General features: G+C 44.4%; 395 protein-coding genes, 4 tRNA genes, 1 rRNA gene and 4 pseudogenes. 154 read left to right on the forward strand and 250 right to left on the reverse strand.

What is annotated here, in order from left to right; all coding sequences use genetic code 11:
- The 3 genes from BN8899_RS01315 to trpS form a co-directional block, all read right to left on the reverse strand.
- Positions 1 to 72, reverse strand: a 16S ribosomal RNA gene (locus tag BN8899_RS01315); the annotation flags it as partial.
- A gap of 734 nt (positions 73 to 806) precedes the next feature.
- Positions 807 to 1388, reverse strand: coding sequence for a Holliday junction branch migration protein RuvA (ruvA, locus tag BN8899_RS01325; protein WP_026207687.1), 582 nt, complete (start codon positions 1386 to 1388; stop codon positions 807 to 809).
- 69 nt (positions 1389 to 1457) lie between these two features.
- Positions 1458 to 2441: a tryptophan--tRNA ligase gene (gene trpS / locus BN8899_RS01330; protein WP_018338592.1), complete on the reverse strand. Its 984-nt coding sequence runs from the start codon at positions 2439 to 2441 to the stop codon at positions 1458 to 1460.
- Between the two features lie 296 nt (positions 2442 to 2737).
- Here trpS and BN8899_RS01335 point away from each other — a divergent pair, with 296 nt between their 5' ends.
- On the forward strand, positions 2738 to 3091 hold the full coding sequence (locus tag BN8899_RS01335) for a DUF3276 family protein (RefSeq protein ID WP_065218009.1): 354 nt from the start codon (positions 2738 to 2740) through the stop codon (positions 3089 to 3091).
- 34 nt (positions 3092 to 3125) lie between these two features.
- On the opposite strand, the gene BN8899_RS01340 is transcribed toward BN8899_RS01335, so the two are convergent.
- The 15 genes from BN8899_RS01340 to BN8899_RS01415 all read right to left on the reverse strand — a co-directional run bounded on the left by BN8899_RS01340 (position 3126) and on the right by BN8899_RS01415 (position 20373).
- A complete protein-coding gene (locus BN8899_RS01340; RefSeq protein WP_065218010.1) occupies positions 3126 to 3605 on the reverse strand; it encodes a hypothetical protein in 480 nt (159 codons plus the stop codon).
- A gap of 6 nt (positions 3606 to 3611) precedes the next feature.
- Positions 3612 to 4241, reverse strand: coding sequence for an orotate phosphoribosyltransferase (pyrE, locus tag BN8899_RS01345; protein ID WP_018338589.1), 630 nt, complete (start codon positions 4239 to 4241; stop codon positions 3612 to 3614).
- A 20-nt stretch (positions 4242 to 4261) separates the two neighbouring features.
- On the reverse strand, positions 4262 to 5278 hold the full coding sequence (locus BN8899_RS01350; protein WP_065218011.1) for an aminoglycoside phosphotransferase family protein: 1017 nt from the start codon (positions 5276 to 5278) through the stop codon (positions 4262 to 4264).
- Between the two features lie 228 nt (positions 5279 to 5506).
- Positions 5507 to 6010: a hypothetical protein gene (locus tag BN8899_RS01360; protein ID WP_065218304.1), complete on the reverse strand. Its 504-nt coding sequence runs from the start codon at positions 6008 to 6010 to the stop codon at positions 5507 to 5509.
- 5 nt (positions 6011 to 6015) lie between these two features.
- Positions 6016 to 7212: an ImmA/IrrE family metallo-endopeptidase gene (locus tag BN8899_RS01365; protein ID WP_065218305.1), complete on the reverse strand. Its 1197-nt coding sequence runs from the start codon at positions 7210 to 7212 to the stop codon at positions 6016 to 6018.
- A gap of 201 nt (positions 7213 to 7413) precedes the next feature.
- Positions 7414 to 7962, reverse strand: a complete 549-nt coding sequence (locus BN8899_RS01370; RefSeq protein ID WP_065218013.1) for a hypothetical protein — start codon at positions 7960 to 7962, stop codon at positions 7414 to 7416.
- A gap of 129 nt (positions 7963 to 8091) precedes the next feature.
- Complete coding sequence (locus BN8899_RS01375) at positions 8092 to 8454, reverse strand: D-Ala-D-Ala carboxypeptidase family metallohydrolase (protein WP_065218014.1); 363 nt, start codon at positions 8452 to 8454, stop codon at positions 8092 to 8094.
- A complete protein-coding gene (locus BN8899_RS01380) occupies positions 8441 to 8893 on the reverse strand; it encodes a hypothetical protein (RefSeq protein WP_065218015.1) in 453 nt (150 codons plus the stop codon). The genes BN8899_RS01375 and BN8899_RS01380 overlap by 14 nt, the downstream gene beginning before the upstream one ends.
- Positions 8894 to 9019: 126 nt before the next feature.
- The gene (locus tag BN8899_RS01385; RefSeq protein WP_065218016.1) at positions 9020 to 9316 is read right to left on the reverse strand and encodes a hypothetical protein; all 297 of its coding nucleotides are present in this window, start codon (positions 9314 to 9316) and stop codon (positions 9020 to 9022) included.
- Positions 9317 to 9333: 17 nt separating this feature from the next.
- Positions 9334 to 9681: a hypothetical protein gene (locus tag BN8899_RS01390; RefSeq protein WP_065218017.1), complete on the reverse strand. Its 348-nt coding sequence runs from the start codon at positions 9679 to 9681 to the stop codon at positions 9334 to 9336.
- A gap of 28 nt (positions 9682 to 9709) precedes the next feature.
- Positions 9710 to 17635, reverse strand: a complete 7926-nt coding sequence (locus BN8899_RS01395; RefSeq protein ID WP_065218018.1) for a hypothetical protein — start codon at positions 17633 to 17635, stop codon at positions 9710 to 9712.
- Complete coding sequence (locus tag BN8899_RS01400; protein WP_148375219.1) at positions 17635 to 19266, reverse strand: phage tail family protein; 1632 nt, start codon at positions 19264 to 19266, stop codon at positions 17635 to 17637. Before BN8899_RS01400 ends, BN8899_RS01395 begins: the two co-directional genes overlap by 1 nt.
- A 101-nt stretch (positions 19267 to 19367) precedes the next feature.
- Entirely contained in the window at positions 19368 to 19670 is a 303-nt protein-coding gene (locus tag BN8899_RS01405; RefSeq protein WP_065218020.1) for a hypothetical protein, read from the reverse strand.
- Between the two features lie 11 nt (positions 19671 to 19681).
- A complete protein-coding gene (locus tag BN8899_RS01410; RefSeq protein WP_065218021.1) occupies positions 19682 to 20047 on the reverse strand; it encodes a hypothetical protein in 366 nt (121 codons plus the stop codon).
- Positions 20044 to 20373 (reverse strand): phage tail tube protein, encoded by a 330-nt coding sequence (locus BN8899_RS01415; protein WP_065218022.1) that lies wholly within the window; start codon positions 20371 to 20373, stop codon positions 20044 to 20046. The genes BN8899_RS01410 and BN8899_RS01415 overlap by 4 nt, the downstream gene beginning before the upstream one ends.
- A 180-nt stretch (positions 20374 to 20553) precedes the next feature.
- On the opposite strand from BN8899_RS01415, the gene istA reads away from it, so the two are divergent.
- From istA to BN8899_RS20590, 5 genes are all read left to right on the forward strand, one after another.
- Positions 20554 to 22092, forward strand: a complete 1539-nt coding sequence (gene istA / locus BN8899_RS01420; RefSeq protein ID WP_065218306.1) for an IS21 family transposase — start codon at positions 20554 to 20556, stop codon at positions 22090 to 22092.
- 14 nt (positions 22093 to 22106) lie between these two features.
- The gene (gene istB, locus BN8899_RS01425) at positions 22107 to 22844 is read left to right on the forward strand and encodes an IS21-like element helper ATPase IstB (RefSeq protein ID WP_065218023.1); all 738 of its coding nucleotides are present in this window, start codon (positions 22107 to 22109) and stop codon (positions 22842 to 22844) included.
- Positions 22845 to 23140: 296 nt separating this feature from the next.
- On the forward strand, positions 23141 to 24166 hold the full coding sequence (locus BN8899_RS01430) for a helix-turn-helix domain-containing protein (protein WP_148375221.1): 1026 nt from the start codon (positions 23141 to 23143) through the stop codon (positions 24164 to 24166).
- Between the two features lie 15 nt (positions 24167 to 24181).
- Positions 24182 to 24664 (forward strand): hypothetical protein, encoded by a 483-nt coding sequence (locus BN8899_RS01435; RefSeq protein ID WP_065218025.1) that lies wholly within the window; start codon positions 24182 to 24184, stop codon positions 24662 to 24664.
- Between the two features lie 70 nt (positions 24665 to 24734).
- Positions 24735 to 25112, forward strand: a complete 378-nt coding sequence (locus BN8899_RS20590; protein WP_065218026.1) for a hypothetical protein — start codon at positions 24735 to 24737, stop codon at positions 25110 to 25112.
- 63 nt (positions 25113 to 25175) lie between these two features.
- Here the strand turns inward: BN8899_RS20590 and BN8899_RS21045 are convergent, their stop codons facing one another.
- From BN8899_RS21045 to BN8899_RS01455, 4 genes are all read right to left on the reverse strand, one after another.
- Positions 25176 to 25373 carry a hypothetical protein gene (locus BN8899_RS21045; RefSeq protein ID WP_148375222.1) on the reverse strand — a complete coding sequence of 66 codons (198 nt, stop codon included), beginning with the start codon at positions 25371 to 25373 and terminating at the stop codon, positions 25176 to 25178.
- Between the two features lie 163 nt (positions 25374 to 25536).
- Positions 25537 to 26019 carry a hypothetical protein gene (locus BN8899_RS01445; RefSeq protein WP_065218027.1) on the reverse strand — a complete coding sequence of 161 codons (483 nt, stop codon included), beginning with the start codon at positions 26017 to 26019 and terminating at the stop codon, positions 25537 to 25539.
- 42 nt (positions 26020 to 26061) lie between these two features.
- Positions 26062 to 26397, reverse strand: coding sequence for a hypothetical protein (locus tag BN8899_RS01450; protein ID WP_065218028.1), 336 nt, complete (start codon positions 26395 to 26397; stop codon positions 26062 to 26064).
- A gap of 118 nt (positions 26398 to 26515) precedes the next feature.
- Positions 26516 to 27856, reverse strand: a complete 1341-nt coding sequence (locus BN8899_RS01455) for a tyrosine-type recombinase/integrase (protein ID WP_065218029.1) — start codon at positions 27854 to 27856, stop codon at positions 26516 to 26518.
- A gap of 282 nt (positions 27857 to 28138) precedes the next feature.
- Here BN8899_RS01455 and BN8899_RS01460 point away from each other — a divergent pair, with 282 nt between their 5' ends.
- Positions 28139 to 29446, forward strand: coding sequence for a tyrosine-type recombinase/integrase (locus BN8899_RS01460; RefSeq protein WP_065217809.1), 1308 nt, complete (start codon positions 28139 to 28141; stop codon positions 29444 to 29446).
- A gap of 96 nt (positions 29447 to 29542) precedes the next feature.
- On the opposite strand, the gene BN8899_RS01465 is transcribed toward BN8899_RS01460, so the two are convergent.
- Together BN8899_RS01465 and BN8899_RS01470 are read right to left on the reverse strand one after the other, a co-directional pair.
- Positions 29543 to 30211, reverse strand: a complete 669-nt coding sequence (locus BN8899_RS01465; RefSeq protein WP_065217808.1) for a helix-turn-helix domain-containing protein — start codon at positions 30209 to 30211, stop codon at positions 29543 to 29545.
- Positions 30208 to 30903, reverse strand: a complete 696-nt coding sequence (locus BN8899_RS01470) for a S24 family peptidase (protein WP_065217807.1) — start codon at positions 30901 to 30903, stop codon at positions 30208 to 30210. Before BN8899_RS01470 ends, BN8899_RS01465 begins: the two co-directional genes overlap by 4 nt.
- Before the next feature lie 361 nt (positions 30904 to 31264).
- Between BN8899_RS01470 and BN8899_RS01480 the strand changes: the two genes are divergently transcribed.
- From BN8899_RS01480 to BN8899_RS01650, 35 genes are all read left to right on the forward strand, one after another.
- Complete coding sequence (locus tag BN8899_RS01480) at positions 31265 to 31624, forward strand: response regulator transcription factor (protein WP_065217805.1); 360 nt, start codon at positions 31265 to 31267, stop codon at positions 31622 to 31624.
- 12 nt (positions 31625 to 31636) lie between these two features.
- Positions 31637 to 31879 carry a hypothetical protein gene (locus BN8899_RS01485; protein WP_065217804.1) on the forward strand — a complete coding sequence of 81 codons (243 nt, stop codon included), beginning with the start codon at positions 31637 to 31639 and terminating at the stop codon, positions 31877 to 31879.
- 207 nt (positions 31880 to 32086) lie between these two features.
- On the forward strand, positions 32087 to 32398 hold the full coding sequence (locus tag BN8899_RS01495; protein ID WP_065218030.1) for a hypothetical protein: 312 nt from the start codon (positions 32087 to 32089) through the stop codon (positions 32396 to 32398).
- A 1-nt stretch (position 32399) separates the two neighbouring features.
- Positions 32400 to 32558 (forward strand): hypothetical protein, encoded by a 159-nt coding sequence (locus BN8899_RS20600; RefSeq protein ID WP_157237420.1) that lies wholly within the window; start codon positions 32400 to 32402, stop codon positions 32556 to 32558.
- A gap of 12 nt (positions 32559 to 32570) precedes the next feature.
- The gene (locus BN8899_RS20910) at positions 32571 to 33800 is read left to right on the forward strand and encodes a hypothetical protein (protein WP_197496237.1); all 1230 of its coding nucleotides are present in this window, start codon (positions 32571 to 32573) and stop codon (positions 33798 to 33800) included.
- A gap of 353 nt (positions 33801 to 34153) precedes the next feature.
- Positions 34154 to 35104: a recombinase RecT gene (locus BN8899_RS01510; RefSeq protein ID WP_065218032.1), complete on the forward strand. Its 951-nt coding sequence runs from the start codon at positions 34154 to 34156 to the stop codon at positions 35102 to 35104.
- Positions 35105 to 35106: 2 nt separating this feature from the next.
- Entirely contained in the window at positions 35107 to 36288 is a 1182-nt protein-coding gene (locus tag BN8899_RS01515; RefSeq protein ID WP_065218033.1) for a hypothetical protein, read from the forward strand.
- Positions 36285 to 36935 carry a PD-(D/E)XK nuclease-like domain-containing protein gene (locus tag BN8899_RS01520; RefSeq protein ID WP_065218034.1) on the forward strand — a complete coding sequence of 217 codons (651 nt, stop codon included), beginning with the start codon at positions 36285 to 36287 and terminating at the stop codon, positions 36933 to 36935. Before BN8899_RS01515 ends, BN8899_RS01520 begins: the two co-directional genes overlap by 4 nt.
- Entirely contained in the window at positions 36932 to 37327 is a 396-nt protein-coding gene (locus BN8899_RS01525) for a hypothetical protein (RefSeq protein ID WP_065218035.1), read from the forward strand. Before BN8899_RS01520 ends, BN8899_RS01525 begins: the two co-directional genes overlap by 4 nt.
- A 141-nt stretch (positions 37328 to 37468) precedes the next feature.
- Entirely contained in the window at positions 37469 to 37672 is a 204-nt protein-coding gene (locus tag BN8899_RS01530) for a hypothetical protein (protein ID WP_065218036.1), read from the forward strand.
- Between the two features lie 4 nt (positions 37673 to 37676).
- Entirely contained in the window at positions 37677 to 38120 is a 444-nt protein-coding gene (locus BN8899_RS01535; protein WP_065218037.1) for a DUF4494 domain-containing protein, read from the forward strand.
- Positions 38121 to 38261: 141 nt separating this feature from the next.
- A complete protein-coding gene (locus tag BN8899_RS01540) occupies positions 38262 to 38702 on the forward strand; it encodes a recombination protein NinG (RefSeq protein ID WP_065218038.1) in 441 nt (146 codons plus the stop codon).
- Positions 38693 to 40357, forward strand: coding sequence for a DEAD/DEAH box helicase (locus tag BN8899_RS01545; protein ID WP_065218039.1), 1665 nt, complete (start codon positions 38693 to 38695; stop codon positions 40355 to 40357). The genes BN8899_RS01540 and BN8899_RS01545 overlap by 10 nt, the downstream gene beginning before the upstream one ends.
- A 38-nt stretch (positions 40358 to 40395) precedes the next feature.
- Positions 40396 to 40941, forward strand: a complete 546-nt coding sequence (locus BN8899_RS01550) for a hypothetical protein (protein WP_065218040.1) — start codon at positions 40396 to 40398, stop codon at positions 40939 to 40941.
- 2 nt (positions 40942 to 40943) lie between these two features.
- Entirely contained in the window at positions 40944 to 41144 is a 201-nt protein-coding gene (locus BN8899_RS01555; RefSeq protein ID WP_065218041.1) for a hypothetical protein, read from the forward strand.
- 3 nt (positions 41145 to 41147) lie between these two features.
- Positions 41148 to 41366, forward strand: coding sequence for a hypothetical protein (locus BN8899_RS01560; RefSeq protein WP_231932236.1), 219 nt, complete (start codon positions 41148 to 41150; stop codon positions 41364 to 41366).
- A gap of 6 nt (positions 41367 to 41372) precedes the next feature.
- A complete protein-coding gene (locus tag BN8899_RS20605) occupies positions 41373 to 41534 on the forward strand; it encodes a hypothetical protein (protein WP_157237421.1) in 162 nt (53 codons plus the stop codon).
- A 2-nt stretch (positions 41535 to 41536) separates the two neighbouring features.
- Positions 41537 to 41719, forward strand: a complete 183-nt coding sequence (locus BN8899_RS01565; RefSeq protein ID WP_065218042.1) for a hypothetical protein — start codon at positions 41537 to 41539, stop codon at positions 41717 to 41719.
- Between the two features lies 1 nt (position 41720).
- Entirely contained in the window at positions 41721 to 42743 is a 1023-nt protein-coding gene (locus BN8899_RS01570; protein ID WP_065218043.1) for a hypothetical protein, read from the forward strand.
- Positions 42655 to 43191: a hypothetical protein gene (locus BN8899_RS01575; RefSeq protein ID WP_148375223.1), complete on the forward strand. Its 537-nt coding sequence runs from the start codon at positions 42655 to 42657 to the stop codon at positions 43189 to 43191. The genes BN8899_RS01570 and BN8899_RS01575 overlap by 89 nt, the downstream gene beginning before the upstream one ends.
- 3 nt (positions 43192 to 43194) lie before the next feature.
- On the forward strand, positions 43195 to 43422 hold the full coding sequence (locus BN8899_RS01580; protein WP_065218045.1) for a hypothetical protein: 228 nt from the start codon (positions 43195 to 43197) through the stop codon (positions 43420 to 43422).
- Positions 43423 to 43437: 15 nt separating this feature from the next.
- Positions 43438 to 45636, forward strand: a complete 2199-nt coding sequence (locus BN8899_RS01585; protein ID WP_065218046.1) for a DNA cytosine methyltransferase — start codon at positions 43438 to 43440, stop codon at positions 45634 to 45636.
- Between the two features lie 4 nt (positions 45637 to 45640).
- On the forward strand, positions 45641 to 46447 hold the full coding sequence (locus BN8899_RS01590; RefSeq protein WP_065218047.1) for a phosphoadenosine phosphosulfate reductase family protein: 807 nt from the start codon (positions 45641 to 45643) through the stop codon (positions 46445 to 46447).
- A 102-nt stretch (positions 46448 to 46549) separates the two neighbouring features.
- Positions 46550 to 47113 carry an ASCH domain-containing protein gene (locus BN8899_RS01595; protein ID WP_065218048.1) on the forward strand — a complete coding sequence of 188 codons (564 nt, stop codon included), beginning with the start codon at positions 46550 to 46552 and terminating at the stop codon, positions 47111 to 47113.
- A 93-nt stretch (positions 47114 to 47206) separates the two neighbouring features.
- Complete coding sequence (locus BN8899_RS01600; RefSeq protein WP_065218049.1) at positions 47207 to 47446, forward strand: hypothetical protein; 240 nt, start codon at positions 47207 to 47209, stop codon at positions 47444 to 47446.
- 78 nt (positions 47447 to 47524) lie between these two features.
- A complete protein-coding gene (locus BN8899_RS01605) occupies positions 47525 to 48331 on the forward strand; it encodes a hypothetical protein (protein WP_065218050.1) in 807 nt (268 codons plus the stop codon).
- A gap of 261 nt (positions 48332 to 48592) precedes the next feature.
- Positions 48593 to 49258, forward strand: coding sequence for a Rha family transcriptional regulator (locus tag BN8899_RS01610; protein WP_065218051.1), 666 nt, complete (start codon positions 48593 to 48595; stop codon positions 49256 to 49258).
- A 13-nt stretch (positions 49259 to 49271) separates the two neighbouring features.
- Positions 49272 to 50054 (forward strand): phage antirepressor KilAC domain-containing protein, encoded by a 783-nt coding sequence (locus tag BN8899_RS20915; protein WP_065218052.1) that lies wholly within the window; start codon positions 49272 to 49274, stop codon positions 50052 to 50054.
- Positions 50055 to 50103: 49 nt separating this feature from the next.
- Positions 50104 to 50460 carry a hypothetical protein gene (locus tag BN8899_RS01620; RefSeq protein WP_065218053.1) on the forward strand — a complete coding sequence of 119 codons (357 nt, stop codon included), beginning with the start codon at positions 50104 to 50106 and terminating at the stop codon, positions 50458 to 50460.
- A 2-nt stretch (positions 50461 to 50462) separates the two neighbouring features.
- On the forward strand, positions 50463 to 50735 hold the full coding sequence (locus tag BN8899_RS01625; protein ID WP_065218054.1) for a hypothetical protein: 273 nt from the start codon (positions 50463 to 50465) through the stop codon (positions 50733 to 50735).
- Between the two features lie 2 nt (positions 50736 to 50737).
- Positions 50738 to 51010: a hypothetical protein gene (locus BN8899_RS01630; RefSeq protein ID WP_065218055.1), complete on the forward strand. Its 273-nt coding sequence runs from the start codon at positions 50738 to 50740 to the stop codon at positions 51008 to 51010.
- A 1-nt stretch (position 51011) separates the two neighbouring features.
- Positions 51012 to 51221, forward strand: coding sequence for a hypothetical protein (locus BN8899_RS01635; RefSeq protein ID WP_065218056.1), 210 nt, complete (start codon positions 51012 to 51014; stop codon positions 51219 to 51221).
- A 25-nt stretch (positions 51222 to 51246) separates the two neighbouring features.
- The gene (locus BN8899_RS01640) at positions 51247 to 51447 is read left to right on the forward strand and encodes a hypothetical protein (RefSeq protein WP_148375225.1); all 201 of its coding nucleotides are present in this window, start codon (positions 51247 to 51249) and stop codon (positions 51445 to 51447) included.
- 94 nt (positions 51448 to 51541) lie between these two features.
- Positions 51542 to 51784: a hypothetical protein gene (locus BN8899_RS20610; RefSeq protein WP_148375227.1), complete on the forward strand. Its 243-nt coding sequence runs from the start codon at positions 51542 to 51544 to the stop codon at positions 51782 to 51784.
- Positions 51785 to 52229: 445 nt separating this feature from the next.
- Positions 52230 to 53033, forward strand: coding sequence for an NYN domain-containing protein (locus BN8899_RS01650; RefSeq protein WP_082986864.1), 804 nt, complete (start codon positions 52230 to 52232; stop codon positions 53031 to 53033).
- Positions 53034 to 53378: 345 nt separating this feature from the next.
- Here BN8899_RS01650 and BN8899_RS01655 read toward each other — a convergent pair whose 3' ends face one another.
- The 22 genes from BN8899_RS01655 to BN8899_RS01760 form a co-directional block, all read right to left on the reverse strand.
- The gene (locus tag BN8899_RS01655; RefSeq protein ID WP_065218060.1) at positions 53379 to 53882 is read right to left on the reverse strand and encodes a DUF7841 family protein; all 504 of its coding nucleotides are present in this window, start codon (positions 53880 to 53882) and stop codon (positions 53379 to 53381) included.
- A gap of 3 nt (positions 53883 to 53885) precedes the next feature.
- Positions 53886 to 54356 (reverse strand): hypothetical protein, encoded by a 471-nt coding sequence (locus tag BN8899_RS01660; RefSeq protein WP_065218061.1) that lies wholly within the window; start codon positions 54354 to 54356, stop codon positions 53886 to 53888.
- A gap of 99 nt (positions 54357 to 54455) precedes the next feature.
- Positions 54456 to 54920 carry a hypothetical protein gene (locus tag BN8899_RS01665; protein WP_065218062.1) on the reverse strand — a complete coding sequence of 155 codons (465 nt, stop codon included), beginning with the start codon at positions 54918 to 54920 and terminating at the stop codon, positions 54456 to 54458.
- A gap of 73 nt (positions 54921 to 54993) precedes the next feature.
- The gene (locus tag BN8899_RS01670; RefSeq protein ID WP_065218063.1) at positions 54994 to 55683 is read right to left on the reverse strand and encodes a hypothetical protein; all 690 of its coding nucleotides are present in this window, start codon (positions 55681 to 55683) and stop codon (positions 54994 to 54996) included.
- Positions 55684 to 55741: 58 nt separating this feature from the next.
- The gene (locus BN8899_RS01675) at positions 55742 to 56044 is read right to left on the reverse strand and encodes a hypothetical protein (protein ID WP_065218064.1); all 303 of its coding nucleotides are present in this window, start codon (positions 56042 to 56044) and stop codon (positions 55742 to 55744) included.
- Between the two features lie 116 nt (positions 56045 to 56160).
- Positions 56161 to 56697 carry a hypothetical protein gene (locus tag BN8899_RS01680; protein WP_065218065.1) on the reverse strand — a complete coding sequence of 179 codons (537 nt, stop codon included), beginning with the start codon at positions 56695 to 56697 and terminating at the stop codon, positions 56161 to 56163.
- On the reverse strand, positions 56694 to 57149 hold the full coding sequence (locus BN8899_RS01685) for a hypothetical protein (RefSeq protein ID WP_065218066.1): 456 nt from the start codon (positions 57147 to 57149) through the stop codon (positions 56694 to 56696). Before BN8899_RS01685 ends, BN8899_RS01680 begins: the two co-directional genes overlap by 4 nt.
- A complete protein-coding gene (locus tag BN8899_RS01690; protein ID WP_065218067.1) occupies positions 57130 to 57525 on the reverse strand; it encodes a hypothetical protein in 396 nt (131 codons plus the stop codon). Before BN8899_RS01690 ends, BN8899_RS01685 begins: the two co-directional genes overlap by 20 nt.
- 137 nt (positions 57526 to 57662) lie before the next feature.
- Entirely contained in the window at positions 57663 to 57944 is a 282-nt protein-coding gene (locus tag BN8899_RS01695; protein WP_065218068.1) for a hypothetical protein, read from the reverse strand.
- Positions 57945 to 57961: 17 nt separating this feature from the next.
- Entirely contained in the window at positions 57962 to 58309 is a 348-nt protein-coding gene (locus BN8899_RS01700; RefSeq protein ID WP_065218069.1) for a hypothetical protein, read from the reverse strand.
- A 14-nt stretch (positions 58310 to 58323) separates the two neighbouring features.
- A complete protein-coding gene (locus BN8899_RS01705) occupies positions 58324 to 64968 on the reverse strand; it encodes a hypothetical protein (RefSeq protein ID WP_065218070.1) in 6645 nt (2214 codons plus the stop codon).
- 1 nt (position 64969) lies between these two features.
- Positions 64970 to 65866 carry a hypothetical protein gene (locus BN8899_RS01710; protein ID WP_065218071.1) on the reverse strand — a complete coding sequence of 299 codons (897 nt, stop codon included), beginning with the start codon at positions 65864 to 65866 and terminating at the stop codon, positions 64970 to 64972.
- 122 nt (positions 65867 to 65988) lie between these two features.
- Positions 65989 to 68001 carry a hypothetical protein gene (locus tag BN8899_RS01715; RefSeq protein WP_065218072.1) on the reverse strand — a complete coding sequence of 671 codons (2013 nt, stop codon included), beginning with the start codon at positions 67999 to 68001 and terminating at the stop codon, positions 65989 to 65991.
- A 554-nt stretch (positions 68002 to 68555) separates the two neighbouring features.
- Complete coding sequence (locus BN8899_RS01725) at positions 68556 to 68825, reverse strand: HU family DNA-binding protein (protein WP_065218074.1); 270 nt, start codon at positions 68823 to 68825, stop codon at positions 68556 to 68558.
- 2 nt (positions 68826 to 68827) lie between these two features.
- Positions 68828 to 69403: a helix-turn-helix domain-containing protein gene (locus BN8899_RS01730; RefSeq protein ID WP_065218075.1), complete on the reverse strand. Its 576-nt coding sequence runs from the start codon at positions 69401 to 69403 to the stop codon at positions 68828 to 68830.
- The gene (locus BN8899_RS01735) at positions 69400 to 69690 is read right to left on the reverse strand and encodes a hypothetical protein (RefSeq protein WP_065218076.1); all 291 of its coding nucleotides are present in this window, start codon (positions 69688 to 69690) and stop codon (positions 69400 to 69402) included. Before BN8899_RS01735 ends, BN8899_RS01730 begins: the two co-directional genes overlap by 4 nt.
- Before the next feature lies 1 nt (position 69691).
- The gene (locus BN8899_RS01740; RefSeq protein ID WP_065218077.1) at positions 69692 to 70315 is read right to left on the reverse strand and encodes a hypothetical protein; all 624 of its coding nucleotides are present in this window, start codon (positions 70313 to 70315) and stop codon (positions 69692 to 69694) included.
- A gap of 187 nt (positions 70316 to 70502) precedes the next feature.
- The gene (locus tag BN8899_RS01745) at positions 70503 to 70949 is read right to left on the reverse strand and encodes a DUF5053 domain-containing protein (protein ID WP_065218078.1); all 447 of its coding nucleotides are present in this window, start codon (positions 70947 to 70949) and stop codon (positions 70503 to 70505) included.
- A 42-nt stretch (positions 70950 to 70991) separates the two neighbouring features.
- On the reverse strand, positions 70992 to 71159 hold the full coding sequence (locus BN8899_RS20920; RefSeq protein WP_187376722.1) for a hypothetical protein: 168 nt from the start codon (positions 71157 to 71159) through the stop codon (positions 70992 to 70994).
- A gap of 167 nt (positions 71160 to 71326) precedes the next feature.
- Positions 71327 to 72106, reverse strand: a complete 780-nt coding sequence (locus BN8899_RS01750) for a hypothetical protein (protein ID WP_065218079.1) — start codon at positions 72104 to 72106, stop codon at positions 71327 to 71329.
- 2 nt (positions 72107 to 72108) lie between these two features.
- Entirely contained in the window at positions 72109 to 72294 is a 186-nt protein-coding gene (locus BN8899_RS01755) for a hypothetical protein (RefSeq protein WP_065218080.1), read from the reverse strand.
- A 12-nt stretch (positions 72295 to 72306) separates the two neighbouring features.
- The gene (locus BN8899_RS01760) at positions 72307 to 72603 is read right to left on the reverse strand and encodes a hypothetical protein (protein WP_148375229.1); all 297 of its coding nucleotides are present in this window, start codon (positions 72601 to 72603) and stop codon (positions 72307 to 72309) included.
- Positions 72604 to 72773: 170 nt separating this feature from the next.
- Between BN8899_RS01760 and BN8899_RS01765 the strand changes: the two genes are divergently transcribed.
- The 4 genes from BN8899_RS01765 to BN8899_RS01780 all read left to right on the forward strand — a co-directional run bounded on the left by BN8899_RS01765 (position 72774) and on the right by BN8899_RS01780 (position 74302).
- Positions 72774 to 73280 (forward strand): helix-turn-helix domain-containing protein, encoded by a 507-nt coding sequence (locus BN8899_RS01765; protein ID WP_065218082.1) that lies wholly within the window; start codon positions 72774 to 72776, stop codon positions 73278 to 73280.
- Positions 73277 to 73459, forward strand: a complete 183-nt coding sequence (locus BN8899_RS01770) for a hypothetical protein (protein ID WP_065218083.1) — start codon at positions 73277 to 73279, stop codon at positions 73457 to 73459. Before BN8899_RS01765 ends, BN8899_RS01770 begins: the two co-directional genes overlap by 4 nt.
- 215 nt (positions 73460 to 73674) lie before the next feature.
- Complete coding sequence (locus BN8899_RS01775) at positions 73675 to 73869, forward strand: type II toxin-antitoxin system HicA family toxin (protein ID WP_065218309.1); 195 nt, start codon at positions 73675 to 73677, stop codon at positions 73867 to 73869.
- 25 nt (positions 73870 to 73894) lie between these two features.
- The gene (locus BN8899_RS01780; protein ID WP_065218084.1) at positions 73895 to 74302 is read left to right on the forward strand and encodes a type II toxin-antitoxin system HicB family antitoxin; all 408 of its coding nucleotides are present in this window, start codon (positions 73895 to 73897) and stop codon (positions 74300 to 74302) included.
- A gap of 38 nt (positions 74303 to 74340) precedes the next feature.
- On the opposite strand, the gene BN8899_RS01785 is transcribed toward BN8899_RS01780, so the two are convergent.
- The 18 genes from BN8899_RS01785 to murB all read right to left on the reverse strand — a co-directional run bounded on the left by BN8899_RS01785 (position 74341) and on the right by murB (position 91261).
- On the reverse strand, positions 74341 to 75420 hold the full coding sequence (locus BN8899_RS01785; protein ID WP_065218085.1) for a type I restriction endonuclease: 1080 nt from the start codon (positions 75418 to 75420) through the stop codon (positions 74341 to 74343).
- A gap of 264 nt (positions 75421 to 75684) precedes the next feature.
- On the reverse strand, positions 75685 to 76107 hold the full coding sequence (locus BN8899_RS01790) for a hypothetical protein (protein ID WP_065218086.1): 423 nt from the start codon (positions 76105 to 76107) through the stop codon (positions 75685 to 75687).
- A 37-nt stretch (positions 76108 to 76144) separates the two neighbouring features.
- Positions 76145 to 79222 (reverse strand): hypothetical protein, encoded by a 3078-nt coding sequence (locus BN8899_RS01795; protein ID WP_065218087.1) that lies wholly within the window; start codon positions 79220 to 79222, stop codon positions 76145 to 76147.
- The gene (locus tag BN8899_RS01800) at positions 79204 to 79734 is read right to left on the reverse strand and encodes a hypothetical protein (RefSeq protein WP_148375231.1); all 531 of its coding nucleotides are present in this window, start codon (positions 79732 to 79734) and stop codon (positions 79204 to 79206) included. Before BN8899_RS01800 ends, BN8899_RS01795 begins: the two co-directional genes overlap by 19 nt.
- Before the next feature lie 43 nt (positions 79735 to 79777).
- The gene (locus tag BN8899_RS01805; RefSeq protein ID WP_065218089.1) at positions 79778 to 79969 is read right to left on the reverse strand and encodes a hypothetical protein; all 192 of its coding nucleotides are present in this window, start codon (positions 79967 to 79969) and stop codon (positions 79778 to 79780) included.
- Positions 79966 to 80394, reverse strand: a complete 429-nt coding sequence (locus tag BN8899_RS01810) for a hypothetical protein (protein WP_148375233.1) — start codon at positions 80392 to 80394, stop codon at positions 79966 to 79968. The genes BN8899_RS01805 and BN8899_RS01810 overlap by 4 nt, the downstream gene beginning before the upstream one ends.
- 180 nt (positions 80395 to 80574) lie before the next feature.
- Positions 80575 to 81477: a hypothetical protein gene (locus tag BN8899_RS01820; protein WP_065218092.1), complete on the reverse strand. Its 903-nt coding sequence runs from the start codon at positions 81475 to 81477 to the stop codon at positions 80575 to 80577.
- A gap of 1 nt (position 81478) precedes the next feature.
- Entirely contained in the window at positions 81479 to 81982 is a 504-nt protein-coding gene (locus tag BN8899_RS01825) for a hypothetical protein (RefSeq protein ID WP_065218093.1), read from the reverse strand.
- Positions 81979 to 82491, reverse strand: a complete 513-nt coding sequence (locus BN8899_RS01830; RefSeq protein ID WP_065218094.1) for a hypothetical protein — start codon at positions 82489 to 82491, stop codon at positions 81979 to 81981. Before BN8899_RS01830 ends, BN8899_RS01825 begins: the two co-directional genes overlap by 4 nt.
- Before the next feature lie 6 nt (positions 82492 to 82497).
- Positions 82498 to 82704 (reverse strand): hypothetical protein, encoded by a 207-nt coding sequence (locus BN8899_RS01835; RefSeq protein WP_065218095.1) that lies wholly within the window; start codon positions 82702 to 82704, stop codon positions 82498 to 82500.
- A gap of 42 nt (positions 82705 to 82746) precedes the next feature.
- A complete protein-coding gene (locus BN8899_RS01840) occupies positions 82747 to 84480 on the reverse strand; it encodes a phage major capsid family protein (protein ID WP_082986865.1) in 1734 nt (577 codons plus the stop codon).
- 29 nt (positions 84481 to 84509) lie between these two features.
- Positions 84510 to 85427, reverse strand: coding sequence for an HK97 family phage prohead protease (locus BN8899_RS01845; protein ID WP_065218096.1), 918 nt, complete (start codon positions 85425 to 85427; stop codon positions 84510 to 84512).
- 115 nt (positions 85428 to 85542) lie between these two features.
- Positions 85543 to 86877, reverse strand: a complete 1335-nt coding sequence (locus BN8899_RS01850) for a phage portal protein (RefSeq protein ID WP_065218097.1) — start codon at positions 86875 to 86877, stop codon at positions 85543 to 85545.
- Between the two features lie 195 nt (positions 86878 to 87072).
- Positions 87073 to 88494: a hypothetical protein gene (locus tag BN8899_RS01855; RefSeq protein WP_148375235.1), complete on the reverse strand. Its 1422-nt coding sequence runs from the start codon at positions 88492 to 88494 to the stop codon at positions 87073 to 87075.
- A 20-nt stretch (positions 88495 to 88514) separates the two neighbouring features.
- Entirely contained in the window at positions 88515 to 89075 is a 561-nt protein-coding gene (locus BN8899_RS01860) for a terminase small subunit (RefSeq protein WP_065218099.1), read from the reverse strand.
- Between the two features lie 212 nt (positions 89076 to 89287).
- Positions 89288 to 89371, reverse strand: a tRNA-Leu gene (locus BN8899_RS01865).
- 65 nt (positions 89372 to 89436) lie between these two features.
- Positions 89437 to 90198 (reverse strand): acyl-[acyl-carrier-protein] thioesterase, encoded by a 762-nt coding sequence (locus BN8899_RS01870; RefSeq protein WP_018338587.1) that lies wholly within the window; start codon positions 90196 to 90198, stop codon positions 89437 to 89439.
- A 52-nt stretch (positions 90199 to 90250) separates the two neighbouring features.
- The gene (gene murB / locus BN8899_RS01875) at positions 90251 to 91261 is read right to left on the reverse strand and encodes a UDP-N-acetylmuramate dehydrogenase (RefSeq protein ID WP_065218100.1); all 1011 of its coding nucleotides are present in this window, start codon (positions 91259 to 91261) and stop codon (positions 90251 to 90253) included.
- Positions 91262 to 91414: 153 nt separating this feature from the next.
- On the opposite strand from murB, the gene BN8899_RS01880 reads away from it, so the two are divergent.
- Positions 91415 to 92767, forward strand: a complete 1353-nt coding sequence (locus BN8899_RS01880) for a methyltransferase RsmF C-terminal domain-like protein (RefSeq protein WP_231932237.1) — start codon at positions 91415 to 91417, stop codon at positions 92765 to 92767.
- Here the strand turns inward: BN8899_RS01880 and BN8899_RS01885 are convergent, their stop codons facing one another.
- The 3 genes from BN8899_RS01885 to BN8899_RS01895 all read right to left on the reverse strand — a co-directional run bounded on the left by BN8899_RS01885 (position 92768) and on the right by BN8899_RS01895 (position 97094).
- Positions 92768 to 94732, reverse strand: a complete 1965-nt coding sequence (locus BN8899_RS01885) for a tetratricopeptide repeat protein (protein WP_065218101.1) — start codon at positions 94730 to 94732, stop codon at positions 92768 to 92770.
- Positions 94733 to 95040: 308 nt separating this feature from the next.
- On the reverse strand, positions 95041 to 95751 hold the full coding sequence (locus tag BN8899_RS01890) for a response regulator transcription factor (RefSeq protein ID WP_065218102.1): 711 nt from the start codon (positions 95749 to 95751) through the stop codon (positions 95041 to 95043).
- A complete protein-coding gene (locus BN8899_RS01895; protein WP_082986867.1) occupies positions 95736 to 97094 on the reverse strand; it encodes a sensor histidine kinase in 1359 nt (452 codons plus the stop codon). Before BN8899_RS01895 ends, BN8899_RS01890 begins: the two co-directional genes overlap by 16 nt.
- A 329-nt stretch (positions 97095 to 97423) precedes the next feature.
- Here BN8899_RS01895 and BN8899_RS01900 point away from each other — a divergent pair, with 329 nt between their 5' ends.
- Both BN8899_RS01900 and BN8899_RS01905 read left to right on the forward strand, forming a co-directional pair.
- Positions 97424 to 98152, forward strand: coding sequence for a hypothetical protein (locus BN8899_RS01900; RefSeq protein WP_065218104.1), 729 nt, complete (start codon positions 97424 to 97426; stop codon positions 98150 to 98152).
- Between the two features lie 246 nt (positions 98153 to 98398).
- The gene (locus BN8899_RS01905; RefSeq protein ID WP_065218105.1) at positions 98399 to 99139 is read left to right on the forward strand and encodes a hypothetical protein; all 741 of its coding nucleotides are present in this window, start codon (positions 98399 to 98401) and stop codon (positions 99137 to 99139) included.
- A gap of 109 nt (positions 99140 to 99248) precedes the next feature.
- Here the strand turns inward: BN8899_RS01905 and BN8899_RS21330 are convergent.
- Together BN8899_RS21330 and BN8899_RS01910 are read right to left on the reverse strand one after the other, a co-directional pair.
- Positions 99249 to 99702: pseudogene (locus BN8899_RS21330) on the reverse strand (transposase).
- Complete coding sequence (locus tag BN8899_RS01910; protein ID WP_231932239.1) at positions 99608 to 100366, reverse strand: transposase; 759 nt, start codon at positions 100364 to 100366, stop codon at positions 99608 to 99610. Before BN8899_RS01910 ends, BN8899_RS21330 begins: the two are co-directional and overlap by 95 nt.
- 76 nt (positions 100367 to 100442) lie before the next feature.
- Between BN8899_RS01910 and BN8899_RS20310 the strand changes: the two are divergent.
- Positions 100443 to 100655, forward strand: a pseudogene (locus BN8899_RS20310) (transposase); the annotation flags it as partial.
- 117 nt (positions 100656 to 100772) lie between these two features.
- On the opposite strand, the gene BN8899_RS01915 reads toward BN8899_RS20310, so the two are convergent.
- Positions 100773 to 101894 (reverse strand): Kelch repeat-containing protein, encoded by a 1122-nt coding sequence (locus BN8899_RS01915; RefSeq protein ID WP_018338583.1) that lies wholly within the window; start codon positions 101892 to 101894, stop codon positions 100773 to 100775.
- A 234-nt stretch (positions 101895 to 102128) separates the two neighbouring features.
- On the opposite strand from BN8899_RS01915, the gene BN8899_RS01920 reads away from it, so the two are divergent.
- From BN8899_RS01920 to BN8899_RS01955, 8 genes are all read left to right on the forward strand, one after another.
- Positions 102129 to 103505 carry a DUF4270 family protein gene (locus BN8899_RS01920; protein WP_018338582.1) on the forward strand — a complete coding sequence of 459 codons (1377 nt, stop codon included), beginning with the start codon at positions 102129 to 102131 and terminating at the stop codon, positions 103503 to 103505.
- Positions 103506 to 103535: 30 nt separating this feature from the next.
- A complete protein-coding gene (locus tag BN8899_RS01925) occupies positions 103536 to 104795 on the forward strand; it encodes a hypothetical protein (protein WP_051082732.1) in 1260 nt (419 codons plus the stop codon).
- Positions 104796 to 104832: 37 nt separating this feature from the next.
- On the forward strand, positions 104833 to 105918 hold the full coding sequence (locus tag BN8899_RS01930) for a TlpA disulfide reductase family protein (RefSeq protein ID WP_065218106.1): 1086 nt from the start codon (positions 104833 to 104835) through the stop codon (positions 105916 to 105918).
- A gap of 90 nt (positions 105919 to 106008) precedes the next feature.
- Complete coding sequence (locus BN8899_RS01935) at positions 106009 to 108984, forward strand: glycoside hydrolase family 3 N-terminal domain-containing protein (RefSeq protein WP_065218107.1); 2976 nt, start codon at positions 106009 to 106011, stop codon at positions 108982 to 108984.
- A 287-nt stretch (positions 108985 to 109271) separates the two neighbouring features.
- Positions 109272 to 109964, forward strand: a complete 693-nt coding sequence (locus BN8899_RS01940; protein WP_018338578.1) for a succinate dehydrogenase cytochrome b subunit — start codon at positions 109272 to 109274, stop codon at positions 109962 to 109964.
- An 81-nt stretch (positions 109965 to 110045) separates the two neighbouring features.
- Positions 110046 to 111986, forward strand: coding sequence for a fumarate reductase/succinate dehydrogenase flavoprotein subunit (locus BN8899_RS01945; protein WP_065218108.1), 1941 nt, complete (start codon positions 110046 to 110048; stop codon positions 111984 to 111986).
- Positions 111987 to 112005: 19 nt separating this feature from the next.
- Positions 112006 to 112767, forward strand: coding sequence for a succinate dehydrogenase/fumarate reductase iron-sulfur subunit (locus BN8899_RS01950; RefSeq protein ID WP_065218109.1), 762 nt, complete (start codon positions 112006 to 112008; stop codon positions 112765 to 112767).
- 102 nt (positions 112768 to 112869) lie between these two features.
- Complete coding sequence (locus BN8899_RS01955; RefSeq protein ID WP_065218110.1) at positions 112870 to 113649, forward strand: alpha/beta fold hydrolase; 780 nt, start codon at positions 112870 to 112872, stop codon at positions 113647 to 113649.
- Positions 113650 to 113826: 177 nt separating this feature from the next.
- On the opposite strand, the gene BN8899_RS01960 is transcribed toward BN8899_RS01955, so the two are convergent.
- On the reverse strand, positions 113827 to 114879 hold the full coding sequence (locus BN8899_RS01960) for a hypothetical protein (protein WP_065218111.1): 1053 nt from the start codon (positions 114877 to 114879) through the stop codon (positions 113827 to 113829).
- A gap of 127 nt (positions 114880 to 115006) precedes the next feature.
- Between BN8899_RS01960 and BN8899_RS01965 the strand changes: the two genes are divergently transcribed.
- Both BN8899_RS01965 and tpx read left to right on the forward strand, forming a co-directional pair.
- The gene (locus BN8899_RS01965; RefSeq protein ID WP_018338571.1) at positions 115007 to 115978 is read left to right on the forward strand and encodes a type I phosphomannose isomerase catalytic subunit; all 972 of its coding nucleotides are present in this window, start codon (positions 115007 to 115009) and stop codon (positions 115976 to 115978) included.
- Between the two features lie 33 nt (positions 115979 to 116011).
- The gene (gene tpx, locus BN8899_RS01970; protein WP_018338570.1) at positions 116012 to 116548 is read left to right on the forward strand and encodes a thiol peroxidase; all 537 of its coding nucleotides are present in this window, start codon (positions 116012 to 116014) and stop codon (positions 116546 to 116548) included.
- 33 nt (positions 116549 to 116581) lie between these two features.
- On the opposite strand, the gene kdsA is transcribed toward tpx, so the two are convergent.
- From kdsA to BN8899_RS01985, 3 genes are all read right to left on the reverse strand, one after another.
- The gene (gene kdsA / locus BN8899_RS01975) at positions 116582 to 117376 is read right to left on the reverse strand and encodes a 3-deoxy-8-phosphooctulonate synthase (protein ID WP_065218312.1); all 795 of its coding nucleotides are present in this window, start codon (positions 117374 to 117376) and stop codon (positions 116582 to 116584) included.
- 17 nt (positions 117377 to 117393) lie between these two features.
- On the reverse strand, positions 117394 to 118671 hold the full coding sequence (locus BN8899_RS01980) for a replication-associated recombination protein A (protein ID WP_018338568.1): 1278 nt from the start codon (positions 118669 to 118671) through the stop codon (positions 117394 to 117396).
- Between the two features lie 113 nt (positions 118672 to 118784).
- A complete protein-coding gene (locus BN8899_RS01985) occupies positions 118785 to 119084 on the reverse strand; it encodes a DUF3276 family protein (RefSeq protein WP_018338567.1) in 300 nt (99 codons plus the stop codon).
- Positions 119085 to 119321: 237 nt separating this feature from the next.
- On the opposite strand from BN8899_RS01985, the gene BN8899_RS01990 reads away from it, so the two are divergent.
- Entirely contained in the window at positions 119322 to 119540 is a 219-nt protein-coding gene (locus BN8899_RS01990) for a hypothetical protein (RefSeq protein ID WP_018338566.1), read from the forward strand.
- Positions 119541 to 119641: 101 nt separating this feature from the next.
- Here the strand turns inward: BN8899_RS01990 and BN8899_RS01995 are convergent, their stop codons facing one another.
- The 7 genes from BN8899_RS01995 to BN8899_RS02025 form a co-directional block, all read right to left on the reverse strand.
- On the reverse strand, positions 119642 to 120838 hold the full coding sequence (locus BN8899_RS01995; RefSeq protein ID WP_018338565.1) for an OmpA family protein: 1197 nt from the start codon (positions 120836 to 120838) through the stop codon (positions 119642 to 119644).
- Positions 120839 to 120871: 33 nt separating this feature from the next.
- Positions 120872 to 121615, reverse strand: a complete 744-nt coding sequence (locus tag BN8899_RS02000; RefSeq protein ID WP_065218313.1) for a YjbH domain-containing protein — start codon at positions 121613 to 121615, stop codon at positions 120872 to 120874.
- 59 nt (positions 121616 to 121674) lie between these two features.
- Entirely contained in the window at positions 121675 to 122991 is a 1317-nt protein-coding gene (locus tag BN8899_RS02005; RefSeq protein WP_169503666.1) for a peptidase associated/transthyretin-like domain-containing protein, read from the reverse strand.
- 121 nt (positions 122992 to 123112) lie between these two features.
- Positions 123113 to 124249 carry a YjbH domain-containing protein gene (locus BN8899_RS02010; RefSeq protein ID WP_082986868.1) on the reverse strand — a complete coding sequence of 379 codons (1137 nt, stop codon included), beginning with the start codon at positions 124247 to 124249 and terminating at the stop codon, positions 123113 to 123115.
- A 340-nt stretch (positions 124250 to 124589) separates the two neighbouring features.
- Positions 124590 to 126296, reverse strand: a complete 1707-nt coding sequence (locus tag BN8899_RS02015; RefSeq protein WP_065218113.1) for an acyl-CoA dehydrogenase family protein — start codon at positions 126294 to 126296, stop codon at positions 124590 to 124592.
- Between the two features lie 100 nt (positions 126297 to 126396).
- Positions 126397 to 127416 carry an electron transfer flavoprotein subunit alpha/FixB family protein gene (locus tag BN8899_RS02020; RefSeq protein WP_065218114.1) on the reverse strand — a complete coding sequence of 340 codons (1020 nt, stop codon included), beginning with the start codon at positions 127414 to 127416 and terminating at the stop codon, positions 126397 to 126399.
- A 96-nt stretch (positions 127417 to 127512) separates the two neighbouring features.
- Positions 127513 to 128385 (reverse strand): electron transfer flavoprotein subunit beta/FixA family protein, encoded by an 873-nt coding sequence (locus tag BN8899_RS02025; RefSeq protein ID WP_065218115.1) that lies wholly within the window; start codon positions 128383 to 128385, stop codon positions 127513 to 127515.
- Positions 128386 to 128865: 480 nt separating this feature from the next.
- On the opposite strand from BN8899_RS02025, the gene lpdA reads away from it, so the two are divergent.
- Together lpdA and BN8899_RS02035 are read left to right on the forward strand one after the other, a co-directional pair.
- Positions 128866 to 130257: a dihydrolipoyl dehydrogenase gene (gene lpdA, locus BN8899_RS02030; protein ID WP_018338558.1), complete on the forward strand. Its 1392-nt coding sequence runs from the start codon at positions 128866 to 128868 to the stop codon at positions 130255 to 130257.
- A gap of 88 nt (positions 130258 to 130345) precedes the next feature.
- Positions 130346 to 131725 carry a C1 family peptidase gene (locus tag BN8899_RS02035; protein ID WP_065218116.1) on the forward strand — a complete coding sequence of 460 codons (1380 nt, stop codon included), beginning with the start codon at positions 130346 to 130348 and terminating at the stop codon, positions 131723 to 131725.
- A 36-nt stretch (positions 131726 to 131761) separates the two neighbouring features.
- Here the strand turns inward: BN8899_RS02035 and ispF are convergent, their stop codons facing one another.
- Together ispF and BN8899_RS02045 are read right to left on the reverse strand one after the other, a co-directional pair.
- Positions 131762 to 132241 carry a 2-C-methyl-D-erythritol 2,4-cyclodiphosphate synthase gene (ispF, locus tag BN8899_RS02040; RefSeq protein ID WP_065218314.1) on the reverse strand — a complete coding sequence of 160 codons (480 nt, stop codon included), beginning with the start codon at positions 132239 to 132241 and terminating at the stop codon, positions 131762 to 131764.
- A gap of 222 nt (positions 132242 to 132463) precedes the next feature.
- Entirely contained in the window at positions 132464 to 133489 is a 1026-nt protein-coding gene (locus BN8899_RS02045; protein WP_065218117.1) for a helix-turn-helix transcriptional regulator, read from the reverse strand.
- Between the two features lie 110 nt (positions 133490 to 133599).
- Here BN8899_RS02045 and BN8899_RS02050 point away from each other — a divergent pair, with 110 nt between their 5' ends.
- Positions 133600 to 135183: a TROVE domain-containing protein gene (locus BN8899_RS02050; protein WP_222860551.1), complete on the forward strand. Its 1584-nt coding sequence runs from the start codon at positions 133600 to 133602 to the stop codon at positions 135181 to 135183.
- Between the two features lie 617 nt (positions 135184 to 135800).
- Entirely contained in the window at positions 135801 to 137114 is a 1314-nt protein-coding gene (locus BN8899_RS02055) for an RtcB family protein (protein ID WP_065218118.1), read from the forward strand.
- A gap of 184 nt (positions 137115 to 137298) precedes the next feature.
- On the opposite strand, the gene BN8899_RS02060 is transcribed toward BN8899_RS02055, so the two are convergent.
- From BN8899_RS02060 to BN8899_RS02080, 5 genes are all read right to left on the reverse strand, one after another.
- A tRNA-Lys gene (locus BN8899_RS02060) sits at positions 137299 to 137371 on the reverse strand.
- A gap of 353 nt (positions 137372 to 137724) precedes the next feature.
- Positions 137725 to 138324, reverse strand: a complete 600-nt coding sequence (locus BN8899_RS02065) for an IMPACT family protein (RefSeq protein ID WP_018338550.1) — start codon at positions 138322 to 138324, stop codon at positions 137725 to 137727.
- A gap of 4 nt (positions 138325 to 138328) precedes the next feature.
- Positions 138329 to 139756, reverse strand: a complete 1428-nt coding sequence (gene dnaA / locus BN8899_RS02070) for a chromosomal replication initiator protein DnaA (RefSeq protein WP_065218119.1) — start codon at positions 139754 to 139756, stop codon at positions 138329 to 138331.
- A 372-nt stretch (positions 139757 to 140128) separates the two neighbouring features.
- Entirely contained in the window at positions 140129 to 141316 is a 1188-nt protein-coding gene (locus BN8899_RS02075) for an MlaD family protein (protein ID WP_065218120.1), read from the reverse strand.
- Positions 141317 to 141333: 17 nt separating this feature from the next.
- A complete protein-coding gene (locus BN8899_RS02080) occupies positions 141334 to 142527 on the reverse strand; it encodes an N-acetylmuramoyl-L-alanine amidase family protein (protein ID WP_065218121.1) in 1194 nt (397 codons plus the stop codon).
- A 116-nt stretch (positions 142528 to 142643) separates the two neighbouring features.
- On the opposite strand from BN8899_RS02080, the gene BN8899_RS02085 reads away from it, so the two are divergent.
- Positions 142644 to 145346, forward strand: coding sequence for a putative LPS assembly protein LptD (locus BN8899_RS02085; RefSeq protein WP_231932240.1), 2703 nt, complete (start codon positions 142644 to 142646; stop codon positions 145344 to 145346).
- An 8-nt stretch (positions 145347 to 145354) separates the two neighbouring features.
- Here the strand turns inward: BN8899_RS02085 and rlmB are convergent, their stop codons facing one another.
- Both rlmB and BN8899_RS02095 read right to left on the reverse strand, forming a co-directional pair.
- Entirely contained in the window at positions 145355 to 146095 is a 741-nt protein-coding gene (rlmB, locus tag BN8899_RS02090; protein ID WP_018338545.1) for a 23S rRNA (guanosine(2251)-2'-O)-methyltransferase RlmB, read from the reverse strand.
- A 9-nt stretch (positions 146096 to 146104) separates the two neighbouring features.
- Positions 146105 to 148045: an ABC-F family ATP-binding cassette domain-containing protein gene (locus BN8899_RS02095; RefSeq protein ID WP_026207674.1), complete on the reverse strand. Its 1941-nt coding sequence runs from the start codon at positions 148043 to 148045 to the stop codon at positions 146105 to 146107.
- A gap of 188 nt (positions 148046 to 148233) precedes the next feature.
- Here BN8899_RS02095 and pruA point away from each other — a divergent pair, with 188 nt between their 5' ends.
- Positions 148234 to 149865, forward strand: coding sequence for an L-glutamate gamma-semialdehyde dehydrogenase (pruA, locus tag BN8899_RS02100; RefSeq protein ID WP_065218122.1), 1632 nt, complete (start codon positions 148234 to 148236; stop codon positions 149863 to 149865).
- Positions 149866 to 149924: 59 nt separating this feature from the next.
- Here the strand turns inward: pruA and BN8899_RS02105 are convergent, their stop codons facing one another.
- The gene (locus BN8899_RS02105; protein ID WP_231932241.1) at positions 149925 to 150521 is read right to left on the reverse strand and encodes a master DNA invertase Mpi family serine-type recombinase; all 597 of its coding nucleotides are present in this window, start codon (positions 150519 to 150521) and stop codon (positions 149925 to 149927) included.
- A 341-nt stretch (positions 150522 to 150862) separates the two neighbouring features.
- Between BN8899_RS02105 and BN8899_RS02110 the strand changes: the two genes are divergently transcribed.
- Complete coding sequence (locus tag BN8899_RS02110; protein ID WP_018338541.1) at positions 150863 to 151156, forward strand: HU family DNA-binding protein; 294 nt, start codon at positions 150863 to 150865, stop codon at positions 151154 to 151156.
- Positions 151157 to 151215: 59 nt separating this feature from the next.
- On the opposite strand, the gene pyrI is transcribed toward BN8899_RS02110, so the two are convergent.
- The 5 genes from pyrI to BN8899_RS02135 all read right to left on the reverse strand — a co-directional run bounded on the left by pyrI (position 151216) and on the right by BN8899_RS02135 (position 155316).
- Positions 151216 to 151674 (reverse strand): aspartate carbamoyltransferase regulatory subunit, encoded by a 459-nt coding sequence (gene pyrI / locus BN8899_RS02115; RefSeq protein WP_026207673.1) that lies wholly within the window; start codon positions 151672 to 151674, stop codon positions 151216 to 151218.
- A gap of 17 nt (positions 151675 to 151691) precedes the next feature.
- Positions 151692 to 152603, reverse strand: coding sequence for an aspartate carbamoyltransferase (pyrB, locus tag BN8899_RS02120; protein ID WP_026207672.1), 912 nt, complete (start codon positions 152601 to 152603; stop codon positions 151692 to 151694).
- 249 nt (positions 152604 to 152852) lie between these two features.
- Positions 152853 to 154055: a bifunctional phosphopantothenoylcysteine decarboxylase/phosphopantothenate--cysteine ligase CoaBC gene (gene coaBC, locus BN8899_RS02125; protein WP_065218124.1), complete on the reverse strand. Its 1203-nt coding sequence runs from the start codon at positions 154053 to 154055 to the stop codon at positions 152853 to 152855.
- Positions 154056 to 154122: 67 nt separating this feature from the next.
- Positions 154123 to 154473, reverse strand: coding sequence for a DNA-directed RNA polymerase subunit omega (locus BN8899_RS02130; RefSeq protein WP_018338537.1), 351 nt, complete (start codon positions 154471 to 154473; stop codon positions 154123 to 154125).
- Positions 154474 to 154503: 30 nt separating this feature from the next.
- Entirely contained in the window at positions 154504 to 155316 is an 813-nt protein-coding gene (locus BN8899_RS02135) for an outer membrane protein assembly factor BamD (protein ID WP_018338536.1), read from the reverse strand.
- 296 nt (positions 155317 to 155612) lie between these two features.
- On the opposite strand from BN8899_RS02135, the gene BN8899_RS02140 reads away from it, so the two are divergent.
- Both BN8899_RS02140 and BN8899_RS02145 read left to right on the forward strand, forming a co-directional pair.
- Entirely contained in the window at positions 155613 to 156863 is a 1251-nt protein-coding gene (locus tag BN8899_RS02140; RefSeq protein WP_065218125.1) for an aminotransferase class I/II-fold pyridoxal phosphate-dependent enzyme, read from the forward strand.
- A 275-nt stretch (positions 156864 to 157138) separates the two neighbouring features.
- Positions 157139 to 158047 (forward strand): Rpn family recombination-promoting nuclease/putative transposase, encoded by a 909-nt coding sequence (locus BN8899_RS02145; protein WP_065218126.1) that lies wholly within the window; start codon positions 157139 to 157141, stop codon positions 158045 to 158047.
- 62 nt (positions 158048 to 158109) lie between these two features.
- On the opposite strand, the gene BN8899_RS02150 is transcribed toward BN8899_RS02145, so the two are convergent.
- The 18 genes from BN8899_RS02150 to BN8899_RS02235 form a co-directional block, all read right to left on the reverse strand.
- Complete coding sequence (locus BN8899_RS02150) at positions 158110 to 158553, reverse strand: LytR/AlgR family response regulator transcription factor (RefSeq protein ID WP_065218127.1); 444 nt, start codon at positions 158551 to 158553, stop codon at positions 158110 to 158112.
- Positions 158554 to 158682: 129 nt separating this feature from the next.
- On the reverse strand, positions 158683 to 161499 hold the full coding sequence (locus tag BN8899_RS02155) for a M16 family metallopeptidase (RefSeq protein ID WP_065218128.1): 2817 nt from the start codon (positions 161497 to 161499) through the stop codon (positions 158683 to 158685).
- 14 nt (positions 161500 to 161513) lie between these two features.
- On the reverse strand, positions 161514 to 162986 hold the full coding sequence (locus tag BN8899_RS02160; protein ID WP_231932242.1) for a hypothetical protein: 1473 nt from the start codon (positions 162984 to 162986) through the stop codon (positions 161514 to 161516).
- 133 nt (positions 162987 to 163119) lie between these two features.
- Positions 163120 to 164289 carry a TlpA disulfide reductase family protein gene (locus BN8899_RS02165; RefSeq protein ID WP_065218129.1) on the reverse strand — a complete coding sequence of 390 codons (1170 nt, stop codon included), beginning with the start codon at positions 164287 to 164289 and terminating at the stop codon, positions 163120 to 163122.
- 1 nt (position 164290) lies between these two features.
- Positions 164291 to 165439 carry a TlpA disulfide reductase family protein gene (locus BN8899_RS02170; protein ID WP_065218130.1) on the reverse strand — a complete coding sequence of 383 codons (1149 nt, stop codon included), beginning with the start codon at positions 165437 to 165439 and terminating at the stop codon, positions 164291 to 164293.
- A gap of 17 nt (positions 165440 to 165456) precedes the next feature.
- Positions 165457 to 166530 carry a redoxin domain-containing protein gene (locus BN8899_RS02175; RefSeq protein WP_065218131.1) on the reverse strand — a complete coding sequence of 358 codons (1074 nt, stop codon included), beginning with the start codon at positions 166528 to 166530 and terminating at the stop codon, positions 165457 to 165459.
- A gap of 103 nt (positions 166531 to 166633) precedes the next feature.
- A complete protein-coding gene (locus BN8899_RS02180; protein ID WP_065218132.1) occupies positions 166634 to 167644 on the reverse strand; it encodes a hypothetical protein in 1011 nt (336 codons plus the stop codon).
- Positions 167645 to 167677: 33 nt separating this feature from the next.
- A complete protein-coding gene (locus BN8899_RS02185) occupies positions 167678 to 169273 on the reverse strand; it encodes a RagB/SusD family nutrient uptake outer membrane protein (RefSeq protein WP_065218133.1) in 1596 nt (531 codons plus the stop codon).
- 10 nt (positions 169274 to 169283) lie between these two features.
- Positions 169284 to 172976 carry a SusC/RagA family TonB-linked outer membrane protein gene (locus BN8899_RS02190; protein WP_187376727.1) on the reverse strand — a complete coding sequence of 1231 codons (3693 nt, stop codon included), beginning with the start codon at positions 172974 to 172976 and terminating at the stop codon, positions 169284 to 169286.
- A gap of 167 nt (positions 172977 to 173143) precedes the next feature.
- Positions 173144 to 174280 (reverse strand): FecR family protein, encoded by a 1137-nt coding sequence (locus BN8899_RS02195; protein WP_065218135.1) that lies wholly within the window; start codon positions 174278 to 174280, stop codon positions 173144 to 173146.
- 59 nt (positions 174281 to 174339) lie between these two features.
- Positions 174340 to 174915 carry an RNA polymerase sigma factor gene (locus BN8899_RS02200; protein WP_065218136.1) on the reverse strand — a complete coding sequence of 192 codons (576 nt, stop codon included), beginning with the start codon at positions 174913 to 174915 and terminating at the stop codon, positions 174340 to 174342.
- Between the two features lie 218 nt (positions 174916 to 175133).
- On the reverse strand, positions 175134 to 176621 hold the full coding sequence (locus BN8899_RS02205) for a DUF4998 domain-containing protein (protein ID WP_065218137.1): 1488 nt from the start codon (positions 176619 to 176621) through the stop codon (positions 175134 to 175136).
- A gap of 9 nt (positions 176622 to 176630) precedes the next feature.
- Positions 176631 to 177977: a DUF4959 domain-containing protein gene (locus tag BN8899_RS02210; protein ID WP_018338521.1), complete on the reverse strand. Its 1347-nt coding sequence runs from the start codon at positions 177975 to 177977 to the stop codon at positions 176631 to 176633.
- A 20-nt stretch (positions 177978 to 177997) separates the two neighbouring features.
- Entirely contained in the window at positions 177998 to 179950 is a 1953-nt protein-coding gene (locus BN8899_RS02215) for a RagB/SusD family nutrient uptake outer membrane protein (RefSeq protein WP_065218318.1), read from the reverse strand.
- Positions 179951 to 179969: 19 nt separating this feature from the next.
- Positions 179970 to 183383 (reverse strand): TonB-dependent receptor, encoded by a 3414-nt coding sequence (locus BN8899_RS02220; protein WP_231932243.1) that lies wholly within the window; start codon positions 183381 to 183383, stop codon positions 179970 to 179972.
- 136 nt (positions 183384 to 183519) lie between these two features.
- Positions 183520 to 184686 (reverse strand): FecR family protein, encoded by a 1167-nt coding sequence (locus BN8899_RS02225; RefSeq protein WP_065218138.1) that lies wholly within the window; start codon positions 184684 to 184686, stop codon positions 183520 to 183522.
- 65 nt (positions 184687 to 184751) lie between these two features.
- The gene (locus tag BN8899_RS02230; protein WP_187376729.1) at positions 184752 to 185285 is read right to left on the reverse strand and encodes an RNA polymerase sigma factor; all 534 of its coding nucleotides are present in this window, start codon (positions 185283 to 185285) and stop codon (positions 184752 to 184754) included.
- 43 nt (positions 185286 to 185328) lie between these two features.
- Complete coding sequence (locus BN8899_RS02235) at positions 185329 to 188031, reverse strand: hypothetical protein (RefSeq protein ID WP_065218140.1); 2703 nt, start codon at positions 188029 to 188031, stop codon at positions 185329 to 185331.
- Between the two features lie 98 nt (positions 188032 to 188129).
- Here BN8899_RS02235 and hydE point away from each other — a divergent pair, with 98 nt between their 5' ends.
- Complete coding sequence (gene hydE / locus BN8899_RS02240; protein WP_065218141.1) at positions 188130 to 189221, forward strand: [FeFe] hydrogenase H-cluster radical SAM maturase HydE; 1092 nt, start codon at positions 188130 to 188132, stop codon at positions 189219 to 189221.
- Positions 189222 to 189383: 162 nt separating this feature from the next.
- On the opposite strand, the gene BN8899_RS02245 is transcribed toward hydE, so the two are convergent.
- From BN8899_RS02245 to BN8899_RS02260, 4 genes are all read right to left on the reverse strand, one after another.
- Complete coding sequence (locus BN8899_RS02245; protein ID WP_065218142.1) at positions 189384 to 190043, reverse strand: LysE family translocator; 660 nt, start codon at positions 190041 to 190043, stop codon at positions 189384 to 189386.
- Positions 190044 to 190057: 14 nt separating this feature from the next.
- Positions 190058 to 191851 (reverse strand): lysophospholipid acyltransferase family protein, encoded by a 1794-nt coding sequence (locus BN8899_RS02250; RefSeq protein WP_018338513.1) that lies wholly within the window; start codon positions 191849 to 191851, stop codon positions 190058 to 190060.
- A gap of 25 nt (positions 191852 to 191876) precedes the next feature.
- Entirely contained in the window at positions 191877 to 192167 is a 291-nt protein-coding gene (locus tag BN8899_RS02255; RefSeq protein ID WP_231932244.1) for a DciA family protein, read from the reverse strand.
- Between the two features lie 63 nt (positions 192168 to 192230).
- Entirely contained in the window at positions 192231 to 193337 is a 1107-nt protein-coding gene (locus BN8899_RS02260; RefSeq protein WP_065218144.1) for a DNA replication/repair protein RecF, read from the reverse strand.
- Positions 193338 to 193549: 212 nt separating this feature from the next.
- On the opposite strand from BN8899_RS02260, the gene BN8899_RS02265 reads away from it, so the two are divergent.
- A complete protein-coding gene (locus BN8899_RS02265; protein ID WP_018338510.1) occupies positions 193550 to 194236 on the forward strand; it encodes a tetratricopeptide repeat protein in 687 nt (228 codons plus the stop codon).
- Between the two features lie 285 nt (positions 194237 to 194521).
- On the opposite strand, the gene tig is transcribed toward BN8899_RS02265, so the two are convergent.
- The 5 genes from tig to BN8899_RS02290 all read right to left on the reverse strand — a co-directional run bounded on the left by tig (position 194522) and on the right by BN8899_RS02290 (position 200463).
- Entirely contained in the window at positions 194522 to 195877 is a 1356-nt protein-coding gene (tig, locus tag BN8899_RS02270; RefSeq protein ID WP_065218145.1) for a trigger factor, read from the reverse strand.
- Positions 195878 to 195959: 82 nt separating this feature from the next.
- Positions 195960 to 196041 (reverse strand) — tRNA-Leu (locus BN8899_RS02275).
- Between the two features lie 64 nt (positions 196042 to 196105).
- Complete coding sequence (gene lptB, locus BN8899_RS02280) at positions 196106 to 196837, reverse strand: LPS export ABC transporter ATP-binding protein (RefSeq protein ID WP_018338507.1); 732 nt, start codon at positions 196835 to 196837, stop codon at positions 196106 to 196108.
- Between the two features lie 69 nt (positions 196838 to 196906).
- Positions 196907 to 199399: a DUF5686 and carboxypeptidase-like regulatory domain-containing protein gene (locus BN8899_RS02285; protein WP_018338506.1), complete on the reverse strand. Its 2493-nt coding sequence runs from the start codon at positions 199397 to 199399 to the stop codon at positions 196907 to 196909.
- A gap of 98 nt (positions 199400 to 199497) precedes the next feature.
- A complete protein-coding gene (locus tag BN8899_RS02290) occupies positions 199498 to 200463 on the reverse strand; it encodes a KpsF/GutQ family sugar-phosphate isomerase (RefSeq protein ID WP_065218146.1) in 966 nt (321 codons plus the stop codon).
- A gap of 236 nt (positions 200464 to 200699) precedes the next feature.
- Between BN8899_RS02290 and recQ the strand changes: the two genes are divergently transcribed.
- Positions 200700 to 202874 (forward strand): DNA helicase RecQ, encoded by a 2175-nt coding sequence (recQ, locus tag BN8899_RS02295; RefSeq protein ID WP_018338504.1) that lies wholly within the window; start codon positions 200700 to 200702, stop codon positions 202872 to 202874.
- 30 nt (positions 202875 to 202904) lie between these two features.
- Here the strand turns inward: recQ and BN8899_RS02300 are convergent, their stop codons facing one another.
- Positions 202905 to 203567 (reverse strand): MgtC/SapB family protein, encoded by a 663-nt coding sequence (locus tag BN8899_RS02300; protein ID WP_026207666.1) that lies wholly within the window; start codon positions 203565 to 203567, stop codon positions 202905 to 202907.
- A 69-nt stretch (positions 203568 to 203636) separates the two neighbouring features.
- Between BN8899_RS02300 and nhaD the strand changes: the two genes are divergently transcribed.
- Positions 203637 to 204971, forward strand: a complete 1335-nt coding sequence (gene nhaD / locus BN8899_RS02305; protein ID WP_231932245.1) for a sodium:proton antiporter NhaD — start codon at positions 203637 to 203639, stop codon at positions 204969 to 204971.
- A 30-nt stretch (positions 204972 to 205001) separates the two neighbouring features.
- Here the strand turns inward: nhaD and BN8899_RS02310 are convergent, their stop codons facing one another.
- The 9 genes from BN8899_RS02310 to BN8899_RS02350 form a co-directional block, all read right to left on the reverse strand.
- Positions 205002 to 206273: an adenylosuccinate synthase gene (locus BN8899_RS02310; protein WP_018338502.1), complete on the reverse strand. Its 1272-nt coding sequence runs from the start codon at positions 206271 to 206273 to the stop codon at positions 205002 to 205004.
- A 91-nt stretch (positions 206274 to 206364) separates the two neighbouring features.
- The gene (locus BN8899_RS02315) at positions 206365 to 206817 is read right to left on the reverse strand and encodes a Fur family transcriptional regulator (RefSeq protein WP_018338501.1); all 453 of its coding nucleotides are present in this window, start codon (positions 206815 to 206817) and stop codon (positions 206365 to 206367) included.
- 83 nt (positions 206818 to 206900) lie between these two features.
- On the reverse strand, positions 206901 to 209096 hold the full coding sequence (locus BN8899_RS02320) for a RelA/SpoT family protein (protein WP_065218147.1): 2196 nt from the start codon (positions 209094 to 209096) through the stop codon (positions 206901 to 206903).
- Between the two features lie 83 nt (positions 209097 to 209179).
- Positions 209180 to 210004, reverse strand: coding sequence for a glutamate racemase (murI, locus tag BN8899_RS02325; protein ID WP_065218148.1), 825 nt, complete (start codon positions 210002 to 210004; stop codon positions 209180 to 209182).
- Positions 210005 to 210110: 106 nt separating this feature from the next.
- Positions 210111 to 210629: an OmpH/Skp family outer membrane protein gene (locus BN8899_RS02330; RefSeq protein ID WP_018338498.1), complete on the reverse strand. Its 519-nt coding sequence runs from the start codon at positions 210627 to 210629 to the stop codon at positions 210111 to 210113.
- A gap of 171 nt (positions 210630 to 210800) precedes the next feature.
- Positions 210801 to 213344 (reverse strand): BamA/OMP85 family outer membrane protein, encoded by a 2544-nt coding sequence (locus tag BN8899_RS02335; protein WP_065218149.1) that lies wholly within the window; start codon positions 213342 to 213344, stop codon positions 210801 to 210803.
- A gap of 5 nt (positions 213345 to 213349) precedes the next feature.
- Positions 213350 to 214078, reverse strand: a complete 729-nt coding sequence (locus BN8899_RS02340) for an isoprenyl transferase (protein ID WP_026207665.1) — start codon at positions 214076 to 214078, stop codon at positions 213350 to 213352.
- Between the two features lie 148 nt (positions 214079 to 214226).
- On the reverse strand, positions 214227 to 215123 hold the full coding sequence (locus BN8899_RS02345; RefSeq protein ID WP_065218150.1) for an NAD kinase: 897 nt from the start codon (positions 215121 to 215123) through the stop codon (positions 214227 to 214229).
- Between the two features lie 48 nt (positions 215124 to 215171).
- The gene (locus tag BN8899_RS02350; protein WP_018338494.1) at positions 215172 to 215837 is read right to left on the reverse strand and encodes a CBS domain-containing protein; all 666 of its coding nucleotides are present in this window, start codon (positions 215835 to 215837) and stop codon (positions 215172 to 215174) included.
- A 181-nt stretch (positions 215838 to 216018) separates the two neighbouring features.
- Between BN8899_RS02350 and BN8899_RS02355 the strand changes: the two genes are divergently transcribed.
- The 4 genes from BN8899_RS02355 to BN8899_RS02370 all read left to right on the forward strand — a co-directional run bounded on the left by BN8899_RS02355 (position 216019) and on the right by BN8899_RS02370 (position 219923).
- Complete coding sequence (locus BN8899_RS02355; protein WP_018338493.1) at positions 216019 to 216273, forward strand: hypothetical protein; 255 nt, start codon at positions 216019 to 216021, stop codon at positions 216271 to 216273.
- Between the two features lie 189 nt (positions 216274 to 216462).
- Entirely contained in the window at positions 216463 to 218028 is a 1566-nt protein-coding gene (locus BN8899_RS02360; protein ID WP_065218151.1) for a DUF4301 family protein, read from the forward strand.
- A gap of 120 nt (positions 218029 to 218148) precedes the next feature.
- Complete coding sequence (locus tag BN8899_RS02365) at positions 218149 to 219078, forward strand: DUF368 domain-containing protein (protein WP_065218152.1); 930 nt, start codon at positions 218149 to 218151, stop codon at positions 219076 to 219078.
- Positions 219079 to 219185: 107 nt separating this feature from the next.
- The gene (locus BN8899_RS02370) at positions 219186 to 219923 is read left to right on the forward strand and encodes a shikimate dehydrogenase family protein (protein ID WP_065218153.1); all 738 of its coding nucleotides are present in this window, start codon (positions 219186 to 219188) and stop codon (positions 219921 to 219923) included.
- A 208-nt stretch (positions 219924 to 220131) separates the two neighbouring features.
- Here the strand turns inward: BN8899_RS02370 and BN8899_RS02375 are convergent, their stop codons facing one another.
- Positions 220132 to 221973: a SpoIIE family protein phosphatase gene (locus BN8899_RS02375; RefSeq protein WP_169503656.1), complete on the reverse strand. Its 1842-nt coding sequence runs from the start codon at positions 221971 to 221973 to the stop codon at positions 220132 to 220134.
- Positions 221974 to 222442: 469 nt separating this feature from the next.
- On the opposite strand from BN8899_RS02375, the gene BN8899_RS02380 reads away from it, so the two are divergent.
- The 4 genes from BN8899_RS02380 (at position 222443) to BN8899_RS02395 (ending at position 225545) form a co-directional block, all read left to right on the forward strand.
- Positions 222443 to 224035, forward strand: a complete 1593-nt coding sequence (locus BN8899_RS02380) for a thiamine pyrophosphate-dependent enzyme (protein ID WP_065218154.1) — start codon at positions 222443 to 222445, stop codon at positions 224033 to 224035.
- A 118-nt stretch (positions 224036 to 224153) separates the two neighbouring features.
- Positions 224154 to 224741, forward strand: coding sequence for an indolepyruvate oxidoreductase subunit beta (locus tag BN8899_RS02385; protein WP_065218321.1), 588 nt, complete (start codon positions 224154 to 224156; stop codon positions 224739 to 224741).
- A 274-nt stretch (positions 224742 to 225015) separates the two neighbouring features.
- A complete protein-coding gene (locus BN8899_RS02390; RefSeq protein ID WP_018338486.1) occupies positions 225016 to 225318 on the forward strand; it encodes a GNAT family N-acetyltransferase in 303 nt (100 codons plus the stop codon).
- A gap of 11 nt (positions 225319 to 225329) precedes the next feature.
- Entirely contained in the window at positions 225330 to 225545 is a 216-nt protein-coding gene (locus tag BN8899_RS02395; protein ID WP_018338485.1) for a (4Fe-4S)-binding protein, read from the forward strand.
- Between the two features lie 72 nt (positions 225546 to 225617).
- Here the strand turns inward: BN8899_RS02395 and BN8899_RS02400 are convergent, their stop codons facing one another.
- The 9 genes from BN8899_RS02400 to BN8899_RS02440 all read right to left on the reverse strand — a co-directional run bounded on the left by BN8899_RS02400 (position 225618) and on the right by BN8899_RS02440 (position 233906).
- A complete protein-coding gene (locus BN8899_RS02400) occupies positions 225618 to 226418 on the reverse strand; it encodes a metal ABC transporter permease (RefSeq protein ID WP_065218155.1) in 801 nt (266 codons plus the stop codon).
- Positions 226419 to 226478: 60 nt separating this feature from the next.
- A complete protein-coding gene (locus BN8899_RS02405) occupies positions 226479 to 227234 on the reverse strand; it encodes a metal ABC transporter ATP-binding protein (protein WP_065218156.1) in 756 nt (251 codons plus the stop codon).
- 3 nt (positions 227235 to 227237) lie between these two features.
- Positions 227238 to 228116, reverse strand: coding sequence for a metal ABC transporter solute-binding protein, Zn/Mn family (locus tag BN8899_RS02410; protein ID WP_065218157.1), 879 nt, complete (start codon positions 228114 to 228116; stop codon positions 227238 to 227240).
- Positions 228113 to 228595: an S-ribosylhomocysteine lyase gene (locus tag BN8899_RS02415; RefSeq protein ID WP_065218158.1), complete on the reverse strand. Its 483-nt coding sequence runs from the start codon at positions 228593 to 228595 to the stop codon at positions 228113 to 228115. The genes BN8899_RS02410 and BN8899_RS02415 overlap by 4 nt, the downstream gene beginning before the upstream one ends.
- A gap of 3 nt (positions 228596 to 228598) precedes the next feature.
- Positions 228599 to 229294, reverse strand: a complete 696-nt coding sequence (locus BN8899_RS02420; RefSeq protein ID WP_065218159.1) for a 5'-methylthioadenosine/adenosylhomocysteine nucleosidase — start codon at positions 229292 to 229294, stop codon at positions 228599 to 228601.
- 6 nt (positions 229295 to 229300) lie between these two features.
- Entirely contained in the window at positions 229301 to 229939 is a 639-nt protein-coding gene (locus BN8899_RS02425; RefSeq protein WP_018338479.1) for an MBL fold metallo-hydrolase, read from the reverse strand.
- A 100-nt stretch (positions 229940 to 230039) separates the two neighbouring features.
- Positions 230040 to 231113 carry an MBL fold metallo-hydrolase gene (locus BN8899_RS02430; protein WP_304456959.1) on the reverse strand — a complete coding sequence of 358 codons (1074 nt, stop codon included), beginning with the start codon at positions 231111 to 231113 and terminating at the stop codon, positions 230040 to 230042.
- 188 nt (positions 231114 to 231301) lie between these two features.
- On the reverse strand, positions 231302 to 232198 hold the full coding sequence (locus tag BN8899_RS02435) for a YitT family protein (RefSeq protein ID WP_018338477.1): 897 nt from the start codon (positions 232196 to 232198) through the stop codon (positions 231302 to 231304).
- 4 nt (positions 232199 to 232202) lie between these two features.
- Complete coding sequence (locus BN8899_RS02440; RefSeq protein ID WP_065218160.1) at positions 232203 to 233906, reverse strand: glutamine--tRNA ligase/YqeY domain fusion protein; 1704 nt, start codon at positions 233904 to 233906, stop codon at positions 232203 to 232205.
- Between the two features lie 80 nt (positions 233907 to 233986).
- Here BN8899_RS02440 and BN8899_RS02445 point away from each other — a divergent pair, with 80 nt between their 5' ends.
- Positions 233987 to 235969, forward strand: coding sequence for a putative porin (locus tag BN8899_RS02445; protein ID WP_065218323.1), 1983 nt, complete (start codon positions 233987 to 233989; stop codon positions 235967 to 235969).
- A gap of 191 nt (positions 235970 to 236160) precedes the next feature.
- On the opposite strand, the gene BN8899_RS02450 is transcribed toward BN8899_RS02445, so the two are convergent.
- The 7 genes from BN8899_RS02450 to BN8899_RS02480 form a co-directional block, all read right to left on the reverse strand.
- The gene (locus BN8899_RS02450; RefSeq protein ID WP_065218161.1) at positions 236161 to 239211 is read right to left on the reverse strand and encodes a BACON domain-containing protein; all 3051 of its coding nucleotides are present in this window, start codon (positions 239209 to 239211) and stop codon (positions 236161 to 236163) included.
- A 6-nt stretch (positions 239212 to 239217) separates the two neighbouring features.
- Positions 239218 to 241530 (reverse strand): fimbrial tip adhesin FimD, encoded by a 2313-nt coding sequence (locus BN8899_RS02455; protein ID WP_065218162.1) that lies wholly within the window; start codon positions 241528 to 241530, stop codon positions 239218 to 239220.
- A 38-nt stretch (positions 241531 to 241568) separates the two neighbouring features.
- On the reverse strand, positions 241569 to 243035 hold the full coding sequence (locus BN8899_RS02460; RefSeq protein ID WP_065218163.1) for a hypothetical protein: 1467 nt from the start codon (positions 243033 to 243035) through the stop codon (positions 241569 to 241571).
- Positions 243036 to 243046: 11 nt separating this feature from the next.
- Positions 243047 to 243916: a FimB/Mfa2 family fimbrial subunit gene (locus BN8899_RS02465; RefSeq protein WP_065218164.1), complete on the reverse strand. Its 870-nt coding sequence runs from the start codon at positions 243914 to 243916 to the stop codon at positions 243047 to 243049.
- A 99-nt stretch (positions 243917 to 244015) separates the two neighbouring features.
- Entirely contained in the window at positions 244016 to 245104 is a 1089-nt protein-coding gene (locus tag BN8899_RS02470; RefSeq protein ID WP_065218165.1) for a hypothetical protein, read from the reverse strand.
- A 57-nt stretch (positions 245105 to 245161) separates the two neighbouring features.
- The gene (locus tag BN8899_RS02475) at positions 245162 to 246433 is read right to left on the reverse strand and encodes an OmpA family protein (RefSeq protein ID WP_065218166.1); all 1272 of its coding nucleotides are present in this window, start codon (positions 246431 to 246433) and stop codon (positions 245162 to 245164) included.
- A gap of 10 nt (positions 246434 to 246443) precedes the next feature.
- Positions 246444 to 246986 carry a DUF3575 domain-containing protein gene (locus BN8899_RS02480; protein ID WP_082986871.1) on the reverse strand — a complete coding sequence of 181 codons (543 nt, stop codon included), beginning with the start codon at positions 246984 to 246986 and terminating at the stop codon, positions 246444 to 246446.
- A gap of 841 nt (positions 246987 to 247827) precedes the next feature.
- Here BN8899_RS02480 and BN8899_RS02485 point away from each other — a divergent pair.
- Positions 247828 to 249219, forward strand: a complete 1392-nt coding sequence (locus BN8899_RS02485; protein ID WP_026207659.1) for an MltF family protein — start codon at positions 247828 to 247830, stop codon at positions 249217 to 249219.
- A 101-nt stretch (positions 249220 to 249320) separates the two neighbouring features.
- Positions 249321 to 250073 (forward strand): hypothetical protein, encoded by a 753-nt coding sequence (locus tag BN8899_RS02490; RefSeq protein ID WP_018338458.1) that lies wholly within the window; start codon positions 249321 to 249323, stop codon positions 250071 to 250073.
- Between the two features lie 22 nt (positions 250074 to 250095).
- On the opposite strand, the gene hydG is transcribed toward BN8899_RS02490, so the two are convergent.
- Positions 250096 to 251601: a [FeFe] hydrogenase H-cluster radical SAM maturase HydG gene (gene hydG / locus BN8899_RS02495; RefSeq protein WP_065218168.1), complete on the reverse strand. Its 1506-nt coding sequence runs from the start codon at positions 251599 to 251601 to the stop codon at positions 250096 to 250098.
- A 165-nt stretch (positions 251602 to 251766) separates the two neighbouring features.
- Positions 251767 to 252216, reverse strand: coding sequence for a GatB/YqeY domain-containing protein (locus BN8899_RS02500; protein ID WP_018338456.1), 450 nt, complete (start codon positions 252214 to 252216; stop codon positions 251767 to 251769).
- A gap of 96 nt (positions 252217 to 252312) precedes the next feature.
- Between BN8899_RS02500 and BN8899_RS02505 the strand changes: the two genes are divergently transcribed.
- From BN8899_RS02505 to BN8899_RS02525, 5 genes are all read left to right on the forward strand, one after another.
- Positions 252313 to 253644: an MATE family efflux transporter gene (locus tag BN8899_RS02505; protein WP_065218169.1), complete on the forward strand. Its 1332-nt coding sequence runs from the start codon at positions 252313 to 252315 to the stop codon at positions 253642 to 253644.
- An 82-nt stretch (positions 253645 to 253726) separates the two neighbouring features.
- A complete protein-coding gene (locus BN8899_RS02510) occupies positions 253727 to 254653 on the forward strand; it encodes a lytic transglycosylase domain-containing protein (RefSeq protein WP_065218170.1) in 927 nt (308 codons plus the stop codon).
- A 59-nt stretch (positions 254654 to 254712) separates the two neighbouring features.
- The gene (locus BN8899_RS02515) at positions 254713 to 256383 is read left to right on the forward strand and encodes a nucleoside kinase (RefSeq protein WP_065218171.1); all 1671 of its coding nucleotides are present in this window, start codon (positions 254713 to 254715) and stop codon (positions 256381 to 256383) included.
- Positions 256384 to 256555: 172 nt separating this feature from the next.
- Positions 256556 to 257398, forward strand: coding sequence for a helix-turn-helix domain-containing protein (locus tag BN8899_RS02520; protein ID WP_065218172.1), 843 nt, complete (start codon positions 256556 to 256558; stop codon positions 257396 to 257398).
- A gap of 66 nt (positions 257399 to 257464) precedes the next feature.
- On the forward strand, positions 257465 to 257926 hold the full coding sequence (locus BN8899_RS02525; protein ID WP_065218173.1) for a DUF4405 domain-containing protein: 462 nt from the start codon (positions 257465 to 257467) through the stop codon (positions 257924 to 257926).
- Positions 257927 to 257992: 66 nt separating this feature from the next.
- Here BN8899_RS02525 and BN8899_RS02530 read toward each other — a convergent pair whose 3' ends face one another.
- The 8 genes from BN8899_RS02530 to BN8899_RS02565 form a co-directional block, all read right to left on the reverse strand.
- A complete protein-coding gene (locus tag BN8899_RS02530; RefSeq protein ID WP_065218174.1) occupies positions 257993 to 259411 on the reverse strand; it encodes an alkaline phosphatase in 1419 nt (472 codons plus the stop codon).
- A gap of 326 nt (positions 259412 to 259737) precedes the next feature.
- Positions 259738 to 262398, reverse strand: coding sequence for a zinc-dependent metalloprotease (locus tag BN8899_RS02535; RefSeq protein WP_065218324.1), 2661 nt, complete (start codon positions 262396 to 262398; stop codon positions 259738 to 259740).
- Positions 262399 to 262420: 22 nt separating this feature from the next.
- Complete coding sequence (locus BN8899_RS02540) at positions 262421 to 265039, reverse strand: zinc-dependent metalloprotease (RefSeq protein WP_065218175.1); 2619 nt, start codon at positions 265037 to 265039, stop codon at positions 262421 to 262423.
- A 10-nt stretch (positions 265040 to 265049) separates the two neighbouring features.
- Positions 265050 to 267629, reverse strand: a complete 2580-nt coding sequence (locus BN8899_RS02545; RefSeq protein ID WP_065218176.1) for a zinc-dependent metalloprotease — start codon at positions 267627 to 267629, stop codon at positions 265050 to 265052.
- Positions 267630 to 267757: 128 nt separating this feature from the next.
- Complete coding sequence (locus BN8899_RS02550; RefSeq protein WP_065218177.1) at positions 267758 to 268696, reverse strand: hypothetical protein; 939 nt, start codon at positions 268694 to 268696, stop codon at positions 267758 to 267760.
- 28 nt (positions 268697 to 268724) lie between these two features.
- Positions 268725 to 270206: a RagB/SusD family nutrient uptake outer membrane protein gene (locus tag BN8899_RS02555; RefSeq protein ID WP_065218178.1), complete on the reverse strand. Its 1482-nt coding sequence runs from the start codon at positions 270204 to 270206 to the stop codon at positions 268725 to 268727.
- Positions 270207 to 270217: 11 nt separating this feature from the next.
- Positions 270218 to 273880, reverse strand: coding sequence for a SusC/RagA family TonB-linked outer membrane protein (locus BN8899_RS02560; RefSeq protein WP_231932246.1), 3663 nt, complete (start codon positions 273878 to 273880; stop codon positions 270218 to 270220).
- Between the two features lie 182 nt (positions 273881 to 274062).
- Positions 274063 to 275271 carry a FecR family protein gene (locus BN8899_RS02565; RefSeq protein WP_065218180.1) on the reverse strand — a complete coding sequence of 403 codons (1209 nt, stop codon included), beginning with the start codon at positions 275269 to 275271 and terminating at the stop codon, positions 274063 to 274065.
- Between the two features lie 153 nt (positions 275272 to 275424).
- Here BN8899_RS02565 and BN8899_RS02570 point away from each other — a divergent pair, with 153 nt between their 5' ends.
- Entirely contained in the window at positions 275425 to 275937 is a 513-nt protein-coding gene (locus BN8899_RS02570) for an RNA polymerase sigma factor (RefSeq protein ID WP_065218181.1), read from the forward strand.
- A gap of 83 nt (positions 275938 to 276020) precedes the next feature.
- Here BN8899_RS02570 and BN8899_RS21280 read toward each other — a convergent pair whose 3' ends face one another.
- On the reverse strand, positions 276021 to 276155 hold the full coding sequence (locus BN8899_RS21280; RefSeq protein WP_255366247.1) for a hypothetical protein: 135 nt from the start codon (positions 276153 to 276155) through the stop codon (positions 276021 to 276023).
- Positions 276156 to 276361: 206 nt separating this feature from the next.
- Here BN8899_RS21280 and BN8899_RS02575 point away from each other — a divergent pair, with 206 nt between their 5' ends.
- Entirely contained in the window at positions 276362 to 277234 is an 873-nt protein-coding gene (locus tag BN8899_RS02575) for an Rpn family recombination-promoting nuclease/putative transposase (RefSeq protein WP_065218182.1), read from the forward strand.
- Between the two features lie 64 nt (positions 277235 to 277298).
- Here BN8899_RS02575 and BN8899_RS02580 read toward each other — a convergent pair whose 3' ends face one another.
- The 13 genes from BN8899_RS02580 to BN8899_RS02640 all read right to left on the reverse strand — a co-directional run bounded on the left by BN8899_RS02580 (position 277299) and on the right by BN8899_RS02640 (position 296168).
- The gene (locus BN8899_RS02580) at positions 277299 to 277742 is read right to left on the reverse strand and encodes a LytR/AlgR family response regulator transcription factor (protein WP_065218183.1); all 444 of its coding nucleotides are present in this window, start codon (positions 277740 to 277742) and stop codon (positions 277299 to 277301) included.
- A gap of 93 nt (positions 277743 to 277835) precedes the next feature.
- Positions 277836 to 280643 (reverse strand): M16 family metallopeptidase, encoded by a 2808-nt coding sequence (locus BN8899_RS02585; protein ID WP_065218184.1) that lies wholly within the window; start codon positions 280641 to 280643, stop codon positions 277836 to 277838.
- Between the two features lie 211 nt (positions 280644 to 280854).
- Positions 280855 to 282444 (reverse strand): ATP-binding protein, encoded by a 1590-nt coding sequence (locus tag BN8899_RS02590; RefSeq protein ID WP_065218185.1) that lies wholly within the window; start codon positions 282442 to 282444, stop codon positions 280855 to 280857.
- Positions 282445 to 282623: 179 nt separating this feature from the next.
- Entirely contained in the window at positions 282624 to 283211 is a 588-nt protein-coding gene (locus BN8899_RS02595) for a hypothetical protein (RefSeq protein ID WP_148375239.1), read from the reverse strand.
- A gap of 179 nt (positions 283212 to 283390) precedes the next feature.
- Entirely contained in the window at positions 283391 to 284470 is a 1080-nt protein-coding gene (locus tag BN8899_RS02600; protein WP_082986873.1) for a TlpA disulfide reductase family protein, read from the reverse strand.
- 22 nt (positions 284471 to 284492) lie between these two features.
- Entirely contained in the window at positions 284493 to 285122 is a 630-nt protein-coding gene (locus BN8899_RS02605) for a hypothetical protein (protein ID WP_065218188.1), read from the reverse strand.
- Positions 285123 to 285203: 81 nt separating this feature from the next.
- On the reverse strand, positions 285204 to 286730 hold the full coding sequence (locus tag BN8899_RS02610; protein ID WP_065218189.1) for a DUF4998 domain-containing protein: 1527 nt from the start codon (positions 286728 to 286730) through the stop codon (positions 285204 to 285206).
- A 3-nt stretch (positions 286731 to 286733) separates the two neighbouring features.
- Positions 286734 to 288032, reverse strand: a complete 1299-nt coding sequence (locus BN8899_RS02615) for a DUF4959 domain-containing protein (RefSeq protein WP_065218190.1) — start codon at positions 288030 to 288032, stop codon at positions 286734 to 286736.
- A gap of 33 nt (positions 288033 to 288065) precedes the next feature.
- Entirely contained in the window at positions 288066 to 290042 is a 1977-nt protein-coding gene (locus BN8899_RS02620; RefSeq protein ID WP_117775560.1) for a RagB/SusD family nutrient uptake outer membrane protein, read from the reverse strand.
- 31 nt (positions 290043 to 290073) lie between these two features.
- On the reverse strand, positions 290074 to 293541 hold the full coding sequence (locus tag BN8899_RS02625; protein WP_065218326.1) for a SusC/RagA family TonB-linked outer membrane protein: 3468 nt from the start codon (positions 293539 to 293541) through the stop codon (positions 290074 to 290076).
- A gap of 99 nt (positions 293542 to 293640) precedes the next feature.
- The gene (locus BN8899_RS02630; protein WP_082986875.1) at positions 293641 to 294813 is read right to left on the reverse strand and encodes a FecR family protein; all 1173 of its coding nucleotides are present in this window, start codon (positions 294811 to 294813) and stop codon (positions 293641 to 293643) included.
- Positions 294814 to 294899: 86 nt separating this feature from the next.
- Positions 294900 to 295475 (reverse strand): RNA polymerase sigma-70 factor, encoded by a 576-nt coding sequence (locus tag BN8899_RS02635; RefSeq protein WP_065218191.1) that lies wholly within the window; start codon positions 295473 to 295475, stop codon positions 294900 to 294902.
- Positions 295476 to 295511: 36 nt separating this feature from the next.
- A complete protein-coding gene (locus tag BN8899_RS02640; protein WP_065218192.1) occupies positions 295512 to 296168 on the reverse strand; it encodes an HAD family hydrolase in 657 nt (218 codons plus the stop codon).
- A gap of 84 nt (positions 296169 to 296252) precedes the next feature.
- On the opposite strand from BN8899_RS02640, the gene BN8899_RS02645 reads away from it, so the two are divergent.
- Positions 296253 to 296795: a hypothetical protein gene (locus BN8899_RS02645; protein WP_065218193.1), complete on the forward strand. Its 543-nt coding sequence runs from the start codon at positions 296253 to 296255 to the stop codon at positions 296793 to 296795.
- Positions 296796 to 296900: 105 nt separating this feature from the next.
- Here BN8899_RS02645 and BN8899_RS02650 read toward each other — a convergent pair.
- Positions 296901 to 296973, reverse strand: a tRNA-Trp gene (locus BN8899_RS02650).
- A gap of 89 nt (positions 296974 to 297062) precedes the next feature.
- Between BN8899_RS02650 and mnmA (BN8899_RS02655) the strand changes: the two genes are divergently transcribed.
- A complete protein-coding gene (mnmA, locus tag BN8899_RS02655) occupies positions 297063 to 298115 on the forward strand; it encodes a tRNA 2-thiouridine(34) synthase MnmA (RefSeq protein ID WP_065218194.1) in 1053 nt (350 codons plus the stop codon).
- Here mnmA (BN8899_RS02655) and BN8899_RS02660 read toward each other — a convergent pair.
- From BN8899_RS02660 to lysS, 5 genes are read right to left on the reverse strand one after another with little or no spacing between them, the layout of a single operon-like run.
- Positions 298101 to 299762 carry a putative transporter gene (locus BN8899_RS02660; RefSeq protein WP_065218195.1) on the reverse strand — a complete coding sequence of 554 codons (1662 nt, stop codon included), beginning with the start codon at positions 299760 to 299762 and terminating at the stop codon, positions 298101 to 298103. The genes mnmA (BN8899_RS02655) and BN8899_RS02660 overlap by 15 nt on opposite strands.
- A 23-nt stretch (positions 299763 to 299785) precedes the next feature.
- Positions 299786 to 300970 carry a hypothetical protein gene (locus tag BN8899_RS02665; protein WP_065218196.1) on the reverse strand — a complete coding sequence of 395 codons (1185 nt, stop codon included), beginning with the start codon at positions 300968 to 300970 and terminating at the stop codon, positions 299786 to 299788.
- Positions 300971 to 300974: 4 nt separating this feature from the next.
- On the reverse strand, positions 300975 to 301916 hold the full coding sequence (locus BN8899_RS02670) for a nucleoside recognition domain-containing protein (protein WP_065218197.1): 942 nt from the start codon (positions 301914 to 301916) through the stop codon (positions 300975 to 300977).
- Positions 301917 to 301928: 12 nt separating this feature from the next.
- Positions 301929 to 302933 (reverse strand): NAD(P)H-dependent glycerol-3-phosphate dehydrogenase, encoded by a 1005-nt coding sequence (locus BN8899_RS02675; protein ID WP_065218198.1) that lies wholly within the window; start codon positions 302931 to 302933, stop codon positions 301929 to 301931.
- Positions 302923 to 304656 carry a lysine--tRNA ligase gene (lysS, locus tag BN8899_RS02680; protein WP_065218199.1) on the reverse strand — a complete coding sequence of 578 codons (1734 nt, stop codon included), beginning with the start codon at positions 304654 to 304656 and terminating at the stop codon, positions 302923 to 302925. The genes BN8899_RS02675 and lysS overlap by 11 nt, the downstream gene beginning before the upstream one ends.
- Positions 304657 to 304914: 258 nt before the next feature.
- Here lysS and recJ point away from each other — a divergent pair, with 258 nt between their 5' ends.
- Both recJ and recR read left to right on the forward strand, forming a co-directional pair.
- A complete protein-coding gene (gene recJ, locus BN8899_RS02685; protein ID WP_065218200.1) occupies positions 304915 to 306636 on the forward strand; it encodes a single-stranded-DNA-specific exonuclease RecJ in 1722 nt (573 codons plus the stop codon).
- 2 nt (positions 306637 to 306638) lie between these two features.
- A complete protein-coding gene (recR, locus tag BN8899_RS02690; RefSeq protein WP_018338419.1) occupies positions 306639 to 307256 on the forward strand; it encodes a recombination mediator RecR in 618 nt (205 codons plus the stop codon).
- 9 nt (positions 307257 to 307265) lie between these two features.
- On the opposite strand, the gene BN8899_RS02695 is transcribed toward recR, so the two are convergent.
- From BN8899_RS02695 to cdd, 10 genes are all read right to left on the reverse strand, one after another.
- Positions 307266 to 308438, reverse strand: coding sequence for an ATP-binding protein (locus BN8899_RS02695; protein WP_231932248.1), 1173 nt, complete (start codon positions 308436 to 308438; stop codon positions 307266 to 307268).
- Between the two features lie 328 nt (positions 308439 to 308766).
- Positions 308767 to 309897, reverse strand: coding sequence for a FimB/Mfa2 family fimbrial subunit (locus tag BN8899_RS02700; protein WP_065218201.1), 1131 nt, complete (start codon positions 309895 to 309897; stop codon positions 308767 to 308769).
- Between the two features lie 36 nt (positions 309898 to 309933).
- Positions 309934 to 312864 carry a FimB/Mfa2 family fimbrial subunit gene (locus tag BN8899_RS02705; protein WP_065218202.1) on the reverse strand — a complete coding sequence of 977 codons (2931 nt, stop codon included), beginning with the start codon at positions 312862 to 312864 and terminating at the stop codon, positions 309934 to 309936.
- 17 nt (positions 312865 to 312881) lie between these two features.
- A complete protein-coding gene (locus tag BN8899_RS02710; RefSeq protein WP_065218203.1) occupies positions 312882 to 313691 on the reverse strand; it encodes a hypothetical protein in 810 nt (269 codons plus the stop codon).
- Positions 313692 to 314086: 395 nt separating this feature from the next.
- Positions 314087 to 315463 carry a TlpA family protein disulfide reductase gene (locus BN8899_RS02715; protein ID WP_065218204.1) on the reverse strand — a complete coding sequence of 459 codons (1377 nt, stop codon included), beginning with the start codon at positions 315461 to 315463 and terminating at the stop codon, positions 314087 to 314089.
- Positions 315460 to 316896, reverse strand: coding sequence for a RagB/SusD family nutrient uptake outer membrane protein (locus BN8899_RS02720; RefSeq protein WP_065218205.1), 1437 nt, complete (start codon positions 316894 to 316896; stop codon positions 315460 to 315462). Before BN8899_RS02720 ends, BN8899_RS02715 begins: the two co-directional genes overlap by 4 nt.
- Before the next feature lie 12 nt (positions 316897 to 316908).
- A complete protein-coding gene (locus BN8899_RS02725) occupies positions 316909 to 320430 on the reverse strand; it encodes a SusC/RagA family TonB-linked outer membrane protein (RefSeq protein WP_082986878.1) in 3522 nt (1173 codons plus the stop codon).
- A gap of 53 nt (positions 320431 to 320483) precedes the next feature.
- Positions 320484 to 321653 (reverse strand): FecR family protein, encoded by a 1170-nt coding sequence (locus BN8899_RS02730; RefSeq protein WP_065218206.1) that lies wholly within the window; start codon positions 321651 to 321653, stop codon positions 320484 to 320486.
- Between the two features lie 64 nt (positions 321654 to 321717).
- Positions 321718 to 322248: an RNA polymerase sigma-70 factor gene (locus BN8899_RS02735; protein ID WP_187376731.1), complete on the reverse strand. Its 531-nt coding sequence runs from the start codon at positions 322246 to 322248 to the stop codon at positions 321718 to 321720.
- 272 nt (positions 322249 to 322520) lie between these two features.
- Positions 322521 to 322991, reverse strand: coding sequence for a cytidine deaminase (cdd, locus tag BN8899_RS02740; protein WP_065218330.1), 471 nt, complete (start codon positions 322989 to 322991; stop codon positions 322521 to 322523).
- Between the two features lie 50 nt (positions 322992 to 323041).
- On the opposite strand from cdd, the gene BN8899_RS02745 reads away from it, so the two are divergent.
- The 7 genes from BN8899_RS02745 (at position 323042) to BN8899_RS02775 (ending at position 330798) form a co-directional block, all read left to right on the forward strand.
- A complete protein-coding gene (locus BN8899_RS02745) occupies positions 323042 to 323959 on the forward strand; it encodes a glucosaminidase domain-containing protein (RefSeq protein ID WP_082986880.1) in 918 nt (305 codons plus the stop codon).
- 15 nt (positions 323960 to 323974) lie between these two features.
- On the forward strand, positions 323975 to 324514 hold the full coding sequence (locus BN8899_RS02750; RefSeq protein WP_065218209.1) for a DUF4199 domain-containing protein: 540 nt from the start codon (positions 323975 to 323977) through the stop codon (positions 324512 to 324514).
- Positions 324515 to 324516: 2 nt separating this feature from the next.
- On the forward strand, positions 324517 to 325464 hold the full coding sequence (locus BN8899_RS02755) for a glycosyltransferase family 2 protein (protein WP_065218210.1): 948 nt from the start codon (positions 324517 to 324519) through the stop codon (positions 325462 to 325464).
- A 68-nt stretch (positions 325465 to 325532) separates the two neighbouring features.
- Complete coding sequence (locus tag BN8899_RS02760; RefSeq protein WP_018338406.1) at positions 325533 to 327191, forward strand: MFS transporter; 1659 nt, start codon at positions 325533 to 325535, stop codon at positions 327189 to 327191.
- A gap of 133 nt (positions 327192 to 327324) precedes the next feature.
- Positions 327325 to 328272: an NAD(P)H-dependent flavin oxidoreductase gene (locus BN8899_RS02765; protein ID WP_065218211.1), complete on the forward strand. Its 948-nt coding sequence runs from the start codon at positions 327325 to 327327 to the stop codon at positions 328270 to 328272.
- 2 nt (positions 328273 to 328274) lie between these two features.
- On the forward strand, positions 328275 to 329513 hold the full coding sequence (locus tag BN8899_RS02770) for a M16 family metallopeptidase (protein ID WP_065218212.1): 1239 nt from the start codon (positions 328275 to 328277) through the stop codon (positions 329511 to 329513).
- Positions 329514 to 329529: 16 nt separating this feature from the next.
- On the forward strand, positions 329530 to 330798 hold the full coding sequence (locus BN8899_RS02775; RefSeq protein ID WP_065218213.1) for a M16 family metallopeptidase: 1269 nt from the start codon (positions 329530 to 329532) through the stop codon (positions 330796 to 330798).
- A 56-nt stretch (positions 330799 to 330854) separates the two neighbouring features.
- Here BN8899_RS02775 and BN8899_RS02780 read toward each other — a convergent pair whose 3' ends face one another.
- The 5 genes and pseudogenes from BN8899_RS02780 to BN8899_RS02795 all read right to left on the reverse strand — a co-directional run bounded on the left by BN8899_RS02780 (position 330855) and on the right by BN8899_RS02795 (position 336774).
- On the reverse strand, positions 330855 to 332348 hold the full coding sequence (locus BN8899_RS02780) for a M56 family metallopeptidase (RefSeq protein ID WP_065218214.1): 1494 nt from the start codon (positions 332346 to 332348) through the stop codon (positions 330855 to 330857).
- A 13-nt stretch (positions 332349 to 332361) separates the two neighbouring features.
- Positions 332362 to 332718 carry a BlaI/MecI/CopY family transcriptional regulator gene (locus BN8899_RS02785; RefSeq protein ID WP_018338401.1) on the reverse strand — a complete coding sequence of 119 codons (357 nt, stop codon included), beginning with the start codon at positions 332716 to 332718 and terminating at the stop codon, positions 332362 to 332364.
- A gap of 160 nt (positions 332719 to 332878) precedes the next feature.
- A pseudogene (locus BN8899_RS20315) lies at positions 332879 to 333100 on the reverse strand (energy transducer TonB); the annotation flags it as partial.
- A gap of 33 nt (positions 333101 to 333133) precedes the next feature.
- Positions 333134 to 336469, reverse strand: a complete 3336-nt coding sequence (locus BN8899_RS02790) for an ABC transporter permease (protein WP_065218215.1) — start codon at positions 336467 to 336469, stop codon at positions 333134 to 333136.
- Positions 336470 to 336543: 74 nt separating this feature from the next.
- Positions 336544 to 336774 (reverse strand): hypothetical protein, encoded by a 231-nt coding sequence (locus BN8899_RS02795; RefSeq protein WP_065218216.1) that lies wholly within the window; start codon positions 336772 to 336774, stop codon positions 336544 to 336546.
- A gap of 168 nt (positions 336775 to 336942) precedes the next feature.
- Between BN8899_RS02795 and BN8899_RS02800 the strand changes: the two genes are divergently transcribed.
- On the forward strand, positions 336943 to 337497 hold the full coding sequence (locus BN8899_RS02800; protein WP_018338399.1) for a DUF4251 domain-containing protein: 555 nt from the start codon (positions 336943 to 336945) through the stop codon (positions 337495 to 337497).
- Here the strand turns inward: BN8899_RS02800 and BN8899_RS02805 are convergent.
- The 6 genes from BN8899_RS02805 to BN8899_RS02830 all read right to left on the reverse strand — a co-directional run bounded on the left by BN8899_RS02805 (position 337457) and on the right by BN8899_RS02830 (position 343458).
- A complete protein-coding gene (locus BN8899_RS02805) occupies positions 337457 to 338689 on the reverse strand; it encodes a nucleoside recognition domain-containing protein (RefSeq protein ID WP_065218217.1) in 1233 nt (410 codons plus the stop codon). The genes BN8899_RS02800 and BN8899_RS02805 overlap by 41 nt on opposite strands.
- 75 nt (positions 338690 to 338764) lie before the next feature.
- Positions 338765 to 339640 carry a bifunctional methylenetetrahydrofolate dehydrogenase/methenyltetrahydrofolate cyclohydrolase FolD gene (folD, locus tag BN8899_RS02810; RefSeq protein WP_018338397.1) on the reverse strand — a complete coding sequence of 292 codons (876 nt, stop codon included), beginning with the start codon at positions 339638 to 339640 and terminating at the stop codon, positions 338765 to 338767.
- A 106-nt stretch (positions 339641 to 339746) separates the two neighbouring features.
- Complete coding sequence (ffh, locus tag BN8899_RS02815; protein ID WP_018338396.1) at positions 339747 to 341072, reverse strand: signal recognition particle protein; 1326 nt, start codon at positions 341070 to 341072, stop codon at positions 339747 to 339749.
- A gap of 162 nt (positions 341073 to 341234) precedes the next feature.
- Positions 341235 to 341894, reverse strand: coding sequence for a hypothetical protein (locus BN8899_RS02820; protein WP_018338395.1), 660 nt, complete (start codon positions 341892 to 341894; stop codon positions 341235 to 341237).
- A gap of 55 nt (positions 341895 to 341949) precedes the next feature.
- Positions 341950 to 342447 (reverse strand): prolyl-tRNA synthetase associated domain-containing protein, encoded by a 498-nt coding sequence (locus BN8899_RS02825; protein ID WP_065218218.1) that lies wholly within the window; start codon positions 342445 to 342447, stop codon positions 341950 to 341952.
- Between the two features lie 78 nt (positions 342448 to 342525).
- Entirely contained in the window at positions 342526 to 343458 is a 933-nt protein-coding gene (locus tag BN8899_RS02830) for a tRNA modification radical SAM protein MnmL/YtqA (protein ID WP_065218219.1), read from the reverse strand.
- Positions 343459 to 343727: 269 nt separating this feature from the next.
- Here BN8899_RS02830 and ppdK point away from each other — a divergent pair, with 269 nt between their 5' ends.
- Together ppdK and meaB are read left to right on the forward strand one after the other, a co-directional pair.
- Positions 343728 to 346460 carry a pyruvate, phosphate dikinase gene (gene ppdK, locus BN8899_RS02835; protein WP_065218220.1) on the forward strand — a complete coding sequence of 911 codons (2733 nt, stop codon included), beginning with the start codon at positions 343728 to 343730 and terminating at the stop codon, positions 346458 to 346460.
- A 176-nt stretch (positions 346461 to 346636) separates the two neighbouring features.
- Complete coding sequence (gene meaB / locus BN8899_RS02840; RefSeq protein ID WP_026207642.1) at positions 346637 to 347743, forward strand: methylmalonyl Co-A mutase-associated GTPase MeaB; 1107 nt, start codon at positions 346637 to 346639, stop codon at positions 347741 to 347743.
- Positions 347744 to 348791: 1048 nt separating this feature from the next.
- Here the strand turns inward: meaB and BN8899_RS02845 are convergent.
- A complete protein-coding gene (locus tag BN8899_RS02845; RefSeq protein WP_018338390.1) occupies positions 348792 to 349235 on the reverse strand; it encodes a type I restriction enzyme HsdR N-terminal domain-containing protein in 444 nt (147 codons plus the stop codon).
- Positions 349232 to 350452, reverse strand: coding sequence for an S-adenosylmethionine:tRNA ribosyltransferase-isomerase (locus tag BN8899_RS02850; RefSeq protein ID WP_026207641.1), 1221 nt, complete (start codon positions 350450 to 350452; stop codon positions 349232 to 349234). The genes BN8899_RS02845 and BN8899_RS02850 overlap by 4 nt, the downstream gene beginning before the upstream one ends.
- A gap of 118 nt (positions 350453 to 350570) precedes the next feature.
- On the opposite strand from BN8899_RS02850, the gene BN8899_RS02855 reads away from it, so the two are divergent.
- From BN8899_RS02855 to BN8899_RS02885, 7 genes are all read left to right on the forward strand, one after another.
- A complete protein-coding gene (locus BN8899_RS02855; protein ID WP_018338388.1) occupies positions 350571 to 351341 on the forward strand; it encodes an AMP nucleosidase in 771 nt (256 codons plus the stop codon).
- Between the two features lie 36 nt (positions 351342 to 351377).
- On the forward strand, positions 351378 to 351824 hold the full coding sequence (locus BN8899_RS02860) for a DUF1573 domain-containing protein (RefSeq protein WP_065218331.1): 447 nt from the start codon (positions 351378 to 351380) through the stop codon (positions 351822 to 351824).
- Positions 351825 to 351835: 11 nt separating this feature from the next.
- Complete coding sequence (gene yajC, locus BN8899_RS02865) at positions 351836 to 352159, forward strand: preprotein translocase subunit YajC (protein ID WP_018338386.1); 324 nt, start codon at positions 351836 to 351838, stop codon at positions 352157 to 352159.
- Between the two features lie 79 nt (positions 352160 to 352238).
- Positions 352239 to 353228: a CdaR family protein gene (locus BN8899_RS02870; RefSeq protein ID WP_018338385.1), complete on the forward strand. Its 990-nt coding sequence runs from the start codon at positions 352239 to 352241 to the stop codon at positions 353226 to 353228.
- 4 nt (positions 353229 to 353232) lie between these two features.
- Complete coding sequence (gene coaE / locus BN8899_RS02875) at positions 353233 to 353829, forward strand: dephospho-CoA kinase (RefSeq protein ID WP_065218221.1); 597 nt, start codon at positions 353233 to 353235, stop codon at positions 353827 to 353829.
- A 6-nt stretch (positions 353830 to 353835) separates the two neighbouring features.
- A complete protein-coding gene (locus BN8899_RS02880) occupies positions 353836 to 354573 on the forward strand; it encodes a TerB family tellurite resistance protein (protein WP_065218222.1) in 738 nt (245 codons plus the stop codon).
- 19 nt (positions 354574 to 354592) lie between these two features.
- Positions 354593 to 355180 (forward strand): DNA-3-methyladenine glycosylase I, encoded by a 588-nt coding sequence (locus BN8899_RS02885; RefSeq protein WP_018338382.1) that lies wholly within the window; start codon positions 354593 to 354595, stop codon positions 355178 to 355180.
- A 59-nt stretch (positions 355181 to 355239) separates the two neighbouring features.
- Here BN8899_RS02885 and BN8899_RS02890 read toward each other — a convergent pair whose 3' ends face one another.
- The 4 genes from BN8899_RS02890 to BN8899_RS02905 are packed head-to-tail and all read right to left on the reverse strand — an operon-like array spanning position 355240 to position 358514.
- On the reverse strand, positions 355240 to 356319 hold the full coding sequence (locus BN8899_RS02890) for a TIGR04133 family radical SAM/SPASM protein (protein ID WP_065218223.1): 1080 nt from the start codon (positions 356317 to 356319) through the stop codon (positions 355240 to 355242).
- Positions 356312 to 356836 carry a radical SAM-associated putative lipoprotein gene (locus BN8899_RS02895; RefSeq protein ID WP_065218224.1) on the reverse strand — a complete coding sequence of 175 codons (525 nt, stop codon included), beginning with the start codon at positions 356834 to 356836 and terminating at the stop codon, positions 356312 to 356314. Before BN8899_RS02895 ends, BN8899_RS02890 begins: the two co-directional genes overlap by 8 nt.
- A 17-nt stretch (positions 356837 to 356853) precedes the next feature.
- Entirely contained in the window at positions 356854 to 357990 is a 1137-nt protein-coding gene (locus tag BN8899_RS02900; RefSeq protein WP_065218225.1) for a porin family protein, read from the reverse strand.
- Positions 357991 to 357992: 2 nt separating this feature from the next.
- Positions 357993 to 358514 (reverse strand): RNA polymerase sigma factor, encoded by a 522-nt coding sequence (locus tag BN8899_RS02905; RefSeq protein ID WP_018338378.1) that lies wholly within the window; start codon positions 358512 to 358514, stop codon positions 357993 to 357995.
- Between the two features lie 150 nt (positions 358515 to 358664).
- On the opposite strand from BN8899_RS02905, the gene BN8899_RS02910 reads away from it, so the two are divergent.
- From BN8899_RS02910 to BN8899_RS02935, 6 genes are all read left to right on the forward strand, one after another.
- Positions 358665 to 359081 (forward strand): DUF5606 family protein, encoded by a 417-nt coding sequence (locus tag BN8899_RS02910; RefSeq protein ID WP_018338377.1) that lies wholly within the window; start codon positions 358665 to 358667, stop codon positions 359079 to 359081.
- Positions 359082 to 359173: 92 nt separating this feature from the next.
- Positions 359174 to 359881 carry a tRNA1(Val) (adenine(37)-N6)-methyltransferase gene (locus BN8899_RS02915; RefSeq protein ID WP_065218226.1) on the forward strand — a complete coding sequence of 236 codons (708 nt, stop codon included), beginning with the start codon at positions 359174 to 359176 and terminating at the stop codon, positions 359879 to 359881.
- Positions 359882 to 360154: 273 nt separating this feature from the next.
- The gene (locus BN8899_RS02920; protein ID WP_018338375.1) at positions 360155 to 361108 is read left to right on the forward strand and encodes an ROK family protein; all 954 of its coding nucleotides are present in this window, start codon (positions 360155 to 360157) and stop codon (positions 361106 to 361108) included.
- A gap of 11 nt (positions 361109 to 361119) precedes the next feature.
- Positions 361120 to 363333, forward strand: a complete 2214-nt coding sequence (locus BN8899_RS02925; protein WP_065218227.1) for a GH92 family glycosyl hydrolase — start codon at positions 361120 to 361122, stop codon at positions 363331 to 363333.
- A 42-nt stretch (positions 363334 to 363375) separates the two neighbouring features.
- Positions 363376 to 364068: a 2-C-methyl-D-erythritol 4-phosphate cytidylyltransferase gene (ispD, locus tag BN8899_RS02930; RefSeq protein WP_065218228.1), complete on the forward strand. Its 693-nt coding sequence runs from the start codon at positions 363376 to 363378 to the stop codon at positions 364066 to 364068.
- Positions 364069 to 364120: 52 nt separating this feature from the next.
- Complete coding sequence (locus BN8899_RS02935) at positions 364121 to 365548, forward strand: capsule assembly Wzi family protein (RefSeq protein WP_231932249.1); 1428 nt, start codon at positions 364121 to 364123, stop codon at positions 365546 to 365548.
- Here the strand turns inward: BN8899_RS02935 and BN8899_RS02940 are convergent.
- Positions 365541 to 366842, reverse strand: coding sequence for an O-antigen ligase family protein (locus BN8899_RS02940; RefSeq protein WP_231932250.1), 1302 nt, complete (start codon positions 366840 to 366842; stop codon positions 365541 to 365543). The two genes, BN8899_RS02935 and BN8899_RS02940, sit on opposite strands and share 8 nt — an antisense overlap.
- A 193-nt stretch (positions 366843 to 367035) precedes the next feature.
- Between BN8899_RS02940 and BN8899_RS20320 the strand changes: the two are divergent.
- A pseudogene (locus BN8899_RS20320) lies at positions 367036 to 367234 on the forward strand (KilA-N domain-containing protein); the annotation flags it as partial.
- Between the two features lie 58 nt (positions 367235 to 367292).
- Here BN8899_RS20320 and BN8899_RS02945 read toward each other — a convergent pair.
- From BN8899_RS02945 to BN8899_RS02955, 3 genes are all read right to left on the reverse strand, one after another.
- Entirely contained in the window at positions 367293 to 368603 is a 1311-nt protein-coding gene (locus BN8899_RS02945) for an O-antigen ligase family protein (RefSeq protein ID WP_065218231.1), read from the reverse strand.
- 103 nt (positions 368604 to 368706) lie between these two features.
- The gene (locus tag BN8899_RS02950; protein WP_187376733.1) at positions 368707 to 369576 is read right to left on the reverse strand and encodes an SP_1767 family glycosyltransferase; all 870 of its coding nucleotides are present in this window, start codon (positions 369574 to 369576) and stop codon (positions 368707 to 368709) included.
- A gap of 41 nt (positions 369577 to 369617) precedes the next feature.
- Positions 369618 to 370430 carry a glycosyltransferase family 2 protein gene (locus BN8899_RS02955; RefSeq protein WP_065218233.1) on the reverse strand — a complete coding sequence of 271 codons (813 nt, stop codon included), beginning with the start codon at positions 370428 to 370430 and terminating at the stop codon, positions 369618 to 369620.
- A gap of 249 nt (positions 370431 to 370679) precedes the next feature.
- Here BN8899_RS02955 and BN8899_RS02960 point away from each other — a divergent pair, with 249 nt between their 5' ends.
- On the forward strand, positions 370680 to 371756 hold the full coding sequence (locus tag BN8899_RS02960; RefSeq protein WP_065218234.1) for a CDP-glycerol glycerophosphotransferase family protein: 1077 nt from the start codon (positions 370680 to 370682) through the stop codon (positions 371754 to 371756).
- Here the strand turns inward: BN8899_RS02960 and BN8899_RS02965 are convergent.
- Genes BN8899_RS02965 through BN8899_RS02980 form a run of 4 tightly spaced genes read right to left on the reverse strand, consistent with a single transcriptional unit; the run spans position 371746 to position 374881 of the window.
- Positions 371746 to 372738 carry an iron-containing alcohol dehydrogenase gene (locus BN8899_RS02965; RefSeq protein ID WP_065218235.1) on the reverse strand — a complete coding sequence of 331 codons (993 nt, stop codon included), beginning with the start codon at positions 372736 to 372738 and terminating at the stop codon, positions 371746 to 371748. The genes BN8899_RS02960 and BN8899_RS02965 overlap by 11 nt on opposite strands.
- Positions 372738 to 373157 (reverse strand): FAD synthase family protein, encoded by a 420-nt coding sequence (locus BN8899_RS02970; protein ID WP_065218236.1) that lies wholly within the window; start codon positions 373155 to 373157, stop codon positions 372738 to 372740. The genes BN8899_RS02965 and BN8899_RS02970 overlap by 1 nt, the downstream gene beginning before the upstream one ends.
- 57 nt (positions 373158 to 373214) lie before the next feature.
- A complete protein-coding gene (locus tag BN8899_RS02975) occupies positions 373215 to 374270 on the reverse strand; it encodes a glycosyltransferase family 9 protein (protein ID WP_065218237.1) in 1056 nt (351 codons plus the stop codon).
- Positions 374261 to 374881 (reverse strand): DUF4254 domain-containing protein, encoded by a 621-nt coding sequence (locus BN8899_RS02980; RefSeq protein ID WP_026207638.1) that lies wholly within the window; start codon positions 374879 to 374881, stop codon positions 374261 to 374263. The genes BN8899_RS02975 and BN8899_RS02980 overlap by 10 nt, the downstream gene beginning before the upstream one ends.
- Positions 374882 to 375285: 404 nt before the next feature.
- On the opposite strand from BN8899_RS02980, the gene BN8899_RS02985 reads away from it, so the two are divergent.
- The 3 genes from BN8899_RS02985 to BN8899_RS02995 all read left to right on the forward strand — a co-directional run bounded on the left by BN8899_RS02985 (position 375286) and on the right by BN8899_RS02995 (position 378199).
- Positions 375286 to 376341, forward strand: coding sequence for a pyridoxal phosphate-dependent aminotransferase (locus tag BN8899_RS02985; RefSeq protein ID WP_065218238.1), 1056 nt, complete (start codon positions 375286 to 375288; stop codon positions 376339 to 376341).
- 71 nt (positions 376342 to 376412) lie between these two features.
- The gene (locus tag BN8899_RS02990; protein WP_065218239.1) at positions 376413 to 377147 is read left to right on the forward strand and encodes a phosphocholine cytidylyltransferase family protein; all 735 of its coding nucleotides are present in this window, start codon (positions 376413 to 376415) and stop codon (positions 377145 to 377147) included.
- Positions 377147 to 378199 (forward strand): CDP-glycerol glycerophosphotransferase family protein, encoded by a 1053-nt coding sequence (locus tag BN8899_RS02995; protein WP_065218240.1) that lies wholly within the window; start codon positions 377147 to 377149, stop codon positions 378197 to 378199. The genes BN8899_RS02990 and BN8899_RS02995 overlap by 1 nt, the downstream gene beginning before the upstream one ends.
- Before the next feature lie 3 nt (positions 378200 to 378202).
- Here the strand turns inward: BN8899_RS02995 and BN8899_RS03000 are convergent, their stop codons facing one another.
- The 10 genes from BN8899_RS03000 to BN8899_RS03045 all read right to left on the reverse strand — a co-directional run bounded on the left by BN8899_RS03000 (position 378203) and on the right by BN8899_RS03045 (position 385674).
- The gene (locus BN8899_RS03000) at positions 378203 to 378967 is read right to left on the reverse strand and encodes a hypothetical protein (protein WP_065218241.1); all 765 of its coding nucleotides are present in this window, start codon (positions 378965 to 378967) and stop codon (positions 378203 to 378205) included.
- A complete protein-coding gene (locus BN8899_RS03005) occupies positions 378964 to 379452 on the reverse strand; it encodes a dihydrofolate reductase (protein WP_018338358.1) in 489 nt (162 codons plus the stop codon). The genes BN8899_RS03000 and BN8899_RS03005 overlap by 4 nt, the downstream gene beginning before the upstream one ends.
- 91 nt (positions 379453 to 379543) lie before the next feature.
- The gene (locus BN8899_RS03010) at positions 379544 to 380338 is read right to left on the reverse strand and encodes a thymidylate synthase (protein ID WP_026207637.1); all 795 of its coding nucleotides are present in this window, start codon (positions 380336 to 380338) and stop codon (positions 379544 to 379546) included.
- Between the two features lie 170 nt (positions 380339 to 380508).
- The gene (locus BN8899_RS03015; RefSeq protein ID WP_018338356.1) at positions 380509 to 381156 is read right to left on the reverse strand and encodes an O-methyltransferase; all 648 of its coding nucleotides are present in this window, start codon (positions 381154 to 381156) and stop codon (positions 380509 to 380511) included.
- Positions 381157 to 381164: 8 nt separating this feature from the next.
- Complete coding sequence (locus tag BN8899_RS03020) at positions 381165 to 382382, reverse strand: M16 family metallopeptidase (RefSeq protein WP_018338355.1); 1218 nt, start codon at positions 382380 to 382382, stop codon at positions 381165 to 381167.
- Position 382383: 1 nt separating this feature from the next.
- Positions 382384 to 383424 carry a DUF4097 family beta strand repeat-containing protein gene (locus BN8899_RS03025; RefSeq protein ID WP_065218242.1) on the reverse strand — a complete coding sequence of 347 codons (1041 nt, stop codon included), beginning with the start codon at positions 383422 to 383424 and terminating at the stop codon, positions 382384 to 382386.
- A gap of 13 nt (positions 383425 to 383437) precedes the next feature.
- Complete coding sequence (locus BN8899_RS03030; RefSeq protein ID WP_018338353.1) at positions 383438 to 383989, reverse strand: DUF4924 family protein; 552 nt, start codon at positions 383987 to 383989, stop codon at positions 383438 to 383440.
- Positions 383990 to 384081: 92 nt separating this feature from the next.
- Positions 384082 to 384453 carry an RNA-binding S4 domain-containing protein gene (locus BN8899_RS03035; protein ID WP_018338352.1) on the reverse strand — a complete coding sequence of 124 codons (372 nt, stop codon included), beginning with the start codon at positions 384451 to 384453 and terminating at the stop codon, positions 384082 to 384084.
- A gap of 62 nt (positions 384454 to 384515) precedes the next feature.
- A complete protein-coding gene (gene pth, locus BN8899_RS03040; RefSeq protein WP_018338351.1) occupies positions 384516 to 385085 on the reverse strand; it encodes an aminoacyl-tRNA hydrolase in 570 nt (189 codons plus the stop codon).
- Positions 385086 to 385104: 19 nt separating this feature from the next.
- Positions 385105 to 385674, reverse strand: a complete 570-nt coding sequence (locus tag BN8899_RS03045; protein ID WP_018338350.1) for a 50S ribosomal protein L25/general stress protein Ctc — start codon at positions 385672 to 385674, stop codon at positions 385105 to 385107.
- A gap of 379 nt (positions 385675 to 386053) precedes the next feature.
- Between BN8899_RS03045 and BN8899_RS20325 the strand changes: the two genes are divergently transcribed.
- Positions 386054 to 386224, forward strand: coding sequence for a DUF362 domain-containing protein (locus BN8899_RS20325; protein ID WP_071595998.1), 171 nt, complete (start codon positions 386054 to 386056; stop codon positions 386222 to 386224).
- A 49-nt stretch (positions 386225 to 386273) separates the two neighbouring features.
- On the opposite strand, the gene BN8899_RS03055 is transcribed toward BN8899_RS20325, so the two are convergent.
- On the reverse strand, positions 386274 to 386807 hold the full coding sequence (locus BN8899_RS03055; RefSeq protein ID WP_018338348.1) for a 5-formyltetrahydrofolate cyclo-ligase: 534 nt from the start codon (positions 386805 to 386807) through the stop codon (positions 386274 to 386276).
- Positions 386808 to 386948: 141 nt separating this feature from the next.
- Here BN8899_RS03055 and BN8899_RS03060 point away from each other — a divergent pair, with 141 nt between their 5' ends.
- Positions 386949 to 388529: an NAD+ synthase gene (locus tag BN8899_RS03060; protein WP_065218244.1), complete on the forward strand. Its 1581-nt coding sequence runs from the start codon at positions 386949 to 386951 to the stop codon at positions 388527 to 388529.
- Positions 388530 to 388550: 21 nt separating this feature from the next.
- Positions 388551 to 389270, forward strand: a complete 720-nt coding sequence (locus tag BN8899_RS03065) for a Crp/Fnr family transcriptional regulator (RefSeq protein ID WP_018338346.1) — start codon at positions 388551 to 388553, stop codon at positions 389268 to 389270.
- 3 nt (positions 389271 to 389273) lie between these two features.
- On the opposite strand, the gene BN8899_RS03070 is transcribed toward BN8899_RS03065, so the two are convergent.
- On the reverse strand, positions 389274 to 389729 hold the full coding sequence (locus BN8899_RS03070) for a regulatory protein RecX (protein ID WP_018338345.1): 456 nt from the start codon (positions 389727 to 389729) through the stop codon (positions 389274 to 389276).
- Positions 389730 to 389759: 30 nt separating this feature from the next.
- Entirely contained in the window at positions 389760 to 390614 is an 855-nt protein-coding gene (prmC, locus tag BN8899_RS03075) for a peptide chain release factor N(5)-glutamine methyltransferase (RefSeq protein ID WP_065218245.1), read from the reverse strand.
- A gap of 41 nt (positions 390615 to 390655) precedes the next feature.
- On the opposite strand from prmC, the gene cls reads away from it, so the two are divergent.
- The 3 genes from cls (at position 390656) to BN8899_RS03095 (ending at position 396215) form a co-directional block, all read left to right on the forward strand.
- The gene (cls, locus tag BN8899_RS03080; RefSeq protein ID WP_018338343.1) at positions 390656 to 392125 is read left to right on the forward strand and encodes a cardiolipin synthase; all 1470 of its coding nucleotides are present in this window, start codon (positions 390656 to 390658) and stop codon (positions 392123 to 392125) included.
- Positions 392126 to 392453: 328 nt separating this feature from the next.
- A complete protein-coding gene (locus BN8899_RS03090; RefSeq protein ID WP_018338341.1) occupies positions 392454 to 394886 on the forward strand; it encodes a bifunctional UDP-N-acetylmuramoyl-tripeptide:D-alanyl-D-alanine ligase/alanine racemase in 2433 nt (810 codons plus the stop codon).
- Positions 394887 to 394934: 48 nt separating this feature from the next.
- Positions 394935 to 396215 (forward strand): M64 family metallopeptidase, encoded by a 1281-nt coding sequence (locus BN8899_RS03095; protein WP_026207632.1) that lies wholly within the window; start codon positions 394935 to 394937, stop codon positions 396213 to 396215.
- A 223-nt stretch (positions 396216 to 396438) separates the two neighbouring features.
- Here the strand turns inward: BN8899_RS03095 and BN8899_RS03100 are convergent, their stop codons facing one another.
- Complete coding sequence (locus BN8899_RS03100; RefSeq protein WP_065218246.1) at positions 396439 to 398742, reverse strand: sensor histidine kinase; 2304 nt, start codon at positions 398740 to 398742, stop codon at positions 396439 to 396441.
- Positions 398743 to 398853: 111 nt separating this feature from the next.
- On the opposite strand from BN8899_RS03100, the gene BN8899_RS03105 reads away from it, so the two are divergent.
- From BN8899_RS03105 to BN8899_RS03120, 4 genes are all read left to right on the forward strand, one after another.
- Positions 398854 to 400287 carry a glycosyltransferase family 2 protein gene (locus tag BN8899_RS03105; RefSeq protein ID WP_065218247.1) on the forward strand — a complete coding sequence of 478 codons (1434 nt, stop codon included), beginning with the start codon at positions 398854 to 398856 and terminating at the stop codon, positions 400285 to 400287.
- Positions 400288 to 400373: 86 nt separating this feature from the next.
- Complete coding sequence (locus BN8899_RS03110) at positions 400374 to 401333, forward strand: DUF4922 domain-containing protein (RefSeq protein ID WP_065218248.1); 960 nt, start codon at positions 400374 to 400376, stop codon at positions 401331 to 401333.
- Between the two features lie 3 nt (positions 401334 to 401336).
- Positions 401337 to 402665, forward strand: coding sequence for a SpoIID/LytB domain-containing protein (locus tag BN8899_RS03115; RefSeq protein WP_065218249.1), 1329 nt, complete (start codon positions 401337 to 401339; stop codon positions 402663 to 402665).
- Between the two features lie 2 nt (positions 402666 to 402667).
- Positions 402668 to 403972: an MFS transporter gene (locus tag BN8899_RS03120; protein ID WP_065218250.1), complete on the forward strand. Its 1305-nt coding sequence runs from the start codon at positions 402668 to 402670 to the stop codon at positions 403970 to 403972.
- Between the two features lie 223 nt (positions 403973 to 404195).
- Here BN8899_RS03120 and BN8899_RS03125 read toward each other — a convergent pair whose 3' ends face one another.
- From BN8899_RS03125 to BN8899_RS03170, 10 genes are all read right to left on the reverse strand, one after another.
- Positions 404196 to 405551 (reverse strand): TIGR00341 family protein, encoded by a 1356-nt coding sequence (locus BN8899_RS03125; protein ID WP_065218251.1) that lies wholly within the window; start codon positions 405549 to 405551, stop codon positions 404196 to 404198.
- Between the two features lie 115 nt (positions 405552 to 405666).
- Positions 405667 to 408348 carry a TonB-dependent receptor gene (locus BN8899_RS03130; protein ID WP_065218252.1) on the reverse strand — a complete coding sequence of 894 codons (2682 nt, stop codon included), beginning with the start codon at positions 408346 to 408348 and terminating at the stop codon, positions 405667 to 405669.
- Between the two features lie 199 nt (positions 408349 to 408547).
- Positions 408548 to 410425 (reverse strand): peroxiredoxin family protein, encoded by a 1878-nt coding sequence (locus BN8899_RS21310; protein WP_065218253.1) that lies wholly within the window; start codon positions 410423 to 410425, stop codon positions 408548 to 408550.
- A 63-nt stretch (positions 410426 to 410488) separates the two neighbouring features.
- Positions 410489 to 411859, reverse strand: a complete 1371-nt coding sequence (locus tag BN8899_RS03140; RefSeq protein ID WP_065218254.1) for a RagB/SusD family nutrient uptake outer membrane protein — start codon at positions 411857 to 411859, stop codon at positions 410489 to 410491.
- Positions 411860 to 411878: 19 nt separating this feature from the next.
- Positions 411879 to 415370, reverse strand: a complete 3492-nt coding sequence (locus BN8899_RS03145; RefSeq protein WP_065218255.1) for a SusC/RagA family TonB-linked outer membrane protein — start codon at positions 415368 to 415370, stop codon at positions 411879 to 411881.
- A gap of 78 nt (positions 415371 to 415448) precedes the next feature.
- Complete coding sequence (locus BN8899_RS03150; RefSeq protein ID WP_065218256.1) at positions 415449 to 416615, reverse strand: FecR family protein; 1167 nt, start codon at positions 416613 to 416615, stop codon at positions 415449 to 415451.
- Between the two features lie 88 nt (positions 416616 to 416703).
- On the reverse strand, positions 416704 to 417285 hold the full coding sequence (locus tag BN8899_RS03155) for an RNA polymerase sigma-70 factor (protein ID WP_018338328.1): 582 nt from the start codon (positions 417283 to 417285) through the stop codon (positions 416704 to 416706).
- Positions 417286 to 417416: 131 nt separating this feature from the next.
- Positions 417417 to 417641 (reverse strand): hypothetical protein, encoded by a 225-nt coding sequence (locus tag BN8899_RS03160; RefSeq protein ID WP_065218257.1) that lies wholly within the window; start codon positions 417639 to 417641, stop codon positions 417417 to 417419.
- Between the two features lie 483 nt (positions 417642 to 418124).
- Positions 418125 to 420155 (reverse strand): methionine--tRNA ligase, encoded by a 2031-nt coding sequence (gene metG / locus BN8899_RS03165; RefSeq protein ID WP_065218258.1) that lies wholly within the window; start codon positions 420153 to 420155, stop codon positions 418125 to 418127.
- Between the two features lie 149 nt (positions 420156 to 420304).
- Positions 420305 to 421360 (reverse strand): DUF3089 domain-containing protein, encoded by a 1056-nt coding sequence (locus BN8899_RS03170; protein WP_148375243.1) that lies wholly within the window; start codon positions 421358 to 421360, stop codon positions 420305 to 420307.
- Between the two features lie 331 nt (positions 421361 to 421691).
- Here BN8899_RS03170 and BN8899_RS03175 point away from each other — a divergent pair, with 331 nt between their 5' ends.
- The 7 genes from BN8899_RS03175 (at position 421692) to BN8899_RS03205 (ending at position 430825) form a co-directional block, all read left to right on the forward strand.
- Positions 421692 to 422582: a S66 peptidase family protein gene (locus BN8899_RS03175; protein ID WP_065218259.1), complete on the forward strand. Its 891-nt coding sequence runs from the start codon at positions 421692 to 421694 to the stop codon at positions 422580 to 422582.
- A gap of 86 nt (positions 422583 to 422668) precedes the next feature.
- Positions 422669 to 424441 (forward strand): gamma-glutamyl-gamma-aminobutyrate hydrolase family protein, encoded by a 1773-nt coding sequence (locus tag BN8899_RS03180; RefSeq protein WP_065218260.1) that lies wholly within the window; start codon positions 422669 to 422671, stop codon positions 424439 to 424441.
- 4 nt (positions 424442 to 424445) lie between these two features.
- Complete coding sequence (locus BN8899_RS03185) at positions 424446 to 425066, forward strand: NUDIX hydrolase (protein WP_065218261.1); 621 nt, start codon at positions 424446 to 424448, stop codon at positions 425064 to 425066.
- A gap of 15 nt (positions 425067 to 425081) precedes the next feature.
- Positions 425082 to 425561 carry a gliding motility lipoprotein GldH gene (locus BN8899_RS03190; RefSeq protein WP_065218262.1) on the forward strand — a complete coding sequence of 160 codons (480 nt, stop codon included), beginning with the start codon at positions 425082 to 425084 and terminating at the stop codon, positions 425559 to 425561.
- Positions 425548 to 426288 carry a tRNA (guanosine(46)-N7)-methyltransferase TrmB gene (gene trmB, locus BN8899_RS03195; protein WP_065218263.1) on the forward strand — a complete coding sequence of 247 codons (741 nt, stop codon included), beginning with the start codon at positions 425548 to 425550 and terminating at the stop codon, positions 426286 to 426288. The genes BN8899_RS03190 and trmB overlap by 14 nt, the downstream gene beginning before the upstream one ends.
- A gap of 16 nt (positions 426289 to 426304) precedes the next feature.
- Positions 426305 to 427378, forward strand: coding sequence for a tRNA 2-thiouridine(34) synthase MnmA (gene mnmA, locus BN8899_RS03200; protein WP_065218264.1), 1074 nt, complete (start codon positions 426305 to 426307; stop codon positions 427376 to 427378).
- A 252-nt stretch (positions 427379 to 427630) separates the two neighbouring features.
- Positions 427631 to 430825, forward strand: a complete 3195-nt coding sequence (locus tag BN8899_RS03205) for an ABC transporter permease (protein ID WP_148375245.1) — start codon at positions 427631 to 427633, stop codon at positions 430823 to 430825.
- Between the two features lie 135 nt (positions 430826 to 430960).
- On the opposite strand, the gene BN8899_RS03210 is transcribed toward BN8899_RS03205, so the two are convergent.
- Positions 430961 to 431419, reverse strand: coding sequence for an ML domain-containing protein (locus BN8899_RS03210; RefSeq protein ID WP_065218266.1), 459 nt, complete (start codon positions 431417 to 431419; stop codon positions 430961 to 430963).
- 196 nt (positions 431420 to 431615) lie between these two features.
- The gene (locus BN8899_RS03215; protein ID WP_065218267.1) at positions 431616 to 432584 is read right to left on the reverse strand and encodes a D-alanine--D-alanine ligase; all 969 of its coding nucleotides are present in this window, start codon (positions 432582 to 432584) and stop codon (positions 431616 to 431618) included.
- Between the two features lie 115 nt (positions 432585 to 432699).
- On the opposite strand from BN8899_RS03215, the gene BN8899_RS03220 reads away from it, so the two are divergent.
- Both BN8899_RS03220 and mdh read left to right on the forward strand, forming a co-directional pair.
- Complete coding sequence (locus tag BN8899_RS03220; protein WP_065218268.1) at positions 432700 to 434115, forward strand: MATE family efflux transporter; 1416 nt, start codon at positions 432700 to 432702, stop codon at positions 434113 to 434115.
- A 193-nt stretch (positions 434116 to 434308) separates the two neighbouring features.
- Positions 434309 to 435247, forward strand: coding sequence for a malate dehydrogenase (gene mdh, locus BN8899_RS03225; RefSeq protein WP_018338314.1), 939 nt, complete (start codon positions 434309 to 434311; stop codon positions 435245 to 435247).
- 16 nt (positions 435248 to 435263) lie between these two features.
- Here mdh and BN8899_RS03230 read toward each other — a convergent pair whose 3' ends face one another.
- The gene (locus BN8899_RS03230) at positions 435264 to 435863 is read right to left on the reverse strand and encodes a dual specificity protein phosphatase family protein (RefSeq protein WP_065218269.1); all 600 of its coding nucleotides are present in this window, start codon (positions 435861 to 435863) and stop codon (positions 435264 to 435266) included.
- Between the two features lie 109 nt (positions 435864 to 435972).
- On the opposite strand from BN8899_RS03230, the gene BN8899_RS03235 reads away from it, so the two are divergent.
- From BN8899_RS03235 to BN8899_RS03285, 11 genes are all read left to right on the forward strand, one after another.
- Positions 435973 to 436599 (forward strand): hypothetical protein, encoded by a 627-nt coding sequence (locus tag BN8899_RS03235; protein ID WP_065218270.1) that lies wholly within the window; start codon positions 435973 to 435975, stop codon positions 436597 to 436599.
- Positions 436596 to 436898, forward strand: a complete 303-nt coding sequence (locus tag BN8899_RS03240) for a winged helix-turn-helix domain-containing protein (RefSeq protein WP_018338311.1) — start codon at positions 436596 to 436598, stop codon at positions 436896 to 436898. Before BN8899_RS03235 ends, BN8899_RS03240 begins: the two co-directional genes overlap by 4 nt.
- 64 nt (positions 436899 to 436962) lie before the next feature.
- Positions 436963 to 438333 (forward strand): cell envelope integrity protein CreD, encoded by a 1371-nt coding sequence (creD, locus tag BN8899_RS03245; protein WP_065218271.1) that lies wholly within the window; start codon positions 436963 to 436965, stop codon positions 438331 to 438333.
- A 296-nt stretch (positions 438334 to 438629) separates the two neighbouring features.
- Entirely contained in the window at positions 438630 to 439055 is a 426-nt protein-coding gene (locus BN8899_RS03250; RefSeq protein ID WP_018338309.1) for a retropepsin-like aspartic protease, read from the forward strand.
- 101 nt (positions 439056 to 439156) lie between these two features.
- Positions 439157 to 442159 carry a protein translocase subunit SecDF gene (secDF, locus tag BN8899_RS03255; protein WP_065218272.1) on the forward strand — a complete coding sequence of 1001 codons (3003 nt, stop codon included), beginning with the start codon at positions 439157 to 439159 and terminating at the stop codon, positions 442157 to 442159.
- 141 nt (positions 442160 to 442300) lie between these two features.
- Entirely contained in the window at positions 442301 to 442726 is a 426-nt protein-coding gene (locus tag BN8899_RS03260) for a hypothetical protein (protein WP_065218273.1), read from the forward strand.
- Positions 442727 to 442836: 110 nt separating this feature from the next.
- On the forward strand, positions 442837 to 443085 hold the full coding sequence (locus BN8899_RS03265) for a (2Fe-2S) ferredoxin domain-containing protein (RefSeq protein WP_018338306.1): 249 nt from the start codon (positions 442837 to 442839) through the stop codon (positions 443083 to 443085).
- Entirely contained in the window at positions 443076 to 444791 is a 1716-nt protein-coding gene (locus BN8899_RS03270) for a [Fe-Fe] hydrogenase large subunit C-terminal domain-containing protein (protein ID WP_065218274.1), read from the forward strand. The genes BN8899_RS03265 and BN8899_RS03270 overlap by 10 nt, the downstream gene beginning before the upstream one ends.
- Before the next feature lie 11 nt (positions 444792 to 444802).
- The gene (locus BN8899_RS03275; RefSeq protein ID WP_018338304.1) at positions 444803 to 445987 is read left to right on the forward strand and encodes a SpoIIE family protein phosphatase; all 1185 of its coding nucleotides are present in this window, start codon (positions 444803 to 444805) and stop codon (positions 445985 to 445987) included.
- A 30-nt stretch (positions 445988 to 446017) separates the two neighbouring features.
- Positions 446018 to 446272 (forward strand): NADH-quinone oxidoreductase subunit NuoE family protein, encoded by a 255-nt coding sequence (locus BN8899_RS03280; RefSeq protein ID WP_018338303.1) that lies wholly within the window; start codon positions 446018 to 446020, stop codon positions 446270 to 446272.
- Positions 446262 to 447683 (forward strand): monomeric [FeFe] hydrogenase, encoded by a 1422-nt coding sequence (locus BN8899_RS03285; protein ID WP_018338302.1) that lies wholly within the window; start codon positions 446262 to 446264, stop codon positions 447681 to 447683. Before BN8899_RS03280 ends, BN8899_RS03285 begins: the two co-directional genes overlap by 11 nt.
- A 67-nt stretch (positions 447684 to 447750) precedes the next feature.
- Here BN8899_RS03285 and BN8899_RS03290 read toward each other — a convergent pair whose 3' ends face one another.
- The 8 genes from BN8899_RS03290 to BN8899_RS03325 form a co-directional block, all read right to left on the reverse strand.
- Positions 447751 to 450432 carry a zinc-dependent metalloprotease gene (locus BN8899_RS03290; RefSeq protein ID WP_065218275.1) on the reverse strand — a complete coding sequence of 894 codons (2682 nt, stop codon included), beginning with the start codon at positions 450430 to 450432 and terminating at the stop codon, positions 447751 to 447753.
- Between the two features lie 94 nt (positions 450433 to 450526).
- On the reverse strand, positions 450527 to 451459 hold the full coding sequence (locus BN8899_RS03295; RefSeq protein WP_065218276.1) for a hypothetical protein: 933 nt from the start codon (positions 451457 to 451459) through the stop codon (positions 450527 to 450529).
- A gap of 18 nt (positions 451460 to 451477) precedes the next feature.
- On the reverse strand, positions 451478 to 452983 hold the full coding sequence (locus BN8899_RS03300; RefSeq protein WP_018338299.1) for a RagB/SusD family nutrient uptake outer membrane protein: 1506 nt from the start codon (positions 452981 to 452983) through the stop codon (positions 451478 to 451480).
- A 14-nt stretch (positions 452984 to 452997) separates the two neighbouring features.
- Entirely contained in the window at positions 452998 to 456606 is a 3609-nt protein-coding gene (locus BN8899_RS03305; protein ID WP_082986882.1) for a SusC/RagA family TonB-linked outer membrane protein, read from the reverse strand.
- Positions 456607 to 456661: 55 nt separating this feature from the next.
- Complete coding sequence (locus tag BN8899_RS03310; protein WP_065218278.1) at positions 456662 to 457843, reverse strand: FecR domain-containing protein; 1182 nt, start codon at positions 457841 to 457843, stop codon at positions 456662 to 456664.
- An 80-nt stretch (positions 457844 to 457923) separates the two neighbouring features.
- Positions 457924 to 459114 carry a TlpA disulfide reductase family protein gene (locus tag BN8899_RS03315; RefSeq protein WP_065218279.1) on the reverse strand — a complete coding sequence of 397 codons (1191 nt, stop codon included), beginning with the start codon at positions 459112 to 459114 and terminating at the stop codon, positions 457924 to 457926.
- 81 nt (positions 459115 to 459195) lie between these two features.
- Positions 459196 to 459753 carry an RNA polymerase sigma factor gene (locus tag BN8899_RS03320; protein WP_018338294.1) on the reverse strand — a complete coding sequence of 186 codons (558 nt, stop codon included), beginning with the start codon at positions 459751 to 459753 and terminating at the stop codon, positions 459196 to 459198.
- Positions 459754 to 459878: 125 nt separating this feature from the next.
- A complete protein-coding gene (locus BN8899_RS03325) occupies positions 459879 to 461294 on the reverse strand; it encodes a Gfo/Idh/MocA family protein (RefSeq protein ID WP_065218280.1) in 1416 nt (471 codons plus the stop codon).
- Positions 461295 to 461373 lie beyond the last annotated feature (79 nt).

Raw genomic sequence — 461373 nt, forward strand, 5'->3', positions numbered from 1 at the left:
CTGCCCCTCGACTTGCATGTGTTAAGCCTGTCGCTAGCGTTCATCCTGAGCCAGGATCAAACTCTTCATTGTAATAGTTATTTTCAGAAATTATTCTGGCAGGGTCATGTGTATGAATCACGGCATCGCGCCGTTTATCGATTCTCGCTCGCTACGTTGTTCATTTCAATATCTTAAAGAACTCTTCTTCATCTTTCTTCTCCCCTCTATTCAGCCCCTCGTGCCCTCGTCGTTGAAAGCGGGTGCAAAGGTAAAGCTTATTTTTCAACCTCCAAATTTTTATCAAGTTTTTTTTTGAAACTTTTTTTTTCGAGGTTTCCCGAAACCTATCTGTCCAGTATCTCGTTTTAGCTTCTCTCGTCGCTTGCCCTCTCTCTCGAAAGCGGGTGCAAAGATAAGGCAATTGATTTCCATTTTCCAAATATTTCAAGAACTTTTTTTGATTTTTTTTACAATACCATAGATATCAAAGCGTTGAAAAATCACTAGAGCGGGTTCCAAACGGCCCTACACCACGCGACAAGCGCGATTTTACCGTGCAGGCTACGCTTTTTCCAGGCAATCACGGTAAATAATCATACCGTGTTACCAACGAGTAACCGGTTTCTCTCCTTTCTCTTTCCTTGCAAACTCTTTTCAAAAACTTTCCCGAAGGTCTTTGAAACGACTTTAAAACGAGTTTGAAAGAATTTGTTCCCTAACTACACCGGGACTACTCCCCGTCTTCAACGGGACCTTACCGATAAAACAAATAGGACGAGAAAATCTTCCCGCCCTATTCTATATATAACCAACATCTTAACCTTCTACAAATGCTTGAGTGCCAATTTTATTAACTCTTCCACGGAATCAATCCGATTGCTCGCCAATATCTTATCCAAAGTTTTAACAACTTGAACCCGAGCAAAGCCTAACATCACCAATGCAGCCTGCGCTTCCTCCCTCACCGCTCCCGAAGGCAAATTAATACTCTCGATAGCTACCCCTTCCTTTCCTATCTTATCTTTCAATTCTATAATCACGCGTTGGGCTGTTTTAACTCCGATCCCTTTGACACTCTTTATCGCGTTCACGTTTTCCGTGAGAATTGCCCCGGTTATTTCCTCGACTGTCATGGAACTCAGCATCACGTTTGCCGTATTCGCACCAATACCGGACACGGAGATCAATGCCCGAAACAGAGTCCTCTCTTCTTTCGAAAAGAAACCGTACAATAAATGAGCGTCTTCACGTACAATCTGGTGGATATAAAGCATCACTTCCGTTTGTGTGGCTATCTTGGAATACGTGTTCACCGAGATATGAATGGAATACCCGATTCCCCCGCAATCCACGATGGCACAAGCCGGTGTTGCTTCAACCAAAGTTCCTTTTATATATTCATACATACAATTGAAAATTGAAAATTGAAAATTGAAAATGACCCGGCACTTCAATTTCCAATTTTGTTTATACTATTAACGGAAACCGATAAGTTTACGTACTTCCTTCATGGTTGCGGAAGCACTGGCGCGGGCTTTCTCTGCTCCAGCGGCGGCAACTTTATCTAGATAATCCACGTTGGCAGCGTATTCTAGTATCCGTTCCCGGATAGGAGCACAGAAATTCGTGATATCTTCTGCCAATTGTTTCTTCAAATCCCCGTAACGGATTTCGCAATTATTATATTTCTCGTCGTAATAGTCATATACCTCTTTTGTGGACACAACATCCAACAAGGTGAACAAATTACGGATCACCTCAGGTTTCTCACTATTCGGTTCTGTCGGTCCGCTATCAGTAACAGCCTTCATGACTTTTTTCCGAATCGTGGCTGCATCATCGATGAGATAAATAGCGTTTCCCTCTGATTTTCCCATCTTACCCGAACCGTCCAGTCCCGGAATTTTTACTCCTTCGCCCGTGTACGAGAACGAAGCCGGTTCTGGGAATAACTCGTAACCGTATATCGTATTAAATCTGCGGGCAAATTTCCTTGCCATCTCCATATTCTGCTCCTGATCTTTCCCTACCGGCACTTTGTGCGCTTTGTGTATAATAATATCCGCCGCCATCAATGTGGGGTAAGTTAACAACCCGGCATTCACGTTATCCGGCTGTTTGCGTGCTTTTTCCTTGAAAGTTGTAGTACGTTCCAACTCCCCGAGATAAGCATTCATATTTAAAAAAAGGTATAACTCCAGAATTTCTTTTATATCACTTTGCACGTAAATAGTCGCCTTCTCCGGATCCAACCCACAAGCCAAGTACTCCGCCAATATCTTTCGCACGTTATCCACCACGTTGCCCGGGTGTGGATGTGTCGTCAGCGAGTGCCAATCTGCAATAAAAAAGAAACATTTATACTCGTCCTGCATTTTCAGAAAATTCTTCACTGCTCCAAAATAGTTCCCCAGATGCAAATTACCCGTGGGTCTGATTCCACTTACTACTGTTTCCATTGTTTATTTGATGTTTACAAATTATACAATACAAAGATACGCTTTTATTCTTTCCGTACAATAATTTTCATCTTCATCCCCATGTTGCCGAAGCGATATCATTGCCGTGCAAAGGCATTATACACACTAGCAATCAACACGTTACAAAACGGAAGGGTCATAATTGTTCATTTCAAACGTTTTCAATCAAGTAAGATATTGATAGACAGAGGCAAAAAAAAGTTACAAAAAACGATGTTGTTAGTTTATTTTTTCTACTTTTGAAACGCAAAGTCTAATTAAAATTTTAATTTAACATGGAAGGTTACGAAAAGAATGAAGGTATGGAAATGAATGATCGGGACGAGATCTATTCAAAACCGGTGAGAGCAGGAAAAAGGACTTATTTTTTTGACGTGAAAGCTACCCGTAATAATGACTACTATCTGACGATTACCGAAAGCAAGAAAAAATTTGACAAAGACGGTTCGCAAAATTACGAAAAGCACAAAATCTTTTTATACAAGGAAGACTTTGATAAATTCGCAGAAGGGTTGGATGAAGCCGTCGCCTATATTAAAGCGGCACTGAACGAAGAAACAATGGCTGTTCAGGAAGAAGTTGGAGTGAATGAATTAGATGATATCGATTTCGACGATTTAGCCAAATAAATAAAAAAACTCTTCGGTAACCGAAGAGTTTTTTTTATCTCATATACCCGTAAGGGATTTTTGCTAATCCTTCTGCCAGTTGATTGATACCTTTCTCCAACTTTCCTTTCAAAAGCATTTTGAACATCATGTTCAAGTCTGCCTCCAGGGTAATTCTCAAGCGTGTATCGTAAGGACCATTCTCTAACAACTGGATCCATACTTCAAAGTCAAACGGGACACGTCCGTTCCCTTCCAACTTAATCAATTTCGGTTCCTCTTTCTCCGCAATTTTCACCCCCATCTCCCCGAGCCCTTTCACCGTGAACGAGCAAGTATCCTCCGTCGTCCGCACATCCTCGATTTTATCCGCAATGTCCGGCATCGAGTGTCCCCCGATTTGTCCCCCTTGGACCCCCATCTGGCGAGCCATCTCGATCATCCTCCCGATCTTGGTGAAATCAGAAAGAAAAGCATACACGTCCCCGATCGCACTGTCAATTTTTTGAATTCCGCTAACCACTCGTGTTGACATATACTTTTATTTATACGATTCCGGGCTAACCCGCCATTCTTTTAGCTTAGCCACTTCCTCCGCCTTCACGTAACCTGTTTTTTGGGCAAGATCAATCATGGAGTCATAATTGCTTAACGTATCCAACACGCAGTGAGCGTTCGTGAAATTATCGATAGCTTTCTGAAAACCATACGTGAAGATTGCAACCATTCCCAATACCTCACAACCGGCGTTTCTCAAAGCTTCCACGGCTTGCAAGCTAGATCCCCCGGTGGAGATCAAATCCTCGATAACAACCACCTTTTGTCCGGCTTTATACTCCCCTTCAATCAGGTTTTCCAACCCATGGTTCTTGGCGGCAGAACGCACGTACACGAACGGCAATTCCATTTCCTGAGCTACCAAAGCGCCCTGCGCGATCGCTCCCGTCGCTACACCGGCAATCAATTCAACCTGGGGATATTTCGCCCGAACCAATTCCACAAACTTATCCCGGATATAAGTCCGTACTTCCGGGTAAGACAACGTCTTCCGGTTATCACAATAAATCGGGGATTTCCAACCGGACGCCCAAGTGAATGGATGGTTAGGTTCTAGTTTTATCGCTTTGATTTGTAGCAAATGTGACGCTACTTGTTCAGCAACAGTATTCATATCTGTTCTATTATTTAAAGTTATTCATTTATTTCAGTACGCGAAGGTACAAAGTATTTTTTAAAAGCCATCCGGATAGTCCGTTGAATCTCGGGATAATCCTCTCCCAATTTCCCGCTCTCGAACAAATGAATAATTCCTTGTAATCCCGGGACAATAGAATCGACAAAATGCGCTTTTCCCTCGTGCAACCCCCGGAGCCCGAAAGCACCCATGGCTTGCAACAAACGAATCAGCACGAAAGGATAATACAATCCGCGGAAACCGGCAGCCTCATTCGGGGCATAACGGGCAAGTACATCAATATAATAATCCAAAAGTTCTTCCTTTTGGATATCCGGCATTTTCACGATCGCGTCATAAAGCAGCGATGCCACGTCGTAATGCAAAGCCCCGCGCCGACCTCCCTGGTAATCGATAAAGTACACCTCATCGCGGAGTACCATGATATTCCTCGATTGAAAATCCCGGAACATAAAATAGTTCGTGTCTGCTTTCCGCAACACATTCACCAAGCGATCAAAATCATTCTCCAGTTTGTCTTCATCGACGTCTACTCCCGCCAAACGCAAGAAACAATACTTGAAATAATTTAAATCCCAACGTACACAGCGTTCGTCGAAAACCGGACGAGGCAAACAATCCGAGTAATCCAACCCCTCGTGCCCGATCACCTGGAAACGCGACAACTCTTTCAAAGCTTTCTTGTACAATTCCATCGTGCGAACATTCAATCCATCTCTTTCCACGACATCCAACAGCATCTCCCGTCCCAAATCCTCTTGCAGATAACTCGTCCCATCCTCCGACACCACGTAAATTTCCGGGACGTGAAGCCCCTTGCCCCTGAAATGGTTCGTGAAATCAACAAACAACCTATTTTCTCTCAGATTCTCGTGATACACCCCCACGTAACTTTTCTCCCCATCCTGAATCCGATAATACTTTCTACTGGACCCAGAAAGCGGGAGTGGTTCTATTCGATAATCAGACGCGTTCCGGTAAGACTCGAACAATTTTACTATTTGCTCTTCCATATAACATATATTGAAAACAACAAAACCGCTGCATTTGCAACGGTTTCATTTGATTGGTGCCCAAGACAAGGGTCAACATATTTTTGCATACCACTATTTGTCAATACCTTATACCATATGTTGGTACAAGTGTTGGAACGAATGTGTTCCTTCCATATTTTACTCATGTTCAACATTACCAATATCAAATATATAATTAATACTCCCATTCGCCCCTAATTGAATTATTCATCGTGATTTTTTACCATATCCTTTAGATATATTTAAATCTCGAAGTTTTGTATAAAGTTCAAAAGGAGTCCCTTTAGCTGAAATCCACTCCATTATAATTTTTATCAATTCATTTATATCCGTGATATAGGACATTCTACCATCTGCTCCGCGAATACCTTTATTTTTTCTATGTCCTCTAGTCAAAAATATATTCTTCTCTTCATAAATAATATCTCTAGCTTCCTTATACTTTTCTCCACGAGGCAAATATCGACGCAATAATTTATTTACGACCTTATAATATAACTCATACTTTTCCTCCGGGTTATCAATAGCATCGATATCTATATTTTCAAGTTCCTTTTTTACTAGTAATTCTCCTGAAATATCAAATGTAAATGTTTCCTCTTTAACATCATTGGCTTTCATTAATATTGCACGCCGTTCACGTTCTTGAGCTTTCTCTTTTTCAATTTTAATCTGCTCTTCCGAAACATCTTTCCTATTCATCTTTTCCATAGCCATTAAATATTATATACAAGTTCTTTAATTTCTTTTACACTTTCGAGCAAGCTTTCTTTATCAAAAGGATGCGTGTTTAGAGCTTCCAAAGCAATATCCATCTTGGGTATATATCTTGAAAATTTCGCCCATTCATTTGTTTTATAACAATATATTGCATATATAATTGAAGGATGAATAGTCCATTCTTTTGCTAATCTTTCTATTGTTAATTTTGAATTTATATATCCAATAGCATATTTAAATTTTGGCTCTGGCAAAAGATATTCTAAAGCAAAGTCATCCGCTCTCTCTTCATTCATTAAAAAAATATCCCCCTCCCCACTCAAATGAAACATTCTTTTTTGTATATCTTGAAAATCATACAAAACGTGATGTAGCTCATGCAACAAAACAAACCAAAGTGTAGGATAATTTTTATTAAGATCAGACAATACTATACAAGGCTTATTATTACATGAAAATGTCGCACCTTTTATTTGCAATGTTGAAATTGCTGGTTGAAATATAATTGTAACACCTACCTTGTATAAAGCTTTAACTACTAACAAAAGTCCATCTTCTATATTTCTTGTAAATGGCTTTATCTTTGGCATTAAATCAACTAAAGCATCTCTGTCGTATGGATAAGGATTACTTATAAGTTCAAATTGGGTGTATGCAGAATGTATCCAAAATCTCCTTATTAATTCATTCGAATCTTTTTTTGAACGACTAAATACAGAAAAAATAACATTATCGGAATAGCTATATAGACTTTCTAAAGAGAAAAATGTTTTTATCCTCTCGGACATATTCTTTGTACTCGCCTTAGATTTGAAAAAACCTATTTTGGTTAAAGTAGATACATCAAAATTAGATACTATATAGCCAGCTTCTCTAGCTCTTTGAATTTCACTAATTTGTTCTATAGACATTTCTGGAACATAGATTTTCAACAAATCATTCACGGATACCCCAAGAAAGTGAGCTAGCTTTATAATACTAATAATATCAATATGTTTTACAGTACCATTTAGAATTGGATTAAGAATGTTCTTATCCATCCCTAACAATGTTTGAATTTTATAATCAGAAAGATTTAATTCATTTTTCTTCTGTTTGTATAATTCTTTCAACGAATTAATTGCGGTAAGGTCAATAGATGAATGTGCGGCAGCATCTATCATTTTTCGCAACTCTTTATCAATATCACTCATAGACATTTCAATTAGGAAAACTTTCCACAAAAATAGAAATAAAATACAGCATTTCAACACCATATTAGGAAAATTTTCCCGATATTATCGCAAAATTCTACAAATTCAGATAATACAAATAAACACAAATAACATCGGATATAAAATTAAATATCAATTCTCAAATAGTTTTTTTGTAAAAAATCTAAATAATAGACATGACTAAAATTTATACATCACCCCAAAATTCAGCCCATTAGACGAACATTCTGCCCGAAAACCTAAGTTATAATAAAAAAATCCCCCTCCGGCGGAAAAAGAGTTATTAGAGTAAAAAGATGCAGAAATAAATGGAACGAACACCATTTGCTTTATTATAGTAGCTTCCTCGTGTACTGGAGTAAATGAATAAGAAAGCCGTTGTAATTCGTTATATTGAACTGAAAGATCAACAGACAATTTACCGTTATTATTATCGAATAAAATTCTCTTGTAATCCCGGATCAAATTCCAATCTCCTACCGTAGCCTTGACAGTTTCGTCCCTATCCACCACTGGGACATCCCTGTAAACCGTATCCCTCTTGTACACGTATTTGTAACGTAATTCTCCGGCTAGATAAACCGTATCCGGAACAAATCGTGTAATCGTGTCCCGGATTGTTTTCCCCTCCACGTAACGAATAATTTCTTTCACTTCTGTAGACCAACGCCCGAGAAAGAACCCAAGTGCCAAACAAACGACACAGCATATAATTAGTTTTTTTTTCATTTCAACTTTTCTACTAATTGAGTAAATTTGTAGCCTCATAAACCAAGTTATTTGGTTCAACAAACGCCGATCCTCGCACGGGAGAATCCTACCACATACACACTTCTAAATTTCTCCCGTGCTTTTTAATTAATATAGCCACAAAACTCCTTGATCGTGAAATTCGGAATCATCTGCGTGAACGAAGGTCTTCGCTATCCCGACTCGCTTGAACCCAGCTTTCAACAAAGCATTTACGACCAAGAACCGATTCCTCGACGTGTTACACCTTATATCGACCGCCTGACCAAGAGTATGTGCCCCGGTTCCGCTTCTCCCCTTGCTTCTGTCGTGTCCTGGAGAACGATGAGCAGAAGTAAGAACGAAAGGGATACCCGCTATCTCTCTCGCCGTATCCAACTTACTCATGGTCGCTTGCTTCATGTCCTGCAAGCTACAAGACGGGGAACAACGATTAAATTCTTCTTCTTCAAAATATTTACTTGTTATCATCCGTAACCTCCTTTAGTTTTTCTAATAATTGTTCTGCCGTCTTGGCATCAGCACATTGGATTATCGCCCGGATAGCATCCGGTAATTTCGCCACTTGGCTTTTCTTCGCTTTCTCGTTCTCCCACACGCTACGTCCCTCGATTAGCACGATGGCTGCGGTTACAAGCATAGAAGCGAAGGGTAACGTGTACCAGTCGATGCAACTTCCAATTAAATCGAATATCAATGCCATTACTTGTATCCGCCAATAATCTCCCAACTTAGCGAAGGTACGACGGAGTCCCCCGGAATAAATCTTCTCTCCCCGGGCTTTAGCGCTATCCGTACCTGCCCACAAGTCGATACAAACAGCGAGAACCATTATAGCCCACATCGCCAGTATAATGTACACTTGCGATTGAATAACGTTAAAATCACCTGTTACAAAAAATTCTATCATTACTCGCCTCCTTTTATTCCATTATTTTTCAATATTGCATTATTTATTACTATTTTCGCGTATTGAAAACTCTAATTATGGAGGGAACAAGTACCGTGATGGAAAAAGTTCCCCCCCTTTTTTTTATCACCTTTCCTTGATCGTGTTGTAGAACTCCATAATTGGCTGCTCCAGCAACGCCAAGAAAACGGGCGACACCGGACCTCCGCCGATAGATGGAAACGACCGATTCACGCAATCGTAAGCCCCGTTGAAATTCAAGTAATCAGCACGTTGTGAATTCTCTTCCACGAAATGTCCATCGCAGCTGAAAGTCACGACGCCGGGGGCGTTGTTCTCGTATTCCGCCGATAAATGCACGTTTACCCCTTTTAAAACAACTGGGGTTGTGGTTGTTGCTACTGTTTTGTAATTAATTTCCATTTCCTATAATTTTTAAATTAAACGTTTTCTTTCTCCACGATAAGGTCATCTATCTTGTAGAATAGACTTTTGTTGCGCCCTGTTATACATTTAGATTCCTCGGCAAAGTCTAGGATAACCCGTTTTAAAGTTTCCGCCTCGATACCAATCACTTCGATTTCTTTCTCGAAATCTTTCCCCGGGTTAAAAGTATTTTCGCCTTCCTTATGTATCTCGCCACGTTCTATTTCCTCGTTGGAAAATTCTACTTTTGGAACGAAATTATCCAAAACCTTCCTTTCCCGAAATGAACTCCCGGCAGCCTTAATTGCGCTTAACAAGTTAAGACGCTCTACAATGTTTAGTTTTAATGTTTGTGTTTCCATATAAGTTCAAGATTTTTTATTTTTAGTTTTACCAGCTAAAACGCTCCGGATACCACTTACCATAACCCGACAAATATCGAAATGTTCCACAACATCCCTCTAGTATCCAGTGGTTTCCTTTTGCTGTATCTTTTATATTAAGTCTGTGGCTTGTATTAGTGTTAATAATCGTAATCACTTGACCGTCATTCGCTCCCGAAGTACTTAGATAGCAAGGATTATCGGAACCGTTATTATTATATACATACACGAGCCTTTTCCCTGACGTTGGAATCGTGCCGTTATTCGTGTACGCCCATGCTACAGGTACCGCCTTCTCGTAAGATCCATCACTAAAAACTACACTCGCTCCATTTCTAATGTTTAATACCCCTCTCATTTCTATGTCAAGGGTATAAAATCTCCCAAGACGTCCCCCATCTTCTCTTACAGATCCTTGATGCCAAATGTCACCACCTTGTATGGCTAACATGGTATGTGCCCCATATCCTGTCATGTTTGCAGCGGTTCCTATGTATGCCTCTTTTGCATATATAGAACCTATTGCTTTCTTGAAATGAACACCACTGTCTTTTAGTATAAGCTCTTGATTGTAACTTGGACTCTCTGATATTACGCTTTTGGCTGTTAATTCAGAAACATTAAAGGCAAATGGACCTATTTTGTTTGTGCTTCCCAGCTGGAATACTGGATTCCCATCAACCCCCTTTAATCCCCAATCGCTTGCGCTTCGGTAGAACATCTCCACGTAATGCGAAGCATCCTTGTAAGCCTTAAAAGATTTCTCCGCGTCTGTCGAGGTTATCTTCACCCCCGGACCGACACCAAAATCTTTACCACCAATTATCTTGTAATCCTGAATGGCAAATCCTCCAACGGCGAGCATATTAGACTTTATACTACCAATAAAAGCATCATTGGCAAGTAACTTTTCCGCAAAAACAATATTACCCGCCAGTGTGTTAACGTCTATAACATCCGCATTAATAAGCCCCGCTTTTATTAGCGGACCTTTAGTTAAAGCGTTCGCCTTTAACGCCTCGAAGTTTGTAAACCCAAGTTGTACGGCTAAAGAATCTTTCGTCGTGATCTCCACGTCCGCGTAACCGTCCGCCGTTTGGTCGTACACGGTAGCAAAATCCACGAACCACTCTAATGGATCACCCGATGGCTTCACCGGACCAGAAAGGCAAAGGAAATTAATCGTACTAAAAGTACCAGTTGGACCGCAAGTTTCTTTAAAAATATACCTTTCAAACTTTTCGGTTCCTGTCATTGGCGTTAATGCCTCTTGTTTATATCCATCGCCATGAGCGTTATGAATATTTCTAAGCGTGTATCCGACCGGAATTTTAGCACTAACCTCCACGACAAATACCGCGTTAGCTCTCGAATTGTGCCCGAAATAAAATCCCCCCAAATGACTTGTTGTCGTACCACCGTAAGCCTTTATATATAAACACCATTCAGAATCAGCATAAGGCGATCCGACTAATTCGTTCTTTATATGCAAAGCGGTATCCGAATCAAACGAGTTTGAAGCAGTTTGCCCTGTAGATTTACGAACCCTGTGAATCTCCACTACACCGCCGTTATTTTGCGCATTGTATGTTCTGGTTCCATTCAACCCCAGCTTAAACTCCGGGTCCTTGTATAGCATCTTTCCGTTAATAGATCCCCCGGGTTTCCCTTGGGCTCCCGTCGCACCGGTTGCCCCCTTAAACGCTATCGAGTACGAGAACACCTTGGTAAACACCTTACCATCCACTGTAACTGGGATTTTAACCGTCCCGCTTGCAGTTTTCATGCTCGTTGTTACGGTAAAGGTAATAACGGGTGCCGTGGTGCCGTTGCTTGCCACACTTGCCGTCATACCCGCTGGTAACCCAGTTATCGTGCCGATAGTAGCAACTACTTGCGTCGCCCCCTTGTATGCAGTAACACCACATGTAGTAGAGCCAGCCAATGCCGCTGCCGTGGAACCAGCAAAGGCGTGCGATTCATTGCCAAGCAACACCGTGTAGGCGTCTTTCCCTGCAGCTCCCGTCGCTCCGGTAGCACCATCCGCCAACTTCGCTATCGTAAAACTATCGGACAACTTCTCGTCCCCGTTACAGATACACCGGAATGTCCTAACATTCGTACCGGAAGGGAAAAATGTAGTGTTACCCGGGGCAACCGAGTAAGTCGAACCTGTCGCACCGCTTATGTTCGTCCACGTGCTGCCGTTTAGGTATTGCCACTGGTACGACGTTGGAGTAAAATTTCTCGGGCTTGCCGTTAACAAGATGCTTGCGGGAGTTGGCGTACCAGCATAACCCGGTCCGTATTTAAACACCTGCGAAGGAGCGGAAACATCTACTGTTTTGGCGATAGCGTCCTGAATCGCTTGGTCTACATCCTCGGGTGCGGGACTCCAATCCGTAGCCTTGTTGCCAATTTCTATCTTTATGTGCCGGACATCCCCAACACCCCACAAGTTAATACCACCTATATTTGTATTATTCCCTGAATTTAGCTTTCTAACAATTCGTTTCCACTCGTTAGTGGTATTTTCAAATTTTACTAATCCCATACCCGGAATAGTAGGGGTGCTACTCGTTGCCGTTACCTCGAAACCGAATCCGTTGGTATTCCTTATATCCATGGATATAATAAAATTAGTATTAGCCGGAACAAGTGGTATCGGAATAGAAACTGGAAGTATCGCCCATGCCGATGGTGTGTTACATTTAAATACAATTTCAGGACCAGAACCTTCCTTGCTCGAACTGGTTCTGTATGACACGGGATTAAGTTTAGAAATAGGGAATAAATTTGTCCCTCCGACTTGAATATTACTCACTTCATCCTGAGTAAATTGCTTGGCGGCATCAGTTACCGCTTTTAACAGGTTTATTTTAGCATCATAATACGCCTTAAACTTGGACCTGAATGTTGTCCCAACGATATCGGATGTTACCGTTAAATTTGCAAGCAACGGGGTAATATACGTGTTCAGGGCGTTATAAGCGTTCGTGTATGCCGCTGATGACACGCTGTACGTGGCAGCTTGTGCCACGATTGTGGCTTTCTCGGAAACGATTATATCCCATTCTTTTTTAGTTTCCTGTTTCTCTGATGGCGTTAGCTTGTTGTCATTAGCAATATCAGCAAGCATGGCATTAGCGGCATCAATATCGTCTTGAACGCCTTGTATCGCTTGCTCCATGTCTTCCGGGGCTTGCACCCAGTCCATCGGTGGCTTTATATGCCCCTCGTAAAGACAAGCCCATTTTATCGTTGCCGGGTTAGCTATCGCACCTGAACTAGGGTAGTTATAAAAACCTATTTTTCTCTTGTAACTTTCGTTTATGGTTGGTAGAGTAACGTGCGCGAACACAACCTCGTCATTCATGTTTGCCTTTAACAAGACGATCTTACCATTACCACTATTAGCCCACACTCCTAATTGTTGTCCTCCTGTCGTTGTCCCTCTTAATACTAACGTGTATTTCCCGCCAGTAACGAGGTCTATAGAGGTGTAATAGTTTTTTATGTTATAGACATTGTTTGTGACCTCTTTTCCAGAGTCCAAAAACAAGTTCCTAACCCCTATCTGTATCCCGTCCACCTTGTTCGTGGCGTCCTGTTCCGCCAACTCTTTAATTCGGTCTTGAATTGCCTTATTTGCTTCCTCGACTCTCTTTTTGTATGTTCCAAGAGCCAAGTTGTAATCCCTAAACTTATTGTCAACACTCGCTTTCTCTGCCGTCGTTGCTTTCCCGTCAGCAATAGCCTTATTAATTTCAGAAATCAACGCTGCATGTGCCGTGTTGTACGTTGTTTTGGCATTGAATAAATTATTTGCCGCCGTAGTGCCGGATAACAAATAAGGACTATTATACAACGGCGTGTAAGCATTATCTATATCCGCTTTCTCGGCATTAAGAATGTTTATATTCGACGCTATCGCCTTTGCCTCCGCCTCGTTAATAGCGTTTTGCTCTGCTTCCGTCACTATCCCGTCTGCGTAAGCGTTAGCCTTCGTTTCCGCTAACTCCGCCTCCGCTTTGGCTATCGCTTGTGCCAGCACCTCGTTATCCGATTGCGAGTAGGAGAAATCCGTCGCCTTGTTACCTTTCTCTATTTTTACGTCTTTTACCTCTATCCATGCTGTTTTGCCGACACCAAAATCCAATGTAATGTATATGTAAAATATATTGCTAGGCGTGATTTGTTTTAGCGGTTTGAACGTGTTCTTTACCTCGATAAAATTTTCGGATAACTCTGGCGTGTTGACTTGCGGCATTACTCTATTGCTGCTATTACCATCGGATATACTATAACCGACTTTAGCTTTTTTATTAGATCTAATCTTGAAAGACACCGTGTATTCGGATTCCAGATCCAGTACAATTTTTCGCACGCTCTTGTTGCACACTCTAGGGTAATGCGCGTCCGCTATTCCAACGTATTCCCCGCGGATTATCCCGTTGTTTACACTAACTTTTGCCGTGCTATCCGATGGAAACCATGCGATTGTGCCATCTGCATTAAATTGGTCTATAAGGTTTGTTCCCCCGATTTGCAGACCATCTACCGCCTCTTGTCCTCCTATTAATCCCTGCTCTTTAGCGATCGACTCCTGATCTTCCTGCGAGTATTTCCATGCGGTCGCCTTGTTACCTTCCTCTATTTGTAGGTTAGCGAAATCTATTGTATCTCCACTATTATCTCTTTTTAAGATATACATTAGTTGAGATACATTGTTTCCTGTGTACGTGAATGTTATGCTACGTCGTTCCCAATCGCTTGTAATGCCATTAATGTACACGTTTTGTACATCGCTAAAAGAAAATCGTGCATCGACTCCAGCTACACTCGCTCTAAACAACCCGGAAATTGTATATTCCTTACCATTCTTTAAACCTTCAACTATCTGTTTAAACCCCCAATTGTAACCATATCGAACGAATTTAATCCCGTTCTCTTCCTGCACGGTTGGCAACGCATCCCAAGATTCCTTGTTTATAGTATAATCTGTTCCGTTTAGCAAGTTTGTTCCCCCGATTTGGAGATTATCTATCTTATCCGTGGCATCCTGAACCTTCCCCTCTAACCCCTCTATAACATCACTCATCTCCCCGTTCTTGGTAAACACCCCAATCCGGTTATCCCCGTCCGGGTCTTTCCCCACTCGTATCGCCCATTTCTTGGATAGTGTATAACCATTCACCCCGGCGTACATCGTCATCCCGGCATCCTCCATTATCGAGGAAATAACAAGAATCCAAGAGAGATTCGGGTCTGTCCTGTGCCCGAACTGCGCCAGTTCATCACCTACCTCGGGAATATCAACCCCATCTCGGTCTGTCTTCGACAAGTCGATGTAATCCTCTCCGACGCCCGTAACAAGGTTCCAGTAATATTTCTTTTTGTTGTCCCCGTAATTGTCACACCGCATTTGCGCCCCTATCGTGCAAGTGTTAACCTGTCCCTCGGATGTATCCATGTAGCAACGCCAGTAATCGGGGTATTCCTCGACCTTATTTACCTTCATCCCAGAAGGAGAATGCACGTCCCGTCCCCCACGCCAAAACACTTGTGCCACGGCAAGTGCCATTACTTCCATGTAATTCCGAACAGTTAATTTCCCAGTCGTGAAGTCTTCCGTCCCGACCATGCCCGTGCCAGAACCAAGAACTCCGGGAATAAAATCAGCCGTCTTAAAACCCTCCCGTAAAATTAACTTCCGGAACTCCGCATCTCCCAACGCATCGATTATCCAGCCCTTTATCTTGCTCTCGAATTCAGTGGAGGTTAAACTATTAAAACGTACATCCGAATCCGTCTTAACGGCTTGATTCAAATAGTCAGCAAAATGATTGCCTTCCCACAAATCCGAATCCCCCGCCTTGATCTTCTCGCCAAGGTACAAAATATAACCCTCGACAACCCGTAACTCTTCTTTCGTCCACACGTCCCCGGTCGTTAAGAGAAATTCCAATAGTTTCTGCAAAGTTGCTTTACCGGACTTGGGAACGTTGTTGCGATCGACCTCTATAACGCTATCCGGTTGCAGTTCGGTTGGTGAAAGGTCTTTAATTCGCATCGGTACACCCGATCCGCTCTGGTAAACACGTACCTCGTTTTCTCCACTACTACGGTATTCGCTACTGTTTCCTGTCGTTCTAGCAGATTCTGTCGTTTCCCCGGATAATTCGCTGTAAGGCATAAATTGTTCCAAGGTACAATCCATCTCGTCGGTTAACAAGTTTAACGAGGATTCCTTAACGTGGAATAACAGATTGCTGTATTTATCCCTCGTTAAAAGAAACGTTTGCAAATTCTCTCCTTGAATCGTGCCGGAAAGTTGTTGCCGGGGAAAACCTATCCGGCTACACAAGCACTTTAATATAGTGTACAAGAAAGAATCTGTTTTATTCCCGTTTGTCCATGCTTGAGTAAAACCATTATTACTCCAAAGAATACCACTAAACAATTTCTTGGCATTAGCGACGACAGGCGTATCCCCGAAAGCGATCTCCACGGTATCGTAAGAAGTCGAAGCGTTAGAATTCAAGTTCACGTCAACATCTATCCCTGTCGGCAAATCATTCGTGACTATCACTTTATTTATATAAAGCCTGAAATCCGTTGTCACAACCGGGTTTTCAATTTGAATCGTCAAGTTTCCGGTTTCCGGAAACCCGTTTGACAATATCTTGAATTCCGTGTAACTGTCCACCCGGGTCATGTCTGTTTCATCCATTATATGTTGTCCCTGGTATTGTGATGACACGACAATACTGTCCTCCGTGGTTCTCCAACCCGATTTCGTAAGGTAATAAGTCTTTGTACTCCCGACAAGTTTTATTTTAACATTAAATTCTCCGTTACCCTCCGGGAAACCCATTCCCATCGCGTGAGAGATTATAAACGTTAGCGATTTATCCGTTTTCTCCACGTTCACTACCTGTCGTATATAACTCGGTTCTTCAGCGGTGCCACCATTCGCGGACCGTCCTAGAATCCGAACGAATCCCCCGCCATCGTAATAAGCGTGCCGAACCCGCGTAGGATGCTGTGTCGGGGTGTATTCCCAGTTGCTTAATTCGCTAGAGAAATCGAAGTTAGCAAGGAAAGAAGGTTTTTTCCCGTAATCGTGTGATAGTTTAGTACTTTTATAAGCCGGCAATATCTCTTTTTCCAGGTTCCCGATCGGGTAAAAATTATTCCCGGTTGTTCCTAAAATTCCGACATCTAGCAGCCGCTCGCTCTTCTTTACCCCGGCATTGGTATAAATCAAGCTTTTTTTATCCAAATCCGTGTATTTCGCCACGAGCCACCTGTTTTCGCTTTGCGTGATAAACGAATCCAAACTTGTCATGCAAGATTCAAGTACCTCGTAACAAGTTTTACCCGAGAAAATAGAAGCGTCAAGTTTAGCTTGCACGTGCATCACGTTACTACTGTTCATGCCCGTTTCCAACAGGGAGGACACGAATTCAAAATCAAGGGGAAGAGATGTCTGGTCGCAACAATACTTTATAATATCGAACAAGGTCTTCTCGCCAGTCAACCCGAAATCAATATCTTTCAAAATGCCCAACCCGTCAGAAGCTGTAACGCTAACATCGTAGGGGATCGCTATATACGGTTCTGAATACTTCTCGGGAAGGACGTATCCACACCAGGTCAACGCCTCATTTCTGTATAACTCCACCAAAAATCTCTTGTTATCTACCGTGTACAGAGATGTCAACTCCCCATCCACGTCCGCTTGGATTACCAATTCCAAAGATGTTCCCGAGATTCCCGAATCCGAATCATCACGCCGAAGTACAGGTGCACTACCGAGAGCCTTGCTTTCAGCTTCCCCGGTATAGTCTTTCTCTTTTACAAGGATTTTGTAATCATAATTATACTTCTCGGAATTAAACCGTAATATGTATCTAGTATTGTATGTCATTATGTAGTTAAATTTTTACGTCTGTTTTCCTTGTTTATTGCAGCCACGAGAATGTTCCCCTGCAATTTAAATTCACCGGACACGTTCAAATTAACTTCTCTTGAACTTCTTTCCTCATTCCGATTTGTCCGCACATCTAAAGAATTTGAGTAACTAGAAGAACTACCCGAAGTTCCCCCACCAGATGCAACTTTACTAAGAGAAGCTTTTACAGCAGAACCAAGAGCAACTAAAGCAATACCCGCAGCAATAGCAGCAAAAGGATTTCCAAAACTCAAACTAGACTCTATCGCAATCATCGCTAAACCTAATTGTATAGCAATTTTCCCTACCTGTATTGCCATATCTGCAAATACTCCCGCAATCATTGAAGTAAAACTTTTCAAACTCCCCGTACCCGCAATCAATGCGCCAATACTTTCTCCAAATCCAACCGCAATACTTTGAAAAGAATTTTTTATCGATTCTGAAATATCGATAATCTCTTTATCAAATGCGGTATAATCAGTTACAATATCCTTAAGTTCTCCTGTATCAACGTGGGCTAATTCTATCTTGTAGGTAAGTGGAATAATCTTTTGTTTTCCATCTTTCTTCGCCTGCTGTTGGTTTTTCTCCAAATTCTTCACAATAGCGTAATCAAGAGTCTTAGCCTGCGTGATTAACTCCTTATTTTTGGCAACCATTTCTTTCTTTTGCGACAGAATTTGCGTTTGCGTTTCCACCATCGCTTTGTAAAGATTGTTTTCTTCCTCGTAGTCTTTGTTCATATTTTCCGCAAGGGCATTTTGCTCGACCATTATATTATACTCTTCTTTTGCTAAAGCATTTCTTTTCTGTCCGAGGACATCAAGTACTGCCATAGCCTTTTGGTTGAACAGGTAACGCTGCATTGCCGAATATTTTTCCTTATCCTCTGTTTTTAATCGTAGATCAGCCAATCTATTTTGTAAATCAGCCTCCTCCTTTATAAAAGCGATTCTTTGTTTTTCGAGTATCTGCCGACGTTTTTCGAGCGCTTGAGCTTGTTCCAAAGTAATACCAAGCTTCTCCATATATCCTTTGACTGAATTTGAAATGCTATTTTGTTGGTCTCTATCAAATCCGGTCAACACTTGCGTAAATGCTGTTGCCAACGCCTTTGTATCTTCTATAAACCCTTTTTTATCAAACGTTATGGCAGTATAAACAGATTTTGCAAAATATTTAACCACATCAACCGTTCCCATTAGACGATTCAGGAATTGCGATTTGATAAACTCCCACAAATCCTTTATCGCCTGTTTCGGGTTAGAAAAAGCGTCAAATATCTTTCCCCCCAAAGCTGCCACGGTATCCCCTAAAACCTGCAATACTGTTTTCAAGGATTGAAGGTATTGACGAAGTTTATCTGCTCCAGCTTGCGTCTTCGTGAAATAAGCAATCAACGACCCCAATGCCACAACAATAGCCCCGATTCCTGTCGAAATCAATGCGACTTTTAATAATTTTAAAGATTGGGCAAATCTCCCCGCCCCCTCGGTAGAACCTTTCATTCCTTTTTCCATCAACAACAAACCACCCTTGAAAGTCTTCATGCCCTCGCCAATTTGTCCCATTGAAGTACCAAACAAAGAAGTAAATTCATCCAACACCCCGGAAGCTTTTCCCTCGAAATTGGAAATAGCTTCTTGCGCCTCCTTTGCCCCTTTCTTCACGCCTTTAGTGTCTGCCGTGAAAAGCGCCTTTAAATTCAATCCTCCTTTTGCCATACTTTATACAAATCTTTTAAATCTTGCTTCACACTCTCGTTTTGCAAATCAGGAATTTCTATTCCGATTTCCTCCTCTGTTTCCCAGGGGAAACGCCATAATTCAAGAGGATTTTTTATCCGGTGTTTGGGTTCTATTTGCACGTTCAACAACTCCATTGTCTGCAAACGCACCAAATTAGAAGCAAGGATCGCCTTTTCCTCTTTAGCTTTCATGAAGTAGTGAAGTTTTAGAAAGAAATCACCTAATCGCATTTCCTCGAACTCCACCACCTTCATGTTCATCTGCCCGATCGCTATCCCTTTGAAATAAGTCGCCGGAATACACTCTTTTTTTTTACCTCTCCACCTTCTCCATTACCAGCTCCCTCTCCTACCCCGCACTGTTCTTTATATATCTCCATGAACCGGGAAATATCCGCCGGGCGAAGACGCTCTGACAATTGCTCTTTCGTGAAATCAAAACTATTCCCGTCCATTCGCTCTCCTTCTTTTATCGCCGCATGCATGATTGCCAGCAAATCTCGGGTTGTCAACCTCCCGGCATCCCCTATTTTAGAAAGATCATCTATACCTTTCTCGTCACAGAAAGACATCATGGCATTCCAGTTCATTTCAACACGAACCTTTTTACCTCCCACTAACAAATAATTGTTTTTCATACAGCTGGTTCTACCGGGGTTAATTTTGAAACACCTTGCAACGTCAACGAGATCGTGGCTTCATTCTCGGAATCGGACTTCTCGGAAAAAGCCGAAATAATCGCTTTACCCTTGTAAGATTTACCGCCTTTAATGGAATACACGAAGTCGATCGGCTCTCCCAACAGTGTCATTTCAACCGCTTCATCACGCCCGATACGGGAAGCTTGTTCCCCTTCTTCTGTCAACTCAACCACGGCATCAACACTAAAACTATATTCATACCCGGATACCGTCTTGTTTTTGGTTCCTAGATCATCTTTCGTCTGTGACTGGAAAATCCGCACTAATTTGCCCCATCTTTTCCAATATAAATAGATCCCTTAAATCCACGGGAAATTGACCCGGTTAATCCCAGGGAAAATGATCCCAGAAAATGATCAAATATTTGTTTTACACGCGCGAGAATACTACCTTATCTGTTAAATAAATAAAAAAACAGATATATGCCCAATAAAGCAATAAGCATGAACAAAATTCGTCAAGTATTACGATGTTATGCCTCTGGTAGCGGAACAAGGAGTATCAGTAGCATGTTAAACATGTCCCGCAACACGGTCAAGAAGTATTTACAGGTTTATCAAAAGAGCGGCTTGTCACTTGAAGCAATTCTTTCCATGGATGATTCTTCTCTTTGTAGCCTGTTCCAGGAGAAAGACAAGTCGTCGGAAGAACCGCCCGCCCGTTACAAGGAATTGCAAACGCTCCTCCCTGGCTATGCTAAACGCCTAAAAAAGAAAGGAGTAACTCGCCAGCAACTATTCCAGGAATACCGCTCCAGTCATCCTGACGGTTACGCCCGGAGTCGTTTTTGTAATTATTTTCAAGCTTACCTGGCATTATCTCACCCGGTTGCCCACCTGGAACACAAGGCGGGAGACAAGATGTTCATTGATTACGCCGGGGACAAGCTCGCGCTAGTGGATCGCGACACTGGTCAAACGATACCCGTGGAAGTGTTCGTGTCCATCCTCCCGTGTAGCCAGCTAACTTACGTGGAGGCGGTGATGAGCCAGCGCAAGGAAGATTTGATTCACGCTTGCGAGTCCGCCTTGCTTTTTTACGGGGGAACCCCGGCGGTCATCGTTCCGGACAATTTGAAATCAGCCGTGAACAAGCCGAGTCGTTACGAGGCAGAATTGAACGAGGATTTCGCGGCTTTTGCCGAGCATTACGGGTGTGTTGTCATTCCCGCCAGGGTGCGTAAGCCAAGGGACAAGGCACTCGTGGAGGGAGCGGTCAAGCTCGTTTACCGGGGTATTTACACTCGTCTTGAAGGCCGCGTGTTTCATGACCTGGAATCTCTCAATGCCGCGATCCGCGTGGCACTCGAGTTACACAACAATAGCCTGTTAACCGGGCGAAGTTATAGCCGTCGTGAACAATACGAGGAAATAGAGCGAGATTGCATGGGATCGCTAAACCCGATCCGTTTTGAACTCAAGCGACGTCACGTGGCAACCGTGCAAAGGAACGGTTACGTGCGACTGGAAAGTCATTATTATAGCGTGCCGTACCGCCATATCGGGAAAAAGGTGAACATCCTGTATAATAGCGAGAAAGTGGAGATCTATCTAAAATACGAGAAAGTCGCGGTTCATCAAAGGGGATACAAGCCGTATGGCTACACCCATGACGTGGATCACCTGGCCCCCAGCCAACGGGTCCCGGTGGACTGGAACCCGGGAAAGTACCTCTCGGAAGCCGCCTCCATGCACCCGGACGTGGAAGATTACATTCGTCACGTGATCGAGGTGAAAGTTCACCCGGAACAAGCTTGCAAGTCCTGTCGCGGGATTCTGAATTTCGCTTCACGAGTGGGCGAGAAGAGACTGGTTAACGCTTGCCGGTGGGCTTCCAGCCATGGATTGTACAATTACCCGGCCATAGAAGAAATACTGAAAAACAGGCAAGATGAATTACCCCTGGAAGAAAACGAGGATGATAACAAGCGATCGGACATGCCCTCGCACGAGAACATAAGGGGAAAAGAATATTATAACTAAATATCACGAGAAAAATGGAAATGAATCAAGAAACGCTGGACAAGATGCGCCAGATGCGCCTCCTAGGCATGTATAACGCTTTTAAAACAAGCATGGAGAGTTTCAAAACGGAATCGATGACAACCGACCAATTCGTGGCGTGGCTGGTTTCCAACGAGTGGGACGACCGTTGTAACCGGATGATAGAAAGATTGATCAAGCAAGCTTCTTTTCGTTACAAGGCATCCCTGGAAGAAGTGGATTATTCCCTGGAACGAGGGCTCGAGCGCAACCTGCTAGAAAGGCTCGCGGAATTATCTTTCGTCAAGGAATCCAGGGACTTGTTCATCACGGGCAGCTCGGGAACGGGAAAAAGCTACATAGCCACGGCGCTAGGATATAGAGCTTGCCAGAAAGGGATGAAAGTACTTTACGCTAACACGGCCAGGTTAATGGGCCTGTTGAAAATGGCTAAAGCGAAAGGTACAATTTTACAAGAACTAAAAAAAATAGAACGGGCGGACTTACTGGTGTTGGATGATTTCGGGATACAACCTTTTGATGCCGGGGGAAGAATGAATTTAATGGATATCGTGGAAGACCGGCACGGGAAAAAATCAACGCTTATCACTTCACAAGTCCCCGTGAAAGACTGGTACGATATTATCGGGGAAAAAACTATTGCAGATGCCGTCCTGGATAGGATTGTTCACCAGGCTATTCGAATTGAATTACACGGGGACTCTATTAGAAAATTGCAAGCTAAAAGATAAAATTACTATATTTGTGAATAAAATTTAATAATAATAATGGCATACCGGTAGAATTTTATGCGCGCGTACAACGAGATAATTTAGCCGTTTCTGGGAAAAATTTACAGGGGGGCAATTTAAGTTGGATTCTAGGGGTCAATTACATTGGAATTTCCACTTAACTTTTATTTGTATGTTTGCTACTGCAAACGATACGTTTGATTTTGTTTTGATTGTTTTTACAAAGATATTGACTAAAATAATCATTTTCCAAATTTGAATTGATTAATTTAGTCATTATAGATATTTGTTATAGCATGGATATTTCTGATAGACTAAAATTATTGCGCAAAACACTAAATCTTACACAAGCCCAATTAGCTTCTGTAATCGGAATTAGTCGGAGCGGATATGCTTCAATAGAAATGAGATTAACAGGATTAACTCCTCGCAATCAGAACGCCATATGCGAAACATTTTCTGTAAATCCTGCATGGCTCGAAACAGGAATAGGCGAAATGTTTCTTGAACCAACAAAAGGGAACGATATTCTTACAGAAGCACTCTCTAAAGACATGGGAGTTTCAAAAGACTGGATAGAATCCGGTGCGGGAAAAATGTTCAACAAAGAGATATACCAAAAAGCCGATGTCACGGATCGTTTCATTATTGCTTTAGAACATCTAAAATTACAAGGTATACCCTATTCTGAAATTGCGACAAAAATCGGCGCATCCGTTTCCCTCGTGTCTGAAATAAGACGAGGAAAAACAAAACTAGCACCACATTTCGCCAAGAAATTCATCGAGGCGTTTGAAATAAATGAAAAATGGCTCCTTTTCGGGGAAGGGGACAGTATTTTCAAAAACATTACATCAACCGAGGATGTCACCAACGTCCACCCGGTAATAATGAATGATGAATGGATCGACGTTCCATTTGTGCCATTACACGCCCGGGCAACTTTCGCAGAAAGCTTTTTAGACACCAACGTAAAAGAAATTGAAATTGTCAGGATACAGAAACGTCCCGGCATAAATTACAACAAAGCAAGAATATTCGAGGTGGACGGGGATAGCATGGAACCGACCCTTGTATCCGGAGAACAAGTCCTATGCGAAGTAATCGACCCAAGCAATTGGCGTTTCACGACAGGCGTTGTCGTGGTTGCTTTCGGCAACATGGTTGTCATCAAACGAATAAAAGACAACGATTTAATTAATGGGAAATTAGTATTATGGTCTGACAACGAGCAAGGCGGAAAAATTACCCTCTCGAAAGACACAGACGAAATACGCAGAATGTACAAAGTTAAATATACCGTTTATAAACCAATTCGTTAAATTAAAAAGGGGATCATGAAAACATTATTGATTTTATGCATTGTGACGCTAGTTACATGCTCAGGATTTTGCCAAAACAAGAAAAACAAAAAATCAGAAATACCTAAAAAAACAAACACAATAGAACTCATCACAAGCTACAAAACTCCTAAAGAAGCATTAAATGAAATCGTAAAAGTATTATTACAAGAAGGAATAGAACCTGAAAAAATTGACAGTTCTGCGTATTTTATTACAACAGGCACACATGGAATTGAATCTACTGACAATAAGTTAATGTTTGTCATTTCTGAAAAATCTGATACAATTACGATTAGAATTACTGGGAAATTCATTATGAATATAGAAATTACGATTGGCGGCGTAACGGGAAAATCATCATGGAATAAAATATCTTACCAAGGCATGAAAGGAAGTCCACGTCAACTTTCTTGGAATTTCATGCATAAATTTACGACCCTAATTCCAAACAAAAAGATCAACTATATAACGCAATAATCACGTTAAAATTCATCTAATAAATTATTACATCATAAAAGGAAAAAATCACTAATTTATTTGGGGGATCATGAAAATACTATTTACATTATTCATTTGCACATTCATTTGTTGCAATTCTTTCTCGCAAACCAAAAAAGAATTACAAGTAGAAAACACGAAATTAAAACATCAAGTTGATTCTTTAACTAAAGTCATAACTTCTCAAACCAAAATTATTAATGATTTCAAGATTGAAGTAACAAATCTCAAAGCACTATTTGAAAAAATTGACAAAATCTTAGGAGTTACAGTAACGAGTACAACAAATACTCCAGCAACCATGCCACAAACGACCTCTCCCTCTTACAAATCTGACAACTCAAGCAGAGTTATCCACACGGGACCGCGAGGCGGCAAATACTACATTAACAAAAATGGGAAAAAGACCTACGTGAAGAAAAAATAAACACCTAAAATTAGAGTCGGATTTCTCCGGCTCTTTCTTCTCATACCAAATTATACAACACCATCATCCCCGGTTACAAAATTCTTCAAATTCGGCTACCAATCCCTTGTTGACGATAAAATCGTATGCGTCATTTTTCGCATCAATTTCACCCAACAAAACACCAACAAGCTGTAACACAGTCATTTTTAGAAATTTTTCTATTACTTTATGCCGCTGCATATTGCGCAACCTCCGTAACAGAACTAACTTCGCATCCATAATTTAGGTATAAAAATGACAGGGATTCCTCTCTATCTGCCAAGATATGCAATTTCCACGCACGAGAAAACCTCCCTGTCGTATTTTTTCTATACACATGGCAATCGCATTACTATCTTGGCAAAGGCAAAGATAAACCCCTACATTATAAACTGGAAGGAAATTAACATTTATTTCCCTCGAAATTGGCAACCTCGTAATATTTAAAGAAATAATACAAAGCAATCTTGTGCCACTTCGTTAGCGGCTTTTCCTCGCTAAGAATCTGCGATAACGTAGACTTATCTATCCCCGTGTGCGTGCAAATATGCTTTGCCTTGAGCATTAATCTATTCATCCGGCTCTTGATCCAGTCCGCATTTATTCCCTCTATATCCTTTCGATCAAAGTCCACGGCAGAAACGGTCAACTTCCAATCCGTTGGTATTTCCCCTTCAAACATTTTCCGGACACGATCCACCAATTCTTTCTTGGTAAGCATTTTCCCGTTCACTAATTCTTTCTGCTCGACACGCACGATCAACCGCCCCTCGTTAAAAGAAACGACCTCGACGATCACCCTCGCGTAACGTTTATACTGTGTAGCGAACTCGTTTAATCTCTTTTTCGCCTCCTCCGAGATTGGTAATAATTCAATGTTTTTCATAGTCAATTTTTTTTAAAGTGGAGAGGCTTACGCCTCTCCGGTTCACAACTTGATTAGTTCAAGATTGCCGATGTCGAAAATTGCGATCTGCTTGTTCTCTCTCCCGGCTCGAATCGCTTCTTCCCGGTCGAAGTAGATTTTCACAGAATCGTAGTAGAAGTACCCGTCATCCTCGTTCAACCACCCTCCTACTGTTTTTTCGTGCTTTTCAGCATGTTCAAGAACTCTTTTCAGTCCTTCATCTCCAAAACTGTCTTGAGTTTCAAGATAGGCAACTGAAATACCTCGCGTGACCTTTTTTAAGGTTGTAAGGTCAACCGTGAACCCTCCCGGGTTCTGCTCTGCTATCACTTGGATAGCTTCTAACAAGCTTGTCATAGAACTTAATTTTAAGCGGCGTCACCCGCGATATTGACATTACAAATATACAAAATAGTTTGTAACTAACAAACTATTTTGTATAAATATTTTCTTCATAGATAAAAAAAGAGAGCGTTTAAACGTTCTCTTGAGAATTTTCCTTTTCAATCTGAATCAACATCCATTCCATTGACGTATCGGCGTCTTTCTTAAAATAATCTCCATCCATCAAAGCCTTAGCATTTTCCTCCGCTGATAATTTCACATACGCATCAAATTGCTTCTCGGACTTGTGTCCTGTCAACAACATAATCGAACGCTTGGGGAACCCTTGCTTGTAAAAATTCGTGGCTCCGGAACGTCGTGCGGTATGCGTCGAAACGAGTTCCCATCTCTGCTTTATAAACTCCTTCAACACACCTCCCTCCGTGCGGTAAACGATTGTATCACCCACAATTCCAGCTAGCCGACACAACACCTTTATCTGCTTATTCAAATACTGCTCACTAATCTTGCAACTTAAATCGAACCCCGATGCAAAAATTTCCTGAATTACAGGATGCATTGGTATTTTCACGAGCTCCGGTTTTCGAATAGAAGAGCCTTTTTTAGGCAATATCGTTATAATTCCATCTTGTATATTATAATTCTGAATTCGATTAAAATCCGATACTCGCATGGCGGTAAATGCTCCGATTAAAAACTTCTTTCGCACATTATCCCAAGCCTGCATCCTGGCACGAATATTATGCAATCGTCCATCATTACTAGCCCGCTTCACCAAATCTTCATCTATCACCAGCCTATGAAGTTGTAATAATTCCATTTCACTAAGCGCAATCGTATCAGCGACCTCGGATTCAACCTTAAACTCCTCGTAATCGGCATTATTATGTAACTTATCCGTCTTACGAGCGTGTTTCATAAACGTTTTTAAATTTTTGAACAACGTGCCTATATAATTTCGAGAATGTTCGTCACTCAACAACCACGATCTAAATCCTTCGGCAAATTTCAATGTAATATCATCAAATGTTAGTGTTTTATTCTTAATACTCTCGTATTGTCGAAGTTTATTCAAACACGTTTTATAACTTTTCTTTGTTTCATCCGATTTATCACATTCTTCAATGTATCCCTCAATGTAAGGCAACAACTCCTGACTCTTACGTTTTATTTCAATAGCGTTATTTCCTTGTAAAAATTGTTCAACTTTTTTCCGGAAATCCTTCTCTTCGGGAATCTTAAAATCTTGCTTATAAAATAAAATTGCGTTCTTCATTGCAATTTCTATCGCTACCAACTTGTTATTGACAGCCCCTGCCTCTGCACAATTTTTACACTTCCCTTTCTGGAAACAAACGACCCGGACACTTTCACCCGAAGGATAAGAATACCGTTTTCCCGCATAACGGATAAAACCTCGAATCGTAGAAACTTCCCGTTTCGGATTATCAAGAGAAAAACTAACTTCCATAAATTATATCCTAAAATAGTGTTGGAACAAATGTTGGACTTTTTTATGAAATAAACAAGAGAAAACCGTTACATTAAAACATTGAAACCGCTGCATTTGCAACGGTTTCAATGTTTCTATTTCATTAACTGTGCCCAAGACAAGACTATACTAATTGACCAGTATTGGTCAACATTATTATTTACTGACCAAAATAAAAATATTTGTTTCAAAAACTTTGATATTTGACCACATTTGGTCAACTTTGCGTTCCTAAAAACGTTCCTTTTAATATTTATCTTCATGGGTGTTTCATTTTCTTTGTCAAACAAAAATAAGAAAATTTCTTCGATCGACACAATAGTTCGATTTAAAGGTAAAAGATTTAAACGAAGCTCTGGTGAATCCGTAGATCCAGCATATTGGCTTGGCGGCGGGAAAAATTGCAGCGAGAAACGAGAATACCCGCACGGGAAAGCTGTAAACACGAGATTAAAGGATATTAAAAAATTTTGCGAGGCAGCTTGTGACAACTTCACAATAGGCAAAAATATTCCTGCCGAGGAAGATTTTTGGAAAGAAGTAGACTTCCTGGAAAACAAAAGCAAGGGAATAGAAGTTGAAGAAGACCAAGAAGTATATTTCGTGGATTTCATTCAAACTTTTATAGATAGATATTCCGGGGAATATTCAGTCGATACTATAAAACAATACAACACCGCAAAAAAAAAGCTAATCACGTACGAGGATAAGCATAAAGTAAAATTAAAATTCAGCGACATAGACATTGAATTTTACAATACGTTAAAAAAAGACATGAACGAAAAAGGATATTCAAAAAATTATTTCGCTTCTGTCGTGAAATGCGTGAAGTCTGTATTTAACGAGGCAAAAGACATCGACAACTTGCACGATTTTGACACGATAAACAACAAAAAGTTTGTCGTCGCGTGGGAAACAGCAGACTCTATATATCTAAATGATGACGAGCTATGGAAAATTCACAAGTTGAAAATAACAGAAGAATTACTGAAAAAATATTTCCCTGACATCGACAAAAACAAGGGGAATTTGCAAAACAAACTCGAATCGTGCATTATTGTAAAGAATAAATTTTTAACAGGATGCTGCACCGCTTTAAGAGTCGGAGATTTTAACAAATTAAACAAGGTAAACATAGGAAAGAATTTTATAAATATCGCTACACGAAAAACAGAGGCTCCCGTAATTATTCCTATTTCAGCCATGCTTAGGGAGATTTTGGATTCTGGATTTGATATTACAACAAAGATTAGTGACCAAAAAATAAACGAACACATAAAAGACATCTGCATGATGGCGGGCATAGATGATCTTGTCGAGATAACCAAAAGCAAAGGCGGCAAGAAAGAGCGAATGACGTTTAAAAAATACGAGATCGTGACAACACATACAGCGAGAAGGTCGGGTGCGACGAACTTATACAAAGCAGGCATCCCCGCTATCTCGATAATGAAAATCACGGGACACAAAACAGAACAAGCGTTCATGAAATATATAAAAATTACAGAGGAAGAGAATGCCGAAATGCTGGCAAATCACCCGTACTTCAAAAATCAAGATTATAACTAAAATAACGACAAAAACTTACAATTTGTAAGCAATTCCCTTTATACAATCTATAAGCAAAAACACACGTTTTGATTACAAATTGTAAGTTTTATATGTTCAAGAAATAGGTCTGCCAACAGACATCACGACCTTATACATATTTAATATATCTACCTTGCGAACGGAAATAGTTTCCCCTCCACTATCAGACTCTAAAACAACAACATCATTTCCCACTCCATTAGACCTGATTCGTCTTATTAATACGATGTTATCCAACACGACAAGCACAACCCCCGTGACGTAATTTATATTACCCGCCGGCATACAAAGTAATTTTTCCCCCGGTAGTGTTGTTGGTTCCATTTTCTCGTTTCCAGCTTCAACCACTATTGCCCCCTTGTAATCCACGTCATCCTCCCTCACGATTATCGCCTTTTCCTTGATTCTATCTCCCCTTGTAAAAGCCTGCCGGAAACTAAACTGCAAAAAAGGCAATACCACGTTAGGAGATACCCGAACATCCACAACCGATACTTCCGAATTTTCCCGGAACTTTTTAAACTGCAAGTAAGCCTCTTGATCTATAGGCTCCCCCTCCCCCGTGGCAATCCAGTTCGTGTTCACTCCAATTTTTTGGAGCATGGGATAATATTTCGATGGGATATCCCTGCTTTTCTCGTACGGAGAATACGCGCCTTGTGTAACTCCTATATGGAAAGCCATCTCGGATTGTGTTAATTCCATTAACCTTCGGACTTGTTGTAGGCGATCTTGCTGTGTCATATCTGCATTCCCCTTTGCAATTTTACCACGTTAAATATTTGCCGCACATCAGCGAGGTCTATAACTCGATCCGAATACAGGGGATTAAGAGAATGAAGTGTCAACCTGTGATTCTCCACGTCATGTCCAATAACCCTTTTTATAAGTATGCCTTCCTTGTGCACGATAACAAAATCCCATTTCCTCATGTGCAGTTTTGTCTGGCACCATAAATCTTGGGGCACTTCTCTACACAATAATATATCTCCCTCTATATATCTCCCGGTATCATCCGTCATGGAATCCCCGCGCATCTCGAAAGCAACATATCTACCACGAGCTTCATGGTCCACCACGAAAGGAATGCGAGGCAATTGGGCAACGTAGGTTTCATCTTGGTACCCGCACAAATAACCACCGTAAGCGTATTGACCAACAAGAGGAACATTCATCACGATAAAATCACCGTAGGATACTTCGTTTTCTTGTTTAGGGGTATACATATCCCCCTCCCCTGTCAATAACCAGTGCTTATTAACCCCAAAAGCTAACACAATTTTATTAATCACGCCTTCTCCACATGGGTAATTACCATTAGTTATTTTCGAAAAATTAGATCGAGCGATTCCCGCCTTGTCCGCAAACTTTCCTTTAGACAAACCGCTATCATCAACTAATTTATTAATATTCAATATGATTAAATCTTCAGACATTGTGATTTTATTTAGAATGCATCTATATTAGTAAATACTAATAATTTTGTTGGTATTTTTATTTTTAATATTGGTAAATACTCATATATTTGCATTGTAATAATTAGTAATAACGATATGCAAATGTACAAAGAAAATAACGAAACGACAATAGCAAAAAGAGACTACTCTTTTTCAATGGCTTACACTAGACTTTCGCCGAAAGAACGTAGAGAGGTTAGAGAAAAAGTTACCAAATCTCTTGGTATAACACAACAGAGTTTCAGATTAAAGAGGCTCGGTGTTGTAAGATCTACCATAGAGCAGGTAGACATCATTCGTGACATTTTCAAGCAGTATAACGTGGAAAAGGTATTTAACTATGAATACGCTAACTAACAGAGAAATCGAGATCGCCGATTATATCGCGTGGGGCGCATCCGTGGACGAGGCTGCCGATAGGCTAAACATTAGCCCGTTTACCGTGAAAAACACTTTGCGCAACATATACGCCAAACTCCATTTTAATAAATCCACGGAATTAGCAGCATATATGTTCGTGAAACACCCGGAACGCATGACTATCGACAATGACAAGATCGGTAACGTGAAAAGAGCGGTGAGCGCGATGACGATGATAGCGTTAATTTTTATGCAATTACTGATACAACCTGCCGACATGATGCGAGCTAGAAGGGCAAGGACGAGAACGGCAAGAAGGACGGAATATGTTGAAGAATAAAAAGATAAAGCCATGCAAGTAACCGTTGATGATAATGTATTAAAAAAAGAGGGATACGTGTACGCTAAAAGGTTCACCAATATACCCGTTAGTTTTAGGTTTGTATCCAAGCTATGGGGGGTATCACACAACACGGTAAGGGCTTACGCGCAAGAGGGACTTATAAAAAAAGATGCCGACGGCATGATTAGCCTTGCAGACGCTTTAACGATCGATTTTAACGAATTACGACTTAAATACCTAAGAGAAAGATGAAACAGAACCTAATAAACACCCTTTTAAAGCTCTACGCCGGTCTTAGCTTTTCTTTATTCGCTTGTACACCGGAAGATAACATACACGCTTTAATGGTTTTTCTTCCATTAGCTATTTTGAATTTCGCTCTTGCCTCTTGGACGTGCAAGAAGTGGTTAAAGGTAGACTGGAAGAAGCTGGATTCAATGGATTTTAAAATTAGGTAATATGAGTTATAACGCCCCTTTCGGCTCTGAAGACTATCCATATTGCCCTTGGCATGGTAACTCGGGAGCAAGCGATCTCCCCTTGCAAGACAAGTGTGTATTCTGCGAGGAGCTGGTGGATGATGAAGATTGTAAGGTTATTCACGGTTTGGTTTTCTGCAACGAATGCTTGAAGGCTATAGAAGAGCACGGGGACGGGATAGAGGAAGAGATTAAACATTTCCTGACAAGCAATGATTTATGTAAGGTTAGCCCGGACAAAGTAGCGATACTCGAAAGGGCGAAAATTTGGAAACACTTAAAAATTAAATGATATGGAAGAATCAGATTTAGGGAGCAAACGCCACGCATCTACGGAGGATTTCAAGAAGTGGTACATGGAAGAATGTGATAAAAACTTGAAACTCGAAGAAGAGATCAAGAGGCTTAAAGAAGTTATCAAGGTGCAAGCGACATACATAGCTAATATTTAATATAAAAACGATATGAATAAGAAAGAATTTTGCAAAAAAATAGGAATTACAGAAGGTCAGTTTAATGGTAGTGAAGAAATTGGCGGTTCCCTCTACTTGAGAAGCCTCACTTCCATCCCGGAAGGCTTCAACCCAACGGTGGGCGGTTCCCTCTACTTGAGCAGCCTCACTTCCATCCCGGAAGGCTTCAACCCAACGGTGGGCGGTTCCCTCGACTTGATCAGCCTCACTTCCATCCCGGAAGGCTTCAACCCAACGGTGGGCGGTTCCCTCGACTTGAGCAGCCTCACTTCCATCCCGGAAGGCTTCAACCCAACGGTGGGCGGTTCCCTCTACTTGAGAAGCCTCACTTCCATCCCGGAAGGCTTCAACCCAACGGTGGGCGGTTCCCTCTACTTGAGAAGCCTCACTTCCATCCCGGAAGGCTTCAACCCAACGGTGGGCGGTTCCCTCGACTTGATCAGCCTCACTTCCATCCCGGAAGGCTTCAACCCAACGGTGGGCGGTTCCCTCGACTTGAGCAGCCTCACTTCCATCCCGGAAGGCTTCAACCCAACGGTGGGCGGTTCCCTCTACTTGAGCAGCCTCACTTCCATCCCGGAAGGCTTCAACCCAACGGTGGGCGGTTCCCTCGACTTGAGAAGCCTCACTTCCATCCCGGAAGGCTTCAACCCAACGGTGGGCGGTTCCCTCTACTTGATCAGCCTCACTTCCATCCCGGAAGGCTTCAACCCAACGGTGGGCGGTTCCCTCGACTTGAGAAATAGAACTAAACACATCGGCGCAAATGTAAATATTCCCAATATACCAGCACCTGACTTGCATTGGGACAATGGAAAGTACATCTGTAAGGATGGAATTCTAACAGAAGTTGTTAGCAACAGACACAACGTGTACAAAGTTAGAAAAATAGCAAGAAAAGAAATCGAATACCTGATAACTGACGGTAATGGCAATTGGGCGCATGGAGATACTCTTGAAGAAGCTAAAGAGGATTTGATGTACAAGATTTCAGATCGCAGGAAGAGTGATTACGAAAACTTGACACTTGATGATACGCTTCCTGTTGATGAAGCTATTAAATGTTACAGGGTAATAACTGGTGCTTGTTCATCCGGGACACGTGATTTTATGAAAAACAGGCTTAAAGAAAAGAAAGACAGTTACAAAATTTCAGAAATGATAGAGTTGACAAGAGGAGAGTACGGGAATAAAAGTTTCAAAGAGTTTTTTGAGAAATAGATTTTATAAAACAGCCGGGTGTAAGTCCCGGCACACGGCGGGTAACAGCTTGGAGAAGCATCTTTCCATAATTCACACACGCATTACAAGGGGTTCGACTCCCCTTCTCGCCACTAAAAAAAGAAACCGCCTCCTTGAAAGCAGCGGTTGGGTTCTTTGAAATAATTAGGGGTCTCTTTAACTATCGGGATGATGGTAATAGAGAATCGTAAAAAATATACAGTTAACGACGGGTTGTGATGGTGACATCAATTACCCCGTTTAGTAATTAACCAGTTTAATCCCCCGGTCGATTCAGTCGTGCGCTTCGATGCGAGCCGGGGACAAATATTAATTAATTCAAACACAAATGTATGGAAAATAATTCAAACGAACAAAAGTTGACTATAGACCAGTTAAAACCTATGAAACCGCTTGAGGTTCTTGAAAACAAGATTGTCAGGGAACGTTTTATATCCCTTTACAACAGAATTCATGATTCTGAAAACGGGGAGTTATTTTTCGAGCAAGAAAAATATAACTTGCAAAGAATAATTCAAGCCACCCCGGCATTATCCAGTTGTAACGGTTTCTCTATTTATGGGATAATGCTTGATATTGCTAACATGGGACTCACGCTAGAGAATAATTCAAGACCTCTCTTGTACGTTATCCCGAATAGTGTAAACGTTGGAACCAAAGACAAACAGGTTTGGGAAAAAAGAGCAACGATAGAGATTAGTCCTTACGGGGAGCTTGACCTGCGAATACAAGCCGGACAATTATTGTATGCAGATCGTCCGGTTGTCGTTTTCGAGGGTGACGAGTTTCAACCTAGAGTGACCGAAACGGGACAAAAAGTTGTCGTGTACTCGGCTTCTATCCCGAGGAAAAGCAAAACAATTATTGGGGCTTTCATAAAGCTTACCCGACCGGACGGTTCTTTCGATTTCTTTTGGATGTTACCAGAAGATATAGACCGTTTAAAAGGGTATTCATTGAAAAAAAATCAAAAACGAGATAAGGATGGTAATGTATATGGCGATTCAAATGCCTTGTATAAAAGCAACAACGGGCAAATCGACACGGGCTTCCTTGAAGCGAAGGTTATAAAGCATGCCTTCAAAACTTTCCCGAAATTAAAACTAGGGCAATTTTCGAAGCTACAAGAAGAAGCACAAGCGATCGATTACGGTCTTGACGAACCAGTTTACAATCAAGTTCCTGTTGAAGAAGAAGAGGACAAAGAGCGAGCAACTGCCGAAGAAATAGCAAACCAAGAAGGCGGAGTGACAATAGTAGATAACCCAGATGAACCGTTTTAATCATGGAAACAACATTAACAACAACCAACAACGATCTTCAGCTGATCGTTAATTCCGCTTCCAGTGTAGTGGAACAAAACAAAGAATCCATGGAGAAAGCGACCGCTGTAGCGGATAAACTTATTGACGAGATAAATAAAATCGAGATCAAGGACACTCCAAACGTGAGGGCACTTGATGAAGAGTGTAAAAATTACATCCAAAAGGCAAGCAAAACGTCTTCTGTAATGATGGAACGGCGCAAGCCTATCACGCAAGCATTTGACCAAATAAGAAAATATTTTACGGAGATGGAAGGTCAGCTTGGAAAAACGGGAGAGAAAATTATTAAAATCGTGAAATTCAGGAACGATTTCGCTAAATTTCTTGCCGACGAGGAAGCGAAAGTAGCCGCAGAGAGAGCAAAACAAGCAGCTATAGAACAAGAGAAGATTGATACAAGGGCATTTTTCAAACAAGCGTTTTCCACCAGCCTAACTAGAGAATTAGAAACTGTTTACAACAAGTTAGATGAAATTTTCAATTCCATGAACTTGACGAACGTTTCATCAACAAAAGAGGCAATAAAGGATTTCGATACATCATTTTCCGGAGGAATAAAAGTTTATCCGCCAGTTAAATTCCTAACTAAAGAGGATATTAATGGTATTTACGATTCTGTTGCCCCCGGCGAGATAGCCAACAACGAGCAAATCTTCAAGCAATCCGTTTCGGAAAAGATTCAATACTATCTAGATAGAGTTGAATCCAAGAAACAAGAATTAATCAAAATAGCGGAGGCTAACGCTGCCGAAAAAGAGAGGTTGAAAAAAGAAGCCGAAGAAAGGGCAGTGAAAGAAGCTGAAAAAAGAAAGCAAGAACTTTTAAAATTTTCAGAAAAGTCCACCGCTAACATAGAGGCAGAGAAAACAGGTGCGACACTTCAAACTTTGTTCGATCAAGATTACCAAGTTCCAATGGCGAACGTCAAGAAAGAGTTAAAAATTGAAGTCCTCAACCCCGCTGGTTACGGTCAAATATTCATGTTTTGGTTCGAAAGAGAAGGTAAGAATTTACCCAACGAGAAAATCGAGAAAAAGACCATCGCCCAGATGAAGAAATTCTGCGAGGATGCCGCGAACAAGAACGCCGAGATTATTGACTCTAACACTTTAAAATATGTAGAAGTAATTTCAGCAAAATGAAAGACGAGTATTATGACAGGCTAGAGGTATCCAACTCTGACCTGTCCAAATTAAAGCAAGACCTTTACGGTACCTTTGAACGAGACCCAACAGAATCATTCAAGTTTGGAAACCTGATAGACCACATGATCACCGAACCACAGAAAGTGAATTACTTTAATTACACTTGCGGGGATGACGCCTTGACAGAGGATGATTTTCTTAAAGCAGAGGAAATGAAGAAATCGTTTTTCAGGGATAAAATGGCAAAAGGGATCTTATCTCTTTCTGAACCACAAAAGATAATGATTAACCATAGACAGTTATTTGACTATGATATTGGATTCTTCCTCCCCGTGAGGTGTAAATGGGACTTGTGGATGCCATCACTCGGCTGGGGCGGTGATATAAAAAGTACCTCCGCGACTACACAAAAGCAATTCGAGGATGCCGTTACTTTCTTCGATTACGACAGGCAAAGATTTTTTTACATGAACATATCCGGATCTACTCAAGACGTGTTGATTGGAATTTCCAAGACAAATTTTAAAGTATTTACCGTTAAAATTAAACGGGGAGATAAACTATGGAAATCCGGTCAAGCTAAATGTTTCGATCTTGCTTTCAAGTACTGGGAAATGTTCGGGGATTTAAAACAAACAGCATGAATATTACACCTATAGAAGATTTAGAGAGAGAGGTTGAAGATATCGACGCTTATCTCACGGAGATTCCCCCTGACAACCCGGATCTGGTTATCGAGAGAGGGAATGAACTATCCGTGTTTATCGCTCGAACTGGCAAGATGCTTGCGGATGCCAAGTATCATCAGGATACCGCTATATCTGAAAGCATCGTTTATAACCTAGGGAAACACACCGGTTGTCCTGCCTCAATGTTAAAACAACTAGTTGAAGCCACGTGCAAGAGAGAGAATTTTCTTGTAAATTCTATCGAGAGATTGAACAAAGCCGCCACACATCAACTTGACTGGCTTAGGACGGTGGTTAGCAAGGCAAAAGAAGAAATGAGATTCTCAAACGGTATCAATCAACGATGAAACAACTTTCAAATACACTACATTCTAGTCTTATCAAATTTCTTGAGTCGATACCACCTATCGTGGACGGGAATTCGGTTCGGGAACTTGAATTAAAGAGAAAGGCAACGTTATTAAAAAGGAAACTTGAACGATGCAAAAATGAAAGTCCAGTTAATCAACCTCGGGAGGAACAACATTAATAAGATTGTTTACCCGGCAGACAAGCAAGCGTTGCAGCGAGAGATTAACCGGCACGTGTTAACTACCTGCTGGACGCTTGAAGAATCCCCTAAAGGAGAAAATGAATACTATGTCCTTCGTGGCATGGACGTGATTGGAACGGTTAAAATATTAAAACAATAAAATTATGACAGCGAATTGGTTTGAAGTAAAAGTAAAATACACGAAAGTGGGTGAAAACGGCAGAGAGAAAAAAGTATCTGAATTATATCTATTGGATGCAATGAGTTTTACAGAAGCGGAGAGTAGAATAACAGAGAGTTTGAGAGAAATGATTCAAGGCGATTTCTGTATCGAAGCGATAAAGAAGTCGAATATCACCGAGCTGGTAGAGTCAAATGACGGCAACGATGATAAATGGTTTAAGGCGAAAGTCGCTATTATTGACGCTGACAGCATTTCCGGCATGGAAAAGAGATCGAACTTGTATTTCCTTGTTGCCGGGGAGAATGTTGATAAGGCGTTAGAGAACCTGCAAAAATCCCTATCCACTTACGTTGTCCCGTTCGAGATTGTGCAAGTTGGTGATTCGAATATAATGGATGTATTCCCTTATTTCGAGAATCAATAGGACGGTAAATGGTTACGGCGGGTTCGAATCCCGCCCCGTTCTCAAACCTTTGATAGATGGGAACATGAAAGTACTTGGTTGCAAACAAGTATTCCCGAGAAGTACAATCGGGTAGTGTTCCCTTGGATTAAAAATACAATCATGCCATACTACATAAAGAAAAAAACAACTAAAAATACTAGTAAAAGTCGAGTTAAAACACTCGAAAAAAAACTAGACAAGATTTTCAGCCTCTATATAAGATTAAGGGATAGTAAAGATTTTAAACACAAGTATTTCAGGTGCATAAGTTGTGGCGAAGTAAAACCTTTTGAAAAGGCTGATTGCGGTCATTATTTCAGTAGAAAAAATCAATCTACCAGATATAGCGAGGTAAATTGTCATGCGGAATGTTCTGGATGTAATCGATTTAAAGCAGATCATCTTCATGGTTATCACGATAACCTTTTAAAGGAAATAGGTCAAGAGAGGTTCGACTTGCTCCAATGGGAATCAAATCAAACAAAGAAATATACCGAGTTTGAACTAGAAACATTAATAGAGTATTACACGAAAAAAGTCAAGGAATTACAATGCGCATAAAGGAATTTAACGAGGGGTTTGAAATCACCTTCGAGTTTAATAAAAGAATTACTTGGGCAATAAAAAAATTAATGGAAATTTGTCCGGGAGCCGAGAAGGACAAAAGGCGAAAGTCTTACATTTTTCCAAAATGTTACGCCCCGCAAGTAATCATGTTTGGGCAAAAATACGGTTTCGCTTTCACTAGAGAACACGAGAAACGAGATTACGAGTTACCCCCGATGCCAGAATTAAAAACCGAAATACCGTTAAAAATGACCCTTTACCCTTATCAAAGAGAAGGGGTGGCGTACAATATAGTCCACAAGAGAACGATTATAGGTGATAAAATGGGACTTGGAAAGACCTGTCAAGGTATCGCCTCGGTAGTGGCACTAGACGCTTTCCCTTGCCTTGTTATTTGCCCGTCTGTATTAAAGATAAACTGGCAAAGAGAATGGCACCAATGGACAGATAAAAAAGCTTGTATATTGAATAATCAAAATCAATTCACGTGGCATTTGTTTGCCCAAGGGAAAAGCATTTTCGGTGATTCTATTAAAAACGATGTTTTTATAGTTAATTACGAGAGCTTGAAAAAGTATTTTGTTACGAAGATATGCAATAATTCAGGTTCCCCCGTGAAGCTAAAAGATGTTGTTTTCTCCGAGAATATAAAACTATTCAAATCGGTAATTATCGACGAGTGTCACAGGGTAAAGGAGCCTTCCTCTCTTCAAGCAAAATTAACCAAGGGAATAACAACTGGAAAAGAAGTTATATTCGCCATTACAGGTACTTCCGTGGTTAATAAAGCCAAGGATCTAGCTTCTCAACTGGCTATTATTAATCAGATAGACAAGTTTGGTGGGTATTCTAAATTCGTGGCTGAATACGGGTATAACGACAACATGGAAGAATTAAATTACCTGCTAAACAAGAACTGCTTCTATTCAAGAAACAAGAAGGAAGTTTTAAAAGACCTCCCACCAAAAGTAAGAACCGTTGTCCCTTGTGATATATCCAATAGAGATGAATACAATGTAGCTCTATCTGATTTAGAATCTTACTTGAAAGAATATAAATCAGCAACAGACGAGCAAGTGGCAAGATCAATGAGGGGAGAAATTATGGTAAGAATAGGTGTATTAAAGAATATTTCGGCAAGAGGGAAGTTAAATGCCGTGAAGGATTACATCTCGGATGTTTTAGAATCCGGTGAAAAAATAGTGGTTTTCATCCACCAGAAAGAAGTATGCGGTATGCTGACGCAAGCGTTCTCTGGCTCAGTAACTATAACGGGAGATGATAGCATGTCAGACAGACAAAGAAATATCGATTCTTTCCAAAACAATCCTGAAGTTAAAATGATTATTTGTTCGATAAAAGCCGCTGGGGTCGGGTTGACATTAACGGCATCTTCAATAGTTGCGTTCGTCGAACTCCCCTGGCATGCAGCGGATACTGACCAATGCGAGGATAGATGTCACAGGATCGGGCAAAATGATTCCGTGCAATGTGTTTACTTTCTTGGAAAGAATACCATTGATGAAGACATATATCAAATCATTCAAGACAAAAGAGAGATTTCAGATAGAATCACGGGTGGAAAGAACGAGGCGATAGAGAATTCGACAGACTTGGATACATTAATAAAAAAGATCAAACTAATTTGATAATTAGTATAACATTAAACCATAAAAAATAAACAACTATGGAACTACAAGACCGAGTAACCGTGGTATTAACTCAATACGGTGCAAACGTGCTAAACAAGCAAAACAAGGAGTATAACGATAAATTTCACAAGGCGGAAATCCTCAAAACTAATTATGTTGCCGGGGATTTTTTAAGTGATCATTTATTCTGTATCATCGACACTTTCAAGGATCACTTCCACATAGTAACGAAGGCTTGTTTTACGAATATAATTCCCGAGATAAAAGGTATAGATGTGGACATGTTACGTTTCTGGGAACACATAAATAGCGATAATGTCAAGGAAGAGGAAGATGGACGTTCGGAGTTATTCGCTAAAAAAGGAGAGTTTAGATTTAATGGCTTTTTATTCGCTCTCGATAATTTCAGTTGCCCTATAATATCTACAGATCACATGATTGTCAAGCTGGATAAGCGTGAAGAATTCGTTAGTATCGAGTCTTATGATGTATTATCTAGGGCATACGATTCCGCCATGGACGAGATAACGAAACTAAGGGCCAAGCTGGCGGGAATACAGGAATTGATTAAAGACAAGTAGCGATGAGCAAGAGTTATAAAACAGTCATCGACCGGATCATGGTTGATAACAGGTGGAAGCATCCGAGATTCATCAGGTCGGGAGACTGGACGATAATAGGTATCAGGGAGAGATATTTCTCTCCCACCGAGTACGAGATCATTTTCTGTTTCTTCGGATACGATATTAGAGTGTGGCTAAAGAAAGAATTTTTAAACAGGTAATACATGAAAGAATCTATCGAAAGACGCATCTACCGGGAGAAGTGCAAACACTTCCTTCCCATGTCCGAGATGTGTTGCATGAAGAGCCACGGGGCAAACGGGTGGCATATATCTATCGGGTGTGATGGGAAATGTCCCCGGATGAATCGTTATGATAGAAAACAAGAGAAAAGTAAAATAGCGGGAAGCGTTATTTTAGAAAATGGCAAAAAAGTAAAATAAGAAGACATGAAAGTAAAGATAACAAGAGTCGTTCTCGTGATGGAGGACGGCAGTAAAACAACGATCAAGCCAAATAAAATCGTTGAAGACGTGGAAGCTTATAGAGCTTTACAAAAGGAGGCTAACAATGCCTCTAAGGTTTTGTTTGTGATAGAAGAAATCGAATAGCTATGGCAAACACATATTTGAAAATAGAAGGCGAAACTTCGGCTTTAGAAGTTGGAGTTGATGAAGGATATTTAAAAATATCTATGAAGGACAACGATAATCAAACTATTACCTCTATACTTCTCGACTATAAAGAAATTGAAGACCTACTGGAATTTATCGAGAAGAAGAAAAAAGAATTGTGATATGCGTGACCAAGGATTTATAAAATTAAGCAGAAAGTTTTTTGAAAACGCCCTCTGGAAAGAACCCCGTCAGTATTCCCGTTCCGAAGCCTGGATAGATTTAATTCAAATGGCAGGATTTGAAGACTCGAAATATATACTGAACAACCGGGCGATAGAAGTCCAAAGAGGAGAGATAGTTGCTAGTCGTAGATTCTTGGAAAATAGGTGGTTATGGGGAAGTACAAAGGTTACTAACTTTTTAGATTTCTTAAAGAAAGAAGGCATGATAAACCAGCGACAAACCAACGGACAAACCATAATAACGCTTTGTAATTACGACACTTACAATACAAGGCAAACCAGTGATGATGTGGAAAACAAACCACCGACAAACCACCGACAAACCAGAGACAAACCACCGACAAACCAAAATAAAGAATATAAAGAAAGTAAAGAAGGAAAAGAAAGTAAAGAAAAAAGTAATTATTTATCTCCTAACGGAGATATTCCCCAGGGGGAACTTGAATTTCCTATCGATGAAAATTTTGAATCTCCCATAAAACATGAAGGAGAAAAAGAAAAAAGTTCCGCGAAAAAAGAAAAAGAATCCGAAAGAGAGCTAGTGAGCAAAGTCGTGAATTACTATCACGAGAAATGTCCCGCCCTTGCCCCGGTGAAGACGATAACGGATAAACGCGTATCTACCGTAATGGCAAGAATTCGGCAGTATGGCAAAGAAAAAGTTGCCGAGATGATAGAGAAAGCCGGATTATCTAATTTTCTCTCGGGGGACAACCAAAGGGGATGGATAGCAGATTTTGACTGGATTTTTAAACCGACAAATTTCGTGAAAGTGTATGAAGGAAAATATGACAACAGAAATCGAACTAGCAAGGAATTACCTGCAAGCGGTCGAGAAGGAGTCGTCGGAAACGGGAATAATCCCCGCCGGAATGATGCCGAAAACAAGAGAGCAGAGCGTGATGCTCTTGGCGAGATTGCCCGACAGGTACTTCACCGCACTATGCCCGAGGGATTTTGACGATACATTGGCAAGCGTAACTCCAACTTTAGCGAGTTTCAAGAAATTTACCGACGAAGCCGCTTTAAAATCCATGTTCTATCTAATCGTGAAAGATGTACTTGATTTCTTCTCGGTTGGCAAGACAATTGGGGCGATGCAATTGCTAGGGACAATCCAACTAATTATCGACGATTTTTATTACTTGAACATTGACGACTTTAAACTTTGCTTCAATAACGCCAAACGAGGCGTTTACGGCAAGATTTACGACAGGGTGGATGGGAATATCATTTACGGGTGGATCTCTCAATACGCACAAGATAAACATTGTTATTGCGAGTCTATTGACGACCGCCTAAAAATGACAGACACGAGCGAACGAATTTCCTCTAGAAGCAAAAATGAAGACCGGATGTATCGAATTTCAGAGATTCAACACAAGTATGGAAAAAATGTAACAAAGTAATTTATGCATTTAATCGACAATTATGACTTTGCCAGCCCCAAAAACAAGGCTGACATGGACAAGAACACCCTTAAACAAAAGGGTATAACCTCTCCCAAACTCGGGAAATACAGGGTAAAGAAAGGGAATGCTATATTCTTCTTTAAAACCAGAGAAAGAATGGAGAATAGCGTTATACACACGGATAAGTTTAAAAACAGGGGAATGGATAAATGCTTCCCGGGAGAATAATTTAAAACAAACAACATGATACACGCTTCTTTATGCACCGGGATCGGTGCCTGCGAACTCGCTGCCACTTGGATGGGGTGGGAGAATGCCTTCTCTTGCGAAATAGACGAGTTCTGCAACAAAGTATTAAGTTATCATTACCCTAACACTACACATTATGGAAACATATTCGAGCAAGATTTTAGAGAATGGAGAGGAAAAATCGACGTCCTCACGGCAGGGTTTCCGTGTTTCGTGGCGGGAACACCAGTACTGACTAGAAAAGGATTCTTGCCTATTGAAGACGTTCAAGTTGGCGATGAAGTACTCACGACAGATAGAACATATCATCCAGTAGAATGTACTATGAAACATGATGCAGATGAAATAATTTATCTACGTGCCCAAGGAATGTTCAAAGAACTAAAATGTACACCAAATCATCCATTTTATGTTCGAACAAGAAAAGGAAGAAAATTCATGCTTCCTGAATATATACATGCTTCTGATTTAAAAAAGGGAGATAAAATAGGATATCCAATACATGAAGGTGATGATACTTCCTTCACTCCAGCTTTTTGGGAATTAGTAGGCACGTGGATAGCCGATGGGTGGTGTGATAACAATAAACGTTCTGGTAGAAAAAATAGTTATAATCACAAAACCATAATATGTTGTGGGAAACATAATATCACAAGACTTCATCATGTTATTCAAAGATCAGGGTATAAATATACCTTAACAGAAGATAAGTCTATTTACAAGGCTATAATCTGTGATGAATGGCTTTGTGATTTCTTAAATGATTTCGGGAAATACGCTCACGGGAAACACCTATCTCCACAATGTTTTATTCTTGATAATGCGAGAAAGAAGTCATTGCTTAAAGGATGGTTTGCGGATGGTTATGTTTGTCAAAATGGTAGTATAAAAATAACGACTGTAAGCGAGAAATTATCCTTAGATATGGCTCAAATAGCAAGAGATGTTTACCATTGTCCAGTAAGTATAAGTAAAAAAACATCAAAACGTACTTGCATAATAGATGGAAGGGTTGTTAATGAACGTCCTCAATTTTGCATTACAATATCTCGTAGTGATAGATATGGTTTCTATGAGAATGGATTTGTTTGGTGTAATGTAAAGAGCATCAGAAAAGAAAAAGAAAGTAATGCCGTTTATAATTTAGCAGTAAATGAAGAACACTCATACAATGTTTACGGAATCGCAGTCCATAACTGCCAGCCATTTAGCTACGCAGGAAAGCGAAATGGAGCGGAAGATGACCGCTACCTCTGGAACGAGGTGTTTCGTGTCATCGAAGAGGTTAGACCCACTTGGTTTATTGGTGAAAACGTTGCTGGAATCCTCTCGATGGTTCTCTCCGGCGAGGAGACTAAAGTGGGAAGTTACACGGACGTTTGCGGAGAGAATTACACGTTTTACGAGAAACGACAACGATACGTCATCGATCAAATCAGAATCGACCTCGCGTCAATCGGATATTCAGTCCAGCCAGTTGTTATACCGGCTTGTGCCGTCGGAGCGCCCCACAGGAGAGACCGGGTGTGGTTTCTGGCAAGAAGGGATGATGTTACCGACACCGGTGGCGCAGGATTACAGGAGACGGGGACCCAACAGCGAGCAACAGGGGTTGCCGGAGATGGCATACAAGGAATTACTACCAACCCCTCAGAATCGGGATTTCAAGAACGGGTCAACGATGGAAAGCGAGAGGTGGCAGAGGAAACGAGAACAAGGGTGGACGATGGACTTGAACGACTTGGCGGAAAGCAAATTACTACCTACTCCCAACGCGTCGGAAGCGACAAAATACACGAACACTTACAACCCGAACAGCCAAATGGGGCAATCGTTGACGGCATTAGCGGTGAACGGGATGCTACCGACACCGACATCAAGAGATTACCAGCCATCAGTTTCCCCAACGGCATTGAAAAGGAAGAACGGCGCAATGAGGACGGATGCCCTATGCAATATACCTGTGATGATAGGGAAACACGCGAAACAAACAGGTGGCAAAACTTCCCAACTCAATCCCCTGTTTGTGACAGAGATGATGGGATTTTCCTTGGATTATCTGGTATCACCTTTTCAAGATGGCGACAAGAAAGCATAAAGGCTCTCGGGAATTCCATGGTTCCGCAAGTAGTTTACGAGATATTTTTAGCAATAGAACAAGTAGAAGAAACATTAACGAAGAAAACAATATAAAGCAATGGAAGGACACGTGAAGCGTAGTATAGATCTGATTTGTAGTCTTGAAACAGACAAAATATATAACTTGGGTTTCTCTGGGGGGAAGGATAGTGTTGTTCTTCTTGATATAGCGAAGAAATCCGGGGTAAAATTTGAGGCTGTTTACTCTAACACAACGATAGATCCTCCCGGAACAATCCCGTTTATCCGGGAGAATTACCCGGAAGTCAAGATCGTGAACCCGAAAGAGTCGTTTTTACAACTTGTGGCGAGAAAAGGTTTTCCATCCCGGCAACGAAGATTCTGTTGCGAGGTCTTGAAAGAGAGTTACGGCATAGGGAAAAGGAACCTGGAAGGGATGCGCAGGGATGAATCTAACAATAGGTCAGATTACGAACCGGAGCAATGTGATAGCAGGAAAAGCATGAAGGGTGCTTGTCACGTGCTGCCCCTTGTATTTTGGACGGAAAGGCAAATTTGGGAATACATTCACAAGCATAACCTTCCTTATATGAAGTATTACGATCCGCCTTACAACTTCACCCGTCATGGCTGTGTCGGATGTCCTCTCGCGACGAAACAACAAATGAGAATCGAGTTTAAAACGTTCCCCCGGTACGCGATAAACCTCATGAAAGCTATAAAAAAGTTCATGGAAACGCACCCTGAAACATTTTGGGGGAAGAATTTTGATAATGAACAAGAGGCGTTTTATTACTACATCAACGACTTGTCTTTACAGGATTTCAAGTTCATGAAAACGGCATCCATGTTCAAGAATGATTTCAGGAGGATGGTAAACAATTATCTAGGAATTAATGAATAAAAGCTGAAAAATGGATACAAAACTAACAATAGATGAAATAGAACTCGCCATCGTGAATAGCGGTCTATTTAAGTATATAGAACAATTGAATAAATATGAATCATGAAAAAGATACTTTTTAACGACAAATTTGGTCTTACAAAGGCTGTATTAGAAGGTCGAAAAACAATGACAAGAAGGATTATCCCTCGTCGTTTACTTGCTTCATATCAATTTAAATCTAATGTTACTCCGGGATATGAGAAGGATTTTTTTCTTAAACATTCCCCGTACAAGATAGGCGAAATTATCGCTATCGCCCAATCTTATAATTCGTTTTATGACGAAACATACAATCCAACATTATTCCCTCCCGGTAAAGGATGGGATAATAAAATGTTTGTGAAAGCTAGTCTGATGCCGCATGCTATCGAGATTACGGACGTGAGAGTGGAGAGGTTACAAGACATTACGAGCGAAGATTGCTTAAGAGAAGGAATCGAAAAATTTGATGTTTTTGGAACGCCATCGTCATATATATTCTCTGATGCCAAAAACAATATATATCCAAAAGGTTGGTGCACTGAACCAAAAGAAGCTTTCGCATTGCTTATAGACAAGGTTTCCGGGAAAGGCACGTGGGATTCTAACCCGTGGGTGTTCGCGTACACGTTTGAATTAAAATAATTGACGTTATAACCTGCTCCCGACATTCGTGTCGGTAGCAAAGTAAAAGTGGTTGATCACAAGGATTATTTGTTTAAAAAATGCTGTAAAAATATGGAAATTAAAGATGTAATATTAAAAAGATACATCCCATCTGATGGGATGGCGTTAAAGATAACACGAGATTGTTTCGGGTGTAATGGAATTTGTAAAGATGTATCGTATTCTAGTAGACCTGTTATCGCGTACGAGGATGATCCATCGTTTTCCGTCGAAGAGGTTCCGGTACAGGAATACGAGAAGTGGGTAAAAGAAAAAGGTTGTCGCGTGAGTGTTGGATCTTTGATTCAGTAGATACGAAAAAATAATGTGGTGAAATTTGAAATTACGGATAATAGTTGTATGTTTGGAATATTGTTAAAACGTCGGATCATGGAACAATATAATGATAACTCACAACTTGCATTGAGAATTCATATCAAGAATTCAGAACCTATTCAAGTGTCTGACTTCACGTCATCCATGAATGCCATCGGATCATACTTTTCTAGTTTTGCCCAAAAGAACGGTATGTCTAAGGAGTTATCTAACGCTAAGTTGTGCGTTAGCAAGATAACCGAAGGATCTATTGATATTCATCTCGTTGAACTAGTTTCACTCTCCATGATCCCGTTCGTGGAAAATTTCAATTTGATCATGGAGTTCGCTAAAAACTTGAAAAGCGTGTATGATTATTTCACTTCATCTTCGGGAGAAAAACCCGATTTAGCGACTAAAGAATTGCAGGATTTGCACGACATACTATCTATTCCAGCGAAAGATAGAGAGGGGAATATGGAAATTCAAGTGATAAAAGGTGATGTTAGTAATGTCGTGTACAAGGGATGCACGTTTAATTACATAAGTAGCAACGGAACACAGAATTTGATCGATAAAGAAATCGAAGCTGTAAAAACAGTGTCCGAACAAGACGAGATCCACACGAATCAACTCATGACGATGTATCAAATACGTGGCATCAATAGTAATTCAGGAAATAAAGGGATAATAGAATCGTTAAACAAAAAGGCGTTAAACCTCTTGTTTGAATCTGATGGCATCAAGGATCAAATAATAAATTCAAAAAATAATCCACTAAAGAAAGTGTTTGCTGTTGATGTCGTTGTACAGAACATGAATAACAAACCATTTGCCTATAAAATTGTGAAGTTGTTGGATGTTTTTGATATAGAAGACTAACCATTCCATATTTATAACTTTAGAATCAAGGCGAGTAAACTCTACTCGCTTTTTTCGTGGAATTTGTTTTATCCGGTTTTATTCGTACTTTTGCGATGCTACAATCACATATGGCGTCGCAAGAGTACGATCGCTTTAGAGACGAGAGAAAATATAACAACTCCCGTAATCAGTTCATATGTCTCTATGATGTATGTGGTTGTAGCAAACTTTGATTACGTGGAGTTGTTTTTTGTTTAATTCATCTAATGCTACAACCAGATGAAACAATTAGAATTATTCCCCGTTTCCGCTAACGGGCTTGTAACGGTCAGTAATGACCAAGTCGTAACAACCTCTTTGAAAATAGCGGAAGTTTTCGAGAAAAGACACTGCGAAGTTTTAAGGGCTATTCGGAATAACGAATGTAGTGACGTTTTTCAAGAACGCAATTTTGCGTTTTCGTTCTATCACAGGCAATTACTAAATGGAGGTTATAAAAAAGAACCGATGTACTACTTAACCCGTGACGGTTTCACTTTCCTTGCGATGGGTTTCACAGGGAAAGTGGCTGCAAAGTTCAAGGAAGCCTACATTAACGCATTTAATGAAATGGAGGAAAGATTAAGAGGTGCGACGATTAAAGAGGAAGATATTGCCACGTATCTCCGTTCGCTCTGCGAGGACATGGATTCGAGAATGAAAGGACACGAGAAACAACTCCAGAAGCAATACGGCAGCACACCGAACCCCGGGATGCTATCACCGGCGTTGTTCTGCACGGGTTCGTTGAAAAGCCAGCTGGATTACATATTCAAGGCTCTGAACAACGATATTCTTGCCGGTCAATTCGCCTGGGCGAAGCTTGAAAAGGTAGAGAGGGAGAACAAGGAGATGAAACGAGAGCTTGCGAAAGTGGCGAGCAAATTATTGAATTATTATTACTAACGATAAATTAATCATGGAAAATAAAATCTACAATTACAACGGGACGGATATAACATTCCTTTCCGGTAACGGTGACGTTATGGTCAACGCCACCGAAATGGCAAAAACGTTTGGCAAACAACCAAGCGATTGGACTAAAACAAAATCATCACAAGAATTTATCGATTCATTATCAGCCGTTCGGAATATTCTCCGAACGGATTTGATGAGAGTTATTCAAGGTGGAAGTATGCAAGGCACATGGATGCACGAGGATGTCGCCATGGAATTTGCCAGATGGCTAAGTCCAACTTTTGCGATATGGTGCAATGACCGGATAAAAGAACTTCTTAAATACGGCATGACCGCCACCCAACCCACCTTGGAAGCAATGGTTAATAACCCGGATCTCGTGATAGGATTGGCGCAAAAACTAAAAGAGGAACGTGAACATAAAGCCAAGTTGCAAGCGGAGAATGACAAGTTAAGGCCGAAAGCAGAGCTGATGGACAAGGTGATGGACTCGGATCAGAAAATCGACGTCGGGCAAGCCGCTAAAATCCTTCAATTACCGTTCGGGAGAAACACTCTCTTTCAAAAATTGCGAGAGAAAGGTGTTTTTTTCTCCAATAGAAACGAACCGAAGCAAGAATACATTAAACGTGGCTATTTCGAGCTAAAAGAGAAATGGATTGATCGGGATAATCATGACGGCTTTATGGTTGTAAAAGTATTGGTAACACAAAAAGGACTTGATTTTATCGCGAAGTTGTTCGAGATCGTTAAACATACCAAGCAGCTAGCAAAAATAATGTAATAATCTGGTCACCTTATTTGTAAGGTGACCAAAATAAAATAGAAGAATTATGACAAGAGAAGAATTGAAACAAGAAGTACAGAAATGGGTTAATGGCGCAGATAGGTATCAGATGAACCTTCAATCGCACTTAGATTACGCTACAAACGAAATCATGAAACTCGTTGAAAAATACATCGAAGATCATCACACCAATAATACACGTTCGATGTATGAAGTTACATTCGAGTACAAGCAAGATAGTCCAAGTGGAGGTAATTTCCCACACACGGGATGGAAAAAAGAGATTAAATTATTCGATGCTGCTACTGCACAAGAATTACAAGGACAAATAGATTTATTCTTGCGAGATAACCATTGCGGCTATAGAAAGCACAACAAAGTTATTAATATTAAAAAATTATAATCATGAAAGCAAGAATAATTAGCACGGGAGAGATCGTTGAAGTAGGATATATCGCTGGGTGGAGGGATGATCGTTCGGTTTATAACGCAAGTTCAAGTGATATAGAGATTATTGATGATAATGTTGATAAAGCAATTGACTGGGAGCAACGTAGGTACGAGATAGCGAAAGACGTTCTTACCGCCTGTGTTGATCCATTTCATTATATTGACAAAGATGTAAGTCGAGCGATTCAATGCGCTGACGAACTAATCAAACAACTTAAATCTAAATAATTATGGGAGTAGAGAAAAATATAAGCATGGATAAATTCCCCAAACAACATCTACCCGAAGATTCTGTTATGGGTGGTATAGGTAGAATCGTGAATGTTTGTTTTAACTACGATTCGGCAAAGAGAATACGTGGTGTAATAATTAGAGATGACAAAGAATATCCAGGTGTTACTATTATTAGACTAGTTGACGGAAGAATTGTTTTGTCTAGTGAATGCCACACAGATGAAGTAAATGAAAAGGTAACTCGTAGTTTTACATTTAAAAACAAATAATATGGAAGAGTATAAAGTAGGCGAAGTGTTCCAGTTTGGAAGGATTAAACTGAGATGCGTGGAAGTTTCAGGCAATAGTTGCACTGGATGTTTTTTACGTGATTTAATTGATTGTGAATCGTGTGTTGGAGAATGTTTTTGTGCGAAAAGATCAGACCACAAGAACGTGGTATTTGTTGAAGTAACAGAAGAAGACAATGGCAAAATTTAAATAATAAATAATACAAAAAAACGATATGAGTACAGCTTGCGTGCAGGATATATACAAGTGCGCCACATGTAAATCGGCAGCGGACGAACACGGGAGAGGATGCAAGTATGGATTATTATTCCCCTTGCTTCTAGTTATAACGGAACAGTCTAATTGCAAGAATTATGAATTTGACATGGAAAAGGCAAGGCTGCAACTGAAAAAACTAGAAGAATTTAAAACATAAATAAAAGTAATATTAAAAATGAAAGATACGCAATTTATAGTAAAAGCGTTGTTTTTTTGTCGTTAATTGCTTCGCTATTGCCTTCATCTGCACCGTGGTTACAAGGTGGATACAACGGATCGAGGAGTTAATTAGCGTCGCCAATAAGTCAATCGACGCCTCGGCGAAAAGATTGGACAGCGTCTATGTGAACCAGTTGTTATTATTGCAGCAAATGTACGCCGCGAATGAACAATACGAGGAAGCGGCAAAGGTCAAGAGATTAGTGGAAATAGAACTTAAACTACAAAAAGAACGTTTAAATGAAAAGAGTGTACAAGATCGGAACCAAGGGTAGCGTGATAACCCTATACCGGAGGAGATTTAAACTCTTCTGGCTCCCCGTCGAATCCAAGAACTTTTACTATTCAGAACACAGGATAAAAATAATATGGGATTGGGTAGTAAAATACGGGAAGGATAATTTTATCTCGGACAAGTGTTATTAAAATGGAAAGTAAAAAAATAGGGAATTCCGATTTTCTCAATAAACTGAAATTAGATGTCGAGTGTTGCAAGGATAACTCTCGAACGGTAGGGGCATTCCTTCTCGGGAGTGCCCTTTTTTATATAGAATTGAAACAAATAAAACGAAAATATCGTAAAATAAAGAAGAATTCTTGCAAGATTTAATCCTGGAATTTATATTTGCGACATAATTACGCTCTTGGCTTCGCATATCTCAAATCAATTTGATTCTAATAACGAGGATGCCGACCCAAGAGCCTCGTTTTTTATAGCTTATGGAAAAGAAAAACTCGAACAAAACAGACAATTCAACAAATTTTAATATTCCAGTTAAAATAGCCGTATTGATAGATGGGGGATTTTTCATTAAAAGATACAATTCTCTTTACAATAAAGAAAAATCAAAAACCGCAGAGGAAGTTGCTGACGATATATACACGTTAGCTCATTCTCATGTCGGAAAAGAAAATTATTTATACCGTATTTTTTTCTATGATTGCCTCCCGTTTGAAAAAAGAGTTCACAACCCGATATCCAAAAAATGTATTGTTTTCGAGAAAACGCCAGAAGCGATTTTCAGGAATCAAATATTTGAATTTTTAAAACAGAAAAGGAAAGTAGCCCTTAGATTAGGATACCTGAAAGATTCAGGTAATTGGCTAATCAGACCAAGTAAAGTAAAGGAACTCCTATCTAAAAATATTGTAATTGACGATTTGTCCGAGGATGATGTTTATTATGATTTAAGACAAAAAAGCATAGACATGAAAATAGGTGTCGATATAGCTTCGTTGTCTTTAAAACATTTTGTAGACAGGATTGTGCTTATTTCTGGTGATGCTGATTTTGTTCCAGCTGCAAAACTCGCAAGAAGAGAGGGGATAGATTTTATTTTAGACCCGATGATGGCGCATGTGGATAATTCCTTGTTCGAGCATATAGACGGAATGAAGTCGCCTAAATTTTGTAGAAAAGCGGATTCTAGCACAGGAAGTATAACAGATGGAAAGACAGATAGCCCTAAACCCTCGGGTAAAATCAAGCGGAAAACAATAAAAAAAGTGCCTAGAAATAAATAACTAGCATTTTATTTATTACTTTTGCATATAATAATGTAACTATTATACACCTAAGGAGAGAAGCCTTAGTCTAATTCCCCAATTAGATAATAGTCTAAAAGAAAGTGAATCAGGATTGCCGTCTTTAATTCACTTTCTTTTTTATATGCCAAAAATAAAGGGGCATCCCGCCCCTCTAACACATCGCCAACTGTGCTACACTTTAAAACAACTATCTAACCGCTCTTAAACGAGATTGAGCATTTCCGCTACAATTATCGCCGCAACTCCAGCGATACACTCGTTATCCAGCAAATCCATTAATAAAACAAAATTAGCCTCGTTTTTCATGGCGATAATGTTTTTTTATTCGTCCATGGCCATCATGTAGTGCCATACTTTCCCCTCGGGAGCGTCTTGATCCTTGAAGTAAAAGTTTATAGCATCCTCGATAACCTTTTCCTCGTGATTCTCCGGGAACCACTTTTTAAACAAGTCGACCTTATCGTGCCAGTTCCCAGTTATGGCGACAGCCACGTCCCAGCAGGTTGTCCCGGCGGGTAACATCGGCTTGTGCTTCTCGAACACGGCTTTTATGTCGTCCTCCGACCAGTGCATTCCCTTGCACTCCTTGCCGTCCTCTCCCTTGTGGTGCATCTGTTCAATTTGCCACTTCCCGAATTTCTCGTTAAAGTGCGGTCCACAGAATATCTCGTGCTGGTCACGCATGAAATCCCAGAATAAATCCGGGTTCTTCTCTTCCACTTCTTCAAGCAACTCGTCCAAACACTCGACAGCTTCCCACATTTTAGCCTCGCTAAACATACCTTTTTCCTTGTAGTATTTCAGCGTCTTGTAATAGTTCCCCATAGTCTATTCTTCTAAAAACAAGTTTTTCAATTCAAGCAAATCACCTTCCGTGATCTTTATCGCCCCGGTGTCCCCGAATAGCATGGATGTAAACATGTTGTTCGGTATCTTTACCTTTATCATTCCCTTTCCAACGACGGCATCGAGTGGTCCGAGGTTTATATTCGTTTCATCCATCTCCTTGAACATCGCCATAACATCGTCGAATACCTGCCCCATGTCATAATTCCCGTTCTCGTCCCCGATAAACATCATCACGTTGTCTACTGCACCCTGTATCTTGTTGTCGTAACGAACAATACCGTTGTTTAGACCTCTTTTCAGGTACACGGATAACGGTTTTAACTTCGGTTTATCGGCGACGAACGTGTCGATAAGGTTATTGCCCCATTCCCCGAGAGCGTTAGTTATCTTGCTTTTCAGCTCCAGTGCCTTCTCCGGCAGGTTTAGACTTGCGGTTTCTCGTGTTGCCATTGTCATTCAATTTGGTTACTAACTCTTTTAATCTCTCTATATCTTTTTCCGCGTTATCAACCCTCCTTGATAATTCGGCTATTAGCCTTTCTTCTCTTGTCATTTCTTTTTTCCTCCTTTCTTCATAGCCATGTAGTCTTTAAAACTCATGTCGCTGTATTTCTCCATGTACTCGTCGAGCATCGAATATTTTTTATTCACCTCGTCGGCGGCAGATTTTTTTAGCCGTTTTACTAGCGTTAGATGCTTTTCTAGGGCATCTTTCCCATCTTTGGTATTCTCTACCCTCGGGCGCATTATCTTTAAATACTCACGGTTTAAAATAGCCGTTATAACGGAAGAGCTTTCCTGAAATTCTTGGTTGTTGTTTATAAACTCGAATTCCCGGTCAGATAGTCCGGACAACAAGCCGTCGATCTCGTCCCATACAGGAGTTGCCGATTCATTCACCACGCCTCTTTTTTGCAATTCCTGTATTCTTTGCAAGTAGGCTTGTTGTTCCTTTTCGAGTTCCGGCAGGCGCTGGTCGTAATTTATTCCCCCGGTTAACAATGGATCTATCATATATTTTTTGATTAGTGATTAAAGGAAAATAGTGACGGCATCCCCGTGAGGACACCTGTCACTAATCAATAAATTATTCAGCTTGAGGCTGACGAGATCTGCAACAAGTTGCGCCTTCCAAAACCGTAACGGTAGGAGTGCTCGGCAACCCAACGATGCCCTTGATATTCCGGCAGTCAAGACGATCCGCGTAATTGATTGCGGCAGTGAATGCCTTGTCAATCTCGCACTGGATCAGGCGGTCTTGGTACGGTCTGGTTGCTTCCAAAACGGCAACTTTCTTGTCAAGTTCGTTGAACTTGTTCCCGTAACGCTCGTTAAGAACGTCGTACAGGTCACGGGAAGTTTTGTACAGACCGAAATCTGCATCCACTTGCGATTTCCACAAGCTAAACTTCTCGGCGATATCCGTTTGCCGGTGATCGTAATCAGCTTGCATGCTCGACACCTTCAACCCCCACATGGCGTTAGTAAGGGCAATAGCATCGTCGCAACCTTTTTCCCAAGCTTGGAATGCAGTTGGAGCACCACTTGTACGCCCGGCAATAGCCTCGCTAACAGTGTTAATATTAACGTTCTCCGGCATCCCGGCTCCGCCACCGAACAGACCTCCACGGTTACGGGACAACGCCCACAATCCGAGTGCTGTACCTGCTATACCAAGACCTAAACCGGTTCCTGCAACACCTTTGCTGGCGTAATCTTTCTCCTCGTTGTCGTGCACGATCTCTTTTTCTTTCACGACTTTCATCTCAGTTTCCATTGTGTTTAAAACTTATAAGTTGCCCGGCACCATTGCCGGGTACAACAAATGTCCCAAACTACGGGTTGCTATTTAAATTATTGGTTGCTACATCGTTGCTACATTGTTGATAACAAGTTGACAGGATGAAACTATGTCGCTTCCTATCTTCTATCGTGTTTCTCAACTTGTTCACGCCTTGACGTGTCACCCCGAGATATCTAGCCGTCAAGGTATCGGGGAATCCTAACCCGTGAAGCAAGTTTATCAATATCGAACGAGCGTCAACGCACTCCTGTTTCTTGCTGTATATTAAATCTTCACGTCCCACTCCCGTTCTCTCGGATACTATTTCCACCACTTTATCGAAAATTTTTTCCATTTTTCTTGTTTTTTTGTAACAAATAAAAATCCTGCCCGTAATACTTACCCGAGAGAGAGAAAGTCTTACGAACAGGATTGGGTGGTTCTAGTCTTTAAGAGAGATGACTCTCTCTTTTATATTTTTATAAGCCTAAGTTTCCGGAGTATTTTAATAATGGAAGGCACGCTTAACCCGGCTAACAAGATAACTAGCAACCACAAGGATTTCGGTACCCTGAATCTTTCTTTAACCACTTCAACCGGGTATGGCTCCCTGATAGTATCTCGTTGGCTTACATAGATGGTATCCCGGCTATATCTGTCCCTGTACACGGTTTTAGTCCTGTCCCTGTACACGGTGTTGCCATTTACAGTCACGAACACGCTATCCTTCTCGTGGATGCTGTCCACTCTAAACCTATCCACGTATTCCGTTTTGGTTTCTGTTGTTTTAACTGGGATGTACTTAATACTATTACAAGAAACAATAAAAAGAGCCATGAAAAATAACAATAACAGCCTTCCTTTCAGTGATCTTGATCGATATAGGGCTAGAACATCATTCCCATCCGCTCCAAGTTCCCCGATAGGATCGGGATGTCCGTTCATGCTTGTATCGAAATAGGGAATATTCACTACACGAGGTTTAAAATTTGTTTCTAACTTTCTCATTGCACGTACTTTTTGTAATTAGCGATAAACTCTTCTTCCGTTCCTTTGCCTAAAGGCGTGTTATAGTAGCGTTTCCAGTAAGTAGCCCATCCTTCCAGGTCGCCAGGTATTGCCTTCTTTACACGTAAATAATGCACCCGTGCCATGCAAATCGCTAGCAAGTCGTTGTTCTCTATATCCTCCGCTTTAAAACGGGACACACGAGCGGCACGTTCAATTTTTGCAGCCAGTTCCGGTTTATACCGGAGATAATTATTCACGATGTCGTTGAAAGTTGCCGGCTCCATCTGGAATATCCCCAATGCCGGACCTCCTCCTATTTGTTTCCTGTACTTGCCTAGACGGCTCTCTTGCGCTGCCGTGCCCATTAACAAGTTCACGGCATTGTCCGAGTAAAGTCCTATTTCCTTCAAAACGGACGTTATCAAGTTTCTAATCGTCACCTTGTTCATTCACGAAGTTATTAGGTGGGACTCTTTTAAAACATCTCAAAGCTATATTGCACTTCAAGAACTCAAGCTCTTGTTTTTCCAGTTTCAAACGTGTTATCTCTTCCATGCTTTCACGTATTCGCAAGCGATCATTGTTTTTTTCCGAGTAAAGCTTGTCTATCTTCCCTTTAAGTTCTATAGCCTCGGCGTCCTTCTTGTCGTACAACTCCTTCCATTCATCGGCGTACTGGCTCGTGTATTCCGCTTCTGCCTTTACAGCCGCTGCCGTTTCTTTCCGTTTTTTCGAATTGTAAAACAAGAATATCCCGAGCAACGGGACAATTATTATTGTCACGACCTTGCTAATCAGATCTACGATTTCTTTTATCTCCTCCATTTCATTATTTTAAAATTTAGTTATACATTCGCGAAAAGGTTCTTCTGAACCTTGGTGCCTAGAGCGAAGTACCGGGATGGGAAACGCTCTTTTTTTTTATACCCTAGCGAAGATATTTCCCCGCTAGAGCCAATAGGTTAATTCCCGAGCTGGTTGTAGAACTCTATTATTTTTACCTCCAGTTGCGGCAGAAAGTTAGATGGAAGGTTCGCCCCGTTAATGCTAGATACCATCTCGTTCACGCAGTCGTAGGTACCATTAATGTTCACGTACGGGTTTCCTTCTTCTTGCAAAGTCCCCTCGCAATAGAATGTAACATTCGTTGGTTTCGCACTTTGATCGTACTCTGCCGATAAATGCACGTTTACTCCTTTAATAACATCGCTAGCTGATGCTTGTGTTTTGTAATTAATTTCCATGATTATAAATTTTTAAATTAAACGTTTTCTTTCTCCACAACAAGGGCATCTATCTTGTAGAATAGACTCTTGTTGCGCCCTGTTATACATTTCGATTCATCGGCAAAGTCAAGGACAACTCTCTTTAAAGTTTCTGCCTCAATGCCAATTAACTCTATTTCTTTCTCGAAATCTTTCCCCGGGTTAAAAGTATTCTCCCCTTCCTTGTGTATCTCTCCCTGTTCTATTTCCTCGTTGGAAAATTCTACTTTTGGAACGAGATTGTCAAGTACCTTTCTTTCCCGAAAAGTACTACCGGCTACTTTTATCACGCCGAGTAGGTTTAATCTCTCTACAATGTTTAGTTTTAACGTTTGTGTTTCCATGTTTATTTATAGTGTTAATTACTTCCATAACTTATTCCATCTTGATTCAATACACCAGCCACCCAATTCCTATAACCACCAAATATTCCTATATAAGTGCATTCTATAATAGCAGTCCTACCACCACTAACAGAATTAACATAAACCCAATCATACAGACTATTCTTGTATCGTATTTTCGCACCGTAATTTCCAGAATCAGCTATGATGCCATGAGAGTAACTCGATTGAAGCGGGATAAATTTCACGGTATGCCCCGGTTTTAAGTTTCTCGCGTCGGGAAGAAAAACATTAAAATGTTGTGAGTTATTTACCAATACCACGTTTTGATCTGCTTCCAAGTAGCAATTCGTTGAACCCGTCTGTCGGATACTTGTCGGAACATGACCGCACCCCCCAACGATGTACGAGTAATTCTGCATGGAAAGATTATTCCATGGTGCCTTCATGTAAATTCCCCCACTGTAAATATTAAAATCACCAGAGGTAATTTCGAGAGCTGTTGGATACTTGCTGGGCGAAGAATAATCGTTCACCGCTGACAACTTCAGCGCCACGATATCCTTTAAGTAACCGTTCCCACGAGCTACAATTTCTAATCCAACAAGCATGGAATTATCACCCTCTACTTTTATCAAACCCGCTTGCATGACACCACTAGAAAGAGGTAAAATACCCGTTCCGGATGGCATTAACATGATTCCTCCATCCGGGAATAACTTTGAGCCTTTCCCTCCAGATATAGCGGATCCACTCCATGTTGGTTGAACAAAATCACTGCTTTGGAATCCCGTTGTTGACATTTCCCATCCTGAAATCATACTTTTAGTTCCAAGCTTTAATAGTTCACTTCCTCCCACAACCCCTTTCAATCCCCAATCGCTCGCGCTTCTGTAGAACATCTCCACGTAATGCGAGGCATCCTTGTAAGCTTTAAACGACCTCTCCGTGTCCGTCGATGTTATCTTTATGCCACCCGCTCCTGCACCAAAATCAGAGCCTCCAATTATCTCGTTTTCTTTAAACGTGAAGCCTGGTATGGAAATCATTCCCGCCTTGATAACGTTGGTTGTAAGAATTTTTGCCGAAAGCGAATTTATAAAAGCTGTATCCGTAATAAGGGCATTCGTGTTTATTAATGCCGTGTCAAAATAACCTGATTTGTTTTTTAACGCCTCGAAATCGGTAAACCCGAGCTGCTTTGCTATATCATCCTTGGATAATGTTTCCGCCTTGTCAACCGCCTCGTTTAAAGGGTCTAAAATAGGATTGCTCGTTGTTGTGCTATCATCCGTGTACGTGGTAATAAGCCTTGTCCACAAGTATTTTCCTGTCGTCCATGCTGGCATTGTTGACGACCAACTGCCTCCGGTCTGCGTGGTGGAAGACGTGGATAGATAATATTGTTCCGTCACACTTTTCACGCCTTTCCCCGCTGTACCCGTGTCACCCTTATCTCCCTTGTCACCCTTCGAGCCGGTCGCTCCGGTTGCCCCCTTAAACGCTATCGAGTACGAGAACACCTTGGTAAACACCTTACCATCCACTGTAACTGGGATTTTAACCGTCCCGCTTGCAGTTTTCATGCTCGTTGTTACGGTAAAGGTAATAACGGGTGCCGTGGTGCCGTTGCTTGCCACACTTGCCGTCATACCCGCTGGTAACCCAGTTATCGTGCCGATAGTAGCAACTACTTGCGTCGCCCCCTTGTATGCAGTAACACCACATGTAGTAGAGCCAGCCAATGCCGCTGCCGTGGAACCAGCAAAGGCGTGCGATTCATTGCCAAGCAACACCGTGTAGGCGTCTTTCCCTGCAGCTCCCGTCGCTCCGGTAGCACCATCCGCCAACTTCGCTATCGTAAAACTATCGGACAACTTCTCGTCCCCGTTACAGATACACCGGAATGTCCTAACATTCGTACCGGAAGGGAAAAATGTAGTGTTACCCGGGGCAACCGAGTAAGTCGAACCTGTCGCACCGCTTATGTTCGTCCACGTGCTGCCGTTTAGGTATTGCCACTGGTACGACGTTGGAGTAAAATTTCTCGGGCTTGCCGTTAACAAGATGCTTGCGGGAGTTGGCGTACCAGCATAACCCGGTCCGTATTTAAACACCTGCGAAGGAGCGGAAACATCTACTGTTTTGGCGATAGCGTCCTGAATCGCTTGGTCTACATCCTCGGGTGCGGGACTCCAATCCGTAGCCTTGTTGCCAATTTCTATCTTTATGTGCCGGACATCCCCAACACCCCACAAGTTAATACCACCTATATTTGTATTATTCCCTGAATTTAGCTTTCTAACAATTCGTTTCCACTCGTTAGTGGTATTTTCAAATTTTACTAATCCCATACCCGGAATAGTAGGGGTGCTACTCGTTGCCGTTACCTCGAAACCGAATCCGTTGGTATTCCTTATATCCATGGATATAATAAAATTAGTATTAGCCGGAACAAGTGGTATCGGAATAGAAACTGGAAGTATCGCCCATGCCGATGGTGTGTTACATTTAAATACAATTTCAGGACCAGAACCTTCCTTGCTCGAACTGGTTCTGTATGACACGGGATTAAGTTTAGAAATAGGGAATAAATTTGTCCCTCCGACTTGAATATTACTCACTTCATCCTGAGTAAATTGCTTGGCGGCATCAGTTACCGCTTTTAACAGGTTTATTTTAGCATCATAATACGCCTTAAACTTGGACCTGAATGTTGTCCCAACGATATCGGATGTTACCGTTAAATTTGCAAGCAACGGGGTAATATACGTGTTCAGGGCGTTATAAGCGTTCGTGTATGCCGCTGATGACACGCTGTACGTGGCAGCTTGTGCCACGATTGTGGCTTTCTCGGAAACGATTATATCCCATTCTTTTTTAGTTTCCTGTTTCTCTGATGGCGTTAGCTTGTTGTCATTAGCAATATCAGCAAGCATGGCATTAGCGGCATCAATATCGTCTTGAACGCCTTGTATCGCTTGCTCCATGTCTTCCGGGGCTTGCACCCAGTCCATCGGTGGCTTTATATGCCCCTCGTAAAGACAAGCCCATTTTATCGTTGCAGGGTTGGCTGAAGAACCGGAAGAAGGAAAATTGTAAATATTTATTTTTCTCTTGTAAATTTCTTGTACAGTTGGTGCGGTAATGTGGATAAAAGCGACTTCACCACTCATGTCGACTGGGAGATATCCAGCCATGCCATTTCCATCATTAAACCAAGCTCCAAATTTTTGTCCTCCTGTCGTTGTCCCTCTTAACACTAACGTGTATTTCCCGCCAGTAATGAGGTCTATAGATGTGTAATAGTTTTTTATGTTATAGGAATTGTTTGTTACCTCTTTTCCAGAGTCCAAAAACAAGTTCCTAACTCCTATCTGTATCCCGTCCACCTTGTTCGTGGCGTCCTGTTCCGCCAACTCCTTAATCCGATCTTGAATTGCTTTGTCCGCCTCTCCAACTCTTGTTTTATAAGCGGATAAAGCGTTATTGTAAGCGGTAAATTTAGCGTTAACGTCCGCTTTCTCCGCTGCCGTTGCCTTCCCGTCGGCGATAGCGGTATTGATAGAGGATATTAAGTTGGCGTGTGCCGTGTTATAAGCCGTTTTGGCACTAGCGAGATTTGTTTTAGCTGTTCCGGTTAGATAGGCGTTAGCGTATAACTTGGTATAGTAAGCGTCTATATCCGCTTTCTCGGCGTTAAGGATGTTTATATTGGACGCTATCGCCTTTGCCTCCGCCTCGTCGATTATTCCGTCTTTAAAAGCCCCGGTAATCGTGGTATTAAGGTTTGTAACCGCTTCGCTTACATCCTTAATATCTTTCGCCACGTCCCCGGGAGAGGGAGAGTAAGAAGAAGGAGCGGTGAATCCCTCGACGAGCATTACTTCCGAGAACTTCACGGAATTGCCGGCTGTGGAGCCGTATTTCCCAGCGAATAGACATAATCTACCCTCTCCATCGGTAAAATTATTAGTAGTTATAAGAATGCCACCGGAAACACTTAGTAAACCTGCATATTCAACGTTAACATTAGCATTCCTTATTTCAGCTTTATATTCTGTTGGAGTTCCAACCAAATTCTCTGCCTTGAACGACAAGTGATAAACCGTGTTAGGCTTTAATTTAGGTATTACTAATGCTTTAAAGTAAGTATTGTTTGTACCTGCATTCACCGTCACCTCTTTCCCCCCGTCCACCAAATTTACATTGCTCTGCCCGGTTAGGTCTTCAGTGGCAACGGATATTTCGGGTAATGGCTTGTTGCCCTCGAATAAGCCGAGGGAGTAGATAATACAGTTTATTGCATAGCCATAAGTAGAAGAAATCTTTTGTATTGTTTTGCCTTTGGCGGTTACATAGTCAGTTCGTGTTTCGCTCGTCTGTTGATTGCTTGCTATTAAAATATAATCTTTAGTTCCATCCGTGTAACTAGCACGTAAATACAATCCATTTTTATCTGTCGCTTCCGTGGTAGCCGTTTTCCACTCTATCGAAAAAACATATTGCGTGTTCGGTTTGTAATTGCCTTCCCCTAGAAAAATATCTTTATACTCTTCACCTACAGCAATTTGTGCTCTCAATCTCACGGGATTAACGCTCAAATACACCCCATTTGCATCCCGTCCCCACACCGCAATATCCTTGTCCTTCTCGTTCCAAGCGAGCATCATTTTGCGGGAGATAAGATTCACTGATCCGATTTGGAGATTATCTACCGACTCCTCTGCCACCTTCTGCGCTATAACATTCGCGAATGCCGTTCTCTCCGAGTAATAATTAGCGAAATCTTGGTTGTATTCTGTCTTCTGTGCCACGGTCAAGGACGTGTCTATATTCTGCGACAACTTAACCGTGTTCGTTAAAAAAGTACTAAGAGTGTTGTAAGCATTCTGTAAGGCGGTAATAGAAACGCCGTACGTTGTTGCCTGCGCCTGGTAAGATGTAAATTCCTTCTGTATTTGGTTCCACGTGTCCCGTAATGTTGCTTTCTCCTCCTTCGATATAACCCCATCGTCAGACATTTTAGCAAGACGAAGCATTGTATCGTTAAACAACTCCCAATCGGCGGCATCACCCTGCATGCCGTCCATCTTCTTCGCCCGGCAAATGTACATGGACCCGTCTTCTTTAATCCACAAGTCGTCGACATAGTAGGCAGGTTTGGGTACGTTATTGGAATAGGTAATAGAGTTTTTCTTCCCGACCGTACCTGTCAGTTCTCGTAACTTAACCTCCAGTTCCGCCGACACGCTGTCCGCTATCTTTTCCCACTTGTAAACGCCATCAACAAAACGGAAATTGTACCTGCTGGATACCGTGTTCCCCTCGCTGTCCGTGGTGTAATAGATGTAAGTATCTCCCACGTGCTTGGCTCTCTCGTCCCTTCCTGTTTCTTCATCAAACCACTCGTTAGCCGGGTAATTGTTTAGAGTCGGCTCCACCTCCCCGTCCCAGCTCTGTATAGCCCCGTCAAGCTGGTTTTGCATATCGGGGATGATAATTCCTGTTAAGTTATCCACGACGGATTGGATGGCGTCAGTGGCATCCTTGGCGTCTTGAATGGCTTGCTGGTTATCCTTTATGCCTTTGTTTATCCCGTTGATCACGTCGCTAAACTCCCCGTGCCTCGTGAAGAGCCCTATTCTGGTTTGGTCTTTCGGGTCAACGCCGATTCTCAATACCATTTTATCGGACAAATCGTAACTGTTCACCCCGGCGTATATCGTTCTACCGGCATCGTCCGGGAATGAAGAGTCCATCACTACCCATTGCAAGTAAGGGTCTGTCCTGTGCCCGAACTGCACCACGTCATCTCCCACGGCGGGAACTCCCGAACCGGTGTCGCAATCCGTTTTCGAGAGGTCGGCATAGTTTTCTCCTATCCCCGTTACTAGACGCCAGTAGTATTTCTGTGTCCCGTTGCCGTAATTATTGCACCTCGCTTGCGCTCCAACCGTGAAATCGTTCGTCTGACCGTCTTCCGTTTCCATGTAAAGACGCCAGTAATCGGCATATTCCTCGACCTTGCTTACTTTCATCCCGGCAGGGGATAAGCATTGCCTACCACCACGCCAGTACATTTTAGAAACAACAAGCGCCAACACCTCTATGTACTTTCGAAACACCCCTCTATCCGTGTGTACTTCCGACTTGTTAACGATACCAGTGCCGGCTCCAGTCATCCCGGCGATAAAATCATCCGTCATCAGCCCGCCCGTGATCGTTATCACTCGACCGAGAATATCCCGGAACTCCGCGTTCCCGAGAGCATCTATTATCCACCCTTTTACCTTGCTCTCGAACTCGGTGGATTGAAGGCTCTTGAATTTTACATCGTCGAAGGTGCGGAGGGGCTGATCGAAATAATCACTCCAATTATGCCCGTCAAATAATTCAGAATCGCCAGCATCGTCTGCATACAAGGCTTTAATCTTATCACCTAAAACGTATAAATATTGGTCTAATGTATTTAACTCATCTTTATTCCAGTATCTTGCATCAGGTTTGCCACCTTCTCCCCCGCCTCCTCCATAAGACAAGATAAAATTAATAATATCAAGCAACAATCCTCCAACCGCCTCGTTTGTTACAGATTCGGGAAGAAAAGCTCCTCTTATCTCTTTTGCCCTATCTCGTAAATTATCTTCTGTTGCCATACTAATTAAATGTTTTCTCGAATGTTTCTATATGTATTCTTCCTGTTTGTGGTGCGGAAATAGAATAAGAAGGCGATCCATCTACCATTTCAACGGTCATTCCAGATTGCATTAACTCAGATTCATCGTAATAAAGTCCCTCGGAAAACCCCTCTTTTTGCCTTAATAATTCTATATTCAATCCCACGTATGGATAAGCGTCTGTACCAATTGTTTCCAGTTTAGCCCCATCATTTTTAACTACTTTCACCCCGTTAATAAGGATATTATCGCAGGCAAGCGCACGATTTATCCTGTCTGCCATCCACGAGGCTAAGCCGTAAGAATCACCAAACGTGTACTTGCGGACGACATAAGGAATCGAGTCAAGCAGGTACACCGTGCGGTCTTGGGAACTATAAAAAACATCGTCCGAGTTGTAGCTAATATCGTTGGATTTTATCCCTCCATCAACCCGCAAAACAAAAAAATACGCGTACTCGGAATCCCTAAACACACAATCGAATTTATTCGCCTTGCAAGTATAAGTAAGCAATAAAGATTCTGGGAATGTCCCTATTTGCATGAAATTAGAATAAAAAGAAAATTTACCGTTTATATCCGACAATTTTACCCGATATATACCGTCGTCCAAATTACAGCTAACCCTAAATATAGACTGAAATTCATTGCCGATTTCAATTACTGTACTATCGAAATTCCTTACTTCTTCGTTTTTATCATTCACGATACTAGCTACAACATCATTTTCCCCAATGCTTCCCCCGTAATGCGCCTGGAATACCATATAGTCGCTTTTATCCCATTTCTGCATGAAACAAGTGTTATGCTTTTCGGTAGCGAGTATATCATCTTCTTTGAACACGATCGGGTTCAGCCGTGGAAACGTCAATGCCATAACAATATATTTAAATAAAAAAGCGAGCCGAGTGTACCTTGATGGTGTACCCGGCTCGCTCGGAGCGCTTTTTCCAATTCAAATTCAATACAAAAATAATAATATTTTCATTACTTTCAATATCACAAGCTTGTTAATTTCCATTTTTGTGACTTATTTCTGCCTGGATTTTCAGAAACAGACTCGATAAATCCTCTTATTATTTCGTCACCATTAATTGCCTTTATATACCCCCTGTATCCTTCTTGTATTAATTCAGGCAAGTTCCATGGAACCATTGTTTCAAACTCGTAATTAACTGGCTTGAATAAATAGCTGTATTCGTTCAAATTCACGTCCGCGTGTTCCACGATACCTCCTGTAGATTCGACGTTAAAATCTTTAGGGGAAGAGGCAAATTCAAGTAAACTACCAGAAAACATAAATAAGCTCTTTATATATTCTATTTGCCTAAGCAAACAACGCTTAGGCGACAGATACACGTTAAACGCCGAATTTCCGGCATAATTACCCGTGTTTAGTATCTTGTAATCTCGGTTAATACTATACACATGTGGGTTAAGAATACTTACCCTTTTACTGGCATGAATCACAAACACATCATTATCACTTTCGGCGTCTGTCGTTTCCTTCTGCTCGTAGTCAATTAATGTAAATTCTATACCATACATATCCGCCCGATAGGGGCTTATTAGATTTAATTCCTTGCCCTCGTGATCTGTTTCAATTGCAAATTCTAGAGTGGTGTTAAATTCTTTTTTTCCATTCACCTCGTCATACGTCTGATCTTCGTATCCTATTTTCAGCTTGTTATAAATAGAATTATCCTTTATTTTCTCGGATAGATCATTTATATCATCCACTTCGGTTATCATTGTGTTTCTGTCATAGAAATAGTTCACATGCTCCACTTCCAGTGTTTCAACTCCATCTATTATTCTAAACGTGTATGAAAGTCCGAACATGGATTTCATTGCCTGGAAAAAATCTTTTAACGACGTTTTTATCTTTGCGTCAGCAACGCCACGAATTAGATCCCCGGAGGTTACAAGCATTTTATTTATCTCACCTGTTGACAGGGCGTTAGATTTAACAGCATTGTACTTACCTCCCGTCGCTTTGTTTAATAGTTCCGAGAGTAATATACTAGGGCGCATTCCAAAAATATCTTTACTTTGCCCAGCCCTATCGTAATAATCAATGTTTACTTTAGTGTCAGTGTTGCTTTTTACAGAATCGACTCTATAGCCACCTTTATCGGCTCGGATCATAAAGTATATTTTTTCGTTTGTATTAACGTAATAATCTTGCAGTCTAAAACTTCCTTTTAGATAAGCATATTCCTGATTTTTGCTTATTGAAACACTCCCCAATTCTGTTGACTCCACATATTTAACCTCCTTCCCTTTTAGCATTGTAAATAGCAAATATCCGCTTTGATCACGAGGCAGAAGTTTGATTGTAAAATCAAAAGTAACGGATATATTTAGGTAAACAGGTTTATTTGCAGACAATACCCACAAATCATTTTGTGTATTATCCAAGTCATTTTGAGCTGTATCGAACACGCTTTGTATAGTAACACCCCCGCCTACCATGTCATCAGCAACTATATATAAAGGCGTCATAGCACTAGCAAGAGAAGATACATCTGTTAAATCCATATCTCCAGAAAAAGAAATTGTATTTTTTAATTGTAATCTATCATATCTTACGGAAATAGAGGAAGCAGGAGGCGTGATCTCGTATGTCGTGTCCATATTTGCCATTACAGACGCCCTGTACCCTATATCTGTTGTTACAATGCTTACCTTGTGTTTGCTGCGCTCGTAAGAATAGAAATCTATATCGCCGGAGTAATAAGGCTTATATGTAAATTCGTTATAATCGTATTGCTCCACGATAAATTTTACTTTAGCAAATACCTCGTCTGCATCGTAGCATCCCCGAAGATAGTCAGCATCTTCCTTGACAAATGAAAAACTTGTCGTGTATTTTATAAGAGTTTCTGTATTATCAAGGCTTCTCGTCCAGTTTAAGACGTTATTATTCCACTCGTCCGGTGAGTATTTACACTCGTATTTTTCTCCGTTTTTCTCGAAGAAGAACTTGAATTTTGAAGGGAAAATATTCATATTTAAATTCTTTTAATTAATAAAAAAGGGTCAAGCATACTGGTAAAGTATACCTGACCCGCTAGAGGTGCTATTACAAAGATAATGCTTTATTTATTATCTCGAAAACATTCTAATAATTTGGCATAATCTTCTGTTTTAACGAATTCTGAAATAATCATGCCATTAGATGCAGTAATCCAGATCTTGCCACCCTCGATTCTTAGACACAACAATTCCCCCTTAAATATTATCTCCAAAAAATTACTTCCTGATAGCATTAAACGATCGTTTAATAATAGTGGGATTGGTTTAGCGAGATATTTTTTATTGGCGGTCTTAAATATCACTAAATCAACATGAGTACAAATTTCAAGCAGAGCGCTACAGAAGACCAAGAAGAGCTATTATTAAACGATCATTTTTTAATATAAAATTACGAATCTAATACGAGCTGTTTGCGCAAATGTTTGCATAAATTGGGAAAAAATTAAAAACAAACGGGATTTATACGGGATATAAATAACAAAAAAAAATCCCGTCGTGATGGCGGGATGTAAAAAGCGTCCTGCTTTTTATTTAGATAGATTTATTAATTTCGATGGAGTGAATTTTACAACTTTCCTCTCGGGAATAACTACAGATTTCTTTTCCCATAGATCGTACCCTTTGCGCTCTTTTCGGACTTGCACCGAGAATGTCCCGAATCCCATAATTTTAACAGGCTCTTCCTTTTTTATAGTACTTAAAACTGTTCCTAGAACAACGTTTATAACCCTCTGTACATCTGTTTGCGATATCCCAGTTTCAACAGAGGTTATTTTAATTAATTCTCTTTTGTCCATAACTATACATATCTCATAAATGCCGATATAAATTTAACTTCATCAACATCATCTGAATCTAAATCTTTGTATTCTAAGAACAGAAAAGGCAATAATTCTTTCACGCGATCGTCGAAATAGTCCACGTATTTTACATATCTTTCTTCTATTGTCTTGCTGAAAGACATATTCCCATTCTTGTTTCTAACGGTTATTTTATCTAGAATAGAATAACCAGGTCCCTTAACAGGGTAATTAGTGTAAATAGACGCCGCAAATATACCCATAATATAAGACGCTAACTTGATCTTACTCACGACCCTATTATCTATCAAGCATCCCGCCTTGGGGACTTCTTGTATCATTCGTTCGTAAATATTTGTTGTACTCCCTTGTGTAAAGTTCATTACCAATTCTTCCAGCGGAGGCAAATTTATGCCTAAGCACTTAATTAGTTTATCTATATTGTCGGAACGCAGATTCTTTTTGCCACTAAAAAATTCTGTAACACTGGCAGGACGAATACCCGCTTTTTCTGCCAACGCTGTGGCAGACAAGCCTTGTTTAATCATCTCTTGTTGTATAAATTCTCGTATCATATTTCTTGTTTCTTTATATATTCATTTATGTAGTTTTCAATATCTTCGGCAAAACGAACTCTAACAACACTTGCAATGCAAGTATATCCAGCATTTAATCCACAACAAAGCTCCCCTCTGCTTTCATCCATTAATAAAACTTCTGTACCATCGAATACAATATCCACGTCGTAAAAAGTATCACCAATCCAATCTTCCGAGTAGTAATTTATCCCGGTGTAGTTCGTTAGAACATTGCCAAAATCTTGGCTGTCTAAACATTGTTTTATCAAATCAATTGTTTTCATGTCATTTAGATGTAAACTTCACGCAATCAGCATAAAGTTGGTTAATACTTGCACCCAAGGAATTTTTTTTAAAATCAACCTCTCCGTTTATTGTCCCCTTGTAATCAATCGGATTATTATTGTACATTAAGAATGTTATATCGTATCTGGATCCTCGGGCATTACAGAAAGAGAAGGATTCTTCCTTTAACACGCTGGCTATCTTATTTTTCTTCTCGTTGGAAAGTTCCGTGAATGGGATGCGCTCCACGCCTGCCTCTTTACAAATGTCTTCTATAAAAGACAATTTATCCCAGCTCGTGTAATTATCAAGCAGGCTGGGTTCTTGCTTTGTTTGCTCTTCCGGTTTTCCCACTTTGCTGTATTTCTGCAAGTCCTCTTCGGTAGCCTCGGTAATTTCGATCTCTTCGCCAATATACTTGCAATTTTTAGAGCTAACACACGATTTACCCTCTACCATGTCCACGTAACCGCAATCACTCGGACGGCAAGTACTGTACGTAACTTTAACGTACAAACGAACTTTATTATCTTTCACCCAAGGAGTAACCACGATAGGATGCCCCTCGTACTCGTCGTTAATCGTAACTTTCTGTTTACCGTCTTCTGTAATATAAGTTTTCATGCCTGCTTGTTTTATTTGTTATTATTACAATGCAAATATACTATTAATAGTATTATACTCCAAATAAAACAAACAAATAATACTAGTAATAGTATTATTTGTATACAATATAAATAATAGAAATGTACAAAATGAATAATCCCCAGTTATCAAAAAGATGACTGGGGATCTTGTCAAAGTAACATAGCTAACCTAGAGATAGCGATGTTTTCTTTAGTATGTCGCTAATATCATTAATAGCGGCAATAAATTTCTTTCGTTCTTCTTCCGTGAATCGTGCAGGCTTCCCGTTTACCAAATAACCGTTTATTCGCTGGTAAAGCCAATTCCTGCTTTTCCCGAAGTATTTTTTCGCTATATAACTCAGCGAAATTACTTCTGGAATCTCGCCTAATTTATCTCTTAATAAAGCGTCGTCAGCTTTTTCTATAAAATTCTTAGCCTCGTTTATTGTAGCTTTTAGAGCCGATTCCGAGATATTTAAATATGCCTCTCTTTCTTCTTCCATCATGGCATCAAGTTTCGCTTGGCGCTCCTCCTGAAACTTCCTTTTCTCGTCATCTGTTTGCAATTGCTTGAAACGTTCAAATTCCGCTTGCAATTCTGGCGTGGGTAAAAATTTACTCGTGTCCATATTCCCCTTGTTTTAACCCTCCCCGGGGGGGAGGGTGATTTGTTACTTGTCTAATTCCTTCTTTATTCTCAACATCTCATCGAGTATCTGATCAACGATTTGTTGCATTTCCTTTGGGTCTTTGGGAACTCCAAACTTCGAGTGAAACTCTAAAAGTAGCTTGAGGTTCTCGTATTCCCTTTTTAGTTCTTCTTTTTCTTCATCTGTCATCTCCTTTTGTTTTGGTTATTACTATGATTACTTTGACAATACAAATATAATAATCATTTGCTTATTCACAAAGAAAATGATGACTTTTTTTTTGGAAAATATATCTCAAAAAAAATATCCCCGGCTCGTTGACACGAAAACCGGGGATCTGCTTACAAACAGGGTGGTTATACTATTTGCCTATTAAACGTTACCATGTCAAATAATTTCTCGAACATCCCTGCATAGTAAAGCGGCTGCGTTTCTTTCGGGTTACTCGGGTTCACTTGATTCTCCCCGTACTTCATCCCCTCTTTCGTGAGGGATTTGAAATGCTTCGTCTTGCCGGAGCTGGATGGTCTTTCTTTTACCTCGATTAATCCCGCCTCGATCATGCGTTGGTTGAACTCTCGTGTGGTTATGGGGCTACCCATGCGCTTTAATAGTTCGGTGGGAGAGAGGAGCTGATCCACCGATTCAGTGTAATTCGGCAACGGCAGACCGAGGGGATCGCCGATGGACTTAACGAGTAATAGTTTTGAATTATCGTTCATGTTTAGCGTGTTCATGGCGAATTTGGCTACCATGATCTTCGCCTTCACGATGGATGGGTCTGCCGGGTTTAACTGGAGCGTTGTGGTCTTATGGAAGACTTTACGATAGACCTCGAAGACGGGACGGACTTTGCGGGCGATGAAAAATTCAAGGCAGGGGATGGAGAGGTAATACATATCCACGTATTTCGCACCGGATACCTGCTCAACCTTTCGGTTTATCAGCTTAAAATCTACATTTTCAATAAAATCCCTTTTTAACGCTTCAACGGCTTTATTTTTCGCCGCATACACCAACATCCACACTTCATCCAAATTTACCGGAAATTGCTCGCTGGACTTCGCCAATTTCAAGACAGCGGTAAAATATCTCTTTATCTCGCTGTCGCTACTTTGTTTTGTTAGCTGATTCATAATTATATATTTAAAGTTGCTTTTATCATTCCGTACTGGTCGCTGAATTGAAACAAGAAAACATCATCTACACTCCCATCCATCACTACGCTCCCGGCTTTCTTGTTTTGGTGTATGAAAATCGACCTTCCTTTGGCAAATTCCACGTGGTAGATTCTCAATTCGTCTGTTTCTATTACAAGTTTCATGGTATTATATATTTATCTGTATAACATATCGTATTTTGCATCAAACACTTGATTCATAAAAGTATAAGTAACCGCCGTTTGTGTCGGTTGAGACATTGCTATCTTTTTAAAGTCCACATTATTCAAAATAGCTTTGCGCTTGTTCTTTATCACGATACTTAAATAGTAAGTAAAGTTGGAACTATTTGATTTAAACCAACGCCAAGAATCTTTTAGGGCTTCGCTCATGGTTAGTTTGAATTGTTTGGCGATAAAATGTGCCACTAACATGATTTCTCTCTTATCGTATGTTTTATTTAGTGTTTCCATTTTTGCGTATCGTTTATAGTAATTATTACGATACAAATGTATCGAATTGCGATACACAAACCAAATGTTTCGCGAAGAAATTTATCACAAACGATACGATTTAACTAAAATTAATATCGTATTGCAGTACGAATGTATATCTTTGCCGTATCGTATAAAATACATATGCTATGAGTACAAGAATTAAAGAGATTTTACAAGAAAAGAAAATGACCGTTTCGGTATTAGCCGATACCATAGGGATCACAAGGGCTAACATGAGTAATATTGTAAACGGGAAAACTAATCCCAAGATGGAAACTTTAGAAAAAATCGCAAAAGCATTAAATGTTAGCATTATTGAACTCTTTGCCCAAGTAGAGAAGACCGATATATTAGGTATAATCCGAGTAAAAGACATTTTTCACGAGGTGAAGTCCGTCGAGGGCATTGTGGCATTAATAAGGAATTATATAAAAAGAGAAAAATGGACTCCCAAAATAGGAGAAAAATTCTGGTATGTTACTATTCCAGATAGTTGGGACTTTGAAGACGCCAAGCCCAAAGAATGCCTATGTGAAGATTATAACTCCGATATTTATAAGGGGAATAATATCTTCAAAACAGAGGAAGAAGCCATCGAAATGACTAATATTGTAAGAACACTGTTTGGATACGATAAATACGAAAAGCCATGAAAGACATCGAAGAAATAAAGAAGCTAAAGCAAGAAACAGAGAGCAAGATTGCAGCCCTGTTGAACGACTTTATGAAAGAAACCCAACTATCAGTACAATCTATTAATATTACGACTTTTCAGCTAAATCCGGGAGTGGAAAACAAGGTTATTAACGTGGAAATGGAGGTGAAATTATAACACAAGGCACTTGTTGATCGTATAAGTATTGCTATTAATATTATACAAGATGATAATATTAATATACATATATTGAAATTTTAGATATTTCCATGGAAGGAGGGGCGCAATCCAACAAATGTAAGTGTTTTTATTTGATTGATAGTAAAAAAATGAACGTTTTGCTTGTTTACGTTCGTTTTTTTACTATCTTTGTATTGTTAAAAGAATGGCAAATGAAAAAGAAGGTAAAGGAAATGATTAAAATTATCGAATCTGACGGATGGTATTTAAAAAGTCACAAGAGTACAAGCCACAGGCAATACACCCATCCAACGAAAAAAGGTAAAGTTACCATAAATGGTAAGCCAAGCGATGATTTAGATGATTTTTTAGTAAACAGTATTTTAAAACAAGCGGGATTGAAATAAATCCCGCACAACAAACTATATATATATGGAAAAAGTAATAGTAGAGATCGTGTATTCCGGGAATAATTTTGGAGCACATGTGCCAATCCTTCCCGGTTGTGTTGCTACTGGTTCCACCCTTGGCGAGGTAAAGAAAAACATCAAGGATGCTATCGAATTTCACGTCGAGGGTAGCTTAGAGGATAATGACCCTATACCAGCCGTGTTTAATGGCGAATATACACTTATGTACAAGCTATCGACAGAAGCCTTGCTTAACGCGTATAGCAATATATTTACTAAGGCTGCATTGAGCCGAATAACGGGAATAAACGAACGCCAGTTGTGGCACTATGCCGCAGGGGTTCGCAAACCAAGAATAACACAAATAAAGAAAATAGAAGCTGGCATAAGGGCATTAACTCAAGAATTATCCTCTATAAGTTTGCTATAAAATAAATCCCCCGACCATTAGCCGGGGGATTGTTGTTATTATTCTTTCTTGTTCCCATCGTATCTATTTATAACTTCAACCAAAGCTTCTTCATAATTATAAATATCATTCATGGATTCAAGTAAATTTTTTACCTCCTTCTTATTTTCATCTAAAATAGCAATATACTTTTTACTCGTGTTAAAATACATTCGACAAATTGTCTTTCTATTGTTATCGTCAAGCAATATTCCGAAATACGTTTGAGTATCCCTATATACAATTCTATTAACATCTACATACTTACGCAGTATCGCACGAACGATATGGAATGCTTCAAGTTCTTCTTCCGTAGTAACTATTTTACTATCACCATCATCTTGCTCTGACAATTGTTGCGCCTCCTCTTGCTTTTTATCAATTTCCTTTTCTTTGTTCAAGACGGTCTTAAATCTATCGGTTATAATATCACTTATTACCTGCGAAAATGAACGTTTGGTTAAATCTGTAAATTGCTCTAAGATCTTGGCTGTCATTAATCCAGAGTACACCTGCTTTCCAAATAATCTTACCAATGGTTCACTTGGGAATTCTATTTCCTGCTTTATAATATCCTTCAAGCCTTTCATGTATTTCAACTCACTGGCAGCATTAACAATGCTCTCGACATCAAAATACGACTTATGGAATTGCTTAACCTCTTCAATTTGCGAATCTCTCAAATCAAGCATATTCAGCACGAGAAACGGTTTTTCATCCATTTTATTCGGCTCGTCAAGATCCGTGTAAAACCTATACTCGATACCATTTGTCAGAATACCGAACTTTGCACAAGAAACATGATAATAGCGTAATAATTGATTATCATGAGAGTTTAATTCCTCTTCAATATGCTTACATTCAATAAGCATTATCGGTTCGTTATCCCTCATTATGGCATAATCTATCTTCTCCCCTTTCTTTGTACCAATATCACACACAAATTCAGGAACAACCTCAAAAGGATTAAACACGTCATATCCCAATGCTTGAATAAATGGCATAACTAAAGCATTTTTAGTTGCTTCCTCCGTTTTAATGTTGTCTTTTAACTTATCAACACGCTCGGCGATCTGTTTAATTGAGTCCTTGAAATCCATATTAAAAATAGTAAATACTTGCTTATCGGGCGCCCACCAGATCTTATAACTGGAATCTACACACTAGATTACACGACAACCAAGAATTTATTTACGTTCAACATAATTAGGCTTTGCAATTTTATAAAAATATATTGATAATACAAATAATTAAAATAAAATTAATGTCTAACTATTTCATAAATGGATTATCGAAGTATAGATTGTAAGTAAAATCCCCGCTTTTACCATAAAGCAGGGATTTATATTGAAAGTTAGTAGTAATTATTTCCTTACCTTAACCGCAATTCCTTCTGCATCCATACGTCCGGTTTTTGTACCATATTTAGTATTTATCTCTTCCGTTACAGTAAATCCTATCAAAGCATCCGCACCAAACTTCTTGGCTTCTTTTATACACTGGTTTAATATTCTCCTAGAAGTTGGATAACATTTTGTTTTCCCATGCACATTTTTCTTTTGTACTAAATCTTTAGCATCCATATTTTTATAAGCATTCCCTACATGAAATACAATATGAATTTTAGCTAAAGCTTCATGATCAAATCCTGTTGTAGTAGGAGATATGATGAAATCTTTGTCTTCATGGTCAGTGTAATCAAACACATACGTTGATTCAGAATATCTCATTGAACCACACGAGCAAAACAATATTGCCATAAATGCAAATAAAACAAACTTTTTCATAACGCCAATATTTTTAAATTTTTCGCAAACCTACAAATTATCTTTCAATATGCAAAGTTTTACTCAAGTAAGTATCCATTCCTTTCTGTTTGTCATACGCCTTCCATACGCCATTTTGGTCGAGGATCACGCTAAATTGGGAGCGATTTTTCTCGATTGCGGTAATGACAGATTTCATTGTCCCCTCTAGGCTTTCTATGCGTTTCTCTATTCTTGCTGTCGGATTCGGCACATTCGGGTCAAGCCGTTGCGCTTTTGCGATCGACAACATAACATCGTTAGCGTCCGGCAAAACCTCTGTTCCTTTCGGCAAATCCACGATCGTGGGGACTTTGGGGGTAACGTAATACTTGCCATCGGGAAATATCGCGACCTCTTCCTTCCCGGCATCCCCGACGATTGCCAAGCCTCCGGGGTGATCCTCTGTACCCTTCGCGTACTTTGGGATCGGCTGGGCGGCAATAACGGCGGCTTGCAAGGCTCCAGTTGCAGCCACAAAGGCTGACCAAGGCATACCAAATGTAAGAGGGGATTCTGCGACAGCTTTTGCCACACCTTTAGCTGTATCTACCGCCACTTCCATTAAAGCTGCCGCTTTTTGCGTTATTGCCTGTTGTTTTTGCGCCTTTTTCTTTTGCTTTTCTAGTTTATCTGTTTGTTTTGCCGCCCTTGCCTCTATCGCCATTTTCCTCGCCTCCATCTCCTCATTAGATAGTCCCATTTGAGTCACAGCCTCAATGTCTGCATTCTTCTGTTCTTCAATTTTCTCTATCTCTATGTCAATACTTTGAACCCTTCGCTCAAAAGAAGAATTTATTAATGAAACTATTGTAGAAAAAGCCTCTCTCGCCAATTTCTCCCTAGCATCCTTCAATGCCTTCTCTTGTTCTTTTATTTTATCATTCTTCTCCTTATTAACTCTAACTTCTTCATCCGCTATTTTCTTCTCAAACTCAAGTCGTTTCAATTCTATTTCCTGAAACGCTTTCGCCCGCTCTTCTTCCGGCAGATTATTAGCTATTTCAACAAGGCTTGCCATCTGGGCGTCAAATATTTCCTTCTCGTATTTTTTGGTTATATTCAAACGCTCTTTTTCGTATTCTTCCGTGGTTATATTCCCGGCTGAATATTTTTTAGATAGGGCGATAAGTTCTTTTTCTTGATCTATTTTAATCTGATTTTCTCGCAAAGACTGTTGTTTTTGCAAAGTTTTAATAATACTTTCAGACCTTTTCTTGGTTTCGTCGGTTTCCAATTTGGTTAAATCGGTTTGACGCTTTTTCTCCAAATTCTGCTGAGCGATTCGAGCCTGTTCAATGAGTAATTTTTTCTCTGCCTCGTTTTTCTTGCTATTGGTTAAATCGTATTCTAACCCATTACGTATAATCTCGGCTTGTTTATCGTAATAAATCTCCAACGCTTTTACACGATCCTCGTAGGTAGCTATGTCATTATCAACTATTTCTTTTTGAGCATCAACAGTTTCTTGGAGCAACAGATTAGTTAGTGTTTTAGTTGCCTCTCTCGTTCTGTTTACCTGATCGGTGATTAATTGATTGGTCTTATTTTGCAATTCCGTCCTCCGCTCATAACTTTGCTCTTCTGCTCCCTTTAATTTCTGGTACTCTTCCGCGAACTCTCGCAAATCAACAATTGTGCTTTCAGACAATCCTAGATTTTTTATCATTTTGTCTGCCGTGATTGCACCACTCGCCAATTTATCCATTAATCTCTCAGCTTCTTTTGTTATTGAAGTCAAACCGAGCATATTCGCGAGTCTTTGCTTTTGCAGTACAATCTGTTCCTTTAACTGATCTTGCTCTATTTCTGTGGCTTTTTGAGCAGAAGCGATTCTTTCCTTAATTGATTTTGTAGTATCGTCACTGGCTAATTTTAATTTTTTTACTTCCGCTCTATTGGCAGCAACTTTCATGGTCAACATAACTTCTCTTTTCTCGATGTCGATCATCGCATCCTTTAGTTCTCCAGCCAACTTAATCTCTCTGCTCATCTCGTCGCCAATCCCGGTAAAAGCATCTTTAGTGTCTTTCCATGCCCCCTTGAAGTCGCCAGAGAATAATTTTACCAACGAGCCACCCAATTTGGCGACACGATCAATAACAACATCCACAACGGCACCAATTTTAGCCATTATCCGGGATAATTTCTCGCTTCCTTCTTGTGTTTTGGTGAGATAAGCGACAAGCGATCCAAGGGCGACTATCAACGCACCAATACCAGTAGACACAAGAGCGACCTTTAATATTCTCAATCCTCCTGCTAATATATTAGAGGTCACCGCAGCGGCTTTTTGTGATCCACTTAAAGATTGTGCTGACTCTGCACCTTTCTTATATTCATCAACTATGCCCGAAATTTGACCCCGTAATCCCTTGAAACCGGATGAAACAGATTTGGTGAGGAAAGATAGCTTAGAAGAAACCTCGTTAAATATCCCTGTTTGCCCTATTGCTTCTTTTATGCTTTCAGTGTATCCACCAATATTCATTTTATTTTGAATATTGGTGTCTGAATTAGCTTTAATAATAGCAGTATTCTCGTCGATTATCGCGTTTAGTTGCTTAATTTGATCGCCTTGTGTTTTGTAATCCAAATTTCTTACCAGCTCACGCAATTTCTTGTTTTCCGCATTCAACTCCCTAATAGAATTACCATGCTTCTTGTACTCGTTAATGAGTTCTGTTGTAGATTTTTTGCTTAATTCCTGCGCTGCGGCATTCTCTTTCTCGGCTTTAACTTTATCTCGAATAGACTTAGTTTGCTCACTGACACTCTGCCGGATTCTTTCAATTTTTTCAAACTGCTCTAGATACGCCTGATTTAACTTACTGTTGAGAGAAATTTCCTGCTTTTTCAATGTGTCCAATTCGTTCAACTTCTTTTTGTGCTCTTCTTGCGCCTCGACAAGCAAATCGGTGTATTCAGATAGCTTTCTAAAAGAATCAGTTTTAGATATTTCGGCATTAATTGCACTCATTTTTTTTGCAAACGACTCCATGTCATTCAGTACATCCCCAATGCCCTTCTTTACATCTTGCACCTGCCTATTTATCGCCTCGATGTTAAATATCTCGTTTATTTTTTCTGTTGACATTGCTTTAAGTTTATCTCGATTTCTTGCTTGTACTTATTCATCATTAACACGTATTCTTTAACGGTGGTTTTCATCGGGTCTACCCGGTACTGCATAAACCGGGAGAGCGCCACTAGCGTTTCCGTTATATTCTCTTTCCTGGGACTCACCTTCGTCTTATCCATGTAAGACTTTTTATTCGCCTTCAGTTCAAGAATCAGCATCTTTAGGTTTTTGGATACCGTCGTTAACTCTTTGTTATATTTCTCCCTGTCGGACGGGTCAAACTTGTACTTGTACCCCATCTTTCTAAGGGTATTCACTGCATCTTCACTGTATTTATTCAGCAAGATATTCACGCACGAGTCGGCGACCAAAAGCCTTAGAGTGTCACGATAGATACCTTTTAGCGCGTTGGTTATCTCGCTATACTTATCAGCGTCTATCTCCTTGGCGTATTCCTCGTTAATCAGCGTCCATGCCTCGATTATCCATTTTTTCGGGACAAAGCGTACCTTTTTTAATGCATTCAAATCCCCATCAAGGCACTTTATAAAGCGATAGAGTAACAATTCATCACACCGGGAATACAAACTCCACCGCTTCAAGGATGTTATCAGACATCGGGTAAGTCGGCTCGAAGTCGTACTTGTCCCCCTTCTTGTAGATAAAATACGCCTTTTTATCCAGTTTAGACATTTTTTCAGCCAAAGCTTTAATTCTTTCATAGTCTTTCGAGTATTTCTTGTTTTCACAACCGCAACTCATAATTTTAGTATTTCTTTTATCTTTATCACAAGCACGGGGAGAGCTTCTTCAACGTACTCGTCTTTCGAGCCAGGAGTTAAACCGAATATCTTCTCCCCGTACTTCTCTTGTAAATCGTCAGTTTTGGAATCCATGCTGTCAATCTCGATAACATCCGAACCTACATCAACAAACATATCACGGAAGAAATCACCGGTATCGTATAGTGTAACGATATCCGGATCTCTTCCCTTTTCTTTTTTCTTTTCTCTGGTAAAATAAGTATACGCCGGGGTTATCTCCGTCCCATCAGAACGAATCCCCTGCATCAGCTGGTCTTGATTCTTGTCGATTATCAATTGCCTTGTCAGCCCGAGTGTCATTTTTATCGCTCGATCCACGTCCAGGCTTTGCAACCTTTCGAGCATTCCTTTCGGCGTTGTCATCTTGTTTTGCTTTAATGTCGTGAGCGATCTTGTAAACCTCCCTTAACGTGGCTATTCTCTTCTCTGGCGTCAACCACGTGGGGAAAACTCTATTGTAATATTCAACGAAATCATCTTCGCTAGAATAAGACAAAACGGCGGAAAGTTTAAAACTCCCGCCGTTTACCTTTATCGAATCCATCACGGGATCTTGACCGTTAGTGGAGTGATTTCAATACCGTACTCCGGCGAACCACCCACGCCTGCCGTGGCTAGTTCAGCAACCCCCGCGGGAATAATTTTGTCACCGTTTTTGAATGTCCCGGTAAATTTCAATAAACCGGAAGCATGCGTAACTGCAGTCACGGCAACACCCTCTCCCCATAGATTCGCTTCCGCGAGTTCATCACCGTAAACGTCTAAAATCGACTGTCCGCCACATTTGTTTACAATGTCCACGGACACGGATTCTGCCGTTGCCGATTTTTGAATCATTTCGCATTCCCGGTTACCGCGAATCTCATATTCCATGTCATCAACTGTCTGTATGTACGCCAAAGAGTCGACGAATTCAGACGGATTTGGGAAAGATACATTTACGTTGTATCGAGTAATCGTGGTGTCACCTGCCCATACCGGTTTTGCAACGTAGAACTGCGACATCGTGAATCCTCGAACTCCCCCGGCTTTTGTCTTAACTCCTACAAGTCCATTGTCTAACACCAAAAAAGCGTTGTACTTGTCGCCGTTAAACTTACGAAGATTAGCGGCATAGCAAGCAGATCCATTCACGAGTGGGAACGTCCAGTTGTACGCTCCATCATTTAACGTTTTCGTGTATCCAATGCCAAGGGATTCTGTTGCCGGATCTTCGCTGTTGTCTGTTATCGTCCCGAATCTGAAGATGGGATAAACCCTATCTTTCAAGGCACCTTGCGCCGCCTTTTTTAACGTTTCAATAAGATCATCTGTTTCTTCCCCGGAATACTCTTTACCTTTACCCGTTAGGATGATCCCGATCACCCTTCCAGGAAGGAAATCACATTCTGGCACCCCAGTGTTACCGTTCTTCTGCCCGCATTGCGGTTTATTTATCTCGTTCATGTTAAAAATTTTTTGTTAGGTTATTACATTTATTCTCTCTAAAAAGCACGTTCATGTCGCTTATCTCGATAGCGTCTATATGGTCATCTAGTATTGCCTTGTCATATCCTTGTAAAGATTCCCGCCCCATTTCGAAATGGTTTATAACCGTGTGTTCCAGCGTGGAAGAAACAGTCGATTTCTTGATTTCGTTAATCAAAGCCTCGTAAGCTGGAAACAAAATCGGTTTATAATTCTGCTCAAGCCTCTCGTCTGCTTTTAGTGTTTTCTTGGTCATGGTTGCGATTAAAAGCCTCAAACTCGCTCTAGTTCCATCCTCGGTTATCCTTTGTTTGAAAGGCTCTATTAATGCCACAAGAGGGTATTTTACCTTCCTGCCCTTGCCCAATGTATTCAGATTTCCAACGATTTCACGAAGAGTCCCGTACTGGAAAAACAAATCAAACCCGACTGTATTGGAAGCATTCTTTACCACTTTATTCAATATATCCTCTACAACAATCATAGGTTAAAAGTGTTTATATGTTTAAGCAATCTCGCGTCAACTTTCCGGTAATCAAAACTACCGGATGATTTCATCCACGCTCTCGTGTCAATCACCCACTCGACCATTTCGTTCCATGCCTTACACATCTTTAATGCCGGGGAAACTCTTACAGAGTTGTCCGAATCAGTTTCCATCTCTCCAGCTCCGGTAGTTATGGATACATCATTTCTTCGATACCAATAATACACGTAATTCGCTATCGGCGACAATTTAAGCGCTTCGTCAACGAGTCTATTTTTAAGGTCAAGCCATTTGCCAGACAACACTCCCTTCTCTAGCTCCCCGCAAAATTCGTCTGCACAATCTTTTCCCAGCAAAGAAACAAGGAAACGTTTCTCGTACTTGGCAATAAAAGATTTAAGCAATTCCAGATTTGAGCCTGCAATTTGATTGCTTATTCCATTCCCGACGCTATTCAGGTTCGGTATAATGATCTCACTCTTAAAATATTCCTCGTTGATTAACATGGCTTACTATTTATCATTTTGTTCGGTTGATTTTCGGGACGCTCTTCCCCGACTTCCTTTCTCTTCGTCTTCGTCATCAACCTTCCCTTTCCCTTTCTCTTCCGGTCCCACGGTGGTAAATTTTACCAACCCACGAGAAACCCGTACTTTATTCTCCCGCATGATCACGTTTACAACTTTTTCGTCACCTTCTATAATTACTCTCTTTTCCATAAGTAAATATTAAAGGAAGGGGAGTTATCCCCTTCGTGATTTTTAATTTTTCTTTTTCGTGATCGCTGTAAGCACATCATCCAACTTCCCGTAAGCAAAAGCAAACGGGTTGTAAACCGGCATCAACACCTCTTCTTGTGCGATCACGGTAACTTGGTTGGTTAACTTGCTTTCAATGTCTTCCGCGAACTCGATAAACAGAGAAGTGTAGTCCACAAGAGCAACAGCGTTTGCCATATCTCCGATAGCATAGTACCCCGGAGGAACAATGGTTGTTTCCACGATCACTCTACCGGAAATTCTCTTGATCCCGTCAACTCCTGTAATCAAATCTAGCGATCTACCGGACGTATCCTTTAAGGTCTGGATCATAAACACGTCTGACGGGTTTAACGCAACCATATTCGGTGTATATTCCCCGTAAGTAAGCACGGCAATCACGGCATTAATAGCATCCCCGTAGTTAGGATCTTCCACGGTGTTGAAGAAATTGTTCTTAACCTCGAAGGTTAATGCTGCAATTTCGGATTCAGACAATTTCCCGGCAGCCTTCGGAACGATGTCTGCATACGGCACATCAATCATTACCTTGCGATCGTTTTGCTTATGGATAAGATTATCGCTACCCAACTTGCTATTCGTGTTTTCATCCACTTTCGGTGCTCCGGTAAACTTGATCATCATTCCTTCCTCGATCTTGTCAAACGGCTTGCTGAACGTGATCATTGTTTGTTCTCCCTTGTTGTAAGATTCAACGCTTTCAACAGACCCGGCATCACCGCTAACCACGACAGCTTTAAGCCACTTGGAGATGTCGTTCGCTTGATGTACGATTCCAAGCAAGTTTTCCCCGTTTCCATCCCCGAAAAGGATTTGGAAATCTTCTGCCATCTTTACCCATTTCGGCAATCGATTCATCAAGAAAGACCGGAGATAAGGACGTGATTTAAGCAATCTCTTGGAGATATTCACGTGAGTACCAATACGAGCGATATTGGCAGTTTCTTCCTTCATTTTAAATGCACTCTCGGGCAATTTGCCATTTTCAGAAACAGCAGCGGCATTCCTGTCTAAGTCGACAATTTTGGCATAAGCGATTGACGTGAATTCTGGATCGCCCTGGTCAACTGTCATGAGGTCACGAACGTTAATCCGGCGCTCGTTCACGTCTACTACAACTCGTCCTGTTTGCTGGGTCGTGAGCAAGTTCCCCTCGTAATTGTTTTCCATGGAAACAATCCCTTTGATGTTAAACGGAATTTTCCCTGTTGTTCTTGACTTGCTATTAATAAAGTCAGTCATCTTGGGGTTGTCGATGATTTCATCAATAGCCTTCTCGATCATGGTACCTTTCCCTAGGGTTATACCGTTGTCTTTCATTTTCTGGATCTCTCCTACCACGGACTTAATCGTTTCTTGCATATCGTCTAATGTTTTTTTCAATCCATCGGAAGGCATTTTATCTTTATTTTGCTCGACGAATTCGGCTAGAGATTTTTTTACCACTTCATCAAGCTCTTCTCTCGTAATAAATCCTTTGCTGAAATTTTCAAACGCTTCATTCAACGGCTTCTCGATAGATTTCAAAAATGTTTCTTCCTCGTCGGATAATTCAGAATTCTTTTTTGCCAACGCTACTAACGGCGCCGTGGCAATAAACGCCATCGTTCTTTCTGAATTACAGGATACACAAGCCACGCCAACAATTGCAAGCACGGCAAAAGCGAACATTTTCACCTTTGAACATTTTCTTAATTTGTCAATAAAATTTTTCATACGTCTTAAAATTTAAAATTTGGTTATTATTATTTTATTTTTTCAGCCAAGCTTTTCAAGGAAAACTTGGGTTTTTCTTCTTTTAACACCAAATCAGCCTTCGTTACACGGCTGTAGCATTTTGGGCACCGAACGTGAGTCATGATATCCTCGATAGACTTCCTAGATTCGATAATACTCATTACCTCGCTTCTTACGCTCTCTTCAAGATTTTGAACTTCCTCGTAAGCGATGTCATCCACTAGCCATCCAGTATATTGGCTCACGGCATCAATCACTTGTTGTCGCAATGTGACCTCGGGAACAGAATTGTAATCAAACACAAGTCCGCAATGAGGACATTTCACGATCATTTCACCCACGATAGCCTTCCTTATAATTTCGATAGATTGGGATATAGATTTCATTTTAATATCCGAATATCTCATTTTAAGCGCCTCTTCCAAAAATTTAACGTGATCCTCCGCTTCCATCGGATTCATTCCCTTTATATCAAGCAACGGAGTCCTCTCGTTTGCACCCCAATTGGTAAGGGTAGAATACTCCCACATCTTCCATTGCAAAACTTCTTTCGGATTTGACTTATTTCGACTAATCGCGTTTACACCTATCGAGTGTTCCAATGTTCTACCATGTTCAGCGTACAACTTGTAATCCTCGAATGTATCCCTGGAAATCTGCTTTTTCATGTTAAATTGCGACGTCATTTGCACGAGATCATCTTTCTCTTCCCCGCTAATCGGAATGCCAAGAAGGATGGTCGGATCATGGTTTAAAAACCATTTCAAGCGGTTGAAATCTTCTTTCAGTGTTTTGTTAAAAGAACCGGGCATTGATATATCCCCGTCGGCATCTTCGTTGCCGATAGCATTCACGGCAATAACGACACGACCTTGCTCGTCAACATCGTTGGTTTTGGTTGCAATGCTTTTGTTTATTATTTCCATTTCAAAATGTATTAAATAAAAAAAAAGCGAGCCGAATACACCATCAGGGCATATCCGGCTCGCTCGGAGCGCTTTTCAATACAAAAATAATAATTCTTATATTATTATCAATATTTTATCTGATAAATCTTTCTATTTTCGCAAGCTCTTCATCAGACATATCAAATATCTTTTTGTCATACATGGGATTTGTTACTTTGTCGCTCCCGATTTGCGCTATCCACTCGTTTAGGGTTATTATTCCAGATAAAAAATTTGCCTTGCATGTTTCGGATATTGTCTTATTTACCTCTGCTTCCTCCTTGGCATTGGGCTGCAAGACAGGAACATGATCAAATGACACACTTAGATACATGCCATCATTTTCCAATCCCAAAAATGAATTTAACGCAGAACATAAATTATTCGCTTCTGGAATAACAACGTTTTCGTATAAAGATTTTTCAGCAGAACCTTGATTCGAGAACGTCGCTTGATCCTTCCTAGGGATTAAAACCGCTGGGACATTATACTCCCCAGCTATGGCAATTGCATCAAGTAATGTTTCTTCAAACGGTTGAAGTTCTTGGATAGACATATTAAATCTAACAAAATTTACAGGTATGCCTGTAACCATCGTTGGATTCTTATTGCCATAAACTCCATATGTATCATTGTAATCTTTTAAAAGTTGCTCCTTTTCTTTAGGAGATAGAGGAACGCTCCCGGAATCATCTTTGCTATTACTCACAATCGCACCTATTGCGCCTCTTTTTATATATATAGCATTCCTTGCCTCATAGACGGCTATTAAATTAGATAGTGGGTACTTTAATCGTTCAAGCCTAGACATTCCTTCGATGTGCTCACATCCGCCCCCTATGGATATATCTTTTATATACAAAACATTGGATGGAGATATATCAACTTGAGAATTTCCTCCAGAAAACCGAAATTTATCTATAATATCAGTGATATTTTGCGCTGACAATAGTTTTACACGTTGGTTGTACACAATTTGAACGTCCTGAGATGGTAAAACGACGTACTCGTCTGTCATTTTCCACCTCGTTTTAGGGTTTATAAAATCCCCCGTGTTTGAATACACAAACGCTCTCCCGGTGACCAATTTATAAGTTTCGATTTGTTGTATGAATTCTCCAAATGTCTGCAATGGGTTTGGTTGAGATAAGAATTTATTAATCGAATCATTGTCGTAAATTATCGTATCTGTCTTGACATCCTTTAATTGAAATCTGCCATTAGTAATCCTATTCGTTATAGCCGTAATTGGGAAAGCAACCTCGGGAATCTTTCTGAATAATGTTACAACATTATTTGTTATTGTCGCGGGGCTAAAGACACCTAAATACGAGTCCAAATCTTTATTAGGGATAACTATTACATTCCTATTTTCATCCCTAGCTATAATATTTCTTGCGCTCTTTTTATTAAACCATGGTAGTTTCATGTCTATTTCTTTTAAAGTGTTGTGCTATTTCCCCGGGAATGCTTTTTACGACAGTTGTGTTTATTACATAAAAAGTATGCTTGCAATGCGTCTTGCTACACACGAATTCCAATATGCCGGAAGTGTCGGAAGTTATTCTAGTTTCCAACTTTCCGCAAAACGGACACCTTATTTCGACTATTCTTATATTCATATTCATTCACGTATTACGTTTCTCCTTAAATACCTGCTTGCAGATGCCAAAACATCTGGCACGTCATCTTTTTGGTCTTTAACATTCTTAAGATAAGATGTCAAATTCTTTATTGCTTTAGCGTATTCCTGCATATCTCTATAGTCTTCTCTAAAATAAAAATTGTTTATTACAAAGTACGCCTGCCCGCTTATCTTCTCTTCTTTATTCCCTTTCTCCTTGTATATCGCAACACGAATATTCCCGTCATTTTCCTGAATGCAATTCCTTATATCTTTACATGTCTGTATCCATCCACCATTACCTTCCAAACAGACATCCGTGGGTTTATGTTTCATTGCCATATTCGAAACCGCTGGAATCATGTAATCAAGTCCATTGTTATTGCACAAGAATTCGGGCACATATACATATCCATCCATCACGTACCCGACAAAACAAGCAAAATCATCTCCCTTGTCTGCCGGATCTCCCCACATTATTTTATAATCAGCTTCAGACAAATTAACCGCACTCGGATTGTAAAAATGCAATTCCGACAAGGGAAACATAAGTCCTTCTTTAGGTTGCGGATCTTGCTGATATTGCGTGTCAAACACGATTTCGTTTTTTTTGCGCATATCTTTTAATTCTTCTACCGTTTGTTTAAAAGACCATAGCGCACACTCTTCCCCGTTTTCATTAAAATATAAAGCGGGGAGAGATAAAACATACCATTCGTCCCCATCCCTGCCTATAAGATAACCACACAAATCATCTGGATGAAGCCTTTGCATTATAATTACGATTGGTGTATTTCGAGAATTTACACGGTTGACAATCGTGCTATCAAACCGGGCATTAACCCTATCTCGTATTGTCATGCTAGTGGCGTCCTCTGGCTTTATTGGGTCGTCTATTATTATGGCTCCGCCAAAAACGGAGTTGTTATTTATTTTATCTATCTCTCCCGATAGCTCTTTATCTTCTAAATCCACGTTCCCCGCTCCAAATCCAGTAACTTGTCCGGCTGCACTCGTAGCGTACACGCCTCCACTATATGTCGTGTACCACTTTTTTTTAGAATCGCTCGTTTTTTTTACTTGCACGTAAGGGAATATGTGTTGATATTCTTCGGATTTAACAAGGTCTCGCACCTCTTCCGAGTTGTCTAAAGCGAGATCGTCCGAGTAGGAAAGATGGATAAATTTAGAAGATGGATTTATCGCTAAACCCATACTTATAAAATTTTTAACGCACACCTCTGTTTTCCCGTAGCGTGGTGGCATATTTATTATAACCCTTTTTAGCTCCCCTGATAGCACTCTGTCAAGAATGTTAAAGATTTTCTTGTGATGGTCGCCAACGACAAATTTCCTCCCGAACCTCTTTTTAAAGAAGTACCGGGTAAAATATTCTATCGACCCAGTGAGCTTGTATTGCATAAACTCTTGTTCTGTCATCGCTAGTAATCTTTTTCAAGTTCTTCTTCTATTCTTTCCCTGTCTTCTCTCGACAGAGGCTTGGCAAACGAAACGCTAACCTCTTCTTTTTCCGGGGCGTCAAATCCAAGCATCTTGCAAATACGCTCGATAGCTTTCAATTTGTCGTGAAGTTCTATTTTAACATACTCGACATCTACTATCTCGGGATCATCATGTGTACCTATATTCTTTTTCAATACTTTCGTCGAAATACTTTTTATTGTAGACTTCTGTTCAGGCGTTAGCTTTTCAAATTCCTTTCTCTCGATCCACGTGTTGTGCATTTCGGAGATCGAAGAAAAAGCTATATTAGATAGTTCTTTTAGAATTTTATCTTTTGTTATATCAGACTTACTCCTTTGCTCGTCTTGTAATTCTCTTACCCTTGTCCTAACCTTGCCCTTCGACAACAATACCGATGCTTTTTCCCAGATAGTCTTTTCAGACATTTTTTTGCAACAAAAAGCTCTCCGGTACGCCTCGGAAGCGTTACCGGTTTCCATGTAGTAGTTACAAAAAGCCTCTTGTTTCGGTGTGAGCATATCAATATTAATAAATTACCAATACAAAGATAATAATTTATTTATTGAATTTAATATCAACACATGAATAATACATGGCGTATTTTCTTCAAGCAAATAAAAAATACATTACCGAAAAATGAAAAATAAAGCCTAGAATTGACTGCCGTTCCTAAATGCGTTCCTGCTAAAAAAAATATATCCTGACAATCAAACGATTATCAGGATATATGTGCCCAAGACAAGACTCGAACTTGCACAGCCGAACGGCCACTACCACCTCAAAGTAGCGTGTATACCAATTTCACCACTTGGGCTTGTCCTTTTTGACGGTGCAAATATACATATTTTCTCCTTACAAAGAAAAAATACAACATATTTTTTATGCCTCTTTCCGTTTATTCCAAACACTGACAGCCAAACAATGCACTTTATCCAAAGCGTCATTCTTCACCCGGTGGTAAACCACCACCCGATCATCCTTTTCAATCACATGATTCTCTGCATTCACCCCGTCATCCGGCAACACTTCATGCTCGTACACGATCTCCAATTCCCGGAGTTCATGCTCCTTCAAAAATTCATAAGACAAAGAATTTGTCACCCAACGCGTGTAAGTAGCCTGCGTCACGTGTTTGTTAAAATCGATGTTATCATAGGTTGCCGTGAAATGACGGGAATTTTCGTATTCTTCCGGCATATTCTTCGTGTCCAGATCAAAAGCGATCTCCCGGACAACATCCACGCAAGAAGCTGCATTTCCCGTGACACACGCGGGCAACCGCACCGGACGCCGGCGATTGATGTCTATAACCATCCATTCGGAAGTGGCATGAATCAAGACCTCTCCTTCCTTGGACAATACCCTGTAATCGCGAAAAGCAAAAAAACGATCGATACCGGAAGGCCACGTTTCAAAAATGACCGTATCGCCCTGTTCCGGCACACGATTCATCACGATATGCAACTTGTGCAGCATCCAGGTCAATCCTTGGGCATTCAACGTGGGCACATCAAACCCTAGCAATAAAGTCTGCTCGTTCGACACGTCATTAAACAAATCACAAAGTGATTTCACGATCAAACGCCCTTGCAAATCCGTGTAATGCCCCCGAATCTTTATTTCCTCTGAATACTTCTCCATTCTCTCAATTTTAGATTTATGACAACAATCTCCCTAAACACCACATTTCAACCTATATAATGTTTACTTCCGGCTCCAACCAAACCCCGAATTCGAGGAACACGGATTTCTTTATCTCGTTAGCCAAATGTGCAATTTCTATGCCACTTGCCTCCCCTTTATTCACTAGCACTAGCGCTTGCTTGTCATGCACCGCCGCATTCCCGATACCTTCCCCCTTCCATCCGGTCATTTCGATCAACCACCCTGCGGCTAATTTCACGTGTTCCTCGTCCACGGGATAAACCGGCATCCCCGGGTACTCCGCCAGCAAAGCATCTGCAATACCCCGTTCCACCAACGGATTCTTGAAAAAACTCCCGGCATTCGGCAACACGTTCACGTCAGGCAGCTTTGCCTCCCGTATCCGGATGATTGCCTCTCGAATGGCTTTTAACGTGACCTCTCCCAAACGGGTTACTTCCTCCCGAACGCTTCCGTATTGCAGGCGGAAAACAGGTTGTTTCATCAACCGATACGTCACGCGAGTAACAACATAACGATTTTTCCACTCGTGCTTGAAAATTGAATCCCGGTAACCGAACCGACAAGTGGCAGCGTCAATCCGCACCTTTTCCGCCTTCACGATATCCACCGCCTCCACCTGCACGATCGACTCCCCGACCTCCACGCCGTATGCCCCGATATTCTGCACCGGGGTCGCCCCGACATGGCCGGGCACCAAAGAGAGGTTCTCGATTCCCCCGTACCCGTGTTCTATCGCCCACGCCACAAAATCGTCCCAGACAACGCCGCTTCCCACGCGCACGAATACCTCTCTCTCGTTTTCATCCACGATCTCTATTCCCTGCATCACGGGATAGAAAACCACCCCGTCAAAATCTTCCGTGAAAAGGAAATTACTCCCTCCCCCCAGAATCAGCACTTCCTCCGGCTTCAACTCGTATGACTTCACGAACTCCAACAAATCCTCCTCCCGATCGCATCTCACGAAATATTTGCAGTTCGCCTCGATACGAAATGTATTATATTCCTTTAAGTTAAAATTCTCCTGAATCTCCATGACTCCTAATTTTAAATTTTAGATTCAAACCACACGCCTCCCGCCAACCTTATGAACCTTACAAACTTTATGAACTTTATAAACTCTGCATCGCAAAGGTAAAACATATCAACAAATAATTCATTAAATTTGTCACCTTAATCCAAAATGTTTATGATTTCATTACCACCTGCATTCATCGAGAGAATGACCCGCATCCTGGGCGACGAATCGGAAGCCTTCTTCGAAGCGCTCAACTCGACATCCCCTGCCTCGATCCGTTTGAATCCGGCAAAAAACGTGTACCCGCTTCCTTTTTCCGAACTCATCGACAGGCAGGTCGCCTGGTGTCCCGAAGCCTGTTACCTGAAAGAACGCCCGGTCTACACGCTCGACCCCTATTTACACGGGGGAGCCTATTACGTACAGGAAGCCTCGTCGATGTTCTTACAAACCGCGTTTCGTCAAATCGCGGAAAACACCCCCCTCCGGGTACTGGACTTATGTGCCGCTCCCGGTGGAAAATCAACTCTTTTGGCGGCGAACTTGCCGGCAGGTTCCCTGTTAATCTCCAACGAGGTAATCAAATCCAGAGCGTCGATATTAAAAGAAAACATCATAAAGTGGGGATACGACAACATCGTTGTCACGAATAGCGATCCCAGCCGCTTCTCGGGAATGAAAGGAGCTTTCGACATCATTCTGGTAGATGCCCCCTGTTCCGGCGAAGGCATGTTCCGTAAAGACGAAAAAGCCATAGAGGAATGGAGCGAAAACAACTTACGCTTGTGCGAGGAACGCCAGAAACGAATCATCTCGGACATCTGGGATGCCCTCTCCCCCGAAGGTTATCTCGTGTACAGCACTTGTACTTACAATCCTGGCGAGAACGAGGACATACTCTCCTGGATGCTCGCCACCTTTGACGCGGAATCCATCGCAATCCGGCACGAGTACCCGGAAATCACGAATACACGCACTCCCGCCCGGGGGTATCATTTCTACCCGCACAAATCTGCCGGAGAAGGCTTATTCATGGGAGTCATCCGCAAGAAAAACGGACACCCCTTCACCCTTAAGAAAGAAAAACGGACTTCACAAAATCAAGCCCCCCGGCTCCCGGCTGACATACTCCCGCTTCTGCCCGATATTACAAATTACACCCCTTACCTGGCAGGCACCACGCTCGGCATCATGCCCTCGCCTCACGCCGAATTTATCCAGTACCTAGAATCCAAAGCCGGGGTTATCTATAAAGGATGTGAGATCGGGGAATCCGTGAAAGGCTCGACTCGTCCCGCTCATTCGCTAGCGTTATTTCATAAATTGCAACAACAACACGCCACCCGGCAAGAAGTAGACCTCGCCACTGCCCTGCAATATTTACGCAAGGAAGATATTCGATTCGAGGCTCCTCGAGGAGCTTGGATACTAATCACATATAAAGGAATAGCCTTAGGCTGGGTAAAAGAAGCAGGCAACCGCCTGAACAACTACTACCCGAAAGAATGGCGCATCAGGAAATAGTTATTCCTCCTCCACGGAGCAATAACGCTTGATAATGCTATAAGCATCCGTCAACCCGAGCTCGCCAGCCTTACTCAAATCCACGTTCGCGGCACTCCGGTCACCCTGGTAGATACGAAGCAATCCCCGGTTAAAATAAGCCTCGGCAATATCCTTATCCAATTCCAATACTTTCGTGTACATATTGATAGCTTCCTGTATTTTACCGCTCTTAGCATACACGTTTGCAATATTGAACATGGCAAAAGCAAATTCAGGATCAATCTCCAGACATTTGTTATTTCCTTCCAGCACCAGTGAATAGTCTATCGTCCGTTTCACTTTCTCTTCCTCGCCCACCACGCGGGATGTCTTTTCCTCGATCGACTCGATATAATCGTACATCTTGGCACGTGCACTAGCCAGGTTCATCAACGCGAACAAATGTTTGGGGTCACGCTCCACGACCGTTCTGAAATCCTCGATCGCTTTCGTGTAATCGCCCCGATTCAAATACAATGAACCTCTCAACAATAAAGCATCCACGTCGCTCCTGTTCTTCCGGATCTTGGAAGACAGCGTTTCAATATATTCATCCTCGAATTCCCGCGGGTAATCAAAATGCTTGTTGGATATCGTCAACGCCGGATTGTAATTATGCTCCTGGTTAAACGTCATAATCCGCTTGTCGAAATACTGCACCTTCCCTTTCCGCAAAGTATCTAAAGCCAAGTATTGCACGACAAACATATCTTGCAACTCGATGATCACGTTCCGGTCTTGTATACGCCCGTTAATAACATCTTTCATCCGGTCATCCCTGGAATTTATATCTATCAGACGACGGAAATTCTCTGTCGTATCGACCAACGCATTCTTATCCCCCTCTTGCATCCGCTTGTAACGATCCATGATCTCCTCCGCTTTGTACCTGTCTTGTTGGGCAGAAGCGAAATCGTTCATATCCGCGCTCACCGCTGCTCGTGCCAAATAAGCTTTTACGAAATCAGGATAGAGCGAAATACTTTCCGAAAAATCATTGTACGCCCCGCTATAATCCCGAATCTCCATCTTCAACAATCCCCGGTTAAAATAGATCAATATATTATCCGGGTTCATCTCCAACACCTTATCAAAATCATCTATCGCCTTGTTATTATCCCCGATCTCCGCTCTCAACAATGCTCGGTTGTAATAGGCGTAAGCATACGTGCTGTCCACCTTGAGCACGGCAGTATAATCCTCCATCGCTTCCGGGAACTTCTTCATCTCGTACCACGTGATCGCCCGGCTCATCAATATTCGCTTATTCTCCGGGTTTATCTTCAACGCCTTGTTGTAATCCTCGATCGCATCATGGTACTTCTTTTCCTTGAAATGCAAGTATCCCCGCAAGCCATATGCATCATCCGAAAACATATTCAACTTGATCGCCATATTGCAATCCTCGATAGCTCCTTCCCAATCATCCAGCTTCTCCCGCATAATCGCACGATTCAAGTAAGCCGGCAACAATTCCTTATCTATAATCAACGCTTTCGAGTAATCTTTCTCTGCACTCTTGTACTCTCCCATATCCGCCTCCGTTATAGCACGATTGGCATAAACGTATGCTTCCCCGGGATTGATCGAGATCGCCGTGTTGTAATCTTTCATGGCATCCTCGTACCGCTTCATGTTGTGGTAAGCGATTCCCCGGTACATATACGCGTGGAAATAATTCGGGTTCAACTCGATCGCCTCCGAGTAATCCCGTATCGCCCCCTCGAAATCATCCAAGTTCAACTTTGCCAGACCCCGGAAAAAATAAGGCTCAGACAAATGAGGTTTCACCCGAAGAATATTATTGAAATTCTCGATCGCACTCACGTAATCATCAAACATGATCGCACTCTTTCCCGCACGTAACAGATTTGCCGTGTTCCACTGCGCCGACAAACTCAATGTCGTCAAACAGAAAAATATAATAATACCAAACTTTTTCATCCGGAATAATATCTATATTAGGGCATAAAGATAATAAAAAAGTTTCATAGTATTTTCTTCCGACAACAGACAAACAAAACGAGCTCTCCCAATATATACAAATCAACTCCTTTTACGCTGTAATCCCCGGGTAATCCTCTTGTTATTCCACCTCTCAACAGTTACAAAACCGTTATAACACACTTCCATCACCGCTTGAGAACGGCGGTACAAGTGTATGCTAAGTAGCCTGTAAGCATCATGAGGTAGTAATACTATGGGATGACCCGGGAATATCTATGAAATTCGGTAGTCAACACAAAATCCAATCAATTACGCTCAGGAAATTTACAGGAAGTCAAAACATATCCCTCCCCATAATCATTCTTTATCAACAAAGACGTATCGGCTCCCAAAAGATCACGCAAATGCTTTATCGTTTTTCTTAATGCATTCTCTTTATTCTGTTCTTGAACATTTCCCCACAAACCTCGTATCAAGTATTCATCCCCGGCAATCTCATGCATTTTGACACAGAGTAATTGAAGTAGTCGGGCATCCATCGACTTCAAAAAGATTTTCTTCCCGTTTATTGTTAAAAGCCCAGCAATAGCATTATATTTTGTCGCTTCGGACAGAAAATAAATATGAGGGTCTTTTTCATCTCGTGTAATACGATGATAAATATTTCTCAATTTTAACAACAATAAATCCTTATCTCCATTTTTATGAATACAATCATCCGCCCCTAATTTTATCGCTTCCAATTCTTTGGCAACATCCATGTGAGCACTGTAAAAAATGATCGGAATCCGTTTGTTCGTTTCACGCACCAAACGAACCAGTTCCAACCCGTCTTTCCCCGGCATTTCCAGATCAAGCAGCAACAAATCGGGAGGACAGTAACGGAAAACATTCCATGCTTGTGCCCCGTCGCCAGCTATCCGCACATTAAATTCTTGTTCTTCCAAAAACATTTTTATCATTTCTGCGGTATATTGATCGTCTTCCGCATACAGAACGTCTATTTTTTTCTCCATTGTTTACGAGGTAAAATAATACAAAACTCCGCCCCCACGTTCAATTCACTATTCACCGTGATCTTCCCCCCATGCGCTTTCACCGCAGAATACACAAAAGGAAGACCAATCCCGAAACCCGTTCGCGTATTATCGTTTCGCACCATCGGGTCTCGGTAATAAATCTCGAATATATGTTTCAATCCACTGGGTGAAATCCCCATACCGTTATCTTTCACTCGGATCATAATCTTATTCTGCCATTCTTGACAAACAATATCTATTTTTACCTTCTTCCCTGAATATTTTATCGCATTCCCTATCAGGTTTTCAAAAACGACAGGCAAATAAACCGGATCGACAGTAATTACCGGATCTTCCAATTCAAAATGGATATTTATATTGACCTTTTTACCTGAAGGAATTTCCACAAAATTCAACGTGGCTAACCTGTCGAACATTTCTTTCAGATTCACTTCCCGAGGACGAATTCCAATTTTATGGAAAATATTCGATAGGGTCAACAAACGGGTAATCGCCCTATTCATATCATTTTGTTTTACTCTTATTCCTTCAAGCATAAGTAAGTGCCTTTCTTCCATCATCTCCCCATATTTCGTGTAAATCATATCACGAGCACCAATCATGTACCCTAACGGGGAACGTAAATTATGTACCACCGTGTTCAAAAAAAGATGTTGCCCTTGCACTCGTTCTTTCTCTCCACTTATCGTGAACATCAAAATCATGATACAGGATACAATTAGGAACAAGAAGACGAACAAAATGATAAAAGAATTTTTCGAACGTTTCCAGAAATGCTGAATCGGAAACATAAATTCCGTTTCGAGCACGTGTTTCCCAAAAAATCCCAATTTGACAGGTTCTCCCCGCACGCTCAACCAAGAGGAAATATGCCCTTTCTCCCAACTGTCTATTTCATTTCCGGTACTATCCAACAAACGAAAGACCACAGGAAAAACTTCTTCATTCATCTTCATTCTCCGTCGAAGAGAGGCATACAAATTTTCCAAAGTCCAAATTGTCGAATCCCGAGTATCATACATCGCCCTATATTCCGCATCGACCAAATCCTCTTCGTCATCGATTACCACTCCCGTGACCTTCCCTTCTTTCGAAATCAACAATCGGGAAGCCGAACGATCGACTGAAATAACACAGGATTTCTGTGCTGCAAGAGAATTCTGCTCATGTATAACACGAGGAAGCCATTTATTCACCTTAGAAATAAACCTCTCGTTCCTTAAAGAATACAAGTCCATAATCGACATGATTTGCCAAACAAACACGCCCAATATGGCAACTCCTGTAATTATCCAACTTATTCTTAGACGTTTATTCATATTTACTCGAATTACTTATAACATATTTATCATATCAAACAAATAAAATTGGACAAAAAAAGGAACAACTTTGCCACAATTCAGCCTTTGACACGACGCCTCTTAACTATACTTTTACAAAAGTAATAAATGCTAATTCATATGAAAATAGAAAGATAAAAAAGTTCCTATTTCCGGAACTTTATGCTAATAATATTTCACTAAAAAAAGGAGGTACAACAAAAAAGAGAGAAACTGAACCCTTGAAAGACAATTCCCACAATCTTCACGTAACAATGTGTTTACGCTTCTACATGGGAAAAAAATCAATAATTTTAATAACAACAACGATGAAAATAATTACAATTTTATTACCTCTATTTATTGGTATTATACTCGGATGCCAAAACTCAGATTTAGAAGTAGCGACAACAGAGAGTTTTACGAGTAACGAACAAATAACTCCGTTGAGAGGAACTTTCGACTTCACGTACAAAGGAGTAACTTATTCCTCTCCTTACTACATGGAAAATGATACCTTAATGATTTTGGAAAACGAACAAGTTGCAAACCTTTATGAACAACTTCTAGAATTACCAGAACTAGCAACTTACGTAACACCTAATGGAGATATTGAATATTTTGATTTTTATAATGATCTATTGAATGAACATCCGATAAAAACAACAGATATAAGCCCTTATGCTGACTTCCACATTGCTTTAACGATATATGAGCATGCTCATTATAATTTAGAAAAAAGTGGTCGCAGTCACTACTTCAACTTTTTCGTTGGTATGGATTTTAGAGACCTACGTGCCTTCAATATGAATGATATGATATCCTCTGTTCGGGTATACGGGCCTCAGCATGCTTCACATGCAAACGGAATGACATTCTTTCGAGACAAAGACTTTGGTGGTCAATCAATAACTTTTTCTACTCATTCTGGAATATATGATAATGAATTCCCTCTCGAAGAAACTTACTATTTTCTTAAAGTAGAAAATTTCCGTAATTATAATATTAAGAAAGGTATGAGTTGGAACGATCGTATTTCATCATTCAAAGTATTCTAGCATATAGAATACCACGCTAAACAAAAAAAAATACAAATCATTGATTATTAGATAGAGCAAATCAATTTTAGGGGTGAAAAAAGACAATTTTCAGGAGATACAATCAACCATGTTTCACTAAAGAAAGGAGGTATAACAAAAAAGAAACAAATCGACCCCTTGAAAGACAATCCCTGTAATCTTCACATAGCAATAGGTTTATGCTTCTACACAGGGAAAATAATCAACTACAAAATAGCAAAGACTATGAAAAAAATTACAATTTTATTCGCTTCATTTATTAGCGTTATGTTTGGATGCCAAAACTCGGATTTAGAATTAGCTTCAACAGTGAACCTAACAGGTAATGAACAACTTATCCCGTTAAGAGAAACTTTCGACTTCACGTACAAAGGAGAGACTTATTCTTCCCTTTACCACATAGAAAACGACACCTTAATGATCTTAGAAGACAAAAAAGTTGCAACCCTTTATAATCAACTTCTAGAATTGCCAGAATTGGCTACTTATGTGACCCCAAAAGGCGATATTGAGTATTTTGACTCTTATGGTGATCTACAGGCAAAGAAGCCCGCAAGAACCAATAATAAAGCCTTAAATTTACCACCCAATTATAGCATAATAACATTATATGAACATGCCCATTACAACTTAGATCAAGCTGGTCTTTATGCCGAATATAGATTCACACACGAACTTCTCGTTTTTAGCATCGGAGAGTATGGCATAGACGAGAAGGTATCATCCGCACGCGTACATTCTGACGGTCCCGGGTTTCCATGCTGTAGCCGTGTTACATTTTTCCGAAATATAAATTTTGGGGCACAATCAATAACTTTTGACTTTCATGACGGAATATATGATGACGAATTTTCTACAGGGCTTGATATCTTTTACAATTTAAAAGTAAATAATTTCAAAAAATACAAAGTAAAAAGTGGCATTAACTGGAATGACCGAATTTCATCTTTTAAAATACTAATGTAATGGCTCAATGAAGGTGTGTCGCAATGCACGATGCACCTTCTTTGTTCATCATCGGCTATACCAATCAATTACCATTCTTCAAGCTGCGATCTTTTGAAGATTTCTTTGATTAAATGTGTTCCAAACATCTAAAAAAAGCGGCTGCAAGGTCATAAAACAATTTAATCAGCCAGTCTCTACCTTCTTTTCTCATTTTTGCACACATCTTTTTTATATTAAAGGCAATGACCAAGAAGGAGAAGTCCATAAAGACCTTGTCCTTTCCAAAATGGCGGAAACGTTTGTTGTTCATATTATATTTGCCCGAACACGACTTCCGGTTCTATACATCTTTGGGCTCTGTGTTTCAGTCCTTCTTCGAAACATAGTAACTCTTTTGCTTTCTGCCTGTATTTCCTGAGCCTGTGATTCAGTTCTATTATTCTGTTCACTTTGGCTTTAACACACAGGCATCTCAACGGATACCCTTCACGTCTGACGGCCCTGTCCCTGGCATTTTCGCTTACATATCCGGATGCAGTTTTCACATGCCTGGTTCCTGCACTCTGCATCTTTTGTCCCATGGGCAGATGCAATAGTCATGTCTTCATTGTAATAGAAGTTTTCAGCCTTGAACGGCCCCAGTTTGAATCTCGGTCGCTGTTCCATGTGGAAGTAGTTATATTTGACGTGGGCTTCCATGTCGTTTTCAGACATGAAACAGTAATTTTCCTCGGAACCATAACTGGAATCGGCAACCACGGTATGGGACAGCCTGCCGTATCTGTCCGAAAAGGATTGCAGAAAAGGTATCATGGAAAGTGTATCCATGGAGTTAGGGAAAAGAGCGAAGTCAGTAATGAATTGGTTCTCGGTTCCAATCTGAAGGTTGTAACCGGGTTCTGTCTGCCCATTGCGCATAGCATTCTCCTTCATTCTCGTAAAAGTGGCATCCTTGTCTGTCTTAGAATAGGAACTGCGCTCTTGCAGAGTGTCCAGATAACCGTTATGTTCCTGCAGTTTATCTCTGTGTTCTTCCAGTTCCTTCAGCTGTTTACGTTTCTTTTTCAGTGCGGTCTTTTCCTCTTTCGTGGAAGGAGCGGGAGCCTGTGCAAGTGCATCTCGTAATTCGCCTGCCATTTCTGTCAGCATAACCGGAATGAATTCAACCTCATCATTGTTTTCTAGTGATTTCTCTTGGGCGATGACATCATCTATCTGACCAAACAGGACATGTATTTTCTTCATCACCAGGTGAAAAGATGTCGCTTACACAAAGCTAGCACCGTGGTACAAGAAAGTCGAGGAAACAAAGTTCAAGGCTTTCGCCACCGTGACCAGAACTATCGAGAATCACTATCAAACCATTTTGAATTATTTCAACAATAGGAGCACCAATGCTGCTGCGGAATCGTTTAATGCCAAGGTGAAAGAGTTTAGAAGGGTATTCAAGGGAATTAGAGATATTAAATTTTCTTGTTTCAACAGTACAAAATTTACGCCTAATATAAAAAACAAACACAGATTTGCCAATTGATCCCTTGCAATCTCTCAAGAGGGTAGAAATAAATAAACGAGAATCAAATAATTCTCGTTTATTTATTTCTACCCTAAAAAAAGAACATATATCTATAAATTCTTACAATTACTTATTTTAATAATCGTAGTCATTTGCACGATCTTCTTTCACATCAGGTATAAATCTCCAAGATGTATTAGAGAAGTATGAAGATGCATTACTTGAAACAGCTCCGGTCGGATCAATAGAAGTACCACCTGTAGTGTAATAACCGTAGCCATCAACAACAAAACCTACAGCCCCAGTAATTGAACCTCCCGCTATATTTTCCATTTGGTGCCATTGGTCTTTCTTGTGATTATATTTCCATACAGTCTGAAGATTGGGACCTTGACTACCCGTTGCGATATAAGCATAACTCTCGCCATCCTTACCTCTATTAGAAATAAAACTAATAGCATACCCCCTCGGAATTCTCCCATAATCCTTGTCTTGCTTTACCTTTGGTTTGTCCGCCAGAGCTTGCATAGCCTCCCATGTTACATTCCCGTTAGCATCAACCGTACATTTGGTTACGTCTGTTCTAGGAGAACCACCACTCAACCCCAAGCACACATAAGCAGCACCATCAATAACAAATGCAGTGGCACCATATCTCTGACCACCTAAAAAGCCTAAATCACCTGACCATGTTTCAGTCTTAGGATCAAAACGATAAAAATCCTTAAACATTTCTGCGTTGTCTGCACGACCTGTTCCAACGAAACCGTATCCACCTAACGAGAATGCCACGGCATCTCTACGTTCTGTCCCCGGAAAATCTGGCAATTTTTTCCAAGTATTCGTTTCCGCATCATAACGCCAAAAATCTTTCAAATATTCTTTTTGCCTACCAACACCATTCGGCGCAATGTACCCTAACCCGATGTAAGCATATGTTTTACCATCAACTTCTGCAGTAAAAGCTATAGCCCCGTGACGTCCTTTTGCATCCGGCATATCCTTAAATGTATCCTCGACATCATACCAAGTCATAGCTTTCGTGTCGAAGCGTTTGAAATCAGTATATTCGGAGAGGTCAACCCCAAATCCTAACCCAACGTAAACATTATCCCCTATCGTGAATGACACAGCTTGATTTCTCATTTTCCCACTAAACTCTGGAGCTTTTGCCCAGTCACCCAAATGATCATCATCATCACAAGCGACAAAAGCAAATCCTAAAACAGCTAGTACTAATAAACTAAATTTTCTCATACGTTCTTCAACTTGATTTATTTTATATTTTATCCGTTAAACGTCCTGCTTCAAACGTTCTTTTTTTCAATAGGCAAAACTACATATTTTATCCTTAAATCCAACAAAAAAAAAGAGAAATGTACTGTCTTCTCTTTTTTTAACCTCCTGTTAGATAAAATACAATTCTAAATGTCGATTTTTTGGAAAATAATTATACCTTCGCACCTTGTTATTAAACCAAAATCAAGAAACATGAGAATATTCTTTATTGCGAGTTTTCTGTTACTATTATATGCGTGTGACAATAATCTTTCCACTATCGGGGATGATTTAATTTCCAACGAAAATTTCATAGAAGTCAAGCGTTTCGTGATGGAAGAAACATCAACCATAAGATTGGATTCGTTTCCGACATCCAATGTATCCAGTTCTTCGGTATCCCCTCTCGTCATGGGAAAGATCACGGATAATCTTACCGGTTCGATAGCGACTATTCCCTACTTTCAAGTGGCACCTCAAGGCTTTGTATCTTCTATCACGTGGGAAAATAATTGCGAATTTGATTCTCTAACCTTAACAATCCCTTATCTGAAAACATTGGCGGGGGACTCAACAGCGTTCCAAACGTTCGAGTTATACAGAACCAAAGATAAGAAGTATATACAATTCGATCCTTACAATCCCATTCTTTGTAATATCGATTCATTGCAACTGGGGGAGAAACTCGCAACACTGACGCTCTATCCGCAAAAAGATAACATCGCTCAAGCCTATTTCAAACTGAATTATGACTTTGGGAAAACTTTGTTCGACCTTATGCGCTCGAGAGACCCTATACTAGAACAAATAAATTATCCTCAATTCATGGAAGACTTTGGAGCTTTAGCGATCGTTCCTGGTAAAGACAACTCGCTTTTGATGAATATTGATCCTTCCAATCTCAAATTAAAATTTCATTACCACATCGGAGCGGTCGAAGGCGAAGATATGACTACTTATACCTGGCCTTGCGCTAGTGGACAAAACACGAACACTCTCGTAAATAATACGTACGCTTTCACGCATATAAATTATGATCCCACAACGAAATTCGAGGATATCACCTTCAAGGAATCGAAGCCTTTTGATGATCTCAAAATGGCAGTTATTGAAGGGTTGAACGGGTTCATGACAAAAATAAAAGTTCCTTTTGTCGCTGACGCCGCCGCTTATCAAACGATCATGAAGGCTGAAATCGAACTCCGCGTAAATACAGATTTGCAGGAGAACAATATTCCTGAACCCAAAAATTTAGGTGTCTATATTATAACCAAAGACAATTATATCAAGGGACTTTTAACCGATATGTCCGGACAAAATGTTATATATGGTACACTTTCACAAAACTCAGTTGACCCCAACTCGAAATCATATATCATCGACATTACGGATTACTATGTCAATTTAGTGGAAGGTGGCAACCCGATAGTACCGGAAATCTACTTATTAGTCGGTTTACCGGGAAGCTATTACGGTTTATCCGATGCCCCCTCGTACCAGATATTCACAGGAAATGTAGCCAACACGCTGCAACGAGTAATACTGAAAGAAGAACCGATATTAAGTATTTATTATAGCCACTACAAGTAAAAAAGAACTGAGGTTTCAAATATAAAATTTATGAGAAAGATATTAGCAAGTATTACCCTATTATTAATGACTACTTACGTGTTCGGGCAAAATAGTTCCGGAACCCCTTATTCTAAAGAGGGCTTCGGATTATTACCAGACACCTATGGAGCATATATTGGAATGGGTGGAGTTTCTGCCGCTATGCGGGATAATTATAACATCAATTTCATGAATCCTGCATCTTACACGGCATTGGATTCCGTACGCTTTTATTTCCAAACGGGAATTACCGGGGAATACGTTGATATTTCATCCCATAAAACACATGCAAATTACAAAGTTGCTCAAAACGGAGCGGTTAGTATGGCTTTTCGGGCATACAAAAAATTATTCATGTCTTTCGGTATTCTGCAACGGTCTAACCGAGGATTCGACGTGTATTATACAGACGTGGTCAGAGGAGACCTCAGCCAATTTTGCACGCAACAAGTGGAAGGAAGTGGCGGTCTTAATGAAGCCTATCTGGGAGCGGGATATCAGTTGGGTAAATTATCCGTGGGGGCAAACGTGTCCTATCTATTCGGGAAAGTGGATGATCGCTTAACTATGATGTTACTTCCCATGACAAGCGGTTATTATTTGAAAACTCAAACGATCACTCAAATGAGCGCAGCATTGTTTACTTTGGGTGCACAATTACCTTTAAATATCGGTAAAAAGTCAAATCTTACGCTAGGAACGAGTTTCAACTTTGGGACACCCCTGCATGCAAGAAGAACATTCCAAGCCTACAAAACAAGTGTAGCATCCGGCAATTCCATTCTTCTAAACGATGAAGCCACTGAAAACGGAACGATCTTTTATCCTTTTAGGATCACGACCGGAGCGTCATTTCAATATGATAAAAGATGGTTGTTTGCCGGAGATTATACTTTCCAAAATATGTCACAGTACGAGGAATTCGGGACGAATAAAGAATACCAGAACTATCATAAAGTAGCAATAGGCAGTTTCTATCAACCTAATGCCGTAGGGCGTTACTGGTGGCAAAGAAACCAATATATGGCTGGAGCCTATTTTACCCGTTCCCATCTGGAATTTAACTTAACAGACATCAATACTTACGGGATAACCATCGGATCACAGATTCCAGTTCGCTTACCTTATCAAGAGTTGATGCTGGGAATTGCCGTAGACCTCGGAATGAGAGGTACGCACAAGAACAACCAGATTATGGAAAAGTACGTAAAACTAAGAATAAACATTGCCTTTAAGGAATTGTGGTTCATGAAAGCCAAGATTAATTAATGGCATATTAAATATCTATTTAAGAAAACTAAAACACATGAAAAAGATTTTATTATCAATCGTTGCTGCTAGTATGACTCTTGCAGCATGTAACGCACAAAGCGGTTTCAAAGTTACCGGGAATGTTCAGGGGATACAGGTACCCAAAGCAGCTCTTGTGACTTTTGTAGATAACAAAGTGGATACTTTAGCTAAATCAGACATCGCTAACGGTGCTTTCGAGTTTGCTGGTAAAGTAGACGGAGTTACCGCTGCTTATATCATTTTCCCCGGACAACAAGGCGGTATCCCTGTTATGGTTGAAAACACCAATATCACGATAAATGCTGACCAAACCGGATTGAAGATTGAAGGCGGGGAAGCTCAAAAACTATATAATCAATTCTCTGCTATTAACCAAGGCATCATGCAAGAGCAAATGAGATTGCAAGGCGAATTCCAAGCAGCAAACCAAGCTCAAGACCAAGCTAAAATGCAAGCTATTCAAGAAGAATTTGGTAAAATTGTTGAAGCAGCTCAAGCAAAAGAATTGGAATTGCTCAAAGCTAACGCAGACACTTATGTTGCCGCTTTCGTAATCGCATCTGCCATGGGTCAAATGGAATTAGACGACTTAAAAGCAAGATTCGCCCTTCTCGGTGAAAACGCTAAAGCTAGTACTCACGGTAAATCTATCGCTGCACAAATTGCAAAACTAGAACAAACTGCAGTAGGACAAATTGCCCCGAATTTCACGGTTACGACTCCGGAAGGAGAAGCAATCTCTTTGTATGATATCAAAGGTAAAGTGAAATTAGTTGATTTCTGGGCATCATGGTGTGGTCCTTGCCGTGGCGAGAATCCGAATGTCGTGGCTCTCTATAATGAATACCACCCGAAAGGATTGGAAATCTTCGGTGTTTCTTTGGATAACAACAAAGAGAAATGGGTTGAAGCTATCGAAAAAGATGGTTTGATCTGGAAACATGGTTCTGACTTAAAAGGTTGGCAAGCTGAACCGGCTAAATTATTTAGCATCACCAGCATTCCTGCAACCTTATTGTTGGACGAAAACAACAAGATCATCGCTAAAAACTTAAGAGGCGAAGAATTGAAGCAAAAAGTTGCTGAATTGTTGAAATAATCTAATTTCGATTAGTATAGAGAAGTGCGGCAAACAAGATTGTTTACCGCACTTTTCCATACTAATCGAGTTAATCTAAAATCTAAATTAATGTACCGTCTCATTCTGTTTTTCGCTATATTTTGCTTGCTTTCCTGCCCGATGACAGGGCGTGCTCAATCGCAATGGGTCGATTCCACCTTGAATACCATGAGTTTGGAAGAGAAGATCGGGCAATTAATTATGGTTGCTGCATACAGCAACAAGGATAGCTTGTATGAAAAACAATTAGGTGAAACATTAGAAAAATACCATATCGGTGGTATCATCTTTTTTCAAGGGAGTCCCGAAAAACAAGCCCTAATGACGAATGATTACCAGCAACAGGCTATCATTCCACTGATGATCGGTATGGATGCTGAAAGCGGCGTGGGGTGGCGTATAAAACCAGCCATGGAGTTTCCGAACCAAACTTTGTTAGGAGCAATTCGTGACACGAACCTGATATACCGCATCGGGCAAGCCATCGGACGGCAATGCCACACCATGGGAATACACGTGAATTTCGCTCCCGTTGCCGACATCAATGTCAATCCTAAAAACCCGGTCATCGGAATCCGGTCGTTCGGGGAGAAAAAAGACGAAGTAGGAAACCGTTCTTTACAATACACCCGAGGACTGGAATCCCAACAAATCATGGCGGTAGCGAAACATTTTCCCGGTCACGGGGATACCGACACCGACTCACATTTTGCCCTTCCCCTTATCAGACACTCGGTAGCCCGTATCGACACTGTGGAACTATATCCTTTCCGGCAATTGATAGCTGCCGGCATTCCCGGCATGATGGTCGCTCATCTAAACGTTCCCTCGTATGACTCGACCAATATACCTGCTTCCTTGTCCCGGCATATCGTAACTGATTTGTTACGGGGAAAAATGCATTTCGACGGGCTATGTTTCACGGATGCCATGAACATGAAAGGGGTTACAAAAGGGAACTCTCCCGGCGAGGCTGACGTGAAGGCTCTCGTGGCGGGAAATGACATATTGCTTTTCCCGGAAAACGTGGAAGCCACGGTCAAGAAAGTCAAAGCAGCTATCCACAAAGGTATTCTCACGGAAGAAGAAATAGACGAGAAATGTCGCCGGGTTCTTGCCGCGAAAGAAAAATACGTACTCCCTAACACGGGAGCAATTGACACGGTCATGCTAACTTCCCGTTTGAACACCCCGGCAGACCAAGCTCTGTTGCAAGAAACCTACGCGGAAGCTATTACACTTATTCAAAATAAAGATTTACTGCTTCCTCTCACCAATCTGGATACTCTGCGTATTGCTTCCCTCAATTTTGGGGATCGGAAAGCCAAAGCTTTTGAAGGGATGTTGGAGAAATACGCACCTTGTGCCCATTTCTCCATTCAGGCAGGGGCAAACAAGGACGCCATTGAAGAACTACTGAAAGATCTATCCGATTACAATTGCGTGATCGTGTACAATAGTGCCGCCCGCAACACCATATCCCGGCAGTTCGGTTCCTCGCAGGTATTATCCGGCATTTTGAAACAACTCAAGGGGAAACGAGTTATATTCTGTCACCCGGCTACCCCCTACGGTCTAGATATTTACAGTTACCTTCCACTGGACGCTATTCTATTAAGTTATTCTCATGATACTCCGGCACAGGAATTCGCGGCACAAGCCATCTTCGGTGGTATTCATGTAAACGGGAAGTTACCCGTGAGCATTAATTACTATTTTCCCGTCGGAACCGGGTTATCTACTCCTAAAGTACGCCTGGGATACCATAAACCCGAGAGTAGCGGGATGCAATCCGAAATATTATATCGCATCGACAGCGTGTGCCAGGAAGCCATTCGAGCGAAAGCAACCCCCGGTTGCCAGGTACTGGTGGCAAAAGACGGCTATGTGGTTTACAACAAAGCTTTCGGTTTCAATACCTACGACAAAAAAAAAGCAAACACGACAGATAATATATACGACATCGCTTCCATCACGAAGATTGCGGCAACTTTGCCGGCTGTCATGATGCTTTACGACCAGCAAGTGATAGCTTTGGATACTCCTATATCCCGTTACTCGTACGCAATTTCGCAATCCAACAAGAAAGACCTGACTATTCGGGAATTGCTTCTTCACAACGCCGGTCTAAAGGCTTCTTTTTCATTTTTCAGCCATGCCATCGACTGGGAAAAAATGCAAGGCAGGTTGTTTACGAGCAAATACACGAAAACGAACACGAAGAAACTACGGGAGCGATTGTATGTCAATCCGAGTTTCAAATACCGTGATAGCACGTTCAGTTTCAAAGGCGGAAAAGACTATCTACTGGTTTCACCCCATTTTTATATACACCGTCATTTTCAGGATTCTATCCATACTTTACTGCTGAACACGGATTTGTTGCCACAAAAAAAATACACGTATAGCGATCTCGGATTCGTCCTTCTAAAAGATATCGTGGAGGAACAAACCATCACCCCTTTCGACGTGTACAACCGGGATCATTTTCTAAAAAGATTGGGAGCCTACAATTCCGGTTTTAATGCCCATCTGCACCTCGACATGGACCGGGTTATCCCGTCGAGCGACGACAACGTGTTCCGAAAGTCCGTGTTGAAAGGCTACGTGCACGACCCGATAGCAGCTCTCATGGGTGGCGTATCGGGCAATGCCGGACTGTTCTCGACGGCAGAAGACCTGGCTAAAATCATGAGCGTGTACCTCAACCACGGCCAATACGGCGGGGAACAAATAATAGATTCCGCTACCATCGACCTTTTCACCTGTACCCAATTACCGCCCGAGCAAAACCGCCGGGGCTTGGGGTTCGACAAGCCGGAAACTCTCCCCGATAAAACAGGACCTACTTGTGAAGGAACACCCTGCACGAGTTACGGTCACACGGGGTTCACCGGAGCTATTGCCTGGAACGACCCGGAAAACCAACTCATATATATCTTTCTTTCCAACAGAACGTATCCTAACGAGTTTAATGACAAACTTATGAAGGATAATATCCGTACAAAAATTCAAGAAATCATTTACGAGGCAATCGTGAAATAAGTCTGTAAAGTCCATAAGGTTCGTAAGGTCCATAAAGTCCGTTGATCCCTGCGGGGCGCTTTGTTTGCAGCAGCACAGGCTACCGTTAAACCATGTCCGAAGGACGCCCGTAACTTTATAGACTTTATGGACCTTATAGACCTTATGGACTCGCTTTCATTAGAGAAAAAATTCTTTATATTTAGAATGATTTTAAAATAGCAAGAAGCGTTTAACATGACGGAAAAAAAGATACTTTTGTGCACGAATAAAGAATATAAATAGTTATCAATAAATAGATCTACATTATGAGCAATTTCTTAACATCGTCGATTGGGAAAAAGATGCTCCTGAGTATTTCAGGTCTTTTTCTTATTGCGTTTTTGTGCGTCCACTTGGCACTAAATCTACTACTGATTGTGGATAATAGTGGGGACTTATTCAACATTGGGGCCCATTTCATGGCTACGAATCCCATCATCAAGATCGTGGAACCGATTCTTGCCATCGGATTCATTTTCCATATCGTGCTGGCCTCGATCCTGACTCTTCAAAACAGAAGTGCACGCCCTATCAAGTATGACCGCCGCAACCAAGCAGGCAACTGCACCTGGTCATCCAGAAACATGTACATTCTCGGGGGGCTGGTACTGATCTTTTTGGCTATCCACTTGTGGAACTTCTGGTGGAACATCAAATTCCCGTCATTAGGGACACCACTAGCTGAAACCACAGTAGACGGGGTCGCTATGGAAAACACTTATGCATTAGTTTCCGGTTTGTTCAAATCAAGCGTTATCTATTGCTTACTTTACATCTTGGGCGGCATTTTCCTGGGACTTCACTTGACTCACGGTTTCTGGTCAGCATTCCAATCCATCGGTTTCAGTAACCAGATTTGGAGAAAAAGATTAGAATGTGTTGCTAAAATCTTCGCTTTCATCATCGCGGCAGGATTCAGTATCATTCCACTTTATTTCATGCTTGGACTGGCGAACTAATTTACGATTTACGATTGATGATTTACGACTCGTAAATCAAATCTAAAATCAAAAATCTAAAATCAAAAAATTATTAAGGTTATGACAGAATTAAATGCTAAAATACCAGCAGGACCGTTAGCCGAGAAGTGGTCGAATCACAAAGCACATATCGGAGTTGTTAGTCCCGCTAATAAAAGGAAATTAGATGTTATCATCGTGGGAACCGGGCTCGCCGGAGGATCTGCTGCAGCCAGCCTTGCTGAATTAGGATATAACGTGACAACGTTCTGCTATCAGGATTCTCCCCGTCGTGCTCACTCTATTGCCGCACAGGGAGGTATCAACGCTGCCAAGAACTACACGAATGACAACGACTCAGTATATAGATTATTTTACGAAACTATTAAAGGTGGTGACTACCGTGCACGGGAAGCTAACGTTTACCGTCTTGCCGAAGTAAGTAACGCCATCATCGACCAGTGTGTCGCTCAAGGTGTACCTTTCGCCCGCGATTACGGCGGTCTTTTGGACAACCGTTCTTTCGGTGGAGCTTTGGTAAGCCGTACGTTCTATGCCCGCGGTCAGACCGGACAACAATTGTTGTTAGGTTGCTACGGTGCCATGAACCGTCAAATCGAGAAAGGAAAAATCAAATCATATACCCGTCACGAGGTGCTTGACATCGTTATCGTGGACGGAAAAGCAAGAGGTGTTATCGCCCGTGACCTTGTTACCGGAAAAATCGAACGTTTCGGGGCTCACGCCGTGGTATTGGCAACCGGTGGATACGGTAACGTGTTCTTCCTGTCAACCAACGCCATGGGATGTAACGGTAGTGCCGCATGGCAAGCATACAAACGCGGAGCCATGTTCGGTAATCCTTGCTTCGTGCAAATTCACCCGACTTGTATCCCGGTTCACGGAGATCAACAAAGTAAGTTGACTTTGATGTCCGAGTCATTACGTAATGACGGACGTGTTTGGGTTCCGAAGAAAATCGAGGATGCCAAGAAGTTGCAAGCCGGTACTTTGAACCCGAACGACATCCCGGACGAAGATCGTGACTTCTACTTGGAACGTCGTTACCCGGCATTCGGAAACCTTGTTCCGCGTGACGTAGCTTCCCGCGCCGCTAAAGAAAGATGTGACGCCGGATTCGGGGTAAACAACACGGGTAAAGCCGTATTCCTGGATTTCAAATACGCGATCGAACGTTTAGGAAGACACGCAATTGAAGAACGTTACGGGAACTTGTTCCAGATGTACGAGAAGATCACGGCTGTTGACCCGTATAACAACCCGATGATGATTTACCCGGCTATCCACTACTCCATGGGAGGTCTTTGGGTAGACTACAACCTGATGACCACGATTCCCGGATTGTACGCCATCGGAGAATGTAACTTCTCTGACCACGGGGCTAACCGTCTGGGAGCTTCCGCATTGATGCAGGGATTGGCTGACGGATATTTCATCCTGCCGTACACGATCGGAGATTATCTCGCTCATGACATTCAAACCCCGAAAATCAAAACCAATACGCCGGAGTTCGACGCTGCTGAAAAGAACGTTACCGACCATCTGCGTAGATTGTATGACATCAAGGGTACGAAATCACCGGATCACTTCCACAAAGAGTTGGGACACATCATGTGGGATTATATCGGAATGGCTCGTGATGCTGAGGGCTTGAAGAAAGCAATCAAAATGATCGCCGAGTTGAAAGAAGAATTTTACAAGAATTTGCGCGTAACCGGAGAGTTTACCGCCATGAATAACGAGCTTGAGAAAGCCGGACGTGTGGCAGACTTTATCGATATCGCACACCTGATGGCATTGGATGCACTCAATCGTAACGAATCCTGCGGAGGTCATTTCCGTCTGGAATCCGTCACCGAAGAAGGTGAAGCAAAACGTGATGACGAGCACTTCCAGTACGTTTCCGTTTGGGAATACAAGGGAGATAACAAGGAACCCGAAATGTACAAAGAACCGCTCGTGTTCGAGAACATTCAGGTAGCTCAACGTTCTTATAAATAATCTTAAATGAAAAATCGTTATGGCAGATAAAATATTAAAAGAACTAACCCTAAAGATCTGGCGTCAAAAAGACGCAAAGTCGAAAGGCGGTTTTGAAACCTACAAGATTCATAATATTTCAACCGGTAGTTCATTCCTCGAAATGTTGGACATTCTGAATGAACAACTGGTAAGCGAGAACAAAGAACCGGTGGCATTCGACCACGATTGCCGCGAAGGTATTTGCGGTACATGTAGTTTGTTTATCGACGGACGTGCACACGGACCGGACGATGACGTGACTACTTGCCAATTACATATGCGTCGTTTCAACGATGGTGCAACCATCACGATCGAGCCATGGCGTTGCGGGGCTTTCCCGGTAATCAAAGACTTGATCGTTGACCGCGGAGCTTACGAGAAAATTCTGCAAGCCGGTGGATACGTGTCCGTAAACACGGGTGGCGTACCTGACGGTAACGCAATTCCAATCGCCAAGCCGGCAGCCGACGAGGCTATGGACGCTGCTGCTTGTATCGGTTGCGGGGCTTGTGCCGCTACTTGTAAGAACTCTTCAGCCATGCTGTTCGTGGCTGCAAAAGTTTCCCAATTGGCTCTTCTTCCGCAAGGAAAGATCGAGGCAGCCCGTCGTGCAAAAGCAATGGTTGCCAAAATGGACGAACTGGGATTCGGTAACTGCACCAACACGGGAGCCTGCGAATCAGAGTGTCCGAAGAGCATCTCTATCGAGCACATCGCCCGCTTGAACAGAGAATTCTTGAAAGCTAAATTGAAAGACTAATTCTACTTAGTTCTATATGGAAAGACCGCCTCTCCGGGCGGTCTTTTTTGTATTATTCATTCCCTCTTTGTAAATTTGCAGAAATAAACAGCGTCAACCACCATGAAATTATTTTTTCGCACAACCGGAGAAGGAACTCCTTTATTGATTCTACATGGATTATGGGGAGCCTCTGAAAACTGGCTTCCCATAGCCCATTCGTTAGAAGACCGTTTTCAAGTTATCTTACCGGATATTCGGAATCACGGGCAGTCCCCTCATGCCGACGAGATGAATTACGAGGTCATGAGCGACGACATTATCGAACTAATTGAGGATTTACGCCTCCCCATTCTGCCACATATCGTGGGACATTCCATGGGAGGCAAGATCGTGATGGCATTATTGCTCAAAAGACCGGACATCGTGAACAAAGCAATCATCGTGGACATTGCTCCCGTAGCCTATTCGCAACGGGACGGAGGAAGCCACAACAAGATCATTGATTTTATGGCAAATTTCGATTTTACCCGCTTTACCACACGGGAAGAAGTGCGAGAAGCCATACAACAACATTTCAAGACGGAGCGTTCGCAACAACTATTCTTGAAAAACATCAAGAAAACCCCTTCCGGCTTTGAATGGAAAATCAACCACCGGGTACTCAGTCAACATTTTAACGAGATCAGCGGTTGCCCGGGGCAGCTGCCTCATGATAAGTACGAGAAAGAGATTCTATTTATCAAAGGCGAGCAATCCAACCTGATAGCAGGCATCGATTGCCTACAAGAACAATTCCCGGCAGCCCGTATAAAAGAAATCCCGGGATGCGGACATTGGATTCATAGCGAACAGCCTGAAAAATTGGCACAAGCGATACGGGATTTTTTTGCACACCAATGAAGCCCCCTTCTCAAGGAAAACAAGACGAAAAAAAGCAGAGAATAGGAAGAGAATAAGCTACAACTCCAGAGTAACATTTACATAACACCGGAATAACAGTTGACGAGTCAAGTGTTAATGAATTGTGATCACGACTATATAGCGAATACAAAGCCCATTCTCTTCCCGTGCACGACATTATTTTACATCCAAGCCACGAGTAACATACACGACTGCTTGAACTCTATTTTCAGCAATTGTACTGTTATATGCAACTCCCGGTTCCAACATGACTGCCGTCAAGCGCACTTGGTAATCTTTACTCATGTCTATATTTCCCAATCTATTAGGGACTTTACTATTCGTGGTTCCATCAAAAAGATATTCATCATCATAAGTAAACAGGTAACTTTCAAAATAAACATCTGACTCTTTGTTTTTTGCATACACTTCTATTTTATAGTATACATCTTCATCACTAAATTTTTTCCACGTACATTTCCATCGTTTACCAGATACACTCACAATATTACATCCAAAATCAATATCTGAAAGCCCTATCGGGACAAAATTCTGATCAGTGATTTGTTCATCAAACTTCACGTAATTTTTTGAACCTATCTGGCAGGAAAAACGTACTTTCTTCTCACCCAGAGAAGTTTCAATCTCTTTTTGCCAAACATCATTTTTAATCTGATTATCTAATTCCACTTGCCCGGACTTATCATCAGACAACAATGCAAAAACATATCCCGCTCGCAAACTAGTATTACCCGTTACACGGAATTTCAAATGTGTTTTAAGATCATCACCGTCAAAATAATTCACCCAAAATGCATCGCCAGTTAAATTTTGGAGGTAAGAGGGTTTGGATACATATTCTCTCTTTCCCCATCTATTCGTTACTATAAAATCACTGGAATTGCATTTAAGTACCGTCCATTTATCCGTGGTTCCATTCTTCCATTCCACAGCGAGCGTGTTCAGTCCCTCGTCACTCCAAACTCCGGCAACCGTATCGGCTTGTCCTCGTATATCAAGTCCCCTGATTTCGCCATTTTTATCAAAACGGTTTATATCCAATACATTTTCATCCGTGAACGAAAGACGATTACCACTCGTACCCCCGTTATAATACCAATCGACACCTGTCATCCGGTTCGTATCCAATTGAAATTCTTTGTCATCATCGCTACAACCACCCAAGAACATTCCTGCCACGATGATACTTAACATACCTAATTTCTTCATTTCATTCCGTTTTTATAACATTAGCGTAATTCTAACCACAAAATTACATCATAAATCACAAACCCCAACTACAAAATTTCTATCTTTGTTTTCTGTACAATAATTATGCCTAATAAAGAAATAAAACATGTTATACCCGTTAAAATTCCATCCTATTCTCAAAAAAAAGATATGGGGAGGAGAAAGATTAAGTTACAAGAGTGAACAACACGAGGAATCCATCGGTGAAAGCTGGGAAATTTCAGCAGTGCAAGATAACATATCAGTCGTTTCGAACGGAATTCTTGCCGACAACGATTTGCAGGAATTGATAGAGGTGTACATGGGCGATCTTGTCGGTGACAGCGTGTACGAGAAATTCGGTATAGAATTCCCGTTATTAATCAAGTACATCGACGCCAACGATAATCTCTCGATCCAAGTGCATCCAGACGACGAAACCGCCAAGGAACGCCATAACGCCTACGGGAAAACTGAAATGTGGTACATGGTAGATGCAGAGAAAGACGCCTCACTCGTCATGGGATTCAACAAGGAAACCGATAAGGCGGAATACCTGCAAGCCTTACGCTCCAACGAACTGATGAAACTATTAAACACGGAAAAAGTAAAGAAAGGGGATAGTTTCTTCATTCCTGCCGGGCTGGTTCACGCCATCAACAAGGGATGCTTTATCGCCGAGATACAACAAACTTCCGATATCACTTACCGGATATACGATTACGACCGGAAAGACGCCGACGGCAATTTAAGGGAATTGCATACCGACTTGGCAACGGACGTAATCGACTATCATTATCACCCCAAGCATAAAGTGGATTACACGCCACAAGACAATACATCCGTGCAGCTGGTGAAATGCCCTTATTTCACGACCAACCTGCTCGTTTTCGACCGGGATATAGAGAAAGAATACGTGCGATTAGACTCGTTCGTGATTTACATGTGCCTGCAAGGAAAATTCACGATCACCACCGGAGAATGTGAACCCGTGGTAGTGAATAAAGGCGAAACGGTGCTTGTTCCCGCTTGCTTTAAAAACCTCACGTTATACCCGGATGATGTAACACAATTACTGGAGATTTACGTAGAAGAATAAACTACAATTAAAAACAATCTCAAACAAAGAATTATGGTATTTACAAATTTTCTAATAAAAGTAATTCTCATCACCACGGTCACGTTAGGTGGTGCCAAAATAACATTGGACGGCACCTTCCCGAAAGTCGGTGATAAAGCTCCGGATTTCACTCTCGTGAACGGGGAATTGAAAGACATCTCGTTAAGCGATTTTAAAGGTAAACGAGTATTATTGAATATCTTTCCCAGCCTTGACACGAAGACCTGTGCCATGTCCGTGAGAGAATTTAACGAAAAGGCTGCCGACATGGAGAACACGGTCGTTCTGGCAATATCCAAAGACCTTCCGTTTGCCCAATCCCGGTTCTGCTCGACAGAGGGAATTAAAAATCTCACCAGCCTATCGGCATTCAGAAACGCTACTTTCGGGAAAGACTACGGGGTTGCCATAAAAGACAGTCCGATGGCAGGATTACTAGCCAGAGCTGTCATTATCATTGACGAGAACGGGAAAATTATTTACACCGAACTTGTACCCGAGCTCAAGCATGAACCAAATTACAAAGCGGCTTTAGCTGCCTTGAAATAAAAGAAAGGGGGATCGATTAAATCCCCTTTTCTTTTATAATGCCTTTCTGATTCTCACGAGTTTTTCCAACAACCCGTCAATTAAATCTAATCGTAACATATTTGCCCCGTCGGATTTGGCACAGCGAGGATTGGCATGAGTTTCAATGAAAATACCATCCGCCCCGACAGCAATACCAGCCTTGGCAATGCTCTCGATCAATTCCGGTTGTCCCCCGGTTACCCCGGAAGACTGGTTCGGTTGTTGCAGGGAATGGGTCACGTCCACCACCACGGGGCATTGACAAGCTTGTTGCATCACACGGATACCCCGGAAGTCCACCACTAAATCCTGATAACCGAACGTGGTTCCTCTTTCCGTAACCATCACGTTATTATTCTCGGATTCCCGAACCTTATCGACAGCAAACTTCATGGACTCGGGTGAAAGGAATTGACCTTTCTTGATGTTCACGATCTTTCCGGTCTTGGCGGCAGCGACTAACAAATCCGTCTGACGGCATAGGAACGCCGGGATCTGCAATACATCCACGTACTCGGCTGCCATTTCAGCATCCCGTTCGGTATGAATATCCGTTACCACGGGAATATGCAATTTCTCTCTCACTTTAGCCAGTATCTTCAACGCTTTCTCGTCCCCAATCCCCGTGAAGGAATCCAACCGAGAACGATTCGCCTTTTTAAACGACCCCTTGAACACGTATGGAATCCCCAATCTATCAGTAACTTTCTTCACGTGTTCCGCAATATTCAAAGCCATCTCCTCCCCCTCGATCACACAAGGTCCGGCTAACAAAAAAAACATCTCTTGATTTATCAACTTATCCATATTACAATTTTGCATTTTCAATTATTCCTGTATTTCTTCCACCACGCTTTCAAGCGTTCCAATATCTTTACTTCCTGTGCGTTCTGCTGTGGATGATAGAATTTCTTATTCTTCAACTCTTCCGGTAAATACGGTTGTTCCACGAAATTACCAGGATAGTCATGCGGGTACTTGTAATCCTGCCCGTAGTTCAAATCCTTCATCAATTTCGTTGGGGCATTGCGTAAATGCAAGGGCACGGGCGAATTACCCGTCTGTTTTACCGTAGCCATAGCAGCATCAATAGCTAAATATGCCGAATTACTTTTCGGGGAAGTGGCAAGATAAATGACACATTCGGACAGAGGGATACGAGCCTCCGGCATCCCGATCTTGTGCACGACCTCGAAGCAAGTATTCGCTATCAAGATAGCATTCGGGTTCGCCAATCCGATGTCCTCGGCGGCAGAAATAATCAGACGCCTGGCGATAAACTTCGGATCTTCCCCACCTAACAACATTCGAGCCATCCAGTAAACGGCAGCGTTCGGGTCACCACCCCGGACAGATTTAATCATCGCCGACACCATATCATAATGCTGTTCCCCATCCTTGTCATACATCAGCGGGTTCTCGTGCAATTCCCGGTGTACTGCTTCGTTATCGATAACAATATCTCCTTCTCCCAAGCCATTCACCACGAGTTCCAGGATATTCAACAATTTCCGGGCATCCCCGCCACTGTATGAGATCATTGCCTCTTTCTCCTTCACCGTGATATTCCGTTTGCTGAGATAATAATCCTTAGCCAAAGCACGATCAATCAAATCTTCCAGATCCTTTTTCTCCTGCGATTTCAGCACATACACTTGGCAACGGGAGAGCAAAGGCGATATAACCTCGAAAGAAGGATTCTCGGTAGTTGCACCAATAAGCGTCACAGTCCCTTTCTCTACAGCCGCCAACAACGAATCCTGCTGCGCTTTCGAGAAACGATGAATCTCGTCAATAAACAAGATCGGGTTCGGCGAATTGAAAAAACGCTGGCTTTCCGCTTTCTGAATTACTTCCCTAACATCTTTCACCCCGGAACTCACGGCACTCAGCACGTAAAACGGACGATTCAGTTGTTCGGCAATAATCATCGCCAAAGTGGTCTTCCCCACTCCCGGGGGGCCCCACAAGATAAAAGACGACACCACCCCGGAATCTATCATTTTCCGAAGCACCTTTCCCGGTCCTACCAAATGTTGCTGCCCGATATAGTCTTCTAAAGACTTGGGACGCATTCGTTCTGCTAAAGGCTTATTCTCCATTTCTCTCCTTATTCTATCCCCACAAAGATAGGAAAAGTTTAGAAGAAGTCTAAAGTTAAAAAATAAAAGCGGAACGTTATCACGTTCCGCTCCATATGCTAGTTGCAGTTTAGTTACAGATCAGAATTTTTCTCAGGAAGTTCGCCATTGATTGCAGCTTTTACCACTCCAATAGCCTCTTCTAAGCCCTCGACAAACTTGTCAAAGTCTTCTTTATACAAGAACACTTTGTGTTTCTCGTAGCTCGCATTCCCGTCATTGTCAAATTTTTTCTTGCTCTCGGTGATCGTCAAATAATAGTCATTATTGCGTGTCGCCTTCACATCAAAAAAATAAGTTCTTTTCCCTGCTTTCACTGCATTGGAATAGATTTCATCCCGATCCATTCCGTCATTTTGTTCGTATCCTTCCATTGTTATCTCGATTTTATTTGACTTTGCACCCCAAAGGTAGAAAAAACAAAGTAATAAATAGACTTTTTTAATCTTTTTTTTCCTCATGGCACTTTCCCCCACGACAATAAAGTACTTTTAGAACAATCTAAAATTATCCCCGTATACCCATTCATAAAAATAAAGACAAAACCGAACCAGACGCTTGGGGAGTCGAAGTAATAATCGTATTTTTGTTTAAACTAAACGAATAATATTATGCTAGGAACCTATTTTATTATCATACTGGTATTGGTCGGGATAGCTTTCATCGGCTTGGGAATAACAACATTCTTCAGTAAGAAGAAAAAATTCCCGGATACACATATAGGTAAAAACAAAGCTATGCGGGAAAGGGGCATCAGTTGTGCCGCCACTACCGACCGCAAGGAAAGAGAAAACTATAAACCCATCGAGGTTGGTAAACAAGAAAAATAAATAAAGGGGTTGGTACCCCCCCCTTTATTTATAGCCCACGAGCTTTAGTTTATTTGTATTATTGAATTCACGGACATTTTAAATCTCGCAGACCTTCAATATTATTTTTCTCCAAGAATCATAACTAAACGATTGTAGTTATTCACCTTGAAGGGTTGATCCTGGTCACCCAATCCAATGTAAGACAAACGGTCTGACGAAACCCCGAATTTCTTAACCAACAGATCGTAAACGCTCTTTGCGCGTCTTTCGCTAAGTTTCTGGTTAAAATACTTGCTTCCGGTCTGCTTGTCAGCATATCCCACAACCTTCATCTTTACACTCGGATTTGCAGCCATATAATTAGCAACGGCTTGCAGAACCACCATTTGTTCCGCTTTCACGGCACTCTTGTTGATCGTGAAACCAACGTATTGAGTGAAATCTTGTCTGGCAGCGGCAGCAATAGCTTCAGCTTTCTCAGCCTCGGTCAAGGCAAGTTCCTTTTGAGCCACTTGCTCGGCAACCCTGGCAGCCTCCAGCTGAGATTGCGTGTTTCGCAATTCTGATTCCAGAGCGTTGATCTTGTCGTTCAACTGTTGGCGAACACGCTCGGCTCCACTCTCGTAACGGGTAAACTTTTTGCCCCCGAAGGTGTAAGTCGCACCGATAGATAACGAAAGCAACCCGTCCTGATAGGAACGTCCGGCAATTTCTTCCGAACCCGTATATTTATTGGTATAGAAGAACGTCGGCAACAAATGCGTGCGAGCCTCCAGATCAATAGCCCAATATTTGTTGATATTGTACTTTCCACCCAACCCGAGCGAACCGTTTACAAGGACATCCACTTGCTTGTTGTGGAATTTACCGAAACTCAAGCCCGGACCTATAAAGAAATTCATATCCCATTTGTTCTCAGGGTCATATTGACGCCACAAGTTCGTCAAGTTCAACATGAAGTCCAGGTTCAAATTGATGTACTTACGCTCAAATTTATTGAACACGCCACCATTATTCAAACGGTTGACATCAGTGTACATCTTGGATTGCCATCCGGACACCTGTCCGCGAAGCCCCCAGTAGGGATCCATCCATTTACCCACGGACAGATTCACCAACGGTTCGATTACTTTCCCGAAACCGTGGTCAAAATTATCCTGCGTCAGGTAACCTTGCGCTCCCACACCAATACTGATAAAAATATTATCCTTAAATCTAGGAGACATATATTTTACATCCGTATCGATCGTCTGGGCACTTACCGAATAGGAAGCCCCCACAACGAGCGCAGAGAGTAATAAAGTCTTTATTTTCATTCTATTTTTATTTACAGTTTATCAAATTCCTCGTTATTTACCTTTTAAATAAATCTTGTATGCCAGCCCTCCCGAAAAATATTGCCCGTCCTGCAAAACAACTTGCATAAAAAGATGTTTGAAGAGCAGGTAGTTGGCACCAACAAAGAGACTTTTCGAATCATACTGTACGATCAGATTCAAGTTCGGAGCAAACGAGGGCTTATAACTAATTCCCCCGGAAAACCCATTCAGGCGATTGGAAGCCCGCCTGTTATACTGATATGCCAAATGTACCCCGATCTGTTCGGTCTTGCTGACGTTCACGTGTTTCGTTACCGCCAGGTAAAACTTGTTGAAGTACTGGTTATTGGACTCTTCTGTCATGAGCCCGCCCCCGTTACTTTGCGTATACAAGTCGTTTGACCCGAAAACCACTGCCGGACGGTATTTCCTTTCCGTCAGCGCCCGTAAACGAACAGAAAAAGCACGATCCTGGTTGACAAACCTTCCTTTCTTCTCCGGCACAAACTTATCGGTAGCCTTGAACAAGGTACACGTGTAAGCGACCTCGAGGAAAGGCAAGAACGTGATATTCAGGAAATAATTGTACGTGTTATACGGAAACCCGTTAGGAGTTATCCGGTCGTGTAAAAAATTACCACCGAGCATCACCATCTTGTCAGGCTGCATATCAGCAGACGGACTGTTCAACAATCCGGTCGTACCCAACGTTAATTGCGCCGAAAGCATGAAAGTGCTCAAGATAAATATACCAGTAAGTAATATCTTTTTCATATTCATATCCATGATATTTTGCTTTCGGCTTCCACTTAACGTTCGATTCATTTTCTAAATTAATCTCCAATAACCATACCACCGCCGGCACCACCGTGATACACGTGACCACAGCTTCCGTGAGAATGATGAGCTCCACAATAGTCGATTTCCACGAATATAGACACCTTACCAGCTACTTTCACGTTAGCTTTCAACTCTACGGCAGCATTACCCGCTTTTTTGTACACTTTGAACGTGAACACGTAGTAATCCATAGATTGCTCGCCCTTAGACAAAAGATGGTAATCATAAGGTAACGTAATAGGATCTCTCAACGTGAACACCGCGTCAACTGCAGCACCGATAGATGATTTGAATTCCGCCACATTTACTTTTGCCATGATTGCACTTTTCACCAAATCCTCGATTTGTTGCTTATCGGAAGCATTCGTGATGCTATTCCATTCGTTGCCAAAAGTCAACTCGGCACCCTCGAATTTCTTGTAAGGAATTTGAGTAATAGAAGCCGGAGAAACATTATTATTCGTGATAGCCGCAATAGCCGGAAGAGTTTCCGTAACAGCATCCAAAGTCATGTCACTTGCCATATATACCATACGGTATTGAGAGAAGTGAGTCAACGACACGTTATATTTATCATTGTCATAAACGATACCATCCGTCAAAACAGTCCAGTCACCCGCGTTGTTGTTCGCACGGTATTGCAATTGAGTATTCGCCAAATAATAATCAGCCAAAGCATCGTATGCCACGCTCCATTGCACGGGATTCAAGAATTTCGTTCCACTAGGACCGAACTCTCCCAACAAGAATTGAGCGGCAGCTTCTTGCGTTCCGTTTACTTCAACAGCTTGTTTTACATCGTCAAGAACGGTCATCGTGATCTGCGTGTTGGCAGTCAAAGCCCCGGCAGGGATAGACAATTCACCACCGCCATTTGCAACAACTCCTCCTTCAACACCTACTTCACCCGTTCCCGGATTCGAGGTATTCTCGCGATACATCGTCAATTGTACGTTCACGGCAATCAATTGTCCCGTGATCTTATCCCCGGCACTGGGTACAACCACTTTGTAAGAAATAGGATCATATCCCGTCTTACTCAACGATAAAGTGTATGTGTCCGGACTAGCCACCGTAACAATAAAGTTTGCGTCACCCGCAGCAACAACACCATTCTTGTCGCTCGTCACGGTAACCCCTTTCAGAGTTTCCAGATTTCCATTATTATTGGCAACAATCGTCCCTTCGATAATGTACTTGTTAGGAACCTCTTCCGGAATCTGAACAACCGGAATATCTTCCTTCGTGTAACAGCTACTGAAAAGCGTACCGAAGACAACCATTACCATTAGTATAGCTTTTGCGCTCATACCAAAATGTTTTACTTCTTTTCTCATCATTCTTTCATTTATAAAGGTTTACACTTGTTTAACTTATTCTTTCCTGCTTTTGTTTACTATTTTCTTTAATGTTCGCTTTTAAATTAAGTTATTAGTTACTTTGTAATTGTGATTTTATGTAATATGGGTTAAAGTTCTCCTCTGCTTTATTCTGCCCGGGTTTCGTTTTATAAGACTTCCCGTTGAAGAATAATCCGGCAGCTTTATATTCAAGATTAAAGTACCTAGCCGGAGTCACTCTCATCCGGTTTCTTTTATATCTCATCGGGGGAATCAATATTGAGAAATGAAACCCTCCGTCCAGGTTATCATAGTCATTTTTCATAACATAAAATCCAATAGAAGCCCGCTTGAAATGACGGGTCATATCAGCCCGAACTCCAATATCCCCGGCAAGAAACTTCTCCACCCTCACCTCACAAAGCACGTTATATTGCGGGTTGTAATAACTCCCGCCGACATTCCAGGTAAACAATTTTGTAGGTCCGTAATGCCAATTCCAATCCACAAAATAAGACGACCCCGTCAACCCGACTCCCCCTTTTACTGCGAAATATTGCAACCAGCCCTTCGTGAAAGGACGGAAAAAACTTAAATCCATACCCCAGCGATTCTGGTTGAAATTCCCCACGGTCGCTTGCAGGAACACGTTTTCAATTCTAAAATCCTGTTGAACGGTAATATAACCGGGACGAACATCATCGTACAATGCCCCGAACTCGTTGAAGACCGGGATAATGACCTGCCCCACGATCTTCATCCCCCGGAACGGCGTGATCTCCAAAGCCGGTGCGATATTAAACAACACGTCGTATATCTTGTGAAATTTCTGGTTCCGCAAAGAGAATTGCGGGTAAAACACCAAATCTGCTTTCCAGCGGGAATTATTAGCGAACTCCCGGTCATGTATCTTTTTCCAAGAATCGCCCAGCTCATAACTAACATTCCACCCCGTACCCGCCGTGCCGCCCGGATGAAGCAATAAAGAAACCTGGGGAATTTTATTCCTCAGGACAACTACCCGCCGTCCCTTGCCCGGGATCAACGGGAATGTTTCTATAATCTTAATGGCTTCACTTATCCCTTCCCCGTTTGCCCGCCACAATGAATTCTCGAACAGGATAACTTCTTCCGTTTCCCCCATCTCCCGGCTGACATTCTCGTATCCTGCGTTAACCAGCGCATCCACCACACCGCCCTTCTCTTGGGCACATAAAAAGTCAATCATACAGAAAAGTATAAAACATACTCCTGACGTTTTATAAAAAACATTATAAATAGACTTTTTTATCCCATTCATATAATTACAAAATTGACGACCCTGCCCTCTCAGAGCCTTTCTTACTGAATCAATATATTATAAATCAACGATTTACAAAAACAAAGATAGTGTTTTAATCATATCACCGTGAAAAAAAAGAGATATTTTTTTTAGAAAAGGAAACAATTGTAAAAACTAATTTTAAAAAATAGCCTCCCGAAGGGCGAAGTGGAAGAATGAGAATAAAAAAAGAGATTGCCCCTGTTGGGACAACCTCTTAGACGTATTTTTACAATTCAGGCTAGTACTATTTCTTGTACATTCCCAAATCTTTCAACTCGAAATCATTGATGAAAGCAGCATACCCGGCAACCTTAGCTTGCCCGTATTTCACGAAAATCTCTGCTGATTTCGCAAAACGATCATCACGTTGAGAGTCAATCAACAACAAATAACCGATGATGATATAACCAGCCATTTCCACCAAGCGGCGTGCATGGAAGTCCACGTATTCCGTTTCCCCGACACTGGTTACCTTGGTCACGGCAGCCTCGTAAGCGGCAGTCATACCTTTCAATATCTCACGCACGAAATCCTGTTCCGGACAAATCGGAATCTTCTCGTACTCCTCACGGATTTGCTTCGCGTATTGCCCCGTGGTCACACCGCGAATGGCAGCCACAACCTGCAACTGAGAAGTTCCCTCATAAATATTCGTGATACGGGCATCACGCACCAGGCGCTCGATAGGGTAGTCTTTCATAAACCCTGAACCGCCGTGGATCTGCAATGCGTCGTAAGCAATCTCGTTAGCGTACTCGCTGGAGAACAATTTCAACAACGGGGTGAACACATCCGCCAACTTTTGATATTTTTTCATCTCCTCGCGTTCCTCTTTATTCAAGGTGCGTTCGTTAGAGATATGCGTGTAAGCCTTGTACATATCCACGAAACGGCTGGTCTCGTACAATATGGAACGAGCACCGTGCAATTTGGCTTCCATGTTAGTCAACATCTCGTACACGGCGGGGAACTCGATAATCGCTTTCCCGAACTGACGTCTTTCGCCCGCGTATTTCAAACCTTCACGATAAGCCGCTTCTGCGATACCTACCGATTGGGCACCGACACCCAAACGGGCACCGTTCATCAACGACATCACGTATTTAATCAACCCGAGTTTACGTTCGCCCACCAATACAGCTGGGGCATCCTTGAATACCAACTCGCAAGTCGGTGACCCCTTGATTCCTAATTTATTTTCAATACGGCGAACGGTCATTCCCCCGTCTGCCTTATCGTAAATAAACATCGACAAACCGCGTCCATCATGCGTACCCTCTTCCGAGCGAGCCAAAACCAAAGAGATTTGGGCATCCCCGTTCGTGATAAAACGCTTTACACCGTTCAGGAACCATTTGCCAGACTTATCACAATAGGTCGCTTTCAACTGCACGGATTGCAAATCCGACCCGGCATCCGGTTCGGTCAAGTCCATGGCGTAAGTGTCACCTTTCGCCGCACGAGGCAGATATTCACGTTTCTGCTCTTCACTGGCAAACTCGTGAATCGTCTCGGCGCAGTCCTGCAATCCCCAAATGTTAGCGAATCCGCCATCACCACGTGATACCAACTCGGCAGCCATCACGTAAGGAACCATCGGGAAGTTCAACCCGTCATACTCACGCGGGAGTGACATCCCGTACAAACCGGCCTGCGTCAGCACGTCGTGGTTCTCTTGTGTCCCGCGGGCGTATTTCACGCGACCGTTTATCACTTCCGGTCCCTCGTGGTCTACCTCCTCGGCATTTTCTGCAATCACGTTACCACAAATATCACCCACGATCTCCAACACTCTATCATAATTATCCATTGCATCCTCGAAATCACGGGGAGCGATATCACATTTCCCGGCATCCTCGAAATTCCGCTCTTTCAATGCAACAATCTTTTTCATCAAAGGATGTCCCAAGTGGAACTTCAAATCCTCGTTATCTGTATAGAAATTTGCCATACCTTTTAAATTTTAGATTTAGTGATTTATGATTTTAGATACTCTTCCCCAATCCTATTTTCTCCTATCGTAAATCTTCAATCATAAATCGTAAATAATTTTACTTGCTGTTCTTTTTGTAATACTGGATCATCTTCGGGATTACCACGTTCAGGTCACCCGTGATCACGTAATCAGCAAACTTATTAATCGGGGCATTCGCGTCCGTGTTGATAGCGATTACCATGGAAGACTCCTCCATACCGGCAGTATGTTGAATTTGCCCGGAGATACCGCAAGCGATATACAACTTGGGACGAACTGTCGTTCCAGTCTGTCCGATCTGACGCTCGTGTTCACAAAAACCGGCATCCACAGCCGCACGAGAAGCACCCACTTCTCCACCCAAAACGGCTGCCAATTCATACAACAAGGCAAAATTCTCTTTGGAACCCACGCCGTATCCACCGGCAACGATGATCGGGGCACCCTTGATGTTCACCTTGGATTTCTCCATGTGGCGTTCGATCACTTTTACCACCATATCCGTGTCGTCCAGGTACTCGTCGACATTCAATTTCTTAATCTCTCCTTTATATTGTGGGTCAACAATCTCTTTTTTCATCACTCCCTCGCGAACGGTAGCCATCTGCGGACGACATTCCGGGTTCACGATAGTTGCCACGATGTTCCCCCCGAAAGCCGGACGAATCTGGTACAACAAATTCTCGTACTTCTTGCCGCTCTTGGCATCCGTGTATTCCCCGATCTCAAGGCTCGTGCAGTCCGCCGTCAAACCGCTATGCAAAGCAGAAGACACGCGAGGCCCCAAATCACGTCCCACGCTGGTAGCACCCATCAAAGCCACCTGAGGCTTCTCGGCTTCAAACAAACGAACCAACATCTTCGTGTGAGGCAAAGTCGTGTAAGGAGCCAGGCGGGCATCATCACCAATCCATACAACATCCGTCCCGTAAGGAAATACTTGTTTCTCTACATCTTTCAAGTTATGTCCGAGTGCAATAGCTTCCAGTTTCACACCCAATTTTGTCGCAAGGGCACGTCCTTTCGTCAGCAGCTCAAGGCTCACATCGGCAACTGCACCTTCCTCTATCTCGCAATATACAAATACACTATTCATATCATTTTAAATTTTAGATTTTAGATTTTAAATCCAATAAATTCAACTCACATGATCAAGAAGATCAATTTAAAATTTACAATTTAAAATCTAAAATTATCCGATTGTATGGTTCGTTATCAACTCTTTCATCATATCATCGATCTCGCAATCCGTGCAAGAAAGCACTTTTGCCTCTTTTGCCTGGAACACCACGCTCTCGATATTTTTCACTTTGGTAGGCGACCCGCTCAAACCAAGGTCTTCCGAGTTACTCTTGATGTCGTTCACGCTCCACTCCGTCAATTTCAAATACGGGCGCTCGTTCACGAGTGCAAAATAATCCTCGTTGGCATCTTGTGCCTCCTGGGTTCCTTTCGCATTCTTGTATTTCATCACGAAACGGGCGTTTCTCGGGCGACAAACTGCAGCCGAACCGTTCACGGTCACCACGCAGGGAAGCGGGCTGGTCACTACCTCGATACCTCTTTCCAAACGACGTTTGATCGTGATCATCTTCCCATCACATTTTTGTATTTCCTCTGCATAAGTTACCTGCGGCAAACCCAATTTCTCTGCCACCTGCGGACCTACCTGTGCGGTATCCCCGTCGATAGCCTGGCGACCGCAAATAATCACGTCATATTCCAAATTGCGCAAAGCACAAGATAAGGCATAAGAAGTCGCTAACGTGTCAGAACCGGCAAAAGCCCGATCCGACAACAAATAACCGCCATCGGCCCCCCTGTACATCGCTTCCCGGATAATCTCGGCGGCACGCCCCGGTCCCATCGTCAACACATGAACAGTAGTTCCTTTGATTGTATCTTTTAATCTTAAAGCTTGCTCTAAAGCATTTAAATCCTCCGGATTGAAGATGGCAGGTAAAGCTGCCCTGTTTACAGTTCCGTCCGCTTTCATCGCATCTTTTCCCACATTTCTCGTATCGGGAACCTGCTTAGCAAGAACAACAATTTTTAGTCCTTTCATATTAATATCCAATTTTATGTTTTAAGCGACATGAAATATTCTTTTGATTTTACAACCGGTAGCGCAAATCACGTGATACGGAATACTTCATATACAAGTTATTTTCAATACCATAAATATTTCAAGCGTGTAAAGATACTATTTCAACTCAGAAATACAAAATTTTAACACTAACTCTTCTTCCTCTACTCTCCGTTCGTTCCGGCAGACAACAATCGGTTACCGATGCCGCAAATACCGATCACCTATCAATCTCGGTAATAAATGATCGATAGATGACGAATAGGTGATCAATAGATGATTGCCGGAACGGACGGAGATATGTACTAGAATTAACGGACAACGGATTTCCCGGGAAAATTTAAAATCTAAAATTTAAAATCTAAAAATCACTTTTAGTTTTCTATTCTAAACAAATACCCTAATTTTGTCTCCCGATGATTCAGCTAATAATTATTCACATTATAAATGACAAATAAAATGAAATACGACTTAATCGTGATAGGTAGTGGCCCCGGGGGATACGTGGCTGCTATTCGTGCTTCACAACTAGGAATGAACGTGGCTGTAGTAGAACGTGCGGAACTCGGGGGTATCTGCCTGAACTGGGGATGTATCCCGACCAAATCTTTGCTTAAATCGGCACAGGTGTTGGAATACGCCAAACACGCCGCTGATTACGGGGTGAAAATCGAGAACGCCGAACCGGATTTCGAGGCAATCATCGCCCGCAGCCGGGGGGTAGCCGACAAGATGAGCAAAGGTATCCAATACCTTTTCAAGAAAAACAACATCGCCGTGATCGAGGGACACGGCAAACTGACCGCAGACAAGAAAGTCGAGGTGACGAATGCGGCAGGCGAGAAAACGGTTTACGAGGCACAACACATCGTGTTGGCAACAGGGGCACGCTCCCGCCAACTTCCGAACATCCCACAGGACGGGAAACGCATCATCGGATACCGCCAAGCCCTGACGCTCGACCACAAACCTGAATCCATGATCGTGGTAGGCTCCGGCGCCATCGGTTCCGAATTGGCATTCTTCTACAACGCCATGGGCACCAAAGTATTGCTGGTTGAATTCATGCCGACCATTCTTCCGGTAGAAGACGAGGAAGTTTCCAAACAAGTGGGACGCTCCTTCAAGAAAGCAGGCATCGATGTGATGGTTAAATCATCCGTGGAAAGCGTGGAAGCCGGGGAGAAACTGTTGAAGGTAAACATCAAAAATAAAAAGGGAGAAATAGAAGTACACGAGGCAGAAATCGTGCTTTCTGCCGTGGGCATCTCCCCGAACGTGGAAAACATCGGGTTGGAAGACCTAAACATCGAGATGGAAAAAGGTCGGGTAAAAGTAGACGATTACTACCGCACGAACGTGGAAGGCGTTTACGCTATCGGCGACATCGTGCACGGTCCGGCTCTGGCTCACGTGGCATCGGCCGAAGCCATCTGCTGCGTGGAACACATCGCAGGCGTCCACACGGAAACGATTGATTACACCAACATCCCGGGCTGCACGTACACCACTCCCGAGGTAGCATCCGTGGGGTTGAACGAGGCAAAAGCACTCGAGGCAGGCTATGAACTCAAGATCGGCAAATTCCCCTTCACGGCATCCGGGAAAGCCAGTGCCGCGGGAGCCAACGACGGTTTTATCAAATTAATCTTCAACGCTGCCGACAACACGCTACTGGGAGCGCATATGGTAGGTATGAACGTGACCGAAATGATCGCCGAGATGGTACTCGCGCGCAAGATGAAAGCTACCGGGCACGACCTCATCAAAACGGTACACCCGCACCCGACCATGAGCGAAGCCATCATGGAAGCCGCTGCAGCCGCTTACGACGAAGTGATACACTTGTAAATAATTGAAAATGGAGAATTGAAAATTGAAAATAAATAATCGATTTTCAATTCTTCAACTTAAAATCCAAAATCTAAAATTTTAAACCATGAAATTTTACTCGACACTCGCTTCTTTACTCCTTGCCGGGGGATCGCTATGCGCCCAGACGATCGGGGAAAAAGAACTGAACGACATCAAGGGGAGCTTCCAAAAAGACGCTGCCACCAAAGCCATTCAGAACGTGCTGACAAACGATAAGGACATTCGCTCGAACGCCCTCAACCGGGAAGTTCAGGGCAAAATAGACCACTATTTCAAATACCGGGTAAACGTGAAAGGCATCACCGACCAGAAAAGTTCCGGTCGGTGCTGGATGTTCACGTCCATGAACGTGCTGCGCCCGAGTATCATGGAGAAATACAACCTCTCGAACTTTGATTTCTCCCACAATTACCTCTACTTCTGGGATATGTTCGAGAAATCCAACTTGTTCCTCGAGAACATGATTACCACGGCTGGCAAACCGATGGACGACCGGGACGTGTACTACATGTTCCAGGCTCCCGTGGGAGATGGCGGCGTGTGGAATCTATACTATAACTTGGGAGAAAAATACGGCGTTGTTCCGAAAGAAGTGATGCCGGAAACCGCCCACTCGAACAACACCGGAGCCATGCTTTCGTTAATCAACGAACGCCTGCGCAAAGGAGGATTTGCCATCCGCGAAATGGCTGCACAAGGCAAAAAAGCCAAAGACCTGCGTGCAGAAAAAGTCACGATATTGAAAGACGTTTACCGCATTCTGGCGCTTTGCCTCGGCGAACCGCCTACCACCTTCACGTGGAGATACAAGGACAAAAACGGCGACATCAAAGAACTGGCGAACTACACCCCGCAACAGTTCTACAAGGAGATCACCCCGGCGGATTACAGCCCGCGGAACTATATCATGATTATGAACGACCCCACCCGGGAATATTACAAAATATACGATATCCAGAATTACCGCAACACGATAGAGGGGATCAACTGGGTGTATCTCAACCTGCCGAACGAGGACATCAAACAAGCCGCCATCGCTTCCATCAAAGGCAACGAGGCAATGTACACCTCCAGCGACGTGGGTAAATATTTCAACCGGGAAACCGGAATCCTAGACCCGGAGATGTATGACTACAACTCGCTCATGGGCGTAGACTTCTCCATGGACAAGAAAACCCGTATCCTCACCCGCCAAAGCGGCTCCGCCCACGCCATGGTATTGATCGCCGTGGACGTCGACGAGAATGGGAATCCCACGAAATGGGAATTCGAGAACAGTTGGGGACCGCAAGCAGGACACAACGGTTACCTCACCTTCACGGACAAATGGTTTGACGAATACATCTTCCGAGTAGTCATTCACAAAAAATACCTGGGAGAAAAAGCCTTGAAGGCATTGAACCAAAAACCGATCTTGTTGCCCATGTGGGATTACATGAACTAAACGATAAAAAAGGAAAGCCTCCCGGCTTTCCTTTTCTTATAACTTAATAATCAACACTGAAGCATAAGCCGAAACGCCTTCTTCCCTCCCCTCGAATCCGAGTTGTTCCGTGGTCGTTGCCTTTATCGTGAGATCGTCGACATCTATCCCGATAATTTCAGCCAGACACTCCCTCATCTCCAGTGTCCGTAGTTTAATTTTCGGGCGTTGGAGACAAATGACACAATCGATATTCCCGACCGAGAACCCTTTCCGCTCCAGCATATCGACCACCTTTTTCAGTAATACCTTGCTATCGATTCCCTTGTAAGCAGGATCGGTATCCGGAAAATACGTCCCGATATCATCCAACCCGGAAGCTCCCAATAAGGCGTCGCATATCGCGTGTATCAACACGTCACCGTCCGAGTGCGCCACGCAACCTTTCTCGTGTTGCAACTTGATTCCTCCGAGCCAAAAGTCCAGCCCCGGAGCCAACCGATGGACATCTATTCCTAATCCTGTTTTAATTTTCATTTTCTCCTGCATTTAATTATTACGCGATATTAACAAAAAACTGGCATTCTCGACCACACCCAAACCCTATTTAACATCCCGAAGAACCATTACTCCACCTATACTGGCGTATTCCCCCAGGGGAAGGTATTGATTGCACGTGAGCACGTGTACAATGACAAGAAACCTCAAGCAAAGGTTATCCACACGATAAGGTCTGTTCAAGCCGAACAAATATTCCTATCACGAGTTCACCCCGTCATACAATTGGTTTGCCCGTCGAAACCGGGAGGCAATCAGGTCGACCAAAGAAGGCGGGGATAAAACCTTTATCCCGTCCGCAAAACCGATGATTTCCCGTTGCAGCTCTTGATTGATTACCACGTCTATTTCAAAGATAACGCTCCCGTCTTCCCGTCTTTCCACGATCTTTTGCGACTTGTGCAGTGGTTTTGTTTCCACGTAGGGAGCGTTTGGAGGGTTTACCCAGAAACGCACGTTCTGAACTTTTGAACCGATATTCTTCGTCACGCCCACCAGATCGTCAAAGAAAGTCGTGGGATCGAATACTGTATTTTCACAGTAAGGTTCCCCCGGGACAATCTCGAGATGATGAACACGGTCGAGCGCCAGATTCACGAGCGGAGAACTCCCCTTGCGTACCCCGAACACGAACCAACGATTCCGGTATTCCTTCAACAAGTAGGGATAGAACAAAAATTCGGAAGCGGAACGGGCTTTAAAGGAACGGTATTTCATCCTCAGCACTTGTTTGTTGACAATGGCATGATAAATCTCGTCCAGATGATCGATACCCTTCAGGCTCTCGTTCTTCTCGAAATCAATGACTGGGGTCGTTTTCAGCCGTGCCGAGGTCACGTGGTCTTCCAGCCGGCTGATAATATCCCCCATGTTCGAGAAATAGGAAAATCCCCGAAACTGCCGCAACACCTCCACCGCCTCGGACATGACCTTCAAATCCTGCTCGGACAAGGGCGTGTTCGTGATGCTGTAATCGGCGTCCTCGTACTTGTAATATTTATTGTCGTAGACCACGATAGGGGCATTGTAGCCCAGCTTCTCGCTGCGCATCACCTGTATATCCATTTGAATCGTGCGGCGGCTAATGCCCTTGTCGATGCCCTCGTACTCGTACAGAGCATCCGAACAAGCGTCTATCAAATCCTCGAGAGTCCATTTCCGGTATGGATTTCGCAGGCAGTTATCTATTGTTTTATAACGAATTAGGGCGTTTCGATTAGCGGGCATAAGAATAGAATAAAAATTATTTTTCCAAAAATATGAAATTTATTTTAGCTACGCAAAAAGTTCGCGCACCAATGTATGCATCTTTGTCGTGTAAAACGAAAAAAGATACAATGATGAAATTCAATTTTACAAACAAAGGAAAAAATACTACCGTGAATTACATGGGGGCAAAAGCCTACAAAATGACCCCGGAAATGGAATTGTATTCCACGGTGGTGACCTGCATGGTCGATGATTCATATTACGAATCAAACGCGGATAGAAAGAGCCGGATCTGCAACCTGATCGCGAAATGCAGTCCCGAGTTTGTGGCTAGACTAGCCGTGTACGCCCGAACCGAGATGAAGCTGCGCTCCGTGCCGGTGATACTAGCCGTGGAATTGGCAAAATTGTATTCCGGCAACGAGATCGTGAAACGAACCGTGGCAGGCATCGTGAACCGTGCCGACGAGATCACCGAGATACTGGCGTATTACCAAACCGCCAACAACCGGGAAGGCGCGAAGAAATTGAACCGTTTGTCCAAACAAGTACAAAAAGGATTGATCGAATCGTTCAACAAATTTGACGAATACCAATTCGCCAAATACAACAGGGGATCGGCTGTCAGCTTGCGGGATGCCTTGTTTCTGGTGCACCCAAAGGCAAAGGACGAGGCGCAACAGGCGATATTCGACAAGATCGTTTCGGACGACCTGACAACACCCTATACCTGGGAAACGGAATTGTCAGAACTCGGCAAAAAGCCATTCGAGAACGAGAACGCCAAGGCGAAAGCCGTGTCCGAAAAGTGGCGGGAATTGCTGGCAAGCGGTAAACTCGGGTATATGGCAATATTGCGGAACTTGCGGAATATCATGACCAAAAGTTCGTCCGAGGCACTGGATATAGCTTTGAACGTGTTGACAGACGAGCAAAGGATAAGGAAATCAAAACAAATGCCTTTCCGCTACCTGTCGGCATTTCTGGAGATCAACAAACTGGCAAAAGAGTCCACAATATTCGAGGAGGGAAAAGCCAAGATCAAGAGGGCTTCGGAAGCTCTAGAAAAAGCACTGGTCACGAGTTGCGACAACATACCGGCGTGCAAAGGCAAGACCGCCATACTGTCCGATAATTCGGGAAGTATGTACGGTGATCGGGGTGGAAAATCGCTGGTATCCGCCATGAGCGAACGAAAATCGGCAGATATAGCCAACTTGTTCGCCGTGTTATACTGGAACAAATGCGAAGACACGTACGTCGGGTTGTTCGGCGACCGCTTGATCGATGCCGGTTTAGACCGCAAGGCGAATGTATTCGAAAACTTCGAAACCATCAACCGTGCCGCCAAGAAATGCGGACCGTCCACGGAAAGCGGGATATTCGAGTACATGGAACACCTGATAAAGTCACGAACGCTGGTGGACAGAATCGTCATATTCTCCGACTGCCAGGTGGGAACAGGTTGCAAGTGGTACGACAGCAAAGGCAACTGCGGGGATAACTTCAACCGTCTTTTCCAAAAGTACCTGAAGATCAACCCTAGCGTGAAAGTCTACACGGTGGATTTGAGGGGATACGGGAACAGCATGACGCAAGACAACGGGAACGTGGTTTTGGTCAGCGGATGGAGCGAGAAAATTTTCGACATGATATACTATATCGAGCAAGGTTCATCCGTCACGGAAGAAATAATGAAAATAAACCTATAAAAATTCTGCCGCGCAGAAACATTGCACACCGGATACATAACTTTGTATCGTCAAAAGGAAAGTTCTTTGAAACAATAGCATAAAGCAAGTGCCGTAGACAAGAGTTACTTCGCATGATTACGCCCAGGTCACGGGTTCGAATCCCGCCACTTCCACGATCGAGAGATGACAAACAGGAAGTGTAGCTCAGTGGGTAGAGCAGGAAAACGTCTCTTGTCGTTTGTCGCCTTGCTTTTTTAAGGTGATAGAACAAGTGCCGTAAAAAAGGGGTACTTCGGTAAAGATTGATTCTGTGTGGGTTCAAATCCCACGACCCCTTTTTGCCCGTTGCCTTGTTCTAAACCGATAAAACAGGATGTCGTAGAAAAAAGATACTTCGGCAGCCATTCAGGGGAGGAATAGTGAGGTCGTGAAATCGGCGAGACTATCCGGTTCGATTCCGGCAATGCCATGCCCCGCTTCTTCTTTTTTCGCTTGTTACTCCTGTTTTTTATTATAAACTAATGCGGATGCCGTGGAACAGAGTTACTTCGTTCAAGTGGTTACCGCAGGTTCAAATCCCGCACGATATTCAAAACCCTGTTCGCTTGTCGCTCCGCATATTATAAACTAAAAATATGATAGAGATAAAAGGAAAATACAACCAAGATTGCAAAATATTCATCAATGACGTCGAGGAAGGGGCTATCGAATTAGTGCAAAACATTTTAAATAATGAAATATCAGCAGGCGTACCCGTGCGAATTATGCCGGATACCCACGCAGGAAAAGGTATTGTCATCGGATTCACGATGCCGATGAGCCGAATGATTAACCCGAACTATATCGGCGTGGACATCGGTTGTTCTGTCACGACTTACAAATTGAACCGACGAATTGAGGAAGAGCGTTTCCCTACCCTCGACCACGCTATCAGGCGTTCTATCCCGACGGGTATGTATATCCGGAAAGAAAAGAACTTCGACGGGTGGTGGATCGAGCCATACTTCGAGGCAGTAAATAACAACATGGCGATCTTTCAACAAGAATGGGAGAAGCATTCCGGGGAAACGAAAACGCCTATACAAGTGGATAAAACATATATCGCCGATTTGTGCCGAAAAATAGGTATCAAGGAGGACACGTTCTATTATTCCGTGGGTACACTGGGAGGAGGAAACCACTTTATCGAGTTGGGAGAATCGCCGAAAGACGGTTCACATTACCTGACGATTCATTCCGGATCCCGAAACTTCGGGTTGAAAGTATGTAATTACCATGCCAAAAAAACGCGTAAGACAAACATTCTCCCGGAAGAGTATCACGAGGAATTCAAACAGATCACGGAGAACACGCAACCGACAAGTGATATTCCGAAAAAACTGGAAGAACTGAACGAGCGATACCATGCGGGTAAGAAGGAATACTTACTGGAAGGCGAGCATATGTATGAATACCTGGTCGATATGGTCATCGCCCAAACCTATGCCCAATTTAACCATCGAGCAATGGCGAAAGCGATATTCAAAGACCTGGGAGAAGATTACCATGCCGTGGATTTTATCCATTCCATGCATAATTTTATAGACACGACCGACTGGATCATCCGAAAAGGTGCCATCCGTGCTTATAAAGGCGAAAGAATGATTATCCCGTTCAATATGCGGGACGGAATACTGATCTGTGAAGGGAGAAGCAATCCAGACTGGAATTACTCCGCCCCTCACGGTGCCGGAAGAGTATTAGCCCGAAATCAAGCTTTCAAAACGCTGGATATAGATGAGTTCAAAAAAGAAATGGAAGGAATCTATTCCACCTCTGTCTGCAAACAAACCCTTGACGAATCGCCCATGGCATACAAGGATAAAGACGTTATAATGAAGGCTATACAAGATACTGCCATAATTATAGACACGATCAAACCGATCATGAATATCAAAGCGCTGGAATAACCGTTCCGACATCTTGTATTAAAAACAACCAGTACCAATTTCATTAGCCATCAACGACCGGAAAGTAAAAAAATACACCAGTGCTCACCAGGCGATCCATTGAAACTTCAAATTATAAACAGAAGAAATCGTGAAAAGCATCTAAATAAAAACTCTCTAAAACAACGTTTTAGAGAGTTTTTCGTGATCCAGCTGGGACTCGAACCCAGGACCCCAACATTAAAAGTGTTGTGCTCTACCGGCTGAGCTACTGAATCCTTCAATTGTGTTTCTCAATTGCGGTTGCAAAGATAGTAATTCTATTTGAAATCCCAAAAAACTCGGGATATTTTTTCAACGCAAATTTCAAAAAAAATTCAGACAGATTATAATCTGCATCCCAATGGGCGTTTAAGTTTTAATACAGAGAACCCACAGTAAACCCAAGGAAGATTAACCCAAAACATTCCCCACTCCCGTTCTCGCTTCGTTTTTGCTATAGACATCCTATAATCTCTAATATAGAAACATTAGAGCAAAAACGACCGCAACACGACAATGAGAGATCATTATCTCGAATTTCCCTCGGTTCCTCTTTGGTTTTTCAGTATGACAAGTATCTTTTTCCGGGTTAGTCCTCAATAGCGAGAGATTCTATTTTCGACAAGCGCTCTTTCAAACGAGGCATATCTTTCTGCCTGATAGAGAGAGTCATTTCACACTCCATCTCAAAATTGCGGGATAGGATTTCCGGGGCTTCTTCTTTCAGAACTTTCATCACGTCGTTCATCACCACATAAGTAAAACGGATATGAATGATTTCATCCACCGTGCGTTCGACAATCTCGGCATGAAGTATGGCATCAGCGGCAGCATCCTTGTACGCTTGAATTAAACCGGATACACCCAATTTTATTCCCCCGAAATATCGAATGACCACGATCAGAACGTTAGAAAGATCATTAGAAACAATTTGTCCCAAGATAGGTTTTCCTGCCGTGGAAGAAGGTTCCCCATCATCATTCGCCCGAAAACGTTCCCGATTTGCCCCCAGGCAATAAGCATAGCAATGATGGCGGGCATCGTAATACTTAGTTTTTATTTCTGCAAGGATCTCCTTGATCTCTTCCTCGGTCTTCACCGGATAAATAAAAGACATAAAGCGACTGCCTTTCTCTTTGTACAAGCCTTCGGCAATCGCATTTACTGTTCTATATTTATCCTCTTCCATGCAATTAATTTGAGCAATAGAGTTTCTTTTGCAATTCTTCCACCTGAGCCCGGAAAGTTCGATCTGTTTCCATCATATCGGCAACAGCCTTGCAAGCGTACAATACCGTCGTGTGGTCTTTACGCCCGATTTGTTTCCCGATATATGCCAACGAAGCGTTCGTGTAATTCTTGCTGAAATACATCGCTAACTGGCGGGCTTGCACCACTTCCCGTTTACGTGTTTTCTCCTGCAACATTTCAGGTGCCATATTAAAGTGTTGGCACACGACTTCTTGGATATATTCAACGGTCATTTCTTTCTTCTGGTTCTTGACCATCTTACCCAAGATATCCCTTACCACGTCTATCGTGAGATCCTTGTGGTTAAAAGTAGCCTGAGCCAACAAAGAAATCATAGCTCCCTCCAATTCCCGCACGTTATTGCATACATATTTACAAATGTATTCCAATATCTCATCAGAGAAATCGATACCATCTTTACGAGCTTTAAAACGGGCAATTGCCATACGGGTCTCGTAATCCGGCGATTTAATTTCAGCAGACAATCCCCAGCGGAAACGGGAAAGCAAACGTTCTTCTAAACCACTCAATTCAGCCGGGGAACGATCAGAAGTCAATATCAATTGCTTACCGGATTGATGCAAATGATTGAAAATATGGAAGAAAGTATTCTGGGTAGCAGTTTTTCCTGCCAACTCGTGAATATCATCCAAAATCAACACGTCTATCAACTGATAAAAGTGCAAGAAATCATTGATCTCGTTCTTACGTACAGCTTCAGTGAACTGCGTCTGGAACACGTTCGTTGTCAAGTACAACACCACTTTATTCGGGTAATTCTGCTTGACTTCCATCCCGATAGCTTGAGCTAAATGTGTTTTACCTAACCCGGAACCACCGTAAATCAACAAGGGATTAAAGGCTGTTCCCCCGGGATTTTGAGCAATAGCCACGGCTGCAGATTTTGCCAAACGATTACAGCTACCTTCTATATAACTGTCTAGAGTATAAGAAGGATTCAATTGCGGGTCTATTTGCAAAAGATTATTATTACGCTCAAAAGGATTCTTCAAAGCAGCATCACCCGATTTACCATTCAAGTAAACCGTACTCGGCTCAGCTTTCTTCACGTTAGAGGAAGACATCGTCACAAAAATCGGATCTCGGGGATGGCTCTCCTCCACGACAACCGAATATTCCAATTTGGCTTTCGGACCAATTACGGTGCGAATTGCCTTCCGCAAAATCTCCACAAAGTGTTCTTCCAGACACTCGTACACGTATTGACTCGGAACTTGAATCGTCAACACGTCCTCCTGAAAGTTCAAAGCACGTATAGGCAAGAACCACGTTTTAAATGTTCTTGGTGCTACTTGTTCTTTAATTAGGTCGAGACATTCAGACCAAACACTTTTACAATCCCTTTTCATGTATATATTATTTTATTCCCTATTCATCCAAATGAAATGGAATGCTAAATTCGAAAAAAAATTTCTGTAAAAAAAATGAGCCTTTTACTTGTTTTTCACCAAGAATCTCTTACCGTTTAGGTATCAATATTTTAGATCCAATACACTGAAATACATATAATTACACCTCAATCCCCTCGTTTCCATTTCTACCAGAACGCTTTTAAAGTCTTAACATAAACGTAACAATTCACGGGGTCGTTTTTCATGATAAACCTTTAAGTCCTAGGTCTAAAAATTGATACAAAACTTCTATCTTAAATTCTAAATGATCTGCTTTTATGTTAACAAAAACCAAGTTCTAAAATTTATTATTTAGAATAATTCTAATTTTCAAACGAAGTCAATTTTAACTATATAAGCATTTTTATAACGTTTGATGACATCGTCCAGCTTTCGTTGGGCTGCCTTCAATTTCTTAAAACTATCCACAATATAAAGATACTTATCTTTATACTTAACTTCTTTCAACCCAGGATTTTGAATATACAATTCAGAATCCATACTCAAGCGTTCAGATGATTCGTGTATCACGATCCCGTACTCATCCAAGCCTATTTTGCCGGAGGAAAAATCTATTAATGAAAGGTTAATGAATCGACGCGGGTTATACCTGAATTCTACTAACAACCGATTAAGATTTTCACTCACTTGATTCAAGTTATAATAAAGGTCATTATCGTTCACGAGAGCTCCTATCGTTCCCTCCCCTTTATTTATTTTAGCGAAGATAGAATCGACCCGTCCCAGTATATTATCAACACTTGTCAACATTTGGTGCAAGTTTGCCTGACGCAAAGAATCACTGATAGACGAGAAATTTCCTAATATATTAGATATTTCTTCATTATTATCCGACAGGTTAGCTGTGATACTATTTATATTCCGCAATATTTCACTCACCCGCGCTGATTCCGTCTGCATCAAGGTATCCAAATTCCCGGAAGCTCCTTCAATATTCCGTAACGTGCGATCGATACTGGCAAAACTATTATTCAAATTTTTTTTAGTTTCCTCGTTAAAAACACCCTGCACAATGACCATCACGGAGTCAAGAGAACCTAACAGCCGTTCGGCTTTCTGCTTCAGAGGCAACATCTGCCGACTCACTTGCTCCATTAACCCTTGTTCTGTTTTAGAAGTCAGCGTATCACCACTAACTGCAAAAACAGGCGAGTCACCCGGGATCAAGTCGATCACCTTAGACCCCATCAAATCGGCACTCTGGATCATCGCCAAACTATTGGAAGGTAATTCCAAGCCTTTATTGACTGAAAATTTCACAAGAACCTTGTCATACCGTTCACCTGTAAACTGAATAGAGATAACCTGCCCTACCTGATAGCCGCGGTACACAACGCCACTGGATACTTTCAATCCTTCCACGCTATTATATACCCCATAAAATATACTTTTGGATTCAAATAACGACGAACCTTTCAAAAAATTGATTCCCCAGATTAAAACAAATACTGCGACAATTGCAGTTAATGCTAGCTTAGCTTCTCTCTTCAGTTTCATGAGTATAATTTTATTCTTTACTTCTTTTGTTCTATTTTTCGTGCCTCGGTAACAGTTATCTGCTTCCCTTTATATATCGCAATAATAAAGCAATCCTTCACCACTTTCCGAATCTCCTTCTGCTTTTCTAACGCTTTTCCATAGGTAGAAGTTTTTCCCACGTAATAACGATAACGATCTACGCCCTTCAATTCTTCTACTTTTTCTTTCAGTTTCAAATACCCGAAATCCTTGATTCTGGTCTTAGACGAGGCGACTTGAACAGCGTAAAATAAGTCATTTTTATTTTGAAGCGCAACAACATTTTCCGTTTTTTTCTTCTCGGGCTCAACCGTTTTCCTCGCTTCATTCTGAGTATCAGTCCTTTTTTCTTCCGCCTTCGCGATCACTTTTTCCTCTCCCGCACCTCCTTTTATCACCACGCTATTCCGCTCTACATTATTTTTATAAGATTGAAAACCTGAAAAAATAGCCTTAGCGAGGTTCGTTTGCCCGGATTCGGAAATCAATATTTTCTGGTCACTCGGGTTCGAGATAAAACCGGTCTCGATCAACACGGCAGGCATCCCCACGTCCATCAAAACAATAAAACCAGCTTGGCGCACTTCTCGATCCGGCATTCGGGTTTTAGCTACCAATTCTTTCTGAACAGGTGCCGCGAACTCCATACTATTCTTCAAATGACTATTTTTCAAGAAATTGAACATGATATAAGATTCCGCTTTCTTGGGATTAAAACCGTCATATTTCACCGTGTAATCTTCCTCGTAATGGATTGCCTCATTCTCTTTCATGGCGACTTGAAAACTTGCTTCCGATTTATGCAACCCCAACACGTATGTCTCTACCCCACGCACCGTAGATTTAGCAAATTTATTCACGTGAATGGATATAAACAATTGTGCTTTAGCTTTATTCGCGATTCGTCCCCGTTCGCGCAAATCTACCGCCACATCCTTCGTGCGCGTATATACCACTTTTATATTGGGATAGGCATCTTTTATCATCTTGCCTAATTTCAAGGCTATTGCCAATGTAATATCCTTTTCTTTCAGACGCCCGCTTATAGCTCCCGGATCTTTTCCCCCGTGCCCCGCGTCGATGCAAATACAAGTAATTTTACCCAATGCGTCTTGTGCTTCGAGTGTTCTTATACCCCCTAACAGAAAGATAACCAACAGAAAACCTATAAACTTGCACTGATTTATCATGTATTTAAAACTTTTTAAAAAGAATCATGACCATTAACAACCATTATTTCTTACATTTGCAAAGCAAAAATGCTATATGCGTCATGCAATATTAGTCACAAAAATAATATATTAAATTGCAAATTAGATTATATACAGGGCTTTTTATTAAGAAATGTATCATTTTAACGGTGATCGCCCTGCCGATAATACTATCATCCAACGGTCTTGCCTCCGAGATTATTTTCGGAGAAAGATATGCTACATCTACCAGTGACACAACTAAACCGTCTTCGGACAGGTTACCGCTCCTCGCTCTCGATACAACGGGACAACCTGGGGATAGCATTCGCATCGTGTATGACTCGACGGGCATGCCTATCGACACGATCCGAAATGATACCACCCGACCGAAACCGTTATTCAGTGATTTAATCACTTACAACGCCGACGATTCTGTCAAATTTTCCATCGGTGGCAAGAAAGTATTCTTGTACGGCAACGGATTTGTGAAATACCTCACGAGCGAGCTCAAGGCAGACTATATCGTGCTGGACATGGAGAAAAAAGAAGCCTATGCCACCGGGGCTCCCGATTCCGTGGGAGAACTAAAAGGCACACCCAAATTCAAGGACGGGGCTCAGGAATTTGAGGGAAAAGAATTGAGGTACAATTTTGACTCCAAGAAAGGACTTATTTCAGAGATCATCACGCAGGAAGGGGAAGGATACGTGCAGGGGCAAACCACGAAAAAGATGAGTGACTCCGTATATTGCGTGGTACATGGTTCATACACCACGTGCGACGACCACGACCACCCTCACTTCCGGTTACGGATGAACCGGGCAAAGATGATTAAAGACAAAAGAATATTCGTGGGATTCACTTACCTCGAGTTAGAAGACGTTCCTTTACCTATATTTATACCGTTCGGCTTCTTCCCGATTTCCAAGAAAGGGACTTCCGGTATTATCATGCCAACGTACGGGGAAGAGCGAATGAGAGGGTTCAACCTGAGAGGGGGGGGGTATTATCTCTACGTCAATGACTATATTGACATGACTTTTACGGGTGATATATACACGAATGGATCATGGGGGTTACAATACTCGACAACATACAGGAAACGATATAAATTCAACGGGCAATTCAGTGCCTCGATGAGTAAAAACCACGTGAGTGAAAAAGGTTTACCCGACTACCAGGAATCTTCCGACTGGGCTGTTCGTTGGACGCACAGCCAAGACGGGAAAGCCAATCCTTATAGTTCTTTCTCTGCTTCTGTGGATATGTCTTCCGCCAGAAACAACTACTACAACGCGAATAATATAAACGATATTGCCAATCAACGAAAGCAATCCAGTATATCCTGGAGCAAAAAATGGCCGGAAAGCCCGTTCAGTTTAAGTGGATCATTCAGCCATAGCCAAAACAGTCAGGATTCATCCATTTCTGTCACACTTCCAAATCTTAGCCTACGTATGTCACAAATCTACCCTTTCCGCAAAAAAGACAAGGTAGGGGAAATGAAATGGTACGATAACATCGGTATATCCTACTCGGCAGAATTGCGCAACAACATTCAAACCAAAGAAGATAAATTATTCAAATCATCTTTTGAAAGAGATTGGGACAACGGATTCAAACACAACATTCCGCTCAGTTTATCATTCAAAATTGCACAAGACGTAACCTTTACCCCTTCGTTAAATTATAACGGATACCTTAATACTAAAACGATCGAGAAAATATGGATACCGGACACCAGCAGCGCTGGGGGACAAATTGTCAAAAGAGTTGTACCGGGCATGAACTATTCACACGACTATTCAGCTAGTGCATCCATCGGTTACACGCCGACCATTTACGGTATGTTCCTATTCAAACCGGGGTCCAAAGTGGCGGCAATCCGCCATATGATCCGTCCGTCCATTACGGCATCCTATACTCCAGCATTAAAACCCCTTGGCAAATACACGAAAACGTATTTCAACGGAGAAGAATTTGTAGAATATGCCATCCACGAGGGCTTGCCTTATACTCCGAAAACAACGGTCGGCAAACAATCCGGAAGTATCAGCTTCAGCTTGGATAACAACGTTGAAATGAAAGTCCGGAACGATAACGATACCACGGGAGACGAACAATTCAAGAAAGTCAAACTACTGGAAAGTTTCCGTATAAATGTTTCTTATAATCCTTTCGCGGATAGTATGAGATTCTCCACGATCGGACTGAGTGCCCGTACAAAAGTACTTAACAATAAAGTCGACCTGAACTTTTCCGGTACATTAGACCCTTATGCAGTGGACGGGGAAGGGCGTAAAATCAACAAATACCATGGAGGAATCGGACGTTTGACCAATGCCACGATCTCTAGTAATTTCAGTTTTTCCGGGGGACAAAACGATAAAAATAAAGATAAGAAAAAAGAAGAGGAGAAGGATATGACCGGAGGATATTTTGACGATTACATGGACTTTAATGTTCCTTGGGATTTAAGTATCAGTTATAATCTTAACTACTCGAAGACTTACTCCAAACAAAGCCCGAAAGGGAAAGGAGATATCCGGCAAATATTAAACTTCTCCGGTAATCTTTCACTAACTCCGAAATGGAAAATCGGTTTTCAATCGGGATTCGATTTCAAAGCCAAGGAAGTGACCTCAACTAGTTTCAATATCACGCGGGATCTGCACTGTTGGGAAATGACCTTCAATTGTATGCCGTTCGGTCAGCACCAATCCTTTAACTTCGAGATACACGTGCGTTCCTCCATGTTAAGAGATTTGAAACTGACCAAACGGGAATCCTTCACGGACAGAGTTCGGGGATTCTAATCCTCAATTCATGACCGTTGACGTACGGCTTCATACATTAATATTGCTGCTGCAGCAGAAACATTCAACGATTCGATTTTACCGAATTGAGGTATTTTGATTTGTTCGTCTGCCAAGGCTAACAATTCCTCGTCAATACCGGTATCCTCGGAACCCATGATGAACATACAACCGTCTTTCATATTGACTTGCGTGTAGAACTTCTCGGCTTTCTCCGTGGCAGCGAATAAGGTCAATCCGCGCCGTTTCAATTCCTTGATCGTCTTCTTCAAGTTTTTCTCGCGGCATACAGGTAAATGATATAACGCCCCCGCGGATGTTTTGATCGCATCGGAAGATATTTTAGCTGAATTCTTATTCGGGATCAATATCGCATTCACGCCGGCACATTCGGCAGTACGGGCTATCCCTCCCAAGTTGCGCACATCCGTGATCCGGTCTAATATCAACACGAGCGGATTCTTCCCTTCTGCGACTACTTTATCGATCACCTCATTTATATCCTGGTAAGGAATCGGGGAAATCTCAGCCAGCACCCCTTGGTGATTACGTCCGGCAAACGGTTTAAACACCTCTTCCGGGACATACTGGAACGGGATTTGACGTTCACGCACCACCGCAAATAACTGCTGGAATAACTCACCCTTTATTCCTTGACGGAACATCACTTTATCGATTTCTTTCTCATCCTGTATCGCCTCCATCACGGTACGAATACCGAAAATACATTCTTGTTTAAACTTTGCCATCTTTATAATTTATATTTTAGCTTTTAAATTTTCCAATCGTTCGTTTTCCTCTTCCCACTCCCCCATACACGCTTCCAAGCGCTTCTTCGCATCATCATATGCTTTCAGCAACTCATCATTTATCGTTCCTGTTGCCATTTTCTCCTCGGCATCCGCAATGGTTTGTTCCCAATCGGCAATCTCGGTTTCCAACTTCTCAATCCTCACCTCCGACCGCTTAATTTCCTTATTCCATTGTTTACGCTCCTCGAAAGCAACCTTATTCTCTGAAACGGCTTCTTCTTCCACAGCCTTCTCCTGCTGCACCTTCCGGGGATGCATTTGCTCGTATTCCCGGAAACATTCCAACTTTTTCGCTTCCAGAAAATGAGTCACCCCACCCAAGTACTCCTTTATATTCTTATTGGTAAACTCGTACACTTTATCTGCCAATCCAATCAGGAAGTCACGGTCATGTGAAACGACAATCACTGTCCCCTCGAACTTTTTCAACGCGTCTTTCAATATATCTTTCGTGCGCATATCCAAATGGTTGGTCGGCTCGTCAAGAATCAACACGTTATAAGGCTCCAACAACAAGCGCACCATGGCAAGCCGAGTCCGCTCTCCCCCGGAAAGCACTTTCACTTTCTTATCGACATCCTCCCCGGAGAACAAAAAAGCACCCAGTATATCCCGTATCTTTTTCCGAATCTCCCCAACAGCCACCTGATCCACCGTGTCAAGTACACTCAACGTCGGATCAAGTAAATCCGCCTGATTCTGCGCAAAGTACCCGATATTCACGTTATGTCCAATCTTCAACGCTCCCTCGTAAGGAATCTGATCCATAATCATTTTCACCAGAGTCGTCTTTCCTTCCCCGTTCTTTCCCACGAAAGCCACCTTTTCCCCTCTCAGCACATCCAAATTCACCTCGTGCAGCACCACGTGGTCGCCGTATGCTTTAGTCAAATCACGACCACTCACCACGACATCACCCGATCGCACCGCCGGTTGGAAACGCACGTTAATCCGAGCCGAATCCTCCTGCTCGACCTCTATCCGGTCAATCTTTTCCAACTGCTTGATCCGTGATTGCACTTGCACCGCTTTCGTCGCCTTGTAACGGAAGCGTTCGATAAAATCTTCCGTATCTTTAATCTGCTTTTGCTGGTTCTCGTAAGCACGCAATTGTTGTTCGATGCGCTCCTTCCTCAACTCGATAAATTTCGTGTACGACACCTTATAATCATAAATCTTGCTCAATGAAATCTCCACCGTACGGCTCGTGATATTATCCAAAAAAGCCCTGTCGTGGGAAACAAGCACCACAGCCCCCGGGTATCCCTGCAAGAACGACTCCAACCAGGATATAGACTCAATATCCAAATGGTTCGTGGGCTCATCTAATAAAAACACATCCGGACGAGCCAACAATATCTTCGCCAACTCGATGCGCATACGCCATCCCCCGCTGAACTCCTCGCAACGGCGATCCAAATCCTCTTGACGGAAACCCAACCCCTTCAACACGACCTCAACTTCCCCGTTCATATTATCGGCACCCCGCATACGCAACAATTCGGTCTTTTCGTTCAATCTATCAATCAACGCCATGTAACCGTCCGACTCGTAATCCGTCCGTTCAGCCAACTCTGTGTGCAATCTCTCTACCTCTTGTTGCAATCCCAACACATCATTGAAAGCCGTTTCTGCCTCTTCCCGCACGGTTTTCCCTTCGGCATACACTTTCGTCTGGGGTAAATAACCGATCTTCAAACCGGAAGGCACCGACACGCTTCCCTCGGAAGGTTCCTGCACCCCAGCAAGAATCTTCAACAGAGTGGATTTTCCCGCCCCATTCCGTCCGGTCAAACCAATTCTATCCCTCTTGTTCACCAGAAATGAGATGGAATCCAACAACGCATAATCCCCGAATAAAACACTTACATTATTAACTGAAATCATTACAATAACTTGAAAATTGAAACCTTCCGTATTTAACGGATGCAAATATACGAAACTTATTTTGATTGCACTAAACTACTAAATTTGCATTTAAAATCGAAAAAACTAACAAATGTCATGTTTGTTCCATGAAATAATTTTGTATATTTGGAAAATCTTGAAAAATACTAACTACAAAAAAATAAAATATGTCCAAAGGAGTATTCAAATTACCTAACATTACCAATGAACCCATCAAAAGTTATGCTCCGGGTTCGCCGGAAAGAAAAGAATTGAAGTCACAAATCAATGCGTTGCGTGCCACGGTTATTGACCTTCCCATGATTATCGGAGGAAAAGAAGTCCGCACCGACAAATTAATGGATATACGTCCGCCGCACGACCATCACCACTTGCTGGGACACTACCATCAAGGAGATGCAAGCCACGTGAAAATGGCTATCGACGCTGCGATGAAAGCAAAACCGGAATGGGAAAAAATGAGCTGGGAAAGCCGTGCCGCAATCTTCCTGAAAGCTGCCGACCTTTTGGCTGGTCCATATCGTCAACGGATGAACGCCGTTACCATGTTAGGACAATCTAAAAATGCTTTCCAAGCAGAAATTGACTGTGTCGCCGAGTTAGCAGACTTCTTCCGTTTCAACGTGAAGAATATGTACGAAATATATCATATGCAACCGAATTCAGCCCCGGGCATCTGGAACCGTACGGTTTGGCGCCCATTGGAAGGGTTCGTTTTCGCATTGACTCCATTCAACTTTACCTCTATTGCCGGTAACCTTCCGGGAGCTCCGGCACTAATGGGTAATGTATGCGTGTGGAAGCCTTCAAAAACAGCTGTTTATTCCGCGCATCTAATCATGGAAATCTTGAAAGAAGCCGGATTACCTGACGGTGTTATCAATCTGGTGTACTGTTCCGGACCAACGGCTTCTGAGGTAATCTTCTCGCACAGAGAATTTGCAGGTATTCACTTCACCGGTTCCACCCAAGTATTCAATGACATTTGGGCTACCATCGTGAAGAATATCGATAAATACCGGAGTTACCCGAGAATCGTGGGTGAAACCGGAGGTAAAGACTATATCTTCGCCGACCCGACAGCCTGCCCGAAAGAAGTCGCTACCGCTATCGTGCGGGGTGCTTTCGAGTACCAGGGACAAAAATGTTCTGCCGCTTCACGGGCTTACATTCCATCCAACATCTGGCCGGAAGTTGAAAGCTACGTGCAAAAAGACTTGGCAGCTATTAAAGTTGGAGGAGTAGAAGACTTCACGAATTTCGTGAATGCCGTGATCGACGAAGCTTCTTTCGTTAAGTTAGCCAATGCTATCGACGAGGCAAACAAATCTGCAGACGCCGAAGTTATCGCGGGAGGACACTACGACATGAGTGCCGGATATTTCATCCAACCAACCATCATCCAAGCCTTCAAACCAGATTATATCACCATGCGTGAAGAATTATTCGGACCGATCCTTACGGTTTATGTTTATGATCCCGAGAAAGTAGACGAAACTCTGGATATCCTGGACAAAAACTCGACTTACGCTCTCACCGGGGCGATCTTCTCGAAAGACCGTGCCAATATCGAGCGGATGACTGAACGTCTGACACATACAGCCGGGAACTTCTACATCAACGACAAACCCACGGGCGCCGTGGTTGACCAACAACCCTTCGGTGGCGGTCGCGCATCCGGCACAAACGACAAAGCAGGTACCATCTTCAATCTGCTACGCTGGGTATCCCCGCAAGCAATCAAAGAAACATTTGTACCGGCTACGAATTACATGTATCCGAATTTCTTGGAAGAATAATAAAAGTTTACAGTTGTAAAACCAAAAGGGCTGTCCATTGGGCAGTCCTTTTCATTTCCCTAAAATAACGGGTGTTTCCGGTTTACCGTGTAGAAAGTTTCCCGCGACACCTTAAACATCCGGCAAATAGCCGCAATAGAAACACCTTCTTGCAACAGTCGATTGATCTCTTCCTTATTCTCTAATAAAATTTGTTGTTTTCCTCCCCCGAGAGGACGCCCCAATCGAACCCCTTCCGACTTTCGATGCGCCAGAGCTTCCTTCGTCCTCATAGAAATCAAATTATGCTCAATCTCTGCCACCAACGCGAAAGCGAAGGCGAGTACCTTACTGTTTATACTGTTATCAAAGGCATAACCGTCCTTCGTGCTATAAATGACGATTTCCTTCTCTAAACAACGATGCAAAATAGACATGATATTCAACAATGTCCTACTCAACCGCGACAATTCCGTCACGATTAACACATCTCCTTTTTTCAAACTTTTCAATAATTTCCCGAGCTTACGGTCATGCTCATGCTTCTTCCCACTTACCACTTCCGTCACCCACCTATCGATCTTCAAATGTTTCCGAGTTGCGAATCTTTGTATTTCTTCTCTTTGATTTTCGATATGTTGCTTTCCCGTACTGACTCTCAAATAACCTATTATCATAACTATAACATTTACCATACAAATAAGAACCTCCGGACAAAGGATCACAATTTTATAGCCACAAATCACAGTCGTCAAATGCGAAGCCAAACAGCTGTCAACAAAAACGTTCGTTAAATTGGACACCCTTTTGAGCGTGAGTAACAGGCGTTTTAACTATTCTTTCTAATTACCTAACGATTTCTATCTAACTTTTTTACTAACGATTGATTTTGTTTTTTCAAAAATTGGTATATTTGTCTGTGTAAATGAACGTTTATCCTGACAAATAGTTGCCGGAATAACGTTAAATCACTCAAAATAAAAAATTGGAACTCAAACACGTGCATTAGAATTTAATTATGAACAAAAGAGAATTAGCTAAGAAAGTTGCGGAGAAATGTGGTCAAAGTCAAGTGGTTTCCGCTCTTGTCATCAACACATTTCTCTCCTGCATACTGGAATCTCTGGAAGCGGGAGAAAAAATCACGATTCAGGATTTCGGCACCCTGAGCGTGAAACAACAGAAGAAAAGAGAACGCTTCAATCTGGCTACCCACCAAGTAGAAACCTACTTGCCTTACGAGTATATCAAATTTACAGCCAGTAAATCAGTGAGATTAAAACAAAAGGAAAAAGCTGAAAAAAAAGGATGAAAAAAAATTGGGCTGCCAACTTTAGACAGCCCAATTCAAAATCATCACGAGAATATATCTTAGATAATCACAATATGTTCCTGATCTGTCAGCTTCTCGCAGTAGTGACATTTCAACACGATCGGAGAACTACCAACCACGTCAAATTTCGTGCGCACTTTCTGGTTATTCGTGATACATTTCGGATTCACGCATTTAGCGATACCCTCCACGTGCTTCGGCACCATTACCGCTTTCTTCTCCGCAACTTCAAAGTCTTTTATAATATTAATTTTAGCCGTCGGGGCTACCAACGCTAATTTATTCACCTCGTCATCTTTCAGGAATTTATCCCAAATCTTGATAATCGCCTTCTTACCCAGCTTGCTACTTACCAGATTATACCCGAAAGTAACCGTGTTTTCCAAACTTTGGATTCCCAACACGTTGATCACGTCAAATAACTTATCAGCAGGAATGTGGTCTATTACCGTACCGTTTTCCACGGCGCTCACCTGTAATTCTTTTTTTGCTGCCATATCTTTTTCTCCTTTAATTACCATTTTAAATCTAATGCTTTGAAAATAATTGCCTGACGGGTGTACACACCGTTCAACGCTTGCTGGAAGTAGTATGCCTTCTTGTTATCATCCACATCCTCGTCGATCTCGTTCACGCGAGGTAGCGGGTGGAGGATACGCATTGTATCTTTCGTGCCTGCCAGCATGGAATTCTTGAGGATATACACGTTCTTCACTTTCTCGTACTCCAGCGGGTCCGCGAAACGCTCGCGTTGTACACGGGTCATGTAAAGAATATCGGCATCGTTGATTACATCATCCAACTCCGTATGCTCGTAATAAGGGATATGCAATTCATCCAAGAACAACTTGTAAGCCTGCGGCATTTCCAACTCCTTCGGGGAGATAAAGTGGAATGTCGGGTTGAAGTGGCTCATGGCTTGTAGCAAAGAGTGAACCGTACGACCGTACTTCAAATCCCCTACCATAAAGATATTCAAATTCTCAAGCGTCCCTTGCGTCTTGTAAATGGAATACAAGTCAAGCATCGTCTGCGTCGGGTGTTGGTTCGCCCCATCTCCGGCATTAATCACCGGTACACTGGCAACCTCGCTGGCAAAACGGGCAGCCCCTTCCAGCGGATGGCGCATCACGATCAAGTCGCAGTAGTTATCCACCATCTTGGTTGTATCTTTCAAAGATTCACCTTTTGTCGTACTGGAAGACGAGGCATCGGAGAATCCGACAATACGTCCCCCCATTCTACTAATCGCGGTTTCAAAACTCAATCGCGTACGGGTAGATGGCTCAAAAAACAGTGATGCAACCACCTTCCCTGCCAGCAGGTTGCAATTTGGGTTTTTCTCGAATTCAGAAGCAATCTTCAATACTTCCAAAATTTCCTCTTTCGAGTAGTCGGTAATGGATACTAAGCTACGTTTATTCATATTGCTACATATTAAGTGTTTATGTTCTTTATCATCCATATAAAAAAAAACCAACAATGTCAACTAACGACAATGTTGGTTTTTCTGTATCTCGTAATAACAACGATCATGCTTTTGCCTAAACTGGAGGCAGACTAACAATTTTCGCCGAATATTTTGATGTTCTATCTTCATATCGGAATACAAAATTAGAGATAATTTCTATCCGAACAAAGCGATTTTCATTTATTTTTTTCAAAATATTTTTCTCTACCGGCTAAGTAATTGAATACTATCCACAATATCTTTCGCAACCTCCACCTTCGTCTTCAACTCGTAAATCATCTTCTCTCCTTCCCGGTTCAAGATCGTTACCTTATTAGTATCACCCCCAAAACCGGCACCTTTATCATTTAAACTATTCAGCACGATCATATCCAGATTCTTCCGTTGCATTTTAGATCGGGCATTATTTTCCTCGTCATTCGTTTCCAGGGCAAACCCTACCAGCAACTGCGAATCCTTCTTCATTTGACCTAGCTCCGCCGCAATATCTTTCGTCGGCATCAATTCCAGCATCAAATCCTCCTTCTCCCGCTTGATCTTACGGTCAGCCTTTTCCTTCGGGGTAAAATCAGCAACCGCCGCACTCAGTATCGCCAAGTCACAACCGGGAAATTCCCTCACGGCAACTTCACACATCTGCGACGCCGCCTCCACGTCCACCCGATGAATAGCGGGATGATTCGTTTTCAAGTTTACAGGACCACAAATAAGCAGCACTTCCGCCCCGCGTTCCGCCAACTCTTCCGCTAAGGCGATCCCCATCTTACCGGAAGAATAATTCCCGATAAAACGCACAGGATCAATCTTCTCGTAAGTAGGACCGGCAGTAATCAATACTTTTTTTCCTCCGAAATCTTCCTGCTGTTGGAAATGCCTTTTCAAAAATTCGACAATCTTTTCTGGCTCTTCCATTCTCCCCTTCCCGATTAGCCCACTGGCAAGCTCTCCGCTTTCCGGTTCGATAATGATATTCCCGAATGACCGCAATATTTCCAGGTTCCGCTGTGTTGCCGGATGCTTATACATATCCAAATCCATCGCCGGGGCAACCATCACCGGGCATTTCGCCGAGAGATATGTCGTCAGCAACAAATTATCGGCGATCCCGTTCGCCATCTTTCCAATCGTGTTGGCAGAAGCGGGTGCCAGCAGGTAGAGGTCTGCCCACAATCCCAAATCGACATGAGAATTCCAATCCCCGTTCTCCGGGTTGTAAAAATCCACCATGATCGGGCTCTTGGACAGCGTAGCCATAGTCAATGGAGTGATAAACTCTTTTGCCAGTGGTGTCATAACCACCTTTACCGTTGCCCCCTCTTTCACGAGCAGGCGAGTCAGTGTTGCCGCCTTGTAAGCCGCGATACTACCCGTAACCCCCAGTATTATATGTTTTCCTTTCAGCATCATGCAATCAAAACTAAAAAACCTGAAAGCATAGCACTCTCAGGTATATTATTCATTCAAAAATTCGGATTTATTCCTCGTCCGTGCTATTTGCATCCTTCTCTTTGGATGAAGTGCGGAAATAAATATCTCCGTCCTCGAATTCCTGGGTAGCAATTAACACTGGCTTGGGCAAACGCTCGTAATACTTGGAAATCTCGATCTGCTCGCGATTTTCAAATATCTCTTCCAAATTATCCGCGTAAGAGGCAAACTCTTGAAGCTTCCTGCTTAACTCCTCTTTCATCTCAACCGAAATCTGATTAGCTCTCTTACCGATTACCGCTACAGCCTCGTAAATATTATCAGCTTTACTTGCCAATATAGCCGGATTCCGGGTAATAGTATTATTCGGCGCTTTAACTTTCTTAAAATCTACCATGGTTAATTTGAATATTATTATTTTATCTGGTTAATCATCCTCTTGGTCAACATCATACGTCTTCAAGAACTCGTTGATGTCCTCGTATTTTTTTGCCATCTCCTTGGCATAACGGCTTTCCGGGTACTCTTCCTCGAAATAGTAATACTCCTCTTTTGCCGCATTATAACGTTCATATTTTTTGTCCTCGACACTATTTACAGCCATCTCATACTTGGAGTTGAACAACATATACATGATCTCCTCGCGATATTTCGTACCGGGGTAATCTTTCAAACAGTTCTCCAAACTCACGACAGCTGACTTATATTTTGCCCTAAGGTAATAATTCTTGGCACTTAAATAATCCTTGTAAGACAACTTATCCCGCATCTCGTCCATGTAAGCATTGATTTGCTCTTTTTTGGAACTACTCGGGTAGCGACTCAAATACAAATTGAAATTCTCTATCGCGTTCATCGTCGTGGTTTGATCCAGACGAGCTTTCGGCGACGCCTTATAATTACAATAACCGATCATATAAAGACACTCCTCTGCATAGGAACTTTCCGGGTACTGAGCCACGAAATTCTTGAACAATTCAGCCGCAATCTCGTAATCTTTCTGGTTAAAACTACAGAATGCGCGATAATAAGCCACGCTTTGCGCCTTAGAAGTCCCGCGGAAAACCTGCCGGATTCCATCGAAAAGATTGGAAGCCTTCGTGTATTCCCCGTTACGATAGTATTCCACGGCTTTTGTATACATCTGTTGGCTATCACCACTTTTCAGAAGTTTCTGGTATTCGCCACAGGAACTCATCAAAATTATAACAAGCAGAAATCCTATAAAATTCTTCATCATAAAGAGCCTTTTTTGCATCACGCAAAGATAAATGAATAAAATCAATCTACAAAATAATTTACGATTTATGATTCGCGATTTATGAATTCCCTGCCCGAAATGCACTTTTGATTTTACCCAATCTTAAATCGTCAATCATAAATTGTAAATTTCAAATTCAGACTAAGTATTTAAACGTATTTCCTTCCCCAGAACCACAAGTTTTTGACAGAACTTATTTGGAATACATTTTTTTAGTTACCTTTGTTTCCATATTTAGAAAAACAAGAATTAAGAATTTCAAAATATTATCGAAAGTGGACATTTTTGAAAGAGTACGAAATCAGAAGGGAAACATTGGTCAATACGCCAAACAAGCTCATGGCTATTTCTCTTTCCCGAAATTAGAGGGTGAAATTGGCCCTCGTATGAAATTCCGTGGCAAGGAAGTTTTAAACTGGAGTCTAAACAATTATATCGGTCTTGCTAACGATCCGGAAGTACGGAAAGCAGATGCCGAGGCTGCCGCAAAATACGGAATGGCATACCCGATGGGTGCCCGTATGATGAGCGGACAGACTTCCCGCCACGAGTACTTGGAATCTCAGTTAGCTGAGTTCGTGGGTAAACCGGACGCGTTCCTGTTGAACTTCGGTTATCAAGGTATGGTTTCCATCATCGATGCCATGAGCAGCCGTCACGATTGCATCGTGTATGATGCAGAAGATCACGCTTGTATCATGGACGGTCTTCGCTTATCTCCGGCAAAAAGATACGTGTATCTACACAACGATATGGAGAGCCTCCGCAAACAACTGGAAAGAGCTACCAAATGGGTAGAAAACACCGGAGGCGGTATCTTGGTCGTAACCGAAGGTCTGTTCGGTATGGCCGGTGACCTCGGAAAATTAGACGAGATCGTTGCCATGAAAAAAGACTTCAATTTCCGTTTACTCGTGGACGACGCTCACGGCTTCGGAACCATGGGACCCCATGGAGCCGGAACAGGCGACCATTTCGGGGTTATGGACGGGATTGACCTTTACTTCGCTACTTTCGCCAAAGCGATGGCAGGTATCGGGGCATTTATCGCCTGCGATGAAGACATCTGTATGTATTTAAGATACAATATGCGTTCCCAGACTTTCGCGAAATCACTCCCGATGCCTATGGTAGAAGGTGCGATCAAACGATTGGAGTTATTGAGAACCAAACCGGAATTACGCGAAAAATTATGGACTATCGTTCGTGCCCTGCAAGCCGGGTTGAAAGCTGACGGATTGAACATCGGTGCAACCAACTCCCCCGTGACTCCTGTTTACCTGTCCGGTAGCGTTGCCGAGGGAACTCAAGTTGCCATGGATTTAAGAGAGAACTACAATCTGTTCTGCTCCATCGTGGTTTATCCGGTGATCCCGAAAGGACAATTACTGCTCCGTTTGATTCCGACCGCCATGCACACGCTGGAAGACGTGGATTACACGGTAAAAGCATTTAAAAACGTGGCTCAAAAATTAGCTAACGGCGAATATAGCAAAGACGTGGTAGTCGATGCCAACGCTCTATAAGGTTTGCCACAAAGCCATTAAAAATAACACTATCAACCCCGGAAATCGTTATCGAACTTCCGGGGTTAATTTCATTATTCATGTTAATCCTCTACCTGTCCCCAGCGAAAAACAAGGATAAAATTTATGCCATCCCCAACTTTATTGGATTTCACATTTTTTTGACAATTTTCATTTACATGCAGACGACATTTGAATTGCACGCAATACAATTGTAAAACTCGATTTTAATCGTTAATTTTGTGTTGATTGAAAACAAATAAACAAACAATGCCATGAAATACTTGAATCCCAAAGCAGACTTGACATTCAAACGCGTATTCGGGGAACATCCCGACCTGGTGATGAGTTTACTCAACGCCCTGCTTCCCCTCGCTCCAGGGCAAGAGATCACCGCAATCGAGTATTTACCTGCCGAAATGGTACCCGACAACCCTTGGAAAAAAAACAGCATCGTCGACGTGCGGTGTAAGGATAAACTCGGAAGACAATTCATCGTCGAGATGCAAATGATATGGTCTCCGGAATTCAAGTATAGAGTCTTGTTCAACGCTTCCAAAGCGTACGTCAGACAAATTGGGAACGGGGAAAATTATCATTTGCTACAACCTGTATACTCTCTCAACCTCGTCAACGAGATTTTCGAGCCGGAGATGAAAGACTACTACCATCACTATAAGCTCGTACACGACAAAGATTCCGACAAGATCATCGACGGTTTGCAACTCGTGTTCGTGGAACTTCCCAAGTTCACCCCACACACCTACGCCGAGAAGAAAATGCAAGTGCTTTGGTTACGCTACCTCACCGAAATTGACGAGCACACGATTTCCGTCCCGGAGGAATTACTCTCGAATCCCGAAGTAAACAAGGCTGTCAAAGCCATTGAAGAAGCCGCATTCTCCCCCGCACAACTCCTCGGCTACGAAAAATTCTGGGACATCATCAGTACTGAAAAAACCCTATTTTACAGTGCCGAACAAAGAGGCTTGGCCAGCGGGATGAAAAAAGGAATGGAAGAAGGTATCAAAGAAGGTATCAAAGAAGGTATCAAAGAAGGTTTCAAAGAAGGTTTCAAAAAAGGTGAAATAAAAGTTGCCCGTAACATGAAATCATTCGGTATGTCTCCGGAATCCATAGCCCAAATAACCGGACTGTCCCAGGAAGACATCGAGGCTTTGTAATTTTATCTTTTTCTTCTCAAAAACCTGCCCGGGAGGTTGTCTCTCGGGACTGTTATACATGTTTATTTATTATTTTTCACGACTTTAGATTTATACAATCCTTTCACCTTACCTAAAAATCGAAAACGAGAATGTAAGTCTTCCTTGTAAGCAGAACTTACCGGGAAATCCTGCTTGCCGATATAGAGCGTGTTCCCGACCAGACGATCCACAAGTTCCAGACAGACAGCGTAACTACGGTGAACTCGGGCAAATTGTTCGGGGGGAAGCACTTCCAGCACCTTTTTCAACGGGTGAACCACGATGATTTTAGAACCATCTTTAAAATGAATAAAACAATAATCACCATCTGCTTGCAACCAGGCGATTCTCGAGCACAAGACCATCCGGTACGCATCGTCGTACCAGACGAAAAACCGATCGTTTAAATAACGATCACTTACCACTACGGCATTACCTGCCGGGAGGCTATTTTCCATTTCTTCATCATTTTGTTTCTGTTCCATAATATTTCAATATTATGTCCCGTGAAACAAGCCTCCCGGCAGGTATTTCATATTTATGAATAAATCTAAAAAAGAGAGGCAATTCTCTCAAATCATCCCTCTCACCATTTATGGAAGATACAATCCTACCTACTTTTCCTTTGGTACAAACATTAAATCCACGACATTAGCATTCGTGAGTAATTTCTTCGCGAATTTCTGGATATCTTTCGGTGTAATCTTATCGACCACCTTATCGAAATCTTTCGCGGCTGTAATGTCACGTCCGTCAATATAATAAGCACGAATTGCATTCATCCAATAACCATTATTCGGTTTTGCCTGCTCGCGGTTTTTCTTCATCGTGGTAACCACGTTCTTCACCTCCTCCATGGTGGGAGCCTCTTTAGTCATGAGTTCCAACTCGGCAAAAATCAATGACTTCAAGTGTGCTGCCTTTGCCGGGTCACAATCAAATGCTATGTTAAGCCCGCAATTAGCGTACGGTATTTTGGAAGCTCCGCTTTGCACGGATACCCCGTATGTACCGCCTTCTTTCTCGCGGATACTTACCAAATATCTATTGCTAAGGATACTCTTCAATATATTCAAGCAAAGTCCATCATGAGTCGACAATTTCATTCCTTTATTAATATGCGCCACCACGGTTGCTTTCGGTTCTTGCATGGCAAGTTCAATCACTTTCTCCACGTGCCCTTGTGGTCCGCGCACCCCGTGGTCGACCCAATTTTCCTTGCGGTTGTAGGATTTCACGGAACCCAAGTATTTTTCCACGAGCGGTTTCACGGTATCCGCATCGATATTACCCACGATAAAGAAAGTAAAGTCGCTGATATCCTTAATACGGTCGCGATAAACAGCCTCTATATCCTCGAAATTCACTTTATCCAGGAACTTCAAACTATACGGCATCACGCGCAGGTGGTAATTATTCAGGTTCAACTGGATGGAGTCCATCATCGCATTTTTCGGGTTATTGTCGATATTGGCAATCGTAGCACGTTCACGCTCCATAGCCACATCGTAAGCAGCTTTGTCAAAACGAGGTTTCTCGAACCTCATGTAGATCAACTGCATCAAAGTTTCGAAATGCTCGGGAGAAGTGGAGCCGTTTACCGATTCGGAAAACTCACCGATAGTTGCCGTTGCCGAGGTACGTTTGCCGCTCAATATCTTAGCCAAAGTATTGGCATCGTGATCCCCCAACCCGAAATATTTCATGAACGAATTCACCATTTTAGCCGAAGGCAATTTATCCAAATCGTACAGAGAAGTTCCTCCCTTACTATAAGAAGTCACGCTGACCTCGTCTTTCTGGTAATCGACTTTGCGGAAAACAACTTTCGCACCGTTTTCCAACGTCCATTCTTCCGCATCGAATTGCTGCAACTTTTTCGTCTTCACGATTTTACCACCTTCCAATTTCTCGTCCAGCAAAGGCTTATCCACCACCTCGTCCATATAAGGATCTATCTTCGAGTTGTTTACTTTCTCGATCACGGCGATAGCTTCCTCCCGGGTGATGTGTTTCGCATTCTCTGGTCCTTGCACGGCAATTACCATGTTCTTCGACGTGATACATTTTTTTGCCATCTCTATAAAATCTTCCTCCGTTATCGTTTCGAGCATCGTTTTAACGAAATTATACTGGTAATCGACATCCAACAGCGGCTCACCTGTCAAGAAATGCTGTTGCATTCCCTGAATATAATAGTTAGCAGGAGCTTTATCTTTTTGATTATAGAAGAAGTCGAACATCATCCTTGCGTTCCGTTTTCCCCTTTCCAGCTCGGTCGGAGTAAAACCAAATCTTCGCACCCGTTCACTCTCGCGCCAAAGAGCTTCCAACGCTTTTACCTCTTCATTCGGCTTAGGGGTAACTTCCAAAATGAAAGCCTCCACGCTCCTCGTAAGGCGTGCGCTCACTACGATATGACCTTCGACAAAATCGGCAGTACCCGCTTGGATTGATTCCTTAATACGTTGCTCCAACATCATGTTATAAAGCGACGTCACGACAAAATCCTTCAGGTACTGGTGAGTATTTTTTTGCTCTCTCGTCGTGGCTGGTCTTTTTATAACAACGGTCACACTAGACTTTGTCAACTCGTTGTCTGTCGCACACACGAATTTCACGTCATCGTGAGGCTCCACCGAGTATTCTTTCCTCGGCACAGGATTCTCCGCTGCCGGAATTCGGGAAAACAAATCTTTCACCTTTTGTTCCATTTGGTCCACGTCGAAATCCCCGACAACGGCTATCGCCTGCAAATCTGGACGATACCACTTGTGATAGTAATCGCGTAGGGTTTGGTACTCGAAGTTTTTGATCACATTCAAATCGCCGATCACATCCCTTTTAGCATACTTGGAACCGTTCAACAACACTGGCATGACTTTCGCTCGCGTACGGAAATCCGAATTCCTACGCGTTCTCCACTCCTCGGCGATGATCCCTCTCTCGCCATCAATCTCCTCGTCAACCAACATCAAATAGTGCGACCAATCGTGCAACACAAGCAAACAAGTATCCAATAAACCGGAATCCTTGGTCGGCACATCATTAATCAAATAGACGGTTTCATCTTGAGCTGTGTAAGCGTTCACGTTGCGACCGAACTGCACCCCGCGTTTCTCGAGCATATTGGTAATCCCTTTTCGTCCGGGAAAGTGTTTCGTCCCGTTGAACGCCATGTGCTCCAGAAAGTGAGCTAAACCGTTTTGGTCATCCTCTTCGAGAATGGCTCCCACGTTTTGTATAATATAGAAATTGGCTCTCTCCCGGGGTTCTTTATGATAACGGATATAATAGGTCAAACCGTTAGCCAATTTTCCCACCCTCGTGTTCGGGTCCAGGGGAAGCGGAGCGTTCATGTCATACTGTGCAAACAAGCAGGGACAGAACATACTTAATAACATCCATACAATGAAAAATCTTTTTACCATACGAATCCTTTTAATTATTTATCTATGTCAAGTATCACTTGATACGTTTCATTTGGTTCAAAATCACAATTATAAACTAACAAGAAATTCTCGTCCAACGCCACTTTCCAATCCTGTCCCACCGCCAGACGGGGATTCTTCAACCGTTCCGGGAAGAAATAGCTGAACGGCAAATCCAGCACGTGTTCCGCTTTCCAGTTATCCCCTTTCATCCGTTGTAAGTTGAAATTCTCGCCGGTTTTGATCGTGACCACGCACTTCTTTCCTTTCACCTTAGAAGTTACCGCGAAGTCATTCTCTTCCGGAATGTCCTGCAAACGCACATTCCATTTGGGATCCCCATAATAAGCCAACACGTCGCGATCATGCCAGAACCCCGTTTCGTCGAGGGAAGGCTTGCGTCCCAAAACTTCTTGCAAGCGTTTTTCAGCCTCTTGGATTTCCCTGTATTTTGCCTCGAAAGGATAATTTTCACAGTACAAGGAGGGATACCACTCGTATTGCTGGTGCAAGAAATCCTGCTGGTTGATAAACACGGCTTCTGCCAGCGTGTATTCCCCGGCGTAAGTCAGCCAATATTTCAAGGCTCCCCAACCGGCACGCCCATGCCACGTGGTCACCACGTAACCGATCATCGTGGCGGCATTGGCGCTGTTCATCCAAACGATCGCCATACTTTCCCGCGTGTTGTTCACATTACCGATCAGACAGTTGCCCACAGCGCAATATACCCTTCGTTTGCCACTTTCTTTCAATTCCCAGGGTGCGGCATTATCGGAAGAAGAGTTGGCGATGAGTTTACCATCCCGGCAAGTAAATCTTCCCTCGTAAAAAGGCATCACCAGATTTCCCTCCGTGGCGTGAAAAGCAGTGACCACCAGATCGGGATCATACTTCGCATACAAATCTGAAAACGTGTGAATGGCACTGACCTCAACCGAACCCTCGACCACCGGTGCCTCTTTGCCGTCTTTCTCCCCGCAAACACGCCGCTTGTGGTCGTCGACCCAACCGTAATGGTCGAACCATTTGGCACTTTTCAATTCCGTGATAGAGGAAACAGCATCCCGGATCACCAGCGGTTCCGTGCTGTTATTCACCATTTTCAAGGCCCCGGCGGCATCATATCCCGTGATGATACCCCACAGGAAATCCTCGTAAATATCCTCATCCATATCCCGGCTCATCCGGTGGAACTCCATGACAAACTCCCTCCCCAATTGTTCCGGTTTCTCCACGACCGCCACGTAACGGGGATACAACGACTTCAATTCCGCTTGCTTTTCCACGGGGCTCTTCTCGTAAAACAAAACTTCCGCCCCATGCTTTTTCTGCAAAACATCCACCACGTTCATCCATTCCGCATCATTCTTCACCAGCGAAGAAGCCAGAATCACGTAATCCCGCTTCTCTTTTTGCCGTGCGAATGATGGCAATACAGCCCACACACAGAACAGAAACATCAATAAACTTTTAATTCCTTTCATTTTTTTACAATTAATCCTATTCATCGTCCCTAAAGTTTATAAGATTCATAAAATCTATAAAATCAAACATATAACATAAATCACTTTTTCATCAACTTTATAAACCTTACAAACCTCACAAACTCCATGGACTTTATTTCAACAACTCCTCCAACTGCAACTCCAAAGCCCCGCTATTATCACTATAAAATACAATACCACCCTCGGCATCCACGATCAAATACGTCGGGATAAATCTAATCCGGTACAATTCAGCCCGCCTTTTAGAGGAAAGATCCTCGCCACAACGGAATTCCGCCCAAGGCAAATTCTCTTCCGCCATAGCCCGTTTCCACGCCTCTTCTTTTTGGTCGGTCGACAAACTGATAAATTTTACCCGATCACCGTACTTCCCGTACATTTTTCTCAAATGAGGAAAACTTGCTCGGCAGGGACCGCAATGCGATGCCCAAAAATCGATTACCGTGTAGCCCCCTTTTTTCAGTTGAGCGAGCAAAGCAACCGTATCCCCCTCGGGAATAAGCACGCTTGCCTCCTCCAGTTTTTTGCCTCGACAATACACCTTGGCACGCTCCAGATATTGACGGAAATCACGTAAAACTTTCGCCGTATCCCGAGAAGAAGCAAACACTTTTCCCAATTCGTCCAAATAAGCCTGGCCATACATAAACGGGTCTTTCTTCAAAAACTCTGCAACAAATAGAGAAACAACCAGATTCTGCTGCTTTTTCACCAACTCCCAAGATATATTTTCCAACTCCTTTTTGGCAGCCGCCCACTTCCGGTAGATGTCGACATCCTTCGTCATCCGGAAATTCTCGCTCAATTTATCCAAAGCATACCTCAAACCGATCGTTTGCTGCTGATACGCATAAAATATATCCTGGGCGGCAGATCCCGTTACTTTATAATGTTTCTCCATCCGGAGATCGTGAATCAAATAATTCGAGGGGGTCGGCAAACTATCGATATGGGGAGTAGTGAAAACCAATTCTCCACGCTCTACAAAAAAATGGATTTCCCGGTGATGCACCATCCGTGCTCCCGCTTTTTTCGCCACTCCCCGGTCGTCCAACACCAAACTGTAACATGCCGTTTGGTCACACCTTCCCCGCAACTCGAATTTACCGTCCATCACGTATCCCGTGATTTTTTGTTGCAAATCAGACAAAGGCGCCAACATCACTCTCGTGCTATCCAAAGCACCGGGCACCGTACCACGCAGCACAAACTCCTCCGCGGGTTTTGAACAACCGAACAAAGCGGCTATCACCAATAAACTTAAACTATTTCTTATTTTCATCTCACAGTTCTTTTAAATTTTTCAAAAACAACTCGATCTCCCCAGCTCGGGAAGCTCGGAAAACAATTTTACCCTCCGGCGAGATCACGAGTAACGTGGGAATAGAACTTATCCGGTACAAATCCTTCGCCCCCTCCATGAAATCGCCTTCATCCCGCAATTGCAGCCACGGCATATTTTCCTCCTTCATGGCTTTTTGCCAAGCCTTCTCCTGTTCCCAAACCGCCACACTCACAAATTTTACCTGTTCGCCATAACGTTTGTACATCTCTTTCACTGCTGGCAATGTCTTGCGGCAGGGACCGCACCACGAAGCCCAAAAGTCGATAAACGTGTACCCCTTCTTGTTCATCTGTTCCAGCAACCGCACGTTCTTCCCTTCAGGTGTTACCAGCTCGGCATCTTCCAACTTTTTACCCGTCACGTACTTCTTTTCCTCCCGCAAACTCTCTCGGTATTCCCGCAATGCCCGACAAGTATCTTGATAAGAAGCGAATAATCGCTCCATCACCTCCACGTCTGCCTCCTCGTAAGTAAAAGGCACCCGCTTCAATTGTTGAGCCACGTGCAAATTAATTATCAGATTACGTTGGCCGCGAATAAAAACTTGGGTCAATTGCCGCAACTCGTCCCGTTTCCGGCGCAGTTGCCTGTAATCTTCCGGGTCTTGGGACTCCCCGCTTTTCTTTTCCAACTGCTCTATCGCGTAACGGCAATCCAGCGTTTGCAGTTGATAACTATGATAGGCATCCTGCAAGGGGCTTCCTTTCAACATGTAGTTTTTCTCTTTCCGGAGGTCATACAAGTGATACCCTTCCGACAAACTGTCGATATGCGGAGTCGTGAACTCCAGATTCCCGTTCTCGATGAAAAAACGGACATCCCGGTAACGCGTTTTCCCCGTGTGTAACAGCTTGTCATCCACCCGCAACAAACACACGGTAGGGGTGTCCACGACTCCCCGTATCTCGAATTTCCCATTCATCACGAGCCTTTGTGGGTTCTCTCTCGCGTTTTTCAACAACAACGTGACCCGAGTGCTGTCTTTAGCACCCGGCAGGGTTCCCCGCAAGACGAAATGGTCCTGGGGTCCCCGGGATGCAGTACAAGCCCAAAGGCTTAACAAGCACACTACGATAAAATATCTCATATATCCGAGATCACCATTTATTTGAATACACGCTCCATACAAGTCCGGAAACTCCGGTAAGGCACGTTGATATAAAGTATCCTATCGTTCTCATCCAACACGTACAAATGGCTCACCTTGTGACTCTTTCCCCCGTATAACTCCAATACAGCCGATTTGCCATCTTTCCAATCAAATCCTTCTTTCCACGGAAGCTTATCCTCTGTTACCAACTGTTTCCACGCCTCGCGATTTTCTTCCCACGAAATACTGATAATCTCCAAGCCCTTTTCTTTGTATTCGTTATAAACAGTTTCAATGTATTTATTCGCCTCGCGATATACCGGAATGGAAGCTTTACAGAACATTAAAACTTTTACCTTCGCTTTCACGTCCGACATCTTGAATGTTTTCCCGTCAACATCGGTCAACTCGAAATCCGGGGCAACATTCCCAACCAGCGTTCTCTCCTTAGCGGCAATCGCTTCCCCTGCCACTCTGCCGTACAACGTGTTTTTCCCCTTTTCCGAGAGCATGGCAAATCTCTTCTTCGAAAATTCCAACGTATACAGACGGACATTCCTGGACACCATCCAAGCGGACACGGCTGCGTCCGGGTTAGCCTGGATCAGTTTATCTTCCTCCGCTTGTTGCAATTTCGTCAACCCGTTCATTTCCTTGCGAATAGAATCATATTCAGACTGACTCTTTGCGTTTTGCATCACCGCCAGGTAGTTTCTGTTTCTCAACATAAAATCTTCATCCACGGACTGGAACTCCTTCCACACGGCTTGCTCCTTTCCTCCTTCCACGGTATAAAACTTCTCGTCAGAGGAATCTATCGTCACCTTAAAATCCGTATTTTCCAAAAACAACGGGAAACCTTTCATGATACTTTCCACCATGACGGTTGCCATGACCGTTTCATCCACTTTCCCGGTCAATTCAAACCGTCCCTCTTGTATTTCTGTGACCAACGTGTCCTTGTCCACGATAAGATAAACTTTCCCCGTGGTTCCATTCATGACATTCCCCGTGATTTTATACCCATTTTGCGCGTAACACCATCCACACGCAAGAGAAACAATAAATGACAATACAATTTTCTTCATACCCGTGATTTTTTAACAACACAACATTTATACAAGGAGGGGTGTTTTGCCACACCCTCCTGCATCATTATTAATACAAATAAAAGACTATTCCAAAAATAAATTACTCTACCGAATAAAGCGCCTCAAAAGCCTCTACATACTTTTTCATCCCCTCGTATTTACGATGCACCTTATCAAAGTCGTAATACGGATTAGCGTAAAACTCCGTATCACGGTTGCGATAGACATATACAAGCGCAACATACTCCAGCAAGTCTTGCTCTTGACTCGGAAAGACTCGAATCTCCTCCAAATCGACCTTATAGCCGAACAATCCCCCGGTAGGTCTCAAGTCCCTTGTATACCCGGCAGTACCGGAAGGCCACCAGTCTTCATACGTTTCCCTTTTCAAGCCTGTCGTCGTGATATTATACCATTCCGCCTTCAACAAATCCTTATTGACACCGCCGCCCAGTATCCACTCCACCACTTTAGCCGCAAGAACTCTCCCCGCCCACATAGCAACCCCCTCATCATCATTCTCCTCGATCATCCTTTTCAACTCACCCAACTTCCCTACCACGACTCCTTTTTGTGCGGAATGAATGGCCAAAGAGTAAGGATAGTAATATTGTACATACCCACCGGTCTCAGAACTATACCGTGACAACGGTTTCAAGTCATTAATGGAGTCCACTAAATAAAACGACTTCGGACGCCCTTCACCGGCTTTAGCCAAATACGGGATGACTTTATCCCGTATGGTCTGTACCGCGTACATCATCGCTGTCGTATCGGCACTGTTCACCGCGTAACGCGTTTGAAGATCCTTAGAAGAAAGGGTATCCCCGAAAATGGAATAGCGTATATTGAATGTTTCCACTCGCATGATCGGATTGCCTTGGGCATCCGTGGCATAACACTCCTCTCCCAATGTATCATTCACGAAAATAGGCACCCGGGTGTCCGTGTACACTTTATAAATCAACTGATTCAATTCTCCCGGTTTATCCTGAATCACAAACCAGTCACGATCCACGTGAGAGGGGGTCGTGATCTCCTCGTCATCCTTGTTACAAGCACTGAACGCCAGTAAACAACCCATCCCGTATAACAAATATTTTTTCAACATATTCTCTTATCTCTTAATTATACACAAACCATTTCACTCTTCGATTCCGCCTAACATGGAACGTTCTGGTCGATCCGGATTTTCAATCAACCCCTCGTTGTAGGTGATCGCACTCGAGGAATAGGGCATGATCCACCCCTCGTCCTCGCCATATTTTCCCAACTCGTAGTATCCTTCCCAAAGACCACCCGTATTATTACCCGAATAAGCATACGTGCTATGGCGTATCGGCTCATTATACGGGTATTTCGTGTTCACTGCATAGCGTTTCAAATCCGGCCAGCGGTGTCCCTCGAAGCAAAGTTCTTTACGGCGCTCGGAACGGATAAAGTCCACCAAATCCTTCTCTCCCAATGCGGAAATCTGCGGCAACATCCCCTCCGCGTAACGGGTATTCAACAAAGGCTGTAAAGTAGCCGCGGCTCCCGCCAGATCCCCCTTCATCGCCTGGGCTTCCGCCTTGTTCAGGTAAATCTCCACAGTGCGGATCAAAAAAGAGTCAAATATCTTAGGGTGAACAGAATTTGCATTTCCGTCATAGTAAGCATTTTTTACCACACCATAACGGTCAAGCGCCGTATTGTGCCCTTGGAAATAACAATCAAAGCGCAAATCCTTCACATCCTCCCCGTTATCAAATTCTCGTATCAAACTTTCCGACAGGGTGTATGTCATGCCATATCCATGCTTATTACTATGCACTGGGGCAAACATTTCCTGCACGAGGGCATTTCCCATGGTGAATACAATTTCCGGATTGTCCTCCGTGTACAAATGGTCCCGTTCCGCAACACCACCTTCCGTCTTGTAGGTTCTCAAATCCGACAAACGGTCACCGTCACACAAAAGCAACGCGGAATCACATTGCTCGATGACCTCATCGTATCTCTCCATGTACAGGAGCAAGCGACTCAGCAAAATACTGGCAGCCAGGTGGTCGGCTCGGTAAAACGTCCTTTGGTCCACCCCATCCAGGCATTCGCAAGCCTGCCGCAAATCGCTCTCGATCAATCCATATACCTCCCCGACGGTGGCTCTCGTGAATTTGGCTTCCGTCACCCACTCGAACGTCTTCAACGGGATACTCAAATCCGCCCCCTTATTTTTAGCATCATAAGCCCGACCGAAGAGATTACTGGACATCAAATAATAAGCCGCCCGCAGGAACAGTCCCTCCCCGCGAATCCTCATCCGCGTTTCAAGCGGCTCGTCCGGGAACTCATCCACGTAATTGATGATCGTGTTCACGTAAGCGATGTGCGCATACAATTTCTCGTCGGACTCTTCTGTTATCTCCATGTCACTAAATGCCAAGCGGAAAGGATCCTTTTGCCACGTGGCAGTCCTACGCAAATAATCAACGATAGAACCGCTCATGTGCCCGTCTTGCTCCGCTGCCACCAATTCCTCCGCATCATCATCCATTACAAACAACCAAGGATAATAACCGCCACGAACGTCCTTACCATTCTCATGTTTCATGTACCCGTTCCCGATCAGCACCTCGTCCAGATCCTTGCACGACGAAGCATACACCTGATCCTTAGAATATTCTTCCAAAAAATCACTACATCCTCCCCAGATCAAACCCAATACGGCGAGAGATATATAAAATAGATTGCACTTCATACTCTACATTTTAGAAAGTTACATTTAAAGTTAGCGAATAAGTCGGACGAACCGAAATATTTATTAATGATGTCGTCCCCGATTGCGAAGGATCCTGTCCTTTCAATTTCTTGCTACATAACGTGAAAAGATTCGTACCGCTGACAGACACGTATGCCGATTGCATATAAAGATACTTGCAAATCCGCTCCGGTACCACGTAGCGCAACTGCACGCTGGAGAGCTTCAAATAATTCCCCGATGCCAGGCGTACATCGGAATTATCATACATCTGCCAATAGTTCTGATTCCAATCATAAGCATTATTCTTCCACCAACCGATATTCATGTGTTCATACGTTGCACCACCGACAATACCCGGGATATTCGTGTATTTCTCGTCACCCGGCACCCGCCAGCGATTCGTCCAGTCCCGGCGCATATTCACCTCCGGGCGCGGGATAGACCCGTTATCGTTGTACATCTTGAACAACCGGATCTTGGAACCGATACTGTACGCAAAGTTGAACGCCAACACCCAATTGTTATACTCGAACGTGTTCGAGATACTTCCCTGCAAGAAAGGTTCCCGGCAACCGGAACGTCCCAGCACGTAGGTCAACCACACATCCTCCTTGTCCATATCTTTATATACCTCACTCCACTGCAACATCACGGGGTTTCCTCCCTCGTCGTACACAAGATTTCCCTTCTCGTCCTTTTTCTGGACAGGCGAACTGTCATCTACCCCGTAAAATTCAGGAGCACCCGTATCATGATTCAAACCTTTAAAGCGGTAGCTATAGAAGGTATTCACCGGACGTCCGGACACGGGAACTTCACCGTTCAAGTACTGGGAAATCGAAATATCATTATCCTGCACCTTCCGGTCTTTCGGCTTGATCTTATCCACCAACTGGTTGAACACAGACCCGAAATTCGGGTCAAACCGCCAGCGGAATCCCCGACGTTCACCCGATGCCGATAACGCCGAGCTTGCCTTATTGATCATGTTATTAATCGGGGTAAACGAGAAATTAAACTCGAATCCCTGGTTCACGAGTATTCCGGCATTCACCGTGTAACTTTTTGTCCCGTTGAAATAAGCCACCGTCTTCTCCATGAAAGCATCCGTCGTACGGCGATAATAATAACCCACGTTACCCGTCAATTTACGATTGAACAAGGCAAACTCCACGCTACCGTTAAACGTGGCGGTCTTTTCCCAGCTCAACACGGGATTTGGGAAATTGACAATCTCCGATTCGAATTCATCGAAAAAGATGTTCGTACCTCCCTTTTTGATAATCAACCGAGGCGACTCCGTGTTAGACATATTCCCCTGGTACCCGAAAGAGAGTTTCAAGGCAAACGTGTTCACCCAACTCACCCCGTAAAGCAAATTATCGTGCATATTCCAACGACCGGAAAGCGACCAGATCGGCAAAAACTTCTCGTTACTCCGGTCCCCGAACTTGTTAGACCAGTCCATACGCATGTTACCGTTCAGGATATAGGTGTTTCTCCATGACCAAGAAACGGAAGCAATCGTACTCACTTGGCGGGTCAGATTATCAATCAAAGCTCCGCGGGCTTCAGGCGAATGCGACCACTCGGTAAAATCCTCGTAAAGCTTTTGATCCCAATCGTCAAAAATCATACCCCGGTCCGGGAGGTAATTTCTTTTCGTGATCTTGAATCCCGAATACTTTGACGACCGAACCTCTCCAATCAAGGAGGCATTCAAGGACTGGTCTTCATTCAACGCTTTATTGAAAGAAAGCGTCCCGCGAAGGTTGTAACTCTCGTTCGTCGTATTCGATAACCGCAACTCGCCCCCGTTCACGAGCGTCGCCGTAGCTTTGTTCTGGTCACCAGGGACATAGTCATTGATGGCCCTTTTATAAATATTCCTTCTGGAAATGGCATAATACGAATTTTCCCCGAACCAGACATCCTCATCCGTGTGAGAAACGTTGTACGAAAAATTCACGTCGAATTTCAACGAAGGAATAAAACGATACCCTAAAGAGATCTGCAACCCGATTTGGTCCGTGTCAATATGCTTCCATGAATTTTTCATCTCGTTAATCATATTGAAATCAGAAACGTAATATCCACTGGGGTTTACATCATAGTACAGCAGTTCACCGTCCTTCGTGTATGCGGGTACGCTTCGGGAAGTGGTGTAAGCGTAATTGGCAACACTCCCTTGGTCATTGTCCGGCGTGTACTCTTTCTTTTGCAAATTCCCGTTCAAACCGAAACGGAAATCCCACTTCGCGTAATTCAGATTCAAGTTGGCCATCGCCGAGTAACGTTTGCTCACCTCCCCCCGAGTATTCCCACGGTCATCCATATATCCCACGGATGAATAATAACGCAAATTTTCCGTTCCTCCGGAAACGCTCACCGTGTGATTGTGCGAGTAGGTATCCTGCAACAATATTCCCAACCAATCCGTGTTTGCCGTTTCCATTTCGTCCACACGCTCCACGAACTCCTCGTGACTGATTTTATTGTTAAGCAGATCAGAATAAGCAGACTCGTAACCGACCCACGCCTTCAGTGTCGGAACACGCCACCCGGCTTGTATGGCTTCCCGGGAATAAGCGATACGCTCCATGGAGTTCATCACATTCACCGCCCTATCCGTGTAACGGGGACGTTGGCGGAAAGTTCCTGTCAAACTATATGAAATAGAGGGTTTTCCTACCTTACCCTTTTTCGTGGTAATCACGATCACCCCGTTGGATGCCTTCGGACCGTAAATCGCCGTGGCGGAAGCGTCCTTCAACACGTCGATCTGGTCAATATCGCTCGGGTTCAAACCAGAAATGGCATTTCCCAACAAGTTCACGTAGTCCAAGCTATTGATGTCTGCCGCATCAATATTTACCGGGTCATCCAGAATCACCCCGTCCAACACGTAAAGCGGTTGCGTGGACCCCAACAAAGTAGTCGTTCCCCGGATTTTGATCTTCGGGGTTGCACCTACCTGCCCCGAGTTTTGCATAAAAATCATCCCCGGCACCCGACCTTCCAACATCTGGTCCAACGTGGCAACTCCCGGCTGCATAATATCGTCCATTTTCAAGGAAGTAATCGCACTGGTCGACGTCCGCTTATCCTGGTTGAAATACCCAAGGGACACCACCTCTTCCAATTCTTCCAAATCTTCTTCCATGACAATATGCAGCGTATCCGTTTTCACGTTGAAAGGCACTGTCTGCTTCTTGAAACCGATAAACGAGAATTCCAAGGAACCTTCCGTTATCGGCAGATCCAAAGCGAACCACCCTTGAACGTTGGTTGTCGTTCCCAAAGCCACTCCCGTTACCTTTACCGTTACTCCCGGCATCGGCGACTTTTGAGCATCATGCACAAATCCTTTCACCCGCACAGATTTCTTCTCCGGCTCCGTTTGCCGTACTTTTATCACGATGATTTTATCCATAAAAGTGTACGTCAACTGCGAGTTTTCCAACACCCGGTCCAAAACGTTTTTCACCGTTTCATTTTTCACGTTCACGGATACCAAGCCTAATATCTCCGCTTGTTCCCGGTTGACCATAAAATTCAAGTCTGTCTGCTCCTGAATCTTATCCAACACCGTTTTTAACGTCACGTTTTCTAAATTCAGGCTAACACGTTCTTGCTGCGCAACCGTCGTCGCCGAAAGCCCAAACGAAAAAACACAAATTAAAATAAGACACAATTTCATAACACGTTCAAATTTTCGCCAACGAAATCTTCCGACTCGATGGTCTTCTCGTTTTTTTTGCATACTTTTGTTATTAAATAGTTTATAATAGCAACAGGTCCTTGTTGACGCAATACCGGTTGCGATGAATTATGATCAATCGGAAGGTGCTGCTACACCTTCCTTTCTTAATTTACAATGATTCTATTTTTTACTATATCAAATTTTATCCCGGTAGATTCCGTCACCGTGGCTAAAATCTTACGCACATCCTCGTAACGTTTCAGGAAACCCGAGAAATGTAACTCTTTTCCCCGGTCGGAAACGTAAACCACCTCCATGTCATACCAACGGGACAATTCACCCATGATGTCCTCCAACGTCTTGTCATTGAAATAGAACACTCCTTCTCGCCAAGCCGTGTATTGACGTACATCGACTTCCCGCACGCGAATCTCCCTGTCCGCCCGGTTATATTCTGCCAACTGCCCCGGTTGTACCCGTACCTCCCGGGAAGACGCCAACGACTGCATCCCGATGCTTCCTTCCACCAGCACGGTCTGCACGGTTTTCATCCCGTGGGTATTCACGTTAAACGAGGTGCCATACACCCGCACCTGGACACTATCCGCCACCACGTAAAATGGAATCTCTTCATTCTTGGCAACCTCGAACCACGCTTCCCCTTTCAAATAAACCCTCCGTTCATCTCCCGCAAAAGCCAAAGGATATCTCAACTCGCTATCGGCATTCAAGTGCACGACGGAGCCATCGGACAACTCTACCCGGAACTCACCTCCCCGGGGCACAAACAAGGTGTTGTACAAATCTTCCCGCTTACCAGAGGTTTCCGCTTCTTCCGGCGTGTAAGCGATCACGCCTCCTTTCACTTCAATCGCCTTATCCTTCTCCTGCAACCGCATGGTGTCCTTTCCGCCCAAAGCCACACGCTCTCCCCCGCTCAATTGCAGGATCACCTGTTGATTTCCACGAACCCCGTAAACAATAAGTGTTTGCTCTGCCACCTGTCGTGATTCCCCCAAAAACAACCACACACCACACATCACGAGCAACAAGCTACACGCCACGGCACATACCCGTCCAATCACACGCCTCCGCTTTTTCGCCAGAACCTGGCGGAAAGCCTTATTCCCGTCGTACTTGCCACGCCTCCGAATCTCCTCCTCGAACACACGGGGAGTAGTCAACTCCCGAACAATCCTATCTTCATTTTCTCGCTCTTGCCCCTCGTCCTCCCTTGAAAGCCGATTCGCCATATTCACCACCGTCCGCCGGGCAAGATCATCTATGTCTTTCCAATCCATGGTTTAGATTTTAAATTCACATATAAACGCAAAAATTGAAAAAACGGGTGACAAGATTTTCAAGAAAATTGATTTTTAGGAAAAATCATCGTCAACAAGAAATGTAACTTATTGGCATCAAAATGTTCTCGGATATACTGGTAAGCCCGTTTTTTTTGAGTTTTCACCGAATTTTCACTCACGGAAAGCATCGAGGCAATATCTTGCACTTTATGTCCTTGCAAAGTAAATAATAAAATATCCCGTTGCTGCCCCGGCAACTGATTGAGTATTTCGTAAAAATAAGTAATCACTTCCTCGCGCAAAGCCAAAGCCTGGGCCGCTTCCTCCTCATCCTCAAGTAACCGACTTCCATCTTGCAAACGTTCCAAAGATACCCGTTCCCTCAAAACACTCACGGCTGCATGGTAGACACTCTTGTAAAGCCAAGCGGACAACGCTTTCATGTCAGAAAAAGTCACGCCAGTATTCCACACCTTAATCAAACACTCCTGAACAATATCTTCTGCAATTCCACTATCGTTCAATAATTTTTCGACATAACCGCATAATGAAGTATAGTAATGATCGTAGAGCTTTTTCAAAGCTCTATCATTTTTCTTATTGACCCCCTCAATAAACTCCAATGCATTCATATGCCCACGAACTATTTACACTTGAAATTCGAAACAAAGATAATTTGTTTTCAATAAATACCTATCAGGACGAAATAACTTTGCACAAGTTATCGAAGAAAAATGTGATATTTGTCACAAATAATGGACATAACATGTAATTTCATAAAATAACCAGTCCCGGGAGGAAATTTCCCGGGACCAATTATACTCGTTTATTTACTATTCTCCAATCTCAACTAAAACACCCGTATTTTACCCAGGGATACGGTATGATAATTACCCAAATACACCTGGTCTCTAACAACAAATTTCAAATAACGGCCGTGCAAGGGAGTTGGAAATGTTATGAGCGTACTTTCCCCAACCGTATTTCCCAAAGTATTCTCGATTACATGAGTCGCATCTTTCCAAGTTTCACCATTTTCAGACACTTTAATCTGAATCATCTTGGCTATACATTTCCTGTATGCCGAAACGACAGACGATTTTTGGGTAACCAACACACCATTCATAAATTGATCCTTTTGCATATCCACAACCATCTCGTAAGTATAAGCATTGGAATGTCGTGCCGGTTGCCATCCACTTGTGGAATTTTCATTAAATATAACCTCAAATCCCAACCCGTATTCTTCATTCGAACAAGAATATCTCCAATTTTCACTACTGAAGAAAGACAAGTCGCCAGGGAGCGTTGGATTAGGCATATCTTCCACAAAAGAAAATTCTCCCGCCGGGAAATAATGATCGTTATAATGCTTCACGTTCAAGTTATTTATCTTACAAGCAACATCTAAAGCGAACGCACTGATATCCCAATCAGTAACTTTACTTGCATCTTTATTCTCGCTCAAATCCTTTTCAGCCAAATAACGATTTTTGCCCAAAAACAATGTTCTCAAATTCGGGAAATTCAAGATATCCTCAAACGAATCTATATCATAATCAATTTCCAATTCCGTTTGGGCATTCACGAACGCTTCCGTGATTTCCGACTGTCCGTATTTTTCCCGCAATACTTTTTTAAATTCGGGTGTATAAACGTGATAATCACGTGCCAATTCGTAAGGATTAAAAACGATCAAATCCGAACATCCGCTTAATCTCCCGCTACGGTCTATCGTCACTTTCGTCCCCGGATCTATCTCATCCGGAACCAAATAGTATTTATTATCAGTAACAAATACGCTATCTAATTCCACGACCTTACGTGCTCCTCCCGAGTAATAATTCAAACTGGCGGTTTCAACATCACTCTGCCATTCACTAAAAACAATTGCCAAACGATTCTTCACGTAGAAATACTTATTAAACATGCGCGTGAAAGAAAGTATGCTCTCGTGCTCAAGCGTATAAGGACGTTTAGAATCCAAAACAGGCAACGAACAATTCCCGTCCTTATCCACGCTACGCACGGCAACCTCATACGTCGCATTCTCCAAATTCCGTATATTACACTCCGTGGATCCTTTTTCCAACAAGGAATCTCTCGTGACCCCCTCCAAAGTCCAACTCACCTTGATTTTATCTATTGCCGGATCAACATGGTTCGTCCACGTTACAATCAATCGTTGCCAACCGGGGGTAACAGACAAGTTGTCACATTTTCCCAAGTAACGAATCGTCCCTTCTCCGGCATAGTCTTTATACGTATCTTCCAAACTTTCACATCCCCCCAAAATGAACAGGGAAGCAAAAAAACATAAATATCTTTTCAATTTCATAACACGACCTTATTTTGCTGTATAAATTTCCAATTCATGAATAGTCACATGTTTGTTATAATTCGAACCTGCCATGGGATTTTCATACCCTCTCGGGTTAAAAAACACTTCGTTCACCACGAATTTCAAGTAACGGTATTTATTCCCGGTAGCCGGACAACTCAATCTCATGTAGCACGGTTCTGCAAAAGAAAGGGCATCCCAACTTAGTATTTCATACTGAGCATCCCCATCATTGCAACGTTTACACCATCTCTTTTCATTATCAACCTTCCGGTCTTGCTCAAAATTCACTATTTCTTCCCACGAAGCATCATCATTCATATCGTTAGAACCATACACGGTTACACTACTTGGCAATTTAGATGCATAACAACTCGTCCATATTTCCCCGTATTTTGGCGTGTCATAGTAATCATTAGGCCCAAAAGGGAAAGAATATCTCACGAACAACATGGCATAAAGCCTAAATTCAGCGGGAAGCTTCTGTTCCTTCATATCAATAATAAATAATGGCTTGCCAAGGCAATTCGCTTTAGATAAATAAGTACAGAAATTATCAAACCCGTCCCAACCGAAGCACGCTTCCCCTTTCAAATCACCATCAAACAAATACGATTTACCTAACTTGTACTCGGGATCTTCATAAGAAAGATTCTTAGGATCATGAAAATCGAAATCAGCAGGATCCAATTTTTCTATTTTCAAAGGTTCGACATTCGACCAAATTTTCTCTTTCACCATATATCCCCGAAAATCTTCCGTACGCACGACCACATCATAAGAAGGACGAACTTGCTGTGGAGTTATTTGTAAAGAACCTTCCCCTTTAGCCAAAACAAAACTATTGATCAACAACGTATCCGGTTGCTTACTCAGGGGATCTTCCCCGACATAAAACACGTGCGCCATCCCTTTTGACTCCTCTGTAATATTATAGTCAAGGCGAATACTCCCCCAAACAGGATAAACTTCCAAATGATCAAAAAACGATACGGGTCCGGAATCTCTCGTGTCAAAGGTCACTTCCACGGGTTCCGACTCTAAATCGTCATTATTACAAAGTGTAACTTGGGCAGGCACGCCCTTTTGCGCTTCATTAAAACCCAATAAAACCAAAGAATCGCAAGCATAACTCCCGGAGCAAATCATCGACTTGCCGAAAGCATCTTTGTAACGCACGCGAATATAAAGGATATCCCCGTCGGAAGGTAACTTGTAATGCATAACAGATCCCCCCGGGATAGGAGTAAAAGACAAATTTTCAGCCGGCATCGAGATTTCAAAATAAGAGTCATCATCTTGACAACCGTAAAACGCCCAAAGAGCCAACAATATATATATTAACTTTTTCATATTTCTTTATTTTTACACGTTTACCAATTGGGATTCTGTTCGCAACCCGAAATAAGAATCTCCTCGCTACGTATCGGGAAAAGATAATCTCTCGGAGAGATAAATTGCCTCTTGGACCACACGACCACAGGTCCATCGAAATTATTATAGAATTGTCTCGGGGTCTTCCCGGTAACAAGCCAACCGTAAAGATCCGAGTTCAACTCCTCGGCTGCCATCAACCAACGCCGCAAATTCCAGAAACGCCTGCCTTCAAAAGCAAACTCCACGTTCCACTCCTGCCGAATAATCTGCCGCATTCCTTCCTTTGTCCTTACCTTTCCCGGGTTGGTGGAATAATTTTGCCATGCGTACTCCACGTCAGGAATCCCGGCTCTCTCACGCACGGCATTTAACGGGTCGTACACGTGTTCCTTATCGGGCACATCCAGATACTCGTTCCAAGCTTCCGCTTTCATCAAATACAAGTCTGCCAAACGAATCAACACGCAAGCCTCTTCATTCGAGAATGTATTTTTATAATCTACATTGCTTTGAGTGGAACGAGAGCCTTTTTTCATATAATACCCCGTCAAATTCTGAGGTTGCGAATTAGATATTTGCGTGTACAATGTACCGAAACGCTCACCTTGGTAAGCTCTCACAAGATCATTCTTCTCATCTATCGAATTCCCTCTCTGAAAATAACAACGGTCTGCCGCAATATGCGCGTAAAAACGAGGTTCCCGGCGAAGATGCAGGCGTAACACACTATCCGCATCAAGCAAAACGACATTTTTATATTTTGTATCCGTCTCTTTTCCGATTTGATACCGGGAAGTATAATCCCATTCACGGTCTTCATTTATAGGCAATCCGTGTTCCGTGTAATACATCTCGACCATTTTAATACTTGGAGCAATACACCCAAGAAGATCCTCATTATAATCCGTTGTACCACTTCTGAAATAAGGACGAGTCCATCTTGTCCAAGAGGTCAAGGAACGGTCTTCATACTGAATCATAAAAATGGCTTCACTACTTTCAAAATTTCTTGCTAAAGACGACTCCTCAATATCCGACATGATCGTACGTAAATCCCGGGTATCTTCAGCCTCACTCTCCGTTCTACTTGATACAAGTGTCTTGCCGTTTTCCAAACAAAGCATCAAAGCCGTATCGATAGCCTCTGCCGCCCGTTTCCATCTTTCCCGGTCTGGAGTTTGGTTGAAAAAATTTTCCCCCGTCTTACTCGTGAAATTCGCGAAAGCCGGATTCCCGTTGAACAAAGGGGATGCCGCGTAAAACAACGTCATCGCTTTAAGTGCTGCCGCCGACTCCAAACTGTGATACGCCCAACGGCTTACCGATTTTTGGTTCATCGGGGGCAAATCTTTCATCGCTTCATCCAACAAAGAAACAATCGCTTCAACACAAATATCAAACGGCTTGCGAGGCTGTTTCATCTCGCTAATACCTGCATTTGTAGCTATATTCTCCGGCACCAAAATAATAGGACCGTAACGACGGAGCAATTCGAAATAATAATGAGCTTTAAGCGCTTTTATCTCTGCCGCCCACAACACTTTTTCCTGCTCTTCCATATTATACACATCGCCTATTTTCTCCAAAAAAGTATTGCAATAACGAATCGCGTTATAAGCCGCATCCTTTCGCCAAATATTCCCGTAAGGATCCGCCGTCATCTGCAAACCGTCCCCGATGTAAAAACCCGCCCAAGCATACGAGAATTGCTGCCGAAGAAAATTTCCTGCGACCACCTCATCCGCTCCGGTATACGACGGGTCAGAAATAATAGAAGCGGTGTAAGGCATCAAAAAAGTATGGCAAAACTTAAACCAATTTTCCGCTTGATCCCGTTTTTCAAAAATAGTTTCAATCGTTTCTATATCATTATCAGGAACGACATCCAAGTAATTACACCCGGGGAAAAGCAGGGTTAATATCAATAATAACGAACTAAAATGTTTCATAATAATCATAGCATTAAAATTAGAAACTAAAATTCAAGCCGACCGTGTAGGTCTTTTGAATCGGATAATTAAAACCATTTTCACCCAACTCTACATCCCATATTTTGAAATTGGAAATCAAAAACGGATTATTGGCACGCACAAAAAATTTCATATTCTGCAATTTCCAACGTTCCATCAGTTTCCGCGGCATATTGTACGCCAATTCCAGCGAAGTACAACGCAAAAACCGGCATTCCCGCATAAAATAAGTACTCTTGCGCACTTCTGACGCTTTACGATTATACCAATTTTCCTCCGGATTATGCTGTATCAAATTATAAGTCGACAAACGAGGCCAAAATGGCTTTTTAACCATATTATCTTCCGACCAATGGTCTTTATAAATCGCTGTCAACATGGCATGGTCATCGACAAACGGGGACAATTTTTCCGGGTTCATGAAAAACGAGCGTTTACCGGAACCTTGAAACGCAAAACTAAACTCAAAATTCTTATAATTGATAAATCCCTGGAATCCATATATTAACCGGGGAGTTTCCGGAAAGCCTATAAACGTGGCATCATTCACATCAATATATCCATCCCCGTTTATATCCCGATAGCGAATATCCCCAGGCATCACATCACCACTCTGTTTGGGTGAATTATCAATCTCCGCCTGATCTTGAAATACCCCTTCCGCAATATACCCTATCGCTTGGGAAATCTCTTTTCCGACCTTCCTTTGCCAGGCAGGTTTGTCTCTGGCTTCTTCGATAGCTTTATATACCACTTTGTTATACGTTAACGTTCCATTCAAAATTATCCAAAAATCAGGACTGAAAGCATGTTGTATCTTTCCCGAAAAATCAATCCCCCGCGAACGGGATTTACCGATATTATCCAATTGGGAAAACTCTATACCCATATTCGCCGGTACATTCGTACGATATCCGATAATATTATGCCGAATCTCCTGATAAGCATCTAATGTAAACTCCACAAGACCTTTGAACAACTTCGTTTCAATACCCAAATTTACTTGTTCCGCAATTTCCCATTTAATTTTCTCATTAGCATAATACAAAACTTTTCTCGCCACCAACTGGCCACTACCCGTACCGGATTCCGGATCCTTGTATCCCATTTGTCCCACGATATTGGGCAAATAAACAAAACGAGGTGAGGACACGATACCATCATTACCGACCTGCCCGTAAGATGCCCTGAACTTCAAAAAATCCAACCATTTAGAAGTCGATGCCATAAACGGCTCGCTCGTTACAACCCATGCAATTCCTCCCGCGGGGAAAAAACCCATTTGGTTATCCTTGGCAAAACGTTCCGATCCGTTATACCCGAAACTGCCTTCAACGAAATAACGATCCTTGAACCCGTAACTGCCACGCATCGAAAACGTCAAATTACGCTGAGGCATCCCGTCCAACACTTTTTCTATCGGCGTATACGTGTATTCCGAAGCTTGAAAAACTGCCGTTAACGAAGTCTGATGCTCTTTCCAAGCAGCAGTGTGCAACAAACGAGCTTCATACGTCACTCGCGTATTGGTCGTCGAAACCCTTGCATCTGGATCAATCATTAAAGCCCGGTAATCCGTTGTTGATAAATTCTGTAGCGTATGCTTCCCCGTTTCAAAATCGTAATTAAGCAATGAATATTTAGCAGGCATCGTCCTAAAACCTGTCGTGTAATAACCGGACTGCGTCACCGACACACTTGCCCTCGCTTCCAGCCCCTTCACGATACTGCCAAGATTATGAATATACTCCGCCCTGTTGGTGGTAGAATAACGAGTCCTTTCCAAATATCCCCGATGCAATTGCATATAAGGATTTATTTGACTGGATGACTCTGTTGCCCCGAAACGAAGATGAGGCCAATTGTAAGTATCGTCCCCAGGATAAAGCGGGGCAAAATCCACGGGAGATGCGTTAAACGCCAACGAATAGGCTTGTGTCACACTCTCTAACGGGCCATGATACTTATCTATCGTTGTGGATGAATTGATCACCAATTTTATACCAGCCTTCAAATCTATATTTAAATTAGCCCGGAACGAAGTTTGATTATTCGTGATATTACAATCAAAATCATTCAACTTATCCGTTTTCAACATACCCATATCACGATTGTAATTCACAGAAGCATAATATTGAATCACTTTACCACCACCGCGAATATTCACGCCTAAATGATGGTTCGTATTATAATCCTTAAACATGATCTTATACCAATCGTTAGACGGGTATACCCAAGACGGATATTTCCCAGAGGCAGTACGGTTTATTCGTTCCACGCTATATTTCGGGGTCGCTAACGGATCGCGGGCAAGCAAAGCTTGATTATACATCTTCATATAATTAATAGGATCCACGACATCCAGTTCTTTGGTCGGCATCGAAAATACCGCCTCGTAACGGGCCGTGGCATACACGCTTCCCTCCTGTCCTTTTTTCGTGGTCACCAAAATAACCCCATTTGCGCCACGGGCGCCATACATGGCCGTGGCAGAAGCATCCTTCATCACGCTGAAAGATTCGATATCCTCCGGGGCAATACGCGCCAAATCCAACTTGGAAGATTCCACCCCATCCAACAGAATCAACGGGTCTATATTTGCCCCCGTTTGGAAAGACGTGATACCACGAATGTAAAACTTGGTATTCATCTCTTCCTCTGTCAACGCCGCTGGAAGCCCACCGGTTTGCCAACCGATCATTCCGGCAATTTTACCGGCAAAACTTGAAGTCAAGTCACTATTTGAAGATTTCAAATCCATCGGGCGTACCGTCGTGATTGCCGACACCACGCTCTCTTTTTTCTGTGTACCGAACGCCACGACCACCGTTTCCTCCAATTCCTGGCTATCTTCTTTCATGGTAATCCGAAGCGTATCTTTCGCCGTTCTCTCGAAGAAATCAACCGTTTCTCTTTTAAAACCGATAAAAGAAAATTCCAATGTCCCTGTTAGCATCGGCAACTCCAAAGCAAACCACCCATCCTCGTTCGTCGAGGTACCCAGCGCAAGACCGGACACTTTCACCGTCACTCCCGGCAAAGGTTGCTTCTTCGTGTCATGCACGAATCCCTTCAACCGAATCGTTTTCTTCTCCGGTTCTTCAGTCTTTGTTTGCAATGTCTTTATCAACACGACACCATCTTCCAATCTCCAGGTCAAACCCGTACCATGCAACAATTGATCCATTACTTCTTTCACCCCTGCGTCTTTCACCTTCAAATCCCGCTTTCCACACTTTTCCAGATCCTCCCCTCTATACAAAAAACGATAATCAAAAGTCTTACGTAACTCTTGAATAATCTCCAACATCGAACGCTGTTTCAAATCCAAGGTTACTTTAGTATTCTGAGAAAACCCATTGGCATTCGCAACAAACATCGTTAGTAACAACAAATAGATACTCAATCTCATAATCTTACAAATTTTTAACACGCACCTTCCTCGAAGGCATGCATACATTCGCTTTTTTTTCATAGTTTTGTTCATTGAATTTATAATATGGACTAAATGTTCATTAGACGGAAAGGGGTAGGAGCCTTTCCGTTTTTTATTTAGCCCCGATAGTTACACATTTACCTTTAATATCTATTTTTACTCCCGCAACTTCTTCGAGCATTTTCACAATCTTCTCGAAACTGTCATATTTTTTCAAATCACCCGAGAATCGATAGTTTCTCACCTCTTCGCCAGAATAAAATACATCCATCTCGTACCAGCGTTTCAATTGTTCCATAATTTGCTCCAACCGCTGGTCTTCAAAAATAAAAAGACCATTCTTCCACGCGGAATAAATAGATGCATCCACTTCACGAAGCAGGCATGAATTCTCTTCTTTATTGAACACCAATTGTTCGTCAGGAGAAATCCTTACACGTTCATTCGAAAGAATCACCTCTACACTGCCCTCCGCCAAAGTAGTGATCACGTCAACATCATTCTCGTAAGCCGATACATTGAATTTTGTTCCCAACACCTTAATATCCACATTTGCAAAAGTTTTTACAATAAAAGGCTTCTCCGAATCGGAAGCGACCTCGAAATATCCTTCACCTTTCAGATAAACAACCCGCTGCCCTCCTGCAAATTGTACCGGATAGCGCAACTCACTTAACGCATTCAACCACACTTTTGTCCCGTCAGCTAATTCAACCTTAAACTCTCCGGCACGGGGAACAACAAGCGTGTTATACACTTGTTCCTGCACAGGTTTATTCTCTTCCCGGTAAGAAATCGTTTGCCCAGACACCTGAATGTCTGCGGAAGATTCTCCGCACACAGTTTGTAAAGTATCAACCAACGCTATTCTCTCGCCTGTTGATAAAACCAACACGGCATTTCCTCGAGCTATTTCAATCGGAACAAGAGATTGTTTCCTTCCCTCACCATCCATTTGCCAACGGAGTATCCCGGCAACACTAAACAATAATACCGCAACTGCCACATAACGCCACCAAACACCTAGCACACGGGAAGTCTTTTTCGTCCGGTACTTATGAAATATTGCCAACTGTTGCTCCACCTGCTTCTCGGAATAAAGCCATTCCCTTTTTCCTTTCTTGAATTTTTCCTTTATCTCCCGATAAATCACTCGATTTTCATCCGCCTCTCGAAGCCACGCATCCAATTCCCGACGTCCCGAATCATCCAGACTCCCGGTCAAATCCGCGGCAACCAAACGAGAAATTTTAAATGTACCTATTAAATCGTCTTTCATGTAATATGATTTTACAACTAAAGACGTAACCTCCCTAAAAACGGGTGAATAAAAAAACTATTTTTTTAAAATTCTCCCAACAGAATCAATAACAAGATCAAATAGTCTTTGGATAAAATCTCCCGAAGTGCCGCGTAACCATTCTTTTTCAATGTTTTAACCGTATTAATCGACACCCCTAGCGCCTCACTCACTTCTTGATTAGAATTCCCATCCAATCCCAATAAAATCACTTGACGGGTCTGTTCCGGCAAACGGTCTATAGCGGAATAAAGAATTCGAAACGTTTCCTGCCTCATCACTTCCTGTAAAAAGACCGAAGTTTTAAATTCATTCTCCTGAAGATAACGGGAAACATAATTACTCTCCGCTTGTTTCCGTCTTAAACGATCAAAACAAAGATTACGAGCCGAAATAAACAAAAAGGCTTTCGCATTCTCCTCGGAATCAAATTCTTTCCACCGTTCGAATACCTTCAAAAAAACATCCTGAGCCAAATCGGTAACATCCTCTGCCCCTCCCATGACTCGCTCGATAAACGAGCAAATCGGATTAAAAAAGGACTTGAAAAAAGCATCAAAATTATTACCTCCGCTCATGGACATCATTAACATTCGTAAAACCGAGACAAATATATGATTTTTATCGTTGCACTCGATATTTTATAATGTGATTTCCGTCACTTCCGGCAAACAGATAAAAACCAGACGTATTTCCTTGATCGAAGAAAGCGATCGAGAAAGGCGAATTTCCCCGAATAGGGAAACCCTTCGACACCTCTTGCAACCCAAGCAAAAACAAATGTTCGCCCTTTTCATCCAGCATCCCGATACGGGTATCCCGGGCAGAAAAACGATACGTGTACGGGTAACCTAACCCGGCATGATCCCATTGGTGCTCAGAGAGCAATTTCCCTTGACCATCATATACCTGCAAGGTATTTTCCAACGTGTACACGAACTCGTCCCGTCCGTCACTATTGACATCCCCGACATTCAACCATCCGCCGCCGATCATCTTTTCCCCTTTCACCCGTTGCAGATTTCCCCGGAGGTCAACCAAGAGAATCTCCCCGTTCGCATCCGTGAAAGCAATCCGGGGTGTCCCGTTCTGTCTCGTCAAATACAACATGGTATTCCCCGCCAGATTCAACAAAGTAGATACCTTCACACGTTCCTTTCCCCGCCGGTCAAGAATATACAGGCGGTAGCGGTCGGCATACACGATATAATCTTTCCCGTCCACCCGGAAATAGTAAATTTTGGAAACAATATCATTATCGCTCTTCGGCGTCGACCAGCCTTTCACGAAATTACCCGACAACTCGTAGAGATAGAGGTTATGGTCTGCCGCCGGAGCAAAAATCCGGTAGTTCTTGTTACTCTCATAATCGCATAACGTAATGCCCTGCTCGCAAGGCGACTTGAATGCCAAGGGATAGCGGGGCAGATAATTCCCGTTCCGGTCGATCAGGTAAAGATGAGTCGGCGTGGAGAAAAGATATTGCAATTTGCCATTCTTGAACATATCCACTTGATAGACTTCGCTGTTGATCTTCCCTTCTATCGGCAATTTCCAAAGGATACGCCCGACATCGTTGATCAAATAAATCGTATTGCTTTCATCCTGCACGAAAAGTTCCCGTTCCTTCGTGTTATGATTCGTCACGATAGCAGGCTTCATCGTCAATTTTCCATCCAGTTTTGTCTGCCACATCACTTGAGCCGGCCTCTGTTCCACCTCTTCCGTACTCAGGAACAGCATGTGATACAACATACTACCCTCGCTCCCCCACTGCAAAGCAAAAGAAGAAAATGCCTCCATATCCGCCTTATTGCGTTCCAACAAACCATGCAACACGCCTCTCGTGATATTCTCGTAGTAAGGCAACATGGGAGGCAACTCAGACAAATACATCCAATTGAATTTCGCCGACAACTTGCTTCTCAATTTTTTGTACCATTCTTGATCCCGGACACTCAACCGACGCATATAATCTTTCGCGAAAGCCTGTATCCCTTGCTCGGAAGATGCAAAAACAACATAGTTATCTTCCACCATCACGTAATTGGTGGCAATATCATCAAAAATATAACCCCAGAGAACTCCGGCAAAGTCCGGTACCGGCATTTTATAATAAGCGATCGTTTTATCTTTATCCAGCGGGAAAGTACGACGCGCATCAGGCTTCAACATCTTATCCAGCAATTCTTTCGCGAGGCTACCGGCTTTCACGTGTACCACGATCACCCCGTCGTCCTTTTTCCGGGAAGCATCATACGCAAGTACCCCTTTTCCCCATTCTCCTTTCAAGAGATTCTGCCATTCCGCCTCATTTTTTTCACCGAAAAGACGGGCAAATTCTTGTTTACGTTTTCTTACCCGTTCAGCCTTACCTGCCCCGTAACGATAGGTTTCCAACGCATCTAGATAGATTTTCACGTCGCTCAAAGACAGAAGAGTGACACTCCGCACGTCGGCAGGCAACACGCCATCCAACTGCGATGTTCTGGGTGTCTGGTCTTTCAACACTGCCGGGTAAGAAGCCCGCAAACCGTTACTGTGCATAAAACCGTTGAAACTAACGCCATCCTGCCGCACATCGCCGTCCAACGCCCCCCATTGGAACCATTTGGACACATCCGTCTGCTTCGATATAAAATCTTTCTGCAACAACAGGGGCAATAAATCAGAGAACGCTGACGAATTTAAAAATACATTCAATCCCGCCCCTGCCGAGAAATAACGATTCACATTCTTGTAACGGGGAGTTTCGTCTTTCTTCCCCTCGTCCTTGTCGTTCAACTGCTTCACGGCATCCTCTACGTACAACTCGGAATCCGCTACCAGCACCATCCCGCCGATCACAGCATAACATACTTTTTCTTTTCCCCGCTTCACCGAGTACAACACCCGGTTGTCATATTTCCGTTCCTGTATTTCATCCGCAGAAAACATCTTCGACAACAAAGTGACCACTTCACCCCGGGCGAATACCCCGCTTCGGCTCAACACGTAAAGGCTCCGGAACGATTGTTTGCCTTCCACCCGGAATGCCAATATATAAGATGCCGTGTCTACCAAGCGTTGATTTATCAAAGTATCCACAACCCGCCGTAACAATCCCTCCCTGTACGCCTTGATCTCCTTCCCGAGAGCTGCCTCGAGCTTAGGTGACACTTTCGCGTTAGCATTTACATTAACCACTACTGCCGAATTATAAGGGATAAACGATTCTTTCGGGACATCCGTATCCCGTTCCCGCTCGTTTACCCACCATAACGCGACCAAAATTCCCCCCAAGAGAACAACTCCCAATATGATTAACGCGATTCTTTTCACCATGATAATGAGTTTATAATTACGACTCTTTTTCTAGAGAACAAATTTAGTAAAATCAAGCCTTTTTCCTATTTTTGTCAAAAGGAAAATCAGATTTTAGCATGGAAGGAAGAAACACGATAGAAGAATTGGAAAAAATGTTGATTTGCGAGGGGGAGGAAGAAAACCAACTTTATCGCAAAGCGAAAGAAATAAAAAACCGAACGATAAGCAACAAAGTGTACTTGCGGGGATTAATCGAAATCTCCAATATCTGCACGAAGGACTGCTTTTATTGCGGGATACGGAAGTCAAACACGGAAACTGCCCGCTACGCCTTGAGTGACGAGGAAATTCTGGATGCGGCAGATTTCGCATACACGCATCGGTTCGGTTCCATCGTGCTTCAAGGGGGGGAACGTTCCGACCGGGAATTTACAGAACGTATCACCCGTTTATTAAAGGAGATCAAGAAAAACAGCCGCGACGAATTGGGAATCACGCTCTCCCTCGGGGAACAAACGGGAGATACCTACAAACGTTGGTTTGAAGCGGGAGCACACCGTTATTTATTGCGCATCGAAACATCCAACCCGGAACTGTACGCGAAGATACACCCGAATAACGCATTACATTCTCACGCGACACGATTGAAGTGCCTGGAATTGTTACAACGTTGCGGCTACCAAACGGGAACGGGAGTGATGATCGGATTGCCCTTCCAGACCATTACCGATCTGGCAAACGATCTGTTATTCCTGCAATCCATGGACATCGACATGGTAGGCATGGGACCCTATTTGGAACACCACACCACACCGCTGTATCAATACCGCCATCTGTTGCTCCCGCTGAAAGAACGTCTGCGCTTGTCGATCCACATGGTGGCAGCCTTACGTATTCTGATGCCGGACATCAATATCGCGGCGACCACCGCTTTGCAAGCTATTGAAGAGAATGGACGGGAGAAAGCTTTGGAGATCGGAGCCAACGTCGTTATGCCCAACATTACCCCCACCTCCAACCGCACCCTCTATAAACTCTACGAAAATAAACCGGGCACACACGAGGGAGCAGCAGAATCCATGCGCAAACTGGAGGAAAGTATTCTCAAAAGCGGCTGCGAAGTAGCCTACGGCGCATGGGGCGACTCACGACATTTTCAAATAAAAGCAAATAATACCTCTAGTTCTCCTTTCCAGCCCCTTGCTTAACCTTTCCTCTACCACAAAAACCATACATAATCGAACCATAAACAAATCATAAACGTAAAACATCGTTCATGTTACGTTTATGATTCGATTATGACTCGTTCATAAGAGCACGCAAAGGTAGACTATCCATTAGCTAACGGTAATACAAGGAGCAAACAAAAATCACTGAGTCACCAGATTCTTGAACGGGGCAAAAGCAGAGAGAATAACCAAAGCTCCCAATACCGTAATCACCATCCCGGACACACGATTGATTGTGATTAGTACGCGCAAACGGAATTTCTTTCGGAAAATATTTACCAACGTGGAAAGCGTGTACCACCACACACCACCGCCCAACAACACACCGGAAACCACCAACACTTCACCCAACAACGAGGATGACTCTCCAAAAACCGACATCCCGGCAAACACAGCCATAAAGACCACTACCGTAATCGGATTGGAAACTGTAAGAAAGAAAAGCGAGAGGTAATCACCTAAAAGCCCGGTCTTACTCACCCGTCCCTGGCGACGTTGCCGAATCTGCCGGATCGGATTATCAAAATAGATTTTCAATCCTATCACGATCAGGAATATTCCCCCGATAATTTGCAACAATAACTCATGAGCCTGCACGATATTAATCACGAACCCTAACCCGAAAGCAGCTACCGCAGCATAAAAAAGATCTGCAGAAGCGGCTCCCATTCCGGCGATAAAGCCCGACAAAGCACCCTTATGCAACGTTTTCTGGATAATCAAGACCCCCATAGGACCTAAAGGTATAGATACCATCAGTCCAACCAGCATTCCCTTGAATAGATACAATATATCGTACATCCCATTCTAATAATCTATAATTCCACGTTATCCGAAGAGAACCGGCTAAGTATCGTGTCATCGTTAATCTCCTTTGACAGCGACTCTATCGTCTTCATCGGCACGTCAAAAATATCTAAAATAAGCAATCCATCCAAACACATATTAAACTTTGGGTCAATATTAAAACCGATAATCTTAGCGTTCAGAGAGATATATTTTTTCAATAATACCGGCAATTTATCACTCGACGGCTCAATATCCCCGATCATCTTGTCCAATGCGGCAATATCCCGCGCCGCATCCAACATCACCTGTACACCGGGTTCCTCGGAATGTACCTGGTATTTCGAACGCGGTAGAACGTATTTCGCCAACTCGTAATTATAATGATTTGCCTGAATAAATTTCATAATCAACTCCTTGGAAGCCTCGGTATATTTTCCGCTGATGGTAACAGGACCTATCAAATAGCGATATTCCGGATTTTTCAACAGGAAATACAAGATTCCTTTCCAAAGCATAAACAAGGGAAGCGGCTTCCGTTGATATTCCTCCGTGATAAAAGAACGTCCCAACTCGATAGACTCGTACAATACCGGGAGCATCTCTTTCCGCATTTTAAATAAGGTATGGATATAGAAACCTTTTATGCCGTAACGGTCGATGATCTCTTTCCCTTTCCCCACGCGGTAAGCCCCCACGATCTTCTCTTCTTCCTTATCCCAAATAAAAAGATGGTAATAATATAAATCGAACTCGTCCAAATCGATGCTCCGGTTCGTCCCCTCGCCGACAGCACGGAACGTGAGCTCGCGCAACCGTCCGATCTCGTTCAGCACGTTTGGAATTTTCACCGAAGGAGAGCAATAGACATCATAGTTTTTCATATTAAACAACAAATAGTCATCCGCGATACCCGCAATCTCCTTCTTCAACACCGCACATTCCGTTTCCGCAGCGACAGGTTCCGCTTTAGGCATAGCTTTTTGTGATTTAATGAAAAACTTCTTTACTTCCAGCGCCGAACCGAGCAAATAGGTCTTGGCACGCAAAAACTTCCCGTATTGGGAAATATCGTGAAACGTATCCTGTGACTCTATGCCAATAGGATTTCCGATTCTCAATTTCACGACCCGATTCTTTTTATTCAATAATTCGGAAGGCAACTTCATGTTCCGCAACATGGGATGAATCAAACCCAACAAGTAAAATAACAAGCTATTCGACCCCTTGAAATAGATCGGGATAACCGGCACTCTTGCCATCTTAACCAGCTTTAGCACGGAGGTATCCCACTCTTTATCTTCCACGTGATTCGAATCCGCCTGATAGGAAGAAGCCTCTCCTGCCGGGAATATCCCTAGCGGCTTTCCTTCTACCACGTGGCGCACGGCTTCTTTGATGACACGGGTATTCGTGTTCCTCCGGCGGGAAGACGGTTCCAGTCCCAACACGTAATCCTGTATCGGAATGATCTTCTTCAACAGGAAATTAGCCATCACCTTGTAATCCGGACGTATCTTGCACAAGATTTTAATCAGAATAATACCATCCAATCCCCCGAACGGGTGGTTGGACACCGTGATAAACGCCCCCTTCTTCGGAATCTTCTCCAAATCCTCCTCCTTGATCTCCACGGTAACCCCTAATGCCTCCATCAAACTATCGATCACCTGCTCGGGATCGTTGCAATCCACCTTCGTGCTCAGCTTATCCAATTTGTTCAAGCGCAATAAATACATGACCAACTTGGAAACCAGACTTCCTCTGAAACGATCCAATCCCCACGAGGCATTCAATAAATCATTAGCGTCAATTAATCTCATTTGTCCAGTTCATTAAATGTTCCTTTCAGAACACTATAATATCTTTTACTACATCACTTCCAACCCTGTCATTCAAGGCTTTAATTAACCCTTCCTTCACCATCAATATCTCGTTTTTCACGACCGAAGAAGTGAAACTCACGAAAACTTTCCCGTCCGAAATCCGCATACTTTTTGTCCGGGAAGCGATCATTCCCCCCACGACGTCCGACCAGACTTGGCAAACCTCTCTCTCCTTGAACTGACGGCTTAACCCCATCTCTTCCAAGTACAATTCTACCAATTCGTCCATTGTCAAAGTCTTCCCCTGCTTCACAATCTATTCTTTTTATTGTTATCCTACAAAAATACTACTTTCTATTCAAATAATACCTAAACCCTAGAAATTAAAGTCGGATATCATGCCTTCATCCACTTTAAATATTTTATAATCAATCGCGTGCAAACGCAAGATTTCATCAATATGCCCACGATTAGTATCCGTGATAAAGACCTGCCCGAAACTCTCTTCCGACACGATCTGGATAATCTGGCTCACCCGGTCGGCATCCAACTTATCGAAAATATCATCCAGCAACAACAAAGGTTCTACGCCTTTCTCACGTGCCAGATAAGCGAATTGAGCAAATTTCAAGGCGGTTAGAAAACTCTTTTTCTGTCCCTGCGATCCCAACCGCTTCACCGGATAACCTTCCAGACTTAACGTGAGGTCATCCCGGTGGATACCCACCGTGGTGTAAGTCAATATTCTATCCCGGTCAAAACTACCTCGTAACGATTGCAGGTAGTCATTTTCTTTTATCGTGGTAGAGTACTCCAAGGTTACCTTTTCCCTTCCCAACGCCACCCGCTCGTAATACGCCTGGAAGACATCCGCCAGTTCCACGATAAACGCCCGGCGCCGTTCCAGAATCACCCGACCGTTCTCTGCCAATTGCTCGTCCCACACGGACAACATATCGGCGTCTATCGGCATTCCGGCGTACTCTTTCAGGAAACTGTTCCGTTGCATCAACACCCGGTTGTACCGTATCAATACCTGCAAATACTCCTTGTCACACTGGCTGATTACCCCGTCGATAAAACGGCGGCGTTCCTCGCTCGCCCCGTCGATCAAAATCACGTCGGCAGGCGAAATCATCACCAGAGGCAGCAACCCGATATGATCCGAGAGCTTTTCATACGATTTCTTATTCTTCTTGAATACTTTTTTCACACCCTTCTTCACCCCACAATATACGTCAATCTCTTCCCCGTCCCGCTCGTACATTCCTTCCAGCACGAAAAAAGCCTCCCCGTGCCGAATATTTTGGGCATCGGGCAGGTTGAAATAACTCTTGCACATGGAGAGATGATACACCGCATCCAAAATATTCGTCTTCCCCACCCCGTTATTCCCGATAAAGCAATTGAACCGGGGGCAACAAGCGATGCTTGCCTCGGCGATATTCTTGTAATTGACAATATTCAAATCCTTTAAAATCATACCAATCAAGGGTTACAGGTTACAAACGCTGCAAGTTTAACCTGCAAACGGTCTTCAAAAGTAAAGAAAAGTAACTTAGATTCCGCCGATTGTATAATTTTTTGCATAAAATTTCGCCGTCCTACTCCTGTTATCAAAAAAAAAAACTAATTTTGCACGTTGACGGTAGATGCGTCGTAGGAATATAAAGTAAATAACAAAAACATATAACAATGTCAAAAGAGAAACAGAAACGTGCGGACGGTTTCCAACAGATTGAGGAAGCCACGATCTCAACCGAACAATTTATCGAGAAAAATTCAAAATTACTGGTTAGAGGTCTTCTTGTTGTAATTATTGTAATTGCTGCGATCTTTGGGTATCACAGGTTTTACAAAATGCCACTCGAACAAGAAGCGCTGAAACAAATGTTCGTGGCAGAAACTTTATTTGAAAAAGATTCTTTCAATTTGGCGCTTAACGGGAATGGCAACAATCTCGGTTTCCTCGAAATCGTGGATCAATACGGCTCTACCCCGAGTGGCAATTTAGCAAAATATTATGCCGGCTTATGCTATTTATATTTGGGTGATAACCAAAATGCAATTAAATATCTTGAAAAATTCTCCACCAAAGATATGATTTTCTCCACGTTGGCAAAAGCGAACATCGGGGACGCTTATATGCAATTGGGAGAATACAAGAAAGCAGCCGGATATTATCAGAAAGCAGGTAGTGACAACACCAATATGTTGACCACTCCTTCCATCCTGATGAAAGCCGGGCTCGCATTTGAAAAAGCCAACGACTACAAGAACGCATTAGCCATGTACGAGAAAATAGAAAAAGAATTTCCGGCATCATTGGAATCCAGAGATATCGAAAAATATATCACTCGTGCCCAATCAAACGTAAAATAAACTCTCATCAATATGCTTTAGAAGGCGTGCATGGCACGCCTTTTTTATTACATTGCTTTCCACATTTTTTGTCAGGAGAAAAGAATTTAAGAGTTCCTGTCAACTTTCCGACCTTGCCAGCAAGAGAAACCTGGTCGGTAGAACGAGGAAACAATGCCTTTTTCACGTAATACTCTGAAATTAAAGACAGATCAAAAACGTACTACCCTTTTCCCCTTCCTGCTCCCCCCTGAAAAAACAAACCCCGCCTTTTCAGGCGGGGTTCTATGATAAAAAAGATTCAATCTATTTCTTCTCGAACAATTTACCAAAATCATCCATAGAGATCTCTTGTTCTTCCAGTTTCACGCTCTCTTTGATCGTGTTGATTATTTTGTTCTCCAAAGCACGGTCATAAAGGCTAGAACGTTGTTTCTCGTTCTCCAACAAGCGAACGGCGAAACCGTCTAATTGCTCGTCAGACAAACCGTACAAACCGTATTGTTGTAATTGAGCGGCAGCCACTTCACGAGCGACAGCTTTCATATCTTCGTCCTCCACGCGAAGGTCATTATCCTTCACCATGTCACCCTTAATCAACTGCCATTTGAACTCATCGCGATAAGCGTTGAAATCCTGCTCTACGGCTTCAGGAGTCATTTCTTTATTGGTAGCTAACATCCAACGCTTCAGGAATGCTTCCGGAAGAGCGATTTCCTCGTTCTTCTTCAACATCTTGTCACGAGCATCTACCGTCAAGCGGTACTCGCTATGAGATTTGAATTGTTTTGCCAGGTCTTCTTTCACTTTCGCACGGAATTCTTCTACGCTCTTCACGTTTCCTTCACCGTACACTTTATCAAATAAAGCTTGATTTACTTCCGCATCGATATAACGTTTGATCTCGCTGATGATGAAACAGAAATCAGAAACAATATGTTCTGCTTCCTCTTTATTTACTTGCAAGAGAGCGGCGTAATCGGTCTTGTTAGGATAAGCTTTTGAAGGATTGAAGATCACCTCATTTCCGGCTTTTTTACCCTCGAAAAGTTTCACCTGTTCCTCGTCTTTCATGTGAGCCAATGACAAGGAAGCGTCTTCCACATGAATACCGCCTTCTTTCGGTTTACCGTCCTCCCCCAATTCGATCAATTCACCTTTCACGTATTCTGATCCTTCAATCGTGTCAACGGGGGTCAATTCGCCATTATTCTTGCAGATGCTTTCAATTTGTTTGTCTATCATCTCATCATCTACCTTGATGATGTAATAAGGTACTTTCTCCCGTTTACTCAACTTCACGTTCATGACGGGAGCCATAGCGATATCGTAAACGAACTCGAAGCTTTCCTCGTCCAGATTCAGCTCTTTCTGCTCTGTTTCGTTCGGAAGCGGCTCTCCCAAGATATGCAAATCGTTCTCCTGGATAAAATTAGACAAACTCTCTCCGATCAACTTGTTGATCTCCTCAATCAAAACGGCTCTACCATACATTTTTTTGATAATCCCGAAAGGAGTTTTTCCCTTACGAAAACCGTCGATCACCGCTTTTTTCTGGTATTCTTTCAACGCGTCGCTCACGCGGGTTGCGTAATCATCCTTATCCAATTGAATCTTAATGGTTGCATTAAGATCATCGATTTGGTTCTTCGTTACATTCATACTTCTCTATGTATAAAACTATTTATGATAAAACAAACAAAACAAAAAAGACCACCTTGTTTAAGGCGGCCCCTTCTTCAAGTGCGGGCGAAGGGACTCGAACCCCCACGCCTTGCGGCACTAGATCCTAAGTCTAGTGCGTCTACCAATTTCGCCACGCCCGCTTGCTATTTTGACGGTGCAAATATATTGCTTTTTCGTGAAAAGCAAAACGATTTGCACGTTTTTTTATTTCTTTCTTCTCAACTCGAAATTTTTCCCGAGGTAAACCCGTCTAACTTCCGGATCATTAGCCAAATCCTCCGCTGTACCCGACTGTAAAATACGACCGTCATACAACAAATAAGCCCGGTCGGTAATACACAAGGTTTCTTGCACGTTATGGTCGGTAATTAAAATCCCGATATTTTTATCCTTCAATTTCTGCACGATGCTCTGGATATCCTCCACGGCAATAGGGTCAACCCCGGCAAAAGGTTCATCCAAAAGAATAAATTTCGGGGCAATTGACAAAGCCCGGGCAATCTCCGTACGCCGACGCTCCCCTCCTGACAATTGGATTCCCTTGCTCTTCCGGATATGTTGCAAACCGAACTCGTCGAGCATTTCTTCCAAGCGATCACGTTGATACTCTTTCGAGAAAGTACTCATCTCTAACACCGCCTTGATATTATCCTCCACGCTCAATTGCCGGAAAACAGAAGCTTCCTGCGCCAAGTATCCCACACCCAACTGAGCCCGGCGATACACCGGTTCTTTCGTGATCTCCCGGTCATCCAAGAATATACGCCCGCCGTTCGGTTTAATCAACCCCACGATCATGTAAAACGAAGTTGTCTTTCCCGCCCCGTTCGGTCCCAACAGACCGACAATCTCCCCTTGCTCCACGTTCACGGAAACACCCTTAACCACAGTTCGGCTTTTGTATTTCTTTACCAAGTCCTCGGCTCTTAATTTCATATCTTTCAGTTTTATCGCGCTAAGATAGTCTTTTACAATTGAAATTTGAAAAATGAAAAATGAAAATTATTAGAAATTTAGATGTATGGAAAAATTAATTGCGAAATTATCCACTTTCTGACCGGAACGATCGCCCCGGTGTGTCAATCGCCAAATGGCATCTACCCGGATCAAGCGCAAAATATTCTCCACGCCGACACCCGCCTCGATATAAGGCTTGGACACGGACGACATCCCGTCCGGGAAAAGCAATACTGCATCGGTATTCGGCAAACTTCCGTTATTTTTATCTGACAACCTTCCCCACAAAGCCTTCACCGTGGCGACTTCACGCCATTTCAACCGTTTCATCAAAGGTATCTTACTCAGGAAAAATCCCCTGAAATGATGTTCCCAGAATACCGCTCCCCACAGATCTGAAGCGAACTCGTAGAAGTTCATGCACGAGAAAGCATACGGGTCATAGAAATAGGTCGCATTTCCCTCGTGCAACTTCAACAAGGGATACGGGACTTTCCCGAATATTTTCCCTCCAGTAAGCATAAAATCGCTATAACCGATAGGAGCAATTTGTACATCATGCTGTATGGACAGCTGTGCCCGGTAATACTCGTAATCACTGTTCAACACACCTTTCAATCCTGCCACGAGGTCGATACTCACGATCGGAAAATCCGACCCCATGGAAACTTTATCAAAATCCTGCCGCACCACAATCTCGTTCTTTGACAAGCGTGTTCCCAAGCGAAATTGCGTCGTGTGAATTTGATTCAGTTCCTTCCCGTCCGGACGAACAAAATCGACGTATTTCGTCGGGTACATCTGGCGATATTCGAGAGCAAAACTATTGGAAAAACCTTGCCTCCATTCTTTCTCGTAACGGAAATCAAACTCATTAATCATAGTCAATTTCTCGTTATTCCCCCGGGAAAATATGGAACTCAAGATGTTACCCGTGGAAAAAGCATTCTCGCTCGCCCCCAGCTGCAACACGTCATGTTTCCCGCTGACTGTCAATTTTGAAGTAGGTTGATTGTTGAACATATACTCCACGGTTCCACCGCCCTTGAATTCCCCGTCCTTCGTGCTATACGCGCCATAACCCGAAAGCCGTATCCGTTTACTGAAATCACTGGTTGTTTTCGCTCCCAACTGGAAGCGGCTTCCTTCAAGTTTATTAAAACTAAACAGCTTGTAATAAGGTCCGAATCCCACGTATTTCGTGTTATAGTACCCTAGGAAAATGGTCTGTATCATATCATATATATTCTGGTAGAGCGGAACATTTTTAATTGAATCTACCATATTATATATATTCTGTTCTTTTTCCGATAACTGGTAAGGACGCACCGTCTGCCAATAGTTCTCGTCATTTTGGAGAACATTTTTATTTATAATGACCTCGTTATCCAGTTTCAATATATCCGCCGGGATAGCTTCATTTACTTTCACGTTGGAATAATCAATTTGCCGGTGTCCCATGAAAGAAATCAATTTGGAAGAATCTCGCATTTGCACAGTAAAGTCAGCCAAGATTTTATCCTGTTTTAGAAACCAAATCGAATCGTTGATCAATTCATTGGTAGTCTCGACCGCCAAATCTTTAATCCAGTTCACGTTCAAATCCTTTGTCATACGCATCTGCGCGGACTCCAACGCCCAAGTCGTGGAATCGATATTCACCTCGCCATCAAACACGGGCGTTGATTTTCCTTTAGGATGAAAACGAATCTTATATATCTTTCTGCCGTCCTTCTGCACGCTATCGACCAGAAAATACTTGTAGTACAACAAACCGTGGTCACACAGGGGACTGACAAAATTTACCTCAAAAATATTAATGTAGTTGTCATACAAATTCACGTTCACGTGTAAATGCCCCGTAAACTGCGCAAGGCTGTAATCCTCTTCAATACCGGAAATCCTGCTCGCTTTCACGACTTCCCGTGACAACCGGGGAGAACGTCGATAATAATAATCCGCCGAAGCCTCGGAGATCATAACCGGCAAATAAGCCTTCCCCGTGATAGCGGAAGTATCCATGTACTGGAAAATAAAACCGAAGTTCTTCTGCAATTTTTTATTCCGAAACTGCGGTTTCAGATTGGCTACATCCAATTCCATCTTCGTGTACGTGGTGTAGCTATACGATTCCTTCTCCGCCGGATTGTTCTTTTTCTTGTTCTTCGAGATATTACGCAATATGGCATGAGCTGGATTCTCACCCGGCGTCACGCTCACTTCATCCAAATCCGTGACAATGGGCACCAACTTGAAATCTATCGTGTTAAAAGCTCCTTTTTTAATCGGCACGGTCTGTTTTTCATACGAAACATAAGCAGCCATTATTTCGCTCACGTTCTCCCGGGTTTCGATATAATAATTCCCGTCGAAATCTGTTGTCACCCCGATAGTCGTTCCCACGAAAATAATACTCACCAAGGGCAACGGTTCTCCCGTTTCCGCATCGGTTACAGTCCCCCTCACCTTCGTAGTCTGAGCATTCAACACAGAAACCCACGCCGCCAAAATGAATACTAAACACAACTTTATATGTACCATATTTTTAAATTTACAATTCTGAGATTTATGATTTCATGATTATCACCCCTACACCATGATATATACAATCACTCAATCGCAAATCACTGAATCAAAAATCATACCACTCCTTCGCGCAATATGTCATGTATGTGTACCATTCCTTTATAGTGATTCTCCCGGTCGACCACGACCAATTGCGTGATACTATTCTGTTCCATCATCCGGTAAGCGTTATAAGCCAACTCTTCTTCCGAGATAGTTTTAGGAGATTTCGACATAATATCTTTTGCCGTCAATCCGTCCACGTCCTCGTATTTCTCCATCATCCGCCGCAAGTCCCCGTCCGTGATAATTCCTAGCAAATGCTCTTCATCATCCACGATCGCCACAGCTCCCAAACGTCCTTTCGACATCGCGAGAATTACCGGGCGAATTCCGGCATCCATTCGGATATTCGGGCGATTGTCACAGTCATAAACATCTGCAACCCGCGTATAAAGCCGTTTTCCAAGAGTTCCTCCCGGATGATATTTGGCAAAATCCCTACTTGAGAAACTTCTACATTCAATCAAACACATCGCTAGTGCATCTCCCAGCACTAACTGTGCCGTAGTTGAATTTGTGGGAGCTAAATTTAAAGGACAAGCCTCTTTTTCCACTTTTGCCTTTAATATATAAAGTGCATTTTTAGCCAGAAATGAATCTGTATTGGACACCATCGCCACGATATTTTTATTTCCGTTATTGCGGATCAAAGGTATCAATACTTTTATTTCCGGCGTATTTCCACTCTTGGACACGCAAATCACCACGTCTTCCTCACGGATCATTCCCAAATCTCCGTGAATGGCATCCGCCGCGTGCATAAAAACAGCCGGAGTACCCGTAGAATTCATCGTGGCGACCATTTTTGTCGCTATAATGGCACTTTTCCCTATTCCGGTGACGATGACACGCCCCTTACTTTCGTATATTAATTTAACAACTGCTTCAAAATCCTTGTCGATATAATTTGTTAGATTTCGGATGGCTTCTGCCTCATCCTGAATTACTTTTATTGCAACTGCCTTAATATCTACCATGCTTCCAGATTCTATTTATTCGTTTCAAAATTATGAGCCGAGCAAAAAAAACAAAAAACTATTGCACTTATCATTTTTTGCTATAACTTTACTAGGGACAAAAGTATCATTTTTTATGATAGCTTAAAAACGAGTGGTGATAGATTTATTATTGAATATTTTGTTTGGAAAAACAAATTAAATTATAAATTTGCGCACCCGTCTAAAAACAGGGTGTGTGAAAATTTTAAAAAACAATGGGATTGCAGATAGATTTACATGCTAAATTAAAAGAGTATTTCGGCTTTGATAATTTCAAAGGAAACCAGGAAGAGATCATAAAGAATGTACTTGCCGGGAACAACACGTTTGTTCTGATGCCAACGGGTGGGGGCAAATCTTTATGTTATCAATTGCCTGCACTAATACTCGACGGAACCGCTATTGTGATATCTCCTTTGATTGCTCTTATGAAAAATCAGGTAGATGCCATGCGTTCCTTCAGTGCATCAGAGGGGGTTGCCCACTTCATGAATTCTTCACTCAGCAAAAGTGATATTTTAAATGTAAAAGAGGATGTACTAAACGGAAAGACCAAGTTGTTATATGTGGCGCCGGAATCCTTGACCAAGGAAAGTAATATCGAATTTCTACGTAAAGTCAAGATTTCTTTCTTTGCCGTCGACGAGGCTCACTGTATTTCGGAATGGGGACACGACTTCCGCACGGAATACCGGAAGATCAGACCGATCGTGGAGCAAATCGGGAAAGCCCCAATCATTGCCTTGACGGCAACGGCTACCCCGAAAGTACAACATGACATCCAGAAGAATCTGGATATGCTTGATGCGCGGGTATTCAAATCTTCTTTCAATCGTTCAAACCTCTATTATGAAGTTCGTCCGAAAATAGACCCGACAAAAGATATTATCAAGTTTATCAAAAACAACGAGGGGAAATCCGGTATCATCTATTGCCTCAGCCGTAAAAAAGTGGAAGAGCTCACGGAAATGCTTTGCGTGAACGGTATCAAAGCCGCCAGCTATCATGCCGGGATGGATGCTGCCGCCCGTAGTGCCAATCAAGACAAATTCTTGATGGAAGAAGTAAACGTGATTGTTGCCACCATCGCTTTCGGAATGGGGATTGACAAACCGGACGTACGTTTCGTCATTCACTATGATATTCCCAAGAGTTTGGAAGGGTATTACCAGGAAACAGGACGTGCAGGACGTGACGGGGGTGAAGGCTATTGCCTGACTTTTTACAGTTACAAGGATATTCAGAAACTAGAAAAATTCATGCAAGGGAAACCCATCGCCGAACAGGAGATCGGGAAACAACTTTTGATGGAAACCGTTTCTTACGCCGAGACATCTTTATGTCGGAGAAAAGTGTTATTGCACTATTTCGGGGAAAATTATGATGAAGAGAATTGCGGTGCTTGTGACAACTGCTTGTTCCCGAAAAAAGAATTCGAGGGCAAGGAATTCTTGATCGATGCGCTTAATACCATCCTCGAGGTCAAAGAAAAGTTCAAGGTAGATTACTTGGTAAAAATTCTACTTGGGGAAACCGATTCTATCATAAAATCGTATCATCATGACGAGCTGGAATCTTTTGGTGTCGGCTCCGACAAAAACGCTCAATTCTGGAACATGGTTTTCAGACGGGCATTGATTAGTAATTATATAGAAAAAGATATTGAACAATACGGGGTCATTAAACTCACGGAAGATGGACTCGCATTTTTAAAGGAACCTAAAGACTTTATGCTGATGGAAGATCATAATTTTGAAGAATCTGAGGAGAAACTTCAGGAAAAGGGAGGAGTATCAGCACTTGACAACACCTTGTTTGCCATACTGAAAGACTTACGGAAAAAGATTGCCAAGAAAAACAATTTGCCGCCATACGTGATATTCCAAGACCCTTCACTGGAAGATATGTGTACCAACTACCCCATCACGTTGGAAGAGTTGGCAAACATCCAGGGGGTTGGTTCCGGCAAAGCACAGAAATACGGGCAAGAATTCGTCGAGGTTATCAAACAATACGTGGAAGACAACGAGATCGAAAGAGCCCAAGACCTGGTGGTAAAAACTGTTGCCAACAAATCGAAATTCAAAGTATATATCATACAGAATATCGACCGCCAGATTGACCTTGAAGACATCGCTTCTGCCGAGGGATTAACCTTTGAAGAACTCATCAAGGAAATGGAAGCCATCGTGTTCTCGGGCACCAAACTGAATATTGACTATTACATCAATAAGATTTTGGATGACGAGCAACAGCAAGAGATCATGGATTATTTCATGGAAGCCAAAAGCGACAACATCGGGGATGCGTACGATGAATTCGAAGGCGATTATTCAGAAGAAGACCTTCGCCTAATGCGACTGAAATTACATTCCAAACACGGAAACTAATAAAAAAAGCGACCAGAAGGTCGCTTTTTTTTATTCCATCCGATCAATGATGACATCCGGAAGATGCTGAATAAACTGGAATAGTAAAGTTTCATCCCCCGTTTTATGGGTACGAATGACCATGGTCACCCGGTAGGTTGTCAAATCACCCAACTTGGAAGACTCCGTGGAATAAGAACTAATCGAATGTTTTTTCCGTTTTATTTCATCCGTAACTTCTTTTATAACCTCTTGGCTTGTTGTAGTGAACACCAATAATACATTTCGCTGGCTGATTTTCTGGAATACGTACCCGAGTCCTTCCAGCCCCAACAATGTCAGCAACATGGCACATACTCCCAACCAATATTGCCCGGCTCCCACAGCCAAACCAATGGCGGATGTTGCCCATATCCCGGCAGCCGTGGTCAATCCCCGGACAAACAATTTCTGAATAATAATCGTACCCGCTCCCAGGAAACCTATACCGCTCACTACCTGCGCCGCAATACGACTCGGGTCAAGCCCAATTCCCGTTTCTCCTAAAATATCACTGAACCCGTATTTGGATACAATCATAAACAAGGCGCTTCCCAAAGCAACTAAAAAATGTGTCCGAAACCCGGCTTCCTTTGCCCGGTATTCCCGATCCAATCCAATAATAGCCCCCAATACCCCGGCAACCAGTAGCCGAAAGAAAAAATCCCATGTCATCATATCGTATCACATTTACTTTAACCTCATGTTCACCACAAAGATAAACCAATCTACGCAAAATTGCGTATGAAAGATACAATTCAGTCCAAAAAGTTCATAACCATGATACTAACCATCATCATCACATTCATCTTGGGATACGTTTTTATAGCACTAGAAAAACAACTCGAAATCAACAAAACCGCCATGGCACTCGTACTGGGAATCATCCTATGGGTTTTCTCTTTACACCAGACGACCTTGAACATAAACACCCAGATCATCGACCATCTCGGGAATACGGCTGAAATCCTATTCTACCTGCTCGGGGCTATGACCGTGGTCGAGTGGGTCGATACCCACGAGGGGTTTGCATTACTCACCCGGAAAATTACGACCCAAGATAAAAGAAAACTCCTTTGGATCATTGCGTTTCTTACTTTCATTCTGTCCTCTATTTTGGATAACCTGACAACTGCTATTGTCATGGTAATGCTCCTGCGGCGTCTGATCCCGGAGCAACGGGAACGTTGGATATTCGGGAGTATCATCATCATTGCCGCCAATGCCGGGGGAGCCTGGACGCCCATCGGGGATGTAACGACCATCATGCTTTGGATTCATGATAATATCACTTCCATAAACGTTATCCGGCATTTATTCCTCCCCAGTTTCACATCCCTGCTAATTCCATTGGTAATCACCACGTTCCAAATAAAAGGAACGACACAATCCCAACCGACAAACGATTCGGCAACACCGTTAGCCATAACACGCAAAGAGCAAATCACGATTCTCGCCCTGGGTATCGGTAGCCTCCTTTTCGTTCCAATATTTAAGGATCTCACGAATCTTCCCCCTTTCATGGGCATCATGTTAGCTTTAGGGGGTATATGGATATACACGGAAATCCTCTATAACCGGAAAAAGGATATATCCCCGGACAAAGTACATCGCATCCCTTCTATCCTCGCAAAGATCGACTATCCCACCTTACTCTTTTTCCTGGGAATATTGATGGCTGTTGCCGCCCTGCAAGTCGTCGGGGTACTAGATCAGATGGCAAGTTTCTTAAATGATAAACTGCACAACGTGTACTTCATTAATATCATCATTGGTTTCTTGTCTTCTATTATAGACAACGTCCCGCTCGTTGCTGCTGCTATGGGTATGTACCCACTCGTTCACACAGGCGGAGTACCTCTCTCCGGCTATATGATGAACTTCACCACGGACGGTGTTTTCTGGGAACTACTGGCATATTGCGCCGGTACGGGCGGTAGCATTCTGATTATCGGTTCTGCCGCCGGAGTCGTCGTGATGGGTATGGAACGAATCAATTTTATGTGGTACCTGAAACACATCACTTGGATGACGATCTTAGGATATATCGCAGGAATAAGCGTGTATTACATTATATAAAATAAAGAAAGCTGCTTTCGCAGCTTTCTTTTATTCTTCTGTATAGCGGATGATCGTCTGATCCCGATCCGGACCCACGGATACAATCTTCACCGGAACCCCGGTCTCTTCTTCCAGGAAGGCGAGATAGTTATTGAATTCCTCCGGGAATTCATCCTCCGAAGTCATCTTGGTCATATCGCATTTCCATCCCGGCAGTTCAGCATATACTGGCTTCACACCTTCCGTAATATCATACGGGAAATAATCGACTTCCTCTCCGTTCAACTCGTAAGCCACGCAAGCCTGTATCGTGTCGAAAGTGTCGAGCACGTCGCTTTTCATCATAATTAATTGAGTCACCCCGTTTATCATGATCGCGTATTTCAAAGCCACTAAGTCTACCCAACCGCAACGACGTCTGCGTCCTGTCACTGAACCGAACTCATGTCCCAGATCACACAACTTCTCTCCCGTTTCGTTATTCAATTCCGTAGGGAAAGGGCCGCTCCCGACACGGGTACAATAAGCCTTGAATATCCCGTACACTTCACCGATACGACGAGGAGCAACCCCTAGTCCGGTACAAGCTCCGGCACATACCGTGTTGGAAGAAGTCACAAAAGGATAAGAACCGAAATCAATATCCAGCATCGTGCCTTGTGCCCCCTCTGCCAGAATAGATTTTTCGTTATCCAGGTATTGATTTATTTCATGCTCACTATCGATAAGTTTGAATTGCTTCAGGTATTCGATACCCTCCATCCATTCCTTTTCGACCTCCGTCAAATCATAAGAAAAATTCAAACTTTTCAATATTTCCTCGTGACGAACTTTTGCTTTAGCATATTTATTTTCAAAGTCATGCAGGATATCCCCGACACGTACTCCATTCCGGCTAACCTTATCCGTGTATGTCGGTCCAATCCCTTTTCCTGTAGTTCCTACCTTTGCATCCCCTTTAGCCGCTTCATAAGCCGCATCCAGGAAACGATGAGTAGGCAGGATCAAATGTGCTTTCTTGGATATATGAAGTTTCTTTTTAAGATCATGTCCGGACGCGGATAGAGCTTCTGCCTCTGCTTTAAATAAAGCGGGATCGAGCACCACGCCGTTTCCGATAATATTCACTTTATCACCTTGAAATATTCCGGAAGGGATAGAACGAAGAACATATTTTTGTCCTTCAAATTCAAGTGTATGACCGGCATTAGGTCCTCCTTGAAAACGAGCCACGACATCATACCTCGGGGTCAACACGTCGACCACCTTCCCTTTTCCTTCATCTCCCCATTGCAGTCCCAACAAAACATCTACTTTCATCTGATACATTTTTAGATTGATTGCCACACAAGACCGCGACAACCAGCAAATTAAAAAAACTCCTTAAAAAACAAACGTACAAAAATAATATTTATTTCTTTCCCGCCAACTTGCAATTGTGACAAATACCATAAATATAAAGCATATGATGGTGCACAGAGAAATCATACTTCTCCTCCACGTGTTCCACGATCTCTTCCAAACGGGAATCTGAAAATTCCTCTACCTTCCCACATATTTTACACACGATGTGCTCATGCTTCTTATTATTGTAAGCCCGCTCGAATTGAGCGATATTATTCCCGAATTGATGTTTGATAACCAGCTTGCATTCCAACAACAAATCTATCGTGTTATACAAAGTGGCACGGCTCACCCTGTAATTCTTGTTTTTCATAAACACATACAGGGATTCTATATCAAAATGACCGGCATGGGAATAAATCTCATCCAAAATGGCATATCTCTCGGGCGTCTTACGATGTCCTTTCTGTTGCAGGTAAGTAGTAAAAATCTCTTTTACTGTCTCCTTTATTTTTTCCATCGAGTCCAAAGCTAATTCAATTTACAACATGGCTAAGTTACAACTTTTATCTGAAGAAAACTCACTATTTAGACGAAATTTAATTAGGCGTCCAAATTCTCTACTCTCGAAACGTTCTCAACACCCTTTAGAGATGATATTTTCATCATTAAATTATTCAAGTCAGCCGTGTTATGCACGTAAAGATGGATCATACCTTCAAAGATTCCGTCCTTCGTTTCAAAATGCACGGTACGCATATTCACGTTACTCTCTTTTGAAATAATCATCGTGATATCGCTGACTATTCCGATACTATCGATCCCGTTCAATTTAATCACCGCGAGAAAGGACATGATCTTGTGGCTCACCCACTTCACCGGGACTATTTTATCCCCGTAACTGGACATCAAGCGAATAGCTTCCGGGCATTTACGCTTGTGCACGGTAATCTTATCGCCCTCGATCTTCATACCCACCACGTCATCGCCCGGAATCGGGTTACAACAAGGGGCAACAATAAAATCCGAGGCATCCTCCGTCATATCGTTTATCACTTTCCCCTCCTCCTTCTCTATCGGCACCTTTTCTTTATCACTTTTGAAGAACTGCAATTTCCAGTACTTCACGAATTTATTCTCGGACTTTTTCTTCAGCGCCTTCCGTACCTCCTCAATATTCAGATTTCCCTTTGCCAAACTGATATAGAGATCATCTTTACTATCCAATTTCAAATGCAACAAAGCCTTATTCAGGTTCTCCGTGCCAAAGGGCAATTTCATATCTTCCAACAAATTCTCGAACATCATCGTCCCTATCTTCACTTGCTCCTTCCTCTCCCGCCGGAATATCATCAGTATATTATTTCTTGCCTTAGCCGTCACGATAAAATCCAACCAATCACTCTGCGGCTTTTGCTTATCGCTCGTCAACACTTCCACTTGGTCGCCACTCAGCAACACGTGGCTCATCGGCACCAATTTATGGTTCACCTTTCCCCCGATACACGAACTCCCGATTTCCGTGTGAATGTCATAAGCGAAGTCCAACACGGTAGCCCCTTTAGGCAAAGTGCGCATATCTCCTTTGGGCGTAAACACGCGAATCTCTTTGGCAAACAGATTCAGCTTGAACTCGTCCAGAAATTCCAAAGCATCCGTACCGGGTTGCTCCAACATCTCCTTAATTCCCGCCAACCACTTATCCACCTCGTTACTCGCCTCGGCATTATCGCCTTTATATTTCCAATGGGCGGCAAGTCCTTTTTCTGCAATCTCATCCATTCTCCGGGAACGGATTTGCACCTCAATCCACTTACCGCCGGGTCCCATGACGGTCAGATGCAATGCCTCGTAACCGTTCGCCTTGGGAACACTCACCCAATCCCGAATCCTTTCCGGCTTCGGGCTATACATATCCGTGATTAAAGAATAGATATTCCAACACTGCCATTTTTCCGGTTGATTGTCCTTCGGCTCAAACACGATCCTCACGGCAAGCAAGTCATAAATCTCCTCGAAAGAAATATGCCTGCGCTGCATCTTCGACCACACCGAATACACGCTTTTTGTCCGGGCAGTAATTTCATACTGGTAGCCGCTCTCTGTCAAACGCTCCCGGATAGGGGCGATAAACCGCTGGTACAACCCGGTATTCTCGTCCCGGTAAGCATGAATCCTCTTTTCCAATTCCTGGTATTCAAGCGGATTCTCGTACTTCAAACTCAAATCCTCCAACTCCGTCTTGATCGCGTGCAATCCCATGCGATGAGCCAAAGGGGCATATATATACAAGGTTTCACTGGCAATCTTCACCTGCTTGTGTTCTGGCATCGCGTCCAAAGTACGCATATTATGCAAACGGTCAGCAATCTTAATCAGAATAACACGCACGTCATCCGCCAGCGTCAAGATCATCTTTCGAAAACTCTCCGCCTGCTTCGTGGTGTCACTTCCCATCGCTTCACTGATCTTGGTCAACCCGTCCACGAGGGAAGCAATCTTTGCCCCGAACAAGTTTGCGATATCTTCCACCGTGTAATCCGTATCTTCCACGACATCATGCAACAAAGCCGCAATAACCGACTTCGTCCCCAACCCGATCTCTGTTGCCGCCACCTTAGCGACCGCTATCGGATGTAATATATAAGGTTCCCCGGACTTCCGCTTTACCCCTTGATGTGCTTCCCGGGCAAATTCAAAAGCCGTACGAATCATTTTTTTACTCTCTTCTGTCGTTCCCTTTCGCAAGGATTGCAATAAATCCTCGAAAGCCGCGTTAATCATTTCCTGCTCGTTCATAACCGTCTTCAATTTTAGATTTATTGATTTCAAATTTTAGATTCCAGCCCACTTCCCATGCCTTGAATCGTAAATCATAAATCTTATATTTCTATATGCCTGGACACCACATCCGCCTGCATAAATAAAGTTGCCATCTTATCAAACATTCCCCCTTTTTCCGTGGTGAAGAATTCCACTTGCCTCCCTCGTGAAAGCATTCGCTCCATCTCGGAATGACGACATAAATAATCTTTCAAACTCCGCGCCACGATCTCTCCCTGCTGAATCACCGCAACCCCTTGAGGTACAAAACGGTCAATGACCCCTCGTAAAAGAGGGTAATGCGTGCACGCCAACACGATCGTGTCAATCTTCGGGTCGTTCTGCATCAATATATCTATATATTTTTGCACAAAAAAAGCTGCCCCCGGAGAATCGATCTCGTTGTTTTCAACGAGAGGTACCCACATCGGACAAGCTAGTTGTGACACTTGAAATCCTTTCTCCGAATGAATTTTCGCAATTTCCAACAGATAGGACTCGGAGGCAACCGTACCCGAGGTCGCCAGCACTCCGATATGCCCGTTACGTGTAAAATCGGCAACTGCTTCCACGCTAGGTCGGATAACCCCTAGCACTCTCCTCTGGGCATCTATCCGGGGCAAATCCACCTGTTGTATCGTCCTCAACGCTTTCGCCGAAGCCGTATTGCAAGCGAGGATCACCAAACAGCATCCCATATCGAATAATTTCAACACCGCCTCCCGCGTATATTTATACACCACGTCAAAAGAACGCGTCCCGTAAGGCGTACGGGCATTATCACCCAAGTAGATATAATCGTATTCCGGCATTTCCTTCACAATATCTTTCAATATTGTCAATCCCCCGTAACCTGAATCAAACACCCCTATCGGACAAGACATATATCTAAATTTTATCGTTTAATAGCTGCTAATATACCTTTTATTCCTAACTAATCAAAAAAAAAGCCGCCTTTTCGGGCGACTTTATTTTTCTTAATATATCGTATTATTGAAGACCTAATTTTTTCTTCATCAAAGGTAATACATCCTCGCTATTATCGGCTGCAAACAATAAAGCGTTCATCGTGAAGATATAAGTAAAGCCATTCTCCTTACCTACCTCCTGAGCTGCTTTCTGGATTTTCTCCATGATTTCACCCATCAATTTATTGTAAGTTTCTTGCAATTGTTGATCTGCCAACTCCCGAAAATTTTGGATTCTCTCACCCAAACTTCTAATTTCTTGTTCCTTGTTGGCACGTACTAAATCCGTATATGTTTTCTCGTTTGCCTGATACTCCTGAAGTAACTTTTGATAAGTTTCAGTCATAGAAGCCATTTCTTTTTGAATTTCCGTTTGTTTAGCTTGCAACGTTTCATCTGCTTTTTTAGATTCAGGCATTACCGACATTAACTTTTGCACGTCGAGATGACCCAATTTGATCGGTTTTGCCGTTTGAGCGGAAGCAGCAAATGCTACAAATATAAACGCCACCAAGGCAAATAATTTTACTGTATTCTTCATAATGTTTGTCTTTAAATATGATCTACAAAAGTAATAAAATTAATTTTCCATTCCTAGTCAACATACATAATGTATGCAAATAAGCCCAAATTTATTCTGTGATTTTATGATTCTCGATTCTGTGATTCCATTTTAATCACGAAATCACAGGATCAACCAATCACAGAAACCTTAAAATTCTTGTCCCAACACGAAGTGGAATTGTGAACCACCCGCACCTGAACGTCCCGGTACATCGTCAAATCCATATCCCCAGTCGATACCGAGCAATCCGAACATCGGCAAGAATACACGCAAACCAACTCCCGCGGAACGATACAAATTGAACGGTTCGAAATCCTTCAACTCGTACCATGAATTACCGGCTTCCATGAATCCCAAGGCGTATATCGTAGCCGACTGAGCCAAAGAAATCGGGTAACGCAATTCCAACGTGAATTTAGAATACATACTTGCATCAGATCCTTGCGGAGCCATGAAGCTGGAACCCGCATTTGTCAATGATCCGTTCTCGTAACCGCGCAATCCCACGTATTCACGCCCATACAAACTATATCCGGACATTCCGTCACCACCCATCTCGAATCCTTCGAACGGAGATTTCCGGTTTTTATCATAGTATCCCAAGTACCCGTATTGTGCCGAAGCGTAAAGTACCAACGGACGTTTCTCGCTATGTGTCAGAGGAGTGAAAATCTTTCCACTGAATTTCCATTTATGATACTCGATCCATCTGTACCGAACCTCATCTTTCTCTGCCTCGAAATGGCGGTTAGAGAATAAAGAATAAGGAGGTGTCAACGTCAAAGAGAACGTGAACTCACTACCTCTCTTCGTGAACAAGGGATTATCTATAGAACTCCGCTTAATCACGGTCGCAATAGACAAGTTATTGGAATTACCATTCTGTATCAAGTAATAAGGCCAATTCTTCAATTGATAACGTTGAAATGAAATCTCGTTATACATCGTGAACCAGTCATCCGGCCATTTCACACGCCGCCCCAATCCCACGCTAAACCCGTAAGTAAGCATCAATTGGCGGGTATCGTAATACTGCGAAGCATTTGCACTTTGCGCGTAATAGGAATTACGGTAACTGCTAGAGAATCCTGTCTGACGAGAAAAATACAAAGAAACACTTAATGAATTCGGTTTCTTTCCTCCCAGCCAAGGTTCGCGGAAAGACAAGCTGAACGAAGTATAATACTTACCATTTGTTTGAGCCTTCAAGCTGAATGTCTGCCCGTCTCCTTGCGGAAGAGGACGATAAGTATCCCAGTTAAATATGTTACGGATAGAGAAGTTCGTGAAGGTCAACCCTAACGAACCGATAATCATACCGGCACCCCAACCTCCGGAAAGCTCGATCTTATCGTTTGCTTTCTCAACCACGTCAAACACGACATCTGCGGTACCCGCCTCTTGATTGACATTCAACAAGTCCGGCTTGATCTGTTCCGGGTCAAAGTGCCCCATATTAGCCAATTCACGGGCACTTCGTATAATATCTTCCCGACTAAACAACTCACCCGGGTACACGTACAATTCCCGGCGGATCACGTGCTCGTGCGTCCGGTTATTTCCCCGAATAAGTACCTTATTAATAGTAGCCTGAGAACCTTCAGAAACACGGACTTCCAGATTAATAGAATCCTCTCCCACGATCGTCTCTATCGGCATCAGTCGAGAGAACAAGTACCCGTTATTCTGGTAAATATTAGATACGGCATCTTCATCAGAAGAAATACGTTCGTTCAAATACTTACTATTATATACATCTCCTTTTTTGATATTCAACAAACGGCTCAACGTTTCTGAATCATATATGGTATTACCAACCCAAGAGATATTATTGAAGTAATATTTATTTCCTTCCTGTACATCTATATAAATCTTCACCCGTTTCGGAGAAACCTGAACAACGCTATCGGAAATAATCACCGCATCACGGAAACCTTTCTCGTTATATTTGTCAACAAGGTTATATTTATCCTCGTCATAATTCTTTTCGATATATTTCGCAGACTTAAAGAAATTAATAAACGATTTCTCTTTCGTCTTTTTCATGGCGGCTTTCAAACGACCGTCTTTCATCTGCTTGTTTCCATTAATAATAATCTCGTCGATCTTTATCTTATTGTGCTTCTCCACGATGACATCCAGAACGACGTAATTCTTCTCTTTCGGATCATCCCGTTCGATGATTTTAATATTGGTATTATAATACCCTTTTTCCTTTAGATATTTCTCGACTTGAATCTTCAAGTTTGATTTCATGAAATCCGTCACCTGTGATCCCAACGACAAATTCATCTTTTCCTTGATCTTATTCTCCTCGGATTTCTTCAAGCCGATATAATTGATTCTCGAAAGCTTATGCCTTTCCTGAACATACATAATCAGGTATATCTTGTCCCCTTCAATCCGATCGACAGCGATAGAAATATTAGAGAACAAATTTTGATCGTAAAGCCTCTTGATCGCCTTAGTGATAGCCTCTCCCGGTACTTGAATGGACATTCCGTCCGTTAACCCGGCGATGGATGCCAGCCCGTCATAATCTCCGCCGACGACCTTCACTCCACCCAATTCATAAGTTTTCGGGGTCGAATAATAGATATCAACTTGTTGTCCTGTCGTATCTGCGACCTGGGCTTTTGCCCCACAAACACACAATATAAATATTAATAAAAGCGTTATTTTTCCTGTCATCTGAGTCACTTTTTTAATTGCTCTCCGGTCATACCGAATCGTCTCTCTCTTTTTTGAAAATTACGAACTGCCAAATATAAGTCTTCTTTTTCAAAATCAGGCCAAAATTTATCAAGAAAATATAGTTCAGTGTACGCTAACTGCCATAAAAGGAAATTACTCAGCCTGCATTCGCCACTTGTGCGGATTAACAAATCAGGATCGGGAATCCCTGCGGTAGTCAAATACCCGGAGAAATCCATCTCCGTAACAGACTCAATATCTTTCACTTTCCCTGACTGGCAATCTTTCATCAATTGTTTTGCGGCATTCAAGATTTCCCATCTTGCTCCGTAACTCAAAGCGATCACTACCGTCAGATTCTGATTCGAGGCAGTTTTTTCAATCAACCCGTTTAATTTTTGATACACCTTGTCCGGCAGATCGGTTAAATTACCGATAGCCCTAACCCGAATCCCCTCTTTCATCAAATTATCCGTTTCGGCAACAATAGCATCTACCATCAATCCCATCAAAACATCCACTTCCTTCTTGGGTCGATTCCAATTCTCCATCGAAAAAGCATACAACGTCAAATACTTTATCCCCGCGTGCCCGGCGGCATCAATCACTCTCCTCACGGCCTCCACGCCTTCTTTGTGTCCTTCCCATCTTTCCAAGCCCCTTTGCTTTGCCCAGCGACCATTCCCGTCCATAATAATCGCCACATGCTCTGGTATATTCTCCTTCATCATAATAATTGAAAATTGAAAATTGAAAATTGAAAATGAATTACACATTTTCGTTCCTCAACTCATTATTAATAACATTTCCCTTATTTATATACTTGTTTTTCTTTAATCACAGAATCACCTAATCATCAATCACAAAATCAATTATCTTTTAACTCTTATTCCTCTTGTCTTCCCCCCAGTTCAACTTATTCCTCAAGGTTTCATAATAACTATGCCCCGGCATCTTCACCACGTTTATTTTAAAATCACCGGATGATATGAACAATTCATGACGATCCGACACGGTGCGTATCCGGGAATCGGCACTCACCATAAAATCTCCCGAACGGCTCTCTACTTTCAAACGAATCTTCACGTCACCGGGCAATATCAACGGACGCATATTCAAATTGTGCGGGCTCACCGGGGTAATAATCAAATTATCGGAACTGGGGGAAACAATAGGTCCGCCACAGCTCAACGAATAAGCGGTAGAACCCGTGGGAGTCGCGACAATCAACCCGTCCGCCCAATAGGTCGTGAGATATTCCCCCCCGATATAAGCGTGGACTTTCAACAAAGACGACCGTTCCGTTTTCTGCACGCTAATCTCATTCAAGGAATAATTAAAATTAGAGAACGGATTATCCTCCATCTCCAACTTCACCAAAGCTCTTTGTTCCTCTTCATATTTCCCGGCACACAACCATTGTATCGCCTGGGGAATCTCTTCTTGCGCGATATTCGCCAAAAATCCCAACCTACCGCTATTTATACCCAGAATCGGCACCCCGCAATTCTTCACCCGAACGGCAGAATCCAGAAAAGTGCCATCCCCACCCACGCTAAACAAGATATCTGTATCCGCGTCCAAATCAGCATTATAGAGAGATTGGAAATAAGCCTTTACGTCCCACTTCTCGCACAAAAATTCAAAGAACGGTCTATAACAAGACAGTTTCACGCCACGCTCAACCAAATCACGCAACATTTGTTTAAAATAAGGATAAAACTCCTCGTGAATCACCCGTCCGTATATCGCTACTTTATTTATCTTCAGACACATCTATTCGATTTTAGCTTCTAACTCTAAATTTTAAACTCTAAACTCCCCTTACATTTCCATGAACCGCATTAACTGCCCATACCGATCACGCAATTCATCATTCACGTCTTCTCCCAGCACGAAAGTACTTTTTATCACGTAACGGTAACGGACAAAAGTATCCAGAATCGGCTCAATCCTCGGCGTGTTCACCTTAATTGTAATATCTACTTTATTTGAGTCCGGGGTACAAGTCACAAAACAACTTAACACCTTAGCTTCATTATATTCCACGATCTGTGCCACCTCTGCCAATGAATAATCGATCTTATTCACCTCCAGCACGATAATCCCACCGGGATCATCCACGCACAATATCTTATCCACGTTATGCAAGATATCCGCTAACAAAATAGCCCCCTGGTACCCCCCTTTTCGGTTTAAAACAGGAACGATAGACAGACCTCTGGTAGACGCGACCTCTATCACGTGATACATATGCATATCCTCGTACACGAATGTCGATTCCCTCGGGATCTCCAGGCTACCAATCGGATCGTTCAAACACCCGTGAGCGTACATGATCTCATCCGACAACAAGCCCGCGTAAGTATTCCCTTCTACCACCGGCAAATGAGATACCCTGAACAAATCCATCCACCCCAAAGCCTGAGCGCATGTATCGTCCTTCTTCAATACCGGAACCACATTTGATAATAATTCTGCTGCTATCATATCTATTATCATTTCCTCGTCTCTCCAATCCTCCTACCAAGAAATCATTAAATCAATTTCTCGCCCTAAAGATACATTTTTTTCTTCATTCGAATCCCTCATTAAAATAATTTTCAATTTTCAATTATCAATTTTCAATTATTCCTATATTTGCCGCGTAATTTAAAAAACAGTAAACATCATGTTGCCAAAATTTCTAATTGCTGATAATTCCCAAGAAGCACCGGATCTAGTATATGTGGTGCACACGGAAAAGCCTCAATGCATCATCCAATGTGACATAGATGGTTTTTATAGCAACCAGAAAATATACTGGATTGACGAAGAACCCATTTGCACGGACGACATAGAAACTCTACTTGAAGAAGCGGAAGACTTTTTTGAAGCAGAGCTAGAAAATCAAGAAGAACTATATGACGACGAAGACGACAACTAATTGTCGTCTTCGTCATGTTACAAGTTACAGGTTTACAAGTTACAAGTTCCCAAAAACGGCAAATACAAACCTGCAACCTGCAGAGCCGAAGGCTCAACTTGTAACCTCTAACACAAAAAGCAAATTTTGCTTTTTGTCTAATTATTCGTAACTTGCCCGATTATTACATAACCTACAAACCCAAAATGTATGTACACGAAAAGTGATCTCAAGCAATTCAAGCGCAGAGGGATTAAGCCAGAACAAATTGACAATCAACTTGAAAACTTCAAGCAGGGTTTCAATTTCGTTCAAATCCGGGATGCGGCGACAATCGGTAACGGGATCCATAGTCTGAATGACGAACAGGCTGATGAATTCATCCGCATCTTTGAGGAGAAAAGAAACACGTTGAAAATCATGAAAATGGTTCCGGCATCCGGTTCCGCTTCACGTATGTTCAAAACATTAAACGCGTTTTTCAACACCTACACGGGAAGTGACGAAGATTACCTGAATCTTCGATTAAACAAAGAACCGGGAACCATATTCTCGTTCTTCGAAAAATTAAAAGAATTCCCCTTTTATTCACACCTAAGAGAGGCTCTTTACAAAGACCGCTTCGATTTGGACAAGCTTCTCTGGAAGAACGAATTTATCACGATATTGGAATATATCTTGACAGAAAAAGGGTTAAACTACAATGCCACCCCCAAAGGATTGATCGACTTCCATATATATAAAGATCATATCCGTACCGCGGTGGAGGAACATTTAGTGGAAGCCGCCCTTTACGCCAACGATGGCAAAATGGCGCACATCCATTTCACGGTATCCGAGGAACACATGGGCAAATTCAAAGCCCTCTTAAAACAGATTCTCAAGGATTACCAAAAAGAGTTCAATATCAAGTACGACATCACCTTCTCCATCCAGTCACCCGCGACCGATACGGTCAGCCTGGACTCCGAAGGCGAACTGTTGCGGGATAGCGACGGAAACATCGTCTTCCGCCCTGGAGGTCATGGCGCCCTGATTCACAATTTGAACGACTTGAAAGAAGATTTAATCTTTATCAAGAACATTGACAACGTCACGCCTGATCGTAACAAGGCAAACACCGTGAAATACAAAAAGATACTTGCCGGAGTATTGCTCAAAACGCAAGCAAGAATCTTCAATTACATGAAGATCCTGAACAAAAAAAGTAGCCTCACGGAAGAAAACCTGAACGAAATAGAGCAATTTATTTACGACAACCTCGGGTACAAACCCCAGGAAGATCTAGTTCACAACAACCTGAAAGATAGGGTTAAATACTTGAAAAACCTGCTCGACCGTCCTTTGCGGGTGTGCGGAATGGTCAAGAACGAGGGAGAACCCGGTGGAGGTCCTTTCTGGGTAGAAAACTCCGGGAACGGGCAACGCCTGATGATCGTGGAAAGTGCCCAAGTAAACCAGAAAGACAAGGGGCAGAAAAAAATATTCACCCAATCCACTCACTTTAACCCGGTAGATATCGTATGTAGCACGTACAATTACAAGGGTAAAAAGTACGATCTGAAAGACTTCATCGATACCACGCAGGGATTCATTACCAGTAAATCTTTCGAGGGCAAAGACATCCAGGTTCAAGAACTTCCCGGCTTGTGGAACGGTGCTATGGCAAACTGGAACACCGTGTTTGTCGAAGTCCCCTTGACTACTTTTACCCCGGTAAAAACCGTCTTTGACCTGTTGCGTTTCGAACATCGCAACGTGTTCAAGAGCGAATAAAAAATTTATGATTTATGATTTACGATTTCAGATTTAAGTCTTGAATGAAAATTAAAATCTGAATTCGTAAATCTAAAATCACTGAATCTAAAATCATTAAATCACAGAATCAATTCATTCATGGAGAAGAAAACAAACTACCTATTATTAGTACTAAGAGGATGTGCGATGGGTGCCGCCGATGTTATTCCCGGCGTGTCTGGAGGAACAATAGCATTTATTACCGGAATTTACGAGGAATTGATCGAATCCATTCGCTCTATTAACTTACACGCTTTACGTCTGCTGGTAAGTTTCAAATTCAAAGAATTCTGGAAACATATCAACGGAAACTTTTTAATTGCCGTGGTCGCAGGTATCGCCATTTCCATTTTCTCGCTGGCGAAACTCATGAAATATTTGCTTGAAACCCATCCCCTGTACATTTGGTCGTTTTTCTTCGGTCTTATCATCGCCTCGGCGCTTCTTGTTTCCAAAGAAGTGAAAAAATGGGATTTATTCTCCATCACCTCGCTCGTCGTCGGTGCCGTTGTCGGTTACACGATCACAGTCCTGACTCCGACCAGCACCCCGGAAACTTGGTGGTTTATCCTGTTGTCCGGTGCGATCGCCATTTGTGCCATGATTCTCCCGGGGATATCGGGAGCGTTCATACTATTATTATTAGGCAAGTATGAATATATCATCACGGCAGTGAGCGAATTTAATATCGGCATATTACTTATATTCCTAGTTGGAGCGGTTGCCGGAATCATTTCATTCTCTCACCTGCTTTCTTGGTTATTGAAAAATTACCACGGTCTAACCGTTGCCCTGTTAACCGGGTTCATGGTCGGCTCGTTAAATAAAATCTGGCCATGGAAACTCACCGACACGGAATTAATCAACGGCAGTCCCTTCGAGATTGAAAGAAACGTACTCCCGGGCGCTTTCGAGCAGGCAGGCAATGACCCGCTCACGTGGCAAGTACTCCTGATGTGCCTCATCGGTTTCCTGCTGATCTGGGGAATTGAAAGATTAGCCGAAACATTACAACCTAAAACAAAATAATTTATGATTTCAGATTTACGATTTTAGATGGAAGCGTTTGTACGCAACGTGTTAAATGCCATCTAAAATCATAAATCATAAATCATAAATCATAAATCATAAATTTCATGCTTCTCTTCGGCTTACTCGGCTTTCCATTGGGACATTCTTTTTCCAAATCCTACTTCACGGAGAAATTCACGGCAGAAAATATAGACGCGGAATTTCTGAATTTTGAATTGAACGACATCACCCGAATGCCCCTCGTTATCCGGGAAACTCCCGAATTGAAAGGCTTTGCCGTTACCATTCCTTACAAGGAAAAAATCATGCCTTTTCTTGATCACATCAGCGAGGAAGCCCAAGTTATCGGGGCTGTCAACTCAGTAAAAGTGGAGCGTACTCCTTCCGGTTTCGTGCTTTCCGGCTACAATACGGATATGCCCAGTTTCCGGGATTCACTGCTCCGCTTTATGCCGCATCTCCCGAAACAGGCATTAATTCTAGGCACAGGAGGCGCTGCAAAAGCAGTAAAATACGCCCTGACCTCTCTGGGGATTTCCGTCACTTCCGTCAGCCGTACCCCCTCGTCAGAAGAAATCGGTTACCCGGAACTCATGCATCAACTGAATAAATACCCCCTAATCATCAACGCCACTCCCCTCGGTACATCACCTCACACGGAAGGTTGTCCACCTATCCCCTACGAGCAACTCACTCCCGACCACTACCTTTTCGACCTGGTCTACAACCCGGCCGTCACAACATTCATGCAACGAGGAATGCAACATGGCGCCAATGTCCGCAACGGACTGGAAATGCTACACCTCCAAGCCGATTATTCCTGGAAAATATGGAACTCCTGATGCCAGAATCCTAAAGTTATCCCAACGTGATTCCAAAGTAAAACTACCTTTACATCGTTACAAGCTACTTTCAAGCCACTTACAACCCCGCTGGCAAACGGTGCTGTAACCGTGTTAAAAGTATTTTGTAAGTAAGTTGAGGTAGTATTACCTCGAAAATACCTTGGGTTCTCTATGGAATTAATATGAATTGAACTGCCCCCTTTTATTATCTTCGGACATCACAACGCAGACTCATAACCGTCAAGTCATCCGATTGCTCAGCGTTCCCGGCATAAGCATCCACATTCGCAATAATGCCTTCCACCATAGCCCTGGACGACAAATTCTTGTTCTTTTCTATAAATTGAAGCAAACGTTCCATTTTATAAAATTTGGCATTCTCGTTCTGTGCTTCAGTGACACCATCGGAATAAAGCACCAATTGCGTGCCCGGGGCAAAATAACAGGATTGCTCCTTGTACTCATAATCGGAAGAAACTCCCAAAGGCAAGTTATCCTCGGTCTTAAACACTTGCACGGAACCATCCGCCTTAATCATGACAGGATAAGGATGCCCCGCGTTACAGAAGCGCAATTGCCGAGTATTCAAGTTCAGGACTCCGGCAAAGAAAGTGACAAACATACTCGTGTTACCATTCCGGATGAGGCTACGGTTAATCACGTTAATAATATAATTCAAGGAAGTATCCAACATTGCCACGGAACGCATTTGGCTGATCGTCGTAGACATAAGCAAAGCTGCCGGAACACCCTTCCCGGAAACATCCCCAATAGCAAACCCAAACTCGTCTTCGTTCAGCATAAAATAATCATACAAGTCCCCGCCGACCTGCTTCGCCGGACGCAATATAGCATGAATATCAATGAACTCGCTCCCCACGGACGGAGTGAACTTCTCCGGCACCATTCCTAACTGTATATCATGGGCAATACGCAATTCACTTTCGATCTTCTCGTTGGCAGTTGTTGTACTCCGCAAGCGTTCTATATACTCGGTTAATTGTTTCTGCATAAACTGGAAAGAATCATACAATTCCCCTAACTCATCCTTGGAACGAATCGTCGGCAGAGAAGTATTGAAATCACCACCCGCAATAGCCCTTGCCGACTCGGAGAAACGTGTCAAAGGTTTTGTAATTCGCCGCACGGCAAGGAAACATACCCCATAAATGAACAACAGCAATAACAAAAAACCAAGTAACATATACATATTAAACTGGTTCAGTTTCCCGAAGACCTGGTCGTAAGGACAGACAACTGCCATATACCAATCCGTGGCAAAGATGCCCGTGTAATACACGTACGACAATGTCTTCCCATCCTTCACGATCATACTCCCACTATTCCCCGCAGCCATTTCATTAACCAACCGGGCAACACCAGGATCCGGTGATTCCTCAGCTGTCCGAAACATATTCATACCGATAGTATCCTCCCCTTCCTTACGCATGATATACCGTCCCTGTTTATCAATAATCACCGTGTAGCTTCCCTCGTAAGGTTTCATTGAATTTGCCAGATTCCTCAACCATTTATTGGTCAGGTCGACCGACAATATTGCGATAAGTTCCCCTTTTTTACCATGAATCGGCACTGCATAGGAAGTAGTTATCACATCGGGATCCCCCGCGTCGCGGTAAGGTTTACTCCAATACCTCGTTTGACGGGCACCCTTATACCAACCTTTTTCAAAATAATTATAATCCTCACTCCCCACCTGCATGGTCTTCACCGTATCACCGCTCATAAAAGAATAAGGTGCAAAATAATGTCCCTTCTGCGGGAAATAATAAGGCTCGAAAGCGATGGCACAACCGAAAATCTCCGCATTCTCCTTTACTATCCGGCGGGTAATAGAAAACAATGAATCCGGATTCTTCACGTACTCCACGATCATCCATCCCAAGTTATCTGGAATTTTTTCCACCTTACTAAGCAAAGAACTCACATTTAAGTTCGCGAGCTCCGCCATCGTCTGAATTTTATCCTCCGCCTCTTTCGATAACGTTTTCGTGGAATAATGATAAAATATCCCAAACAGTATCACGGATAATACTGTAATAAACGAAATTACGTAAAAACTTAATTTTGCAGAAAACGATTTATTATATCGGTCAAACATAATACTTAATCAGTTGGTAAAAATATCCGTCAACTCCAATTCAAGGGCACTAATATACAAAAAAACATAAAACAAACATAAGAAAACTTTTATTCCATACTGCAAAAGTAGGAAAAATAATTTATCCGGACTTCCGTTTAAAAAATTTGCTCTTGTTAAATATTAATACTAACTTCGTCGCAAATTAAAATCGAAAACGTTTTAAAAATTAGCGTGATGTACGATCCATCGGAGTATTATTTCGTTCTGGCCTACATCGTGGGTGTTTTAAAATTATTCGGGGGACTATAAAAAATCGCCCGGGAATCGTTATTTCCGACAAATTATTCCTGCAACGCACGGTTGCATTTGACGAGAAGAAAACAAATAACTTAAAATCAATAATCTTTTTACTATGCAAAAACAACTATTACTAGGTGTTGAAGCTATTGCACAAGGTGCCATAGACGGAGGTATATCCGGCGTGTTCGCATACCCGGGAACCCCTTCAACAGAGATCACGGAATACATTCAAGAATCGAAACAGGCTATCGCCCGCAACGTTCACAGAATGTGGTCAGCCAATGAAAAAACGGCTATGGAAACCGCACTAGGTATGTCTTATGCTGGCAAAAGAGCCTTAGTATGTATGAAACACGTGGGAATGAACGTGGCTGCCGACTGTTTCATGAATGCCGCTATCACCGGGGCTAACGGGGGTATGGTAGTTATCGCTGCCGACGACCCATCCATGCACTCTTCTCAAAACGAGCAAGATTCCCGCATGTACGGTAAATTTGCTTTAATTCCAATCCTGGAACCTTCCAACCAACAAGAAGCATACGACATGACTCGTTATGGTTTCGATTTGTCGGAGAAGTTGGGCACCCCCGTATTATTAAGAATCACAACCCGTTTGGCTCACTCTCGCGCCGGAGTTGAACCTCGTGAGGCAAAGGCTGAAAACGAGATGCGCTTGCCGGAAGACAAACGCCAATTCGTGCTTCTTCCCGCTATCGCTAGAAAGAGATACAAATTACTATTAGACAAACAAATCGCATTCGAAGAAGAGTCTGACAATTCAGCTTATAACAAATATATCGACGGCGCTGACAAATCCATGGGAATCATCGCTTGCGGAATCGGTTACAACTACCTGATGGAAGTATTCGGAGGCAATTGCCCCTACCCGGTAGTGAAAGTAAGCCAATACCCGCTCCCGAGAAAAATGATTACCAAGTTAGCCGAAAGCACAGAGAAATTGCTTGTACTCGAGGAAGGCTATCCTATTATCGAGGAAGCGTTGAAAGGTTATCTGGAAAAAGAATGCGTACACGGACGTTTGGACGGAACACTCCCGAGAGATGGAGAATTGAATCCCGACCATATGGCAAAAGCATTTGGGCTTTCGTCTGTTGAAGGCGCCCCGGTTCCTGAAATCGTAGCTCCTCGCCCACCAGCCCTTTGCGTGGGATGTAGCCACAGGGATGTGTATGCAGCTTTGAACGCTGTCGTTGCCGAATACCCGAACGCTCGCGTGTTCTCTGACATCGGTTGCTACACGTTAGGTGCACTTCCTCCATTCCAGGCTATCAACTCTTGCGTTGACATGGGAGCTTCCATCACGATGGCGAAGGGTGCTGCTGACGCAGGGTTGTTCCCAGCCGTTTCAGTGATCGGCGACTCAACATTTACTCATTCCGGTATGACCGGTCTGTTGGATGCCGTGAACGAGAAAGCAAATATCACCATCATCATTTCGGACAACGAATCCATCTCCATGACCGGAGGACAAGAGTCATCCGCTCTCGGACACTTGGAAGCAATCTGTAAAGGTATCGGTGTTGAGCCAGAACACATCCGTGTACTGCTTCCCGTACCGAAGAACCATGACGAATTGTGCAAGATCATCCGTGACGAAATCGAGTACAAGGGGGTATCTGTCATCATCCCGAGAAGGGTATGTGTCCAAAAAGCCTCCAGAGACGCCAAGAAAAAGAAAAAATAAATTGATCTAAACATTCAGTGATTTAATGATTTATGATTCAGAGATTACTATTATAAATATGAATCACGGAATCGGAAATCACCTAATCACAGAATTATTAAATTTAAAATTCAAAATTATGAAGACAGATATGATATTAGCGGGTGTAGGCGGACAAGGTATCCTTTCCATTGCTGCAGCACTGGGGTCTGCCGCCCTCAACAATAACCTGTACATGAAACAAGCGGAAACTCACGGAATGAGCCAACGCGGAGGTGATGTACAGTCTTTCATGAGAATCTCCGACAAACCGATATTCTCTGACCTGATCGCCAAAGGAACTGCCGACATCATCCTTTCGGTAGAGCCCATGGAAGCGTTGCGCTATTTGCCCTTCCTGAAACAAGGCGGATACGTGGTAACCAACTCTACCCCATTTATCAATATCCCGAACTACCCGGAAGAAGCTACTTTGATGGCAACATTAAAAGCACTTCCCCACCAAGTAATCATCGACGCAGACAGTATCGCTAAAGAGGCTGCCGGAAACGTTCGTGCCAGCAATTTCGTGATGTTGGGTGCCGCTTCTCCTTTCATCGAAATTCCTTTCGAATACCTCGAAAAAGGTATTACTGCCATCTTCGAACGCAAAGGAGCCGATGTAGTGGAAATGAACCTCAAGGCATTGCGTGCCGGACGTGAATTCGCACAAAACTACATTAAATAATCGGATCAATGATGGGGTGCCAAATCAGTTTGACACCCCATCTATTTTACAAAAGCCCTTCCCCTTCCCGGTTAGCAACATTTTTTCTTTATCACTCCTGCTTACAGGAAATTTCAGTTGTCGCAAAATTTGCACCAACCGCTACTGACGGTAAAACATATCAGGTAGAACACTATACTCTTGAGATGTCAAACACCATAAATTCGCAAGCGAAACTAAAACAAAATCCACATCTCACACGTTTAATTTACATTAAACATTAAAATTCAAGGTTATGACAGAGGATTATGAATTAAAAGATGATGTACACCGTCAACAGTATGAGTTCCGCATCGGTAATTATACACCCAAAATAGAGTATATAAAATCAATCAACGGAGAAATTTATCTCACCCACACGGAAGTACCGCACGAACTGGAAGGCAAAGGCATTGGAAGCCAGCTTGTAGAAAAAACGCTTCAAGATATTGAACGCCAGGGATTGCGTCTGGTACCACTTTGCCCCTTCGTGGCTGCCTATATCAAAAAGCATCCCGAATGGAGGCGCATTGTCATGAGAGGTATAAACATCAAATAAATCAAAACAACATGGACAAGAAAATTGAATACACGAACGGAGAGTTAACTATCATCTGGCAACCCAGTATTTGCCAACATTCAGGTATTTGCGTCAAAACACTACCCAAAGTATATAACCCGCAAGAACGTCCCTGGATAAAAATTGAAAATGCAACAACGGAAGAACTAATCGCACAAATCAAAAAATGTCCTTCCGGCGCATTGAGTTACCGGATGAATAAATAAGGTGCCAGAAGTCCATAAAGTCTATTGTTCAAAGCCATAACAACACGATAGACTTTATAATCTAATTCAGAATTATTTACGTCGCCGCAGGACATAACAAACAATAAAAATCAACAGGAAGCAAAGAACAATCGTTGCCCCAGAAGGTAGTTTCAATGCCGCAGATGCAAAAAGTCCGATGATAGACCCCCCGCAACTGACGATCGTGGAGAGTACCAACTGCTTCGTGAAGTTCTTGTAAAACATTCCGGCTATCGCTTGTGGCATTGTTAAGTAAGAGATCACAAGAATAATCCCCGCCAATTTCATGCATAATACAATACACAAAGCTATCAATGCAGTTATACCAACCTCCAATCCATTTAAAGCTACAAAATGAGTCCGGCTGTATTCTTTATCAAAAGCGACATAAAACAAGGGGCGATAAAACTTCGCGAAAAACAAGATAATCGCCAAGCATAGGACTCCGGACAAAATCACCTGTTCTCCCGTCACCGTGAGTATATTACCGAACAAGTATGATAGTAAATTAGGAGCGTATCCCGGAGTTAAATAAATGAACAACACTCCTATCGCCATTCCTGCCGACCAAAAGATCCCGATCAATGAATCTTCTTTAAACCGCTTATTATCCGAAAGGTACAATATACAAAATGCGGCAGCTAAAGCAAACACGGCAGCCCCAAAAAGAGGTGACAAACCCAAGAAATAAGCCAAGCCCAAGCCCCCAAAAGAAGCGTGCGTGATTCCCCCACTGATGAAAACCATACGTTTCGCAACAATATACGTCCCGATCAATCCACAACTCACCCCGATCAATATCGTGCACAATATTGCATTCTGAAAAAAATCGTATCTTAATAATTCAAACACTTTGGTAATTTTAGATTTACAATTTTAGATTCCTATCACACGAAACCCTGCTTTTCTTTTTCAATTTTCAATTGATTTATCGTGATTCAACAGCACCCTATGTGGTACCGTTCCATGAGAGATCAGTTCTATCGGGCAGTTGTATAACTTCAACTGTTCCGGAGTAATCAAATTCGACTCGTGGTAATGCAATCCCCGGTTCACGCAAGCAATGGTCTTCACGTAAGAACAAATAGTTCCCAAATCGTGCGAAACCATCACGATGCTCATTCTCTCATTCAATTCTTTTAACAAAGAATAAAACTCAATCTCGAAATTAGAATCCACGTAAGTGGACGGCTCATCCAATATCAGTATTTTCGGGGAGGATATAATCGCCCGACACAAGAACACCCGCTGCATCTGTCCCCCGGAAAGTTCCCCGATCGGTCGGTTCTTATACTCTCCCATTCCATACTTTTCCAGAATCTCTTCCACCTTCACCCTGTCTGCTTTCGTGTAAGAACGAAATATCCCTTTCTCGGACATCAACCCCGACATCACGACTTCCTTCACGCTGATCGGGAAACGGGCATCAAACTTACTATTCTGAGGCAAATACCCGAACAGTGATTGTTTAGATGTATGATAAACAATTTTCCCGGAAAAAGGTTTTATCAACCCGAGTATAACCTTCAATAACGTTGTTTTCCCTCCCCCGTTCGGTCCGATAATCCCGATAAAGTCTTTCTCCCGAATCGCCACATTCACTCCCTGCAACACGGTTGTCTGCTCGTACCCCGCCGAAATATCCTTCAATTCCAGAATTTCTTTCATCGGTTATTTCATTTTTTGTTCTATAATCTGAAGCAACGATTCCATCTCTTTTTTCCAATCCGCATTCAACGGATCGATAGCAATGACCTCTCCATCAATCTCCCGGGCAACCGATTTAGCATTTGCCACGTCAAACTGATTTTGAATAAATACAATCTTTATGCCTTTTGCCCGACAGGTATCGATCACCGATTTGAGATGTGTCGGGTTAGGTTCTTTTCCTTCATCCTCGATTGCGATCTGTTCCATCCCGTAATCTTTAGCAAAATAGGTAAGTGCCGGGTGGTATATCAAAAAAGTCTTATTCTGCTTTGCCGGAATAATCCGCCGGGCTTCTGCGTCAACGCTGTCAATCTCTTGCTTGAACTGCATGAGATTCTTCTCGAATTCAGCCTTCTTCTCCGGGAACTTTTCAGACAATACTTTACATATCGTCTGAGCCATCATCTCTGCGTACTTTGGCGACATCCACACGTGAGGATCAAAATTAGCCGCGTGGTCATGCTCATGGCTACCATGATCGTGGTCGTGGTCACAAGCCCCTTCTTCCAGATTCATCCCTTCGGATTGCTTCACAAGTTGAATATGTTTCTCCTGCTTCTCCAAAAAAGGATACAAGTTGCTTACCTCGAATGGCAGGTATCCCACGGCAAAATAGATAGAACTATTATGCAAAGCCTTCAATTGCTCGGTATTCAGGTCACTCACGGCAGGATTGGCTCCCGGGGGAATCATCACGTTCACATTCACGTGATCCCCCGCAATACGCTCCACGAAATAACGCTGAGGCAAAATGCTCACGCTGATCGTTTTCTCTCTATCCTTGTTCTCTCCACAAGCCCACAACAAGACTACCGAAATCAAAAATATTCCTATTTTCATTCTGCCGGGTATATCAAATTTTTCTCCTCAATCACGTCCAGTACCTCTGTCAGGTATTTTGCCGCCTCGTATTTCGCCATCGGCAAATTATGTAACAAATAATTTCCACAATCCTTTGCTGCCACACCGGGCACTTCGCCTTCAAAATCACGAATAAAACGGAAGGTCTCCCGCATCAATTCCACGATATCACGAGAGGTCAAATCCCCTTTCATCAAGAAATAATTGCCCGTGCAGCATCCCATTGGTCCCCAGAAGATAATCTTATCGCCCCACGTCGGGTGATTTCGCAAATAAGTAGCGGCAAGATGCTCTATCGTGTGCAACTCACCCTGCCCCAGCACGGGTTCCCGGTTAGGTTCTTTCATGCGTATATCAAACGTCGTGATCACGTCATCCCCCACGTAATCTTTACGGGACACGTAAATTCCTCGTAACAGGCGAAAGTGGTCTATTGTAAAACTAGGTATCTTTTTCATATTCTATTCTTCAGACAAAACGGTAATTAGCTTTCTGATCATCTCGAAAGAACGCTTGGGTGCCTCTTCCCAGAAATTCAAGTATTGATTGTAATGATCTTTCACTCCCGGCGTGTCGCTGATAATACGATAACTCAAGAACGGGACACCACACAAGTAACACACTTGCGCAATAGATGTCGATTCCATGTCTACCGCCAGACCTTCCGGGAAACGCTTTTTAATTTCGATCAACTCCTCCTTGTCCGTCACGAAGCGATCTCCACTGCAAATCAATCCCCCGTAGACATTCCCGTCATGCTCGACGGATAAAGCCTGTTCGTACAACTTCTTATCCGAAATAAAACGAGCTGGCAATCCCTGCACCTGCCCGTACTCGTTTCCCTCGCCGCACCACACGTCGTGGTAAACCATATTCTCCCCGATCACGATATCCATTACCCGAGTCAACGGATCAATTCCTCCGGCAACTCCAGAGTTTACAATCACATCCGGGGCATATTCCCGGATCATCTCTATCGTCCCGACTGCTGCGCATACCTTACCGATACCGCTTTTCGCCAGCACAACTTCGACCTCTCCCATACGTCCTTCCGTGAAAGGGATACCCCGCAGTAAACGTTCTTTTCCCCCGCTAAGTAAAGATTTTACCAGACCGTATTCTTGGGTCATGGCTACAATTATACCGATCTTCTTCATCTTCTTTTATTGAAAAAATGGATTCATACGCTTCTCTTCTCCTATCGTGGTAAAACCACCGTGTCCCGGAATTACCCGAACATCGTCCGGCAACACGAACAATTTCTCCCGGATGCCATTGAGCAACTCGTTCATATCTCCCCCGGGCAAATCTGCACGTCCTATACTTCCCTGGAACAGTACGTCCCCGGCAACAAGCAATTTATCCCGCTCGCTATAAAAACAAATCCCGCCCGGGGAATGTCCCGGCACGTGGATCACTTTCAAGTCCGAATGTCCGAATTTCACGGTATCCCCGTCACGCAGGTACTCGCCCAATGCCGGAGGAGGCGTTATACCCCGTATTCCTAACATGGCAGCATACTTCTCCGCATCTTCCACCCAGAAAGCATCTGCCTCATGAGCCCGTGCCGACAACCCGTACTCGTCCAGCATAAAATTATTCCCGAAAATATGGTCTATATGCAAATGCGTGTTCAACAACGCCACCGGCTTCAAATGATTTTCTTCCAGAAAACCTTTCAACCGTTGTCCTTCCTCTTTCGTGAAACAACCGCAATCAATGACCACTGCTTCCCCCGTCTCGTCATATAACACAACCGTGTTCTCCTGCCATGCATTATTAGCAAATACTTTTATCTTCATCTCTCGTGTATTTTATCTATGCAAAAATAGTACAAAAACGCGAGATAGAGAAAAAAATGCAAAGCTCAGTAATCATGAAATATACATGATAAACTTGCCATCATTCCACGTCAGAATCCCGGATAATTTCCCCGATCGTCGGGACAATCACCTCGCTAGAAGTATGCTCTTTCATTTTCAAGGCATTCTTCACGGGTTCATCCCAAGGGTGTTTCGCCAGAGCGTATTTCGAATGATGTACAGTCAACACTTTTTTCGCTCCTAAATCTTTGGCAATCTGCGCCAAGTACAACGGCATCACGTGAATATACTTCCAATTTTCATTGTACTGCCCGTTCTCGATAACGGCGAGATCGATTCCCGGGAAACGCTTGCCAATCTCGGCAAAATGGGTATCATATCCCCCATCCCCGCCCATGTATATCTTCCGTGACGGACTCTCCACGAGAAAAGATGCCCATAGCGACTGGTTGGAAGACATTCCCCGCCCCGAGAAATGGCGTGCCGGCAGACAATGAATCGTAAACCCTTCGTCCAACCAGGCATCTTCAAACCAATCCAGTTCCACGATACGTTCCTTGCCAAATCCCCAGTGCTCGAAATGTTCCCCAACTCCCAACCCGCAAACCACCTTTCCAATCCGGTCTTTCAACGCCACCACGGTATGGTAGTCCAAATGATCCCAGTGGTCATGCGAGATTACCAGATAATCAATATCCGGCATATTTTCCGGTTTATAAATATCCGTTCCTTGAAAAGGCTTATTAATAAACGACACGGGCGAAGCCATACAAAACACCGGGTCGACCAATATTCTTTTCCCGTCCGTTTGAATAAGATAAGAAGAATGCCCAAACCACACAACCACGTTCTCCTCCAAAGGAATAGCCCGCAATTCTGTCTTCACGGCTGGGACTGCTTTTTCCGGTCGCAACCCCTCTATTCTACGGAATAAAAAATCAATCATCGCCCCGACACGTCCATTGTCGGAGGTAATCATAACGGTTTCGTGCAAATTTTGGAACTGCCCGTCCCGGTAATGAGGCGAACGCTTGATCCGTTCCAAACGTTCTCCCCGGGGAAGCCTGCCAAAACTCGGTTGATTCACGAAAACCAATACACCTGCGACAATAACCGCAATAACAACCAATACAATCCAAATTATCATACGCATTCTATATCTTTTTAATGACCTCATATCATCCCTTCTGAACTACAAACAATATGCCCATTTGTCATTCTTCCCCGACAATCTCCACCTCCTCTAGAAAAAGAGTATAAAAAACAAGGTCCATAAAGAAGCTTCTCCGCAAAGGCAGCCCACTTTATAAACCTTATGAACCTTATAAACTTTACGAACTCCTACGTTCGCAACGTGTCGAATCCCCGACCGTACACTCCCATAACGGTATTCATCGTGAGGAAGGCATCCGGATCTGCCAATTTCGTTACACGCATGATATTTTGCATTTCGCTCTTTCGAGCCACCACGATCAACATCTTGCGAGCCTCTCCCGTGTACCATCCCTGGCAATCGACCACGGTAACACCCCGCTTCAAATCACGAGTAATCAAATCGGCAACTTCCTTGTACTTCATCGAAAAAATTAAAAACTGCACGGACTGCATTTGTCCCGTGAACACGAGGTCAATCGTGTACGAGTTGACTCCCATCACCACGTAACCGTAAATGATCGTGGCGATCTTTGCCGTCGGGTCTACCGTCGTATTTTCCCCGATAAAATAACTACAACCGATAATAAACACGTCGATGTACATGATAATCTTACCGGGACTGATATTCCGGTATTTGTTGATAATCATTGCCACGATATCCGTACCCGCCGTACTGCCCCCGTTGGTAAGCGAGATACCGATACCCGCACCGCACATGATACCGGAAAGCACCGCGCACATGAATTTATCTTCCAGCAACGGCTCGTGTATCAAATTCTGGAACACGCTCAACAGGAACGAACTCATGAAGATCGCATATATCGTCTTGAAGCCAAACCGGGGTCCCAGAATCTTAATTGCGATCGCCACCAACAGAAAGTTGATCACGAAATAGCTATACCCGATAGGAATCACCTCCCCGGAAAGGAAATAAATAATTGTCGAAATACCGGTCACGCCACCGCCTACCATACGGTGTGGCGCCAAAAATGCGGTAACGGCAAAAGTATAAATCAGCAAACCGAACGTGATCAACAAATACGCCCGGACTTCCGCTGCAAACTTATCCCTAGTAATTTTCATTATATTAATTATTTTGCTTTGCCCATGTATCCTTTAACCCCACTGTCCGGTTGAACACCAGCGCGCCGGGCTTAGAATCCTTATCCACACAGAAATATCCCAAACGCTGGAACTGGAAACGATCGCCTTCTTTGGCATCCTTCAAACTCGGTTCCAACTTACACCCTTTCAAAACCCTCAATGAATTCTCGTTCAGGAACTCCTTGAAATCGACATCCTTGTGTCCGGCAGGATCCGGGTCTTTGAACAAACGGTCGTACAAACGTACCTCCGCTTCTATCGCGTCAGGAGCAGACACCCAATGAAGCGTTCCCTTCACCTTCCGGTTACTTGCCGCACCGGTACCACTACGAGTTTCGGCATCATACGTGCAATGAATCGTGGTGATATTCCCATCCGCATCTTTCTCCACGCTCTCGCATTTCACGATATACGCACCTTTCAACCGTACCTCGTTACCAATCGTCATCCGGAAGAACTTCTTCGGGGCAACCTCCATGAAATCATCCCGCTCGATATACAACTCCCGGGAGAAAGGCACCATTCTCGTTCCGGCAGCCTCATCCTCCGGGTTATTCTCGATCTCCACCTGCTCGGTCTGTCCCTCGGGGTAATTATCGATGACCACTCGAACCGGGTCGAGCACAGCCATGACACGAGGAGCGATCTTGTTCAAATGCTCCCGCGCACAGAATTCCAGCAATGCCATATCCACCACGATCTCCCGACGCGCCACACCGACCTTCTCGGCAAAAGCACGAATGGATTCCGGCGTGTACCCGGCACGGCGCAAAGCCGTGATTGTCGGCATACGGGGGTCATCCCACCCGGCAACAATACCTTTCTGCACCAACTCCAACAAACGACGTTTGCTCATCACCGTGTAACTCAAATTACGGCGGGCGAACTCGATTTGGCGAGGACGATAGTCCGTGTCAAACAACTGATCCAAAAACCAATTATATAACGGGCGATGCACCTCGAACTCCAAAGTACAAATAGAATGGGTAATTCCTTCTAAATAATCGCTTTGCCCATGTGTAAAGTCATACATCGGGTAAATACACCATTTATCTCCCGTGCGATGATGTGCCACGTGCATAATCCGGTATAGGATAGGATCGCGCATCAACATATTGGACGAAGCCATATCGATCTTGGCACGCAACACTTTCTCGCCTGCCTGAAACTCGCCTGCCTTCATCCGGCGGAACAAGTCCAAATTCTCTTCCGGCGTCCGATCCCGGTAAGGACTGTTTACTCCCGGCTCTGTCGGTGTCATACGCTGCGCACTAATCACCTCTGCCGGCTGATCGTCCACGTAAGCCTTCCCGTCCATAATCAACTTCTCCGCCCAATCATACAGCTGCTGGAAATAATCTGAAGCGTAATGCGTCTCGCCCTCCCACTGGAAGCCCAACCATTGAATATCTTGTTGTATGGAATCGATATACTCTACATCCTCCTTCGAAGGATTTGTATCATCAAAACGCAGGTTGCACTTGCCGTTGTACTTGGCAGCCAACCCGAAATTCAAGCAAATAGAGGTCGCGTGCCCGATATGCAAATAGCCATTCGGCTCCGGCGGGAAACGCGTGTGTACCCGACCGCCGTTCTTTCCCTCGGCCAACTCCTCCTCAATAATCTGTTCGATGAAGTTCAACGATTTACCTTCACCTTCTTCTTCCACGAGATAATTCTTATCCATACTGAAAATTTTATAACATATTCGGCTGCAAAGGTAATTAATTTATGAGAGTTTTAAAAGTTTCCGTATATTTGCACGCCATGAAATATATATTTTACACCATATTATGCTGCTTCATATCGCTCACGTCGTTAGCACAGAGCGATTTTGGCTACGAGAATCCGGACGAAGAGGATCCCCGGCGTAGCGTTTTTGACCAAGATAGCACGAGAGGAGAACAACGATACGTGAAACCGCAACGGGTAGCCTGGAAGTGGATGCACGACGGGGTATACAAGAAATATATGCCTATGACGGATACCCTCACGGACGGCATTCACAACACGAATCCCATATTCAAACACAGCGTGTCCAACACCTACCTGGGAAACCTGCCCTCGCCTTATATTTCCAACATTTTTATCCTTCGCCCGCTAGGAGAAGATTTCCTGCCGCTCGACCGGATTCGGGATTACATTTTCCGTCCCGAGGATGCGTTGGACTACAATACAGCCACGGCTTTCACCCAAATAAGCTACTTCAACGGTGGTGGTCGGGGCAAAACGGAAGACCGGGTAGACCTGTGGTATATGCAAAATATCAATCCCTTTTGGAACGCCGGATTCCGGTACAACCTCATGTCCGCGGACGGAGCCTACTCTTACCAGAAATCAAAAGCATACAACTTCTCCGTCTTCAGTTCATACGAGAAAGAACGGATTGCCGTTTCCTTCTTTCTGAACCAAAACATGGCACACTTTACCGAGAACGGAGGTATCGAGAACCTTGCCGACATCCGGGACACAGTCCTCGATGCCAAAATCGTCAGTACCAACCTCGCCCTTACCCCCCGCAACAATCTCATGAATTTCAACTTCAGCACGCTGGCACAATACAACCTCGGGAACCCCAAAGCGGTCGTCACCCCGATAGATTCCGTTAAATTCGATACCACGTACACCTACCCGATGAAATTCGCCGTCGCCTTGAAAATAGAGGACAACCGCTACCGTTTCCGGGAAGAAGACGGGGTGGAAACAGCTTTTTGGGATACCACGTATTTGAATTCCTCGAAAAACCAGGACATCATTAATAATCAAAAGTACGAGATCGACGCTAAATTCGTGTTGAACGAGCATCCAAAATACAAATACCTGCCGGGCGTGTATGCCGGGTTGAAATTCAAATACCTGAAATACGACCAGCGTGTATCCTTGGATACTGTCAACAACCGGGCAACAAACAAATACACGGGTACCTACCTCACAGCGGGCACGTTCAACATGGATTCGACTACCCTATTTAACTTTGATATCTGGGGAAGTTTCTGTCTGGCGGGAGAATATTCTGCAGACTATGCCCTAGAGGGAAGAATAATCCAATACCTGAGCCGGAATAGAAATTCATCCGTGACGGCATATGCCCTATTGGAAAGCACTACCCCAAACCACTACTACAACCAATACGTGGGAAACCATAATAAATGGGAAACAAATTTTTCCAAGGTACACGCCTACAATATAAAAGGACATTACAACAACAAACGCCTCCGCACGGAAATCGGGGTAGCCTTGAATAACACCAAAAACTATATTTATTTCGACACGACAGCTTATCCCCGCCAGTACGACGGCAATTTAGTGGTTTTCACGGCATGGGCAAAACAAGTCTTCAAACTGGGAAACTTCTACTTTGACCAAAAAGTGTATTACCAGATCTGTAACAAGGACGAGATATTGCAACTCCCACAAGTAGCCTTGTACTCGCACAACTATTACCAAAACCGTTTGTTCAAAAAAGTACTGGGTCTGCAATTCGGTATAGACTTGTTCTATAACACCGCATTCTATGCCAATGCTTATGACCCGAGTATTATGCAATTCTACAACCAGGATATCGAGAAAACTGGTAATTACCCCAAACTAGACGTATTCCTCACGTTAAACATCAAACGAGCCGACCTGTTCGTGAAATACGAGCACTTTAACGACTTTTTGGGAAGCCGCAACTTCTTCTCCGCCTATACCTACCCGATCAATCCCGCTAAAGTGAAATTCGGTATCCGGTGGAATTTCTTCGATTAAGGATTCCTTATCTATATCCCGATCATTTCCGCGTCACTACCCCATCATCACCTCGCACATACGGTGATGATGGGGTAGTGACGCGGAAATGATCGGTTTTCAATCAAGCCATATCCCCGTAAAAAGGCTGTGCCGTGAATCCTTAATCACGGCACAGCCTCTTTACATTAATAATGTTTACAAATCGATCGTCACTGTTCCTGCACCGCTTTCAAATCCGGATTCCGGAACAAATCGGATAAACTTACCACATCGGCATGGTAAATCTTGCCCCCCTCCGAACGGTAATGTACCCAAATTCTCGTTCTCTCCCAGTCGTAACGATACTCCTTGCGCAAACGTAACGTGTATTGCCCGTTCTCCCCGATGGTCATGCTACCGATACGCGGCGAACCGCCCTCCACTTCAAACGTCACGAAAGCGCCCGCCGGGACATTAGCGTACGAGATGCCGTCCTCGCTGTATTGAATCCTTCCCGTGATCGGCTCGTTGTCAATCGTGAAAGACTGTTGCTCGAAAGCCACCACATCAGCCTCCGCCGACAACGTGATCTCCCCGGCACTCACGATAGACTTCGTTTTAAAAGCCAACACCTTGTGTTCGCCTCGCTGGTCTGCATCCGGTTCGTCGGGATTCAACGTCACGTTCGGGTTACGGACATCCTTGATGGCCACTTCATCCGTTCCGATCCGGTTATCATCCCGATCGGCTTTCACGACCAGCACGAAGCATCCCGCTTTCTCGTCGTAATAGAAAATATCCCCGGTGTAAGCACCTCTCCGCTCCTCGTCGATCTCTAGCATCGGGGCATCGATATATACCTTGAATTCGGTACCGAACGGATCTGCCGATTTATTATCCGTCCCCCGGAAACTCGTCACGTCAAACTCCACGTTTACGGGCTGCCCCACCTCGTAAGTCCAACTTTCCGACTCCACGAAATTTCCAGCGCCATCGCCAATCGAAACCTTGCCCGAGAAACGGAACGGGTTATAATTTGCCAACTCGAAAGTGATTGAACGGTAATGGTTGCCGTTGTACTCGTAATGCTCCTCCGGGTTTGCCTCGTTCGAGGCTACTCGAATCACCTCCGCACTATTCGCCCGGTTGGTTTTCAAGTATATCTTATATTCGCTCCGGTTCTTTTTCCCGTCTATCGGGGTGAACGAGAACACGCGTCCGCCCGTGCCCCAGCTGCTTGCGCCCGCTTCTTGGAAATCACACTCCTTATTGCCGGCACCCCCGGGGATCTCATCGTCATCCAAGCGGGTCAGGTTCTGCGAGTAAAGCAAAAACGCATCGTCATTGCCGGATGCCACCGGCTGTCCCGTGCTCCCGTCCCTCAACTGAATTTCAAAATTCACTGGCGCATTTTTTTTCTGCGGTACCAGACAATAGTAAACCGTCTCGCCATTAGGCATCTCGTCGTCCAAAGTACTGCCATCCACGCTAATCAACCCGTCAAGCGTGATGTAGTAATTATTCTCGCTAAAAGGGAACACTTTCTCCAGCCGCGTGAAGTTATCTGCCTCTATCGTGATCGTGCCGCTCTTGTACCCGCCTTGCCCGTCTCTCTCGGGTTTTAACACAGTATTAAAATACACCCGCTGTACCCCCGTGTGCGTAGCCTCGTACACGAACTTGAAATTCCAATCGTCCTCCCCGTTGAAATCGCCCGGGCTATTGATCGGCGTGACGGTGGACAATTGCTGTCCGGTGGATTGGCGCACGTTCAACCAATCGGCACCGATCTTCACGCGTAACGGGAGCAATTCCCGCGGGAAATCCTCCGGGATTGAGAACATCAAGGTCACCGGTTGCCCTTCCATGTCGGCATAAATCTGGGTGGATACCCACGCCGGCGAAAAAGTAAAGTCGCGCAACGTGATCACTTTAATCGTACGCTGCAATTTACCCGCTTTCACCCGGATAATCCCCTCGCGTTTCGCCTCATTCGCGCTCAACTGGTTCAACGAGATGGTCAAGGTACCCACGCCCGTGTTTCCGTCATATTCGGTGCGAATAGTTTCCCCGGCTACCGTCGTGGCTGTCACCCATTGCACGTCGGGTACCTCGCTTGCGGACACCGGCTCATACACCCCGCTTGCGTTCTTCTTCTCGTATTTGTAATTCACCGTCACCGATTGCGGCATCGTTCCCGGGAATACCACAAAAGTTTCGTCCACGCTCAAGCGGTACGTTCCATCCGAAACCTCATTAATATCATCGGGAATGGAGATCCACACGTTGTTGGTGGGCGTACCCTCCAACGCCTCCCCGAAAGTCGCGTAACCGTTTGTGAGCGGTCCCATGATCGTGATATTATACGAGTGGTTGCGACGCACCGGAAGCGTCTCGGCATTATCATCCAACAACAACACGCGGTAATACAAGGCGTTCCCGCCTCCCGCGGGAATCCCGTGCAATATCACGCTCAACGGGTTGGAAATATCATTCAGGCACTCCACTGCATACTCGGGGTTCAGGTTCAACGAACCGTCCTCTTCTCCTTTCAGCGTCTGTTGTTCTGAGGCAGAAGGCAAAGAAAGATACCCGTCCGCTCCTCGCGACCACTCGAAATTTCCGGCTTCCGCGTTGTAGGGAGCCACAGTCCCGAAAGCGTTCGTGTTGTGCAACGTGTAACCAAGTACCTCGACAAACCCGTTGTTTTCCGGGTTCATGACTTGAATCCGGGCTTGATTGCGCACCATCTCTATCTTGTCGCCCAATCGCCCTAAAGCCGCAGCCATATCATTTTCTCCCGGCTGACACTCCACGCGCTGCCAATAGATCATGCGTCCCGGGGAAGCCACCAACGTCGCCATCAACTCCGTCTCGTGCTTGCCTCCCATTTCTATCTCGTTGAAACCTGTCAAGTTCTGGTTCGCCACGAAATGAATGATCCGCGTATAATCGGGCACATTCGCCGAGAACGTTCCGGTCAGGGAAGCGTTCACGCCCGGATCCACACCCCCCGGCACGATTTCCGCCTTTACCGTCGAGATAAAAGCCCCCGATTCCGAGAAACAAAAAAGATACATGTCTTGAATACCTCCCCCGTCCGAGTCCACGCTCCGGGAAACCACTTGCTGCATCTCCGGCACGTCTGTCCCGAACCGGATTGCCACGTACCCATCAGGCACGCGTTCCCCGCTATCCCCGTCCAACTCGTCGCGGGAACATGCCGTCGCCAGCAACACCAGCAGGCTCACGACCATTCTCCATATCAATCGTTCTGTCATAACCGTTTATTTTTTAGTCTCTTTATTTTCATAATGGTCTCGCACGCAACGGATGGCATTCCCATTACTATTCCAATGAGGGTTTTTTACAAATCCTCCAGCACTCATGTATTCCTCTGCATTTAACAAATAATCCATCGCATCAGTACCCTGGTTCGAAGTCCCTTGGTAACGCATGATAATCAACAACTCCGCCTTTGTCGGCAAACGCCAGTCATCCAAAACGACTGCCGGCAAAAAATCACCATTTTTATCTTTCAACCTATTCCCTTTTTCATCTCTTGGGTAATACACCTCTACATAATTTGCACAATGGCTTGCAGCCTGCTTATAAGCATCATCCACATTATTAGGCAACTCCCCGTTAATAAATCCTAAACGCGAAGCAATCATAAAAGACGGCGATACCAAATTGTTGTTTGCATCATCTTGCAACGTATATCCCCTTTCATCCTTACGAGGAATTCCTAACTCATAAGTTACATTAGGATGAACCTTGTCAAACTCCGTATCGGCAGGAAACTCCGGTAATGCCGAAGAATTGATTTGTACATGATACATCCGGGGATTACCACTGGCTTGAGCTGTCGTTGTATTAGGAGTAGGTCCCCAGTAATATGAAATAGTATAAGACTGTTTATAACCGTTATTACTCGGTTGTTCCGCAACTTTAGAAGCAAAATAACCATCTATGTTATATCCTCCTCCCCACCCCCTAGTTGGTTCCGTTGCATAAGTCCAAATATCTGTACTAGAATTATATGTTCTAGCAATCATATTTCTCGGTGTTTTATTCAAATTCTCATAGTTATATCCGCCAAAATCTTCCCGATAAGAATACCATCCGAAATAATACGTGATATACTCCTGCGGATACTGCTTGACGGTCACGGTAATCGGATCGCACTCGTCATCACCGTTCCATACCTCGAACTCGATATACCGGATCAGGTTATTGGTCGGGACTGGGCTGTAAATATCGAGCTTCCCGTTTAAAGTCTCATCGGGAGTAATCTTGATCTCGTTTGAAATATTAGTCGGGACCGCCGTTTCTACCCCATATTTATTATAGAAATAAGCTCTTACATTACGAACCTGCACCTGGCTCGAGGAAGAAAACATCAACGAGGTTCCATCTTCCGCCAAGTTAAACATCTCCAGTTCGTGCTCGTTCAAGGTCAAATAGTGCGGCTCCACCGAACCGCCGATTTCCAACCCAACCTCTTCCCACGGTACCACGGAATAGTCGATATCTTTCAAAGGCGTTTCCCTGCCGGGCGTGTCCGCCCCAGCACCACGTAAAGTCACCCTCACGCGGTAAAAGTAATTCGGTTTCAAAAGCGTGCCGTTCGTCACGGGAATCGTGTAATAATTACTTACCGTCGGTTCCGTCGCATAGGAGCGCGAAGCATTGTCGTAAGCCAAGTAAGGCACTTGCACCACCAAGTGAGTCATGTTCCCGTACAAATCTCCCCCGTCAGTCCAGTTATTCGAGTAAGAATACGTTGTGAGCGTGATGGTACGGACATCCCCATCCCCTGTCGGTCCGAAAACAATGTTTCCCGCGTAAGGCGCCGCTTTCCGGGGTGTCGCCCCGGCGGGCAAGGTAGCGGCATCCGCCTCCGGAAACACAAAAGAAGTCGCCAACCAATTGTTCAATTGAAAAGTATTAGAAGACGAGCGGTCGGCAAAGCGGAAACGGTAATCATCTCCCTCGTCATCCGTGCCATTCGTATTCATCCCCTCCACCAGCGTAACCTCGATCTTGGCTGCGGCACGGGCTAAACCGATCTCCACCACGGTATTCTCGTCCGATTCATCGTTCAAGACCACACTCTCCGCTTTGCCACTCATCAAGAAAGAACCGTTCTCCCCCAAGGGGTCGAGCTGGTACAAGAGACTGTTCCCCGCCGAAGTCTCCGTCACGCGCAACAAGTCGGACAACGTCGTCACTTCATTCAACGGGGTACTCGGGTTCACGCTGTTTGCCACCAGGTAAATAGAATACTGCTCCCTGACGCCGAAGTCCGACTTCGCCTTGTCCAACACCGCCGAGCCTCCCGCGGGGGCCACCGACTCGTGGTAATCCCGTTTGCCGTCTGCCGTGAAGATGAAGACATCCAGTTTTTCCAACTTGCTCTCGAGAGACGTGCCCTCCTCCTTCACCGCCCGGGCTATTTGCTCACGCTCCGAGGCTATGCGCAGGACGATTCGGTCCCTGCCCTCGTCCGGGACAGCCAATTCCCCGTCCCGGCTACATCCAGCCAACAGCAACACTGCCAGCAGTACTCGAATGATACGATTATTAATTCTATCCATATATCTTTCCTAATTCGTCATACACTATCATTGTTATCCTACGGCTGCTGGGATACGCGTTTTATCGTGATCTCGGACTGGCTATCATCAGTCGCTGGCCATTTTCTTTCCGGGTTTATTAATAACGGTTCAAACTCCCCGGTCAAAGAACGCGAGGTGACCTGCAACGACACTTCATCTCCCTCACCGGATTGGTCCGTCGGCCACACCGTGATATAATACGTTCCTTTCGGGAGCGCCCCGCTCGGCATCACCTCGTTGTCGTCTCTACGCGTTACCGCCATCTCGAACTTGTTGCCCCCGCCCACCAGTGTCGGCGTCCACGAGTGGTTGCTCTGCATGTCGAACACGAATGTTACGGACCCTTCCCGCTGGTAGGGATAATTCACCTCCACGTCCGAATACCACACGTCCGTGCTATAGTCGCCTTCCGTGTAGGGTGCGCTTGAATACGTGGGATGCGCCCCGCCGTCCAACTCGTACACGTCCTCCGCGTTCCACGGCAACACGCTATACGCAATCTCTATCACCCCGCGGTAATCCACCCAGCAGAATACCCGGTAATTACGCCCTCGCTCAACCGGCGGCAAATAAATGTCTTTCGTCTTTTCTGTCCCCCCGTTCACGGAATAGACCACACGCACCACGTTGCCCCCGGCATCACCTTGCACATCGGGGTTTTGGGATCCCCGGTTATTCTCGAACAAAAACACGTTATCGTTCATCAAGTCGTAATCGCCGGCGTCGGTCGTCCGTGCCGCTAAACTTTTTGTCACCTTCCCCTCGTTCAATAACTCGACCGGTATATCCGTGCCGAAAGAAGGAATATCTTGCAATTTACCGGGTTCAGGCGGGAACACGTAATTCTTCTCCAACAACCCCGCACTCAACAACGTAGCGGAACGTACGACCAGACCGTCCGCCGTTACGTTAGGTCCCTTGGCAAAATAAAGCTCCAGTTTCCCGCAAGGATACTTCAGCAGAAAGGGCGTGTTGTCCCGAACGAGCCAATGCCCCTCGTGTCCCGGGACCGTATTCTCTTCATAATCGTCCATGGACAATGTCCTGCTATCCTTGCAAACCATAGGCAATTTGTTATTATTCACCACAAGCCCGAAAGCGATATCGTCCAACTCCCCAGCGGTCATTGTTTCTCGAAAATTCAACGGACGATTGTTCATCGTCACGGCACCTTCATCCGCGACCAAGTAATACGTCATCGTCTGCTCCCCGCCTACCACGACTTGCTTGATATCCACCAGACAACTCCCGGCGACGATCTCTTCCCCCGTGAATTGCTTGTAACCGATCCTTTGGCCCGCGGCGGAAAAAACATACACCCGCAGCGATTCAAACGCCGTTCCATCCGGATGGGCGGCACGCGTCCCCACGTTCATCTGCACGGTCACGTCACGAGTCTCCTTACCTTCCGGCTCCTCGTCCGCGCAACCGGAGAAGATACCAGCGAGCAACGCCGCTAAAAATATTCGTTTCATATTCTGCATAATCGTCTCGTTTAAAATTCAGGTTTCACCATCTCGATATACCACTCTGGTACACTCACTTCCACGTCGGCATTCTTAAACTCGAAGCGAATGGCTATCAGTACCTCGTTCCTCGTGCAATCGATCATGGGATTGGCAGCCAGGAAGTCGGCGAGATTCACCTTCGCCATCTCTTTCCCCCCGGCATTGCGCACGCAAACGTCCACCACCGAGTGATCCTTGTGGCGCATTATATGGGATAGAGCACTTTGCAGCCCGTCTTTATAATCACAGTCCAACACGTAAGTTGTCGCTTCACCTCCCGCCACGTTCTCGAAAGTCGTGTAAGGCAAAACATTGCACAACTCAATCGTCAAATTTGATTCGGCAGGAACTCCCGCCACTTCCACCGACACTTTGTAGTGAGCACTCTCGAACTCCTGTGTCCAGTGTTGATCCTCCTCCGTCACCACCACTTCCAGCGACGCGTAATAAAGCGGATCATTCCCGGAAATTGTCTTCCGGGTAAAATACTCCTCGGCAGCGCAATACATCTTGTCGCAATCACCGCACGTCAAATCATTCGTTCGCGTGTTCCGCATATTTCCGAAACACACCACGCGATACCTCCCCGGAGCCAAGTCCGGCATCGTCACGCCACGTTGAGCAACCTCCTCTTTCGTCAACTCCCTCGTCGTTACAAGTTGTTCGTTCTCGTCGAAAACATACATAACCACTTTCTCGATCTTCTCGTTGAAGATCTCGGTAGTTCCGTCGCCCTTGTAACTCAACGACAAGGTGTTCACGCTGTACTTCGGGCAATCATCCAAATCCTCCTTGATACAACTACCGAACATCCCTACCGCCAGTAGCATGAATAAGACATCCTTTATTAATTTCATACCTGTATGTTTTTCTTTTTTTAGTTGGAGAGAACGGGAGGAGTCTTTACCTCCCGCCTCTCGCCATCAATTATTATTTCCGCTCTCGAAAGAACTTTATCAGAATGCCGGGGTTACGGGAACGATTTCCCACGCAACAACATCAACTGTCACGTCAACGCATTTTTGCGGTTGCTCAAACACGGTATCATCAAAAGTGAAATTTAACTTGTAAATCTTTCCGGCAGCGAAGTCGGTCAACACCGCATTCTCTCCATTTTTTATAAATCCTTTGGTTACAACAAAAAGAGGCATATTGTCACCCACAACCTGCAAAACGAATTCCGGTTGAGTATCACCATTACCACCATATACATGATAGTAGAACGGGGCAGTCACATGATCATCCGTGTTGCTCTCCGGAGTCAACGTTGCGTCCAAGACATCATGACTCCATCCCGGTCTGGTTCCGTCTACCAAGAATTTCATGATATTCCCCTCATCCGTATCTGCTTTGGACAAATCAGCAGATGTAATTGTACCCGAGATTGTTGCTTGCTTGTAGTAATTATTAACTGCAATTTGTTTCAATTCGATTGCAGAATACTTCGCCGGATCACTAAAGTTACAAGTAAAACCGGCAATCTCGAAACGAGCAATCAACGGTACCACATTTACGCTTGCCTGATACAAGTTTCCATGGTCTTCGTTGTTCTTGAAAGTCAATTCTTCTTCTCCCCATAAGACCAATTTCTCAATATCTTGTTGGTCATCGATTGATTTTTTCAATGCGGTCAAATCAGTATAAGTATTCACGTTCGTGAAATCCAAACTATTAGCTTGCGCATTACCGACAACGATCACTTTATTCACGCTATAAGGCAAAAAGTGAAATTGTATTTCCTCCGGAAGCTGGTTATTTGTAATAGTAAAGGCATGTTCCGTAGTTTCTCCCGCAATTGATTTTCCTTCATACAAATTTGTACCATCCGTGAAGAACACGTGAAAATCACTAATTGTTGCTTTCACGGTACCTCCATCCGGGGCTACAGGCACTCCGTTTCCGGATCTCGCTGAAATGGCTTTCACGTTCGCCAATTTCAAACTCACACTTTTCGGGGCTTTACTCGTTTCTTTCCCGTCATTCTTGTCACAAGCGACAGCTCCTAGAGCCATCAATGCAACCAGCACTAACTTGTTCAATTTCATAGATTTCAATTTAAAATGTTGGACTAAAAGTTAATTCAAACTATTTATGTTTAACAATTATTTGATTTGTTGTAGATTTTTCTCTGCTCCGGCATGTCCGGCACGGATTGCTTTTTCGAACCACTCGATGGCAATTTCTTCCTCTTCCATCATCATGTAGCAAACCCCGATAGAATTGAAAGTGCGATCGTCATTCTTGTAAGGCTCCAGCATCTTCAACGCCTCGGCGTACTTCCCAGCACGGATCAACTCGTTGGCGGCATTCACGGCGTCTGCCGCCTTGTCGCCCAACACGTCATAGAATACCGACACGTAGCAAGCGTTGCGCAATCCCGGGTAGAACTCCTTCAACATATAGCGGTAAGGTTTGCCCCCCGCCAATTTCATCAACGCGGTTTTACGCCCCGCGCCTAACGATGCATCGTCAAGGATACCCAACACTTCGTCACGATATTCCATGTCTGATGCCGCCACCAATTGGCGCAATCCATCCCAGTTCTCGACACCGTTGACCAACACGAAATCCTCGTCACGCAAATCCGGTAACTCTTTTTGGACATAATCTTTCAACGCCCGGGCACGCCCTTCTCCCAAACGCGTATTTAATGCTACCCCTCCCTCGGGCGAAGCGAATCCCGTGATTTCCACGCCTTGCAAACGCAATTTTTCCCTATCGCCAATCTCACGAATCCCGGCTATAATATCATCCAACGTTTTCTGGTTCCCGTACTTGTCGGCGTGCAACACAGTCTTCGACACGGGGAAAAACACTTTCATTTCCTCCCTGAAGTTCCAGCGTTTCTTCGCTTCCAGCACTTCGAAGTTTTTCGCTGCCGGGGTAACAGGAATTACTTCCGGTTCCGGGGCAACGTATACAGGACCAACCGGAACTACTTGATCGCCATCACAACATTCACATCCACACCCTTCCAAGTGATAAGCTATTCCCAAACCCGCCGATTTCATCCAACGCTCGTAACGTGCCGACTCGGCATACACCAACGTGGCGCCTTTCAATTTATTATACCCCTCCAGAGTCCAATCACGGTTTCCCGCCAGTGTTTGTTCCTGCCGCTCCCGTTTGTAACGGATTTTCCCGTATAACTGTGCAGGCGCCAACCACAGAGTGTCCACGCCCGAGTACAAGTAAGGGCGAAGCACCATTTTCTGGCGGCTACGGACATATCCCGGCGTTTCGCGTATCTCGAAACGCACCTCAACATCCCGTTTCTGTTTCTTCACCGAAGAATTTTCCACCTTCACCTGGGAGAAAGCCTCTCCCGACAAGAGTACCAGCAAACAAGCCAGCAATATATTTCTCGTTCTCATAATTTTCCGTCTATTTTATCATGTAAACTAATGTAAGCCCCGCCTTTGTCAGGTTCCAACGCCCTTTCGTGTTGTTGCCCCGGAAAGAACCGCATTTCTCGCAATCGTACGCGTCATAGTCGAAATAAATATAACCTCCGCCGACTGTCGCCTCCAAGTTCCAGCGCTTGCCCAGTATCCACGAGTAACCATAAGAAATACCTCCCAATAACGCCCACCCCTCGTAACGATGATCTTTCACTCGTTTAGGCAAAAAAGGAATCCGATAACCGCTAAAATTAAATTCGGAGAACCCGGCATGAATACCGAAAAAATGCCCTTGAAACTTCTCGCACAGCCAATACCGCAACTCAGGTTGTACCAAGTAATGCTTAATTTTTTTATTCTTGCCCTTGTTTAAAGTCCTAGGGTTATAATTTCCCGACAAATCAAACGTCCACCGGGGAGCAAGCCCGAATTCCACTCCTAGATTAAATGTAGTTGTCACGTCATACAATAAATTCGTTTTTACCCCCCACTTCTGGGCAAAAGCAAAGGTTGTCATTCCACTCATGAACAAGAGCAATATACATTTCCTGACAACCGAACTTGAAAAAACATCATGTGATCTTTTCATATTTCGCACGTATAATTATTTGTTTATTTCATTACAAACGCTAATAAATTATTATAGATAAACATTTTCCAATATTTACAATAAACACATACAATTCCACTGTAAATCAAAACGAAAACATTCTTTATGCAAAAATCCCCATATTTACATATGATATCAACTCAATTACGTGTCATAAAAAACGATCAATTAATGATCGTTTCATGAAATTAAATCAGATTAACTTGTTTTTATTGTCAATATAATGCAAGTGCTTGATTTCTTGAACAAAAAAAAGCACATAATAATTTGCGGAAATTGGAAACTCACCATATATTTGCATATCAATAAACGATCGTTTATTGATATTTTTATAGTATATATTTTTCCTTCAAATACATAGCTACACAGTACAATATACACTCACCACAGATACACAAAATATATTCGTTTTTCCTGTTAAACTTAATATATGTATAAAAAACAAATAAACTGGAAATTTAAAATAACCATTTTTTTATATAGCCAAATTATATAACAAATTCATAATGATATCTCCCGGCATATCCCACCGATAGTTAACCGATACCCTACCTCATGAACGTAGCATGGACGTAGCATAAACGTAACATAAACGCCCTCGAGCGAAATTGCTTCGAAGTTGTATCGAAGAAACTCCGTAATTAAGCTAGCCCATCCCCTTATTTACCATAGATTTACCCGGGATCTTTCCCGTGTGACTCCCCTCTCTCGAAATCGCCCTTACACGATTTTAATTTTTATTTCGTATCTTTGCACCATGTATATAATAAGAATTATTACATACACGTGGTTGTTCTTGCTTTGTTTGTCATCTTGTAAAACAGAACAAGAAGAAGTTCCATTCATTATACCCGAAGACGGCACGTTGGAGAAAATCGAGCAACGGGGCGTTCTAAATGTATGCACCTATTACAACACAACGGACTACTACGTGTATAAAGGAGTTCCCAAGGGATTTCATTACGATCTGGTAAAAGACTTCGCCGATTATCTCGGTGTCAAGTTGCACATTGACGTCAATGCCAACGTGGAAGAAAGTCTGCGGGAATTGAACGAAGGCAAATACGATCTCGTGGCGATGAGTCTTTCGGTCACGAAAGACCGCAAAGAACAAATCAATTTCACGTCCCCGTTATTCAGCACGAACAAAGTGTTGGTACAAAATAAAAAACAAGATTCCTTGATTCGTGACGTACATGACTTGAAAGGGAAAGAAATTTTCGTTCAGGAAGGCACCACGTACAAAAGTTTCCTCCGGGAACTGAGTGATTCCCTTCAGCTGGATTTAAAAATCACGGAAGTAGAATACTTGACTTACGAAGATATTCTCCTGCAAGTAGAAAAAAGTGAACTCCCGCTCACCGTGATAGACAAAAACATCGCACAGATAGCAGCCCAATACATGACACATATAGATTACTCGTTGGAACTATCCGACTTGGAACCCGTAGCGTGGGCTGTATCCGGGAATACAAGATACCTGCTTCAAGAACTCAATCAATGGTTGGAGGCAATGAAGAAAACAGAAAAATTTCCCGTACTTTACAATCGTTATTACAAGAGCAATTATGTCACATCACTCCACAATTCCAAGTATTACAAGCTGAAAAACGGTGTCATTTCCAGTTTCGACCCGATCATCAAAAAGGAAGCCCAAAAAATAGGTTGGGATTGGCGTCTATTGGCATCCGTGATTTACCAGGAATCCGGTTTCGATCCCGAGGCAACCTCTAATTACGGGGCGGTCGGGTTAATGCAAGTCATGCCGGAAACCTCTCTCCAACTCGGCTTCGAGGATTATATAGAACCGCAGGATAATATCCATGTCGGGGCTTATTACTTGAAATACCTCGAAAAAATGTTTGCCAAATACGATCTCGATTCCTTGAACCGCATCAAATTTACCTTGGCAGCATACAATGCCGGAGCGGGGCACGTGTTCGACGCCATGAGATTGGCAGAATCCTACGGCAAGAACCCAAACGTGTGGAATAATAACGTGGATTATTTCATCCGATACAAATCCCGCCCCGAAATATACCGGGATTCCCTGTCCCGCAACGGTTACTGCGACGGTAAACAAACTTTCAATTTCGTGAATAACATTATAGAGAACTATACCCACTATAAAAATACGATTCCCCGGTAATTTAAAATCTAAAAATCCCCAGGGCGAATATTGATTTACTTTTATTTTTTTCGTATCTTCGCATTTGAGTTTTGATCATTATTTCACAAATTGTTAAATGTATGCCTTACAGAAGATTACCGAATACAGATGCAGCAAGGATAAGGGCATTGGAAACGGCTTTAAACAAAGAGGACTTTTCCGACATCAATAATTTACCGTTTTCATTGACCTTAAGGCAGAAAATCGAATTCTTTTTACCGAAATTCAAAACGGCGATCACAAATTCACAATGTGCCCGAGATAAACAAACGGTAAATAGCCGGAAATACGGAGAATACACGAGAAAAGCGAAACTATATATATCGCACTTTTTGCAAGTACTGAATTTTACTATTGCACGAGGAGAGTTGAAGCCTATCGCCCGTACCTTCTACGGTATAGCGGAAGACGACACGAAACTTCCCCCGCTCATTTCCGATCAAGATTTGCTGGAATGGGGTGCAAAAGTAATTGCCGGAGAACAAGAACGCACCCGTAACGGCGGCGGCAACCCGATATATAGCCCTTCTATCGCATTGGTCAAAGTGAATTACGAGAATTTCAAACAAGGCTACGCTTCCCAAAAACAGTTTCAACAAAACTCCGCCCGTTGCAGCGCGGAAGTAGCACAATACCGGGCTGAAGCTGACGAATATGTCCTTTCCCTGTGGAACGAGATCGAGGCTCACTATGCCGACATCGAGGATGAAGAAGAACGCCGCCAGAAATGCGAACGCTTCGGACTTGTCTACGTGTTCCGCAAAGGCGAACGGGAAGAAATAAAAAGAAAAAAGGAAGCCGAACGGATTACGCTCAAACTCCCTTTTTCATGATTCGGTGATTTCCATCACCTAATTACATATACAGATCTCTCTCCCCTCTCGCGATCCGGTCGTAATAGGAACGGAAGGTTGGAAGTAATTTCTTATCGCTAAAGAAGGGGGTTGCCTCAATCTCACGCAACTCCTGCTCGATCAGTTTCTCCCCGATTTCACGGGTTGCAGGAGAAGCGTAATCATTCAGGTATTCCCGGAAAGTCAACACGGCATTCAACTTACAGAACTTGCCCTCGACTCCTTTTTCCAACAGATTCATGATCTTATCGCCCGTACGTCCGCAGCGATAACCGGCTGTACAGAACGAAGTAATCATTCCGTCGTTAGCCAATTCCCGGATCACTTCATCGAGAGAACGCTGGTCGCCCAACATGAATTGAACCTTCTCGATATTCTCCTCTTGTTTCAACTTCTTGGAGTATGCCCCGATTCCCAGTTTAGAGGAAGCATCAGTTTGCGTGCAACCGTAATGGGTCAATAAATCTCTTTTCAGATTTGGCTCTTCCCGTGCCGTCACGATCAACCCACTATACGGGATAGCCAAACGCAACACGGCTACCACGCGCCTCATGGCATCATCACTAACCAAGTAAGGAGAATTCTCGCTCAGGAAAGATCCCGGAGCCGGTTGCATACGCGGGAAAGACACCGTGTGCGGTCCGATACCGAACTGCCGCTCCAAATCCAACGCATGATGCAACAATCCCATCACGTCAAATTTCCAGTCATACAAGCCGAATAACGCCCCGATCGCCACGTCGTCGATTCCAGCATCCATGGCACGGTGCATCGCGTAAAGACGCCAGCGGTAATTTCCCTTCACCGTGTTAGCCGGGTGCAATTCGGCATATCTTTCCCGGTGATACGTTTCCTGGAACACCTGGAACGTCCCGATACCCGCTCTCCACAATTTTTTCAAATCGGCGATCTCCATGGGAGCCGCATTCACGTTCACCCGGCGGATATTGTTAAACCCGTTTCCCGTGGGAGTTTCCCGCTTCACGGAATAAATCGTGGAAATAGACTCCGCGATATAGTCTGCGCCATTCTTTGGATGTTCGCCATACACGGCAATCATCCGCTTGTGTCCCTCGTCGATCACGGCAGCGGTTTCCTCCCGCACCTCGTCCATGGACAACACGTGGCGTATTTCTTCCTTATTTTCCGCACGGAAACCACAATATTTACAGCTGTTCACGCACAGGTTGGACAAGTACAAGGGGGCAAAGAAAACGATACGATTGTCATACACTCTTTTCTTCACCTCCAAAGCAGCCTCCTGCATCTCGTGGAAAAGCTCGGGGTCTTCCACATTCAACAAAGTAGCCGTTTCATCCGGCGTTAATATTTTTATTTCCAACGATTTTTGTAGAATATCCCGTACACGTTGCTTGTCGGGATTCTTCCCTTTTTCGATTTCCTCAAATATCTTTCCCTCGTCAATAAAATCCTTTCCATCCACCAGATATTTGTCAATTTCTGCCTGCTTAATCACCGCGGCAGCCCAATCTTTTACAGTAGCCATTTCTTTATATTTAGTGATTCATTAAGTCCATGCACAATCTCCATTCCTATACAAAGGTCGGAATTATTTACTCAATCATTCTCTATTTCTAATACTTATTTTCAATCACGATATAGACGAAATCAATCACACCCAGCGTTTCCCCATGGACTTACCTGCACGTTATTATGCCAACAATTCTTTTACAATAGCAGAAATCATTTTACCGTCGGCAATACCTGCCAATTCTTTGGTTGCCACACCCATGACTTTTCCCATTTCTTTGGCAGAAGTAGCCCCCACTTTCTCGATAATTCCCTTCAAAGCCACACGCAACTCGTCTTCAGTCAATTGTTTGGGCAAAAACTCGTTCATCACCTCCACTTGGGCAATCTCGTGGGCGTACAAATCCTCACGTCCCTGTTGCTTGTAGATTTCTGCGGATTCACGTCCCTGTTTCGCCAATTTCTGGATGATTTTGATACTCTCGCTGTCGGCAATCTGCTCCGGGGCTCCCGCCACGGATTTAGCCTCGATAAAAACCTTCTTTATATTTCTTAAAACCTCCAGGCGGATTGTATCTTTCGCTTTCATGGCTGCCATGATGCCTTTACTAACTTGTTCTTCTATTGTCATTTTTGCTTGAATTTAAATTTAAAACCCACGAAGTTACGATTTATTCTGCAATTTATAAAGTTTATCCATTAATTTTGCAGTCTAAAACAAGGACACATGACAACAAAGATCACGAACAAAACGATCTGGAATATAGCTTATCCTATCATTCTAGGAAGTTTGGCACAAACACTCATCACCCTAACAGATACCGCATTTTTGGGACGAGTCAGCGAGATCGCCCTCGGGGCTTCCGCCATGGCAGGTATTTACTACTACGTGTTTTCCACGCTAGCATGGGGATTCTCCATCGGGATTCAGATCATCGTGGCACGCCGTTTAGGTGAAGGGCGTTTGAACCGGATCGGGGTTGTATTCGAACACGGGTTATGCTTCGTGTTCCTGTTGTCCATGGCACTATTCCTTATACAACGCTATTTCAGCGACGTGCTTTTAGGGGCTTCCATTCAGTCACCCAACATCTACGAGGCAGCTATGGAATATATGTCTTACCGCCATTACGGGATTATCTTCGTGTGTTTCAACTTTTTGTTCCGGGCTCTGTATATCGGGCTTTCCAACACGAAGATCATCGGTTATTCGACGGCAGCCATGGCAACGATCAACGTTATTTTCAACTACCTTTTGATCTTCGGGAAATTCGGTTTCCCCGAGATGGGAGTCGGCGGAGCCGCCCTCGCGTCCGTCATGGCAGAAATATCGGCATTCCTGATTTTCATTTTTTACACGTTGCTTAAATTACCCATCAAGCAATACGCCCTGTTCTCTTTCCACAAACTGGAAGGATGGCTCATGCTGACCGTACTCAAAACGGCGTTTCCCACCATGTTGCAGAAACTTTTATCTTTCGGGACATGGTACATCTTTTTCATGCTTATCGAGCACATGGGTGAACGTCCCATTGCCATCACGATCATCGTCCGGAGCGTGTATATGCTGATCCTTATTCCCGTTTTCGGTTATGGAGCTACCGCCAACACGCTCACCAGCCGTCTTATCGGGGAACAACGGCAAGCAGAGATCACACCCACCTTGCGGCGAATCATGAAACTCGCCATGCTGAGCGTGCTTCCGGTGTTATTGATATGCTATATTTTTCCGCAACAAGTGCTATCCATCTATTCCAACAGCAGCGACCTGATAAGCGCTTCCATTCCTTCCCTTTACGTGGTCGGACTGGCAGCACTCGGCTTCTGTTTCGGGATCACGTTCTTTGAAGCCATATCCGGAACGGGCAACACGACTCATGCCTTGATTCTCGAATCGTTTGTGCTCGTGTTTTACACCTTCCAAACCTGGTTGCTTACCACCGTCGTGCAAGCCAACGTGGAATTCGTGTGGACAGTAGAAGTCACCTATGGCATTCTTATCGGTATCGTTTCCTGGCTTTACCTGAGACACGTGAAATGGCAACAGAAAACCTTATAGTATTTATAAACTCTTTTTCTCTATTTTTGCAACAAAAAGCAGAGAAAAAAACGTATATTCGAAAAATATAAATTCATTAACCGTGCAAAAAAATATTATAATTACATTATTGGCAATTCTTGTATTATTGAACAGTGCCGCTATCGGATATTACATCTATGAACGTGAAGTTGAACACGATGAAGGAGAGGAGTATATACCACACTTCCTGCTACCGTCTGACGTATTCTGCCCCGATACATTTTACCTGGCAGGAGAACGGGTTCCGCTAGAAAGAATAGACATTGTCGAGTCCTTTAAAAAAGAACTCATCGTCAACATGAACCTTCATTCCCACACGATACAGGTTATCAAAAACTCCCCCCGGTATTTCCATATTATAGAACCGATATTAAAAGAAGAAAAGATTCCCAACGATTTCAAATACCTTGCCGTCATCGAAAGCAGCCTTAACCCGATAGCCGTGTCCCCCGCGGGAGCAGCCGGAATATGGCAATTGATGAGCGGTACGGCAAAAGAACTCGGGTTGGAAGTCGATAAAGACGTGGATGAACGCTATCACATCGAGAAAGCCACCCGTGCGGCTTGCGCTTACTTGAAAAAAGCATACGACAAATTCGGTTCATGGACTTCGGCAGCCGCCTCGTACAACGGGGGAATGAATATGCTCACCCGCCAAATGGATCGCCAGAAAGAAAAGAAATTCTACGACCTGCTGATGGGTGAAGAAACCGGACGCTACGTGTACCGCATGATGGCGTTGAAACAGATCATGGAGAATCCCCACTTGTACAATTTCCACGTGGGCATAAAATATCCCATCGAGGAAACTACCCAAATTAAGGTAACCAAGCCGATAAAAGACCTGGCGGACTTCGCACAGGAACACGGGATAACCTATAAAACATTGAAACGTTTCAATCCCTGGTTAAGACAAACCTCATTAAAAGTCGGGAAAAACAAAACCTATTACATTGCTATCCCGAAAGACAAGGAAGCGTACAAATAAAGTTTACGGCACGTTATTTGCAATCTTTGTCAATATGAATCACATAAATGACTCGAAACATGGAAAAAAATAAAATAATCGTATTTTGCGAAAATACGCAAGAAGCCTATCAGATTCCGACAGGTTCCAGTTTAAAAGAATTCAAAAAGGTAGTGTTCCCCGATAACCACCAAAGCATCCTGGGTGCATTGGTCAACAACGAGGTTCGCGACCTTCACTACGAGATATACAATCCCAAATATGTCAATTTCATAGATGTCAGCACTTTAGACGGGTACAGTGTATATATGCGTTCACTGGTATTCGTGCTTTACAAAGCGGTAATCAATCTTTTCGGCAAGAAAACATTGATCGTGGAGTATCAACTCTCCAACGGGGTTTTCTGCCGCCTGGCAAATAAGGACATCGTTCTCACGAGCGAGCGGATTGACTCTATAAAAGCGGAAATGCAACGTATTATCGATCATGATTACGAAATCATGCGAACGGAATACCCGACGGAAGAAGCCATCAAATTGTTTAAACGCCAGGGACTGAAAGATAAAGAACTTTTACTCTCGTCCCGGGGAAAACTATTTACCTCCGTTTATTCAATTGACGGCACATGCGACTATTTCTACGGGACATTAGCACCTTCTACCGGATGCCTCAAAGTATTCGACCTGATGGACTATAAAGACGGGATGTTGCTCTTGCTTCCCGACCGGATGAACCCGAAGGAGATTCTTCCATACAAACCGCAAGAAAAACTATACAACACGTTCAGCGAATTCAAACGCTGGGGCAAAGTTCTGGAAGTCACTCAAATCGGGCACTTGAACCAAGCCATCGAACACCACCACGCCAGCGAAATGATCAAAGTCAGCGAGGCGCTCCACGAGAAGAAAATCTCCTTGATTGCCGACATGGTACGGAAAAGAAGGAAAAAACTAAAAGTGATATTGATCGCCGGTCCTTCCTCGTCCGGGAAAACTACTTTCGGCAAACGGCTGGCAATCCAGCTTCTAGTGAACGGGATCAAACCGGTGAACCTCTCTCTGGATAACTATTTCGTGAACCGGGATCAAACCCCGAAAGACGAAAAGGGCGAATACGATTTTGAAACCATCGACGCCTTGGACATCAACACGTTCAACGACAATATCGTCCGCTTGTTAAACGGCGAGGAAGTAGAGATTCCCAAATTCTCTTTTGAAACTGGACAACGCTTCTACGACGGCGAGAAACTGAAAATATCGAAGAACAACGTGATCATCGTGGAAGGCATTCACGGGTTAAATCCCAAACTAACCCAATACCTCCCACAAGAGAGCCTGTTCAAGATATTCATTTCAGCCTTGACCGCCATCTCTATCGACGACCACAATATCATCAATCCCTCGGACAACCGTCTGATCCGCCGTATGGTGCGAGATCATAAATACCGCGGTTACTCGGCTCTCGATACCCTGAAAAGATGGGAAAGCGTGCTCTCCGGTGAACAAAAGCACATCGTCCCCTACCAAGAGGAAGCCGATGTCATGTTCAACTCGGCATTGGCATACGAACTCGGGGCATTGAAACAACAAGCCGTACCCCTGCTGGAAGAAGTTTTGGTGAAAAACCCGGAACACTCGAAAGCAACCCGTTTGCTGAAATTCTTCTCGTACGTCCAAGCCGTACCCACCCGTGAAATACCTCCGACTTCCATCCTTCGTGAATTCTTGGGCGGAAGTTCGTTCAAATACTAATTTAAAATAAACAAGCGAAATAGAACAGAGCGTAACAAGTCGCCCCAAACGACGTTCGTTACGCTCTGTTACTCTTTTACCCGGAAACTAACGTAACATGATTTCGATGCCAAACGGATACCACACGTACACGTTATCGGGCATTTTTTACTAACTTCACAAAAAATATCGAATGACGGATATTCCAATACATAGAGCAACACAACAATCCGATTTCGGGATATTTGCAAAGGAACTTTCTCCCGTTTCGCCGACCCGGTCTATCGATTACATCCACCGGGACGACTACTATATATTCGCCATCATAGAGAGCGGCACGTGTACCGTCAGTATTGACTTCAAAGACAGCTACCTATCAGCAGGCTACGGGATTTGCGTTCAACCGTACCAAGTGCATCGTGTTATCGATACAGGAAATGCAAAAGCGTTTCTTCTATTTGTAGACGGGGCATTTATAGATACACGGACCAAACATACGATTGCCGAATACGCACTATCGCCTACCCCATTTAGCATAAGCGACATCTTGTATGCCGAGCTGATCCAATTATTCTCTATGATTCTCCGCAGAATCGACAAATTGGAAAACAACAAGCCGAAAACCGTTTTGCAGCACCTGTCATGTGCCGTTGTGGGTATAATAGCAGATTCCATGCAAGAAACTATCGGACAAAAATCCCAAAACAAAAGACACCTTGAAATAACACTGGCTTTCAAGGAATTATTTTCAGAAGAAAAACAAATTAACAGGAATGTATCTTATTACGCGGAAGCGTTACATATATCACCGGTATATCTGAATGAGGTGATCAAGGATATTACGGGCATGAGCGTAAGCAAATATATTCAAAACGAACTCATGCTGAGAGCCAAGCGAATGCTGGTATATACTTCTTTGAGAATAAGTGAGATTTCCATTCATTTGGGGATAGATGATTGTGCCTATTTTACCCGATTGTTCACAAAAGCGGTGGGAATGAGCCCTACTTGCTTTCGAAAAAAATACCTCGAATAGTGCAATCTTAACCATATATCGTCTATTCTTCTGTTCGTCAATCCGCTGTAACTTCGCATAAAAAAAATGGACAGAAGCAGATTTATTTACTTGACAGATTTGATGTTAGTTCCCGTGTTCGTTTTATCATTTTACACGGGCATCGAGTTACATATCGCGGGACATGGCACAAACCATGAGGTTTGGCATAATTGGGCTGTATTTCACGTGGTTACCAGCCTATTGTTTATGCTATTAGGATTTATACATATGAAAAGCCATTGGAAATGGTATAAAGGTCTGGCTATCACAGGCAGGAAGAACAAATGGAAAATCGTAATGTTACTTTCCATTGTTTTCATATCACTTGTTGCCACGGGAATAGGATTATTTTTTGTTCACGGGGCTAATTCGCCGCTAGGACTTTTCCATTACCAAAACGGACTTATACTAAGCATCCTGGGACTTCAACATATATTTAAACGAAGACAATTCTTGTTTCGGGGATTTACACCCCATATATTTGGTAAAAAGAAAGAGCTGAAATAATTTTCTGCTCTTTCTTTTTCGATCAAATCCGGTTGAATAATACATCATATTCCCTACTTTATAGTATCAATATCCCGCCACCTCCTCTATTATTCCATGAATTTCCGTGTTATCCGAGATTCTGCCGAATTGTTCCGCACCGACACCTATCGCGTACACGGGGACAGCCCCGGCAGAATGCCCGCCACTCGCCCAGCGGATCAGGGCTTTACGATTCAATATTTCGATAGCCAATTGGGCAACCGGGTCTACCATAGCGTGCTCACTTTTCAGAAGTTGCATTCCTTTCGAGGCAGTAGCTTTCAAACAAGCCTCTCTCACAAGTTGCTCTTCTTCCGGAGATAACTCAACAGTTTCGCCGAAACCACATTCACACGTTAACAATCCTCGCAAATCGGCATACGTCAGTTTCAGCCCCCGGCTCTCTTTTAATTGTTTTATCTTTCGGGTCAACCCGATAATCGAACTTTTTTGGTTAGCCAAAACTTTCAGGTTCAACTCATAAGGCCCACAGCCCAACGCTAATCCTCCGGTTTCATGATCGGCGGTCACGATAATCAAAGTTTCATCGGGATGAGTCTTGTAAAACTCAAGCGCCACCTGTATCGCATCCGAGAAATCAACAATTTCCCGGAAAGCCGCCCCCGCATCATTCGCGTGGCAAAGCCAGTCAATAATTCCCCCTTCTACCATCAAGAAGAAATCTTCGTCATTTTGTTCCGACAGAAATCGGATAGCTTTCCCGGTAATATCCGAAAGAGTCATATCTCCCGCGCCCCGATCGATTGCCGTTGACAGGCTCGACGGGTTGACGCAATCCTCCGATTGCACGTAAACCACCCTTTCCCGTCCGGCAGACAATGCACGAAAGTCACTGGTATGATCGATCACCACGTAACCGGAATCACGCAACAAAGAATAAAGGTCTGTTGCCGAAGAATCACGAGAAGAGAAGATTTGCTTCCATCCCGCACCCCCGTAAAAATCAAAACCCGTCTTAGCGGCATCCGTCCCGATCTCGTAATACATCTGCCTATCTAATTGATGGGCGTAGAACACGGCAGGCGTAGCATGATTGACCGCCACGCTGGTCGTGATTCCCACCCGTTTCCCGGCTTGTTTCGCTTTCCATGCGATACTGGGTAAAGCCCTCCCGTCCCGGTCTGTCCCGATGCGCCCGTTTTGTGTTTTTACACCGATAGCCAAAGCTGTTCCGGCGGCAGCCGAACAAGTCACGGCATTCGTGCCGGAGTAAGTTGTCAGGTGATTGCGAACCGGGAACGTGGTAAATGACAGCGATTTGCTCCCGATGCGTCCCTCTTGCTCCGCCAAATACATCTCCGTCCCAATCACTTGATTCACACCCATGCCGTCGCCAATAAAATAGAACACGTATTTCGCCTTTCCCGGCTCTGCCTTACCCATACATCCGGATAAAAAAACGGATAAAAAAACGATCCGTAGGATCTGATTCATTTGTTTCATAAGTCTGTTATATTCTTTTCAAATTTCTCACTTGAATCGCTTCGTTCCTTTGAAAAAATACATTTAGAGAGTCGCTGCCGGGCATCACAAGGCAGCTTCTACTTAAAATAGACAAAACTCGTCATTGTCTCACCGCAAGGGATAAAACTTCCCTTCCATCAGACTGCCAATTCATCTGCGGGACTTATTTTCTGCGCACGTTAAAAAAGCATATTTTTCGTAAAAACGTGGGCGAACTGTAGGCGACCAGTAGGCAATGCCGTCTATTAGCCGCCCAAAAGTCGCCTATTTGTCACTTAGTACCCCGACACCGGCGTAGTTTATCCCTATTTATTCCCTAGCATTTGTTTCACAGTGTACAGCATTGCTTGATAATACGGTCGGTCGATAGCATTGGCCGAGGCTACCCGGCGTTCCAGCAAGGAAGCAATCTTCGATGCCGTTTCGTAATAGTAAACAGCCGACTCGTCAATAGCCGTGGAACGTACCCAACTCTGCCAGCCGTAACCATAGCCGAATCCGGTTTGCTTCATCAACTCTACCATATAGGATTTGCCTTCCCGTTGTTCCACGTCTTTCAAGTCTTTGGCATATTTGTCGATCATGCCGCTCTCGTCCAAACCGTACAAGCAAATCTCATCGATCGTGGGAGCGTATGCCACTTCTGCCGAGATGCTGCCGGCTCCCGTCAACCCGATCTTATTTCCCCCGATGGAAGCCACGGAACGGGACATCATATCCAACATGGCTTTCTGCATGATCTTATCCCCGTGCGTGAGTTTTCGGTTGCGTATAGCGGCATCCCATGCTCCGGTGTAGAAATCGTCAAAGAATTCCCGCAACGTGTAAGGATTCTTCTCTGCCAGATAAGACGACAAGGTCACGTTCATGTATATTTTCGTCAAAATCCCGGCAACAGAAGCATTCAACTCGGACGAGGCTTTCGTGTTCAACTTGAATTTCGAGCATACTTCCCGATCGTCCAGCCAATCGTTGTTCTGCATCTGCCGGGTCACCCATTTCATCGCCGCCTTCTGCCGGTCACGGGGAACGGAACGGAAACGCTTGTCGGGACTGCCGTCTTTGGCTTCCGTCAGATAGATACCCCCGATGCAGTAAACCACATTTTGCAGGTAACGCCCGTATTGTTTCACGATCTGGTTGTAAAGTTCTTGGCGATATTCTGCCGACTCGTCATCCTGTATCCAGTTATTCAAGTTCTTGAGAATATATTTCAAGTTCTTGATACCGTAATCGCCCGCCTTGATCGGGTCGTCGCCCAAGTCTTCCTCCAAAGCACTCGGATCATAGCGGCTTGCCATCTGCTGCTTCCCGTAGCGGAACAAAGGATCGCCCGCCTTCTCATCAATCCACGACTCGGTAATCTTAGCCTCCTCGAAAATATCTTTGGCTTCCGGGACGGGGGAGTACAACCACTTGATAGCGTACTCGTCATATATACCCAAATCGGGAGGAGTAAGCCGCACGCCTTTATCGCCGGGCTGAGCCACGTAATTGAAACGTGCATAATCCATGATGGAAGGAGTTGTGCCGTACTTTTGCGTGAACGTGGCGGAACGCAAGGAATCCACCGGGAACGCAGCAGATGCCGCCATATTGTGCATCAGTCCCAAGCAATGTCCCATCTCGTGCGCCAACACGTAAGCCATGGTTTCTTCCAACACATCTTTCGGCAACTTCTTGCCTCTCACTCTCGGGTCTACCTGTGCCGTTTGCACGAAACGCCAATAGTTCAACATCTTCACGATATCATTATAAACTAAGATCGAAGCGTTCAATATTTCCCCGGTCATCGGGTCTACCCAAGAGGGACCCATGGCATTCTGCGTGCTGGAAGGCACGTAACGGATACACGAGTATTTCAAGTTATCCGGGTCGAAATCGGGATCATTCGTCGGGAAATCCAACACTTGTACCACGTTCCGGAAACCTATTTTCTCGAATGCCTTGTTCCACCGTAACACTCCCGTACGAATGGGTTGTTTCCATTCCTCCGGGAAAAGGTTGTCCAAGTAAAAAACAATCGGCTTCACGGGTTCCACCTGTTCGCCCCGCTTGTAAGCCGCCATGTCTTTCGGCTCCAAACGCCAGCGATGAGCCAGAGAATAGCGTTGCAATTGGTCGGCATCGTTAGCAATATATTGCTTATTTGTCAGGAAGATACCGATACGGGAATCCGATATCCGGGGACGCATCCGGTCTTCCGGCAAAAGAAGCAGCGTGCGGGTCACCTTGATCGACACGGGACGGTTCTCGTAGAGTATCGTGTTCAGATACTTGGCACTCACGTTGTAGGAAAGCGACGACTTGATTGACACGTTATCCTCGAAAGCCTTTATCCCGTCGATCGCCGACAATGATTTATTGATAGAATTCCGAAATGCCAGCGGGAATGCCTCGTCCACCATGGGCGTAACCGAAGCATCACCCCCGGTAAACAAAGCCGTCATATCGAAGACCACGGCTGAACTGTCCGGACTGTAAGCCAACACCTTGTATCCCTCAATAATCGGGTTGATAAAGTTCGACTCGATCACCCGCTGCACACGGGCATCATTCTTGTCGTAACTCACGTAGGAGTTCACCTTCCGCATATGCACGAGGCTATCCACCAGCGTGAAACAGATGTGCATGGGGTCTTTGACTTTATACCCGTTCGTGGACACCGAGTTGTCGCTTGTTTGTGTAGTCGTGGAAGCCAGCAGCATATCCCTGCCCATCACGGCAAGCGGCATCTCGAAATACAGTTTCCCGTCCACCTTGTGGATCGTCATAAAACCACCCTTTGCCATCTCGTGTGATTTTCCTTTGAACAATCTCTCGTATTTACTTAATTTTTTCACGGGCGGCTTTGCCACCGGTTCTTCTTTTTTCGTTGTCTTTTTCTTCCTCTCCGCGGCATCGACCGTCAGAAAAGAAGCATTCACCATCACAACAGCGATCAACAATACAATCCAATTTTTCATACTATATTTTATTACATTCATACTACTTTTTTTCCATCAATATTTTTCGTGTCATCAAGAGCATTGCCCGGTAATGGGGACGATCCGCCTCGGGTGCCATCCGGACTTGTTTCTCCAGCATATCCCGGCATTCCCGAACCATCTTGTAGAAGTAGACGTCCTCGTTGTTCAGCACCTTGCTATTGACTTCGCCTTGCCAACCGTAGCCATGCCCGAAACCGGTGTGTTCCGTTTCCGGGGTCAACGTTTCCAAAGTTCCCGTGCGCTCCATATCCCACAATTGTTCCATGACCTGTTCCGGCAAGCCGCCGGGTTCCAAGCCATACGCCCAAATCTCGTCGAACGAAACGGCATAGGCGGAAGCCGCCGATTGCAGCCCGAGCCTGTTGCCCCCGACATATGACACGGGCATTCTGGATTTATTCAAATACGTCCGTTGCATCAACCGATCAGTCCTTGTCGAGGCTCTGCCTTCCAGCGCACTCGCCCAAATTCCCCGGTAGACATCCCCTGAGAACTCATCCATCGTGTACGGGGAGTCGGAAAGATGCGAGGACAAGGTGACACAAGCCCCGCGGGCAAACAAGGCGTTCAACACGGCTGTCCGTACCCGCCATGAAGCCGGAATACCCAACCCGAAACGGTCTACCAGATCCCGGTTGTCCAGCCACTCGCTATCCCGTAACTGCCGGAGCAACCAGTCCACGGAAGCCTTCTGTACTTCTCTCGGCACGGGAGTGAACCGCTCGCCGGGGGGCCCGTCCTTTACCTCGTTCAGATAAATGCCCCCGATATTATACAACACGTTCATCAGGTAACGCTCGTATTGCTTGGTCAGATTGGTGTACAATTGTTTACGATGATCCGCCGAAACGTCTTCCTGTATCCAATGATTGATATTTTCCACGATATACTTCAAATTAGCAATCCCGTAATCCCCGGCTTTCAAGGCATCATCCCCCAGATCTTCTTCCAGAGCCGAAGGGTCATAGCGAAACTTATCCTGTTGCCGCCCGTAACGGTACATGGGATCGCCGGCTTTCTCGTCGACCCAAGCCTCCAGGATTTTCGCCTCTTCCCGCACGGAAGCCGCATCCGGGAAGGGGGTGTACATCCATTTAATCACGTACTCGTCATACACGCCCAAGTCCGGCGGGGTCAGCTTCACGCCTTGGTCACCGGGTTGAGCCACGTAATTAAAGCGGGCATAATCCATGATGGAAGGTGTCGTCCCGTATTTTCGGGTGAAAGAAGCCGAACGCAACGAATCCACGGGGAAAGCGCTGGATGCCGCCATATTGTGCATCAATCCAAGACAATGTCCCATCTCGTGGGCAACGACGTATTCCAGCGATTCGCCCATAATATCGTCGGGCATCTTTTTTGTTCTCACGGACGGATCGATTTGCGCCGTTTGAAGGAAACGCCAGTTATTCAACGCCCACGTGACATTGTTGTAAATAAATATTCCGGCATTCAATATCTCTCCCGTCACCGGATCGACCGAGGTAAGCCCTTCCGCGTTTTCATGGGTGTAAGGCACGTAGCGCACGCAGGAGTATTTCAGGTTATCCGGGTCGAAATCGGGGTCGTCCGTCGGGAAATCACGCACTTGAATCACGTCCCGGAACCCAATTTTCTCGAATGCCTTGTTCCACCGCAATATCCCTTTTTTAATGGGTTCTTTCCAACTCTCCGGGAAATCGGTATCCACGTACATCACGATCGGCTTCACGGGTTCGGTCAACACGCCCCGCTGATAGGCTTCCGCATCCTTCGGCTCTATCCGCCAACGATGTATGTAAGAATAAGGTCGAATATCACTTCCCTCTTCCGGGATATAGCGTTTGTTCGTCAAGAACGTACCCACGCGGGAATCCGACAAGCGGGGACGCATCCTCTCCTCCGGCAAAAGCATCAAGGTACGGTTCGCCTCCAAAGTTACTGCCACCTGCCGCAACACGGGAATGATGGAATACCACACGTTCACCGTGTATAACAGGGTCGACCGTATCGAAACATTGTCCTCGAAGGCTTTCACCTCACCCAAGCGGGATTGCGCCGGTTTCATATGCCCCTGCACCTCGTAGCGTCCCGTAGTCTTTGCCAAAGGTGACAATTGTGCGATGTCCGTGTGAAACAGACCGGTGCCATCAAACACCACGGCTGTACTGTCGGGCGTGTAGGCAAGTACCTTGTAGCCGAACAAGACCGGATCACCGTAGCCTTGCCCAAGTACTTGTTTCATCCGCTCGTTCTCGAGGTCGGCAGTGATGGTTGAAGCCACCGAACGCAATTGCACGGTACTGTCCTGCAACACGAAACGGATGTGCATCACATTCGGAGTATACCCCACGACCGCCGCCATATTGTTACTGGTTTTTGAAACCGAAGAAGACAATAACATCTCCCGCCCGAACAGACGCAAAGGCATCTCGAAATAAAGTTTTTCGTCCACTTTATGCAGAGTCATAAAGTCGCTCGAAACGGTAGTACACGTCTTACCTTTAAACAGTTGTTCATATTTACCCGGTCGTTTTTCCTCCTGCTTGTTCTTCTTCGCCTTTCTCTCACCCGCCAACGTGCAGAATCCAGACAGAAGTAAAATGAAAACCATATTCGGTATTATCCATTTTCTCATATATCTTGTTTTATTTGATTTGTGCCTGTTTACCCAACATCTGTTTCATGGCGAAAAGCATCGCCTCGTAATGCGGCAAATCTTCAGCATCGAAACTTTTCATCTTAGACTCCAACAAATCCCGGATACGCAGCACCATTTGATAATAATACGTTGCCGACTCGTCGATCTTTGCCACGTCAAGGGGTCTTTGCCAACCATAACCGGAACCGAAATCCCGTGTCAGAAGGAACGCATCCAAGCCATAACACTCCGCGTCAAAAGCCGAAGGGGCGTATAGTTCATTCAACACTTCCCCCGGGTTCCCGGAAGCGATACCCAACCGATTGCCCCCGACCGCACGTATCAGGTCGTTCAATTGATTCAACAGCAAGCGTTGTAGCACCATGTCCCCCGTGGTCAGTTTCCGGTTCTCGAGAACGCTCGACCATATCCCCCGGTACAAGTCGTCGAAATATTCTTCCATGGAATAAGGTTCATCCGATAGTGAAGACGATAACGCCACTCTCGGGGCTGCCGCCATCAGCTGCTTTCCGACCGCCTCAACAATGGTCGGGGAGGACATGATGCCCAAGGGAAACTTTTTCAACAACGCCGGATTATCCCACCACTCGCAATCCCGCAACTGTGCCATCACCCAAGCCACGGAAGCCTTCTGACGTTCCCGTTCCACCGGACGGAATCGCTCGATGGAAATGTCTTCTTTCGCATCCGAGAGATAGACACCGCCGATGTTATAAATCACGTTCCGGATATAACGGTAATACTGGTTGACCATTTGCACGTACAAGGCACGCCGGGCGGTGGCTTCCGGATCATCCGCAATCCATTCGTTCAGGTGGGGTAATATGTATTTCAAGTTCTTTATCCCGTATTCCCCCGCTTTCATGGCATCGTCCCCAAGGTCTTCTTCTAGAGCCGTGGGGTCGTAACGCCCACCTATCTGTTGCCGCCCGTAGCGGTACATCGGGTCTTTCATCTGTTCGTCAACCCACGTTTCCAGTACTTTCGCCTCATCCCAAATCGTGGCAGCCTCGTACACCGGGGAGTATAGCCATTTAATCACGAACTCATCGTACACACCCAAATCGGGAGGCATCAACTTCACGCCCCGGTCTTCCGGTTGCGCCACATAATTGAAACGGGCGTAATCCATGATGGACGGCGTCGTCCCGTATTTCCGGGTAAACGACTCGGAGCGTAACGAATCTACCGGGTAAGCGGCAGAAGCCGACATATTGTGCATCAACCCGAGACAATGCCCGATTTCATGTGCGATCACGTATGCCAATGATTCGTTCACTAACGCCGCCGGTAATTCTTTATTTCTCACGGCGGGGTCAACCTGTGCCGTTTGCACGAAACGCCAGTTTCTCAACATTTGGATCACGTTGTTGTAAACCAATACACAGGCATTCAATATCTCTCCCGTGGTCGGGTCTACCCACGAGGGTCCCATCGCATTAGCCACTCCCGTGGGGACGTAACGCACGCAGGAATATTTCAGGTTATCAGGGTCAAAAGCCGGATCGTCTTTCGGGAACTCACGTACCTGCATCACATTCTTGAACCCTATTTTCTCGAAAGCCCGATTCCATTTCAATATACCTTCCCGGATAGGCTGCTTCCACGCCTCGGGGAACAGGGTATCCACGTAGAAAACAATCGGTTTTACGGGTTCCGTCAATTCTCCCCGGCGATAAGCCTCCACGTCACTCGGCTCCAACCACCAACGATTGGCGTAAGTGTACCTTTCCGTGGGTTCTCCTTGATCCGAAACATATTGCTTCGAGGTTAAAAATACCCCTATCCGCCTGTCGGACAAGCGGGGAGGCATTTTTCGTTCCGGTAGTAAAAGCAATGACCGGGTAGCCAACACGGTCAAAGGCTGATCGGTCACCACTCTTGCCTTGTTGTAAGTAACACTATATTTGTAGACCAATTGAGATTTCACTGACATATTATCCTCAAACGCCTTTACCTCGCGGATGGAAGAAAGATCTTTATTCAATGACTTCGTCACCTCCATTAACCCGCTACCCTTGGGTACCGGAGATAATGCCGCCTCTTCATCCAGGAATATCCCTGTCATATCAAAAACCACGGCAGTACTATCCGGCGAGTAAGCCAACACCTTGTACTTCGCCATGATGGGATCGCCAAAATTCTGTTCCATGATCCGATCCATCCGCTCTCCCGCAGATTTTGCCGCAATCACGGCATTTACTTTCCTCATCTGTACGGTACTGTCTTCCAGCGTAAACCGGATGTGCATCGGGGTATTCTCCTTGTACCCGTTCGTGCAAACCGTATTATCCGTGGATGCCGTCGAAACTGCCGCCAATAACAACTCTCGCCCCATGTACTTCAAAGGATACTCGAGATACACCTTTCCATCCACCTTATGCACCGTCACAAATCCACCCCTCGCCGTTTCACTCCTTTTTCCTTTAAACAATTTGTCATACTTGCTCAATTCCACCTTCATTTCTTCCTTCCCCTTTTTCTTCTTCCTCCCGGAAGCCTCCACGGAAAGAACTGTCGGCAGTATCCAAAGCAATGTCAGACTACATACAATCCATTTGTTCATACATACTATTTTAAATTATACTAAAATCCCTGTTTTTCAGACCATACGATTCCTAGTCTTCAGGATGAAAAGCTTAAAAAGCCTTCATCCTGAAGTAAAGATCAAACACTAAAACACACTTTGTACAGCTATTCTAAGACCGTTTTCAAACGTTCCATCACGGTCTTCATTAACTCGTATTTCTTCATTACATACTCGTAAGAACCGTACTTTGCTTCAAACGCATCATCATCATCCGTCAATATCTCTGTCATGTAATCCAGCACATCGGCACGTTCTCCAATAGTCTTGACCTGACTTCTCGACGGGTTATAGGTTGTTTCCTTATCATAAGACAAAAAACCGTATTCTTCCAAATTAGCCACATAAGGTGGAGTCGAAGATGTAGTCAAACTCAATGCATACAAGTTGACACTCGTAACCTCAGCACGACATACATTCAAGAATGCTTCTAACAACGAGGAGGCGTTTTCCATCAAATAAGTCGTATATTCTTCTGCCACAACTCTACATGCCATCCGTTTGATTTCAGCATCCGTCATTCCGGCAATTTCTTCCACCTGACTCACACAAGAAGTCATCATCCCCCGGTAAGTACTCTCCTCATGACGATATGAAGCTGTAGTCGATGCGGCATTTAATGTCAATGTTTTCACTAACAAAAATGAACGGGGATATAATTTAGGAGAAACAAGTCTAGGGACAATCTCATCCCGGATAAATTCAACTCCGGCAGTGATAGCCTCCGGATTATCGGACAACTCGTATTGAGCATACTCCGTGGAACTCTCGATAGAATAATTCGGGTTCAAAATCTCATAATAAATAATCGGCACTCCTGCATTATCCACTCCCCTGTCTTGCCTCCCAATCGTGTCATTGTAAAAAATCGGAATACCATACGTTTCGTACACCGTGTACCGTAAATGATCCAAAGGATCTTCCGAGTCGGTCAGTACATACCAATCTCCATCCAAATCCGAGGGAGAAAGGTGATCATCATCGCCACAGCTCATCAGAGATAAACATCCCCATAAACCAATAATATATAACAATTTTGTTTTCATATCATACTCTTTTCATTGTTATTCATTTTTATCTCTCCGGACGGACATTATCTTCCAATTCTCCATCATTTGATTCCAACGCGTAAGACGGCATGGGCATCAGCCATCCTCCATCTTCCGGATATTCACCTAAAACGTAAGTTTTCGTCAATACTGCCGCACTACCATTCCACTCATAATAAGGATGTGTAATTATTGTCTTCTTCGGGTAGAGCGGATGTACCGCATAACGCCGCAAATCAAACCAGCGTTGCCCGGCGAAACAAAGTTCACGACGACGCTCATCCCGGATAAACTCTACCAAATCTTCTCCCGTTTCATTTATGGTTCCGGCATCACTCATTCGCTTATCTCTTAATTCCTGCAAAGTTGAAATCGCTTCAGACTCTCTCCCCAATAAAGCCAATGCCTCAGCTTTATTCAAGTAAACCTCTGAAAACAACAAACTAACTCCCGGTAATTTTGATGCGCTGTTCACTCGATAGCTTCCATAATACCCACTCGAGTATTGGAAAAAATACGAATTTTTCCCGGAAGCATACCTCAAATCGTTCTCCCCGTACAATCCTAATAAATCCTCAGAAGCAGCAAATGTCGAAACAGTCGTGATTTGAGTAATAGGGGAACTAGCATAACCTCCGGCAAATATGGCTTCACTACTTGAATTTGAACGAATTAGTGCATTATAGGAACCAGCCGTCGCATAAACACTTAGCGTAGTCGTATTAAAATCGATCAATGCAAGTCCTTTAGGTGAACTAAAAATAGAATCACACTGATTCACGACGGTATTCCAATCGCCCATGTACAAAGCTGTTTTAGCCAACAGCGCCCGGGCGGCGTTTTCCCCAGCCCGATAAGTTGTAGATGGTGTCACACCTTTCAGGTAATGTATTGCCTGTCGGGCATCAGATAAAATTTGCTGGTAACACTCTTCCACGGTATTTCGAGAAAATCCTTTCACTTCAACATAATCTGTCAACTTAACAGGAACCCCCAATTTCTCATTCGAGGTCGTGGCATCGTAAGGATGTCCCCAAAGATTTACCAAATAAAAATACCAGAAAGCTCGAATAAAATAAGCCTCACCTTTCACTCGCTCATATCCTTCCTCTCCCTCGAATCGGTCAATATCACCCAAGATCAAATTGGCAATCTCTATACATTCATAAAATCTAGCCCAAGGTTTGTTCCCTCCCAGACGATTAGGATAATCATCATCCCAGGGATAACTTGCCCAGTTAAAAAACATCCTCAAATAATTAAAATTGCCATTCACGGGCATAGTACTCGTCAACTTTTGGCGAACGTCATCATCCATTACATCTAACCAAGACATAATATAATAAGTTCCTCGCGCATTTTGTAAATATCCACTACCTACCAATAGCTCGTCTAAATCATCCACACTAGTCACATAAGATAATGTTTGAGAATCTTCTTCCAAAAAATCACCACAAGAAACACATCCAAGGACCAGTATGATCAATAAAGTATATATCTTATTCATAACCATACTCTTTAAAATGTTACATTCAAACTAAACGAATATGTCGGACGAATCGATTGCGTGATCGTCGACGAATTACCTGTTTGCGTAGTAGGATCTTGTCCCTTCAACTTTTTACTACTGAAAGTGTACAAGTTCGTTCCTGACAAAGAAATATATGCTGCCTTCATATATAATTTCTTACAGATTTTATCCGGAACATTGTACCGCAATGCAATATTTTGAATCTTCAAATAATTTCCACTCACGACACGTTCCGTCGAGTAATCGTACATTTGCCAAATATTTTCAGCAATTACTTTACGATTTACAGTGCCATTATAAGCCGTTTTTTTCCACCATGGATTTGTACCTAATGTCGCCAAAAATTCAGAATTACTAAGAATTCCCGGGATGTTCGTGTGTGCCTCATCTCCCGATCGTTTCCAACGATTTAGATATTCAGTACGCACATTCTCCATCGGATTAGGTGCCATTGTTCCATTATCCGAACTGATATTTGAATATAATTTCATCAACCGAATTTTAGAACCAAGGCTATAAGCCATATTGACAGACAACGTGAAACGATTATAGGTAAAAGTATTGTTCAAACTACCTTGCAATGTGGGAACCCGATTTCCGGAATATTTCATTACAGACATATAACGTTCCTCGTTAGACATCAATTTAAACTGCTCTCCATAGTCCACTTCTTCGCCATTCACCATAATCTTTTGTTCTAAATTCGGAAACATCGGACGTCCGTCTGCCGGATCAAGTCCCATAAATTTATAAGAATAAAAACCATTTATGGAACGATTAACCGTCTGCACGCTTCCGTTCAGGTAATCCGAATACGTGAGATCATCATCGTCCCTTAAACTTTTATCCGTTGTGGAAGTGGCTTTATCTATCAATTTATTAATGACTTGTCCCAATTGTGGATCAAATCTCCAGCGAAATCCTTTTCCATCCGCACCGACAGTATTTACAGGGATAAAATTCAAGGATAGTTCATACCCTTGATTCACCACAGTACCTTGGTTTACCTTATAGCTGGTCACTCCATTCACCTCTGACACAGACTTATCCATAAAAGCATCCTTTGTTTTCCGGTAATAGTAACTCACGGAACCTGTAATTTTCTTCTTCAATAATGAAAAATCAAGCCCCACGTTAAAATTCGCTGTCTTTTCCCATTTCAAATCCGGATTCGGATAGGCAGAAACCGTCGAGTAAAATTGATCAAACAAATCACTGGTCGAAGTTGACTTTTTAATAACGAGTCTTGATGGAACACTGGGGACATTCCCTTGATACCCGAACGACGCCTTCAATGCCAAATCATTAATCCAACGTACTTCCCTCAATACATTCTCCGTAAGATTCCAACGACCGGCTAAAGCCCATATCGGAAAAAATTTCTCGTTAGCCCGACTACCAAATTCATTAGAAAAATCTACACGTGCATTTACACTGAAATTATACGTATTTTTATAGCTATACCCTAAAGTCATATAGGCAGAAACATCATTTGTCAACTGTTGCGTATAGCTTCCTAGCGCGGCAGAAGACTGTGTCCAGTTAATATATTCTTTATAAGTGTAATTTTTCAAATCGTCTGTTGGTATCGCTTCTATTGCATTTCCCCGATCCCGGTAAATACCCCGAGTTGTCTTAGCATAAGTATTATATTTCGTTGACTTTGTTTCAAAACCAACACTTCCATTCAGCCCATGATTCTCATCACGATCGACAGCTTGGCTATAATCCACTTGGAAACGAACAGTATAACTATTACGGTCTACCCGACTATCCTTCTGTTCTCCACCCCACGGCAACAAGGTATTCGTTTGCCACCAAGCTTCCGTCGCAGCCCCGTAAGATTTATTCAAACTCCGACTATAATAAGTATCCTCACCATGCCATGTTTCCGAATTAGAATTTGAAAAACTATACGACAATAATACTTGTGCTTTCAACTCCGGTATTATTTGATACCCCACGCTAGACTGAAAGGTAAAAGAATTCTGTTTCGTTATAGTCGAAGAATTTGCCATATCTTCCAATATGTTCTTCGGGTAATAATAAGTTTCCCCGTCAATCTCCTTTTCGATTTGATAATACCAGTAACTGCCATCATCATTACGTGCCGGTACGGCTCGGCTCGTGTTATAAGCAAATTCTGTTACGCCTACATCTTCGGGAATATACTTCCTTTTAGAAACACTTCCCTGTAACCCGAAACGTACTGTAAACTTGTCAAAGTTACCTGTTAAATTAACATTGGTCGAATACACCCGATTGCTCTCGCCTTTTACACTTCCCGAAACATCATTCAAACCGAGAGAAGCATAATATCTCAAAGTTGAAGAACCACCGGAAAGACTCAACGTGTGTTTATGCGAAAAAGCATCCTGCATGAGAATGTCAAACCAATCGGTATTCATTGTCTCGTATTTATCTACCAATGATTTATATTCGGTATACCCGATCTGACCTTCAATATAATCCCGATATGCTGCTTCATATCCCACCCATGAAGTAATCTTGGGATAAGCCAACCGATTCTCTATCATCTCTCGTGAAAAAGCAACACGTTCTTTAGAATTCATCACGTTCACGCTCCTGTCACTATATCTCGGACGCTGGGTAAAAGATCCTGCCACGGAATATGTCACGGAAGGAGGTCCTTGTTTACCGGCTTTCGTGGTTATCACGATAACCCCATTTGCGGCTTTCTTGCCATAAATAGCCGTAGCCGCCGCATCCTTCAACACGTCGATTTGCTCAATATCCTCCGGGTTCAATCCGGAAATAGCGTTACCTAACAAGTTCACGAAATCCAAATCATTCAGGGTCTCCGGATCCACATTTACCGGGTCTTCCTGTATCACACCATCAATCACCCAAAGCGGTTCCTGTGATCCTAGAATCGTAGACGTACCACGAATACGCAAACGAGGAGCAGCCCCAATCTGTCCCGAGTTCTGCATAAAGATCATTCCCGGCACGTGTCCTTCCAACATCTGGTCGATCGTTTGTAAACCGGGAGTAATAATGTCTTCCGCCCGGATAGAAGTAATCGCACTGGCATTCTTACGGGCATCAATCCGATGGTATCCCGTGTTTACCACCACTTCCTCCAACTCCGACACGGTTTCTTTCATCACCACGTTGATCGTATCTTTTCCCGTGTATTTTACTTCCTCGGTTTCCATTCCTATAAATGAAAAGAGAAGTGATAGATTATCCGTCCGAGGGAGGTTTAACGAGTACTGACCTTTATTATCAGTACTTGTCCCCATCGCCAAGCCCTTGACAATAATCGTTACACCCGGTAATACCACCCCTTTCTCGTCTTTCACCGTACCGGTAATACGAACCGATTTGACTTCAGTATCGGGTCCCACGGCAACTCTTCCGTTTCGCTCCGAGCAAGCCAATCGGGTTCCTTTAAGACACTCCTGTACAGCTTGCAAGACCGTTACATTCTTCAAGTCAACTGTAATTCTTTTCGTTTCCCGGGTTACTTCTTCACGCTTGAAAATAACATTGTTCTGGCTCAGTTTATTGATTTCCTCTAACGCCTGCAACACGGTTGCATTCTCCAATTTTAAAGAAATTACCCGTTGGTTTCTCTCTTGTCCGAGAGCTGAATTTGTCGTGAGCGAAACTGTTGTCCATAACATGCAAAATAATGTTAAACAACACCTCCACCAAACACGAAAGTTCAGAAAAAACTTTTTGTTCAGTTCTTTTTTCATAGATTTGTAAAATTAAAATGAAACACTATCCTTGTTTTTACACAAGGTCTTTGTAAAATGGAGTGGTCCGCGAAACCTCTCCATTTTTTGTTTTCAACTTTCTGTTTTTAGATTTTATCTTTCACGTATACTACATTTTTTCCCATTATAAATCGGGGTCCACCCGTGTAAGTCAATGTTTCCAGTATAGATTCTAAAGAATCGTCCTTACTCAAACAACCACTAAAAGTATGCTTTCGGGAACAACCTTCATTATAAATAAATTTCAATCCATACCATCTTTCCAGCACCCGGGTCACCACCGTGATATTCTCATTGTCAAACATAAACTGCCCTTGTTTCCAAGCCACGTATTTTTCAGCATCCACCTTCTTCATCTCCATCACGTGCTCGTCTTTCTCCCATTCGCATTGCATTCCGGATGTCAATATTACCGATTCGTTCTCATTAACCGCGGATACTTCTACTTTCCCAGTCAACAAGGTAGTATATACACTCTCTTCATTATCATACGCTTTTATATTGAACGAAGTCCCCAATACTCGAGTTCGAACCTCTTTCGTTTCCACGATAAAAGGATGCGCCGCATCCGGCTCTACCTCGAAATACGCCTCGCCTTTCAACTTCACCACCCGCTCTTCTCCAATAAAGTCTACCGGGAAATCCAATTCGGATTCCGCGTTCAACCATACCTTCGTCCCATCACTCAAGATGAAGAAATAGTCGCCGCCGACCGTAGTGATAATCCGATTACGCTCTTCCTCGACATGCGCTCCTAAAGTATCCTGCTTCCTCTCGTATGTCAATTGAGCATCTTTTTTTATAATAGTCGCCTGCCCGATGTATATACTGTCCGTACCTTGATGAGCAAGCCCAATAGTTTTTCCATCTGAAAGTACTAACATCACTTTCTCGTTCATCATTCGCTCCGGCTTATTCTCAACCAGAGTATCCGGCTTATCCTTCCCGTTATTCAAAAAGAAGAAACCAGCCAAAACAATCCCGACCAAACAAGCCGCACCAACCATCGCGTACCATTTCCGAAGCCCGCGTCGTGTACGCATCTTATTCTCTCGAATTTGTTTTTGAACCCGTGCAGAAATCATTTTTACATTGACATCAGCCTTTACTTCCGTTTCTGTCTCCAAGTACTCGATCATACTTTTCCCCGAAACAATCTTCTCGTACAAAAGCCGATGTTCTTCTTTCTCTGCCATCCACTTCTCAACCTCACGTTTCTCTTCTTTTGAAGCCGTTCCGAAGCGAATCTTCAAGATGATCTCTGCTAATATTTTTTCCTTATTATAGTCCATCATTCCACTGATATTTCCTTAAAGACACCAAGGGTATCCGATTTGTATGAATCGAAACACGATTTTTTTTCAAATTTTATTTGGAATGAAAAAAAATAACTATAATTGCATAGATTTCCTGTGACTGTAAAATTGATCTTCAATACAAACTAACCGATGAAAGATCCTATTGAATTAGAACAATTTATACAAAAGCACTACACAACTATCTGTACGATCGCCCTGAAATTTGTCGGTTCATCCGACATCGCACAAGACATCGCACAAGATGTTATTGTCAAATTTTGGGAAAATCGGAAACAATATAAAACCTTAGATTCCGTCGAAAATTTCTTGTTCATCATGACAAGAAACGAATCCCTCAACTACATCCGAAGTGTAAAAAGAGAGAACGAACGCTACAAACAAATTTACCCCGGCGAACATGACAACTCTGGTATTCTGGAAAGAATCATCGAGGAAGAAGCCAACCAAATATTAATCCACGCTATCCGACAATTGCCACCCCAAAGCGAACGTATCATCCTTCTAACCCTCGCCGGCAACAACGTGAAGGAAATTGCTGAAATCATCGGCGTTTCCGTCAACACCGTGCGCACCCTCAAATACGGTGCCATCCGTAAATTGCGAGAATACTTCATCGCCCGAAATTACAGGGCTGAATTTTAACCCAATTTCCGTCATTTACAAACAGAAATCAAGAAACAACCAAGTTTTGCCTTTTCAATAACATTTAAGCAACACTTGTCCCGTCAGGTGTTAGACAGGTGTTGCTCAAATGTTATACTGGAGTTGTAGCCCGTCCTCTCCCTTTTCTCGACCTGTTTTCGCCTTGTTCTTCCCGGGAAGCCCTCTCGCTCCCGAACCGTTTCAAGTAATAAATCCATAGCGTTTAATTTTTGATTACGTGACAAAAGTAAAGCGCCATACCCCTCGATACAACTATTCTATCCCGTTCGCCGCGTCAACCGACCCGTTGACTCTTTCAACCGACCGAACAATCCGTTTTCGCGGCGCGTTACCGACACTTGTAAAATTCAATTCTAATCACTAACTTTGTGATTGTTGAATGACTAACAAATAAAATGACACCATGAAATACTTGGATCCCAAGGCAGACCTGCCATTCAAACGCGTGTTCGGGGAACATCCCGACCTGGTGATGAGTTTACTCAACGCCCTGCTTCCTCTCGCTCCCGGGCAAGAGGTCACGGACATCGAGTACCTCCCAGCAGAGATGGTGCCCGATAACCCGTGGAAAAAAAACAGCATCGTTGACGTGCGGTGCAAGGACAAAAGGGGAAGGCAATTCATCGTCGAGATGCAAATGATCTGGTCGCAGGAGTTCAAGTACAGGGTATTGTTCAACGCCTCCAAAGCCTACGTGAGACAAATCGGGAGCGGGGAAAATTACCACCTGCTGCAACCCGTCTACTCGCTCAACCTCGTGAACGAGATTTTCGAGCCGGAGATGAAGGGATACTACCATCACTACAAGCTCGTGCACGACAAGGATTCCAATAAAGTCATCGACGGGTTGCAACTCGTGTTCGTGGAGCTGCCCAAGTTCACCCCGCACACGTACGCGGAAAAAAAAATGCAGGTCCTCTGGTTACGATTCCTTACCGAGATTGACGAACGCACCGTGTCCGTGCCCGAGGAGTTGTTAGCCAACCCCGAGGTCAACAAGGCGGTCAAAGCGATCGAGGAGGCGGCGTTCACCCCCGCGCAACTCCTCGGCTACGAGAAATTCTGGGATAGCATCAGTACCGAGAAAACACTGTTCTACAGTGCCGAGCAGAGAGGGTTGGTCTGTGGAAGAAAAGAAGGGAGAGAAGAAGGGATAAAAGAAGGGAGAGAAGAAGAAAAAAGGACGATCGCTCGTAACATGAAATCATTTGGTATGACCCCGGAAGCCATCGCTCAAATGACCGGGCTATCTTTGGAAGAAATCGAGGCAATATAGTTTCAATAAACCCGAATCGCGAACCGATTCCGGGAGGATGTTTCCCGGGACGGGTTATACATGATTATTTACTGATTTTAAAGGATTTGGATTTATGCAATCCTTTCACTTTGCCTAAAAAACGAAAGCGGGAATGAAGGTCGTCGCGATAGGCGGAACTTACCGGGAAATCCTGCTTGCCGATGTAAATCGTGTTGCCGATCACCCGGTCCACGAGGTCCAGGCAGACGGCGTAACCACGGTGAACCCGGGCGAATCGCTCGGGAGGAAGTGCCGCCAGCACTTTCTGCAACGGGTGAATCACGATGATTTTGGTACCATCCTTGAAATGAATGTAACAATAAGCCCGATCCGCCTGCAACCAGGCGATACTCGAGAACAAGACCAAGCGGTACGAGTCATTACTCCAAACGAAAATACGATCGTTCATCAAACGATCACTTACCACGGCGGCAGGTTCTGCCGGGAGGCTATTTTCTATCTCTATGTTATTTTTTTCCTGTGTCATAATCTTTTAATATTATGCCCCAGGAAACAAGCCTCCCGGCAGGTATCTTCCTCGGCTACTTTTCCCGAGTGTAAAAGAAAAACTCCCTATAAACTAATTCGCCGGTTTAAACACGACGCCGGTGAGATCAATGTCTTTCCAGAAGGATTGCATGAAGGAGAGGAAGCCGGCAGGGGTCAATTTGTCCACCACCTCCTCGAATTCCCTCGCATCCGCCTGGTTCAGGCCGGTCTTGTAGTACAACACCAGTTTTTCCTGCCAATAGACGTTGGTCTCGCGTGCCTCGCCCTCTTTCTTGCGGATGGAGTTCAACGCCATCATCAACTCGTCACGGGTAGGGGCTTGTTGGCACAGGCGTTCCAGCTCGCCGAGAACGATTCCTTTCAGCCGGACGGCGTTCAACGGGTCGCACTGGAATTCCACGGTCAGGTAATAGCGTGCCACTGGCTCGTGCGCCACGCTCTCATTGACGTTCACCGCATAGGTGCCGCCCTCCTTCTCCCGGATGACGTTCATGCAGCGGGTCTGCAGGATGCTCTTCAACGCTTGCAGGCAAACGGCGTGGCGGATGTTGTCCTCCATCTCCTTGCTCGCGCTCAACACCACGAACGACGTGGGAAGCCCCATAAACTCGATCTCGCGTTCCTGGTGCCCGCGCAAGGGTCTTACCCCACGGTCGATCCACTTCTCCCGGTCACTCGTTGACGGCAGCGCACCGAGGTATTTCTCCACCAGCGGCTTCAACTCCGCGGCGGGGAGGTTTCCCGTGATGAAGAAGGTGAAATCGCCGGCGTTCGAGAAGCGCTCCCGGTACACTTGCCCGACCTTGTCGAGGTCCACCTTCCCGAGGTAGACGGCGTTCTTCAACAACGCACGCGGGTGACAACCGTTTTGCAAGCGAGTCACGGTGTCCTGCAACACGTTCCTCCCCTGCATCCGGGATTGCATCAACCGTTGTGCCATCACCTTCCCGAGAGCCTCCCGGTCAATCCGCGGGCGGGCGAAAGTCAGGTACACCAGTTGCAACAAGCTCTCCGCGTCCTCCGGCAGGGCGGAAGCGGTCACGTACTCGTTCAACTCCCCGAGGCTCGCCTCGCACTTTACCCCCTTGCTTGCCATCCACCGCTTCAACGTCGCCGCATCATGGTCTCCCAAGCCGCACGCCCGCACGAGCGGCACGGCCATCTCCACCGTGGGAAGCATATCGAGGTCGTACAGGGAGGTTCCACCCGGGCTATAAGCCTTCAACGACAACTTGTTACACTCCAGGTCACTCTCGCGGTACACTACCTTCACCCCGTTCGCCAGCGTCCATTCCACGGCATCGAAATCCGCCAACTCGCGTTCCGAGGTCACCGGGCTACCCGACGGTTGTTCCGCCAGCAACGGTTGCTCGTCGCCCGTCACCGCTCTCTCGTGCACGTAAGGCTCCACCTCCACGTTCTTCACCTCCGCCATGATGTCCTTCACCTCCTCTTCCATCAGGTGCCACGCCATCTCCGAGCCGGAGATCACCACCGTTTTGTTGCCCGGGGTGTCCCACTCCGGCACTTTCGCGTTCACATCCTCCACGGTCAGCGCCGGGATCAAGGTTTTCAAGAAGGCGTACTTCTCGTCATCCGCCACCAGCGGGGCGCCATTCAGGTAATGATCCCTCATCGCCTGGCAGTAAGCGTCATGCTTCACCTCCCCGCGGGCACGGTACCCCAGTTCCAGCTCCTTCAACAGCGACGCTTTCACCTCCTCCAGCTCGCCCGCCATGAAGCCGTGGCGCCTCACCCGCTCGTTCTCCATCAGCAACGTGCGCAACGCCGCCTCGTCCAGCCCCGGCTTGGGCATTCCCCCAAGCTGGTAACTATAATACCCCCGCTTGAACGGGATAAAATTAATCCCTCCCTGTGCCAGCGGGCAGTTCGGTTGTGCCAGCAGTTTCGCAAAACGTTTCCCCATCATCGTGTTGAAACACTGGATCAATATCTCCTCTTTCAGGTAGGCATAAGTGTTCTTCTCCTCCCGGGAGGGCTCGTGTACCATCGTGATGACGTTCAGGGTCGTGTAGTTGATCCCCGGGTCCGTCGCCAGGCAGTAGTACATCTCCTCGTGCGCCGGGATCTCAATCTCCGGACGGGGGGTCGGTTTTTTCACCGCCGGGATCTTGGAAAGGATCTTCTTCACCCGGCGTTCCATCTGCTTCACGTCAATGTCGCCGACGATCACCACGGCGGTCAGGTCCGAGCGGTACCACTCGTGGTAGAACTCCCGGAGTTTCCGTGCATCGATCGCCCGGATCGCCTCCGGTGTCCCCAGCGCGTCCCGGTCCGCGTAAGGGGAGCCTTGCAGCAACACCTGCGCAATCTGGTCCTGCGCCCTCTTCTCGGGCGTGTTCAGCATGTTCCACTCCTCCTCTATGACTTTCTTCTCCCGGTCTATCCGGTCCTCGTCGATGGTCAGGTAATAGGACCAGTCGCGCAGGATCATCACGCAGGTATCCAGGAATCGCTCGTCGCCCGTGGGGACGTTGTTGAAAAGGTAAACGGTGTGGTTGTCCGAGGTCACGGCGTTGATGTCGTGCCCGTAGAGCACCCCGTGACGTTCCAGCGTCTTGATCATCTCCCGCCCGGGGAAATGCTCCGACCCCTGGAACGCCATGTGCTCCAGGAAGTGCGCCACGCCACGCTGCTCGTCCCCCTCTTCCAGCAGGAAGCCCGCGTTTCTCACCAGGTAAAAGTTCGCCTGGTTCCGAGGCCGGTCGTTGTGACGGATGTAATACGTCATGCCGTTCGCCAAACGCCCCACGATCATTTCCGGGTCACGAGGTAATTTCTTTTCCAAATCCACTTGTGCCGACAAGCCCGCCATGAAAAGCAAGCTCGCGACAAACAACAATATCGCTTTTTTCATGTCTGTTTATTAATTTTTCAATCTATGACAAGGGGGAACGGGAGAGAAAGAAGGGGTTATAAAGTCGAAAGTCCATAAGGTCCGTAAAGTCCGTAAGGTCTGAAGGTCACGGGAGTCCTTCGGACAGAATCTTCGGCAGCTCTGCTGCCGTGAACAAGGCGCCCGCTGGGTCCATGGACCTTCAGACCTTATGGACTTTACGGACCCGAACCTACGGTTCCACCTCGTACTCCTCGACCGTGCCGGTTTCGGAGGAGAAGCTGACCCCGATGCGGTACAGCCGGCGGGGATCGTTCAGGTAGGGACGGGCGTAGCCTTTCTCCTCGATCTGGCGGAGGGCGGCGGCGGCGGTACCGTCCAGCTTGAACTCAAAGATATAAATATACTTGTCCGTTTCCACGATGCAGTCCACCCGCCCCTCGCTCTGCTGTTTCTCGGTGTACACCGTGTAAACGCTCACCAGGCGCAAGATCAGGTAGAACGTGTAATGAAAATAACGTTCACGCTCACGCTCGTTCTCTTTCCGGCGCATCGTGTAAGGGATGTCGCTCAGGAACGAGGTCAACAACACGCCGAACTCTTCCGGTTTCCCCTGCCTCAAGGCGACCACGACATGTTGCACCCAATTGTTTATATCCGTCCGGGGCTTCAAGTAATCCGAGGCGATCACGCCCAGGAAACCGTTCTTCACCTCGTTGTTCGGGAAGTCGAGCAGGAAGGTATTGTATTCGCGGTCATACCCCTTGATGGTCAGGTAACCGCTCTGGTAGATCATCGGTAACGGCTTCTCCACGTCTGCCTTGTAATCCACGAATTCCGGCGTTCGGTAATAACGCCCGGTCATCTCGTTCAGGTTTTCCCGCGTGTGGCGCAACAGGCGAATCAAGTAAGTCGGCGTCCCGCTTTTGAACCAGTAATCATCTATCCGACCCGAATCGAAAGCGTTCAACAGGCTGAACGGGTTGTAAATATCCACCATCTCTTCACCGAAATGATACCCGTCGTATTGAAATTTCAACTGTCGTTTCATCTCCTCCGCGCTACACTGCCTTTTCGCGGCAATGGCTGCTATCGGGTCGGCGAAATAGCTTTCCAACTCCTCCCCCGTGATCCCGCAAAGCGACTCGTAACGGGGGTGCATACTAATGTCTTTCGGTTGGTTGAAGCCGCTGAACACGCTTACCTGCGAGAATTTGGTCACCCCCGTCAGCAAGACGAATTGCAGGTGCTCGTCAGCGGCTTTGAATACCGAGTAGAAACCTTTCAGGATTCCCCGGTTGCGGTCTTCCAGTGACATCTCGTTCAGTCCCACCATCACCCGGAAATTCGTGTCCAATACATCCAGTATCGGCTTGTCGTACTCGTCAATCAGCACCACCGCGCGCCGTCCCGTCTGCCGGTGAACGTGCTCCAGCAAGCGGATGAAACGATCACCCACCTCCCGGCGATCGGGAACGTAACCGTAATCCTTTTCCCATTGAGCCACGTAATCTTCCAGTATTTCCTCCAGCACGTCCTTCCCCTCAAAATTTTTCCCGTTGAAATCGATATGAAATACCGGGTAAACGAACCAGTTCTTTTCCAAGCTGTCTATCGCCAGTCCCTTGAACAACTCTTTCCGTCCTAGGAAGTAATTCTTCAACGTGGAGACTAACAGGCTCTTTCCAAAACGCCGCGGGCGGCTCAGGAAATAAATCTTCCCCGTGTCGACCATGGTATAAACCAAATCAGTTTTATCCACGTAAACGTAACCGTCCTCGATGATCTGTTCAAAATTCTGGATGCCTATCGGGTATTTCATTGCTGTACGAGTTTTTTATCTTGCAACAAAGGTACAATTTTTTTTGATTGGAGGGGTACAATTTATAGACTTTACAGACTTTCGACCTTACGGACCAGAACCTCCGGTTCGACCTTCGGTTCGCTTTTTCTCTCTCGTTCCAATATGTCAAAGAACTCGTTTATACTTCGTTATTTTCTTTATAAAGACAATACCTTTCGGACAGGGATAAGCCAAGTCGCAAAAACCGGTTGTTGTCCTGGCTCCGAAGCAATGTTTTTCAATTTCCCCATGTCAATCTTCATTTTCATGATTTTCCGGTACATGGCATTGACGTCCTGCTCTTTGATGCAAGTTTCAAGAGCTTTGTTGAATTTGATTTCGGCTTTAAGGATTTTGCCTTCCGGATTGAAATAAAGGTCGATACTCAAGCTGGTCTCTCTTTCTAGTCTTTCTATAAGCCTCCTTTTAAAAGAAAGCGTATCGGGAACCACTTCACGGGCAATACCAACGTCGGAGCGTTTTTTTTCTTGAAACTTCTTCAAAAGAATCGTTTTCAACGTATCGGGAATCACTTCACGAACAATTTCCTCGGATATCTTTCGTTCCTCGACACTGTCTATCTCAAAAGTAAACACTCCGGGGGAATACCAACGAAGAGAGTCTCCCTTAAGCCCGTAACTAATGTACCCAAATACACTCTCCTCCTTTTCCAAAACTTGCGCCTGAAGCTCCGGCATGATATTCACGAAAAGAATAACGCAAAATAAAAATTTTAAGGTTCTCATGGCAATGGAATATAGGAAATGAACAATGAAAAAGGTTTTTATAGTCCGTAAAGTCGAAAGTTCATAAGGTCCTTAAGGTCCGTGGCCCCCCGCGGGTGCTTTGTTCACGGCAGCAGGGCTGCCGATAAATTCGGTCCGAAGGACTCCCGTGACCTTTGACCTTATGGACCTTACAAACTTTATTTCAACAACTCTGCCACTTTTTTCTGCAATTGAGCGCCGCGGAGGTTCTTGCCGACGATTTTGTTGTTCTCGTCGAGCAGGAGGGTGTAGGGGATGCTCATGAGGTTGTACATGGCGGCGATGGGAGAGCCTTGGGCTTTCAGGTCGGAGAAATGTTTCCAGACCATGCCGTCTTCCTCGATGGCTTTTTTCCAGGCACGGGGGTCGTTATCCAGCGAGAAACTGATGATTTCCAAACCCTTGGACTGGTACTTCTGGTAGAGTTTCAGCATGTTCGGGTTTTCCTGCCGGCAGGGGTTGCACCACGATGCCCAGAAATCCAGCAATTTCACTTTGCCCTTCACCTGGTGCAACGAGAGGGTGTCTCCCTCCGGGGTCATTGCCGTGAAATCGGGAGCGGTGCCACCGATCTCCAACGACTCGTACAGGGCGATTTGTTGCGCGATCACTTTCCCGTAGGGACCGCTTTTGATCTCGTCCGTCAGGTAATTGTAGCGTTCCCGCAAGCGTTCCAAGCCCACCTGCCTCATGGTATTGGTAATCACGAAAGCCGCCACGAACGATCCGCCGTTGGCTTTCAACAAATCGGCTTCCTGCTGCTGTGCCTTATCGGCAAATTTCTGGAGTTGTGCCTGGAGGGCTTGCAATTTAGGCATATTCTGCTCCTGGTAAGCCTGTTGCGCTTCCTTTTGCATCCGTTGTTGCTCCTGCATGACGCTCGCGTTGATGGCATCAAACTGGCGGTACAATTCCTGGGCTTTCCCGCCGCCGTCCACGTAGACCATCTTCTCGTTGGCGATCACGTTAAACACGGCGTTCTCGATCATCAGGGGGATTCTCGCTTTCATGTCCGCCGTCATGATGTACGCCACCATCGCGCGGTCCACCCGCCCGGTGAACTCGAACTTGCCGCCCACCATATTGGTTGTGGCGAGCGTGTCGTTCCGTTCACTGATCAACAACATTTTCCCGTCCGGCACCCCGGAGGTTTCCGCCGTGATTTTAAATCCTTCTTGCGCCCGGCAAAACGCGAAGGACGCCAATACCATTCCTATTAATAATACTATTTTTTTCATTTCCTTTTTTACCTTTTAAAAATTATTTATTATCTGTTTCTTCCAAATCCGCATAGCAATACACGAAAGTTTCTACGAAGGGACCAGAGATATCAAAACACACAACAGACTTAAAAACATCGGATTCTGAAAAATCCTGAAAATTCGGGATCTGTTTCTTCAATGCCGGCACATCTATTTTCAAATCCAACAAAGCCTTGTAAATCGCTTCCGCATCCCGCTTGAATTTCTTCTTATACTCGCCGGTCAACCTTACAGAACCGTCAACAATCTCTCCCTTGCCGTTAAAAGCGAAGTCGACAAAAAATGTACTTTTACCGTCGTCCGGTTGCTTCCGCACGCTCTTCACCACCTCTTTCATTTCCGGGGTAAGAATACGGTTTCCCACCATAGCTGCCAACTTTTGGAAGGTGCTGGCCACCAAAGGCCCCTTAAGCCTATAGGTTTCTTTCACGGGTGCGCTCTTTCCCCGCTTCGGATAAATGAAAATGCCCCGGCATTTGGTTATATCCACCGAACGGAGGTCGGATTTAGTAACAACGAAAACCCCTTCCGGGTATTTCCTTTTGCCTTTCGTTTTCTGGGCGGTAGCGTCCGGCATCCCGAGCAGCCCGCACAAGCAAGCGATGACAAAACAGTAAATCGCTTTCATGATTTCATGTTTCAGTTGTTATTTTGCACGCACCCCTCCCGGGGTGCGGCAAAATAAACCTATTTACAAACACACTATACATCAGAAAGGGATCACGTCACCGAGCACGCAATCCGTGTTATTATTGGAGTAGCGGTCTTTCACCGTCAGGCGGATATAGCGGACGGTCTGTTCCTCGGCGAAGTTCAGCAGTCGTTTTTCGCCGCTGACCGCCCCCATGGTGTTCTCTTCCATGTGGCACGGGTAGGTCCACGTCTGTCCGTCCGCAGACACCTGCACGATAACCGATTCCAGGAGGAAATTCTGCAAGCTGTAGCTCACCTGTCCCTGCACGATTTTCAATCCGCGGACCGTCCGCGGCTCCTGCATGTCAATGGTCAGGTTGTACGACCGCTGCGTCTGTCCGGTATTCGGTACCCACTGCGTCACGGGATTATCGTCGAACAACATCTCCGTCCGAAACTCTTCCGGGGTCTCCCCGGCGGGAGTAATGTCCACCGTCCAGCCTTCCGTATCGAGTAACGCCAAGTCGGCAGGCCATTGCGAGCCGTTCATTTCATTCACCGTACCCTCGTACTCGTACATGCCAAACTTTTGTTTGAAATTATAAAATACCATATCACCGGTCTTATCACCGGCCCTATACACGTTGACGTCCATGCCCTCGTTCAACTCGTTCAACACGTTCGCGCAGAAATACATCCGGGCTCTTTTATTGGCGTCGGTCAGCGAGGCGACTTTCTTCGTGCTGCCAAAATACCGGTTCTTGCCCAAGTTCAGGGTTTTAAGGTTCGGGAAGTAGAGGATGTCTTCCAACGACGCCAAGTCATAATCCAAGTCCAGCTCCTCCCGCTCCAGCAGTTCGGGAGTAATCTCCCCGTAACGTTCCATCAGCTGGTTCCTGAAATCCCCCATCATCGTCACGCTGCCTTTCGCCAGGGTACGTTCGGGGAAGGTGATCAGATCCGGGCAGCCTTCCAGGTATCCCTGGCGTGTCAGGACGATTTCCTTCGAGGGATCCACGTCCCGCAGCAGGTAGTCCCCGGCATCGAACGCCTCTTTCAGGTTGAAATTCTTCGCCGTGCCCTCCGTGTCCGTGTAGTGCAGCGTGAAATTCGCCATGCGCTCCTCATCCCACTCGTTCATGAACAGCACCAGGTTGTTCTTGATGAACACGTATTTCAGGATACCGGTCGTGAACCCCTGCACCGACTCGTGGCCGAGGAAATAGGGCCGCCCCGTCGCCTGCAGGTTATTGGTGAGGGAGGTGTCCCCCACCGCCGACAGCGCCGCTACCGACACCGTGTAGGTGGCATCCGGCAATCCCTTGATTTCGCACGCTTCGGCATCCGCCGGCACGATCGTGTCGAACGCGGACAAATCCGAAACACAACGCACCAGAATCTTCTCCCGGTTGGGGTCGAGGGCATTCTTCCAGAACACGCGCAGGCACTCCCAGCCACTTTCCACCTTCACGTCCGTGCAACGCGCCATGTAGCGCACGGGACCGTCGCCCGCGTAGTCGTCGTAGGTGTCTTTCAAATCTTCGCAGCCCGCGGCAAACAGCAGGGCAAGCATTCCCAATATGCAAATATATCTATGTTTCATCGCTTAATCTTTTTGTACGTAAACTTCCAATTCCTGGTAGGTGAAGATGTTCCTGAAGTTTCTGAATTGATCATTCCAGACCGAATAATCGAAATGGTCCAGGCACTGCACCTTCACGTATTTATATTCTGTGCCGTCTGTCGGGCAAACCAAGTTCATGAACACGGGATTCGCCCGGTCCAGATTCTCTTCCGTCAAATTCCCGATGGAGGAATGGCAGCTCCAGATATTTTCATACTCTGAATCAATCGGCTGATAAAAATCCGCCAGTTCATCCCACTGCTCCATGTCATTGGAACCGAACACCTTCACGTGAGACGGGAGATAATCCTCCTGGTTGACCACCGGTCGAGGCAGGTTGCCAGAGCTCGTCCGCAACATGGCATACAGGCGCACGGTAGCAATCACACGCGGTTCATCCAGCGTAAGCACCACGTAGCTGTCTTTGGCGTCCGCTTTCGTCATGTACGTGTAAAAATCATATTTTTTTCCACTCTTCAATCTTCCGTATCCTTTCACATCCCCGTCGATCAGATACTTGATTCCCAGCTGTCCCGCTACCTGGTAATCGTTCGAAGAGCCGCGCTCCTCGCTAAAGTTTCCCGGGTCGGAAACCGCCAGCTTCGTGCGCGGATATTGCTCGGTTGCCAGAATCTTCACGCCGGAGAACACGCGCGTGCGCACGTAATAGCCGTTGGCATCCACGGTCTTCACCACGATGGTGTTCTCGTCCTCGTCACTCACCACCTCGACGAACTGGTTCAAGCGTTGGGCGATCTTGCAATTGGTCAGGAACAAGGTGTCCCGCTCCTTCGTGAAAGGATTGATGCCCACCCGGAAGATGTCGATGCCCTCCCCTGCCGGCATTCCCTCGTAATTCGCCTTCAGCATGAAGCCGTCCCAGACATTCTCCACCCGGATGCTGTCGGCAACCGCGTACGCTGCGGACGGCAGGGTGGAAAAGGTGCGCTCCCGGGGGTCGGACTCCACGTTGTTGCGGTCCACCACTGTAATCCGCGCCACCACCTCCTGCTGCGGGGCATTGAAACCGGACAGGACGAGCGAATCGCCGTAAACGCTCCCGTCCTTCATCTGTTCTTCGCCCTGTTCATTCACGTAGCGCACGCGCACGGCGTAGATATCCGTGTTTTTCGGCAAGGCATAGCGCATCCCCGCCCCGCCGTTCACGGGAGCGAAGGTAATCCCCTCCGCCGGCACCGATGCCTCGAAAACCGCCGCGTCATCCTCGCAGGCTGCCCAGACACCCCACAGGAATAATATCGATAACCATTTGTATTTCATATCTTTTTATCTTTTTTTTGTTTATACTCCATTTTACCATCCCGGATTCTGCACGACGCCAGACACCATCACCTCCTGCGAACTGATGGGGAAGAAGTAATCCCGCGGCGTGATGAATCCCCGCAGCGACCAGGCAGGCACCGGTCCCTTGTAATCATTGTAGAAGCCTTCCTCCGAATCGGCGACGATATTCCAGCCCATCTGCGGCTCGTTCAGCTCGTCGGCTTCCAGCCAGCGGCGGAGGTTCCAGAAACGCTGTCCCTCAAATGCCAGCTCGATGTTCGTCTCACGGCGGATAATCTGGCGCATACCCGCCTGGGTCGTGGCAAGTTCCGGATTAAGGGAATGCTCGCTCCACGCCTTTTTCACGTCTGGGATGCCGGCACGCGCGCGGACCTTGTCGATACCGGCATAGACGCGGTCGTCCGGGGTTTCGAGGTACTCGTTCCATGCCTCCGAGGACATCAGGTAGAGCTGCGCCATCCGGATAAGCGGCATAGGCAGGTCGCCCTTGGCTTCCACGTTTTTGCGATAATTATCCACCACCAAGTCGGTGTAGATGTGCTTGATCAGCCAATAACCGGTGAGGTTCTGGTTCGCACGGGTACTCCGGAAGGAGAGGTCCGTCCCGAAATATTCGCCCTTGCGCGCCTCGATGACCCTCGGTTTCTGGATTTCGCTGGCATTGTTCTTGATGCATCCCCGCCAGTTCATGCGGTCGCCGAGGATGCTGGCGTAAAACCGCGGTTCGCGTTTCAGGTGCAGGTTGAGCACCCGCGTCCCTTTCGGGATGATCCGGTCGTATTTCGAGCGCGGTTCTTCGCCCATCTGGTAGCGTTTCGCAAATTCCCACTCCTTGTCCATGTCGATGGGCAGGCCGTTCTCGGTGTAATACATCTCCACCATCTTCATGGAAGGCGACATCGAGCCGTCCGAAGGAGCATTCTGCAACTGGTCGTTATACCCGGAAGCATTGAGGATAATTGGCAAGGTATGGGCGAGGAAATAGTTCCAGGCAGCCATCGAGGAATACTGCGTTTTAGCTTGGAATACAATCTCCTTGCTCACGCTGCCGGGCGCCTGCACGGACTGCTCGATGTCCTTAAGCGTGTTGAGCAGCGGGGAAGCTTCTCCCGTGTTGCCCCGCACCAGCCCCCAGCCGGCGTCCTCGCACACGCGGATTGCCTCATCGCATGCCTCGGCGGCACGACGCCATTTTTCCTTGTCTGCCGACGTGCTGAACAGCGGTTCGCCCTTCCGGTTGCGGAAAGAGGAGTACGCCGGATTGCCGTTGAAGAGGGGCGACGCCTGGTAGACCAGCACCATCGCCTTCAGGGCGAGCGCCGACTCCTTGTGGAAGTATCCCTGGCGGGAAGCCGTTTTCTCCGCCCGCAGCGGAAGCACCTCTATCGCCTCGTCGAGCAACCGGACGATTTCGTTGAAACAGGTGTCCACGTGGCTGCGCGGGAGTTTCATCTCCGATATGCTCTTCTCCACCCCGATAGTCGTGGGCAACAGGATGATCGGCCCGTATTTGCGCAACTGCTGGAAATAGAGGAACGCCTTGGCCGCTTTCACTTCCGCCGTCCACAAATCCTTTTCCTTCTGCTCCATGTTCAGCGTGTTGCCGATGTTCTCGAAAAAGGTGTTGCAATACTGGATGGTGGCGTAATAAGAGGTGTTCGTCCAGGAATCGCTGATGGGGCTTAACGCCGACTGCACCCCGTCGCCGATCCGGAAACCGACAAGCGGAGGGGCAAACGAACCCATTCCCTCCCGCAGGATATCGTTCCCGACCAGCTCATCCGCGCCGGTAAGGGAAAAATTGGTACAGATGTTCGCCATGCCGGACATGTTCCGGTAACAGGTCGCCACCCAGCCGTCCACTTGGGCGCGCTGCTCGAAGATGGTCTCGACCGACTTGACATCGTTCTCCGGCACGATGTCGAGGTAATCGCATCCCGTCCACAGGAAGGCGGACAGGCAGGCGATGCTGATGATTTTTTTCATATAATTCATTTTCATGTAATTCGTTTTCAAGTTAGAAGCTAAAATTCAAGCCAATAGCATAGGTCTTCTGGATCGGGTAATTGAAGCCGTTACCGCCCAGCTCGACATCCCACAGCTTGAAGTTGGTGATGATGAACGGGTTGTTGGCACGCACGAAAACCTTGACGTTTTGCATCCGTATCTTGCGCTTCCAAGTGTCGGGCAAGTTGTACGCCAACTCCAGCGCCGTGCAACGCAAGAAACTGCACTCGCGCATGAAATAGGTGCTCTTGTAAGCCGTCGGTGAACTGTAACTTGCCTCGTAATTTCCCTCTTCCTGGTTGTGGTAGGCGATGTTTTGGACCGACAGGCGGGGCCAGAGGGGATGGTTTTTCATGTTCCCGGGCGTCCAGTGGTCGTCGGCAATCGCCTGCAACACGTTTCCACTATAGAACGGGGAGATGCTCCTCGGGTTGATGAAGAAGCCGCGCTTGCCGGACCCCTGGAAAGCGAAGTTGAACTCCCATCCCTTGTAGTTGATGAAGCCGCTGAACCCGTACGTGATCCGCGGGGTTTCCGGGAAGCCGATATGCACGGCATCCTTGATGTCGATGATCCCGTCGTTGTTCACGTCCCGGTAACGGATATCGCCGGGACCGTACTGCCCGTTCTGTTTGGGGGCGGCGGCAACCTCGGCGGCGTCGCGGAACAGCCCTTGGTCGATGAAACCGACCTGCTGCGAGATTTCATGCCCCGTCTTGCGCTGCCACTCGGGCGTGTCGGACGCCTCCTCGAGGCTCATGTAAGTCGCCTTGTTGTAGGTGAAGGTTCCGTTCAGGATAATCCACAAGTCGGGCGAGAAGGCGTGCTGGATCTTCCCGGAAAAATCGAGTCCCCTGGAACGCACTTTCCCGATATTGTCGAGCTGCAAACTCTCGACACCCACGTGGGCGGGAATGACCGTCCGGTAGGAGAGGATGTTGTGGCGGATCTCCTGGTAAACGTCCAGGGTGAACTCGCCGATGCCCTTGAAGAGTTTTGCCTCCAAGCCGACATTCACCTGCTCGGCGATTTCCCATTTGATGTTCTCGTTGGCGTAATTATTGACTTTCCATCCCTTGGTCGAAGTTTCCCCGGGCTGCTGGGAATTCATCCCGGAATCCACGACCTCCGGCAAATGGACAAAACGGGGCGTATTGATAATCCCGTCGTTCCCGACTTTCCCGTAGGAGGCACGCAATTTCAAGAAAGGCAGCCAGTTGGCAGTCCCCGCCATGAAAGGCTCGCTGGAAATCACGTACGCCACGCCGGCGGCGGGGAAGAATCCCATCTTGTTCTTTTTGGCGAAACGCTCGGAACCGTTGTACCCGAAGCTCGCCTCCACGAAATAGCGGTCCTTGAACCCGTACGTTCCACGCATGGAGAACCCTAAATTCCGGTGTTCCACCGCCTCGAGATACTTTTCCGGCGCGGAACTCGTCGATTCCATGGCGTTAAGCACGGCGGTCAAGCTCGTCTGGTGGTCGCCCCACGCTGCCGTGTGGTAGGCGCGCAACTCGTAGGTCAGGCGGGTGTCCATGTAAGCCTGCTTGCCATCGGCGTTCAAATCGATCGTCCGGTCGCCGCTGGAAGGGTTCAGGGCAAAGAGCTTGTGCACGCCCGTGGGCTCGTCGAAACTTTGCAGCCGGTAGAAATAGGGTTTGGTAGAGAAGGGCATCGAATAGTAGCCCGACTGGCTCAACGCCACGCGGGCGCGCAACTCCAGTCCCTTCACCAGGGAAGAGAGGTTGTGGATGTATTCCAACTGGTTGGTCGTGCTGTACCGGTTCCGCTCCAGGTAACCCGCATGGATCTGCATGTAGGGGTTTTCCTGTCCCGTCTCAGAGAACGCGCCGAAAAGGATATGCTCCCAGTTATGCTCCATGTCGGCGGGATAGGTCGGGGCGAACCTCACGGGATCGGCTTCCAACGCCATTTTGTAAGCCTGCGCCACGCTCTCCTTGGGACCGTGGTATTTATCCCAGTTGGTCTGGCTGTTGTAGAGCAACTTGATGTTGCGGTGCAGGTTCACGTTCAGGTTCACGCGGAACGAGAGCGTGCTGTTCTTGATGTTCACGTCGAACTCGTTCAAGCGGTCGGTCTTGAGCATACCCATGTCCCGGACATAGTTGACCGACGCGTAGTATTGCATCACCTTCGAACCACCCCGGATGTTGACGCCCAGACGGTGGTTGATGCTGTAATCCTTGAAGAGGATATCCATCCAGTCATTGGCGGGATAAGCCCACGACGGGAAACTCTTGTTCTGCCGGCGGCTGATGTCAAGTGCCGAATAACGGGGCGTGGCAAGCGGGTCGCGCGCCATCAGCGCCTCGTTGTACATGCGCATGTAGGTCACGGGGTCAACAATGTCCAGTTTCTTCGTCGGCATGGAAGCCACTGCCTCGTAGCGGACGGAGGTGTAGACGCTGCCTTCCTCCCCTTTCTTGGTGGTCACGAGGATGACGCCGTTCGCCCCGCGGGCACCGTACATCGCCGTTGCCGCCGCATCCTTCATCACGGAGAAGCTCTCGATGTCCTCCGGAGCCATACGCGCCAAATCCAGCTTGGAGGACTCGACGCCATCGATCAGGATCAACGGGTCGATGTTCGCCCCGGTCTGGAACGAGGTGATCCCTCGGATGTAGAACTTGGTATTCATCTCCTCCTCGGTCAACGCACCGGGAAGACCACCCGTCTGCCACCCCACGATACCGGCGATTTTACCGGCAAAACTAGTGGTCAGGTCACTGCTCGACGACTTCAAGTCCATCGGGCGCACCGTGGTAATCGCCGACACGACGCTCTCCTTCTTCTGCTGCCCGAAAGCCACGACCACCGTTTCGTCCAACTCCTGCACGTCCTCCTCCATCGTGACGCGCAACGTGTCTTTCGCCATCTTTTCGGTAAAGTCCAGCGTCTTCTTCTTAAACCCAATAAACGTGAACTCCAACGTTCCGCTCGTCATGGGCAAATCCAGGGCGAACCATCCTTGGGCATTCGTCGACGTCCCGATGGTCAGCCCGGCGACTTTCACCGTCACCCCCGGCATGGATTGCTTCTGCTTGTCGAAAACGTACCCTTTCACCCGCACGGATTTCGGTTTCTCGTCGTCGACCTTCTCCCGGATCACCACAACGTTCCGGTCAAAAGTAAACGCCAGCCCCAACCCGGGCAACAACTCTTCCAACACCTTCCCGAGTTCCCGGTTTTCGGCTTTCACGCTGACCATCCCTTTCGTCTGCATCAAAGCGTAATTGTAGAAGAAATCACACTTCGACTGCTTCCCCAGTTCTTCCAACACCGTGGTTAATGCCACGTTTCGCATATCCACCGTCACTCTCGCGTTTTGCGACAGCACACTGGCGCTCACTGACATACACACACCAAATAGTAAAACACTCAACAATTTCATAAACATTAACATTTTTCGCCATGACTTCCCATGGCATCGCCAAGCGCAATTTCGCCTTTTTTTCATAGTTTTGTATTTATAATTGTACATGATATACTTCCCTATCGGTGCAAATGAGTGGGAAAGTATATTTGATTAACGGCAGGTTGAAGATTGATCAGGTCTTCAATCTGTTTTTCTTTGCACGGTTATCGTGCTTCCTTTTATTATAAATTCAACATCTTGAGTTTCCTCCATTTTCTTGAGCAGGTAACTAATATCATCGTAACGCTTCAAACGTCCCCCGAATTCCATGCGTTTCAAATCTTGATTCTGGTAAAAGACATTCAAATCATACCACCGGGAAAGCACCTCCATGATATTCTCCAGCGGTTCCCGCTTGAAATAATAATACCCGTCTTTCCAAGAAGTGTACACCTCGGTATCCACCGCACTCACCTCCGCCTTCCCGTTTTGCTTGTCATACACGAGTTGCATCCCGGGTCGTATCACTTGCTGCCCCGCTTTATACTTCACTTGCACGCTTCCTTCCACCAGCGTCGCGGCAACGGTTTCCCTCTCCGGGTAAGCGTTCACGTTGAACGCCGTCCCCAACACCCGCACGTCAATCTCACCCGCCTTCACGACAAAGGGACGGGCGGTATCTTTTGCCACCTCGAAATATCCTTCCCCGGTTAAAACGACTTCCCGCCGTTCCCCCGCAAACCGGACGGGATAACGTAACGAGGATCCCGCGTTCAAATAGACCTTGGAACCGTCCGCCAACTGCAAATTATATTCCCCGCCCCGGGGTACCCGAATCGTGTGGTACTCCATCTGCTCGTTCTTCTCTTCCGCACCATAAATCAGCGTACTCCCGTCGCTCATCACTCGCGGGTTCAAGCTATCGGCAGCAAGCACCACTTGGGTGGTGGAATCCAAATGAACCACCTCTCCCCTCGGCAAAACCAACTCCGCCCGCACACTCCCGGGCATGATCCTCGCGGTAGCCACCCATGCTGAAGTTCCCGTTTGCCGTTCTCCCGCGAGCATAAAATAAGCCGCCATCCCCATGAACAAGGCTATACCTGCCGCCACTGACAATTGCCGCATCAACCGGACTCTCCCCCGTTGTTTTCTCACAATCCGTTCCACTTGTTCAAAAACAACCGTATTCTTCCGCCGCTGATGCAATTTCGCACCGGAAGAGGCTATTTCCCGAATCTCCCGTTCAAAACGAGAATTTCGCCCGGAAGCCTTTTTCCAGTTTTCCAAGATTTGCCGATCCTCCGCGGAAATACGCTCCCCCGCAACAAGGTCTGCCAAAATCCGATCTATTTCATTTTCTTTCATACTCATTATTATGGGTCGTTTACTTATATATCACCACACTTTTCATTTAGGGTGAAAAGAAAATGAATTTTTTTTACCTTGCCGCAAAAAAATTAAAACACGTCCTCCACGAAGAAAAGCAAAATGGAAGAAAAAGATTCTTTATTCAAATGTTCCCGCAAAAACCGGAGGGCTATTTTCATTTGAGTTTTCACGGTATTCACACTGATCTGCAAGGCGTCCGCGATCTCTTGGTATTTCATATCGTCAAGAGCTGCCATCAAAAATATTTTCCGGCACTCGTCCGGCAAGCGATTTATCGTACGATACAACAACTCAATCTCTTGTCCCGCTTCCTCCTCCCGGAGAATACCGGGTAAAATATAATCATCAACGGAAGAATCATCGTGCATTTTATCCCGGCGATGTTTATCCCGGATATAATTAATCGTTCGAAACCTCACCGCCTGAAACATAAACCGGTCCAAATCCCCCTCAAAACTTTGCAATCGCCGGGAGAACCACAGGTGCACGAAACATTCTTGCACGATGTCTTCCGCTCCCTCCGCATCATGTACCATACGGTTGCAATACAATAAAAGAGGGTCGTAATAAACATCAAAAAGCAACTGCATCGCCACCTTCTCATCTCGTTTATACAATGACAATATTTTTTCACTACCCACCATGCCAATTCATGTTTAGTGCAAAATTAGCATATATTTTTATATTTCATTCAATATTGCCAGTATATCTAATGGAGATTCCACGATATGGCAAGCCCCATTTGCCAGCAATTCCTTGCGATCCCGGAAGCCCCAAGTCACACCGGCAGAAGTCACACCACTATTCACGGCTGTCTGCATATCCACCCCGGAATCACCCACGTAAAGCACTTCCTCTTTCCGGACGTCTGCCGCTTTTATAATATCATAGACAATCGTCGGATCGGGCTTGATAGGCACTCCCTCCCGTTGCCCGAACACGAAATCGAAAAGTCCTTCTCCAAAATACGCGGGGATAAGGGCTATGGTTGCTTCATGATATTTATTGGATGCCACGGCTAATAAAATACCTTGCCGTTTCAATTCCCCCAGCAACTCGGGAATCCCGGCATAAGGAGCCGTGAAATCCGCTTTATGCACGGCATAATACGCCACGAAATCCTCCTTAATCTTCATCACATTTTCCGGAGTCCGCACGGCGTCCGGCAAAGCCCGTTCAAGCAATTTATCAATCCCGTTCCCCACGAAATAGCGATAGGCAGGCAACTCGTGTTCCGGGTACCCGTGCCGGCGTAATGCATAATTCGTACTTGCCGCCAAATCTTCCAGCGAATTCAACAACGTCCCATCCAGATCAAAAATCACCAATTTTATCATATCCTTTCCATACTACTAACCAATGCGAAAATAACATTAAAAAAAAGAAATCGCTATATTTGTAACACTTAATGCCGCTATATTATGAAATCTACATTTATGAAAGTGCTTCGCGTACTGGTGCTTGGTGTCGTTATTATCTTGTACACAATCGGCTACCTCTTTAATGAACACACGTTGGTCAATTGGTCAACGCCCGTGCTAATATCTTTAATGATAGCCGTTCTCACTACCCCCTTCTATAAAATGTGGACATGGTTGACAGCGGAAGAAGATAAAATTCTCAATTTGCTTTGTCACGTGATTTGCGTGGGAGCTTTAAGCTATGCCTCGCTCCTCGCGGGCAACTATTACTGGGCTGACCCGGCATCCGAGAAACAAGAGGAGGTAGTCGTGCAGAATAAATACCAAAAAACACGCCAGAAAACACGGCGGATCGGCAGAGGCAGGTACGTGGCAGACGGGACACGTAAAGAATATTACCTGGAAGTGGTTTTCGCCGACGGGATGAAAAAAAACTTGCACGTATCCCTCTCGGCTTACAACAAAACCTCGGTAGGAAAAACAAAGGTACTGGCTTTGCAGAAAGGTTTCTTCGGACTTCCCGTAATAACAAAGGGATTGTAAAACCACCAAGTGTTATATTAGCACGCTCCCCTATGAACCTTACAAACTTTACGAACTTTATAGACCTTATGAACCAAGGGCTGTGTCGCAACACAGCCCTTTCTGCACGGGAGGAGAGGTTCGAACTCCCGACCCTCGGTTTTGGAGACCGATGCTCTACCAACTGAGCCACTCCCGTTTTTCGTGCTGCAAAATAAGGGAATTTTATCGAGAAAAACAACAGGGAGGGCAAATTAATGCTTATTTTTGTTTCCCAAAATAAGCAATATGACAAAAATTGTGGTAGGTCTTAGCGGAGGGGTAGACAGTTTCGTGACAGCCCTCCTGCTACAAGAACAAGGGTTTGAAGTAATTGGCGTCAATCTCAGGCTATGGGATTCCCCGGCATCCCTGGCACAAGAAAACGAATTGGATAATCTTTGCCACGCTACCGGGATAGAATTACTCCGGGTCGACGGCAGGGCTCTTTTCGCCCGTCAGGTTGTAGACCCATTCGTTAAAGGTTATCTTGCCGGAGTCACTCCCAACCCTTGTGCCATCTGTAACAGCTTTGTAAAATGGCATCTGTTACGCGTACTTGCAGATGATTTAAAAGTACATCATATCGCGACAGGGCATTATATCCGAATATCATCCTACAACCAGCATTATTACGTGCATAAAGGCATCGACCCGAACAAAGACCAATCCTACTTTCTATGGGGTATCCGGGAAGAGATTCTCGCCCGTACGATTACCCCGCTGGGTGATTACACGAAAGCACAGGTAAAAGAAATCGCCGGACAACATGGCTACACCCGGTTAGCCACCAAACGGGAAAGCATGAGTATCTGTTTCCTTGAAGGCGGGGATTATCGGGATTTCATCGCCCAGCAACCCGACACGGCATCCTGTTTCCAACCGGGAAAGATCATGGACGAAATGGGTAACATGATTGGCGAACACGATGGCATTGGGAATTACACGATAGGACAGAAAAGAGGCATCCCTTTAAAAAACGGCAAACCGCAATATGTAGCGAAAATCGATGCCCGTAACAATCAAATTATCGTGTGCGATAAATCCTCTCTCTACCGCACGGAATTTCTCGTGAAAGACTATCATTTCATCGATCCCCATGAGTTCCTAGCGACAGACATAGAAGTAAAAGTGCGCGGGCTGGGACTAAACCCGCAAGGCTACGCTCAAATTTTCACACACCCGGGCAACTTACTTCTCGTGCGCCTAGCCGAACCGGCATGGGCTGTTGCCCCGGGACAACCTGTGGCATTCTACCGGGGCGACAGGGTTATTGGAGGCGGAATCCTAAGCGAACAGTAAAATTAACAACTGTGCCGTCAACACCCGCAAAAACATCGTGAGCGGGTACACCGTGGCATAACTTACCGAAGGCGCATCATTCCCCGCAATCCCGTTAGAGTACGCCAAGGCGGGTGGATCTGTCATGCTTCCGGCTATCAATCCCGTCAAAGTAAAATAGTTGATCTTGTATATTCCCCGAGCCACGATTCCCATGATAATCAAAGGAACGATCGTGATAATAAAACCATAACCGATCCACGCGTAACCGCCTTGATTGATGATCGTTTCCACAAAACCTTCTCCCGCACGCAACCCCACACTGGCGAGGAATAAAGCGATTCCCACTTCACGCAGCATCAAATTTGCACTCATCGTGGTATAAGTCACCAGCCCATACTGGGGTCCGAAACGGCTAACCAAGATGGATACAATCAAAGGACCTCCCGCTAATCCCAACTTCACGGGTTGCGGAATTCCGGGGAACGTAAACGGAATACTTCCTAACACAATACCCAGGAATATACCCAAGAAAATCGGTACAAGGTTCGGTTCCCGCAAGCGCCGCAAAGAATTTCCCAATACTTTGGAAACATTAGCGACAGCGGCTTCCGGTCCTACCACGGTCAAACGGTCACCGATCTGTAATTGCAGGTTAGGTCTTGCCACCAAATCCACCCCCGCGCGGTTCACCCGTGTCACGTTCACCCCGAAGCAATTCCTTAACCTCATATCCCCGAGCATCTTTCCGTTCACCTCGGCTTTTGTAATCGAAATTCTTCTGGACACGAGCTGTTTATCCAGTTTCTCCCACTCGACCTCAACCCGTTCGCCCAAAAAAGCCGTAATCGCATCAATATCTTGCAAAGCTGCCACGACAAGCAACTTATCCCCCGCTTGTAAACAAGTTTCAGAAGAACCAATCTCAATCCGGTCATTCTCGTGGCAAACACGGGAAAACACGAACTTCCGGTTAATCAAACGGGTCACTTCCATCAAATCCTTACCAAACAATGCCGGATTCGTCACCCGCACGGAAAATTGTTGCGCTCCGCTCCCTTTATCTCCATCTTCCCGTTCGAGGGCTTCATTTTCATTCTCCATTTTCACCCGGAAAATAACACGCATCAACAAAATTGAACCAATGATTCCGACCACTCCCAAGGGATACGCGACGGCATATCCCAAAGCGATCGTGGGATCTTCCACGCCGGACGCATCCATATAAGCTTGTTGCGCGGCACCCAATCCCGGTGTATTGGTTACAGCCCCGGACAAAACACCTACCATTGTCGTGATCGGCAATCCGGTTACCACGTGAATAACATAAGTAGTTACCACCCCGAGCAACACGATCCCCGTCGCCAACATATTTAAAGTCATCCCTCCCTTCCTGAAAGAAGAAAAGAATCCCGGACCGACTTGCAACCCGACCGAATACACGAACAGGATCAACCCGAATTCTTGCATGAAATGCAGAATATGTCCATCCACCTGCATCCCCAAATGGCTGCAAATAATACCGACAAAAAGAATCCAGGTTATTCCCAACGAAACTCCCCAAACTTTTACCTTACCTAGCACGATTCCCAAAGCGATAACAATCGCAAACATCAACACGGAATGCGCAACACCTTGCCCAAAAAATAAACTTCCTAACCAAGACATACCAATTCAGTGATCACAAATTATTATTCCGACTGTTTTTTATCTATTGACCGGTGGAACACGATATCATCCCGGAACAACTTCCGGTACGTGATATACGTTTGGGACTGTTTTGCCCCAATGTAATCCATCAAATGCATCATCTGAGGATTAAAATCGCCCACCCAGCTCAAATCCAACCAGTCGTATGTTTTTTTACCTTGAATAATATTTTTATAAAAAGCATAAATCATAGCTGCCTCCACCCCTCTTCCCTGGTATTCCGCGGCAACACCGAAAATCAATCCTAAAGCCATACGCCCCCGCTTAAAATAACGGTAATACAAGAATTTCAGAAGCCCCACACCACTGATCTTTCCGTTCACATGCTTCACAATGTAATTCAATTCCGGTATCATAATAAAAAAGCCAATGGGTTCCCCCTTGTAATAAGCGAAATAAAGCAAATCCGGGTCCAACACGGGTTTCAACGTTTTAAACAACACATCGACTTGCTCCCTTTGCATATTCCCAACGCCATGCACATCCATATTCCAGGCTTTATTATAAATCGTGAGGAAAGAAGACTTCGCCTGCTCCGGTGTCATCTCACGGTAGGAAATAATTTGATAGTCACCGTTTTTCAGCAAGCGCTCCGATTTCCACACCACCACTTTGGAAAGGCTCTCTTCAACCAATCGCGTGCGATAAATATATTGCTTGAAATAATCACGGAACCCGTAATTCTCGAAGAAAGGCACGTAATACGAGTGCGTGTACGGCATTTGAAACACGGGAGGTTTGAATCCATCCACCAATAGCCCCCACCATTCGTTGCGCTCCCCAAAATTCTCGGGTCCTTCCATTGACTCCATACCTCTTTCTTCCAACCATGCGCGACAACGGTCGAACAGCATAAAAGCAGCCTCCTGATCGTTGATACATTCAAAAAAACCCATTCCCCCCACAGAGTAAGCATCTAAATGACAAATGTCCCGGTCAATAAACGATGCCACCCGCCCCACGCATTTTCCACTTTCCTCCCGAAGCAACCAGCGGGTGCATTCTCCATGCTTAAAGAAAGGATTCTTCTCTTTATCAAACACTTTCGTTATATCATTATCTAAAGGTCGCACCCAATTCTTGTCATCCTTATACAAGGATACCGGCAGAATCAAAAATTCTTTTGCTTGCTTCTCGTTCAATACCTCTTCAATAGTGTACTTCATATATTTATAGACTTACATTTTCTACCTTAACAGGCGGATGCACGTGCGCCCGCAAACTATAAATCCCCCGTCGAATCCACACCACAATCATTGCTAACACGATCCGGGGAAGTATCAACCAACCGACAGGCAATCCCATCACCATAAACAACAAGGGATCTTCCAGTTGCGAATGGGAAATTGCCAAATGATGATTTAACAAATCTGCTTCCTGATGTGCCAGCTTTCCTTCCTTCGCACATTCCAACATGATCGCTGAACCGTAGGCTAATCCGACCGTGTTGCCCACGAGCCACAGGAAAGCCACATCCGGGTTCAACCCGAACACCCGCATCAACGGTGATAACATCGAGGAAAGAATCTTCAACACCCCGAATTCTTCCAGCACCCGCTGCAATATCATCAACCCGGTAATCACCAGCACAATCTTCACGCACAACAATAAACTACTCTCTAACCAATGGACAAGAGTTTCACTCAAGTTCATCGCGACCACCGTTTCCGACAGCATCTTACCGCTCATCTCAGGCAATATCCAATTCAACACGATAGCTGCCACGAAACTTCCGGCAACACGCAGAAATATCATTCCCCGTGCCGACGACCCGGTCTTCTGCAAAACCAACGTCTCCACGATAAAATTATGCGAGATCAGGCACATCGTCGCCATAATCAGGCTCTCCCGCACGGAAAAATCCAGCGTGGCAAGCAAAGCGATCACCGTGTATATATTGGTAAATATACTAGTCACAAAAACCAACGCGGCGTCCCCCGGTAAACCGATCAACGTGAACAAAGGTGCCGCAAAAGAAGATATATAAGGCAGAATATCAAAATACGAAAGCAACGTCACGAAAAGAGAAACCGGCAACATGATTTTCAAAAACCATATCGACGTCTTCATCGCCACAGGCACGGCATTTCGCACACACTTCCAAAACCTCATAACAATTGAAAATTATCTCAGTTCGTCTGTCAATAAACGGATCTCCACCGTGGGGCTAATACGTTCGTACAAGATATTATACACGGCATTCGTAATCGGCATATGCACGTTGAATTGCTCATTGATCTCGTGAATACCTTTCACCCCGAAATACCCCTCGGCAATCATCAACATCTCCATTTGCGCAGACTTCACGGAATATCCTTTCCCGATCATCGTTCCAAAGGTACGATTCCGGCTGAACTGCGAATAGGAAGTCACGAGTAAATCGCCGAGATAAGCGGAAAACTTAATATCCCGTTGCATCGGATGCACCGTGTTCACGAACCGCTCCATCTCCTGAATAGCATTGGAAATCAATACCGCTTGGAAATTATCTCCGTAACGCAAGCCGTGGCAAATACCCGACGCGATAGCGAACACGTTTTTCAACACGGCACCGTATTCCGTCCCGTAAATATCATCGGAAATCGTCGTCTTCACGTAAAAACACTCGAATAATTGGGCTACCGACCGGGCAACCCGCAGATTCTGGCTGGCAAACGTGAGATAAGACAATCGTTCCAAGGCTATTTCTTCCGAGTGGCAAGGTCCGGAAATAATCACAATTTGTTCCAGAGGCACCTCGTATTGCTGGTGGAGGAACTCCCCGATCGTCAGATTCTCTTCCGGGATCAGCCCTTTAATAGCCGAAACCACCACCTTGTCTTTCAATGGAAGGTGCAACCTGGAAGTCACGACATTCTTCACGAATGCACTCGGGATGGCAAACACGATCACGTCGGAATTCATCACCAGCTTGTCCAAATCGTCCGTGAAAGAGATCCGATCCAAATCGAACTCCACCTCGCACAAGTACCTCGGATTGTGTTTTAATACTTTAAAGGCTTTAATTGATTCGATGTTTCGCATGAACCAATTAATATGTCCGTTATTCTCTGTCAGCATTTTTGCGATCGCGGTAGCCCAGCTACCTCCGCCCACGACACCAATCCGTAGTTTATTCTCAATTTCCATGATTAAACCAATTCTTTACTTCGTCTTGTGATAAAGTCTTTAAACCGAGTTTCATTTTCTTGTTCAACCCGCTTAACTCTTGATGCAGCTTATTCGGATTTTCCACGGCTTTCAACGCCTCAACGGTCTGAAATCCGGCTTTACGCACCACGTCCACCCATTCGGCAGGGATACCCAACTCCACGAACTTCTCGTCCGGGTCGTTCACGACTACCTTTTCCGGTTTCATCTGCGGAAATAACAACACATCCTGAATAGAAAGACTATTCGTCAGGAACATACACAAACGGTCGATTCCGATACCCATTCCGGAGGTCGGCGGCATTCCGTATTCCAACGCACGCACGAAATCGTAGTCAATAAACATCGCCTCGTCGTCCCCTCTTTCCTGGAGAGCCAACTGGTCTTTGAAGCGGTTCAACTGGTCGATCGGGTCATTCAATTCCGAATAGGCATTAGCCACCTCTTTCCCGTTCACGAACAACTCAAAACGTTCCGTCAACCCCGGATCGTTACGATGCATTTTAGTCAACGGGGACATCTCCACCGGGTAGTCATAAATAAACGTCGGTTGGATATAATGCGCTTCGCACTTCTCCCCGAATATCTCGTCAATCAATTTTCCTTTTCCCATCGTCTCGTCCACCTTCAAACCGATAGACAAGCAGAATTCCCGAATCTCTTCTTCACTCTTTCCGGTAATATCAAACCCAGTATATTCCATGATTGCCTCGGACATCTTCACTCGCTTGAACGGAGGCTTGAAATCCACCTCGTTCTCCCCGAAGGTTGCCTTCGTCGTTCCGTTCACAGCAATAGCGGCAGCCTCGATCATTCGCTCCGTGGAGTCCATCATCCACAAGTAATCCTTGTAAGGCACATACACCTCCATACAGGTAAATTCCGGGTTATGCGTCCTGTCCATACCCTCGTTACGGAAGTTACGGGAAAACTCGAACACTCCGTTAAATCCTCCCACGATCAGACGTTTCAAATACAGCTCGTTGGCAATTCTCAAATAGAACGGTATATCCAACGCATTATGGTGCGTGATAAAAGGACGCGCCGAAGCACCTCCCGGTATCGCTTGCAACACAGGGGTTTCCACTTCCAGGCATCCCATTTCCGTGTAGAACTGCCGGATAGCGTTAATCATTTTCGACCGCTTGATAAAAACATCTTTCACCTGCGGATTCACGATCAAATCCAGGTAACGTTGGCGATAGCGCAACTCGGGATCTGTAAAAGCGTCAAACACTTTACCGTCCTTCTCCTTCACGATCGGCAGGGGACGCAATGATTTCGACAACATGACTAATTCTTTCGCGTGCACGGAAATCTCACCCATGTTCGTGCGGAATACAAATCCTTTCACACCCACGATATCCCCGATATCCATCAATTTCTTGAACACAGTGTTGTACATCGTGCAAGCTTCATCCCGACTCACATCATCCCGACTCACGTAGACCTGAATCCTACCTTCGGCATCTTGTAATTCAAAAAATGAAGCCTTACCCATGATGCGCCTACTCATCATTCGCCCGGCAATTACAACCTCTTGTAATTCTTCCGGTGATTTCTCAAATTTATCAAGAATCTCTTTAGAAAGGTGAGTTACTTTAAATTCCGGTGCCGGATAGGCATTGATTCCCAAATTTTTCAACTCGTTCAAAGAGTTCCGGCGAATAATTTCCTGTTCGCTTAATTCTGCAAGACTCATTCTTATATGCTTTAAAAGGTTATTTTACTTCAAAAATTAATGTGCAAAGATAATAAATAAAGCGCAAAGAAGAAAGGAAAATGCGACCTTAAGCAGGTTTGTTAAAAAATCACTTTTCATTTTTAGCATCCCCGTTATAAAACTGAAACACAAACGCATAGATTAACACACCGGGAAGCTGTTAAAAAATATAATCTTGTTTCTTTTGAAATCCCGAGGAAATTCTGCTTCTTTGTAGCAGAATAGGAGAAAGCAATAATGAAGAAAAGATGGGTTATCAACACCCCACCCGAGTGGGCAAAAATTGACACATTAGCTAAAAACTTGAATTGCAGTTATGTCATTGCAAACCTGTTACTTCAACGGGGAGTGAATACTGCAGAAGAGGCTCATGCTTTCTTCAATCCAACCCTCAATATGCTGCACGATCCGTTCCTGATGAAGGATATGGACAAAGCAGTCACCCGGTTGGAAAAAGCGATCGGCAACGAGGAAAAAGTCATGATCTATGGCGATTATGACGTGGACGGGACGACAGCCGTTTCCTTACTTTACAAATACCTCAAGAACAAATGCGAGAATCCGGAATATTATATCCCAGACCGTTACACGGAAGGATATGGGGTTTCCATCCGGGCTATCGATTACGCGGCAGCAAACGGGATATCACTCATGATTGTCACCGACTGCGGGGTAAAAGCCGTGGAAAAAGTACGTTACGCCAAATCAAAAGGCGTGGATGTCATCATCTGTGACCACCACACGCCGGGAGATGAACTTCCCGAGGCTGTGGCAGTACTCGATCCGCAACGGAAAGATTGTAATTATCCTTACCGCTGGTTAAGCGGGTGCGGGGTTAGCTTCAAACTGGCACAAGCATACAGCCTGCGGCACAACCTCCCGATGTCCGACTTGTACAAGCTGCTCGACTTAGTTTGCGTCAGCATAGCCAGCGACATCGTGCCCATCACAGGTGAGAATCGCATCCTTGCCCATTTCGGGCTATTACAATTGAACCAGAATCCTAGCTTGGGACTGAAAACAATATTAAAATTCTCCGGCATCGACAAAGATCTAACTATCAACGACATCGTGTTCCGTATCGGACCAAAGATCAATGCGGCTGGTCGGGTTGAATCGGGGAATAAATCCGTGGAACTCCTGATCGCCGATGATATCGAGAAGGCTAGGGAAGTCGCGGGAAGTATCAACAATTTTAACGACCAACGCAAGAAACTCGATCACGACATTACCGAGGAAGCCTTGGAATATATTAACCAATCCCACTACGATCAAACCCAAAAGGCGACCGTACTCTACAACCCGAACTGGCACAAAGGCGTCATCGGGATCGTGGCTTCCCGGCTAACAGAATACTATTATCGCCCCACGGTAATTCTGACTGAATCAAACGGTTTGGCTACCGGCTCTGCCCGTTCCGTGGAAGGATTTGACTTGTATTACGCCATTTCGCAATGTAGCGAATTCCTTGAAAATTACGGGGGACACAAATACGCGGCGGGGTTGACGTTGAAACTGGAAAACATCGAACCTTTCAAGGCTAAATTCCAACGCATCGTGAGTGAAACGATCACGGAAGAGATGCTGACCCCTCAAATCAACATTGACGTCCAAATCAAGTTGAACGACATCACGGCAGACCTCTACGCCATGATTCAGAAGTTCGCCCCGTTCGGTCCGAACAACACAATTCCGGTATTCATGACCGATAACGTGACCAATTTCATGGGTTCGAAGCAAGTGGGCAAAAATAACGAACACCTCAAACTGGTAGTAGTCGATGACACACGCCTATGCAACGACCGGAGCGGCATCGCCTTCGGTATGGGTGAAGATTTCTCCCGTATCAGCAAAGGAGAATATTTCGATATATGCTACACCCTGCAAGAAAACGAATTCATGGGCAGGAGCGATATACAAATGATGATCCGTGACTTAAAATTCAAAGAAGAGGAGTAAAAATGCAATCTTTATCGTCCAAACTACTGGAAAAAGCGGTTGAACAATTTGCCTCCCTCCCGGGGATAGGGCGTAAAACAGCCTTACGCTACGTGTTGCATATGCTCCGGCAAAGCCCGGAAGACGTGAAGCAATTCACCGACAGCATTACTGCCCTAAAAGAATCCATCCGGGAATGCCGGCAATGCCACAACATCTCGGACGAAGATATTTGCGAACTTTGCTCCGATCCCAAACGGGACGCCCACACCATCTGTGTCGTGGAAAACATCAAAGACATCATGTCCCTTGAAGCCACGGGGCAGTACCGCGGGCTTTACCACGTCCTCGGGGGCATCATCTCGCCCATGGACGGCATCGGACCTTCCGACCTGCATATCACAAGCCTGTTGGAAAGGGTTGCCCATTCTGACGTGAAAGAAATCATCTTTGCCCTCCGTGCCACCATCGAAGGCGACACCACGGGATATTATATCTTCAAAAAACTTCCCCGCCGGGACGAACTACTGGTCAGCACCCTAGCCAAAGGCATCGCCGTCGGCAACGACCTCGAGTACACCGATGAACTCACGTTGGGACGCTCCATCGTGAACCGGGTAAAATTCGATTTGAACGGGTAAGATTAAAAATTACTCAAGAACCTTATCAATACTCGAATAATTCAATAACTTAATTTCACCCTTATCATTTTCCAAAGTTCCGGCATAAACTATAGCTTTCTTGACAATAGATTCTTTCACCAATGAATCAAACGATTTTAACACTCTTTCAAAATCGCTATTATAAGTCATGGCAGATTTAATCTCCACACCAACAAGTCCATCATTCCGTTTCATCAGCAAATCTACCTCTTTTTGATTGCTATCTCTATAGAAATACAAATTACTCTCTTTTCCCTCATTATAACGTTTTTTAAGAGCCTCCATCACCACAAAATTCTCGAAAATAGCCCCACGCATCTTATCTCTCGCCAACTGCTCTGCCGATTCGAGCCCTAACAAATAACAAGCAAGTCCAGTATCCATAAAATACAACTTAGGTGTCTTGATCAACCGTTTACGTGAATTCGCGAAATAAGGGGGCAACAACATCACGAGATAAGACGCCTGAAGTACGGATAACCATGAAGTGATTGTATTCGATGTCACCCCGACCTCGTTAGCTAATTCAGAAGCATTAAACAATGAACCAATCCGTCCCGCACAAAGTCTTACAAAAGTATGAAATTGCATCATATCTTTTATCTGCAACAAATCCCGAACATCTTTATCTAAATAAGTTTTCACGTATGAAGGATACAAGAATTTAGGAATATTACTTCCCGAATATATTGCCGGGTAAAAACCATCAAATAACAATTCATCCAAAGACTTCTCTTTTGACAACTGTTTTGTTTCCGAATAAGACATCGGTAATAATTCAAACACAGCCGTACGTCCGGCTAGTGATTGCGATACTTTTCTAAGCATTGCAAATTGAGAACTACCTGACAAAATAAACCTACGTTTAGGATGCTCGTCTACCATTCCCTGAATATACGAAAGTAAAACAGGAGCATTATGTACTTCATCCAAAATCATGCCATCAGGATGTTGATTTAAAAATGCAATAGGATCATTTATTGCAAAATCCCTGACATCTAAATTTTCCAAAGAATAATAAGGCAAATTGTCAAATAAGTTACATATAAGGGTTGTCTTACCGGACTGACGCGGTCCAGTAATGGTTATTACCGGAAAATAAGTTATTGCTTCCTTTATAACCGTTGCTAACTCTCTATTTATAAACCCTGTTTCCATCATTTATGCAATTTTGAAGTTGTATTGCAAAATTACATAAACCATCCAAATAAACCAAATATAATTCTATTCCTACCTTCTTTCCTCTTACTCCAACATACGAATAATTATACGCCTCTCAAAAACTACCATGACTACGCCACTATGATGGCTTCCACCACCGCTCCCGGAACTCTCGTTGCGTGTTTTACGAGGGATAAAATAAAGTTTACAAAGTCAATTACAATACAAATCACTGATTATCAATACAATCATCCACAATTTTGTAATATTTCAACCTTATGGAAAGTGGGTGTGTTTTGGCACACCCACTTTCCACGATAAACTCCCTCTAGTCCCCTATCACGATTTCCTCCTTATTTCCACCATCCCAATTACTTTCCGTCCCTCCAGGTCGGACAAAATCTTCTCGCTCACCGATCTCCACGTCCTCGGTATTCCCCGTTTGCCAATCTCCCGGAAATACCTCGATCGTTACATCGGTTTCCTTGATTTCAACCTTATCTTCCGGCAATTCCTCCGTCTTCCCGGTTTCATCTTTCGTTTCCACCTTATTCACGGTCGATTCGAGTTGCCCGTCGCCGGAAGCACTCTCTTTCACCTCCACGCTCATAGAAACCTCCGTGTCCGGTTTAGTTTCCGCGACGACATTCACCACTTGAGCCAAAACCACCTCTTGCGACTCGTCCCTCGCGATAATATTACATTGGATATTATTGTCCTTCCCGGCACTGCTACCTTCATTCACCACGGCAATATTCATCGTTACCGAATAATTCTTGTCTTCACTATCCGCACGAGCCAAGCCACCTTTCGTCATCGTCACGAACACGGTTCCCGGTTCCTTCCATTCCGTGTCGCCGAAAGCCAGCGTCGTTCCCACGTTAGGCACAAGCACCCCCGCCTCGGTGATTTTGCCCGAATAGTCGGTCACCTGCACTTTCGTCGTCGAGAGCGTCCGCTTCACGGTAAGCTCCACCTTCGTGTCCTCGCCCCCCACGGTCAACGTGTTTTTGGCAAAAAGCACGTTCCCCAACGGGGTGAAATTAGCGGCACCGTCTTTCCGTGTCAACTGGATCTTCATATCGGCAAGTGCCGTGCCCTCCGTGTTACCCGAGATATTCGCATCATCGGGCACATTCCCGACAAAAGCCACCGTGTAACTCCCTTCGTCCATCTCCACGCTCTTGATTTCCGCCACGGAATTATACTTATAACTGTTTTTTAATTTTCCCGACTGGTCGAACACGAACAAACGCACGTGCGAAATAATCCCCTTCAAACCGGCATCATCCAAACTATTAATACCGCTCTTCAGTGCAAACTCCACCTTTGCAGGTCCTCCTTCCGGGGTATCCGGCACATCTGGTTTATCCGGTCCATCACTTCCCCCGGAACCGCCACAACCGCAAAAACCAAGCGCCAGCGATAACACCATAAATATATAGATAAACTTTTTCATGTATCCACTCTTTAATAGTTACTAATCAAACATCACCTACTCATTCTGGCGTCCCGTTAGCACAACGGTTTGTTCTCTGCCCGTTATATCTGAAAACAAATGCACCTCGATTGTACACGAACTACCTCCCTGCATATCAAGTTGCGCTCTCACTGTCTTATTCCCTCTCCCGTAACAATCATCAAAATTCAACAACACGCTTGACACGTCTCCATCGAGCACATTCCAGTCTATATGCCAATTCGAGTTGGAAGATACATTTAAGTCAAACCACTCACCAGATGCCACCGAATCTTTTGCCACGTTCAACTCAAGACGTTCTTCCAATGCGGCACTTTGTTCAACATTAACCCTCATAGAATGACGTCGCCCAACTTCTACAATAACACCTCCATCACGACTCTCGCCATAAAAAGCCTCCCTCACTTTCACTCGCAACGTAGCATCCCCTGTCCCGGTCAATACATGATCTGCATTGTAACAAACAGAATCACCCTTTATATTTGTTCCTTCCGCCGTCACGCACAAGAAATCAGGATTCCAACACTGCGCACCACAGGTCCACTCTCCATTTGTTTTCACCTCGACAATATACTCTCCCCCTTCTTCATCAGCTTGAATATAGGAAGTTGACAACGACAAGGTCAATCCATCCGGATTGAAATTTTCCGACCCCTCTGTGTAAACATACAATTCGCTATTATTATACCTTTCCAACAAAACGGGAGGTAACTTCCCTGACAAATCTGGATTACCCGGTACATCAAGATCACGCAAATTCACCAACCCGTCAAAAGACTCCGGAATAGAAGTAATTCCGCAATTAAACAACGTCAAATATTTCAACGAACTCATTCCTCCCAACCAAGAGGGAAGCCCACTTTTTCCGAAAGCAGGAGAACTAATCATCAAATCAGTCAAATTTAAATTTTTTATCAACTCAACATCCGCAGGTACCAGCGTAGAGTTCACCAGTGACAAATCTTTCAAAACACTCCATTTACTTATCGAAATTGGCACTTGGATATGGCTAAAACCATAAAGCCCAAACTCACGCAGAGAACCGCCAGGCAAATTCCACAACCCGCTCGGGATTTCGCAATTCGCCCCACCGACAAGATACAACGCCTTCAATTCCGTCAATTTATCAAAACTCATCTCGATCGACGAAATACTCGACTCCGAAATCTTCGGCAAAGTCATATCAACCTCATCAGCCTCATCGTCATAACCCGTAACTGTGATAATCAACTCTTGCAATTGCGTCAAATTCCCGATATGGGCTGGAACATGAGTCAACGTCTTGCTAGCCACCTCCAAATATTTCAATCCTGCAGGCAATTCAGGAAGCATAGTACTATTCACGGCAACAGTCAACTCCTCTAAATCAGACATATCTTTTATAAAAGCGGGAATTTCCGCCAACACGCCAAATTCGGCTTCTTCATCCCAAATATTAAAATACTTTAAGGCAGTCAAATTCTTAAACGATTCCGGTACGCTCCAAACAATTTCCATCTCTCGTGCTACTGTCACTGATTTCACAACTGTTCCAGAAGCAACTTTCGCCGAACGGCTCCGGTCATAATCATTCTCGTAATCATCCAAATTGGAATAACCGATCCCGACAACACGCCCTTCGGCATTCAACTCTACCCCATACCACAAATTAATATTATCTCCTCGCCACTCCCTAGACACATCAACTCCAGCAGCAGTCATCACCTCCCGCAACTCCAGCAAAGCAGCCTTGTCACTCTCCGCAACCTCAAGCATCGAGGGCAAAACCACATTCACGATTCCCGTGGTATCGATCACTACATTTTTCACCGGAGCGGGTAAAACATACAAACGGTTCCACTCCGCGTCTACTACATCAATATTCTGAACCGTGAAATTTCCACACTCCTGCCCCCCAAAAGAAGATAGGACAAGAGTATCCCCAAAAAACTCAAGTTTCTCCCATTCATCCCCTTTTCTTCCTCGAATACCAAAAATCTGACCTTTTTCAGACATAAAACTGACAGAAACCTCCTGTATTTGATCCAAATCCTCGAACATGCCTCCCGTCGCCAATCTCACCGTCCATCCATCGACATAGAATTTTTCATTCGCGATAAGATCCTCACTTTCCGAACCTCCCCATTCTTCCACGCTCATCTCGATCTCCACGTCAAAAATATCACCAGTGACATTCACTTTCACGTTAATCGTGTGAATTTTATTCGCTTCTACCTTATTCTTCAACTCGGACACGTGTGTTTCGGGCACACCGTTCTTCACGACCACAAACTCCAAACGAGCCAAAGAATCGACACACGTGGGAAACGCTACCGCTTGCCCCTGCATCAATTCTCCGTTCTTGCTCATCGGTACCACCAACCGTGCTTTCGTGTCCCCGGGAGTCCCGTTGAAATTCACGGATTTCGGGGAACCTAACAAAGTTACGCTTTGTAACTCCACGCCGGCTTTCACCCCACTCACGTTTACATCCAGACGCCCCACCATACGGTTCAGCGCGGCATCACTCACCTTGTCCTCTCCCACCGTGATTTTATCCACGCCGGAAAAAATACTGCCGGGCATCACCACCTCGCCGTTTCCATCCGTTTGTAACGCGACAACAACATCATCCAACGAAGCTCCTTCCGACAACCCGCTGATCTGTTCCCGCCCCACGTTGGAAAGATAAGCAAACGTGTAGGTTCCCAAAGGCAATTTCACCGGAGCCACGTCCGCCAACCCGGCAAACTCTTTCTGTTGCGAGAAACTGCCGTCCTCGTTAAAAATCAACAAATGTAACGTTTCGACCTCCTTGCTCAACGCCTCTGCTGACAAACCGGCAGCCCTGCCGCTAAAAGTCAATGCAACTTCCTTTCCCGGGACGTTGCCTTCCAACTGATCTTCCCGGCAGCCCGTGAAAAACACGGCAGCCAATACAACAAGCGTATATAATATCCTTTTCATCTCTTTTGCTTTTAAATTTACAAATCCGAAACCGTTTCCTCGCAAATCACCGTATTCACGGCTTCCAGCGACCGAGCTTGGGCAGTAGCCTTATTCAAAGTCAGATTCAATTCCAACTTCTTATTCCGTTGTATACAATTCTTCGCCTCAAACCCGAACCTATATTCATTCCAGTTCTCGTCCCAAGCAATAATTTCCCCGAATACCGCTTTTTTAGTCGGGAACAAATAAAAACTTTCACCCACCTCCAAATCTGAAGAGTACATTTCCGGCATCAAAGAATAATCACCCAATAAAATGGGTTCTACCTCATAATAACACTGCATATCCAACCTCACGTCCATCCTAACAAACTCCGACGGGTTCACCACGTTCACTTTCAACTCTCCAACCAAACGCAACATCTCCACGGTCATTTTCTCGCTCGCCCCGTCAACCTTAATAAGACCTCCGAAAAGCTCGGGTAAACGACCGCCATTTCGCCAACGAAATTGAATGTCTTTGGGCGCATATGAATTAATAAACAATTCACATTCATCCTCTTCCATCACGTTCCCCAGTACAAGAAACGTGTGCTCACCCGGTTGTAAATCCTGGTAAACAATCTCCTCTCCTGCCTCGAAATAGTTCATTTCAAAGCTACCTCCCACGGGACCCCCCGTAAGTTCACACACGGCAGCAGGCATGCCCGTGATAATCATACTATCAACAGACCGCACTCCTAGCGCCAACCGACTCCCGGAAACCTCCGGTTGCCCTTCTTCATTTCCCCGGGAACAAGCCCCCAAGAGGAATAAACACAAAATTGCAACTAGAACTTTTCTCATAATTTTACGATTAAATTTAAATTTATAATTTACACAATATCAATCACTTAACAAATAAGCTAACAAACAAAAAACACTCATTTACCGTAGTCGATCACCTCTCCCTCACGCTATCAAAAAAAGATCGTTTAATGATCGTTCGACTTGTAACAATCGACTCTTGTCGACAAAATCACAACTACCTGATTGTGAATTTTGAAAATAGAACCGGAAGCATTTACAAATAACAAAAAAAGTCATATATTTGCACATTATTAAACGATCTTTATTTGATTCTCAATAAAATAGCGGGTGTGTCATTGACACACCCGCTAACCTATAAAATTATAAGGTCATAAAATTCATAAAATCAAATGAATGCCGCCCAGCCCGACCTCACGAACCTTATAAACTTTTTATAACCTTTCTATCAACTGTTCCAATTGCATTTTCAATTTCGGGTCAGAAGGTCGCTTGGCATAAGCATCCACAATCTTACCCTCTTTATCAATAACAACAACCCGGGGAACCCCACGGATCAGGTAACTCTTCGCCAGAGCCGATTTAAAACCGTCCGGCACATTCAAATGATACTCATTCCCCTTCTTATCCTTCACCATTTGCCTCCAAGTCGCTAACAATTCGTTCCCAGAGTCCAAAGACATCGCGACAAACACGATAGGCTGCCCCTCCAACTCATCCGCCAATTTCTCCATGTAAGGCATCTCGGCACGACAAGGCACACACCCCGTGAACCAAAAATCCAACACCTGCACTTTCCCTTTAAAATCGGCAGAAGAATACTCCTTCCCGTTCACGTCCACAGCCTTAAACTCCGGCGCAGACATCCCCCGCACAATCATTTGATTCGCTTCCAGTGCCTCCCGGTAGCGGGCTTCAATCCTCGGCAATTGGGCAATTGCCACCGAATCGGTTATCAATCGCCGCACACTCATCACATAAGCGGGAAACTGATCCGAATACCCCTTTTGCAGCGTCAAATCCAACAAATTCACCAGGAACAAGGAACGCACCTTCTCGTCCTCAATCCGTTTCCCGTAAACCTCCATAAAATGCTCCAACGACACCTCCAACATCCCCTCCTTTTCCATTCGCTCGAAAGCACCCACCATCACTTGAAACCATTTCGGCACCCGGGTAATCTGTGGATCATCAAACTTCAAATCCTTCAAAAAATCATAATAATCATCCGGCAACCGCACGGTCCTGTTCATAAACATAGCCATTAATGCCGGTCCCTCCAGCAATTGCTTGTAAACCCCGAACCTATACTTCAACTCCTGTAACTGAATAAACTCCCGCGGCAACCCGGACTCCCGCAACTTACCTATCATGCGCTCCAATCCCTGCCAATTCGCACTCACCCACTCGGCAGAATACTTCTCCACCCCTTCCTCGGCTTCCCCAACAAAAGGATTCTCCGCCAAAAAAGCATTCTCCGCCGCGTGGTCACCTTTAAAAAACACCCCGTCCTCGTTCTCCACGATCTCCACTCGCGAACCGGGAGTCAGGTACACGGAATAAAAAAACTGTTTCGTACTCACGTACCGGTAATACCCCGGTTCCTTCAACTCAATCTTCAACACGAGATTTCCCAAGGAATCCGGCACCACCTTCTCGTATCCATCCTTCTCCTCCGGCTGGAAATAAATATCCCCGCCTACCGATTTCGAGAACGTCACGCTCGTTCCCCGGGTATTCTCTTTTTGACAACTGGTTCCGGCAAAAGCCAGAACCAGTAACACAAACAACACTTTCACACCACAACTCATAAAGTAGTATTTTGAATTAAATCACTTGTTTCCATAGCATTTTTCGGGAAAGGCCATATCAACAACGGAGAATTCGGCTTCAACGTATAGGTCTTTATCGTCGTTTCCCCCGTGGTGGCATTTTTCATCACGTACTCTTTCGTCAACGTTTCGTTAAATTCCGCGCAAAAACGACGCATATCAAAGAACCCGTTGGAAGTAAGCAACAACTCCCGTTTCCGTTCATCCCGAATCAACCGGAATGCCTCCTTGGCATCCGCAGCCTCCGAAGCCTTGTATCCCGCAGGCAAGAATCTCATCTTCCTCAACTCGTCCAAATAGAACAACGCATTCGTCTTGTCATCCTTCCGGGCATAACACTCCGCCACCATTAAATACACCTCGGACAAACGGATTCCACCGCAATTCCAATTGACTTTCGAGCACATGATCGACATCGCGTCTATTTCCGCCGTCTTGGGCTTTGAACCAGACACACACATCACATAACGCAAATCATTCGACTTGTCATACAGATCGACTAACGGCTTACGAATCATAGAAGGCACAGGATCAAATTGATTCAACCCGAACTGGTACAATAAATTCTCCGGGTCGTCAATATTCTTATATACACTCGTCATAAACATCGAAGGCATCATGCCAAGCAAAGGATTCTCCGCCACCAATTCCGCGTACAGAGCGGGCATATCCCACAACTTGTGATAATCCGATTTCAACGCCTCCAACCCGGCTGCCAGCGCCTCGTCGATCTCCCTCTTGAACAAATGCACCTTGGCTTTCAAGGCATACCCGAAATACTTGTCCGGCAGGAAAGCATTCTTCGCGCGCTCCGGCAAATCGGGCAATGCCTCCATAATATCACGTTCAATGACCTCGTACACCTGAGCCACCGTGTGCTGTTTGCTCTTCGCTTCCAGGTTCAACTCCTCGTGAATAATAATCCCGTTGTCAGTAGCCGCCGTATTCTTGTCATAGAACTTGGCAAACTTGTTCACCAGGAAAAAATAATTATACGCCCGCATGATTTTCGCCTGCGCCTTCCCCGTCACTTTATCCTCCGCATTGCCCTCCGAATCATCGATATTCGATATAACCACGTTATATCGCATGATACGTTTATAACACGCGTCATACAACTCGTCCGTTTCCATGTAATCCGCCCGATTTTTGGTTTCATCCCAAAAGAAACCGATAGCAGACAGCGGGTCTTGGTAAGCCTCCAACGCGGGCATATTAGTACCACCTATCTCATTCGCCATGTACCAGAGATTCCCCAAGTCATAATTCGGGCTCACCTCTTCCAGCAGACCGAGATAATCATCCGTGGAATTCAACACGGACTGTCCTTTAGGCACTATATCCAAATAATTGTCACATGCAGCAAACAGCATGGTCAAACACAAACAGCCTATCGCGATATATCTTTTCATATTTCTCTCCCCTTAAAAATTTATATTCAAACCGAAAACATAAGTTGTCACTTGTTCCTGCGCGCGAGTTCCCTCGTTAGCATTGAAAGCCTCCGGGTCGATCCCCTCTTTATTCTTTGCCCAATAGAACGGGTTGTTCACTTGGGCACGCACGTTCACGTTCTTCAACTTCAACATACGCGTCCACTCTTGCGGCAAGGTATAAGAAAGCCCGATATTGCGGCACTTGATAAATGAAGCGCTCAACACGTGCATGTCGGCATACTTCCAGTGCATCTCACGGTCTATCGCCAACCCGTTCGGTCCCATAGACGGCACATCCGTGTTCGTATTCTCCGGAGTCCAGCGTTTCGCTATATCTTTATGCATATACCCCGTGATGTCACTATAAATAGAATACAACTTCGGCACATCATTACGCAACGAGTGACCTAAATAATACACGAATTTCGCATTCAACTGCAAAGACTTCCACCTCAAATTCAACCCTAAAGCCCCGTTCCATTTCGGAGCCAATTGTCCTTTCGCCACCAAAGCCCGAATGTCATCCACAGCGGTATTCGACCGCACCTCGCCATTCTCGTCATACACCGAGGGATCGCCCGTTTCTGTCAATCCCGCATACCGATACGCGTACACCGTCCCGTAAGTATCTCCCTCCAAATAATAGGAATACGGGGATTTCAACATGTAATCCGCGGCAGTCGGCGTGTAACCGACCTTCTTGATCTTATTCTTATTATATGCAGCTGTAAACATCGTGTTCAACGACCAGTCTTTCTTTTTCAACCAATCATAAGACAAACTCAGCTCCACACCCGTGTTCTTCATCTCCCCGTTATTCACGGTCGCTTCCGAGAAACCGTAAGACGGATCCAGGGACTTCTTCGCCAACAAATCGGAACTATATCTCCGGTACACGTCTAACGAACCGTTCAACCGTGCAAAGAACGAGAAATCAATCCCGACATTTAAAGACGATGTCTTCTCCCAGCGCAACAACTTGTTCGGAGCCACAAGAATATCCGTAATGTTCCCGTTACTCCAGGGAGAATTCAAATACACACCCAACAAATAAGGAGAAGAATTCTGATCCACGTTACCCGTGATTCCATACGTCAGGCGCAACTTCAACAAATCAAGGTAATCGGCATCCCGCAAGAAAGACTCGCCCGACACGTTCCAACTAGCGCCCAACGACCACAAAGGCCTATACCGGTATTTCGGGTCCGTACCGAAAAGGTCTGCCTGGTCCACGCGAATACTTCCGTTCAGCGTGTAACGTCCCAGGTAAGTATAACCGGCATTAGCATAAGCCGACACGTAACGATGCTTAGTATCACCATTCAAAATAAACTCGCTTTTCTTTCTCGGTGTAGCGCTATTCAACTGTCCGATCACCCCGTTTTGGGTCAAAGTCAACCAATCCACCTGCGCGGCAGTCAACTTGTCTTTATCATACCCGTACACCTCGCTCCCGGACGAACGCCAATGATCTTGTCGCACCTCGCCACCGACCAACACCGTGATATCATGGTCTTCACCTATCGTGGTCTGGTAATTCGCCTGTACCCGGAAATTATAAAACTCGTTCCGGTTGCTCTCTTTTCTGATATGTCCCCCATCCGGAATATTATACACGAAATTATTATACATGTTCTTGGTGGCAAACTCGTTGATCGTCTTACGCATCATGTAAGAATCCTGCTCGTCGTACCGGTCTTTATCCGTGTAACTTCTCTCGTACTGGAACTTCATACCTAAATCCAACCCCTTCACGATCTTGAAATCCGCGTGAGTGAACAACTTTAAATAAGTATCCCTCGTGGTTTGCATATTTTGGGTAGACGCCTCCAGCTCGTTGTATCCCATGAACTTCAATCCTTCCGTTTCATTTATATCCTGTGACAAATAATAATTGTGAAAATAATGGTACACCATATTCCCGTCATCATCTTTCAACCGCTCGTAAGGCATAATCTCGTCCGAACGATCCACACCCAAATCATCCACCGACACGGATTGTTTCGTCCGGGTGAAATAAGCATTGGCACCATAAGTCAACCGGAACCACTTCGCCAAATCCATTTCGCTCTTCAAGTAAACACTAAACCGCTTGCTATCTGAACTTTTGGCATACTGCCCGTAATCTTGGTAACGGAACGACACGAATAAATTGGAGTTCTCCCCTCCCCGGGCTATCGACAAATTGTAATCCTGCGTCACTGCCGTTTCCAACAACGCTTTCCGCCTCTCCTTTCGATAATCGTATTTGCGCATTTCATCCAACTTTTGCTCCAACTGCGCTTCGGTCAGATTTCCCAAAGACATCTCGTAATACAACTGCTCCACTCCCGTCAACCGGCTCGGGGTCGTCGGGTCATTCTTACTCGCAAAATAATCGGCAGGATTACTCTTGTGAGTAGGATCGCTCAACAGAAAGTCCCGCTCGAAATCAATAATATCGCCGGTAGACGCGTAATCCTGATACCCGAAACTCGGGAGCGGATACACGTAAAATCCAGCAGAAACATTCACGTCCGTGGTCTTATCTTTTGCCCGTTTCGTCACGATCACGATCACGCCATTGGAAGCCCGCACTCCGTACAACGAGGTAGCGGCAGCATCTTTCAACACCGTGAGCGACTCGATATCATCCGGGTTAATCGCACTCAGGTCGACATTCGCCACCTGCCCATCCACCACCACCAGCGGAGTGGAAGACACCGCGAAAGACGACCGCCCGCGAATAGACATGATCCCCCCGTAATTCATCAATCCCGGGGCAATACCTTCCAGCTTCGTCATCAAATCGGTAGATTGCACCTGTCCCAATTTCTTGGAATTAACGATCACTGCCGAACCGGTCGACCTCTCCCGCGAAATCGTCTGGTAACCCGTGGCAACCACCTCCCCCAACATCTCGGCTTCCTCCTCCATCACCACGTCCAACGCCTTGTCCGCATCTGCAATCACTTCTTTCGTCTTCATTCCCACGAAAGAAAATACTAGCGTCACGTTGCGTTCCTTCACCCGCAACTCGAAACGTCCATCGGCATCGGTAGCCATACCCGTGGTTGTACCCTTCACGACAACGGTCACCCCCGGCAATGGCACACCCTGCTCATCCTTCACGACACCTTTCACCCGCAATTCCTCGTCCTTCCGGGCGTCCTCTTTATACGAGATCACAAAAAACTCGCCCTCGCGATTATACTTGAAAGGCTTATCCTTCAACAAAATATTCAGGCATGCCTCCACGTTCGCCCCATGCAACCTGGCAGTCACCTTATAGCGGTTCAAATCATCGTAATTAAAAATAAATTTACAACCGGAAGCCTCACTTAATTCCTTCAACGCCTGGGACAAAGACACCTCCTCGAAAGTCAGGTTCACCTCCCTATTTTGTGACGCAACTGACGCCACACTCGTGAAAATACACAAGGCCAACACGAATTGAACAAACATAATCTTCTTGATGATCCCGCCAATCCCGCGATTGCCAGAACCACTACCGTTCCATTTTTTCATCATAGGTAAGAATTAATTTAGGTTTCTATAATCCTGTTTTTGAAATAATTACACAATCATTTACCCCTCTCGGACACGATCAAAGTGCGTCCGTCCAATCTCACGCTCACCCGGTTGGTTTTCGTCAACAAGCCCATGATCACACCGATGTCGCTATCCCTGCCGGACCAAAGTTCAAACCTGAGATCCTTCACGCCACTACCAACATACACGACATCAAAATCATACCACCGCTTCAAATCGTTCACGATCACCTCCAAGCGTTCATTCTCGTAATAGAAATACCCCTCCTTCCAGGCGATATATTTATGCACATTCACCTTCTCGATCAAGGGAACCGCCCCCGCCTCCAGGTGAGCGTTCTGTCCCGGAGTCAAAGCATACTCCGAATCATCACTCGCCCGCTTCACGGCAACCTTCCCCTCCACCAGCGTCACATCCACCTTGTTGTCCGCATACGCCTTCACGTTGAACTCCGTGCCATACACCTTCGTCCGCACGCCCGACGCCACCACAATAAAAGGCTGGCGTTCGTCACGCGTCACGGAAAAATACCCCTCGCCCTTCAATTCCACCACTCGCCGCTCGCCCGTGAACACCGTGGGATACCTCAACTCGGACTCCGAATTCAACCACACTTCCGTCCCGTCGCTCAACACAATCCGATACTCTCCCCCTTTCGGGACTCTCAGCGTGTGGTAACGCACCTCGCCAACCTCCGTACCCGAGTACCTCACACCCCGCGTACTGTCGTCCGTCACGTCGACACCCCCTTCCTCCATAACCCGCATACCGGATGACATTCCCAGAACAATTTCCCGTCCCGTTTCCGTGACCAGCACTGCCTGATTCTTTCCCGGCACCACGGCAGACCGCATTCCTACAATCACCTCCCGCCCGCTTTCACGCGACGGCATCTCGTTCATCAACCACCAACCGCTCGCGACAAGGATCACCACAACTGCCACCGCAGCAGTCCAACGATACAACACACGAGTCGGTGACGTCATTCTTCTCTTGAATTTCTCGAATTCACTCCTTACATCCACGGAATCGCCCACCTCCAACTTCAACCCCGCTTCCAGGTAAAGACGACACTCCTCGTACAACTTTTTGTTCTCCGCATGGCTCAACCATTCCCGAACATACTCATCTTGCAATAATTCCGGATGATTGAGTACATTCAAGACAAATTCCAGTTGATCATTCTTCTCGTTCACTTTCATTTTTGTGCTTTTATATATAACACGTGAAGCACCCCGAATGATGTGGGTTAAAAACTAGATTTTTTTATTTTTTAACAAACAAAGCGTGTAACAACACGATTTCCTCACCCGTCAACTTCTCCCGTAACAGACTCATAGCCTTCGTTATATGCCACCTCACCGTGTTAATAGAAATATTTAACTCGTCCCCCGCCTCCTGATATTTTTTCTTTTCAAAAAAACACTTGCGAAATACTGCCGCCGTCTGCGCCGGCATATTCTCGATGACGCGCATTGCCTTCGCGAGCAACTCCTCGTGCTCCTCGTACTCCTCATCTGCCTCCGGCAAGGTTCGTTGGTACGCCAAAAACTTCTCCTTGGATTTCTCTCGTCGCAAAAAATCGAGCGACCGGGAACGGGTCAACGTGTATAACAAAGGACGTAATGAAGCAGAAGCATCCAGCCGCATAAAATTCTTCCACACGTACTCATACACGTCAGTGACAATATCCTTCGCCTCCTCCTCGTCCCGGACAAAACTCAAGGCATACACGTACAAATCTTTATAATAAGTATTGAACAAGTTTTCGAATGTGTCTTTTTTCTGTTTATTCATAATGCGACTTTTCCCGTTCAAAAATAACAATTCCGGCATTCAATTCCAAATCATACCCTTTTCTTCCCCAAGAACTAAAGATTCGGGTGGGTTGTAGGCGAGTTGTAGGCGGGTTGTAGGCGGCATCGCCTACTCTTAGCCTACAGTTCGCCTACAGTTCGCCCACGTTTTAACAAGAAATAAGAAAATTTAATTCCCTCGAGTACCACGCCTCCCGGGGCAATAACCACCCTATCGCATACCGACCAGCTCCCTATACCCGAGAATTACGGTCAATGCACCTCTAATTTAAAAGCAAAAGGCAATAGCTGGCTTGCCTTCACCAGCAGGGTGCGCTTCTTCCCGACAAGAATCACGTCGAAGTCCGCGTGATAACGCTCGATAATCTCGGACATGACTTGCCGGCAAGCCCCGCAAGGCGTAACGTACTCGTCAACCTCTACCCCTTTATCCCTGGCGGCAATAGCAATGGCAGCCACCCCGGTTTCGGGGTAAGCGGAACAGGCATAAAACAAAGCGGTACGCTCCGCACAAAGCCCGGAAGGATACGCTGCATTCTCTTGGTTCGAGCCGCAAACCACCTCCCCGTTATTCATCAACACGGCTGCCCCGACGGCAAAACCCGAGTACACGCAATAAGCATTTTCCGTGGCTTTCAAGGCAGCACGACACAATTCTTCGTACCCTCGCGGGTAAGATTCCCGGTACAGAAAGTAATCTATCTTGAATTCCGCTTTCTCCATTCTATTTTTTTTCGTAATTTTACCGCCAATATAAAACATTATCACGAATCATGAGCAAGATTTACGTCATTTTATTTCTTACTTTTACATGTGTCAACATATGCGGTGCATCTAACGATAGTCGAAAGGCATTCATCAAAAAATACAAATCCATCGCTATACAGGAGATGGATCGCACGGGGATTCCCGCCAGCATCAAGCTGGCTCAAGGCATACTGGAATCCGGCTGTGGCAATTCAAAGTTAGCGATAAACGCGAACAATCACTTCGGCATCAAATGCCACAACTGGAACGGCGCAAGCTTCATCATGGACGATGACAGCCGGAACGAATGTTTCCGCAAATACAGGAACCCGGAAGAATCATGGGTCGACCATAGCGAATTTCTGGTATCCCGCCCCCGGTACGCATCCTTGTTCAAACTTTCCAAGACGGACTACAAGGGTTGGGCAAAAGGTTTGAAGAAAGCGGGCTACGCCACGGCACCCGATTACGCGCAGAAATTAATCAAGATCATCGAAGAAGAGGAACTATACCAATTCGACAAACCCGGGAAAAGGAATCACAAAATCCCCAACGAATTGAATTACAAACTCGGCGATACCCAAAACTATCAAAGCCGGGTAGTCTATATCAATAATATTCCCAGCATCAAGGTGAAAAAGGGTGACACTTTTGAAGGCATCGCCCAGTATTTCGGGATTCCCTTGAAACGACTTTTGGCTTACAATGATAAAAACGAACTCTCCATACGCGAAGGGATGCACGTTTTCTTGAAAAACAAGAAGAACAAAGCCCCCAAGGGATACACCTTCCACAAGTGTCGCCCGGGGGACACGATGTACATGATCTCCCAGATATACGGGATCAAACTGGCAAAACTATTGCAATACAATTACATGGAGAACGGTGATAAGCCCCAACCCGGAGAAATGATCTCTCTAAGAGGGGCAGCACAATTATATTGAAAGGAACTCTAAATAATGAAAAACACGAACGAATCATTCTTGAAACCCAACACGCTATTCGGCGGGCTGATCGGTGCCAGTTTTATTGTCGCTTCCCTGCTCTTCGTGTGCGCGGGGAAAGGCATCGTGGCAAACCCGCAATTCAACAATATCACCATGATGTTGACCATATTCGGCATATTCATCGGGGTGAAAAAATACAGGGACGACCACCTCTCCGGCATCATCTCTTACGGGAAAGCCCTGTCTACCGGGATATACATCCTTGCCATCGCAGCACTGTGCAATGCCGTCTACACGTTTATCCTTTACTCCGCGGACGCGGAATTGTTAGCCATGTACAAAAAGGTTACACTCACGATCTTGAACGAGGTGTACAAAAACATGAATTTGCAAGAATTACTCAATAACAAATTAACTGAAATATTCTTTTCGCCCATCGTGATCGCGGTCGGTGAAATGTTCAATCGAATATTCATCGGGGCTGCCTTCACCCTCTTTATTGCCGGACTGGTAAAAAGAAAAACACCCCCGATTAACCCTCAACAATTCTAATCATGGATATATCTGTTGTTGTCCCGTTATATAATGAAGAAGAATCGCTACCGGAACTAGCGGCATGGATCAACCGGGTGATGGAAACCCACCATTTCACCTATGAGATTATCATGGTTGACGATGGCAGCAATGATTCTTCCTGGAAAGTGATTGAAAAACTTTCCGCCAAAGACAATCGAATACGGGGGATTAAATTCCGCCGCAATTACGGGAAATCAGCCGCCTTGCATTGCGGATTCGAGGATGCCCAAGGCGACGTGGTCATTACCATGGACGCCGACTTGCAGGACAGCCCGGACGAGATACCGGAACTCTACCGGATGGTTACGGACGAAGACTACGACCTCGTGTCCGGGTGGAAACAAAAGAGATATGACCCCATCACCAAAACCGTTCCCACGAAACTCTTTAACGCCACAGCCCGACGCTTCTCGGGAATCAAGCTGCACGACTTCAATTGCGGGTTGAAAGCGTATAAATGTGCCGTGGTCAAAAATATCGAAGTTTACGGGGAAATGCACCGCTACATACCGATACTGGCGAAACAAGCCGGATTTACCCGTATCGGGGAGAAGGTGGTACACCATCAGGCGCGTAAATACGGGGTTACCAAATTCGGGTTGAACCGTTTTATTAACGGATTCCTGGATCTGCTTTCCGTGACCTTTATCACGCGTTTCGCCAAAAAGCCCATGCATTTGTTCGGGGCGCTGGGGACATTGCTGTTCATCATCGGCTTTTGCTCCGCCGCGTGGATTGGCATCGAAAAATTAATTGCCCTTGCCGACGGGCTTCGGGCATCCCTGGTAGCGAACAACCCTTATTTCTATATCGCTCTGACTTGTATGATTATAGGGACACAACTCTTCCTAGCCGGATTCCTGGCGGAATTGGTTTCCCGGAGTGCCAGCGACAGGAACGTGTACAGAATTGAGAAAAAAATTTAAAGATTTTCCATATTTTATTTTACCTTTGAGCGTTTGTGTGCAAAATCAACTTTTTTAAATAAATAATTATGGTAGAAAAAATTCAACAAACTCTTAGAGATTCGGCAGCCATGCGCTGGATGGTTCTCTTGCTTCTAGCTTTTGCCATGTTCTGTTCTTATATCTTTATGGACATTTTATCGCCCATCAAAGACTTAATGCAGTCCACCCGGGGGTGGGACTCTACTGCATTCGGAACAATGCAAGGATCGGAAACATTTCTGAATGTCTTCATCTTCTTCCTCATTTTCGCAGGAATCATCCTTGACAAAATGGGGGTTCGTTTCACGGCAATCCTTTCCGGTGTCGTGATGTTGGTTGGCGCCACCATTAACTGGTACGCCGTGACCGAAAGCTTTCAAGGCAGCGGATTAGACACTTGGTTTACCAACAACTTGAATTACATCCCCGGTTTTGACGAATTGGGCATCTCGCCTTTCTACAAAGGAATGCCCGCATCAGCTAAATTCGCGGCGGTAGGCTTCATGATCTTCGGGTGTGGTGTTGAAATGGCAGGTATCACGGTTTCACGCGGGATCGTGAAATGGTTTAAAGGTCGTGAGATGGCTCTAGCCATGGGATCTGAAATGGCATTAGCCCGTTTGGGAGTAGCCTCCTGTATGATCTTCTCGCCGGTATTCGCCAAATTGGGCGGCAACATCGATGTTTCCCGTTCAGTAGCTTTCGGTGTTATTTTGTTGCTCGTTGCGCTTATCATGTTCATCGTCTATTTCTTCATGGATAAAAGACTTGATGCACAAACCGGAGAAGCTGAAGAGAAAGATGATCCATTTAAAATCAGCGACTTGGGCAAAATCATGTCCAGTATGGGCTTCTGGTTGGTAGCTTTACTTTGTGTACTTTACTATTCAGCCATTTTCCCCTTCCAGAAATATGCCGTAAATATGTTGCAATGTAACCTGACTTTCACCTCGGTTGATCCCGATTCATTCTGGGCGACGAACACGGTGACGGTAATCCAGTATTGTATAATGCTTGTCGTTGCTGCCGCAGCTTTTGCCAGCAACTTCTCGAAAAGCAAAGGCATGAAATATGGTTTACTAGCATTAGCCGTCGTATCATTGATTATATTCTGTTACATGGGCTATATGCGCCAAAGTGCGGAAACCATATTCGCAGTATTCCCGTTGTTGGCTGTAGGTATCACTCCTATCTTGGGTAATTACGTGGACCACAAAGGTAAGGCTGCCTCCATGCTTATCATGGGTTCCGTATTGCTTATTCTTTGCCATCTTACTTTCGCCTTTGTTTTGCCGGCGTTCAGAGGGGATGCCATTGGAGGAGTTATCGTAGCCTATATCACGATTCTCGTTCTCGGTGCAAGTTTCTCCCTAGTTCCTGCCTCTCTTTGGCCTAGCGTGCCGAAACTGGTGGATGCTAAAATTATCGGTAGCGCCTACGCGTTGATCTTCTGGGTACAAAATATCGGGTTGTGGTTATTCCCCTTGCTCATCGGTAAAGTTTTGGATAACACAAACCCTCAACTAGTAGCCGATTTGCAAAGCGGTAAAATCACGCCTGAACAAGCCGCTATTTCTTACAACTACACTGCCCCGCTGGTGATGTTGGCTTGCTTGGGTGGAGCAGCCCTGATTTTGGGATTCGTGCTCAAAGCAGTAGACAAGAAGAAAGGTCTTGGATTGGAATTACCGAATATCCAAAAATAAACGAATTATCTTAAATCATATAAAGCCTTCGTCCTTACCGGCGAAGGCTTTTTTATTCTCTTCCCGGAAAGCTATCCAACTATTTTCTTAAATTTGCATCAATAAAAAGTAAACACATAACTTATTATCGATCATGGAAAATAGAATTACGAAACTTTTCAATATAAAATACCCGATCGTTCAAGGGGGTATGGTATGGTGCAGCGGATGGCGATTAGCTGCCGCTGTTAGTAATGAAGGCGGATTGGGACTTTTGGGTGCCGGATCGATGCACCCGGAAACTCTCGTGGAGCATATCCACAAGATGAAACAGGCTACCGACAAACCGTGGGGAATAAATGTGCCCTTACTCTACCCGGAAATAGACCGACTCATGGAAATCATCATCAACGAAGGCGTGAAAATCGTATTCACCTCCGCGGGAAGCCCCAAGAAATGGACTTCCCTGTTGAAATCACACGGCATCACGGTGGTACACGTGATTAGCAGTGCCCTGTTCGCCAAGAAATGTGAAGAAGCCGGAGTAGACGCTGTCGTTGCCGAAGGATTCGAGGCGGGAGGACACAACGGGCGGGAAGAAACAACCACCTTGACATTGATCCCGAACGTGGCAGAATCGACATCGTTACCCGTGATCGCGGCAGGAGGTATCGCCTCGGGAAAAGCGATAGCAGCAGCCATGGCATTAGGAGCCGAGGGAGTACAAATCGGGACTCTATTCGCTATTGCCGCGGAATCATCCGCCCACCCGGCATTCAAACAACGAGTGATTGACACGGACGAAGGCGGCACGATGCTGGCATTAAAGAAACTAGCCCCCACCCGACTCATTAAGAATGAATTCTTTGAACAAGTGAAAACATTGGAAGACGCCGGAGCCAACGCCGCACAATTAACCCAACTACTCGGGAAAGGCAGGGCTAAAAAAGGTATATTTGAAGGAGATATGGTAGAAGGAGAACTTGAAATAGGACAAATTGCCTCTATGCTTCACAAGGAAAAAACAGTTGCCGAGATGATACGCAACCTTATTGCCGATTTCAACGATACCATGGAAAAATTTGAAAATGTAAAAATGTAAAGATGATAAAATACACCCGCCATACCCTGGATAACGGCTTAACCGTTATTTGCAACACGGACACGAGTACCCCTTTCGTATCCGTGAATATTCTCTATAAAGTGGGGGCAAAAAACGAGGATCCAAAACGAACCGGATTCGCGCATCTTTTTGAACACCTGATGTTCGGGGGCTCAAAGCATATCCCGAATTACGACTACCACGTGCAGAAAGCCGGAGGGGACAACAACGCATTCACGAACAATGACTACACGAATTATTATATCACGATCCCGGCTTCCAATATCGAAACCGCCTTATGGTTGGAATCCGACCGAATGATGGCACTTGATTTCTCGCAGAAGTCACTTGACGTGCAAAGAAACGTGGTGATCGAAGAGTTCAAACAACGGTATTTCAACAACCCTTACGGAGATCTCTGGTTAAAACTCCGCCCACTGGCATACAAGGTACACCCGTACCAATGGCCCACAATCGGTAAAAACATCGACCACATCGCTGGAGCCACACTTGAAGAAGTGAAAGATTTCTTTCATCGTTTCTACGCTCCCGATAACGCAATTCTTAGTATTAGCGGGAATATCACGGATGAAAAAGCGCTGGAACTGGTGAAGAAATGGTTTGGGGACATCGCTCCTGCCAATTACACGAGGCAAGCCGTACCCGTCGAACCACGACAAACCGAGGAACGCCGCCTGGTCAGCGAGCACAACAAGGTCCCCGCTGACGCCATTTATAAAGTCTACCATATGGGCGACCGCCGTTCCGACAATTTCTACGCTTGTGATATCATATCGGATATCCTGTCGAACGGTCAATCCTCCCGTTTGTATATTAACCTGATTAAAAACGGGAAATTATTCTCCGAGATTGATGCCTACATCACCGGGGATATGGATCCCGGACTATTTGTTTTCTCCGGAAAACTATCCGAAGGCGTGGCAATCGAGAAAGCCGAAGCCGCTATACAAAGCGAAATCAATCATTTTATCGAAGACCCGATCACCGAACGGGAATTGCAAAAAGTGATTAACAAAACAGATGCCCGCATCTCGTACAGCGAAATCAATTACCAGAATAAATCGGCAAACCTCGCTTTCTTTGACTACCTCGGGGACATCGAACTGATTAACTCGGAGAGCAAGCGGTATCAAGTACCATTGGACACGTTAAAGCAAACAGCAAAAGAACTGTTCTCGATCGACAATTGCTCCACGTTGTGGTATCTCAAAGAAAAATAACATTAGCGCATTTATCATGAATAGAAATATAGAACCGCCTATTACCGAAATATCCCGCCCGACATTGTGGGAACACCGGCAAACCAAACTCTCCAACGGGCTCGACATTGTGTACCTGCACGACCCGAACCAGGAAGTATTCAAAATTGACGTGATTGTCCCTACCGGAGGGTATTACCAACCCCAACCGATCGTGGCATCCTCCATGCTAAGTATGCTTAACGAGGGAACTCGGTTACACTCGTCTACCGAAATTGCAGAACTTTTCGATTACCACGGGGCATACGTGGATTTCAATTGCGGTATGCACAAATCGGAAATCAACATGATTTCCTTGAACAAGTATGCCAGAGAAACGATTCGTATGGTGGCAGAAATGGTACTCGAAAGTATCTTCCCGCGAAAAGAACTGGAAATTTACATTCGCAACAGGAAGCAACAGCATTTGGTAAATATCGAGAAGACAGCTTATCTGGCACGCATGGAATTTATTTATCGCCTTTACGGGGATACACACCCTTATGCCAATCGCTTCACGCTCGAAGATTTTGACCGGGTCACACCCGACATATTGATGAAGTACTATAAAGAACGCTTTCAAGCATCCCATTGCCGCATCATGCTTTGCGGTAATATCAACGATACCGTTATCCGGGAGGTCAGCGAGGCTTTCGCACCCATGAGCAATCTTCCCTTGCCGGATACACAGCTATTTGATATACATCCTTACGCCCCGGGGAGATACCATGTAACGAAACCCGACGCCGTACAAACAAGCATCCGCATCGGCAAAGCGGGCGTTTCATTGCTTGACGAGGATTACACGAACTTCCAGTTGCTCAACATGGTGCTAGGCGGTTATTTCGGTTCCCGGTTAATGTCGAATATCCGCGAAGAGAAAGGCTATACTTATGGTATCGGTTCTTACAACGTCACCATGCCATTAGCCGCCTACTGGATGATTGCCACGGATGTCAATGCCGATCAAGCCGAAGCAACCATCGAAGAGTGCATGAAAGAAATCCGACGCCTCCAAACAGAACCTGTCCCGGAAGAAGAATTGCATCTCGTGAAAAGCTATTTCAACGGGGAACTATTGCGGGAACTTGATGGAGCTTTCGCCCAGTCGGATGCCTTGAAACACAAACTCAATTACGGGATCGACAACACGTTTTACCTTCGCACCATCGATCGCATCCGTACCTGCACGGCAGAGGACATCATGCGTATGGCAAACAAGTATCTCCAACCGGAAGATATGTATATCGTCACAGCGGGAAAATAAAAAAAAGAGGCTGAAAATTGTCTTTACAATCGAACAGCCTCTTCTATATAAATTCATTATTGTAACCGGAAATTAATCGGTACCGTATACGATACTCTCACCGGTTCTCCTCTTTGCGTTCCCGGAATCCATTTAGGCATATTTTCCACAACTCTTATTGCTTCCTTATCCAATAACTGATGAACAGAACGAAGAACTTTCACATTTGTGATTGTTCCATCTTTTTCCACAATAAACTGAACAGTTACACGCCCTTGAATTTTTTCTTTTTGTGCCTTCTCAGGATAATTTACATTTTTTCCCAAGTATATATTCAAATCTCCCGGAAATTTCGGCATACCTTCCACGACTTGAAAAACATCATCATAATTCTTTGCCGTAGTAGTATCTAATGAATCATAAACGGCATTATTCATCTTTATAATTAACTTTTTCTCGTCCTTCACTTCACAAAGCACTCCTCGTTTCCCGACATAAGAAAAATACAATTCTGCACCCGGTTCTACCGTAATGGTAAACTCTCCTTTTTCATTTGTAAACGTTCCGATATTCGTTTCACGAATAACCACGATCGCATTTTTCAAAGGCTTATTACCGTGATCTACCACAATTCCTTTCACTGTAATAGAATCTTTCCCTATCATGCTCGAATATTCCTGGTTCAGTTGCACAATGGCCTGAACGTTACTGGATAAAACAAGTAATCCTACTACTGGAAATAGCAAAGCATACTTGAATAATCCCATCTTTGATGTCCTTTTTTTATTCATCATCATAATACGTTTTTTTAAAGGTGTCACGTTGAATTTATTAACTATTTGAGCTGCAGCCGAAGTACAAGTGAGGCGGAGAAGATGATACTGGTATGCTTTCCGGTCAAACCCGGCAGCCACTACCCGTTTATCCGCCAAGAATTCCAAATCACGCCGAATCTCCCGTTTCAATAACCATACGGCGGGATTGATCCAAAACAGAGCACACAACAATTCGGAGAACATCACGTCCAAAGAATGACACTGGTCCACGTGTGTCTTCTCGTGAGCCAGAATCTCCTGCAAATCATGTGATTCATACAAGGTCGGATTAATAAATATCCACTTAAAAAAAGAGAATGGAGTTGTATGATCCGGCAAAGCAATAACGGGAAGTGAATAACAAACCACCCGTTTGCCCTTACGAATCAACCGGAATATAGAAAATAATTGTATAAAAATTCGGATTGCCAAAACACCCACAACCAAGCAATAGCACCAGCACAATACATCAACAACAGTAAATTGAAGGCTAGGTTTATCCGGCTTTACGGTAATCTCCGGCAAAAAGACCGTGGTATATTGAGAAACCGCCTCTTGAATAACCGCTTTCTGTTCCTCTCCGAAAGTAAAAGGAATTAACGGGTAGCACAATGACAAAAAAAGGATGGTCAGCAAGCACACCCGACGAATCGTGAAGAAAGTATCCCGGCTAAACAAGAGCCGATAGAAAAGATAAAACACGATAAACGCTAAATTTATCTTCACCAAGTAGATGAATGTATCGCTCGTGAACATGGCTTCATGTATTTCATTGTTTTTCGATCAACCTGATAATCTCTTGCAAATCCTCTGTCGAAATTTTTTGCTCCTTCGCAAAAAAAGTCACCATCTCTTTGTATGAATTCTCAAAATAGTTCCTCACGACCCCCGACATAAACTTTGTTTTATATTCGTTTTCGTCCACAAGAGGGATGTACTCGTAGATGTTCCCGTGTTTCTTACTTGTCAGAAATCCCTTTTTCTCCAAATTCTTAACGATAGAAGCAACTGTCGTGTAAGGCGGCTTCGGTTCTTCCATCCGATTCAAAAAATCTTTCACGACACCACTTTTCACTTGCCAGATAATCAGCATTACCTCTTCTTCCTGATATGTCAACTTTTCCATACGTTACTTATTTACGATTCTTTCGCAAATCTACGAAATCTTCGTAATACTCCAAATATTTCGTAAATAAAAATCACGTATTATTTTTAATACTCTACAAATCAAACCAAAATGAATAGCGAAAAATATTATTGCCACTCGTACGAAAGATTTCTATCCATCAATCTAATCGGAAACCGACTGGTATCGTGTAAGAAACTCTAACCCGTTTACCTCTCTGAATCCCGGGTATCCAGTTTGGCATATTTCTTATTACCCGAAGAGCTTCAACATCTAATAAAGGGCGAACCGAGCGAAGTACCTTCGCATTCGTTATACTTCCATTTGTTCCTATAATGAATTGCACATAAACCCTACCTATTTTTTGCTTCAGGGCTTCCGCCGGATATTTTACAGTTTTACGGAGACATCTATATCACTCCACTTTCACCCATTTCACGGCATCGGCATAAAGCATCTGTCCTGCAGCCAATCCATTGTCATGTAAAACAAGTTTTACATCGCCGGGAGCAAGAACATATTTACCGACCGGAATCCAGTATGAAAAAGATTCAGCCTTAGCTTTTTCTTCACCTCCATCAGCATAACGAATCGTAACATTTCTTTCTATTCCCTTGGGTTCAAGAAAAATATCGTCTTTTACTTCCCCATGATGAAACGTGTAATGATGTAATGGCTGATTAGCAAACCATACCGGATCATTCAGAGCCCATTGATAGTAAACAAACAACTCGTACATACCTCCTTCTTGAATAGAAGCACTCCATTCCAATTTTGCTTTCCCCCCTCCAGCTCCCTTGCAATAAAAACTTCGCACAACATCACCATAAGACTCCCGATCAATAAAAAGAGCCCAACGAGGCAAAGGAGGGGAATGCTTACTATATTTCCGCTTTTCTAAACTACGAGAAAATAATAATTGTTCCTCAAAAATCCGAAATCCGGGATCTTCATTATCCACGATAATTATTCCGGGAGGGGGTAAAAATAAAGAAGTATCTAACTCAAAAACACCTGTATCTTTTGATGACGGGAGGGGGCGTAACTGAGACTCAAATCCATAATCTCCAGGATAATTTCCCGAAAAAATATAAGATAATTTATAACCTCTCCCCATTATCCCAAAATAATTTCTGGCATCATTTATTACCATCGGTAACGTGTCCACGGGAATACAAATATCCATACCTTTACCCAAAGGGATGAAAATACTTTTAAAAATCCATTCTTTCCAGCCATTTTTAAGGTGAAAAACAAAAATCCGGTCAAAATCATGTTTGTTCTCTAAAAAAAATGAAGGACTAAATCCATCTTCTTGCCATAAAGAAACACAACCATCAAGATTTCCTTTATTCCAAATCTTAAAACTCAAATAAACAATTGTTTCCTCTCCCGAAGATGTAAAATAAGTATTCGGTTCTTGTATCACGAAACGAGGAATCCCTTTCTCATTATAACATTTATTCATCCACGGTAAAATATCGACTCTAATTGACTCATAAAAATCCTTACACAATGTTTCCCCATCGATATTTTGATAACGATATTTATCAACAAAACCAGACATAAAATTCGAGAGTGTGTCCCAAGTCGTTTGTGTCAATATATACTCTCGCAATTGTTCACTCTTCAATTGAATAATGACATCCATCATATCAAAGGCATCCGGATCACGGATAGCTTCCGCAAGACTGTTGCGAGATAAATACTCCAATGCCTCCATCTCATTTAAAACTCGTGATCGATCGTGACGCTTAAAACGGGGATCCCAATCAAAAGCTGAAATAATCCCGTTCATGAGGGGATAATCTTTAGACAGAATAGAAAACAATTCCTGGGGTATCTTTGGAAAACGAGCACGAAGAAAAGGACGAAATTTTTCAAAAAAGAACTCTTCTTCTATTTTTAACAAATTATCATACACTGTACTTTGAGCTAACATTTCATTGAAATTTACTCTTACCCGATCCTTCTTTTCCGGGAAAAAATAAACCTCAGGGCAAGCGTAATTGGATATTGATTTCCACGGTCGTTGGAAAGACATATAGCCTAAAGGATGTTCCACCAGTACCATTTTATCAAACGGGTATTTCTCACGGCTAACGGTCAATTGGGGGATAAATCTCCACACCCTTTCCACTCCCCATTTTTTACCTTCATCCGACACATCCTGAATTCCCTGTAAAAGAGCCTTACCTTTCGTGTAGTAGCACTCGAAACGCCCGGAATCCGACTCAATACACATCCTCTCCAAATCCCCACAGACAAGGGATATGCCAACAAGAGGAAGATCATTATAAAAACAAATCGTATCACCTTGTACATTCTTCTTTCCCTGGGAAATAACCATTTGTCCGAATGGATTAATTACTCTCAAAGTATATATCGTGTAATCCGAAACTGCCAAATAAGGTTGAGTCATATTGACGACAGGTGCAGAAGTCGGATACCACAAGACCTCCGGTGTTATCAAAGTATAATCGGAAGTCAAGTACATATAATGACGTCCCGGGTTAAGAAAGAAATCCATTCTATCCAAACGATAAAAATTATCATCGGGAATGTCCGGATAACAAATATCAGAGGTAAGAGCCCCCCCGTAGTCCATCTCTAAAACACATTTCTCTTTTGTACCTAACGAATAAGGAACCAGCACGATCTGCTCATGTCGCCGAAAAGAATAATTCTTTCCTGAAATCCGTAACCCCGAAACATTCAGCCCCGGATTCAGGTAAAATAACAATGTATCAATAGTTTTCTCGTTCATATTCTCGATCTCAAGCCGACTAGAGGCAAGATATCTGTCTTTTTCTTGTCGAAAAGTAATATCATGAGTTCGGACACTTACTTTAGGCAACGAGTCATAATACTTATAGATTTCCACATAATTTTTCCGTACCTTATTCATTTGATAAAAAGGATACAAAAACAACCATGTACACAAAACAATCATACCCCCGGCAATTATTCCTATTTTACCTGTCCGGGATGACAAAAAAAGAAAATTACTCGCCCTTGGATATTTTCTAATAATAAAAACGATACAACAAAATGAACACGATACAAACATAAGTCTTTGTACCAAATAACTCCCTAACGCCGGATGTCCCACGATAGCGGAAAAGGTATTCGGGATCCCTGCCGCCAAAAAATCAAATGCCCCATGCAAAAAATGAGGGAGCAAGAGTACAGTACCTCCCCAGAAAACAAACAAAAAGAATAAACTCAACGCCTGATTTTTTATATATACCCTCACGAGAATAGTGAAGGCTGCCACAAAAAGAGTAACAGGCAAAGTCAAGGTCAAAAAATAAAACACGTAATACCCAAAATTACATACAGCTTTACTTGCAAAGAGATTTATAGCCCAAGCAATACCTCCTATCACCACTGCTAGCATCAAAAAGAATTGTACCAATGCCAAAAATTTACCCAAGATATATTCGGCATTCCCTATCGGACGAGAAAAAAACACGTCATTCGTATTGTATTTAATATCCCGCTTCAGAAAATCTCCTCCAAGAAACAACAACGCAAAAGACTGAAACACACAAAACAAATAGGCATTCACGTAAGGCATTGCTGCTGGAATATCTACCTGAAAAGGAAACGTTCTCCAAATACTATGTGCGAACAAATGAAAAGCGGATATTCCGATAATCCCAACAAAACACAAAAGCATAAAAGTAAAACTCCGGTTTATCAATCTACGCTCGTAACAAGCAACTAGCAATATATCTTGAAAATCCATGGTTACGTTTTTAATTTTACAATTACAAAAAAAAACGAAATAAAACAACCTTCCTAGAAAATATTCAGTTGTAATTAATCCTCCTTAATCGCCCACAATTTCAAATCTATTAAATAATTATTCTCAAATAAAGGTGAGATCGGTGCACCCAATTCTATAAGAATAGGTGAAGTGCCCGGTGAGGGTGATGAGCGATAAGTCCCATCATCTAGATACGTCAATTCTACCGAAGCATTCACTGTCACGCTAAAACACACAGCAATGACAACAAACAATATCTTTTTAATTATCAATCCTCTTTCCATATTTTTTGTTATTAATGGTACTAATAATTGTTGTTCTATCTCGTTTATTATAAAACACGAAATACCTAATAGCATACTATCATACAAACAAAATATAATAATAATTAACACATTATATATACAAAACCATTTCCCCTCTTTCCCGTATACCCTCTCAAAACGGGAAACATGAAAAGACTATTATTTATCACCGGACTATTACTTGCTATAACAATCATTCCGGTCAAGGCACAAAACAAAAAAGAAAACCGATTCGAGAAAGAATTTCAAAAAACATTAGCACTCGTCAACAGTGACAAATTCACCGTGAAGTTCTACATTGCCACCCCCACGGTACAAACCCTCTTTACCCCTCCCGGAGCGGGAAACAATATTGATATTGACCCAAAAAACTGTTATTTATGGGTACAGGACTCTCTCGTGAAAGCAAACCTTCCCTATTTCGGTGAGGGAAGCGTGAAATCCGGTTCACAACTAGATACCATCTCATTCCAAAACATCCTGTTTAGCCGAACCGTGAAAGTCTATTGGGAAGGGAAGAAAAAAGCAATAGCTTACCAGCTTACCATCGTATCCGGAGGCGATGTCTATTATTTGAATATGCACATTCAATATGACGGTACATGTTATCTCTATTTCAGCGATCGGAAACGCTCACCAATCAGCTATGTCGGTCAGATCGTTAAGCGAAAAACAGATATGCCATCACCAGGGCTGCAATAATTCCCGCTAAATCGGCAATCAACCCGCAAGGAATAGCGTAGCGGGTATTCTTAATGCCGACAGCACCAAAATAAACAGCTATAATATAAAAAGTTGTATCAGTTGCCCCTTGGAACGTCGAAGCTAGTCTTCCCGCAAAAGAATCCGCCCCGAAGGTATTCATCGTGTCGATCATCAAACCGCGAGCACCACTACCGCTCAAGGGTTTCATCAATGCCGTCGGTAACGCCGGGATAAAATCGGCATCCAAGCCACACGCCAGGCACAAACGTTCCAACCCTCCCATCAACATATCCATAGCCCCGGCAGCACGGAACACGCCCACAGCAACAAGTATCGCCACCAGATAGGGAATGATCTTCACCGCAATCGAGAAACCTTCCTTAGCCCCGTCGATAAAAGCATCGTAAACATTAATACGATGCCAGGCACCCATCGCGATAAAAGCCACGATAATAGAGAACAGGATCACGTTGCTGGCAACGGCAGACACCGTGGTAATCGTTTCTTTATCCAATCCGGAAAAATACCAGATCAACCCTCCCACGACCAGAGTTCCGCCGATCAAGTAAGCCATAACCACCCGGTTGAACAAATTCAGTTTCTGGTAAATCGCGACCGCTATCAGTCCCGCAAGCGTGGAAACATACGTGGCTAGAAGTATCGGAATAAATATATCCGCCGGATTGGCAGCCCCCATCTGCGCCCGGTAGACCATAACAGACACGGGGATAATAGTCAGACCGGAAGTATTCAGCACCAAGAACATAATTTGTGCATTAGACGCCCTATCCTTATGCGGGTTCACCTCCTGCATCTGTTGCATGGCACGCAACCCCACGGGTGTGGCAGCATTATCCAGTCCCAACATATTCGCCGCGATATTCATCATGATAGAACCGTATGCCGGACTATCGGGCGGTAACTCGGGAAACAATTTACGAAAAAAGGGACTAATCAACCACGACATCACCTTCACCGCACCCCCACGCTCCCCGATTTTCATGATTCCCATCCATAAGGTCAACACTCCCGTCAGTCCCAGCGAAATCTCAAACCCAGTCTTCGACATATCGAAAGTAGCTTTCACGATAGCAGAAAACACTTCCGTGTCACCCATGAAAAGTAATTTGCACAGAGCCACCAAAAATGCCGCTCCAAAAAAGAATATCCAAATGTAATTGAGAACCATGATATCAATTGAAAATTGAAAATTGAAAATTGAAAATGACTTTCCCAGTCATTCTAATTCTCAATCTTCAATTATTTAATGTTTTGCCTTACAAGCCTTCACCGTGTTTTGCAACAAGGTGACAATCGTCATCGGTCCCACACCACCGGGAACCGGGGTTATATAAGAACATTTCGGAGCCACGTGATCGTAATCCACGTCACCCACGAGTTTCCAGCCTGTTTTGGTCGTTTCGGAAGGTAAACGATGAATTCCCACATCGACCACCACGGCTCCCTCCTTCACCATATCTTCTTTCAAGAAATGAGGGACACCGATTGCCACAACCAATATATCCGCCTGCAAAGTAATCTCTTTCAAGTTTGCCGTCCGGCTATGACACAAAGTCACTGTACAATTCGCATGCTTCGACTTGCGCGACATCAATATAGCCATCGGGGTTCCGACAATGTTGCTCCGTCCGACTACCACGCAATGTTTCCCTTCCGTTGGGATTTCGTAGCGGGCCAACAACTCGACAATTCCTGCCGGGGTTGCAGGCAAATAAGTCGGTAAATCCAACACCATGCGTCCCACGTTACAGGGATGGAAACCATCGACGTCCTTATCCGGATTGATACGGTTCAAAACTTTTTCTTCGGAAATATGCTTCGGGAGAGGCAATTGCACGATAAACCCGTCCACATCCGGGTCGTCGTTCAACTTGTCGATCACTTCCAGTAACTGTTCCTCGGTAATATCATCACCATACCTCAGTTCCGAACTTTTCATCCCGACCGCTTGACAAGCTTTCACCTTACTAGCCACGTAAGTCTCACTTGCCCCGTCATTTCCAACAAGCACAGCTACCAAATGAGGGACTTTCTTCCCTTCCGCCACGAAACGAGCGACCTCGTCTGCTATCTCCTGCTTGATCTGTGCTGAAATTTTTTTACCGTCAATAATTTCCATCGATCTTCTAAATTTATGATTATTTGATTCTGTGATTGGCGATTCAATGATTTAGTGATTTTCTATTTCCAATCACTAAATCGTAAATCACTGAATCACTTAATTCTTAGCGTCTTTTCATCGGTGCTTTCCCCATCATCTTACCGCCTTTTGACAGCATCCGCATCATCTTCTTGGATTCATCAAATTGCTTCAACAAGCGGTTCACATCTTGGATGGTGGTTCCACTACCCGTGGCTATACGTTTACGACGGGAACCGTTCAGCAATTCGGGATTCTCTCGCTCCGCCGGAGTCATGGAATGAATGATAGCCTCGACCCCCTTGAAAGCATCGTCGTCAATATCCACGTCCTTCAATGCTTTACCCACGCCGGGAATCATGGATGCCAAATCCTTGATATTACCCATCTTCTTGATTTGTTGTATCTGGCTCAGGAAGTCATTGAAGTTAAACTGGTTCTTGGCAATCTTTTTCTGCAATTTCTTGGCTTCCTCCGCGTCAAATTGCTCTTGTGCTTTCTCCACCAAAGAAACGATATCACCCATCCCCAAGATACGGTCAGCCATACGATCGGGATGGAAGACATCCAGCGCTTCCAATTTCTCGCCGGTTCCGACAAATTTGATCGGTTTGTTCACCACCGTACGAATAGACAGGGCTGCACCACCGCGAGTATCACCATCCAACTTCGTCAGAATAACCCCGTCGAAATTCAAGCGGTCGTTAAACTCTTTCGCCGTGTTCACCGCATCTTGTCCGGTCATGGAGTCGACCACGAAAAGCGTTTCTTCCGGCTCTATCGCTTTCTTGATAGCAGCGATCTCGTTCATCATCTGCTCGTCAATAGCAAGACGCCCGGCTGTATCGACTATAACCACGTCTTTTCCGGTAGCCCGGGCTTCCTTCACGGCATTCAAGGCAATCTTCACGGGATCGTTATTCCCCACCTCGCTATACACAGGCACCCCGATCTGCTCTCCCAACACTTTCAACTGCTCGATTGCAGCCGGACGATACACGTCACAGGCTACCAGCAAAGGATGCTTTCCCCGTTTCGTTTTCAACAGATTTGCCAGCTTACCGGAAAACGTCGTTTTACCGGATCCTTGAAGACCAGACATCAAAATAACGGCTGGATTGCCCTTTATATTAATATCAACATTCGTACCGCCCATCAACTGAATCAACTCGTCGTGAACGATCTTCACCATCATCTGTCCCGGCTTCACGGCGGTCAACACGTCCATCCCCAAAGCTCTTTCCTTAACCGTATTAGTAAACTCTTTCGCTATCTTATAGTTTACGTCGGCATCCAGCAATGAACGTCTTACCTCTTTCAACGTTTCTGCCACGTTGATTTCGGTGATTTTCCCCTGTCCTTTTAAAATCTTAAATGATTTCTCTAACCTCTCCGATAGATTCTCAAACATAATTATCAATTGAAAATTGAAAATTGAAAATCGAAAATGCCAAGCATTAACAATCTCAATAATTCATTATTAAACTCCTAGATTATACATTCTCCGCAAAATTAGTATTTTTACCGGAAAACTCATCTATTTCATTTTCAATTTTCAATTTTCAATTCTCAATTACTTCCGGCTGATATTTTTTAAAACAACAAACGTTTTATCTATTAACGAGTTATCCACGACAACGGTAAACTCATTCGTCGAGGAAATCACCTCGGTCAAGTTGATTCCTTCCCACGACAACTCTTTCATGATACAATAATAAAAACCCGGTTGCAGGATATTCCCCTTGGGCAGTTTCAACGTCACGGATGAGAGTCCGTTCTGCTTGAAGATACATTGCTCCTCCTTGAAATACTCGTCCACCACGTTCTCCATCACCTCACTCACGACAAGGTTGGTTTCAAAAACACCCTGTACCATCGTGTAAAACACTTCCTCCCGCCGGGATATGGATTTCAGCACCCGTATATGACAATCGACCAACGTGTTAGAGTTCTTAAACGTGTAATCACACAGGTTACTCCGCAAAATAATGTCCCCCATGTTGTTCAACAATTTTTTTAACTGCACCTGCTCCCGTACTTGCAAATAAGGAGCCAACCGATTCAATGCCATCACGATAGCCCCTGCGTTCAACGGTTTACCCAGCATCGTTTCCAACTCCGGCTGAATCTGTCTTGCCAATGCCGAAATATTGATAATCCCGGATGCCAGAGCTTCCGACAAATAAGGCTTATGCTTTACAACTCCTTCTACTGCTTGCGCTACACTCATCATATTAATTGAAAATTGAAAGTTGAAAATTGAAAATACTTTCTTGCACGACGAAATCTTAATATAGTTCAATCCACTCGTAGGAATTACCCGTGTAATCCATATAACGGATAAAATCATCCAGTTTTATTGCCAAAGATGCGTGATTGTCATTCGGGTGAAATGACAACTTTTTTGCCTCTTGCAAATGTTTGTCCAGAAACACATACACATGATGTTCCGCATCGTTCAACAAACCGAAAGGACTTACCGAACCGGGACGTACGCCCAAGTATTTTTCCATCCGTGCTTCCGAGGCAAAACTCAATTTTCCCTGCTTCAACATCTTTTCCATATCATGAATCGCCATACTATGGTCACAATGCAAGATAACCAAATAATGCCTGTCTCCTTTATGATTTCTGAAAAACAAATTTTTACAATGCGTACTGTCCAAATTCTTCCAGTACTGTTTTGCAATCTCTATCGTCGGTGCGGCAGGATGCTCCTCGTAATCAAACTCAATCCCCAATGCAGCCAACGTTTCGTATACTTCCTTTTGTCCAACCCAATTCATATCATTTTTGATTTATGATTTCCGATTTTAGATTCCTCCAATCGGACCAACACTCCATTTAACTTTAAACTCTAAATTCTAATCTTTTCGTTTCCCCTGCCATGTATCCAACACCCTTAATCGTTTATCCAACTTTGCCGTGAACTCGAAATTCTTCACTCCCCACTGTGGGGCGACTAAATATTCCGGCGGAGATTGATTCACAAACCTTTCCAGATACACATCCGGACGGATTCGCTCAATCACCTCTACCACGAAATCCAAATACTCTTCCAACGTGTACAAACGGAAGCTTGATGGATTCTCGGCATATTCTTCTGCCATACGGGTGCCCTTCACGATTTGCAACTGGTGCAACTTCAACACTTGTATAGGCAACTCGCTCAACCGTACGGCTCCCTCCAACATCGATTCACGGCTTTCTCCCGGCAGACCGAAAATCAAATGTGCACCAATGGCTATCCCCCGGTTCGCGGTTGCGCGTATCGCCCATTCAGATGCAGCGAAATCATGTCCCCGGTTCACCTGTCGCAAAACTTCGTCGTTTGCCGACTCCACGCCGTATTCGACGCAGACATAATGATGCCGGGCAATCTCTTCCAGATAATCCAACACCTCATCATTCACCACATCGGGACGTGTGCCAATCACCAATCCCGCGATCATCGGGTGTGCCAAAGCCTCCTCGTATCGCTGTTTCAGCACATCCAAAGGAGCATACGTATTAGAATACGCTTGAAAATAAGCCAAGTATTTCTGTTCCTTATATTTGCGTCCGAAAAACTTCACCCCCTCCTCTATCTGCCGGGTAATCCCCTCTACCGCCCGGCAATAATCAGGATTAAAACTATTATTATTACAGAACGAGCATCCCCCGGTTCCCTTACTTCCATCCCGGTTGGGACAAGTAAATCCCCCATCTATCGACAATTTCTGAACCCGCCCTCCAAAAAACGTTCTGAAATAAGTCGGGTAATCGTTGTATCGTTTTTGCTCTCGTTCAAACATCATTCTTTCCAAATAATTAACAGCCCGCAAAAATACACATTTATTTGTTTAAAATTTAACAGCAATCTCCATTTTTTATTCACCTCCTCGAAAATTTCTCATTCCAGCTCAACAACAAACGTTCGCGTAAATTTTAACTAAAACTCTCTATTCCTTTATTCAAGAAAAAAAATTATCTTTGCATTTTTAAGATAGGAATTTTAACAAAGAATGATCATATAAACAAACACTCCTGAATGTCAGGAGGTAAACGCAAAAAATCTAACAGAACTATGAGTACGAAGTACGTTTACACCTTTGGCGACGGAAAAGCAGAAGGAAAAGCAGACATGAAAAACCTGCTTGGAGGTAAGGGCGCCAATCTTGCCGAAATGAATCTCATCGGAGTTCCTGTACCAGCAGGATTCACTATCACGACAGAAGTTTGCACACTTTACAACCAGGAAGGACGTGACGCTGTTGTGAAATTAATTGAGAATGACGTGAAAGCCGGTATCGAGGCTACCGAAAAATTAATGAACGCTAAATTCGGTTCAAAAGGAGAGGCATTCCCTCTTTTGGTGTCCGTGCGTTCGGGAGCCAGAGTATCCATGCCGGGTATGATGGACACGGTGCTTAACCTCGGTATGAATGACGACGCCGTTAAGATCGTGGCAGAGAAATCAGGTAACGCCAGATTCGCCTGGGATTCATATCGCCGTTTCGTGCAAATGTACGGTGACGTGGTAATGGGTGTTGCTGCCGGAAAAGGAGAGCACAACCCGTTTGAAGTAGAAATCGACAAATTAAAAGCTGAGAAAAATATTACTAACGACACGGACTTCACGGCTGAAGACCTGCAAGAACTGGTTCGCCGTTTCAAACTTGTCGTTAAAACTAAAACCGGCAAAGACTTCCCCACTTGCCCGTGGGAGCAATTATGGGGAGCAATCTGTGCCGTGTTCGATTCTTGGATGACGGAACGTGCCGTTCTATATCGCCAATTGAATCAAATCCCGGAAGAATGGGGTACTGCCGTGAACGTACAAGCTATGGTTTACGGTAACATGGGTAACAATTCCGCAACTGGGGTTGCCTTCACTCGCGACGCCGCTACCGGAGAAGACATTTTCAACGGAGAGTACTTGATCAACGCACAGGGAGAAGACGTGGTTGCAGGTATTCGTACCCCGCAAGAGATCACGATAGAAGGTTCTCGCCGTTGGGCAAAAATGCAAAATGTTTCAGAAGCAGACCGCGTTGCTAAATATCCTTCCCTAGAAGAAGCCATGCCGGAAGCTTACGCCGAACTGAATGCCGTACAAGAAAAGCTGGAAAACTATTTCCACGATATGCAAGACCTCGAATTTACCATCCAAGACGGTAAATTATGGATGCTGCAAACCCGTAACGGAAAACGTACCGGTGCTGCCATGGTAAAAATGGCTGTCGATATGCTGAAACAGGGAATGATCGACGAACATACCGCCTTATTGCGTCAGGAAGCCAACAAGCTGGATGAACTTCTCCACCCCGTGTTCAACAAAGAGGCATTGAAAAACGCCCATGTTATCACCAAAGGACTTCCCGCATCTCCGGGAGCAGCTTGTGGTCGCGTCGTATTCTTCGCCGACGAAGCGGAAGAATGGAAAAACAGAGGAGAGAAAGTTATCCTAGTTCGTCTTGAAACCTCCCCCGAGGACTTGAGAGGGATGAACGTATCCGAGGGTATCTTAACCGCTCGCGGAGGAATGACTTCCCACGCTGCCGTTGTTGCTCGCGGAATGGGTAAATGCTGTGTTTCCGGTGCAGGTGAAATCATTGTTGACTACGCGAAACGCCACTTCAACGTGAACGGCACCATCGTTAAAGAAGGAGACTGGCTCTCTCTTAACGGCTCTACCGGTGAAGTTTACCTCGGCAAAGTCGCCACGGAAGACGCCACCTTGAACGAAGACTTCACAACCATCATGAATTTGGCAGAGAAATACACCCGTATGCACGTGCGTACCAATGCAGACACCCCCAAAGACGCTCGTAAAGCGCGCGAATTCGGGGCAAAAGGAGTTGGACTTTGCCGCACGGAACACATGTTCTTCGAGGGTAACCGCATCGACGCCATGCGCGAAATGATCCTTTCCGACACCGTAGAAGGTCGCCGTGATGCACTCAACAAAATATTACCCATGCAAAGAGGCGACTTCGAGGGCATCCTCGAGGCGATGAACGGCTTGGGCGTCACCATCCGACTGCTCGACCCGCCATTGCACGAGTTCACCCCGAACGAACCCGCTTCACAACAATATATGGCGCAGAAACTCGATATGCCGGTAGAACGCATCAAGGAAAAAGTAGACGCCCTTCACGAATTCAACCCGATGCTTGGTCACCGCGGTTGCCGTTTGGGTATCACCTATCCCGAGATCACCGAAATGCAAGCCCGTGCCATCATCGAGGCAGCCTGCAACCTGAAACTCCGTGATCTTGATCCTCGTCCGGAAATCATGGTTCCGCTCGTGGGCAGCGTTAAGGAATTACAACAACAAGCCGGTATCATCCGCCGTGTTGCCGATCAAGTATTTGAGGAAAAAGGCGTGAAAGTCAACTACCTCGTGGGTACAATGATCGAGATTCCACGTGCAGCCATCACTGCCGACCAAATCGCAGAAGTAGCAGAATTCTTCTCGTTTGGAACCAACGACTTGACCCAAATGACTTTTGGATTCTCTCGTGACGACGCAGGTAAATTCCTTCCCGACTACATCAAGAAAGGTATCTTGAAAACCGATCCTTTCGCCGTTCTCGATCAGGAAGGTGTTGGTCGCTTGGTAGAAATGGGTGTGAAACTAGGACGCCAAACCAATGAAAACCTGAAAGTAGGTATCTGTGGAGAACATGGTGGAGAACCCTCATCCGTGATCTTCTGCGACAAGATGGGCATGAACTATGTATCCTGCTCTCCTTTCCGCGTACCCATCGCACGCCTGGCTTCGGCGCAAGCTGCCATCATGCACGCTAAAAAATAATATACATTATTGATATTTTAGGAAAAAGTGCCTCGAAACGAGGCACTTTTTTTTATCCGACAAACTCGAATATTTCCGCCGAGAGAAGGCATAATAATAAACATTCCCGACTTGTAACTTGTCAACAATAACCCTATCTTTGCATCAAATTAAATAAAAACGATATGCAACAAGATATAGAACATCCTGAAAATGACGCTTGCTACGAGGGATTAGCCGTCAACAAAGGAATAGAACAACCTGATCCGGTGAATCCGGCAATTGCAGAAAGACTGAAGCATCTCAAGAAAAAAGTTTTATCTGTCGACGAGTATATTGCCGGTATCCTAAAAGGAGATATCAACATCTTGAGCCAGGCAATCACGCTTGTTGAAAGTGCACGTATAGACCATCAGGCGATGGCTCAGGAAGTCATCAACCGCTGCCTCCCCAACACGGGAAAATCCATACGCATCGGTATCACGGGAGTTCCCGGTGCCGGGAAAAGTACCTTTATCGAAGCGTTCGGTAAATTCCTCACGAACGAGGGACACAAAATTGCCGTGTTGGCAATCGACCCGAGTAGCGAACGCTCCAAAGGAAGCATCTTGGGTGACAAAACCCGCATGGAAGAACTTGCTTGCGACCCTCACGCATATATACGTCCTTCCCCATCGGCAGGCTCATTGGGAGGCGTTGCCCGTAAAACTAGGGAAGCAATGCTCCTGTGCGAGGCGGCAGGCTTTGACATCATACTGATCGAAACCGTGGGAGTCGGTCAAAGTGAAACAGCAGTGCATTCCATGGTCGATTTCTTCCTGTTGGTACAAATTGCCGGAGCGGGCGATGAATTACAGGGTATCAAAAGGGGTATCATGGAAATGGCGGACAGCATCATTATTAATAAGGCTGACGGCAATAACATCACGCGTGCCGAGCTGGCAAAAGTACAATTACAGAATGCCCTACACCTCTTCCCCCCTCACGAGTCGGGAGTGGAACCCAAGGTGATGACTTGCTCGGCTTACGAGAAAACCGGTATCCGGGATATATGGGAAAACATACTGCATTATTGCAGCGAAACCCAACAAAACAAGTATTTTGACGCACGCCGCAGCGAGCAATCCAAATACTGGATGTACGAAACTATCGACGAACAATTGAGAAACCGTTTCTACCAAAGCCAAAAAGAACAGATCAAGCTGGCAGAAGAAAAAGTACAAAATAACGAGGAAAGTTCCTTTGCCGCCGCATTCCGTTTGCTGGACAACTATTTCAAAAACGATACCAAAACACACGGGTAATCCTAAAGTGAAATTATTACTTTTCTATATCAAAATAACATTCCCGCAGTTTTAAAACTGCGGGAATGTTATTTTCGTCCACTTGCTCTCGGGGATGCTATTCGATGTAATTTACTTATAACAAGCAAATTAACACATCACCAACCGTAACAATAACAAATACCTACAACTCCGACACACGAAAGACAAAACAAAGACAAACTGGCTGAGGGAAAAAGTATTATCAAGTATTAAAAAATTTCTTTAAACGAACGATTAATGACAGTCAAATGTAAACATTTTTAATGAGATTCATGCAAAATATTCTATATTATTTTAACCTGGTAATCAAATACTCGCATTTGTAGAAAATTATTGACATCTTTACTCGGAAGCTGAAGAGTAAACGATAATTAATCGTTCATTTAATGATATGGGGATGGCGTGCAGCCTTCAGTAAAAAATAGAGCCCGCCTCTGGGTTGGTTGCGAATTTGTATGGGAAAAGAACATTTTATATTCTCACGGTATTGCTCAGTGATTCCGTGAGAATGTTCTATATCAACCAAACTAAGCCAACACGTAAATTTTACAAAAGAAACATAAACGCCTTCTATATCCGAATTTCCCATGAATTCATACAAAATTCAACAGAAATCAACCATTACTATCCCCAAATAAAAATTTCAAAACCTTTTACTTAGACTTACGGAAATGAAGGAGAACAGCAGCCTGTTGGCAAGTAGCCCCACAAGTACTGATGATGTTTTATCTATAACCCAAATAATTAAAATACGAATAGCGTATCACTTCCGATACAATAGCATAAAAAAAGTTGTAGGTTCGCTGTAGATTCGCTGTAAGTTTGCTGTATTTTCACAGCGAACCTACAATTTACTATACGGTATTCATATGGAAGTGATATGGAAGTAAAATTGGAATAATAGGTGTAATCCCATTGTCAAAATCTGATGTTGAATACATTTTCTTATCTTCAACACGCATAATGGAATAAAATATTATACACGTATCGAGGAAAACTTTTATGTAGTATACAGAGAAAAACCTTGTTACATCCCGAAATCCGGGATATCCGCTACAATTCGGAAGCCACTCTCCGATGAAATCTCACCGCAAAAATGCTCGCAACCATTTGTTATTGCCACGAAACGTGCCGCAAGAGATCGGTTGTACTGGAAGACTTGATCGAAAACAATTTGAGATAACGGTACGGAAGGCGCTTTACACTCCACGATAAGATAAGGATTCGCCTGGCGATCATAGCACACCAGGTCGAAACGCCGTTTCATGCCACACACTTGTATCTCTTTTTCCACAGCAATCAATTGAGCCGGATAATGCTTATATTCTATCAAAAAATGAATAAAATGTTGCCTTACCCATTCCTCCGGCGTCAGCACGACGTAGCGTTTTCGGATCATATCGAATATCCAGACCTGTCCGTTCTGCTTTTTCACCTTGTAATCAAAAGGAGGAAGGTTCAAACTTTTCACTTTATTCCACTTTTTATTTTTAACAAACTGCTATCCCCGTAACTCAGGAAACGGAAATCGTGCGTCAACGCATAATGATATACCTTTCGCCAATCCTCCCCGATAGCCGCCGCAACTAACAACAGCAACGTACTTTGAGGCTGATGGAAATTGGTAAACATCGCCGTGATGACCCGATACGTGTACCCGGGTACGATGATGATCGTGGTCTTTGCTTTCAATAATTCTGTTTCCTGTTCATCAAACCACTCCAACAAGGCACTCATGGATTCCTGCACGCTATAAGACGAGGGCAAGGAATAAGCTTCCCATTGCCCCAAGGAATTAAAACCGGCATCACCCGATATTCGTTTTACCCCCATCCAGTAAAGACTTTCCAGTGTACGTACAGAAGTCGTTCCCACGGCAATCACCTTTTCCGGGTGGTTGAGCAAATGCGCCACGACTTCCCGCCGAACAGATATGTGCTCCGTGTGCATATCATGCCCCCCGATCGTTTCGCTCTTCACGGGGCGGAATGTCCCGGCTCCCACGTGCAAGGTCAATTCCTCTATCGTCACGCCCTTTTCCCGTAAAGCATCCAACACGGAGAGGCTGAAGTGCAATCCCGCCGTAGGGGCAGCCACGGAACCTTCATTCTTGGAATAAACGGTTTGGTAACGGATTTTGTCATCGTCTTCCGACTCCCGGTTCAAGTAGGGAGGAATAGGGATTCGCCCGCAGTATTCCAACACTTCGCTGAAACTAAGCGAAGTATCCCATGTAAACTCGACGATAACATCATTTTCTTCCCGTGATTTCCGGGTGGCAGCCAACTGATAATCTACCCCGTTCACCTGGTAGTAGCAATATATCGTTCCCTCTTTCCATTTTTTCAGATTCCCGACCATGCACTTCCACTCGCAGCGCCCGTAAGCGGCGAAACTCTGCACATAATCGGCAGGCAAATAAGGTTCAAGGCAGAACACTTCAATAATGGCACCTGTCGTTTTCCGGAAAAGCACACGGGCATAAATCACCTTCGTGTTATTAAATACCAGCATATGATCGGGTTGCAGCATTTCGGGAACATCACGGAAATGCCTTTCGCAGATCTCCCCGTCGTCATAAATCAACAATTTCGAGGCATCACGCCGTTCCAGGGGAAACTTGGCTATCCGTTCCTCCGGGAGATCGTACGTGTAATCTTCTATTCTAATTTCCTTCAAATTCTCGATTATTTCCGGAGAATTTTCAGCTGGCATTTTTTTTGTCATTCGGTAATAATATCTTACTTTTAAGGCAACAAAAGTAAAGATAAAAGGTAAAAACTAAAAGGCAAAAACTAAAAGTTTGATGAAAACGAAGAAAGATATTGTAGATGACTGGTTACCTCGTTACACGGGACGTCCCCTGGAAGATTTCTCGAAGCATATTCTGCTCACGAATTTCGACTATTACCTGGAATTGTTCGCGGAAAAATACAACGCTCCCATCTTGGGTGAAGACAAGAATATGCCCAGCGTGTCGTGCGACGGGATCACGATGATTAATTTCGGCATGGGAAGCCCTAACGCCGCCACGGTGCTAGATTTACTCACGGCGATAGAGCCGGAAGCCGTTCTGTTTCTCGGGAAATGCGGGGGACTGAAGACAAAACATCACGTGGGCGACTATGTTCTGCCCATCGCCGCCATCAAAGGCGAAGGCACGTCAAACGACTACCTGCCCCAGGAAATCCCGGCACTCCCGGCATTCAGCATACAGAAATCCTGCTCCAAAGCCATCACACAGCACGGCAGACAATACTACACGGGAGTTATTTATACCACGAACCGAAGAGTGTGGGAATTTGACGAGCATTTCAAAGATTATCTCGTGAGTACCCGGGCTTTAGCGATAGACATGGAGACCGCCACGATCTTCACCGTGGGGTTCGCCAACCGTATCCCGACAGGGGCATTGCTCCTGATCTCGGACCAACCCATGATCTCGGACGGGATAAAGACAACGGCATCAGACAAGGTGGTCACCCAAAACTTCGTGCGGGAACACCTCGATATCGGAATAGAAACGATGAAAAGCATTCAAGAGAAAAATTATTCAATGAAGCACCTCATTTTTTAATAATTATATAGTACTTTCGTCGGCAAAATGGGAAATATGCTGAAAAGAATATTTTACGTGTTTTCGGGTATCGTTTTGTTGCTCTGTTCCTGTGAAAACAAAGTAAAAGAGAAACAACAAAACGTGAATCCGACAAGTGATCAGACCATCACGAATGACTCGACCGCCAGGGCTAAATTCGAGATAAAAGACAAGTCTTTTAATTTCGGAGACTTGGCGGAAGGCGAAATCGTCACGCACACGTTCCATTTCAAAAACACGGGTAAAAAAAGCCTCGTGATTCAGAATATCGAAAGCAGTTGCGGCTGTACCACCCCGAAATACGACAAGAAACCTATTCCGCCGGGAGGCGAAGGAAAAATTGAAGTTGAATTCAACTCTTCGGGCAGATATGGTAAACAATACAAAGTTATTAATATCTTTGCAAACGTTCCTGAAAAGGTCGTGGAACTAAAAATAATTGCAAATATAAAAACTCAATAAAAAGTAGATTTATGAACACAATTTTTATGCTGACACTACAACAAACAGGCGCACAAGGTGGTGGCGCAAGTATGCAAATCATTTTTCTGATTCTTATCGTGGTTGTTTTCTGGTTCTTCATGATTAGACCGCAAATGAAAAGACAAAAAGAATTAAAAAAATACCGGGATGAATTGAAGAAAGGCGACAAGATCATGACTACCGGGGGCATCTTCGGGAAGATCGTGGAGATCAGCGATTTCACCGTGATTATTGAAGTAGAAAGCCAAGCCAGATTAAAAGTAAGCAAGGAAGCCATCATAAAAGACATGACGGACGTTCCGGTCGCTAAATAATACGATTATGCAAGTTACAAGTTCAAGTAAAAACCACAACTTGTAACTTGCAACCTGTCACCTGCAACAATAATTAAATATGCGTGGTATTATTGATAAGATTATCGGCTTTTTCAAATCCCATCACGAGTTGCATATAAAACGCAACGTGATTACTTACGGGGTATGCCTTGTTATTGCCACGATTTTATGGTTCTTGAATACCTTGAACAAAGAGTACTCGACAGAACTTACCTACCCGATAAGATACGCCGACCTTCCCAAGGGAAAACTATTGGTTTCCGAACCTCCCAAGGAAATGACGTTGGAGGTAAAAGCACACGGTTTCACTTTATTGCGTTATAGCATAGGTACATCTTTTTTGCCCATCGTGGTCAACGTGAGTTCGCTTGTCGACAAAAAAGATTTACTGGAATACACGATTAACACGGAAGATATAAAAGAACGTATCGCCTCGCAATTGAATTCCGATATCAAGTTGATAAAAGTAAAACCGGAAACGATCACGTTCAAGTTTTCACAATTCGGAAGCAAGAAAGTACCCGTGATCCCGCAAGTCGACTACACGCTGAAACGGCAGTATATGCTAAAAAACAATATTTCAGTGATTCCCAACGAAGTGGAGATCAGCGGTCCCGCGTCTATTCTTGACACACTGAAAGGAGTTTATACCTCTCCGTTAAAGTTAAAAGAACTGTCGAAGGATGTGACCAAAAACGTTTCTTTTGAAGAAATTCCCGGGACACAAATCTCCGAAAACGGCGCAAAGGTAAAAATTGAAATAGAACGTTTCACGGAAGCAAAGAAGAAAAGCACTATTCACGTGAAGAATCTGCCGGACTCGTTATTGATTCGTTTGTTTCCTCAAAACATCGACTTCACTTTTGACGTCGGTCTAAGCCGTTACGAGTCGATTTCCGACACAAACTTCTCGTTTTCGGTGGATTACACGCAAATCGCTAACAACCCGGCTGCACTCAAGGTGACCGTGGATAAACAACCCGCACACATCAAGTCTTTAGTACTTATGCCCGAATCGGTTGAATACTTAATCGAAAAGAAAAAATAAGACCATGCTTAAAATCGGACTGACAGGAGGCATCGGCAGCGGAAAATCAACCATCGCCAAGATTATTGAAATATTGGGATACCCCGTGTATATCAGCGACCTAAGGGCAGCATGGCTGATGAATTGGGATTTGGAGGTTCGAGAAGCTTTAACGTCATATTTCGGGGATGAGATTTATTTACCGGGAGGCAGGCTAAACAGGCAACGACTCGCTTCCATCATCTTTAACGATAAAAACGCAATCACGGAAGTAAACCGAATTGTTCACCCGGCTGTCACCCAAGATTTTCTTGAGTGGTGCGGGGAACAAAAGAAGGACATTCTATTTTTTGAATCGGCAATCCTTTTTGAATCAAAGCTCGAAGGGCTGTTTGATTACATCATTTCAATTTCTGCGGACATGGAAACCCGCATCAAACGAGTGGTAGAGCGAGATGCCACGAAACGGGAGAAAGTAATTGAACGTATCAACAATCAAATGCCGGATAGCGAGAAATTGTCGAAATCGGATTTCGTGATTTACAACAACGATGACGATCAAATCGTAAAACAGATTTTGGCGATCATTCATCAACTAAACAACCTGAATAAAAATAGATAACACATTATGGCAAAATACGGAAAATGGATAGGCGGCGGATTAGGTTTCGTGATGGGAGGTCCCATCGGCGCACTACTAGGCTTTTGGATCGGCTCTTTTTTTGATTCCGCCACCGTTATCACAAATCAACAAACGTCACAAGACCCCGCATCCCGCCCGACAGGCAGGGGAGATTTTCTTGTCAGCCTCGTGATACTGGCAACTGCCCTCATGAAAGCGGATGGGAAAGTGACAAAGGGTGAACTGGAGTACGTGAAACGATTTTTCAGGGATAATTTCGGGGAAGAAGGTGAACGGGAAGCCCTTGCCATCATCAAAGACTTGTTGAATAAAGAAATCTCCATCGAGCAAGTCGCCATGCAAATACGCGTGAACATGAATATTTATTCCCGCACGCAATTACTTTATTTCCTGTTCGGGCTGGCAAAAGCCGATGGCAACGTGTGTAACCACGAAATAGCCTTGCTGGACAGGATTGCCAATCTCCTGGGAATAGACTCGAACACGTACCAATCCGTCAAAGCAATGTATTATGACGATTCGGGTTCGGCTTACCAAATTTTGGGCATACCGGCTTCCGCCACGAATGAAGAGGTGAAAAAAGCATACCGGAAAATGGCTATCGAGAACCACCCGGACAAAGTTGGCTACATGGGAGAAGATATTCGCAAAGCCGCCGAGAAGAAATTTATGGCAATCAACGAGGCTTACGAGAAGATCAAAAAACAAAGGGGAATTAATTAAGACGGAAGTTTAGGAAAATATGCAAGATATCATAAATACACGTTGCGGTTGGAGCGGAACAGACGAACTATATATAAAATACCATGACGAAGAATGGGGCAAACTCGTTACCGATGACAAAGCTCTATTCGAGTTTTTGGTACTCGAAAGTGCTCAAGCCGGATTAGCCTGGATCACGATCCTCCGAAAACGGGAAGGATACCGGGAAGCCTTTCATCACTTTGACGTGCAGAAAGTAGCGCAAATGACATCGGAAGACATCGAACGGTTGATGCACTTTGATGGAATCGTCAAAAACAGGCTAAAAATCAATAGCACGATCAATAACGCAAAACTATTTATGGCTATTCAGGAAGAGTTCGGTAGTTTCTACAAGTACATCTTATCATTCTTTCCCTATCAGCCTCCTATTATCAACCATTTCAAGACCTTGAGCCAAATTCCCGCCACATCTCCCGAATCGGATGCCATGAGCAAAGACATGAAAAAACGAGGCTTCAAGTTCTTCGGTTCAACTATCTGCTACGCTTTTTTGCAGGCAGCCGGCTTTGTGAACGACCATTTGGAAGGCTGTTTCTGCAAAGCAAATCATACTACAAAGGCGTAACCGTTTCATGGCTTCCGGATTTGTACATTTTGCCCGTGTTCTTATTTTCGATTAGTCATTTACGTTTTGGACTTTAGCTTGTTGAAGTGGCACACAAGGAGTTTACCTGTTTCATCGTGTAAGTGCATCCCGTTTCCTTCACAATATCGGAACATGGAGCAATCGGCACACTCCCCCTGCCTAGCCCATTCTCTGTCACGAAAAGGTGCGAAACGCTCATTCCACACTTGCATAAAATCATCCTGATAGATATTTCCTTGATTATAATTCGCCCGAATGCTGGGACATCCCGAGATGGAACCGTCCACCCGGACAGAAGCGACAGAAATACCAGCATTACAATGGTAAAAATAATCCCGGACTTTCGCTTCATACCGACCGAGAAATCCTTCGCAAGCGAAGTTGAGTTGTATTTTATTCTCCCGACGGGTAGATTCGATAAAATCCAATACCGTTACAAATTGTTTGTCAGAAAGTTGTAACTCGGGAATATCCGCAGCACGACCAACCGGGAATATGGTAAATATACGCCAACGCCTCACACCTATCCCGATGAGATAATCCCGCAAGGCGGGCAATTGGTCGATATTGTTTTGATTTACGCAAGTCACCACATCCCAAATAATCTCCTCCTCACGGGCAAGCATCCGGATTGCCCCCGTTGCCTGTTGGAAACTTTTCGGGTGGCGACGAAGCCAATTGTGGGCTTCTTCCAATCCGTCGAGGCTGACCGTAATGGAGTGCATCCCGGCTTTCAGCAAAGAATCCAAACGTTGACGGGAAAGGTATAGACCATTGGTTACGATACCCCAAGGATATTCCCTGTTGTATAATTCACGCCCGCAAACTTCCAGATCATCCCGCATCAAAGGTTCGCCTCCGGTAAATATGACAAACACCTTGTGCGGGTTCACGTGTGGAGTAATGGAATCGACCACCCTCAAGAAATATTCTCTCGGCATATCTGCCTGCTCAACACTCGCCCGGCAATCACTGCCACAATGACGACAAGCAACATTGCAGCGCAGCGTGCACTCCCAAAATAATGTACGCAGTTCATGCGCCTCTTTTTGTTGCTGCCGTTTTGCCCGGAAGACCTCTAATCCCAAACGTTGACGAATTCCCGGTTTATTACTCATCTTTTTTCTCTTTTAAAACCACGGTGATTTCCTTTTCCACATGTCCACGATACCACACCCCATCATCTTTACTTGTCTTCAAATCTCCACGCAAGAAAGTAACTTTTAATGTATCCGGTTCATATGGAGGGATACCCGGTTGTGGGGTGATATCGTAAAATTGCATCTCGTAGCGAACTGTATCCGCGGGAAAATCATAAAACACACGTTCAAAATGACCTTCTCTGTCCGTGTACAAGGTATCCCGAATTTCCACAGTCATGATAGGTTGATCAGGAATAAAATTCTCCGTGGCAACTTGATAAAATTCACACTTAGAGATAACCACCCGAACTCCGGACAAAGCTTGTCCAACCTCGTTTTGTACTTTTCCTTTAATTGAAAAGGTTGTTGTCGGACTTCCATACATACACTCTCCTCCCATGTCATCATCACAAGCTGTAAAGCCAAGCACTACCAGAAAAGAAGAAAGCAACCAACCCCAACTTTTACTCCAATAATTCTTTGATAATTCCATATCCTTTTATTTTTATATTAAAAGTTCAATCGTAATCCCAGCTGTCCCGTAAAATTGAAAGCATTTTCAGAACGCTTCGTTTCAACAGTTCCCTTGTAATCGAAATAGTAACAAATTCCTCCTTCCGCATATACCGAAACAAAACGGATAAGCGGGTAAGCAACCCCAACACGGGCATACGTCGTCCATAGCACTCCCGGGATACGAATATGTTCGTACCCGTACGAGTTTTTAAGTTTTCCGGCAAGGTTCACCTCTGCCAGTATTCCCGCATTAAAATAACAATATGGACGGGACCAATTGGTTAATCGATAATTCACGGAAACCGGCATGCCCAAGAAATGCAATGATTGTTTCTGAACAACCCGATCGCTCGATACATATTTCCATTTGGAACGCAAGTATGTATATGTCAATCCGGTTTGAAAACTCCAACGTTCGTTTATCGGGTAAGACAAAGATACCCCGAACGAAATAGGCATGGAATGTTTTACCCGGGTAGTTCTCTCCGGCAAATAACTAGGAGTCGAAGTTGCCCGGGATAAAAGAGGCTCATCTTCATCATTCGGATTGGAATTATCATTCCATACGTTATCCATCGCTGCCATATCACCACCATTATTTAGAGAAACTCCTGCTAATCCCATATTCCCACTGCCCACGCCAATACGCCATTTCCGAGGTGACTTCTTTACCAAAGGGGCATTAACATGACTAACTAACGAAATAAAGGATTTTTCCTCTTCACGAGGTGACAAATACAAGGTGCTATCAAGCGATGTGATAGTACATTCCTGCACAAATTGTTTCGATAAAACTTCTTTCCCGAGCACATAAGAAGGCAACTCGCTCACGCTTAAAGGTGCCACGTATAATTTGGCATCAGGTATTGAGAATAGAGGTATTGAATTACTCTTTTGTACCGCAGCAAGACCAGCTATATCATCTTCATCCGTGTACCACCAAAATAACACACCCCCTACCGCCAACAAGAATAAAGCGACCACGGCAGCGACACGACGTATCCATCCATGAACAAGCCGACGACGAGGAAGCCGGGCGGAAATTCCTTCCCAAGCAACTTCCGTCGGGCTATATTCCACATCGTACAGCCTTTCCCGGAAAATATCATCAAATCGCTCTCTCTTATCCATAATCAGTACATCTTTTTAATCATCTCCTGCAAACTCTGCCGGGCGCGGGCATATTGCGAGCGGGAGGTTCCTTCCGTAATATGAAGCATCTCTCCGATCTCTTTATGCGAGAACCCTTCGATAGCGAACAAATTAAACACCGTACGATACCCCTCGGGCAACTGCCGGATCATTTGCAGCATCTCCTGCTCTGTCAACGTTTCCAAAACCGAAGGTATGGTATCCTCGACATCAATCTCTCCCTCTATCACTTTAGAAAAAATTCTTTCCTTGCGAATCTTTTCCAAAGCGCAATTGATAAAAATCCTCCGCACCCATCCCTCCAAACTTCCGGCAGCGGTATATTCATTCAACCGGGTGAAAATCTTCACGAAGCCGTCTTGCAATAAGTCCCCAGCCGCATCCCGATTTCCGGCATAACGGATACACACGCCCATCATTCTGGGAGCGAAATATTCATACAGAAACTTTTGTGCTTTCGGATTACCTTTCCGGCATTCCTCAATCACCCACGCTTCGTCCATTAGTCTCGTTTATTTTCCTTTTCACAGGCAAGATGCAATTTTTTATTCAAACGTTGCACGAGGGCAATAAAAAATAAACAATTCATTGTTTTTACTTTTAAACATTGATTCGTATTTTTGCCCCTCATTAAAACACAAAAAGAAAGCAATATGTTGAAAGAAATTTTATCCATCTCAGGAAAACCGGGATTATACAAATTAATTAGCAATACATCGAACGCTTTAATCGTAGAATCATTACTTGACGGAAAACGCTTTCCTGCTTATTCTAACGCAAAAATTATTTCTCTTGAAGATATTTCCATATACACGGAAGATGAAGATATGCCCCTGAAAGAGGTATTCAAAAGAATATACGAGAAAGAAGAGGGCAAACCGGCAATCAATCACAAGGAATCTGCCGCGGACATCACGAACTATATCGACTCTGTCGTGCCGGAATACGATGCAGACCGGGTATATGTATCCGATATGCGGAAAATGATCCAATGGTATAACCTGCTGTTGGAAAAGAATATGCTGAACCTCGAAGAGGCCGAGGAAAAGAAAGAAGAAGAGAAGAAATAGTTTATAAAGTTTATAAGGTTTATAAAGTTTGTAAGGTTCTTTACTTTATCACTTTATAAACCTTATAGACTTCACGAACTTTATAGACAGCCATGGCAAACGATTATTTCCAATTCAAAAAGTTTATGATCCGTCAGGATAAATGTGCCATGAAAGTAGGTACAGACGGTGTTCTTTTGGGTGCATGGGCAGATCTGACGGCAGCGCATCGTTTACTTGACATTGGAACAGGTACAGGGCTGATAGCCATCATGGCGGCACAACGCAATTCGACGATACAAATAGATGCCGTAGAAATTGACCCAGTTGCTTGCGAACAGGCGAAAGTAAACGTGCAAAACTGCCCGTGGAAAGAACGTATCCGACTTTTCCAAGGAAGGGTACAGGATTTCAAACCGACTTACCTGTACGACGTTATCACGTGTAACCCGCCTTTCTTTATCAACTCCACCAAAAATCCGGAATTAAACAGGGCACTCGCACGCCATTGCGAAACTCTCTCTCACGAGGATATTTTAAACGTCGCAGAAAAATTATTGACCCCGGAAGGAAAACTTTGTGTTATTCTGCCGGTTCCCGAGACGGAGCATTTTATAACATTAGCCCAACCTCGTAAATGGTTTGTTAACAAATTTACAACAATTCATCCGACCCCGAACAAACCTCCGAAACGCAAATTACTGGAAATTTCAAGAAAGCAGAAACCGACTGAAAATAAAACTATTATACTCGAAATAGAACGTCATTTTTACCACGAAACCTACGCTCAATTAACAAAAGATTTCTATTTGAAACTATAAATCCGGGAGGGCATTTATTACATTTTGTTTGCCAGATTTAAATCTATATACACAAAAGATTAACGATCTATTAACTATTAAATCATGGAATACGCCCTATCTTTGTAATGTAGAAAACAGATAGAAGACACAGTTTTTTTTCATAAGTTTGTATGTTTAGGTTAGTAGTTAGTAATTAAATAAGAGATCGCCCCATCGGTCTCTTATTTTTTTATTACCTTTAACCGCATTTTAGGATGCAAATCATGTTGTTGTCAAATTTATATATTATTTATGCAAACCACTGTCTCTTTAGGAATAGATATTGGCGGCACCAATATCGCATTCGGAATCATCGATAAAAATGGGAATTGCCTGGCAGACGGCTCTTTACCCACAACAGCGTATAATACCCCTCAAGATTTTGTCCTGGATTTACACAAAACGGTAAATAAAGAACTATCCAAACTGGAGGTCAAATTGATTGGCATCGGCGTCGGCGCCCCTAATGGAAATTATTTCAACGGAACCATTGAAAATGCAGCTAATTTGAAGTGGAAAGGTACTATTCCTATGGTCGAATTGCTAGTAAAACAATTTGGCGTACCTTCCTTTATCACTAATGACGCAAAAGCTGCAGCAATCGGGGAAATGATATATGGCGGGGCAAAAGGGATGAAAGATTTCGTGATTATTACACTGGGAACCGGATTAGGTAGCGGTATTGTGGTAAATGGAAAACTTGTTTACGGACACGATGGACTGGCTGGAGAAGTCGGGCACACGCTCGTGTGCGGAGGCGACAGATACTGCAATTGCGGTCGCCGGGGATGCCTCGAAACTTACGCTTCGGCAACCGGAATCAAACGCACGGCTTGCGAATTGCTCGCCCTTGAAAATACACCGAGTGCTTTAAGAGATATTCCCTACACGGAAATCACGGCAAAGAAAGTATATGATGCAGCTCAAAAAGGAGACCCCATCGCACTCGAAGCTTTCAAGATTACCGGTGAACAATTGGGCAAAGCACTGGCAAACCTGGTTGCCATTATCAGCCCAGAAGCTATATTCCTGCAAGGAGGGGTTGCAAATGCCGGAGAATGGCTTTTCAAAACCACACAGGAACAAATGGAAGCCAATATGTTGTACGTATTCAAACAAAAAGTAAAAATATTACGCTCGTCCCTTCCCACGAATGCCGCTATATTCGGGGCATCCGCGCTTGTATGGAATGAATTAAACGCTTAGAAATAAACATCATGAAAACACGACTCCTTATACTCCTGCTCTGTTCTATCGGGACGTTCACGTCCTGCCGAAAAGAAAAAGAAACTCGAGTTACGGACTACGTTGATCCATTTGTTGGAACTGCCGGGCAAGGGCATTGCTTCCCGGGAGCCGCCATACCATTCGGAGGCATCCAACTCGGTCCGGATAACCCACGTAGCGGTTGGGAGTGGTGTTCCGGCTATCATTACAGTGATAGCATTATTTCTTCGTTTTCACATTCACACCTGAGCGGTACCGGAATCGGGGACCTGCAGGATATTCGTCTTCTGCCGGTCACGGGTAGACCGCAACCAGGAGAAAGTGCCATCGACTTTATCACGTCCGGGTACGCCAAGTTCTCCCATGCTAACGAGATCGCGGAACCAGGATTTTATAGTGTGACCTTCGATAATGGCATAAAGACTGAATTGTCTGTCACTGCCCGTTGCGGTATGCACGCTTACCAATACCCGGCAAATTCCGTTTACGGGGTGACCTTGGATTTAACCACGGCTAGAAATTGGGATCGGACAGTGATGACCTCCATCAAGAAAATAAATAACCGCACGATACAAGGGTACCGTAAATCCACCGGTTGGGCGAGAGAGCATAACGTCTATTTCTTCATGGAATTTTCGCAGGACGTTGATGTTTGGGCGGGTAGCGATTCCTTGCAACTACTGAAGAACGGGCAGAAAATCGTTTCCGACAAAGGATACGCGTGGATAGATTTCGGAACTGTAACCAACAAAGTATTGGTAAAAGTCGGTATATCCTCTGCCAATTGCGAGGGAGCTGCAGCTAATCTGGACCGGGAACTTCCTCACTGGAGTTTTGACAAAGTGCGCCGGGAAGCCAAACAACAATGGAAACGGGCTTTATCTCGAATCAAAGTTGAAGGCGGAACAAAAGAACAAACACGAACATTTTATACTGCCCTTTACCACGCTTACCTTGCCCCCTACCTGTTCTCGGACGCACACGGGAATTACAAAGGTCCGGACGGGGAAATCCATAGTGTAGGCAAAGAAAACCAATATACCGTATTCTCGCTGTGGGATACGTTCAGAGCTTCGCATCCGTTATTCACCATCACGCAAAAAAACAGGGTAAATGATATGGTTAACTCGTTTATCCGGCATTACGAGGCCTACGGGTTATTGCCGAACTGGGAATTAATGGGTAACGAGAGCCATTGCATGATCGGCAACCACGCCATTCCGGTCATCACGGAAGCTTACTTGAAAGGCATACGGGGATATGACGTTGAAAAAGCTTACGAGGCGATGAAGGAAACTTCTCTTTCCAAGGGACACGGGTTGGGAGTTTTCCGGGAATACAATTATATACCTTGTGACTTGGAAAAAGAATCGGTATCCAAAACCCTTGAATTCGCATACGATGACTGGTGTATCGCGCAAATGGCAAAAGCTTTGGGCAAAGAAGACGACTACCTTTATTTCATGGAATCATCCAAAAACTACAAGAATGTGTTTGATCCCTCGACCGGACTCATGCGAGGCAAATTAGCCGACGGCAGTTGGAGAACCCCCTTCTCTCCTTTCTCTTCCACACACCGGGATGATGATTACACGGAAGGAAACGCTTGGCAATACTCGTGGTTTGTACCCCATGACATTGAAGGGCTCATCGCTTTGCACGGGGGAAAGGAAAACTTTGCACTCAAATTGGATAGCCTGTTCACACTTCCTTCTGTCATAGAAGGCAGTAATGCCTCTCCCGACATCAGTGGATTGATCGGACAATATGCCCACGGAAACGAACCTTCTCATCATGTGGCTTATTTATTTAACCACACGGACAAACCTTACAAAACGCAATATTACGTGGATAAAATCCGCCGGGAACTCTACACGGATCGTCCGGACGGGCTATGCGGCAACGAGGATTGCGGGCAAATGTCTGCATGGTACGTCTTTTCCGCATTAGGATTCTACCCGGTCAATCCCTGTGACGGCAAATATCAGTTAGGAACTCCGATGTTTGAAAAAGTAATTATCAAACTTGGACAAGACCGCCGTTTCGTGATAAAAGCCAACCGGGAAAACGATCAATATATTTACGTGAAAAAAGTATTATTGAATGGAGAATCCCTAGATCGTACATGGATCACCCATGACGAAATCATGAATGGCGGAGAACTCGAATTTGAATTAAGTACACAAGAAGAAATTGAAAATTGAGCATCTGCATTTTCAATTTTCAACTTTCAATTTTCAATTGTTATGAAGAACATTGGGGTAATTCTAGCCGGAGGTTCCGGACGTCGCTTAGGCAGCGAACTACCAAAGCAATTTATTATTATTGCCGGGAAAACGGTATTGGCTCACACGTTGACAACATTCGAGGAAAACGAGCATATCGACGAAATCGTTATTGTCGTCCATAAAGATTACTTGAATGAAACACGGGAAATCGTCACGGCCGAAGGTTTCCACAAGGTAAAAATGATTATTCCCGGCGGAAAAGAACGCTACCACTCTACTTTGGCTGCTTTAAACGCCTACCCGAACGAAAAATGCAAATTTATCATCCATGACGCAGTCCGGTTATTCGTCACCCAGCACATGATCGACGACACAATCGAAGCGCTCGATCATTATCCGGCTTGTACAACAGCCATTCCTTCCACCGATACGATTCTGCAAAGTGATACATCCGGTCAATTCGTGAACAAGATTCCCGATCGCTCTACCCTATTTCAGGTACAAACCCCACAAGGTTTTCTAGTGGAAACATTACGCGAAGCTTATAATCAAGCATTAACAGACCCCCATTTCTTCAGCACGGACGACTGTGGAGTGGTAAAACGCTATTTACCGGACACGGTGATCAAAATCATCGAAGGGTCGCCTTCTAATGTTAAATTAACTTACAAAGAAGATATTTCCATCATAGAACGACGTCTTTTAAGTTAGAAAAAGATACATTTGTCGCTGAAGAAGTATAGACGTGTATTAGATCGGCGCCATGAGAATTTTATTTGTAGGCATTCTTGTAATCTTGTTTTCTTTATCAGGGCAAGGACAAAAACGAGATATTGTATATAACGCATCATTATCGGGATTCGTTTCCACACAAAAGACATTACCCTTTTGGGCTGTAAGCAATCGGCATGGACTCATGCCAAACGGGAACGGTACTCTCCTCGAACTGGGGCTATATTCCGATTTCACGAACAAACATAAGATTCAATTCGCATATGGGATATCTGCCGGAGGGTATTTATCCCGCCCGGGAAACAAGATCATCTTAGACCAACTTTTCGCCAGTGCCCGTTGGCGCAATCTTCGTCTTGACCTTGGTATGATTCACCCGGAAGAGCAATATAACGGCGTTTCCTCCACCAATGGAGATTTCGTCCGATCAGGTAACTCCCGGACATTCCCCGGGTATAACTTGAGAAGTGAATTTATTAAAGTGCCCTTGACCAAAGGAATTATCGCCTTCAGATTCAATTGGGCTGATTACATGATGATTGACGATAGTTACATGAAAGACATCCGCCTGCACAATAAATCTCTCTACGTGAAAATCAAGCCTCATCATCGCCTGGAAATCATTGCCGGACTTGAACATTGGGCACAATGGGCTGGTAAACATCCTACTTTGGGCAAACAACCGGGTTCTTTCAGTGATTACTCTCGGATTATTTTCGCCGAAGGAGGAGGTGCGGGATCTACTGTTAGCGACTCGATCAATGCCTTAGGGAATCACTTGGGGAGGGAACATCTAAGAATTAATTATTTAGCAGACAATTACATCTTATCATTCTATCACGATATTCCTTTTGAAGACGGCTCAGGCACAGACTTCCGTTCCTTCCCGGATGGCACATATTGCTTTTATTATGGCTCAAAGAACCCCGAACAATGGATTTCTGATGTAATATACGAGTTTTATTACACGAAATATCAATCCGGTTCCCAGCATGATCGCCCAGCAACACCGGATGAAATTGCAAAACAAGACCCGAATAGTCATTTTTATGGCAGAAAAGTACTCGGGGGATGTGACAACTATTTCAATAACGGAGAATATGCCAATGGCTGGACGCTATACGGGCAAGTCATCGGTAGCCCGTTCATGACTCCCGGTTTAAGCGGTAATCTGATTAGAATTATCAACAACCGGGTCATCGCCCACCATATCGGAATAAAAGGTATGGCATGGAAAACCACTCCTTACAAGCTAATGCTCTCGTATTCCAAAAACTACGGAACGTATAAGGATAAATTCAATAAAGACCAATTCTCCGGAGCTTTAGAGGTAACCCTTCCCTTCCACAACTTACCATTCTCGGTAGAAACAGGTATTTATGGGGATTTAGGAAAACTTTTCAAGGACAATTTCGGATTCACTGTCAAACTCAGCCGAAAAGGGAAATTGCTTAAATAGAAGAAGGCTTATCACGGGAGAGATCATTTTCCAATTGAAAAAATATATTCCCGTAAAAATAAAACATCGCAAAAAATATCAACATCAAAGCTCGTGAATTTGCCCACGATAGAGTAACACATGAATTACTCACAACCAGGAATACACATATTATAGCAAGTATCAAGAACGAAAATTTCTTTCTCTTGATCATTCGATAAATCGACACAAAAAACACAAAGAGGATAACCGACAATCCGACAATTCCTCCTGTAATCCAATATTGAAGAAAAGCGTTATTCACGTTATTGAATTGCGCAATATTTAGATCAGACGCCTCGTACCACGCTTTAATCCGATGTTTCGTCATGACTCCCAATCCCCATAATGAAAACTCGTCTAAATGCTTGAAGCTTTCTTTTATAAATGCTAATCTTGGAGCCAAAGTTCCACCCACGAATTGACCATCCCGAACATTCCGCATCTCTATTTCCATCTCCTCTATCCGCTCCTCATACTTTTTCAAATCCGAAAGCAATACAAAAGTCAATACAACCAACAAAGTTCCTCCAAAAACCCAAACACGCCGCCAAAAGGAAAACTTTTTGAACAAATATATATTCATGACTAAAAAACCAAGTAAAAAGCCGAATATAGCTGATTTAGTAACCGTGAAAGAAAGGAATAACACGAACATCCAAAACATACAGATGACGCATATCTTTCTATTCCATCGCTTTTCTATGATTATTAGGAAATAAGTTATTAACGCAGATACTGCCAAAAGCATAGCTTGAACCTCCAACCAATATTTACTTCCCAAGACAATCCTATTTTCCCCGAACCGATTATCATACAACATTCCCAAAGCCTCGCCCGGGGCTGTAAACAAACGGGTACCCGTTATCATGAGAAGAATATACAGATTCAACAATAAAGACCCCACGCAAAAATAAAAAAGGAAACGCTTCACCAAAGCCGGCGTCAACCAATCTTTCCATGTCACAACAAAAATAGGGACCAAAACAAAATTAAGAGCTAAAGCTTCAAACGTTCCGTAACTAGGCTTAGCGATAGGATTCCCCTTTAGTAAAACGATAATCGTATGCAATGAAAAGTAAAGTAAGAATGCCACGTTAACCCCAATGTACAATCGTTCTGACATTAAATTCGTCCATACCTGCTTTCCATTCTTCCACCACAATAACAGAACAAATATCAATAAAAGGAAATTGAAGACATTACCATACAACGGGGCAACACTTCCCAACAGGAAAGCAACAGAAAGAAAAAAATAGCTCTGAAACTTCACCATCCAGCTCATAATATACATTTGGCATACAAATATACAAGATATATCTATCTTATAGCATCTGAACGCCAAAAATATTAAACACGTATGAATTATAGAAGCCGTTATACAATTAAATTTCTTGGCACATAGGCAATTATTCATAATCCTGCACTTTTGTACCAAGCGCATCTAAATGTCGTTGTGGAACAAAAGGCGTTACGGAGGAACATTTGCACATAAAGATATCGCATTTGAATTCGGTTCTGCTATCAGTGTGCCTTTTAAGCTATATACACACCAATGCCATCAAGCACAACCTTGTTCCGGCAGAAGTCATTTCGGCGCAGGCAAGTATTATCTACGCCAACGAAACCGACGGGTTGAACGTGGCAATATTCGACATGACAGCAAAGCAATAGCGGGAAGACAATCTCTGATTCATGGTCAAGTTCAGTAGAAAAGGGAAATAGCTTAAATAGAAGAGGGCTTATCACGGGAGAGATCATTTTCCAACCGGGAAAATATATCCCCGTAAAAATAAAACATCGCAAAAAATATCAACATCAAAGCTCGTGAATTTGCCAACGATAGAGTAGCACTCGAATTACTCACGACGAAGAACACACATAATATAGCAAGTATCAGGGACGAAAATCTCTTTCTCTTGATCATTCTGTAAACCGACGCAAAAAACACAAAAAGTACCGTTCCCAACCCGACAATTCCTCCTGTTATCCAATATTGAAAGAAAGCGTTATGCATATTAGTAAATGGTTCCAGATTCCAATCCGGCGTCTCAAACCACGCTTTAAGCCGATGTTTCGTCGTGACTCCCAATCCCCATAATGAAAACTCGTCCAAATGCTTAAAACTCTCTTTTATATATGCCAATCTCGGAGCCAAAGTTCCTCCCACGAATTGCCCCTCCCGCACATTCCGTATCTCGACCTCCATCTCCTCTATCCGTTCCTCGTATTTTTCCAAATCCAAAAGCAACACAAAAGCCAATACAACCGACAAAGCACCCCCAAAAACACAAACACGCCGCCAGAAAGAAAACTTCTTGAATAAACATATATTCATAACCAGGAAACCGAGCAAGAAACCGAATATAGCCGACTTGGTGACTGTAAAAGAAAGGAATAGCACGAACATCCAGAACATGCAAAGGGCACATATCCTTTTATTCCATCGCTTTTCCACGATTGTCAGGAAATAGGCAATCAATGCAGATATTGCCAGAAGCATCGCTTGAATATCTAACCAATACCTGCCTCCCAAAACAAATCGATTTTCCCCAAACCGGCCATCATACAGCATCCCCAAAACCTCACCTGGAGCGGTAAACAGGCGGGTACCCGTCATCATCAAGAGAATATACAGATTCAATAGCACCCCCCCCGCGCAAAAATAGAAAAGGAACCGTTTTAGCAGCTCCGGTGTCAGCCAATCCTTCCACATCACGACAAAAATCGGGACTAAAACAAAATTAAGTGCCAATACTTCAAACATCCCATAACTAAACTTAGCCATGGGATTCCCTTTTAGCAAAACAATCACTGTATGCAATGAAAAGTAAAGCAAAAATACCACACTAACCCCTATATACAGCCGTTCCGACATGATATTCGCCCATACCTGCTTCGCATTCTTCCAGCACAACAACAGGAGAAACGCCAATAAAAGAAAATTAAAGACATTACCATACAACGGGACGACACTTCCCAAAAGGAAAGCGACAGAAAGAAAAAAATACCCCTGAAACTTCACCATCCAACTCATAATATGCATTTTCCGTTTCAAATATAGTATATATCTATCTTATAGCATCTAAACAATAAAAAATAGTAAACACGTATAACATAAAGAACACGATATATAGATATTAACATAAAGAAGCTGGTATACGCTCTACTATTGATCTCTCATAATTATCATTTTGAAGCCTTTTTCGATGGGATATTTCATTCTTCTTGGCTTCATTGACATATTTCCCTTCAATTTGTATCTTATCCTTTGCTTTACGCAAAAACCACTCATATTCAATGTCAACGTGCCCAATATCGATTGCCCAATAACCTAACTTCGCCAAATCATAACTCAACACAGTTGCTGTCTGTCCCAATGCTATAAGGATCAATTTTTTGTCCCCGTATTTTACCGCCGCATTCATAATATCATCGTATTTTTCGTACGCATCTATCGCAGGACACAAAATACGTTGCATTGAACACACATGGTCAAAAAGATCATTATTTACCCCCAAACGGCTATACACCCCCTCTATCAGGAGCACATCCTGCCCCGACCATATACGTTTGATTTTTTCCAGATAACCGTTACATCCATCCTTATTCTTGTACATGAAATAAAATCGTGTAAACGAGGCATCATAATACACCCGCCCAGGTTTTACATAAAGGGCAAAAACATCATATGCCTTTGTAAAATGGGCGAGCCAAAAAACTTTTGTACGTAAGTTCAAATTTTCTTGTGAAACGAGAGCATAAGGCAAACCTACAATATGATTCGGTAGTTCTACTGTCAGTACTTCTTGCAATCTTTCCGACAAAGAAACATTGTAATGACAGAAACCATTTCCTTTACCACGTATAAGGTTAAACTCTCCATCTCCATACCGACTGACTGAACAATGCTCCCGAAGTATTTTGTCCAAAGTTTCATCCGTTGACCTAATATCGGGAATAAAACTTAACGCTTCCTGCTTTTTTCGGAAACGTCGTCGATACTTCAAAAGACGAAAACTTAATTCCAAGTAATAGAAAATATTGCTCATCACACATCCTCCGACTTCTCATCTTTTAAATATTGATCTATTCCACTCTCACACCACGTTGCCTTTTCTGCCATCTTTTCAAAATAATATTTGAAATTTTTATCTCTATTTTGCATGAATTTATCCTCATGCCACAAATGAAAACCGATAGCCGCAAACTTCAAGGCTAATTTTTTACAACCAATATTCAATAGACGGATGCTAAAATCATAATCTTCCCCTCCCCAGCCGACATAATATTCATCATACCCGTTTATTTGCAACACGTCTTTTTTCCAGAAAGAAGTATTACACCCCAATCCCGGACGAGTTTTACGACGTGGGGCAAGATATTTCGCAAGCCATAGACAATGAATAGAATTTTCCCTCCGGGTTACACCCAAGGTGAAAAATCCCAACGAACGATATGTGCCGTTCCGACACAATCGCTCTGTTTCTGCTTGCGTGAGATTTACCCGTCCCCCTTTTATATAATATCCTTCTCGAGCACACGAAATATGATCCATTACAAAATAGGGATGTAAAACCATATCTCCATCGATTTGGATAATATACTCATACTTAGCCACGGCTATACATTTATTACGGATTTTAGCCACACGAAATCCGTCATCTTCCTGCCAAATATGCAACAGCGGAACCGGAAAATCTTTCTGAAAGCTTTCGATCAAAATTTTTGTATCATCTTTTGAGCCATCATCACCAATAATAACTTCAGCAGGAAGTTGTTTCTGCCTCTTTATACTCTCCAAGCATAACGCAAGAGCTGCAGGTCTATTATAAGTGGATATAATAAGTGATGTTTGTAACATTGATAACTTGAATTAACTATACAGTATGTTTTTAGCCATTTCTCAACCGATCAATAAACGATCGTTTAATGATATTAACATATGAAATATTCTGAATTTCCCGACAAAAAACCTAAACATCTAATTATTAGCACGTAAAAAATATCATACAAAAGGCTGACATGACGTAAAAATAATATATATTTGTAACGCATTAAACGATCGTTTAATCAGCTAACGACGCAAACAGAGCACAACAAAAACTTACGTATGAAAAACTACACGATCGGCTTCTATCTCGAAAAGTTATACTACTCTCCACAATTCGAACCTGTCATCAGAGAACTTATCAAACGGGAAATTCCTTATGTAGTGATTATCCCGAAAACAAGAGATCGTGACGAAATAAATCAAAGGGAAGAATCCATCAACTATTGTAAGCAAAATAACTTCACGTATTGCCTTGAGGAAGAAGATTGTTTTTGCAACGTACTCGTCTTCGGCAATACCCCCCGTCATATACACACGCAATTCAACAAATCAGCATTTATCAATCATGGTGTATGGGGAGGTAAGACTATGAACATAGAACCCGGCTTGAATGAAGTGGACATACGTTTTCTGGATGGCAAATTCTTAGAAGAATACCTATGTGAACTTTATCCCGAGAAAAAGCACATCTTCTACGCATCCGGTTATTCCAAACTGGATAATTACTTTAAACTAACGGATGATGACCGGAAAAAATTCCTTCTGGAACGTCATCTGGATATCAACAAAAAAACAATACTTTACGCTCCGACCTTTTACCCGTCTTCAGTGTTAAAAATGGGGAAAAAGTTCGCAGAAGACTTTGCCGATTGTAATATTATATTGAAACCTCATTCACATCTTTTCCTGCGTAAAAAATATCGAAAAGACTTGCTCCGCCTTCAGTCATGGGCTGGTGCACCCAATGTTTACCTGGCAAATTTCAACGAAACCAATATTCTCCCGTTTCTTCATGCTGCAGACCTGTTAATCTCCGATATGTCAAGCGCCGTGTTTGAATTCTCCGGAGTCGGCAAACCCGCTATCATCAATATGTTCCTACACTATCGCCCCATAGACAGGCTATTTCCGCACAAAGTACGCAAACGGTTAGACATCTCAAAGTTTTATCTGTGGGAAGTTGGCGATACCCCGAAAAACTACAAAGAAATGGTACAATATGCTCGTGAAAATCTAGCTAACCCAGACAAAAACAAGACCAAACGGGAAGAATTATCCCGTTACGTCGTTGGTGAAGTAGACGGGAAAGTATCCGAAAGAATCGTGAACAAACTACTGGAACTAGCTAAAATTTAGATAAAATCGTGTATCTGTCCCGGATTGTCTTTGCCCGATCTGTAATTCGAGCAATCTCGTCACTCGAGAAATGAATATCATGTTCCATTTCCTCGATAATCTTCATACGGTCAAAAAACGTTCGTAGTTTCTCAAAATCATCATGATCCTGACGATAATCCCGTTCCAACAATAAATGTCCCCATGCAACCTGTAACCCGTGCAAGGTCGTCCGAGTCGGGTAAAGATCATCTATCGCATGGCTGATTAAATGTTCCGCCCCACTCGCCGGACGGGAACTATTTGCCAACACCATCGCCAATCCAGAAATTACTAACCCATTCGCTAGATCACCAATAAAACGATCCGTACTGATATCATCTATCGAGTACGACATCACGGAATTGCCACTCAAAGCAGCCAATGTTAAAGCAAAATTATTGATATGTTCTCCATTCTCCACGTTCGCCAGTTTCCAATCTTTCACGGCACTGGCATTAGAAACCAAGTCTCCCACTCCTGCCAATAATAATTTTCGGGGTGACCTTCTTATAATCTCGATATCCGCAATTATCCCCAACGGAGCTTTCACCCCGAAACTCTGCTTTTTCCCCTTTTGCACAAGACGTGCAATGGGAGAATAAATCGCATCATTCGACAACGTGGAGGGAGCTGTAATATAACTCAAATTCAAATCATTCGAAATCATCTTCACGGCATCAATAACGCTTCCACCCCCGAAAGCGACTAAAAGCGCATCCTTATTCGTGATATTTCCCATGACTTCATGCGCCTCTTCGTAAGAACCACCTTGAATAAGCAGGATGTCATCAAATGACAATAAATCCACCTGTTGCTTGTAAAGTTCTTTCAACTCCGGTGAAGTGACCAGAATTTTCTCCTTGAAAAAAATATGATTGCGCCGTAATATTTCATCCATATGGATGAATATATTTTCTCCTATCTCAAGGACAATCGGTACATTTATAATTTTGGAATACATTATTTCGTGCTTCTTATCTTTTCAACCAATTCCGACGTACTAATCCCTTTCGTGTAAGGCAAATACACCATCTCTACATGATGTTCCTCCAAAAACTCAGGCGTCACCCGGATTTGTTTCAAATATCCCTCTCCGCTCCAATCATCACCGTGCACAATAACATTAATCCCGTATTTCTTGATATATTCTTTATTATCGTATTCTCGAATAATAAAAGCGTCATCCACGTAACGACACGCTTTCACGACTTCCAGGCGGTCTTGTTCGGATAAAAAAGGTCGGCGTTTATAAGAAGCCACCATATCATCCCCATTGATCGCAACGATCAAACGGTCGCCCAATGCTCTTGCGCGTCGTAACAACTCAACGTGACCGAAATGAAATAGGTCAAAAACTCCTATCACGTATACATTCTTCATACAATTCATTTTAGATACCACAAATTACGGCACCAAAGATAATGAATAATACGGTATCTACGTACTCTTCTTGATTTTTCTCAACATCCCGTCCAGCCGATCCCACACCTGCTCCACGGTAAGGCGATCAAACATTTCCCCATCCAACAACATTCCTCTTTCCGCCTCGGGAATAAAATCCAACGGGCTTATACCTTGATAACGTTCATCACGAGAAGGCAACCACTTTTGCTTGTTCACCCAAGGCGGGTATATCGCCAAGCCGGGAATCCCGCAAGCCTGTGCCATATGACGGGGACCACCCTCGTTTCCGAAAAAGAAATCTGACAGAGAGAGCATTGCAACTAACTTCCGCAACGAATCAGCTTCCACATTCACGAAAATATGTTTGTCTCCCTCCATCTCGTCATACAAGGCTAATGCTTCAGCTTTTTCTTCCTTTGAATAATTAAAGATCAATTGCGCATTATACTTCCATACCAAGCGGGACAACACTTCTTTCATTTTTAGAATGTCCCACTTCTTATCAACCACACGGGTAAAAGGAGTACACAACACTACCAACCGAGAGAAATCGATCCCTCGTTCAACCATGTATCTTCTAAAACCATCCCTCTCCTCATCAGTCACCTGAAGTTTGAAATCAGTCTCGTACACGATCTGTCCCTCCCGTTCCAGGGGTTTTACCAACAATAAATTACGGGAAACCTCGTCCAATTCCTCATATTGCTGATTCCTAAGCCGATAATTATGAAAGAAAAGATTGTAGTATTTTCGGGTACCAATACGGTATTTCGTGCCCAAGGAAAAAATACTAAACCATAATGTCTTCAGAGTCGAACGCGTATCAACAATCACATCATAGCGTTCCTTGCGCATCAATCGATACACTTTCACCAAGTAAGTAAAAAAATGATTATTCTCCCGGTCAGAAAACGTAATTACCCGATCGATATCTGGGTGATCCCGGAACAAAGGTTCAATAGATTCATTCACGACATAGTGAATCTCCGCGTCAGGAAAACTCTTTCGAATCGTACTGCAAATCACGACAGACAACACGGCATCCCCTACTCGACGAAAACGAATCACTAAAACCTTTTTTACTGGCATCCTAATTTTTCCTTTCTATATAAAACCGGATTCAAGTTCGGATCATTATACATTTTCATCTGCTTATAGACTCTCATGTATTTTCTTCCCGCCTCAATATCCTCTAAAAACTGATTAATGGCAACGATCAAATCATGTTTCTGTTCCAATAAAACGTACAACTTCATTTCACATTTCCTCACGTGCTCTTGGGTAACATTCACTCGCCTCACTTCCTGCTCCATGTGATATATCTTCAAGCACAAAATTGACAACCGGTCTAATGCCCAAGCCGGACTCTCCGTGTTTATCGTGGCATGAGGCAATATCTTCACCTCCTTGAATCTATCCCAGAAATAATCATCTATCAACTCAACCACATCCGTGCGCCACTGGTTCGATTCGTCTATCCGGCGTTTGATTTGTAAAGCATACCCAGGCTCAATGTCCGGGTCACGTACAATATCCTCCAAGTGCCACTGAACAGCATCTATCCAGTTCTTTTGAAACAGATAATATTCAATCGATCCATATTCATATGGATTTTCAGCCTCAACCTCCGTGTTATCCGTCACGTGATAACACGCTGTCGCCTTCTCAAAAATTTGATAACTCAATTCTGCAAATAACATGTGTCCCGTTCTCAATTGCTTGTTATATTTACAAATATAACAAAAAGTATTCCAATTTTCACTCCATTCACGATAAAAACGAAAATAAGCTATTTTCAAAAAACATCTCCGATCAAACCAAGAAACGTATCCGAGGAAGAAAGGAATATTTACTGATATACAATCGTAAACAGAATATATTTTTTACCTTTGCGAAAAGATTTTAAAGGAATGGTTGCCTTTATACACCAGCGCAGAGAGATCATTATGCCGATATCAATAAACGATCCTTTATTGATATCAGGTAAAGATACAAGATGTAACAAACAGCCATTTTCATAAAACATTAAAAATGAGAATACTGACAAAAAGGCAATAAGCCATTAGAACGAATAATTTGTAATAAAAAGAGATACAAAAAAACGATGGAAAAAAGAGTTGCATACCTAGACCGTAACGAGTATAACTATGGTCCTGCACCGGAGATCGGCGAAGTTCTTAAAAACTTTGATCCTAACAAATTATGTTTCTACACCCGGATCTACGATGAGGGTAAAAAAAGTATATTATCCGATTATATATCTGAATTGTACGGCATTCCGGAGAAACAAGTAATCTTAGGTTACGGGGGAGAGGACATTCTAAAACAAGTTGTTCACTGCTTTTTGGCAGGAGGCGCAAAACAGAAAACATTACTTATCCCCAAATTCTCGTGGTGGTATTACAAATCCATCGCCGACGAAGTAAACGGGAGAACCCTCTTCTATCCTCTGTTCGAAGAGGGGAATAGTTTCAAATATAACATCCAAAGTATTCGTGAATCGGTAGAAAAAGAGAAACCGGAAATGGTGCTTATGGCATCCCCCAACAATCCGACAGGTAACTCTCTGACAAAAGAGGAATTGCACGAGATTCTCTCTTTCATTCCCAGGGAAACTGTTATCGTTATCGACGAGGCTTACGCTTCATTCGCGAACAAAGATACCAGTTACATCAAACCCTTAATCGAAGAATTCCCGAATCTCCTAATCATCCGCACGTTATCCAAATTTTACGGGTTACCGGGCTTACGTCTTGGATTCGCATTCATGGGTGCCGATTTATCTGCATTCCTGAATTATAGCACAAAATACCTCGGTTACAACCGGATTACGGAAGAAATCGGGATTGCCGTGTTCAAAGCGAATGAATATTACCAAAACATAGCCGACCTGATGGCACAGGATAGAGAACTGTACATGAAAGAATTGGGTGGACTCGACGGGTTTAAAGTATATAAATCGGATGCCAACTTCATCCTGGTAAAATACCCGATTGCCATGAAAGCCAAACTTCAAGAAGCTCTTAAAGCCAAGGGATTAATCGTCAAATTCATGAACGAAGAAGACATCAACACGCATATGCGTATCACCTTGGGTACACAGAAGCAAAATCGACTAGTCATTGACACGATCAAAGAAGTTGCGCAAAATTTTAAATAGAACTTTCCGGTTCCGTCTTTTTATATAAAGGCGGAACCGATCAAGTTAAAAGCCAAATCTAAAATCGACATATGAAAGCTGTTATCCTTGCCGCAGGAATCGCCTCCCGTCTACGTCCCCTCACGAATGACCACCCAAAATGCCTGTTAAAAATAGGTAATCGTTCCCTACTGGAAAGAACCATTGATGGTCTGTTAATAAACGGGATAGACGAAATCGTGATTGTCACGGGCTATCTGAAAGAAATGATCGAAGATTTCGTCCACACGACTTATCCAAACCTTTCCGTGAAATTCATATATAACGAAGTTTACGCATCCACGAACAACATTTACTCGTTGTGGTTGGCAAAACCAGAGGTATTACACGAAAAAGAACTCATTCTTTTGGATAGTGACATTCTGTTCGATCCTCTCATGATCAAAATCCTGCAAGATGCCCCGTACAGCAATTGCCTGGCTTTGGACGGTCACAAGTTAGGAGAGGAAGAAATTAAAGTCATCGTGAACGAGAAAAACCAAATCACAGAGATCAGCAAGACTTGTTCCATTGACAAAGCGATCGGTGAATCTATCGGAATCGAGAAGATATCAAACGCATACCTGTCTGCACTTTACGATGAATTGGGGCAAATGATCCTGCGCGAGGGGTTGGATAACGTGTTTTACGAACTCGCTTTTGAACGCCTGATTTCTCAAGGACACTATTTTTACCCCGTGGACACGAGCAATTATTTTTCCATGGAACTTGATACCGTGGAAGATTTTCAAGATGCTATCAATAGAATACCTAAACATTTACAATAATGCGAATCGTACTATTTTGTGAACAGAAATACGCCATTAACATTCTACAACCGATAGAAGAAGAGGCAAATAAAGAAGGCGGACACACGATCTTATGGTATGTCCGAGAACAAAATATTCCGAAATTTCCGCTAAAGGATGAAGTAAAATGGACAAACAGCATTCAAGATATCTATGATTTTTCTCCAGAGGCAATCTTTGTCCCTTGTAACATTGTCCCCTATTATTTGCCGGGAGTGAAAATACAGATATTCCACGGTTACGCGACTGAAAAGAAAGACCATTGGGTGATCCGTCGATACTTTGACACCTATTTCACTCAAGGTCCATTGTTCACGAAAGGATTTAAAGCCCTAGCTCAAAAATACAAGGATTTTGAAGTTGTAGAAACAGGTTGGCCTCGCCAAGATTGGATTTACAACAATCTACATACTTTCAATGCGGAAAAAAAAGCGCTACTAGAGAAACATGGTAAAAGCAAACTCGTACTGTATGCCCCCACCTTTTCGCCTTCCCTTACCTCCCTGCCCTTCATCAAAGAAGGACTGGTAAAACTGGCAAAAGAAAAAGATGTACTATTCATTCTGAAATTCCATCCCTTGACGAAAGTCGAGTGGATGCAGGAATACAAAGAATTGGCGGCACAACACGACAATATACTTTGGATAGAAGACCACAACATCACGAAATATCAAATTATGGCTGATGTGATGATCAGCGATACTTCCTCCACCGTCTACGAGTTCCTGTTACTAGACAAACCGGTTATCACTTACAAGACCATCGCCAAAGACATCTATTGGCTTGACATACAAAACCCAGAGGAACTACCCGAGGCATTTGAAAAAGCACAACACGATGAAGAATACATCGCTCAACGGAAATGGATTATCGACAATTACGATCCTTATCTTGACGGTAAAGTTGCCCATCGGATGCTGGACGCTGCCAGGGATTATATCGCACGTCACGGAGTACCCGCAAAACGGAAAGTAAACCTTTGGCGTAAATACACGAGTATCAAGAAATTCGGAAAGATCAACAAGAAGTAAAATTTAGAGTGACCTCAATAAATACTTTTTTGACTTTTTCTTCTTTTCCTTACGGCGGCGTACCCGTTCGTCATGGTCATGCGTCCACTCTTTTAGCAAGCGAGTCATTTCCGCAGAATCCGAATTCGTCAACCGGGCGTATTCATCCGCAATAATATCAATCATGTCGTCCGTAGCGTTTAACCGATAGAAATTTTTCAACCCGACCAATGGCGGTATCGATATGAATTTTACTCGGTTTAAATCAACTAGGCTAAATTCGACCCCCTTCTCTGTTCGCTTTATCAATGTATTGCCCGGGGAATGGTCTACGAAATAGATGGATTGTGAATGGAAATAATGCGTGAAGCGAGTAAATTCCCGCAATATGAACTCCAAATCGGCAGGACGCTTCTCCCTCAAATCCCGAAATAAATAATCGTAATCAACTTGCTGTGAAATATAATAACTCCGGGTTACACCCCATACGTTCCTAAACACAATATAAGCCACAGGTTCAGGCGTTCCGATGCCCTTCTCTCGGAATAAATTAGCATACTCGAAAGACCGTAAAGCTTTGCCTTTCCGGATGTACGCGTAAGCGAATTGGTTCACCACGTTTGGTTTCTTGAAAGATTTCACGTTCACACGCAATCCTTCCACATCCAATATTTTAATCACGTTCCGATTATCCTCGATTACTTTCCCCTCCTCTTCAAATCGGTGGGGAATATCCAAGATTGCGTTTTCCAGCGACTTATATTTCGGGTTAATCCGGTAATCTATCATTTTATCCGTTCGTAATTGATAAACGTGTAATCACATTCATTTTTCTCGTCCGCCTGATGTTCTTCCCGAAGCACCTCTTTCCATTTCTTCGGATCAACGGGAGGAATCACTGTATCTCCCTCGCATTCCTGATGCACAACGGTAAGATACAATCTATCGGCTTTATCCCACAACTCCTTGTAGATCGTTCCGCCCCCGGTCACGAATACCTCATCTTCCCCCTTCGTCAACTCCAACGCTTCCTCCACACCACGAACAACCTCACATCCCTCTGCCTTATAAACCGGATTCCGAGAGATCACGATATTTCTCCGGTTAGGTAATGCTTTTCCCACGGACTCGTAGGTCTTACGCCCCATCAAAATCGTATGTCCTGTCGTCAACGCTTTAAAACGTTTCAAATCAGCAGACAACCTCCATACCAAACCATTGTCCCGTCCAATAACATTATTCTCCGCCGCTGCTACTATAATTGATAAAACCATGTTTCAATTTTAGATTTTGTGATTTTAGATTTCTCCACACAAGCTCTCGCTTATGCCGTAATTAATTTCATGTTCAATTCTGCATTTTCAATTAAACAGATATTGCCCCCTTTATATGCGGGTGCGGGTCGTAATCCTGCAATTCGAAATCCTCGTACTTAAAATCAAAGATACTTTTCACCTCCGGATTGATTATCATACGGGGTAAACGTCGAGGCTCACGGGTCAATTGCAGTTTTACCTGTTCGATATGATTCAGATAAATATGGGTATCGCCTAAGGTATGCACGAATTCTCCAGGCTTCAAACCACACACCTGAGCCATCATCAAGGTCAACAAAGCATAGGAAGCAATGTTGAAAGGAACCCCGAGGAAAGTATCGGCACTCCGTTGATAAAGCTGGCAGGACAGTTTACCGTTTGCCACGTAGAATTGAAATAACGCATGACAAGGCGGCAATGCCATATTCTCGATGTCCCCGGCATTCCAAGCACTCACGATCAGTCGTCGGGAATCGGGAGAATGCTTGATTCCCTCCACCACTTGCGTAATCTGATCCAAGAAAGTACCGTCAGCCTTTGGCCACGAACGCCATTGATAACCATAGATATGCCCCAAATCCCCATTCTCATCAGCCCATTCATTCCAAATTCTCACACCATGATCTTGCAAATACTTCACGTTCGTGTCGCCCTGCAAAAACCACAACAACTCGTATATAATAGACTTTAGGTGCAATTTTTTCGTGGTCAGCAAAGGAAAGCCCTCTTCCAGGTTAAAACGCATCTGATGCCCGAACACGTTCATCGTACCGGTACCCGTGCGATCTTCCTTTACCGTTCCTTCTTTCAATATTCTATCCAATAAATCTAAATACTGCTTCATAATAATTGAAAATTGAAAATTGAAAATTGAAAATGTGATTCCCAAGATTCAACCAAATGATTGAACAAAGATAGCGTTTAATTTTAGATTTTAGACTTTAGATTTTAGATTTCCATTGGACAAGCCTGATCTTATTTTGAGGTTTTATGCTTTTCAACTGGAAATCACTTTTAGGTTTTAACTTTCCTTATCATCATCAGACCATGCCGCACGGGAAGCAATACATTTTCCACGCGGGAATCGGCTTGCACCATATCATTGAATTCCAAAATTCCTTGGGTCTGGGCATCCAGCTTCACGTTAGGATCTGCTACTTTACCATCCCACAACACGTCGTCGGCAATAATCATTCCTCCCGCTCGTACCTTATCAAACACTAAATGATAATATTTAGAATACTCCCTTTTATCCGCATCGATAAACACCAGATCAAACACTTCATCCAAACGGGGGATAATCTCGCAAGCATCCCCAACATGAAACACGATATGTTCCTCTAAACCGCTTTTCTCTATAAATCCCCGGGTAAAATCCTCCAATTCGTCATTCACATCAATCGTATGCACCACGCCTCCTTCCGCCAAACCGGATGCCATAGATATTGCCGCGTACCCCGTATACGTCCCGATTTCCAAAACCCTTCGAGCTCCGATCATCTGGCATATCATTTTCAAGAATTGCCCTTGCAGGTTTCCCGACAACATTCTCGGACGCAACACTTGCAAATGAGTCGCTCGAGAAAGTTCTGCCAACACCTCGCTTTCCGGCTCGCTGTGCATCAATATATATTGCTCCAATTCCGGATTTAACTCCAGCATACTACCTCCTATTTGTATAATAATATCGATTGTTGCTCCAAATCAAACACATCCTTTGCCACCTTCAATAATAGCTCCGGAGTAATCTCATCCACTTGGGCGTAAATATCTTCCAAACTATCCACCTTGTCGTAAATCAAGAAACTCTTCCCGATAGACAACATCAGGTTCTCGTAATTCTCGGAAGAGATCGCCAGTTGACCAACCATCTGAGCCTTCGCCCGTTTCAATTGCACGGGTCCCAACTTCTCCTCGTATAAAGCTCTCATCTCCTTCTTGCACAAACTCAAACATAAATCCGTATGCTCCGAATCACACCCGAAATAAATCATGGAAATCCCCGTGTCCGAGTAAGGCGTATAGGAAGCCTCTATATTATAAGCCAGCCCGTAACGCTCCCGAATATTCAGGTTCAAACGGGTATTCATACCCGCCCCACCTAACAAATTTATCAGCAGCGACAAAGCCAGCCGGTTATCCTGCGTGTAATCATAAGCGATATTTCCTATGATACAATGACTTTGGTACGTGTCCTTATCTATCTCCACGAAACGAGGCGTATAGATTTCCGGCTTAATACGGGTCTGCAAAGGAGTCCCGCTCGCGTAACCGGAAAAATATTTCTCCACCAGTCTGACCAACTTATCAAAAGCAATATCCCCCACGGAACTGATGACCATGCGATTCGGGAAATAATTCCGTCTCACGAAGTCAAGTACCATTCCCCGTGATATTTGCCCCACGGAAGCCTCATCTCCCAGGATATTCCGTCCAATCGGATATCCCGAGTAAACCAATTCCTCAAAATCATCAAAAATCAATTCCCCGGGATTATCCTTGTACGAGTTGATCTCGTCCAACACGACATCTTTCTCCTTCTCGATCTCTTTCTCCGGGAATACGGAATGAAACACGATGTCAGCGAATAACTCCAACGCCCGCTCGTAATCTTTTGCCATAAACGTGGCGTACACGCACGTGTCTTCCTTCGTCGTGTAGGCATTCAATTCACCCCCCACGTCCTCCAGGCGACTCAATATATGATAGGCTTTTCGCTTCTCGGTTCCCTTGAATATCACGTGCTCAATGAAATGAGCCATGCCAAACTCCCCCGCCTGTTCATCCCGACTCCCCACGTTGACAATCAAGCCGCAATAAGCAGCTTTATTCGGAACATAATTATGGATCAAGCGCAATCCATTCGGAAATATGTGTGTTTGATACATTTTATTGAATAAAAAGGCTTCCTCCCGACAAATTCAAATTCACTTTCCCCGAATATTTCTTATCCCCGACAAAACCCGTCTCCAACACGGCATTCTTGTTGGTAGTAGGCTTCGCTTCCAAGGTTACTCCTTGTGGCAATTCCACTTTCATATTTTTATTCCGGTTGATCTCGAGAGCGTACCCGCATCCTTCCATGAAAGTCAGACCGACTTTTGTAGAGGAACCCTTCACTTCCACCGATGAGAACGAGATGTTTACATTCCGCACGTTCAATTCCCCCCAGCGCATATCCATCCACAACCTGTCCCCGACATCCTGCACCTCGTATTTCGTGTAAAAAGAATTCCCGGTCAAATTCTCAATCATCCCCAAGTAGCAAGTTCCCCCGGAAGTTTTTAACGTGAGGTTATCCGCCTCCATCAATTGCAGGCTGGTAGAATTACAATCCAATTTCATATCCGTACCCTCACCGATCTTCACCTTGCATGACTTGAATTCGCCATTAAACACGGCTACTTTCTCCACGTCAAACTCCCCCTTGGACTGCTTCATCGAAAATTCACCCCCTAACACTGTGTTTGCCTTGAAATTCCCGGACACGATCTCGACACTCAAATCTCCCGTGAAATCCGTCATAGAAACACCACCATCTGTACTCAACAGACGTACTTTCTTCCCCACGGGAACTTTTATATGGTAATCCACGCTAACCGTAACCCCGGAAAAAGTTTGCTTCAAGCTCATATCCTTTTTAAATACGGACTCCACGTTCAACGCCGAACCTCGTTCTTTAGCTGTTATAGCGATATATTCAAGTATTTCATCCACTTTGGCTTTATTCTTTGCTTCCACCCACACTGTAGCAGTAATGGCAAACTCCTCTCCCTCCTGCCGCACGTCAATATTTCCATACCGGTTAGATACGATCAATTCATTAAAGGAAGCCGCCGGAAAACTTTGCTTGAATTCCTTGGTACCTTCTTCCGCCCACAGGTTTAGGGCAAACAAAACTGCTATCGTGATCAATATTATTCTTTTCATCTCATTTCATGACTTAATCAAACATCTTTTCCTCGTTCTCTTCCATCGCTTTGTATCTTGCAGCCAGATAAGCAATCATCCGGCTAAACGATTCCATCGCCATCGCTGTCTGCGAATTTATCTCTTTTTTTTGTAATCTCAACATCAAATGACCGTAAAGTGCATGGAGTGCCAATTCAACATCAGACACCTCCTCCGGCAAATTCGTCTTCCGACGGTAATCCAGCAAGTTATTCGCAGCCATCATGAACAACTGCTTGTATTTCATATCCTGCGCCTCGTGCAACAAGTAAAAATGCAATTCGGTCAGCTCATTCACCATGTTTTTAATTACCTGCAAATGACCGCCTTTCACGACCTCCTCTTTTTTCATCATCTCGATCAGGTTGTCATACCATTCCCGAATCTCCTTCCGGGTATTCTCGTCTACCTGAAATCGACTGACTACATTCTGCTCCAACTGCTGAATATCCATCGCCATCGCCCTCAACATATCCTCCACTTGCCACATATACAAGATATATTCAGCTACATTACTCTTCCTTTTTTCTCGTGCAATCAACATACTAATTAAGTGATTTAATGATTGAGTGATTACGTGATTATGATCAAGCGAAACGAAATCACTAAATCGCAAATCACAGAATCTCTAAATTTTTAAAATTCTTTGAGTTTATCTATCAACCTGCGATCTCGTTTGGTCGGTCTGCCCGTACCTCTATCCCGCGATTCAAATTGTGCATAAACACCTCGCAGGATGTCCAATTTCTCCTGGGGCGTAACTTCTTCCACGAAATCAACCGCCAATTGTGCAGACATCCGCTTATCCGTCACCTGCTTCACCATGTATTCCCGTTCGATCGGGGGGACCCGTACCTTTACAACATCCCCGACTTTTACATCCCGGGAAGCTTTCACATGTGCATCGCCAATAGACACATGTCCCTTGCCGCAAGCTTCTGCTGCCAATGAGCGGGTTTTAAAAATCCGAACCGCCCACAACCATTTATCTATTCTAACCTTTTCCACGGTCTATACATTTTGAATTTATCCAAATTGTAAATTTAGAATTTAAAATCGTCAAACAGAAATCAAAATCGTAAATTATTAGACAAGCTCATCGTTTTATCCACCCCGATAAAAACAAAATTTCCAATCACCTCGCCACAATGCTTAAACATGACAGGCAACCGTTCTTCTTCCTCGCCCGTCCATTCACCCAACACGTAATCCACTTGGCTTCCCTTGGGGAAATCATTACCAATCCCAAAACGCAGACGGGCGTAATCCTGCGTTCCCAGCAATTGATTAATACTCTTCAACCCGTTATGCCCCCCGTCACTACCTTTACTTCTCAAGCGAATCGTTCCGAAAGGCAACGCCAAATCATCCACAACCACGAAAAGATTAGACAACTCGATTTTCTCCTTCTGAATCCAGTAACTCACGGCTTTCCCACTAAGATTCATGTACGTGCTAGGCTTCAACAAAATCAGAGTACGTCCTTTCAATTTCACCGTCGCCACAGCCCCGTAACGCATATCTTCAAAAACAGCATTGGACGCCTTCGCGAAGGCGTCCAACACTCTAAATCCGATGTTATGTCGTGTATTCTGGTATTCGGGACCAATGTTCCCTAATCCCACAATAAGATATTTCATCTCTCTATTTTTTCAATGATTATTGAGCGTTCTGCGCAGCTCTTGCAGCTCTTGTCAATTTCACTTGAGCAACAACAACACTCTTAGCGTTCATCAACTCAACACCTTCCATGTGAACATCTTGTACTTTAATAGATTTACCTACACCTAATGAAGTAACGTCGATAACGATTTCATCCGGCATATCTTTCGGAAGAGCTTTCACTTTCAATTTACGGCTAATCAACGCTAATTTACCTCCGGCTTGAACTCCGGCAGCGTGTCCAGTAGTCTTAACAGGAACCTCGATTACAACCGGCTTATCCTCTGCAGTCTGATAAAAATCGATGTGCAATACCTTATCCGTTACCGGGTGGAATTGAATATCTCTCATAACAGCGTCATAAGACTTGCCATCAAGGTCAAGATTCACAAGATACACGTTAGGAGTATAAAGAAGTTTCTTCAAATCCCGATCTTTCACTGCAAAATGAACGTTAGCCTCACCTCCGTAAAGAACACACGGAACTTTTTCTTCATTTCTTACTGCTTTAGTAGCTTTTTTACCTAAATCGCTTCTTACTTCTCCTTTTAAATTAAATACTTGCATATTACTAATATTGCTTGTGCTACTCAAACGCGGATTGATGCCCCGGGGTTCTGAGCCGTATCCGTGTTCCCATCACACGTTTTAAAATTCCCCCCGTACTACAATTGCGCCGCAAATGTATGAATTATTTCTCAAAATAGCAACCCTATCAACGATCGTTTATCCCGAATTTTCACACGGCATGAATCACGTAATCGCTCAACTGGAAATCTCTGACCCTCTTCACTTTAAACTCCAAATTCAGAACTTTAACCTTTCCTCTCTCCACTTTACAATGGGTATAAATAAGAAATAATAAGCCTTTTTATCTTGGAAAAAGTTTTTTGTTTCAATTATAGATTATATTTTTGCGGCATTATTAACAAAAAAATTTTTAGAAATGGCTTACGTAATATCTGATGATTGTATTTCTTGTGGAGCATGTGAATCAGAATGCCCGGTAGGAGCAATCTCTATGGGTGATGATCACTACCAAATCAATGCTGATGAATGTATCTCATGCGGGGCTTGCGCTGGCGTATGTCCTGTTGGAGCTCCTAAAGAAGCTTAATCATCATAAAAAAGGAAAATTAAGCTGCCTCCCCGCGAGGCAGCTTTTTTTATCCGTGTATCACCAAATCCATCCGCACATCCAATTCATCGACAGGCACTTCCTCCACGAATTGGAAATCAAAACAAATTCCTACCTTTCGAGCTGCACGGGTCTCTTTCAAAATCTTATCGTAATACCCCCGTCCCCGTCCTAGCCGGTTACCTTGACCGTCAAAAGCAACACCCGGCACGACAATCATATCAATGGCATCGTAATCCGTGTACAACTCCCCCACGGGTTCAAGTATCCCGAAAGCCTCTCCCGGCTTCAAGGATTCCATCCCCTCGAACACCCGCAATTCAAGGACATCCCCTTTCACGCAAGGAAGTAAAATCTTTTTCTCGCCAGCCCATTTCACCACGTAATCATGGGTGAATACCTCGTCGTCCATCGACCAGTATATTAAAACGGTACGCGCTTCTTGGAAAAAGATATTCTGTTCCAATTCATGCCAAAGCGGGCGTGACATCTCCATCTTCTGCTCCAAAGAATATTGACTCTTCAGAGCCTTTATCTGTTTCCGTAACTCTTTTTTATCCATAATCCACAAAACTTCATGAATAACATTCCATTATTTTGTGCAAAATTCGTACTTTTGCGACAATTAACAAAGTGAGCTGCCAAAGAGTTATCATTTTAATTTACCAACAGTTTCCACAAGGAACATAACGTGCAGAATACTATGAAAATAGCGATACCTCAGATCAATTATCACATCGGCGACATTTCCAAAAACAGGGATCTTATCATTGCCGCCATACAAAAGGCAAAATCAAAAAAAGCCGATTTGGTTCTGTTTCCCGAACACGCCATATGCGGCGCATATCCCCAAGACCTGCTCGAGAAAGAGTATTTCGTGAATGAATGTCGCCTTGGTATAGAAAAGATCGCGAAACAATGTTCCGATATCGCGGCACTCGTCGGCTGTCCCAACCTAGATATGGAAGACGGGGTGCTATACAACGCCATGTTCTTCATGTATGATGGGGAAGTACGGGGTGGCGTCAACAAAACCATCCTGAGCGACTACGATATTTTTGACGAAAGCCGTTATTTCATAGCGGAAGAATCGAATACCCCCTTGCGATACATGAATCAGAACATCCGTGTCCTTTTTGACGAATACGAATCAAACATGGTTGAAAAAACTGACACGCTGATTGTTCACGTGGGACCGACTCCCTTCACCACCGAAAGCTACAATTACCGCAAAGAAGTCTTTTCCTCCATCGCGCAAAAAGATAAATGCCCCGTGATCGCATTAAATCACGTGGGAGCCAACAGCTCCATTATATTTGACGGCAACACGTTAGTTTTCAATAAAAAAGGGGCACTCGTACACAAAGGGGCTTCTTTCGGGGAAGACCTTGTATTCATCGACACCAATACACTGGAAAATACAACCCCGATAAAAGAGAAACCTCAAGACCGGATAGCACTCATCCACGATGCGCTCATCCTGGGAATCAAGGATTTCTTCCGTAAAAACGGGTTCAGTAAAGCAGTCATGGGACTCTCCGGGGGCATTGATTCAGCCCTTGTTGCCGCACTGACAGCAGAAGCACTGGGAAAAGAAAACGTGTTGGGCATCCTGATGCCTTCCAGCTTTTCGACAGACCACTCCGTGAAAGATGCCATTGACCTGGCAACAAACTTGGGTATCGCCCACGAAACCCTCGCCATAAAAGAGATATACGAGACTTTCCTCTCTACCCTAAAGCCCGTCTTCAAAGACAGTCCCTTCAACGTGGCGGAAGAAAACCTGCAAGCCCGTATCCGGGGAGCACTCGTGATGTCAATTTCTAATAAATTCGGGCACATACTACTCAATACCTCGAACAAAAGCGAGGCGGCAGTTGGCTACGGCACCTTGTACGGGGATTTATGCGGTTCCCTCTCCGTGCTTGGCGACGTGTATAAAACCGAAGTTTACAAACTAAGCCGCTATATCAACCGGGAACGGGAACTCATCCCGGAGAACACGATCACGAAAGCCCCCTCGGCAGAACTTCGCCCGGGGCAAAAAGACCAGGACTCACTTCCCGATTATGACACGCTGGACGCTATCCTCAAATTGTACTTGGAAGACAATCAATCCAAACAAGATATTATCAAACAAGGATTTGCCCCAGAAATCGTGGAAAAGACACTCACGCTGGTAAACCGCAACGAGTACAAGCGGGCACAATGCCCCCCGATACTCAAAGTCAGCAAAAAAGCATTCGGAAGCGGACGTCGTATGCCACTCACTGCCAAATTGTAAACCATCTGACCCAAAAGAGCCATGAGAACAATAAAAGACAAAGAACTACATAACAAGTATTGTAACATCTGTATTGACAGCCCCAATTCTCTTTTTGCCAATCTCGACGAAAGCAGTAAGAGTATCATCCGTCAGACCTCCATCTGCAAGATGTACCGGAAAGGTGATCTGATATACGAAGAGGGTAACAAACCATTCGGGTTACTTTGTCTGATTACCGGTAAAGCCAAGATCATGAAAAAAGGGATCGCCGGCAGGGAACAAATCGTCCGTATGGCAAAACCCGTCGGCTTCATTGGTTACCGGGCTTTCTTCGCCGAAGAAAACCACATTGCCTCGGCAGAAGCCCTGGAAGATTCCATTGTCTGTATCATGAAAACCGAATTGGTATTCGGCATCGTGCGCAGTAACTCGGACGTCGCCATGAACGTCATTCGGGCTCTTGCCACCGACCTCGGTTTTTCCAACCGCCGTACCGTCACCCTTACCCAGAAACACATCCGCGGACGCTTGGCTGAAGCCCTGCTCGTGTTGAAAGACACTTACGGTTTCGAGGACGACAACATCACCTTGAAAATCTGCCTTTCCCGAGAAGACATCGCCAACTTGTCGAACATGACGACTTCCAACGCCATCCGTACGCTATCCAACTTTGCATCGGAAAGCATCTTGGAACTCTCCGGCAAGCAAATCAAGATTATAGATATGGATGCCCTGGAAAAGGTTAGTGAAATGGGATAATTTTTAGAAACGTTCTTTTTCCATACACCGGCTCACCGTTTCGTAATCAAAACCCCGGCTCAAGGCAAAACGTATAAGTTTAGCTTTCCGCTTGTAAGGATCTTCGTCTTTTATACTTTTATTCTTCTGTCGCAACAAGGCAAGGCAAGTAGCATCCGTATCCTCCTCGGGCAAAACGGCAAGCGCTTGCTTGATGATCGAATCGGGCATCTGCTTCCGGCGTAACATTTGGGCGATCTTCAGTTTACCCCAACGATTGAAACGGAATTTATCTCGTGCATACGCTTCGGCAAAACGGGCATCATCTAGGAAATGATGTTTCACCAGAAACGCCATAATCTCCGCAACATCCTCGTCCGATAACTCCCAACGCCGTAATTTAGCCTCCACGTCCGTACTACAACACTCTTTCTTACTGCATTGCCCCGCTACTATATTTAAAGCCTTTTTCGCGTCCACTTTATCAAATTTAGAATTTAAAATCTAACATCACTGAATCCATTTCGCCTTTACCATTCTATCCCTCTCGTGAATATCCTTTCGTAACTCCACCTCCCGATAGCCCATTCCCTCCAACAACTCCACCATCTCTCGCCCGAAAGCCTCGTTAATCTCGAAAAACAAAAGTCCCCCGGGCTTCAAGTGCAAACGCCCGAACTCAGCGATTACACGATAGAATACCAACGGGTCTTCATCCGTCACGAAAAGAGCCCGATGCGGCTCGTATCCCAGCACCCGTTCGTGCATCAATGCTTTTTCCGACTCCCGCACGTAAGGAGGATTGCTGACAATCACGTCAAAATCCGACCAATCCCATCTCTCGTGATACAAAATATCCCGCTCGAGAAAGTTCACCTCTACCCCGTTCGACCGGGCATTCTCCCCTGCCTGGCGAAGAGCTTCCGGTGAAACGTCCACCCCGTGCAACTCCAATCCGGGCACCATCTTCCCCAAAGCCACGATAATACACCCGCTCCCGGTTCCCACATCCAACACCCGCTCTCCCGCTTTCAATCCGCTTTCCGCCACCCACATCACCAACTCTTCCGTTTCGGGACGAGGAATCAAAGTATCGCTATTCAAGTGAAAATCAACACCTAAAAATTCAGTTTCTCCTAACACGTACTGCACCGGTCGGTCCTTTTTCAGTTCTGCCACCACCTCGACAAAATTATCTACAAACCTTTCGTCCAATAATTCGTGTTTTTTAAGATGTATTTCTATATTTGTACAATGCAACATCTTACAAAAAAGATGTGAACACAAATATTTAATTTCATGCTCATTGTAGGTATCTTTTAGCTCCTGTAATGCGTATTGCTGTAAACCGAACATTGTATTCATAAAACAAAGATACGGTTTAATTGAAAATTGAAAATTGAAAATTGAAAATTAATTTCGTGAACTGGACGAATATTACGATAGATGTTGTAACCGTTTTGTATGTAATCACCATTTTGGTAATTATCTACACGATCATACTGGAAAACAGGAATCCGGTACGTACTCTCGCGTGGATACTTGTTCTCGTTCTCTTGCCGGGTATCGGGTTACTGTTCTATATTTATTTCGGCATGAACTACCGTAAAGTCAAGATGTTCTCCATGAAAGGATTGGGCGACTTCAAATGGCTTCAGTACATGAGTGAAGACCAAAAACAGCGTATCCAAAAAGCCGAATTATTGAAAAAAAGCGACATGGAAGCGGTGAAACCTTTAATGACGCTCCTTCTCAACAATAGCAAAGCCCTTCTTTCCCGCAACAACACGGCAGAAGTACTGAACAACGGGGAAGAAACTTTCGGTTCTATTTTCAAGGCAATCGCCAAGGCAAAAAAATACATTCACCTCGAATACTATATCATAGACAAAGGAGAACTAGGAGAGAAACTGAAAAGCCTGTTAATTACCAAAGCGAAAGAAGGCGTGGAAGTCCGGGTAATCTTTGATGACGTGGGATCATGGAAACTACCCAAAAGCTATATTCGTGAAATGCGGGAAGCAGGAATCCAAGTCTACCCGTTTCTACCTGTTCGTTTTCCCGTGTTCACGAACAAGGCAAACTATCGCAACCACCGCAAAATCATCGTTATCGACGGGGACACCGGATTCATCGGCGGTCTGAACTTCGCCGACCGGTATTTATACGGGCTACCCGGCATCGGCATCTGGCGCGACACCCATCTAAAGGTAAGAGGAGAAGCAGTTACCTCACTGCAAGTTGTGTTCCTGATCGACTGGTACTTTGTCCGCCAGGAACTATTACTGGACAAAACCGAATACCTCCCGAACAAGAAAGCCGACGGCAACGTAGTTATCCAGACCGTGGCATCCGGTCCTGACAGCGATTGGACATCCATACAACAAGCTTATTTCACGCTTATCAACATGGCAAAGAAATACGTTTTTATCTCTACGCCTTATTTCATGCCGGGAGAAACCACCATCAACTCGCTGAAAACCGCCGCCATGAGTGGCGTGGACGTCCGCATCATGATCCCCTACAAATCGGACTCCCTGCTAACGTACTGGTGCACCCGTTCCTATATTGAAGAACTGCTAGAAGCAGGTGTTCGGGTATTCCAATATCGCAAAGGATTCAACCACAGCAAAGTGATCGTCATGGATGGTCTGGTATCCACCGTGGGAACCGCCAACATGGACATCCGCAGCTTCGAGCAGAATTTCGAAGTTAACCTCATCCTTTATGATCGCAACGTCAGCCGCAAACTGGGAGAAGACTTCCTGAACGACCTCAAAGAAAGCTCCGAAGTCACCCTCCACCGGTGGAAATTCCGCCCAAAGAGAGACAAAATCCGGGAATCCCTCGCCCGCCTCTTCGCCCCACTGCTCTAGGTTTTCAAGAGAAATTCCCTGGATATTACTCTGAGAAACTCCCATAATAATCAATAACTCCCCGTGCACCGATCTGAAAAAAGAGAAACAAAGCCGACTCCACCCAACAATAACCCCTTAATACTCGAAGATTACTCAAGTATTTCCACGGGAACACACGAAGATACATATCCGATTCACCTGTATGCAAATCACAATCCCTCGAAATTTTCCATTCTAAAATAGATAATCTAACTTCTAAAATCCGTAGCTTTGTTTCACGATAAACAAAACCATTGGAAATTGCAAAACCCTCATTTTCAATTTCCAATTCTCAATTTTCTAAATTATGAAAGAGATTGCCAACATCATACAGGGGAAGTTACGACAAGGCATTCCGGTCGAAATCACGGAATACAGCCTTGACAGCCGTTCTGTTGTCGCCCCGGAACACACGTTATTTTTCGCCTTGACAGGAAGTAACCACAACGCCCACGATTATATACAAACGCTTTACTCCGAAGGGGTGAGAGCATTCGTTATCAGTGAAAATAGAAAAGAATTTGAGCATCTCCCTGAGGCAAACCTGATTATCGTGGAGAATGTCCTGGCAGCCTTACAACAACTGGCAGCCTACCACCGCCAGCAGTCGAAGGTGGAAGTCATCGGTATCACGGGAAGCAACGGTAAAACTGTCGTGAAAGAATGGCTCTATCAATTATTGGCAAACGACCATGCCGTGTACCGCAGTCCCCGGAGTTACAACTCGCAAGTCGGGGTTCCATTATCATTGTTGGGTATCGATACCAAAGCCGAAATCGCTATCATCGAGGCGGGTATATCCAAAAAAGGAGAAATGCAACGCCTGGAACAAATGATCCGTCCGGACATCGGCATCTTCACGCATCTAGGCGATGCGCATGACGAGAACTTCACCTCTCGGGAAGAAAAACTGGCAGAAAAAGCCCTTTTGTTCACCCGTTGCCAATGGGTCATCGGACAAGCGGGAAAAGCCCTGCAATTCATCCGCTCGCGAGTGCCCGCCAAAACCACCTTCTTCACCTGGGGAGAAGAAACAGAGGCAGATGTACAGGTGCGAACGGTAAATATAGCCCATGACCACCGGGAAATAAAAATCTCCCACAAAGGAACAACTTTTATTCTCGACATTCCCTTCCCGGACATCGCATCTTTCGAGAATTGCATGAACGCCGTATGCGTCTTATTACTAAAAAAGTATTCCCCGGAAGTCATCACCTCCCGAGTGGAGCAACTCTCCGCTATTGCCATGCGACTGGAAATCAAGGAGGGAATCAACAATTGCACCCTCGTGAACGACTATTACAATTCAGACCCTTCCTCGTTCCAACTGGCATTGAATATGCTGGCGACACAAGATGCCTCAAAAGAACGGGTAGTCATCCTTTCCGATTTTATGGACTCCGGCAAAGGCAGTGAAGACCTGTATCCCGCCATTGCCGAGATGCTCCGGCAAACGAATGTTATGCTGTTTATCGGGATTGGGAAGCACTTGAGTGACCATCGTTATGACTTTGCCCCTAATTCCCGTTTCTACGAGGACACGGAACATTTTCTAAGGCAGGAAGAACGGGAGAATTTCCGGGATCAAGTGATATTAATCAAGGGAGCTCGGGTATTTCAATTTGAATTTATCGCCGGATTCCTGCAAAAACAATCACACGGTACGATACTGGAAGTCGACCTAGACGCCATGGTACACAACCTGAATCATTTCCGATCCTTAACCGATGCCCACATTGCCGTGATGGTAAAAGCCTTTTCCTACGGAAGTGGTTCCCGGGAAATCGCCTCTCTGCTGCAATACCACCGGGTGGATTACCTTATGGTGGCATTTGCCGACGAGGGAATAGAACTGCGTGCCGCGGGAATCACCATCCCCATTGCCGTGATGAACCCGGAACGGGAAGCATTTGACAACATGATCATGTTCAATCTCGAACCAGAGATTTACGCCCTCGATATCCTGGAGGATTTTAATCAAGCGTTGCAAAAACACGGTATCAAGCGTTTTCCGGTACATATAAAACTGAATACCGGGATGAACCGTTCCGGTTTTGACGAACAAGACATCTCTCGATTGCTCGAATTCTTCGATTCGGAACGTTCCGTTTTCATCCGTTCCATGTTCTCACACTTAGCTGGAAGTGACGAAGCCGTGCATGACGAATTTACCCTGGGACAAATCCACCTGTTCGAGCGCATGACCGAACGCATTCAAGCCCGATTCGATTATAAAATCTGGCGCCATATACTGAACTCAGCCGGGATTGAACGTTTCCCCCAGTATCACTTCGACATGGTACGCCTGGGAATCGGGCTACACGGCATCAGTGCCACCCATGCAGACTTGCAGCCTGTAAGTAGTTTCAAAACTTACATTTCGTCCATACGCGATGTTCCAGAAGGACAATCCATTGGATACGGGCGCAAAAGCTATACTACCCGTCCCTCCCGTATCGCCGTGATCCCGGTAGGGTACGCCGACGGGTTAAACCGCCACCTGAGCAATCGAACCGGGGAAGTACACGTGAAAGGCAAGCGGGTCCCGATTATCGGTAACATCTGCATGGATACCTGCATGATTGACGTCACGGACACGGATGCCTCCATCGGGGATGAAGTCGAGATCTTCGGGAAGCATATTCCCGTGACGGAAGTCGCAGAGAAATTAGGCACAATCCCTTACGAGGTACTCACGGGCATATCGTTTCGCGTAAAACGGGTGTATTACAAGGAATAAATAAAAACTATCTTTGCACAAAATCTATATTAATAATATAACAAATCTATGAAACAAGGAATAACTCTTATCGCCGGCATAATGCTGCTTTTACAAGCCAACATCTCGTGGGCACAGTTCGACAAGTATTTCCACAACAAGACCTTACGTATGGATTACGCCCATTGCGGGGACAATCAAAGCGAAGAAATTTATTTTGAAGAACTTATTGAAGAACCCTACTGGGGAGGCTCTAAAACAAATCTGATAGACACCATGTTCTACGGGAATTACTACCTGAACGTGTACGATGCAGCAAGTAATCAACTTATTTACTCCCGTGGTTATTGTACTTTGTTCGGCGAATGGCAGACCACGGATGAGGCAAAAACCACCCGTCGCTACTGTTCCGAAACGGTCGTGATGCCCTTCCCCAAGAATGATGTCCGTATTGAAATTTGCAGCCGCAATAAAAAAGGAAAATTCGTGAAGAAATTCGAGTACAACGTGGATATTGACAGTTACTTTATCAAAAAAGACCGCCGTTTACAATATCCCTCGTTCGAGGTTCTCTATACCGGCAATTCCGCCCATAAAGTAGACATTGTTCTTCTTCCGGAAGGATATACCGCCGATGAAATGGAAAAGTTCAAAGCTGATTGTCAACTTTTCGCAGAAGGCTTATTCAGTCTTTCCCCTTACAAGGAAAATCGTAATCGCTTTAACATCCGTGCCGTACTCGCCCCTTCTCGTGAATCCGGCGTGGATATTCCCGGTGAATACATCTGGAAGAACACCATCTTAAATTCATCATTCTACACGTTTGATTCCGAACGTTACATCATGACCTATGATCACAAAAGCCTTCGTGACCTTGCCGGCAACGTTCCTTACGACTTCATTTACATCATCGCCAACACCCAAAAATACGGCGGAGGCGCTATCTACAACCACTACGGGATCAGCATCAACGGCAACCTGCACGCCGCAAAAGTTTACGTTCACGAGTTCGGACATCTTTTTGCCGGTTTGGGCGACGAATACGTGGAAATCGGTAGTTCTTACAACGATATGTATCCCAAAGGAGTTGAACCCTGGGAACCCAACCTGACAACCCTTGTCAATTTCAACAAGAAATGGAAAAATATGCTGGACAAAGACACCCCAATCCCCACACCCATCGACCGCAGCAACATCAAAAAACTTGGAGTTTACGAGGGTGGCGGCTACATGGAAAAAGGAATATATCGTCCCCGCCCCGATTGCTTGATGAACACCCTCTCCGGCAACGAATTTTGCCCGGTCTGTACCCGAGCCATCAAGAAACAGATTGATTTCTATACCCGATAGCATTCGCCATCGTATCAAAATCGTACCTTCAAAAGAACGTTTTTGGGTGTAAATTGTTCTTTTGAAGGTATAATTTTATGTATTCGCAAAACAGTAGGCGATAAATGGGCGAACCCGCCCAATAGTCGCCTATTAGTCAGCCAATAGTCAGCCAATAGTCACCCCATAGGGTAAAATAACCCATAATCAAGTATAGATTTCGCAACACACACACGTATTGATTTTATTCTTCCGAAACAAGCGTCACGTGCAAAGGATGCCGCACGACAAAACGGGCACCTCCCTTATAGTCTTTATCCACCCAAATATCACCACCCATCATGGTAATGGTCAGCTTGCAGATTGCCAATCCCAATCCCGTACCCTGCACGTATTCGTCCAATTTCTCGAAACGCTCGAACACTTTCTTCTGCTTGCTCTCGGGAATACCCGTTCCCGTGTCCGTTACCCGGAAATAAACACAGTTCTCTTCTTCGTTCACGTTAAAACTCAACGTGATAGTTCCTTCTGAAGTAAATTTATTGGCATTCGACAACAAGTTAATCAAAATCTGTTGCAACCGTTGGACATCCGTCCTCAACATATATTGCTCGCATGGAGATTCAAACACGTATTCCACTCCCCCTTGTTTCCCGTAACTCGTGGTCGCCAACACGCTTTGACAAAGCGAAACTATCTCCGTTTCCTCCAGGGAGAATTTCAAACGTCCCGTTTCCAAGCGGGATATATCCAGAATATCATTAATCAATCGAAGCAACAAATCCGAATTCTTCTGAATGATCTCCACGAATTCCTTACGGGTATCGGCATCATAATCATCCGCAACCAACACACTGGAGAAACCGACAATCGCGTTCAACGGCGTACGGATCTCATGGCTCATGTTAGCCAGGAAAGCGGATTTCAACCGTTCCGATTCTTCCGCCCTTTCCTTCGCCTGACGCAATTCGATCTCGATCTTTTTCTGCTTGGTCATATCCTCCAAACGCATCACCACTCCCAACAGGTTCTTCTCGTCATCAAAAACCGGATTTGCCAATATATACACGTAATAATTCCCTTGCTTCACGATCGTTTCCGCCACTTCTCCCGTCTTCATGGCTTGTACCGCCGGACAATACGAACAAGGCTTATCCAGATTCCTTAGAGCCTTGTAGCAAACTTTTCCTTTCGATGCCAATACCTCTTCACTCGAGGCGACAAAATCCACTCCATTATGCCACTTGACCGTGAAATCGGGATTAATAAATTTAATCCCCGTGTTCACATTATTCAGAATAAGGGTATTATCCTTCTGGGCTTCCACCAAAGCATCCTTAAATCGCTTCGTGCGAAGATAAAAATACATCGCTATCACGAATCCCAACAATAGCACGATAAAGGCGAAAGCGACTCCCATGATCTCGTACCTGTATTCCTCGAAATAAGACGGCTTCTTGTTATACAAGACAGCCCCCTTCGTTACCTCTTTATCCAAGAAGCCCCCTTTTCTCAACTTCGCGTAATCAAAACAATACTCGTTAGGGATCATTTGTAACCCTTCTTTCAACAACAGAGAATCCGTTTGTTTCTCCAATCCCACGACCAGGCGGGCTATATCTTTCCCGACAGTTCGGTATTCCGGTACATATCCCCCGGTTGCCCAATATCCCATACCGATAGAAGTAATCGTAAAAGCAGGCAGGCTGGGGTTCGTCATCATCATCGAGTACGTGGCATTGCGCATAAAATAGCCGTCATTCTTATCCACGCGCCAAGTTCCCAACAAGATAGCAGTTTCTTTCGGTAATTTAGCAATTTCATCCGTCATCGAATAAACCGTATGCTTCCGACCGTCCAACAAGATCAAATCCAAATCCGGAAATTCTTCTTTCATCTCTTTTTTCACGAGAGCCTGCAAGGAAACACCGCCATAACTATTATCGGAAATAAAAGCAATATGCTTCGTTTCGGGGTAAAACTCCAAAACCAACTTGACATTCTTCACTACATCGTACTCGTACGCAAAGCCCAAAATATGGAATTTCTTCACGCTATCGTCAACGACATCCACGCTCTCGGATTCCCAATTTTCCAAATCTGTCCCCGCTTCCGGCAAGAGAACCGCGTTACGGCTCACCATTCCCCCGACAATTGGAATATCGTGGGACACGAGTGAATCTTGTGACAGATAAGACGTCCAAGCCTCCTGCCCCAGCAGGACAATTGTCTTCGGTAAACTTTTGCCCGTGTATTTCGCTAAAATATCCTTCATCCGGGACTTCCACAAGGTGGCTTCGGAGAAACTTTTGCAGTTCATGTTCTCGATCGCGACAGCCGATTTGCCGCTCAAAGAATTATACTCGTCCAAAAATTCGGATATATTACGGGAAGTTTGTGAGGTCTCAGGATTATATGAACTGATAATCAGGATGAGGGAATCAGGCTTAAGAATTACTCCCGCCGCCGTCCAGTAAACGCACAACAAGAGGAACAATAAGCACATACGCTTCAAATATCCATATATATATTTGAAAAAGTCCAACATCTTCTTTTTAGTAACCTCACAAAGATATTAATTTTCACACAAAATCGAATAAAAAATTTCATTTCCTACAAAAAGAATATATCTTTGAGTTCAACCTAAATAGTTTCGTTTATGTCAAACATCGCTTGTATTGTCAATCGACTTGGAAAAGATGATATATTAAAAGATTATTTATTTTTTGAAAATACAACTATTTTACGCCAGCTGGCTGATTCCGTGCATACACCTTATTTCTTTTTATACACGAAGCATCCGGCGGCACGGCTGGGAGAATACGCCGAAGAACGTTTCATACAGATAGCCCGGGCAACCGGAGCGGTTATGCTGTATTCCGATTATTACACGGAACGGGATGAAACGATTTGCCCGCACCCGACAATAGAATACCAAGCGGGAAGCCTCCGGGATGATTTCGATTTCGGTTCGGTACTCCTTTTAAAAACAGAAACGTTCAGAAAGGTCGTTACCGAGATGGACACGGATTACCGGTTCGCAGCACTTTACGACCTGCGCCTGCGCCTTTCCCGGGAAGGGATGATTTTCCGAATTCCCGAATACCTGTACACGGAAGTGGAACAAGATACCCGCCGATCCGGGGAGAAGCAATTCGACTACGTGAATCCTCGTAACCGAGAGGTACAAATCGAGATGGAACAAGCCTGCACGGCACACTTGAAAGCCATCGGGGCATACCTCCCCCCGCGTTTCAAAACCATCGATTTATCAAGCGTGCCATTCGAGGCAGAAGCTTCCGTTATCATTCCCGTGCGCAACCGGGAGAAGACGATTGCCGATGCCATTCACTCGGTACTCGCGCAACAAACGAATTTCAAATACAATATTATTGTCATAGATAACCATTCCACGGACGGCACTACCAACGTGATCGCCGGCATCGCCGGAAAAGAGGAACGGGTGATTCACCTGATTCCCAGCCGTACCGACCTCGGCATCGGGGGATGCTGGACGCATGCGATCATGCACCCCGCTTGCGGGCGGTTCGCCGTACAACTGGATAGTGATGATCTTTATATCGACGGGCACGTGCTGCAAACTATTGTCGATACTTTCCGCGAACAACAATGCGCCATGGTGATCGGAAGTTATCGCATGGTCGACTTCAACCTTGAAGAAATCCCCCCGGGCATCATCGACCACCAAGAGTGGACTCCCGAGAACGGACGCAACAATGCCCTGCGCGTAAACGGCTTAGGCGCACCCCGAGCCTTCTATACCCCCCTGCTTCGGGAAATAAGAATCCCGAATGTCAGTTACGGGGAAGACTACGCTACCGCCCTGGCAATTTCACGGGAATACCAAATCGGGCGTATTTACGAGCCGTTGTACTTGTGCCGACGCTGGGAAGGCAACTCCGACGCCGACCTTGACATCCAACGCGTAAACCGGAATAATTTCTACAAAGACAAGATCAGAACAATTGAATTATTCGCAAGGATGCAACTGGAAACAAACTTCTCCGTCGGCTTTACCGATACCTCCTCTATAAACAGAGGAAGAGCTAGTGACTCTTCCCGAAAGCGGTGAGTATTTCAGCTCTCCCTCTGTTTATAGAGGGAGTACCCCGAAGGGGGGAGGGAGTTTTAATCTAAAATTTAAAATCTAAAATCAGCATGTTCTTCGACCATTTCTTAGAAAACCAATTAGCCACGTGGCAAACAGCGAAAAACAATTACGACCGTTTAAAATACGTTCTTTATCGTACCATTAACTTTGACGGTTTTCAAATACGGATACAACACAACCCGGACAGAATACTATCAGCTGTGGCAAAAATAGACGAAGCCTCCTTGAAAGCGAGAGCTTGTTTCTTGTGTAAAAAAAATATGCCATCGGAACAACAGAGTTTCGATTACAACCCGACACTCGATATACGGGTGAACCCTTATCCAATATTCTCCCGTCATTACACGGTTCCGGCAAAACAACATATCCCCCAACTCATATCCGGACACTTGGGTGATATGCTGGATATTGCCCGCACCTACCCGGAATATACCATTTTCTACAATGGTCCCCGGAGTGGAGCCTCAGCCCCTGACCATTTCCATTTCCAATTGGCACCCCGTCACGAGATGCCGCTGGAAACAGACGTGATTCATTGTCATAAAGAAACGTTACTCTCGGCGCCAGACAAGACTCTTGTCGTGGAATGTATCGAAAACTATATCCGCAAAAATATCCTCATCCGTTCCGGTAACAAGGAATTACTTGAACAGACTTTTGCCAGCATATTAGACATAATCGGCAAAGTCACCCCGAATGACCCGGAACCCATGATGAACCTTTTCGCCTGGTATGAAGGCGAAGAATGGCAAATTGTCCTGTTTCCCCGTCGCCAGCACCGCCCGTGGCAATTCTTTGCCGAAGGCGATGACAACATCCTGTTCAGTCCGGGTTGCGTGGATTTCGCCGGGTTGATTATATCGCCCCGCAAAGCAGACTTCAATCGCCTCGACGCCCCGCTTCTCCAAGACCTGTTCGGGCAACTGACTCTCACGAATGAAGAATTCAATCATTTACGATCCATGATTTCCAACTCAGAGATCAATCACTTAATCGCTAAATCGTAAATCATGAAATCATTAAGTCTTTCTATCGGCATTCTCTTCGCCCCCGGCATCAAATTCCGTTTAAACGGTATCTACCGCAACGGGACACGAACTTACACGGGGGAATGTTTTGTTACCAAAAAAACGGGAGAATTACACTTGTATACTCCGACGGGAGAAGAAACCGTATCCTCCGGTTTCACGCTCACGCCCGATGATTACGAGCACGCTGATTTCGACCTATTGGATGTCGTTATCGGAATCCATTTTCATTGGGAACGCACGGAAAACCAAAAATTCAAAGGAGCATTACAGATATTAGACGAACAGCAGTATTTGACCGCGGTCAACATCCTCCCGCTAGAGGATTATTTACTAAGCGTTATCTCTTCCGAGATGAGTGCCACCTCTTCGCTGGAATTACTAAAAGCACATGCGGTCATTTCCCGTAGCTGGCTGATTGCGCAAAAGACTAAAAAAGAGCGGATGACCACGGGATACGAGTCCTGCATTCAAGACGAAGACCAATATATCCGTTGGTTCGACCGGGAAGACCACGACCATTTCGACGTATGTGCCGATGACCATTGCCAACGCTATCAAGGTATCAGCAAAGCGTATACCCCCGTCGTCCGGCAAGCCATAGAAACCACCCGGGGGGAAGTCCTCGCCTACAACGGGGACGTCTGTGATGCCCGCTTCTCCAAATGCTGCGGTGGGGTATCCGAACGCTTCGACAACACTTGGGAACCCGTAAATCATCCCTATCTCACGAAAGTCATCGACAGCGCATCCCTTGCCTCTGTTCCCGACCTCTCGGAAGAGGCGCAAGCCCGGGCATGGATATTGTCTTCCCCGGATGTTTTCTGTAATACCCGGGACAAACAAGTACTTTCCAACGTGCTGAACGACTACGACCAGGAAACACAAGACTTCTTCCGTTGGGAAACATCCTACACGACCGAAGAATTGTCCACCCTCGTGAAAACGAAGCTAGGCATTGATTTCGGCACGATCACCTCGATCGAACCCCTGCAAAGAGGCGTATCGGGACGCATTATCCGGCTTCGGCTTACCGGCACGAAGAAAAGCATGACGATCGGCAAAGAGTTGATTATCCGCAAAGCCTTTTCCCCGTCACACTTGTATAGTTCTGCCTTTATCGTCGAAACCGAGAAGAACTCTTCCGGCACTCCCGCCCGTTTCACTTTCAAAGGTGCCGGCTGGGGACATGGTGTCGGTCTTTGCCAAATCGGAGCCGCCGTCATGAGTGCCCGGGGATATAGCTACAAAGAAATACTGATGCACTATTTCCCCGGCAGTGAAATAATACAATTGAAAATGGAGAATTGAAAATGACAACCAAATCACATAATCGGCAATCGCCCAATCGTTCGATCTCTTCCTCCGGTTGGTCGTGGATCCCCACGTTATACTTCGCCCAGGGACTTCCCTACGTTGTCGTCATGACTCTCGCGGTCATCATGTTCAAACGCCTGGGGATAAACAATACCGATATTGCTCTCTACACCAGTTGGCTCTATCTCCCGTGGGTCATCAAACCCTTGTGGAGCCCCTTGGTCGACATCGTAAAGACTAAACGCTGGTGGGTAATTTCCATGCAACTTCTCATCGGGGGCGGACTTGCCGGGGTAGCTCTCACCTTACCGGGACCTCATGCCTTCCGTTATGCTTTAGCCTTCATGTGGCTTCTCGCTTTCAGTTCCGCCACGCATGACATCGCCGCCGACGGCTTTTATATGCTCGGGCTGGACACGAAGAAACAAGCCTTTTTCGTGGGCATCCGCAACACGGCATACCGTATTGCCATGCTCACCGGGCAAGGACTTATCGTCATGTTCGCCGGGTGGCTCGAGAAGACCTACTCCACCAGACTTCCCGAGGAAATTGCAGTTTCCCGGGCATGGTCGCTCACCTTCTACCTGTTGACGGCACTCTTTGTCTTGCTCTTTCTGTATCATCAGTTCATGCTTCCCAAACCCGCAAACGACGTGCCCGTGAAAAACGGCAACCCGCTGAAAGCCTTCTTTGAAACCTTCATCACCTTTTTCCAAAAGGAAGGTATCATCGCCGCCCTGGCATTCATCTTGCTATTTCGCTTTGCAGAATCGCAACTCGTGAAAATAGCCTCCCCCTTCCTGTTAGACCACCCGGAAGTAGGCGGACTGGGCTTAGACACCATGCAAGTCGGCACCATATACGGCGTGGTCGGGTTGATCGCCCTCACCGTGGGAGGCATCCTCGGTGGCATTGTCATGGCAAAAAACGGATTGAAACATTGGATATGGGGCATGACAATCGCCATGAACCTCCCCAATCTCGTGTACGTGTACCTGGCATTCGCCCGTCCCTCCGCCATGTGGCTCATATCCTCCTGTGTCGCCGTTGAGCAGTTCGGTTATGGATTCGGGTTTACCGCCCTCACCTACTTCATGATGCTTTTCAGCAAGGGACAACAACAGACCGCCCACTACGCCATTTGCACCGGCTTTATGGCTTTGGGCATGATGCTTCCGGGGATGATTTCCGGCTACATACAAGAACAGATCGGCTACCAGCATTTCTTCCTCTGGATTATGCTTTGCACGATTCCCAGTTTCATTGCCGTGAAATACATCAAGATTCCCGCTTTAAAATAAAGTCCTGTCAACATCGGGAACAATACCCGGGGTATACAGGTACAAACAAGCGAGAAATAAGGTGTTTTTATCGTTTCACTCGCGAATTATCCTTGGAACAACTACGCTCCCGAAGGACTTTGCACCGAAGTTGTTCCGAAGATGTACCAAAATTGTTCCCCGTTCTGAGCCTTATTTCTCCCTATCCTCACCGGGAATAACCCGAATAACGATCCTCAACATATTACTCCTTGATTAGTTTCAAGGATTTAACGCCAACCCGTGCGGTCAACCATGACGTCAATTGCTCTTCTTCCCTGATCGCCAAAGGCTTCTCTAAAGACACGATGGCTATGGTCAGCGTATCGACACGGGCTGAATCCACCGCACTACGGATCACTTTCGAGATAGCGATATTCTTCACCGAGGGATAAAGTATCTTTATTTCCGGGCTTATCTGCCGCCCGATCGTGTCATACAACAGGTAAGACTCCAAACGGGAACGCAATTGCACAATTTCCTTCTCCTGTGAAGCTATCCGCTGCTTGTTTTGCATATAATAATCCTGCAACAGCATATTGCTCACGTCATTTTGCAGACCGACATCCTCTTTTCCGAATCCTTGATGAACCAGCAAAGGAATATCGCCCAAACCGTATTGCAACATCTTTTCCTTCAAGGAAACGATCACGTCTTCCGAAATCTCTTTACCGATCAAAGACACTTCGATACAACGATCCGGTTGTTCCGTCTTGACGATCTTATCGACAACCAAGGTACTCGGAAAATTGAATTCATTCTTTATAAACCGGCTGGCATTCGTCTCGAAGATATTTGTTTTCACCATGTTGTAAGTGATATACACGCTGGGAACCATCGTAAGGAAGATGATCGAGTACACGATACGATGCACTTTCTTTTCCCGTTCCTTATCCATGAATTTCTTTTTCGAGAAGTGCATCAGACGAACGCCTAAAGTGGTGGCTACCGCGATAAACACCGAATTGATCGTGAACAAGTAGAAAGCCCCGAAGAAATAAGTCAAGTTACCACTTGCCAACCCGAAACCCGCCGTACACAAGGGAGGCATCAATGCCGTGGCAATAGCCACTCCCGGGATCACGTTGCCCTTCAACTTCGTGGCAGAAGCCACAATTCCCGCCATCCCGCCAAAAAAAGCGATCAACACGTCATATATCGTGGGAGTCGTACGTGCCAGCAATTCCGAACGAGCCTCGTTCAATGGAGATAACAGAAAATACAGGGTAGAGGTCAACACGCTGAATATCGTGGCAATCATCAGATTGCGGAACGCCTTCTTGATCAACTCGAAGTCATTGATCCCAACGCCTAACCCGATTCCCATGATCGGACCCATCAAGGGTGAAATCAACATGGCTCCGATAATCACCGCCGTGGAGTTCGTGTTCAACCCCAGGGAAGCAATAAACGTGGCAAATATCAACACCCACAAATTCGTCCCCCGGAACTCTATTCCCTTCCGTATCGATTCTACGGTATCTTCCTCCCGTTCCTGTTCATCCGACGGATCAAGTATTTGACGCAAATACACCCGAAAACGCTGCAACAAACTCATCATAATTGTCTATATTAAATAAAGTCTATAAGATCATTAAAGCCCGCAAAATTATAAAATTATTTTACATCACGCTTCATGACCTTATAGACTTTATGGGTCTTACGACTTTATTGTCTTAAAATGTAATTTTCAATCTCAGCGAAAAAGTACGCCCGAAACCGTAGAAAACTTTCGCGGATGCTTCATCATGTCCTTTACCATCCTCGGCGTCGGCAATATACTCCTTATCCAAAACATTATTCAGGTTACCGGAAATCATCACCCCGAAAAGTTTTCCCACCGGGAAACGGTAGCTGACGTTCGCATCGAGCACGCCGTAAGCGGGCATCCTCCAAGGGGACTCGTAAGTATTCTCGGCACCCAGATTATATCCCAAGGAGGGAGTAAACTTAGCGTAGTTTCTAGCGAAATGGGAATAGTCCACGCCCACGTGAAATCCTTTCAGGAATTGGTATTGTCCCCCTAGGGCAAAAGTCGTCTGCGCGGAATTACCCACCCGCACATCCTTCAAATTTATGATATTCAAGGCATGATCCTTTCCCCCGATCTCGCTCACCTCATTGCCCTCCTTATCCACCGGTCTGCCGGACGAATTATAAGCATAGCCTTTACCATTGCCGTTCCAATGCCAATCACCGATAGAGAACATTCCGGTAATCTTCAAGTCTTTTACTGGACGTAACACGAAATCCAACTCGATCCCCTGATGCAATGCATCCAATCCAGTCAGGTTCACTCGCATACGATCCCCGTTCATTTCAAAGAAATTCGCCATAGTTTTATCCGTCCATGCCGTGCGGTACAAATTCACGTTAGCATCCAACCAAACGGAACGATACCCGTATCCCAACTCAAAAGTAAACACTTTCTCGTTCACGGCATCCGGATTCGTTTCATTACTTACATCTTGTTGCAAGAACACCCCGCCCTGCATATAAGGGGCACGGGAAAAATACCCGATATTCGCGAATACATTATGATTCTCCGTCAAATTATAATTAGCTCCTCCTTTAACAGTGTAACCCAAGAAATTTTCTTTATCCGATTTTGCCTCATCTTTAGGATAATAGAAATGGTCTTCTCGCCAATAAGTTATATTTGAAAGCGATCCGGCAACAAACACGCTCAATGCATCCCGATTGTACTCTCCTTGCGCGAAGAATCCCTCTTGAAGCATATACCCGTCATAGTTCCGGTAAACGATATCTCCTTTTTTCAATTCCTCGTTCTGCCAAAGGTAATCATCAGCTTTGTATTTCACCTTCATCCGACTATCGTCAATGAAATACCTTCCTCCATACAAATCCACGATTTCATTATAATGCTTTCCCTTGTAATAACGCAAATCAACACCTCCATACACGTCAAAATACTGTCCCAATTTCGTCGTGTAAGTAGAAATAAGCCCGTACCAATTATGCTCATTCTTACTCATTGCCATAATCATCTCCGAACCGGTAACACTCGCGCTATTCACGTTATAAACAGCATCATAATTAAAAGTGCCATCCGATCTTCTGAACTCCGTTTTCGTGGGAGCTCCGTTAGAAGTACCGAACCAGTCGTATTTATGCTTTGCATTGTTCGTCCGTCCGCCATAACCGCCGCCTCTACCAAAAGACATATAAATCACGTTCGACAGGCTTGATTTCTCGTTAATCTGCCAAAGGTGATTCAAAGAAACTTGCGGTTTATGGTATTTATTATAGGCTGACACTTTCCGAACTTCCTTTCCGTCACGGGTAGCAAAACCATAAGAGGGATTGAATTGGGTATCATCCAATTCCTTCCAAGCCTTAATCGTCATCTTATCATTTCTATTCCGCTGGTTGTGCCATTGAGGTGCGCCGAGTGCTGTCAAAGACAACTCGTGATTCTCGCCCAGCTTCTTGGAAATATTAATAAAATAAGAGTAAGCCACGAAGTCGGTTCCTTGTATGTAGCCATCACCCCAAGTTCTTGCCCCGAGGATTGACATCGCCCAACCATTCTCGCTCAACCCGGTGGAAGCACTGAACGCTACTTTGTTGTACCCGTCATTTCCCATACTATAAGCAACAGAAGCTCCGCTCTTCGCGTTGGTCGAGTTCGTCACGATATTGATAGAACCGCCGACAGACGGCACGGATACTTTGGAAGCACCCAATCCCCGTTGCACTTGTATCATGCAGGTCACGTCGGACAATCCCGACCAATTAGACCAGTAAATGCCCCCCCACTCCATCTCGTTCACGGGAACACCATTCACCATCACGGCAATATTTTCCGTTTCAAATCCCCGAAGATTAATACGCCCGTCGCCAAAAGCGCCACCCTCTTTCGTGACATACACGCTCGGTGTGCCTTTCAATATCTCGGGAAACTCCTGCATGGATAATTTATTCTCGATATCCGAAGCCGTGATCACGGACAACGCTACCGGGGTCTTCCGGTCTACTGCCAAAGATCCTCTTACGACCACGTCCGATAACCCGATCACCTCCGGCTTCATCTCGATCACTCCTAAATGAAGCTCTTTACTGTCAACCATGACCTCCTTGTTTACCTCGGCATAACCGACACAGCGGAATCGTAACATGACTTTTCCCGCTTTTTTCAATTTAAGTTCAAAATATCCGGTCGTATCTGCTGCTGTACCGCCGGAAACACCTTCCGCATAAACAGTAGCACCCACGAGCGCCTGACGAGTTTCCGCATCCAAGATTCTACCCTTGATTACCCCATCAGCCATAACTTCCCATGATGTACAAAATAGACAAACAAGCCCACCTACCACCTTCAATAATACGTTACGCATAAATTTTTCTTTTATGAATTACTAATTTGTATCATAACACTTTTAATACCTCACTACATAGCATCAATTAGGAAAGCGAAGGTAATGATAAAAATAGTATTTCATATCATTTATTGATTTTATTTACAGTCTTGTTCTACAAACAAAAATGACCGGGAGAACAGAATATTTCTCCCGGTCATTTTTTACACACCCGATTCTACCTCAATAAATCCTCCAGTTTCGGGTTCTTCGCCTTGACCATCCCGTCCGCACCAATCCAGTAAACAGTAGGAACAAATTTCACTTTGTAAGCCTTCTTCACCTCACTTTTTTCAAAGCCGTTCAAATCCGCCAATTGTATCCACGAAATCTTATCCTGCTTCACGGCTTCCAACCATTTTTTCTTATCATTATCCAATGAAACAGAAATAACTTCGATCCCTTTTTCCTTCAACTCCTTGTAATGCCTATTCAACTCTTTATTTTTGCTACGGCAGGGAGCGCACCACGATGCCCAGAAATCCAACAACACTTCCTTGCCCCGGAACGAGGACAAACGGACCTTTTTCCCGCAAGCATCGACCAATTCGAAATCCGGAGCCTCGCCGGTCAGTTGTTCTGCTTTCAACACCTCGAACTTATTCTGTATCTTAGTTCTCAACTCGGATTCGGGCAACCTATCTCCCAACGCTTGAAGCGCCAGGGCAAAAGTATCATAATCGTGTTCCAAACGGAACAAGTTCTCGCCCAACAGTTCCACCCCCAATTGACTGCCTTCCAATTGCTTCAAACCATTCAAAAAGAAATCCGTTCTCTTTTGGTATTCTCGCCCCATCTTCTCCGAAAGCTCTGCCTTTTTCAACACATCCTCTATCTCGCAATACCCTGCGGCAACCTTATTATACCGTTCATCCATCTCGTCTAATTCCCTTTTAATCGAGGCATACCGCTCTCCCAGCAAATACTTCTCCACATTTTTCCGAACATCCGCTCCCCTTAATTCCCTCTCCAGGATAACCCCCTCCGGGGATATTAGAATCATAAAAGGAATCCCGTTAAAATCGTACAACTTCCACATAATACCTTTTGCATCGTGTAATTGCAAATACTTCACTTGCTCCTCTTCCACCGCTTTGCGCCATGCTTTTTCCGAATTATCCACGGACAAGCCGACCACCGTCAATCCTTTATCGCCGAAAGAATCGTGTATATTCTTCACGTTCGGTATTTCTTTACGACAAGGTCCGCACCACGATGCCCAAAAATCAATCAAAACGTATTTGCCCCGCAAAGAAGATAACTTCACCAAATTACCGTTCAAATCCTGCAACTCGAATTCCGGAGCCACACTTCCCACGGCTGCCGCTTTCACCCGGGCAATTCTATCCGCCATCATCCGAAGCGGATAACAATCCCGGATACCGGTGTCAAATTGGTTTACGATCTGTTCCAACCGCTCCACGGGAGCCTCCCGGTAATTCTCGTGCACGATAACCGCCAGCATCTTGCTATTCCGGTTCTCGGGTATCATCGCCAAAAAAGCCTCGGCACAAGCACGGTACAAAGAATCAAGCCGATCACTCGCCCGTTTCAATACACGCAAATTCTCCTCCGTCTGGTTCACCATATTGTACTCGTTGAATGCCTCGTTATATGCCTTTATCGCAACTCCCAATTCTTTATCGTACGGATTTCTCGCCAACAATCCCTCGTACTCCGCCATCGCGAGTGAACCCTTTATCTTTTCTCTCTTCAAACTTCCTCGCTCGATTTTCGCCTCCACCCGGGTATGTTCCGTGTCTATATATAAATACATCGTCGGAATCACCATCGAGGGACCTAAATCCCCCAAATCCGGCACGTAAATATAATAAGGACGGGCATCCCCGACTTCCACGCTGACCCTTATGTCGAAACGATCTCCATTTCCCTTTACCCTTGCCAGTTCTGTTCGGTAATCCGAATCCAGCAACACCACTTCCCGTCCGGCAAGCCCCGTGATTTTTCCCGATACTCTCACTCGTTTTTCTGTGCCGAATAACAGAATCGGCAACAACACAAACGCACATACAAACAATACTATCCCTTTTCTCATATTTTTCTGGTTTTATTACATTCTTGCCCGAGAGTCGTTTACTCGGGCAAGAATAAAAAGTAATTATCTCGGATTTTGCTCGATACTGTTATTTAGTAATCGTATTTTGGCCGCTATCGGGAACATATACCGGTTGGAGTTGGGTTCCAACGTGTAAGTGGTTTCCTTGAACTGGCGGGTAAGCGTCCGGGTGTATATACCCTCTTTTGCCAACCGTTTCATGTCAAAGAACCGCAACCCGGCATACACTAGTTCCCTTTGCCGCTCCTCTAACACCACCTCCAACAGGCGATCCGCTGCAATATTTTTCAATTCATAATCGCTTCCCTCAACAAAACGTTTGGCTCGCAAGGTATTCAACACGGACAATGCCTCCGGGTTTTTCTTTCGGGCAAGACACTCTGCCTTGATCAACATCATCTCCGGCACACCGATATTAAAATCTAATTCTTGCAAAAACAGAGGATAAGGTTCATCTATCGGCTTCCCGAACCCGTCCAATGACGTGAAATTAAACTTGTAACGCAAATCCGCTTCCCGATCGAAAATAGCGAGCAACTCCGGTGACATACAGCAAGATGTAAGCATCGTCTGAAAACCGGAGGTACGATACATCAACATCTCGGGTGACTCCATCGCAACCGGACGATTATTTATCCCGCTAGAAGGTCTTGTCTCATTTTTAAAACTGAACGTATTATAATCCACCAACTTGCTATTCAATTTCAACGCCTCTTCTGCGTTCTCCAACGCCGCATCATAATTCCCGAAATACAAGTTCACGCGTGCCGCCAAAGCGTATGCCGCCACCCGGGGAAGATGGTAAACCGAAATGCCTTCCTCCGGCAAATCCAACGCCACGTCTTTCAAATCCTCCAATATCCGAGCCACCACCTTATCGGAAGTTGCCCGCTTCACTTTCACCTCCAAATCCGGTTCCAACACCAACGGCACGCTCAAATCCGTTCCCGCTGTTTCCGGGTCGTAGGCTGGCGCATAACACGAATGCAAATACCAGTAATAGTACGCCCGGTTTACCCGTGCTTCCGCCATCACCCGCGCCTTGTCAGCATCCGAACCGCCCGTGGCGCCCGGTGTTTCTTGCAACACCAAATTACAAGTATAAATAATCTCGTAAGCATTATTCCACGTCGCATCATCTTCCTCATCTCTATAAAATTCCTCTTGCCAGGTATAAGCCTTTCCCTGAGCTGACATTATATTTCCGGTCAGCCGTTCTTCCGTCATGAAAACCAAATCACCGCACATATCCGCTAATGGATAAACCCCACCAATATTACGCGAATCCCCTATCAACTCCTCGAAATCCTGCACCTTCTCCGGCAACAACTTTCCCTTGGGTGTCACATCCAAAAACGAATCACACCCGTACAACAAAATAACCGCTAAAACTATACTATATATCTTTTTCATAACATCCTAATTTAGCAAATTAAAATTCCACTCTCAAACCAAACGTAAACGATGGCGCCTCGCTCAATCCCAGCGTGCCGTGAATCGGATCCACCGCCTCCGGGTCAAACCCCTCCTTGTTCTTCGTCCACATCCACACCGTGTTTGCCTGAGCAGTCAGGCTAACCCGGGAAAACGGCGATTTTTTTACCAACTGTTGCGGTAATTCATAATTCAATGTAATCTCGCGCAACCGGATAAAATCTCCCTTTCGAACACTATTGGATGAATGAGTCGTTAATTTTTCTCGGTCTCCATCAAAATACTCCCAAGTCAGCGTTGCCGGAATATCCGTTTTCGCTTCATCGCCCGGGTTCATCCAACGTTTACCGACAAATGCACTCAAATCACTATTATCCAACGGATTCATTGTCGGGTAAGCGATACGGAACACATGACCGAAGTTGTAAATAAAAGAAAACATCAACGTTAAATTCTTGTACTTGAAATCCGTCGAAAGACTTCCGCTATATTTCGGACGATAAGTCCCGTTACACTCGATGGACTCGGCCACGGGCGTGCGGGTCTTATTCCCGTCCGCATCGTATGTTTGCGGATTACCGTTTTCATCCAACCCAGCCCAACGATAACTCCACAACGCTTCACGCGCATACCCTTCCGTGAATTTTATAACCCCGTGCGTACGATTATAATCCGGGTCACCGTCCGCAATATTATTCTTCGTGATCTTATTCTTGTTATAACCGAACACAAAATTCACGTGCCAACTGAAATCTTTCAACCTCAAGGCTTCTGCGTTCAACTGCATCTCGAAACCCGTGTTACGCATATCGGCGGCATTAATACTACCTTCTCTAAAACCGAGAGTCGGGTCAATCTGCACTTTTCCCAACAAATCGTAACTGCGCTTGCTGTAATATTCCAACGTCATGGCAAGACGATCGAATAACCCGATTTCCACTCCCACGTTCAACGTCTTCGTGCGTTCCCATCTCAACTTCGGGTTGGGTGCATTGGAAACACGCGACATATAGGCTCCTATCGCACTATTGAAACTCCGGCTCACACTCAACAACGGTGTGGAAGAACCACTACGGTCAAAATTACCGGTCAACCCGTAAGTAACGCGGGGCACTAACCGGTTGATCACCTTGGATTGAAAGAAATTCTCCTCCTGCACGTTCCAACTCAATCCGACCGACCACAGCGGATTGCGGCGGTATTTCTTCGCTGCCCCAAACAAATTGGATTCATCAATACGGAAAGTGGCACTTAACGAATAGCGCGAATCATACGTGTAAACGGCCGACCCGTAATACGACACCTCTCGGTTGTCCATGAACGAGAAATTATTATAATAACTGGCGTCATACCGATGTCGGTAGTACCCCCCTTGCCAACTCACGATCCCGTTTTTAGCAAGCTCTTGTTCATCATATAATTGGTAAGTCAATAAATCATCGTCATACCCCAATTTACGGTACTTGTTCGATTCATTCGTGTGCTTGCGCAATTCAAATCCCCCGACAACGTTCACGTAATGCTCGCCTTCTTTACCGAAACTACGGTTCAGCAAGCCCCCGATTTTCAACGCATGAGCGGTCAAATCCGTGTTCATCACGTCTAAAATATCACCCATCGGCAAATGATTCACGATCTTCCCGTCCTCCACGCTGGTCATGTAATTCAACTGATCCCGGACATAATACGACTCTACATCCCGCAAGTTTTTATTCTTGCTATGCGTACGCTCGTATTGATAATCCACGTTTACCTGCAAACCGTCGAGGATTGTAACGTCAAGTCCCAACTTAGTCCGCAAACTGAATTTACTTGTCTTGTTATTCGCCAAATCCACCTCATCCAATATATTAAAACCGTAATCTTTATAGCCTTGCTCCATCAAATCTTGATTCGTTTCTATATTAAATTTGGTATAATCCTTCACCCGGTTGCCCGACTCGTCCACCAGCAGTTGATAAGGCAGAATGGAACTCACCTCGCTTGCCACGTCATATCCTAAATTTTCCTTACCGTACACCGCGTTAATATCAGCGCGCACCTTCACCCTCGGCGCCACCGAGTAACTGTTCTTGGACAAAATATTGATCGTCTGTTTATCGCTTCCATCCTTGTACACGGAATTCTCTCCGGTATAACTTCCCGACAAGAAATACGAGAATATCTCACTTCCTCCGCTCAAGGCCAACGTGTGATTGTGTCTTACTGCCGTGCGCAACAACTTATCCTCAATCTGTTTCTTGTTGGAGATCTGTCCCAAAACCGCCAATTTCTCCTCCAGTTCATCCCGACCGATCTTACCGCTCTCGTAATCAAAAATCAAACCGTACGAAGGCGAATAGCCACTTGAACTACCTTGGTATATTGCCCCGAAAATCAACTGTTTGTCAAATACCTCCAGATCATAATCCACGACCGTCTTCGAGTCCGCCCGGTTCAGGTCGCCGTAATCCGGCTTCATCATCAAATTCACGTTCCCGGAATAAAACAACTTGCTCTGACCGACAGTCCCTTTTTTCATCTCGATCACGATCACACCGTTCGCCGCACGCGTACCCCATATCGCAGCAGCAGCGGCATCTTTCAACACAGTAATCCGCTCCACGAGATCCATATTCTCCGGCAACTCGTCCACCTCGAACCCGTCCACGATATACAACGGTTTGGTACCCACTTTTTCGGAAATCGTGCTACCGCCCCGGATACGCACGTCGTTATTGTAAATTGTCAAACCGGGAACCTGTCCTTCCAACAATCGATTCAGCCCGGCACTTCCCCGCAATTCGATCGCCTGCGGAGAAATCGTGGAAAACGACCCCGTCGTATTCACTTTCTTCAACGTCTGGTAACCCGTGCAAACCACTTCGCCCATTTCCTCCACGTCCGGCTCCATGAATACAATCAGTTCCGTCTGTTTACCCACTTTCACCTCCCGGGACTTCATCCCGATAAAAGAAAACGACAACACGACCGAGTCCCGCTTAGGCAACTCCAATCGGAATTTTCCCGAGGCATCCGTTGCCGTGCCGATAGTCGTTCCTTTCAACATAACGGTTACCCCCGGCAATATATCCCCGCCTTTCTCCTTCACGGTTCCCGTGATGACGATTTTCTTCGGTGCATCCTCTTTTACTTGAGGTGTAATCACGATCACGTTATCGACCACCCGATAAGATAACGGCGTGCCCTTCAAGATTTTTTCCAATATCTCCACCACGCTTGCCTCCTTCACGGAGAAACTCACGTTGTAACGATTCACCTCGTTATCATTGTAGAAAAACTCGTAATCACTCACCCGTCCCAATTCCTTCAGAACAGAAAGTAAATTTTCCGACTTCTTCTCCATCGTCAGTTTCGTGTTTTGAGAATAACTCATTGCCGAAACCGATAACATGGTACATAACAGCAAACAAGAACAAATCTTCATAACCAATAACATTTTTCGCAGGACATGGTTATCCCAGACCCACAAGTTTGATTTTTTTTTCATAACTTTGTTGAGTTAAATTGTTTTACAGAATCAATTTACATGATACACGAAAGGTGTTCGTAGCGCCTCTCGTGTTTTTTATCGTATTATCACTACACTATCCTTTACCTCAAAAGAAATATTTGTCGTCATCTCAATCATCTTCAACACCTTGGATACATCCTCGTATTTTGGGATCGTACCCGAGAAAAACTTCTCCTTCATTTCCGGATTCTCGATTCGGAAATCAACATTATACCAGCGAGCAAGACGCCGCAGGACGGATTCCAATCCTTCGCTCTCGAACGAGAAGCGATCTTTAATCCAAGAAGTATACAATTTAGTATTCACCTGCCGTACATCCATGCGGCAATTCTCCCACACACCCTGCTCTCCGGGCAACAACCTGACAGCTTGCCCCAACTCCTCCGCGTCCAATTCCACGCTCCCCTCAACCAGGGTTGTTGTCACCGCACTCTCGTCCGGGTATGCCGACACGTTGAACGAAGTTCCCAGCACCCGCACATCCACGCCCCGCGTAACCACCACGAAAGGATGTTCACGGTCATGAGCCACGTGGAAATATGCCTCTCCTACCAGTTCCACCTTCCGCGTATCTCCGGTAAAATGAGCCGGGTAACGTAACTCGGAAGCACTATTCACCCATACCTCCGTCCCATCGTCCAACACGATCTTGTACTCCCCTCCTCTCGGCACCCGCAGGGTATGAAATGACGGCATTTGAGAATTCCCGGTTAATTGGTATTTCAAATTACCGCTTTCATCTATCGTCAACCTCTCCCGTTCCCCGATCAGGATTGTCGTGTCTTTCATCCCCTTCAAGGGCAACACGTTCCCGTCTTCCAGAACCAGCACCGCCTGTGTTTCCCCGGGATTAATCGTGACAGGTGCCACTTCGGCTATTTTCACCCCTTCCTCCTTCGGCTGCAAGTACCAAATCGCACCCGCCACCAGTAACACCACGGCAGCCGCGGCATAAGCGATCCACTTCCTCAACAGACTTCTCTTCCTCACCTCCCGTTGCCCCATCTCTGCCGCCAACCGTTCCCAGCATTTTCCCGTGTCAAAAGAAGCAAATAACCGGACATCATCCCTCAGCATCTTTTCATCCCGCAAATCCTCCACCAACCGACGATGGTGCTCGTTCTCAGCCATCCACTCCCGAAGCACGTCCAATTCCTCCCCCGAGAGTTCATCTCTCAGGGATGCCGCTATCAAATCGTGTATTTCTTTCCGTTGCTTCATAAAATCTTCTTTACTTTACACCTGAAACACACTCATTCGACAAATGGGTGACAAGGCGACAAAAAAAATAAATACCAACAACCAATTTTTAGAAACCGGGAAAGAACATCCCGACGTAAACGAACAAATCGCCCAGGCGAACCCGCAGATAAGATTTTGCCCGTTGCTTCTGAGTCTTGATCGTGTTCAAAGAAATTCCCAACTCCTCGGCAATCTTTTTATCCTCTTGTCCGTCGATATAAGACTTTTTGAATATCTCCTTGCTTTTCTCCGGCAATTCGTCAATCGCTTCGAACAACTCCGCGATAACCTCGGCTCGGATTTGTTGGCAAAGGAAATAATCCTCATCCAATTCCTCCCGGTTCAAATTACGGTAATTCCGATCGCGTATCTCCAAATCCCGCAAGTAATTCAAGCAACGGTTCTGCACGCTATTATAAAAGAAAGTCTTTATCGTCTTGATGTTCGGGAAACCATCCCGCTCCATCTTCCAGAAAGAAAGGAATACCTCTTGCACAATATCTTCCGCCTCCTCCCCGTCCCTAACAACACGAGCCGCAAAAAAACACAAGGGTTTGTGGAAAGCCTCAAATAAAACTTGAAAAGCCTCTTGCTTTCCAAGCCTTAAACTTTCTAAAAACTCCTCCGATTGTATGTCTATAGCCTGCATCCGGTTCGTAATCTATTATTTAGATACAAAAATAATGATTATTTCGTCAATCCAAAATAAATATCAGACAACAAAAAAACGAGGCTTATTCGAAGCCTCGTTTTCAATCTTTCTATTTTTTCCAAAAGCTGTTAAGCTTTTTTCTTCGTGTTTACAATCACCTCGGGAAGACTAACGGGTCCGAAGATCGTGTCTTTTCCCACTTTTTGTACTTTGACAATTCTTGAATTTGCATTAAGATTCTCTTGCTCGGCATAAGCACACTCGATACCGTTGGTCTGAGTTTTTGCTAAACTGATACCGCCTACAAACAATGCTAACATTCCGATGCAAACTAATACAATATACTTTTTCATATCATTATTTTTTTAATTATTATTCTTATTCATTCTTGCCATATTGGCTTTTGCTTTTTCTTTCGATACAAAGGTAAGGCATTACTTAATGAAAATGAGATTATTACTGTTATACTTTAGTTGAGGTAAGGTTAAATATTTGTTAGGCTAAAAAATGACAACTATTTTTTAAGAATTACAATTCCACGCGATTAACACTGATAATCAATAGATACAGGTTCTTTCCCATTCCTGCCACCGTAGTTAACAAAATCCTAATTCGCCACCACATCCTGAAATTTTATAACAAATCGGTCAAGCAAAAAAAATGGAGGTGTGTCAAACACACCTCCTGGTCCATAATGTCCATAAAGTCGAACCTTCGGTTCTGAAAGTCCTTAAAGTCAGTCATTATGTAAATTATTGATTATCAATACAATCACCTAAAACATTTGTAACATTCCGACCTTACGACTTTATGGACATTTCGACCTTATAGACCCGTTACCGTATTTCCGATCCCGGTTTCACCTCTTTATCGGGAGTAACGAAAGAAAGAGAGCCGTCGGCATTCTCCGCCATAAGAATCATTCCCTGCGACACGATGCCTTTCAACGGTTTAGGTTCCAAATTGACCAACACGCTGACTTGTCGCCCGATCACCTCTTCGGGTGTGTAATGCTCGGCAATACCCGAAACAATCGTCCGCTGGTCGATGCCCGTATCGACGGTCAACTTCATCAACTTTTTCGTCTTAGCCACTTTCTCGGCAGCGATGATCTTGCCCACGCGGATATCCATCTTCATGAAATCATCGTAGTTGATATTCTCCTTCGCGGGGGCAGCCGTGGCTGCAGCCATCTCGTTCGCTTTCTTCGTGGCAAGCAATTTATCGACCTGTGCCTGGATCACATCGTCCTCGATCTTCTCGAACAACAACCCGGCTTGCCCCAACTCGTGTCCTGCCGCGATCACGCCGTCGCCCATCTTATCCCACTCGATCACGCCGATATTCATAAACTCACGCAACTTTTGAGAAGAGAACGGCATAAACGGTTCCATCAAAGTGGAAAGATTAGCTGAAATCTGCAAACAGATATTTAGTATCGTCTTCACTCGTCCCTCGTCTGTCTTGATGACTTTCCAGGGTTCGGTGTCGGCAAGATATTTATTCCCCAGACGGGCAAGATTCATAGCTTCTTTCAAAGCATCGCGGAAGTGGAACGTATCCAGGCTCTTCTCCACACGTCCGATGATTTGCGGAATCTCGGCAAGTACCTCCTTGTCATAATCCGTCAACTCGCCCCGTTCCGGTACCAGATTATTAAAATACTTCTGCGTCAGCACTAAAGTACGGTTGATAAAATTACCGTAGATCGCTACCAACTCGCTATTATTACGGGTTTGGAAATCCTTCCACGTGAAATCGTTATCCTTAGTTTCCGGAGCGTTGGCTGTCAGCACGTAGCGCAACACATCCTGTTTGCCCTTGAAATCCACCAGATACTCGTGCAACCACACCGCCCAGTTGCGGGATGTAGAAATCTTATCCCCTTCCAAATTCAGGAACTCGTTGGCGGGCACGTTGTCCGGCAATATATAAGACCCCTCGGCTTTCAACATCGCCGGGAAAATGATGCAATGGAACACGATATTATCCTTACCGATAAAATGGATCATGCGGGTTTCCGGGTCTTTCCAGTACTTTTCCCATTCCGGAGTAAGATCTTTCGTGGCAGAAATATACCCGATGGGGGCATCGAACCACACGTAGAGCACTTTTCCCTCGGCTCCCTCGATCGGCACGGGTACGCCCCAATCCAAATCGCGGGTCACCGCACGAGGTTGCAAACCGCTATCCAACCACGATTTACATTGCCCGTAAACGTTCGGTTTCCACTCCTTGTGCTCCTCTAAAATCCATTCTTTCAACCAACTCTCGTATTGATCCAAGGGGAGATACCAGTGTTTCGTTTCTTTCAACTCGGGTTTGTTTCCCGTGATAGCGGATACCGGGTTAATCAGGTCGGTAGCGTTCAGGCTCGTCCCGCAAGCCTCGCACTGGTCACCGTACGCCCGTTCGTTGCCGCAATGAGGGCAAGTCCCTATGATATAACGGTCGGCAAGGAATTGTCCCGCCTTCTCGTCGTAGAACTGCATGGAAGTCTTCTCGATAAATTTTCCGGCATCATAGAGTTTCTTGAAAAACGCGGACGACAACTCGTGATGCGTCTTGGAACTCGTGCGGGAATATATATCGAAAGAGATACCCAATTCCTCAAAAGAATCTTTTATGATCTTGTGATAACGATCGACAATATCCTGCGGGGTTACCCCCTCTTTTTGAGCCTTAATCGTGATCGGCACTCCATGTTCATCCGATCCCCCGATAAATGCCACATCCTCACCTTTCTTCCTCAAATATCTCACGTAAATATCAGCAGGCACGTAAACACCCGCCAAATGTCCGATATGCACGGGCCCATTCGCGTAAGGCAAAGCCGTGGTAACCAAATTTCTCTTGAACTTGCTCATATATTATTTAGAGTTTGTAAAGTTATAACGTTCATAAAATTCATAAAGCCAAAAGGAAAAAACTTTTACACTCCACGAAGTCGCAAAGTTAATAAAAATATCGCGAACATCACGTTAAAACCGGCACGCTTAATCTCAAGTCTCGCGTGTTATCTGTCCCCGCCTTTTTCCTGCTGGAAAAAAGTTGCCGCCCGCAGTTTCACGTTCTGCTGCAAGTTTCGGTAAAAAAAATTCAGTTCCACCACATGGTAGTTCCCCACGGGGAATAGTCCGGCAAGCGAAGGCGTATAGTACTCCTCCGGATTGACCCCAGATACGACCAAGGCTTTCGTTTCCTTGTCGAGGCACGCGCCAATAACGTGCGCCTGCTCGGAAGAGATGCTGCCGTCAGTCTTTATGAACACGCTCCCAAGATGGTCTTCCTTTGTAGCAGGCGTGTCATCGGTACGCCAATTTAGCGGGTTGATAGCAGCGCGGCTTCCGGCGAGCAAAGGCGGCAAGCGGTCAGGGGCAGAAACGGAGTTGAAGGTGACGAATACGCCCGTGCCCGAAGCATCGGCAGCGGGGAGCAAATAGGGCGACACGTCGCTGTCTTCCACTGGATAACCCAGCGGATAGGCGGCTATCATACGTGCATACAATTCATCGTCCATCTCCCGTTTCAGCAATTCGATAACCGCCTTCCCGCCTTGGCTGTGTCCGGCAAGGATGAAGGGGCGCCCCTCGTTCAGATGTTCCGTGTAATAACGGAAAGCGGATACGATGTCCTCGTAGGCAAGGCGGAAGCGCGATTCAATGACGGTGTCGCTTTTCATCCACGACTCGATGGTGATTTGCCGGTAGTAAGGGGCAAAGAAGTTAGCTTCGTCAGCAAAGATGCCTTTTGCCAGCCGCAAAGGACTGTCCACCGCAAGGCGGTGCAACTCGTTGCGGATGTCCATGTAGTGGCACGTGTCGCCGTTCTCGTCCACTTGGTCGAACACGCAGGTGGGAACGATGTAGAATACGTCATAGTCCTTTCCTGCAGAGTGCCCGCCGTCAAACCACGCTTCGGCTTGCACATAGTCCGGCGCATCAGGGAAAACACCACGAACCTCATCCTTTGTTTCACATCCAGACAGGATAACCGCCCATACAAGGAGGAACAAGGAAAGTAATTTCTGTTTCATAATCGTCTGTTTAATCAAGCCCCGAACAGGAGTCACCCTATGTGGCAGCCCGATTTCGGAACGGAGGCAAAAGTAATCATTTTAAGAAAATTATGCAACGAGAGTTCCCGCTAAATCATGGCATTCTTCCCCGTATTTTCTCCATGCTTTCTCTAACTATTATCCTATTGTTATTCTATTGTTGTTCTATTAAAATAGAATAACAATATATTATAACTACTTTAGTATTATTCTTATTGGTAGAGAAGTCCCCCGTAAGAGTGGGAGAAGTCCCCTATAAGTCCGCCGCAAGCAATTCTATCAATAAAGTATATCGCATTTTCAAATTAAAAGCGTACCTTCGTACAATAAAACAAATTATCGCTATATGTTACGACCTATATACCTGCAACCGGGGGATAAGGTGGCGCTTGTTTCCCCCTCGGGCATCGCGACAAAAGAACAACAGGATGCTGCGACGGCTTTGCTTACCTCGTGGGGACTGGTTCCCGTGTCGGGAGAACACGTGCTAGCGCAACACGGAAGAATGGCGGGTACCGACACGGAACGCCTGGCAGATTTACAGACCGCTCTTGACGCCGAAGACACCAGGGCAATCTGGTGCATGGCGGGAGATTACGGCACGCTCCGCATCGTTGAAGATGCCGACTACTCCGTTTTTCAAGGAAACCCCAAATGGGTAATCGGGATGAACGATATCACAGTGTTGCACTCGAAACTACACTCGTTAGGCATCGAAAGCCTTCATGCACCCATGCCTTCAAACTTGCAAGAGACAGCACCCGAAGCCTTGACCCAATTGCGAAATTTTCTATTCGGCATCGTGTCTACATATGCCACGGATGCACACCCGCTAAACCGGACAGGACTGGCGGAGGCGGAACTTATCGGGGGGATGCTGACGTGGATACACAGCCTGCACGACACGCGAATCGAACATAACACACGGGGGACGATCCTGTTTCTCGAAGACCCGTCAGACGACATTTACCAGATCGACCGGAGTATCCGCTGCATGAAATACGCGGGCAAGTTCCAACACCTGGCAGGACTCGTGGTCGGGGAATTCGGTCGGAACAACACGCCCGAATTCCGGGAAAGAGTATACCGCATCATTCACGAGGCGGTGAAAAATTACACTTACCCGGTTTGTTTCGGACTCCCGTCAGGACACGTGCGAGGCAATTACCCGCTGATACTTGGCGCGAACGTGGAACTTATCGTGCGACCCGACGGGGGAGAACTAAAGTTCCCATGACTCATGATTCACAATTTATGATTTTAGATTCATAATTTATAATGCTATTATTCAAATTCATAGCAACATTTTTAATTTGTATTTCCATGAATAATATTATTTATCCGGCAAATCTGGATACCCTATACAAGGCGGTCGATTATCGCCAAACACAAGAGCACGCACCTGTCATCGGCATCACGGCAAACTTCGAGAACGGGAATTCCTGCATCGAACACTCGTACGTGATCTCCATCCTGCAAGCGGGAGGTATTCCCGTACTCATACCCGTGCATAATGACATTGAAACATTACGGGCCACGATAGACTCTCTCGACGGGCTAATGCTCACGGGAGGCGGGGACATCAATCCCCTGTACGGGAATGAAGACCCTATTCCCGCGTTGAAGGACGTGGACGCGGCAAGAGATCAATTCGACCTGACGCTGGTAAAACTGGCAGCCGACCGCCAGATACCGATCTTCGGGATATGCCGCGGACACCAGATCATCAATATGGCGTTCGGGGGCACGAATTACCAGGATATTTACACGCAACACGAGCAACCGCCCCTGAAGCACAGCCAGACGATCAGCCGGGAATTCGGCTCGCACCGGGTAAATATCGTGAAGAACTCAACGCTCTATTCCGTGATCGGGGAAGATGCCATCACGGTCAACTCCTACCATCACCAGGCAATCAAAGAGATCGCCCCCGGTTTCCGGGTCACGGCAGCTTCCGCCGACGGGATCATCGAGGCGATGGAAGGAATGCCGGGACACCGTATCTTCAGCGTGCAATGGCACCCGGAAAAAATGGCGGTACGCCCCGACGAACAGATGATGAAGTTATTCAACTACTTCGTGAACGAGGCGACTCTGTTTAAAAAGGCGAAAGAGATTCACCGGAATATACTAATCGTCGACTCACATTGCGATACACCCATGAAATTCACGCCGGGCTTCAACTTCGGTCAACGCCACGAGGACGTGAAAGTCGACCTCCCCAAGATGCAGGAAGGCAGGGAAGATGCCGTTTTCATGGTAGCCTACCTTCATCAAGAGAGCCGGGACGAGAATACATCGCGAGCCGCGACACAAAAGGCAATCGACATCCTGTACCAAATCACGGAACAAGTGAAGCAAAATCAATCACAAGTAGGCATCGCTTACAACGTGGACGATTTGCTCTACCTGAAAAACGCCGGGAAGAAAGCCATCTTCCTCGCCATCGAGAACGGGTACGCCATCGGGAAAGACATTGCCAATCTCTCTATGTTCAAAGACATGGGTATCACGTACATCACCCTGTGTCATAACGGCAGTAACGATATATGCGATTCCGCGAAGGGCGAACCGGAACATGACGGGCTGAGCGACTTCGGGCGGGAAGTGGTGAAAGAGATGAACCGCTTGGGTATCATCGTGGATATTTCACACGCCAACGCGAAGACCGTGCAGGACGTGTTGGAAATCAGCAAAGCCCCGATCATCGCCTCCCACTCGTCGGCAAGAGCGCTATGCGACCATCCCCGCAACCTGACGGATGACCAGATACGAGCCATTGCCGCCAAAGGGGGCGTCGTGCAAGTATGCCTGTACAACTGGTTCCTGAGTAAACAACCGAACCCGACCATCCTGGACGCCGTGGCCCATATCAACCACATCGTCCGCCTCGTGGGCATCGACCACGTGGGCATCGGCACGGACTTTGACGGCGACGACACGGAAAAACTGATTGGCTGCCGTGCCGCCAACGAGATCATCAACCTCACCGTGGAACTCCTGCGCCAAGGCTACACGCCGGAAGAATTGCATAAACTGTGGGGGGATAATATCCTGAGAGTGTTGAACACGGTACAAAACTTAACCATCGAGTGACACCGTGACAATTGAAACGATACAAAAGGTTTTAACGCGTGAGCTGCCCGGGGCGGCGGCACACGCTCTCATGACTCCCGAACCTCATTACGTGAAGGGAGTGGAGGGACGGCATCCTCATCCCCCGGTAGACAGTGCCGTGCTCCTGCTTCTAATTCCTTACCGGAAGGAATGGGTAATTCCCTTTATTCAACGCACATCCGTGGGGAAGTATCACGGGGGACAAATCGCCTTGCCGGGAGGGAAAGTAGAACCGGAAGACGTGAACGCCCGTGGTGCAGCCTTGCGGGAATGCCACGAGGAAATAGGCGTGAAAACGAAAGATATCACGATTATCAGAAGCCTGAGTGACGTGTATATCCCGTTAAGCAACTTTAATATAACGCCCTTTATTGGAACTATTCCGAAAATGCCTAATTTCGCGCTCTCGAAAGATGAAGTCGAGGAAGTGATACTCATCCCGTTAAATGATTTACTTGATGACAAGAACAAAACATCGCGTTTGCTCTATCGGCACGATCAACAGATTGTTGCCCCGGGCTATAAAATTGGAGATCATTTTATCTGGGGAGCCACGGCAATGATCATCGCGGAACTCGAAACATTACTGAAAAACGAGCAATAACGACAGAAATACGATATGAAAAAGAAGCTTTGTATTTATACCCTATTCCTCCTATCGTGCTGCATGGCTTGTAATATCTCCCCCAACCCGGGAATTTACAAATCCATTGCCCGTGAAACCTGGGACAGGGACAGTAATTACAAGTTCGAATTCAATATCACGCAACCGGGGACTTACGTGGTGAGTACCTGCGTCCGCCACTCGACGGATTATAAACAGCATAATTTAAGTTGCCACCTCACGGTTTCACATCCCGGTTTGATGACCGTCAAGATGAATCCGGATATTATCTTGGCAAATGAAAACGGAGAATGGCTCGGGCAAGGGCTAGGTGGACTAAAAACCATAGTACATTCTTCCGATCAAGTGCTCCACTTGGATTCCACGGGGATCTACACGGTAGAAATAAGCCACCGGATGAAAGAAAAAGAACTGAAAGGAATTAAAAATATAGGAATTAAACTCTCATCATATAAAATTAATGGCGAAGAATAAGCTGGCAAAATTTGCAGAAATGGAAACACTCGACAACGTGTTTCAACCCAAGCATAACGAGGTTTTCCGCACGGATTACAAGCTAAAAGGGAAATGGGGGAAGCAAGTATTCGGCAACGACCACCCGATCGTGCTGGAAGTGGGATGCGGTAAAGGCGAGTATTCCGTGGGATTGGGAGAACTCTACCCGGAAAAGAACTTTATCGGTTTGGACATCAAAGGCGCCCGGATGTGGACGGGAGCCAAAATAGCTCAAGAAAAGGGGATGAAGAACGTGGTATTCCTGCGAACCCATGCCGAAGTGCTCGAATCGGTATTCGCCCCGGGGGAAATATCCGAGATATGGATTACCTTTCCCGACCCACAAATGGCAAAGGCTCGCAAGCGCCTCACGGGAACACGCTTTCTCTCGCTCTACAAAAAGATGTTGACGGAAGACGGCGTTATCCATCTTAAAACGGACAGCCCTTTCCTGTACCGATACACGGATGAACTCATCCGCCTGAACCACTTGACCGCATTCGTCAACACGGACGACCTTTACGGGATGGGGCTGGATGACAAGATTCTAGGGATCAAAACCTTCTACGAACAGCAATGGTTATCGCGGGGAAAAAAGATCAAATACTTGAAGTTTACCCTATCCGGTTCCGGCGAACTCACCGAACCCGACATCGACATCGAGAAAGATGATTACCATAGCGAAGCAAGATTCATGAGTAAATAATTGAAAAATCTAAAATATGAAAGTTCTAATGGCGATGAGTGGCGGGATAGACAGTACGGTTGCCGCTATGTTGTTACAAGATCAAGGGTACGAGTTGGTTGGGGTAACTTACCGGGTGTACGATCAGATCTCGCAAGCCTGCATGGAGAAAGAGAAGGGATGTTGCAGCGTGAACGCGATCTTCGAGGCAAAACATATGGCTCAACAAATGGGCTTTGAACACCATATTTTAGATATTCGCCAGGATTTCAAAGATTTGGTGATTCGCAATTTCATCGACGAGTACCTGCAAGGGCATACACCAAACCCTTGCGTCCTCTGCAATTCCACGATCAAGTGGGGCAAGTTGATCGAAATGGCAGACGAACTCGGTTGCGACTATATCGCTACCGGGCATTACGCCCGTATCGGGCAACAGGACGGACGCTATTTCCTCCGCAAGGGCGTGGACGAAACGAAAGACCAAACTTACTTTCTATGGACTCTGACGCAGGAGAATCTCGCCCGTACCCTATTTCCCCTGGGAGAACTGACAAAAACCGAAGTCCGGAAAATCGCCCTCGACAAGGGACACGAGAAGTTATCCAAGAAAACCGAAAGCCAGGAAATATGCTTTATCCCGGATAACGATTACCGAACCTTCCTCGCCGAGAACGTGGAGAACTTTGCCGAAACATACGGTCCGGGATTATTTGTAGACACCTCCGGCAAACTCCTGGGTGAACATCGCGGGTTTCCCAATTACACCATCGGGCAACGCAAGGGGTTGGGAATCGCCCTGGGGCATCCCATGTTCGTGGTAGCGATCGACCCGAAGAAAAACGAAGTCGTGCTCGGCACCCGCGAGGAACTGACAGGCAAAAGCTTCCGGGCAAAGGACATCAACCTCATGAAATACGCCTCCCTCCCCGACGGCTTCGAGGTCAACGCTAAAATCCGTTACCGGAACCGAGGCGCACAAGCCTCCGTTTATCACGAGAACGACCTGCTGCGGGTGGAATTTCACGAGGGAATGGATTCCATCACCCCCGGACAAAGTGCCGTTCTATATGAAGGCACAGATGTCGTGGGAGGTGGCATTATCATATAGAATTTACAAAAAAATAACGGATATTAGGCGAAGTTCGAAAACGTCCCCCTTAATTCGTGCAAACATGGATTATTTGTTTAAATTTGCAAAAGACATTCCACGAATTAATTAAAATTTACCGCTATGCACCTCCAGAACACAAGAGTCATTGCTTCTCACACGTTCAAACTTCTCACACGGAATCGTTTGTTGCAACTTTTTTTTCTTTTCACATGGCTTTGTATCGTGTACGTACAGATCATAAATCAAAGCATGGATGGAAGAAATATAAAATACTTGGCTTCTTTCTTTCCTTACATGAATGTTTTCTTGTTCACGCTTTTTCAAACGTTGCCCCTTGTCGTGGCTGCAAGTTCCTTCTTGAATAAAAGCCAAAAAATCGACACGATGGAAGTAATTTACTATCATCCCGCAAGCAATGCAGAGCACGTTTGGGGAACTTTCCTGGGATTCTCAGGCATATTCGGTTTAACAGCAGTGATATCTACCGTTTTGGGCGTGCTAACTCGAGTAAATGCAGGTTATTTCTTTTTTAGCCTGTTGCTAGACTATTTTTACTTGTTCACATTACTCGTACCTACCATTGTATTTTTAACAGGTTTATCCTTCTGGGTGAACAGTTGGATTAAAAACCAGATATTGTGTCAATTACTACTACTGAGTTACGTGGGATTGACACTTTATACCGTGGATTATGGCAAAGGAATCCTTGATTTTTGGGGAATGACTTTACCCGCCACTTTTTCCGATTTCACGGGACATCCGAATTTAGGACACTACCTATTGCAACGGGGAAGCTGGTTATGCCTAGGATTGGGATTAATACAAGTAACCGTACTCCGTTTCGAGAGACTTCCTAATACCCCCATAAAAGGTAGAGAAAAAGGATTGGCGACTGTTTTATTAGCATTAGGAATAATATCCTTGTTCTCCTTTTGGACCATCAATCATGCAAATGATGTTTCCCGACAAAAATATATCGCCACCTATGATAAATACGAGTCCCACCCCAAGGGCTCTCTCGTGAGCCAGTCTATTCACTACACTCAGCGAGGTGATAAAATGAGCGTAAACAGTGAATTGATGATACGCAACTCTTCCGACACAGAGATTCAGGAATTGCTTCTTTACTTGAATCCGAGTTTACAAGTAACTTCCTTGTCGAGCGAAAACGGAGAATTACCTTTCGAGCGAGAAAACCAAGTAGTACGGGTGAAATATACTTTGACTCAAGGAGATTCTCTGCGAATTTACATAACCTACAAAGGGCAAATAGACGAGAACATATGTTACCTGGATATCCCTCTTGAAGAACTGGAGGAAACGAGCAAGAAAGCATACGGGACTTGTCGTTATGGCAAACGGTATGCCTTTTTAGAACGAGAATACACCCTACTTATCCCCGAGGCTTTATGGTATCCCGTAACGGTTCCTCCCGTAAATTCCCAGACACGATTCAAAGTATCTAAAAACCTCTCTCACTATACCTTGCAAGTAGAATTACCAAAAGGTCAAACCGTGATATCACAAGGAAGAAGAAGCCGGGTAGGGCAAGATATCGTTTTTAAAAATGACATCCCTTTAACAGGGATCTCTTTGTGTATGGGGAATTACATAACGAAGCGAATCGAAATGGACTCAACTGTCTACGAGTTGAATATTTTACGGGAGCATAAAAAGCTACTTCATGCCCTATGGAACGATAAAAAGGTCCCTGCCGCAGATATGATATTTTGGGTACGAGAGAAGGCGGAAAGGGTAATGGGAAAACGTTACCCATACACCCGTTTCATACTGACGGAAACCCCAATTAGTTTCACGTCTTATTCCCGAAACGAACGGGGAGGGAGCGGTCTCGTACAACCGGAATTGTTATTTTTCGCAGAAAATGGTCTTGGGATAGGTGGAACATTGCTATCGGCACGTGACATGAAATACTTTTTTAATTCTTTCTTTTTCAAAAAAGAGAAGAGCGTGACATCATTTTCCTGGAATAAATTACTGGGAATAGACTATCTAAGAAATTTGAGGCACCCATACCTTCCCTCAGGCAGGGAGAGGATTGTTCCTAATAATTATTATATCGGTCCCTTATTTTACAATCAATCGGTGGTAATCAACTCGTCTACTTACGCTTATATCGATCCATTGATTAACGTCATTTTACAAGATAACAATCTATCCCAAGAAGACAGATGGCAGAAATTCAATTCTAAATTAGAGGAAGAGGCTATTTATTACACTCGAACACATAACCTAAAAGAAGCATTCGAGGATAAATCTTTACGCTTCGAAGTGTTGAACGTGCTAATGACTTTGAAGGGACGGGAACTCGTGGGGCTGTTCGACACAAAAGGAGTGGTTATCGACAGCGTTATCTCTTTTATCGCAAGATTCCAAGACAGGTACCAATTCCAAGAAGTTGATTTTGACGTGCTCGAACGGGAATTCGCAGAACGATTCGGAGTGAGCTGGAGCGATGTATTGCGATCGTGGATCGAGAAGAAAGGGGTACCACAATACCTCGTAAAAGGAGAAAAAAGTTACCTCGTGAAAACTCCTTATGGGGAAAAATGGCGGAGAAAATTTGCCATCTTTAATGATAGCGAGGTCGATGGGATAGTGTTCGTAAAGACTTTTGTGCTAACTGTAGGAAAAGAATTCCTCCCCGTTGAAGAGGCTGTGTCCAACTTGAAAAATACAACCGAGTATAAAGCTTACGAAATAAAAGCAAATTCCGGGATCGAAGTCGTAGCTCATGAAAAGTATAATCTGAACTTAAAGATAAATTTACTATTGAATATCGCTCGTAATTTACCGAGAGAAGAGTTTTTGATTGGCTATCACATTTATCACGAGGATACAATACAATACACTCGTGCGATCGGAAAAGATTACTTCATATCTGATTCCAACGAGATCATCGTGGATAACGAAGATGCCAATTTCAAGATCATTCAGTCGGGACCCCGGATTCGATTAGGAGATTATTTCCACGAAAAGTCGTTGAAACCCTGGGAAAAATATGTGAATTTATCGAATGAAATGATATTCGTAACTGATAAATGGAAATGGCTCGCAAATAGTGGTTATGGAAAAATAGTTAAAAGCCATTTAATAAAACAAGCTGGAACTGGAAAAAAATGCTTAGAATGGAATACACGACTTGACAAGAAAGGGAAATATGAAATATTTGTTACCATTAATGGAAGCTATATTCCCCGTTTAAGTGAGCCTCAAAATCAATATTACTTTTTAATAAATGGAAATAAAGAACATGAATTACAATTACTAGATGTTCTGAAAAATGAAGGACAATGGCGATCCCTAGGTGTTTTTGATTTGCAAGCAGGAACGTGTAAATTAATTCTTACAGACAAAGGAATCGAGGGACAAACAATAGACGGGGATGCAGTGAAATGGATTTACTTAGGGGAGAATGATTAACCTACATAAAACAATATCAAGAACTATAAAAGAGAATCTTTTTTTATTAAAAAGCAAATTCTTGTAGTCAGTTGAATTAAAATTCAATATTGACTACAAGAATATTGCTTGTCACCATTCGGATATTTAATAAAATTAATCTAAATTATCATCAACATAGAAAGAACATTCCCCTCCTGCTATATCAACACCATCTTCATTCGTAAATATAACTCTAAATGTACCAGAAGTAAAGAATGGTGATGGAAGAGCGATAGATAATTGTACCCAAAAAATATCTCCCGGTTTAAGTGGCAACGCACAATTATGCACACAATAAGAAATATCTTCAGGATATGGTATAGGTACAGTAACCCCCATAGCCGTTACCGTAATTTTAGCCTTAAGACTTGAAACATAACATGGTGTTGTTGCACAGAAATACATAAGTTTTCTTTCCGATGTTGAGAAATGAATAGGCTGTGTTTCATCGCCCTCTACAACCCACGAATCAAAAGCATAACCAAAAGGCAAAGAATTGAAATTAATTGCAAAAGCAATACTACACGTCATAATAATAATGACGAACACGATTAATTGTTTAATTCTTTTCATGGTAATTCTATTTAAAAGTTAGCAATAATAAAAAATACGAATAAAATTAATACGTGTTATTTGTTTTCTGCCTTTATTATGTGATCCGCAGAAAAATACCAATGTACAGCATTACCAATCCTGGATTACCCCTTCTCATATCCTTCTAGCGCTCTCTCCATGGGAAATGAGTCAAAACACACCTCCACCTTGACAGCTAAAATTTGCTTTCAATGATCTTCGTCAATAGATCCCGCAGCGTTCCTCCCATCGCCCGTACCATTTTCGGGACAAAGCTATTCGAGGTCATCCCCGGCGTGGTGTTCACCTCGAGCATAAAGATCTCGTCGCCCCGCACGATATAATCCACCCGGATGATTCCGTCACACCTTAGTATATCGTAAATCATTGACGACAAGGTCTTGATCCGGTGTGTCAACTCGGGAGAAACGCGTGCCGGAATAATCTCGTCGGACATCTTGGGATCGTATTTTGCCTCGAAATCAAAAAACTCTTTCTTCGGGATTACTTCCGCTATGGGCATGGCAAAATCCAGATCCCCGGCTTTCACGACCCCACACGTCAACTCCGTCCCGTCGATAAACGTTTCGACCAGCACTTCCCGGCATAAGGCGAAAGCCGTCTTCAACGCCTCTTCCAGCTGCCCCGCTTCTTTCACTTTCGTCACCCCGAAACTCGATCCTTCGGCATTCGGCTTCACGAAACAAGGCAAGCCGACTTCCCCGATAATCTCGTTCACATCGTACTCCATCCCCCGTGTCAGCATGACGGAATTTGCCACGTTCACCCCGAAGCTCTTCAAGTAAGTATTACACGTGTGTTTATCAAATGTCAATGCCGAAGCCAAAACATTGCATCCCCCGTACGGCACCCCCATCATATCCAGGTATCCCTGCAAGAGCCCGTTCTCCCCGGGATTCCCGTGTATGGTAATGTAAGCAAAATCAAACATGATCTTCTCCCCGTTCCTCGTGAAAGAGAAGTCATTCTTATCCACCGGGTAAGCCTCGTCACCGATCTGCACGTGCCAATCCCTCCCTTTCAAGATAACAAGATACTTATTATACCGGGTTTCGTCCACCTGATCGAAAATATTATTCCCCGACTTGATCGAAACCTCGTACTCCGAAGAGTTGCCTCCTGCGAAAACTGCAATATTTTTCATACTAACCATTCTATTTAAAACCATTCAAACGAATATATCTTTCCGCGAAAGTATAAAAAAGAGAGAGGAAATTCATAAAAGGTTTAGTATTTTTGCAAGCCAAAAAAACGAGAATATGACGCGAGTAAACGACCTGACACGAGGAAGCATCAGCAAAGGGATATGGAGTATGGCTATTCCCTTAATCACAGCCTCTTTCGTCCAGATGGCCTACAGCATGACAGACATGATCTGGCTGGGACGCCTGGGAAGCGAAAGTGTGGCAGCAGTGGGTGTTGCCGGATTCTTCACGTGGCTGGGTAACGCCCTCTCGTTTATTAGTAAAGTGGGAGCCGAGGTCACCATCTCGCAATCCCTCGGGGCTCGTTCCGGCAAAAGAGCCCGGGCATACGCCAATCAAGCAGCCATGCTTTCGTCGATCATCGCGTTATGCTATGCCTGCTTCATATATATTGCAGCCCCCGCACTAGTCGGTCTGTTCCACCTGGAAGAGAACATATCCGCCCTTGCCGTGAACTATATGCGCCTGATTACCCCGGGACTTTTCTTCACATTCAACAACAACACGTATAGCGGGCTGTACAATGGACAAGGAAACAGCAAAACACCTTTAAAGATCGTCGCTATCGGACTGGTATTCAATATTATTCTCGACCCCTTGTTAATATACGGTTTCGGCTTCATCCCGGGATTGGGAACGGCCGGAGCCGCTATCGCCACGACTTTCTCCCAGCTTATCGTGTTTGCAATCTTTATTCGAAATCTCTACTTCCGTGATTCATCGATCGGGAAACTCTACTATTTCGCGGCATTACGTGCCCGTTTCGTGAAAAGGATATTCTCTCTCGGCTTGCCCGTCAGTATGCAAAGTGCCCTATTTGCCATGTTCTCCCTTACTTTGGCAACCGTGGCGGCACAATGGGGACATATCGGGGTGGCAGTGCAAAGCGTGGGCGCACAGATCGAGGCAATTACCTGGATGACTGCCGCCGGGTTCTCCACGGCATTGGCAGCCTTTACCGGACAAAATTTCGGGGCACGCGATTTTGACAGAATCCGTCTAGGATACCACTACACCCTAAAGCTGGCAGGAGGCATCGCCCTCGTGGCAACAGCCGCATTCCTCGTGTTCAGCAAAGAAATATTCGGTATATTTATCCATGAGCCGCAAACCCTGACAGCCGGAAGCGCCTACCTGAAAATACTTGCCATCTCGCAAGTATTTTCCGCCATCGAGCAAGTGACGGCGGGAGCCTTCAACGGGTGTGGCAGAACCACCCCGCCCGCCATCGTGGGCATCCTGCTCACCGGGGCAAGAATTCCTTTGGCATACTTCCTCGTGACCTTCCCCGCGTTAGGACTGAACGGCATCTGGTGGAGTATTTCTTTATCCAGCGTGCTCAAGGGAATAGTCCTCACGATATGGTACCTGTCATTCCAGAAAAAATTACAGAATGGCAATTACAAACCTACCGGTATCCTAGGGCAGATGCACGCCGTCGCTAGCCGCCTATGGCAGCAAATCCACTAAAGCCAAACGATAAAACTATTTGCAGCCCATAACTTTTCCGGTTCTTTCACGTATCCTTTATTGATTACAGAAAAAATTCTGTAATTTTTCGGCATAAAGATTGTTGAAATAAAAAATAAGGCTTACATTTGACAGCGCAAAAAGCAAACAAATAGCCAAAAAACGAAACGTATAACAATAAAAAATTACAGAAATGAAAGTAACAGTTGTAGGAGCAGGAAACGTTGGTGCAACATGCGCGAACTGCATTGCAGAAAAGGACATCGTGAATGAAGTTGTTCTTTTGGATATCAAAGAAGGCGTTGCAGAAGGGAAATCACTGGATATGTGGCAAACAGCCCCGATCAATCTTTATGATACCCGCATCAAAGGCGTAACCAACGATTACGAAGCAACTAACAATTCCGAAGTTGTAGTCATCACTTCCGGTCTACCCCGCAAACCGGGTATGAGCCGTGACGACTTAATCGCAACGAATGCCGGCATCGTAAAATCAGTAACTGAAAATATTATCAAACATTCACCGAACGCCAAGATCATCATCGTATCCAACCCGCTCGATGTAATGTGCTACTGCGCTTACCTGGCGGCAAAAATCGATTCCAGCCGCGTATTCGGTATGGCAGGTATCCTTGATACCGCCCGTTACAGAGCATTCTTGGCAGAAGCATTGAACGTTTCCCCGAAAGACATCCAAGCCTTATTGTTAGGTGGTCACGGCGACACCATGGTTCCGCTTCCAAGATATACCACCGTTGGCGGTATCCCTGTAACGGAATTAATAGACCATGACACGCTGCACGCTATCATCGAGAGAACCAAAGTAGGTGGCGGCGAATTGGTAAAATTGATGGGTACTTCCGCATGGTATGCCCCGGGTGCCGCTGCTGCTCAAATGGTAGAGGCTATCGTATGCAACCACAGAAGAGTATTCCCGGTATGTGCTTTATTGAACGGAGAGTACGGAATGAACAATATCTACTTGGGAGTTCCCGTAATCTTGGGCAAGAACGGTATCGAGAAAATCATCGAGGTAAAACTCGACAAAGACGAGCAAGAATTACTGGCACAATCTGCAAAAGCAGTGAAAACAGTAATGAACGTACTCGACGACATGAAATTATTTAACTAACAATAGTACTTCACGATCATTCTGTTAGAAAACCGTTCCGGGGCGCCGGGACGGTTTTTATTTTTGTCCTTTTCATTCCCCGTTCCAATTCATGCTTTATGGATACAACATCAGCCCGAAAGATCATATCTATAATCTGGCTAAATTGCTGATGGAAGCCGAATCCTCCTTCTGTCATTTCTCGAATGGCATCCTCTTTTGACCATCCTTGAAATACAACCCTGTACATGGCAATCACCGCCCCCGTACGATCGGAACCATGCCAGCAATGAACCAGTATCGGTCCCTTCCGATCCCGAATAATCTTCAATGCTTTCACGATATCTTTTTCATCAATTTTCGAGGCTCGAGTTTTCAAATGATGCAACTTTATGGTCGTTCCTTTCGCCTCATCTTTATCATCATGCCAATTCCGTAAATTCAACACCTCTTTTATCCCGTATCGTTCCAGCAGGATAAAATCAGTAGCCTTCGGCTGATTCGCCCGGTAGACACCCGTGTCAACACGATAAAAATTATCCAACCCGCTCCCCGGAAGAACAACCTTCTCGGCTTTCTGCCCAAAGCTCCCGAGAAAGCAACAAACTAAAAAAATCAACGCAATATATTTCCTCATAACCCGATATAAATTATCCGTTTAATACAAATTTATTAAAAATATAGGTTCTCACGTACACGTATTCGAAATTTATTTTTAACTTTGCAATGCAAAGAACTTTAAAGACATGAAAAACAAAGAAGCTCTCGACACATTGCACGACATCAAGAACCTCATGGAGAGGTCCACGAAATTCCTGTCCATAAGTGGCATATCCTCTGTACTGGTAGGCATTTACGCCTGTATTGGCACAGGTGTAGCATACAATCTCTTAAACGCCAATACTTCACAACGACTCATGCAAATATGCATCGTGGCTCTCGTCGTGCTGTTTTTTTCCCTGGTTACCGTGTTCACGATGAGTTACCGGAAAGCGATAAAAGTAAACCGAAACATCTTCACGGACAAATCGGTCTATCGGTTATTATGGAATTTCTTCCTGCCGCTATTTGCCGGAGGCGTTCTTTGCGTATCCCTGCTGTGGCATCACCATTACGGGCTGACCTCTTCCATCATGCTTATATTCTACGGGTTGTCATTAGTCAACTGCTCCAAATATACCTATTCGGACATTCGTTACCTCGGGTATGCCGAAATCTTTTTGGGACTGATCGACAGTTTCGTCGTCAACCACGCCCTCCTATTCTGGGTCATCGGTTTCGGGTTGCTCCACATCGCGGCAGGCATATACTTCTATTATAAGGTAGAGCGTCGCCAGGCATTATTCTCATCAAACACACGCGTGAACGCATGAAAGAAGTACTCGAAAATATCAACAAGGCTTTTGAAAGCAAAGCTCGGCTTGGCATCATGTCCGTGTTGATCGTCAACGAGTCGGTGGATTTCGTCACCCTCAAGAACTTGCTCGATCTCACGGACGGCAACCTTGCCAGCCACACCCGCAGCCTCGAGGAACTCGGGTACATCGAGTGCAGGAAACAATTTATCGGAAGACGCCCGAACACGACTTTCTCGGTGACCGAGAAAGGACGGGAAGCCTTCGCCAAACACCTGAACGCCCTAGAAGAATTTTTACAGAATCAAAACATATAATTTTTTTACCCTATTTACTTTGAGATACAAAGTTCTTTACAATAACAACTAAAAATAAAACACCATGAATGAAGAAACCACAAATCCACAGAAAGAGAAAAACACGAAGAACCGGGATGCGATAACGTTGAAAATTCTCCTGATCGGGGTACTCATCGTCGTGCTGATTATCCCCATGCTTATGATCCAGAACCTTATCAGCGAAAGGGAAGACACCGCAAAAGATGCGACAAATGAAGTCCAACAAAAATGGAGCGGTCCGCAAACCATCATCGGTCCGATACTCACCCTCTCTTATACTTACAAAGACGAAGAAGGAAAAACGCTATCCGGTTACGTCAACTACCTCCCCGAACACCTGGACATCACGGGAAACGTCGCCACCCAAGAACTCAAGCGGGGATTATACGAAATCATCGTTTATAATTCTTCCCTGGAACTCCGGGGCAAATTCATCTCGAAAGATCTCCTCGCTACACAATTCTCCCGCGAAATAAAATGGAACAACAACGCCACACTCAACCTAGGGGTCAGCGACCCGCGAGGAATCAGCGAGCAAGTCAGCCTCACGTGGAACGGACAGGAATATAACCTCGAACCGGGCGTCGCCCCTTACAGCATCATCCACTCCGGCATATCCATCAATCTTGACGCCAGCCAACTATTCACCCCCGGCAACTCGATAGACTTCTCTATCCAGCTGGAAACGAAAGGCTCCGGTTCCATGCTTTTCGCCCCGATAGGCAAGACAACAAACGTGGCATTGACCTCCAATTGCCCGACACCGAGCTTCACGGGCGCTTTCCTGCCCTTAGAGAGGGAAGTAGCTCCCGATGGTTTCACGAGCAAGTGGAAAGTCCTTGAAATAAACCGGAGTTTCCCTCAAGTATTCAGATCATACCGTAGCGAAGCTGCCGACTATTCCCGCGGAGAGATGAGTACGGTTCGAATAAACTCATCCATCACACCTTCCGTGTTCGGCGTTGATCTACTATTCCCCGTCGATCATTACCAAAAATCCACGCGTTCCGCTAAATACGCATTTCTCATCATCGTCCTGACTTTCGTGGTCTGCTTTTTCGTGGAGATCGTGCAAAACAAAAACATCCACCCGCTCCAATATTTACTGGTAGGACTGGCGCTCTGCCTATTTTACACGCTGTTGGTTTCCACCTCGGAACACATCAGCTTCACATGGGCATACCTCATCTCCGCTCTTGCCACCACCACGCTGATCACACTCTACATGGTCGGGATTCTGAAAATCAAGAAAACGGCACTCACCATCGGGGGATTGCTCGTGTGCTTGTACACCTATATATTCTTCCTGATTCAACTGGAAACCTACGCCCTGCTTGCCGGAAGTATCGGACTCTTTGTCATTTTGGCAATCATCATGTATTTCTCGCAGAAAATCAACTGGCACAATAATTAACGAGAAACAATCCACCACATACAGAGAACCCATTGTAAAACCAAAGAAGAACTACCCAAATCATACCCCACCCACGTTCTCGCTCCGTTTCTGCCGTAGAGATCCTATAATCTTTTATATAGAAACACAGGAGCACAAACGACACCGACACGACAGTGAGAGATGATTACCTCGGTTCTTCCACGGTTTTTCTACGGGTTCTCCACGGGTCTTCGGTTAAAACATTATTTTTGAAATTAACATCCTCATTTTTTGGATTTCACCGAAAATGCTTAGTTTTGTGCAAACGAAATTATATGGAGATAAAGATTCCGATAGAGGTCGTTGAGTTGGAAGACAATAGTTTCCACATCATCGCCACCCTGCAAATCGGTAGCATTGAGGGGGATTTTATTATTGACACGGGAGCGTCTGTCACGGTTATAGATAAACTGACACCGTTTTCCTATGAACCGCTGGAAGATGTTTCCGAGATTAACTCCGGGGGTGTGTGCGGAGAAATCAATGAAGTCGAGCTTGTGAATATCAACACCTTGCAAATCGGCGGGCACATGATAGAGAACGTGCATGCGGCAGTCATTGACCTCCAGTACGTGAATTCTCTATACGACAAACACCTGCACCGACGGGTTGCCGGATTGCTGGGAAGCGACTTTCTCGTGAAGCACGAGGCGATCATTGATTATAGAAATAAGGAGTTGACTTTAAAAGTATCTGCCTAATTGTATAGCTATTTTGAAAAAAATGTTATACTTTTGCGCATTAAATATTTTGTGTTAAAGCGAAAAATTGAAACATAAGTATATTATAAATTATTTAACAGATGCAGAATAAAGGAGCGATTACACTACTCGCTGTTGCATTAGCACTGGTGAGTCTTTATCAGTTGTTTTTTACTTATAAAACCAACCAGGTAGAGAAAGCAGCAAGTGAATTTGCGAACGGCGACCCGGCTAAAGAAAAGCGATATTTGGATTCAATCGCGAATCAACCGGTTTACAATTTCCTTGGATTAGCCAAGTTCACTTACAAGGAATGTAAGGAATTAGAGTTGAACCTCGGTTTGGACTTAAAGGGCGGTATGAACGTGACCATGGAAGTCGACGTGGTTGACGTGGTAAAAAGTCTTGCCAACCATAGTTCTGACCCCGCATTCAATCAGGCAATTGAGGAAGCCGTAAAAATGAGAGTTTCCAGCCCGAAGGACTTTGTAACCCTTTTCGGTGAGGCTTTTGAAAAAATTGCCCCGGGAGCGCAATTGGCTTCTCCGGCAATCTTCGGTACTCACGAGTTGAAAGAAAAAATCAAAGTGGGCGCCACGAACAAGGAAGTTCTCGACGTGGTTAGAAAAGAAGCCGAGGGCGCTATCGACAACACGTTCAATATTCTTCGTACCCGTATCGACCGTTTCGGTGTGGCTCAACCGAATATCCGCAAAGCAGATATTTCCGGAAGAATCATCATCGAATTGCCGGGTATCAAAGAACCGCAACGCGTGAGAGAGTTGCTTCAAGGAACCGCTGCCTTGGAATTCTATGAAACATATGACAACGCCAGAGGATTTGACGCGGGCGAGCAACCTTTTTATAATTACATAGCTCAAGCCGACCAAAAATTGGCAGAGATATTACAAGCTCAAGCTGAAGTTGAAGGAACTACCGACACGATTGCACAAGAGGGTGTAAAGCAAGAAGAGAACAAAGAATCGGCAATTCTTGACGCGATCAAAGGAGAGGCGGACTCACTGAAAAGCCTGGATCAAGCAAAAATAGCAAAAGAGCATCCGCTACTTGCATTATTGACACCTTACGTTTCACAACAAGGTCTGATCAACGGCTCTTGTGTAGGTAGCGCATTCCCGAAAGACACGGCAGCAATCAACGCGTATTTAAGAATGCCTCAAATAAGGGCTCTCTTCCCGCGTAACTCTCGTTTGTTGTGGGAAATGAAAGCAGATGAAAGAGGACAAATTCCTTTGCACGCGATCAAAATCACCACTCGTAACGGGAAAGCACCTCTTGAAGGAGATGCGGTTATCGATGCCCGCCAGGATTACGACCAACACGGCAAGCCGGTTGTTTCCATGTCAATGAATAGCGAAGGTGCCAAAACTTGGGCTCGCTTGACAAAAGACAACACGAATCGTAGTATCGCTATCGTTCTTGATGGTTTAGTGGCATCTTCACCTAACGTAATGAACGAAATCAAGGGAGGTAGTTCTCAGATTTCAGGTCGTTTCGACGTGAAAGAGGCTGGAGACCTTGCCAACATATTGAAATCAGGTAAATTGCCCGCACCCGCACGTATCATCGCTGACGAGGTAGTTGGAGCATCTTTGGGACAAGAAGCTATTCAATCCGGTATGTGGTCATTCATCATCGCTTTCGCATTGGTATTGGCATATATGTTATTCTTCTATAGCAAGAGTGCCGGTTTGGCAGCAGATATCGCTTTGCTTGCCAACTTGTTCTTCTTGTTCGGTATCTTGGCGTCCATCGGAGCCGTACTAACGTTACCCGGTATCGCCGGTATCGTGTTGACTATGGGTATGGCGGTCGATGCGAACGTGTTGATTTACGAACGTATTCAGGAAGAGTTACGCGCCGGGAAGGGGCTGAAACTCGCTATCAAGGAAGGTTACAACAACGCGTACTCGGCTATTATCGACGGTCAGTTGACCACCTTATTGACCGGATTTATCCTGTATTATTTCGGAGAAGGTCCTATCAAAGGTTTCGCAACCACGTTGATTATCGGTATCCTGTCTTCCTTGTTCACGGCGATCTTTATCACTCGTTTGATTCTTGAAAGAGCAGCATCGAAGAGCGACAATGTAACATTCACCACCCCGCTGACGGCAAACTGGTTGAGAAATACCAAATTCCCGTTCTTGCAGAAACGCAAAATTAGCTACACGGTGTCCGGTATCGTTGTTATCATCTGTTTTGTATCCCTGTTCACCAGAGGATTGGATAAAGGTATCGACTTCGTGGGAGGTAGAACTTACACGGTAACTTTTGCGCAAGACGTGCAAGTGGGTGACGTGGCTGAGAAATTAGCAGAAGTTTACGGAAGCGCTCCCGAGGTGAAAACGGTAGGAACTGCAAACAACGTGAAGATCACTACGAAATACCGGATCGAGGAAAGCGGTGCGGATGTAGATGCAAATGTTGACTCCTTGCTATATATAGGATTACAGGAAATTCTTCCCGCGGGAACAGACTACGAAACATTCCGTTCCGTGAACTTGCAACAAACCCAAAAGATCGGACCTGCAGTAGCTGAGGACATGACAAGAGCCGCTGTTTGGTCGGTATTGTTCGCCTTGATCGGTATATTCCTTTATATCATGGTTCGGTTCTCCAGGTGGCAATATGGCGCAGGCGCCGTTGTTGGTTTGGCTCACAATACCATTATCGTAATCGGAGCGTTCTCCTTGTTTGCCGGATTGTTGCCCTTCTCACTTGAGGTTGACCAGGCATTCATTGCGGCGGTACTGACCGTGGTCGGTTACACGATCAACGATACTGTGGTCGTATTCGACCGTATCCGTGAATACCGCAAATTGTACCCGAAACGGGATGACGAACAAGTTGTAAATGACGCATTGAACTCCACGCTACGCCGTACGTTCAGTACCTCGTTATCAACCATTGTCGTGCTGTTAGCTATATTTATCTTCGGTGGAGCATCCATCAAGGGATTCATTTTCGCCTTGTTGGTAGGTATCGTTGTCGGTACATATTCTTCACTATTCATCGCAACCCCGATCTCTTTCGATTTGACCAAAATATTCGGAAAGAAAAAAGTGGAAGAAAAGAAATAATTTTGATATTACATATCACGAGCAGCCCCCGAAAATCGGGGGCTGCTTTTGTTTCCGGGAATTTGTTGCTATCCACAAAATCAAAATTTGTTTTTTTGAAAGAAATATTGTACATTAACGCAATTCTAATTCATTGTGGTTATGAAAAAAATCGTCCCGCTCATCGTCTTAGCGCTTGACATCAGCCACAATCTTCGGCTCGTGAAAGTTAATTGCGAATCCAACAATCTAAAACAACTCGACATATCCCAAAATCAACTCCTCACGGATATAAATTGCAGTTTCAATTTTATTCAAAATGCAACCCTTACCTACCTGGACTGTGAAGGGAACCGTTTCCACAAGATCGACGTTAGCAGCAACAAATTGCTGAACAGGATTATTTACACGAGATTTGAAGATTCATGCAAAGGGTTTATTATCAAAGTCAAACCGGATTACGTTGACGGAAGTATCAATCTATATCCCAGATATAACAGTAAACTCCCGGAGAAATTAATTATACGGGTTTCCCAAAAGAGAAATAAGGATACACCATCAATTGACCGAGAAAAACTTACAAATTGAAAGTAAAAAACAGCAAATAATATTAAAGTTGCAATATAATTGGGTTTATTACAATAAATATCCTACTTTTGTAACGCAGAAAGTATCAACAGGATAATCGAACAACAAGTATGTCAAAGCGCCAAATCAGGATCTGTTTAGGAAGCTCTTGCTTTTCCCGGGGAAACAACACGAATCTCGGGGCGATCAAGAAATACCTAAGCGAAAATAACTTGGAAGCGGAGATCGATTTCTGTGGGCATTTGTGTGAGGAATTGTGCAGTAAGGGTCCGATTATTCGGATCGACGATAAAGTGTACGAAGAAGTGAATCTCTCGCGTTTATATAAAATCTTACAAGAAGAGTTTCCATGCAACTAAGACCTATCTACACGGAACCGGACAATTGCCAGGATTGCTACAAATGTATTCGGGAATGCCCCGTGAAAGCAATTCGCATGGAGGACAACAAAGCCTCCATCATTGAAGACCGTTGTATTTACTGCGGACACTGCACGCAAGTATGCCCGACGGGGGCTAAAAAGATTCGCGACGGGTTGACCCGGGCGAAACTGACCTTGACGCAAAACCCGAAAGTGTTGCTTTCCCTAGCTCCTTCATACGTGAGCGAATTCGAGGGGATTCATTCCAGCGTGTTGATCGCTGCCATCAAGAAATTAGGATTCACGGACGTTTCGGAAACCGCTCTCGGGGCGGAAATCGTGTCGGACAGGACGGAAAAGTTCCTGGAAGAGGCGGACAACGGGGTGTATATCTCCTCTGCCTGCCCAGTAGTGGTAGAATATATCCGGAAATACTCGCCGGAACACGTGCATAATATTACCCCGATCATCTCCCCGATGCTAGCTCACGCCAAGATTCTGAAACAATTGTACGGAGAGGACATCAAGATTGTGTTTGCCGGTCCCTGTATCTGCAAGAAACTGGAAGCCGACACGTTCAACAACCTAGTCGACGTGGTCATCACGTTCAAGGATTTGAAGAAATGGTTCGAGCAGGCTGAAATCAACCTGCACCAAATAGCACCAGGACAACCGGACGCCCACTTTATCCCTTACCGTTCGGGCATGGGGGCATATTACCCCATCGAGGGCGGGATGTTGAAAGGATTGCACGAACCTAAAAAACAAGTACACAACATGGCTTTTTCCGAACTATCAACGGTAAAAGACGTGTTGAAATCTCTGGATACCCGACGGGAAAATGATTCTATATTTCTTGAATTACTGGCTTGCAAAGGCGGCTGTATCAACGGTCCCGCAAAATTGAGCCATATATCCCCGGCGTTGAAAAGATACGAGATTATACACCAATCCGAATTGGGGAATCCCAAGGACGATTTCAAAAATATCGATTTGCAGATCCTGTTCTGCAAAGACCCGCATATCCAAGACCACGTCTACACGGAAGAAGAGATCAAGCAAGCTATGGCAGTGGTAGGCAAGACCGGTCCGGAGGACGAGTTGAATTGCAGCGGTTGCGGGTACGACACTTGCCGTGACTTCGCCATCGCCATGCTGGAAGGACGCGCCGAAGAAAATATGTGCGTGTCTTACATGCGGAAAATAGCCCACGACAAAGCCACCGTTCTTTTGCAAAAGATCCCGGCTGGCGTGTTGCTGGTTAATTCAGACCTGAAAGTCGTGGACATGAACCAATCCTGTGCCACACTTATGGGCGAAGACATAGCCTCGATATACGAGGTTTCCCCCGGGTTGAACGGAGTGCCGTTAAAGAATATTTGCTCTTACGAGGATTTATTCCATGCGGTACTGACCACGGGCAAAGAGATTATCGAACGGCAAGTGCGGGAAGAAGATCATACTTGGATTATCTCGATCTACAATATACAACCTCACCACATGGTGTTCGGGTTGCTACAAGACTTGCGGGAACCCTACGTGCGCAAGGAATGGATGCTGGAAAAGACCCAGGAAGTCATCAAGAAACACATGGAAACAGTCCAACAGGTGGCTTGCTTGCTGGGGGAAAATGCAGCGTTCACGGATGCCACGCTACGTACCGTTATGGAAGCTTACAAAAAGGATGACAAGAAACCACTCTAATTTCATTTGTTTTGAGAAATAACGGTAATTTCATCGAGGTAGACTTCTTCCAGAAGAACAAAGCAGGCAATATTGTTTGCGGGGATTGCTTCATGTCGCAAAAACTGAAAGGCGAGGGACGGGTGATCAGCGTGTTGTCTGACGGGCTAGGCAGCGGCATCAAAGCCTGCGTGCTATCGACAATGACCGCTACCATGGCGATGAATTTCACTGCCATGAACGAGAGCATCTTCCGAACCTCGACGTCCATCATGAACACATTGCCCAAGGACATGGTGCGCAAAATCAGCTACTCCACGTTCTGCATTTGTGACATCGACTGTTTCGGCAACGTGAAAATCATCGAGTACGAAACTCCCTCGTATTACCTCTACCGTGACGGCTTTTTCGTGGATATACCCAAGAAAAAAATTCCCGTGGAACGGGAAGACTTGGAAAACACGTTCCTGTGGATTTCGGAATTCACGCTGGAAAAAGAAGACCGCATCATTTTCTTCAGCGACGGTGTCACCCAATCCGGCATGGGTTCGCCTAAGATGCCTTTCGGATGGGAAGACGGCGTGAAGGATTATGTCGCCGGATTAGTAGAACATTACAATGATATATCCGCCAAGGAACTCGCGCATAAAATCGTGAACCAGGCGGAAAAGAACGACGGGTACTCGCTGAAAGACGACACGAGTTGTTGCGTCATCTATATGCGGAAACCCCGTAACCTGCTTGTATGCACGGGACCTCCTTACGACGAGAAAAACGACAAATACCTTGCCAGCCGGGTTCGGGAATTTCAAGGCAAGAAAATTCTCTGCGGGGGAACCACTGCCACCATCCTTTCACGAGAGCTCGGGGCAAGCATGGAAGTGGACATGAATATCGTGGACAAGGAACTCCCACCGATCTCCAAGATGGACGGAATCGACCTGGTCACGGAAGGAATCCTCACGCTCGGGAAGGTGGAACGCATCCTGACCGCCGGGGATATTGACCGACGCCGTGAAGCCGGACCGGCTGAAATGGTCGTCAGAATGTTATTGAATAGTGATAAGATCACGTTGCTCGTGGGAACCCGTATCAACACGGCTCACCAAGATCCTAATCTACCCGTAGAATTAGAAATCCGGAGAAACGTGGTCAAAAAAATAAAATTTTTATTGGAGACAAAATACCTGAAAGATGTAGAGATTATGTATATTTAGGGGCAAAATTCAAAACAAACGGCTTACATTATGGAAAAAGTAAATTTAAAAATATGCGTAGGCACCATGTGTTACGTCATGGGTGGCGCTGAATTAAGAGATGTTGTAGAATCTCTGCCCCAAAATATCATCGAACATCTGAACGTTAGTTATTCTCCATGCTTGGGATGCGGCAAGGGTGAAGAAACACCCCCGTTTATAGAGATAAACGGCAAGAGAGTCGCTGGCGTTAGTAAAAATAGTTTAATACGAATTATAAAAGAGGAACTTAGAGATGTTGTATGACAATTTTGCTATGCTCACAAAACGTGAGTTACTGATTAGAATTGTAAAACTTTTAAAAGAAAAAGATTTAGTAAATGGCGTAAAGTACATCCCGGTAGAAATGCGCCCCAGAAATAAAAAACCGATTAAATGCTGCGTGCATAAAGATCGTTATATCTTGAAGCACAAGATCATTTCAATCCTGGGATTCGAGATCACGGACGAGGAAATCGACCTGATCCCGCTAGCCGAGTTCGCCCAAAAAGCATTGGACAACAAGAACACGAAAGAGAACATTCTTTCCGTGGTTCACGAGGCTTGCAGTGCTTGTATGCAGTCACAGTATTTCGTGACCAACATGTGCCGTGGTTGCGAGGGACGCCCCTGCTTGATGAACTGCCCGAAGGCAGCCATCTCCTTCAAGGGAGGAAAAGCAAGCATCACGCAGGAAGATTGCGTGAGCTGCGGGCTCTGCTCCAAAGTATGTCCTTACCACGCTATCGTGTACACCCCCGTTCCTTGCGAGGAAGTTTGCCCGGTAAAAGCAATTACCAAAGGAGAGGACGGCACGGAACATATTGACAAAGACAAATGTATCTATTGCGGAAAATGTATGCAGACCTGCCCGTACGGAGCCATCATGGAACGTTCCAAGGTGATCGACGTTTACAAAAGCATCAGCGACCCGAACAAAAAAATCATAGCTATCCCTGCCCCGGCAATCTACGGGCAGTTTAACGCTACCCCGGGACAAATCCTATCGGCAATCAAGGCTATCGGGTTCGACGAGGTTGTGGAAGTGGCATTAGGTGCGGAAGACACCTCACGCAACGAGGCTGCCGAATTCCTAGAACGCATGCACGAGGGGAAACCTTTCATGACGACCTCCTGCTGCCCAGCATACGTGGGTTGGGTAGACAAACACGCACCCATGGTGAAACCGTTCGTTTCGGACACGCGTAGCCCCATGGTGTACGCTGCCCGCCGAGTGAAAGAACAATACCCGGATGCCGAAGTGGTATTTATCGGACCGTGTCTGGCAAAACGTTACGAGGCTGAAATGTACGTACCGGAAGTTGACTACGTGATGAGCTTCGAGGAACTCGGCGCATTCATGGTCGCTTACGATATCAACGTGGAAACTTGCGAAGAGATGCCTTTGAACCCGGAAGTTACCAAATTCTCCCGCGGATACGCCCAAGCCGGAGGTGTCCGAAATGCCATCGTGGAAGCTGTCGGAAATGGTTACACCACCCTTTCCCTCGAAGGATTGGACAAGAAAAACCAGACCCTGCTGAAAATGATGCCGAAGAAACCAGAAGCACAGTTCGTGGAAGTCATGGCTTGCGACGGCGGTTGCGTCAACGGACCTTGCTCGTTAGCCCCACTGACCCTGGCAAAACGACAAATCAAAAAAGCTTTAGAAAAATAAAATTTATCTATAAAATTAAAAACCGACCTCCGGATGTGGAGGTCGGTTTTTATTTTGCACCAACTTATTACTTTGTCAATTTACGATCCAGCATAAAGAGTAAAGCCTCGTAATGCGCCAAGGTTTCCCCACTCGCTTTAGTTAATTTGGATTCCAACAACCGTTTAATCCGCATACCAAAAGCATGAAGATTACTCTTGGAGTTATCGATAGCCGTCACGGACACGGCTCTTTGCCAACCGTAACCATACCCAAAACTTTCTAAATCGATCTCTTTCATCAAGCTGCCTATTCCCTGTTCCCGCTCGATCTTGCGCAATTTATCCGCAAACTGAGCCACAAGCCCGGTTTCGTCCAGCCCATAAGCCACGATATCGTCCACAGAAGGAGCAAAAGCATCATTGATAGAAGTGATTCCCAATAATCCGTTACCCTTCTCTTTCTCGGTGAAGGTTTCTGTGATCAGATCCACTGTAGCAGATTGCAACATCTTCTCACTGGAAGTTAAAGGACGATCTTTAATCACGTTCTCGAATACCAAATTATAGAAATCATCAAAAAATTCCTCGATCTTGTACGGATCGGAAGAGATATGAGAGGAAAGTAACACTCCTTTATACAAAGGTTTCAAACTATTCGCCAATGCCATCTGGAGCACGGGTTCCATGTTCACACCCAGAGGAAATTTACGAGTCAATTCTTTGTTATTCAACCAATCCGAGTGTTTGAAATGATTTAACGCCCACTTTAAAGAAGCTTTCTGCGTAGCCCGTGGTACAGCCCGGAAGCGATCGCCGGGAGTCCCATCCTTCACCTCGGTCAAGTAAATTCCCCCGATATTGTACAAAGTATTCCGAATATAGCGATAGAACTGGTTGGCAATTCCTTGATACAAGGCATATTTGTGGGTTCCGTCGGAATCATCCTTGATCCAGTTATCGAGATTTTTCAAGATATACTGTAAATTTTTAATACCGTAATCACCCGCTTTCATTGGGTCATCGCCTAAATCTTCTTCCAAGGCGCTTGGGTCATAACGACTGAAAATTTGCTGACGTCCATAACGATACAACGGATCTCCGGCTTTTTCGTCTACCATTTTTTCCAAAATAGCAGCCTCTTCTTCCATATCTTTCGCCCCGGGGAAATACTGATAGTTCCATTTCACCATGTAATCATCATAGACACCTAAAACAGGAGGAGTTAATTTCACTCCTTTATCTCCCGGTTGTGCCACATAATTAAAACGAGCATAATCCATGATAGAAGGAGTCGTACCATACTTTTGCGTGAAACTTGCAGAACGCAAAGAATCTACCGGGTAAGCAGAAGATGCCGCCATATTATGCATAAAGCCTAAAGTATGTCCGATCTCATGAGCGACCACATACTCGATTGACTCATCCATAATCTTTTTCGGCATTTTTTTATTCCGTACCGAAGGATCAACTTGTGCTGTCTGAATGAATCGCCAATTATTAATCATCCCCACAATATTGCTATAAACTAATACAGACGCATTCATAATTTCTCCCGTTGTCGGATCCACATACGAGGGTCCCATAGCATTGGCAATCCCCGTAGGCAAATAGCGGATACATGAATATTTCAAGTTTTCCGGGTCAAAATTAGGATCATCTTTCGGAAAATCCCGTACCTGCATCACGTTTTTAAAGCCGATCTTTTCGAATGACGCATTCCAACGCAACACAGCTTTCCGTATCGGCTCTTTCCATTCTTCCGGAAAAGCGTTATCCACGTACCACACAATCGGTTTCTTCGGTTCTACCAGCTTACCTTGTTTATAAGCCTTCTCATCCTTCGGCTCCAAACGCCAGCGGTGAGCCACAGAATAACTTTCAACGCCATCATTTTGCAAAGTATAATGTTCTTTGTTGGTCAAGAAAATACCTACCCGAGAATCACTCTTCCTCGGACGCATCTTATCTTCCGGCAACAACAACAGCGAACGGGTTGCCGTAACGGTTACATCCATTTTTGCATACGTCATTCCCATGAACAACAATGACACGGTATGCGGCATCAATGTCCGAACGGTCAGATTGTCATCAAATGTCTTTATACTGGTGATAACGGACATTTTCGATTTCACTTTACCCGAAAGCCGGAATATTGAAATACTACTTCTAAACAGAGAGGAAAGACTGTTATCTTCTGCGAATAAACTGGTTACATCAAAAACGACAGCACTCTTGTCCGGATTGTAAGCAACAATTTTAAACACATCCAACACGGGGTCCAATGTATTTTCCCGTATAGCCTGACCTATATTCTGCTCCTTTCGGTCATACGTGGTGGTGGTATTCACTTGCCGCAAACAAATCAACGAATCCTCTTTCGTGAACCGGATATGTTCCATCGTCTTGTGTCCCATATCTGCCACGGCACTATTACTCGTTGCCGAAGGGGCTGATGAAAATAACATTTCTCGTCCCAAATAGGTCAACGGGAATTCAAAATAAAGCTTGTTATCAATCTTGTGTAAAGTTATAAAATTACTTTTCACCGTTTCAAAAGCCTTATCTTTAAAAAGTTTCTCGTATTCCGTGGGTTTCTTTTTCTCCTCGGGTTTCTTTACATCTTTCTTCACGTCCTTTTTCTTGTCGGACTTCTTGGGTAGTGTGTCAACCACAGTCAACAGTGCCCCCGGGCTCCCAACCGCATAAAGTCTCTGAAAACCAGGCAACATCATCAAGGTTACCACTAACAACATCATACAATTTTTCATACAATCCATTTTATACATTGATACAATAGGAACCCAGGGGATGCGTTTCGCATCCCTCCGGTAATCCCAATAAACATTAAAACTTCAAATTAATTTACTCCTCTGCTTTTTCTCTCTTGGGTAAAGTTTTTCCTGTCAAGACCTCTAAATCCAAATTATACACACGCTTCATTTCTTCGGCAAGCAAAATACAACGTTCCTTGCACGCAGGAGGGTAAAGGGAACTGGTTCCCTTAATCAGATAACGATCTATACTGCTTTGCGTCTGATTCAACAACCACAATATCGACTCCTTTACATCCACTTCCGCCGTCAAACTCTGATATTTACCATTCGCATCCTTGTAATTATATTTACCATGAAACATTCCTGCAGCCCGGGCATTCGCAGCCGTCTTTATTAATGTATAATCAATAGTTTTAAATCCTTCAGGGGCTTCAAACTTTCCATAATTGCCCATAAACGTCCAATAAGCTGCATTCAATGCTTCCTTCAATTTATTCTTCTCTGTATCAGTCATATCCGACAAGGTTGCATTGATTCCCGTGATGGTCATACTTGTAGCCGTTGTCAGGTAACTTTCTGTTTTTAACTCCACGACCCCAGGCTTGAGAATATTCGTAGACCAATAGTACACCGAATCAGCCAAAAACAAGTAACGCGGTAACCTTCCCTGTAAGAATTCGGCGGAATACAAGTCCAACCACAAGTCAAAAATTATATTTACCCCCGCCTCAACATTCTCCTCCTTGGGTAACACGATATGATAGTCCTGCAATGCATTCGTCACGCTCTGCACGTTCCAAAACGGATCGATCGTATCGTACTCGTACAAAATAAAGGTATCAAACTTCTCGTAGAAGTCCAGAATCCGGTCATCATACTCCGCATCTCCCTGCGGCAACGTGTACTTCATCGGCAGATGCTCGGACGGTTCGAGAGTATCCTCATCCTGATTACAACCGCTTATAATTCCCGTGCAAATGATGCACACGCAAAAAATATGGAAAAGAAAATTCTTATTCATAATTCTTCATTTTCATCGTTATAAACTCACTGGCAGGCGTTGTCCCGACAAACTCTTGTTCGGTTCAATTCCCGGGTTCAGATCCGTCACCATGGACGGGATATCCTGCACGTACATCGGGTCGGACTCTTCCAGAACATACACTTCTTGCGTTGTCCCATCCGGAGTCCATACTCTCTCCAAACGAGGCATCCCGTAACGCCTCAGATCAAACCAACGCTGTCCCTCGAAACACAATTCCTTGCGCCGCTCTAACTTGTAAATATCCAGCAACTCGTCCGCCGTTCCCATCTCCACATCCGGTTGTACCGTTCCATCCCGTGACACGTAACGTGTTCTCCGGAAGTCATTCAACAATTCAAGAGCCTCATCGCCAGCACCCTTATCTCCCTCCTTGTATTGCATCAACAAAGCCTCTATCGCATTCAAATAAGCCTCCGTAGCACGGAATCCCTGCCCGTAATTGATCGAATTCTTATTATACTTCTTCACGGAAATCAAATTATCTTTCAAGAAAAAGAAATAATCTTTCCGTTTATCGGTCAATCCATCCTCTTCAAAACAAGCGTACAATTTACTGGAAGCCATAAAAGCGTCCGAGAGAGATGAAGCATCCGAGTATCCCCACCAGTTCCTCCGGGAACCGAACAACCAGATGATATCCTCGTTCCCTTCCCGGAAAACATATTTTGTTTCATAATCACCCTCAGCCACCCCCGTGTAATCACATAAACTTTTCCGTTCCATCACGTAACGGGCATGTTTCAACGCCTCTTTCCAATTATTCATGTAAAGATAAATCCGCGAAGCCAACAAATGAGCCGGCAAATAAGTCACCCGGTACTTCACGGCTTCCCGTTGCTCCTTGTCCAACAACAACACCGCATTCTCGATATCCTCCACGATCAATTTATACACTTCAGCCACCGTATTCCGGGGGAACACCAATTCCCCGATCTCCGGTTGCGTGATAATGGGCACTCCCAAATTCACGCTGGGGTCGCTCTTCTTATCATTATAAGGCCACCCGTAAATATTCACTAGCTGGAAATAATAGAATGCCCGCAAGAAATAAGCCTGCCCTTTCAAGTAGTTCTTATCCTCATCCGTCCCCGTGGACTCATCCACGTACTTCAAAATCAGATTACAACCCAAGATGCACTCGTAATAATTTTTCCATGGAACGTACCCACCTGCATTATACGTACTCCCCTTGTCCTCTAGCACTTGATCTACCGCCAAGGGCTGCCAGGTGTAAAACAATTTCTGCCACAAATGCTCATCCTTGTATCCACTTCCAAGAAAAGAACTCTGTGGGAAAATATTCTCCACATCATCATCCATATAGTATGTCATGTTATCCACATACTCGTTCTCAGCCAAATATCCCTCGTACAGTAATAACTCGCTGAAAGACTTCGTCGACTCCGGGGTTACTTCATCGGGTGGCGTTTTCGACAGGAAATCATCACACGCCCAACACAATCCCACGATGATCCATAATATATTTATCTTTTTCATCATGATACTCCTTTCCGTTAAATATTCAAATTAATAGAAAAATTATACGACGGCAATAACGGCACATTCATCGATCCCGTTTCCGGGTCTTGCTTTTTCAACCGCTTGTCCTTCACCACGAACAAATTCGTCCCGGTAAGTCCCACGGACATAGATGATACCCCAAGTTTAGACAATATATTCCTCGGTAACTTGTAAGATAACGACATCGAGCGACAACGCAAATAATCAGCACTCACTACCCGATGACACCCCTCATCCCACATCTTGAATAGCCCCCGGGAACCACCCGGATGCGTGTACGTGTTATTATTCATATTCTTCGGACCCAGAAATCCCGGCTTATCCGTCCATGCCTCGTCGCCTTGTTTTCTCCAGTGGGTAATGAACTCTGACGACAAATTCTGGTCAAACGTCGGAACCTTTGCCGCATCCATAGATGAAGTTCCACCCTGGTATACCGGACGCAAACGAGTCTTGGCGCCTAGGGCAAACGAGAACTTTGCGCTAAACGACAAATTCTTGTAGGACAAATTCGTGTTGAAACCTCCCGTCACGTCAGGATTCTTACTACCCGAGTACACCAGATACTTCGCGGCATCCAGTCGTAATTCCTCTTTCGTGTATCCGCTGTTCTCCCCGAAATCAAACACCGGGAGCCCGTCTTTATTCAACCCCTTGAAATTCCATGACCAGAATGAACCCACCGGGCGATTCGGGTAAGCCACAGAACCACTCAGGTAACTGGAATAGGATTCCGACCGGATATTACGTTCAATCTCGTTCCGGTTAAACGATATATTCGTGGAAATCGACCATGTTACGTCCTTCGTCTTCACCGCTACTCCACGCAACGAGAACTCGTACCCCTCGTTCGTTAACTTCGAGTCATTAAAATAATTTCTATATTTGTCGACCCCATATTCCAACGGGGCTTCCCTGTTAAACAGTACCTTATCCCCTTTCTTCAAGTAATATTCTGCCGTGAAAGACAACCTATTCTTCAACACCGCGATCTCCAACCCCAAATTAATCGTCCGGGTCTTCTCCCAATCCAAATTCGGGTTCGGCAGCCCATCTAGTGCTAACTGGAATTCTCCCAAGTACTGGTTAATCGCGTATCTACCCGTGAGGTACTTCGCCTTCAAACTCGGACTAACTCCATACACCACATTTCCCTGGAAACCGTAACTGGCTTTCACGTTCAATACCGAGAGCAGATTCTGTTCCTTCATCCACGTTTCTTCCAGAATATTCCAACGGGCGCTGGCACTCCATATCGGTGAGAAACGAAACTTTTTGTTCTGCCCGAAACGGTTCGTTCCGTCCACGCTGAAACTGGCATTCACCACGTACCGTCGTTTGTAGTCGTACACCAACGATGCCATCACTTTCACCGTATTGTCAATCCTGTCCTTTATCGTCACCTTGTATTTCCCGGAAGAAGAACCATAGCTGTTTCCCAAGAACCCGGAATCATCTTTATTATACTCGTAAAATATCGAGTGCCCGCGATCCGGAAAATAACCGTACTCATCTGTCGTGAAACCGGAACTCTTCCGCGAAGTGATCTGCCCTCCACCAAGTAACGAAATCGTGTGCGTTTCTTGCCATGATTTATTATACCGTAACGTACCCCGCAACTCCCACTTCGTCATATTCTCATCCCGGCGTTGATAATATCCCCCGTAAGGGTATTGCGACAATTTTTCCTGCGTGCCCCCGATCGGCACTGCCCCGTAATCATATCCCCGCTTGTTCGCCATGTAATACGAACGTTCGGAAGCATACTTGATTCCCAAACTGCGGCTATCCATGTAAGCAAATATAATCTCTCCCTTCACCCCCTTGTATAGGTCAAGCGCCAAATTCATACTTCCGCTGAACTCTTTCGTGCGCCCTGTGTTGGAGGTTTCTTTCAATTCATTCAAATAATTATACGTCACCGGGTACTCGTATTCCACTTTCACCTCCTCGACGGTTCCCGAAAGTTTCTTCACGTCTTTCAGGTAATACTCGTCTGGCAGAATCGTCCGGGAAGTCGACAACGCGTAATTCATCGGGGTTGTGCTGAAAAATCCCTTCACTTTCCGATCCGAGTAGTTCACTTTCATATCTGCCTTCAACCACTTCGCCAACTGTGTATTCACGCGCACATTTGCCGTGAAACGAGTGGATTGGTCGCCCTTCTGCGTCCCCCTGTCATTGGAATAACTCACGGAAGTATAATACGTCGACTTCTCGTTACCACCGGACACCGACAGCGAATGATTATTACTGATACTATTCTCGAAGAGCAAATCGAACCAGTCTGTGTTCGCCCGCTCCCGCAACTTATACTCCCGCTCTGCATCCTCGTATGTCGCATTCCCGCTCAAGTAATCGATCATGACCTTCTCGAACCCGTAATTCGGCAACTTCTCGAAGATCATCCCGTCCTCGAACAACTCACGTGAAATAGCCATCCGTTGCTTCGAGTTCATCAAATTGGCAGACTTCCGGTAACTCGGTCTTTCCAAAAACTTCAAGTTTCCACTATAACTGATCGTCGTCTTCCGGGAGTTCCCTTTTTTCGTCGTCACCACGATCACCCCGTTTGCCGCCCGCGTACCGTAAATCGCCGTGGCTGCTGCATCCTTCAGAAACGTGATACTCTCGATATCCATCGGATTCACTCCGGAAATCGCACCCCCGAACATCGTGTAATCTCCCGCATCATTCAACATATTCTCCACGTCCTCGTTAGAAACATCTATCGGGCTCTCTTGGATAATCCCGTCAATCACCCACACGGGCGAAGCATTTCCCAACAATGTGGCAGTTCCCCGCATACGCATTTTCGGCAGGCTGGAAGTACTTCCCGAACCGTACGACAACATCAAGCCGGGAACCTCCCCCTGCAACATATCTTCCACGGAAGTACTACCGGGAACCATCACGTCCTCCATTTTTACCGAATACGTCGAGGCGGCAGACAAACTTTTGTCTATCCTTTGGTAACCGGTTACAACCACCTCGTCCACTTCAGCAACCAGTTCCTCCAGCACGATTTTCAACGGCTCATCTCCTTCCACGCTAACCTGCTGTTTCTTGAAGCCAATAAATGAAACCTCTAGCTTACATTCCTGCCCCTCGGGAACAATAATCGTGAAAACCCCGTCCTTATTGGTAATTCTTCCTAAAACACTCCCCACAACCTTGATCGTAGCCCCGGGTAACGGATTCCCGTTGTGGTCTACCACAACACCCGTCACCTTTCTCCCAACCGCGGGAGTCGACCGTTCCACTCTCTTGAACAACAAGTTTCTCCCGATCAGCTCGTATTTCATGTTAGATCCCTTCAAACAGGAATCTAACGCCGCTTCCATCAGAATATCCTTGAACTCGAAACTTCTCGATCCCAATTTCCGGATATCCCCGTCATAATACATGAATTCATAGGGAACTTGCTTCTCTATCAATTTCAAAATTTCAATCATCGGCATCTCTTTCACCGAAAGAGAAACCCGATATTCCTTTTTTTCCTGCGACCATACCGGTCCGGAAAACAACAGAATTAAAAGCAGCAGACAACAACGCTGCCCAAAACAACCCTGCCAAAATTGCCTGTTTCGATTTTTTTTCATAGATTTGTAATATTAATTGATACTGGACAAAGTCAACCGTTTAATCCCAATAAAACTATTTGACTTTGTCTTTTTCTTTTACCAACACGCTATTCCCTTTTTTCACAAATGTCACCACATTCATCCGCTGGAATACATCCAACACTTCCGCAATCGGTTGATCCCTACGCACGCTTCCCGTGAACTCATAGTTCTTCAATTCCTCGCGCTCAAACACGAAACTAACGTCATACCATCTGGACAAAGTTCGCATCACGCTCTCCAAACGTTCGTGCTCGAACACGAAAGCACCTCTCAACCACGCCAACTCCCGGCTCAAGTTTGCCTCTCCCTCGTACAACACACCCCGTTCCACGTAAGCTTTCTGCCTTGGTTCCAGTACAACGTCTGTCCCTTTGAACGACACTTTCACCTTGCCTTCTACCAGTACTGTCGACCACTCCCGCTCCTCCGGGTACACCCGCATCATAAATGAAGTTCCCAATACCTCCGTACGGAAAGCACCGGCATTCACGATAAAAGGTCTGTTCGAATCTTTTGCTACTTCCAGATAGACCTCTCCACTCACCCGGATCTCCCGTTTCGATTTACCGAACGCCTCGGGGAAATAAACACTCGATTCCGAATTCAACCAGATCACGCTCCCGTCCGAAAGTTTCAATTTATACTCTCCTCCCCTCGGCACATCCAACTGATGATAGCGAACCTGTTCGTTCTTGGACTTGTCATCCTGATAGACCAATTCCCGCAAAGAATCCTTCACCACGAAATAATCGCCCAACATCTTCTTATTCTGTCCTGTCCGATCCCCGATCTCAATCTCGTTACCGTCTGCTGTCTTCAAGATAGCCAGCACTTTCCCGTTACTTACCGGAACTGCTTTCTTCTCCGGTGAATATAATTGCAACCAAGCACCCAGACCAAGTAACACCAAAACAACTGACGCTGCCGCGTAATACATCCATCGTTTCACGAACCCACGTGCAGACTTCTCCTCGAATATACGTTTTTTCAACTCCTCGAAATCCCGTGCCACATCCACCTCGTGCCAACGCTCGTATCGCGACCGGAGATCCCGTTTCTCTCGCATCTTCACCAACATCTCCCGATGCCCCCGGTCTTCCCGCAACCATCCGGCTAATCGTGAACGTTCATCGGATGTCATTTCCCCGTCAAAGTATTTCTTCAACAAAGTGCTGACTATCTCGATCTCCTTGTATATATATTCTGTGCTCATAATTGTTTTTATTATAACACACGAAACTTCCCGGTTACGACTACACGAAACGATAAGTTTAATATTTTTTAACTACCAAGTCAGTGTTTCCAGATACCTAAATCCACCAAAGCTTTATCTAACTCCGTACCATGCAAATTCACGTACTCAATTCTTCCCTCCGGGTTCACCAACACGGAAAATGGGATCGCCGGGATACTATACGTTGACTTCAACACCCCGTAAAACCCATCCGGGTTACACAACTGCGTCCAAGGCATTTTTTCTTCCTCCATTGCCTTTTTCCAACGATCATCCCGTTTATCCAAAGAGATACTAATAAAATTCAACGCATCTCCACAAATCTCGTGAATTTCCAACAAATGAGGTATCTCCTTCCGACAAGACACACATCCCGATGACCAGAAATCCAACAAATTATACTTCCCCGGCTGCACGTGTTCCGATAACATCACCTTATTTCCCCCCGTGTCAACCAATTCCACGTCGTAATATTTCATACCCCTCATCACTTGATGCACCCGTTTTTTCGCTCTCTCTTTAAAGTTCCGCATCAATTCGCTTTCAGATAATTCAGGAGCGACGTACCCGAACAGATTATTCAATTCCTCCGGAGTAATTCTATACCTCCATCTCTCGACCATTAAGATGATTACCTGCCCGATAACCACCGACTCCCGGTGTGCTTTCACGAATTCCTCCCCTACACGATACATCTTTTCCTCCAATTCCCTCATCTCCCCTTCCATTTGCAGTTTCTCCTCGAAACTCCACTCGGGTTGTTTATCCTTTGTCGTAAAAATCTTTCCCGTACGATGCCGCAAAACATCATAGCGCAACCGCAATTCCCGTATTTGTGACAAATACTCGTTATACAACTCCTGGGTAGCACCCCCCGACACTTTCACGCCCGTTTCCTCTCCCGTGAATTCCAAAATAGCCGGCATGCTGTCCAACACGCCTTTGAATTCCATCACCGAATTATCCACGAAAAAAGAGGCTATTTTCGCGCCGAAAGGATTCAACTTTTCACCTTTCACGATCAAACGGCAATATTTCGGTTCCTTCAATTCCTCGTTTTCCTTGAAAACGAACTTTCCGTCCCGTACTTCAGCCGAATCCGCCCGTTTCCCGGCGAAAACATCTTCCAGAAAAACAAAAGTTCCATCCTTGACACCCGAGAGCGTCCCCCGGATCTCGTAACCGACCTGCTTGCACGTACACGTGCATATTGTCACGCATAAAATAACGACACTCAAACAAATTCTCATAACATTCCGATTTAATTCATGTATTCATTTTTCAATAAACACACGAACCTTCATCAAAATGACTACACGAGAAACGAAAAATTACAAGAAATTTACCAAACAGATAGAAAAACTCGTCAGATAATCCCTTAAAACGCTCCTGGCTCGTTGCTTATGCGTGAGTACCGTATTCACGGATATTTTCAATTTCTCCGCGATTTCCTCGTTCGACAACCCATCGACGTGCATCCACAACACTTCCCGCTGCATCGGGGGCAATGAATCTATTTTCCGGCACAGGAAATCATACGTTTCCTCCTCGACGGCAATATCCCGAAAAGTCGCCTCATCCTGCAAGCGAGCCAAATTCTCCCGGTTCCGAAGCTCCACTTGCCTGTCCCGCAAATAATTAATTGCCCGGTTCCGCACCGTGGCATAAAGAAAAGCCTTCACGTGGGCTTCCTCCCGGAACGTGGCAATCCGTTCCCACATGGCAATAAAGGCATCTTGCACGATATCCCGCACGACTTCCGGGTCATCAATAAAACGCGTACCGAACTGGCAAAACAAGCGCACGTGTTCCTGATGAAAAATCCGGAAAGCCTCCGGGTCCCTCTTCACCAGCTTGTCAATAGTATAACCTTTACCCTGAATTGTCATAGTCCTATTCCACGTTCTTGATTTTTCAAAAATAAGGAAAAAACAATCAATCGGTCATTTTCATGACAAAAAAATAAGAAGAACCCGGCAAGAATCAACTTTCTCTACACGTGTAATCACGCCTTTCACTCCACCATGGCGTGGCGGTATCCCTTGATCTTGTTCCACCCGCCACGGGTGAAATCCGGGATGACTACCGGGGCGCTGTTGTTTTCCAGCGAGATTTCCGTCAACTCGCCAAGGCAACACCATTCTGCCAGGTCGTACACGTCCATGTCCAAGGGCAAGCCGTTCCGCAGGCAATACACGAGGCGGTAGTCCATGATGAAATCCATCCCGCCGTGCCCGCCGACTTTCTTGGCTTGCTCTTCCAGTTCTTTCTGGATGGGGTGCTTGTATTTCTCCATCAAAGCCTCCTTCACGTCTCGCAGCACGAAACCGTGGGCGTTCAGGTTCTCGTGGTCGGGCATCACGTCGGAAGAAACTTGCGAGGGCTGCAACGCGTATCCTTGCACCGGGTATTTGTTGGCGAATCCTCTCGTACCCGTCAGCTGGTACATCCGGCTATACGGGCGGGGCGACGTCACGTTATGCTGCATTTGTATCGTTTTCCCGTTCTCCGTGCGGATCAGCGTGATGGTGTGCTGCCCGTTTTTAAAATCTTTCACGTCTTCTCCCGTTTTATTTTTGATATACTCGGGGGCGGACACGGCTTTCGTGTCCATGCTGACGAGGTAATTCATCTTGTCGCCGCGATGGATGTCGAGCAACTGGCAGGCGGGTCCCATGCCGTGCGTGGCGTAAATATCGCCCCGGTGTTTCCGGTTGTAATCCATGCGCCAGTTGTTCCAGTAGTAAGCCCAGAACTCGTCCAGGTTATGGATATATGCCCCTTCCACGTGGAGGATTTCCCCGAACACGTCATGCTGCGCCATATTCAAAGTGGTCAGTTCAAAGAAGTCATACACGCAATTCTCGAGCATCATGCAATGCAATTGCTTTTTCTCCGCCATATTGATCAGCGCCCATATTTCCTCCATGTTCATGGCGGCAGGCACCTCGATCGCCACGTGTTTGCCGTGTTCCATGGCGTAAAGAGCCATCGGGGCGTGGTGCAACCAATCGGTGGCGATGTACACGAGGTCGATATCCTCCCGCTCGCAGAGCTGTTTCCACGCGTCCTCGCTTCCCGAGTAACCCGCGGCTTCCGGCACCCCGGCTTTTCTCAATATTCCCTGTGTTTTTTCCACCCGCTCGGGGACAATATCACAGAGAGCCACCACCCGTGTTCCCGGGATATGGGTAAACCGCTCCACGGCTCCCGGACCGCGCATTCCCAAGCCGATGAACCCGACCCGCACGGTATCCAGCTTCGGGGTCACCAGCCCCAACACGTCTTTCTGTCCCGCTGGGCGTTCCGGTACGGGAGTTTCGATCATCATGCTTTTCTTCGGATTCTTGTCCGACACGCCACTCGAGCACGAGCAGATTATCCCGCAGAAGAAAGCCGCCAAAGCAAATACAAGAGTCAATTTTCTCATAAATTTCAAATTAGTTTCACAATACTCTAAACAACAACACGATTCGTTTACAACGATTCAAGTTCTAAAAATAAGAATA

Source organism: Butyricimonas sp. Marseille-P2440, from assembly GCF_900091675.1.
In the GTDB taxonomy this organism is placed as follows: Bacteria; Bacteroidota; Bacteroidia; order Bacteroidales; family Marinifilaceae; genus Butyricimonas; species Butyricimonas synergistica.

Coding starts and splice junctions, on each gene's coding strand:
- ruvA (WP_026207687.1), bottom strand. CDS start 1,388: ATGTATGAATATATAAAAGGAACTTTGGTTGAAGCAACACCGGCTTGT.
- trpS (WP_018338592.1), bottom strand. CDS start 2,441: ATGGAAACAGTAGTAAGTGGAATCAGACCCACGGGTAATTTGCATCTG.
- BN8899_RS01335 (WP_065218009.1), top strand. CDS start 2,738: ATGGAAGGTTACGAAAAGAATGAAGGTATGGAAATGAATGATCGGGAC.
- BN8899_RS01340 (WP_065218010.1), bottom strand. CDS start 3,605: ATGTCAACACGAGTGGTTAGCGGAATTCAAAAAATTGACAGTGCGATC.
- pyrE (WP_018338589.1), bottom strand. CDS start 4,241: ATGAATACTGTTGCTGAACAAGTAGCGTCACATTTGCTACAAATCAAA.
- BN8899_RS01350 (WP_065218011.1), bottom strand. CDS start 5,278: ATGGAAGAGCAAATAGTAAAATTGTTCGAGTCTTACCGGAACGCGTCT.
- BN8899_RS01360 (WP_065218304.1), bottom strand. CDS start 6,010: ATGGAAAAGATGAATAGGAAAGATGTTTCGGAAGAGCAGATTAAAATT.
- BN8899_RS01365 (WP_065218305.1), bottom strand. CDS start 7,212: ATGAGTGATATTGATAAAGAGTTGCGAAAAATGATAGATGCTGCCGCA.
- BN8899_RS01370 (WP_065218013.1), bottom strand. CDS start 7,962: ATGAAAAAAAAACTAATTATATGCTGTGTCGTTTGTTTGGCACTTGGG.
- BN8899_RS01375 (WP_065218014.1), bottom strand. CDS start 8,454: ATGATAACAAGTAAATATTTTGAAGAAGAAGAATTTAATCGTTGTTCC.
- BN8899_RS01380 (WP_065218015.1), bottom strand. CDS start 8,893: ATGATAGAATTTTTTGTAACAGGTGATTTTAACGTTATTCAATCGCAA.
- BN8899_RS01385 (WP_065218016.1), bottom strand. CDS start 9,316: ATGGAAATTAATTACAAAACAGTAGCAACAACCACAACCCCAGTTGTT.
- BN8899_RS01390 (WP_065218017.1), bottom strand. CDS start 9,681: ATGGAAACACAAACATTAAAACTAAACATTGTAGAGCGTCTTAACTTG.
- BN8899_RS01395 (WP_065218018.1), bottom strand. CDS start 17,635: ATGACATACAATACTAGATACATATTACGGTTTAATTCCGAGAAGTAT.
- BN8899_RS01405 (WP_065218020.1), bottom strand. CDS start 19,670: ATGAACATGAAGGTGGTGGAGTTCGAGGAAATGCGATTAGGTGATTTC.
- BN8899_RS01410 (WP_065218021.1), bottom strand. CDS start 20,047: ATGAAAAACAATTATTTGTTAGTGGGAGGTAAAAAGGTTCGTGTTGAA.
- istA (WP_065218306.1), top strand. CDS start 20,554: ATGAACAAAATTCGTCAAGTATTACGATGTTATGCCTCTGGTAGCGGA.
- istB (WP_065218023.1), top strand. CDS start 22,107: ATGGAAATGAATCAAGAAACGCTGGACAAGATGCGCCAGATGCGCCTC.
- BN8899_RS01430 (WP_148375221.1), top strand. CDS start 23,141: ATGGATATTTCTGATAGACTAAAATTATTGCGCAAAACACTAAATCTT.
- BN8899_RS01435 (WP_065218025.1), top strand. CDS start 24,182: ATGAAAACATTATTGATTTTATGCATTGTGACGCTAGTTACATGCTCA.
- BN8899_RS20590 (WP_065218026.1), top strand. CDS start 24,735: ATGAAAATACTATTTACATTATTCATTTGCACATTCATTTGTTGCAAT.
- BN8899_RS21045 (WP_148375222.1), bottom strand. CDS start 25,373: ATGGATGCGAAGTTAGTTCTGTTACGGAGGTTGCGCAATATGCAGCGG.
- BN8899_RS01445 (WP_065218027.1), bottom strand. CDS start 26,019: ATGAAAAACATTGAATTATTACCAATCTCGGAGGAGGCGAAAAAGAGA.
- BN8899_RS01450 (WP_065218028.1), bottom strand. CDS start 26,397: ATGACAAGCTTGTTAGAAGCTATCCAAGTGATAGCAGAGCAGAACCCG.
- BN8899_RS01455 (WP_065218029.1), bottom strand. CDS start 27,856: ATGGAAGTTAGTTTTTCTCTTGATAATCCGAAACGGGAAGTTTCTACG.
- BN8899_RS01460 (WP_065217809.1), top strand. CDS start 28,139: ATGGGTGTTTCATTTTCTTTGTCAAACAAAAATAAGAAAATTTCTTCG.
- BN8899_RS01465 (WP_065217808.1), bottom strand. CDS start 30,211: ATGACACAGCAAGATCGCCTACAACAAGTCCGAAGGTTAATGGAATTA.
- BN8899_RS01470 (WP_065217807.1), bottom strand. CDS start 30,903: ATGTCTGAAGATTTAATCATATTGAATATTAATAAATTAGTTGATGAT.
- BN8899_RS01480 (WP_065217805.1), top strand. CDS start 31,265: ATGAATACGCTAACTAACAGAGAAATCGAGATCGCCGATTATATCGCG.
- BN8899_RS01485 (WP_065217804.1), top strand. CDS start 31,637: ATGCAAGTAACCGTTGATGATAATGTATTAAAAAAAGAGGGATACGTG.
- BN8899_RS01495 (WP_065218030.1), top strand. CDS start 32,087: ATGAGTTATAACGCCCCTTTCGGCTCTGAAGACTATCCATATTGCCCT.
- BN8899_RS20600 (WP_157237420.1), top strand. CDS start 32,400: ATGGAAGAATCAGATTTAGGGAGCAAACGCCACGCATCTACGGAGGAT.
- BN8899_RS20910 (WP_197496237.1), top strand. CDS start 32,571: ATGAATAAGAAAGAATTTTGCAAAAAAATAGGAATTACAGAAGGTCAG.
- BN8899_RS01510 (WP_065218032.1), top strand. CDS start 34,154: ATGGAAAATAATTCAAACGAACAAAAGTTGACTATAGACCAGTTAAAA.
- BN8899_RS01515 (WP_065218033.1), top strand. CDS start 35,107: ATGGAAACAACATTAACAACAACCAACAACGATCTTCAGCTGATCGTT.
- BN8899_RS01520 (WP_065218034.1), top strand. CDS start 36,285: ATGAAAGACGAGTATTATGACAGGCTAGAGGTATCCAACTCTGACCTG.
- BN8899_RS01525 (WP_065218035.1), top strand. CDS start 36,932: ATGAATATTACACCTATAGAAGATTTAGAGAGAGAGGTTGAAGATATC.
- BN8899_RS01530 (WP_065218036.1), top strand. CDS start 37,469: ATGAAAGTCCAGTTAATCAACCTCGGGAGGAACAACATTAATAAGATT.
- BN8899_RS01535 (WP_065218037.1), top strand. CDS start 37,677: ATGACAGCGAATTGGTTTGAAGTAAAAGTAAAATACACGAAAGTGGGT.
- BN8899_RS01540 (WP_065218038.1), top strand. CDS start 38,262: ATGCCATACTACATAAAGAAAAAAACAACTAAAAATACTAGTAAAAGT.
- BN8899_RS01545 (WP_065218039.1), top strand. CDS start 38,693: ATGCGCATAAAGGAATTTAACGAGGGGTTTGAAATCACCTTCGAGTTT.
- BN8899_RS01550 (WP_065218040.1), top strand. CDS start 40,396: ATGGAACTACAAGACCGAGTAACCGTGGTATTAACTCAATACGGTGCA.
- BN8899_RS01555 (WP_065218041.1), top strand. CDS start 40,944: ATGAGCAAGAGTTATAAAACAGTCATCGACCGGATCATGGTTGATAAC.
- BN8899_RS01560 (WP_231932236.1), top strand. CDS start 41,148: ATGAAAGAATCTATCGAAAGACGCATCTACCGGGAGAAGTGCAAACAC.
- BN8899_RS20605 (WP_157237421.1), top strand. CDS start 41,373: ATGAAAGTAAAGATAACAAGAGTCGTTCTCGTGATGGAGGACGGCAGT.
- BN8899_RS01565 (WP_065218042.1), top strand. CDS start 41,537: ATGGCAAACACATATTTGAAAATAGAAGGCGAAACTTCGGCTTTAGAA.
- BN8899_RS01570 (WP_065218043.1), top strand. CDS start 41,721: ATGCGTGACCAAGGATTTATAAAATTAAGCAGAAAGTTTTTTGAAAAC.
- BN8899_RS01575 (WP_148375223.1), top strand. CDS start 42,655: ATGATGCCGAAAACAAGAGAGCAGAGCGTGATGCTCTTGGCGAGATTG.
- BN8899_RS01580 (WP_065218045.1), top strand. CDS start 43,195: ATGCATTTAATCGACAATTATGACTTTGCCAGCCCCAAAAACAAGGCT.
- BN8899_RS01585 (WP_065218046.1), top strand. CDS start 43,438: ATGATACACGCTTCTTTATGCACCGGGATCGGTGCCTGCGAACTCGCT.
- BN8899_RS01590 (WP_065218047.1), top strand. CDS start 45,641: ATGGAAGGACACGTGAAGCGTAGTATAGATCTGATTTGTAGTCTTGAA.
- BN8899_RS01595 (WP_065218048.1), top strand. CDS start 46,550: ATGAAAAAGATACTTTTTAACGACAAATTTGGTCTTACAAAGGCTGTA.
- BN8899_RS01600 (WP_065218049.1), top strand. CDS start 47,207: ATGGAAATTAAAGATGTAATATTAAAAAGATACATCCCATCTGATGGG.
- BN8899_RS01605 (WP_065218050.1), top strand. CDS start 47,525: ATGGAACAATATAATGATAACTCACAACTTGCATTGAGAATTCATATC.
- BN8899_RS01610 (WP_065218051.1), top strand. CDS start 48,593: ATGAAACAATTAGAATTATTCCCCGTTTCCGCTAACGGGCTTGTAACG.
- BN8899_RS20915 (WP_065218052.1), top strand. CDS start 49,272: ATGGAAAATAAAATCTACAATTACAACGGGACGGATATAACATTCCTT.
- BN8899_RS01620 (WP_065218053.1), top strand. CDS start 50,104: ATGACAAGAGAAGAATTGAAACAAGAAGTACAGAAATGGGTTAATGGC.
- BN8899_RS01625 (WP_065218054.1), top strand. CDS start 50,463: ATGAAAGCAAGAATAATTAGCACGGGAGAGATCGTTGAAGTAGGATAT.
- BN8899_RS01630 (WP_065218055.1), top strand. CDS start 50,738: ATGGGAGTAGAGAAAAATATAAGCATGGATAAATTCCCCAAACAACAT.
- BN8899_RS01635 (WP_065218056.1), top strand. CDS start 51,012: ATGGAAGAGTATAAAGTAGGCGAAGTGTTCCAGTTTGGAAGGATTAAA.
- BN8899_RS01640 (WP_148375225.1), top strand. CDS start 51,247: ATGAGTACAGCTTGCGTGCAGGATATATACAAGTGCGCCACATGTAAA.
- BN8899_RS01650 (WP_082986864.1), top strand. CDS start 52,230: ATGGAAAAGAAAAACTCGAACAAAACAGACAATTCAACAAATTTTAAT.
- BN8899_RS01655 (WP_065218060.1), bottom strand. CDS start 53,882: ATGGGGAACTATTACAAGACGCTGAAATACTACAAGGAAAAAGGTATG.
- BN8899_RS01660 (WP_065218061.1), bottom strand. CDS start 54,356: ATGGCAACACGAGAAACCGCAAGTCTAAACCTGCCGGAGAAGGCACTG.
- BN8899_RS01665 (WP_065218062.1), bottom strand. CDS start 54,920: ATGATAGATCCATTGTTAACCGGGGGAATAAATTACGACCAGCGCCTG.
- BN8899_RS01670 (WP_065218063.1), bottom strand. CDS start 55,683: ATGGAAACTGAGATGAAAGTCGTGAAAGAAAAAGAGATCGTGCACGAC.
- BN8899_RS01675 (WP_065218064.1), bottom strand. CDS start 56,044: ATGGAAAAAATTTTCGATAAAGTGGTGGAAATAGTATCCGAGAGAACG.
- BN8899_RS01680 (WP_065218065.1), bottom strand. CDS start 56,697: ATGAGAAAGTTAGAAACAAATTTTAAACCTCGTGTAGTGAATATTCCC.
- BN8899_RS01685 (WP_065218066.1), bottom strand. CDS start 57,149: ATGAACAAGGTGACGATTAGAAACTTGATAACGTCCGTTTTGAAGGAA.
- BN8899_RS01690 (WP_065218067.1), bottom strand. CDS start 57,525: ATGGAGGAGATAAAAGAAATCGTAGATCTGATTAGCAAGGTCGTGACA.
- BN8899_RS01695 (WP_065218068.1), bottom strand. CDS start 57,944: ATGGAAATTAATTACAAAACACAAGCATCAGCTAGCGATGTTATTAAA.
- BN8899_RS01700 (WP_065218069.1), bottom strand. CDS start 58,309: ATGGAAACACAAACGTTAAAACTAAACATTGTAGAGAGATTAAACCTA.
- BN8899_RS01705 (WP_065218070.1), bottom strand. CDS start 64,968: ATGGCAACAGAAGATAATTTACGAGATAGGGCAAAAGAGATAAGAGGA.
- BN8899_RS01710 (WP_065218071.1), bottom strand. CDS start 65,866: ATGGCATTGACGTTTCCACGGCTGAACCCGATCGTGTTCAAAGAAGAT.
- BN8899_RS01715 (WP_065218072.1), bottom strand. CDS start 68,001: ATGAATATTTTCCCTTCAAAATTCAAGTTCTTCTTCGAGAAAAACGGA.
- BN8899_RS01725 (WP_065218074.1), bottom strand. CDS start 68,825: ATGGACAAAAGAGAATTAATTAAAATAACCTCTGTTGAAACTGGGATA.
- BN8899_RS01730 (WP_065218075.1), bottom strand. CDS start 69,403: ATGATACGAGAATTTATACAACAAGAGATGATTAAACAAGGCTTGTCT.
- BN8899_RS01735 (WP_065218076.1), bottom strand. CDS start 69,690: ATGAAAACAATTGATTTGATAAAACAATGTTTAGACAGCCAAGATTTT.
- BN8899_RS01740 (WP_065218077.1), bottom strand. CDS start 70,315: ATGAAAACTTATATTACAGAAGACGGTAAACAGAAAGTTACGATTAAC.
- BN8899_RS01745 (WP_065218078.1), bottom strand. CDS start 70,949: ATGGACACGAGTAAATTTTTACCCACGCCAGAATTGCAAGCGGAATTT.
- BN8899_RS20920 (WP_187376722.1), bottom strand. CDS start 71,159: ATGACAGATGAAGAAAAAGAAGAACTAAAAAGGGAATACGAGAACCTC.
- BN8899_RS01750 (WP_065218079.1), bottom strand. CDS start 72,106: ATGAATCAGCTAACAAAACAAAGTAGCGACAGCGAGATAAAGAGATAT.
- BN8899_RS01755 (WP_065218080.1), bottom strand. CDS start 72,294: ATGAAACTTGTAATAGAAACAGACGAATTGAGAATCTACCACGTGGAA.
- BN8899_RS01760 (WP_148375229.1), bottom strand. CDS start 72,603: ATGGAAACACTAAATAAAACATACGATAAGAGAGAAATCATGTTAGTG.
- BN8899_RS01765 (WP_065218082.1), top strand. CDS start 72,774: ATGAGTACAAGAATTAAAGAGATTTTACAAGAAAAGAAAATGACCGTT.
- BN8899_RS01770 (WP_065218083.1), top strand. CDS start 73,277: ATGAAAGACATCGAAGAAATAAAGAAGCTAAAGCAAGAAACAGAGAGC.
- BN8899_RS01775 (WP_065218309.1), top strand. CDS start 73,675: ATGAAAAAGAAGGTAAAGGAAATGATTAAAATTATCGAATCTGACGGA.
- BN8899_RS01780 (WP_065218084.1), top strand. CDS start 73,895: ATGGAAAAAGTAATAGTAGAGATCGTGTATTCCGGGAATAATTTTGGA.
- BN8899_RS01785 (WP_065218085.1), bottom strand. CDS start 75,420: ATGGATTTCAAGGACTCAATTAAACAGATCGCCGAGCGTGTTGATAAG.
- BN8899_RS01790 (WP_065218086.1), bottom strand. CDS start 76,107: ATGAAAAAGTTTGTTTTATTTGCATTTATGGCAATATTGTTTTGCTCG.
- BN8899_RS01795 (WP_065218087.1), bottom strand. CDS start 79,222: ATGTCAACAGAAAAAATAAACGAGATATTTAACATCGAGGCGATAAAT.
- BN8899_RS01805 (WP_065218089.1), bottom strand. CDS start 79,969: ATGAGTTGCGGTTGTGAAAACAAGAAATACTCGAAAGACTATGAAAGA.
- BN8899_RS01810 (WP_148375233.1), bottom strand. CDS start 80,394: ATGACAACGCCGAAAGGAATGCTCGAAAGGTTGCAAAGCCTGGACGTG.
- BN8899_RS01820 (WP_065218092.1), bottom strand. CDS start 81,477: ATGAACGAGATAAATAAACCGCAATGCGGGCAGAAGAACGGTAACACT.
- BN8899_RS01825 (WP_065218093.1), bottom strand. CDS start 81,982: ATGATTGTTGTAGAGGATATATTGAATAAAGTGGTAAAGAATGCTTCC.
- BN8899_RS01830 (WP_065218094.1), bottom strand. CDS start 82,491: ATGTTAATCAACGAGGAATATTTTAAGAGTGAGATCATTATACCGAAC.
- BN8899_RS01835 (WP_065218095.1), bottom strand. CDS start 82,704: ATGGAAAAGAGAGTAATTATAGAAGGTGACGAAAAAGTTGTAAACGTG.
- BN8899_RS01840 (WP_082986865.1), bottom strand. CDS start 84,480: ATGAAAAATTTTATTGACAAATTAAGAAAATGTTCAAAGGTGAAAATG.
- BN8899_RS01845 (WP_065218096.1), bottom strand. CDS start 85,427: ATGGAAATAATAAACAAAAGCATTGCAACCAAAACCAACGATGTTGAC.
- BN8899_RS01850 (WP_065218097.1), bottom strand. CDS start 86,877: ATGAAACTACCATGGTTTAATAAAAAGAGCGCAAGAAATATTATAGCT.
- BN8899_RS01855 (WP_148375235.1), bottom strand. CDS start 88,494: ATGCAATACAAGCTCACTGGGTCGATAGAATATTTTACCCGGTACTTC.
- BN8899_RS01860 (WP_065218099.1), bottom strand. CDS start 89,075: ATGCTCACACCGAAACAAGAGGCTTTTTGTAACTACTACATGGAAACC.
- BN8899_RS01870 (WP_018338587.1), bottom strand. CDS start 90,198: ATGGAGAAGTATTCAGAGGAAATAAAGATTCGGGGGCATTACACGGAT.
- murB (WP_065218100.1), bottom strand. CDS start 91,261: ATGGAGATTCAGGAGAATTTTAACTTAAAGGAATATAATACATTTCGT.
- BN8899_RS01880 (WP_231932237.1), top strand. CDS start 91,415: ATGATTTCATTACCACCTGCATTCATCGAGAGAATGACCCGCATCCTG.
- BN8899_RS01885 (WP_065218101.1), bottom strand. CDS start 94,732: ATGAAAAAGTTTGGTATTATTATATTTTTCTGTTTGACGACATTGAGT.
- BN8899_RS01890 (WP_065218102.1), bottom strand. CDS start 95,751: ATGGAGAAAAAAATAGACGTTCTGTATGCGGAAGACGATCAATATACC.
- BN8899_RS01895 (WP_082986867.1), bottom strand. CDS start 97,094: ATGAATAAACGTCTAAGAATAAGTTGGATAATTACAGGAGTTGCCATA.
- BN8899_RS01900 (WP_065218104.1), top strand. CDS start 97,424: ATGAAAATAATTACAATTTTATTACCTCTATTTATTGGTATTATACTC.
- BN8899_RS01905 (WP_065218105.1), top strand. CDS start 98,399: ATGAAAAAAATTACAATTTTATTCGCTTCATTTATTAGCGTTATGTTT.
- BN8899_RS01910 (WP_231932239.1), bottom strand. CDS start 100,366: ATGAAGAAAATACATGTCCTGTTTGGTCAGATAGATGATGTCATCGCC.
- BN8899_RS01915 (WP_018338583.1), bottom strand. CDS start 101,894: ATGAGAAAATTTAGTTTATTAGTACTAGCTGTTTTAGGATTTGCTTTT.
- BN8899_RS01920 (WP_018338582.1), top strand. CDS start 102,129: ATGAGAATATTCTTTATTGCGAGTTTTCTGTTACTATTATATGCGTGT.
- BN8899_RS01925 (WP_051082732.1), top strand. CDS start 103,536: ATGAGAAAGATATTAGCAAGTATTACCCTATTATTAATGACTACTTAC.
- BN8899_RS01930 (WP_065218106.1), top strand. CDS start 104,833: ATGAAAAAGATTTTATTATCAATCGTTGCTGCTAGTATGACTCTTGCA.
- BN8899_RS01935 (WP_065218107.1), top strand. CDS start 106,009: ATGTACCGTCTCATTCTGTTTTTCGCTATATTTTGCTTGCTTTCCTGC.
- BN8899_RS01940 (WP_018338578.1), top strand. CDS start 109,272: ATGAGCAATTTCTTAACATCGTCGATTGGGAAAAAGATGCTCCTGAGT.
- BN8899_RS01945 (WP_065218108.1), top strand. CDS start 110,046: ATGACAGAATTAAATGCTAAAATACCAGCAGGACCGTTAGCCGAGAAG.
- BN8899_RS01950 (WP_065218109.1), top strand. CDS start 112,006: ATGGCAGATAAAATATTAAAAGAACTAACCCTAAAGATCTGGCGTCAA.
- BN8899_RS01955 (WP_065218110.1), top strand. CDS start 112,870: ATGAAATTATTTTTTCGCACAACCGGAGAAGGAACTCCTTTATTGATT.
- BN8899_RS01960 (WP_065218111.1), bottom strand. CDS start 114,879: ATGAAGAAATTAGGTATGTTAAGTATCATCGTGGCAGGAATGTTCTTG.
- BN8899_RS01965 (WP_018338571.1), top strand. CDS start 115,007: ATGTTATACCCGTTAAAATTCCATCCTATTCTCAAAAAAAAGATATGG.
- tpx (WP_018338570.1), top strand. CDS start 116,012: ATGGTATTTACAAATTTTCTAATAAAAGTAATTCTCATCACCACGGTC.
- kdsA (WP_065218312.1), bottom strand. CDS start 117,376: ATGGATAAGTTGATAAATCAAGAGATGTTTTTTTTGTTAGCCGGACCT.
- BN8899_RS01980 (WP_018338568.1), bottom strand. CDS start 118,671: ATGGAGAATAAGCCTTTAGCAGAACGAATGCGTCCCAAGTCTTTAGAA.
- BN8899_RS01985 (WP_018338567.1), bottom strand. CDS start 119,084: ATGGAAGGATACGAACAAAATGACGGAATGGATCGGGATGAAATCTAT.
- BN8899_RS01990 (WP_018338566.1), top strand. CDS start 119,322: ATGCTAGGAACCTATTTTATTATCATACTGGTATTGGTCGGGATAGCT.
- BN8899_RS01995 (WP_018338565.1), bottom strand. CDS start 120,838: ATGAAAATAAAGACTTTATTACTCTCTGCGCTCGTTGTGGGGGCTTCC.
- BN8899_RS02000 (WP_065218313.1), bottom strand. CDS start 121,615: ATGAAAAAGATATTACTTACTGGTATATTTATCTTGAGCACTTTCATG.
- BN8899_RS02005 (WP_169503666.1), bottom strand. CDS start 122,991: ATGAGCGCAAAAGCTATACTAATGGTAATGGTTGTCTTCGGTACGCTT.
- BN8899_RS02010 (WP_082986868.1), bottom strand. CDS start 124,249: ATGATTGACTTTTTATGTGCCCAAGAGAAGGGCGGTGTGGTGGATGCG.
- BN8899_RS02015 (WP_065218113.1), bottom strand. CDS start 126,296: ATGGCAAATTTCTATACAGATAACGAGGATTTGAAGTTCCACTTGGGA.
- BN8899_RS02020 (WP_065218114.1), bottom strand. CDS start 127,416: ATGAATAGTGTATTTGTATATTGCGAGATAGAGGAAGGTGCAGTTGCC.
- BN8899_RS02025 (WP_065218115.1), bottom strand. CDS start 128,385: ATGAAAGGACTAAAAATTGTTGTTCTTGCTAAGCAGGTTCCCGATACG.
- lpdA (WP_018338558.1), top strand. CDS start 128,866: ATGAAATACGACTTAATCGTGATAGGTAGTGGCCCCGGGGGATACGTG.
- BN8899_RS02035 (WP_065218116.1), top strand. CDS start 130,346: ATGAAATTTTACTCGACACTCGCTTCTTTACTCCTTGCCGGGGGATCG.
- ispF (WP_065218314.1), bottom strand. CDS start 132,241: ATGAAAATTAAAACAGGATTAGGAATAGATGTCCATCGGTTGGCTCCG.
- BN8899_RS02045 (WP_065218117.1), bottom strand. CDS start 133,489: ATGCCCGCTAATCGAAACGCCCTAATTCGTTATAAAACAATAGATAAC.
- BN8899_RS02050 (WP_222860551.1), top strand. CDS start 133,600: ATGATGAAATTCAATTTTACAAACAAAGGAAAAAATACTACCGTGAAT.
- BN8899_RS02055 (WP_065218118.1), top strand. CDS start 135,801: ATGATAGAGATAAAAGGAAAATACAACCAAGATTGCAAAATATTCATC.
- BN8899_RS02065 (WP_018338550.1), bottom strand. CDS start 138,324: ATGGAAGAGGATAAATATAGAACAGTAAATGCGATTGCCGAAGGCTTG.
- dnaA (WP_065218119.1), bottom strand. CDS start 139,756: ATGAAAAGGGATTGTAAAAGTGTTTGGTCTGAATGTCTCGACCTAATT.
- BN8899_RS02075 (WP_065218120.1), bottom strand. CDS start 141,316: ATGAAACTGAAGAGAGAAGCTAAGCTAGCATTAACTGCAATTGTCGCA.
- BN8899_RS02080 (WP_065218121.1), bottom strand. CDS start 142,527: ATGATAAATCAGTGCAAGTTTATAGGTTTTCTGTTGGTTATCTTTCTG.
- rlmB (WP_018338545.1), bottom strand. CDS start 146,095: ATGGCAAAGTTTAAACAAGAATGTATTTTCGGTATTCGTACCGTGATG.
- BN8899_RS02095 (WP_026207674.1), bottom strand. CDS start 148,045: ATGATTTCAGTTAATAATGTAAGTGTTTTATTCGGGGATTATGCGTTG.
- pruA (WP_065218122.1), top strand. CDS start 148,234: ATGTCCAAAGGAGTATTCAAATTACCTAACATTACCAATGAACCCATC.
- BN8899_RS02105 (WP_231932241.1), bottom strand. CDS start 150,521: ATGATAATAGGTTATTTGAGAGTCAGTACGGGAAAGCAACATATCGAA.
- BN8899_RS02110 (WP_018338541.1), top strand. CDS start 150,863: ATGAACAAAAGAGAATTAGCTAAGAAAGTTGCGGAGAAATGTGGTCAA.
- pyrI (WP_026207673.1), bottom strand. CDS start 151,674: ATGGCAGCAAAAAAAGAATTACAGGTGAGCGCCGTGGAAAACGGTACG.
- pyrB (WP_026207672.1), bottom strand. CDS start 152,603: ATGAATAAACGTAGCTTAGTATCCATTACCGACTACTCGAAAGAGGAA.
- coaBC (WP_065218124.1), bottom strand. CDS start 154,055: ATGATGCTGAAAGGAAAACATATAATACTGGGGGTTACGGGTAGTATC.
- BN8899_RS02130 (WP_018338537.1), bottom strand. CDS start 154,473: ATGGTAGATTTTAAGAAAGTTAAAGCGCCGAATAATACTATTACCCGG.
- BN8899_RS02135 (WP_018338536.1), bottom strand. CDS start 155,316: ATGATGAAGAATTTTATAGGATTTCTGCTTGTTATAATTTTGATGAGT.
- BN8899_RS02145 (WP_065218126.1), top strand. CDS start 157,139: ATGAAATACTTGAATCCCAAAGCAGACTTGACATTCAAACGCGTATTC.
- BN8899_RS02150 (WP_065218127.1), bottom strand. CDS start 158,553: ATGGAACAGAAACAAAATGATGAAGAAATGGAAAATAGCCTCCCGGCA.
- BN8899_RS02155 (WP_065218128.1), bottom strand. CDS start 161,499: ATGGTAAAAAGATTTTTCATTGTATGGATGTTATTAAGTATGTTCTGT.
- BN8899_RS02160 (WP_231932242.1), bottom strand. CDS start 162,986: ATGAAAGGAATTAAAAGTTTATTGATGTTTCTGTTCTGTGTGTGGGCT.
- BN8899_RS02165 (WP_065218129.1), bottom strand. CDS start 164,289: ATGAAAATAAGAAATAGTTTAAGTTTATTGGTGATAGCCGCTTTGTTC.
- BN8899_RS02170 (WP_065218130.1), bottom strand. CDS start 165,439: ATGAGATATTTTATCGTAGTGTGCTTGTTAAGCCTTTGGGCTTGTACT.
- BN8899_RS02175 (WP_065218131.1), bottom strand. CDS start 166,530: ATGAAGAAAATTGTATTGTCATTTATTGTTTCTCTTGCGTGTGGATGG.
- BN8899_RS02180 (WP_065218132.1), bottom strand. CDS start 167,644: ATGTTGAAAAAATATTTGTTATACGGGATGGGTTGTTTACTGGCGTTC.
- BN8899_RS02185 (WP_065218133.1), bottom strand. CDS start 169,273: ATGAAGTGCAATCTATTTTATATATCTCTCGCCGTATTGGGTTTGATC.
- BN8899_RS02190 (WP_187376727.1), bottom strand. CDS start 172,976: ATGAAATTGTGTCTTATTTTAATTTGTGTTTTTTCGTTTGGGCTTTCG.
- BN8899_RS02195 (WP_065218135.1), bottom strand. CDS start 174,280: ATGGATTGGAAAGACATAGATGATCTTGCCCGGCGGACGGTGGTGAAT.
- BN8899_RS02200 (WP_065218136.1), bottom strand. CDS start 174,915: ATGAATGCATTGGAGTTTATTGAGGGGGTCAATAAGAAAAATGATAGA.
- BN8899_RS02205 (WP_065218137.1), bottom strand. CDS start 176,621: ATGAAATTGAAAAGATATTTATGTTTTTTTGCTTCCCTGTTCATTTTG.
- BN8899_RS02210 (WP_018338521.1), bottom strand. CDS start 177,977: ATGAAAAAGTTAATATATATATTGTTGGCTCTTTGGGCGTTTTACGGT.
- BN8899_RS02215 (WP_065218318.1), bottom strand. CDS start 179,950: ATGAAACATTTTAGTTCGTTATTATTGATATTAACCCTGCTTTTCCCC.
- BN8899_RS02220 (WP_231932243.1), bottom strand. CDS start 183,383: ATGAGATTGAGTATCTATTTGTTGTTACTAACGATGTTTGTTGCGAAT.
- BN8899_RS02225 (WP_065218138.1), bottom strand. CDS start 184,686: ATGAAAGACGATTTAATAGGTACATTTAAAATTTCTCGTTTGGTTGCC.
- BN8899_RS02230 (WP_187376729.1), bottom strand. CDS start 185,285: ATGAGCGGAGGTAATAATTTTGATGCTTTTTTCAAGTCCTTTTTTAAT.
- BN8899_RS02235 (WP_065218140.1), bottom strand. CDS start 188,031: ATGGTGAAAAGAATCGCGTTAATCATATTGGGAGTTGTTCTCTTGGGG.
- hydE (WP_065218141.1), top strand. CDS start 188,130: ATGGAAGGAAGAAACACGATAGAAGAATTGGAAAAAATGTTGATTTGC.
- BN8899_RS02245 (WP_065218142.1), bottom strand. CDS start 190,043: ATGTACGATATATTGTATCTATTCAAGGGAATGCTGGTTGGACTGATG.
- BN8899_RS02250 (WP_018338513.1), bottom strand. CDS start 191,851: ATGAGATTAATTGACGCTAATGATTTATTGAATGCCTCGTGGGGATTG.
- BN8899_RS02260 (WP_065218144.1), bottom strand. CDS start 193,337: ATGATTTTAAAGGATTTGAATATTGTCAATTACAAGAATATCGCCGAG.
- BN8899_RS02265 (WP_018338510.1), top strand. CDS start 193,550: ATGTCAAAAGAGAAACAGAAACGTGCGGACGGTTTCCAACAGATTGAG.
- tig (WP_065218145.1), bottom strand. CDS start 195,877: ATGAATGTAACGAAGAACCAAATCGATGATCTTAATGCAACCATTAAG.
- lptB (WP_018338507.1), bottom strand. CDS start 196,837: ATGAAATTAAGAGCCGAGGACTTGGTAAAGAAATACAAAAGCCGAACT.
- BN8899_RS02285 (WP_018338506.1), bottom strand. CDS start 199,399: ATGGTACATATAAAGTTGTGTTTAGTATTCATTTTGGCGGCGTGGGTT.
- BN8899_RS02290 (WP_065218146.1), bottom strand. CDS start 200,463: ATGGTAGATATTAAGGCAGTTGCAATAAAAGTAATTCAGGATGAGGCA.
- recQ (WP_018338504.1), top strand. CDS start 200,700: ATGGGATTGCAGATAGATTTACATGCTAAATTAAAAGAGTATTTCGGC.
- BN8899_RS02300 (WP_026207666.1), bottom strand. CDS start 203,567: ATGACATGGGATTTTTTCTTTCGGCTACTGGTTGCCGGGGTATTGGGG.
- nhaD (WP_231932245.1), top strand. CDS start 203,637: ATGAAAGATACAATTCAGTCCAAAAAGTTCATAACCATGATACTAACC.
- BN8899_RS02310 (WP_018338502.1), bottom strand. CDS start 206,273: ATGAAAGTAGATGTTTTGTTGGGACTGCAATGGGGAGATGAAGGAAAA.
- BN8899_RS02315 (WP_018338501.1), bottom strand. CDS start 206,817: ATGGAAAAAATAAAGGAGACAGTAAAAGAGATTTTTACTACTTACCTG.
- BN8899_RS02320 (WP_065218147.1), bottom strand. CDS start 209,096: ATGAACGAGCAGGAAATGATTAACGCGGCTTTCGAGGATTTATTGCAA.
- murI (WP_065218148.1), bottom strand. CDS start 210,004: ATGTCTTGTCCGATAGGGGTGTTTGATTCAGGTTACGGGGGATTGACA.
- BN8899_RS02330 (WP_018338498.1), bottom strand. CDS start 210,629: ATGAAGAATACAGTAAAATTATTTGCCTTGGTGGCGTTTATATTTGTA.
- BN8899_RS02335 (WP_065218149.1), bottom strand. CDS start 213,344: ATGACAGGAAAAATAACGCTTTTATTAATATTTATATTGTGTGTTTGT.
- BN8899_RS02340 (WP_026207665.1), bottom strand. CDS start 214,078: ATGATGAAGGAGAATATACCAGAGCATGTGGCGATTATTATGGACGGG.
- BN8899_RS02345 (WP_065218150.1), bottom strand. CDS start 215,123: ATGTGTCTGAAGATAAATAAAGTAGCGATATACGGACGGGTGATTCAC.
- BN8899_RS02350 (WP_018338494.1), bottom strand. CDS start 215,837: ATGATAGCAGCAGAATTATTATCAAATGTGGTTCCGGTATTGAAGAAG.
- BN8899_RS02355 (WP_018338493.1), top strand. CDS start 216,019: ATGTTGCCAAAATTTCTAATTGCTGATAATTCCCAAGAAGCACCGGAT.
- BN8899_RS02360 (WP_065218151.1), top strand. CDS start 216,463: ATGTACACGAAAAGTGATCTCAAGCAATTCAAGCGCAGAGGGATTAAG.
- BN8899_RS02365 (WP_065218152.1), top strand. CDS start 218,149: ATGGAGAAGAAAACAAACTACCTATTATTAGTACTAAGAGGATGTGCG.
- BN8899_RS02370 (WP_065218153.1), top strand. CDS start 219,186: ATGCTTCTCTTCGGCTTACTCGGCTTTCCATTGGGACATTCTTTTTCC.
- BN8899_RS02380 (WP_065218154.1), top strand. CDS start 222,443: ATGCAAAAACAACTATTACTAGGTGTTGAAGCTATTGCACAAGGTGCC.
- BN8899_RS02385 (WP_065218321.1), top strand. CDS start 224,154: ATGAAGACAGATATGATATTAGCGGGTGTAGGCGGACAAGGTATCCTT.
- BN8899_RS02390 (WP_018338486.1), top strand. CDS start 225,016: ATGACAGAGGATTATGAATTAAAAGATGATGTACACCGTCAACAGTAT.
- BN8899_RS02395 (WP_018338485.1), top strand. CDS start 225,330: ATGGACAAGAAAATTGAATACACGAACGGAGAGTTAACTATCATCTGG.
- BN8899_RS02405 (WP_065218156.1), bottom strand. CDS start 227,234: ATGAAAGAAATTCTGGAATTGAAGGATATTTCGGCGGGGTACGAGCAG.
- BN8899_RS02410 (WP_065218157.1), bottom strand. CDS start 228,116: ATGAAAATAGGAATATTTTTGATTTCGGTAGTCTTGTTGTGGGCTTGT.
- BN8899_RS02415 (WP_065218158.1), bottom strand. CDS start 228,595: ATGAAAAAGATACCTAGTTTTACAATAGACCACTTTCGCCTGTTACGA.
- BN8899_RS02420 (WP_065218159.1), bottom strand. CDS start 229,294: ATGAAGAAGATCGGTATAATTGTAGCCATGACCCAAGAATACGGTCTG.
- BN8899_RS02425 (WP_018338479.1), bottom strand. CDS start 229,939: ATGAAGATAAAAGTATTTGCTAATAATGCATGGCAGGAGAACACGGTT.
- BN8899_RS02430 (WP_304456959.1), bottom strand. CDS start 231,113: ATGCGTATGATAATTTGGATTGTATTGGTTGTTATTGCGGTTATTGTC.
- BN8899_RS02435 (WP_018338477.1), bottom strand. CDS start 232,198: ATGAAAATTACTAGGGATAAGTTTGCAGCGGAAGTCCGGGCGTATTTG.
- BN8899_RS02440 (WP_065218160.1), bottom strand. CDS start 233,906: ATGGATAAGAATTATCTCGTGGAAGAAGAAGGTGAAGGTAAATCGTTG.
- BN8899_RS02445 (WP_065218323.1), top strand. CDS start 233,987: ATGAAATATATATTTTACACCATATTATGCTGCTTCATATCGCTCACG.
- BN8899_RS02450 (WP_065218161.1), bottom strand. CDS start 239,211: ATGACAGAACGATTGATATGGAGAATGGTCGTGAGCCTGCTGGTGTTG.
- BN8899_RS02455 (WP_065218162.1), bottom strand. CDS start 241,530: ATGGATAGAATTAATAATCGTATCATTCGAGTACTGCTGGCAGTGTTG.
- BN8899_RS02460 (WP_065218163.1), bottom strand. CDS start 243,035: ATGCAGAATATGAAACGAATATTTTTAGCGGCGTTGCTCGCTGGTATC.
- BN8899_RS02465 (WP_065218164.1), bottom strand. CDS start 243,916: ATGAAATTAATAAAGGATGTCTTATTCATGCTACTGGCGGTAGGGATG.
- BN8899_RS02470 (WP_065218165.1), bottom strand. CDS start 245,104: ATGAAATTGAACAAGTTAGTGCTGGTTGCATTGATGGCTCTAGGAGCT.
- BN8899_RS02475 (WP_065218166.1), bottom strand. CDS start 246,433: ATGAGAACGAGAAATATATTGCTGGCTTGTTTGCTGGTACTCTTGTCG.
- BN8899_RS02480 (WP_082986871.1), bottom strand. CDS start 246,986: ATGAGTGGAATGACAACCTTTGCTTTTGCCCAGAAGTGGGGGGTAAAA.
- BN8899_RS02485 (WP_026207659.1), top strand. CDS start 247,828: ATGTATATAATAAGAATTATTACATACACGTGGTTGTTCTTGCTTTGT.
- BN8899_RS02490 (WP_018338458.1), top strand. CDS start 249,321: ATGCCTTACAGAAGATTACCGAATACAGATGCAGCAAGGATAAGGGCA.
- hydG (WP_065218168.1), bottom strand. CDS start 251,601: ATGGCTACTGTAAAAGATTGGGCTGCCGCGGTGATTAAGCAGGCAGAA.
- BN8899_RS02500 (WP_018338456.1), bottom strand. CDS start 252,216: ATGACAATAGAAGAACAAGTTAGTAAAGGCATCATGGCAGCCATGAAA.
- BN8899_RS02505 (WP_065218169.1), top strand. CDS start 252,313: ATGACAACAAAGATCACGAACAAAACGATCTGGAATATAGCTTATCCT.
- BN8899_RS02515 (WP_065218171.1), top strand. CDS start 254,713: ATGGAAAAAAATAAAATAATCGTATTTTGCGAAAATACGCAAGAAGCC.
- BN8899_RS02520 (WP_065218172.1), top strand. CDS start 256,556: ATGACGGATATTCCAATACATAGAGCAACACAACAATCCGATTTCGGG.
- BN8899_RS02525 (WP_065218173.1), top strand. CDS start 257,465: ATGGACAGAAGCAGATTTATTTACTTGACAGATTTGATGTTAGTTCCC.
- BN8899_RS02530 (WP_065218174.1), bottom strand. CDS start 259,411: ATGAAACAAATGAATCAGATCCTACGGATCGTTTTTTTATCCGTTTTT.
- BN8899_RS02535 (WP_065218324.1), bottom strand. CDS start 262,398: ATGAAAAATTGGATTGTATTGTTGATCGCTGTTGTGATGGTGAATGCT.
- BN8899_RS02540 (WP_065218175.1), bottom strand. CDS start 265,039: ATGAGAAAATGGATAATACCGAATATGGTTTTCATTTTACTTCTGTCT.
- BN8899_RS02545 (WP_065218176.1), bottom strand. CDS start 267,629: ATGAACAAATGGATTGTATGTAGTCTGACATTGCTTTGGATACTGCCG.
- BN8899_RS02550 (WP_065218177.1), bottom strand. CDS start 268,696: ATGAAAACAAAATTGTTATATATTATTGGTTTATGGGGATGTTTATCT.
- BN8899_RS02555 (WP_065218178.1), bottom strand. CDS start 270,206: ATGAATAAGATATATACTTTATTGATCATACTGGTCCTTGGATGTGTT.
- BN8899_RS02560 (WP_231932246.1), bottom strand. CDS start 273,880: ATGTTATGGACAACAGTTTCGCTCACGACAAATTCAGCTCTCGGACAA.
- BN8899_RS02565 (WP_065218180.1), bottom strand. CDS start 275,271: ATGATGGACTATAATAAGGAAAAAATATTAGCAGAGATCATCTTGAAG.
- BN8899_RS02570 (WP_065218181.1), top strand. CDS start 275,425: ATGAAAGATCCTATTGAATTAGAACAATTTATACAAAAGCACTACACA.
- BN8899_RS21280 (WP_255366247.1), bottom strand. CDS start 276,155: ATGGATTTATTACTTGAAACGGTTCGGGAGCGAGAGGGCTTCCCGGGA.
- BN8899_RS02575 (WP_065218182.1), top strand. CDS start 276,362: ATGAAATACTTGGATCCCAAGGCAGACCTGCCATTCAAACGCGTGTTC.
- BN8899_RS02580 (WP_065218183.1), bottom strand. CDS start 277,742: ATGACACAGGAAAAAAATAACATAGAGATAGAAAATAGCCTCCCGGCA.
- BN8899_RS02585 (WP_065218184.1), bottom strand. CDS start 280,643: ATGAAAAAAGCGATATTGTTGTTTGTCGCGAGCTTGCTTTTCATGGCG.
- BN8899_RS02590 (WP_065218185.1), bottom strand. CDS start 282,444: ATGAAATACCCGATAGGCATCCAGAATTTTGAACAGATCATCGAGGAC.
- BN8899_RS02595 (WP_148375239.1), bottom strand. CDS start 283,211: ATGAGAACCTTAAAATTTTTATTTTGCGTTATTCTTTTCGTGAATATC.
- BN8899_RS02600 (WP_082986873.1), bottom strand. CDS start 284,470: ATGAAAAAAATAGTATTATTAATAGGAATGGTATTGGCGTCCTTCGCG.
- BN8899_RS02605 (WP_065218188.1), bottom strand. CDS start 285,122: ATGAAAGCGATTTACTGTTTTGTCATCGCTTGCTTGTGCGGGCTGCTC.
- BN8899_RS02610 (WP_065218189.1), bottom strand. CDS start 286,730: ATGAAACATAGATATATTTGCATATTGGGAATGCTTGCCCTGCTGTTT.
- BN8899_RS02615 (WP_065218190.1), bottom strand. CDS start 288,032: ATGAAATACAAATGGTTATCGATATTATTCCTGTGGGGTGTCTGGGCA.
- BN8899_RS02620 (WP_117775560.1), bottom strand. CDS start 290,042: ATGAAAAAAATCATCAGCATCGCCTGCCTGTCCGCCTTCCTGTGGACG.
- BN8899_RS02625 (WP_065218326.1), bottom strand. CDS start 293,541: ATGAAAAAAAGGCGAAATTGCGCTTGGCGATGCCATGGGAAGTCATGG.
- BN8899_RS02630 (WP_082986875.1), bottom strand. CDS start 294,813: ATGAGTATGAAAGAAAATGAAATAGATCGGATTTTGGCAGACCTTGTT.
- BN8899_RS02635 (WP_065218191.1), bottom strand. CDS start 295,475: ATGGTGGGTAGTGAAAAAATATTGTCATTGTATAAACGAGATGAGAAG.
- BN8899_RS02640 (WP_065218192.1), bottom strand. CDS start 296,168: ATGATAAAATTGGTGATTTTTGATCTGGATGGGACGTTGTTGAATTCG.
- BN8899_RS02645 (WP_065218193.1), top strand. CDS start 296,253: ATGAAATCTACATTTATGAAAGTGCTTCGCGTACTGGTGCTTGGTGTC.
- mnmA (WP_065218194.1), top strand. CDS start 297,063: ATGACAAAAATTGTGGTAGGTCTTAGCGGAGGGGTAGACAGTTTCGTG.
- BN8899_RS02660 (WP_065218195.1), bottom strand. CDS start 299,762: ATGTCTTGGTTAGGAAGTTTATTTTTTGGGCAAGGTGTTGCGCATTCC.
- BN8899_RS02665 (WP_065218196.1), bottom strand. CDS start 300,970: ATGAAGTACACTATTGAAGAGGTATTGAACGAGAAGCAAGCAAAAGAA.
- BN8899_RS02670 (WP_065218197.1), bottom strand. CDS start 301,916: ATGAGGTTTTGGAAGTGTGTGCGAAATGCCGTGCCTGTGGCGATGAAG.
- BN8899_RS02675 (WP_065218198.1), bottom strand. CDS start 302,933: ATGGAAATTGAGAATAAACTACGGATTGGTGTCGTGGGCGGAGGTAGC.
- lysS (WP_065218199.1), bottom strand. CDS start 304,656: ATGAGTCTTGCAGAATTAAGCGAACAGGAAATTATTCGCCGGAACTCT.
- recJ (WP_065218200.1), top strand. CDS start 304,915: ATGAAGAAAAGATGGGTTATCAACACCCCACCCGAGTGGGCAAAAATT.
- recR (WP_018338419.1), top strand. CDS start 306,639: ATGCAATCTTTATCGTCCAAACTACTGGAAAAAGCGGTTGAACAATTT.
- BN8899_RS02695 (WP_231932248.1), bottom strand. CDS start 308,438: ATGATGGAAACAGGGTTTATAAATAGAGAGTTAGCAACGGTTATAAAG.
- BN8899_RS02700 (WP_065218201.1), bottom strand. CDS start 309,897: ATGAAAAAGTTTATCTATATATTTATGGTGTTATCGCTGGCGCTTGGT.
- BN8899_RS02705 (WP_065218202.1), bottom strand. CDS start 312,864: ATGAAAAGGATATTATATACGCTTGTTGTATTGGCTGCCGTGTTTTTC.
- BN8899_RS02710 (WP_065218203.1), bottom strand. CDS start 313,691: ATGAGAAAAGTTCTAGTTGCAATTTTGTGTTTATTCCTCTTGGGGGCT.
- BN8899_RS02715 (WP_065218204.1), bottom strand. CDS start 315,463: ATGAGTTGTGGTGTGAAAGTGTTGTTTGTGTTACTGGTTCTGGCTTTT.
- BN8899_RS02720 (WP_065218205.1), bottom strand. CDS start 316,896: ATGAAAAGATATATCGCGATAGGCTGTTTGTGTTTGACCATGCTGTTT.
- BN8899_RS02725 (WP_082986878.1), bottom strand. CDS start 320,430: ATGATGAAAAAATGGAACGGTAGTGGTTCTGGCAATCGCGGGATTGGC.
- BN8899_RS02730 (WP_065218206.1), bottom strand. CDS start 321,653: ATGAAAGTGAACGAGAAGAATGATCAACTGGAATTTGTCTTGAATGTA.
- BN8899_RS02735 (WP_187376731.1), bottom strand. CDS start 322,248: ATGAATAAACAGAAAAAAGACACATTCGAAAACTTGTTCAATACTTAT.
- cdd (WP_065218330.1), bottom strand. CDS start 322,991: ATGGAGAAAGCGGAATTCAAGATAGATTACTTTCTGTACCGGGAATCT.
- BN8899_RS02745 (WP_082986880.1), top strand. CDS start 323,042: ATGAGCAAGATTTACGTCATTTTATTTCTTACTTTTACATGTGTCAAC.
- BN8899_RS02750 (WP_065218209.1), top strand. CDS start 323,975: ATGAAAAACACGAACGAATCATTCTTGAAACCCAACACGCTATTCGGC.
- BN8899_RS02755 (WP_065218210.1), top strand. CDS start 324,517: ATGGATATATCTGTTGTTGTCCCGTTATATAATGAAGAAGAATCGCTA.
- BN8899_RS02760 (WP_018338406.1), top strand. CDS start 325,533: ATGGTAGAAAAAATTCAACAAACTCTTAGAGATTCGGCAGCCATGCGC.
- BN8899_RS02765 (WP_065218211.1), top strand. CDS start 327,325: ATGGAAAATAGAATTACGAAACTTTTCAATATAAAATACCCGATCGTT.
- BN8899_RS02770 (WP_065218212.1), top strand. CDS start 328,275: ATGATAAAATACACCCGCCATACCCTGGATAACGGCTTAACCGTTATT.
- BN8899_RS02775 (WP_065218213.1), top strand. CDS start 329,530: ATGAATAGAAATATAGAACCGCCTATTACCGAAATATCCCGCCCGACA.
- BN8899_RS02780 (WP_065218214.1), bottom strand. CDS start 332,348: ATGTTCACGAGCGATACATTCATCTACTTGGTGAAGATAAATTTAGCG.
- BN8899_RS02785 (WP_018338401.1), bottom strand. CDS start 332,718: ATGGAAAAGTTGACATATCAGGAAGAAGAGGTAATGCTGATTATCTGG.
- BN8899_RS02790 (WP_065218215.1), bottom strand. CDS start 336,469: ATGGATTTTCAAGATATATTGCTAGTTGCTTGTTACGAGCGTAGATTG.
- BN8899_RS02795 (WP_065218216.1), bottom strand. CDS start 336,774: ATGGAAAGAGGATTGATAATTAAAAAGATATTGTTTGTTGTCATTGCT.
- BN8899_RS02800 (WP_018338399.1), top strand. CDS start 336,943: ATGAAAAGACTATTATTTATCACCGGACTATTACTTGCTATAACAATC.
- BN8899_RS02805 (WP_065218217.1), bottom strand. CDS start 338,689: ATGGTTCTCAATTACATTTGGATATTCTTTTTTGGAGCGGCATTTTTG.
- folD (WP_018338397.1), bottom strand. CDS start 339,640: ATGGAAATTATTGACGGTAAAAAAATTTCAGCACAGATCAAGCAGGAG.
- ffh (WP_018338396.1), bottom strand. CDS start 341,072: ATGTTTGAGAATCTATCGGAGAGGTTAGAGAAATCATTTAAGATTTTA.
- BN8899_RS02820 (WP_018338395.1), bottom strand. CDS start 341,894: ATGATGAGTGTAGCGCAAGCAGTAGAAGGAGTTGTAAAGCATAAGCCT.
- BN8899_RS02825 (WP_065218218.1), bottom strand. CDS start 342,447: ATGAATTGGGTTGGACAAAAGGAAGTATACGAAACGTTGGCTGCATTG.
- BN8899_RS02830 (WP_065218219.1), bottom strand. CDS start 343,458: ATGATGTTTGAACGAGAGCAAAAACGATACAACGATTACCCGACTTAT.
- ppdK (WP_065218220.1), top strand. CDS start 343,728: ATGAGTACGAAGTACGTTTACACCTTTGGCGACGGAAAAGCAGAAGGA.
- BN8899_RS02855 (WP_018338388.1), top strand. CDS start 350,571: ATGAAAACGAAGAAAGATATTGTAGATGACTGGTTACCTCGTTACACG.
- BN8899_RS02860 (WP_065218331.1), top strand. CDS start 351,378: ATGCTGAAAAGAATATTTTACGTGTTTTCGGGTATCGTTTTGTTGCTC.
- yajC (WP_018338386.1), top strand. CDS start 351,836: ATGAACACAATTTTTATGCTGACACTACAACAAACAGGCGCACAAGGT.
- BN8899_RS02870 (WP_018338385.1), top strand. CDS start 352,239: ATGCGTGGTATTATTGATAAGATTATCGGCTTTTTCAAATCCCATCAC.
- coaE (WP_065218221.1), top strand. CDS start 353,233: ATGCTTAAAATCGGACTGACAGGAGGCATCGGCAGCGGAAAATCAACC.
- BN8899_RS02880 (WP_065218222.1), top strand. CDS start 353,836: ATGGCAAAATACGGAAAATGGATAGGCGGCGGATTAGGTTTCGTGATG.
- BN8899_RS02885 (WP_018338382.1), top strand. CDS start 354,593: ATGCAAGATATCATAAATACACGTTGCGGTTGGAGCGGAACAGACGAA.
- BN8899_RS02890 (WP_065218223.1), bottom strand. CDS start 356,319: ATGAGTAATAAACCGGGAATTCGTCAACGTTTGGGATTAGAGGTCTTC.
- BN8899_RS02895 (WP_065218224.1), bottom strand. CDS start 356,836: ATGGAATTATCAAAGAATTATTGGAGTAAAAGTTGGGGTTGGTTGCTT.
- BN8899_RS02900 (WP_065218225.1), bottom strand. CDS start 357,990: ATGGATAAGAGAGAGCGATTTGATGATATTTTCCGGGAAAGGCTGTAC.
- BN8899_RS02905 (WP_018338378.1), bottom strand. CDS start 358,514: ATGGACGAAGCGTGGGTGATTGAGGAATGCCGGAAAGGTAATCCGAAA.
- BN8899_RS02910 (WP_018338377.1), top strand. CDS start 358,665: ATGTTGAAAGAAATTTTATCCATCTCAGGAAAACCGGGATTATACAAA.
- BN8899_RS02915 (WP_065218226.1), top strand. CDS start 359,174: ATGGCAAACGATTATTTCCAATTCAAAAAGTTTATGATCCGTCAGGAT.
- BN8899_RS02920 (WP_018338375.1), top strand. CDS start 360,155: ATGCAAACCACTGTCTCTTTAGGAATAGATATTGGCGGCACCAATATC.
- BN8899_RS02925 (WP_065218227.1), top strand. CDS start 361,120: ATGAAAACACGACTCCTTATACTCCTGCTCTGTTCTATCGGGACGTTC.
- ispD (WP_065218228.1), top strand. CDS start 363,376: ATGAAGAACATTGGGGTAATTCTAGCCGGAGGTTCCGGACGTCGCTTA.
- BN8899_RS02935 (WP_231932249.1), top strand. CDS start 364,121: ATGAGAATTTTATTTGTAGGCATTCTTGTAATCTTGTTTTCTTTATCA.
- BN8899_RS02940 (WP_231932250.1), bottom strand. CDS start 366,842: ATGGTGAAGTTTCAGAGCTATTTTTTTCTTTCTGTTGCTTTCCTGTTG.
- BN8899_RS02945 (WP_065218231.1), bottom strand. CDS start 368,603: ATGAGTTGGATGGTGAAGTTTCAGGGGTATTTTTTTCTTTCTGTCGCT.
- BN8899_RS02955 (WP_065218233.1), bottom strand. CDS start 370,430: ATGTTACAAACATCACTTATTATATCCACTTATAATAGACCTGCAGCT.
- BN8899_RS02960 (WP_065218234.1), top strand. CDS start 370,680: ATGAAAAACTACACGATCGGCTTCTATCTCGAAAAGTTATACTACTCT.
- BN8899_RS02965 (WP_065218235.1), bottom strand. CDS start 372,738: ATGTATTCCAAAATTATAAATGTACCGATTGTCCTTGAGATAGGAGAA.
- BN8899_RS02970 (WP_065218236.1), bottom strand. CDS start 373,157: ATGAAGAATGTATACGTGATAGGAGTTTTTGACCTATTTCATTTCGGT.
- BN8899_RS02975 (WP_065218237.1), bottom strand. CDS start 374,270: ATGCCAGTAAAAAAGGTTTTAGTGATTCGTTTTCGTCGAGTAGGGGAT.
- BN8899_RS02980 (WP_026207638.1), bottom strand. CDS start 374,881: ATGTTATTTGCAGAATTGAGTTATCAAATTTTTGAGAAGGCGACAGCG.
- BN8899_RS02985 (WP_065218238.1), top strand. CDS start 375,286: ATGGAAAAAAGAGTTGCATACCTAGACCGTAACGAGTATAACTATGGT.
- BN8899_RS02990 (WP_065218239.1), top strand. CDS start 376,413: ATGAAAGCTGTTATCCTTGCCGCAGGAATCGCCTCCCGTCTACGTCCC.
- BN8899_RS02995 (WP_065218240.1), top strand. CDS start 377,147: ATGCGAATCGTACTATTTTGTGAACAGAAATACGCCATTAACATTCTA.
- BN8899_RS03000 (WP_065218241.1), bottom strand. CDS start 378,967: ATGATAGATTACCGGATTAACCCGAAATATAAGTCGCTGGAAAACGCA.
- BN8899_RS03005 (WP_018338358.1), bottom strand. CDS start 379,452: ATGGTTTTATCAATTATAGTAGCAGCGGCGGAGAATAATGTTATTGGA.
- BN8899_RS03010 (WP_026207637.1), bottom strand. CDS start 380,338: ATGAAGCAGTATTTAGATTTATTGGATAGAATATTGAAAGAAGGAACG.
- BN8899_RS03015 (WP_018338356.1), bottom strand. CDS start 381,156: ATGCTGGAGTTAAATCCGGAATTGGAGCAATATATATTGATGCACAGC.
- BN8899_RS03020 (WP_018338355.1), bottom strand. CDS start 382,382: ATGTATCAAACACACATATTTCCGAATGGATTGCGCTTGATCCATAAT.
- BN8899_RS03025 (WP_065218242.1), bottom strand. CDS start 383,424: ATGAAAAGAATAATATTGATCACGATAGCAGTTTTGTTTGCCCTAAAC.
- BN8899_RS03030 (WP_018338353.1), bottom strand. CDS start 383,989: ATGTTGATTGCACGAGAAAAAAGGAAGAGTAATGTAGCTGAATATATC.
- pth (WP_018338351.1), bottom strand. CDS start 385,085: ATGAAATATCTTATTGTGGGATTAGGGAACATTGGTCCCGAATACCAG.
- BN8899_RS03045 (WP_018338350.1), bottom strand. CDS start 385,674: ATGCAAGTATTTAATTTAAAAGGAGAAGTAAGAAGCGATTTAGGTAAA.
- BN8899_RS20325 (WP_071595998.1), top strand. CDS start 386,054: ATGGCTTACGTAATATCTGATGATTGTATTTCTTGTGGAGCATGTGAA.
- BN8899_RS03055 (WP_018338348.1), bottom strand. CDS start 386,807: ATGGATAAAAAAGAGTTACGGAAACAGATAAAGGCTCTGAAGAGTCAA.
- BN8899_RS03060 (WP_065218244.1), top strand. CDS start 386,949: ATGAAAATAGCGATACCTCAGATCAATTATCACATCGGCGACATTTCC.
- BN8899_RS03065 (WP_018338346.1), top strand. CDS start 388,551: ATGAGAACAATAAAAGACAAAGAACTACATAACAAGTATTGTAACATC.
- prmC (WP_065218245.1), bottom strand. CDS start 390,614: ATGAATACAATGTTCGGTTTACAGCAATACGCATTACAGGAGCTAAAA.
- BN8899_RS03090 (WP_018338341.1), top strand. CDS start 392,454: ATGAAAGAGATTGCCAACATCATACAGGGGAAGTTACGACAAGGCATT.
- BN8899_RS03095 (WP_026207632.1), top strand. CDS start 394,935: ATGAAACAAGGAATAACTCTTATCGCCGGCATAATGCTGCTTTTACAA.
- BN8899_RS03100 (WP_065218246.1), bottom strand. CDS start 398,742: ATGTTGGACTTTTTCAAATATATATATGGATATTTGAAGCGTATGTGC.
- BN8899_RS03105 (WP_065218247.1), top strand. CDS start 398,854: ATGTCAAACATCGCTTGTATTGTCAATCGACTTGGAAAAGATGATATA.
- BN8899_RS03110 (WP_065218248.1), top strand. CDS start 400,374: ATGTTCTTCGACCATTTCTTAGAAAACCAATTAGCCACGTGGCAAACA.
- BN8899_RS03115 (WP_065218249.1), top strand. CDS start 401,337: ATGAAATCATTAAGTCTTTCTATCGGCATTCTCTTCGCCCCCGGCATC.
- BN8899_RS03120 (WP_065218250.1), top strand. CDS start 402,668: ATGACAACCAAATCACATAATCGGCAATCGCCCAATCGTTCGATCTCT.
- BN8899_RS03125 (WP_065218251.1), bottom strand. CDS start 405,551: ATGATGAGTTTGTTGCAGCGTTTTCGGGTGTATTTGCGTCAAATACTT.
- BN8899_RS03130 (WP_065218252.1), bottom strand. CDS start 408,348: ATGCGTAACGTATTATTGAAGGTGGTAGGTGGGCTTGTTTGTCTATTT.
- BN8899_RS21310 (WP_065218253.1), bottom strand. CDS start 410,425: ATGAGAAAAGGGATAGTATTGTTTGTATGTGCGTTTGTGTTGTTGCCG.
- BN8899_RS03140 (WP_065218254.1), bottom strand. CDS start 411,859: ATGAAAAAGATATATAGTATAGTTTTAGCGGTTATTTTGTTGTACGGG.
- BN8899_RS03145 (WP_065218255.1), bottom strand. CDS start 415,370: ATGAAAAAAAAATCAAACTTGTGGGTCTGGGATAACCATGTCCTGCGA.
- BN8899_RS03150 (WP_065218256.1), bottom strand. CDS start 416,615: ATGAAGCAACGGAAAGAAATACACGATTTGATAGCGGCATCCCTGAGA.
- BN8899_RS03155 (WP_018338328.1), bottom strand. CDS start 417,285: ATGCAGGCTATAGACATACAATCGGAGGAGTTTTTAGAAAGTTTAAGG.
- BN8899_RS03160 (WP_065218257.1), bottom strand. CDS start 417,641: ATGAAAAAGTATATTGTATTAGTTTGCATCGGAATGTTAGCATTGTTT.
- metG (WP_065218258.1), bottom strand. CDS start 420,155: ATGAGCAAGTTCAAGAGAAATTTGGTTACCACGGCTTTGCCTTACGCG.
- BN8899_RS03175 (WP_065218259.1), top strand. CDS start 421,692: ATGTTACGACCTATATACCTGCAACCGGGGGATAAGGTGGCGCTTGTT.
- BN8899_RS03180 (WP_065218260.1), top strand. CDS start 422,669: ATGAATAATATTATTTATCCGGCAAATCTGGATACCCTATACAAGGCG.
- BN8899_RS03190 (WP_065218262.1), top strand. CDS start 425,082: ATGAAAAAGAAGCTTTGTATTTATACCCTATTCCTCCTATCGTGCTGC.
- trmB (WP_065218263.1), top strand. CDS start 425,548: ATGGCGAAGAATAAGCTGGCAAAATTTGCAGAAATGGAAACACTCGAC.
- mnmA (WP_065218264.1), top strand. CDS start 426,305: ATGAAAGTTCTAATGGCGATGAGTGGCGGGATAGACAGTACGGTTGCC.
- BN8899_RS03205 (WP_148375245.1), top strand. CDS start 427,631: ATGGATGGAAGAAATATAAAATACTTGGCTTCTTTCTTTCCTTACATG.
- BN8899_RS03210 (WP_065218266.1), bottom strand. CDS start 431,419: ATGAAAAGAATTAAACAATTAATCGTGTTCGTCATTATTATTATGACG.
- BN8899_RS03215 (WP_065218267.1), bottom strand. CDS start 432,584: ATGAAAAATATTGCAGTTTTCGCAGGAGGCAACTCTTCGGAGTACGAG.
- BN8899_RS03220 (WP_065218268.1), top strand. CDS start 432,700: ATGACGCGAGTAAACGACCTGACACGAGGAAGCATCAGCAAAGGGATA.
- mdh (WP_018338314.1), top strand. CDS start 434,309: ATGAAAGTAACAGTTGTAGGAGCAGGAAACGTTGGTGCAACATGCGCG.
- BN8899_RS03230 (WP_065218269.1), bottom strand. CDS start 435,863: ATGAGGAAATATATTGCGTTGATTTTTTTAGTTTGTTGCTTTCTCGGG.
- BN8899_RS03235 (WP_065218270.1), top strand. CDS start 435,973: ATGAAAAACAAAGAAGCTCTCGACACATTGCACGACATCAAGAACCTC.
- BN8899_RS03240 (WP_018338311.1), top strand. CDS start 436,596: ATGAAAGAAGTACTCGAAAATATCAACAAGGCTTTTGAAAGCAAAGCT.
- creD (WP_065218271.1), top strand. CDS start 436,963: ATGAATGAAGAAACCACAAATCCACAGAAAGAGAAAAACACGAAGAAC.
- BN8899_RS03250 (WP_018338309.1), top strand. CDS start 438,630: ATGGAGATAAAGATTCCGATAGAGGTCGTTGAGTTGGAAGACAATAGT.
- secDF (WP_065218272.1), top strand. CDS start 439,157: ATGCAGAATAAAGGAGCGATTACACTACTCGCTGTTGCATTAGCACTG.
- BN8899_RS03260 (WP_065218273.1), top strand. CDS start 442,301: ATGAAAAAAATCGTCCCGCTCATCGTCTTAGCGCTTGACATCAGCCAC.
- BN8899_RS03265 (WP_018338306.1), top strand. CDS start 442,837: ATGTCAAAGCGCCAAATCAGGATCTGTTTAGGAAGCTCTTGCTTTTCC.
- BN8899_RS03270 (WP_065218274.1), top strand. CDS start 443,076: ATGCAACTAAGACCTATCTACACGGAACCGGACAATTGCCAGGATTGC.
- BN8899_RS03280 (WP_018338303.1), top strand. CDS start 446,018: ATGGAAAAAGTAAATTTAAAAATATGCGTAGGCACCATGTGTTACGTC.
- BN8899_RS03285 (WP_018338302.1), top strand. CDS start 446,262: ATGTTGTATGACAATTTTGCTATGCTCACAAAACGTGAGTTACTGATT.
- BN8899_RS03290 (WP_065218275.1), bottom strand. CDS start 450,432: ATGAAAAATTGTATGATGTTGTTAGTGGTAACCTTGATGATGTTGCCT.
- BN8899_RS03295 (WP_065218276.1), bottom strand. CDS start 451,459: ATGAATAAGAATTTTCTTTTCCATATTTTTTGCGTGTGCATCATTTGC.
- BN8899_RS03300 (WP_018338299.1), bottom strand. CDS start 452,983: ATGATGAAAAAGATAAATATATTATGGATCATCGTGGGATTGTGTTGG.
- BN8899_RS03305 (WP_082986882.1), bottom strand. CDS start 456,606: ATGAAAAAAAATCGAAACAGGCAATTTTGGCAGGGTTGTTTTGGGCAG.
- BN8899_RS03310 (WP_065218278.1), bottom strand. CDS start 457,843: ATGAGCACAGAATATATATACAAGGAGATCGAGATAGTCAGCACTTTG.
- BN8899_RS03315 (WP_065218279.1), bottom strand. CDS start 459,114: ATGAGAATTTGTTTGAGTGTCGTTATTTTATGCGTGACAATATGCACG.
- BN8899_RS03320 (WP_018338294.1), bottom strand. CDS start 459,753: ATGACAATTCAGGGTAAAGGTTATACTATTGACAAGCTGGTGAAGAGG.
- BN8899_RS03325 (WP_065218280.1), bottom strand. CDS start 461,294: ATGAGAAAATTGACTCTTGTATTTGCTTTGGCGGCTTTCTTCTGCGGG.